Source organism: Actinobacillus arthritidis, assembly GCF_029774155.1.
GTDB lineage: Bacteria > Pseudomonadota > Gammaproteobacteria > Enterobacterales > Pasteurellaceae > Actinobacillus > Actinobacillus arthritidis.
The window spans coordinates 1,153,430-1,614,802 of sequence record NZ_CP103833.1; the positions used below are offsets into that span (position 1 = coordinate 1,153,430).

Below are 461,373 nucleotides of genomic sequence, written 5' to 3' on the forward strand. Positions count from 1 at the left end.
CTCTTCTCTCCATTTTCACCTTAACCGGCAAAATGAATATGCAAGAACGTTATCAATTACAAAAACGCAATACTAGAGGTGTTTAACAAGCGGTTAAAAAACAAAGCTTTTTGAACGTTGGCTTTACCAGCGACAGTAACCAATACCTCTCAAATTTTGCAAATAAGGAATTTACTATGAACAATATCATTCGTTTATCCAGCAACCAAAATGATCTGATTATTAACGCTTCAGATAACCCTCAAATTCTCTATTGGGGAGAAAAACTCGCACAATTTGAACCAACGAATGCTTGGCTCAGCTACTCAGGTGTAACAAACGGCGGTTTAGATATTGATGTGCCAGTTTCACTTGCGGCGGAAAACGGACGTGGCTATTTTGAGTCGTCTTCGGTTGAAGGCCATCGTAACGGTTTAGACTCAATGCCGGTGTTCAAATTAAGTAAAATTGAACAACAAAATGACCGCTTGATCATCCGCCAAATTGATGAAATTGCCGGCTTAGAATTTATTAGCGAATTTGTATTAGACAAAGCGACTTCCGTATTAAAAACATGTAACAAATTACGTAATTTAAAAGCCGTACCTTATAGCGTAAACCGTCTTGCGGTAACACTTCCGTTGCCTGAATTTGCTGATGAAGTTTGTACGTTCTACGGTCGCTGGGTACGAGAATTTCAACCAAATCGCCAAAGCCTCAAACACGGCGGTTTTATTCAAGAAAACCGTGTCGGCAGAACCTCTCACGAATACCCGCCGATTTTGATTGTCGGTGAAGAAGGCTATAAAGAACAAAAAGGTGATGTATGGGGCTTCCACTTAGCTTGGAGCGGAAACCACCGCATTCGTGCTGATATTGATATTCGAGGCAGACGTAGCGTGCAGTTGGAAGCGCTATACTTTCCAGGTGAAATCACACTAGCACAAAATGAAGAGATTGCGACGCCTTGGGTTTATGCAACCGCTTCTAACCAAGGCTTAAACGGTATGAGCCAACAGTTCCACCAATATGTGCGAGAAAATATCCTCCGTTTTCCGCAAGGTAAAACACGTCCGGTACACCTCAATATTTGGGAAGGCGTTTACTTCGATCACAAACCGGAACATATTATCGCCATGGCAAAAGCTGCGCAGAAATGGGCGTGGAACGTTTTATTATTGATGACGGTTGGTTTATTGGGCGTGATGATGATTTCGGCGGCTTGGGCGATTGGTACTTAGACGAACGCAAATATCCAAACGGTTTAACACCGGTGGTCAAAGCGGTAAAAGATCTCGGTATGCAATTCGGGATTTGGGTTGAGTTAGAAATGATCAACAAACCGACTAAACTTTACCAACAACACCCAGATTGGTTACTCGCAGTTGAAGGTTACGATCAACCTGCCGAACGCAACCAATTTGTGCTCGACCTTTGCAATCCGGAAGTTTTCGACTATTTAGTGGAACGAATGGATTGGTTACTCGGCAATCACGATATTGACTATGTAAAATGGGATATGAACCGCCGTATCGTGCAAGGTGCTCACCAAGGCAAAGCCGCGGTAACCAAACAAACCGAAGCCTTCTATCGCTTGTGCGATGTGCTTTGTGAAAAATATCCGAATGTTGAATTTGAAGCCTGCTCTTCCGGTGGCGGTCGTATTGATTACGAGGTATTAAAACGTTCACAACGCTTCTGGACTTCCGATGATAATGATGCGCTTGAACGCCAAACGATTCAACGCGGCTTTAGTTACTTCTATCCGCCTGAAATTATGGGGGCGCATATCGGCGGCTTCCATTGCCATACCACATACCGCAAATTAGATGCGAATTTCCGTGGTTTAACTGCGCTATTCGGTCATATGGGCGTGGAATTAGATCCGGTAAAAGAAGGTGAGGAAGAACGTAAAAATTTCGCTAAATATATTGCGTTACATAAATCCTTGCGAGAACTATTACATAGCGGCACGGCATTCCGTTTAGACCGTAAAGATCCGGCGTGTTTAGTTAACGGTGTTGTAGCGCAAGACAGCTCACAAGCGGTGGTTTTAATCAGCCAACTTGCAATGCTCGATTACTTACGTCAGGAATCACTCCGTGTGCCGTATCTCAAAGAAGGTAATTATCAAGTAGAAATTCTGGATTTACCACGTAACTTTGCCGACGGAAAATTCGGTCACTTGATGAAACAGTTACCGGAATGGATGGTAAAAGCATTAAACGGTGAAAAAGTTGTCATTAATAGCGAGTGGTTAGCAAAAGTTGGCTTAGGCTTACCGATTATTGACCCAGCATCCGCTATGTTATTGAAATTTACTCGCTTATAATTTCTTAAATAGTAAACTTTTTAGGGCAGTTATATACTGCCCTAAAAATTTTGTGATCACTCTCACACTTCTCACTTTTTTCACTTCAATTTTCAAAATGATAACGTTAACATTTAATCATACGGTGTAAAATTTAATGTGATCTCATACTTCTGTGATCCTTATCACACACAAAAAATATAATGTTAGTTATACTCCAACTCTAAAACGCCAAATGGAGAAGTTCTACAATGAGCCAACAATTTATCCTAAACGATCACCCTCATCGTCGTTTTAATCCATTAAAAAACCAATGGATTCTAGTTTCACCGCATCGTGCAAAACGTCCGTGGCAAGGTCAACAAGAAGACACGATTGCTGATAATAAACCAAGTTATGATCCGACTTGCTATCTTTGCCCGGGTAATAAACGTATTACCGGCGAGCAAAATCCCGTTTATAGTAAACCTTTCGTATTTAAAAACGATTTCTCCGCTTTACTACCGGATACGCCCGCCCCAGAAGCCGGCACAGATCCATTATTCCAGATTTCACATACCCAAGGCGCAAGCCGTGTAATTTGTTTCTCACCCGATCACAGTAAAACCTTACCGCAACTTTCGGTGGCTGAAATTGAGCAAGTGGTACAAGTTTGGCAAGAGCAAGCCAACGAATTAAAAAGCCGTTATCAATGGGTACAAATTTTTGAAAACAAAGGCGCCATGATGGGTTGCTCTAACCCTCACCCGCATGGTCAGATTTGGGCAAGTAATTTCTTACCGAATGAAATAGCGATTGAAGACGAATGTCAGGCGAATTACTTCGCTCAATACGGTCGTCCATTACTACTCGATTATGCGGAGCGTGAATTAACTAAAAAAGAACGTATCGTAGTCGAAACCGAAGATTGGATTGCCGTAGTGCCTTACTGGGCGGCTTGGCCGTTTGAAACTTTACTGTTGCCGAAACACAAGCACTTTAAGCGAATTACCGATTTAAACGAAGCCGAACGAGCGGATTTAGCGTTAGCACTTAAAAAACTGACAACCCGTTACGATAATTTATTTAATATCAGTTTCCCGTATTCAATGGGCTTCCATTTCGCTCCGTTTAATGAAAGTGATAACGAACATTGGCAACTGCATGCTCATTTCTACCCACCGTTATTACGTTCAGCGACCGTACGTAAATTTATGGTCGGTTATGAAATGATGGCGGAAAGCCAACGAGATTTGACACCTGAACAAGCGGCAGAAAGATTAAATGCAGTGAGCGATGAAGTACATTATAAAGATAAATAAAATCTCCTCTCTTTAGACAAGAGAAATTCGGGGGAGATTCGATTACGATAATAGATTTTAGTATGAGCGTAATAAGCTTCTGCCAAATCTCCCCTTCCCCTCTTTGCTAAAGAGGGGAACAGTTAGAAGGAATATATTATGACCCAAATTCAATTATCCCAACAAAAATTTACCGAACATTATGGCTATACTCCACAACAAACGGTTTTTGCACCAGGACGAGTTAATATTATCGGTGAACACACCGATTACAATGACGGCTTTGTAATGCCTTGTGCAATTAACTACGGTATGGCGGTCAGCTTTAGTAAACGTGACGATTCGGTTTGGCGAGTCTATGCGATTGATATTGATGAACAAGATGAGTTCGACCTTAGCCAACCGATTGAACCGTCTGAACACAAATGGGCAAATTACGTACGTGGCGTGGTGAAATATATTCAAGCCAAATGTCCTGAGTTTAAACAAGGTGCGGATTTAGCAATGACGAGTGACGTACCGATGTCTTCCGGTTTAAGTTCGTCTGCCGCTTTAGAGATTTCAATCGGCAAAACCGCACAAGTGTTAGGTGATTTGCCACTTAGTTTGGCGGAAATCGCTTTAATCGGGCAAGAAGCTGAGAACAAATTTGTCGGCGCAAACTGCGGCAATATGGATCAACTCACCTCGGCGCTCGGACAAAAAGATCAATTAATTATGATTGATTGCCGTTCGCTAGACATTACCCCAACACCGGTTCCACACGGTTATTCAATTGCGATTATCAATTCTAACGTTAAACACGACTTAGTGACCGGCGAATATAACAGCCGCCGTCAAGAATGTGAGTTCGCCGCCAAATTCTTTGGGGCGAAAGCATTGCGTGATGTCACACCTACGCAATTTATCGAGCGAGCGGCGGAGCTACAAGCAGAAAATGAGCTTGCCTACAAACGTGCTAAACATATCATTAGCGAAAATCAGCGTGTATTAGAAGCGGTCGAAGCCTTAAAAGCAAATGATATGGTCAAACTCGGTCAATTAATGGCAGGGTCTCACGATTCTATGCGTGATGATTTTGAAATTACCATTCCGGAAATTGATTACTTAGTCGAATTGGCACAAGTGGCGATCGGTAAAAATGGTGGTGCACGTATGACCGGTGGTGGCTTCGGTGGTTGTATCGTTTGTTTAGTACCAAACGAAAAAGTGGAACATTTACGTCAAATGATTGCAGAAAATTATGAAAAACAAACCGGTATCAAAGAAACCTTTCATCTTTGTACCGCTTGTGACGGTGTTCATCTTATTTAACGATTAATTTTTCAGAAATCACGGAAACTCTCCGTGGTTTCTTGCTTTCGGAGCAAGTTATGAAAACCTTTATCCTCGAAAACTCATTCCTCAAAATCACTCTGTCAGACTTCGGTGCATCTTGGCTTTCTTGTGTCGTAAAACATCCAAAAGGTGAACGTGAAGTGTTAGTCACTACCTCTGTAGAAAATTGGAAAAATCAGACCGCTTACTTTGGAGCAACTTGTGGTCGTTATGCCAATCGTATTGCCAATGCTGAATATCAGCTTAACGGTAAAATCTATACTCTAGCAAAAAATGATGGTGAAAATACCTTGCACGGTGGTGTAAAAGGGGGAGATAAACAAGTTTGGCAAGCAGAGCAAATTAATCCGCAAGCGGTCAAATTTAGCCGGATTTTTGCCGACGGCGAAGAAGGGTTCGGCGGTGAAGTCCATGCCTTTGTCACTTATCGTTTGAATGGAAAAGAAGTCGAAATCGAATTTGAAGCAACCGTCAATCAAGATACCCCGCTCTGCTTTACCAATCACGCTTATTTCAATTTACTCGGCACAGGTGATGTACTTTCGCATCAACTGATGATTAACGCAGATGAATATTTACCGGTCGGTGCAGACGGTATCCCGGTTTTACCGTTTAAAGCGGTGGCTCATACCGGCTTCGATTTTTCAACGCCTAAATCGATCGGGCAAGACTTGCTGAAAGATGCCGATCAACAGTTGGTAAAAGGCTACGATCACGCTTTCAAATTGGTAAAAAATTCTTCAAAACCGACCGCTTGTTTAACGGTGGAAGATCTTGCACTTGAACTCAATACCTCAATGCCGGCGTTGCAATGCTATTCAGGGAATTGGCTTGGCGGGCAACCAAATCTGAGCGGTTCAACTTATCAAGATTACGCAGGCGTTGCTTTAGAACCGGAATTTTTCCCTGATTCGCCAAACCAAGCTGAACTGGCAAAATTCGGTGGCATTACCAAAGCGGGCGAACGCTATAAACACGATATTCGTTATACCTTTCACTTTTAATTTGTAAACATCGAGGAAATTATCATGATACTGCCAAATTACTTCCAAGATCCGAATATACTCCACGTAAATACCGTTGAACATCACGCTTATTTTATTCCGCATAAACAAAATGAAATAGCTTTAAGCGGCAAGCGTGAACAATCCGATTACTTTACTCTACTCAACGGTCAATGGGATTTTAATTACTTTCAAAGCTATCATGACCTACCGGATAATTTCCTTGATGCTTGCGTTCGAACATAAAATTCCGGTACCGGCAAATTGGCAAAATCACGGGTTTGATCATCATCACTATACCAATATTAACTACCCGTTCCCGTTTGATCCGCCATTTGTGCCACATCAAACTCCGTGTGGCGTGTATCATCGTACTCTGCAACTTACTCCGAAAAGCAATAAGCGTTATTTGCTCAATTTTGAAGGCGTAGACTCTTGTTTATTTGTTTACGTGAATAAACAGTTTGTCGGCTATAGTCAAATCAGCCACAGCACCTCCGAATTTGATGTTAGCGATTATTTACAAGTCGGCACCAACCATTTAACCGTAGTGGTACTGAAATGGTGTGACGGCGACTATTTAGAAGATCAAGACAAATTCAGAATGTCGGGCATTTTCCGTGATGTCTATTTACTTGAACGAGAACAAAATTATCTGCAAGATTTCTTTATTCAATATGAATTGGACGATGAATTACGTCACGCCAATCTGAAAGTGGAAACGCTTTTTAGCCGTCAGCCGCAAGCGATTGAATATCAATTACTCGATCCGAAAGGCTTTACCGTTTTCAATCAAACCGATACGCGACTTAATATTGATGTCGAAGATATTCAGTTATGGAATGCCGAAAACCCACAACTTTACACCTTAATTTTACGTACTTCGGAAGAAGTAATTGTGCAAAAAATCGGTTTTAGAAAAGTGGAAATTAAAGACGGCATTTTATTATTTAATCAGCAATCGATTAAATTTAAAGGGGTAAACCGCCACGATAGCGATCCAAAAACCGGTTATGCGATTAGCTACGCACAAGCGCATAAAGATTTACAGCTGATGAAACAGCATAATATCAACTCAATTCGTACCGCCCATTATCCGAATGCACCTTGGTTTAGCGAATTATGCGATCAATACGGTTTTTATCTGATTGGCGAAAGTGATGTCGAATCTCACGGTGCTTCAATGCTAACTGTCAAAACACCGGAACCGAGTATTTTCTTAAACCATGAAAACGATTTGCAAACCGCACGTATCCGCCAAGATACGATCGATAATTTCTGCTACTTTGCCCGTGATCCGCTGTTCAAAAAAGCGATTTTAGACCGCCAACAAGCCAACGTGGAACGAGACAAAAACCGTACTTCAATTATTATTTGGTCGCTAGGTAATGAATCCGGCTACGGTACAAACTTTGAAGCAGCGGCATGGATTAAACAACGTGATAAATCTCGTCTAGTGCATTACGAAAGCTCGATTTACCAACATTCTGCCGATAATAATGATCTATCAAATTTAGATTTTTATAGTGAAATGTACGGTTCAACTGAAGATATCGACCGCTATTGTGCTACCACTCAAACTAAACCTTTCGTATTGTGTGAATACAGTCACGCAATGGGTAATTCAAACGGCGATGCGGAAGATTATTGGCAAGCGTTCCATCGTCATCCGCAATCATGCGGCGGTTTTGTGTGGGAATGGTGCGATCACGCCCCGTACCGTGCTAACGGTCAATTCGGTTATGGCGGTGATTTCGGCGACAGCCCGCACGATGGAAATTTCTGTATGGACGGTTTAGTTTCACCGGATCGTATTCCGCACAGTAATTTATTGGAGCTTAAAAATGTGAATCGCCCTGCACGTGCCGAATTAATCGATAACCAAATTGTGATCCACAACTATTTGGATTTCACCGATCTCGCTGATTATCTGACAATTGATTACGAATTTGTCGAAAACGGCGTGGTTACAAGCGGTGGAAATTTATCTGTTTCTTGCAAACCGCACAGCAACTCAGTATTGCCGATTGAGTTACCAAAAAATAACGGGCATTTATGGCTATTGAATTTAGATTATCGCTTAAATACCGCGGTTGAATTATTAGACGAAGCACATTCACTTGGCTTCGAGCGGCTCAATTTATTTAACGAAAATAAATTAATATTACCGCCATGTAAGATTAAAAATAGCACGATTGAAAACAGTACATTTGAAGTACAGGAAGATCGCTTCCACATTAACGTACACAATGGGCAATTTAGTTACCAATTAGATAAACAGAAAGGGATTTTCAGCCGTATTGAAAAAGCTGGCAAAGCGATTATTCAACAACCGTTAGATTTTAATATCTGGCGTGCGCCGACCGATAATGATCGTCTCATTCGTGAAGCATGGCAAAATGCCGGCTACGATAAAGCCTATACCAGGGCTTATGAAATTCAGTGGCAACAAAGCGAACAAGCGGTCGAATTTTCAGTAAAATCTGCGATTGTGTCAATTTCTCGTGGTCGTCTTTTAACGCTGGATATTGGTTATCGTATCTTAAATGACGGACAGATTTCGGTGGAAATTAATGCAATCCGCCCAACCGAATTACCGTATTTACCTCGTTTCGGTTTACGCTTCTGGCTTGCTAAAGCGGAAAATGCGGTCGAATATTTCGGTTATGGCGAGCAAGAAAGCTATGTGGATAAACACCATTTAGCGAAGTTAGGCATCTACCATACCACGGCAAAACAAAATCATACCGATTATGTTAAACCGCAGGAGAACGGCGACCACTACGGTTGCGAATACCTCAAATCGGAAAATCTGTTTGTGAGTGCAAGCCAACCGTTCAGCTTTAATCTCTCGCCATATACGCAAGAGGAATTAACCGCGAAAAAACATTGCTACGAGCTACAAGAATCCGATTACAGCGTGTTATGTATCGATTACAAAATGAGTGGAATCGGATCTAACTCGTGCGGTCCGAACTTAAAAGATCAATACCGCTTAATGGAAGACAAATTTAGTGTGAGGTTTGATTTGGTGGTAGGTTAGTTTATGTAAATGAATGATGTAGGGGCGAACTCTGTTCGCCCCTACAAATAAACTTTTGTGCAACTGCGGCATAATGCCGCTTTTTACAGCTCCTACCACTTGTTTTCTTTTCTGTATTCCCTGTGTATTCCGTGGTGATTAAAACAGCACGCCACAGAATATCTATATTTTCTCACTTACCTTTTCTTCAGCTTTCGCAAAAATCGTGTTTTTAACCGAAGTTAATAATTGTTGGCGAATGGCAGAAAGTTTTGGCTTTTCGCCCGATTGAAACGCAACAGGACGACAAAATTCCATCGCTTTAATGCCTAATCTTGCCGTAAGTAAGCCAACACCAATGCCCTGTGCGGCTCGTAACGAAAGTTTAGCGGTTAGATTCTGCGAGAAAAACTCCATACCGACATCGCTCACCACTTCGGTTGCTCCGGCAAACACCATATTGGTTAAGACCATTTTGAATAATTTCAAACGACTGAAATAACCTAATTGCATACCGTAGGTTTTGCTAATTTTATTGACTAACGTAATATTTCGCCATGCGACCATCAACACATCCACCATAGCTAACGGGCTAACCGCTACGATAATTGCATTCTCCGTCGCACTTTTTGAAATCATTCTTTTCACTTGCTTATCAAGCGGAGTGAGCACTGTTTCACTAAATAGATAAAGCACTTCTTTTGCATTGTAAGCCTCATTTAATTGGCTTTGCCAACGCTGTTGCGAATGTTGCACGCTTGGCACATTTTTTAAATTTGCCACAACTTCATTGCAGAAATTTATCGCTTTTTCACCGCTTGTCGTTGAAAGTTCTTCTAAAAGTAATTGCTCGCTTACTTGCTGTTGTTGCTGATGATGACGTAAAAAAACTAACTTCCGCCATTCACCGATAATCGCAATCACGCCGGTTAAACTGATTAAGGCGAACACAATCGCAAAAGCAAAATAAATCCATTGACGAGCTTGGAAAGTATCAATCAACCATTGTGCGCTTTGTGCTATCACGGCAATACCGAATAGTCCCAATGCAAACAACAATACTCTTACCCAAAAACGCGACGGTTTTAGGCTTTCTTCCACAATTAATTCCGCCTCAACCTCTTGATATTCCTCTTCAATTTGAACATCTTCCGAAGCCTCAAACTCTTGCTTGGCAACAAATTGTCGCTCTGCTGTGACCTCTTGCTCACTAAATATTTGTTTCTTCATCATTTTCTCTTTATAAATTAACCACGGAATACACTAAATTCACGGAAATAAAGTTTTCACATAATTATCCGTTTAATTTCTACTTTAGGAAATGCACCAAAATTAACAAGTAAACCTAACTTCATACCTGTTATTTTTAAATAGTTCATTAATTGAGCTTTATGCTCTTCTCTCAACAAACTAACTGCTTTTAATTCAATAATGATTGGGGTGTGTTATAAAAGGAATATTTCTAGCTCTAAATTCAAGCTCTAAACATTCTTGATAAACAGATTCTAAAAAACCATTACCCATTTGAAAATACACATCAAATATTGCACTGCGTAAAGCATACGTTTCTTGTTCAAAGAATAAGTTCATATATTCTCCCTTTAAAAAATCAATATTACTTATTATTACTTCTGTGTATTCTGTGTTTTCCGTGGTTAAAACCCTATTGTTAAATTCCTTGCTTTACCGCTCGTTCAATATGTGCTTTTAGACCGTCATAACCATGTTCTGTTTTGAGTATTTGGAACAAATCTTTGGCTTCCGGATATTCTTTATCCAAATAATGTAGCCATTGCTTAATTCTTGCCACATGATAAAAGCCCGAGTCATGCTCATTTTCCATATTTACATATTGAAACAGCAATTGCAGTACTTCATTCCATGCCATTTTAGGCTGATTAAATTTAACCACTCGGCTAAGGTTCGGCGTGTTTAATGCACCTCGCCCGATCATTAAACTCGAACAAGCGGTCGTATTTTGACAATTTTTTGCAGATTCAAAATCCCAGATTTCGCCATTGGCAATCACAGGAATCGAAAGACGTTTTTGAATTTCGCCGATTGCCTGCCAATTAATGCGTTCCGCTCGATAGCCGTCTTGTTTGGTACGACCGTGTACGGTAATTTCATCTGCACCGCCTTGTACCACCGCATCGGCAATTTCAAAACATTGATCTGCCGAATCCCAGCCCAAACGTACTTTCACCGAAACGATCTGATCCTGTGGAACCGCTTCTCGCATTGCTTTGGTTGCACGATAAATCAAATCCGGATCTTTCAGCAATGATGCCCCGCCATTACTGCCGTTTACCGTTTTAGACGGGCGTACGCAATTCAAATCCACCCCGTGCGATCCCAACTCTATCGCCAACTGAGCATTTTCTGCCAACCATTGCGGATGTTGTCCTAATAACTGCACTCGCACCGGCGTACCCGAATCAGTTAAACCACCTTGCAACAATTCAGGTGCAAGGCGATAAAATGCTTTCTTCGGTAATTTTTGATCCACCACTCGCACAAATTCTGAAATGCACAGATCATAATCATTTACTGCTGTCAGTAATTTGCGAACAAAAGGATCCAATACGCCTTGCATCGGCGCTAAAATAACTTTAGGTATCATATTCAATTATTTCACTTATGTGATTTAAAAATAAAGCGGTCGATTTTTGTAAAGTTTTTACCAAAAGTGACCGCTTGAAATGATTAATGCTATTCGTAAAAATGGGATCTAATTCGCAAGTCAGGACGGACAATCAGATAAATGATAAGTGCGGTAATTGCTCCCAAAGTATCCGCTAACATATCTTTTTGTGCATCCCAAATATCGCCTTGCGATCCTAAAAATTCAATGCCTGCATTACCCCCTTCAACTACCGCATATTGCCATTCGATAATTTCATAACTGGCGGCAACCGCCATAATAAAAAATAGCGAAAAGAATATTGCAACACCTAATCCGCACTTACGGCGGCGTAATAGCCATTCCGCCATCGGGAAACTATAAAAACCGATGATATAGTGTGCTACTCTATCGAAATGGTTACGATCTTCGCCCAAAATCGGACTAAGAAACTGATTCGCCCATTCAAAAGGCACATTGGCAAAGGTATATTTTGCACCGATTAAATGCATAATCATCCATAAAGACATTAAGATATAAGCCAAACCGCTAAATTGAAATTTAGGATATGTCAAAATTAGTAAGCCGAATACTACAAAAATCGGCATTACTTCCGCATACCAAACCGCCCGATCTGACGGAATAATCCCCGACCATACTGCAATTGCGATAATCACAATCGCTAAAAACAGCGGAATAATATGTGAACGCTGGTCCATTATTTCCATCCTTTGACTTTACAAATTAAATCATAAGCCGCTTGAATTTGTTGCGCTTTCTCTTTAGCTAACTCCATCATCTCGTCCGGCAGACCTTTTGCCGCTAATTTATCCGGATGATGCTCGTTCATTAATTTACGATACGCACGTTTAACCGTATTTTGCTCATCATTTTCCGTGACACCTAATACCGTATAAGCATCTTTTACATTTGGACCACTTGGACGATAACCACCATAATTTCCTTGAGATTGATGATATGAATCACTTTGTTGTTGAGATTGCTGATAAAAACCACCGGAACGGAACTGTTGTGCGACCATTACCATTGCAATCATCTGCTCAAATTGGAAACGATTCATTCCCATGGTTTCCGCAATAGTAAACAGAATCTGTTGCTCATTAGAATCCAACTGTCCATCCTGCAATGCGACCTGCATTTGTACTTCAACAAAGAAACGCAATAAATCAGCACGTTGCCCACAAGCCTCCCTAAACTCTTGAATCACCGTGCGTAATGGGAAATCAGCTTCTTTACCTAAAGTAAATGCTTGTTGAGCTAATTGTTTCGCCTTTTCATCTAATTTTAGACGCGCCATAAGCTGGCGAGCTAAATGAATATCATCTTCCGTCACTCGACCTTTAGCCTTAGCAATATGCCCTAATGCGACAAACGTTGTTTGAGTAAACAATAACTGACGAGTCAAATTTTTACCAAAAACAGATGATCTTACAGAACCTAATTCATACAATTTTTTATCTGCCAAATGCCCGATAAATACGCCGAGTAAACCTCCAAAAATACCACCGAATAATTTATAGCCGACAAAAAAACCAATAATCTTACCAATAAATTGCATATAATCCCTCTTTTCTATTCATAAGAATATGCACTAAAAATTACGATATTCTAGCTTAAAAAGCTGAAAAAATAATTAAATCTTTCGATTTGTTCGTGTAAACATAAACATCATTAAACCTGAAATAAAAACGATCAAATAACCTAAAATACTCCAACTATCTGGAAATTGCTTAAATACGACAGCACCAAGAAATGCACTAAAAAGTACGGAAGAGTAACTATAAATAGAAATATCTTTCGCAATTGCATATTTATAAGCTAATGTCACAGAAAACTGCCCGACTGTTGCGGTAATTCCTGATAATAATAAGTAAGTTATTTGAACTGCATTTATGGGGACAAAATCTAACAAAACAAAGGGGAATAAGACAATTGTCGAAAATGCTGAAAAGAAAAAAACAATCGTATTTGAGCTTTCAGACTGAGCTTTTTGTCCTAATATACGTAAACAAAGATAGGCTAATGCGGCAAAAACCGCACCAATTATTCCAATAAAATACGGAAAAAAATGAAGATCAAAGGCAGGCTTAATAATAAATAAAGCCCCAAAAAATGCGAGAAGACATAACCCTAATTGCATTAACGAGGCTTTTTCCTTCAAAAAAAGGGCGGAAAAAACAATGAGTATAAACGAAGTGAGCTTACCGATCATATCAACATCACTTAATACTAAATGGTCAATAATATAAACACCGCATAAGATACCAAATAAGCCGGTGATCGAACGTAGTAACAATATACATCTATTTTCTTTTCTACCTAAAAATAACTGCTTATTTCGCCAAATAATATAGCCACTAATTAATGCTGTTATTGCATTACGAAAAATAGCTTTCTCAGCTAATGGTAATTCTCCAGCCAAACGCATAAAAAGAGCCATCAGAGAAAAGCCTAAAGCAGATAATAAAATACAAATAATTCCCTTCATTAACGGGGAAATATGATTCCAAAAAGTCATAATTAGTTTTGCAAAAACATAAAAAAATTTAATCGCTTGCAAATAAATAAAGCCCTGAACAATCAGGGCTTTATTTGTCTATTCAGTAACTAAATACAAATTAGTATTCTAATACTGCACGACGGTTTTTCGCATAGTCAGATTCAGAGTGACCTAACACAGCTGGTTTTTCTTCACCGTAAGAAACAGTTGAAACTTGGTTAGCACCTTTAGTTGCTAAGTAGTTTTTAACTGCGTCTGCACGACGTTGACCTAATGCGATGTTGTACTCTGGAGTACCACGTTCATCAGCGTGACCAGCAACAGTTACTTTACCGTTTGAAGATGTTAAGTATGCGGCGTGTGCATCTAAAAGTTGTTGGTATTCGCCTTCAACTGCATAGCTATCGAAACCGAAGTACACAGTGTTATAACGAGTTTGTAAATCTTGTGCTGACATACCGCCAAATTGACCTGCTTGCGCCATTTGCATTAGCGTTTGCATTTGCGTTGTCTGATGAGTCAGCGCAGTCGCTAATACGAAAGCTGGTGCCGCGATCATTAACACTTTAGCTAGTTTTTTCATTTGTTGCTCCTAAAAAAGAATTTTATTTAGTCAAATACGGTGACCAAGCAGGGAATTTAAATTGTCCACCTGCTCCCGGCAAGTTAGCTTTAAAACGGCCATCTGCGGACACCAATTGTAGCACTTTGCTCGTACCTTTGGTAGAGCTATAAATAACCATAATACCATTTGGTGAAATACTTGGACTTTCATCTAGGAAAGTTGAACTCAATACTTCCGTGCCACCTGAAGCGAGATCACGTTTCACAACTTTATCACCGGCAATCATGATTAAATTCTTACCATCAGATGATACTTTAGCATTATAGCTACCGCTACCCCCCATAGGGCTAGCACCACCACCTGATGAACTCATTCTATATACTTGGGGAGAACCAGCACGGTCTGAAGTAAAGTAAATTGTACTTCCATCTGGAGACCAACTTGGTTCTGTATTATTACCTGCATTTGCAGTCAGTTTTGATGGCGAACCGCCACCAGCATTCACAACATAAATATTTAACTCGCCGTCTTGGTTTGAAGCAAATGCAATACGTGAACCGTCCGGAGAAAATGCTGGTGCACCATTATGACCTTTTAATGCCGCAACCACTCGACGCGAACCAGAACGAAGATCATGTACAACTACTTGAGCCTTTTTATTCTCAAAAGTTACATAGGCTAATTTACCACCTTCAGGTGACCATTCCGGCGACATTAATGGCTCTTTACTTTTTGCCACAGTAAATGCGTTATAGCCATCATAATCTGAAACCCTTAATTCATATGATGATACACCACGTTGTACTACATAAGCAATTTTTGTTCTAAAAGCACCGCGAATTTGAGTGATTTTCTCAAATACTTGGTCACTTACCGTATGTGCACCTTGACGAATTTGAGTCGCCGGTACATTAAATGAGCCTTGAGCTAATACAGCAACTGGATTACTTAATGTATCAACTAACTGATAAGCAACATTATAACCGCCGCCAGTCGGCGTCACTTGACCCACAACAATTGTATCAACACCAATATCGGTCCATTGCTGAGAATTTACCTCTGTCGCAGAACCTGGTTGAGCAGGTAATTTTGCTCTTTCTACTGGTGTAAATTTACCACTATTACGTAAATCGTCAGCAACAATTTGTCCTACATCCGCAGGCACTCCTCCATTAGCTTTAAACGGCACAACAGCAATAGGTTGAGCCATACTAACGCCTTCATCAACTGAAATAACCACATCAGAATCAGCCAATGCAAAATGACTAAAAGCTAATGTAAATACACCAATTATACTCGTTAAACGAGATTTTAATTTCATCTTAAACCTCTAGGTTATTATAGAACTTTCAAACCAAACTTAATAATCGGAGATTTATATTTGTTATAAGTCTCCTCATTTGGTGCTCTTGGAACATTTCTTGCAGAAGTAACCGCCGTTACTGTTGCTCGACAAATATCATCCGGACCTGATAATACTTGATGATTTGTAATGTTACCTGCTGGATCAATAAAGATCTTCACCTGACATTCACGCCCACTAAAGCTTGGATCAACACGATAGGTTCGCGCCAATTTCTTCTTAATTAGCTGTGCATAACCAGTATCAGCTACGCCTTTTCCGTCACCGATACCTTTCGAGTTACCATTACCTTGAGAACCCGCAGTATTTTTATTACCGCCTCTACTCGAACCACCACCAATATCTCCACCACTTAAGAAATCATCAAGAGCTTTATTATTTTTGGCTTGAGTTGCCTTGGTCTGCTGCATCTGCTTTAGCCTTCGCTTCTGCTGTACGCTTTCGCTTTAGCTTCTTTTTCGGCTTTAGCCTTAGCTTCTTTCTCCGCTTTTAGTTTCGCTTCTTTTTCAGCTTTTTCTTTAGCTTCTTTCTCTGCTTTAACTTTGGCTTCTTTTTCCGCCTTTAGTTTCGCTTCTTTTTCAGCTTTTTCTTTCGCCTCTTTTTCTGCTTTTAATTTTGCTTCTTTCTCGGCCTGTTTTTGCTCTTCAAGTTTTTTCTGCTGTTCCGCTTTTTTCTGAGCTTCTTTTGCCTTCTTCTCTTCCTCAGTCGCTTTTGTCGCCGCTTCTAAGTTTCTAGCCTCCGCCTCAGCTCTTAAGCGAGTCGCTTCCGTCGCTTTTTTACGAGTAGCTTCTTCCGCTTGCTCTTTTTTAAGTCGCTCTTGCTTTGCAATCTCTTGCTGACGTTGCTTGCTCAGCTTTTTGGCGCTGTTCCTCTTCACGTTGCTCTTCTTGTTTTTTACGTTCTTCAATCATTGCAACGCGTTGCTGTTCTTTCTCTTGTTGTTCAGCAATCTCTTGAGGTGTCGGTTCTTCCTCTACTACTTCAGGTTTTGGTTTTTCTTGCTCCGCCACCTTCGGTTGTGCACTGCCTTTTTTGTCTGATTTTAAGCGTCCGTACTCGGCGACAACCTGCCCAGTATCAACCATAACAGCTTCAAACTCTTCACCTGTACCACCACTACCGCCAGTTGCTTCTTCTAGCGTAGTCTTGGTAAAAAATGAACCAAGTAGAAGCAATCCAATCAACAATGCATGTAATAGGACTGAAACTATAACCGCCAGTTCTAGTCTGTCGTCTTTAGATTTCACACGTTATCCTTATTACTATTTGCCTTGGGTCATTAACCCAGCATTTTTAATACCCGCATCTTTTAAAAGAACAATTCCTTTGATAACTTCTTCATAAGGAATATCTTTCTCTGCCGCCACAAGGAAAAGCGTATTAGGATCTTTCTGGAATGCTTCACCGGCATACGCAACAACTTCTTGCTCACCTAACGCTTCCTGTCCACTACTCCCTTGTACAAAGTTACCGTCAATTTTTAATTTATATAAACCGACATCCGCAACTTGCAAAATGACGGGAGTTTTATCTTCATTAGATACCGATTGACTATGTTTATCTTCTGGTAAATTGACCTCAACACTTTGGCTGATAACCGGTGCAGTTGCCATGAAGATAAGCAATAGTACAAGCAATACGTCCAAAAATGGCACGATATTGATTTCAGATTTAATGTCATTACGTTTACGACGGTAAGACATATTTTCCTCTTATACATTAGTGAATAAAAGATCTGACCATATTAAGCGGTCAGATCTCATGAGTTTTTTACTACTCGCTTATTTTTTAGAAAATGCTTGGCGATGTAAAATAGTAGTAAATTCATCAATAAAATTAGCATAATCTTGTTCTAGTTTATTTACACGTAAACTTAAACGATTGTATGCCATAACTGCTGGAATTGCGGCGAATAAGCCGATTGCTGTTGCAATCAAAGCTTCCGCAATACCCGGAGCAACTGATTGTAAGGTTGCCTGTTTTACTGCACTTAAGCCCATAAATGAGTGCATAATCCCCCATACGGTACCGAATAAACCGATATAAGGACTGATTGAACCTACTGTTCCTAAAAATGGAATGTAGCTTTCTAAATTTTCAATTTCACGGTTTAACGCTAAATTCATCGCTCGGCTAGAACCTTTCATGGTCGCTTCAGGTGCATCCGAGTTTACTTGCTGTAAACGCATATACTCTTTAAAACCAGCATAGAAAATTTGCTCTGAACCGGTTAAGCCATCACGACGATTTTCTAAACCTTCATGTAAGCGATGTAAATCTTCACCTGACCAAAATTTATTTTCAAACGCTAACGCATCTTTCTTTGCCGCTGTTAAAATACGGCTACGTTGAATAATGACAGCCCAAGATAAAATTGAGAACGTGATTAAGATTAAAATAACAATCTTAACAACAATACTTGCCTGCATAAACAGCGAAACAAGGTTAAAATCAGTTTCCATTTAATAGAACTCCGAATAAGTAATTTGTTTAAAAAATTAGACCGCTTGTAGTGCCTGACGTATATCATCAGGGATCGCCACAGGCTTCATTTTTGTTAAATCAACACTTGCAACGGTGACTTTTGCTTCACTTAAACAAATATCATCACGCCATAATTGTTGTTGAAATACAATCGTTGCTTTTTTTAACTCAGTTACGACTGTTTCGACTCTGAGTAAATCATCTAAACGAGCAGGAATTTTATAATCAATTTCTAATTTTTTTACGACAAAAGCAAATGAGCTGGCCAATAATTTTTGCTGAGAGAAGCCTACTTGGCGTAAATACTCTGTGCGTGCACGCTCAAAAAAACAGATGTAATTTGCATGGTAAACCACGCCTCCGGCATCCGTATCTTCATAATAAACTCTAATCGGGAAATTCATTTGTATTCCAATATTCGTCAAAATGAAAAACGCCCAAAAATTAGGCGTAAATTGTGTGCTATTTTAGAGAGAGAAAAATGGTTGTGCAATAGGGAAATGAAAATATTTTTTTATAAAAAAATTAATAAAAAAAGCGTAAGAAATCTTACGCCTATCTTAATGAAATTAAATAACTCAATGAACTAATGACAATTAAATAGCCTGTTATAGGTAAAAAGACTAGACGCCAAATCGCACTTTGAATTTCAAAGCCAATTCCATGAATCCACAAAATGGCCATGCCATAGAAAGCTAATATCGCTAAATAAGGGATATGCCCACCAAAATGCTGGGCAAATAGATTTGCATTCAGCAATATCATTGCAAATAGCACCCCGGCAAGAATAAAAGAAAGGGCCTTTAGCCAGCCCTTTCTTGTTAAATTATAGAGCGAATGAATCATTCACTATAATCCTATTCGTCAAATTTGCCTGTTTTCTCAATGCTAACAGTAATTACCGTTGCAAAAAGAATCGCAAGTAAAACGCCTAATACCCAAGTTACATAAAACATCTGTTTATCTCCTTAGTATGCACTTGCTTTGTTATCTTCTAAATATTTAGCATCTAAGCGACCATACATTTTGATGTATGACCAAATAGTATAAGCTAATACTAAAGGCACAAAGATACACGCAACAACTAACATTACTGTTAATGTATATTGACTTGCTGTTGAATCCCAAACCGTTAAGCTCATTTCAGGATGAGAAATTGACGGCATAATGAATGGGAACATAGATACAGCCGCAGTAACAATAACCCCAACAAGCATAATTGATGATGAGAAGAATGCTAAGCCGGAACGATTCACTTTAGAAGCAACAATCGTTAATAATGCACCTAATACCGCTAATGCAGGAACAACCCATAATACCGGCATCTCAGCAAAATTTCTGAACCATGCTTGCACTTTCAACCGCAACTGTTTTATTAGTTAAGAATGATTGTGCATTGTGATCTAAATCACTTGTGATCACAAAGCCATCCTTAAACGATAACCAAACACCCGCTAATACAAACGCAACTAATACGACTGCCGCAGTAACTTGAGCGGTTGCTCTCGCACGGTTACGCAAATCACCGGTCGTTTTCATTTGTAACCATGTCGCACCTTGTGTAGTTAACATCATTAAGCTTACTACACCACATAATAATGCGAACGGATTTAATAAACCAAAGAATGAACCTGTATATACTACTTGGTTAAGGTTATTAAATTCGAATGGTACGCCTTGTAATAAATTACCGAATGCAACACCGAAAATTAATGACGGAACAAAACCACCGACAAATAAACCCCAGTCCCAAGCATTACGCCATTTCGGGCTATCTACTTTAGCACGATATTCAAAACCTACCGGACGGAAAAATAACGCCGCTAGCACTAGAATCATCGCTAAATAGAAACCGGAGAATGATGTCGCATAAACCGTAGGCCATGCGACAAAAATCGCACCACCAGCTGTTAATAACCATACTTGGTTACCATCCCAGTGCGGAGCAATGGTATTAATCATTACTCGACGTTCAACATTACTTTTACCAATCACCGGTAGTAATGTTAATACGCCCATATCAAAACCGTCTGTAATCGCAAAGCCGATTAGCAATACGACAATCAGAATCCACCAAATAAAGCGGAGAATTTCATAATCGATCATTGTACACTCCTATTATTTTGTAGATTGTTCAAAATGATAACGACCAGTCTTTAATGCACTTGGACCAAGTCTGCCATATTTAAACATTAAATACATCTCAACCACGAGGAAGATAGTATATAAGCCGCAAAGTAAACCGATAGAAATCCAAAGGTCTGTTGTAGTCAATGCAGAATTAGACACGCCTGTTGGTAACATTTCATAAATTGCCCAAGGTTGACGACCGTATTCTGCTAGGAACCAACCTGACTCAATTGCAATCCATGGAAGCGGAATACCCCATAACATTGCTCTTAAGAATAAACGGTTTTTACCAACGGTACCACGTACGTTTTGGAAGAATGCGAAACCAATTAATAGAAGCATTAAACCACCAGAAGCCATCATTGCACGGAATGCCCAGAATGTTGGACCAACATTAGGAATGGTGCTTGCCGCACTTTTTGGATTTGCTCTTCAGTCGCATCAACTACATTCGGCGTATATTGTTTAAGTAATAAGCCGAAACCTAAATCTTTTTGTACTGCTTTAAATGCTTCTTTTTCTTCTGCAGTATAGTTACCCGCACGTAATTTTTCGAGTAACGCATATGCTTGAATACCGGTACGAACACGTTGTTCGTTGATTGCACGAATATCTTTTAAACCTTTAATTTCAGTATCAAAAGAACGTGTTGCAATAATACCTGCCATATATGGAATATGAATTGAAAATTCATTTTTCATTTCAGCGGTATTAGGAATTACAAATGCATTCCATGCCGCTGGAGCCGGTTGAGTTTCAAACTCACCTTCCATTGCCGCTAATTTAGTAGGTTGTGCTTTACCGATTTCGTAACCAGATTCATCACCCATAATTAACACAGCAAGAATCGCCATTAAACCAAAGCTTGCACCTACCGAGAATGAACGTTTTGCAAAACCGAGATCCTGACCTTTTAAGATATAGTAAGCACTAATACCCAATACAAATACCGCACCGCAAGTATAACCTGCTGTTACCGTATGTAAGAATTTAGATTGTGTTACTGGGTTTAATACGAGATCAGAGAAACTTACAAGTTCCATTCGCATGGTTTCGAAGTTAAATTCAGAACCAACCGGATTCTGCATCCAACCATTCGCAACAAGGATCCATAATGCTGAGAAGTTAGAACCGAATGCAACCGCATAAGTCGCAAGTAAGTGTTTACCTTTTGATAAACGATCCCAACCGAAGAAGAATAAACCAATGAAAGTTGACTCTAAGAAGAACGCCATTAAGCCTTCAATTGCTAATGGAGCACCAAAGATATCGCCCACATAGTGAGAATAATATGACCAGTTCATACCAAACTGGAATTCCATTGTAATACCAGTTGTTACACCAAGGGCAAAGTTAATACCGAATAACTTACCCCAGAATTTAGTCATATCTTTATAAACTTCTTTTCCTGTCGTTACATAAAGTGTTTCCATTACAACGAGAACGAAAGAAAGACCTAATGTTAACGGCACAAATAAGAAGTGATAGAGAGCAGTTAAAGCAAACTGCAAACGCGAGAGTTCAACAACGTCTAACATCTCAGACCTCTTATAAAGTATAATAAAATTTATTTATAGATTATTCTGAATACGAATAATCACCCCAACAAAATTTTGACCTAAAACAACCATATAACCACAAATAGGTATATGCTTTTTTAGAATCTACATTCCATTCTACCTTGAATTTAATAAATTAAAAATAGTCGATTTGTTACATCGATCACATTTCTAGCCAAAACTTTGAAACAATGTTAAAAGTTAGATTATTTTCACTCATATTTTTATAACTTTTCTTTAGCATCCCTACCTTTTATGGAGTATGTCTTTCTACACTTTTATGATTAGTTTTGATATTGGTCAAATAAAATGATCGAAAAGATCCAAAAAATTTGCTATTTAATAATGACTTTTATTTCTTGTTTGTTATAATCGAAGAAATCCAAACTATGCACCAAACGATAGTTTTTAACTATAATTGAAAAAGGTAAAACCATAATGTTAAAAAAAGTTCTTATTTCAACTTTCGCTAGCTTCATACTGGCATTCACAGCACAAACAGCGATGGCAGAGGTGAAAACTTCTTCACTTTCTATGGCAAAACCTTCTGTAAATCAAAGATTGCCAACACAATGCCAAAGAATGTTTAGTGTTGCAGATAAACTTGTTTCCGATGCGGAAAAACAACCCGGTACACATACCCAAGTTGCTAAAATGAAAAGTAAGTTATCTTCTACAAGACAACAAATCCTAAAAATGGAAACTGAAATGCAACAAAAAAGTTGTAATAAAGGTTTAACCGCTTTAAACACACTGAAACAAAAACATTAATCGTTTAGCCCTAAATTATTTAACCGAGCATTAATTACTAAAAAGATGCTCGTTTTTTTTATTGCTTTTAATTTGTAAAAAAATCAGAAAATTTGACCGCTTGTAAGGCGTAAAAAAACTCTGGGAAATTTTCCCAGAGTTTTTTTACGTCAGCTGGAGGGATGAATTACATCATTCCGCCCATACCACCCATGCCGCCCATTGCATGCCGGATCTAACTTTTCATCTTTCGGCAAATCGGTGATCATACATTCTGTAGTAATCATTAAACCTGCGATTGATGCTTGCGAATTGTAATGCAGAACGAGTTACTTTAGTTGGGTCTAAAATACCCATTTCAAGCATATCACCGTATTGTTCCGTACCGGCATTGTAACCGTAGTTACCGTTACCATCTTTCACATTACGAGCAACAACTGAAGCTTCTTCGCCTGCGTTAGTAACGATTTGGCGAAGTGGCGCTTCCATCGCACGAAGCGCAAGTTTAATACCGACATTTTGCTCTTCGTTATCGCCTGTTAAGGTTGCGACCACTTTAGAAGCAAGACGCACTAATGCAACACCACCTCCCGGTACGATACCTTCTTCAACTGCCGCACGAGTTGCGTGTAACGCATCATCAACACGATCTTTTTTCTCTTTCATCGCAACTTCGGTTGCCGCACCTACTTTGATTACCGCAACACCGCCGGCTAATTTTGCAACACGTTCTTGAAGTTTCTCTTTATCGTAATCTGATGTTGAATCTTCAATTTGTTGGCGAATTTGTGCTACACGTGCTTTGATTTGTGCTTCATCACCGATACCATCAATAATAGTTGTATTGTCTTTGGTGATCACAACACGTTTTGCTTGACCTAATTCTTCAAGTGTCGCTTTCTCAAGTTCCATACCGATTTCTTCCGAAATCACAGTACCTGCGGTTAAGATTGCAATATCTTGTAACATTGCTTTACGACGATCGCCAAAGCCCGGTGCTTTTACTGCGACCACTTTCACGATACCACGCATTGTATTCACAACTAATGTTGCTAACGCTTCGCCTTCGATATCTTCCGCCACAATTAATAACGGTTTACCTGCTTTTGCTACCGCTTCTAATACCGGTAAGATTTCACGAATATTGCTGATTTTTTTATCAACTAAAATAATATACGGATTTTCTAATTCGACCGTACCCGCTTCCGGTTTGTTGATGAAGTATGGAGAAAGGTAACCACGGTCAAATTGCATACCCTCTACCACATCTAACGCATCATCTAAACCTGTACCGTCTTCAACAGTGATAACGCCTTCTTTGCCAACTTTTTCCATTGCTTGTGCAATTAATTTACCCACGGTTTCATCAGAGTTAGCCGAAATCGTACCGACTTGCTCAATCTCTTTTGAGGTTTCACACGGTTTAGAAATCGCTTTTAATTCTTCTACTACCGCAACAACCGCTTTATCAATACCACGTTTTAAATCCATCGGGTTCATACCTGCCGCTACAGCTTTTAAGCCTTCGTTTACGATTGCTTGAGCAAGCACTGTTGCGGTTGTCGTACCATCACCGGTCGCATCGTTTGCTTTTGACGCTACTTCTTTTACCATTTGTGCGCCCATATTTTCGAATTTATCTTCTAATTCGATCTCACGTGCAACTGACACACCGTCTTTAGTAATGGTTGGCGCACCGTATGCTTTATCTAATACGACATTACGACCTTTAGGGCCTAAAGTTACTTTTACTGCATCGGCTAACACATTCACGCCTTTTAACATTTTTACACGTGCATCATTACCGAATTTAACGTCTTTTGTCGCCATTTTTTCTTCCTATAAATTATTTATTCAATTTGCAAAAAATTAGTGAAAACTGACCGCTTGTCACTACTCTACGATTGCTAAAATATCGTTTTCAGAAAGAATTAACACTTCTTCACCGTCAATTTTTTCTGATTTCACACCATAACCTTCGTTGAAGATAACGACATCACCAACTTTTACCGCTAATGCTTGCACAGAACCATTATCTAATAAACGACCTGTACCCACTGCAATTACTTTACCGCGTGTAGATTTTGTTGCCGCTGAGCCGGTTAAAACGATACCGCCGGCAGAACGTGTTTCTACTTCTTCACGTTTTAAAATTACTTTATCGTGTAATGGACGAAGAGTCATTGTCTGTTTCCCTCTATTAAGCTTAAAAAATTTCGCACGCAGAATTGCGTGCAACGATTACCAACATTGGGGCAGATTATCAGCTTTCAAGTTACTTTTGCAAAATTTTATGCAAAAGCAACCGCTTTCGTCTGATTTTTAGGCAATAAAAAAGAGCATCTCAAATGAAATGCTCCGTACTGTTAAGCTTCTAATTTTAAACGTTGGATTAAACGGCTATTTGCCGGCGGAAATTCGCTCTCATCCAAATCAGCTTGAGCAACCCAAAAGCCTTCTTGACCTTCACGTCCAAACGGTTCACCAACCCATTCTTCCACTAGATAGAAGAAAAACTCAATCACTTTGGTCGGATAATCAAAACGAAACGACTCATAAGGGAAAGCACTTAACACGTGAATCCCGATTTCCTCTTCCAACTCACGCTTTAATGCCTCTTCCGGTGTTTCTCCCGTATCCACTTTACCACCGGGAAACTCCAATGCTTGTGCAAAATCTTGTCCTTCAAGTCTTTGGGTTAAATAAATCTGTCCAAATTCATTGCGGATAATGCCGGTCGCAACTTGGATTGTGGGCTTATTCATGTATTTTCCTTGAGAATTTGTTGTAATTGTTGTTGGATATTTTTTATCACAGATTGCCAATTAAGACTAGCCTCTTGGCGAAAAAGTTTCACACTGTCATACCACGGACTATCTTGACGAGTTAACAACCAGCGAAAATCCGGGTAATAACTTAACATAATCCAAGTCGGTTTGCCCATTGCGGCGACCAAATGGGCGACAGACGTATCAACGCTGATCACAAGATCCATTTGGGCAATTAATGCGGCGGTATCTGAAAAATCACCAATATCTTGTCGCCAAATATGCAAATTTTCGAATAAATCAGACCGCTTGTAATCCGCTTCGTTTAGCTCTTTTTGCAAACAATGGAAATCAGCATCTAACGCAAACAACTGTGAAAACAGCTCAAAGGGCAAACTGCGGGAAGCATTCCGATTATGTTTTGCCGATCCCGCCCAAACCACACCGATTTTCAAGCGTTTTAGCGAACTACAAGCGGTTATTTTTGTGTGCCATTTTGCAAGAAACTCCGGTTGTGCTTGTAAATAACCGCTTGAATAAGGAATATTTTCAAGTGTACTGCCAAATACTAAAGGCGCACTTAACATCGGCAAATGGTATGCCAGCCCCGAAATTCGCCCACCGTTTTGCATGGTTTCAATGCCGTATTGCGCTAAATTATAATTGAGTAAATTTTCAATGCCGCTATGATTAAGCACCACCACATTTAAGCCTTGACGTTTCATTTCCAAGGCATAACGTACAAACTGAATGTTATCGCCGAATCCTTGTTCTACGTGAAACAAGATTTTAGCATCACCGATATTTTCCCCTCGCCATTGCGGAATATTAATTTCCAGCGGTTCAAAAGCAGGCAAACCGGTTTGCCAACGCCATTCGTAAGCTTGCCAGCCTTGCAGATAATCACCTAACAAGTTATGTAACATCGCTTTATTACACCAAGCAATAGCATAATTTGGCGCAAGTTCGACTGCTTTATTCGTATCTTTTAACGCTAATTGGTAAAGTCCCAAGTTTTGTAATACCGTGCAACGATTGTGATATAGCACCGCCTTGTCCGGTAATAATCGGATTATTTCATCGTATTTTCTTAAAACCGCCAGCCATTCAAATGGTGTCGCAACACTGTCCTGCTCTTCTACCAATAAAGCGAGATATTGTTCAAACGTCATTTCAGCCATAGTCTTTTCCAATTACATCGGAATTCATAACTAGTAGATACATCTTCAATCTCAAAAAGTCGCTTTGAGTTTATTATGTCTTGATAGGCAAAGAAAAAGCGGTCTTTTTTTCAGAAAATTTTACAAAAATTTAGAAAAAAACGACCGCTTATATTAATTACGCATATCTGGCTTTACTGCCGTGGCAATGTTTATATTTTTTGCCGGAGCCGCAAGGACAAGGATCATTACGACCGATATCCAGATTCGCTAACTGTTCTTCCGTTAATTCTGCCGTTTGTTGATCTTCCGCCTGATTATCTTCAGCACGATAACCTTCCGATTCCGCTTGCGCCATCGCGTCTTGCTGACGTTGTGCTTCTTCAATCTCTTCTTGGCTACGCACTTGAATACGGCTTAACACGCTAATCACATTAGATTTCAACAAATCGAGCATATTGGTAAACATTTCAAATGATTCTTTTTTATACTCTTGTTTCGGATCTTTTTGTGCATAACCACGTAAGTGAATCCCTTTACGTAAATAATCCATAGCCGAAAGATGTTCTTTCCAGAGTTCATCTAAGTTCTGGAGCATCACGCCTTTTTCAAAGTTACGCATCACTTCCGAGCCGACTTTTTCTTCTTTCGCTTGGTACTCTTGTTTCGCAATATCAACAATACGCTCACGCAATGTTTCTTCGTGTAAGTCATTCTCTTGTTCTAACCAATGTTGGATAGGCAATTCCATACCGAATTGGCGTTTTAACGCATCTTCTAAGCCTGCAACATCCCACATTTCTTCAATGGATTGCGGTGGAATATATTGGCTAATCACATTATTGAACACGTCTTCACGCACTGTGCTGATCATCGCTGAAATATCATCGGTTTCAAGCAAGTAATTACGTTGTTCGTAAATCGCTTTACGTTGTTCGTTCGCCACATCATCGTACTGTAATAAGTTTTTACGACCATCGAAGTTATGTGCTTCCACTTTTGCTTGTGCCGAAGCAATCACTTTCGTCAGTAATTTAGACTCCATCGCCTCGCCTTCTTCGGAGAAGGCTTTACGCATCATATTTAATTTACCTTCATTTAGGTAAATACGCATTAACGCATCATCTAAAGACAGATAGAAACGTGATGAACCCGGGTCACCTTGACGACCAGAACGACCACGTAACTGATTGTCGATACGGCGAGATTCATGACGTTCAGTACCGATAATATGTAAACCACCGGCTTTCATCACAATGTCATAACGTTCTTTCCAAGTCGCTTTAATCGCTTCGATTTGCTCTTCAGTCGGATTTTCTAACTTCGCAATTTCCGCTTTCCAGTTACCACCTAATACGATATCCGTACCACGCCCCGCCATATTGGTTGCGATAGTCACTGCACCCGGTGCGCCTGCTTCCGCTACGATTTCCGCTTCTTGTGCATGAAATTTCGCATTTAATACGTTATGTGCGATACCGGCTTTGGTTAATTCTGCCGATAAAAGTTCTGATTTTTCAACGGATGCCGTACCGACTAACACCGGTTGTTGGCGAGCCATACAGTCTTTAATATCATTGATAATCGCCGCAAATTTCTCCGGCTCACTCTTAAACATTAAGTCGGTACGGTCATCACGAATAACCGGTTTATTGGTTGGAACAACGATTGTATCCAAACCGTAAATTTGTTGAAATTCAAACGCTTCCGTATCCGCTGTACCAGTCATACCAGCTAATTTTTCGTATAAACGGAAATAGTTTTGGTAAGTGATAGACGCAACAGTTTGGTTTTCACCTTGAATATTGACTTTTTCTTTCGCTTCAATCGCTTGGTGTAACCCGTCAGACCAACGACGACCAGCCATTGTACGACCGGTATGTTCGTCAATAATCACCACCTCACCATCTTTTACGATGTAATCTACATCTAATTCAAATAATTTATGCGCACGTAACGCCGCATAAACGTGATGTAATAACGCGATACGAGCCGGATGATAAAGTGTTTCGCCTTCTTGCATTAAGCCCATTTCAGTCAAAATGCCTTCTACTTTCACCATACCACGCTCAGTTAAATGCGCTTGTTTATTTTTCAGATCTAAGGTGAAATCGCCTTCACCAGTATATTCTTCGGTGTCTTCTTTATCTTGCTGAATCAAATGTGGAATAATCGTATCAATTGCTTGATAGATTTGAGTCGCATCTTCCGCTGGACCTGAAATAATTAACGGCGTACGTGCTTCATCAATTAAGATTGAGTCCACCTCATCCACTAACGCATAATGTAATTCACGTTGAAAACGATCTTCTTTTGCGTGTGCAAGGTTATCGCGTAAATAATCGAAACCTAACTCACTATTAGTTGAGTAGGTAATATCCGCTTTATAGGCTTCACGTTTGACTTCATTAGGCAGTCCCGGAATATTCACCGCAACAGTTAAACCCAAAAATTCAAATAACGGGCGGTTTGTTTCCGCATCACGGCGTGCAAGATAATCGTTCACGGTTACAACGTGTACACCTTTACCGGTTAACGCATTTAAGTAACAAGGTAATGTTGCGGTTAAGGTTTTACCTTCACCAGTACGCATCTCTGCGATATTACGACCAGTTAAGACCATACCGCCGATTAATTGCACATCAAAATGACGCATGCCCATCACACGGCGACTTGCCTCACGCACAGTTGCAAACGCTTCATGCAATAAGCTGTCAAGGCTTGCACCATCTGCTAAACGTTGTTTAAATTCCGCCGTTTTTGCTTGTAATTCTTCATCAGTTAATTTTTCAAATGCTGGTTCAAGTTTATTAATTTGAGCAACACGCTTTCTTAAACGTTTTAACGTACGATCGTTACTTGAGCCGAAAATCGAAGTGATAATTTTTGAAATCATTGTTTTGTCCTAATCTAGTCATTTTATTTTTATGAAACACGCCTAACACACGAAAACATCGTATTCTGTGGTCAAATAATATTTTTGATTAGGCGAAAGGTCCGGCTCGAATCGGATGATTATCATCTCCGTCAAAGCGGTAGGATTTGGTAAGAAATTCGCAAAATGTTACCGCTTGTAACGGTTTGAATAGCGATACTTGGCGGCACTCTGCAATAAATAAAGATTGTTGTTCAATATCATCGGATAATTGAGCAAACTGTGTAATAGATCGATTAATAACAGTAGATTGTTCGTCATCTCGAGCAACTGTTGCCTGAATTTCAGGTAACGCAAAAATCGCAACGAGTCCGAGAACCAGTTGCGACCAAAAAGGTGCTTTATGAAAATGTCGAAATAAACCCATGAAAGTCTTGATAAAATTAATCAAAAAAATTATACGAATTATACGCTAAATTCCAGTAGAATGGTCAGATAATTGGGTCAAATAACGTAAAATCAATAGATAACCATTTGAAAAGATGAAAAATTCAGCAATAAAAAATATCACAGAAATTTTACAGAACTCAAGCCTAAGTCGGATTGTCCAACGAGCTAACCAATTGAATGATTTACATCAAAAAGTACAAAAATTACTGCCGGAACAATATCGTGGGCTTTACCGCATTGTCAATTTAGTTGATAATCAGCTTATATTTGAAGTGCAAAATGCGACTGTTCGGCAAGGTTTACAGTTACAAACATCACTTTTATTACAATTAATTCACTCTGATTTTCCCAATGTAACTGAACTTCAGTTTAACGTGAATCCGAGTTTTAAACATATCTAGCTAGAAAGAAGGAAAACGGCATGAAAAAACTTGCTTTATTAATGGCCATCAGTACCTTAGGTGCATGTTCATTATTACCACAACAATCAGTAACAGGCACATTTAAAGGTGACTTACCTTGTGCCGATTGTGAAAAGATTCAAGCCGAATTAATTCTCGGTGCAAATAATAGTTACCAATATAACACCGTCTTTATTAAAAATGGCAAAGAGCATCCATTTAGCGATAAAGGCACTTATACTTGGGAACAAGGTAAACGCGGTGTAATCCGTTTAGAAAAAGATTCCGGAGCGCTTGCATTTAAAGTGAATGAAACACAAGCTGAAATTTGTGACGCTAACGGTAACCCACCAAAAGTAGCAAATAACCCATATGTGTTACGTAAAGTAAAATAATATGTCATAAAAAAGCCTACGAGATTAAACCTCGTAGGCTTTTTTTCATTTCAATAGCTTATCGATTACTCGGCTTACAGCAAAGAAACCAAAGGTTGCCGTTACCATTGTTACCGCACCAAAGCCATTTGCACAATTCATCGTTGCCGATACCTCACAACCTTCTCCCATTTTCGGAAAAATTAGCGGTTGAGTTGAGAAAACACAATCAATACCAAACTTACGTTTTGGATTTTGACTAAAGTTATATTCCTTACGTAATAACGAACGCACTTTAGAGGCAAGCGGATCCTGAATCGTTTTACTTAAATCAGTAATTTGAATCTGAGTCGGATCAGTCTGACCGCCTGCACCGCCAGTAGTAATCATTCTGATCTTATTACGCTTACAGTAAGCGATAAGTGCCGCTTTGGTTTTCACCGAATCAATCGCATCAATCACATAATCATAGCCACAGTTCAGATATTCAGGGATATTCTCTGGTGTGATGAAATCATCAATAATTTCCACTACACATTCGGGATTAATCCTCTCAATACGCTCTTTCATTGCTTCGGTTTTTAACTGAGCAACCGTACCGGTCATTGCGTGAATTTGGCGATTGATATTGGTTACGCAAATATCATCCATATCAATCATCGTGATTTTACCAATGCCAGAACGGGCAAGCGCTTCCACCGCCCACGAACCAACACCGCCAATCCCAATCACACAAATATGTGACTGACGTAATTTTGCTAAACCTTCCGGCGTATAAAGTCGCCCGATTCCGCCAAAACGTTGTTCATAATTATCCACTCTCGCCATTACAAATTCCCGTTTTTAATATTTTCCAATACTTCCCAACGCTCAAAAGCGGCTTCTAACGCCATTTCCGCATCCGCCAGTTTTTGTAATTGCACTTGCGTATAGCTTGGATCTTTACTGAAAAAGTCCGCACTATTGACTTCTGCCTGCAAACTTTCCATTTCCGCCTCTAAGGCTTCCATTTTTGCCGGTAATTCCTCAAGCTCTCTTTGCTCTTTATAAGAAAGTTTTACCTTTTTAGCCGGTTCCGACTTCGTTACAAGCGGTTGTTTTTCTTCTGCTTTTTGTAAAGTTTCAGCAGAATTTGACCGCTTGTTCGGCTGGTTCTGTGCAAGTGTGGCGTGGTAGTTTTCTTGTTGCTGTTTCGCATCAAAATAACCGCCTACATATTTATTTAATACGCCATTACCTTCAAAGAAATAACATTCCGTCACGGTATTGTCGATAAATTGACGGTCGTGGCTCACAATCAGCAATGTACCTTGATAATCCGCTAATAACTCTTCCAGTAACTCAAGGGTTTCAACGTCCAAGTCATTGGTCGGCTCATCCAGAATCAATAAGTTATTCGGTTTAAGTAATAATTTAGCCAGTAATAAACGGTTACGCTCACCGCCCGACAAGGCTTTTACCGGAGTCATCGCACGTTTTGGCGGGAACAAGAAATCTTGTAGATAACCTAACACGTGGCGTTTTACCCCGTTTACTTCTACGTCTTGTTTGCCATCCGCCACGTTATCCATTACCGTTTTCTCAGGATCGAGATCCGCCCGATATTGGTCAAAATAAGCCACTTCCAGTTTCGTACCACAACGAATTGAGCCTGAAGTCGGTTGCAACTCACCTAATAACAATTTGATAAAGGTGGTTTTACCGCGACCATTCGGACCGACTAACGCAATTTTATCGCCTCGCTGAATGGTAGTTGTGAAATTTTTCAGCAAGGTTTTGCCTTCAATTTCATAACTTGCATTTTCTACTTCAAAGACGATTTTGCCTGAACGTGCGGTTTGATCGATTTGAATTTTAGCCGTACCCTGTACCTCTCGGCGATTACGACGTTCTTCACGCAATGCTTTTAATGCACGCACACGACCTTCATTACGAGTACGGCGTGCTTTAATGCCTTGACGAATCCACACTTCTTCTTGTGCTAATTTTTTATCAAACAGCTCATTTTGTAATGCTTCAACACGCAAATCTTCCGCTTTAGTTTCTAAATACACATCATAATTACTTGGATAAGAAACTAACTTACCTCGGTCAAGATCGACAATGCGAGTTGCCATCTTACGGATAAATGAACGGTCGTGCGAAATAAAGATGATCGAGCCTTTAAAATTGAGCAATAAATCCTCAAGCCACGTAATCGCTTCCACGTCCAAATGGTTGGTCGGTTCATCTAATAACAGAATATCCGGATCCGCAACCAATGCACGAGCTAATGCCGCACGACGAACCCAACCGCCCGATAATTCGCATAAACGTTTATCCGGATCCAATTCCAATAATTTAAGAGTATCTTGAATACGATTCTCAAACTGCCAACCGTTATTATGCTCAAGCTGTGCCTGTACATTCGATAATTTGGCTAATAGCTCATCGCTATAATCCGTCTGCATTTGTTGCGAAATGTGGTGATATTGCTTCAATAAGTCGCTAAGATGCGCAATCCCTTCCGCTACATAATCAAATACCGTATCTTGAATATGACGAGGCGGATCTTGCTCAAGGCGTGTTACCACAATATCTTTTTCAAAAATCAGCTTACCGTCATCCAGCTGAACTTCGCCCGCCAAGACTTTCATCAGCGTGGATTTTCCCGCCCCGTTGCGTCCAACCAAGCAAACTCGCTCGCCCGGTTCAATATGTAATTCCGTATGATCCAATAACGGATGATCGCCAAAACCTAAATAGGCATTGGATAAATTTAGTAGTGCCATATTATTTCTCGATACTTATATTTGTGTTGGTATCTATCAAACTGATAAATACCAAATTATAAAAAAATCTTTAAATTTGATGCTTTCCACTTAGAACAAAATATTTCGTTCTCTTATTTATTTTTTGTTACATCTTCAATTAACTTAGCAAAGTCAATCGCGTTTTGTTTGCTAATAACCGGTTTACCCGTTTGTGCTTCAATCTCTTTTCTTGCATTACCTGCAACCGTTCCGCCACGCTTCGCAACCGCCTTATTTTCTTCCAAACCTTGTGGATTAGTTTGACGAGTCAGCTCCGTTGTTGTCGCTTCCGCTAACATATTTAACACCAACTCAAGTGTTGTCATATTATCTCGTAAATTTTCTTTTTTTAACCCTTTGAATGTTTTGTACTCTTTGGTACTCATTCCACTCCAAGCACGGCTAATCTCATTAGTCAAAATAGCATATTCCGCACCGTGCTGAACGCCATGAGATTGCCATTCATCAGTTAATTCTTTACGTACTTGGATTGCTTGTAAACGCTGATTAATCCACTCTTTACTGTAACCCTTTTGCAAGTAGGTTTGTAGCGCACGGTCGATAGTTAATTCAGGATCAATAATTTCATCAATTCGCTCTTTTCCAACTTGAGCTAACCACAGTTTGAATGGTTCAGCTTTAGGGCTTGGAATAGATTGGATTATACGGAAAATACCTGACATATCAGCAGCTTGAACTTTACGCATTTTCCCATCTAAAGCCAACATTTGAACTGGGGTACAAATTGTACCCCAATTGGCATTTAGTTCCGGATCTCTGCTTTTCATTTTTTTAATATATTGTTTAGGATCGAGGCTATCTGTTAAAGCCGCCACAATATCCACAATACTAAAAAACCATTCTTCTTGCTCTTCGTCCCATACTGAACGAATTTGGCTATTTTCAAAAAGTTTAAGCTCGTTCATTACTGTCTCCTTTTTCCTTTATGTTTTTATAATCAAAAGCGGTCGGATTTTTGCAAAATTTTACCAAAATCCGACCGCTTGTTTAGGGTCTTACGCCCTTTATTTAGGCTTCTGTTGAAGTTTCTGTGTTTTCTACGTTGTCTAACACTTCGCTGTTTTCGTCTTCATCGTCAGGTTCGCAAACTCGCTCTACGCTTACTACGCTTTCGTCATCTGCGGTACGGATAATACGAACGCCTTGAGTGTTACGGCCAACGAGGCTAACTTCTGCGACTCGGGTACGAACTAGCGTTCCGGCATCGGTAATCAACATAATTTGATCCGCTTCTTCAACTTGAACCGCCGCAACTACTTTACCGTTACGTTCGTTCACTTTGATAGAAACTACACCTTTGGTTGCACGAGATTTAACCGGATATTCACCAATCACGGTACGTTTACCGAAACCGTTTTGCGTTACCGTTAGAATATCGCCTTCCGTACGAGGAATCACAAGTGATACCACTCGGTCTGTATCAAGACTTACACTTGATGAATCTTCTGCTTCTTCGTTTTCAATTTCTACGATTTCCGCTTCTTCAATTTCTTCACTTGAAATGTCTGTCGTAGCAAGTTTAATACCTCGAACACCTGTTGCGGTACGTCCCATTGCACGCACCGCTTTTTCTGCAAAACGTACTACTCGACCTTGTGCTGAGAACAACATAATCTCGCTCTCGCCATCGGTAATATCAACGCCGATTAACTCATCGCCTTCGCGAAGTTTTAATGCAATCAGACCGCTTGAACGCACGTTGCTGAACGCATCTAAACTGACTTTCTTCACGACACCGCTTGCGGTTGCCATAAAGATAAATTTATCCGCACTAAATTCACCGTTCGGAATCGGTAGAATCGCAGTGATACGTTCATTTTCTTCTTTCACTAATGGCAGAATGTTCACGATTGGCGTACCACGTGCACCACGACTTGCTTGCGGTAATTGATACACTTTTAATTGATATAAACGACCACGGCTTGAGAAACATAAAATCGTATCGTGGGTATTCGCCACTAATAATTTCTCGATGAAATCGTCTTCTTTCATCTTAGTCGCAGATTTACCTTTACCGCCACGACGTTGTGCTTCGTAATCTGAAAGCGGTTGGTATTTCACATAACCCGCGTGAGAAAGTGTGACTACCACGTCTTCTTGAGCGATTAAATCTTCCATATTGATATCGCCCGAAGCCGCTGTAATTTCGGTACGGCGTTCGTCACCAAATTCCGCTTTCACTTTTTCTAATTCTTCACGAATCACTTCCATTAAGCGTTCTGCGCCGCTTAGAATATGTAATAATTCGCCGATTTCAGTAAGTAGCTCTTTATATTCATCAACAATTTTTTCGTGTTCTAAACCGGTTAAACGGTGTAAACGTAATTCTAAAATCGCACGTGCTTGCGCTTCGGAAAGATAGTATTGACCGTCACGTACACCTAAGTTTTCCGGTAAATCTTCCGGACGTGACGCATCTACACCGGCGACTTCTAACATTGGTGCAACGTTACCCAATGCCCACGCACGAGCTAATAAACCTTCACGTGCTTCATCCGCTGTTTTTGAGTTACGAATTAACTCGATAACCGGATCGATATTGGCTAACGCAATCGCTAAACCTTCTAAAATATGTGCACGCTCACGCGCTTTGCGTAATTCAAAAATGGTACGGCGTGTCACCACTTCACGGCGGTGTTTCACAAATGCTTCGATAATTTGTTTTAAATTCAATACTTTCGGCTGACCGTGATCAAGCGCAACCATATTGATACCAAACGTTACTTGCATTTGCGTTAGCGAGTAAAGGTGATTTAAGACCACTTCACCGACCGCATCACGTTTTACTTCGATAACGATTGAGATACCTTTTTTATCCGAGTGATCTTGAATACCGCTAATGCCTTCGATTTTCTTATCTTTCACTAATTCGGCAATTTTCTCGATCAACTTCGCTTTGTTTACTTGGTACGGAAGCTCAGTAACAATAATTTGCTCACGACCTTTTTCCGTGATTTCTACGCTTGCTTTCGCACGCACGTAAACTTTACCACGACCGGTACGATACGCTTCTTCAATCCCTTTACGACCGTTAATAATCGCCCCTGTCGGGAAATCCGGCCCCGGGATAAAACGCATTAATTCTTCAATGCTGATTTGCTCGTCTTCAATGTAAGCTAAACAACCGTCCAACACTTCATTTAAGTTGTGCGGCGGAATATTGGTTGCCATACCAACCGCAATACCGGATGAACCGTTTACTAATAACGCTGGGATTTTGGTCGGTAATACATCAGGAATCATCTCTTTGCCGTCATAGTTCGGCGAGTAATCCACGGTTTCCTTATCTAAATCCGTTAATAATTCCTGCGTAATTTTTTGCATACGCACTTCGGTATAACGCATCGCGACCGGCGCATCGCCGTCAATCGAACCAAAGTTACCTTGACCGTCAACCAACATATAACGAAGTGAGAACGGCTGTGCCATACGTACAATGGTGTCATACACAGCAGAATCACCGTGTGGGTGGTATTTACCGATTACGTCACCCACCACACGTGCAGATTTTACGTGTGGGCGGTTAAACGTATTGCTGTTTTGATCCATTGAGAATAACACGCGGCGGTGTACCGGTTTTAAACCATCACGCACATCGGGTAGCGCACGTCCGACAATAACAGACATCGCATAGTCGAGATAAGACGTTTTTAACTCGTCTTCGATACTGACGGGAGTAATATCTTTGGCTAATTCGCTCATTGAAATTTCCTAATCACGTTTAAAGAAGTAGCCCTATACCTTAGGGCGAAAAATTCGTTCAATTATAGCATAAAAAACAGTTGAAAGTTGGATTTTGAAAGTTGAAAATGAACACAAGCGGTTAAATTAAGAGAATATTTTGCAATTTGACCTTTTTCACTTACTTAAGACAATTTTCTATGAACAATATTGATCAAACAGAACTCGATAAATTTGAAAAAATGGTCGCAACATGGTGGGATCCGAACGGCGACTTTAAACCGATTCATTTACTTAATCCGCTACGCTTAGACTATATCCAGCAAAAATCAAACGGACTATTCGGCAAAAAAGTGTTAGATGTCGGTTGTGGCGGAGGCATTTTAAGTGAAGCAATGGCAAAAACTGGTGCCAATGTTACGGGTATTGATATGACTACCGAACCGCTTGACGTTGCACGTAAACACGCTGAAGAAAGTGGCTTAAGCATCGATTACCGCCAAACCACGATTGAAGATTTTGTGCAAAATCAGACCGCTTGTCATGCCGAAAAATTTGATGTGATTACCTGTATGGAAATGTTAGAACACGTACCGGATCCGCTTTCGATTATTCAAAGTTGTAAAGCGTTACTCAAACCGGACGGCGTGTTATTTTTTTCTACGATTAACCGTACATTTAAAGCCTATATGCTGGTAATTATCGGAGCAGAATATGTGCTAAAAATGTTGCCGAAAGGCACGCACGAATTTGAAAAATTTATTAAACCGGCAGAATTATTAAATTGGTGTGATATGGCAGATTTACGTTGCCAAGAAATGAAAGGCTATCATTTTAATCCAGTAACCGAAAAGTTTTGGCTAAATAATGATGTTAGTTGCAATTATATTGCAATGCTAAAATAGCATAGGAAATAAGCGGTTATTTTTGCTTAAAATCTTACAAAAACAACCGCTTACATTTAATCTAATTTCGCGATACCTAAATGCGCATAAGTTCGGCTGGTGGCAATACGCCCTCGTGGTGTTCGTTGCAAAAAGCCCTGCTGAATCAAATAAGGTTCAAGTACGTCTTCAATCGTATCTCGTTCTTCACCGATTGTCGCGGCTAAGTTATCTAAGCCGACCGGGCCTCCATCAAAACGCTCGACAATCGCTTGCAACAACTTGATATCCATAAAGTCAAAGCCTTCTGAATCCACATCAAGCATCGCCAACGCCTGTTTGGCAATGTCGGAAGTAATCACACCATTATTACGTACATCGGCATAATCTCGCACACGGCGTAATAAACGGTTGGCAATTCGAGGTGTGCCACGTGAGCGGCGAGCTACTTCATAAGCACCATCCGGCGATAAATTTAAGTTTAAGCAATCAGCACTACGTTTTACGATCGAGGTTAAATCATCCACCGAGTAAAACTCTAAACGCTGTACAATGCCAAAACGGTCACGTAACGGAGAAGTCAGTGAACCGGCACGGGTGGTTGCTCCTACTAAGGTAAACGGCGGTAAATCCAGTTTAATTGAACGTGCCGCCGGCCCTTCGCCGATCATAATATCCAGCTGATAATCTTCCATCGCCGGATAAAGCACTTCTTCAATTGCCGGTGATAAGCGGTGGATCTCATCAATAAATAATACGTCATAAGGCTCTAAATTGGTTAGCATTGCCGCTAGATCGCCTGCTTTCTCCAGTACCGGCCCAGAAGTGGTACGAATATTCACCCCCATTTCGTTAGCAACAATATTGGCTAAGGTGGTTTTACCCAATCCCGGTGGACCAAAAATTAATAAGTGATCTAACGCCTCATCACGCAATTTTGCCGCTTTAATAAAGATCTCCATCTGCTCTCGTACAGACGGCTGACCGACATAATCCGCTAATAATTTAGGACGAATCGCACGATCGATGACTTCTTCCTCACGCTTCGGCGAGGCACTAATTATTCTATCTGCTTCAATCATTTAAGGTATTTTTACTTGTTAAAGAGAGGCTTTCAATGCTTCACGAATTAATTGTTCGCTGGTTGCACCCGCTTTATTCACTTTCTTAATCATTTTCTCAGCATCGGCAAGTTTATAGCCTAATGCTACTAAAGCATCACGGGCTTCATCTGCCGGATCATGCGAATGTGTTGCAACAATCGTTTCAACTGAATGTTCTTCAAAGAAATCGCTTTGTGCTACACCTTTAAATTTGCCTTTGAGTTCGACTAATAAACGCTCGGCTGTCTTACGCCCAATGCCCGGAATTTTAGTTAATTTGGCAAGTTCTTCATTTTCAACCGCATTCGCAAATTGTGAAACCGACATCGCTGATAAAATTGCAAGGGCTAATTTAGGCCCAACACCGTTGGTTTTAATCAATTCACGAAATAATGTTCTGTCTTGCTTTTGTGCAAAACCAAATAATAAATGTGCATCTTCACGTACCACTAAATGCGTAAAAATAGTGGTTTCTTCACCGACTTGCGGCAAGCTGTAAAAGCTCGTCATCGGCAATAGCACTTCATATCCGACACCTTGAATATCAATTACCATTTCAGGCGGTTGTTTTTCAATAATTTTACCGTGTAATCTTCCGATCATTGATTTTATTCCAAACTAAAAAATTTGCCTTAGCATAACAGAAAACTGTATAGAATAACAGGCTGACAAGCGGTCTATTTCGGCTAATTTTTTGCAAAAAAATAGCCCGCTAATCAGCGGGCCATTTTTAATCAAATTAAATTACGCTTTTTTTCTTACCACTAATTGGCTTAAAACTACCAATGTTAATGAGAAAATAATCATAATTGTTGCTAATGCATTGACTTCCGGCGTCACACCCGTTTTCACCAGCGAGAAGATTTTTAACGGTAATACTTCATAACTTGGGCTGGTAACAAATGATGAAACCACTACGTCATCTAACGAAATCGTAAAACTTAATAACCAACCGGAAATAATCGATGATAATGCTAGAGGTAAAATAATTTTACGTAAAATCGTCACTTCGCTTGCACCTAAATCTTTCGCCGCTTCCAACATCTTACCGTCAAAATCACTTAAGCGAGATGAAATAGTAATTACTACATAAGGCAAACAGAAAGTAATATGTGCAATTAATAACGAAATAAAGCCAAGTTGCACACCTAAAATCATAAACAGCACTAATAATGAAACTGCCATGACGATATCCGGTGACATCATGACGATAAACAGTAAACCGCCAACCATTTGCTTACCACGGAATTTATAACGATATAATGCAATCGAAGTTAATGTCCCTAAAATAGTTGAAAACGTTGCGGCAAAAAATGCAATCGTCAATGAATTCATAGTTGCATGAACCAGCGTATCATTTGCAAATAAACGCTCATACCAGTTCCAACTAAACCCTTTCCATTGTAAGCCGTAGCGATCTTCGTTAAATGAGTTTACTACCAAAATAATAATCGGAATATAAAGGTAGGCAAACACCACGAACATAAAAAAGTTTCTTAATGTCTTTTTCATTATTCAAGCTCCACCTTTTTATTTAATAATTTATTTGCACGGTAATAAACATATAACATTAATGCCATTAACACGGTAAGTGCGATACTTACTGCTGAACCTAATGCAAATTGGTTGGTATTTAAGAACAAGCTCTTAATAATGTTACCGATTAATGGTGTTTTACCGCCGCCTAATAAGTCAGCAACATAGAACATTCCCATTGCCGGTAATAATACCAATAAACAACCTGCCACAATCCCCGGCATTGTAAGCGGAATGGTAACTCGCACAAAACGTTGGAATGCATTCGCACCTAAGTCTTTTGCCGCTTCTAATAAACGACCGTCAATTTTCTCAATTGAAGAATAAAGCGGTAGAATCATAAACGGTAACAAGATATACACTAAACCGATGATAATCGCCAATTCAGAGTTTAATAAACGCAGAGGTTCGTCAATTAAACCGATCGCCAATAATGTTTCGTTTAATACGCCCTTCATGCCTAAGAAAATTTTAATGCCATAAATACGAATCAATGAGTTTGTCCAAAATGGCAATACGACTAAAAACAGTAAAATCGGACGAATTTTCGCCGGCATTTTTGCAATAATAAACGCAAACGGATAACCGATAATTAAACAGAAAAATGTCGCAATTGCAGACATTTTAAATGAGTTCCACAATACCGTAGCATAAGTATCATTGAACAACTGTGTATATGCGTCTAAGCTAAAGATAAAATCTACAAAGTAGGCACTTTGACGATTTTCCGTTAAAAAGCTGATTAACAGCACCAATACGTTCGGTACAAGTACAAAAAGTAACAACCAACCGAAGATAACTGAAACTGTTCCGGCTTGGAATTTGTTATTAGCAATCTTCATCGTTGAGTACAACCTCCCAACCTTCATACCACGTTAATGCCACTTTTTGACCAACTTCGTGATCGATATTCGGATCGTCTTCATTAAAGAATTCGCTCACCAATACGCTCATACCATTGTGATCAAGTTTTACACTTGACTCTAATGTCATACCTTTATAGTTACGATCTAAAATATGACCAACAATCGCTTTTGAACTTTCGTTTTCATCCAACTCTTCGATCAAAATATCTTCCGGACGTAAAAGCACTTTCAGTTTTTGATTCGGCTGAACGTCCATATCTTCCACTTTAATGTTACAGATACGACCTTCTACATTCGCTTTTACATTACGTGCATCAACTCGCTCAATCACGGTTGCATCAAATACGTTAATTTCACCGATAAAACGAGCGACAAATAGATTACTCGGTTCTTCATAGATTTCACGAGGCGTACCGTCTTGTGCAATCTTACCACCGTTCATTACGATAATACGATCAGACATCGTTAATGCTTCTTCTTGATCGTGCGTAACGAAAATAAAGGTAATGCCTAATTGGCGTTGTAATGCTTTTAGCTCATTCTGCATTTCTTTACGTAGTTTATAGTCAAGTGCAGAAAGCGATTCATCCAATAATAAAACTTTAGGTTTATTTACTACCGCACGTGCAATCGCAATACGTTGTTGCTGACCGCCTGAAAGCTGAGCCGGTTTTTGCTCCGCACGATCTTCTAAACGTACCATACGCAATGCTTCCATTACACGCGGTTTGATTTGGTCATTCGGTACTTTTTGCATACGTAAACCAAAAGCAACGTTTTCAAAAATCGTCATATGTGGGAATAACGCATAGCTTTGGAAAACCGTATTGACAGGGCGTTGTTCAGCAGGAACGTTAGATACATCTTGACCGTCAAGAATAATCGAACCTTCCGTCAACTCTTCAAATCCGGCAATTAATCGTAATGCTGTCGTTTTACCACAACCTGAAGGACCTAAAATCGTCAAAAATTCACCGTCATTAATGGTTAAATTTAAATCTTTAAGAATCGTTTTGCTACCATAGCTTTTAGTAACATTGCGTAGTTCGATGATTGGTTTTTGTTCTAACTGTTCCATCTACTTTTGTCTTCCCCCTAGGGCATAAAATGAAAATGCAAAATCTGAATTATTTTCAGGGCGAGTGCGTAATACCATACGCTTAAAACTAACTGTTAATGATATAGCTAACGGTCACATTTTAAAAGCAAAAATTTGATTTTTAAGGAATTTAGGCATTTTGATTCCAATTGTAAAATCTCAAAGAAATTCGACCGCTTGTTGTCTTTCAGCTAAAATATTGCAGTTTAAAAAATGGCTGAAAATAAAGTAGATAAAATGAAATTAAATGATCAACAACAACAAGCGGTAGAATATGTAACGGGAGCTTGCCTTGTATTAGCTGGTGCAGGCTCGGGCAAAACACGTGTGATTATTAATAAAATCGCCCATCTGATAGCTCATTGCGGTTACTCGCCAAAACAAATCGCGGCGGTAACCTTTACCAACAAAGCGGCACGTGAAATGCGTGAGCGTGTTGCCCATTCTATCGGTAAAGAAAACAGCAAAGGGCTAACCATTTCAACCTTCCACACCCTCGGTTTTGAAATTTTAAAACGTGAGTATAAATTATTGGGTTTCAAATCCGGTATGACGCTGTTTGATGAACACGATCAACTTGCTTTACTCAAACATTTGTTACCGGAAAATGTTTCAGAAGATAAAGATTTACTTAAAGCGTTGATTTCCACCATTTCCAACTGGAAAAACGATCTGCTTTCACCCGAAATGGTATTAACTCGCGTGCGAGATGAGCGTGAACGTGTGTTTTCGCATTTTTATCAGCTCTACCAAAATCAGCTAAAAGCCTATAATGCGCTTGATTTTGATGATTTGATTATGCTTGCCGGTATTGCTGTTTCGCCAATTTCCGGAAGCAAAAGCCCGTTGGCGAGAGAAAGTCCGTTATTTACTGGTGGACGAATACCAAGATACCAATACCAGCCAATATGAGCTAATTAAATTATTGGTAGGCAATGAGGCAAATTTCACTGTGGTAGGTGATGACGACCAATCAATCTATTCATGGCGTGGCGCAAAACCGGAAAATATGCGGCGTTTGCGTGAAGATTTTGATTTGAAAGTGATTAAACTGGAGCAAAATTACCGTTCCAGCCAACGCATTTTGCACTGCGCCAATATTTTGATTGATAACAACGATCATATTTTCCAAAAACGATTATTTTCGAATTTAGGCGAAGGCGAAAAATTAAATGTTATCGAAGCCAAAAATGAAGAACACGAAGCGGAACGTATTGTTGGGGAATTAATCGCCCATCGTTTTTCCAACAAAACCAAATACAAAGATTATGCGATTTTATATCGTGGTAATCATCAATCTCGCTTGCTGGAAAAATTGCTGATGCAAAACCGTATCCCCTACAAAATTTCCGGGGGAACGTCATTTTTCGCCCGTGCCGAAATTAAAGATATGATGGCTTACTTGCGTTTAGTAGTGAATCAAAACGATGATGCGGCATTTTTGCGTATTGTTAATACGCCAAAGCGGGAAATTGGTGCGGTAACGCTGGAAAAATTAGGCTTACTTGCCAATGAAAAACAGGTCAGCTTGTTTGAAGCGATTTTCGATTTTGAATTGATTCAACGTCTGACACCCAAGCCCTATCAAGCATTGCAAGATTTTGCCCGTTGGATTGTCGAAATCGCCGACCAAGCGGAACGTTCCGATCCGATTGAAGCGGTAAAAGATTTATTGGCAAAAATTCAATACGAAGCCTATTTGTATGAAACGGCTACTTCGCCGAAAGCGGCGGAAATGCAAAGCCGTAACGTGCAAACATTATTTGAATGGGTGCAAGGTATGCTTGAGGGAGATGAAATCGAAGAACCTATGACGCTGGTGCAAGTGGTAAATCGCCTGACACTACGTGATATGCTAGAACGTGGTGAAGACGATGATGAAGCGGATCAAGTGCAACTAATGACGCCGCACGCTTCGAAAGGCTTGGAATTTCCGCACGTTTTCTTAGTCGGGATGGAAGAAGGTATTCTGCCGCACCAAACCAGCCTTGATGAAGATAATGTCGAGGAAGAACGCCGTCTTGCTTACGTAGGCATTACTCGAGCACAACAAACGCTGACGTTTTCACTCTGTAAAGAACGCCGCCAGTACGGTGAAATTATCAAACCGGAACCAAGCCGCTTCTTACTTGAATTACCGCAAGACGATTTAGTCTGGGAAAGTGAAAAACCGAAAATGACCGAAGAACAGAAAGTCGAAAAAACTTCCGCCAATATCGCCAACCTAATGGCAATGCTAAAAGCAAATAAAAAGTAAGATTTATTTAAAGCTAATAAAAACGGAGCATTTTAAATTTATAAAAATGCTCCGTTTTTACTTTATTTATTTTTTACACTTGCACAGCCAAACTTTTGCTCTATTTCTATTAGTACTTCTACCGGCTCTAACTCTAACCCTTTGCAATAAGCTATAAATTCAAAAATATCTAATCTACGATCGCCCGTTTCTACTTTTCCAATAAATGAGTAAAGAACGCCCATTTTTTCGCCTAATGTGCGTTGAGTTAATCCAAGCTCTTGACGGCGTTTTAGGAATAATTCCCTAAGCCATAAATGCTCTTCAGAATGAATTGATAATCTTAAATTTCCCATGTACCCATTTTAGGTACAAATTATCTTGAACCTTTTTAAGGTTCAAGATACAATAAAGATCGAACCTAAAACAGGTTCTTTAAACATAAATTACACCTTAGGAGGGTCACCAATGAAAAACAATCTATTAGTTTTATTTAGCTTATCCTTAATGATACCAACTTCATTCGCAACAAGATGTGCCGATTTTTCAAATCAACAGGAAGCCCAATCTTATATGCAACAAACAGGAGCTAGAAATTTAGATCGTGATAGAGACGGAGAAGCATGTGAATGCTTACCTGGTGGTAGCAAATATGGCACTAGTGTATGTCGTTAGAATAAAAATATTACTTCTTTTCTTATTCTTATTTATCAATCGAGTGGAAGCAGATAATCTACCGGTTGTTTGTCCGGAACACTTAGATATCAAGAAAATTCAAGCTCAAAAGTGCTTAAGTGGGAAAATTAAATATATCAATCGATATCATCTAATAGAGCAAAATTAATACAAGCGGTGTAATTTTTGCTAATTCTGCAAAAATTGCACCGTTTTTCTGTCTTTGCACGAATATTCCATTTTCTTATACTACCCCATATAACCGCTGATAATTCTGCCTAATTTGCGAGCGAATCACTCTCTCTGACTCTGTTCTTAATTTCGCTAATTGTGCTAATATTGCTTGTAATTGCTGTGAAATACTCGCATTTTCTAAACTTTCATGTTGCCATGGGCTATCGGTTTCAATCAGCAAACGATCAAGCGGTAATTTTTGTACGATTTTTTGCGTTTTCGGATTCCATAAAATATCCGGTGTGACACTAGCGAAATAAGGGGTACGAAGAAAACGTTCAAGCGAATCATCATCGGTTTTAAACCAATGGAAATGTGCATGTTGAATTTGGTATTTTTCCAGCAAATCCAGCATTATCGCTACATCATCATGCACGATATGCAAATTTAAAGGCAAATTTAACCGCTTGCTTAATACAACAAATTGTTCCAATAAGGCAAGATAAGGCTGATAATCCAGCTTAGGATTCTCCCGCTTTAGGTAATGCGGTAATCCCACTTCACCGATAGCGGTCAAATTTTCTCGATTTTTTACAATCCAATCAGACAATGCTTGTTGCTGTTTATCATCGATTAACGGCTGTTCGGGGTGAAATCCTGCCGCAATTTGGATTTTCGGAAGCTTTTGTTTTAATGCTAATAATCTTTCCGCGCTGGCTAAATCGGTACTGACCGCCAATACGCCTTGTAGCAAAGGATCGCTAACTATCTGTTCTATTTGGCTTGCTTCAAGTTGGTCTAAATGAATATGGCTATCGAACATCTTGGTCTTATCTCTATTTATAAGCGGTTAAATTTGCAGAAAATCTTGCAAATTCGACCGCTTGCTACTTATTAGCTATGTTGTAGCGTATCAAAAATCACTTCGGCAAGTTGTTTTGAAATGCCGGGAACAGATTGTATGTCCTCTAAAGTTGCGGCTTTTACCCCTTGCATACCACCGAGATATTTTAGTAACGCTTGGCGACGTTTTGCTCCAACACCGGCGATTGATTCCAATCCGCTTTCCGTAAAAGCTTTTTGGCGTTTTTTGCGGTGTCCGGTAATCGCATGATTATGTGATTCATCACGAATATGCTGAATTAAATGCAAGGCAGGACTGTCCGGCGGTAAGTGAATTTCTTTATCCCATTTACTGATCAATAAGGTTTCTAAACCGGCTTTTCTTTCCACGCCTTTCGCCACACCGATTAACAACGGTTTACGCTTATCCCAACTGACATTTAACGAAGCAAAAGTTTCTAACGCTCGATTCAACTGCCCTTTCCCACCATCAATAAAAATAATATCTGGAATTTTTTCTTCTTCTAAATTGCGGTCATAACGTTTTAATAGGGCTTGCTCCATTGCCGCATAGTCATCACCACCGGTAATACCTTCAATATTAAAACGGCGGTAATCTGATTTTAGCGGCCCATTTTCATCAAATACCACACAAGAAGCTACCGTTTGATTGCCCATTGTGTGAGAAATATCGAAACACTCCATCCGTTTGATTTCCGCTAAATTGAGTAATGCCTTGAGTGAGTCATAACGCTGGCGAATATGCGTATCTTGTTTAAGTTGTAAAGTAAGAGCGACTTCTGCATTGGTTTTCGCCAATGCCAAATAACGACTTTTATCGCCACGAATATTTTTATCGGCAATACTAACCTTATGTCCCGCTTGTTCCGACAGCACATTAGATAATGCGGTCGCTTCACTTAACGGCTGATCGATAATAATTTGATTCGGTATCGTGCGATGTTGGTTCATCTGTAGATAAAACTGACCAACAAAGGTATCCGCCAACTCGCTTAAATCGGTATTGTTTGGTACTTTAGGAAAATAGGAACGATTGCCTAACACCTTTCCGTGACGCACAAATAAAATATGCACACAAGCAATGCCGTGCTGATAAGCGATCGAAATAATATCGAGATCATCCAAACGCTCGTTAGAGACAAATTGTTTTTCTTGTACCGCTCGCACCGATTGAATCTGATCGCGAAAACGAGTGCCGCTTCAAAATCCAGCTCTTGTGCGGCGTTTTCCATTTTTTGTACCAAATGCTCAACCACTTGTCCGTCTTTGCCTTGTAAAAATAAGCGGACAAGATTCACTTGATTATCATATTCCGCTTGTGAGTAATAGCCTTCTACACAAGGGGCAAGACAACGTCCGATTTGATATTGCAAACAAGGGCGAGAACGATTTTTATAGTAGCTGTCTTCACATTGGCGAATCGGAAACAGTTTTTGCAGTAAATTTAGCGTCTCACGCACTGCCCCTGCATTCGGATACGGACCGAAATATTCGCCGGCAATTTTTTTACTACCACGAAACGAAGTAATTCGAGGGTGCTGATGCTTTGTGAGTAAAATATACGGATAGGATTTATCATCACGCAAAAGCACATTGTACTTCGGCTGATTTTCTTTAATGTAATTGTGTTCCAGCAGTAACGCTTCCGTTTCCGAATGGGTTATTGTGGTTTCGATATGATGAATGTGAGCAACTAACGCTTCAGTTTTCTTACTGGCGAGTTGGCTACGAAAATAACTGGATAAGCGTTTTTTAAGATCTTTGGCTTTACCGACATAGATAATGGTATTTTTCGCATCATACATACGATAAACACCGGGAAGATGAGGCACATCAGCAAGAAAGGATTTAGCATCAAATAAAGACATATTCTTTTAAAAAAACACGGATAACATCAGAATTACAAGAAAATCAATAAAATTAACCGCATTCCAATGTTATTCCGTGTTTCAGTAGACAAAATTAGGATTTCATTAAACTATTTTTGGAAGCGTGAAGATATTGGAACATTGACCATAAGGTTAAACCTGCGACTACATAAAGTAAAATCCAAGCCAAGACTTCCATTGCAAAGTTAAATCGCCATAACATTCCACCTAATGCTAACATTTGTGCGGTTGTTTTAAATTTTCCCCAAATTGAAACCGCCACACTTGCACGCTCACCTAATTCAGCCATCCATTCTCTTAATGCGGAAATAATAATTTCTCGAGCAATCATAATCGCCGCCGGAATGGTAATCCACCATGTATGGTAATATTCAACAACACAAACTAATGCGACTGCGACTAATACTTTATCTGCGACCGGATCTAAAAATGCACCTAAATGTGTGGTTTGATTCCATTTACGAGCCAAATAGCCATCAAAAGCATCAGTAATGGAAGCAATAAAGAAAATCAGTGTTGAGATTTCAGCTGAATACCAACCGTTAGGCAAGTAAAAAGCAACCACAAATAGAGGAATCAAAATAACCCGAAATAAGGTCAGATAGGTAGGAAAATTCAGTTTCATATAGGGCATTTGCAAAGTAAATATTAGGTCATTTAAGTGTATCACACTCATAAGAAAATTTTTAACTATTGCATAGATAAAGTCAATTGACTTTGGTTAAATTTGTCGCTAATTTACACTTGATTTATGGAAGTTTGTCCATATATAAATCAAACGTTTGTTCAACTTAAAGGAAACAATATGGAAAATCGTGTAATTAGTGGTGCGACAAGCGGTGAATCATTACTCAGCACTCACAAAGTATTACGTAATACTTATTTCTTACTTTCAATGACATTAGCCTTTTCAGCAGTAATTGCTTTTGTGGCAATGTCAATGAATGCACCGGCATTACCTTGGTGGGGATTATTAATCGGCTTCTACGGTTTATTATTCCTAACCAATGCAACAGCAAATAGCGGTGCAGGTATCTTAAGCGTATTTGCATTAACCGGCTTTTTGGGTTACACCTTAGGACCGATTTTAAATCGTTATATCGGTGCAGGTTTAGGTGATGTGATTGCACTTGCGTTAGGCGCAACCGCATTGGTATTCTTTGCTTGTTCGGCTTATGTACTTACAACTAAGAAAGATATGTCATTCTTATCAGGTATGATGATGGCATTATTTGTGGTGTTACTCGTTGGGATTATTGCTAACATCTTCTTAGCAATTCCGGCATTAAGCCTTGCAATGAGTGCATTATTTGTCGTGTTCTCAAGCGGTGCGATTTTATTAGGTACCAGCAATATTATTCACGGTGGTGAAACCAATTATATCCGTGCAACCGTGGATTTATATGTATCTCTATACAATCTATTCTTAAGCCTATTACAAATCTTTGGCGTATTAGGTAGTGACGATTAATCTAAAATAAATTTGAGAGAGTAAGTGCCACACCTGTGGCACTTTTTATTTTTATGAATTACATTGAATTAAACGAACAAAAATATCCGACAGATGCTTCAGGTTACTTAACTAACCTTGATGATTGGTCAGAAGCGCTTGCGATTGAAATTGCCAAGAAAGAACAAATTGTTCTGACAAATGAACACTGGGAAATCATCTTTCTAGTGCGTGATTTCTATCAAGAATACAAAACCTCGCCGGCAATCCGAATGCTAGTTAAAGCGATGGCACAAAAATTCGGCGAAGAGAAAGGAAATAGCCGTTATTTACAACGTTTATTTCCTGACGGTCCCGCAAAACAAGCCACTAAAATTGCTGGTTTACCTAAACCCATAAAATGTTTATAATTATTAATTGAGATTAATTCTCAATTTCACTCAAAATGAAAACTCATGATTTAAAAGGAGAAACTATGAAACTTTCATTTTTAAAACAAGCATTTGTGGTCGTATTAGGTTTAAGTGCCACTCTCACTATGGTCGCACCGTTCAAAGTTGTCACAACCTTTACCGTTATTCAAGATATCGCACAAAATGTTGCCGGCGATAAAGCAGTTGTAGAATCTATCACCAAACCCGGTGCGGAAATTCATGATTACCAACCGACACCAAAAGATATTGTAAAAGCACAAAAAGCAGATCTTATCTTATGGAACGGTATGAATTTAGAACGTTGGTTCGAGCGTTTCTTTGAAAACGTAAAAGGTAAACCGGCTGTAGTGGTTACCGAAGGCATTACGCCAATTGCAATTACTGAAGGTGAATATAAAAACTTACCAAATCCACATGCTTGGATGTCATCGGCTAATGCTCTGCAATATATTGAAAATATTCGTGCCGCATTAGTGAAATACGATCCGAAAAATGCCGAAAGCTATAACCAAAATGCTAAAGTTTATGCAGAAAAAGTCAAAGCCATTGCGGAACCGTTACGCCAACGTCTATCCGTTATTCCGGAAGCACAACGTTGGTTAGTAACTAGTGAAGGGGCATTTAGTTATTTAGCACAAGATTATCAGTTAAAAGAGCTTTATTTATGGGCAATCAATGCTGAAGAACAAGGTTCTCCGCAACAAGTGAAAAAAGTAATCGACGGCGTAAAAGCTAACAATATCCCTGTTGTTTTCAGCGAAAGTACCGTATCGGATAAACCGGCAAAACAAGTGGCAAAAGAAACCGGCGCATTATATGGCGGTGTGTTATATGTTGATTCACTTTCAACTAAAGACGGCGCTGTACCGACTTATTTAGATTTATTAAAAGTGACAATCAGCACAATTGTTGACGGTTTTGAAAAAGCAAAAAATAATATGGCATCCATTCCAACCTCTATTTCTGTTGAAAAGCTAAGTGTCCGTTATAATAACGGGCATTTAGCCTTACATGATGTGTCTTTCCAATTACAGAACGGTACGATTTGTGCTTTAATCGGTGTAAATGGTGGCGGTAAATCCACGCTTTTTAAAAGTTTAATGGGATTAGTCAAACCTCAAACGGGTACAATTCTGTTAAACCAGATGCCGATTCAACAAGCCTTGAAACAAAATTTGGTTTCTTATGTGCCGCAAAGTGAAGAAGTCGATTGGCAATTTCCTGTTTCCGTTTACGATGTCGTTATGATGGGTCGATATGGCTATATGGGATTACTACGCCGTCCTTCATCTCTTGATAAACAAAAGGTGATGCAAGCAATGGAACGAGTGGATATTTGCCATTTGCAACACCGCCAAATCGGTGAGCTTTCCGGTGGACAGAAAAAGCGTGTGTTTCTTGCTCGAGCATTGGCACAAGAAAGTCAGATTATTTTACTGGACGAGCCGTTTACCGGTGTTGATGTTAAAACCGAAAATGCCATCGTTGAATTGTTGCAACAACTGCGTAGCGAAGGACATTTAGTTTTAGTTTCAACGCACAATTTAAACAGCGTACCTAGCTTTTGCGATCAAGTATTGATGATAAACCGCACCTTACTTGTCGCCGGAAAAACCGAAACCACCTTTACTAACGAAAATCTGGAAAAAGTCTTTGGCGGTGTACTACATTATCTTGCTAAAGATATTGGATAGATTGATAAAGACCGCCAAAAGCAAGCGGTCTTTTTTTCATATTTTTTAACATTACATAATGAATATAAAACTGAGTAGCCTCTATATTTCTCTTTTTACAAAACTTACTAATGTCGGTCGCACAATACGTGCATAATCTTGCGTATTTAAAATAATTGAACATTCTAGCGTACCGGCGTTAAAAGCAAGCTCATCGTAGCGTTCAAGTAAACTAGGATCTGCAATAAGTTTAAGATCCGGGTGAAAGCTAAAAGGTGGTATCGCACCAAAGACACAATCTGTAAGTTCATCAACTTCTTTAGGGCTGGCAAGAGATGCTTTTGTACCGCCTAAGTATTGGGCGATTTGATTTAAATTCGCCTGCTCATCGGCTGGTAAAATAGCAAGTACCGCTTGTTTTACACCATTTCCTTTGATTTTACACACCAAGGCTTTTGCCCCTTGCCCGATTTCCGTACCACGAATTTTCGCAACCTCTTCCGATTTACCGGCACTAGTATGACGGACTACTCGATAACGAGCTTGATGTTGGTCTAAAAGTGCGGTCAAATTTTCAAATATTTTTTCCGACATATTATTTCCCTTAATTAATGATCTGATTTCAGCCCGGCACCACACATTGTAATTAAGCAATCTTCGACTGCACCATATAGCTCACAGTAATGAAGATAAGCCGCATAGTTGGTCATGCGGTAGTGTGTTCACAATAAATCCCTTTTTTGGCTAAAGCGTTTCGTGCCGCAAGAATTTTATCTTCCGGTGCATTCACAAAACGAATCGCATATTTTTCCGCATAAGCTAAAATTTCACTTGCTCGCATAGGTCGCCCAATGGCAATACCTTCGGCGATAGTCGGCTTAATCTCAACCTGTTCTGCAAATTTTTGCCCTTTTTTGACCGCTTGCAATAAGGGATCACAATATTCGCTTTGTAATGCAATAATCGTTGGCATTTCATCAATAACACCACTTTCCAACAAATGTTCTAGTCCCTTAATGACACCAATAAACAAAGTACCGTTTCCAACCGGAACGACAATCTGTTTTGGAATCCGCCCGAGCTGTTCAAACGTTTCATAAATATAGGTTTTCGTACCTTCGTAGAAGAAGGGGTTATACACGTGATTAGCATAATAAACGCCCTCATTTTCAACTTTAGCACGACATACATCTGCACAATGATCACGGCTACCTTTAATCACATTAGCTTTAGCGCCATGCGACTCAATCATATTAATTTTTTTCGGCGATGTTCCTTCCGGTACAAAAATTTCACATTGAATACTCGCTTTAGCGCAATAGGTCGCGACACTATTTCCTGCATTACCACTACTATCTTGTACCACCGAATCAACACCAATCGACTTACAATGACTGATAAGTACCGCCGCACCACGGTCTTTAAAGGAAAGCGTTGGCATAAAGTAATCCATTTTTAATAATACATTTTCATCAAAACGGACTATCGGCGTCATCCCCTCTCCCAAGGAAATATCACGCCAACTTTCATCTTGCAAAGCGATAAATTTTCGATAACGAAATAAGCTCCACTCATGCTGATCAACCTGATTGAGATCAAATTTAGGTGGCTGATAATCTAATGACCATAACCCGCCACATTGACATTTTGCTTGGCGAGTAGATACCGGTGCAATTTGTTGGCATTGATTACAGATAAATTTCATATTGATTCTCCTAAGCAAATTCGGCAACCGCATCAATTTCGATAAGTGCGTTGTAATGCAAATTACCGCAAGGTACAACAGTACGAGCAGGTTTGTGTGAACCGAAAAAATCAGCATAAACTTGATTTACCGTATCCCAATAAGCTACATCGGGAATATACACACGGCATTGCACAACATCATTTCTACTAAGACCGGCAGTGGCGAGTACTTGAGCTAAATTAGCGAGAGCTTGTTTAGTTTGAGCTACAATATCACCAACAATTTTCCCATCAGCATTAAATGGAAGTTGTCCCGATATATACAACATTCCGTTGGATTTTATTGCTGGTGAATAATGCCCTTTACTTTGATTCGGTAGAATAATTTCCATTAGCGTTTTCCTCTTACTTCATCTAAATAACTATAAATGGTCACTTTATTTACGCCTAATTTTTCAGCAACTTTCTCAATACTACCTTTCATTAAAAACAAGCCTTTTTGTTCCATAAAACGAATCTTTTCAATTTTTTCATCTCGAGTCATCATCTCAACAGATTGTCCGTTTACAATTTTATCCATTAAATTTTCTGCCATTGCAGAAAGCGGAAGCTCTTCTGTTTCTAGCGTTTGCTCAGTTTGTTTTATTTGATTTAGGTTAGGCAATAAGCTATTTAAGTAAGCGATTTGCTCAGTAATCGGTGTTGTGTCAATGTTGATACATAAAGCACCAACCAGCTGTTGGTTTTGGTCAAAAATCAGTTGAGTGGATGAACGAATAAGTTTACCCTCGACTTCAAAATAGTAATTGGCTACATAGTTATTATTCAGCTTATCCGATAACATCACTTCCTTAACCAAATGGTCAAAATTCTGCCCCGGTTTACGATGTGTAACATCGCCGGCGACATACACAACCGAGTGCTCAGGGCGGTTTAAATCATGTAAAACAACTTCACAACTTTTGCCGAACATTTCAACTAACATCTCTGCCATCGAAACATAAGGGATAAGAATTTGGTTCATAGCATCTCCGTAGAATTTTTTATATAGACTATATAATTTATTCTATATCATCAATGAATTTATATAATTTTTTATATGGGAAATCGGTTAATGACATTGAAAATAGCGACGAATTGCCTACTCCCTTAAATTTCCCTTGTAATTTTGCTCAATTTTGTTAAATTCTTCAGGTTATTTTGCTATTTTTTAAGGTCTAACCATGAACCAATTAGATTTAATCAAATCATCTATCAAATCTATTCCTGATTATCCGAAAGCAGGTATTATTTTCCGTGACATTACCTCATTATTAGAAGTGCCGGAAGCATTCAAGGCAACCGTAGATGCGATCGTTGCTGAATTTAAAAATAAAGGTATTACTAAAGTCGTTGGAACAGAGTCTCGCGGCTTTATCTTTGGTGCACCGGTAGCGCTTGCGTTGGGCGTACCTTTTGTATTAGTTCGTAAACCTAAAAAATTACCACGTGAAGTTATTTCACAATCTTATTCTTTAGAATATGGTGAAGATACGCTGGAAATCCATGTAGATTCAGTAAAAGAAGGTGATAACGTATTAGTTGTAGACGATTTATTAGCAACCGGCGGTACAATTGACGCTACGGCAAAATTAATTCGTCGTTTAGGCGGTAAAGTAGAACACGCGACCTTTGTGATTTGGTTACCGGATTTAGGCGGAAAAGAACGTTTAGAAAAAGAAGGCATCAATTCATTCACATTGGTTGAGTTTGCCGGTCATTAATATTTCTTAGCACGGAGTACGTGTATTCCATGCTAAATAAGAGTCGCAATGAGTTATCAAGTTTTAGCCCGTAAATGGCGTCCACAACGTTTTTCTGAAGTTGTCGGACAGCAACACGTTTTATCTGCATTAGAAAATGGTCTGCGTGAAGGCAGGCTTCATCACGCCTACCTGTTTTCCGGTACACGTGGTGTAGGTAAAACCTCGATTGCACGCCTATTTGCAAAAGGCTTAAACTGCGAAACCGGTATCACTGCTACACCTTGCGGTGAGTGTGCAAATTGTAAAGCGATCGAAGAAGGTCGCTTTATTGATCTGATTGAAATTGATGCGGCTTCACGTACTAAAGTCGAAGACACACGTGAGTTGCTTGATAATGTTCAATACAAGCCAACAGTCGGACGCTTTAAAGTTTACCTGATCGACGAAGTGCATATGCTTTCTCGTCACAGTTTCAATGCGTTGCTTAAAACGCTTGAGGAACCACCGGAATACGTAAAGTTCCTATTGGCAACGACAGATCCACAAAAACTTCCGATCACGATCTTATCCCGTTGTATGCAATTCCATTTGCGTGCATTAGATCAAACTCAGATCGCAAATCATCTCGAATTTATCCTGCAACAGGAGAATATTCCCTATGAGTCAGCCGCTATTGAAAAATTAGCAAAAGCGGCTCAAGGCAGTATTCGTGATTCATTAAGTTTAACCGATCAAGCGATTGCGGTAAGTAATGCGAATATTAGTTTACCTATCGTGCGGCAAATGCTCGGTTTAATTGATGATCACCAACCAATCGAATTAGTCACCGCTCTTGCCCAAGCAGACGGTGAAAAAGCAATGTCAGTTATTCAATCCGTTGCTGAAAAAGGAATTGATTGGTCACAACTACTCTCTGATGTTGCCCAAACGTTACATCAAATTGCAATGCTCCAACTGCTTAAAAATAGCGGGCAGGAACAAACTCAGCTACATTTTTTAGCAAAACAAATTGCACCTGAAGACGTACAACTTTTCTATCAGCTAATGCTCAATGGTAAAAAAGAGTTAACATTTGCACCGGAACAACGTGCCGGTGTAGAAATGACGATTTTACGTGCATTGGCTTTCCATCCTAAACGAGCGGAAGAAATCAATCGCCAACCGGTAAGAGAAGTTGTTCAAACAACAGCGACTGTATCGCATACACCACAGCAAAATATTGAACAGCTCAAAGCTCGTTTAACGCATAATCACGCACCGCAAGCGGTTAATTCTACTCAAAATTTTGCAACACAACCTGTTGCAAAAATGCCGGAAAATTCAACCGCTTATCCGCAACCAGCCGCAAGTGTAGTTGAAAGCGGTTCAGCGCCAGTGTCGCCGGCACTTGCGGCAATGCAGGCCCGTAAACAGTTACAGCAAACTCAGGCACAACTTACTCAAAACGAAAAAAAAGCCTGAGTTAGCTAAACCGGCTATTTCATCGGCGAGCAGACCAAATTCACAAAAAACGCCAAGTTTACAAGAGCGTTTTATGAATTTGGCAACTGAGCAACAAACGCAAGCTCAGCTTCAACCAACAAAGCAACCAGAAAAACCGTTAAGCGATGAAGATTATTGCTGGACGTGGCTCAATCCCGAATTAGAAACCCAAAATGAAAGCACTAAACCATCCGATATCAAACAAGCTATCTTGCAAGAGCGTACGCCAGAATTAGTGGCAAAAACAATCGCATTATCTTGCGAGCAAGACGAATGGTGCAAAATTGTGAATGAGTTAAAACTTGGTGGTTTATCTCGTCAAGTCGCATTAAATAGCTATTTGGCCGAAAAACAAGGCGAACAACTTAAATTAGTCCTTAAGCCAGCAATGGCACATTTAGATAATGCCGAATCTCGCCAAAGCTTAGCGACCGCTTTACAAGAAAAAGGCTTTAGCTATGAATTGGCTATCGGTGAAAGTACAGAACATAAAACACCGCTTGAAATTCGCCGAGCTATTTTTGGAAATTTAACGCTCGAAGCGAAAAAAGCACTTATCCATGATGAAAAATTAATGCTCGCTACGCCAAACATTTGATGCGGAAATCGACGAAAGTACGATTCGAGCTGTTGCAGAGAATAAAGAATAATGAAAGCTTTAGAAATCAATAATCTGATAAAAACCTATCCGACTGGTGTACAAGCGGTAAAAGGAATCGATCTTAGCGTAGAACAAGGCGATTTTTACGCACTGCTTGGGCATAACGGTGCGGGCAAATCAACAACCATTGGAATTATTAGCTCTCTAGTAAATAAAACTAGCGGTAGCGTAAAAGTATTCGGTTACGATCTTGATACTCAGAAAATTCAGCTTAAACAACAAATTGGACTTGTACCGCAGGAATTTAATTTCAATCAGTTTGAGAAAGTGATTGATGTTTTAACCCAACAAGCTGGTTATTACGGAATTTCACATAACGAAGCGGTAAACCGAGCCGAAACTTGGCTGAAAAAACTCGATCTGTGGGAAAAACAAAACCACCTTACCCGAGAACTTTCCGGCGGTATGAAACGTCGTGTCATGATTGCTCGTGCGTTAATGCATAATCCTAAATTGCTGATTTTAGATGAGCCAACTGCCGGAGTGGATATTGAATTACGCCGCAGTTTATGGGACTTTTTACGAGAACTGAATCAACAAGGCACTACCATTATTTTAACCACACATTATTTAGAAGAAGCAGAGAATCTTTGCCGTCATATTGGTATTATCCAAAACGGTTTATTGGTTGAAAATACTTCAATGAAAGCCTTACTCGCCAAATTGGAAACAGAAACTTTCGTGTTGGATTTACAAAGAAAATCGGAAAATCAACCGCTTGAAATACAAGGCTATCCAACGCAATGGTTAGATGAAAATACCTTAGAAGTTGAAGTAAAACGAGAACAAGGTTTAACCAATCTGTTCCAACAAATTGCACAACAAGATGTGGAAGTGCTTAGTATGCGTAACAAATCTAACCGTCTTGAAGAACTCTTTATGAAAATGGCAAATTAATATATGAATTTAACTGGATTTTTTACTCTTTCTGCCAAAGAATCTCGCCGAATTATTCGTATTTGGCGTCAAACATTGGTTCCACCGATTATCACGACCACACTCTATTTTCTTATTTTCGGTAAATTAATTGGCGGTCGTATTGGTGAAATGAATGGCGTAAGCTATATGCAATTTATTGCACCGGGGCTAGTGATGATGAATGCGATTACCGCATCTTACGTAAATACTGCCTCATCATTTTTCCTCAGTAAATTTACTCGTAATTTTGAAGAATTATTAGTTTCTCCGCTCTCAACGCACAATATTATTTGGGGTTATGTGATGGGAAGTATTGTACGAGGCGGTTTAGCTGGTATTTTAGTGATGTTAGTCGCACTCTGCTTCGTTTCGTTTGATATTCATTCGTGGGCAATTATTTTACTGACTTTATTAATGACAACCATTGCCTTTGCGCTCGGTGGATTAATTAATGCGGTATATGCAAAATCATTTGATGATGTCGGTTTAATTCCGACCTTTGTTTTAACACCTCTGACTTATTTAGGCGGTGTGTTCTACTCGATTTCACTTTTACCCGAATTTTGGCAAACTGTATCCAAATTTAATCCGATCGTGTATATGATCAACGGTTTCCGCTATGGATTTTTAGGCATTAGCGATGTATCGGTATCCTATACTTTTGTGGTGTTAATCTCATTTATTGCCGTGCTATACTATATCGCCTTTTCATTGATTGAGAAGGGAGTCGGGCTTCGTAGCTGATTTTCTTTGCCAAGGATAACACGAGAGAGATTTGCTAAAGTCAGCTAAAAGCCAACCGCTTGCTCTCGTGTTAAATGCTTTAAAGGAATTTCAATATGAAACGATTATCTAAAACTTGCTTTATCGGAGCGTTAGTGCTTTCAACGCCTTTCGCATTCTCTCAAGACATTACTGTCTTTGCCGCTTCATCAATGACTAATGTATTACAAGAAATCAATCAAGATTTTGCCAAGCAATATCCTGATGATAAAGTAGTATTTTCCTTTGCATCCAGTTCGGTATTAGCCAAACAAATCGAACAAGATGCACCGGCAGATGTGTTTATCTCAGCCGACCTGAAATGGATGGACTACTTAAAAGAAAAACAGCCTACCAAAACTCAAAATATTCGTCATCTTGTTAAAAATGAGCTGGTTTTGATTGCACCAAAAGACAGTTCATTCGAGGCAAGCGATATACAAGCGGTCGATTTTGCGAAAATTTTAGCAAATAGCTATTTATCCGTAGGAGATCCGGCTCATGTACCGGCAGGCAAATATGCGAAAAAAGCATTGGAACATTACGGCTTATGGCAACAAGTAGAGCCTAGAATCGCTCGAGCGAAAAATGTACGTGACGCACTATCATTCGTAGAACGTGGTGAATCGCCATTGGGTATTGTTTACTCTACCGATGCGAAAGTTTCTGATAAAGTGAAAGTGATCACAGTTTTTCCAACCGAAAGCTATGGTGAAGTGATTTATCCGGTCGCGACAGTGAGCGATAAAGTGCAAGCTAAAACATTTTTAGATTTCCTAAAAACGCCGAAAGCCAAAGCAAAATTTGAAGTCGCCGGTTTTTACCCGATTCATTAATTCGACAAAAGGGATAGCTAACGCTATTCCTTTTCTGCTTATCTATGGTTGAAGCAATGTTCAATTTTACCCCTCAAGAACTTGATGCTATTTTCTTAAGTTTGAAAGTGGCTTTACTGGCAGTTGTTCTATCACTACCGTTTGCGATATTTATCGCTTGGTTATTATCTCGCAAACAATTTTGGGGTAAAAACTTATTAAACGGCATTGTGCATCTGCCGCTTGTATTACCACCAGTGGTTATTGGCTATTTATTATTGGTTTCGATGGCAAAAAAAGGTGTAATCGGTCAATATTTATGGCAATGGTTTGAATTTTCATTCAGTTTTTCTTGGAAAGGTGCAGTTCTCGCCTCAATGGTGATGGCATTTCCGTTAATGGTGAGATCGATTCGTCTGACATTAGATGCGGTCGATCCGAAATTGGAACAAGCCGCCAGAACCTTAGGTGCATCCCCGTTAAAAGTGTTTTTTACGCTCACGCTACCACTTTCCTATTCAGGTATTATCGCCGGAGCCGTACTCGGTTTTGCTCGTTCATTGGGGGAGTTTGGTGCAACAATCACCTTTGTTTCCAATATTCCGAATCAAACTCAAACTATTCCGTCCGCACTCTTTACTTTTATCGAAACACCGGACGGTGAACTGGTCAGCCGCACGTTTATGTGCCGTTTCGATTATGATTTCCTTAATTGCACTATTTGCTTCCGAATGGTTTGCTGAAAAGCAAAAACGCTTACTGAATTAACCTATGCTTCAATTAAATCTACACCAAACGCTTGGACAACTTGAATTAGCGGTAAAACTTGATATTCCAAATAAAGGCGTTACTGCTATTTTTGGACGTTCCGGAGCCGGTAAATCCAGTTTAATCAATCTGATTGCCGGTTTATCTACGCCACAAAAAGGCTATATCCGCCTTAATCAACAAACCTTATTTGATAGCGAGCAAAGGATCAATCTTGCGCCGGAAAAGCGAAAAATTGGTTATGTATTTCAAGAACACCGACTCTTCCCGCATTACACGGTTGAGAAGAACCTCAAATACGGTTACAAGCGGTCGGATTCCGCTCATTTTTTGCAAATTGTACAATTACTGGGTATTGAGCATTTACTCACTCGTTTTCCAGCTAGCCTTTCCGGCGGTGAAAAGCGCGTGTCGCGATCGGTCGAGCGTTATTAAGCGAACCGCAATTATTACTGATGGACGAACCATTATCCGCACTTGATTTACCACGTAAACAAGAATTGATCAATTATTTAAGCAAACTGGTCGCCCAAATTGAAATCCCGATTTTATATGTCAGCCATAGCTTAGACGAAATCATTCGTTTGGCGGATAACCTTATTTTGCTCGAACAAGGTAAAGTCACGCTTTTTGATAGCGTTGCTAATGTATGGCATCATCCGGCGTTTATGGCTTGGCAAGCGGATTCACAAAAGGTTAGCTTATTAGAATTAACGATTCATTCTTACCAACCCACTTACAAAATGGTTGGCTTAAATCTTGGTACGCAACAAATTTGGATCAACGAAACACCGCATTATCAAATCGGTGATAAATTACGCATTACTATTGCCAGCAAAGATGTGTCTATCAGCTTAGAAAAGCCGAACCAAAGTTCTATTCGTAATATATTACAAGGCAAAATTATGCAGATTATTGAACAAACCGACCGAGTAGATATTGCGGTCTCAGTTGATAATCACACAATATGGGCAAGTATCAGTTTCTGGTCATTTGATGAACTGGCCTTGTGGAATGGACAAAATGTCTATTTGCAAGTCAAAAGCGTTTCTTTGTAGAAATGCAAAAATTTAGTAAAATACGACCGCTTATTTGAGAGAGAAACCATGCCAGTAGTAAACCAATCATCCCTTGTCGCTTATAGCGCTGAGCAAATGTATCAGCTCGTTAACGATTACGAAAAATACCCACAATTTTTATCCGGTTGCGTAGGTTCCAAAACCATTAGTCGTGGTGAAACAGAACTAGAAGCAGAGCTACATATTCAAAAATTAGGTATTAGCCAAACCTTTAGCACACATAACACAATGCGCCTGAATGAACGTATTGAAATGAAACTAATCAAAGGCCCATTTCGTTATTTACAAGGTGTTTGGACATTCCAACCCTTTGATGAACAAAGCTGTAAAATCAGCTTACAACTTGAATTCGAATTTTCGAATCCTGTTGTCGGTATGGTATTTGGAAAAGTGTTTAACGAAATGACCATAAAAATGGTCAATGCGTTTAAACAGAGAGCCAAGGAGGTTTACGGTGTCTGAATCAGAAAAGATTATTGTTGAAGTTGCTTACGCCTATCCTGAACGTTATTTTCTAAAAAAACTTACGCTTGATAACGCGACAACAATCCAAAATGTGATTTTGCAATCCGGTATTTTAGAAAAATATACTGAAATCGATTTGAGAACCAATAAAGTCGGTATCTTTAGCCGTCCGGCAAAATTAACCGATATGGTAGAAAATGGTGATCGTATTGAGATTTATCGCCCATTGATTGCGGATCCAAAAGAAATTCGTCGTAAGCGAGCAACAGAACAAAACAAGAAATAAGAAAAAAAGCACGAAAAGTAAAATGCTCTTCGTGCTTTATTTTTCTTAGCGAATATATTTACCCGCCATTGATTGATACACCGTATTCTCACCTGACAAAATCGTATATTTTTGATTCAAAATCGAAAGCTGAGAACTAAGTTCTGTGTTCATTGCACCAATCCACTCACGGAATTCTGATGCACCTTGTTCATAACGATTTTTATAATAAGTACTAATGCGCTTATCATGTTCATACGCTTTTTGTAAGGTTGCATAGCTATTACGAGATTGCTGATAAGCATAATAGTAGTTATCAATTTCATTCAATGCGCTTGTTAACGCTTGCTCATAATTTAATTTCGCCGTCATATAATCAGACTCAGAAATTTTGACATTATTTTGAACACGATTCCAATCTAAGAATGGTAAATCAAATGAAATAACACCATTACCTACCGGATTATCGCCGATATTACGTGCTTTAGAAGCATTGCCTGAAATTGCACCACCTAAAGTCACAGTTGGGAACCAACTTTTTTCCGTTGCAGTTAATGAGTTAAACGCACTTTGTAAACGGTTTAAACGAGCTGTAATATCCGGACGATTTGCAATTGCAGAAACCGGAACATTTAAATCAACGCCTTGTAGTTTCCCCCCAAGATACTTGGATAACGAGAAGGTAAGGATTGATTTGGTTTTAAATTTAATAAATTACGCAACGTTTGTTCTGCTGTTTTTAAATTCGTACGGTAAGCAATTAAGTTATTATGTGCATTTAATGTCGCTTGTTGCGCTTGCTCTACCGCTAAACGGTCAATTGCACCTGCCGCTAATTTATTATTTAAAATACGTGAAATTTGTTCGTAATTCTTAATCGTTCGTTCAATTACATTGATCGCATCTTTGTAGTAAGCAATTTGGTAGTAAGTCGTTACAACCGAATTGATTAAGGAAAGACGCGCGACTTTTAAATCTTCAATCGTTGCTTTATGCTCCCATTCCGCGACACTCGGCGCATCCGCTAAACGACGCCATAAATCTAAGGTATAACTTAAATTAAATGCCGCGGTATTAGAAATAGTAGAAACACCGGTAGAAACTTGATTTGACGTTGAACCAAGCCCCTTAGTTGCTGAAGCTGAACCCGATCCACTAAAGGTCGGTACAAGATTCGCACCAACTAAATTAGCATTATAGAGTGCTTTATTTACAGCAATGGCACTTTTCGCTAAATCCAAATTATTTACAATCGCTTGATCAACAAGTGCATTTAATCTTGAATCTCGATAACCTTGCCACCATTGCTCATTAATTTGGAATTGCTTAGTAATATCTTCATATTGCTGATGTTCTGCTTGAACTTGTTCTAAAGAACCATCCTCACTCATTTTCGTTGTCGTAGTACACGCTGATAAAATCAATGCGGCAGAAAGTGTTAATGCGAATTTTGAAAGTTTCATTCGTTTTCCTTATGAGAAAAAATAAGGCGTATTTTATCCAAATACGCCTTTTATCGCCAGTAAAAAATGAACAGGCGTTCATTTTAAAGTTATCTTATCAATTTTATTTATATGTTACAGAGAAAAAATAAATAATGACAAATCGCTTATTCAGCCAATAAATTTGTAATTAAATCTTTAAATCTAACCGCTTGTGCATCTTGTTTTAAACGCTCAGCAGTTAAAATAGCTTTCAGGTCATTTAATGCCGTTTGGAAATCGTCATTTACAATGACATAATCAAATTCATTATAGTGACTCATTTCTGAGATTGCTTCTGCCATACGATTGGCAATCGTTTCAGCAGAATCTTGACCACGGCCGATTAAACGTTTTTCCAATTCTTCACGCGAAGGCGGTAAGATAAAAATTGTTTTAACATTTGGCACTTTCTCACGAATTTGTCTTGCCCCTTGCCAATCAATATCGAGAAAAACATCGATACCTTTCTCTAAACTTTGTTCAATCATTGGCAAAGACGTACCGTAATAATTACCAAATACTTCTGCCCATTCTAAAAAATGGCCTTTTTCGATCAGAGCTTTAAAATCAGTATGATCAGTAAAATAATAATGCACGCCATACTCTTCTCCCGGACGAGGATTTCGAGTGGTATGCGAAATGGAAAGTTGAACCTCAGAACGAGGTAAGTCTGCTAATAACGCATTAATTAACGAAGATTTCCCTGCACCACTCGGTGCAGAAAGAATATAAAGATTGCCTAACATAATTAATCGGAGATAAAAAATAAATTGAAAATGGAGAATTAATAACTATACATTATCAATTCTCCATTACTGATTTGATGAAATAACTTACTTACGAGCAAGAGGCGGAACAAATGTAATGCCTAAATCCCAAGGTTGCTCAATCCAAGTTTCTTGCGGAATATCAATCACATAATCATCAACAAGTGGCGCACCGGCAGGTTTTGCGAATACTGTTACAAATTTTGCTTTCGGATACATTTTGCGAATTTCTCTTGCGGTATTACCGGTATCCACTAAGTCATCTACCACGATAAAGCCTTCACCGTCGGTTTGTGCTTGCGTGTAATACATTTAATTCGCCTTGTTCATCATGATCGTAGCTTGAGATACATACGGTTTCAACGTGACGAATACTTAATTCACGTGCGAGTACCGCTGCTGGGAATAAACCACCGCGACTTACTGCAATAATACCTTTCCATTGCGATGCAGGTAAAAGGCGTTCTGCTAATTTACGTGCGTGCATATGGAACATATCCCAAGTTACAACATATTTTTCGTTTGTGTATTTTTCACTCATACAAAGTCCTAGATAAAAAAAAGCGGCGTCAAAGCACCGAATAAAAAAATTGCGTTATTCTAACCTAAAAAGCACATTCGTGCTATCATTTCCATTATTCTTCATTAATAGCGGTCTAATTTTTGCAAAATTTTACGAAAAGTTGGCCGCCTATAAGTCATTAGAGGTAAATATGTCTGAAATCACACAACTCTCTCCAAGTTTATTATGGCAATGGTTCGATAAAGTTTGTTCAATTCCTCATCCTTCTTATCACGAAGATCAACTGGCGGAATTTATCGTTAACTGGGCTAAATCTAATCACTTTTTTGCTGAACGAGATGATGCCGGCAACGTGCTGATTCGTAAACCGGCAACCAAAGGTATGGAAGATCGCCAAACAATCGCATTACAAGCCCATTTAGATATGGTTCCACAAGCTAATGCGGCAACACAGCACGACTTCCTTAAAGATCCGATTCAACCTTATATTGACGGAGAATGGGTTAAAGCCAAAGGAACAACTTTAGGTGCAGATAACGGTATTGGGCTTGCATCTTGCTTAGCAATCCTTGAAGCTAATGATATTGCTCATCCGGAACTCGAAGTGTTACTGACGATGAGTGAAGAAGTCGGTATGGAAGGTGTTCTAGGCTTACGTCCAAATTGGCTTACGTCGAATATTATGATTAACACAGATACTGAAGAAAACGGTGAGATTTATATTGGTTGTGCCGGTGGTGAAAATGTCAATTTAGATTTGCCATTACAATATGAAAACAACGTATTCGATTCAGCGTTACAACTAACATTAAAAGGCTTGCAAGGCGGCCATTCAGGTCGCGATATCCATACGACTCGAGTCAATGCAATCAAATTATTGGCAAGAATTTTAGCGGATATCCAAGCCCACCATTCAATTAAAATTGCCACATTAAAAGGTGGCTCGGTACGTAATGCAATTCCTCGCGAAGCACACGTCACCTTCGCTTTTGATGCAAAAAATCAGAAAGATTTAACCGCTTCCCTAACTCAATTATCGAACAAAATTCAGAATGAATTGCGATTAGCGGAACCAAATCTTATTCTTGAAATTGAAGCAATATCTTTACCAGCTCAAACACTGACTACAGAAGCAACGCATAAAGTTATCAATCTACTAAATATCTTACCAAACGGCATTATTCGTAATAGTGATGTCGTAAAAAATGTCGTTGAAACTTCATTAAGCATCGGTTTAGTTAAAATTGAAGAACAAAAACTTGTTGCCACGATTTTAGCTCGTTCATTAATTGAAAGTGGAAAAGAAGATGTGAGAGGAAAAATTAATTCTCTCGCAAGCATTAACTGGTGCAAAAGTTACTTTTTCCGGAGATTATCCGGGCTGGGAACCAGATACCGAATCTCAAATTACCCCATTAACTAAACAAATTTATGACGAAGTATTAGGTTATGAAGCACAAATTAAAGTGATTCACGCAGGGTTGGAATGTGGCCTCATTAAGAAAGTTTATCCAAATATGGATTTAGTTTCGATTGGACCAACTATCCGTAACGCTCACTCACCGGATGAGCAAGTACATATTCCGGCAGTTGAAATTTATTGGAAGCTACTCACTAAACTACTTGCTCAAGCACCACATAAATAACTAATCAATACTACAACGGCTAGAGAAATTCTAGCCGTTTTTTTTATAGTAATCCGTTTCAAAGGAACGTTACTTGATTTAACGATCCGTTCAATAGAATTTAGTTTACTTAATAGATTTTAATTTACTATTGATTTTATATTATCTGTTCCTTGTGATAAATAATGAGCCATATCGCCAGTAGCCTTAGTCAATAATATACGATTATGTAATAGCCCTTGAGAGAATTATATAGACAGGTAACGATGTATTTATTTTGAGTTTAAGGGGCTTAAGCTTGATTTGGGTTTGATTTTTTTGCTTTAGTAGCTAGGATTTCTAAGGCTCAGCTTTTTGATTTGATAGGGACCTTTGGTGTGTTTAGATTTTCCCTGTATTTCCTTAGGTTTTCAGGTCGAGTTGGGCTTTATGTTACTCCATAAAAATGCTTTAATCGTATTATTTCATTTCCTATGTAAATAGGAAATAAAAGCAATATACTGCTTTAAAAATTTTAGTTTTCTGGTTGAAAAAGTTAACTTTGAGGAGAATAATAAGCGGTCAAATTTCCCTTATTTGCCGCAAATCTAATAAAAAATCATACGCATATATATAAAACAGTCAGAGCTAAATCTAGGAATAAATAAATGGGGGCGCCCTAGATAACTAGACCAAACCTCCCCTAACTAATTGTTTTAAAATGGAAATTTGATACTTTATGTCACTGTAATTAAAACGCCATTCACATTCCTTTAAATAGAACTCAAAATGTGCTTTGGGAATGCCATTAAATTTGCATAGATGGCGTTTTGCTTAGCTCCAAAAATTCTCAATTCCGTTAATGTGGTTATGATTAGTGGCAAAATGCGTGCTGTGATTAATACGAAAATGAATAATCGGAAGCAATGTAGCTGATTGCGTATTCGGTACAGCAACGGTATAAACCTTACCATTACGCTTGAGAAGCCCAAATACAGCAACTTTGCCAGCAGGCCTCGCCCACGTTTACCTTTACGTGTCCCGCCGAAGTAGCTTTCATCCGCTTCGATTTCGCCATCAAACATTTCCAAATGTAGGCTGTTTTGATAGATAAGTAATCGTAAGCGATGAAAATAGTATGCGACAGTAGTTTTGTTTACATTCACTAACTCAGCGGCTGTTCGTGTAGTAACACCTACAACAAACAGCTCGATGAGTTTATTTTGTTTATGCTGACTTAGACGACTTTTTCTCATTGGGATATTGTATCCTAAATAGTAAATTTGTCAGTTATCTAGGATAGCCCCAATAAATGAGAGAATAAAGAAAAAAGAAAGAAAGGAAGAAATGAATCAGGAAAAAGAATAAAAAAACAAAGCAATGAAAAATAAAGTCTCGAAAAAGCAAAAACCCCGTAGTTATCTCTAACCACAGGGTTTCTTTTACTTCTTTGTCTTTGCTTTCGCACTAAATTCAATCTGGCGATGCCCTACTCTCACATGGGGAAACCCCACACTACCATCGGCGTTACTGCGTTTTACTTCTGAGTTCGGAATGGAATCAGGTAGAGCCACAGCACTCTGGTCGCCAGAATATTCTGTTGATGCCTTTTGTCTTCTTTCTTTGTCTTTGTTCTTTATCTGCTTTTTATTCGCACTTTAAATTCGAAACAAGTCGCTACTGATTTTCTAGTCTTTAGCCTTCATGCCCAAAAACACTTGAGCGTTGTATAGTTAAGCCTCTCGGGCAATTAGTATGTGTTAGCTCAACGTATCACTACGCTTACACACCACACCTATCTACGTCGTAGTCTCCAACAACCCTTACCGACTTATAGTCGGGGAGAACTCATCTTGAGGCAAGTTTCGTGCTTAGATGCTTTCAGCACTTATCTCTTCCGCATGTAGCTACCCAGCAGTGCCTCTGGCGAGACAACTGGAACACCAGTGATGCGTCCACTCCGGTCCTCTCGTACTAGGAGCGACCCCTCTCAATTCTCCAACGCCCACGGCAGATAGGGACCGAACTGTCTCACGACGTTCTAAACCCAGCTCGCGTACCACTTTAAATGGCGAACAGCCATACCCTTGGGACCTACTTCAGCCCCAGGATGTGATGAGCCGACATCGAGGTGCCAAACACCGCCGTCGATATGAACTCTTGGGCGGTATCAGCCTGTTATCCCCGGAGTACCTTTTATCCGTTGAGCGATGGCCCTTCCATTCAGAACCACCGGATCACTATGACCTGCTTTCGCACCTGCTCGACTTGTCTGTCTCGCAGTTAAGCTTGCTTATACCATTGCACTAACCTCACGATGTCCGACCGTGATTAGCAAACCTTCGTGCTCCTCCGTTACTCTTTGGGAGGAGACCGCCCCAGTCAAACTACCCACCAGACACTGTCCGAGACCGCGTTCCGCAATCTTCGTTAGAACATCAAACGTTAAAGGGTGGTATTTCAAGGACGCCTCCACAATCACTGGCGTGACTGCTTCAAAGGCTCCCACCTATCCTACACATCAAAATTCAATGTTCAGTGTCAAGCTATAGTAAAGGTTCACGGGGTCTTTCCGTCTAGTCGCGGGTACACCGCATCTTCACGGCGATTTCAATTTCACTGAGTCTCGGGTGGAGACAGCCTGGCCATCATTATGCCATTCGTGCAGGTCGGAACTTACCCGACAAGGAATTTCGCTACCTTAGGACCGTTATAGTTACGGCCGCCGTTTACTGGGGCTTCGATCAGGAGCTTCTCTTTCGATAACACCATCAATTAACCTTCCAGCACCGGGCAGGCATCACACCCTATACGTCCACTTTCGTGTTTGCAGAGTGCTGTGTTTTTAATAAACAGTTGCGACCAGCTGGTATCTTCGACCGGTTCAACCTTCAGCGGTAAACGCTTACAATCTACGCCGGCGCACCTTCTCCCGAAGTTACGGTGCTATTTTGCCTAGTTCCTTCACCCGAGTTCTCTCAAGCGCCTGAGTATTCTCTACCTGACCACCTGTGTCGGTTTATAGTACGGTTTAGTATAACCTGAAGCTTAGTGGCTTTTCCTGGAAGCGTGGTATCGGTTACTTCATCTCCGTAGAGACTCGTCATCACTTCTCGGTGTTAACGGAATTCCGGATTTGCCTAAAATTCCCACCTACCGGCTTAAACAGACATCCAACAGTCTGATAACCTAACCTTCTCCGTCCCCACATCGCAGTTATACCAAGTACGGGAATATTAACCCGTTTCCCATCGACTACGCTTTTCAGCCTCGCCTTAGGGGCCGACTCACCCTGCCCCGATTAACGTTGGACAGGAACCCTTGGTCTTCCGGCGAACGAGTTTTTCACTCGTTTTGTCGTTACTTATGTCAGCATTCGCACTTCTGATACGTCCACCAAACTTCTCAATTCAGCTTCATCCGCTTACAGAACGCTCCCCTACCCAACAATGTTTCCATTGATGCCGCAGCTTCGGTGACTAGTTTTAGCCCCGTTACATCTTCCGCGCAGGCCGACTCGACTAGTGAGCTATTACGCTTTCTTTAAATGGTGGTCGCTTCTAAGCCAACATCCTAGCTGTCTAAGCCTTCCCACTTCGTTTCCCACTTAACTAGTACTTTGGGACCTTAGCTGGCGGTCTGGGTTGTTTCCCTCTCCACGATGGACGTTAGCACCCACCGTGTGTCTCCTGAGTATCACTCTTCGGTATTCGCAGTTTGCATCGGGTTGGTAATCCGGGATGGACCCCTAGCCGAAACAGTGCTCTACCCCCGAAGGTGTCCGCTCAAGGCTCTACCTAAATAGATTTCGGGGAGAACCAGCTATCTCCCGGTTTGATTGGCCTTTCACCCCCAGCCACAAGTCATCCGCTAATTTTTCAACATTAGTCGGTTCGGTCCTCCAATTAGTGTTACCCAATCTTCAACCTGCCCATGGCTAGATCACCGGGTTTCGGGTCTATACCTTGCAACTCAATCGCCCAGTTAAGACTCGGTTTCCCTTCGGCTCCCTTATTCAGTTAACCTCGCTACAAAATATAAGTCGCTGACCCATTATACAAAAGGTACGCAGTCACCCCACAAAGAGGCTCCCACTGCTTGTACGTACACGGTTTCAGGTTCTATTTCACTCCCCTCACTGGGGTTCTTTTCGCCTTTCCTTCACAGTACTGGTTCACTATCGGTCAATCAGGAGTATTTAGCCTTGGAGGATGGTCCCCCCATCTTCAAACAGGATTTCTCGTGTCCCGCCCTACTTATCTCAAACTTAGTACCACTATCAATTTTTCGAATACGGGACTATCACCCTGTGTCGTTGAGCTTCCCAGCTCATTCTCCTAAATCGAATGCTATCGTTTGAAGGCTCCTCCGCTTTCGCTCGCCGCTACTCACAGAATCTCGGTTGATTTCTTTTCCTCGGGGTACTTAGATGTTTCAGTTCTCCCGGTTTGCCTTATTAAGCTATGTATTCACTTAATAATAGTAGATTCTTCATCTACTGGGTTTCCCCATTCGGATATCTTGGATTAAACGCTTCTTATCAACTCATCCAAGCTTTTCGCAGATTAGCACGTCCTTCTTCGCCTCTGATTGCCAAGGCATCCACCGTGTACGCTTAGTCACTTAACTATACAACCTCAAATGTTTTCAAAATTTATTTAAATTCATTCAATGCGTATTTTATTTAACTAAACACTTGACTGCTTTTGTTCAGTCAAGATTTTTTAACTACTCAGACTTTCTTTCGAAAATCTCTCAGTTTTCAGCTTGTTTCCAATTTTTTAAAGAACAATTTAGACAACAAAAGTCATCTTTAAATGGCGTCCCCACGGGGATTCGAACCCCGGTTACCGCCGTGAAAGGGCGATGTCCTAGGCCTCTAGACGATGGGGACAACATTTAAAGATGCTCTCCACTTTGCCATTTGAGCACATTATTCTACGTTAAATACCGTTATTTTTCAATAACTTTTTAAATCACTTAACATAAACGCTCATTCATTCATCAAACAATCTGTGTGAACACTTGCAGTCGCTCAATTCTTGGTAAGGAGGTGATCCAACCGCAGGTTCCCCTACGGTTACCTTGTTACGACTTCACCCCAGTCATGAATCATACCGTGGTAAACGCCCCCCTTGCGGTTAAGCTATCTACTTCTGGTACAACCCACTCCCATGGTGTGACGGGCGGTGTGTACAAGGCCCGGGAACGTATTCACCGCAACATTCTGATTTGCGATTACTAGCGATTCCGACTTCATGGAGTCGAGTTGCAGACTCCAATCCGGACTTAGACGTACTTTGTGAGATTCGCTCCATGTCGCCATATTGCTTCCCTCTGTATACGCCATTGTAGCACGTGTGTAGCCCTACTCGTAAGGGCCATGATGACTTGACGTCATCCCCACCTTCCTCCAGTTTATCACTGGCAGTCTCCTTTGAGTTCCCGGCCGAACCGCTGGCAACAAAGGATAAGGGTTGCGCTCGTTGCGGGACTTAACCCAACATTTCACAACACGAGCTGACGACAGCCATGCAAAGACCTGTCTCAAAGTTCCCGAAGGCACAAACTCATCTCTGAGTTCTTCTTTGGATGTCAAGAGTAGGTAAGGTTCTTCGCGTTGCATCGAATTAAACCACATGCTCCACCGCTTGTGCGGGCCCCCGTCAATTCATTTGAGTTTTAACCTTGCGGCCGTACTCCCCAGGCGGTCGATTTATCACGTTAGCTTCGGGCACCAAACTTAAAGTCCAATCCCCAAATCGACAGCGTTTACAGCGTGGACTACCAGGGTATCTAATCCTGTTTGCTCCCCACGCTTTCGCACATGAGCGTCAGTACATTCCCAAGGGGTCGCCTTCGCCTTCGGTATTCCTCCACATCTCTACGCATTTCACCGCTACACGTGGAATTCTACCCCTCCCTAAAGTACTCTAGTTGACCAGTATGAAATGCAATTCCCAGGTTAAGCCCGGGGCTTTCACATCTCACTTAATCAACCGCCTGCGTGCCCTTTACGCCCAGTTATTCCGATTAACGCTCGCACCCTCCGTATTACCGCGGTACGCTGGCACGGAGTTAGCCGGTGCTTCTTCTGTAGTTAACGTCAATTACCAAATCTATTAAATTTGATACCTTCCTCGCTACCGAAAGAACTTTACAACCCGAAGGCCTTCTTCATTCACGCGGCATGGTCGCATCAGGGTTCCCCCCATTGTGCAATATTCCCCACTGTCGCCTCCCGTAGGAGTCTGGACCGTGTCTCAGTTCCAGTGTGGCTGGTCATCCTCTCAGACCAGCTAGAGATCGTCGGCTTGGTAGGCCTTTACCCCACCAACTACCTAATCCCACTTGGGCTCATCTCATGGCATGTGGCCTTGCGGTCCCACACTTTAATCCGAAGATATTACGCGGTATTAGCTACAGTTTCCCGTAGTTATCCCCCTCCATGAGCCAGATTCCCAAGCATTACTCACCCGTCCGCCACTCGTCACCCAGGGAGCAAGCTCCCTTGTGCTACCGTTCGACTTGCATGTGTTAAGCCTGCCGCCAGCGTTCAATCTGAGCCATGATCAAACTCTTCAATTCAAAAAGTTTAATCGCTCAATAAACTACTTAGCTAAAGTTTACATATTACTTTAAAAGTAAAAATGAATTTCTAGTTTAAGCACCTATTAAGACTTCAAGTTTTAAATAATATTTTTAAAATCAAGTAAATCAACAAGTGCCCACACAGATTGTCTGATATATTGTTAAAGAACAAAAAGAAACGACGCACTGGAAATCAATTTTAAATCGTTCACAACAGTGCGTCGTTGTGTGTGGTGCATTATAGAGAAATCTAAAATCCTTGCAAGCACTTTTTGCAAAAAAATCTTAAAAAAGTGATTAAAAGAACAAACTTAACACACTTTGTGTATTGTTTCAACTAAGTAAGTCTATTAATTGTACTTTCAACCCACTCTGACGTTGAATATTATTATTTACTGCCGGTAGCCAAATTTGCTTATTTCCAAATAGCGTAAAATGTGTTTTAGCTCGAGTGATTGCCGTATAAATTAATTCCTTACTCATTACTGGTGCAAAATGTAACGGCATTACCAGTAAAGTATGTTCAAACTCAGAACCCTGTGACTTATGAACCGTCATTACATAAGCGGTTTCAAACTCAGGAATCCTATTTAATGAAAGGTTTAAATATTCCTCATTAATCTTCGTATCAAAATAAACACGAGGATGCTTATGTTCATCCGGCAAAATGATACCGATATCGCCACTATAAATATGATGCTGTGGGGAGTTTTGCGTTATTAATAATGGCTTACCCATATAATAATTTTTACTTTGTTCTAAAGAAATCAGTTTTGCTGAAGCTAATGCGGCTTCTATTTTCTTATTTAATTGTTCAACACCGAATTCACTAATGCGTAAAGCGGATAAAAATCTGACTTTTTGAAATGCTTCAAAAATTTCATTCACTGAAACATTCCTTGGATTAGTGAATCGTTGTTTTACTAATGTTAGATATTCTCTATACAACTCTACTGCTTTATCTACGATTGCTTTTACACAATTTTGAACCCATTGTTGTTTATCCGAAAAAGCTGATGAATTATAGTATTCCATTAATGTTAAATCAGAAGAACCTTTGGTAAGAATTTGCCAAGATTTAACCGCTTGCTTTTCATTAACTAATTTTGCCAACTGCCCAATGCCTGAATGATCATTAAAACGATAACTTTTTTTCAAATGGCATAATGAATCACAGATAGCAAATGCTTTTCCTTGTGGAGCTAATTGATAATTCGCTACTTGATTCAAATAATCGCAATGTGTCTGACTATATCCCTGTTGCAGAAATTCGCCCAGTTCTCCCATTATTGCTCCAGCTTCTACCGAAGCTAGCTGGTCTTTATCGCCTAATAGAATAAGACGTGTACTCGGTTTTAACAGTCGCCATTAATTTTTCCATCAGGAAAAGATCGATCATGGATGCTTCATCCACCACTAATAAATCAATATGTAGCGGATTTTTCTTGTGATAACGAGGTTCATCACTTTGCGGTCGAATACCAAGTAAGCGATGAATTGTTGAAGCAGTTGTCGGAATATCAAATGTCAAATTTAATCCATCTAAACTTGAGGAAATCGATTCTTTCAAACGTGCGTACTTTTCCGGTCGGTGCGACAAGTGCAATATTTAACATTTCTTTACTACTACGTAATTGCTTTTCTTGTAACGCGCCTAATAATTTAGCCACAGTGGTAGTTTTGCCTGTTCCCGGACCGCCGGAAATTACGGTAAATTTTTTCTTAATTGCCGTTGCAACTGCCACTTTTTGCCAATTTATATCATCAGATTCTTCAAAGAATTTTGCAATAATCTGCTTATCTAATGTTGCATTTGCTATTTCCTCCGGAAATTCGACCGCTTTGACAAGATAATTTGCAATATTATGTTCTGCCTGCCAATAACGATAAAAATAAAGAAGTCCTTGCTGAAATAACATTGGTGCAACATTCAAAGGATCTGAACTAAATGCAATATGATTCTGTAAGAGATTCTGCCATTCAAGCGGTTGAATATGATCTATTTTTTGTAAAATCTCATCATGATGACTTGGCGAGTTAAAAAAATGCCATACACTTTGATTATCCAAATGAATAGCGGAATGACCTTGCATAACGTGAAAAGAAAGTAATGCGGCAAGCAATACCGCTAGATTTTTTTGTTGTTCGGTATAAGAATAACCTTGCTGTTTGCGATCAATCATTTTGGCAAATTGATAATCCAATTCCGAAATGATATTTTCTTGTTTTAGGTCGTATAAAAGCGTCAGCATAAGTAAAAATCCTCACCATTTAATTTAATTAGAATTATCCAATGTTCATTCCCCATTGTCCATTTATTCCCATCAGGCGTATAATCGTCTTCATTTTTAACAAAGTAATAGAACAAATAAAATGAAACCAGCAACAGCAACTATTAGCCGAGAGGCTCTCCGTCATAATATAGAACTGATCAAAACTTTTGCTCCCCACCAAAAACTTCTCGCGATGATTAAAGCCAATGCCTATGGACAAGGCTTATTACCCGCGACTGGTACGCTTGCCGATTTAGTCGATGGTTTTGGCGTTGCACGTTTAAGAGAAGCATTGGAAATTCAAGAAACTGGTTATACCGGCAAAATTTTATTAGTTGAAGGCTTCTTTGACCGAGAAGAATTATTAAAAACACTCTCTCGCCGTTTTGATACGGTTGTACATTGCTTAGAACAGTTGGAATTACTTGAACAGGTTGCGCAAGAATGGCAACAAGAACAACAAAAAGGCTTCTGGAAACGTAAAGCAAAAATTTATTTTCCAATCAATGTTTGGTTAAAAATTGATACCGGGATGCATCGCCTAGGTGTCCATCCGGAACAAGTTGAGATGTTCTATCAACGCTTAAAAGCCTGTCCATTAGTAGCAAGTATTAGCTTTGTCAGTCATTTTAGCCGTGCGGATGAACCAGATTGTGGTTACACCGAAAAACAAATTGCAATCTTCGAGTCAGCAACAGAACCTTATCCTACTCACGAACGTAGTATTTCCGCATCAAGCGGCATTTTATATTGGAAACAAGCCCATTATGAATGGGTACGTCCTGGCATTATCATGCATGGTATCTCTCCGCACTATACACCAATCACGGACTTAGGCTTCAAACCGGTTATGACGCTTTCTTCGTCTTTGATTGCGGTAAGAACACATAAAGCAGGCGAACCGGTTGGTTACGGCGGTGCTTGGATAAGTGATAAAGATACCAAATTAGGTGTAGTGGCGATGGGATACGGTGACGGCTATCCTCGTAACGCACCGGAAGGCACACCGGTTTTAATCAACGGGCGAATCGTACCGATTGTCGGACGAGTATCAATGGATATGTTAACTGTGGACTTGGGTGCGGACAGTCAAGATAAAGTCGGTGATGAAGTGATTTTCTGGGGAAAGGATCTCCTTATTGAAGATGTCGCACAACATATCGGCGTAATCAGCTATGAATTGATTACTAAACTTACGCCACGCGTGATTTTTGAGTATAAATAATCCAAATAAGAAGCGGTCGTTTTGACAAAAAATCTTGCAAAAACGACCGCTTGTTAACTTATCTAGTATCGAGTAACTTACTCAATTATTTTGCACAACCACAGTGTGAACCATTTTCTTCAAAACGGCGAGTCGCTTCGTCCCAGTTTACCACATTCCAAAATGCTTTAATGTAGTCTGGACGACGGTTTTGGTAGTTTAAGTAGTAAGCGTGTTCCCACACATCTAAACCTAAAATTGGGAAACCTGAAACGCCAGCAACTTCTTTACCCATAATTGGGTTATCTTGGTTTGCTGTTGAAACAACTGCTAATTTACCGTCTTCAATCACTAACCACGCCCAACCTGAACCAAAACGCGTTGCTGCTTGCTTTTTCAAATTCCGCTTGGAATGCTTCTACTGAACCAAAATCACGCACGATTGCATCTTTTAATGCACCTTGTAAAGTTGTACCAGTTTTTAAACCTTTCCAGAAAAGTGTGTGGTTTACGTGACCGCCAACGTTGTTACGTACTGCAGTACGTTTTTCAGCTGGCACTTGGCTTAAATCTTTAATTAATGCACCCGGACATTTTTCTAAAAGCTCTGGGTGAGCTTCTAATGCTTTGCATTTGCGTTATTTACGTATGCTTGGTGGTGTTTTGAGTGATGGATTTCCATCGTTGCTTTATCGAAATGTGGCTCTAACGCATCATAAGCGTAGCCTAATTCTGGTAATTGGTATGCCATTTTAGCTTCCTTTTAGTTAATAATAAGTAATCACTGCTTGTGCTGAAATCGCACAAAAGCCCTGAAATTTTAGCACTTTTCTGATCTAAATCAATTTATTCTCAAGGATTACCTCTAAAAAGTTTTTTCAAAATTAAGGTAAAAACGATCACGTTTATAAGAATATAAATCCGCCAAATTTGAATTAACCATTTTATAACTATAACTTAGCTTCGATGTAATCCTGAAAAAATGTAGTGTTCGCTTTAATTTGCAGAATTTTCATATATTCCTCATATCATTCTAGGGTAAATTCACAGCAATTTTAGCTCAAAAAAACAATCACTAAGATTTACAAAAAAGAAAATTGAATCTGAAACTTTTTTAAGTAAACAGATTGACAAATGCAACCGTTTCCGCCATTCTCTCAATAACTTTTTTTCTAGTCAGAAATGCAACAAAATGCAAAACGTTATTATGACCATCGGCACTATGATTACCATTACGTTAAAGCGTAGTGCGGGTGCTTGTAACTAGAGAACAGAAAACACAAAAACCCGCTAAAAAGCGGGTTTTTTTATATCTAATTTTGCAAACATTAAATCTAAATATCAGGAGAAACTATGCGAGTTCTTAAATTTGGCGGTACATCGCTTGCTAACCCGGAACGCTTTATCCAAGCGGCTGACATTATTGAAAAAGCACATTTAAAAGACCAAGTTTGCCGGTGTGCTTTCCGCTCCGGCTAAAATCACCAATCATCTTGTCGCCATTGTCGATAAAGCGATTGCAGGCGAATCCTTTGAAACCAACCTTAAAGAAGCCACCGAAATTTTCCATAATATTATCAACGGGTTATATGCGGTAAATAATAATGTGGATCGTGAAGGTCTATTAGCTTTAGTCGAAGCGGAATTAACTCAAATTCAAGGCGTGGCAAGTGAAGCGGCAAAAACCAAAGCATTACCGGATAGTGTTGCGGCAACCATTCATTGTCGTGGTGAAAAATTATCGATTGCCATGATGCAAGCGTGGTTCGAGGCTAAAGGTTATGAAGTGACTCGCATTGATCCTGTTGAAAAATTATTAGCACACGGTAGCTATTTAGAATCCTCCGCTGATATTGCCGAATCTACCAAACGTGTTGATGCTAATTCAATTCCAAAGAAAAATGTGGTGTTAATGGCAGGCTTTACCGCCGGTAATGAAAACGGCGAACTTGTACTACTTGGTCGCAATGGCTCTGACTATTCCGCCGCATGTTTAGTCGCTTGTTTAAAAGCGGATTGTTGCGAAATTTGGACGGACGTGGACGGTGTTTATACCTGTGATCCTCGCTTAGTACCTGAAGCGATTTGTTTAGAATCAATGAGTTACCAAGAAGCGATGGAACTTTCATACTTTGGTGCGAAAGTGATTCACCCTCGTACCATTGGTCCGTTAGTGCCGTTAAATATCCCATGCTTAATCAAAAACACCGCAAATCCTGATGCCAAAGGTACATTAATTGACGGTAATGTTGCAACAGACGGCCTAAAAGTGAAAGGTATTACCAATCTTGATAACGTAGCAATGTTTAACGTTTCGGGTTCAGGTATGCAAGGTATGGTCGGTATGGCGGCTCGTGTTTTCTCTACTATGTCAAAAGCCGGTATTTCGGTCATCTTAATTACCCAATCTTCTTCTGAATACAGTATCAGTTTCTGTGTTCCTGCAAAATTTGAGGAAAAAGCGACCGCTTGTTTAAATGCAGAATTTGCTCAAGAGCTTGCTAACGGTGATTTAGATCCGATTGATATGATTCGTGAGCTTTCGATTATTTCAGTAGTTGGTGACGGTATGCGTACAGCGAAAGGTGTTGCGACTCGTTTCTTCTCATCACTTGCACAAGCGAATATCAGCATTGTAGCGATTGCACAAGGTTCATCAGAGCGTTCAATTTCTGCAGTTGTACCGATGAATAAAGCGATTGAAGCGGTAAAAGCAACTCACCAAGGTTTATTTAGTAATAAAAAATCAATTGAAGTCTTTCTCGTTGGAGTCGGCGGTGTTGGTGGCGAATTAATCGAGCAAATCAAACAACAAAAAGATTTCTTAGCAAAGAAGGACATTGAGATTCGAGTGTGTGCATTAGCAAATGCCGATAAAATGTTACTCAATGAAAACGGTTTAAATTTAGATAACTGGAGAAGTGATTTAGAAACAGCAACTCAACCTTCAGATTTTGATGTTTTATTATCATTCATCAAATTACATCACGTTGTAAACCCAGTATTTGTTGACTGCACCGCGGCACAATCTGTAGCAAACCTTTATACTCGAGCATTAAAAGAAGGTTTCCACGTAGTGACTCCAAATAAAAAAGCAAATACAGGTAGCTATCAATATTACCAAGAGCTTCGTGATGCGACTCGCCAAGGTCAGCACAAATTCTTATACGAAACAAATGTAGGTGCAGGCTTACCGGTGATTGAAAACTTACAGAATTTACTGGTCGCCGGCGATGAAGTAGAAAAATTCGAAGGGATTTTATCCGGCTCACTTTCATTTATCTTCGGAAAACTAGACGAAGGCTTAAGCCTTTCAGAAGCAACTTTAATTGCGAAAGAAAAAGGTTTCACTGAACCGGATCCTCGTGATGATCTCTCGGGTGCAGACGTAGCACGTAAGCTGTTAATTCTTGCTCGAGAAACCGGTTTAGCATTGGAATTTGACGATATTGAAGTGGAAGGCGTATTACCGAAAGGCTTCTCTGAAGGCATGAGTAAAGAGGAATTCTTAAAAGTATTACCGCAAGTTGATGCGGAATTTGCGCAACGTGTTCAAGCGACAAAAGCGGAAGGTAAGGTATTACGTTATGTAGGTTCAATTACCGGTGATAAATGCCGTGTAGCAATTGAAGCGGTTGATGAAAACCATCCGCTTTATAAAGTTAAAGACGGTGAAAATGCACTAGCGTTCTTAACCCGTTACTACAGCCCGATTCCTCTCTTATTAAGAGGTTATGGTGCAGGAACTGATGTCACAGCCGCAGGCATTTTTGCCGATATTCTTCGCACACTTCAAGGAGGTGCAAACTAATGACAATGTTACGAATTTATGCTCCCGCTTCTAGTGCGAACCTTAGCGTAGGTTTTGATTCTTTAGGGGCGACAATCTCACCGATTGACGGTTCGTTACTCGGTGATGTGGTACAAATTGAAGAGTGCGAAACCGCTTTTGAACTGGAAAGTGCCGGTTATTTCGTACGTAAATTACCGAAAGAACCACAAAAAAATATCGTTTATCAAGCCTATGTATTATTTAGCGAACGTTTAAAATTACGTGGCGGTGCGGTTAAAAACTTACGCCTCACACTTGAAAAAAATATGCCGATTGGTTCAGGCTTAGGTTCGAGTGCTTGTTCAATCGTGGCGACATTAGTTGCTCTCAATAAATTCCATAATGAACCATTCTCAAAAATGGAATTGTTAGAAATGATGGGCGAATTGGAAGGTCGTATTTCCGGATCAATCCACTATGATAATGTTGCACCTTGTTATTTAGGTGGCTTACAGTTGATGACTCAATCACTCGGCAATATTTGCCAAACCATTCCGTTCTTTGATGAATGGTATTGGGTATTAGCTTATCCGGGCATTGAAGTGTCAACTGCAGAAGCTCGTGCAATTTTACCGAAGAATTATACTCGTCAAGATATGATTCAACAGGCTCGTTATCTCGGTTCATTTGTACACGCTTGTCATACGCATCAAGACGTATTGGCGGCAACGATGATGAAAGATTTAATTGCAGAGCCGTATCGTGAAAATCTGTTGCCAAACTTCCCAGTTGTACGCCAAGGTTGCAAAGACTTAGGTGCATTAGCAGTGGGTATTTCAGGTTCTGGCCCAACAATGTATGCTATCGCGCCGGATCTGGAACATGCACAAAAACTGGTTGCTTACCTTGAAAAAGAATATCTACAAAACAACGAAGGATTTATCCATATTTGTAAAGTCGATAATCAAGGTGCACGCGAATTGAAATAACAATCTATTTATCCAATTGAAAACAAGCGGTTTAATTTTGCAAAAAATTTGTAAGATTAAACCGCTTTTTATGTCCTAAATCCCACTCATAATAAGTAAATTCAACTTATATATCTTTCTGTTATATAAAATGAATTTTCTCCACTAACATCTTGATACAAAATGGCGTATTCTCTCTCCAACTTCTTAATACTAACTAAAGGGATAACACTATGACAATTTATGCTGACAACTCATATACTATTGGTAATACACCACTTGTTCGTTTAAAAAACTTTGGTCAAAACGGAAATTTATTAGTAAAAGTTGAATCTCGTAACCCAAGTTTTAGTGTGAAATGCCGTATTGGTGCCAATATGGTATGGCAAGCAGAAAAAGACGGTATCTTAACTAAAGACAAAGAAATCGTAGATGCAACCAGCGGTAACACCGGTATTGCATTGGCTTATGTGGCGGACTCGCGGTTATAAAATTACCCTAACTATGCCGGAAACAATGAGTACCGAACGTAAACGCTTATTACGAGGTTTAGGCGTTAACCTCGTATTAACCGAAGGTGCGAAAGGTATGAAAGGTGCGATTGCTAAAGCGGAAGAAATTGTGGCAAGCGATCCGAATCGTTATGTTATTTTGAAACAGTTTGAAAACCCGGCTAACCCAGCTATTCACCAACAAACAACCGGTCCTGAGATTTGGAATGCAACGGAAGGTAAAGTGGATGTAATTGTTGCCGGTGTAGGTACAGGCGGTACAATTACTGGTATTTCTCGTTACATTAAACAAGATCAAGGTAAACAAATTCTTTCAGTCGCGGTTGAACCAAAAGAATCACCAGTTATCACGCAAACCTTAAATGGCGAAGAAATCAAACCGGGTCCACACAAAATTCAAGGTATTGGTGCAGGCTTTATTCCAAAAAATTTAGATTTAAGCTTGATTGACCGAGTTGAACAAGTTTCAAGTGAAGAAGCGATTGCAACTGCACGTAGAATTATGGCAGAAGAAGGTATTTTAGTCGGAATTTCATCAGGTGCGGCGGTTGCCGTGGCAGATCGTTTAGCAAAATTACCAGAATTTGCCGATAAACAAATCGTTGCAATTCTTCCATCAGCTTCAGAACGTTATTTAAGTACCTTATTATTTGAAGGTATTGAAATCTAACTTATTACAAAATGCCGGCTTAGTGCCGGCATTTTTCACTTCAATCACTATAAACAAGCCGTCTATTTTGGTAAATCATTTGCAATTAAGCCTTATTTGCTGTATTATTCGCCACATCTTTTTACGGTAATCTCCGTATCTAATTATTGTTATCCAATCTTTTATATCAAAATTTCCTATGCATCTTACTCAATTAAAAAATACTTCCGTGTCGGATCTTGTTGCGATCGGTGAAGGTCAAATGGGCTTAGAAAACTTAGCTCGTTTACGTAAACAAGACATCATTTTTGCAATTCTTAAACAACACGCCAAAAGCGGTGAAGATATTTTCGGTCAAGGTATCTTAGAAATCCTACCGGACGGCTTCGGTTTCTTACGTTCAGCTGACAGTTCATATCTTGCCGGTCCTGACGATATTTATGTTTCGCCAAGCCAAATTCGCCGTTTCAATCTTCAAACCGGTGATAAAATCGAAGGTAAAATTCGTCCACCAAAAGAAGGTGAACGTTACTTTGCATTATTAAAAGTTGATTTAGTTAATGACGATAAACCTGAAGTATCTCGTAGCAAAATCTTATTCGAAAACTTAACGCCATTACATGCTAATTCACGTCTACGTATGGAACGTGGTAACGGTTCAACCGAAGATTTAACCGCTCGTATTCTTGATTTAGCCTCTCCAATCGGTAAAGGCCAACGTGGTTTGATCGTAGCCCCACCCAAAGCTGGTAAAACCGTACTTCTACAAAATATTGCTCAAAGTATTACTCATAATTATCCTGAATGTGAATTAATTGTTCTGTTAATTGATGAACGCCCGGAAGAGGTTACCGAAATGCAACGTACCGTGCGTGGCGAAGTGATTGCATCAACCTTTGATGAGCCGGCAACGCGCCATGTACAAGTGGCAGAAATGGTAATTGAAAAAGCAAAACGCTCGGTAGAACACAAGAAAGATGTTGTTATTCTATTAGACTCTATTACTCGTCTTGCTCGTGCTTACAATACTGTGACACCGGTGTCAGGTAAAATCCTTTCTGGTGGTGTGGATGCAAATGCCTTACATCGTCCGAAACGTTTCTTCGGTGCGGCACGTAACGTAGAAGAAGGTGGTAGCTTAACCATTATCGCAACGGCATTGGTTGATACCGGTTCAAAAATGGACGAAGTTATCTTTGAAGAGTTCAAAGGTACCGGTAATATGGAATTACATCTGTCTCGTAAAATTGCGGAACGCCGTGTATTCCCTGCGATTGAGTTTAACCGTTCTGGTACACGTAAAGATGACTTATTAATGTCTCCAGAAGAACATCGCAATGCTTGGATGTTACGTAAAGTATTAAATCCAATGGATGAAGTGGTCGCTATGGAATGGTTAATTGATAAACTTGGTGTAGCAAAAACTAACGAAGAATTTTTCGAGCTAATGAAACGTAGCTAATACGAAAAAAGGATTGTATCGTAAGATACAATCCTTTTACTTTATAAATACTTACAAAGTCTCTAACACTTCTCTTAACACAGTAACACCTTGCTCAATCTGTTGTTCAGAGATAATTAACGGCGGTAATAAGCGTAATTTAGTTTTCGCCGTGAGTGTTAATACGCCTTTTTCTATTGCTTTCGCCACCACATCAGCCACTTTTACCTCATCTTCAAACTCAATACCAAGCATTAAACCTAAACCGGAAACCGATTTTACTTTTGGCAACGTGAGCAATGCCGCACGTAATTTTTCACCTTTAGTCACAACATCAGCAAGAAATTCCGTATCCATTTTGGCTAACACCGCATTCGGCTGCCGCACAACAAACCGGATTCGCACCAAAGGTTGAACCGTGATCACTTTTACCGAGTGTATTTTGGCATTTCTCACCGAGAACAAAAGCACCGATAGGTAAACCACCGCCTAAACTTTTGGCAAGCGTGATAATATCTGGTTGTAAGCCGAAATGTTGATAAGCAAATAATTTTCCGGTGCGGCCGATACCAGTTTGTACTTCATCAATAATAAAAATAATATCTTTTGCTTGGCAAATCGCTTGTACGCCTTGTAAATATTCAGCATCTAATGCACAAACACCGCCTTCGCCTTGCACCACTTCTAAAATCACCGCACACACATCATTTTGTTCAAGGCGTGCGTGTAAAGCGGCTAAATCGTTAGCCGGCGTATGTTCAAAACCTTGTGTAAATGGGAAAAAGTGTTGATGAAACACATCTTGTCCTGTTGCCGCAAGGGTTGAGATCGTTCGTCCGTGAAATGAATTAACTAAACTGAGTACGGTCGCTCTGCCCTTGCCGTATTTGTCGTGGCTATATTTACGCGCAGTCTTAATTGCCCCTTCATTTGCTTCCGCCCCCGAATTACAAAAAAATACGCGTTTTAGACCGCTTGCTTTAACCAAACTTCTTGCCAGCAAACCCGACGGCTCGGTAAAGAATAAATTTGAAGTATGCTGTAATTTACCCGCCTGAGTAGTTACCGCCGCCAACCAACTATCATCCGCCCAACCGAGACTGTTCGTACCGATACCGCTGGTAAAATCTAAATATTGATTGCCTTCAAAATCCCATACGTCACAACCTTTCCCGTGTGAAAGGGCAAGGTTAAATCTGCCGTAAGTTTGAGCGATATAATCTGTATCTAATTGTTTGATGTCGTTGCTGTTCATTTTCTCTTCCTAATTATTTTTTATAAAAAAGCGTGCCGTTTTTACCGCCGAATAATGAGACTAAAATAGCGTGTGGCACTCGTCCGTCAATGATATTTGCCTCAATGCCACCAGCATTAATAAAATCAGTACAACAAGCGATTTTCGGAATCATACCACCGGCAATAATACCTTGATCAATTAAGCCTTGTACTTCGCTGACTTCAACTTCCGGAATCAACGTACTTTCATCAAAGCGATCACGTAATAAGCCGGCAATGTCCGTCATACTAACGAGTTTCGTCGCACCTAATGCCATCGCAATTTCACTCGCCGCCGTGTCCGCATTGATGTTGTAAGCGACACCTTGATCATCCACACCAACCGTAGAAATCACCGGAATTAAATTCGCATTTAACGCAAGATCCAATAATTGGCTATTTACTTTAACAATCTCTCCGACAAAGCCATAATCTACTTCAGCTTGTAACTTTTCACATTGTAACATATTACCGTCAATACCGCATAAACCTACGCCTTTACCTTTTAGTAATGCCACCAAACTTTTATTCACTTTACCAGCGAGCATTTGTAATACCACATTAATCGTATCTTGGTCGGTAACTCGTAAACCATTGATAAATTGCGGTTCTTTGCCCAATAATTTAACCCCTTGTGAAATTTCCGGCCCACCACCATGCACTAATACCACTTTCACACCTAATTGGTTCAGCAATAAAATGTCCTGCATCACCAATTTTTTAAGATCTTCATTGATCATTGCATTACCGCCGTATTTCACCACAATAATTTTTTCTTGAAACGGAGCAAGATAAGCGGTCGCTTTTTCTAAAAGATTTGCAAAATTTGCAACTTCGTTTTGTAACATTTTAAACCCCAAATAATATCTCACTCTGACTACACGTCTAGTCCGACTGTTTCTTCACGGCCTAACATAATGTTCATACATTGTACCGCCGCACCGGATGCACCTTTACCTAAATTATCAAAACGTGCACACAATAATAGTCGCGTTTCGTTGCCGTAAACAAAGATTTCAAGGCTGTCTTTGCCGCTAAATGTATTCGCCGCCAACATTCCGTCTTCAGGTAGTGAACAAGCGGGATGAACCGTAATCAATTTTGAATTTTGGTAATACTCGCTGAATAAATTTGCAATTTTTTCGGCAGAATTGACCGCTTGTGAAAGGGCTGAAATAGGGAGCGGCACAGTCACCAACATTCCGCTGTAATAGTCGGCAACCACCGGTGTGAAAATAGGAGGATGGTTTGAACCGGTAAGCGCTTGCATTTCCGGTAAATGTTTATGTTTAAGAGCTAGTCCATAAACACGAGGGGCATTAAATTTTTGTTCACGATCTGGATTTTGATATTCGGCAATCATCGATTTACCGCCGCCGGAATAGCCGGTGAGAGAATGACAAGAAAGTGGATAATCGGCACTTAAAACACCTTTTTCAATAAGAGGGCGAACTAACGCAATATAACCCGTAGCATGACAACCCGGTACCGCAACTCGATTCGCATTTTGAATTTTTTCAAATTGACCAGAAAGCTCAGCAAAACCATAGGTCCAGTCAGGATTAACACGATGAGCGGTTGAAGTATCACAAATTCTTGCATTTGCCGGGGCATTCGCCACTAATTCTTTAGAAGCCTCATCTGGTAAACAAAGAAACGTCAAATCCGCTTCTGCGACTTTTGCGACTCTCGCATTGAGATCTTTACGTAATTCTTCCGGCAGACTTAATAACTCAATATCTTCCGCGCCAGCAAGACGATCAAAAATACGTAACCCAGTTGTACCGACCGCCCCGTCCACAAAAATTTTATATTTACTCATCATAAATCCTTATTACTGTTAAAACGTTAAGCATCTTACTCTTATTCAAGTAGAATTTCAAATACACGCAAGACATAAAAATTCATTATTAATGAATAAATAGTCATTTTTTATTTTTCCATATTATCCTTATATAAAAAATCCCCCAAGATTTTCATCTCAGAGGATTTACAAAATAATCTGCAAAATTAACCGCTTATTCTGCTTGATCACCGATTAATACAGATTCTAACGCAATGGTAATCATATCATTAAAAGTTAATTGGCGTTCTTCTGATGAAGTTTGTTCGCCGGTACGGATATGATCTGAAACGGTACAAATTGCTAACGCTTTCGCACCATATTCTGCTTGCAACCGCATAAATACCAGCGGCTTCCATTTCCACACCTAAAATGCCGTATTTTTCCATTACATCGAACATTTCTACATCCGGTGTATAAAATAAATCTGCTGAGAATAAATTACCAACGCGTGCTACAACGCCTTTTTGTTTTGCCGCTTGAACTGCCGCTAAGGTCATATCAAAGTCAGAAATTGCCGCAAAGTCGTTATCACGGAAACGGATGCGGTTTACTTTTGAATCCGTACAAGCACCCGAACCGATAATAACATCACGTACTTTTACATCTTGACGCACAGCACCGCAAGAACCGACACGGATGATTTTTTTCACACCGTATTCAGTAATTAATTCTTTGGCATAAATTGAGCAAGATGGGATCCCCATACCATGTCCCATTACCGAAATACGGCGGCCTTTATAAGTACCAGTATAACCGAACATATTACGTACATCCGTGACTTGTACGGCATCTTCTAAAAATGTTTCCGCGATATATTTTGCACGAAGCGGATCGCCCGGCATTAATACAACGTCAGCAAATGCACCTTCAGGTGCGTTAATGTGTGGAGTAGCCATTTTGTTTTCCTCTTAATTAATTGATATATAGTCTTAAAAATTTATCAAACGAATAAATCTTTTACTTAAAATAATATGATATAACTTACATGAAAATTTACTTAATAAATATCATCCCTCATAATGAATATCAGATATATTGTCCTCTGCAATATAACCGAGTAAAGGATCAATAATTCTAATCCTATCTCCATCACAAATCTCTGTAAATTCATCAGCTAAAAAATTAGGCTTTCTATCTTTAAAACGGCTTATAATCTTTCTCATTCTTGATTTACGTATTAAATATAACGCTGATCCATCATTATTATACTCGTGGTACATTGTCAAAATATGTAAACTCAATAATGAGGTATCATCATTAGCCACTCTATTTTTATAAAAAGTTTGTCTATTACCTAATTTTTGCAGAATAACCAAATCAACTTCATTACCTAAGCTAATCTCATTTACTCTAGTTTTAAAATTTTCACAAAGTAATACATCGTCCTCTGCAATGATCACAAAATCATTATCTCCAATAGTGATATCATTAATTGCCGTTTCCCAACATTTTATATGAGAAAGAGTGCAACAGATCTCACCAATTTTTACAGGAGCCCTATAATATTTTTGGTGTATTTTACTTGAGTCAAATAACAATTTCTCGATACCATCAATCTTAGATAAAACTTGTCCGTCAACAGCATCAACACGCTCAAATAAAGCTGAATCCGGATGTTTATTAAAGGTTTCTAATCTAGCCTTACTTCGTTCTAAGTTAATAACATATCCTTTTGAAATCATCATTACACCTTAATATCCAGTCACATCTTGAATCACTTGATCATTTAAAGTTGCAAGCAGATTGGTTAATAAACTTGAAGCCCCGAAACGGAAGTGATCTGCATTCACCCAATCTTTTCCAAGAATGTCTTGAGCTAACGCTAAATATTGTGCCGCTTCTTCCGTTGTTTTCACACCACCAGCCGCTTTAAAGCCAACTTTATTCGCTACATTCAAATCACGAATAGTTTCTAACATAATGCGAGCGGATTCTAAAGTTGCATTTACCGGCACTTTACCTGTTGAGGTTTTTATAAAATCCGCACCAGCTTTAATGGAAATCTCACTCGCTTTACGAATCAATTCAGCCGTTTTTAATTCACCAGTTTCAATGATGACTTTTAGTAATACATTTGATGCTTGGCAAACTGCCTTACATTGTTGTACCAATTCAAAACCGATTTGTTCGTTGCCTGCCATTAATGCTTTGTAAGGGAATACCACATCCACTTCATCCGCACCATAAGCCACAGCAACTTTGGTTTCTGCGACTGCAATTTCAATATCATCATTACCATGCGGGAAATTCGTTACCGTAGCAATTTTAACTTGCTCCGTACCTTGTGCTTTTAGAGCTTTACGAGCAACCGGCACAAAACGCGGATAAACACATACTGTCGCCGGTGTACCAAATTCCGTTTTACCTTGCTGACAAAGTGTAATCACTTTTTCGTCCGTATCATTATCATTTAATGTCGTGAGATCCATTAAAGATAAAGCGATTTTTGCCGAATCTTTTAAACTCATACGATCCTCCATCTTACATTTGTAAAATATGAAAAAAATTATAACGCTTGTATCTACATACGCAAACGTTTACCTAACCTTAAAACAACAACACCACTGTTTCCAGTGGTGTCATTTACTTAAGTGATAACGCTTACATTACCGCTCCGCCGATACCGATAAATAATCCGGCAATCGCCGCACTCATTAAATTAGAGAGCGTACCCGCAACAACAGCTTTAACCCCCATACGAGCGACATCACTACGACGACTTGGTGCCATCCCACCTAAACCGCCGATTAAAATTGCGATTGAGCTTAAGTTAGCAAAACCACATAGTGAGAATGTGATGATTGCGATAGTTTTCGGACTTAATGCCACCGTTGCTTCTGGTTTTAAGTAGTTTACGAAATCCGCATAAGCGACAAACTCATTTAGAATTAATTTCTGACCGATTAATGAACCGGCAACTTGTGATTCAGCCCCCCAAGGTACACCGATTAACCATGCTAAAGGTTGGAACACATAACCAAACAGTGATTGTAATGTTACATTTTCATAGCCGATAAGCGAAGAAACGCCACCGATAAAACCGTTAAGCATTGCAATTAATGCGATAAATGCTAATAACATTGCACCAACGTTCATTGCTAATTGCATACCTGAGAATGCACCAACTGCGGCTTCAATTACGTTAGACGGTTTTTCGTCAATATCATCTGCACTTAATTCATCTTTAAATTGTTCTGATTGCGGATGAAGAATTTTAGCGAATAATAACCCGCCCGGTGCCGCCATAAATGACGCCGCAATTAAATATGGAAGTGGTACGCCCATACCTGCATATCCAATCATTACCGCACCGGCAACTGACGCTAAACCACCGCACATTACCGCAAATAACTCGGAATTTGTCATTGATTTAATGTAAGGTTTAACTAAAAGAGGCGCTTCTGTTTGACCAACGAAGATATTTGCCGCCGCAGACATTGATTCTGATTTTGACGTACCTAATACTTTTTGTAATGCACCGCCAAGGATACGAATGACAATCTGCATAATACCTAAATAGTAAAGTACAGAAATAAGAGATGAGAAGAAAATAATCGGAGGAAGCACTTTTAATGCGAAAACGAAACCGCCACCGCCAAATACTTCAAACATTTTATCGCTGACTAAGCCACCGAATAAGAAGCTGATACCATCATTACCATAGTTGATAACTTTACTTACACCTTCCGCGTACCGCTAATAAGCCTTTACGACCCGTTTCCCAATAAAGAATTATCGCACCAATCCCAACTTGCAGAACTAATGCCCCTAATACTGTACGAAAACTGATTGCTTTACGATTATTAGATAACGCAAAGGCAATTAGTAAAAGCACAACAATACCTAAAATACTGTTTAACGCACTCATTTGAAAAACCCCAAAAAGTAAAAGGAATAATACGTTGCTTTCCGAAGAAAGCACCATCTAAAAAAGTTTCATAACTATACCTTTTTTTACATAAAAAATCTCTAACATTTTACATAAGAATCTTTCAAAATTGGGAAGTTCATCACATTATTACTATTTAAAATCGAATAAATAGATATAATTACTTATATTTATTTATTCAAGCATTTACTTATGTCAAAAAAATCACCGATTCCATTTATGCGTTGGTCTGCCCAACATCAATGGGAACTTCGATTTGATACATTATTAATTATCTCACTGACTCTGATTTGTATCGGGATAGGCGAAGGCTTATTGATTTTAGCGAATTTAGGTGCAACACCTTGGACAGTATTATCGCAAGGATTAGCCTTACAACTAGATATCTCAATAGGGACATCTATTGCACTCATTAGCTTTTTCGTACTGTTACTTTGGATTCCCTTCAAATTACGCTTTGGATTAGGCACGTTACTCAATATCTTTTTTATTGCTCTATTTGCCGATCTTACTGTCAACTTTCTCGAAAAACCCGAGATACTAATCGTTAGAATCATCTATATGTTAATGGCAATCCTGATATTCGGTATCGGAACGGCTATGTATTTATCATGTCGACTGGGAGCTGGCCCTCGAGATGGCTTAATGGTGGGAATCTGTTTACGTTACGGTTGGAAAATTAGTATTGTCAGGACTTCGATTGAAGTGTTTGCTTGTATTATCGGCATATTACTTGGCGGCACATTTGGCATCAGTACGATTCTTTTTGCGCTCAGCATAGGCTGGCTAATTCAAATCACTTTTTTATTCTTAGCTCGTTATTTTCAAGCGGTCTGATTCCCTCAATTTTTTACAAAGAATAAAGAAAATCAGACCGCTTGTAGGTGTCACCATTAATTAAGTGATTAAGCGTGCGTTAATGCCACTGCTTCTCTCACCAATCTACCGATTTCATCCCAATTCTTCGTTTGAATTAAGGATTTCTCCACAAACCAAGAACCACCGCACGCCACAATATTCGGAATCGCTAAGTATTCTTTAATATTGCTTGGGCTAATGCCACCGGTTGGCATAATTTGCAGATTACCGTAAGGACCTAGTAAGGCTTTAATCATTTTCACCCCACCGCTGGCTTCTGCCGGGAAGAATTTAACCGCATCAATGCCTAACGCTAATGCCGCTTCAATTGACATCGGGTTATTCACACCCGGGGTAATTGGGAAGTCTAAATCTTGGCAAAGTTTCACGATAGTCGGATTTAATCCCGGTGTCACGACAAAATCTGCACCGGCATTTTTCGCTTTTACCACTTGCTCAGCAGTTAATACCGTACCGGCGACAATTAATACTTCCGGATAGTGCTGACGGACTAAACGAATCGCTTCTTCTGCAGCTGCCGAACGGAAAGTAATCTCTGCAACCGGTAAGCCGTTTTCCGATAAGGTTTTCACTAACGGTAAAATATCTTCTGCTTGTTCTACCGCAATTACCGGTACCACTTTTAACTGACGAAGTTTTTCAATAATTTGGGTTGTTGTGTATTTCATGCTCTTTTCCTTCTACATCGCATTAAACTCAGCAAAGAGATGTGCAGTTGCCGATTTCTCAATAATTGCACCTTTATGTTGAATCACAATGCCTGCTAATTGATTACCTTGACGACAGCACACCGCTAACGGTTTACCTTGTAAATAACCAGCTAAGAATCCGGCATTAAAAGAATCCCCTGCCGATGTTGTATCGACCACTTGTTCCACCGGTGTCGTCGGTACAAATGTTTGCTGTTGATGTTCGCACACCACCGCACCACGACTGCCTTGTTTGACAATGATTTTAGGAATCCCATATGCCGATAAACGCATGATTGTCTGTTGCTCATCGGTATCCTGCCATAACATCGCCTCATCATCGAAGGTGACTAACGCCACATCGACTAAAGGTAATAATGCACGATAGCAAGTTTGTGCTTGCTCAAGGCTTTCCCATAATTTCGGACGGAAATTACTGTCAAAGGCAATTTCTACCCCCGCTTGTTTTAATTCCGCTAAATAGGTTATCAACAACGCTCGGTCAGGTTCCGGTAGAATAGCTAAAGAAATACCGCTTAGATAAATCATATCGACCGAATCCAACTCACCTAATACTTGAGAAAAATTCGGATGTTGCAATAAATAACGGGTCGCCGACTGATTACGCCAATATAGGAACGTACGTTCGCCTTGCTTATCTAATTGAATTAAATACAACCCCGGTGAACGCTGTTCGTCTTTTAACACCCATTGCGTATTAATGCCGTCTGCTTGCCAATAAGCCAACATCCCTTGGCTCAATTTATCTGTCCCTAAGGCAGATACATAACACACTTGAATCTGTTCGGGAGTAGATACACGCGCTAAATAGGTCGCCGTATTGAGCGTATCACCGCCATAAGTCTGACGCATCAGCCCAAACGGCTCCCCATTCAGCTCTATCATGCACTCCCCTAAAAGGGCTAGTTTTTTCATCTGTTTTACCGATTATTTGAAATAAGTTTTTGCATTATGGTAACAAATGTTTTTGACCATATTACCTAATAACTCAATATCATTAGGAGCCTCACCTTTTACTACCCAAGTCCCGATCATTTCACATAAAATACGGCGGAAATACTCATGACGAGTATAAGAAAGGAAACTTCTGGAATCAGTAAGCATACCTACAAATTGACTTAGTAAGCCTAATTGTGACAGTTGCTGTAATTGTCTCTCCATCCCATCTTTTTGATCGTTAAACCACCAGCCTGAACCAAACTGAATTTTTCCTGCAATACCGCCTGTTTGGAAATTACCAATCATCGAAGCTATCATTTCGTTATCACGAGGATTTAAACAATATAAAATGGTCTTCGGTAATTGATTAGTCTGATCCATTGCATCTAATAGATGAGAAAGCTGTGATGCATAAGTAAGATCAGCGATTGAATCAAAACCGGAGTCTGCACCAAGTAATTTAAACATTCTTGTGTTATTGTTACGTAAAGCCCCAATATGCATTTGCATTACCCAATTACGTTTATAATATTCTGAAGCTAGCCATACTAAAACGGCAGTTGTAAATTGAGCCGTTTCTTGCTCTGAAAGCGGTTTATTTCCTAGTCTTTTTTGCAAAATTTTATCTAAATCTGCTTCATCAGGAATAGGTGAAAATCGTAAGACTTCAATCCCATGATCTGCAGATTTACAGCCGTGTAAATCAAAATGTTCAATTCGTTTTAGTAATGCTTTTTTCAAATCTGAGAATGAATGGATTTCAATGTTACTTACACTACCAAGCTGATTCATATAATCATTGAAAGTTGGCAACTCTATTTTAAAGGCTTTATCCGGTCTAAAACTTGGAACAACTTCAATATCAAAATTCGGATCATCTTTAATTATTTTATGATATTCCAAACTATCAATAGGATCATCTGTTGTTCCAGATAATTTAACCTTCATTTGTTGCATAATGCCACGAGCAGAAAATTCGGGCTGTTGGAGCATTTCGTTACATTCATCCCAAATTTGCTTTTCTGTTTTCGGACTAAATAAGATATTGGTTAACCCAAATGGACGACGTAGCTCTAAATGCGTCCAATGATAAATCGGATTACCAATACACTGTGGAACAGTTTTTGCCCATGCTTGATATTTTTCATAATTGCTGGCATTACCGGTAATTAAGTTTTCACTAACGCCAGCAGAACGCATAGCTCTCCATTTATAATGATCACCTTCTAGCCAAATTTCGGAGAGATCTTTAAATTGTCGATTTTCTGCAATTTCTTTTGGGGAAAGATGGCAGTGATAATCAAATATAGGCTGGTCTTTCGCATAATTATAATATAGCTCACGAGCAATATCATTGGATAACAGAAAATCTTCACACATAAATTGTTTCATGATTTATCTCCTATACTCCACTATATGCGGAGAAACCACCATCAATCGGTAGCACAACACCATTAATAAAACTTGCGTATTCTTCATCCATTAAGAATAAAATGCCACCCATTAATTCATTAGCTTCGCCAAAACGTCCCATTGGGGTATTAGTGAGAATTTTATTTGCTCTTGGGGTTGGGTTTCCTTGCTCATCAAATAATAAACCACGATTTTGATTACTAACTAAAAAGCCTGGAGCGATAGCATTACAACGAATACCTACGTGAGAGAAATATACCGCTAACCATTGTGTAAAATTGCTAATTGCCGCTTTTGCACCTGAATATGCTGGAATTTTTGTTAATGGAGTGTAAGCATTCATACTTGAGATATTGATGATATTAGCTCCTTTCTTACCAATCATATCTTTAGCAAAGACTTGGGTTGGTAATAATGTTCCTAAGTAATTCAAGTTAAAAACAAATTCAATGCCTGATTTATCTAATGAGAAGAAAGATTTTGTAGTATCCGGTAAATTCAGTTCATGAAACTCATTATCTGTTGTTGCTTTAGGGTTATTACCTCCCGCACCATTAATCAAAATATCGCAGGTTCCAAAATCTTGGGCGATTAAATCACGCGTAGATTTGATACTATCTAAATCTAAAACATTAGTTTGGTAGGCTTTCGCAATATAGCCTTCTTGGTTGATTTCATTTGCATAATTTTGTGCTGCTTCCAGATTAATATCTAATAATGCAACTTTCGCTCCTGTTTTTGCAATTTCCTTAGCAAAATAAGCACATAACACACCGCCAGCACCGGTAACAACAACAACTTTATCTTTAAAATTATGATTTCTTGCTAATGTCATTTTTCAATTCTCCCGAATATAATTTGTAAAAAATAGAGGGCGTGATCACTCACGCCCAAAAGTAATAATTATCTTGCGGCATCAATTTTTTGAACAAATGGTCCAATTACAGTATCTGCAAGAGCTTTATCATGCATTGGTTTTACAGCATCAACAAACGGCTGTTTATCAACTTTTACAAATTCAACACCAAGAGTTTCTTTTGCTTTTTTCACCTCTTCAGCGGTCATTTTGGTCCAAAGCTCTTTATGGCTCATCATTGAATTATCTGCGGCTTGTTTTACTGCTGTTTGTTGCTCAGGAGTTAATTTTGCCCATGATTTTTCACTGATTAATAAAACATCTGGAATAATTGTATGTTCATCTTCGCTGAAGAATTTAGATACTTCACCATGTCGCATTAATGTCAATGCTGTTGGATTATTTTCTGCTCGCATCAACAACCCCTTGCTGTAATGCAGTATAAAGCTCACCAAATGCTAACGGAGTAGGAGATGCTCCCATTAATTTCACCATTTCTAATGCACTCGGACTAGGTTGAACACGTACTTTTAAACCTTTCAAGTCAGCAGGTGTTTTAATTGGTTTTGATGCATAAAAACTACGAGAACCAGCATCATAATAAGTTAAACCAATAAAGCCTTTTCCTTTTGTTGACTCTAAAATTTTTCCACCGATTTCAGGATCTTTTAATACTTTGTAATAGTGTTCGCTATCTTTAAATAAGTAAGGAACATTAAATGCACCATATACAGGTTCAAAAGCTTCTAATTCACTCGCATTTGATTTTGCCATATCTAACGAACCTGATTGGATCAATTCCATTGATTCACGTTGATTACCTAATTGGCTATTTGGATAAATACGAATAACAACTTCACCGTTAGTTAATTTTTTAACTTCATCTGCCATATTTTGCATAGAGATATGAACCGGATGGGTTTTATCATTATTATGACTTAGTTTTAGTGTCGTTTTTGCTGAGGCTGATAATGAAACAGTAGCGACTAATAAACCGCTAATCGCAATTGCTAAGGCACTTCTTTTTGTGAACATATTTGGGTTCTCCATCGTGAGTGATATGAAAATAGAAATAACACTATATAAAATTATTTCTCGCAAATAATGTTAGACCAATTAATGGAAGTGTTCTATACAATTTAATTAAATTTGTGACAAAACTCACAAAATTAATAAAAAAACCTGTTTAAATACTAAAAATAGAGTATATTTGGTTTACCAATTTTGATAAACCATCAAAATAAGTCGTATTTTATTACCTTATGAGGAGAAAATTATGGCACGGCTCATATCTTTACTTGATCGAATCTTAGCCACATTTTGTGTTGTTTTATGTATAGGGCTTGTTATTTCTGTGGTATGGCAAGTATTCTCTCGTTATGTTTTAAATGATCCTAGTACAGTTACAGATGAATTAGCTCGCTTCTTATTTATTTGGGTCGGACTTGTCGGTGTTGCTTACGGATTAGGCAAGAAAAAACATTTAGCAATAGATTTATTATTAATGAAATTAGAAGCCAGTCCTAAAAAATACCTTCTACTTCAATTTGTTATCAATGCTATTAGTATTTTCTTTGTCAGTATCATTATGTGTTATGGTGGTGGACGTTTAGTCTTAGATACGATTGTCGCCGGACAAATCTCTCCCGTTCTAGGGGTTCAAATGGGGCTTATTTATCTTGCCTTACCTGTAAGTGGATTCTTTATGCTCGTATTTTTAATGAGAGATGTATTCACTGATATTCATAAACTTTCAGCTCAACATTAAGGAGTCTATTTATGGAATGGACAACGATTATCACATTAGCCGGTAGCTTCTTCTTTTTTCTTGCTATTGGTGTACCAATTTCATTTGCTATTGGTGTATCTTCATTTTTAACTATTTTACTGGCTATCCCTTTTGATTCTGCTATTGCCGTTATTTCTCAAAAAATGGCATCAGGCCTAGATAGTTTTTCATTACTCGCTATCCCATTCTTCATTCTTGCCGGTAATATTATGAACCGCGGTGGAATTGCTATTCGACTTATCGAATTTGCTAAAGTATTAGGTGGTCGTTTACCGGGTTCTCTTGCTCACGTAAATGTATTAGCTAATATGATGTTTGGTTCTATTTCAGGATCTGCTGTTGCAATGCGGCATAGCTGGTGGGCGGAACAATGGCTCCGTTACAAAAGAAAGAAGGATATGATCCAGCGTTTTCAGCGGCGGTGAATATCACTTCTTCTCCGACAGGTTTATTAATTCCACCAAGTAATACATTCATTGTTTACTCATTAATCTCAGGCGGTACGTCTATCGGTGCTTTATTCTTAGCTGGATATGTTCCCGGTATTTTAATGGGCTTAGGTATTATGGTTGTGGCATATTTCTTTGCTAAAAAACATAAATATCCTGTATCTCCAAAACCAACACTTAAAGAAGTAACACACCGCACATTAGATGCACTACCGAGTTTAGGGCTAGTTATCGTAATTATAGGTGGTATTATCGGAGGGATTTTTACCGCAACCGAAGCCTCTGCAATAGCGGTCGTTTATACATTAATTCTTTCAATGATTATCTATAAAGAAATTACTTTAAAAGAATTACCTTCTATCATTCTCGATGCAATGGTTACCACATCGATCGTGTTATTACTAATTGGAGCTTCAATGGGTATGTCTTGGGCAATGGCGAATGCAGATATTCCTTACACAATTAGTGATGCCTTACTTGGTATTTCTGATAATCCGATTGTGATTCTATTAATTATCAATGTTATCTTACTTATTGTTGGTACATTCATGGATATGACCCCGGCATTATTGATTTTTACACCAATCTTTTTACCTATCGTAACTGAATTAGGAATGGATCCCGTTCACTTTGGTATCTTAATGGCATTTAACTTATCTATCGGTATTTGTACACCTCCGGTTGGTTCAACACTATTTGTCGGTTGCTCTGTTGCAGGTGTAAAAATTGATAAAGTCATCAAACCGCTATTACCATTTTATGCGGTCTTAATCGTAACCTTATTTATGGTAACTTTCGTTCCGCAATTAAGTTTATGGTTACCGCAAATGTTATTAGGTTATTAATATAAGGAATTGATAAATGAAAACATTAAACGTAATAAAGTTTTTAAAAGAAGAAAATAATCGAATCGATATCGAATGTGAACGTGATTATGTACTACATATTTTTGTTTTAGAAAAGGATATTTTCCGTGTTGCATTCAGCAAAAATTATCAATTCAAATTAGATAGAACGTGGGCGATTACTCCACATCAGGAAGATATTAATTGGTCCGGTAGAAACCGTTTTTTAGTGGATGGTTTCTCATTACCTAATTATCAATTAGACATAAATGGGGATGTTATTGAAGTTACTACGGATTTATTAAAACTTCGCATACATAAACCATTATATTTAGAATGGCAATATAAAGTTAATAATAGTTGGCAACCTTTAAGTCAAGATAGAAAAACCGGTGCATACTTATTTGGTACTGATGATAGCAAAATTAGCCACTATGTCGAACGTGACGCTTCAGAAAATTATTATGGATTAGGCGAAAAATCAGGAAATCTAAATAGAAAAGGTCGCCGTTTTGAAATGCGAAATCTTGATGCTATGGGATATAATGCAGAAACTACAGATCCGCTTTATAAACATATTCCATTCTATATTACTCGTAAAAATGATGTCAGTTTTGGTATCTATTATGATAATTTGGCCTCATGTTGGTTCGATTTAGGTAATGAATTAGATAACTATCACATTGCGTATAAAAGTTATCGTGCAGAAGATGGTGATCTAGATTACTACGTTATTCTTGGTCCTACTGTGCTTGATGTTACTAAAAAATATACGGCATTAACTGGTGGTACAATCTTCGGTCCTAAATGGAGTTTAGGTTATAGTGGTTCCACTATGAGTTACACCGATGCCCCTGATGCTCAAGAACAATTAAAAAAATTCGTAGATCTATGTGCTGAATATGATATTCCGTGTGATTCATTCCAATTATCATCGGGTTATACTTCTATCGGTAATAAACGATATGTGTTTAATTGGAACTACGATAAAGTTCCGAATCCTAATGCAATGTCAGCTCATTTTCATCAAGCAGGTATGCATTTAGTCGCTAATATTAAACCTTGTTTACTCCAAGATCATCCTCGTTATGAAGAAGTAAAAAACTTAGGTCTATTTATCCAAGATTCTGAATTTAATCAGCCTGAACGCTCAGTATTCTGGGATGATGAAGGTTCACATTTAGACTTCACTAATCCTAAAACTATAGAATGGTGGAAACAAAATGTAACGAAACAACTTCTAGAATATGGTATTGATTCAACTTGGAACGATAATAATGAATATGAAGTTTGGGACGGTAATGCAAAATGTGTCGGTTTCGGTAAAGAAATTCCGATAAAACTTATTCGTCCGTTACAACCATTATTAATGATGAAATCTTCCTATGAAGCACAACGTGAATTTGCTCCTAATTTACGTCCGTATCTCATTTCTCGTTCGGGAAGCCCAGGTATGAATCGTTATGTTCAAACTTGGTCAGGAGATAATAGAACGAGCTGGAATACCTTACGTTATAACATTCGTATGGGGCTTGGTATGAGCTTATCCGGTTTATATAACTTAGGCCATGACGTAGGTGGCTTTTCTGGAAATAAACCTGAACCAGAATTATTTGTTCGCTGGGTTCAAAATGGTGTAATGCATCCCCGTTTTACCATTCATTCTTGGAATGATGATAAAACAGTTAATGAGCCTTGGATGTATCCAGAAGTCACTCATATTATTAGAGATACCATTAAACTTCGTTATCGATTAATGCCTTATCTCTACAATATTTTTTGGAAAGCCCATAATGAGCTAGAGCCGATGTTACGTCCAACATTCCTAGATCATGAACACGATGTAAATACATTCGAAGAAAATGATGATTATCTTTTAGGTAAAGATCTACTTGTTGCATCTGTAGTAGAACAAGGACAACGTGAACGAGATGTCTATTTACCTCAAAATAATGTAGGTTGGTATGATTTTTATAATCACACTTATCATAAGGGCGGACAAACAATTACGACTGAAGCTCCTCTCGAGAAAATTCCATTATTTGTAAAAGCAGGTTCAGTTATTCCTATGTCTGCTAGAGAAGCCTATATAGATTCTCAAAATGATACCTACAGAGAACTAATGGTATTTCCATTTATAAAAGATGGAGAAACGTCAAATACTATTTTTGACGATGACGGAGAAAGTTTTGAATATCGTAATAATGAGTATTTACAATTAATGGTAAAATTACGCTGTACCGATACAAATATTTATATTGATATTCATAAACAAGGTAATTGGATTCCATCTTACCAAGAACTAAAAATAACCCTTCCAAATAATGAAAAAAGACAACTAATTGTGAACGGTAGTATATTCATAAAAGGTAAGTCATTTTCGTTAAATAATATTTCTAAAGAGAGTTAAAAAATGACACAAAATGCAGATTTACGTTCGTATAAAAAAATTGGTTCTATTTTAAAACAAGAATTGATGGACGGTGTTTATCAAGTTGGTGAACGACTGCCTCCTGAACGAGATCTTGCAGAAAAATTAAATGTAAGCCGAACTGTCATTCGTGAAGCAATCATTATGTTGGAATTAGAAAATCTAGTTTCAGTTCGGAAAGGGTCTGGTGTTTATGTTATCCGTCAACCACTTTCTGAGGCACAGAATGATGCCATTTATGAATATGAAGATGTTGGTCCATTCGAATTACTACAGGCTAGACAGCTATTAGAAAGTAGTATTGCCGAATTTGCCGCTATTCAAGCAAATAGAAATGACGTATTGAGATTAAAAGAAATTTTGAATCAAGAACGCATTACTTTAGAACAAAATGACGAAGACTATTCCGCAGATGAAGAATTTCATAGTGCTATTGCTGAAATTACACAGAATGAAGTGTTAATAAAAATGCAAAAAGAATTATGGAAATATAGAACAAATTCAATGTGGAAAGGCTTACATACACATATTAGTGATCAAAAATATCGAGATACTTGGTTAAAAGATCACGAAAATATTTTAAATAGTATTCAACGTAAAGATCCGGCATTAGCTAAAAAAGCAATGTGGCAACACTTAGAAAACGTTAAACAAAAGTTATTCGAATTATCGGATATAGAAGATCCTAATTTTGATGGTTTTTTATTTAACGTGAATCCAGTTGCTGTCGGTCTTTAAATCATAATTAAGATTAAGGAGTTTTTTATGGAACAAGCATGGCGTTGGTATGGTCCTAATGACCCAGTTTCTCTTTCAGATGTTCGTCAAGCTGGTGCAACCGGCATTGTAACAGCTTTACACCATATTCCTAATGGGCAAATTTGGACAGTAGAAGAAATACAAAAACGCAAAGAAATGATTGAGGTCGCTGGGTTAGTATGGTCTGTCGTGGAAAGTGTACCGGTACACGAAGAAATAAAAACGCAAACGGGAAATTATCAAGAGTGGGTTGATAACTATAAACAAACTTTGCGTAATCTAGCCGCTTGTGGCATTGATACGGTATGTTATAACTTTATGCCTGTTTTAGATTGGACTCGTACGGATTTAGCTTACGAAGTTGCAGATGGCTCAAAAGCACTTCGTTTTGATCATATTGCGTTTGTCGCCTTTGAATTACATATTTTAAAACGCCCAGGTGCAGAAAATACTTATACAGAATCAGAACGTCAACAAGCAAAAGCTTATTTTGATAATATGACTGATGAAGATATTTCAACACTAACAAAAAATATCATTGCAGGTTTACCTGGTGCTGAGGAAGGCTATACATTAGAAGAATTTCAAGCACAGCTAGATCGTTACAATGGCATTACACCGGAAATTTTTCGAACTCACTTAGCTTATTTCCTCAATGAAATTATTCCGGTCGCTCAAGAAGTTGGAATTAAGATGGCGGTTCATCCTGATGATCCTCCTCGCCCAATTTTAGGATTGCCACGTATTGTTTCTACAATCGAGGATATGCAATGGTATGTTGATACTCAACCATTACCGGCAAACGGTTTTACAATGTGTACAGGCTCTTATGGTGTTCGTCCTGATAATGATCTTGTTGAGATGACAAAACGCTTTGCCGATCGAATCTATTTTGCTCACTTACGTGCAACCCAACGAGAAGAAAATCCGTTAAGTTTCCACGAGGCAGATCATTTAGCTGGTGATGTTGATATGTTTGGTGTTGTTAAAGCATTACTGGATGAAGAATATCGCCGTAAAGCTAACGGAGATTCACGTTTAATTCCAATGCGTCCGGATCACGGTCACCAAATGTTAGATGATCTCCATAAAAAAACCAATCCGGGATATTCTGCTATAGGACGTTTACGTGGTTTAGCCGAGTTTCGAGGGCTAGAACTTGCATTGAAAAAAGTTTATTTTGAAAAATAATTCTAATTAATTTAAGCCTAACGAGATGTAAAATATTTCGTTAGGTTTTTTTATTGGGAACATACTATGCTTAGAACATATCGAGGAGAAATTATTTTATTTTTCGTGACATTGATTGTCGCCTCAGGATGGTTTTTCTCTAAATTCTCATTAGTTGAATTTCCTCCAATCGGATTTATTGGAGCAAGATTTTTCTTAGCATTTTTAATTTTTCTACCTTTTGCTTATAAAGAATTAAGAACGCTTTCTAGACAACAGGTTCGTAATGCTTGTTCTGTTGGATTATGCTATACCATCTATCTTGTACTTTGGCTATTAGGCTTAATACACAGTGAACACTTTGGTGAAGGAGCATTTATTGTTAGTTTATCTATGCTTATCGCACCATTATTCGCCTGGTTATTCTTTAAAGAGCCGCCAAGAACTATTTTTTGGTTATCTCTACCAATAGCAACAACAGGTCTTTACTTACTTTCATCCAGTAAAAACGGAATCCATCTTTCTTTAGGAAATCTCATTTTTCTTTCAGCATCATTATTAGTCGCAATTTATTTCGTTTTAAACAATCAATTTACTCGTAGTGTTCCAGTCTTATCATTAACAACATTGCAAGTGGGTATCGTCGGATTATGCTGTGGAGTTTACTCCCTACTGTTTGAAACTTTTCCAGAAACAATTTCTACAGAAGTATGGTTATGGTTTACAGCTAGTTTGTTAATTGCGACTAATCTCAGAATGTTAATCCAAACCATCGGACAAAAATACTGCCATGTAAGTAATGCGGCTATTATTATGATTCTGGAACCAGTTTGGACCTTATTACTTAGTATTCTTATCTTGGAAGAACAACTTAGTTGGCAAAAAGCAATAGGCTGTTTTTGTATTATCTGTGCCTTAATCATTTATCGCTTCCCCTTTTCTCGGTTTAGATCCGCTAAAAACATCTATAACATTAAGAGAAACTAACACCTTGTACTCCCTAATAAATCCCTATATGCTATAAACACTTAATGCAAGCGGTCTAATTCCGTAAAATTTTTACCAAAATTGGGAGAAACATATGGCGAATATTCGAGAAATTTATTTAGCAGGTGGGTGCTTTTGGGGGACGGAAGCCTTTATGCAACGTATTAATGGTGTGATTGATGCACAATCAGGTTATGCCAACGGTAATACCGAGAACCCGAGCTATCAAGAAGTTTGTGCCGGTAGCGGTCACGCGGAAGTGGTTAAAGTAACTTATGATGCAGACAAAATCAGCCTAGCAAAATTATTAGATTACTATTTTAAAGTGATTGATCCGGTCAGTGTGAATCAACAAGGTGAAGATAAAGGGATTCAATATCGTACCGGGATTTATTATGTTGATCCGCAAGATATTCCTGTTATCAATCAGGCACTTGCCGATTTGCAAGCACAATATGAGCAACCACTTGCGGTTGAGAATATGATGTTGGAACATTACTTCCCAGCGGAAGAATATCATCAAGACTATTTAGATAAGAATCCGAACGGCTATTGCCATATTGACTTACAATTAATGAACGAGATTCTACGTAATCAATAAGAAAGTTAAGGCGTATCATTGGATACGCCTTTTTACTATTTACGCATTAAACCGTAAATCGCTTTAAGTGTCGCAAGCGGTAAAATTCTTGGTAAACCTCGCATTAAGAAAATGACTAAACCAGTTAAAGGATCGTGAATTTTACATTCATTTTTCAGCTTCATTAAACGCCATTCACTTTTGAAGTAATTCCAACCGTGTCGGCGCTCACCATACCGTTTCCAACTCGAGCATACACTAATAAATCGGCTAAATTCGCCACATTATTGCCGTTTGCCACCATTTTTACCCAAAGGTTATAGTCTTCTTGTAGATCTTGATAACCTCCACACGCTTGAACTGCGGATTTTTTATAAGCAACCGTCATATGATTAAACGGGCAACGCAAGCGGGTAAATTTGACGATTTCATCCGCTTTAGTCGGTACATTTCGGTAAGCGACAATATCTTGAATATTTTGTCCAAACTCGGCAATTTGTCCACCAAAGATTATCGTATCTGGATTTTGTTCGATAAATGCCACTTGTTTTTCAAAACGTTCTGGTAAACAAATATCATCGGTATCCATACGGAACACCCATTCGTGTGAGCAATAATTTAAACCGTCATTTAAGGTTTTACCTAAACCACGATTTTGCTCAAAACGAACCGCTTTAATCGGAAGTTGCTCGCTCATATTCCACTACAATCGCATCTAATTCTGGCGTGACTTTTCCGTCAAATAACACCACGATTTCATCTGCCGGTCGAGTTTGTGCTTTTAAGCTGTCAAAACATTCTCTTAAAAACTGAGGATTTTCTTTGATATACAAAGACATTAAAACAGAGAATTTCATTAAGTAAACCTTTTCATATTAATTGCCAATTTTGGCGAAATAAATGTAACCATAGCGATAATTAAATGTTTTAAACTATGGCTACGTTTGAACATTTGCAAATAATAACTTGTCGCTTGGCGAGAAAGATTCATTGCATAAGGGTAAGCTAAAATATACAGCGAGTTCATTGCAAAATTTGCCGCTTGAGTATCCGTTTTCACATATTTTTGGCGAATCACTTCCAATGCCAATTCAGTATTGGTGGTATTGGTTGACACGCTGGCACGTTTAGTATGAAAACCACAAATACTAAGCGGTTGATCGACAAATAACGGCGAAAAATTCGGGTTAGATAGTGCTTTCAATACAAATTCATAATCTTCCAATGATTTTAAATCGGTCGCTAAACTGCCCAATTCAAAAAAGAATGATTTTTTAATACCCAACATCGGCATGCCGCCAATTTTATTGGCTAGCAATATCGCATCTAAATTCAATTTTTCTGGCGGAAGCGGTTTGGTAATATAACTAAATCCTTCATTAACCATTACACATTCCGCTGGATGATAAATAAAATTCGCTTGCGGGTGTTGTGTAATATTTTGAGCAAGCACCTCGCATTTTTGATCAGCAAAACGATCATCATCATCAAGGAATAATAACCATTCATAACTTGCATGTTCCGCCCCGACATTACGGCTACCAGTCGCCCCTTTGTTCGGATTATTGCGGATTACTTTTACCGTAAAAGGATATTCTTGCGTTACCGTAACTGGCTGTTGAGAAAAATCATCAACAATAATCACTTCAAAATTTTGTTGCGTTTGTTTGGTTAAGCTCTCCAACAATGCCGGAATTTCTTGAGGACGATTGTAAGAAGGCACAATAATACTAAACATTTTTTGCCTCATTCTTGTTGTTAAAAAATACTTTAATTCGACCGCTGGTTCCGAACAGAGATAAGAACATTAACAAGACGAACATAATGCCCGGATAAGCATAAGTATCCGCCTTAATATTTAACACACTCAATAATGCCAATGTAGATAACGTAAATTTCCAACTGCCATTTAACCAGTTATCTGCAACACGTTTAACAAAATATGCGGTAAACATAAAGCATACGAAAATATAGCCGACACCGCCGTATAAGGCTTGGCGAATAAAGCCCGAATCCGAGCCGCCGTAATAACTACCGCCGTTTACATAATATTGACCATCTCCCATAATTAATTGCTTCACTTCCGGCATAAATAGATGCTTATTCATTAACGTATCGGTTGAAGAACTCAAACGATCGCCACCATTAATTAAGTTGATTACCGGTTCGAGGGCGTGTTCTACATAAGGGCGAGTCGGATAGTTATAGGCTAAAAACAGCACTACCGCAAAGAAAAGCAATCATTGCCGTTAAATAATGGCGGCGGAAATAAAGCACCAAACTGACGATAGAAAATGTGAGGAAGGTACGTCCGGCAATCAGTCCGATAAACAGCAATAAGAAGACATAAACCGCATTTAGTTTTTCCGTTTTATGATGATATGCCAATAAAAAATGCAGTAACAGCATATAGAAAATACTTAATGGGAAAAATGCCGAAGAGGTTAAGTTATATAAACGATATTCTTGCTCCGAACCGATAAAGCGACTTAAATGTCCACGCATTTCAGCGTTAGTGTTTAATGCCAACTCAATAAATAAAGTAATGCCTAATAATGCTAAGAAACCAATCGTTGCCTGTACGCCAATCCCAATTTTCAGATCACGAATTAAGTGAGATTTGCCCTGTTCGGTTTGATAAAACAAGTTGTAAATCACAATGCCGAAAACAAACGCAATCAGTAATTTTGCATACATACTGATTACGCCAAACTCTCGTGTGCCGTTAATCAGAATCGGAATCACCGACAAGCCGATTAATGCAACACAAGCAATTAAACTATCCACCGGCACGACAAAACTTTTTTGGGTTTTGGTATACCATTTATAACCTAGCCATAATAACGATAAAAAGCCGGTTAATAAGCTCATTCGTATGATATGGAAAAACCACGGATCATAAATATAAAAAAGGTTAATCAATGATGTCATTTATAAATTTCTCTTAATTGCCAATAACTTTTTAAGCGGAAATTTTAATAATTTTTTTAGCATATTATTTTCAATTGAACCTCGTAAGGTTTCCAAATTACTGACTAAGTTCGGATTTTCAATCGCCATCAGCGGACGCACTACCAAAGTATCAATCGCAAATTTTTGTCCGAATAAAATGTAATCGTCTGCTAACCAAAACGGTAAATGATCCGTTTTTTGAGCTAGGAATTTACGGGCGGTCGATTTTTTAATTAAATAAGCAACCGTACCGGCAAAATAGTTTTTATACGGATAGGCATAACGATATTCAGTTTCACCGACTTTTTTCTGCATAAAACGGAAGGTGGTCGGATAATTGATTGCTAATTCCTTATCATCAAAACTGAGAATTTTTGATTGACCAACCAACACCATATCCGCACTAAGTTTCTCATTGAGTAAAGCGGTCAAATTTTGCTGAAAATTTGCGGCAAATAGGCAATCGTCTTCACATACCAATGCATAATCGTCCTCATTAATTGTTTCATCATTGACAATTAATTCATACACACCTAAATGGCTCATCGTACAACCGATTTCACCTTTAGTGACTTTACGTCCGTAACGTTGTTCAAATTTAGCAAAGTCAAAACGCTGTTCAAGTTCGCTTTGCTCAACATTCATCGTATTAATTGCACTAAAGATCACAAAATCTGCCGTATCCGGTTGAGAAAAGAAAAGTTCTCTACGTTGAATATCTTTATCGAGAGAGATAAGAAATTTTTTCATTTTGGTTCTGCCGTAGTTTGTATTACAGGGTATTTAAAATAGTAAATAATTGAAATAATCAGACGGGTTAAACTACCGCCGATAAAGGCATAAGCTACACCATATAACTGCTGATCACGCAATAAATAGAATAATCCGACAAAGACTGCTATTGATAAAATTTGACGAGTAAACAATAAAACTTGTTTACCTAACAGCAACATATTCTGTGAGAGAATCCAAGAAAGTCCGGCTAAAATCGAATTGATAATAAACCAAATCAATACATCCGCTACTTCGACATATTTACTACTAAAGAAAAAGCTAATAATCGGCTCGGCAAGTAAAGGCACTAACACGATTGCACCGATACTCATTAACACGACAACCGCTAACACCGCTTTAATTCGGTTTAAATTATTTAATAACCCCGAATAGTAGTAATCCGCCAACATATTAATAAACTTAGTCATTAACGAATCAAAAGCAATACATACCGTATAAAGCCCAAGTACATAATTACCCATAAACGCCATAATTAAAAATTTATCCAAACTGGAGGTTGTTGCACCAAAAATTTGTAATAAATTTTGCTTCCCCCAAGTTTTTAAGAAAAACGCACGATCAATTTCAGCCACTTCATTTTCTTTTTTAAAGGACTTATCAATTTTAGCCAAATAAAATAAACAAGCGATAGCCTGAATCAGGCTGAATAACGTTAAGAGGTAAAGGACAACTTCCAGTTCTTGATCGCCAAATAGCCAATAGGCGGAGCCATAAATTGCCACTAATAAAATCGGCTGTTGCAAGGTCAGAAGCCGATAGACTTTCATCTTTGGATCGATTTTGCTTTTCTCAAGCGTGATGGTCAAAATTGCAGTCAAAACAACATTGATAATGAACAACACATCAAAAGAAGTGAAATCAAACAGCAACATAGCAATATTGGCAACCACAACAGCTAATGCAAGAAACGCTACAAAATAACGCTTCCAATGCAAATATTGCTTATTACGCATTGAAAGTGCCATTGCAAAGCCCACACCGCCAGTTGCAATGGTAACGACATAAGAAACAGCGGTAATGAATAACTGATGAGAACCACGATCTTGTACGGAAAGCATATGTGCCAAAATAAAGGAACTTACCATCGTAAGTCCCATACTTAACACCGTTACCGTAATCAGTTTTACCAAGTTTTTACTAATTTTGATAGGTTTTGGCATAATCAATATCTTTTGTCCATTGCTTGTAATAACCTGTATTTTTTCCGTATGAGTTATCACAGACTTCGTTTGGCGACCCTAATAAACACGAAAAAATATGCCCGTGTAAACGGCTGGTTACTACTGTATCATAGCTGAGGAATACATCTTGGCGACGACTAATCACATCTAAAGCATGCTGATACCACAAATCATTGATTTTATTTTTTACAAAGCCTAAATTGAATCGATTTGCCAATTTTGAAATACGGCTACACCATAACTCAAATTTCATATCGCTCGGTAATAAAATATCGTCCCAATCTTTCACATCATCTAAATTAGGTAATGTTGCCTGAATTTCTGCTTCAATATGACTTTTTTCTACATCTTTACGTAAGAAATACAACGTTTTACCCGAATGAGAAATGGCTTTCTTAGGCAAATGCCCATAAAGCTGATGAGCCATATCCGGAGAAAGCTGTACTTTATCGGAAAAATTCGCTTTCATCATTTCAAACGTCTTAATATCACGTGCAAATAAATGGCAATCTTGATGAGCAGACAAAAATAGTCGCTGATTTTTTCATTGCATCTTCACTGGAAAAATGAGCAGTTTGCGGTAATAAAATGATGCGATTATTCGGGAAGGCTTTAACTAGATCTTCCCGCATTTTTTGAATAGAAGGATAAATATCGCCAAAATTACCACCGCCATGACAAAGAATAGTGGAATTTGGCGTAACAAATTTCTTCGCTTCATTTACATCGAATCCTTGCAGACTGCGACGAAGGCGAATATTGAGATTATAATCTTTAAAAAATTGTTCCGTACCGGCATAGATCAATAAATCCCCTACATTTAAATGCAGAGGATAATCGAAATAAAGGACATCATTTTTATCTAAAATGAGTGTTTCAATCTTTTGTAATTGTTGTTTTAATGCTAAAAGTGTTTGGTTCATAAATAAAGCCTATTGAGTAAGACTGAGTTGCTTTGAAATGTGGCATTTTGACAGAGTAAACTACGGCAAGTTCCACTCAAAAACTTAATAAAAATAAAGTGTGCATTCTACCAATAAATCAAGCAAAATACGCAAAAATTTTTAGAGGCTTTCTTATGTTTTATCTAGGCAAAATTTTGACCGCTATCGTGCTTCCTCCCTTTAATATTGCCGTTATTTGGCTTTTTTCATTAGTTTGCTATTGGCTGAATTTCAAAAAAATTAGTTACGGATTAGCTTTTTTAGGTATCGGTTCACTTTATCTATTCAGCACGCCTTATGTTGCAACTAAATTAACCGATTCGCTAGTTACCAAAGATAATCTTACTTTAGATGATTATAAAAAAGCCCAAGCGATTGTGGTACTTGGCGGTGGTGTACGAGATAGTAAAGAAATCTACAATCAAATTACCGTAGGTAATCAGGCATTGGAACGTATGCGTTATGCCGCTTATTTACAAAAAGAAACTCAGTTACCCATGCTGATTACCGGCAGTAGTCCGAATGGCACATCTGAAGCGAAAACGATGGCAAATGAATTTCAGTATTTCTTTGGTATTCCGACTAAATGGCTAGAAGAAAAAGCCAAAACTACCAAAGAAAATGCTCAATTTTCACGTGAAATATTAGCAAAAGACGGCATTAATAAGATTATCCTAGTCACAAATCAATGGCATATGAAGCGAGCTAAAATGTTATTTGAAAAACAAGGTTTTGAAGTGCTTCCGGCAAGTATCGGACACGGTGTAACCCCAAAAGAATACATCAATTTCGCCTATTTCATACCACAATCCGGTGCAATGGATAGCATTATGCTCGCTTTAAAAGAATGGTTGGGGTATTGGAAGGAAAAATAGCATAAATTAAGCGGTCTAACTTTTGGGGGTCAGATCAAATCAGACCGCTTTTTTTAACCAATTTCTTGCGGATCAATATCTAAGGTTAAACGAATATTGTTTTGTAAACCTAAATTGGCTTTATCTAGATCAAATTGATCGATCAACTGTTGTAGTACGCCCCTTGAGCGATGTTGGATTAATAAAAGCCAGCGGTAATGCCCCGCTTTTTTTGCCATTGGTGCAGAAAAAGGCGGTAGAATTTGAATATTCTGCAGTCCCAATTCATGACTTTTTTGCTGGAAGTAAGCGGTCAAATTTTGCAAAAGATTTACTACTTGCTGATTGTCTTTACCGGTTGCTCGTAACAACACTTGCGCGACAAACGGCGGCAAGCCCATCACTTTACGCATTTTTAACGCTTCTTGTGCAAATGCCAAATACCCTTGTTCTAACAAAGTCTTGAGCAACGGATGTTCCGGATAATGAGTTTGTAATACCACTTCGCCCTGCTTTTCCGCTCGTCCGGCACGTCCCGCCACTTGCACATAAAGCTGTGCCAAACGTTCTTCCGCACGGAAGTCGGTCGAAAACAGTGCCGAATCTACATTCACAATCGCCACTAACGTTACATTCGGAAAATGATGCCCTTTCGCTAACATTTGCGTGCCGATAAGAATTTGACTTTTACCTTCTCGGATATCGTTTAAGTGATTTTCCAATGCCCCTTTACGAGCGGTGGAATCTCGGTCGATACGGCTAATTTGGTAAGTTGGGAATTGCTCACTTAACACTTGCTCCAACTGTTCCGTCCCCACACCGGTGGTAATCAGATTGGTTGAGCCGCAATGTCCACACTGGCGAGGAATCACTCGCTGTGAAGAACAGTGATGACAACGCAAGATTTTCTGTTTCTGATGATAAGTGTAAGGTTTTTCACAAGCGTCACATTCACACATCCAGCCACACTCGTGACAAAGTAAAACCGGTGCAAAGTCGCGGCGATTTAAAAACAACATTACCTGATTTCCTTGTTCCAAATGCTGTTTCAGCATCGCTAATAAGCGGTCGGAAAGTCCGGCGGTAATACGCTGTGTTTTTAAATCAATCAGTTGTTGTTTCGCCTGTTGGGCATTACCGGCACGGGCAGTTAAAGATAGCTCGATAAACTTGCCGTTTTGGGCATTTTGCACGCTTTCCAAACTTGGGGTTGCAGATCCTAAAATGATCGGGATATGTAAATTTTTTGCCCGTAAAATCGCCAGATCTCTCGCGTGATAACGCCAGCCGTCTTGTTGTTTGAAGGAACTATCATGCTCTTCATCAATAATGATTAAGCCCAATTTCTCAAACTGGCTAAACAATGCCGAACGAGTACCAATCACAATCGCACTTTCACCGTTTTTTGCTCGCAACCAAGCATTCAAGCGTTCGGTTTCATTCATATTCGAATGTAGTACATCAATTTCAACATTAAAACGCGCTTTAAATCGTTGTACCGTTTGCGGGGTCAGTCCGATTTCCGGCACTAACACCAACACTTGTTCGCCTCGCTTTAACACCTCTTCAATCACTTGCAGATACACTTCAGTTTTACCCGAACCAGTCACACCGTTTAATAAAAAGGTTTCAAAGCCGTTTTGTACCGTTAAACGGCTAACGACCAAGGTTTGCTGTTTATTTAATACCAGTCTATTCTGCAAGTTTACAAGCGGTCGATTTTGCAATTTTTTTTGCCAATGTTGCGGCTCAAACGGCACATTAACCGGTTCGATATAGTTTTTTTCCAATAGCCCTTTCCAAGCCGATTGACTACAAGCGGTCGGTTTTTCAAAAAACTTGCAATTTCCGCTAGTTCTGCCAATAAATCTTGCTGTTTTTTCGCTCGTCTGTTCTCACCCGAGAGCAATGCCACTCGCCCTGACTCAGTCACCGCAAAATAATCCGGTTGCGATCTTTCGGTGCTATCGCCGTTACGTAATTTCACCGGCAAAGCATTGATCGCCACTTCACCGATAGGTGCGTGATAATAACGTGTCGCCCAACAAATTAGCATCCAAATTTCATCGTCAAAAATCGGTTCTAAATCTAATACCGCTTTAATCGGTTTGATCTTATCTTCAGAAACATCGCTTGTTTTAGGGAAATCCACCACCACGCCGATTTTCGTTTGATTACCGAAAGGCACTTCAACACGCACGCCTTTAACTGCCGACAAAAACGGCGGCAGTAAATAATCAAAATAACGATGTAACGGCACAGGCAATGCCACTCTAACTAGCTTCGACATAATCTATAAAAATGAAAGGACAATAGCTTATTATCTATTGTCCTATGAGGTTTTGCAAAAAATCATACAAATTTGACCGATTGTCATAAAAGCACATTCAATCACTTGCGTGCCAATCTAAAATTATCAATGGTTAATAAAGTAATCGCTAACGCTAAGCAAATCATTAACAGATAGGATTTGGAATCCAATACTTCACCGATCATAAACGAAATGCAAAGCATCACCAGCGGTTCCACATAACCGAGTAAACCAAGCACATTGACTGGTAATAAATTACTGGAGGCAATATATAAAATAAACGCCACACCGTTGACTACGCCGAACAGTGCCAAGAAATAATAGATATGCTGATTGTCAGCAAGAATCGGTCGCATATCGGTTTGAGCAATAAAATAACCGGCAAACGGCATCACTAACAGCAATTCAACGAAAAAGGTGGCAAGCGTATTAATACCGAAATAGCGGCGTAGCGTAATGTACAGCGGATAACCAACACCGGCAACAATGGTCGCCCACGAAAACGAACCGGTCAGCCAAATATTGGAAACCACACCGATCACCGCAAAGCCAAGTGACAGCCATTTTAACAGGGTAAAATGTTCTTTAAACACAATTTTACCCAATGCTACCGCTACAATCGGCAGTAATAAATAACCGATCGAAACTTCAATCGCTTGTCCGTTATTCGGCGCCCATAAAAATAACCAAAGCTGAATGCCGGTATTCAAAGCAAGCAATAACAGCACCAAGATAAGCGGTGGATTTTGCTTGATTTTTTGCCAAAGTCGCTGAAATTTCGCCGTTTGTTTAAACAGTAAAATCGCCAATAAAATAAAGGGCGCTAGCACCACAATACGGAAGCCAAACATACTTTCGCCATTGAGCGGACGTAATAAGATCGCAAAGTAATAGCCCAAGCCAAATAAGAAGTTGGCGTTCATACAGCATAAGATGCCCTTTAACATTTAATTCTCCGCGATCACTTTTTTACGCTGTTTTCGGATACTGAAAAGACCGTCTAAAATTAAGAAAAATACTGCGATCACCAAACAAGTCATCAAAAAATAGGAATTAGGGTCCAATCGCTCACCGATTAAAAATGAAATAATCATCATAAATGTCGGCTCTAAGTAACCTAATAAGCCAAGCACATTAAACGGCAATATGGTGCTGGCTAACGTATAAGAAAATAGTGCCGAACCACTTACTACGCCTAAAATCGCAATAAAGTAGTAAATATTCGGGTTTTGTGCATAAATAAAATCCATATCGGTATTCCAAATAAAATACAGCGAAATTGGAATCAGGAACATAATTTCAAAGATAAAACTATAGATATTACTTAGCTGGAATTTTCGACGAATATGGAAATAAACCGGATAACCAACAAAAACAAAAACGCCTTCCCAAGAAATACCGCCGGCAAAAATGACGCTATTTAACACACCTAATGTTGCAAAAATAATCGCCAGCCATTTAACACGGGATAAACTTTCTTTATAAACCAAACGTCCGAAAGCCACCATGACGATCGGCATCAGCAAATAACCCATTGAAACTTCTAAGGCTTTACCGCTGTTTGGTGCCCACAAGAAAAGCCACATTTGTGAGCCGACAATCGCTGAAGTGATTAAGATAACGAAAATTAAATGCGGTTGTTGTTTCAAACGCTTTGCAAACGCAAAAAATTCATGTTGTTTCTTTAATACAAAAATTGCTAAAAACAAAAACGGCAAGGTAACAACCATACGAATGCCGAATAAGCTCTCGCCGGAAAGCGGGCGTAATAAAGTGGCAAGATAATACATTCCGCCGAATAATGCGGAAGCAGAAAGTGAATAAATAATACCGAGTTGCATATAGACAGATAAAAGTAATCTGCCCCGTGGATGGGGCAGAGAAAAGATTAAGATTGTTTATAAGTTTTTAAGAAGTTTGCAAGACGTCCCAGCGCTTCTTCAATTTGGTGCGTATAAGGCAAGGTTACGACACGGAAATGATCTGGTTTATGCCAGTTAAAGCCAGAGCCTTGTACGAGTAACACTCTTTCCGCTTGTAATAAATCATAAATAAATTTCGCATCATCTTTAATGCCGTACATTTCCGTATCAATTTTCGGAAACATATAAAGTGCACCTTTTGCTTTTACGCACGAAATCCCTGGAATCTGTACTAATAACTCATACATTTTATTACGCTGTTCAAGTAAGCGTCCGCCCGGTAACACAAATTCATCGATACTTTGATAACCGCCTAATGCCGTTTGAATAGCGTGTTGCATCGGTGTTGTTGCACATAAACGCATAGAAACCAACATATCCAAGCCTTCAATAAACCCTTTCGCTTGATTTTTCGGCCCGCTTAACACCATCCAACCTTGACGGAAACCGGCAACACGATAGGCTTTCGATAAACCGTTATAAGTTACACATAATAAATCCGGTGCAAGTGCGGCAATATGATGGTGTACTGCACCGTCATAAATAATTTTCTCGTAGATTTCGTCTGCAAAAATCATCAAATTATGTTGACGAGCAATTTCTGCGATCTCAAGTAACATCGAACGGCTATAAACTGCACCAGTTGGGTTATTCGGATTAATAATTAGAATACCTTTGGTACGCGGCGTGATTTTCGCTTTAATATCTTCAATATCAGGCATCCACTCATTATCTTCATCGCAAAGATAATGCACCGCTTTACCGCCGGCAAGTGTGGTTGCGGCTGTCCAAAGCGGATAATCCGGCATTGGAATTAACATTTCATCACCATCATTCAGTAATGCTTGCATTGACATGGTAATTAATTCCGATACACCGTTACCGATATAGACATCATTCACATCAACACTACGAATCCCCTTTGACTGGTAATATTGTACGATCGCTTTACGTGCCGAATACAACCCTTTTGAATCGCAATAGCCTTGTGATTTCGGCAGATTACGAATCACATCGACAACAATTTCATCAGGTGCTTCAAAACCAAACGGGGCGGGATTACCAATATTCAATTTTAAAATTTTATTACCCTCTTCTTCTAAACGAAGAGCTTCTTTATGAATTGCGCCACGAATATCGTAACGAACGTTTGCAAGTTTGTCGGATTTAGGGAAACGTTCCATGCTGTTTGTCCTGTTTGTTGTTTTAAATAAAATTGTTATTGATATAGAAAATTGTTCAACTTTACTCTGATTCGGTAGGAATTTAAAGAGGAAATGAGCTAAAATAATGACCTTTTTTCATAAGCGCTAAAATTTAGCGGTCAAATTCTTCAGAAACTTTGCAAATGTCTATTTTTAATCAATTAAAACAACAACTTAGCAAAAAGCTTACAGAAAATAAAACTCACTTTGGTTTGATTGAATATCAAGCCAAGGTTGTTTTGTCCGAAAATAATGTTGCGTTATTAAGCTGGTTAAAAGCACAAAATCATTATCCTCACTTTTTTTGGCAAGCGAGAGATACTGATCAGACCATTGCAAGTATAGGAGCAATTCGTTCATTCTCAAGCATAAACGATGCACAACAGTTTGTGGAACAAACACGATTTAGATTAGTCGGCGGTATTCAATTTGAAGGCAATAGTCAATTTATTTTGCCTCGTTTGCAATTAGTCAAAAATCAGCAAAATCTGACCGCTTATTTCTACCTAAATGAATCTGAATTAGCTCAACAAGCGGTCATTTTTGAACAATTTTTTGCAAATTTCAGCCAAACCTTACCGCTTGAATTAACGGAAAATCATCTCCTTTCACTCACTTCCGTTTACGATTTTGATAGCTGGCAACAAAATATTGAGCGAGCAATTAATCATATTCAACAAAACAAATTTAACAAAGTGGTACTGGCCAATGCGAAAACATTGCAATTTGAACATGAACTGTCCGCTTATGATTTACTTGCGACGAGTCAAACCACTAATTTAGGTTGCTACCATTTCATTTGGGCGGAAAATGCAAAATCCGCCTTTGTCGGCTCAAGTCCGGAACGTTTATACCATCGAAAAGGTCATCAATTTAATACGGAAGCACTAGCAGGTACCGCCCCGGTAACGGAAAGTGCAATACAAACCGAATTAAATGCGGAATGGTTACTCACTGACCCTAAAAATATTTATGAAAATCAATTGGTTGTGGATGACATTCAGATGAATCTGGAAGATTGCATAACGGAAATCGTCGTCAGCCAAGCAGAAATTAAGCGTCTGCATAACGTACAGCATTTACGCCGTAAAATTTCTGCTGTATTAAAACCCAATATTACTGATGCCGATTGTCTTGCTCGGATTCATCCGACCGCGACAGTTGCCGGTTTACCTCGCCAAGCGGCGAAACAATTTATTGCTGAACATGAACAATTCTCACGCTGTTGGTATGCAGGCACATTAGGCTATTTGCGACCGGACGAGGCGGAGTTTTGTGTTGCCTTACGTTCTGCACAAATAGAACAAAACTGCATTACGCTTTATGCCGGTGCAGGTATTGTAGAAGAATCGGAACCTCAATCAGAATGGCAAGAAATTGAACGGAAGTCATTAGCGTTAGCTAAATTACTAAAAGTGGATTAAGAAACAAAAAATGGCCGGTATAAACCTGCCATTTTGTTTTATCCAGCTAAGCCAATAAATAATGCTAATAATAACGGTGCAACCAAATTCACAATAAAACCGAAGCTGATGGCAAGAGGTACAACTTGCGTACCACCCGATTTTTGAATGACCGGCAACATACAGTCCAATGATGTTGCTCCACCTAATCCAACTGCGGTAGAAGGAAATGCCCGCATAAAAAACGGAATGGTAAATAAGCAGAAGATTTCACGAGAAAGGTCATTAAAGAAGGCAATACTGCCGTACATCGGTCCCCAAGCATCATTGACTAATACGCTAGATAATGAATACCAACCGAATGCCGAAGCAAAAGTGAGCCCTTGCACAATGCTTAAATCCAGAGATAAAGCGGCAATAACCCCACCAACAAGGCTACTAACAATCATCACTAAAGATGTATAAATGCCTCGTTTGTTAAAAAACACTTCTCGCAGAGGAATCCCGCTATTACGTAACTGAATCCCAACGCCGAAGATCATTACTTCTAGCACATAAGTACTGGCATGTAATGGGAAATCTAATGTGCCTTTGCTCACAAAACCAATGACTCCGCCGGCAATGGTAGTGCCGATTAATTTAAACGAATCCATTAGCATTACCCAACGAGAAGGGATTTCTTGCGGATTCACTTCCTCACGAACCATCGGTTGCCATTTATCGTAAATCGCTAAACCGATAATATTCGAAAATTGAATAATTAAGCTCAAACCGAGTGCAATCCCACCGATTTGTGGTAATTTGTCGCCAATATCATCTAATTGCCCTAGCGAGATACCCATCACAAATAAAATCAAATATAAACAAATATTTACGACCTGATTAACAACCTGTAATTTGCCTTTACCGACTTTAAATAAATAGCCTAAAAACAAGGGAATCAGCACTATCGCCAAACCATATAACATTTCATCTTCCTTATCATTATGTATTTTTTGAGTTGAAATTTTAACGGTAACCACATAAAATAAAACTGTTTTTATATACAGTTAAGTTATAAGTATTCGAAATCATATGGCAAGGCAACGCAAAATCATTCACATCGATATGGACTGTTTTTATGTCGCGATTGAAATGCGAGAAAATCCGGCATTAATCGGTAAACCTGTTGCCGTTGGAGGTTCCGTTGAAGGTCGAGGCGTATTGACTACTTGTAATTATGAAGCAAGAAAATTCGGTTTACATAGTGCAATGCCAACCGTTCAGGCGTTAAAACGTTGTCCGAATCTGATTCTAGTACCGGTAAATATGTCGTTATACAAAGCAGTTTCTGAGCAGATTCATCAAATATTTCGCCGTTATACCGATATCATCGAGCCGCTTTCATTAGATGAGGCTTATTTAGATGTGACGGATTGCCAACAATGTTCCGGATCAGCCACTTGGATTGCCCAAGAAATTCGAGCGACAATTTGGAATGAGTTACATTTAACTGCCTCCGCCGGCATTGCCCCGCTCAAATTTTTGGCAAAAATCGCTTCGGATCAAAACAAGCCTAACGGGCAATTTGTCATTTCTCCGGAAAATATGACCGCTTTTATTTATGATTTGCCACTAAAAAAGATCCCGGGTGTCGGTAAGGTAACCAATGAAAAATTAGCACAACTGGGATTACACACTTGCGGCGATATTCAACAAAGCGATAAAGCCTTTATTTACAAAACCTTTGGTAAATTCGGGCGACGGTTATGGGACTTCAGCCACGCAACTGATAATCGACAAATTGAAGTGAATCGCCCTCGAAAATCTTTAGCGGTCGAAAATACGCTACCGACTGATATTTGGCATTTAGCACAAGCGGAACAAATTGTTGATGAACTGTTTGATAAACTGGTGTTTCGCCTACAAAGAAATTGGGGTCAGCATTCACCGCAAGAGTTTAAAAAATTAGGCATTAAACTCAAATTCGGCGACTTTACGCAAACTACGTTGGAACGTACGACAGACGGGCTTTCGTTAGAACGCTTTATTGAGTTACTGCAACAAGTTTGGCAACGCACGAATCATCGTTCGGTACGCTTAATCGGGCTTTCGGTGCATTACCCGATAGAAAAAGTTAAAAAACAGTTAAATTTATGGGAATAATTGTTGTCAAACACTTGAATTCTTATAGAATTAACTCTATTTAGTGATTTGTTTTCCCACTCTTTTTTGGAGATTTATTTACTTATGGCAAAAAGAATTGTCTTATTTTTATTAACTAACTTAGCGATTACTTTCGTACTTGGTATTGTGTTAAATATCATTTTCCAAGTGACGGGGATTCAAGGTGGTAGCACCGGTGGCATTTTAGTGATGTCGCTTATATTCGGTTTCGCTGGTTCTTTAATCTCATTATTTATGTCAAAAAGTATGGCATTACGTTCTGTCGGTGCAGAAGTGATTCAACAGCCTCGCAATCATGCAGAACAATGGTTATTCGATACTGTGCAACGTCAATCGCAACAAGCGAACATTCCAATGCCAGATATTGCCATTTACCACTCTGCCGATGTTAATGCCTTTGCAACCGGTGCAACAAAAAGCAACTCATTAGTCGCGGTAAGTACCGGATTATTGGATAATATGACCGAAAATGAAGCCGAAGCGGTGGTTGCACATGAAATCGCACACATTGCAAACGGCGATATGGTGACAATGACTTTATTACAAGGTGTATTGAATACCTTTGTGATTTTCTTATCACGCATTATTTCAACAGTCGCTTCAAGCGGTAAAGACGAAAACGGTAATGCGACTCAAAACACCTTAGTTTTCTGGATTGTAGATATTGTGTTGCAAATGGTCTTTGGTGTCATCGCAACCATGATTGCAATGTGGTTCTCTCGTTACCGTGAATACCGTGCGGATGCAGGTTCTGCACAATTAGTCGGCAAAGAGAAAATGATTGCGGCATTACAGCGTTTACAACACGTACACGAACCGCAAGAAATGCAAGGTTCTCTTGCGGCATTTATGATTAATGGTGCACGTTCTAAAGAATTATTTATGAGCCACCCACCACTTGAAAAACGTATCGAAGCGTTAAGAAACTTATAATCGACAAGCGGTCTGATTTTGCAAAAAACTTGCAAGAACAGACCGCTTTCTTATAGGTGTTTATTAATAGCTAAAACCAAGGTGATATCGCAAACAATAAGATTAAGTAACGTATAAACTTACCTAAGCAAATAAAGATAAGCGATTGCCATAAGTTAAAGCGAAGCCAACCGGCAATACCGCATAGCAGATCACCGATAATCGGCAAACTGCTTAATAATAAGGCAAATACCCCATATTTTTCACATAAACGTAATGCCCATTGAGCCGTTTTATGTTTTAAATCTAATGGCTTGGGAATCAATAATCCCATTGCATAAGTAATGGAACTGCCAAGGCTATTACCAATGGTTGCAACACCGAGTAGCCAAAGTATTTGGCTTGAAAATAAACTCGAATCAGTCAAGCGAGTTTGAGTTGCTAGCGTAGTAAATATAATTTCGGAATTACCCGGCAACACAGTTGCACTCAAAAATGCACTGAGAAACATAGTCACTAGCTGATTTTCTGCTGAAAGAAATAAACTAAAAAAGGAAGAGAAATAATCTGTCATACTTGTTTTGTAAAATATTTGTTAAACATCTGATCTAGTTATTTTAACAAAAGTTTGAGGTTTGGTTTCAATTTGATCTGTATCAAAATGTGCTTTTGATTTACCTCAATATAATGACAATTATGTTTTGAGGGATTGAGGTAACAGGTCTATAATTCTCAACAATTTCTGTAATTTTTCAAATTTATATTTAAGGATTATAAATGTTCTCTCCTGCTGAAATGGCAAAAATCGCTGAAGACGGCGCAGTTTATAAAGCGACTAAACATCAATTATATTCTTTCATCTCCGCAATTTTAGCAGGTGGCTTTATTGGACTTGCATTCGTATTTTATACCACAACCCAAACCGGTGCGGTGGATGTGCCTTGGGGTATGGCGAAATTAGTCGGTGGTACGGTTTTCTCACTTGGTGTAATTTTATGTGTAGTTTTTGGTGCTGAACTTTTTACTTCATCCACTTTAACCGCTGTGGCTAAAGCGACACATCGAATCACTTGGTTCCAAATGTTTAAAAACTGGTGCATTGTGTACGGTGGTAATTTTATCGGCGGTCTAAGTGTAGTGGTATTAATTTGGCTCTCAGGTCAAATTATGGCGGCAAACGGTCAATGGGGTTTAACCATTCTTAAAACAGCACAACATAAAATTCACCATACTTGGATAGAAGCCTTTACCCTCGGTATTTTATGTAACATGATGGTTTGTCTTGCAGTATGGATGGCAAATGCCGGTAAAAGCCTAACGGATAAAGCGTTTATTATGATTATGCCGATTGCATTATTCGTGTCATCAGGTTTCGAGCACTGTGTTGCCAATATGTTTATGATTCCGATGGGAATGATGATTTCACATTTTGCATCACCTGAATTTTGGACAGCGATTAATGTTGATCCGGCACAATTTGCAGATTTAGATTTATATCATTTCGTTGTGAAAAATTTAATTCCGGTTACTTTAGGTAATATTGTCGGCGGTGTATTTTTCATTGGGTTAGTGCAATGGTTCTTATATATCCGTAAGCACTAAGATAATTTCAATTTAGGCGGTTTAATTTAGGCAAATTTCTGCAAAAAATAACCGCTTGTAAAACTTAATTTACTAACAAATAGAGGACTTAAAATGACTCAACTAACTGAAGCTCAACAAAAAGCATGGGCAGGGTTTACTGGTGGCGACTGGCAAACTGAAGTAAACGTACGTGATTTTATCCAAAAAAACTATACTCCATATGAAGGCGATGAGTCTTTCTTAGCTGGCGCAACAGTGCGACAACTAAGTTATGGGAAGAAGTAATGGAAAAAATCAAAGTTGAGAACAAAACTCACGAACCGTACGATATTGATTGCGACATTCCATCAACGATTACTTCTCATAAAGCAGGTTATATCGATCAAGCTTTAGAGAAAATCGTAGGTCTTCAAACTGATGCACCATTAAAACGTGCGATCATCCCATTTGGCGGTATCAAAATGGTTAAAGGTTCTTGTGATGTTTATCGCCGTACCTTAAACCCTGAAGTAGAAAAAATCTTTACTGAATATCGTAAAACACATAACCAAGGTGTATTCGATGTTTATACTCCGGACATTTTACGTTGCCGTAAATCAGGTGTAATTACCGGTCTTCCAGATGCTTACGGTCGTGGTCGTATTATCGGTGACTACCGTCGTTTAGCAGTATACGGTGCGGATTTCTTAATGAAAGACAAGCAAAAACAATTTGCTTCATTACAACCTCGTTTAGAAGCGGGTGAAGATATCCAAGCAACAATCCAATTACGTGAAGAAATCGCAGAACAATACCGTGCATTAGGTCAAATCAAACAAATGGTCGCATCATACGGTTTTGACGTTTCTCGTCCGGCTGAAACTGCACAAGAAGCGGTTCAATGGACTTACTTCGCATACCTTGCCGCAGTTAAATCACAAAACGGTGCGGCAATGTCATTCGGTCGTGTATCTTCATTCTTAGATATCTATATCGAACGTGACTTAAAAGCAGGTAAAATCACAGAAGAAGAAGCACAAGAGTTAATCGACCATTTAGTAATGAAATTACGTATGGTTCGTTTCTTACGTACACCTGAATACGATCAATTATTCTCAGGCGACCCAATGTGGGCAACTGAAACTTTAGCAGGTATGGGCTTAGACGGTCGTACACTAGTAACCAAAAACAGCTTCCGTATCTTAAATACCCTTTACACAATGGGTCCATCACCAGAGCCAAACTTAACTATCCTTTGGTCTGAACAATTACCGGACGGCTTCAAACGTTATTGTGCAAAAGTATCTATTGATACTTCATCAGTACAATACGAAAATGATGACTTAATGCGTCCTGACTTTGATAACGATGACTATGCAATCGCATGTTGTGTATCTCCGATGGTTGTTGGTAAACAAATGCAATTCTTCGGTGCGCGTGCAAACTTAGCGAAAACAATGTTATACGCAATCAACGGCGGTATCGATGAGAAATCTGGTGCACAAGTTGGTCCAAAAACAGCACCGATTACAGACGAATATTTAAACTTCGACGATGTAATGGCTCGTATGGATCACTTCATGGATTGGTTAGCAACACAATATGTCACTGCATTAAATATCATCCACTTCATGCACGATAAATACAGCTACGAAGCGGCATTAATGGCATTCCACGATCGTGATGTATTCCGTACAATGGCATGTGGTATCGCAGGTCTTTCTGTTGCGGCGGACTCATTATCTGCAATTAAATACGCAAAAGTTAAACCAATTCGCGGCGACATCAAAGATAAAGATGGTAACGTAGTGGCTTCAAATGTAGCGTTAGACTTCGAAATTGAAGGTGAATATCCGCAATTCGGTAACAATGACAACCGTGTAGACGAAATCGCTTGTGACTTAGTTGAACGTTTCATGAAGAAAATTCAAACGCACAAAACTTACCGCAATGCGACTCCAACACAGTCAGTTCTTACTATCACTTCTAACGTGGTTTACGGTAAGAAAACTGGTAATACGCCTGACGGTCGTCGTGCTGGTGCTCCGTTCGGTCCAGGTGCAAACCCAATGCACGGTCGTGACCAAAAAGGTGCGGTTGCATCATTAACTTCTGTTGCAAAACTTCCGTTTGCTTACGCGAAAGACGGTATTTCATATACCTTCTCAATCGTACCAAATGCATTAGGTAAAGATTACGAAGCACAAAAACGTAACCTTGCAGGCTTAATGGACGGTTACTTCCACCACGAAGCAACGGTTGAAGGCGGTCAGCACTTAAACGTAAACGTATTAAACCGTGAAACATTATTAGATGCGGTTGAGCATCCAGAGAAATATCCACAATTAACCATTCGTGTATCTGGTTATGCGGTACGTTTCAACTCTTTAACTAAAGAGCAACAAATGGATGTAATTACACGTACATTTACTGAAAGTATGTAATAGTAATTTGCAAAACTTTTAGAAAAATCAACCGCTTGTCGCAGTTTATGGGGCAAGCGGTTTTTCTTTTGTGATCTCGCTCGAAAAAATGGCTATTCATTTACACAGCTTTAGAAATATTGTTTATAATTACAGTGTTCTATGTGTGAGAAAGAGATATCTAAGCAAGATTTAATTCGTTCCTCTGTGGCGGAATACCTAACTTTTATCACGGCAACAGGGGAAAGCCAAGTTGAAGCGATTTATGCCGATGAAAATGTTTGGCTAAGCCAAAAAATGATGAGGATACTTTATGAGGTAGAGTCTCATACTGTTACTTACCATTTACAAAAAATATTTTTTGATAAGGAATTAGATGAAAATTCAGTTACTCGAAAATTTCGAGTAACTGCCCAAGACGGCAAAAGTTACCAGACGAAACACTATAATTTATCTGCAATTATTTCGGTAGGTTACAAAGTGAATTCTGAACGTGCCGTGCAGTCTCGCAAATGGGCGACTGAAATTGTACAGAGCTTTGCGATTAAAGGCTTTGCGATGGACGATGAACGGCTGAAAAATGACGGTACGATTTTAGGCAAAAAGTATTTTGAAGAACAACTTGTCCGTATTCGAGAAATTCGTTTATCTGAGCGGAAATTCTATCAAAAAATCACGGATATTTATACGACCGCTTTGGACTATGACCCTACCTCGACGAAACGTTTTTTTGCCACTGTGCAGAATAAACTTCATTGGGCAATTCATGGGCATACGGTAGCAGAGTTGATAGTAGCCAGATCCGATGCTACAAAAACCAATATGGGGCTGACAAATTGGAAAGATGCCCCACAGGGAAAAATTTACCCCTTTGATGTGGTGGTTGCGAAGAATTATCTGTCAGACAGTGAGCTGGCACAATTACAAAGGCTTTTTTCGGCTTATTTAGATATGGCAGAAGATATGGCAGAACGCCAAATTCCTATGACAATAGCAGATTGGGAAACCCGATTAAACCGCTTTCTTGCTACCGACCGAGAAATTTTACAAGATGCCGGTAAAGTCACCGCTGAAATTGCTCGTTCTTTCGCATTAAGTGAGTTTGAAAAATATCGGGTGAAACAAGATTTGAGTTATGAAAGTGATTTTGACCGTGTATTAAAATAGGTAGCGACTAAATATTCAGCAACATAATGGGAGTTTTATCTATAGTAATTTACCCCAAATCGGTTAAGAATAGCATATAATTACCGACTTTATTGATAGGTTTATAAGAATTGGCAATGTACCAAAATTTTAACGCTGAATTAGATTGGGCAACACTACATATGACTCGTACTCGAGCCGCAATCGGGGCTTTACCTGATTTATCCCACGTACGTTTAGCGTGCAATATGCACTTAGATTTGAAAATGGCTCCGTTAGTGAAAGGCTTGCTGGATAAAGGGGCAAAAGTGTTTTTAACCACTTGTAACCCAACCACCGTACAAGATGATGTGGTGGCGTATTTGGTGGAAAATGGGGCAGATGCTCACGCTTGGCGTGATATGTCCAATGCCGACTGGCACGAAAGTTTTCAAAAAGCAGTAGATTGGCGACCAACCCATTTATGCGAAATGGGGTCGGATTTAACCTCACTCATTCACTCGAAAGGCTTACAAACAGGTGTGAAAGCAGGCTTAGAAGCCACCGGTTCAGGCGTGAACCGTTTAAATGGTCTGAAACCTTATTACCCGATTTTCAACTGGGATGATTTGCCGGTGAAAGAAGGTTTACACAACCGCCATATGGTGGGCTTAACCGCTTGGCATACTTTTTTACAAACCACCCACTTAAGCCTACACGAAAAAACAGTAGTTGTTATTGGTTATGGTTTGGTAGGGCAAGGTGTGGCGACTTCAGCAAAAGCCTACGGTGGTAAAGTGATTGTGGCTGAATTAGATCGTGCAAGAGCGTTACAAGCCGAATATGACGGTTGGATGGTAATGCCACTTGCTGAGGCAATCAAAATTGCTGATGTGGTTGCCACAGCAACAGGGGCGAAAAACGTGCTTTCAGGCAAGATGATTGAACAAGCGAAATCAGGCTTATTTATTTTAAATGTCGGACACGTTGCCGAAGAAATTGATGTGCCGTTTTTAAAACAACACCCGATGAGCGTGCCGATGCCGTATGTCAATGCTTACCAAGTAGGTGAGAAAACCGTTTATCTGTTGGCAGACGGCTCAATGTTTAACCTCACAGCAGGTTATGGCGACAGTATTAATGCCTTTGATGTAACTTTAGCGGTTATGGCAAGCGGCATTGGGCATATTGTCGGCGAAGGTGAAAAGGCAGAAAAAGAAGTTTACTTACTGCCGAAAGTTGTTTGGCAAAAAGTGTTATAAAATCGACCGCTTGTAAGCGGTTGGGATAGCCTTAAAACAATATACTTTAAAATAAAACAGCCCTGAATTGGGCTGTTTGTCAATAAATTGAGTACGCTAAATACAATAAATTTGTTTTGAACCTTTCGATTTAGGTTGGTAACACTGACCTCTAAAGTGAGCGGGAATACTTTTTAATCGTTTCACTTCTTTCGCCTCTTTCCCATTGATATAAGCATCAGTTTGATAGCCGTTTCCGCCCGTTGTCATTGCTAGATTGATATTGATGAAACTCACCACCGTGCCATTTGCAAAAGTATGGCTCTGTTCTTGCATTCCGTTTGAGCAGTTTTCGACTTTGCTTTTAGTTAGCTTACCATTTTTAAGATAGTAACCGTTGGAATAGCGTTTCCCTTGTCCGTAATCTTCATCGCAGGCGAGGGTTGGTAAGGAAATGGCAAGTACGAATAAAGTAAGTAGAAATTTCTTCATTTTTACTCCCTATGTATGGTAAACAGCAAATTCTCGGTAACTAAAGGTTGTATAGAGAAATACAGCCTGTAATAAGCGGTATAAAATTCACTTAGGTTTTCTCAGAAAAAAGATTTTTCCAAAACTTTCTGTATCATAGTAATTGTAACTTATATCCTCACTATGAACTATCTCATATCCAGCATTTAAATAACCCATTAAGTCGGTTTGAAATTTATCATAATCATTACAAGTATCATTATGATAAAACGGCTGAGCTATTTTTAATAGCTTATAATCATACATATATTATTCCCTCCAACTATTCATTTCAGGATTATATTCAATAAAGGGAGGGCAAATGCTACTACTTACTCTAATGAATATAACTTCACCGCTACCTCCCGGAGAGGTGCTATATTTACAAGTACGAAAGGATGAAGAAACATATCTAGTATTATATGAATGATCACCATACATTGTAATCCAGTCAGCAAAAGCACTTACAGATACAGATACACCTAAACCAACAGCTAAAACAGCTACTTTTCTTAAACTTTGCATACGTTTCTCCTATTAAAGTTAATTAAGAATTTGTTTTCTTCCAAAACGGAACTTGTGGTTTGCCAAAATCATTTTCTCCCTCATTACCTTTTTTAAAAGCAAGAGTAATCAGGCAACTAATAGAAAGTACGCTCATTGCCAAATTAACTAGAAGCTTAATATCAGAAGTAATCAGCAAGGTAAAAGGTGAGAGAATATCTATCCACAAAACAGTATTGAATAAATTAGTATCCGTTGCTTTCTTATTGAGATCGTGTATACGTCTAACGATGTGGGAGTATTTGAATACAAAAACTAATGTAACAACTGCAAAAATGATGGCTAAGCCTAAAAAGTCCTCTGCTGAGCCGAATGTATCGTTCGTTATGCGATAGTTGATCTTTGGAGCTATCAAAGCCAGAAAACCTGCAATAAATAGATAAATTACTGCAAAAATAGGTAGGAAGACCGCATAATGAAGCCGCCCTATCCGCCCCTTAAACCCAAAGAAAAATCCGAAAATACTTTTGATACTATTCATTTTAACGTTCCTATGATAATAATTTATGCCTTCTAGGCATTTAATATCGTAATTCTATGCCTTATAGCATATTCAGTCAATGCAATAAATCACAAAAAATATGCCTAAAATGAATAATCTTAGTAGGCAGTAAAATGGCACAACCAGTTGCATCAGACATCGACCGTCTTGTCGGTCAACGTATCCAACAAAAACGCAGAGAAATGGGCTATTCGGCGGAGAGGCTATCGGAGTATGTGGATATTTCCCAACCACAGCTTTCACGCTATGAACGAGGGGCGAATAAGATCAACGTGGCACATTTGGTGGCGATTGCGACTTTCTTGAAAACGCCGATCAGCTACTTTTTTGCGGACTGTATGGAAGGATTCGATTGGAATAGCGATGAAGCCGACCGATATTGGCAGGAATTAACCCAAACGCAAAAATCGCTATTAGTAGATTTTCTGAAAGAGATCAAAAAATAGTTGGGATTTCTCGCTGAGTAAAGTTTGACGGCTTGATTTATTTCTGCAAACAATCTAAAAATTTGCTACAATTTGGCAAAATTTTTTGAGGTCTGAGGTAAGCAAATGTCTATTGCACGTTATCACTCTTACGAATCTTGCGGCACGGTAGATGGTCCGGGGATTCGTTTTATTCTTTTCTTGCAAGGCTGTCTAATGCGTTGTAAATATTGTCATAACCGTGATACGTGGGATCTTGACGGTGGTAAACAAATCAGTGTCGAAGATTTGATGAAAGAAGTGGTAACCTACAAGCACTTTATGAAAGCGACCGGCGGTGGTGTAACAGCATCTGGCGGAGAAGCTGTATTACAAATGGAATTTGTGCGAGATTGGTTTAGAGCCTGTAAAGCGGAAGGTATTGATACTTGTTTGGATACCAATGGTTTTGTTCGCCATTATAGCCCCGTAGTCGATGAAATGCTTGAAGTGACCGATTTAGTTATGCTCGACTTAAAGCAACTAAATGATGAAATCCACCAAGATTTAATCGGTGTATCAAATAAGCGTACACTTGATTTTGCTCGCTATCTGCAAAAATTAAATAAACGTACTTGGATTCGTTATGTTGTCGTACCGGGTTATACCGATGATGATGATTCCGCACACCGCTTAGGGCAATTTATCCAAGGTATGCAAAATATTGAAAAAGTTGAATTACTCCCTTATCACCGTTTAGGAGCACATAAATGGGAAACACTTGGTTATAAATATGAATTAGACGGTGTATTGCCACCGCCAAAAGAAGATCTTGAGCGTATTCAAAAAATTATTGAAAGCTACGGACACACCGTAAAATTCTAAACCCATTACATAAGAATAAAAAATCCCCAAGGTTCGATTAAACATCTTGGGGATTTTTATTTCTCCTAAAAATTTTATTAGAAAGTCACATTCATACCAAGCATTGCGTTTCTACCCATTTGTGGAATATGAGGTAAATAAGACACGTGCTGATGAATTTTTTGATTTAATAAGTTATCTACTTTTAAGAACACTTGATATTCTGTCTGATTGAACATCTTATTGTAAGTTAACCCAACATTCACTTGATGAGAACCCGGTGTTGCTTTTTCATATTTCGACACTTTATTCTGAGTAAACACTCGATAATACTCTAACATTCCCGACCAATTCTGATTGAAATCCGCATTAAATCTTGCCCCTAAACGTAATGGTGGTACACGTGGTGCTGAAATATCAGGTTGGGCTTCCCATCCTGAAACCTGACCTCTTTTTGCACCAAAAATGTAATAGCCCTTTGGAATATCAGGCAGATCGGTTAATTTACCACGAACATAATCACCAAATACGGCAAGACGATAATTCGGCGTAAAGAGATAGCCAATTTCACCTTCTACCCCACTAAAACGTGCTTTCCCTTGGTAATAACGGTTTACTTTTAAAGTATATTCATCACTCAAAGATTTAGGACCACGATTATCATTCAAAGTAAGTGGATAAATATAATTATCGTAATGAGTATGATACACATTAAATTTGTAATCCCACTTCTCTCCCATATAAGCTAAAGCTAACTCAATATGATTTGAACGCTCTTTATTTAGGTTTTTATTACCGGCTTCAAAAGCATTGAGTGCAATATGTTTACCGTGTGCATAGAGTTCTTGAGCATTTGGTAAACGTTCCTGATGAGAAGTGTTTAAAGTCAGTTTATGATCCGGAGCAAAAAACCAATTGGTCGCAAAACTATAAGAGTAACCGGTTTCCTTATGCGGTTCCAAATTTGGCATTGGCGTATTAAAGCCTAACCATTGATCGATTAACTTAACATCATAATCCATTGAAATTTTCTGACGCTCAACACGGCTACTGACTTCAAATGAAAAATCACCGAGATTTAAACGTTCAATACCAAATACACTAAATTGCTTAGTTTTTGGATTATTTAATAACTGTTGCTTATTCACGATACGTGCGGCTTCTAATGATAAAGCACTAGTCTGTAAATGAGAATATTGTGCTCCAATCGCTCCCTTTAACCCATTCCATTCTGAATGAACTAATTCAAGACGTAGATTTTTTCCTTTATTTTTAAAGTAATTTTCTATTCTATTGCCATCTTTTTCATCATGAAAATAATCAACATAGTTTGCGGTAACTTTGAGCGATTCAATCCCCTTTATCGGATTTTTTAATTCCCCATCAAGATCGTATCGTTTGGAATGCATATCAATCCAAGGCTTACCATGTGGGTGATCTTGCATGCCATACTGAGAACCGCCGGGAATATGTGAGTGATCTAAGCGAAGTCCCGGATTGTTATAATCAATGTCGCTTTCTTCCGCTAAATGCGGATAAAAACGTAAATAGCCTTTCCCAAACATCACGCCTTGGCGGATAATGCTAATCGTATAATGATCGTATTGATGCGTATGTCCAACTAAACCGTATTTATTACGTTGATCCGTATAAGCCACACCTAAATGTCCTTTCTCTCCAATCCAAGAAAGTCCGACCGTGCCTGATTGAGATTGAAGGTCACTATCTGGCACCCGATGATAAGACTTGCCTTCAATCGTAAATTTCGGCGCATAGTATTCGGAGGCTTTGTTATATAGCCCTTGTAAACGTAAAGCAAAATTATTGCCTAATGCAAAAGTAGATCCTGCATAAGTTAAACGTTCTTTATTCGCAGAACTAAAACGTACACCGGCTTGCCCTTCATATCCTTTTTCCGGTAATACACTCGGAATTTTCTCATCAACCACATTAATTACCCCAGCATTATTACCTGCACTATAAAGTAGAGTTGTTGGACCACGTAAAATTTCAATACGTTTTGCAAGCAAAGAATCTACAGTAACCGCATGATCGGGAGATAGTTCCGACATATCAAAGGTTTCACCGTTATTTTGCAGAATTTTCGCACGCTTGCCTTCTTGACCTCTAATAATTGGCGCACTTGCTCCCCCGCCAAATTGACTGGAATGAATGCCCAACTCTCCGGAAAGTGCATTACCTAATGTTGTGCCTCGTTGCTTTAAGGTTTGGCTATCTACCACTTTTTCATTGATATTTAAACCATCTCCTAACAAATTACCTTTTGTATCCGGCGTACTGCCTTCAACGGTAATCATATCTAATGTCTCCTCTGACGCATATATCGCATTTGAAATTAAAAGTAATAAACTCAACGCCAAACTATTTTTTTTCATTTTATTCAACCTAAAACCATAAAAAAATTAAGGGCGTTAATTTACTTTAAAAAACACTAACTTTCAATAATAACCTTAAAAAAATTATATATACTTATTGAGTATGTTTTATCTTCATCCAACAAGTTACATATAAAAATAACTAAAAAACCCCCTCGTGATTTCTGTTTCTATGAAACTTTGGTGTATGATGCTAAGACTAATAATTCATTTCGACTAAGAAAAAGGAAATAAACAATGTCTAATCCTCTTTTAAATTACACCGGTTTACCTGCATTTTCACAAATCAAACCGGAACATATCCAACCTGCAATAGAAGCAGTGATTAAAGAATGTCGCGATACAATTGAACAAGTTGCTCAAATTGAAAACCCAACGTGGGAAAATTTCTATATGCCACAAGCGATTGCCGGCGATAAATTTGCGCGTGCGTGGTCACCCGTCGGTCATCTAAACGGCGTGAAAAACTCGCCGGAATTACGAGAAGCTTATCAGGCATGCTTACCGATACTTTCTGAATACAGTACTTGGGCGGGGCAACACCAAGGTTTATATCAAGGCTATGTAAAACTGAAAAACTCATCGGAGTTTGAGAGCTATTCTCTTGCACAGAAAAAAGCAATTGAAAACAGCCTACGTGATTTCGAGCTTTCGGGGATTTCATTACCGGCGGATAAACAAAAACGTTACGGTGAAGTATCTGCTCGCCTGTCTGAACTAAGCTCACAATTCAGTAATAATGTATTGGATGCCACAATGGGCTGGGATATCGTGATCACAGACGAAGCACAGCTTCAAGGCTTGCCAGAATCCGCCTTAGAAGCGACAAAACTTTCTGCAGAAAGCAAAGGTAAAAAAGGCTACCGCTTTACTTTAGAATTCCCAAGTTACTATCCGGTACTAACTTACTGCGAAAACCGTGAACTACGTGCGGCAATTTATAAAGAGTATGCAACCCGTGCTTCTGATCAAGGCTCAAATGCAGGCAAATGGGATAACTCGGCAAATATCGATGAGAAACTTAAATTACGCTTAGAAATGGCGCAATTATTAGGTTTTGAAACTTATGCTGATCTTTCTCTTGCTACCAAAATGGCGGAGAACCCGCAACAAGTTGTCGATTTCTTAGAAGATTTAGCCAAACGTTCAAAAGCACAAGGTGAAAAAGAATTAGCGGAACTACACGCCTTTGTTGAACAAGAATACGGCGTAACCGAACTTCAGCCGTGGGATATTGCATTTTATAGCGAAAAGCAAAAACAAGCATTATATGCAATCAATGATGAAGAACTTCGCCCTTATTTCCCAGAAGATCGCGTACTTTCAGGCTTATTTGAACTAATGAAGCGTATTTTCGGCTTACGTATCGAAGAAAAATTCGGCATTGATACTTGGCACGAAGACGTGCGTTTCTTCCAAATTTACGATGAGCAAAACGAAGAACGCGGTGCATTCTATTTAGATTTATACGCACGTGAAAATAAACGTGGCGGTGCGTGGATGGATGATTGTATCAACCAAAAACGTTTGGCAGATGGTTCGTTACAAAAACCGGTAGCATACTTAACTTGTAACTTTAATAAACCGATTGGCGACAAGCCGGCTCTGTTTACGCATGACGAAGTTACCACCTTATTCCATGAGTTTGGTCACGGTATCCACCATATGCTCACCCAAATTGATGTCGGCGATGTTGCCGGGATCAACGGTGTACCGTGGGATGCGGTGGAATTACCGAGCCAATTCTTAGAAAACTGGTGTTGGGAAGCGGAAGCACTTGAATTTATTTCGGGGCATTATCAAACCGGCGAACCGTTACCGAAAGATAAATTAACCCAGTTACTCAAGGCGAAAAACTTCCAAGCGGCAATGTTTGTATTAAGACAATTAGAGTTCGGTCTATTCGATTTCCGTTTGCATTTGGCACAACCTCGTGAAGGCTTGGTGTTAGATACCTTAAAAGCAGTAAAAGCGGATGTTGCTGTAGTACGCACACCTGAATGGGTACGTACGCCACATAGTTTTAGCCATATTTTTGCAGGTGGCTATGCAGCAGGCTATTACAGCTACTTATGGGCAGAAGTATTATCGGCGGATGCCTTTGCTAAATTTGAAGAAGACGGTATTTTCAACCGAACTACCGGTCAGTCTTATTTAGATAATATTCTGACGCGTGGTGGTTCGGAAGAACCAATGGTATTGTTTGAACGTTTCCGTGGCCGTAAACCAACCTTAGATGCACTATTACGCCATAAAGGTATTGCGAGTTAATATCGTTCTATTCAAGTATAAGGAAGAAATTATGTGGATGACAATCGGGATTGGCATAGTCACTCTTCTCGCTATCTCAGTAGCTATTTCACTGAAATTAAGCACGAAAGAATAATATCAATTTTCTAGTACAGTAAGTGTATTAAAGCGGTCGAATTTGCAAAAAATCTTGCAAATTTGACCGCTTGTCTTTTTTTTATCAACTAAATCGCTATAATCTTGATAAATCAAATAATTAAGAGAAAACACGATGTCATTAGATTTATCCAATATCCGCCAACAAATCACCCAACTTGATCGCAATTTACTGAAATTACTTGCCGAACGTCATCGTCTTGCTTTTGATGTGGTTCGTAGTAAAGAAATCACACAAAAACCGTTACGTGATATCGAACGAGAAAAAGCGCTATTACAAGCATTAGTGAGTCATGCTGAAGCGGAAAATTATCAATTAGATCCGCAATATGTTACACAGATTTTCCAACGCATTATCGAAGATTCGGTACTAACTCAGCAAAATTATCTGCAAAATAAATTAAATGAGCAAAAAGAACAAAATGTATCGATTGCCTTTTTAGGTATGCGTGGTTCTTATTCCAATATGGCATCTCGTCAATTTGCGAAAAAATATCAAGGTTCTTTAATTGAATTGAGTTGTGATTCGTTCCAACAAGTGTTTGATAAGGTGAGTGAAGGTGAAGCTGAATTTGGTGTGCTTCCGCTTGAAAACACCACTTCAGGTTCAATCAATGACGTATATGACTTACTGCAACATACTGATTTAGCGGTAGTTGGTGAATTAGCTTACCCGATCAAGCACTGCGTACTGGCAAACGGTAATATAGATCTTGCTGAAATTGATACCTTGTACAGTCACCCTCAAGTGATTCAACAATGCAGTCAATTTATTCAAAGCCTAAATAAAGTTCATATTAAATATTGTGAAAGTAGCTCGCACGCAATGCAGATGGTTGCCCGCTTGAATAAGCCGAATATTGTCGCATTAGGTAATGAGGACGGTGGTAAACTTTACGGTTTAACCAATATCAAAACCGATATTGCCAACCAACAAAACAATATCACACGCTTTATCGTGGTAGCGAAACAAGCGATTAATGTTTCGCCACAGCTACAAACTAAAACATTGTTGCTGATGACCACTTCACAACAAGCCGGTGCGTTAGTAGATGCCTTAATGGTATTCAAACAGCATCAAATCCGTATGACTAAATTGGAATCTCGCCCGATTTACGGTAAGCCTTGGGAAGAAATGTTCTATGTAGAATTACAAGCGAATATTCATTCCGAAAATACTCAACAAGCGTTAACAGCGTTAGAAAGCGTAACTAGCTATGTCAAAGTATTAGGTTGCTACCCTAGCGAAATCATCGAGCCGGTAAAACTATAACAAGCGGTTAAAATTTTGGGGATAGTGGACAAAATTAATGGTGTTCAATGCTATAAGTGTTTTGATTGCCATTGAATATCAATGTTCTGAAAGAATCATCCGAAGGAATCTTCAAAAATCCATAAAAACTGAACAAAAACTTTACCTGAAACACTCACTTAAACTTCATCGCTTAATCAAGCATTACTTCAATGGCTAAATGAGTATAAAACCTACTTTAACAAAAGTTCGGAGCATAATGTTAAATGAAGCGATTACGCAGTACTTATTGGAGTTTAAAACGTGATATAAATTATTTGGCAATCAAGATTATCGCAGACATATTGCACATATAACGAATCAAAGATTGACTGATGAATTTTATTTACCTGCATAAGTTAAAAAAATAAAGCCATAACCGACTAAAAATACCTATTATAGCTATATCATCAGGAAATTGGACTCAATTTTGTCCACTATCCCAAATATTTGAAGATCTTCACATTTTTGTAACATTTTTATTTTTTTCTACCTAATTTAGTATATAGTGCAACCTATTTTATAACTCAATAAAGGTGGGTATTCTATGGGAAGCAATTCCGCCCCTGTGGCAAAAACCAATATGCGTAATAGTGTGATATTTATTGTCGATGTCATACTTTTCTTCATTTTATTAAATGTATTGCCTTTTGCACCTGAAGCAAATAAAGGATTGGCTTTATTAGTTTTCGTTGCGGTACTTTGGTTAACGGAAGCGTTACATGTCACGGTTACTGCATTATTAGTGCCAATACTGTCGATTGCATTAGGCTTAGTTAAATCAAAAGAAGCTTTGGTTGCCTTTGCTGATCCGACTATTTTCCTTTTCTTCGGTGGTTTTGCTTTAGCAACGGCATTGCATATTCAACAATTAGACCGCTTAATTGCGAATAAGATTATGACAATGGCGAGGGGTAAACTTTCTGTTGCGGTTATTTATTTGTTTTCGGTTACAGCGTTTCTTTCTATGTGGATGAGTAATACGGCAACCGCCGCAATGATGTTACCGCTGGCGATGGGGATTTTAAGCAAATTGGATCGCTCTCAACATCATAATACTTATGTATTTGTATTGTTGGGAATCGCTTATAGTGCGAGTATCGGAGGGATGGGGACTCTCGTCGGTAGTCCACCGAATGCGATTGTTGCTTCACAATTACATCTTTCATTCGCAGATTGGATGAAATATGGTTTACCGATTATGTTTATTTTAATGCCATTGATGATTGGTGTATTGTATGTCGTATTCAAGCCTAAATTTGATGTACAGTTTGAACAGACATTTGAAAAAATTGAGCTTAATCGTGATCGTATTTTAACCTTAGTAATTTTTGCATTTATTGCGTTAAGTTGGGTATTTAGTTCACAGCTTAATCCATTACTTTCAGGTTTATTAGGACTAAAAGGCAATATCGGTAGCTTTGACAGTATTATGGCTATGGTTGCCGCAGCATTAATTTGTATTACGCGTGTTGCAACTTGGCAACAAGTCCAAGAAAACACGGAATGGGGAGTATTATTCCTATTCGGTGGCGGTTTAACGTTAAGTGCGGTATTAGGACAAACCGGTGCAAGCAAAATTATGGCGGACGGTATTGTGGCGTTAATTGACGGTAGCCATTTCTATGTGATTGGCTTAATTGTGGTCGCATTTATTATTTTCTTAACTGAATTTACTTCAAATACAGCAAGTGCTTGCATTATTAGTACCGATTTTTATCTCGATTGCAGAAGCATTGAATATGCCATCACTCGGTTTAGCATTAATTATTGGTTTAGGTGCAAGTTGTGCCTTTATGTTACCGGTGGCAACACCGCCAAATGCGATTGTATTCGGTACGGGGCAAATTAAACAAAATGAAATGGTTAAAGCCGGTTTTTGGTTAAATATTATTTGTGTCTTAGTGATTGCAACGGTCGGTTACGTATTCTGGTTATAAGAATCTTGTAACAATATAGTTAAAATCAACCGCTTACGCCCTATTCTCAGATGTTAGAATAGGGCGTTTTTTATTATAAATGGTTGTACCTGTTTAAATTGTTGATTAAAAATTATGATGTAACTCATATTTTTTTACTTTAGTTATTTTTTTGCAATGATTTTTTGATATAGTCCTTTCGTTTTAAATAAATTGTAACATTTTAATCAAATCTGAAACGTGGGGGACACTGAATGCCAGAAACCAAGCAATTTAAAGAAGATGTTGCTAAAAATCGCAGGAATACCATCATTTATATTTTGGATGTGATTCTATTTTTAGCATTACTAAATTTCCTACCTTTTGAACCTGCTCCGACTAAAGCTCTCGCTTTACTTGCGTTTGTAGCGGTTTTATGGCTTACCGAAGCAATGCACGTCACCGTTACCGCACTATTTATTCCGGTACTTTCCGTCTTTTTAGGTTTGGTCGAATCCAAGCAGGCATTAGTGGCATTTGCTGATCCGACTATTTTCCTCTTTTTCGGAGGATTTGCATTAGCAACCGCATTGCATATTCAAAAAATTGATAAATTAATTGCCAATAAAATTATGGCACTGGCTAAAGGTAATTTATTTGTTGCGGTACTTTATTTATTCCTTGTAACCGCCGTGCTTTCAATGTGGATGAGTAATACCGCCACCGCAGCAATGATGTTACCGCTTGCTTTAGGCTTATTAAGTAATATGGATAAAGAACGTGATCACAACACTTTCGCCTTTGTGATTTTAGGTATTGCTTATAGTGCCGGTCTTGGCGGTATGGGAACTTTAGTAGGAAGTCCGCCGAATGCGATTGTCGCTTCACAACTAGGCATCGGTTTTGCTGAATGGTTAATTTACGGTTTACCGATGGTTGCTATTTTATTACCAATGGCATTAGTCGTGTTGTATTTTAACTTCCGTCCTAAATTCTCAGGACGTTTTGAATATCACGCAGAAGAGATTCCAATGAATCGTAAACGTATTATTACTTTAAGTATTTTTGTGGTAATCGCTCTCTGCTGGGTTTTCGGTCAACAAGTGAATAGCTTTATTTCGCCATTATTAGGTTTATCGAAGAATATCGGTAGCTTTGATAGTATAGTGGCAATGATTGCCGCACTAGCTTTATGTACGTCACGAGTAACGACTTGGAGCCAATTACAAGAAGGAACAGAATGGGGGGTATTATTCCTATTTGGCGGTGGTTTAACCTTAAGTTATGTGTTAAGCCATACTGGTGCGAGCAAAATTATGGCAGAAGGAATTGTTTCACTAATTGAAGGTAAACACTATTATATTATTTGCTTAATTATTGCAACATTTATTGTATGTTTAACCGAATTTACCTCAAATACAGCAAGTGCGGCGTTATTAGTACCGATTTTTATCTCGATTGCAGAGTCATTAAATCTTGATCCTCGTGCATTTGCTTTAATTATCGGTTTTGGTGCTTCCTGTGCCTTTATGATGCCGGTCGGTACACCGCCGAATGCGATTGCGTTTAGTACAGGTATTGTCAAACAGAGCGATATGTTGCGTTCGTATAAACTCAGTATTGTTTGTATTTTAACTGTTTCTCTAATCGGATATTTTTTCTGGTTAGAATAGGTGAACTAGAATAAAAGCGTAGCATATTGGCTACGCTTTTTTTATGAGTTTATTTGAATTTTTATTCATGATATTTGAGTATTTTTACGTGTTTTATGCAATATGTTTGTTATATTATGCGTAATCAGGAGATAAGCTCACTGAATAAAATAATTCATTAATTTTATGTTTTCCTCTTTACTTTTGTTAAAAATCGTTTATTGTCGAATTTAGAGTCTAAAACAGACCAATATGCAAACAAATTAGAGGTACCATTATGTCGAAAACTACGAAGAATCCTATACGAGGCGTTACTATCTTAACGCTTGATTTGATCTTGTTTTTTACGTTATTAAAGTTATTGCCGTTTGCTCCGCAAGAAAATAAAGGATTGGCTTTATTGATCTTTGTGGGTATTTTGTGGCTAACGGAAGCCTTTAATATCACCGTCACGTCTTTAATGGTACCTATCTTCGCCATTTTCTTGAATGTCTTATCTACTAAAGTCGCCTTTGCTCCCTTCTCCGAACCGATTATCTTTATGTTCTTTGGCGGTTTTGTTATCGCGACGGTATTAAATATTCACCAAATTGATCTTTGGATTGCTAATCATGTCATCCGTTTAGCAAAGGGGAATTTGAAACGTACGATCATTTACTTATTTGCTGTTACGGCAGGGCTTTCGCTCTTTATCAATAATACGGCGGTGGTCGCCCTTATGTTGCCACTTTCTTTAGGTATTTTGCACCAATTAGATTTTAAACAACATCGTAAAATTTATGTATTCGTGTTACTTGGTATTGCATTTAGTTCGAGTATCGGTGGAATGGGAACGGTTGTTGGATCTGCACCTAATGCGATTTTAGCTTCTTATATTAAAGTTTCATTTTCAGAGTGGCTTGCTTACGGTATGCCAGTCGCGATTTTGTTACTGATTTCCATGGTTATCGCACTACTTGTTGTTCTTCGCCCTAATTTTAATGTTCATTTTGAAGCAAAAGTAGAAAATATTCCGTTAACGCCCAAACGTTTAACAACCTTAATTGTATTCTGTGTCACAGCCATTTTATTAACATTCAGCAGCGTAATTGAACCGATGGTACGTCAATTTTTAGCGTTAAAAGAATCGATTAAAAGTTTCGATGCGGTCATAGCAATGATTGCGGTTATCGTGCTTTGTATTACCAATACAGCAACATGGTCGCAAATTCAGGAACGTGCAGAGTGGGGTGTTCTAATGTTATTCGGTGGCGGTTTAACCCTTGGCATTGTGTTGAAAGATACCGGAGCAAGTAAAATTTTGGCTGACGGTATTGTGAATTATATTGGTAACAAACACTGGTTAATTATGACATTATCAATGGCGGCATTTATTGTATTTCTAACCGAATTTACCTCTAATACTGCGAGTGCCGCACTAATGATGCCGATTTTTATCTCAGTAGCAAATTCTCTCGGTCTACCGCCGATTTCATTAGTCGCCATTATTGCTTGTGGTGCGTCTGTCGCCTTTATGTTGCCGATAGCAACACCACCAAATGCGATTGTATTTGCTACTGGTTATATTAAACAAAGTGAAATGGTAAAAGTTGGACTAATCCTTAACTTACTCTGTGTAGTAATTTTAGGTTGTATGTCATATTTCTTCTGGACTACATGGTGGTAGATACTCCATTTGGAGTAATTGGAGGGTGTAAGCGGTTAAAAACTGTTTGTTTTTTACAAAATCATTCAAGAATTTGATCTACATTCGCCCAAAATAGGTAGAAAATGATATAATTATACTGTTTTATTTTTGAAACTTAAAAAAGAGGAACTTACTATGTCAGTTATTAAAATGGCAGACCTTGATCTTGCGGGCAAACGTTTATTTATCCGTGCTGATTTAAACGTACCAGTAAAAGATGGCAAAGTGACATCTGACGCACGTATCCGTGCAACCATTCCTACCTTAAAATTAGCCTTACAAAAAGGCGCAAAAGTAATGGTAACTTCTCACTTAGGTCGTCCAACTGAGGGTGTTTTCGAAGAAGCAAATTCTTTACAGCCTGTAGTTGATTACTTAAACGCATCAGATTTAGGTGTTCCGGTACGTTTAGTTCGCGACTATTTAGACGGTGTTGAAGTCGCTGAAAATGAAATCGTGGTACTTGAAAACGTACGTATTAATAAAGGTGAGAAGAAAAATGATCCTGAATTAGCGAAAAAATATGCAAGACTTTGTGATGTATTCGTTATGGATGCGTTTGGTACGGCTCACCGTGCTGAAGGTTCTACTTACGGTGTTGCACAATTTGCACCGATTGCATGTGCTGGTCCGTTATTAGCGGCAGAATTAGATGCTTTAGGTAAAGCGTTAAAAGAACCACAACGCCCGATGTTAGCAATCGTTGGCGGTTCAAAAGTTTCTACTAAATTAACTGTTTTAGACAGCCTTTCAAAAATCGCAGACCAATTAATCGTTGGTGGCGGTATCGCAAATACTTTCATCGCAAGAGAAGGTCACCCTGTAGGTAAATCTTTATATGAAGAAGATTTAATCCCTGAAGCAAAACGTTTAGTCATGCAGCAACTAATATCCCAGTTCCTGTTGATGTACGTGTAGGTACAGAATTCTCTGAAACCGCTCCGGCAACAGAAAAAGCCGTATCTGAAGTTCAAGCGGACGAATCAATTTTTGATATCGGTGATAAATCAGCAGAAGAATTAGCAAATATCATCAAATCTGCAAAAACGATTCTTTGGAATGGTCCGGTTGGCGTATTTGAATTTCCTAACTTCCGTAAAGGTACTAAAGTGATTTCAAACGCAATCGCTGAAGCAACGGCAAACGGTGCATTCTCTATCGCAGGTGGCGGTGATACGTTAGCGGCGATCGATTTATTCGGTATTGCAGATAAAATCTCTTATATTTCAACAGGTGGCGGTGCGTTCTTAGAATTCGTAGAAGGCAAAGTATTACCGGCAGTTGAAATCTTAGAGAAACGTGCAAACGGCTAATTCTTTAACTCCCCCTCTTTGAAAAAGAGGGGGCTGGGGGGAGATTTTACAAACGGCGATTTTTCTCCGATTTTTTACAAATCTCCCCCTACCCCCTCTTTACTAAAGAGGGGAATAATTTTGAATTTATTAACACTATAGGAAACTCAAAAATGGCATTATTAGACATCGTAAAACCGGGTGTGGTAACAGGCGACGACGTTCAAAAAGTATTCGCTTATGCTAAAGCAAACAACTTTGCAATTCCGGCGGTAAACTGTGTAGGTTCTGACTCTGTAAATGCAGTATTAGAAACAGCAACGCGTGTAAAAGCACCTGTTATCGTTCAGTTCTCTAACGGTGGTGCACAATTCTATGCAGGTAAAGGTATTAAACCAGCATCAGGTGCTCGTGCAGATGTTTTAGGTGCAATCGCAGGTGCGAAACACGTTCACGCATTAGCAGAAGAATACGGTGTTCCGGTAATTCTTCACACTGACCACGTCGCGAAAAAATTACTTCCATGGATTGACGGTTTATTAGATGCAGGTGAAAAACACTTTGCAGAAACAGGTAAACCTTTATTCTCTTCTCACATGATCGATCTTTCAGAAGAGCCTATGGCTGAGAATATGGCAATTTGCCGTGAGTATTTAGCTCGTATGGATAAAATGGGTATGACACTTGAAATCGAAATCGGTATTACCGGTGGTGAAGAAGATGGTGTTGATAACTCAGATGTTGAAGAGTCTAAATTATATACTCAACCGTCAGATGTTTTATATGTTTACGACCAATTACACCCAGTAAGTCATCGTTTCACGGTTGTTTGCGGCATTCGGTAACGTACACGGTGTTTACAAACCGGGTAATGTAAAATTAAAACCTTCAATCTTAGGTGCATCACAAGAGTTCGTTTCTAAAGAACGTAATCTTCCTGCTAAATCAATCGATTTCGTTTTCCACGGTGGTTCAGGTTCATCACGTGAAGAAATCCGTGAAGCAATCAGCTACGGTGCGATCAAAATGAACATCGATACAGATACACAATGGGCATCTTGGGACGGTATTCTTCAATTCTACAAAGCGAACGAAGCATACTTACAAGGTCAATTAGGTAACCCTGAAGGTCCTGATTCTCCAAATAAAAAATATTACGATCCACGTGTTTGGTTACGTAAAATGGAAGAATCTATGTCTAAACGCTTAGAGCAATCTTTCGAAGACTTAAACTGTGTAAACGTTTTATAATTTCAGATTGTAAAAAGTTGACCAAAAAAGACCGCTTATTGGCGGTCTTTTTCATTGCTAATTAAGAGTGGATAACTGATAATAATTTTTCAGTTATCCATTTTAAGATCCATTCCTAATCAAATGCCTTTACTTGAAATTAAACACCTGAATAAGCATTTTACTGACCGAATCGGTTTATTTCGCAAACACGATTTTTATGCAGTTAAAGATGTTTCCTTTACTTTGGAAAGAGGTGAAACGATAGCGATTATTGGAGAAAATGGGGCAGGTAAGTCCACATTAGCGAAGATGATCGCCGGGATCACAAAACCCACTTCCGGCGAAATGATTTTTAGAGGTCAGGCACTCCACTTTGGCGATTATCGCTTTCGAGCTAAACATATTCGAATGATGTTTCAAGATCCGAATGATGCTTTTGATCCTAATTATAATATCGGACAAATTTTAGATTCGCCATTACGTTTAGCGACTAATTTAAATGAAAATGAGCGTAATGAACGCATTTTCAGCACGTTACGTTTAGTGGGTATGTACCCAGAACATGCTCTTATTCATATTAATGATACCTCGAGTAGCCAAAAACAACGACTTGCACTTGCCAGAGCGTTAATCCTTTCTCCGGAAATTATTATTGCAGACGATACTTTAAGTACATTAGATTTCTCGGTAAGAACTCAGTTAACGAATCTAATGCTAAATTTGCAGGAACGCCTCGGTATTTCTTTTATTTATGTCGGACAACATCTTGGAATTATTAAGCATATTGCGGATAAATTGATGGTTATGCAAGAAGGAGAGGTTGTTGAATATGGCTTAACCAAAGAGCTACTATTAAATCCGCAAAGTCCGATTACAGCACGCTTAATTGAGAGTCATTTCGGTAAAAAATTAACGCCTGAAGCGTGGGATCAATGACGATTCACAATATCTAAAATTTATATTCAAAAAAATAATATTAAATATGCAACACAATGAATTTATAAGAGGTGTGAAAGAAGCCTCTCCGATGATGTTAGGCTTTATTCCTTTGGGATTGGTATTAGGTGCTCAAGCCTCTCAAAAGGGTATGCCGTTTTATGAAATCGGTTTACTAACCGGACTGAATTTTGCCGGCGGTTCGGAATTTGCCGCTGTAAATCTTTGGACGCATCCACTTGCAATCAGTGTGATTGTTGCCGTATCAATGCTGATTAATAGTCGTCATATTATTATGGGAGCCGCCCTTTCTTTATATATGAAAAATATCGGTCGATTAAAATCACTCGGCTTATTATTTTTTATGGCAGATGAAGTATGGGCGATGAATTTGGCTGATGCACAAAAACGTCCTGAAAAGGCAATCAGTATTCCTTATTATATGGGAACGGCGATTAGCCTTTATGTGATGTGGATTAGCTCCAGTATGATTGGTGCTTATATCGGGCCTTTTGTCGGTGATTTAGAGAAATATGGCTTCGATATGTCTTTTACTGCAATATTTTTAGTGATGCTAAAGGGAATGTGGAAGTCATTTAAGCTAGCTCGTCCTTGGTTTGTGAGTTTATTGGTTGCCGGCTTGATTTATCATACGGTTGATGGTGCTTGGTATGTACTTGCAGGAGCATTATCCGGTATTTTTTCCGCTTATTTTTGGCATAAGGGAGAGAGTAAAGGAGAAACGTTATAATGGAATGGAGTGTTTTTCTCACGATTATTTTAATGGCGTTTTCCACTTATCTTACTCGTATTCTTGGCTTTCTCGTATTACGCAACCGAAAATTAAGCCGTACAACTGAAAAAGTTATGGAAGCTGTACCGGGTTGTGTTTTAATTTCGGTAATTGCACCGGTAATTATGTCCGGTGATCTTGCCAATACAATAGCGGTAATCATAACTTGTTTAGTTATGATGAAATTTTCGTTATTTCCGACTGTGGTTATTTCAATTGTGGCAACGGGATTATTGAGAGCAGTTTTATAAGGGATAAGCGGTTAAGTTTGAAAATTCTAAACACTTGCTAATTTTTTGCTAATTTTTCTTATTTAGAATGCTCTGTATCGGAACTGCTAAGCCGATATGTTTTTTTCACAATGATTCTTAAAAGCTCAAGTCAATTTTGGTTTGAGCTTTTTTTTCATTATATAATCACTTTCAATACTAAATAGGGGAATATTATGCGAGTTTTATTAGTTGAAGATGATTCAATGATTGCAAATGTGGTCGAAGATAGCTTGAAAGATAGCGGCTATGCTGTAGATTGGGTCAATAATGGTAATATAGCTGAAATGGCTTTGAGAGATCAGACATATGATATGGTATTGCTAGATTTAGGATTACCCGGACAAGATGGGCTACTCGTGTTACAACATGTCCGTAATCTAAAAAATAGCACACCTATTTTAATTATGACTGCTCGTGATGATATTAGTAGCCGTCTAGCTGGGCTAGATGGTGGTGCGGACGATTATTTGGTCAAGCCTTTTGATTTATCGGAGTTGCATGCCCGAATAAGAGCGATTATCCGCCGCCATAGTGGACAGGTAACACCAAAACTAAGTAATGGGGTGCTAACGCTAGATCCACAAACTTATCAAGTTGATATTACAGGTCAAAATGAATCTGTCTCACTGACCAATAAGGAGTTTGCAATTTTGCAAGCCTTGGTATTACGCCAAGGCATTATTCTTTCTCGATCAGATTTGGAAGACAAGCTTTATGGATGGGGGGAAGAAGTAGAAAGTAATGCAGTAGATTTTCTTATTCATACTATTCGTAAAAAAATTGGTAAAAGCCATATTAAAAATGTGCGTGGTGTGGGCTGGTTAGTACCAAAAGAAAGCTAGGGGAAGTAATGAGAAATTCCATTAAAGCTCAATTGATGTGGGGCATTTCGGCATTGTTGTTTATCACGGCATTATTGAATGCAGGCTATAACTTTTCTGATATTTGGAGAGAAACCAATGAATTACAGGATAGGGTTTTAAGACAGGTAGCGGATTATATAGACCCAAATAAAGCTTATCCTAAACAAAATTCTGACCATAATGATACTCAACTACTGGTACAAACTTCGAAAAGCCCTGATGCAATCTTTGATGTAACAGGTAAACATGAAGATTTTTATGATGCTGAATATCGTGGCGATATGTACCGTTTTTATTTGAAACGAAAGCCGGATGGTTATGTGTTAGTCGCCCAAAATAGCAATTATCGTACCGATTTAGCGATGGATGTAGCGTTAGATAATCTTGTACCATTTGCGATTTTATTACCTCTTACCGTGCTGGCAATTGGATTTTTAGTACATTTTAAAATGCGAACGGTGCAACATATCGCCCAAGAAATTGAGCAACGTCAAGATCTTGATTTAACACCGATTGATACCTTACAAGTTCCAACTGAAATTCAAGGCTTTACCAATGCGATTAATCAACTGTTAGTCAGAACTTTCCATTCGATTGAACAGCAACAGCGATTTATAGCAGATGCGACCCACGAAATGCGTAGTCCGATGACGGCTCTTTCATTGCAGGCTGAACGCCTTTCAGGACAAGGACTGCCAATACAACAAGCGGTGCAAATTGAACAAATTCAACAAAGTATTAAGCGTAACCGTCACTTAATTGAGCAACTACTTTTACTGGCCAAAGCACAGGCAAGCTATGTAAGTTTACAAAAAACGGAAATCAATTCTCAATATTTATTTCGTCAAATTATTGAAAGTTTGCTACCTATTAGCCAGCAAAAAGATCAGGATATTGGTGTGGTAGGTTCGCAAGCGGTGGTTTTTTATGCTCCGGAAATTGATATGTTTACTCTTGTTAAAACTTTGGTTGATAACGCATTACGATATACGCCAGCAGAAAGCCAAATTGATTTAAGCTGTGAAGAACATGATGAATTTGTGATTTTTAGTGTAGAGGATAATGGTAATGGTATTCCATCGGAAATGCAGGAGCGAGTACTTGAGCCATTCTTCCGTATTCTCGGTACAGAACAACAAGGTACAGGGCTTGGTCTAGCAATCGCTGTAAACATAGCTAAACGTTATGGTGGATATCTCGAATTACATGACAGCCAGAAATTCTCAACCGGACTTTTGGTCAAAGTATTCCTGCGTAAATCTTATCTGCAAGCCTAGTCCATTTATAATAACTGTGTTTGCCCAAAATAATTATCTGTGAATGTAATAATTGAATATGGTTGAACACACTCCATATCTACTAATATCATTGATACAATGAGCACATAATTACAAAACGTTAGTAAAATTCGTCCGCTTGCTAATTTTCTGCTAATTTTTCTTGTTTAAGATGTTTTACATCGGAACTGCTAAGCCGATATGTTTTTTTCATAATGATCTTAAAAGCTCAAACTGTTTTAGTTTGGGCTTTTTCATTTTTCAATAGTTTGAATATGTCACTATATTCTTTATCTTTTTAACGATTCTTCCTAATTTTCGCCTAATTTTCCCCCTGTATTATATTAATAATTGGACAAAATAGTTATCAGTGTGCTTATAGCTATTTATCTTTAATACTATGAAATTAAATATCTAACCGTCAATTTTCTCTTTTTTATATAAAGGATAACTCAATGAAATTTAAACGTCCTCAATGGCATTTATCGCAAGTTAGTCTTATCGCTCTTGTTTCACTTTATGTTACTGTTGCCTTGAATATCGGTTTTTTCCGAAAAGTTGTCAGTCTCTACCAATTTACAGGAACAAGTGATGATTACTTCATTTACACCATGCCGTTAGTGCTTTTTGTCGCCTTAAATATTGTACTAAACCTACTTTCTCTTCCATTTATACATAAAGTGATTGTACCGTTACTTATTCTATTAAGTGCGGCGGTAAGCTATAACTCATTGTTTTTCAATGTCTATTTTGACCGTGATATGCTCACTAATGTATTACAAACCAACCCTGCTGAAAGCCTGCGAATGATGACACCAAGCTATCTTGTGTGGATTTTCTTCCTTGGTATTGTGCCTGCACTCGCTTATCTTAACGTGAGAATCGCTTACCAAGCTTGGTGGAAAGAAATTTCCCTCAGAATTGGAGTGATTTTTACTGCATCGCTAATGATTTTTGCAGTTGCCAGCCAGTTTTACCAAGATTACGCTTCGTTTTTCCGTAATAACAAATATTTGCCTCATTTGATTGTGCCGTCTAATTTTGTTGTCGCCAGTGTGAGTAAAATCAAACATAGTCGAATAGAAAATCGTCCATTCGAGAAATTAGCAGAAAACGTTAAAATGGAAAAACCTGATCGCTATCGCCATGTGACTGTCATTGTGCTAGGTGAAACAACCCGTGCGATGAATTGGGGACTAAATGGTTACGCACGTCAGACTACACCGAAAATGGCGACCCGTCTTGCAAGCGGTGAGAATTTGATTAATTTTAGTAATGTCAGCAGTTGTGGAACTGCTACAGCTATTTCCGTACCGTGCTTGTTTTCATCAATGACACGAGAGCAGTACGATGAAGTTACTGCTAAAAATCAAGATAATTTACTTGATATTTTGAGTCGTGCAGGTGTTAATGTGGTGTGGATTGAAAATAATAGCGATAGCAAAGGTGTGGCTAATCGAGTTAAAGAAATTAATACTTTTAATGGTAACGCTTCCTCACTTTGTACCAATAGTGAGTGTTTAGATGAAGTGATGTTACCTGAATTGGATAAAGCCTTAGCTGAAAATTCAGACAAAGATACGGTGATAGTATTGCATACGATCGGTAGCCATGGCCCAACTTATTATGAACGCTACACCGAAAACGAACGCCTTTTTACGCCGACTTGTGATACTAATGAAATCAGTAAATGTAGTAATGAAGAATTGGTAAACACTTATGACAACGGTATTGTTTATTTAGATAAGTTTCTTGATCAAGTCATTCAACGCTTAGACAGACGAGATGATTGGGAAAGTACAGTATATTATTTTTCCGATCATGGCGAATCATTAGGTGAAAACGATATTTATTTACATAGCACGCCATACTCTCTTGCACCAAAAGAACAAACCAAAATTCCGATGATGATTTGGTTCTCAAAATCTTGGAAAAAAAATGAGCCATTTGATTTAGACTGCATTAAACGTAATGCAGATAAGCCTTATTCACACGATAACGTATTCCATACGGTATTTAGTTTGTTAGATATTGATATGAGTAAACACAGTTTGCCAATATATGATATTTCTCTTGATATTGTCGGTCGTTGTCACCGTTAAACAAGATTGAGTGGATTTTGTGGTTTTTTTATCAAATTTAACCGCTTATTGGCTTTTTTGATCTAGTTCATAAAAAGTTTTAAATACCTCATTTAGACTATTTCGCTTTATCTGTGCTAAACGTACACTGAAACAAATAATTTATAAAAGGAATGAAGAATGGAACTTAAAAACGTTATTGAGCAACGTAAAACGATTAAAGTGTTTAATCCTAATGTGAAAATTGACCGCCAAGAATTACAAGAAATGCTGAGTTTGGCACAACTTGCTCCTTCTAAAGCAAATTTACAACCATGGCGTTTTGTGGTGGTAGATGATATGGAGCAAAAAAGTAAATTACTTGGCTCGGTGGCATTTAATGCACCGCCGTGTGAAACCGCTTCTGCAGTCATTCTAGTTTTGGCGGATTTACAATATCAATTATTACTTGATGATATTTTAGATCGTTCTATTGAAACCGGTTGTTTACATCAACAATTTAAACAACGTTCACTCGATTTTCTTCTTAGTGTACATAATGCTTCAACTGAGCAGGACATTCGTGACCAAGTGATTACGGATACCAGTTTGGCGGCAATGCAATTAATGCTGATTGCAAAAGATAAAGGCTATGATACTCACGCAATAGGGGTATTTGATCGCCTAGCCGTATTGTCGGCTTTAGACGTAGATGCGGCCCGTTATTTACCGGTTATGTTATTAGCGATTGGTAAAGCGGCAACCGCTTCGTTACCAAGTAGCCGCTTACCGCTGGAATATACGGTTTCTTGGAATAATGGACAAGGATTTAAGAAGTAATTGTAAGATTTGTTAAACAAGCGGTCTGATTTCTTAAAACTTTTGCAAAAAGTTGTTAAAATTAGACCGCTTTTTTATTGTTATTTTATATTTGAGGATGTATGCAACCTGTTAATAATTCGATTTTAAGTAAGATTATTTTTGCCAGCCGTTGGCTACAAGTGCCGATTTATTTAGGTTTAATCATTGTGCAAGGTATCTACGCTTATAAGTTTATGAAATCACTCTACAACTTAATTGTGAACCTTGGTGTGATGGACGAAAATACCATTATGTTGACGGTATTAAATCTCATTGATGTCGTGATGATTGCTAACTTATTAATTATGGTTATCGTCGGTGGCTATGAAACATTCGTTTCGAGATTAAGAGTAGATGATCATCCGGATCAACCGGAATGGCTTAATCACGTAAATGCTTCAGTATTAAAAGTGAAACTAGGTATGTCAATTATCAGTATTTCATCGATCCATTTATTACAGACCTTTATTAATGCCGGTAATTTGGATGAAAAAACTATGCAATGGCAGGTAATTATTCATGTGACTTTCTTGATTTCAGCGGTTGCAATGGCTTATACCGACAAAATCTCACACTCGGTTACAGCAAAACATCATTAAAGTACCACAATAATTTAATGCATTTTTACAAAAAGCGGTTAGAATTGAACCGCTTTTATTCTTTATTTATGTAGGAAAAGATTATGACTAAACACTATGATTATCTAGCGATTGGTGGCGGTAGTGGTGGTATTGCCTCTATTAATCGTGCGGCAAGTTACGGCAAAAAATGTGCGATTGTAGAAGCAAAACATTTAGGCGGAACTTGCGTTAATGTCGGCTGTGTGCCGAAAAAAGTAATGTTCTACGGTGCGCATATTGCCGAAGCAATTAATAGCTATGCACCGGATTACGGTTTTGATGTCACGCTCAATAACTTTGATTTTGCCAAATTAATCGAAAGCCGTGAGGCGTATATTTCACGTATTCATACTTCATACAATAACGTATTAGCTAAAAATAACGTTGATGTATTGAACGGTTTTGCAAAATTCGTGGACGCAAAAACGGTTGAAGTCTCTTATGCGGACGGCAGTTCTGAGCAAGTTACTGCAGATCATATTTTGATTGCGACCGGCGGTCGCCCATCTATTCCGGCTGTAAAGGGTGCGGAATACGGTATTGATTCGGACGGTTTCTTTGCATTACGTGAAGTACCTAAACGTGTTGCAGTAGTCGGTGCAGGTTATATTGCAGTTGAAATTGCCGGTGTGTTAAACAGTTTAGGTGCTGAAACGCATTTGTTTGTACGCCAGCATGCACCGTTACGTAATCAAGATCCATTAATTGTTGAAACCTTAGTGGAAGTATTAGCACAGGACGGCATTACTTTACATACCCAAGCGATTCCACAAGAAGTCAGTAAAAATGCAGATGGTTCATTCGTGTTAAAATTAGCAGACGGACGTGAAGCAACGGTTGATTGCTTAATTTGGGCAATCGGTCGTGAACCGACGTGTGATAAAATTAATCTGGAAGCAGTTGGTGTAAAAACCAATGCAAAAGGTCAAATTATCGTGGATAAATTCCAAAATACTAATGTACCGAATATTTATGCGGTCGGCGATATTATCGAAGGTGGTATTGAATTAACGCCGGTAGCGGTTGTCGCGGGTCGTCGTTTATCCGAACGTTTATTTAATAATAAACCGAATGAGCATTTGGATTACAATTTAGTACCGACTGTTATTTTTAGCCATCCGCCGATTGGTACGGTTGGTTTAACTGAACCGCAAGCGATTGAACAATATGGTGCGGAAAATGTGAAAGTATATAAATCTTCATTTACCGCCATGTATACCGCAGTCACTCAACATCGCCAACCTTGCCGAATGAAATTAGTCTGTGTCGGTAAAGAACAGAAAGTAGTCGGCTTACACGGCATTGGTTTCGGCGTGGATGAAATGATTCAAGGCTTTGCGGTAGCAATTAAAATGGGAGCGACTAAAGCTGATTTTGATAATACTGTAGCAATTCACCCAACAGGTTCGGAAGAATTTGTAACAATGCGATAGTTTGAATCAAAATAAGAAATAAAAAAACGGATACTTGGGTATCCGTTTTTTTATTTCTAGGATTATTTTTGCCAAAATAGCTTCTCACTCGTATTCCAAATTGTTTCAGCAATTTCTTGCGGAGATTCATTACGTAGCTCACATAACGCTTGGAAACTTACAGCGAGTCGTTCCGGACGATTGGGTTCGCCCTGAAAACCAAAGACCGGCATATCAGGCGAGTCAGTTTCTAATAATAAACTTTCCAAAGGTAATTTACGGATTGCTTCTCTGGTTTTATTCGCTCGTGCATAAGTAATCGTGCCGCCTACACCGATTTTATAGCCTAAATCAACAAAGCGTTTCGCTTGGTCATAACTACCGGCAAAGCCGTGGATCACACCGGTATTGGTCAATTTCGCTTTTTTTAGAAAGACGGAAAGCTGATCATGACTACGGCGAGAATGTAGATTTAGCGGTAATTTAAACCGCTTAGCAAACGCAAGTTGAGCCTCTAAAAACTCACATTGTTTTTGCCAAAGCTCATCAGTACAAAGCTGTTCGACAGCTCTTTCCAAACCGATTTCTGCAATAGCGGTACATTGAGGATCTCGTTGGGCTAATAAGGATTCTAAGTTGTCTAAATCTGCGATTCTATGTTGTTGGATATAAAGCGGATGAAGCCCTAACCCATAAACTAAATTATCCGGCATTTGCTTGGCACAAGCGATCACTTTTGCAAAATTTTCTGCAAAGACGGATACAATCAAAATGCGTGTTACCTTTGAATATTCAGCGTTTTTAACGAGTTGAGAAACGGGAAAATTAAGGCTTTCAGAAACATAATCTAAATGAGTGTGAGTATCAAAGAATTGCATATAAGAGAATCGTTAAAAAATAAAAAAGCGAGGAAATTTTCCTCGCTTTTAATATGTTAATCAAGATTAGTTTGTTACATAAGCATCTTCATCTCGTTCGCCTAATGGTTTAAGCATGGTGAAGAATAATACGATACAAATCACTGTCGTCGCTAAACCTAAGTAAACTGAAAGTTGATAATCTAAACCGAAACCAATTTTGTTGTAGAATAAATAGGTTGCACATACTGTTGTAATAAACCATGCAGGGATTGAACATACCCAATGGAATTTTTTATAACGATATAAGTATGCCGCCGCAGTCCAAAGCATTACCATTGCTGTCATTTGGTTTGCCCAAGTGAAGTAACGCCATAAGATGCTAAAGTCGATTTTTGATACAACAAAACCTAATGCGAATAATGGTATTGCAATCATTAAACGTTTAGTTAATGAACGTTGGTCAATTTTGAAGATTTCCGCAAGTTGTAAACGTGCCGCACGGAATGCTGTGTCACCTGAAGTAATCGGTAATACTACTACACCTAACACTGCAAAGATACCACCGACAAAGCCTAAGAAGTGTAATGAACTGTCATAAACCACTTTAGATGGTGAACCTGCTGAAATTGCATCTTGTAATGCTTGTGGGTTTTCATAGAATGCAAGACCCACCATACACCATACTAATGCGATAACACCTTCGGTAATCATTGCACCGTAGAAAATGAAACGACCTTCGCTTTCATTTTCTGCACAACGTGCCATTAACGGAGTTTGTGTTGCGTGGAAGCCAGATAATGCACCACAAGAAATGGTTAAGAATAATAAAGGCCAAATCGGAACATCACCTTTGACTTGGAAGTTTTGAGTAAATTTGTCCCAAGTTAAACCTTGACCATCCGCATTAATCGTACGGAAAAATTCGATTGGATCAGTTGCACTAAAGTGAGCAGTGATTAAACCGTATACCATACCTACCGACATAAATAGTAATAATGCACCGAAGAATGGGTAGATTCGACCAATGATTTTATCAATAGGAAGTAATGTTGCTAAAATATAGTATGCGAAAATGATGAGTGTCCATACGGAAATCACAGTCGCTTTATCCATACCCCAAACGGTAATGCCGCCAGCTTCAACTGCTTGGTGAATCGCTTCTGCATCATTTAATTGTAATGTACCGCCACTAGCGCCGAATACATCCATCGTAATGGTTGCCATTAACTGAGCTGGACTTGCAACGAATACCACGCCGACTAATAATAGAAGAATTAATGCCATTACGTTGATAAATACTTTAACTGGGCGACCTAAGAATTTACCTGCTAAAGCTGGCATTGTCGCACCGCCGTTACGGATACTTAACATACCGCAGAAGTAATCATGTACCGCACCGGCAAAGATGCAACCGATTACGATCCAAAGCATTGCTACCGGCCCGTATAACGCACCGAGAATAGGACCAAAAATCGGACCTGTACCGGCAATATTTAATAACTGGATCAGCCAAATTTTTGTTTTTGACATCGGCATATAGTCAACACCGTCATTCATAGAATAAGCAGGCGTCGTTTTTTTCGGGTTAATCACGAAAATTTTTTCGATGATTTTACCATAGACAAAGTAGCCAAGTACGAGGACTGCCACACAAAAGAAAAACCACAACATAGAAGGTAACCTTATAAATTTAAGTTTGGAATCATAAATAGCCAAAAGGCGTTATATTTTAGTAAGATACGTGAATAAAGTAAATTAAGTTCGTTAGTATAAATGGGTATTTATGTAAGAAATGTGAATAACTTCAAATTTTTTGTACAATGTTGCTACTTTTATTGCATAAAAACAGCCACAATTTCTTGTGGCTGTTTTTCTATGTTGATACGTTTACTTGTTACGCTTATGTTCAAATGTATCAAGTAATGTCTGAATTTTCTCATTAGAGAAGATTTCTGTAAGAGAATGACTTAATTTTCTACGCCAGTTTGGATATTCTCCACTTGTTCCGGGAATATTGACCGGTTCTAACATATTTAGCCAATCTTCCGGTTGCGTACCAAATAATGCACTATTCGTATCAGCGACATAGCTTTGTAATTGATGTGGAAAATCAATTGTCACACCGGCACTATCCGGTTCTAAATATTGAACGGCTTCTACTGCTTTGCGAATATTTTCTTTATTAAAATGGCGAGACTGTTTTAATATATTTAATATTTTTTCACTTGGATAGACACCGAATTTTTCTCCTAACTCAAAATCATATCCTTTCCAATAACCTTGTATCGTTGGTAAATCATGTGTACTTAATGTGGTCATTGCTTGATATGGGTAATTCGCTAATGGTTTACTACCATGTTGATCCCATTCAAAATAGAAAATGTTGTAAGCGAGAATACCTTTATCTTCTAATTTTTGTAGCATACCTTTCGGTACGGTTCCGAGAGCTTCAGCAATAATTAAGCATTGGTTACGTTGGCTTTCTAAGGCAAGAATCGCTAATAAATCATCTAATGGATAACGTACATAAGCCCCGTTTTTGGCTGAATCGCCTTTTGCTACCCACCACATACGTGCAAAACCAAGAATATGATCGATCCGTAATGCACCACAATCTTGCATATTGGCACGTAATAAATCAATAAATGGTTGATATCCTCTCGCTTGTAATACTTCCGGATGCATTGGCGAAAGTCCCCAATTTTGTCCGTTAGGTCCCATAATATCCGGTGGTGCTCCAACAGAAGCGTCTAGCACGAATAATTCTTTATCCGCCCACGTTTCAGCTCCGTTGTCTGCGACACCAACTGCAAGATCTCGATAAAAACCGATTGGCATATTTAATGATTTAGCTAGCTGGTTACATTCTTTAAGTTGTTGTTGTGCAACAAATTGTAACCACATATAAAAATGAACTAATTCCTTATGTTCCGCTTGGAAAGCACATACCGCATCGGAGTGGTAATCTTGATATTCGCTTGCCCAGTAATTCCAACCCCATTGTTCACTATATTGATCAGATAACCATTGATGAAGTGCATCGAACGTACCTTGAATTTTGAGTGATTCGCCGTTTTGCAGGATAAATTGTTCAAAATCGGTTTGATCTTGAGTGAGGAAATATTTAAACGCCAAGCGTAAGCCATGTAATTTTAAACGTATAACTTGTGCGTAATCGACATAATCTTTTCCTCTGGCTTCACCTAATAACCATTTGGTTTCATCAGAATGGAACCACGCTTGTGCTTCTGCAGATTGTTGGAATGATTCGACCGCATTTACGTCAATATAGATAATATTCTGCCATAAACGAGAAGAGGGGCTATAAGGGCTTGCTCCTTCAGGATTAGATGGGAAAAGTGCGTGAATTGGATTTAAACCAATAAAATCACCACCTTTTGCGGCAATATTCGTTAAAAATGTTTTTAAATCGCTAAAATCGCCTACACCCCAGTTATGCTCGGAACGCAAAGTATAGAGTTGTAAAATCGCACCCCATAATTTTTGTTTCAGTTCTAATTCTTTTGGTTGATAAGCAGTTTGAGGCGTAATAATAATACGACAGCTTAACGAGAGTTTTCCTTCAAGTTGTAACTGATGATAGCCCAACGGCAGATCGGCAGGAAGATTAATCGTATTACGTTTAACTTTACCACAAATTTGTTCGCCGTTTTCTAATTGAAGTTGCCAGCGAGCTTGTAAATATTTGTTACTGTTTGCAATATTTAGTCGAATATAGACCGCTTGTCCGGCAGTTGTCACTTTTACAGGTGGTAAAATTTGGTGACTTTTAGGCGAACCTAAGCGCTTCGCAATTTTGCGATAAACCTCTTTTGTTGCATAACAACGGCGACCGTATTCATCAAAAAAATAAGGATTAAGGTATGGGTGGAGCGATTTCATTGTGATCTTCCTTTTATAACTTTAGAGGGGTAGCTCATAAGCGATTATTTTTTACTTATTTTTGTAAAGCAGAGGGTAAACCCTCCAGCTTTTATCCTTTTACGCCACCGGCAGTTAATCCACCGACTAGCCAACGTTGTGCTAATAAGAAGACAAGCGTGATTGGAATAGCAGATAAGATAGCGGCGATAGCAAAGTCACCCCAAAGGTAGTTTTGTGGGTGTAAATACTGTTGCATACCTACAGCAAGTGTGTAGTTATCAACATCTCGTAGTAAGAGTGAAGCAACAGGTACTTCAATAATGCTTGAGATAAATGAGAGAATAAATACAACTGCTAGAATCGGTACGGAAAGTGGAAGCAAAATTAAACGGAATGTTTGCCATGGACTTGCACCATCAAGTGCTTTGCTTCTTCGAGAGATTTATCAATGGTTTCAAAATAACCTTTAATGGTCCAAACGTGCATAGCGATACCGCCTAAGTAAGCAAATATGACACCACCGTGTGTATTTAATCCAAGGAACGGCACATAATCACTTAAACGATCAAATAAAGCATATAACGCTACTAATGAAAGAACAGCCGGAAACATTTGGAAAATTAACATTGATTTCAGGAGTAAACTTTTACCGGCAAAGCGTAAGCGTGCAAAAGCATATCTTGCAGTTGTAGAAAGTGCTAATGTAATTACCGCCGTAATACTTGCGACCTTAACTGAATTCCATAACCAAAGTAAAACAGGGAATGGTGGTGGAGTAGTAGTACCGTCTGTATGAGTAACGCTAATACCGAGAGCAAGTTTCCAGTGTTCAAGTGAGATTTCACTTGGAATCAATTCACCAATCGCCAAGTTACCTGGACGCAATGAAATACCAATAATCATCAGCATTGGAAATAAAATTAACGCACAAAAAATAATGAGAAAAAGATGCGTTGAAAATAAACGCAATTTCATTGATTTAGGTTGAACAATAGCCATAATTTATATCCTCGTTTTCCCCCCTCAACATACGGAGGGGGTGTCTTTGGTTAATCTTGTGATAATTTTGTCATTCTGATTTGGAATAATGCTAATCCACTCACCAACAAGAAGATGATAACTGCGATTGCAGCACTAAACCAAAGTCTTGTGTACCGCTACCTTCAAATGCAATACGATAGGTATAACTAACCAGTAAATCGGTATGACCTGCCGGTGTTGTTGTGCCGACCATATTTGGACCGCCGTTAGTTAATAACTGAATTAATACAAAGTTATTAAAATTAAAAGCAAAACTTGCAATCATTAACGGCATAAGTGGTTTTACTAATAATGGCATAGTAATTTTTGTAAAATTCTGCCATACGGTTGAACCGTCAATTGCTGAAGCCTCATATAAATCGTGTGGAATGGCTTTAAGTAAACCCATACATACAATCATCATATACGGATAACCTAACCAAGTATTCACAATAAGTAACATTGCTTTAGCTAAGAAAGGATCGTTAAACCATTCAGGGCGGATACCAAATAATTGATTGAGTATTAAGTTGATTTCACCAAAACTTTGATTGAATAATCCTTTAAATACCAAGATTGAAATAAAGCCCGGTACAGCATAAGGTAATATTAATAATAATCGATAGACAGCTTTACCTTTTAATGCGTCCCATTGTACGAGAGCCGCAAAGATCATTCCGAGTAAAGTAGTAAAAATAACCGTTAATAGTGCAAATACAACTGTCCAAATAAAGATTTTAATGAATGGCTCTTGTACACCGTCATCAGTTAATATTTTGACAAAATTATGCCAACCTGTCGTGACGGTATAACCCGGTTCTAATCTACTCTCTATAAAATTATTTTGTTCATCTATTTTTTGGAAGAAACCGATCTCATCATTTGCTTTATAGCGTTCCTTCGTTTCATTATTTGTTAAAATTTCATTGTTTTCATCATAAGTATAACGAGATTTTTGCTCTGCAAATTGGCGTAGAGAACTCATTGTGAGTCTTTGCTCAGTAGGAAGAACAAGATTCACGGATTGCAATTTTTGGCGATTTTGTGTAATCGCTTTTAATGGAGCAATATTATCTGATGGAAATTGTTCCACCTCATTTAATTTGATCTCGGTTTCTAAATCATTTAATGCAAGCGGTTCGGAAAGATAATTTTTTTGCGATTCTTTACTTGTTAATGCGATTCGGTATTGGTTATTATCAGATTCAAGCAGTTTGAAATCTAAACGTTCACCGGTCGCATAGGTTTGACTTTGTAATTGTCGGAGAACTTGTTCAAAATTCAATTGATTTGAACCGCTATAATTTGTGAAAGCAATAACAACGGTGCAAATGAGCGGAAATAGAACGAATATTCCCATTGCCGCTACACCGGGATAAACATATCGCCAGTGATAAGTTGATTGGTTAGAGAAAATATAGATACCAGCAGTAACAACTACTAACACAAGTAATGCAAATAAAATTTCGCCTTGGAGATAGATAGTGAAAACAAGATAAAAAGAAAGTAGGTAAAGTAACCCAATAAATAGGCGTTTTGCCCAAGATTGAGAAGGGGTAACGGTGTTGAATGATTGCATAGAATTTCCCCTAAGAATGGAGCAAAAATAGGATGAGATTAAGCTCATCATCTTTGTGAAAAATGATAAAGATAACGGTGGGTCCTAAGACCCACCTGTGAGATGAGAATATTTATTCTTTCTCAATTTTTGCTTGAGCTTCATCAAGTGCGGCTTTTACTGATTGACGACCAGTAGTTGCATTGCCGATAGTCGCTTTTTCTGAATACCAAAAACGACTCATTTGAGGAATATTAGGCATAATTTCACCATTTTCCGCATTTGCCATTGTTGCGGCAATACGTGGATCTTTCGCTAATTTTTCTTGGAAAGATTTAAGTGCAACAGCCCCTAAAGGAACATCTTTGTTTACCGTATCTAAGCCGGCATCAGTTAATAAATGGTTTTCAAGGAATTCTTTCGCTAAGTCTTTATTTGGACTGGAAGCATTAATACCTGCACTTAATACACCCACGAATGGTTTAGATGCTTTGCCATTTAAAGTCGGAAGCACGGCTACACCGTAATTGATTTTGCTTTTCTCAATATTTGACCAAGACCAAGGACCGTTAATTGTTAATGCCGTATTACCTTTATTAAATGCGGCTTCTGCAACAGCATAGTCCATATCTGCACTAATAACTTTATTTTTTACAAGATCAACCACATATTGTAAGCCTTTTTGTGCACCTTCATTATTGACCCCAATATCTTTTACATCATAACCATTTGATGTAACTTTGAAGGCATAAGCGCCTTGGGATGAAATAACCGGCCATGTGAAATACGGTTCTTGTAAATTCCACATAATTGCACTTTTACCTTTTGCTTTTAATTCTTTATCTAATTTTTCAACTTCTTCCCATGTTTTTGGCGGAGTAGGTACTAAATCTTTGTTGTAGATAAGAGAGATAGCTTCCAAGGCAATAGGATAAGCAATTTGTTTGCCGTTATATTTCGTTGCTTCCCAACCGATATCCGAGAGTTTTGCTTTAAATTCTGCACTTGGTTGAATTTCAGCGAGTAAGCCGGTTTGTGCATAACCACCAAAGCGGTCATGAGCATAAATGATAATATCAGGACCATCACCGGTTGATGCAACTTGTGGGAATAATTCTTCAAGTTTACTTGGGTGTTCTACAATCACTTTTACGCCCGTTTCAGCTTCAAATTTTTTACCCACTTCAGCTAAACCGTTATAACCTTTATCGGCGTTAATCCAAACATTTAATTGTCCTTCAACAATTTTAGCATTTACGCCTTGAGCAATACATAATCCTGCTAATACAGCTAATGCGGTTTTAGTTAATTTTTTCATAGGATGTCCCTCAGTTGGTTTTGATATTCAAAAGCTAATAAATTTAGCTATTTTCACGGTAAATAATGAAAAAATTTACTTTGTATTTCATCCTCCCCCTATCTCATCCCCAAGTATTAATTTATTGATTTAGTTCACAGAATTTTTGTAATTACGATATTTTGTGAAATTGATCACGTTTTTCACTAATATTTTTGTGATCAAATTCACAAAAAATAAGAAAAAAACATATCAAAAACATTGTTATAAAAATGAAAAATTTTTTTGAAAGTATGATGTATAAAAAGTGTAAATAGGTAAACTAATGCCAAGTTTCATCAAGTTGTGGATTTCAGAGTCCGAAACTCAAAAATATGAGGGGAAATAAAATGACTGATGTTCGATTGGTTAATGTATGTAAATCCTATGGTAATGTCCATATTTCTAAAGATATTAATTTAGACATTAAAGATGGTGAGTTTGTTGTTTTTGTCGGACCGTCAGGCTGTGGTAAATCTACGGTGCTGAGAATGATAGCCGGATTAGAAGATATTACTTCAGGTGATCTTTTTATTGGTGAAAAAAGGATGAACGATGTACCGCCAGCTGATCGTAATATTGGTATGGTATTCCAATCTTATGCATTATATCCCCATCTTAATGTGGCAGAAAATATGTCATTCGGCTTAAAACTTGCCGGTGCTAAAAAAGAAGAAATCGAACAACGAGTGAATCAAGTTGCGGAAATTTTACAACTTGCCCATTTACTGACACGCAAGCCGAAAGAATTATCGGGTGGTCAACGCCAACGTGTTGCTATCGGTCGTACGTTAGTTTCTCAGCCTGAAGTATTTCTATTAGATGAACCTCTCTCAAACCTTGATGCGGCTTTACGCGTTCAAATGCGTGTCGAGATCTCAAAGTTACATAAAAAACTTGGTAGAACAATGATTTATGTTACTCACGATCAAATCGAAGCAATGACCCTCGCCGATAAAATTGTTGTTTTACAAGCATTGTCTGCCGGCAGTAATCTTTCAACAAATGTTGCTCAAGTCGGTAAACCTTTAGAACTTTATCATTATCCTGCAAATCGCTTTGTCGCAGGTTTTATTGGATCACCTAAGATGAATTTCTTGCCGGTACGCGTGATCGATGTACGTGAGGGAGGGGTAAAAATTGAATTACCGGATTCAACACACTTAAATTTTTGGGTTCCGGTTGAAAGCGACGGTGTGAAAGTCGGAGATAATCTTTCGTTAGGTATTCGTCCGGAACATTTATTACCGAGTGAACAAAGTGAAGTTTCTATTTCCGGTACAGTAAAAGTCGTAGAGCAACTAGGTAATGAAACCCAAGTACATATTGAAATGCCTCCGATTAAACAGAGCCTTGTTTATCGTCAAAATGACATTGTATTAGTAAAAGAAGGTGATGCAATGTCGATTGGTATTAATCCGAATCGTTGTCATCTTTTCCGTGAAGATGGCACTGCGTGTAAACGTTTATTTGTCGAACAAGGCGTATAAATGTTATTAAGGGCTTCCCTTAAATTTTAATAATGAAAAAACTATCTGAAAAGAGAAGGAGCTTCCTATGAACCTCAATAAAACGATGTTAGCGACTTTAGTTTCAAGTGCTTTACTTTCAACCAGTGCCTTAGCGGTTGATTTCCACGGTTATGCACGTTCCGGTATCGGTTGGACTTCTGGTGGCGGTGAACAATCTGCATTTACTGTGAATGGTGGCGGTTCAAAATACCGTTTAGGTAATGAAGCAGAAACCTATACTGAATTGAAATTAGGTCAAGAGCTTTATAAAAATGGCGAAAAATCTATTTATTTAGATACTAATGTTGCTTATTCTGTTAATCAACAAGTTGACTGGGAAGCAACAGATCCAGCACTTCGTGAAGTGAATGTTCAATTCAAAAACTTTGCAGACAGCTTGCCGGGGGCTACATTGTGGGCCGGTAAACGTTTCTACCAACGTCACGATGTACATATGAATGACTTCTACTACTGGGATATTTCAGGTCCGGGTGCAGGGGTTGAAAATATTGACCTTGGTTTCGGTAAACTCTCTTTAGCGGTAACTCGTAATACTGAAAAAGATGGTGCGTATAGTTGGAAATATGATCCAATGACTAAAAAATGGCAAAGTAGCCAAGATAAAAATAAAGATGTTTACAACGATGTATTCGATATCCGTTTAGCCGGTCTTGAAACGAATAAAGACGGTTCATTAGAAATTGGTTTTGACTTTGGTAATGCACATACTAAAGACGGTGCAATCTATGAAAAAGATGCGACCAAACATGGTTATATGGCAACTATTGAACATACTCAAGGCAACTTCTTCGGTGGTTTCAATAAATTTACCGCACAATATGCCAAAGATGCGATGACATCATGGAGTACCGGTCACTCACAAGGCGGTTCTGCAAATAATAAAGGTGATATGCTTCGTTTAATCAATCAAGGTGTTGTGCAAGCAAGCGATAAAGTAGAAGTAATGTATGCGTTAATCTACGAAAAAACAGACTTAGATAATAAACGAGGTAAAACTTGGTACTCTGCAGGTGTTCGTCCAATGTATAAATGGAACGATACAATGAGTACCTTATTAGAAGTGGGTTATGACCGTATTAAAGATCAAGCAACCGGCAAGAAAAATGATCTAATGAAATATACCATTGCACAACAATGGCAAGCGGGTAACAGTATTTGGGCTCGTCCGGCAATCCGTGTATTTGGTACTTATGCACATTGGAACGACAAATTTAACACAGCAAATCGTACAGACGCTGGCTATAAAGCAAAAGACGGCGAATTTATCGGTGGTGTTCAATTTGAAGCATGGTGGTAATTGAGCCATTTGGGGCGTATATATTACGCCCCTTTATATGATGTAACAGGTAATTTTTAGAGAGGCATTTATGAAAACCAAAATCGCAGTATTTTTATCAAGTGTATTATTTGCATCAGTTGCTATTGCTGGTACACCCTCAAAAACGGAACTTAGTCGTTTTGGTTGGCAAGATGTTACTTTCTCACAAAAAATGGTTAGCGAGTTATCAAAAGAGCAAATTCGTTCATTTAGTCAAACGTTAGCTGGAACAAATAGTGCGGTAGTCGGTTATAAAATCCCGGCAAATCAAGGTACGTTGAAAATCAAAGTGAGCAGTTTGGTTGTAGATAATGATCATATTTTTATACCGAATATTTTGGTATTAGATGCTAATTTTAATGAATCATTAACTTATCCGTCATCACAATTTAAAGTTGTGGAAGAAAGGGGATTTGAAGGCGGACAAATCCAAGCCGAATTAAGTTTAACACCGACAACCGGACAAGATTTTATTTATTTATTACTCTACACAACAGAGAAAGACCTTAGCGGACAAACTAAATTTACTCATCCGGCAAAACTATATGAAAAAGCAAAAGGTAATCAACCGCCGGCAATTGCCGATTTAATGGTAAAACATTCTAATTCCGGTCAAATTCAAATTAATGTCGATGGCGTTCAAAGTACGCAATTTGTTGGGTTAGGCAACGTAGTGAACGGCGGAGCATTATTTGAAGCAAAACCGACAGCTTCTCAACCGGTTGGAATGGAAGCGAAAGCGGTTAAAAATACACAAAAAAATGCAAAATTGAAATCTGTAGAGAAAACTACGGAACAATATTTTAATGAAGCAGTTATGACGGCGCTTAAAAATAACGATATCAATAAAGCGATGAATTTAGTGAATGAAGCAGAACAATTGGGACTTACTGCACCTCGTCAGATTTTCTTAAAACAAGTTTCCTCCAAAAAATAGATGTTTTTTTCATTTTATCTTTTGCCATTGAGGGTGTCCTTGCTCTCAGTGGCTTTTTTATATCCGCTACCCACAGAACCGGAAAATTGTTAGAATCTATTTATATTATGTAGTGGAGGCAAGATGCAACAAACGTTTTCAAGATTAATTCCGACAAAATTGATTTCCAGTAAAGCTAATCGTTCTACTAAAGATAATGAAACGATTGAGCGAACATCTTTATTAAATGAATTAAATAAAGCGGAATTTTATCCGATGACACTTGTGATTGCACCGGCAGGATATGGTAAAACGACATTGGTTTGTCAATGGAAAGAAAAACAACTGACAAAGAATCAGCGTATCGGCTGGTATTCACTTGATGAAAGTGATAATAAAGCAGAGCAATTCTCCGCTTATTTTACTGCCGCACTTTCTCATGCGACTGATTTGTCTTTTGCCGGTATCACTTATCAAAATAATCTGGTTGATTATTTTTCCCAATTACTTATTCAACTTTCTCAGGTACGTAGCCATTTCTACCTAGTGATAGATGATTATCATCATATTGAAAATAGCGAAATTCACGATGCACTTCGTTTTTGGTTAAAGCATCAGCCGCAGACAATGAGCTTGATTGTCTTATCACGTTTAACTCCTCCGTTAAGTATTACCAATTTACGAATCCATGAGCAACTATTAGAAATTGATGTTCACCAACTTGCATTTACACCGACCGAAACTCGCCAATTTTTAGCATTAAAATTTAATGAACAGCTGACAGATGATGAGATCTTTTCACTTTGTGATCGTGTGGAAGGTTGGGCGACTGCATTACAGTTGGTCAGCTTTGCAGTCAAGAAAAATCCCGAATTGTTACGAGCCTCCGAAAAGTTATTTGCAAAACTGAATCAGCAACATATCGCCGATTATTTAAATGAAGAAGTGTTTCATTATGTTGAACCGGAAATTAAGTTATTTATGCAACGTTGTGCGATTTTGCGTTCGATGAACGAGAAATTAGTTGTAGCATTAACGGCAGATGAAAGCGGTGTAAAAAAGCTCGATGAATTAGAAAGAATGGGGTTATTTGTTCAACGTATATTGCATGATGATGGTGAAATTTGGTGGAAGTTTCATCCGATTTTAGCCTCTTATCTCGCTCAAAGTTGTCGTTTGGAATTACCTTATGAATGGCAAGAATTACATAAAATTGCGACAATGATGTGGTTGAAATTGGGTTATGGCTCCGAAGCACTCTATCATGCACAGATGTTGGACGATTCTCAAACACTTTATACCATTTTACAAGAACATGGTTGGTCGTTGTTCCATCAAGGACAACTTAAATTATTGGAAGATTGTTTAACGTTACTCCCCTCAGAACGATTGTGGCAAGATTCCAATTTAGTGCTGTTAAAAGCATGGCTTGCACAGAGTCAGCATCGTCATCAAGAAGTATCGGGCATTTTACAAAAATTTCAGCCAAATCAACCGCTTGTTGCAGATTTACAAGCACGTTTTGATGCCTTAAAAGCACAGGTCGCGATTAATGAGGGGAATGATGAGCAAGCCTATAATTTAGCAAAACAGGCACTTGTTCATTTGTCATCTGATTTTGGTTATGCACAAATTGTGGCAAACTCTATTATCGGAGAAGCACAACATTGCCGTGGTTATTTGAAAGAAGGTTTAGTCCAAATGCAGAAAGTCGAAAAAATGGCATTGGAGCAAAGAGCCTATCATCAATGGTTATGGTCGAAGCTACAACAAGCAGAAATTTTATCGGCACAAGGTTTTTGGCAGTCTGCCTATGATTTGTTAAAAGACACTACTTTGCAAGCACAACATTTACACCAAATCCCAATGCACGAGTTTTTATTGCGTTTAAAAGGTCAGATTCTATGGGAATGGCATCATTTAGACCAAGCAGAAGCGATGGCAAATGCCGGTATCGAAGTTTTAGAAAAAGAGGGGGAACAAGCCCATTGTTTAGCGTTATTGGCAAAGGTTTCGCTGACTAAAGGCGATTTAAATAACGCCGAACGCTTGATAGAACAATGTCGCAATTTAATTATTGCTCAAGCGGTACATTGGGATTGGCGTTCAACCTTTGACGAAGTACAGATGTTGTATTGGCAAATTAGTGATGATAAGTCGCATTTAGAGAGTTGGCTCACGCAAGTCAATTTTCCGGAACAAGATAATAATCACTTTTTACAACGTCAATGGCGTAATATTGCTCGTTGCTATTTGTTACAGGATAATTTTGAACACGCATTGCATATTCTTAATCGATTGTTACAAACTTCTGCAACGTTTAATTTACTCAGCGATACGCAACGAGCATTAATTTTGCGTAACCGAGTGTTCTATCGTCAAGGGAGAATGGATCTAGCGCAAAAAGATTTGATCCGAGCGTTAAATCTGACGCGACAAACTAATTTTATTAGTGCTTTTGTGATTGAAGGTGATTTAATGGCACAACAAATTCGCCAGTTATTACAAATTAATGTGCTGGATGAACTTTCAACCCATAAAGCTCAATTTATTTTGCGGAGTATTAATCAGCACAATCGCCATAAATTTGCACATTTTGATGAAGAATTTGTCGCCAACTTATTGAAGAATCCACAAGTACCGGAATTACTTAAAATTAGCCCGCTTACTGCGAGAGAATGGCAGGTACTCGGTTTAATTTATTCAGGTTACAGCAATGAACAAATTTCACAAGAATTGGTGGTGGCGATAACCACGATTAAAACGCATATTCGTAATCTGTATCAAAAAATCGGTGTGGCAAATCGTAGCGAAGCGATTGAATATACTCGTAGTTTATTAAGAATGATGGGGTATAGTTAATTTTCTTCTAAACGAAGAAAAATCGACCCTCGCCCACAAGGGGCGAGGGTTACTTTTTTCGTTATCTTTTCCAAATTCTTGTTTGGTAATCACGAATTGAACGGTCTGAGCTAAAAGTGCCAAGACGAGCGGTATTCAGAATCGTTGATTTTAACCAAGCGGTCTGATTTTGATAACGTTTTGCCACTTCTTGTTGTGCTTCACGGTAGCTAGCAAAATCGGCTAATACGCAGAAATAGTCTTTGTTTAGCAAATCATAAACAAGAGGTTCAAAGATTTCTTTATCGCCACCGGAAAATGAGCCGTCTGCTAATGCATCAATCGCTTTGCGTAATACTTCATCTTGTTCGTAATATTCACGAGAAACATAGCCTTTTTCACGTAATTCACGTACAGATTCCACCGTATGACCAAAAATCACGACATTTTCCTCACCGGCAAATTCGGCAATTTCCACATTCGCACCGTCAAGCGTGCCTAAGGTAATTGCGCCGTTTAGGGCTAATTTCATATTACCGGTACCGGAAGCCTCTTTACCGGCAAGTGAAATTTGTTCGGAAACATCTGCCGCCGGAATGATTTTTTCCGCCAGACTTACGCTGTAGTTCGGTAAAAATGCCACTTGTAATTTGCCTTGCATATCTGGATCGTGATTGATGACGTGTGCCACGTTATTAATCGCTTGAATAATTTGTTTCGCCATAAAATAACCCGGTGCGGCTTTACCGGCAAAAATAAAGACACGCGGTACAAAGTCCATATTCGGATTAGCTTTCAATTCTTGGTAAGTCGCAATAATATTCAATAGATTGAGGTGCTGACGTTTATATTCGTGGAAACGTTTGATTTGTACGTCAAAAATCGCATTTTGATTGACTTGAATACCCAACGTTTCTTCAATCACTTTTGCCAATGCTTGTTTATTTTGTTGCTTAATCTCAGCGTAAGCGGTCTGAAATGTCGCATTTTCTGCAAGTGGTTCGATTTGGCGTAACAATTCTAAATTCTGTGTCCAGTCGCCTTCAATATGTTGATCGAGTAATGTACTTAATAACGGGTTAGCTTGGCGAATCCAACGGCGAGGCGTAATACCGTTCGTCACATTATGGAATCTGCCGTTAAAGAGTTTTGCATACGCTGGGAATAAATCACTTACTACTAAATCAGAGTGAATTTGTGCCACGCCGTTCACTGCAAATGACCCCACCACGCAAAGGTTCGCCATACGTACACGGTTATTGGCGATAATTGCTGTTTCGTCCCATACGTTGGCTAATTCATCTTCACTAAAACAGGCTTTGACTTGTTGGTAAAGCTCAAGATTAATGCGTTCAATGATGATCAAATGACGAGGTAATAGTTTAGCAACAAGGTTTTGATCCCATTGCTCTAACGCTTCCGGTAACAAGGTGTGGTTGGTATAAGCGAATACGTTTGAACAGATCGCCCACGCTTTTTCCCAGCTATAATCGTATTGGTCGAGTAATACACGCATTAACTCAGGAATTGCAATCGCAGGGTGAGTGTCATTGAGTTGAATCACTTCAAATTCAGCTAATTGCTCAAGTGTTCTGCCTTTTGCTAGATGGTTTTTGAGAATATCTGCAACTGAACAAGCACAATGGAAATATTGTCGCATTAGGCGTAATTCTTTACCGTTTTGATGGTTATCGTTCGGGTAAAGCACTTTGGTAATTTTTGAAGCATCAATGACGCTAGATTCCGAATCTAAATAATCGCCGTCATTGAATTTCGCTAAATCAAAAGCGGTTTCGCTATAACCTTGCCATAAGAGTAACGGTTGTTGTACGCCTTTATAACCGACCACCGGTAAGTCAAACGCTTCGCCGTAAACTGTCCATGCCGGTTGCCATTCATATTTGTCGCCGGCAATATGATGAACTTCGCCGGCAAAACCGACCGCTTGGCGGAAATCCGCACGGTGTGACTGTAATGGGAAGAAATCACGTCCCCACGCATCGCCTTCTTCATATTGTCTGCCAGCCCAGTCAAAACTTTGTTTGAATAAGCCGTATTGATAATGTAAGCCATAGCCAACAGCCGGTTGAGCAATGCTTGCCATAGAATCTAAATAGCAAGGCAAGACGACCTAAGCCACCGTTACCGAATGCTGGATCAGTTTCTTGTTCTAAAATATCGACTAACGTTTTACCGTATTTCGCCACTTCATCTACTACATATTGATATACACCGAGGTTCTGTAAGTTATTACCGAGTAAGCGTCCGACTAAAAATTCCATTGAAAGGTAATTGACTTTACGAGTATCGGCAAGCGGTGCATTTTTTGGGAAAAATTGTAAAGTCGCTTGGTGTGCCACTTGTGCCACCAGTTGATACCATTGCTGTTCGGATAATTGCGTTGGACTTACAGAACGTTCTTCACAATAATTTTGTAAAGCAGATTCAAATAGAGTTGAGAATTGTGTTTTTATAGACATTGGGTTCTCCAAAATAAAGCTGAAAATTTTTTGCTATTATTCAAAAGAGTGAATATGAAAAAATCCTCCCCGACTAGAATTAGTCAAGGAGGATTAAGCAGTAGGATTAAGCTGATTTTTTCTCAGTTGTTTTTTTCTTATCCGATTCTTTTTCCGGATCGAATTTCACAACCGGCACGCAACCTCGGCAAGCACCTTGATTTACGCCAAGTTCTTCACAAAATTTGTCATATTTAGCAAGTGCCTTTTTAAACCATCCTTTTGGCTCACCTGACATATTACACCTCTTATCATTTACAAAAAATGAATTAAATTTGACCGCTTATTGATGAGTAAAACTTAGTCACGGAAGTTATTAAATTGGAACGGTTGACCAAGTTCTGCACCTTTTACCAACTGAATAGCCGCTTGTAAATCGTCACGAGATTTACCGGTGACACGTACTTGTTCACCTTGAATTTGGGTCTGAACTTTAATTTTTGAATCTTTGATCAATTTGGTGATCTTTTTCGCCATTTCGGTTTCAATACCCTGTTTAAGTTTAATCTCTTTCGAGTAAAGTTTGCCGTGGTGTTCCGCTTCATTTGGAATATCAAGTGAGTTGTGTTCAATACCACGTTTTACACAAGAACCGATTAAAATCTCAATTAATTGTTCTAATTGGAAATCGGATTCTGTCGTTAATTTTACGCTTTCGTTTTTTTCGTTAAGCTCAATAACGGCTTCCACGCCACGGAAATCATAACGTGTACTTAATACACGATTGGCATTTTCTACCGCATTACGCACTTCGTGCATGGTAATTTCAGAAACAATATCAAAAGATGGCATTTTTTATTCCTCATTTTTAAAACTACGCAAATATACTTACTATTAACGCAGTCGGATTATTCATAAAGATTTTTCGCATTAAGTAACACACACAATGCACTCAAGTCACCGAAGTTTATCACAAATTTCGCCTGTTCTTGAACTTTTGGTTTGGCGTGTAGTGCAACCCCGAGGGTCGCAGTTTTGATCATTGGTAAATCATTCGCCCCATCACCAATTGCAACCCATTGCGTTTGCGGAATGTTAAATTGTTCGCCTAATTTGGTTAAAGTTTCCGCTTTATATTGTGCATCCACCACTTTTCCTAACACGACACCGGTTAATTCGCCGTCAATAATTTCTAACTGATTGGATACCGCATAATCCAGTTGGTATTTCTCTTTTAAATAATCAGCAAAATAGTCAAAACCGCCCGAAGCAATTGCTAATTTCCAGCCGTGTGCTTTTAATTCGCTGACCATTTGTTCAAAACCATCCATAAGCGGTAGCTTTTCTCTTACGGTTTGTAAAATACTTTCCGGTGCATTTTCCAACGTACCAACTCGTTTACGTAAACTTTGCTCAAAATCCAGTTCACCTCGCATTGCACTAGCCGTAATTGCTGAAACGATTTCACCGGAACCGGCTAACTTGGCAATTTCATCAATACATTCGATTTTAATCGCAGTAGAATCCATATCCATCACCAATAGACCAGCTTCTTTAAGATTCGCCACAATGGATAAATCCGCTACATCTGCGGTAATTTGGCTGGCTACTTCACGTAACTCGCAAGCGGTCAAATTTGTTTCAAAAAATACAAGGTTATAATCTAAATAAACGGCTTGTTTTAACAATTTAGCATCAGTTTGTTCTATAAATTGCTGAATTTGCTGATCACTTAGTTGCTTAGCGAAGATAAAAATGGTGTTTGGCATACTGTTCTCTTTTTAATAGACATTTTGGAATTGTGCATAGATAATGCAGAGCTGAATTATCTATTATCAATTATGCCTAATCAATTATTTCTATGTATTTAAGTCGTGAAAAGTTAATAAAAATCAGTTTACTTTCCGCTATTAGTCTTGTGTGTGTACTTGTCATCGGCGTGATCCTAAGCGGTATTAATCAGTTTAAGTTAGGATCACAGTTGGCGAGTGTTAATCAAGTATCCAATTTATCACATTTATTAGTGCGTCAGCAGGCAAGCCTCTTTTCTTTAATGTTGCTGAAAAATGCGAAAAATGATGAGTTGGTTGATGCGTTAGATAGCTTTGCCAAAGAAGAATTTGTAATTGATGCGAATTTATATTCTCCAAACGGCACTTTAATTGCACAAAGCCATAACGCACAAGATTTAAAAACTTTATTAAGCACTCGAACTCGCACCGATACACCGCAATCTACTCAACAAATTGTTGAACCGATTTTTGCTCAACAGGATTTAGTCGGTTTTTTACGAGTGACGTTTGATGCAAAATACGGACAGACAACCAAAAATAAAGTGGAACAACTTTTTCATCAGTTATATGGCGAGCTGATTATTTTAGTTTTAGTGGGTGCGTTATTGGCGAGTAGCATACATTATTTTTTACGTCGCAAAGCAGTTATCGTTCATTCACCAATTAAATTTCCGAGTTTGTCGAGTAAGACGCAAATCCAGCGTTTTCATTCGCGTCGTCGTACGTTTAGACGTAAGTAATCGCTTGGAAATGATTGTAATTTAGACGGATGAGAGTATAATAAGCCCCGTTTTTTTATTTATATCCAAACCCTAATTTAAAGAGGAATCAATGGCTAAAGAAGATTGCATTGAGATGCAAGGTACGATTTTAGAAACCTTACCAAATACAATGTTTCGTGTGGAATTAGAAAACGGCCACGTTGTTACCGCACATATTTCAGGTAAAATGCGTAAAAACTATATCCGTATTTTAACCGGTGATAAAGTAACGGTAGAAATGACGCCATACGATTTAAGCAAAGCACGTATTATTTTCCGTGCACGTTAATTGAAAGCTTAAAACAAAAAACGGAAGTTGAGAAATCAGCTTCCGTTTTTTGTTTTATCCCGTTTGGCTTGAGGTCATTTTATTTTTACTTTGTGTAATATTTATTTCCACATCACACACCGGTGTTCTCCGTGTATTCTGTGGTGAATTAATAAAGACTATTTTTCAATAATCGCTTCCGCACACGCAAAAGCGGACGACCACGCCCATTGGAAATTATAGCCACCGAGCCAGCCGGTCACATCCAACACTTCACCAATAAAATAAAGCCCTTCGGTATGTTTTGCTTGCATTGTTTTTGACGAAATAAAATCGGTATCTACGCCACCCATTGTGACTTCGGCGGTACGATAACCTTCGGTTCCGTTGGGTAAAAATTGCCAATGATGAATCAGTTGATCTAACTGAGCTAATTCCGTTTTGCTTAACTGGGCAATCACATTATCTTTGAAATCACCTTGTTCCAACCAAAGTTCGACTAATTTTTTTGGTAAGTAACGATTTAATACTGTTTTTAGCTGTAATTTCGGCGAAGATTGACGCAATTCAGCTAAAATTGTTGAAATATCATCAGCAGGTAACAAATCAATTTCTACCGTTTCACCCAAGTCCCAATAATTAGAAATTTGCAAAATTGCCGGGCCGGATAAACCTCGATGAGTAAACAGCATTTGATTACTAAAACTTTGTCGCCTGTTCGTTACACGAACCGGTAACGCAATACCGGAAAGTTTCGCAAAATGTTTGTCCGAATCTTTCCAAGTAAAAGGCACAAGGCTTGCTCGTGGCGGAATCACCGGAATATTGAATTGCTCGGCAATTTTATAACCGAATGGGCTAGCACCTAACGCTGGCATAGATAAGCCGCCGGTAGCAATGACTAAATGCTCGGTTTCAAAGGTTTCACTAGCGGTCTGAATTTGGAAATTTTTTGCAAATTTTTCAATAGAAATGACCGCTTGTCGTAAAAAGATTTCCACTTTGCCTTTGTCACATTCCGCTTGCAGTAAATCGACAATTTGTCGCGAGCTTTCGTCACAGAATAGTCGCCCTAATTCTTTTTCGTGGTAGCTAATCCCGTATTGTGCGACTAAAGCGATAAAATCCCAGTTGGTATAACGAGCCAGTGCCGATTTTACAAAATGTTTATTTTGGCTGAGGTAATGATTCGCCGTAACCTCTAAATTAGTAAAGTTACAAAAACCACCGCCGGACATTAAAATTTTACGTCCGATCTTTTTACCCGAGTCTAAAACGGCGACTCGTTTGCCGGCTTGTCCAAGTTGTGCGGCACAAAATAAGCCTGATGCACCGGCTCCTATGATAACGACATCAAAATGTTGCATTAGAAATTTAAGACCTTATCTGCTTCCATAGTCCAGTCTGCCAGCTCAATTAACGTACCGATTTCTACTCCGTCGGCAAGCGGTAACTCTGTCATACCTCGTGCATTAATGCAGGTTTTACAAAGTTTAATTATTGCGCCTTGTGCGGTGAGAATTTCTAACATTTGTTGGAGGTTATAGCCTTCCGATGGATTTTGTTTTCTTAAACCTGCGGTAACTGAGTCAGACATTAAGAACAATTTAAGTTGTGCTTTATGCTGTTCTTGAATTTGCAATGCTAAACGTAAACCACTAAAGAAAGATTCGTTGCCGTATGGGGCAGAATTAAAGATAAAGAGGAGTTTTTGCATAGTATTTTCCTTAAAAAGACGGAATACACAAAACAAGCGGTTTAATTTTGCATATTTTTATACCACATTGCCGTTTGTGTATTCCGTGGTTAAGCGTTATTAACCCACCCAAATGAATTTTGCGATAAATAGTAATGATACTACCGCAACAGATGGATTGATTTCTTTCCAACGACCGGTACAAGCCTTCATCACACAATATGAAATAAAGCCGAATGCAATACCTTCGGTAATAGAATAAGTAAATGGCATCATTGCGGTAGTGATAAATGCCGGAGTTGCTTCAGTTAAATCATCCCATTTCACTTCAATTAAACTTGAAGCCATTAAAATCCCTACGAAGACTAATGCCCCAGCGGTTGCATAAGCCGGAACGACACCAGCAAGCGGTGAGAAGAAAATGGTTAATAAGAATAAGATACCTACAGTAACAGCGGTTAAACCGGTACGACCGCCAACCGACACGCCTGAACCGCTCTCGATATAAGTACTAATTGCTGACGTTCCCATAAATGAACCGACCATAGCGGCGGTACTGTCCACAAATAACGCTTGTTTCATACGAGGAAAACGACCTTGTTGATCGGCGAAACCGGCTTTGGTTGTTACCGCAATTAATGTGCCTGATGAGTCGAATAAGTTGACTAACATAAAGGAGAAAATAATACCGAGTAAACCGACATCTAACGCACCGGCAATATCCACTTGACCGACTACCGCATCTAAACTCGGCGGCATAGACATTACACCGTTAAAACTGACCGCCGGATCAAAGATTAATGCTAGTGCTGTGATTACCGCAATAGAAATTAATACACCGGAATGGAAGCCTTTAGTCGCTAAAACAACAATGATAAAGAAACCTAATACACCCATTAACACTTTCGGATCGTGCAGATCGCCCAATGCCACTAATGTTGCCGGATTTGCGACCACTAAGCCCATATTTTTAAAGCCGATCAAGGCGATAAATAAGCCGATACCGGCACCGATACCAACACGTAAACCGAGTGGAATCGCCGACATAAACCAATAACGAATTTGTAAAATCGTTAATAAGAATAAACCGACCGAGCCTAAGAAAATAGCGCCCATACCCACTTGCCATGAGTAACCTAATTTTTGTACCACCACAAAAGCGAAAAACGCATTTAAGCCCATTGCCGGTGCAAGTGCGATAGGAAGATTACTGAATAAGCCCATCGCAATCGTACCGAATGCCGCGATTAAACAGGTGGTGACGAAAACCACTTGGGTATCCATACCGGCAACGCCGAGAATAGATGGGTTAACGAAAACGATATAAACCATGGTGAAGAAGGTGGTAATCCCCGCCACGATTTCTGTTTTGGCATTAGAGCCTTTTGCAGATAATTGGAACAAACGTTCTAACATAAAAACCTCAAATAAAAGGGAAGAAACCACGGAATGATCTACTGATTCCGTGGCGGATAAATTAATATTCCAGTACTAAGTTGAGCGACTGAATCGCTAAAAACGCTAAGCTGAATTTCTGTTCGTCAGCGACAGACCAGAATTGCACTTCGTTTTCCGATTTTGCTAATAATTGGCTGATTTGAAGTAAGTTTTCTTCTTCGTTTTCACCGTTTTTGACTGGTGTCATCACGCTTTCTTCATGGAAGCGTAGCCAATTTTGTTGTCGCCATTCTGCGCTAACACTTTCAACGTCTAATTGATATTCCGAATGTAAGGTGACCATTTGTGAAATACCGTAAAAGACCGGTGTTTGCACCGAATGGAAGGTGGTGGAAGCGGTTAAATTCGGTAAAACTTTTGCAAGTTGTAATTCAAAAACACGAGAGAACGGTAATTTTTTCTCTTCGCCTTGCACGTTTGCCGGAACGGTATCAAATGCGATACGTTCTGCATTTTCATCAAACGGAATACCGTTTAACAACCGAGCGGTTTGACCGGCAAGTTCTTTAACTTTTTCATCACCGAAATATGCCGCCGGTAATAAAGACGTGACAAAAATATGGCTTAACGGCTGAGCTAAGAATGGTTTGAGAGTTAAGGCTAATTGTGAAATTTGCGGGTTAGCCAGTGCGACGATATTACGTTCACGTAAGTTTGCGATCGCTTCGTCATTTACGCTTGGCACGACCACCGGCACGTTTGCAATTAATGCGGTAATGCCGTAAAGGTCGAGAACAATACAACCTGCTTGCACCGCTTGTGCCAAAATTTCGGCTTGCACCATTTTGCCGGCAAACAAAACGTGGCTGAAATCCGCCCAATTTACTTCATCAAGTGCAATTTGCTCGATCGCTTTACTGCCCATATAAAGTGATTGTTCTTCACCAAAAGGTTCGATTTCGATAGCGGAAATATTGTCTAAACGCAAATCACTCTCTGCTAATGCTTCAAGTAATTTTGATGACAAGGTAAAATCAGCGGCAATAGCTAAACGGATATCTGATGTAATTGAATTAGACATAGGTGAGTTGCTCCTTTTTTATACGCTTAATTTAGCGTAACGCACACACAAAGGGAGTAATTGTACAATATTTTTAAGAGGAAAAACTAATGACCCCGGCAATAAATTTATTAAAAAAACAAAAAATTGCACATACGCTTCATCCTTATGAACATGATCCGAATAATACCAATTTCGGGCAAGAAGCGGTGGAAAAATTAGGTATTGATGCAAACCAAACATTTAAGACGTTATTGGTGGCAGAAAACGGCGATCAGAAAAAATTAGCGGTGATGGTTGTGCCGGTTTCGCATACGCTGAATTTAAAGCGAGCGGCAAGTGCGCTAGGCGTGAAAAAAGTGGAAATGGCGGATAAAGATATCGCCCAAAAAACGACCGGTTATTTGCTGGGCGGAATTAGCCCACTAGGTCAGAAAAAACGCTTAGCTACCGTGATTGACAGCTCCGCACAACAATTTGCAACAATGTTTGTATCAGGTGGTAAACGAGGTTTAGATGTGGAACTTGCACCACAAGATTTGGCAAGTTTGCTCAATGCAACTTTTGCCGATATTAAAGAGTAACAAGCGGTTAATTTTGGGCGGAATCTTGCAAAGCAAACAAAAATCTACGCTTTCTGAAAAGTTCCGCAAATCCAATGTAAATTTAGGGTGTGCAATTTCCAAGACTAAATTAGTATGGTATAGTTCACACCTCATTAGTTAGTAGCTTCTCATTCTCAATTAGAAAATGCTATTGGAATGATAGCTAAGTATCTCGTGTGGAACAAATGGCAAAACAGGACGCAGATTGTATAACGTTAGATCTGTTCGCAACCGTGCCAAAAGTTGGGCGACCACGTACTAATCCGTTAAGTCGGGAACAACAAGTCAGAATCAATAAACGCAATCAGCTCAAACGAGATCGCTCGTCCGGGCTTAAACGTGTGGAATTAAAACTACATTCGGACTTAGTGCAGACTTTGGAAGAGGAAGCATTCCAACGTGGAGTGACACGCGGACAGTTAATCGAAATGATTTTAAATGATTATATCGGCAACAACTTTGCCGACTTAGAAAAAATAGGTAAATTCAAATGGCAGTGGTAGGTTTATTCTACGGTAGCGATACTGGTAACACAGAAAATATTTCAAAAATGATCCAAAAGGAAATTGGTGCGAATTTAGTGGACATTCGTGACATTGCGAAAAGCACTAAAGAAGATATTGAAGCATACGATTTCTTATTATTAGGTATTCCGACTTGGTATTACGGCGAATCTCAAGCAGACTGGGACGATTTTATGCCAACATTAAAAGAAATCGATTTTAGCGGTAAAGTTGTGGCTATTTTCGGTTGCGGAGACCAAGAAGATTATGCGGAATATTTCTGCGATGCAATGGGAACAATCCGTGACATCGTAGAACCGAACGGTGGTGTGATTGTCGGTCACTGGTCAACTGAAGGTTATAATTTTGAAGTTTCTCAAGCACTAGTCGATGAAAATACGTTTGTCGGTTTATGTATTGATGAAGATCGCCAACCGGAATTAACCGCTGAGCGTGTAAGTCGTTGGTGTAAACAACTTACTGAAGAAATGTGCTTAGATCAATTAGCATAGAATGAATACAAGAGATAAAGGATAGCAAGTTATGTCTGAAGAAAATGTAAAACTTCTAAAAAGTGTCGGTTTAAAAGTGACCGAGCCTCGTTTAACGATCCTTGCTTTAATGCAACAACATCGTGAACAAATGCAAGACTTTTCTGCTGAGGATATTTACAAAATCTTATTAGAACAAGGTTCTGATATCGGTTTAGCGACAGTCTATCGTGTATTAAATCAATTTGAAGAAGCCGGTATTTTGCTTCGCCATAACTTTGATGCAAATAAAGCAACGTTTGAATTAAATGTAGATAGCGAACACGACCATATTATTTGTATGGATTGTGGTAAAGTGTTTGAGTTTAAAGATCCAGATATTGAACGCCGTCAGCGTGAAATTAGCGAACAGCACGGAATGAAATTATCTACACACAGCTTATACCTTTATGCAAAATGTAGTGATATTTCACATTGCGATTCTTCAAAAGATAAAAAATAGTTGATTCTTTTGATAAACAATATTAGTGCATATACCGAAGATTTTTTTAAATCTTCGGTTTTGTGTTATCTAAAGGATATGAAATTAAGTGGCTTTTTTGCAAAATTTCAAGGGAAAATTACCGCTATCTGAAAGAGATCCTAGTTTAATGACAGATAAAATTTCACAACCTGTAGAGGCAAAAGTCCGACAGCCTAGAAAAATTTCGCCTTTTTGGCTATTGCCAATCGTTGCTTTTATTATTGGCGTATTGTTGTTTTTCCAGATTCTTAAAGAACAGGGAGAACATATTACTATTCGTTTTAATGAGGGTGATGGAATTACCGCCGGTAAAACGGTAATCCGCTATCAAGGGCCGCAAATTGGGCAAGTTAAGAAAGTTTATTTCGTAGAAGATTTAAAAAAGGTTGAAGTCCAAGCGGAGATTAATCCCGAAGCTAAGTCCGTATTACGAGAACAGACAAAATTTTGGTTAGTTAAACCAAGTGCTTCTATTGCCGGCGTTTCAGGGCTAGATGCACTAGTTTCCGGTAACTATATTACGCTATTACCGGGAGAAGGTAATAGTAGTAAGGAATTTATTGCAGAGGAAGAACCACCGGCAGTCACGGTGGCGGATGGTGATTTATTGGTGCGTTTAGTTTCAGATGATTTAGGATCTATTACAGTGGGGGCAAGTGTCTATTTCCGTAAAGTACCGGTAGGTAGTATTGCGGATTACCGTTTTACTGCCGATCAAAAGAAAGTGGAAATTGATGTTGTTATTGATAAAAAATATGCCAATTTAGTCAAGCAAGATAGTCATTTTTGGAATATTAGTGGTATTAATGCCAATATTGGTTTATCCGGCGTATCTGTTAATGTGGATAGCATTGCTTCGGTCGTGCAAGGTGCGGTTGCGTTCGATTCTCCGGACAATTCTCAGCTTGCGGATCAAGGGCAAAAATTCACACTATATGAAAGTTTAAAATCGGCACAACGAGGCAAAGAAATTAATGTCGTTGTTCCGATTATGCCGAACTTAAAAGTAAATGAAACCCCGGTTTTTTATCAAAATATACAAATTGGAGTGCTTTCCAGCTTAGCCTTATCTATGCCTTCTGATGAAAAAGAGGCTAAACTAGAGGGAAAACCATTAGATAAAGGAATGGTCCACGGTACATTGCTGATTGATCCGAATCATGTTCATTTATTTAAAAGCGAAACGAAGATTTTACTGAAAGAACCTAAATTTGCATTAAATAAGGAACAGATCAGCAAAGTTGGTGAGTTATTACGTGGTATTTATTTTGATATTGATGCCGGTAAAGGCGAGCTGAAACTGGATTTTGAAGTGCAAAAAGAAGCGGATTATTTGCTTTCTCGTCCGAATTTATTAGCATTAACTTTTACTGCTCCGCAATCATATAGTGTTGATCAAGGACAGGGAATTTACTATAACGACGTACAAATCGGTGAATTGCTGAAACGTACTTTAACTTTGGAAGGCGTGACTTTCCAAGGGATTATTTATTCGCCATATCGCCATTTGGTTGCCGGTAATAGTAAATTTGTGGCGATTTCAAATTTAGACGTATCGGTAGGTTTAGATGGAATGCGAGTACAAGCCGGATCTCCTAGCGATTGGTTAAAAGGTGGTATTCGTTTGCTAGAAACTAAGCCACAAGGCGATGTGAAAAAACAATATCCGCTTTATAAGGATATTGAAAGTGCTGAGACCGGTATTATTGATGATCATAAAAAGACCACTTTAACCTTATCAGCGAATGATTTGTCCGGTATTGATAAAGGTTCTGTGGTGCTTTATCGAAATTTCCAAATCGGTGAAGTGCTGAAAGTGCATCCGCAAAAAAGTAAGTTTGATGTCGATTTATTTATTGAACCGGCATATCGTCATTTACTGAGTGATAAAAGCCGTTTTTGGATTGAGCCGGCTGTTTCTGCCGAGCTTTCTATGCAAGGCTTGAATGTACAAGCCGCACCACTTATGCGTACTTTAAAAGGGGCAATCAGTTTTGATAATGGCGGTACTAAAGGTGACAAAACCTTATATGCCAGCCAAGCCAAAGCGACTTCAGGTAATACTCGTATTACCTTAATTGCGAAAGATGCTTCCAAACTGTCGAAAGGGATGGACATCAAATATATGGGCTTAACCATTGGTCAGATTGAATCGCTTGAACTGCAAAATGCAAAGAAACAGATAAAAGCGACCGCTTACATTGATAGCCAGTATTATGCTTTAGTGGCGAAGGAAGGCAGTCGATTTAGTGCGATCTCACCGGAAATTACTACCAGTGGTGTGAAAAATATTGATGCAACGTTACAAAATTATATTAATGTGGATGTAGGTAATGGCAATCGCAAAACGCAATTTAGTTTAAGCGATACTGATACCACTAAAACTATTTATGCAAATGGTTTCCCAGTAATTGTTGAAACCAGTGATGCTCGTGGCATTGAGGTAGATGCACCCGTGCTTTACCGAGGGATGCAAGTGGGGATCGTGAAACGCCTAAACTTAAGTGAATTAGGTGACAGAGTGATGATTCACTTGAGTATTGAAAGTAAGTATCAACATTTAGTGCGTAACAATACTGAATTTTGGGTGCTTCCGGCTATACCATGGATATTAGCCTACAAGGGGTAAGCATGAACTCCGGAACGATGTCGCAGTTATTAAAAGGCGGTATTGAGTTCTCTACTCCATCAGGTAGGGTAGTACAGCCGCAAGCGAAGCCGAATCGCCATTTCTTATTACAACGTAAGATTCCGCAAGAAGCCCCTGAATGGGATCAGGGAATTGCAGAATAATTTCAGAATATGGGGTAATGACCGTTACCCCCATTAATTTAAATTGGAGTAAAAAATGCCTTTATTAGATAGTTTTAAAGTTGATCACACTCGTATGAACGCACCGGCGGTGCGTGTAGCGAAAACGATGACAACCCCGAAGGGCGATACAATTACCGTATTTGATTTACGTTTTTGCCGTCCGAATATTGATATTTTACCGGTACGTGGCATTCACACGATGGAACACTTATTTGCCGGCTTTATGCGTGATCATTTAAATAGCGAAAATGTGGAAATTATTGATATTTCGCCGATGGGTTGCCGTACCGGTTTCTATATGTCGTTAATTGGTACGCCAAGTGAAGCGGAAGTTGTTTCGGCATGGACTAAATCAATGGAAGATGCGTTACATAAAGTGCCGGATGTGTCAAAAATTCCGGAATTAAACGAATATCAATGCGGCTCTTACAAAGAGCATTCGCTTGAAGAAGCGCATCAAATTGCTCGTGATGTGTTAGCCAAAGGTATTGGCGTAAATCGTAACGAGGATTTAGCGCTTGATGAGAAATTATTAAATCCATAGTCATTCAAAAAGGCGTAATTTTTATTACGTCTTTTTCTTCTGCAAAATATATTCTAATTTTGACAGACGCACATTGCGTCTTTTAGTTTTTTCAGGAAAGTAAGATGTTAAACAAAATTTTCAGCTGGTTTGAGGCGAGAATCGAAACCTATCCGGAAGAAGCGCCTAAAACACCGAAAGCCGGGATTATTCCGTTTATTTTTGAAGCGACCAAAGGTATGCGAGGCTATTTAGTTATGCTGACCGTGTTAGTCGGCGCTGTCGGGATTATCGAAGCGGTATTGTTTCAGTTTATGGGCGAATTGGTTGACTGGGTAGCACAATATTCTCCGGCGCAACTTTGGGCGGAGAAAAGCGGTAGTATTATTGCGATGTTTTGCATCGCTTTGTTAGGGATTTTATTTGTTTTTTTAGCGAGTAGCATCCGCTTTCAATCGTTACAAGGCGTATTCCCAATGCGTTTGCGTTGGAATTTTCACCGCTTAATGCTCGGTCAGAGTATGGGCTTTTATCAAGACGAATTTGCCGGACGAGTTTCAGCAAAAGTGATGCAAACCGCTTTAGCTGTTCGTGATGTGATTATGACCTGTGCCGATATGTTGGTTTACGTTGTGGTTTACCTAACCACTTCTAGTGTGATCTTATTGCAGTTTGACGGTTGGTTATTTGTGCCGTTTATTCTATGGGTGATTGCCTTAGCGGTGACGATCCGCATTTTCGTTCCAAAACTAGCGGAAGCGGCACAAGAACAGTCAGATGCACGTAGTTTAATGACTGGCCGTATTACCGATGCTTATTCAAATATCGCCACAGTAAAATTATTTTCTCACGGCAACCGTGAATCGGCTTATGCGAAAGAATCAATGCAAGAATTTATGGTTACTGTGCATAAACAAATGCGTTTAGTCACTATCATCGAAACCCTTACCAATGCGATGAGTATTGGCTTAATTGTCGCAACTGCCGGTATCGGTTTATGGCTATGGGGTACTGAATTGGTTACTGCCGGTGCGATTGCCACTTCAACTGCATTAGCGTTACGTATCAAAGGCTTATCGCAATGGATTATGTGGGAATTTGCTCGTTTATTTGAAAACTTAGGTACGGTACAAGATGGTATGCAAACCTTATCAAAACCGCATACGGTAGTAGATAAAGCGGATGCAAAACCGCTAGAAGTCAGCAAAGGCGAAATTAAATTTGAACACGTTAATTTTGCCTATGACCCGAAAAAACCGTTGCTTAAAGATTTTGAATTAACCATTAAAGCTGGTGAAAAAGTCGGTTTAGTCGGACGTAGTGGTGCAGGTAAGTCTACGCTCACTAATTTATTGCTACGTTTTTACGATATTCAAGACGGCTCGATTACGATTGACGGACAAAATGTACGTGATATTACCCAAGAGAGCCTCCGCTCACAAATCGGTTTAGTCACGCAAGATACTTCGTTATTACATCGTTCAGTACGTGAAAACTTACTTTACGGTCGCCCGAATGCCACTGAAGCAGAAATGTTACAAGCGGTTGAGAAAGCGTGCAGCAGGAATTTATTCCGAATCTACAAGATGCGAAAGGCAGAACTGGTTTTGATGCACACGTAGGTGAGCGAGGCGTAAAACTCTCCGGCGGTCAGCGTCAGCGTATTGCGATTGCGAGGGTAATGTTAAAAGATGCACCGATTCTATTATTGGACGAAGCAACCAGTGCATTGGATTCAGAAGTGGAAGCAGCAATTCAAGAAAACTTAACCGAGTTAATGGACGGAAAAACGGTAGTGGCGATTGCTCACCGTCTTTCAACCATTATGGCAATGGATAGACTGATTGTGTTAGATAAAGGTGAAATTGTTGAGCAAGGCGACCACGAGGAATTACTGGCACAAAACGGTGTTTATGCCAAACTTTGGACGCATCAAAGCGGTGGTTTCTTAGCTGAAGATATTCATTAATAGCAAGCGGTTGGATTTGTAGAAAATTTTATAAATCTGACCGCTTCAACACTATTCAATAGGAGAAAAAATGGCGATTGTTTCTGTTCCGGTTGAAAAATCATATCGTTTACTCAATATCGGCCCGACAACTTTGGTTTCGGCAAAAGCGGACAATATTGAAAATGTCATGGCGGTGGCTTGGTCTTGTGCCTTGGATTACGGTCCACTTTCTAAAGTGACGACAGTGTTAGATAAGCAGGCGTTTACGCGTGGATTAGTGGAGAAAAGCGGTTTATTTGCGATTCAAATTCCGGTGGCAAATCAGGCGGAATTAGTGCTGAAACTGGGTTCAACTTCACGCCATACAGATCCACATAAGTTAGATAATGTTGGGATTTTTTATCAGGACGGTTTTGATATTCCGTTGGTAAAAGGTTGTGCTGGTTGGATTTTATGTGAATTGATCCGCAATCAAGAGAATCAGCAAAATCACGATCTTTTTATTGGAAAAGTATTAGCCGCTTATGCCGATGATCGTGTGTTTAAAGATAACCATTGGATTTTTGACCAAGCGGAAAATGACTTACGCACGTTACATTATGTTGCCGGTGGACAGTTCTACCTGATCGGTGAAAGTTTAGAAGTGAAGTAAGGCTTGAATTTGACGAGTAATTTAAATTTTATCAGTAGGAGAGATAATGAGCGATAAATTAGTCGCACCTTTAACCAGTGAAGAATTTGAGCAACTTGATGATTTGCTATTTTTGTATGCTAATAAAGGCGATGAAGATGCGATTTTATTAAATGTGTCGGAATTAGATGGTTTTTTAACTGCAATTTTATCCTCAATAAATGTGCCGGCAATGAGCGATTGGCTCCCGATTTTGTTTAATAATGATGTGCCGGATTTGGAAGATAAGCGTTCTAAACAATTTATTGAGTTAGTTTCTCGTCACTATAATTCATTAGCACAAACATTGCTGAATGATCGAAAGGAATATCATCCGATCTTTTGGGAAGAGCGGATTGGTCGCCGTAAATTGGTGGTGGTATCGCCGTGGTGTGGTGGTTATGTTGTCGGTACAATGGTGGCAAATTGGCAGAATCTTCCAGTAGATATTCAATCGCATTTTGATTTGATTGAACAGCACGCCAAATCAAGCTATGTGGAACAAATGCCTCCATTGGAAGAACAACGTAAAATTGAAAAAGCGATTCGTCATGCGGCATTAGCGATTTTTGAACAGGTTAATCAATCTGCTCCGCTATTAGAGAAGCCTCAACCTTATGTGAATCAGCATAAAGTTGGTGTAAATGAGACTTGCCCGTGTGGAAGCGGTAAAAAATACAAAAAATGTTGTATGAATAAATAATTACGCGACCGTATCTTGTTATGTAAGATACGGCTATTTTTATAAAAATCTAACCGCTTTTTGATCATAGCTAAGAGATGCAGAATAATTGCTATAACCTGATAGTTTAGATCCCATACAATATTGATTCGCTATCGTTACAGTAAGGAGAAGAGATGAAAAAGGCATTTATTTTCGATATGGACGGTGTATTGATTGATTCTGAACCGTTATGGCAACAAACGGAGTTAGAACTTCTACATGGTTACGGTATTCCTATTACCGAGCAAGAATTAGCTCGTACTCGTGGTATGCCATCCATACCCGTATTACGTTATGCAAGTGAATTGTACCAAAAGCCGTTAGAGATAGAAAAAGTGGCCCAAGAACTGTTAGATGCGACAATTAGCAATATTTTAAAGGCGAAACCACTCATCAGCGGTGTCACGGAAACCTTAGAATTACTTGCACAGAATGATCTTAAAATTGCCATTGCTTCTGCCTCACCTCGTTATATGTTGGAAAATATTGTGCAAAGTTGTGGTATTGCAGATTATTTTAGCTATATCGCCTCCGGTGCAGAACTGCCATATAGTAAACCGCATCCGGCAGTTTATCTACAAGCAACAGAAGGTTTAGGCATTAAGCCTTTTGAATGTGTTGGTATTGAAGATTCTAAACCCGGTATGATCTCGGTGAAGCGGCTTCAATGAGCTGTATTGTGATTCCTAATACATTAGATTTCTCTGAAAATTACTGGGCATTGGCTGATTTTAAATTGGCAAAAATGAATGAAATCAATCAGCAATTTTTAGCAAAGCTTTAATTTATTTTATGGTCGTAAGCGGTCGTAAATCTTGCAAAATTTACGACCGCTTGTGTATTTATCAGATTAAAAAATAGAGAAATTAAACAGGAATTATAATGACTAAAACGGTTTTTCCTATTCCGGTAAATTATCTGGGAATGGTTCTTGGTCTTGCTGGGATAGGTTTAGCATGGCGTTATGCGACAACTATTTTAGCGATTTCTCACCTTATCGGAGAGTCGATTTTAGCAATCGCAACCTTGATTTGGGCAAGTTTGATTAGCGTTTATTGCTATAAATGGCTGAAGTATCCCGAGTTAGCCAAGGCTGAATTAGCTCACCCGATTATGGGTTGTTTTGTCAGTTTAACAATGATTACGTCATTACTTATCGCAATTGCAATTCAGCCATATAGTCCATTAAGTAGCTATATTTTATTAGTCGCCGGAATTATTGGTCAGATAGGTTTTGCGATGTTACGTATCGGTAAGCTATGGAAAGGTAATCATCCGACTGAAGCCACAACGCCAGTGCTTTATTTACCGCTGGTGGCGCTGAATTTTGTCAGTGCAAATGCGTTAGAAATGGCAGGACAAAGTGAGTTGGGTATGATTTTTCTCGGTGCAGGCGTATTTTCTTGGCTTTGCTTAGAACCAGCGGTACAGCAACGTTTACGTAATTTAGAATCGGTTCCACCGGCAGTTCGACCGGTGTTGGGTATTCAATTTGCACCGGCTTTTGTCTGTCGCTCAGCATACTTTAGTTTAAACGGTGGCAAAATAGACAGCTTTGTTTATTTGCTTATTGGATATGGGCTTTTGCAGTTCTTACTATTAGCCAAATTACTACCGTGGATTATGCAAAACGGTTTATCTATGGGGCTTTGGTCTTTCTCGTTCGGTTCCGCCTCAATGGCAGGTGTTGGACTCCATTTCTACCACGAACTGTCTGATAAACTGATAGCAATGCTTGGCATTGCAATGTTTATTATTGGTTCAGTAATTATTTTGGCGTTAGCTTTAATGACCCTATACCTCATTGCGACAAACCGGTTTTTACTCAAATAGAATCAGATATAGGCATGTTACAAGTAGTTAGATTTGTATAAAAATTTGTAATACGACAATAAATAAAATGGCTAGGATAGTTATCGCTAGCCATTTTTTTATGTCATCATTTATGTTAGATTAGCCTTTTTATAGTTTGTTTATCTGTCTGTAAGCGGTTGAATTAGCAAAGAAATTGGCAAATTTGACCGCTATTCTTTTCATTAAAATAATGCTCCTTGCTCCCCTACTACTTTATCGATTTCAGTCTTTACCTCAAAATTTAGCTCGCTTAAATAGCTTTTTAAGGTGGCAATATTATAGAACGAATAGCTATTCGTTGTATTCTGAAAGTAAAGATAGAGCTGTTCAAATGAATCTCTGTGCTGAGAAAGTAGATTTGCCAATTGTTGTAATTCCTGATCGGAATAGCGGTAATCATGTCGTTGTTGAGCGGTTTCCGCTTTCCACCAATCCGGGTTGCGTCCATGTAAACGCAAATAGGCAATTTTTTGATTACTATAAAAATGGAACGGTGGTAGACCGATATTTGTCGGGTAATCAACATTACACCAAATTAAATTTGGTTGTTTGGCAAAGGCTTGTTTTACTGTCGTGATATGCCAACTACTGTGTCGAAATTCAACCGCAAGCGGAAAACCGTTAAACCATTTGGTCAGTTGTGCCAAATATAAACGATTGGCGGTGGTACGTTCAAAGGTATGCGGAAATTGCACGAATAGATTTGCCAAGCAATTTTGTTCGATTAACGGCTGTAATACATTAAGAAATAAATTTGCTTGTGATTCGGTGGCAATACGTTGATGGCTAAAATCTTGATGCAATTTTACTGAGAATTTTAACCGCTTTTCCGCTTTCTCAACCATACCTTGCAATGCTTTTTCGCCGATAGGCGCATGAAAAGTACTATTAATCTCAACTGTGTCATAATGGCGACTATAGATATTTAGAAAGTCAGTTTTTGGTGTGCCGTGTGGATAAAGTGTGCCGAGAAGATCGGTATCACTATATCCGCCCGTACCGAGATAAATTTTCGGCATTAACATTTCCCTAAAGCTAAAATTTGTTGTCTGTTTTCATCGAAATTATTCGGTTCTAACCATTTTTCCAATCTTTGTTTATTTGCTTGCCATTCACAATCAAGTAACGAAAACCAAGCGGTATCACGACTGCGTTGTTTATAGACGACTAATTGGCGGAATGTACCTTCGTGACGAAAGCCCAAACGTTCGGCACAGCGATAAGACGGTTGATTGAGCGAATCGCATTTCCATTCATAACGGCGATATTGAAGCGTTTCAAACACATATTGCATGACTAAAAATTGTGCTTCCGTTGCGATTCGGCTACGTTGTAGCTGTTCGGAATAGATCACCCAACCCATTTCAATTACTCGATTTTGTCTATCAACACGCATTAAAGCGAAGGTGCCGAGTAATTTGTCTGTTTGTTTATCGAAAATGGCTAAATAATAAGGATCCTGCGATTGAACTATATCAGAGAGGTATGAGTATAACGTTTGTTTATTTGAGAAGGGTTCAATCGGAAGATAAGTCCAGTATTGTAGAGGGCTTTCGCTACCATAAAGTTGCCAGAGGTCTTCAAGATATTGAGGATTTTTCAGTATTTCCGTATCCAATTTTTTGACAACAGCATATTGTCCGCTTAATTGTTTAATTTGTGGAGATTGCCCCTCAGTAAAGTGATCCATCGCTTCGCCAATCGGTTGTTTAAATGTGTTATATCTCATTGGTTACCTCTCTTAAAAGTTAAGTAGGATGATTCTAAAACTAAATCATTCGCTTTACAAAAAGTTTTAGGAATTTAACCTCTATTTAAAGGGATCAAAAGTCAATAAATTTAATCTAAAATGCTAAAAATTTGCATAAAACTAATATTTTATGCTAAGGTTTATTGGTTTTAATCAATGTGAACAATCCTTGTTCGTCAATTAAAGGTATCTGTGCCTTTTCTTTCGGTTTCGTTCGGACCTTCTTTTAATCTATTATTGGACATTATTTTATTTTTATATCTACAAAGGAGTATTTATGAACTTCACGGCATTTTTACGTGATAAATCATCATTTAATCCGTTTGTAACGAGTATCACTTTATGTATTGTTATTTTACTTGTTGCGTGTACTTTACTTTTGCCTAGTCAGACACAATCTGCACTAGATTTCTTGAAAGCATCTATTTTTCAACATTTCAGCTGGTTTTATATTTTAGTCGGTTCGCTCTTTCTGTTTTTTTTGATTTTTGTATCCATCAGTAGCTACGGCAATATCAAATTAGGGGCAAATGAAGAAGAACCGGAATTTCACTTTATGTCTTGGATGGCAATGCTTTTTGTCGCCGGTATGGGGGTCGGATTAATGTTCTTCGGTGTTGCCGAACCGCTTTCTCATTATGTTTCGGAAATTAGCTCTGGTACGACTGAACAGCAAACACAACAAGCCTTATTACATACGGTGTTTCACTGGGGAATGCACGCTTGGGCAATTTACGGTGTCATTGCTTTGGCTCTCGCTTATTTTAGCTTTCGTTATAAATTACCGTTAGCGTTACGTTCTTGTTTTTATCCGCTATTAAAAGATCGTATTAACGGACGATTAGGTGATGTGATTGACATTATGGCATTGGTTGCTACGCTGTTTGGTATCATTACTACACTTGGCTTCGGTGCTTGCCCAGCTCGGTTCAGGATTAGTCGCATTAGGCTGGTTAAGTGAAAGCAGTTTTGGTTTACAAATTGGCGTAATTATCACCGTTATGGCTCTTGCGATTCTGTCAGCAATTTCAGGTGTAGGAAAAGGCGTAAAAATTTTAAGTGAAACCAATTTGGGGTTAGCCGGATTCTTATTATTATTTGTATTAATTAGCGGTCCGACATTGTATTTATTATCGGCTTTTAGTGAGAATATCGGTACTTATTTTAGCCAGTTAGTTAAACTGAGTTTTAAGACTTATGCTTATGAGAGTAAGCAAACGGGATGGTTTAATGCTTGGACGATCCTTTATTGGGCTTGGTGGTGTTCATGGGCACCATTTGTCGGATTGTTTATTGCTCGAATCTCTCGTGGTAGAACAATTCGTGAATTTGTATTCGGAGTATTAGCACTTCCGAGTTTATTCGGGATTTTATGGTTTACCGTGTTTGGTAATAGTGCGATTTGGTTGGATAACAATGCGGCACAAGGGATCTTGTCTCGGTTAATTTCTACACCGGAAACCTTGCTGTTTAAATTCCTTGAGTATTTACCGTTCTCAAGTTTAACCAGTTTTATTGCATTAGTTAGTATTGCTCTGTTTTTTATTACCTCCGCAGACTCGGGAATTTATGTGCTGAACAATATTGCTTCTCGTGATAAGAGTTTAGCTTCGCCTCGTTGGCAAGCCATTATGTGGGGCATATTAATGGCGGTGGTTGCTATTACTTTACTAGGCTCCGGCGGCTTAGCAACCTTACAAACAATGACATTAATTACCGCATTACCTTTTGCTATTTTAATGGTAATCGTATGTGTAAGTTTAATGAAAGCCTTAGCGGTAGATAAAAAATATTTCGAGGCGAAATTTAATCCGACCACGGTATTATGGTCAGGCGAGAATTGGAAAACTCGTCTAAATCAGATGTTAAATCAAACTGAAGATAAAGACATTTTAAAATTCTTAAAACATACTGCATTACCGGCAATGCGAGAATTACGTCGAGAACTAATTGCGGAATATGAGCTGAATGTGGACGTGATTACTAAATTCGATGACGCTGAGCCAGCTGTTGAGTTTGTGATTCATACCGAGTCGTTACAAGATTTTATGTATGGTATTCGTTCGGTCAACCATCAAGTTTCCGAGCAGTTAATCAATGATGAACATTTACCGCATATCCAAAATGAAACGACTTACGAACCGTTAAGTTATTTCTTTGATGGTCGTAACGGCTATGATGTGCAATATATGACGCATAATGAAATCATTGCTGATATTCTAAAACACTACGAACGTTATCTCAGTTTGTTACGAGATGTCGGACAAGAATTGATGTCGCATGAACCGACAGAATTAGCTGAGTAGAGCAAGTCCGTAAGCGGTTAAATTTTCTATTTTTTAGCAAATTTAGACATCACTTATCGTTATAATGCTTATAAGAAAAGATGATTATATTTTATATCTTAAAATAGGCTAAAATAGAAAAATAGGCTTTTTAAGATAATAGGAAAGTAATAATGGAATTTATCAAAACTCGTGCGGCGGTCGCTTGGGCGCCGAATGAACCGTTAAAAATTGAAGAATTGGATTTAATGCCACCACAAAAAGGCGAAGTGTTAGTTCGTTTAGTGGCAACCGGTGTGTGTCATACCGATGCTTATACCCTTTCCGGTCAAGATAGCGAAGGCGTGTTCCCGTGCGTACTTGGTCACGAAGGTGCGGGTATTGTGGAAGCAGTCGGTGAAGGTGTCACCGATTTTAAAGTGGGTGATCATGTTATCCCGCTTTACACTGCAGAATGTCGTAAATGTAAATTCTGTTTATCAGGCAAAACCAACCTTTGTTCGGCAGTGCGTGAAACCCAAGGTAAAGGTTTAATGCCGGACGGTACAGTACGTTTCTTTAAAGACGGTCAGCCGATTTTCCATTATATGGGGACTTCAACCTTCTCCGAATATACAGTAGTTTCCGAATACTCATTAGCAAAAATTCAAGAAAACGCACCGCTTGATGAAGTGTGCTTACTTGGTCATGCTGTCACCACCGGTATCGGTGCGGTAACCCGTACGGCAAAAGTGAAAAAAGGCGATACGGTTGCAATTTTCGGCTTAGGTGGTATCGGCTTAGCGGCAATTATCGGTGCAAGAATGGCGGGTGCAGGTCGTATCATTGCGATCGACATTAATCCGGCTAAATTTGAGAAAGCGAAAGAACTTGGTGCAACAGATTGTATCAACCCGAAAGATTACGATAAACCAATCCAAAATGTGATTATCGAGATGACTGATGGTGGTGTAGATTTCTCATTTGAATGTGTAGGTAACGTTGATTTAATGCGTTCAGCATTAGAATGTTGCCACAAAGGTTGGGGTGAAAGTATCATCATCGGTGTCGCACCGGCAGGTGCGGAAATCCGTACTCGTCCGTTCCAATTAGTGACAGGTCGTGTATGGCGTGGTTCGGCATTCGGCGGCGTGAAAGGACGTACCGAATTACCGGGCATTATCGACCAATTTATGAAAGGCGAATTTAAATTGCGTGATTTCATCACTCACACTATGCCATTGGAAGACATCAACAAAGCCTTTGATTTAATGCACGAAGGTAAATCAATCCGCACGGTGATTCATTTTTAATTTCATTAAATAAGGGGCGTAAGCCCCTTTTGTTTTTCCTATCGAATTTCTTCTCTTAAAATCTTCCTACCATTTTTTAACAGGCTTGCGAATGTATATAAAATAGACTATCATTTTTGTAGCAACTTAGCTACAAAAGGAGAAATAATATGAAAATTATAACCAGTCGTGAATTTAATCAAAACCTTGGCAAAGCTCAAAAGGCGGCTCTTACCGCCCCTGTAATTATCACCAACCGAGGCGAACCGGCGTTTGTGTTGATGAACTATACTGAATATGAACGCCAAACGGCTCCTGTATTCAGAAGTGCATTAGAAGCCTTAACACCAAGCGATCCAAATGTGGCGGATATAGAACTTGAATTGCAACCTCGTAGTCGTGGACAACGCCGTCCAGTAGAGTTCTAGGAGGAACTAATGTATTTACTGGATACAAATTTAATTAGCGAAACCCGTAAGATTGAAAAAGGAAAGGCTAATCAAGGTGTGGTTGCGTGGCTTGCGACTATTCCAGCATTTCAAATTTATACTAATGCAGTTGTCTTAATGGAACTTGAGCGAGGCATCTTAGCGATGGAACGTAAAGATCCCATACAAGGAACAACACTAAGAAATTGGTTTGAAAATGATATTAAAACCACTTTTAGAGGCAAAATCCTTACCATTGATGAAGAAACCGCTCGCATTTGTGCCAAATTGCATATTCCCGATCATGCTCCTGAAAATGATGCGTGGATTGCGGCGACTGCAATTCAACACAATCTGATTTTAGTCACTCGCAATGTGGCGGATTTTGCAAAAACCGGTGTGCGAGTGTTTAATCCGTTCCAAGAGTAATCACATTCTCATCAGCAAAATAGGCAGAAACTCTGCCTATTTTTATCTTCGATCTATACAACCAGACATCAATCCGTTTTATATTAAACATCAGAAAAAGTGATTAGCCTTTATAACTTAACAAGCGGTAAAATTTATACAATTTTTTGCAAATTCAATGGAGAAAAGCAATGACAACCGAATATCAACCGCCAAAAGTATGGCAATGGGAAGCGCCAAACGGCGGACAGTTTGCCAATATCAATCGCCCGACTTCTGGTGCGTTATTTGAACAGCATTTACCGAAAGGTGAACACGATTTACAGCTTTATTCTCTCGGTACACCAAACGGTGTAAAAGTTACCGTTATGCTTGAGGAATTATTGGAACTTGGTATCTCAAAAGCCGCTTATGATCTGTTTCTGATCGATATTAGGCAGGGCGATCAATTCGGTTCGGATTTTGTAAAGATTAATCCGAATTCAAAAATTCCGGCGTTACTCGATTACAGCCGTGAAAAACCGCGACCGGTATTTGAAAGCGGTGCGATTTTGCTTTATTTAGCTGAAAAATTTAATGCGTTCTTACCGAGTGATTTCAGCGAACGAACCGAATGTTTGTCTTGGCTATTTTGGCAAATGGCAAGTGCGCCTTACGTAGGCGGTGGTTTCGGACATTTCTACAAATATGCACCGACCAAACAAGAATATCCGATTAACCGTTTTACTCTTGAAACGAAACGCCAGTTAGACTTGTTAAATAAACAGCTTGCCGACAAAAACTATATTTGTGGTGAACATTACAGCATTGCCGATATTGCAATTTGGGGCTGGTATGGACAAATCGTGTTAAATCGTGTGTATGACAGTCGCTGAATTTTTAGCGGTACACGAATATCCGCATCTGATGCGTTGGGCGGAACAGATTACTAACCGTCCGGCTGTGATTCGTGCTTTAGTAAAAGAATATCGTCCGATTAAATCGTAAAAAAAGGGAGAAAAATGACCGCACTTACTCAAATTGCTCGCTATAAAATGTTTAGTGGCTATCATGAACGTTATACGCATTATTCGAACAGCACCCACTGTGAAATGGCTTTTGCCATCTACTTGCCGCAAGTGGAACAAGGGCAAAAAGTGCCGGTGCTTTATTGGCTTTCGGGGCTGACTTGTACCGATGAGAACTTTGCGACCAAAGCCGGTGCCCAACAATTTGCCGCACAGCACGGTATTGCGATTGTGATGCCGGATACCTCACCACGTGGTGAAAATGTAGCAAATGATGAAGGTTATGATTTAGGTCAAGGTGCCGGTTTCTACCTCAATGCCACCCAACAGCCATGGGTCGCACATTTCAGAATGTACGATTACATTGTGCAAGAGCCGCCGGCACTTATTGAAGCAAACTTCCCGGTCAGCGATAAACGTTCGATTTCCGGGCACAGTATGGGCGGACACGGTGCGATCCAAATCGGCTTAAAGAATCCGGATCGTTACTGTGCGATCTCGGCTTTCTCGCCGATCGTTACCCCAAGCCAAGTGCCGTGGGGACAAAAAGCCTTCACCGCTTATTTAGGCGAAGATCAGACCGCTTGGGCGGAATATGACAGCTTTGCGTTATTAGATAAGGTATCACCGGCTCGCCCTATTTTGATTGAGCAAGGGCTTGCCGATAGTTTCTATCCAACCCAATTACAGCCGGAAATGTTTACCGAAAAAGCACAAAAATTGGGCTTTGATGTTACGCTCAATTTGCACGAAGGCTATGATCACAGCTATTTCTTTATCGCCAGTTTTATCGAAAAACATATCGCATTTCATGCAAGAGCGTTAGCAGAATAATATAAAAAGATAAGCGGTTATAAAATTCAATTTTTTGCAAATTATAACCGCTTTTTAGTTGATGATTTTAATCTAACTAGCTAAACCAAAGAATTGCTGAATCCCTACCAGTAAATTATTTACCGCCACAGCAGCAAGAATTAATCCCATCACACGACTGATAACCGAAGCCCCTACACTGCCGATAATATTTTGAATTCTACTTGTCGCGAGAAGTAAAAAGTAGGTGATGACTAGTACCGCTAACATAATAAGCGTGGTAATAAATTGATCCATTAGACTAAAACGATGATTATCGGTTAATAAAACGATTGCCATCATTGCACCGGGAGAGGCGATGGAAGGAACAGCAAGCGGATAAACCGCCAATTCACTTAAGTTGGTTTGCATTTTGATTTCGTTTTCCGGTTTACCTTCCCCGAAAATCATGGTTAAAGCAAAGATAAGTAGCACCAAACCACCAGCAATTTGGAAGGCGGAAAGTGGAATTTGCATCATCTCAAATAAGGATTGCACAGCAACCAAAAAGAATAGCAAGATAATTGTTGCAATCCCGACTGCTTTTAAAGCGACTTTATTTCGTTCTGCTGAGGAAAGATGATTTGTTTTAGCTAAATAGACGGGAATCGAACCAATCGGATCAATTACCGCCCATAATACGACAAACTGTACAATTAATGAATCAAACACAGTAAAATTCCAAATAAATCACCTAGTTATTGGGTAAATTAACAGAATTTTTGATTTCGTCAAGGCGGAAAAAACACTATTTGGAAGGAAGAAATAAAAATACCCAGCTATTAGCTGGGTATTTAAGAATTACTTTTATAAATTATTCAGCAACTACGTTTACTGTAACTACTGCATTTACTTCAGGGTGTAAGTGAACTTTAACTTCGTGTTCGCCAGTTGTACGAAGTGGACCTTCGCCTAAACGAACTTCAGATTTAGCTACTTCAACACCTGCTTGCTGTTAATGCATCAGCGATATCTTTTGCAGAGATAGAACCGAATAAACGGCCATCGTCACCTGCTGTTGCAGATACAGATACTGTCGCGATTTCAGCAATCTTAGTCGCACGAGCTTGTGTTGCTGATAATGCTTCTGCTGCTTTAGCTTCTAATTCAGCACGACGTGCTTCGAAGTGAGCAATATTTGCCGCTGTTGCCATAACTGCTTTACCTTGTGGGATTAAGAAGTTACGTGCAAAACCTGATTTAACAGTTACTTGATCGCCCACAGAACCTAAGTGAGCAACTTTATCTAATAAAATAACTTGCATTGTACTCGACCTCTCTATTACTGATGATTGTCAGTGTATGGAAGTAACGCTAAGTAACGAGCGCGTTTGATTGCGCGAGCTAATTGACGTTGATACTTCGCACGAGTACCAGTGATACGGCTAGGAACAATCTTGCCGTTTTCAGAAATGTAGTTCTTTAATGTAGCGATATCTTTGTAATCGATCTCAACAACATTTTCCGCTGTGAAACGGCAGAACTTACGACGACGGAAATAACGTGCCATTTGGCTTCTCCTGATCTATAAATTCAATATGTTCGGCGTGAAAGACTAATTGATTTAAACCATTATAGTCTTTATGTGTATGGATAAAACCATATACTCTAATTTTATCGCCGAGCTTTATTTGTTGGGTTATTAAACTAAATTGATTGCCGTTTAAAATCACTTGGATTTTACACCACGCTTGACGCTCTAAATTTACTTCGATTTGGGTTGAACGATGTTCAAGCCAAAAACGATAATTTGGAACACCTAATGGATTTCGGCTTTGTTTAATTATTGAAGTAACAGAACCACTTAAAATTAAACAATTATCAATCGGCGAATTACTCGCCAGCTTCCTCTGATTCAACTTCAGCTACCGCTTCAGCAACTTTGCTTTCTTTAGCTTCACCATTGGTGAAGCTTCAGTTACTGCCGCTTTAGTGTGAACGATTAAGTTACGAAGAACTGCATCGTTATAACGGAAGTTAGTTTCTAACTCGTCGATTACACTTTGAGGTGCTTCTACATTCATTAACACGTAGTGTGCTTTGTGAAGTTTGTTGATTGGGTATGCTAATTGACGACGACCCCAATCTTCTAAGCGATGAACTTGACCGCCAGCTTCTTTTACAGATGCTGTATAACGTTCAATCATTGCTGGTACTTGTTCGCTTTGGTCCGGGTGAACCATAAAAACGATTTCGTAGTGACGCATTGACTATCCTTACGGGTTAGCGACCTCCAACTTTAGCCAGTCACCAGCTTGTGGAAGCAAGGATTAAAAACAAATGTGACTGATTTTTGGGATTATACTGAAAAAAGTGCATTTTGCAAGCGACAAGTGCCGTTTTTAGTAAAAAACTAACAACATTGCCAGCTTGTTTTAAAGTTTATTTATACAGAAGAATAAAGTATAATACGCAAACGTTTGCTTTTGTTAATTTATAAGGAATCCAAATGAATGTATTAATTATTGGTAACGGTGGTCGTGAACACGCTTTAGCTTGGAAAGTTCGTCAATCGCCTTTAGTCAAAAAAGTTTTTGTCGCACCGGGGAATGCCGGTACCGCACTGGAAGAAGGTATCGAAAATGTGGCAATCGCCGCAACCGATGTTCCTGCATTAGTGGCTTTTGCGAAAGAAAACCAAATTGGCTTAACGATTGTTGGACCGGAAGCACCGCTCGTTATCGGTGTAGTAGATGCATTCCGTGCTAACGGCTTAAAAATCTTTGGCCCAACTCAAGCGGCACAGTTAGAAGGTTCAAAAGCGTTTACAAAGGATTTCTTAGCTCGTCATCAAATTCCGACTGCTGAATATCAGAACTTCACAGAAATTGAGCCGGCACTTGCTTATTTAAAACAAAAAGGTGCGCCGATTGTAATTAAAGCGGACGGTTTAGGCGCCGGTAAGGGCGTAATTGTTGCGATGACGCTTGAAGAAGCGGAAGAAGCAGTCAAAGATATGCTATCGGGCAACGCATTCGGCGAAGCCGGTAGCCGTGTGGTTATCGAAGAATTTTTAGATGGTGAAGAGGCCAGTTTTATCGTAATGGTAGACGGTAAAAACGTTGAGCCGATGGCAACTAGTCAAGATCACAAGCGTGTTGGCGAAGGTGATAAAGGTTTAAATACCGGTGGTATGGGTGCTTATTCACCAGCACCGGTTGTTACACAAGAAATTCATAATCGTGTTATGCAAGAAGTCATTTACCCAACAGTAAGAGGTATGGCGGCGGAAGGCAATCCGTATACTGGTTTCCTCTATGCCGGTTTAATGATTATGCCGAACGGACAACCAAAAGTTATCGAGTTTAACTGCCGTTTCGGCGATCCGGAAACACAGCCGATTATGATGCGTTTAGAATCGGATCTTGTACAACTTTGTTTAGCGACTTGTGACGAAAAACTTGATACGGTTAAATCGAAATGGTGTGAACAAGCCGCATTAGGCATCGTGTTAGGCGCGGAAGGCTATCCGGGCGATTATCGTAAAGGCGATGAAATCAGTGGTATTCCAACTCAAGCACAAAAATCACAGAAAGTCTTCCTTGCCGGTGTTGAGCAAAAAGACGGAAAATTAGTGACAAACGGTGGCCGTGTTTTATGTGCAACCGCATTAGGTAATTCTGTATTTGATGCACAGCGACAAGCGTTACAACTTGCCGAACAAATTCAATGGCAAGGTCGCTTCTACCGTCGTGATATCGGCTATCGAGCGGTAGCAAGAGAAAAAGCATAATTTGCTTTTATGCTCATAGTAAAAAATTAAGCGGTCTAATTTGCAAAACTTTTTGTAAATTAGGCCGCTTGTTATTAGCTAGCTAAGAATATTAACGCTGAGCATTTTTCTCTAACTGTGTCCAGTTATAGAAACCGTAAAGCGAGTTAAGTAGATATGCACCATACATTAAATACATCGCCGGTGTTTCCGCCCATAAAGCGATGGATAACACATTGAGTACAATCCACAATAACCATTGTTCACGATAACGTAAAATCATCAATAATTGTGCCGCTACCGTAGTGATAGTCGTCACACCGTCTAAACCGGTTGAACTGCCACCCGCCGCTTTGAGTGCTTGAATAAATAGTAAAGTACCGATACTAATCGCCGCTAATAAAACAATCCACCCTTTGACAGTTAACGATTTAGCAATAACTGCACCACCACCTTGGCTATCTTTTTGCATATTCGCTTGCCATACGAAGTAGCCGATAAACTGTGCTGGTAAATACACATAAAGTACGCTATTCATTTCACCAATAAAATTATTGCCCCACGCGACATAAAAGTAGGTGTAAGCAAAAATTAAACCAAATAAATAGTTACTCACTTTTCCCTTACTGACCAATACAACACAGATAATGCCGGCAATCCCTGAAATCATTGCTAAAATAGAATCCGGTGCTTGTACATAAGCCCAGACTTGGGCGGCAATAAAGGCAACAAGCCAAATCACTTCAAAAGGCTTCCAGCCGGAAAGCTCTTGTTTAACAAAATTTGAAACTGTTTGTGTATTCATCATACATCCTCCAAATATAATAAAAACTGCTTTATTCTAAGTTAAAATAAGCATTTATGTAAAATATAAATTACAATATAAGTGTTTATATAAAAAAATAGGGCTGTTTTACAGCCCTATTCGTTATAGATTATTTAAACGCACATCAATCAGTAACTTATCTTGACTTGATGCAATACTTTTCGCTTTTTCATAAACACCTTTTGCGGATGCCTTATCACCTTTTGCTACTAAAATATCGCCGGTTAATACTAGCTTACGTTGTTCCCATACTTGATCAGTTATTTGACCTAATGTTGCAAGTGCATCATCATAACCCTTTAGCTGATAATCAATCATAGCTAAACGGAAACGAATCAATGTCTGTAAAGTAACATCAGAGGTCGCAGTCAGTGCATTTTGTAAAGTCGTTTTTGCTGTTGCAAAATCGGCTTTTTCCACCGCTTGTTTAGCAGATTCTAATTGACTGAATACCGCATAGCTTGAGTCTTTATTTTCACTAATAAACTTTTCTACAAGCGGTGTATTCTTAGCCGGATCTTGCAAATAACTTTCCATAACATTTTGGTAAGCGGCTGAAGTTTGTTGTGCTGTTTCTAACTGATGATTTTTCCAGAAATTCCAACCGAAAGTTGTCGCACAAGCAATAAAAACCGCCACTACAATTGGTGTACCATTTTCTTTAAACCAGCTTTTTGCTTCTTCAAACTGCTGTTCTTCCGTTTTATTTAAATATTCGTTACTCATTCATTTTTCCTAATTTAAAAACGTTTTGTCAGTTCTGAAATTAAATCCGCTTGTGCAATAGTAACCTGTTCTGCACCGCTTTGTAGATCTTTTACCACCACTTTTTGCTCAGTAACTTCGCTTTCACCAATAACTAACGCAATTTGTGCTTCTACTTTATCTGCACGCTTGAATTGCTTTTTGAAATTACCGCCGGAGCAATGTGTCATCACGCGTAATTGCGGTAATTCACTACGAATTTGTTCCGCAATTTGGAACGCATTTAAAGTTGCCCCTTCGCCTGAATAAACAACATACACATCAACTGCTTTCGGTAGGTTGATCTCTTTATTCACTTCTTGAACAAGTAGCACTAAACGCTCTAAGCCCATTGCAAAACCAACACCTTGCGTTGCGTGGCCGCCAAGCTGTTCAACTAAGCCGTCATAGCGACCACCACCACAGACCGTACCTTGAGAACCTAATGCGGAAGTCACCCATTCAAACACAGTTTTATTGTAGTAATCTAAACCACGTACCAATTTTGGGTTCACTTCATAAGCAATACCCATTGCATCTAATAAACTACAAAGTTGCGTGAAATGTTCACGACTATCATCATCTAAGTAATCTAATAATCTCGGCGCATCATTGAGGACTTCTTGTAACGCTTGATTTTTAGTATCAAGAATACGTAACGGGTTTTTTACTAAACGCTCTTTTTCTTCATCGTTCATTAAAGCGGTATGATTTTCTAAGAATTTTACCAATGCCGAACGATAATTCGCACGAGCTTCAAGTGAACCGATTGAGTTTAACTGTAAAGAAACGTGTTGATCGATGCCCAATTCTTTCCATAAACGTGCCGTAAGAATAATTAATTCCGCATCAATTTCCGGATTTGGAATACCGAAAATTTCTACACCGGCTTGGTGGAATTGACGATAACGCCCTTTTTGCGGACGCTCATGACGGAACATTGGTCCCATATACCATAAACGTTGTTCATTATTATAGATCCAACCACGTTCAATCGCCGCACGCACACAACCTGCCGTTCCTTCCGGACGAAGCGTTAATTGTTCGTCATTATCCCAGAATGTGTACATTTCTTTTGAAACTACATCCGTTACTTCGCCAATCGCACGTGCGAAAAGTGGTGTACTTTCTACAATCGGCATACGCACTTCAGAATAACCATAACCGGCTAATACATTACGTACTTTATTTTCAATCCATTGCCACAATGGCGATTCTGTTGGAGAGCAATCGTTCATCCCACGGATTGCTTGAATATTTTTAGCCACTTTATTTTCCCTTTATTATGCTAAAACCACGGATAACAGAATGTAATACGGCTGTAACCTTTTGCAGAAAATTAACCGCTTATTGCCACAATTTCCGTAAAACTCATATAACCCGTGGTGACTAAACTTAAATTTGTTCGATTTGAATTCGATTATGTTGCTCGGCAACTCTTGCTCGAATTTTTGCTTCTAATTGGTCAATGAGTTTTTCATTATCAAAACGCTCTTTTTGGCGAACGCCATCAAGATAGAAGCCACTCATTTTATTAGAACCGGTCACACCGAGATCTGATACAAGTGCTTCACCCGGGCCGTTTACCACACAACCAATAATTGATACGTCCATTGGGGTTAAGATATCTTCCAAACGTTGTTCTAAGGCGTTTACCGTTGCAATCACATCAATTTCCTGACGAGAGCAAGTCGGACAAGCGATAAAGTTAATTCCACGAGAACGGATACGTAACGATTTTAAAATATCGAAACCGACTTTAACTTCTTCCACTGGATCGGCCGCAAGTGAAATACGTAATGTATCGCCGATACCTTCTGACAGCAGTAATCCTAAACCAATTGCAGATTTAACCGAACCCGCTCTCGCACCACCAGCTTCAGTAATACCTAAATGCAATGGCTGGACAATTTGTTTTGCTAAAAGACGGTAAGATTCAACCGCGAGAAACACATCTGAGGCTTTTACACTCACTTTGAAATTCTCAAAGTTAAAGCGGTCTAAAATATCTACGTGACGTAACGCTGATTCCAACAATGCCTGTGGTGTCGGCTCACCGTATTTCTCTTGTAAATCACGCTCAAGTGAGCCAGCATTTACACCAATTCTAATTGGAATATTTTTATCTTTCGCACAATCAACCACAGCACGAATACGCTCTTCATTACCGATATTACCCGGATTTATACGTAAACAATCGACACCATATTCCGCCACTTTTAATGCAATACGATAATCAAAATGAATATCCGCCACAAGCGGCACATTCACTTGCTGTTTAATGACTTTAAAAGCTTCCGCGCATCCATTGTTGGTACAGAAACTCGGACAATATCCGCACCGACACGCTCAAGTGCTTGAATTTGAGCAACCGTTGCTTCTACGTCCGTGGTACGAGTATTTGTCATCGATTGCACGGAAATCGGTGCATCACCGCCGACTGCAACATTACCGACCCAAATCTTTTTCGATTCACGACGTTTAATTGGAGATTGATGAGCTGACATTTCCAATCCTTATTGTGCTAAAGGTAATTTAATACGGGCAACACGACCATCAATTTTTAATGGTACTTCTTGACCTTTATAGTAAAGTTTCACATTTGCCGGTGCACCAATGGTTAAACGGTATTGTTCATTACCATTAAAAGTAAGCACTTCACCATTAGCATATAATTTCTCCGCTAGGCTTTTCTTGTTTTTTGCACCTTTTACCGTAATCCAGCTTTCTTTACCGGTAATTTCAATTCTTAACTCGTCATTGCTTACTGCCGCCTGTTGAGCTTCTGTCGCATTTTCTGCTGAAGGCTGTTGTAATACATTGACATTCTCAGCTTGCGTTTCTGTAGCTGTGGCTACTGGCAGTTCTGTTGTTACCGTTGCTGTATTTTCAGTTGTCGGAACCACTGGAGTAGTCTCAGTTTTTGGTGCTTCTACAGGCTGTACAGCTGTTGTAACCGGTTGAACACTATTATTTACGACAGGTTCGGTAGCTGGAGGAGTTTGTACTGTTGTCGTATTGTTTTCTAACGGCATTGCAGTAGTGCTAACGATATGCTCTCTAGTTTCTTGCTCTTTTTGATAATCCTGCCACCACCATAGTAATGTCATACCTATCGCACCGAGTAATACAAGAATCGTTAAATATTTAACCCATTGTGTTTGTGATTTTTGTACGACTTTTGCTGAAGATGTTTTTACTGCCTCTTTAGGAATGATCACTTCACCATAATTGACACTTGATACCAATTCTTCTGGTAAATGCAAGAAACGTAAGTAATTACGCACATAACCACGCACAAAAGTTGGGGCAACATTCTGCAGAATAAAAATATCGTTCTCTAAAGATTCAATATGAGACTTTTTCAGATTGGTTTTTTTCGCCACATCCTCAATGCTTAAATGTAAAGACTCACGTGTAGCTCTTAGCTTTTGTCCTAACGAGTGAATGTCTTGATTTTCTTGCGTAGGCGTTTTTGATTCGGTCATAACGATGCTCTTGATTAAAAAATTACAAAAAATTACTCGGAAGTTTAAAGATGTAATGCCTGTTTTGCAATCTTAACTCGCCATTTTGACAAAAATTTTTATACAAGCGGTCTTTTTTTCAAGAATTTAGGATAAAGCGTAAAATAATTCTTCAAATCTCTGATATAAACCAAAGATTATCAGAATAAAAAGCGTAGAATATTTACTTATTGGCACAATATTTAGCCGATAACATGACATACTAAAAATTGGTACTCAAGATGACTTCCGAAAAAAATAAAATACATTTACTTAAACAAAATTTTGCCTCAGGTCTTGTTGTTTTTCTCGTTGCGTTACCGCTATGTCTAGGTATTGCTCTTGCTTCCGGTGCACCTCCGCTTTCCGGTATTGTATCAGGCATCATTGGCGGCATTGTTATCGGTGCATTAAGCACATCTCATATTAGTGTTGCCGGACCAGTTGCAGGTTTAGTTGCTATCGTACTTGCTGCGGTAACGCAATTAGGTTCGTTTGAACTATTTTTATGTGCCGGTATGATTGCTGGTGTTTTTCAGCTTATCCTCGGTTTTGTCAGAGCCGGAAGTATTACTAACTATATTCCGGTGGCAGTTATTGAAGGAATGCTAGCCGGTATCGGTATTTTAATTATTTTCTCGCAACTGCCATATGCCTTGGGAAATAAGCAATTTTTCCAAGAAATCGGTCAGTCATTTGTTAATGTGCATTTAGGCTCATTTAGCATTGCCTTACTTTCACTATTACTAATGTTAGGCTGGGATTCTTCTCCCATGCTAAAAAAAATTAAACTGCTTCCTTCAGCATTGATCGCCGTTATTATCAGTATCTGCCTTAATCAAATATTTATTAGTATGGATAGCTCGCTAGCAATTCCTCGCTCACAGTTAGTGCAATTACCTATTCCGCAATCTTGGACTGAAATGCGTGATCTGATCCGTTTTCCGAATTTTGCCGGTTTTAGCTCATCTATCGTATGGGTAACTGGTGCAACCATGGCAATCGTTGCCTCAATTGAAACGCTATTATCAATTGAAGTCGCCGACCGTTTAGACAGTAAACGCCGTATCACTGATACCAATCAGGAATTACGTGCCCAAGGAGTCGGCAATATTGTTTCTTCCGTATTAGGCGGCTTACCAATTACTGCGGTAATTGTACGTTCATCCGCCAATGCTAATGCCGGTGCAACTCATAAACTCTCCAGTATTATTCACGGTATTTTACTATTGGTGTGTGTGTTGGCAATTCCAACAATTTTAAATCAAATTCCATTAGCCACTTTATCTGCTGTCTTAATTTTGGTCGGTTATAAATTGGCTCGCCCAACGATTTTCAAACACTTTTGGCATAAAGGGATTTATCAATTTATCCCATTTGTTGCAACGGTCATGACTGTAGTAGCATTTGATTTACTCAAAGGTGTCGGATTGGGGTTAGTAATTAGTATTATCTTTTTATTACAAGGTAATATGAAACGAGCTTATTACTTAAGCCGTGAAGAATTGGAAGATGCAAGCTACATCAAAATGCAACTTTCCGAAGAGGTTTCTTTCTTAAATAAAGCGGCAATTAAAAAGACCTTAAAAAATATTCGCCCGAACTCCAAAGTGATTATTGATGCCTCTCGCACTTCTTATATCGCTTCGGACGTATTGGAATTGATTGAAGATTTCGCCAATATTACCGCACGAGAAAATCATATTCGTGTTTATTTAAAAGGCTTTAAATCCGATTACAATAACCAAGAAATCGACCACGCCAGCCACGTTAAAGTGGAACACGGTAGCCGAATTTAAATAAGTATTGAAATTATTGGGTATAGTGGACAAAATTGAGTCTAATTTCCCGATGATATAGCCATATATGGACATTTTTAATGTCTGTTATGGCTTTATTTTTAACTTCGGCTGGCAAATCAAATCCTTTATACACATCATCTTATGCTCATCAATCAATCCTTAGTGAGGGCGAATTTGCTTTTATCAGCTTAAAAAATGACGCTACTAAATTCATTGTATGTGTAATATGTAGTCTATGATAATATTGATAGGAAAATAAATAATTTATGCTACGTTTTAAGCATTGCACAATCGCTTGTGTTTAAATCGTTTAACATTTTCCTATAAATAATAAGCGGTCAAACTTAACCTATTTTTACAACCTTACATTGTAAGAAAAATGACAAATTTGACCGCTTATTTTTACACTATTTTATTTCACAAAGCTATCAAAGGTTAGCTCATAGTTATCACCATCACGATTGTATGAAATATAGCGAGGGAATTTCTCACCTACATATTTTTTCACGGTAATCGCTTTTTGATCGCTGGTTTTAAAACTATAAGTAATTTCTTGATAAGTCTGTCCTTTTACCGTTACCGCTTTTTGTGCTTTATTGAGTTTTACATTTGGCGTCGGATATAATTTTTTACCATTTGTCGTTTGAAAACTTGTTGGTAATTGATCGTAGTAGCTCAACTGGAATGCTGTTGTAAATAAATCAAAAGTTGGCATCGTTAACGCCTCTTGCTTTAATGGATCTTTCGCTTTTCCATATTTAATCGTACTTGAATCAATCTCCGCTAAGGCATAGGTTTTACCATTACGTGTATCACGGTAGCTCAACATATTAAATTGCCCGTTACGCTCTGTCCCTTTCGCAGAGAAAACAATGTTATACAGTGGCACGTTAATTTTCGATTGAATCGAATACTGACCCGCTCCATTTTTAAAATGTACATAAGCCGGCATTAAATAATTCGAACTATATTTAATATTGAAATCGTCAGCCCAAGCGGTTGAAATTAACGATAAAATTGCAAAGAACGAGAGTGCGACTTTTTTAAAAAAATTCATTTATTTTTCCTCAAGTTTGGTATTTTCGAACAAACGGAGAATTGCATTGGTTTCTCGTAATTGTTCTGCCTTTTCCACTTGCATTTTGGTTAAATGCGGCGAGAAATAGTTAATAAAATCATACATATAATTACGTAAGAATGTACCTCGTTTAAATGCGATCTGAGTCATACTAGATTGGAACAGGTGGCTCGCATCAATCGAAACCAAATCACTGTCTGCTGGTGTATGTGCCATAGATGCCATAATCCCAACCCCCAAACCTAAACGTACATAGGTTTTAATCACATCTGCATCTGTCGCCGTAAACACAATATGAGGCAAGATTCCTTCTTTATTAAATGCATGATCTAAATCCGATTGTCCGGTAAAACCGAAGGTATAAGTAATCAGATCATATTTACCAAGCTCTTCGACTGTCAAACTCTCACTTTGGTTCGCAAATTTTACTAACGGGTGATCCGGTTTCACAATGACTGAACGATTCCATAAATAGCAAGGCAACAAAATCGCATCTTCAAATAAATGTTGTGCTTCGGTTGTAATCGCAAGATCCACTTCCCCAGCCATTAATGCATCGTAAATTTGGCTCGGTGAACCTTGATGTAATTGCAAGCTGACTTCTGGGTATTTAGCTTTAAATTTCTCAATAATCGGCGGTAATACATAACGAGCTTGCGTATTCGGTGTCGCAATTCTTAATACGCCACGATTTGGACGCGTTTGTTCTTCTGCTACCGATTTAATGCTTTGAGCTTTAACTAATAATTCTCGGGCAATTGCCACGATTTTTTCTCCGGCAGGTGTTAACCCTTTAATATGTTTACCGTTTCGTTCAAAAATATTGATGCCTAACTCGCTTTCTAATAAGCGAACTTGCTTACTGATACCCGGCTGAGAAGTATAAAGTGTTTCTGCCGCCTCAGTGATATTCAGATTTTGGTTTACAATTTCAACAATATAACGTAACTGCTGTAATTTCATTATTCAATTCCTTTAATAATCTCAACAAGTTGACTCATTGAGCTAATTTCATAAGTCGAACGGATTTGTGTTTCATTTTTACTTTTGGTCGGATTAAACCAACAAGTATCAATTCCAGCATTATTACCGCCTAAAATATCAGATGCTAAAGTATCGCCGACCATTAAGACTTTGGTTCTATCCGATTGATCCATTAATGCAAAGGCATAATCAAACACTTGACGATCCGGCTTTGCCGCACCAATTTGCTCGGATACTACCACAATTTCAAAAAATTTTTCGGTTTCTGTATTAATTAATCGTTTTTGTTGTAATTCAGTAAAACCATTGGTAATAATGCCTAATTTCACTTTACCGTAAAGTTGTTTTAGCATATCCATCACGCCATCTAATGGCTTACTAACTAGAGCCATTTCCGCCATTAATTCTTGATTGAGCTGTAACGCATCAATCCCGGTTTGGTGCGATAACTTCGCAAAACGTCGAGTTTGAATATCTTTTGCGGTAATTTCATTATTTTGGTAAGCAACCCATAACGGTTTATTAACCGCTTGAAACTCATCATAATCTTGTTGAGTAAAATCAATCGCATAGCGTTTTAACATTGATTTTAGACCTAAATATGAATTGAATGAAAATAGTGTTTCATCCGCATCAAACAATACCCATTCATACCTCATTATTTGTAACTTCCTTCTATTTCGTGCGTAATCCATTCAACAAAATGCTGAACCTTTGCAACCTCTTTCATTTGCGGAGGATATACAACATAAAATGCTTTTTCATCATAGACATCCGTAGCAAACGGCTCAATCATCGAACCTTCTTCAATTTCATCTTGAGCAAGAATTCGATTAGCAACCACTACACCTTGACGATGCTTCGCCGCTTGAATCCCCATTGAAGTATTCGGGTACATCGGACCGGATTCAACTTCTAAATGGTTTAATCTCAGGTGTTCCGCCATTTGCTTCCATTTAGTATGTGAACAAACGTGAATCAAATTTTTACCTTCTAAATCTTGCGGTTTACTAATAGGATTATCTCGCAAATATTCCGGTGCGACCAAAATCATAATTCTAGCCTGAACAAGTTCAATCGCTTCAAGATTCTGCCAATTACCTGTTCCGTAGTAAATTGCGACATCAATATCTTTACCTAATAACCCTTCATCTTGTGAAGCCGTAGTCAGTCGCACTTCAATATCCGGATATTTATTGTGAAACTCGTTTAAGCGAGGTACAAGCCAGTGCATACCGAATGATGGTGTCGTACTAATTGAAAGAATTTGTCGGCTACTTTTTAACTTAACTTTTTCAGTAGCCATCGCAATTTGTTCCAAAAGCGGTTGAATATCTTCAAAATATTGCTCACCAGCTTCTGTTAATTCTAATAAGCGATTTCTGCGATGAAATAATGACACACCGAGAAAATCTTCTAATAATTTTATCTGATGACTTACTGCCGCTTGCGTTACAAATAAATCATCCGCCGCTTTAGTAAAATTTAAATGGCGAGTCGCCGATTCAAATGCTTTTAATGCATTTAATGGAGGGAGTCTTTTGTTCATAGTAATTAATTATTCTTGGTTAATTTGGTTAAATAATGGGCTTTGACCTTAAAGGCAGAATGGTTATTCCATTATTTTTTTTGATAGTTAGAATTAAAATTTTTAGTTTGCGTTACTGGTCCAACATCAATATAATTCGCGCCGTACTTAGACGGATAGTGATAGCTGAGATAGACTCTCCGCTATTTCAGATTTTTAAGTATGATGTTGTGTTTGCATATTGGTCTAGGAAACTAGGCTAGAGTAACCTTAAGTTACTCGTTTCACTTCCTGTATATTTTGAACCCTTTTGGTTTATCAACCGCCCTATTTGGGCGGTTTTTTTCGTTTATATCTTATCTATTGTATCAGAATCGATAAATCCTGCCAGTATTTGGCAACTATTTTCATTAAAATTTCTTATCCCAGACCATAAATTATAAATTTTTTATTCATAAACCAAAACAGCATCATTACGCCGGTACTACATAAATCCTGTAATTTATAGTATCCTTCCGTCTTATTTTGATTATCTAATAGAGAGATCCCTTGAGTAAACGCAGACTGACCCAAAACCAACAACGTCGCATCAAATCGAATCATCATAAAAAAATCGCAAAGCCTGAATTAGAATGGCAAGACGAAATGCTTGGCGAAATTCAGCAAGGTATTGTGGTGACTCGCCATGCAAAACACGCTGATGTTGAAACTGAACAAGGTGAAATTTATCGTTGTAATCTCCGCCGTACCCTCAAAAATGTCGTAGTTGGTGACTGCGTATCGTGGCGTAAAGGTAACGAGCAATTACAAGGTATCAGCGGTGTAATTGAAGCGATTTATCCGCGTAAAAACGAACTGAGCCGTCCTGATTACTATGACGGAATCAAAGTCATGGCGGCAAATATCGATCAAATCATTATTGTTTCTGCCGTATTACCTACTCTTTCACTCAATATTATTGACCGCTATTTAGTCATTTGTGAAACGGCTAAAATTCCTGCGCTTATCGTGTTAAATAAAATTGATTTGCTTTCGGAATCAGAACGACAAGCAGTGCAAAAGCAATTAGCTATTTATGAAAATATCGGTTACGAAACCCTTTGTCTGTCTGCCGATACTGGTGAAAACATGGATAAATTAGATCGCTATTTGTCACGTGGTACTTCAATTTTTGTTGGTCAATCCGGAGTAGGAAAATCGAGTCTTATCAACCAATTATTACCGGAAGTCAACGCATTGACAGGCTCTGTGAGTGATATTTCAGGCTTAGGGCAACATACCACCACCTCTTCTCGCTTATATCATTTACCGCAAGGAGGTAATTTGATTGATTCACCGGGAATCCGTGAATTTGGTTTATGGCATTTAGAGCCGGAGCAAATCACCCTTGGTTATCGTGAATTTCAATCGGTATTAGGCACGTGCAAATTCCGAGATTGTAAACATAAATCGGATCCGGGCTGTGCAGTAAGAGAAGCGGTCGAAAAAGGCAACATTAATGCAATTCGCTTTGAAAACTATCATAGACTGATTGAAAGCCGTGATGAAACCAAAAGTCAGCGTCATTTTAGAACAGAAGAATAAATTCAAATAAGAATCAATAGCAATGAGTACAAATTTCATTTATCCTAATGCCCACTTGATCGCAGGTGTGGACGAAGTCGGTAGAGGTCCGTTAGTCGGTGCAGTAGTAACCGCCGCCGTGATTTTAGATCCAAATAATCCGATTGAAGGATTAGCCGATTCTAAAAAACTGTCGGAGAAGAAGCGTTTGCTTTTAGCGGAGGAAATTAAAGCAAAAGCGCTTTGTTGGTCTTTAGGGCGAGCCGAACCGGAAGAAATCGATCAGTTGAATATTTTACACGCAACGATGCTTGCCATGCGGCGAGCAGTTGCCGAACTAAATATTCAGCCTGATTTCGTGCTGGTTGACGGTAACCGTATTCCAACTTTACCGATGCCGGCACAAGCGGTCATAAAAGGAGATAGTTTAGTTGCTGAGATCAGTGCCGCTTCCATTTTAGCCAAAGTTGCACGTGATCAGGAAATGGATGAATTAGATGTGCAATATCCGGAATATGGGTTTGCAAAGCATAAAGGCTATCCGACTAAACTACATTTTGAAAAACTGGAACAATTTGGGGCAACCCCTTTTCACCGAAAGAGCTTCGCCCCAGTGAAGAAAATCTTAGGTTTATAAATGTTAGAACTACTACTCGAACCATTCCAATATAACTACATGCAAAAAGCGATTTTTGTCAGTATGGGCGTTGGCGTGGTTTGTGCTTTTCTCTCTGCCTTTTTAATGCTAAAAGGCTGGTCTTTAATTGGTGACGCCCTTTCACATGCCGTGGTACCAGGCGTTGCTATCGCTTATGCGTTAAAACTTCCTTATGCTTTCGGTGCATTTTTTTCCGGTATTCTTGTTGCTCTTTCGATTTTATGGGTGAAAAGTATTACTCGAATAAAAGAAGATGCGGTTATCGGCTTCATCTTTACCACATTCTTTGCACTAGGTATGTTTATTGTATCACTCAACCCGACTTCGGTTGACGTTAATGCCATCGTGATGGGCAACATTCTCGGTATTGCGGATGAAGATTTGTGGCAAGTTGCGATTATCATCGGATTATCATTACTCGGACTTATCTTGTTCTGGAAAGATTTATTGCTCACTTTTTTTGATGAACATCACGCATTATCCGTAGGACTTTCTCCTTTACGTTACAAAATCTTATTCTTTACCTTATTAAGTGCTTGTGTTGTGGTGGCATTACAAACCGTTGGTGCAATCTTAGTGATTGCAATGGTTGTTACGCCGGGGGCGACCGCCTATTTACTCACGGATAGATTCCCTCGCTTAGTCATCATTGCCATTCTTATTGGTAGTTTAAGTAGTGGAGTCGGAGCTTATCTCAGTTACTTTTTAAATGGTGCGACCGGCGGTGTGATTGTGTGCTTACAAACCTTTATCTTTTTACTGGCTTTTTGCTTTGCACCCAAATACGGTTTAATCAGCCAAAAACGTAAGCGTTTGGAGGGAATCAATGAATGAATTGATACAATGGTTTGTTACACCTTTTGAATTTGAATTTATGCAAACCGCTCTTTTTACAGCTGTCTTAGTCGCTTCTATTTGTGCAGTACTTTCCTGCTATTTGATTTTAAAAGGCTGGTCATTGATGGGCGATGCGATTTCTCATGCGGTATTACCGGGGGTGGTCGTATCAAACTTATTAGGCTTTCCTTTGGCGATTGGTGCATTTGTCTCTGGGCTATTTTGTGCGATTTCCGTCGGTTATCTCAAAGAAAACTCTCGTTTAAAAGAAGATACCATTATGGGCATTATGTTTGCCGGATTATTTGCGCTCGGTATTGTACTTTTTACCGCGCTACCGACCGAACAACACCTTACCCACTTATTATTCGGTAATTTGCTTGGTGTCACTCAAGCCGAATTAATTCAAACCATGATTATTTGTGCGATAACCTTTAGCATCATTATCTTCAAACGCAAAGATTTTCTGCTTTATTGCTTCGATAGTAGCCACGCTAAAGTTATCGGTTTACCGGTCAAATGGCTACACTACGGATTGCTTGCGCTCTTAGCGTTAACCATCATCAGTGCAATGCAAGTTGTTGGTGTGATTCTGGTTGTTGCAATGTTAATTGCTCCGGGAATTACCGCCTACCAACTGTCAAACCGCTTTGATTATATGTTAGTCATCGCAATGACGATTGCCATCAGTTCATCTGTTTTCGGTACAATCTTGAGCTATCATATTGATGCGGCAACGGGTCCAACAATTATTCTCATTCAATCCAGTCTTTTTGTTTTTGCACTGTGTTTTAGCCGTTTGAAGGCTTACAAGCGGTAAGATTTTGGTGTAAATTTGCAAAATAGCGAAAAACAATAGAGAATTATTGTTTATAACTTATATAAAGAGGAATCTTATTATGACAAAAAACTATGAAGAAACTATTTTCAGCAAAATCATTCGTAAAGAAATCCCTGCATCGATCGTATATCAAGACGAATTAGTCACTGCATTCCGTGATATTTCACCGCAAGCACCGACTCACATTCTAATCGTACCGAATAAATTAATTCCAACCGTAAACCATGTAGAAGCGGAAGATGAATTAGCATTAGGTCGCTTATTTACCGCTGCGGCAAAAATTGCAAAAGAAGAAGGCATTGCAGAAGACGGTTATCGTTTAATTATGAATTGTAACGTACATGGCGGTCAGGAAGTGTTCCATATCCATATGCATTTAGTCGGTGGTGAACCTTTAGGCAAAATGTTAAGCAATAAATAGTATGAAACATTTAAAATCTTATGGGCTATTGGCAATTTTTTCGCTTTTTTTGACCGCTTGTGGCAGTAATCCACAAAGTTATATCAAAGGGAAATCAGAACCGATTGTAAATATTGAAGCTCAAATTGCTACTCTTGTTAAAGTCAATGCAGAAAGCGAAAGGCTCTCTGTTACGAATTTAACTGAACATCCGCTTAATTTATCCTACAAATTATTTTGGTATGATAATCAAGGAGTTACCCAAACCGCTAATGATATATCAACGCAACCTTGGTTGAATTTATGGCTAAATAGCAAGCAATCACAAACACTGTTGCTTGAAAAACCGACCAATGAAAGTAGCAATTATCGTGTCTATTTACGTGGTAGCCGATGAATGCCCTCGCTTGGCTTGAGAGTCAACAACAAGCGGTCATTTTTCGAAAAAATTTAGCAGGTTTGACCGCTTGTAGCCAACAGATTCAGCTCGCCTCCGGCGAGCGTTTTGTTTTACGCCAACAAAATGAGCGAGCAACCGCTTTCGGGATTAATTATGCTCAAGAAGCACAAATTTTACGCTATTTAACTCACTTATCTTTTACGCCAAAGGTTTATTACCATAATGAAAATGCTAGTTTACTGACTTGGATTGAAGGTAATACCCCTAGCCACTTCAGCTACTCATTACTAAGTAAACTTGCGTTACAGCTTGCTGAATTACATCTTTTTCCTATTACTCAATCCCTTCCAAAACTGGAGCTTGCTGAGCGTTGTCAATTTTTATGGCAAAAACTCTCTGTTACAAAACAGGTGACATTAGGATTTCGCCCCCCATTTCAAACGATTCAGCCTTTTACACAGACAATCTGTCACCACGATCTGCATTTAGGTAATTTTATTGAAAAAAATGACCGCTTGTATCTGATTGATTGGGAATATAGTGCCGTGTCGGATCCAGCATTAGAGATTGCGATGCTTTTTAGTGCGAATGCTAAAATACTCAACGAACAACAACAAGCTGATTTTCTTAGTACATATTTGCAAGCAACAAAATTTGATAAGAAAGGTTTTAAACAAAAAATGGCAGAATATCATTCTGCCATTAATCAGTTAAATCAATTATGGTTTGCGATTCTTGAACCATAAAAACTATTCTAAGAATGGATTATGCAGTTTCTCACGTCCAATTGTGGTGTGGGGGCCATGACCAGCAACGACAATAAAATCATCATCCAAATCAAACATTTTGGTACGAATCGTATTGAGCAACACGTCTAAACTGCCCATATAAAGATCGGTACGTCCAATACTGTCTTTAAATAACACATCGCCACTAAAAGCGATTTTATTTTCAAAATCAAAGAAACCAATATGTCCCGGTGCATGCCCCGGTAAATGGCGAACATGAAAACGTAGCGAACCGACCTCAACCACATCACCTTCGTTTAGCCAATGATCCGGTAAGAATGCTTTCACTGGAGGAAGACCAAACATTTCGCACATTTGCGGTAGTTGTTCAAATAACGGTTTATCATCAATATGAGAACCATACACTTCTACACCAAAGTGATCCCGAACTTTTTCAACCGCCATAATATGATCTAAATGACCATGTGTAAGTAACAATTTTTGTACATTCAAGTTTTGTGATTCAACAAACTGAATGATTTTATCTGCATTATCACCTGCATCAATAATTGCCGCATTTTTATTATCATCCCAAATAATACTGCAATTTTGCTGAAAAGCACTTACTGGGATAATTTGTAAATTAAACATAAAATTTGACCGCTTACTTAACCACGCCAAGTACGAACAGGACCGGTATCTACATGAACAAAATTACTGCGAGGATAATAACCCACACCACCATTATGCAAACTTTCCGCGTACCGCTTTTACTTTTGCCAATGGCACACCTGATACTTGGAAATCAATCGCCTGACCACGAATATGGAAGCTATTACTTGCCACACCACGATATATACGACGCATTCTCGCATTAGTTTGTGCCGAACGATAACCACTTAGTACCAAAATTTCTGCATTACGTAAACCCAAACGTTGCTGGATTTGATTCAACTTAACAAATAACATCGGATCAATACGCTTTACTTGGTTAGTGTGACGGTCTCTCATTAAATAATTAAGCTGACCTAAATCAGCAACCGATAATCGTCCACCACTAAATTTTGCCGCATAAGTATCACCTGTATTTACATTACGAAAGCGTAATGCTAATGGCGTAGGCGTTGAAAGAGCAACTATAACCTTACCCGGCAATAAACTTGCGCCTAAAACAAGACCGCCGAGTGATAACCACTTACGGCGTTGAACATTTATTTGATTCATTAGTATTCCTCATTCTTCACGAGTAATGATTGATAGTAGATAACTCAAACTAAATTATTTACTATCAACCATAAATAAAGGCTTATTATTAATAAGCCCTTTAGTCTAACTCTAAAAAAGAAAGTTCCGAGAAGCAAGCAAAAACTTCTCGGAAGTTATCAATTTGTGAATTAGATCACACTTCTAACCTTGCTCCAATTCACCGCATTTTTCGGAATTGCAACATCTAGTTTGTAAATGTCCGGTAAGGTATAAACTTTTCCATTCTCAACCCAAGAGGTCACATAATATAAATAAACTGGATTATCTGAACGAATATTCGCTGAAGTTGTTTTTTCACTCGCTAATACTTGTTGTTTTTTATCCATACTCCAACCGGCTTCTTTTAATAAAATACTCGCCAATTCATCCGAACGTTCAACACGTACACAACCAGAACTTAATGCACGATCCGTCTTGCTGAATAAACCACGGTTCGGTGTATCATGTAAATAAATCGCATCTGAACTTGGCATATTAAATTTAAAACGTCCTAACGCACTATCATCCCCTGCTTTTTGACGAATACGATATGGTAAACTTTTACTGTTCATATATTGCGACCAATTTACGCTACGAGGATTAATTTTATTACCTTTTCCGTCAAAAATTTCATAACCGGCGGCTTCCGCAAAGCCCGGATTTCTCGCTAATTTCGGCACAATATCTTTAGTTAAAATCGTTGGCGGAATATTCCAAGGCGGATTAACCACAACGTTACTAAGTTTACTGTACATTACTGGTGTGCGACGATCATCACGTCCGACAATCACCTTTGATTGTAAGGCTAGCTGACCATCTCTGAAATAATAAAGTTGATAGCTTGGAATATTTACAAAGATACCATTATTAAAACTTGGAATAATACGTAAACGTTGTGTATTTAACGCCAATTTATAAAATGCCTCACTACCTGAAGCAACCGGAGCATTATTATTGGGTACTGCGTTTTTAGCTTTCTTAGTCACCTTAGCTTTCTTAGTCGCGCCCAGCGACATTGAAAGCACTCGTTGAGCTGTTTCTTGATAAATATGATTACGTGGCACTAAATTCGCTACAAACTGCCCAGAGCTACCGTTTTGGGTCGATTTTACCCATTGATTAATCTGCTCCGAACTCGGCGATTTAGGACTATAGCTACCTAAATTGTATAACCATTGATTTGCATTTTTATATACATTTTTGTTGTAGTATAAATAATCTAAAAAACCATCAGTTAACAGTATATCTCGAGCGAGTCCTTCCGGCTGATTTAAAATTTGCTCTAATGCTTTTGCTGATTTACTCGAAACACCACTTGCCGCAAATAAAGCATATTCTTTTAAGAACAGCTTCTCTGCATTTTTATCTACCCACATTGGAGCAAAATTATTATCTAAATAAATTTTAGTAACTGTTTTATCCAATAATAACGGATTATTTCCTACAGTCTGCTTTACTTTTGCTTCCGCTTCTGCAAATTTACGCGCTTCTTCTTGACGAATCTGTTCTTGCTCAAGCACATAATCTGCTCGCTTCGCTAACTCGGCGCTCTTGCCTGCTGTGCACTAAAACTTAATTGCGGCAAAATTGCGTCGGGTACGATATCAGAAACAATTTGACCTTCTGTCACCAGTCGCTGACTATTAGTCGCCATTTCAGCAAATGCCATACTTGAAAACATTACTAATGGTAGTAATTGAAAGGCTTTCACCTTATTCATATAAAATCCTTAGAACCGAGATTGTAAAATATTCATAAAAACAAGCCGCTTAACTCGCGTTAAGCGGCAGTTGATTTAATACATTATAAGCTATTTTATTACTTCTTATCAATTTCTAACCAATCAACCATCATTTTTTCAGCTTCTTTCAAGAAAAAGTCCGGAGCCTCATAGTCTTTTGGTAGAGCATCAATATTCTTAATCGCTTTCTTGCCTTCCCTTGCAAAACGTGCATTTAGGTCTTTTAAGCGTTTAGCTTCATCTGTACGATCTTCTTTTAAACGTTCTGCTAAATTCAGAGATGTATATTTACGTGCATCTCTTTCCTTTCTAATCGCAATATCCTCATTTAAGGTCATAAATTCCGGCTCTTTTGCAATACGTTCTTCATGTTTAGCACTCAACGTAGCCACAGCATCTCTTGCATGACCTGCTTCTTGATAAGTGGCCGCCGGAATTTTATCCCAAGGTAACGCATTATCTTCAAAACTTTCGCCAGTTTTCTCTGCGTTAATAATTTCAGGGAATTTAATATCTGCATCAACACCTTTTAGCTGAGTACTTCCGCCATCAATACGATAGAATTTCTGAATTGTATATTGGATAAAACCTAACGGTTCCTGATCCAAATCATATACGAAATTCAATGAACGACTTTGCTGAACAGTCCCTTTACCGAAAGTTTGCTGACCGACAATAATCGCACGGTTATAATCTTGCATTGCGTACCAAAAATTTCAGATGCAGAGGCACTATGACGGTTAATCATCACCATAATTTTACCATCATATAGTGATTTATCCGCTTCTGGATCCTCATGAACTTTAATACGATTAAACGCATCACGTACTTGAACAACAGGACCTTCTTTAATGAATAAGCCTGTTAACTCAACAACTTCTGTTAATGAACCGCCACCGTTTTCACGTAAATCAATAATTAAACCGTCCGCTTTTTTAGTTTTCATTTGTTCTAAAAGTTTACGAACGTCATTGGTTAAACCGATATAGAAAGTCGAGATTTTAATAACAGCAACATTTTTACCGTTCACTTTTTCAACGGTAAGTTTCGCGACACTATCTTCCAAACGCACTTTATCACGAGTAAGCGTAATTACTTTGGTTTTACCACCTTTTTCCGGCTCAATTTCTAAACGAACTTTCGTACCTTTTTTACCTTTGATCTTGTCAACAACATCATCTAAACGCCAACCAATCACATCTTCGATCTCGCCTTGCTCTTGACCAACACCGACAATTTTATCGCCTACGCCAATTTTTTTACTACGTGCGACTGGAGCCCCAGGAACAAGGGATTTGATTGTAGTTACATCATCTTCCATTGCAAGTGTTGCACCAATCCCCTCCAAAGAAAGATTCATACTCTCTTGGAATGCCTTCGCCGCTCTAGGCGATAAATAACTGGTATGCGGATCAATTTCACGGGCAAAAGCATTGAGATAAGTTTGTAAAATATCGTCCGCTTTCACTTGCGTTAAACGTTTAATTGCTAAGTTATAGCGTTTCGTTAACGTTTTCTTAATTTCCGGCCATTTTTTATCTTTAAGATATAAACTGATCACATCATTTTTAACACGCTTGCTCCCATAACTGATTAGCCTCTTCAAGAGAAGCTGGAAACGGTGCTTTTTCACGATCATTTTCAATTTGATCAGAACCTTTTAAATTCGGCTCCTTATCTAATAAAGAGAGTGCATACTTATAACGTTCATAACGACGTTTAGTCATTAAATCATAGATTTCAAACGCTGAATCTAACTTACCTTCATAAAGCTCATCATCTAATTTAGTCGCATATTTTGCTCGCTGACTCATCAATATCCGATTGTAAGAAGGTATTATGCGCACCATCTAACCAATCCATATAACGATTAAAAATCTTACCGGCAAATTCATCATCTAAGTTGAATTTATGATAGTGAAATTGTGTTAAACGAGCCGTAACACGTTTAGTAGATAAGCTATGCTGTTCTGTCGGTTTTGGCGTCATTAAAGCACTTTCTTTAATTTGCGGCTCTACTGCAAATGCAGTGCTTACCAATGTACCTAAACAAAGTGCAATGAGTCGGCTAAGTTTGTTTATTTTCATAAAAATCCTGATTCACAATAGGTATACACAAGCGACCAAAATCAAATCCCAATTTAGAGGGGTTTAAGATGGCGACAAAATGAAAATTATTTATTACCTTTACCAAATTTGCTGGTAAGAGCGACCAAACTTTCAGCGGTTGCTTTTGCCGAATTATCTTTTGCTACTCGTGGGGCTTTTTTCACTCGTGCATCTGTATTTTTCTTCACATTTTCTTCACGTGCTTTTTTCTTAAAGAACTCTTTACGTTGCTCTTTCTTTTGTTCTGCTTTACGTGCCGCATACGCTTCTTTTGCTACGGCTAATGATTGTGCTTGCATGTTCCGCTTGAGCTTCATCTACGATACCAGCTTCTTCACCTTGTAAACCAACACGTTGAGCATTTACTTTACAGCAAGCAAGATAACGCCAGCTCATCGTATAAGTACGCAATGCTTGACGTAATAAAGTTTTACTGATTTTTTCATCATTCGCCAATGCTTCGGCTAACTCTTGGAAAAGCCCAACTTTTAACGGTTTAGCTTCACCTTCGACACTGAAGCAAAGTGGAAATTTATCGGCTAAATAAGCGATCACTTCTTTTATGCTCGGATTTGTTCTATTGCCATTTTGCACATTGACTTGTTGTTCTGACATATTATTTTCTCTTTTAAAATTTGGGTCAAAATAGATATTTACTCAATACAGAGCCATAACTTGTTACTATATTTTATTTACCGATTTTCGTCTATATAAAATCAAGCCTTTCTATGATTTTGTTGTTGAGCGATATATATGTGTTTCAATTTGTGTAAATAAGTTCAAAAAACATTTGCTTTAATGATTTTTTAGTGTTCTAATCACCCCCGCTTCTCGTAGCGTTCTTGAGTACGATTGCTTTATCGATGTTTTCCTTTCTATAAAATCTTATGATTTTCCGAGAGTTTTCACGAATAAATCTCTAATCTCCAACCAAACGTGTAGCAACTCTGTTTTAATTTATTTTTTATAAGGAAAATCCTATGTCTAAAGCAACAGGTATCGTTAAATGGTTCAATTCAACTAAAGGTTTTGGTTTCATTACTCCAGATCAAGGCGGTAAAGATATTTTTGTTCACTTTTCAGGTATCGTAGGTTCAAACTTCCGTACTTTAGAAGAAGGTGCAAAAGTTGAATTTGAAGTACAAGATTCTGAACGTGGCCCATCAGCGGTAAACGTAAAAGCACTTTAATTTAAATTGCTTGTATAAAATTTTAAAGCCAGCTCTCGCTGGCTTTTTTCTTATGCTTCACTTGGTTCATACGCGAGTGGATACAAATCTAATTTTTCCATTAACAAGCGGTCAGAATCTTCTTCCGGATTGCAAGTCGTCAATAATTTCTCACCATAGAAAATCGAATTAGCTCCAGCCATAAAACATAAAGTTTGCATCGCTTCCGGCATTGCAGTTCTACCGGCTGATAACCTTACATAACTTTTCGGCATTGTAATACGGGCAACCGCTATCGTTCTTACAAATTCCGTCCAATCCAAATCTTCCGCATTTTCCAATGGTGTACCTTCAACTTTAATTAATTGGTTAATCGGCACACTTTCAGGTTGCGGATCAAGATTAGCTAAACTGGCAATAAGTCCGGCACGTTCCGGACGAGTTTCATTCATACCGACAATACCACCACAACACACTTTTAAACCGGCATGACGTACTTTACCAAGTGTATCCATCCGATCATCATGATTACGTGTATGCACAATTTTGCTATAACGTTCCGGATCAGTATCTAAATTATGATTGTAATAATCTAATCCTGCTTGTTTTAAATCTTCTGCCATTCCTTCTTCAAGTAAACCGAAAGTACCGCATGTTTCTAAACCTAGTGTTTTGACTGCTCCTATAATTTCAGATACCACTTTAATATCTTTCGGCTTAGGCCCACGCCAAGCGCCCCCATACAAAAACGGCTAGCTCCTCTTTCTTTTGCTATTTTTGCCTTCTCTACAATTTCTTCAACATTCATCATCACTTGTTTTTCAAGCCCGGTATCGTAGCGAGCAGATTGTGGACAATATTCACATTCTTCCGGGCGTACCACCAGTTTTAATTGATAGTAATGTAGAGAGTTGAATCGCTTGCGGATCAAAATTTTCTCGATGAACTTGTGCCGCTTTAAAAACTAATTCCATAAAGGGCATCGCAAACAATTCTTCCACTTGGCATTTACGCCAATATTGTGCTGTAGGATGAGGTGTTAATTCGTTTTTTGCTTTCAAGCGTAAATTATAGGTAGTCATAAATTCCATTCTCCTTAATCATAAAAAAAGCGGTCAATTTCCTTGTATTTTTTACAAAAAATGAGGAAAAATTGACCGCTTACATAAGTGATAATCTCAGTTACTTAGCTAATTTTTTTGTTTTTACAGCTTTTTTCACTTTAGCTTTAGTTTTCACCTCAGCTTTATTTTCATCTTCTACCATCGTTTTCACGCAAAGATGAAGAATCTGTTCTACGCCATTTTTAATATATTCATCGCTACGCACCGTATTCTTTTGAATATCCAGCATAGCATCATGGATGCCTTGGCTCATACTTGGCGTTTGCACAAAGCCCCAACAATTCGGATCAAGATGATTAAAATTACCTTGTAAATCTGTCGCATAAAGCACACCACTATAATAAGCGTAGATATTGTGATCCATCATACGATTCAAAATCATAGCTCTGATTTGCTCTACAGGCATATTCACTTTTTTGTTATACCATGCATCTACACCATTCATAAATGCATTAATATCGTAGCTTTCATTTACTCGATCAGCATAAGTCTGTGCCGTTGCACCATAAGCAATCGCATAAGATTTTTGGTCCACTTCCGAGTCATTTAAACGAGTCCAACTACTTTTACTTGAACAAGCGGTTAATACCGCTAAGGTTAAACAAACTAAAATGGGTTTAATTAGTGTTTTCATATCGCACTCCTGATCGCTTTATAAAAATTTATTATCCATTTTACCGAATAAATGGCAAAATTACCTCTATTTTTTAAGAGGTAAGTATGAAACAGTATTTAGATTTATGTCATCGTATCGTAAACGAAGGGAAATGGGTAGAGAATGAACGTACCGGCAAGCGTTGCTTGACTGTTATTAATGCAGATTTAACTTATGATGTGGCTAAAGGTGAATTTCCCTTAGTAACCACTCGCCGTAGTTTTTGGAAAGCCGCAATTGCGGAATTGCTCGGTTATATTCGTGGCTACGATAATGCGGCAGATTTCCGTAATCTAGGTACTAAATCATGGGATGCTAATGCTAATCAAAATGCGGCTTGGTTAGCAAATCCATATCGGAAGGGCGAAGATGATATGGGGTTAGTTTATGGTGCGGTCGGTCGTCATTTTCCTAAACCTGACGGCGGTTCGGTTGATTTATTACGTCAAATTGTTGATGATCTAAAAAAAGGTATCGATAATCGAGGTGAAATTTATACTTTCTATCATCCGGGAGTATTCCATATGGGCTGTTTGCGTCCTTGCCTATACAGCCATCACTTTTCATTACTAGACGGCACACTTTATTTAAACAGTACGCAACGTTCCGCCGATGTACCGTTAGGTTTAAACTGGAATATGATTCAATGTTATACTTTCTTAGCTCTAATGGCACAAATTACCGGACACAAAGCAGGTCAAGCATTTCATAAAATCGTTAATGCACATATTTATGAAGACCAATTGGAATTAATGCGTGATGTACAACTGAAAAGAGAGCCGTTAGACGCACCTAAACTTTGGATTAATCCGGAAATTAAATCACTTGAAGATTTAGAAACCTGGGTAACGTTAGAAGATTTCAAAGTGGAAGGCTACGAATATCATCCAAGTATTCAATATCCGTTTACAGTATAAAATGTCGATAAAAAAGCCTAGATTAATCTAGGCTTTTTATTGTATTCAGAGAATTATTTTACTAAATCTTTTAATGCTTTACCCGCAACAAACGCTGGTACTTTAGTCGCTGCGATTTTGATTTCTTCACCAGTACGTGGGTTACGACCAGTACGTGCATTACGCTCATTTACTTTAAACGTACCGAAGCCGATTAATTGAACTGCATCACCTTTTTTGAGGCTTTCAGAGATCGCTTCTAAAGTAGCTTCTAATGTCGCTTTAGCATCTTTTTTGCTTAACTCTGCACCTGTCGCGATTGCATCGATTAACTCAGTTTTGTTCATAATTGTATCCTCTAAGATTTTATTTAGATAAATGGCGTTAACCCGCCTGAAACTTGTTGCATAACGCCCCGCTAGCTTAATTCAAACTGAGATATTCTCAAAGTGAATAATGCGACATTATATGGGGAAGTTGATTCATTGATTAAATTTTAACCCAATATTACTAATTCCGCTACTGCGAATCTCATTTTTTAATTCAAGAATGAGTTCAATATCACGTTCTTCACACTCATTAAGCAAACGATAAACTTGCCACTGTACATCAAGTTCATCTTGAATTTCTTCCGCATTTTTAAGCTCTTGTTCATTTAATTCACGGTCTTGTTGCATTTCTAAATAGCTTGCCACCGTACCTAATGAAATTTGGCTAATGCGAATCGCTTGTTCTAAGGTCGAACCGGCAATTAGACTATGTAATAATTCAGAAAGCACTTCACACGCCTCTTGTGCGGGTAAGACACCAAAAAAGTCATAATCGTTCACATCCGGAATAATTTCTTCTAATTTTTCCAGCTGATTATCAAAGTTAATCTTTGCACCTTTAACCGTTAAAAACTCCCAAACTAAGTTGAGAACATTTTGGAATACCTTGGCTTTTTCCGGCTGTTCAGTCACCTCACAAAACAGCTGATAATTCGGATACATTCTTTCGCAAAGGCACGCCATAAACGTTAGATGTTGCCAAGACTCAAAACGTTCCATACGTTTATGAATAGGATTTCTCATTTTTCCCTCTTTCGTTAAACTAAGCTAATTTCCCAAAATACAAGCGGTCGGATTTTCATAATTTTTTGCAAAATTTTCCCAAAATTTAACTGCTTGTTTAAAGTAAACCGGCTATGAGATTACTTATGGTATTGCTTTGAGTACTTGTGAATCGCATCCACAAATACTTTCGGACTATGTTCCGGCACATCTTGATGAATCCCATGTCCAAGATTAAACACATGACCAGAGCCTTGACCAAAACCGGCTAAAATTTGTTGTACTTCTTGCTCGATACGTTCCGGTTGAGCATATAATACGCTCGGATCCATATTGCCTTGTAATGCTACTTTATGTCCCACACGACGACGAGCATCAGCGATATCAATCGTCCAGTCTAAACCTACCGCATCACAGCCGGTTTCCGCAATCGCTTCCAACCATAAACCGCCGCCTTTGGTAAATAAGGTGACCGGCACTTTTCTGCCTTCGTTTTCACGAATTAAACCGTCCACAATTTTGTGCATATAACGTAGCGAGAACGCTTTATATTCATTATGTGCTAATACACCGCCCCAAGTATCGAACACCATCACTGCTTGTGCGCCCGCTTTAATTTGTGCATTCAGATATAAGATCACACTATCGGCTAATTTATCTAATAATGCGTGTAGAATTTGCGGATCGGCATACATCATTTTTTTGATTTTAGTGAACGCCTTGCTTGAGCCGCCTTCCACCATATAGGTTGCTAATGTCCACGGACTGCCTGAGAAACCGATTAACGGCACTTCGCCTTTTAATTCACGGCGAATGGTACGTACCGCATTCATCACATATTGTAATTCGCCTTCTGGATCCGGAATCGGTAAGTTTTCTACCTGTGCTTTATTTTCAATCGGACGAGCAAATTTAGGGCCTTCGCCAGCACCAAAACTTAAACCTAAGCCCATTGCATCCGGAATAGTTAAAATATCAGAAAATAAAATCGGTCGCATCCAACGCATAACGACGTAATGGTTGTAACGTCACTTCACAGGCTAAATCCGCATTGCGACATAAAGACATAAAATCGCCGGCTTCTGCGCGTGTTGCTTTATATTCCGGTAAATAACGCCCTGCTTGACGCATCATCCACACCGGTGTCATATCTACAGGTTCACGTAAGAGTGCTTTTAAATAGCGATCATTTTTTAATTGATTCATTGTATTCCTCGTATATCAGTTCAAAATAGAAAAGCGGTTAAATTTTATTTAAAATTTGTAAAATATTGCCATAAAGTAACCGCTTGTATATAACTCATCAGGATTAATGAATTTGAGGTTTTTCGCTTTTATTGACATTTAGCGCAAAATGGCTGTGTAGGAATAAAGTTAATACTCGAAGATATTCAACCACTTCCTCTCCTGCTTCCAACAATTCATTATTCTCATCTTCTTCATTGTACCCTAATTTAGAGATTTCTTCTAAATCATCTAGAGCCTCGCCGATTTCATCCGTTTCACGGCTTAATTTAGGTTGTGCTAATCCTAATCCTAGCAAAAATTGACTGGTCCATTCCGCTATCGCATCCGCTAAAGCAAAGCCGTCTTCATTATTCGGCATCCAAAGTGAAAATAAGGTATTTGCTTCATCAAAACTTTCCGTTAGTTGTTGATAAAAATCACTCAATGTTGCTAAAGGCACTTGAGAAAAAGCATGACCGCCATTTAAAAATTGATAGGTAAGCGTTTTCCAAGATTCGTCTTGTACACCGCCAGCAATTAATCCGCTTAAAAAGCCGTGTACTTCCGCCGCCGTATCTGTAATTTGTAACTGTGAAATTAATTGATTAAATTCATTTGATTGTGTAATAGCCATAGTGTCTTATTTGTGATTCTGTCAAAGAATGGCATAATAGCAAAAAATTTATATTACTTGTGAGGATTTCGCGACTATGTCGGCAAATTATATTGAAGTTCAAATTTTTGGACAGGTACTTCGTTTACACTGTCCACCGGAACAACAGGAACATCTACTTGCATCCGCAGAACGTTTAGAAGAACGTGTGGCGCTTTTGAAAGATCAATCCGGTATTATCCAACTTGAAAAAGTGTTAGCGATTGTTGCATTAAATCTTAATTACGAGCTTGAGCAAGAAAAACAAAAAAATGCGAATAATAAAGCTGTATTAGAATCCTGTATTCAGCAACTTGATAGTTCTCTCAATAAATTACTGACAAATACATCGGTTGAGATTAATCAAGAAAACGTTTAAAAGCTGATCATTTGTGAATTTTTCTAAATTCAAGACTAGGAAAAATCATTAATTTCCGTTAGTATAACTCTTGCCTGAGGTGTACGTTGTTAGTTACGTCCCTGAGCCGATAATTTAAAACTTTGAGTTGGACATCTAATCGCTGGTGAGCAGGCTTACCTTGAGTAAGAAGCCTAAAGGCAATTAAGTTCGATTCCCTTGAACCTTCTGGTTCAAGGACCATCACTGATAACGGCACTTCGGGTTCTTTTTTGCATTAAGGTGGTTTTACTATGCAAACTCATCAAATGCCACTTCGTAAGCAATTTCGCCAAATAATTCAAGCTGAACGAGCGAAATTATCTCCCGATCAACAAATTACCGCTTCTTTAAATCTTATTCCGAAAGCATTAGCTTTAATTAATCATTATCGTGCCGAACATATTGCTCTTTACTTACCTTTTAATCACGAAATCTCTCCGTTACCACTTATTGATAACTTGCTTGCCTTAGGAAAATCCGTTTATCTTCCCGTGTTACACCCTTTTGCTAAAGGTCATCTACTCTTTTTAAAATATGATTCCTCCTGTGTCTTAGAAACACATCGCTTCGGAATGTTGCAACCCAAACTTGATGTTCGCAACGTAAAACCATTAACTGAATTGGATATGATCTTTACACCGTTATTGGCTTGTGATTTGGCAAAAAATCGCTTAGGGTATGGTGGCGGATTTTATGACAGAACCCTTGCAATGGCATCAGCAAAAACAATAAGCGTAGGCTTGGCACACCAATGCCAATTGATTGAGCAAGTGCCGACAGAACCTTGGGATATACCACTTAATCATTTGGTTATTGGAGAAATAATATGACAGAAAAAGAATCGGCAGGAAGCCAAACATTAATTCGAGGACTTAAATTACTTGAATTACTTTCTCAATACCCAAACGGTTGCCCTCTCGCCCAATTGTCTGAACTCGCTCATTTAAATAAGAGTACCGTTCATCGTCTGTTACAAAGTTTGCAACAAGAGGGATTTGTTCGCCCTGCACCCACCGCAGGCAGTTATCGCTTATCTACCAAATGTTTAGCTATCGGGCAAAGAGCATTAAGTTCCTTAAATATTTTGCATATTGCCGCCCCTCATTTAGAAGCTCTCAATTTAAAATTAGGTGAAACGGTAAACTTTGCGATGCGAGAAGAACATCACGCAATTCTTATCTATAAATTAGAGCCGACTATCGGAATGATGAAAACGCGAGCTTATATTGGGCAAAGATTACAACTGTATTGTTCTGGTATGGGGAAATTATTTCTAGCTTACGATCGGCCTGACTATATCCCACATTATTGGCAAATTAAACAAGATGTTATTCAACAGTTAACACCAAATACGATTACGACCATTCCGGCAATGAATATCGAATTAGAAAAAATTCGCTCGCAACAATTTGCGATGGATGATGAAGAAAACGAAATGGGTGTTTCGTGCATTGCTTGTCCAATTTTTGATCATCAAGGAAAAGTCATCTATGCCGTTTCGGTTTCACTTTCTACCGCAAGACTAGCTCAATCCGGATTTAATACTTTATATTCGGAAATCCAATCAACCGCACAAAAATTTCGGAAGAATTGGGTTGGCATCAATTATAAGCGGTTAGATCTGCACCATTTTTTGCAAAATCTCAGCAAAGATCTGATCATATTGTCAGGCATTTTTTCTATCCACAAACGCTGTGGATAACTTTGTGGATTTCTTTATAAAAAGTTATCTAACCCTAGGTGGGATCTCGATCTTTTTCTCGCAATACTGAATTGAACACAAAATAACTTATTTAATAAAATCAATTAGTTACATTTTATCTAGCTATTTTAGCAAAAAATTTTATATTTTCTAAGTGTAAAAATACTTGACAAATCTCGCCTGTGTAAAAGTTATTTTACTTCCTTCTATTATGGATAAAAACCCAAACCACAATTTAATATAAAATTAACATTTAAAACAGATTTGTCTTATTTAACTTTTTCACAATATTCTGAAGTAAACAAATCTTCCGCAACTTGCTAAAAAATTGATTTAACTCGTAAGTGCCGCATAAAAACAGCTGAATTTTTGTGAAAAATTCATTTCTCCCCTATCTTTTGCTATAATTCTCGACTTTTGCACCAAGTTAATAAAATTAGCAACATAGAAAGAATAAGAGGAATAACTATGTTCAACTTCGATCCGACAACTATCACATTCCTGATTTATATTATTGGAATGATTGCGATTGGTTTTATTGCCTATCGTATGACCAATAATTTATCAGATTATATTTTAGGCGGTCGCCGTTTAGGCAGTTTCGTGACGGCTTTATCTGCCGGTGCATCCGATATGTCCGGTTGGTTACTGATGGGATTACCCGGTGCAGTCTATGCCGGCGGTTTAATTGAAGGCTGGTTAGCTATCGGTCTTACTATCGGTGCATATCTAAACTGGAAACTGGTTGCAGGCCGTTTACGTTCACATACGGAACATAGCGGTGATGCACTCACACTTCCCGAATATTTTCATAATCGTTTTAATGATGAAACCCGTATTATCAAAATTTTATCAGCACTTATTTTTTTGCTGTTCTTTGCCGTGTATTGTGCATCAGGTGTCGTAGCCGGTGCGAGAGTTTTTGAGAATCTTTTCGGTGTTCCTTATGAAAATGCGATTTGGTATGGTGCAATTGCAACTATTCTTTATACTTTCATCGGCGGATTTTTAGCTGTAAGTTGGACTGATACCATTCAAGCATCATTGATGTTATTTGCATTAATTTTAACGCCTGTATTCGTGGTAATGAATGTAGGCGGCTTTGATGTTATGCAAGAAACGATTGCAAGAGTCGGTGAGTTAGCACAGAAAGATTATAATGATATTTTTAGCGGGACAACGGTACTTGGTGTATTAAGCCTATTAGCTTGGGGCTTAGGCTACTTCGGACAACCTCATATCGTAGTACGTTTTATGGCGACTGAAAGTGTTAAATCATTGGAAAATGCTCGTCGTATCAGTATGACTTGGATGGTGATCTGTCTAGTTGGTGCAATCGGTATCGGTTATTTCGGTATGGCGTATTTCTTTACCCATCCGGAACAAGCTAATGTAGTAAATCAAAATAAAGAACAGATCTTTATTGAATTAGCAAAATTACTGTTTAATCCGTGGATTGCTGGTGTGCTACTTTCTGCTATTTTAGTCGCAGTAATGAGCACCCTTTCAGCACAGCTATTAATTTGTTCAAGTGCGATTACCGAAGATCTCTATAAAGGGATTCTACGTCCGTCCGCTACTGATAAAGAATTAGTGTGGCTCGGTCGAGTTATGGTGTTAGCGGTTGCGGCATTAGCCATCTATATCGCACAAGATCCAAACAGCCAAGTATTCGGTTTAGTGAAAGACGCTTGGGCAGGCTTTGGTAGTGCTTTCGGTCCAGTCGTATTACTGTCATTATTTTGGAACCGTATGAACGGTTTCGGAGCAATTAGCGGTATGTTAGTCGGTGCATTAATCGTTTATTTCTGGAAAGATATTACTGTTTGGGCAGGTTTACCTGAGGTGTATTCAATGATTCCCGGCTTTATTCTTGCAACATTAGCGATTATCCTTGTTTCGCTCATGACCCCACCGCCAAGTAAAAAGGTAACCGATACGTTTGAGCGTGCAGATAAAGCCTATTTAGCAGAGCTTAAATAAAAACGATTTACGATTAAAATTAGCACACTATTTATCCCCTTAGCGACAAGCTAAGGGGATTTTAATTTTCTGTTTAGCAAGTCATTTACTTTTCAGCTATAATGTGCCAACTATCCCGTGAGGTAGTATTTACGTATGTTAATTCAAACCGAGAGTTGAAACAAAAATGACAAATCAAACTATCAGCACACCTAAACAGGTGTTTGTTGGCTTACAAATGCTATTTGTGGCATTTGGTGCTTTAGTGTTAATGCCGTTAATTACCGGCTTAGATCCTAATACAGCCCTCCTGACTGCCGGTATCGGTACCCTACTTTTCCAACTTTGTACCAAAGGTCAAGTGCCTATCTTCCTCGCATCTTCCTTCGCCTTTATCGCACCGATTCAATACGGCGTACAACAATGGGGGATCCCAACCACCATGGGTGGTTTGGTATTTACCGGTTTTGTTTACTTCGCATTAAGTGCGTTAGTGAAATGGAAAGGGGCAAATATCCTCGAAAAACTTTTCCCACCGGTGGTAGTTGGTCCGGTAATCATTATTATCGGCTTAGGTTTAGCACCGACTGCGGTTGATATGGCTCTCGGTAAAGGTACAACTATTGAACCGAATACCGCCTTACTGATTTCAATGGCAACGCTAATTACTACGCTTGTGGTAGCGGTCTTTGCCAAAGGTTTAATGAAATTAGTCCCGATTATGTTCGGAATTGTGGTTGGTTATATCCTTTCACTCGTGTTCGGCATCATTGATTTTAGCCCGGTAACTAATGCCGCTTGGTTTAGCTTACCGAAGCTCACCACGCCGGAATTTAAGTTAGAAGCGATTCTTTACTTATTACCTATCGCCCTTGCACCGGCAGTCGAACACGTCGGTGGTATTATGGCGATCAGCTCAGTAACTGGTAAAGATTTTATGAATAAACCGGGTTTACACCGCACCTTATTAGGTGACGGCGTTGCAACCTCTGCCGCAAAGATTTTTAGGCGGCCCACCAAATACTACTTATGCGGAAGTTACCGGTGCGGTTATGCTCACCAAAAACTTTAACCCACGTGTAATGACCTTTGCCGCTATTTGGGCAATTGCCATTTCATTCTGCGGCAAAGTGGGCGCCTTCTTACAAACCATCCCGGGCGTAGTGATGGGCGGCATTATGATGTTAGTTTTCGGTTCTATCGCGACAGTTGGTATGAGTACATTAATTCGTGCCAAAGTGGATATGGGCGAAGCTCGCAACCTCTGTATCGTTTCAGTAGTCATGACCTTCGGCATCGGCGGCATGCTGATCAACGTTGGCGAATTTTCATTGAAAGGTATCAGTCTCTGTGCTATTGCGGCAATTATTATGAACTTATTACTTCCGAAAGAAGTCGCTAAAAAAGCAGAATAATTTACAATTTCTGATAATAAACAAGCGGTCAAATTCTGTTAAAAATTTGCAAATTGCAAAAGATTTTTGGAATTTGACCGCTTATTTTTGGTTTTTAGGATAACAACATTAGTACAACAATGAATAAAGCTGTCGTCTAAATTTCGGCACAATAGGATCATTACCTAAAGCAGAAAGAATCGCTAAAAATTGGCTTTTGACTTCCCCATTAGCTGTATTTAAATCCGCTTTAAGCCACTCGAAAAGTAATGCTAACGCTTCTTCGTTCTTATGAACCTGATGTAGCTGGTTTGCTAAACGAATCGCAATTTCCGGTGTTTTATTATTCGCATAATCTGCTTGTAATTGCTGTAATTCAGGCGATTCGTTCGCTTGCTCTAACAATTCAATCTGTGCCTGTAAACCATTCCAACGGCTATCACGATCTTGAATCGGAATCTGCTTTAAGATCTCTCGAGCGTCTTCTACTTTTTTCATCACAATAAAAGTTTCCGCATAAAGCAAAGCAAAATCGCTGTTTTTCTTATCGGTCATTTCCCAAGCTGATTTAAGTAACGGTAATGCCTCTTCATAACGCTGATCTTGCAATAATTCCAAAGCCTGATTGAATTTAAGCTCTTCTTCTTTCGGCAGAATATTTGCCAAACGTACACGCATTTCTTGCTCAGAAATCGCCCCTTGAATCATATCAACCGGTTGTCCGCCTGCGAAAAGATACATCGTTGGAATCGTTTGAATCCTAAATTGAGCCGCCAATGCTTGTTGTTCATCGCAATTTACCGTAGCCAATAAAAATTGTTCAGGATTTTCATCCGCCAAACGGCGTAATAATGAATCCATTTCCAATGAAGCAACTTCTCTCGGCGAGATAAAACTAAACACCACCGGCACTTGTGCCGCCGCATTCCACACTTCACTAAAATTACTTTCAGTCACATTGACAAAATCATTCATACTCTTTTCCTAATCTAAAAAATCAGCACATTATACCTTATTTTTAGTAAGCCGTTTCAATCGGTAAACCGTTTCGCTCCCAACCATCAAAACCGCCTTTCACACTATATACGCGATCAAAACCCTGTTCGACTAAAAACTGAGCAGTATTACGACTACTTACACCATGGTAACAGATCACTATTACCGGCTCCTCATAATCCACTTCATCTAAAAAACGTCCATAACTTTCATTGGTTAAATGAAACGCATCTTGTGGATGACTATAAACATAACGGCGTGCATCACGAATGTCTGCTAAAGTCGCTCCTTCATTTTCCATTAATTCCCACGCCTGTTGCGGACTGATTTCAGTAAATGTTTCACTCATAAATAATTTCTCGAATAGTCAATAATAAAAAATCGAGCGAATATAGCATAATCTATAAAATAAAAATAAACGAGAATACCTATTATTACAAGTTGAATTTTCTGGCTCGCTTAGTATAATTACGAACCATTTTCATTTCACAGAATTATCTGTTTTCTTCATATTTAGATCGTTTCCGAGGATTTTATGGAACAAATGCTTGAACTGTTACAAGGCCATGTCGATTATATTATTTTGGGCTTACTATTATTAATGAGTATCATATTAGTATGGAAAATCATTGAACGAATCCTGTTTTATAAACAACTTGATGTTGCACAATATGAAACTATTCACGATTTAGAAATTGATGTGACCCGTAACCTCACTACCATTTCGACTATCGGAGCCAATGCACCTTATGTCGGCTTATTAGGTACGGTATTAGGTATTTTATTAACCTTTTATCATTTAGGCCATTCCGGTGGAGAGATTGATGCGCTTCAATTATGGTGCATTTATCACTTGCACTAAAAGCCACTGCGGCAGGTATCTTAGTTGCAATTCCGGCAATGATGTTCTACAGCGGTTTTAATCGTAAAGTAGAAGAAAGCAAACTTAAATGGCAAGCCATTCAGGCTCGTAAAGCCAATTAATAAGGTGTTCTATGAAAAAGTTTGATGAGATTAATATCATTCCGTTCATTGATATTATGTTGGTGTTGTTGGCAATAGTATTAGTAACTGCTTCATTTATTTCACAGGGAAAAATTCCAGTAAACGTGCCTAAAGCGACAACAACTCAAGCGATGAAAGCGGATGAATTAGCAAAATTACTGACCATCACGGAAAATAATGAGTTCTATTTCAATGACAAACCGATTACAAAAGAAGCATTAACTACGGAAGTCGCAGACTTGGGATAAGACTCAAAAAGTTACCTTAAAAGTTGATGGTGCAGTTGCATTTGAGAAATTTGTTGAACTGACTGATATTCTCTCTGCTAACGAAATTAAAAATGTTGCTATCGTAACGAAAAAAGATACAGCGAAGAAATAGGATACGAGTATGAAGAAAAAACATTCTCGTATCGGTTTAGTTAGTTCCATTGCTTTCCATTCTCTTATTTTTGCCGGTATTACTTCTGTTGTTGTCAATTCTCACTCCGATATAAAACCTCAAGAAGAAGCCTTATCTATTGAGATGGTTGTCGCATTATTAGAACAGCCTCAAGTTGCTGTAGCACAAGAAACACCAACGCCAGTAGAATCCGAACAGCAAATAGAACAAGAGCCTGAACCGGAAGTTATACCGGAAGCAATTCCTGAACCGAAACCAGTTCCTAAGCCTAAACCGAAAGAAAAACCAAAAGAGAAGCCAAAGGAAAAACCTAAAGAGAAACCGAAACCAAAAGAAGTTGAAAAGCCGAAAGAAAAGCCTAAAAAAGAAAAACCGAAAGAAATCGTAAAACCGATTAAAGCCTTAGAGAAAGGCCCTGAAGCTAAACAAGGTATTGTTGCTAAAGCAGTACCAAATGCTTTCCAAGGTACTCAAGTTCGTGCTGGTATTCCAAATGGTAAACCTGAAGGAAATCCAAACGGAATTGCTACAAACGGTTCTAAAAACGGAACGATAGCTGGTAATAATAACGGCGGAAGTTCTGCGAGTGAAATCTCAGCTTATAAAGCGGCACTACAACGTGCTTTACAACGCCGAGCAAGTAGTTCCTATCCAACTCGGGAAAAAATGATGCGTAAAACAGGGATTGTAACTATCGGTTTTACTGTTTCGTCATCAGGACAGTTAGCCAATGTACAAGTGCTAAATAGTTCAGGGAATAGTAACTTGGATAATGCGGCAGTAAAAGCAAGACAAAGCACAACAGTTAATCCACCGCCAGCCGGATTCCCAAGTAATATTACTGTACCGGTCAGATTCTCGATTGAATAACTCACATTCATAAGCTCCTTTACGGGGGCTTATTTTTTGGCTTAAAGTAAGCGGTCATTTTTACTAACATTTTGCAAAAAATCGACAAATGATAACCGCTTGCCTAAAGTGAGGTGCTTAAGTAAAATAAACCGTTTCTATTTTTATTATACAAATTGAGGAAAATGTAATGTTTGGAAAAGGCGGCTTAGGCGGTTTAATGAAACAAGCCCAGCAAATGCAAGAGCGTATGCAAAAAATGCAAGAAGAAATCGCACAACTTGAAGTAACCGGCGAATCTGGTGCAGGTTTAGTAAAAGTAACAATCAATGGTGCACATAACTGCCGTCGTATCGAAATCGATCCATCATTAATGGAAGACGATAAAGAAATGGTGGAAGACTTAGTTGCTGCATGACCTTCAATGATGCCGTTCGCCGTGCGGAAGAAATGCAAAAAGAAAAAATGGCGAGTGTGACTGCCGGTATGCAATTACCACCAGGTATGAAATTCCCATTCTAATTTAGCGATAATGGATAGGCGCTTTTGCAACTATCCATTATTAACTTTCAACTACCCATTCCTATTTATGCAAATTAGCCCTTTACTCGAAAACCTTATGGAAGCCCTGCGTGCATTACCCGGTGTCGGTCCGAAATCCGCACAGCGTATGGCATATCATTTATTACAACGCAATCGTTCCGGCGGTATAAGCTTATCTAAAGCCTTGAATGAAGCAATGACACATATCGGTCATTGCAACTCTTGCCGTACATTTACCGAAGAGGACGAATGTAATATCTGTAAAAATCCTCGCCGTCAAATGAGCGGTCAACTTTGTGTGGTTGAAATGCCGGAAGATATTCAAGCAATTGAGCAAACCGGACAGTTTTCAGGACGTTACTTTGTATTAATGGGACATCTTTCGCCGTTGGACGGCATCGGGCCTAGAGAAATTGGCTTAGATCTGTTGCAAAGCCGTTTAGAAAACGAATCTTTTCACGAAGTCATTCTTGCTACTAATCCGACGATAGAAGGCGATGCAACGGCTAATTATATTGCGGAAATGTGCCGTATCCACAATGTAAAAGTGACTCGCATTGCGCATGGGATTCCGGTTGGCGGCTCATTAGAAATGGTAGACGGTACAACCCTTTCCCACTCTTTTGCCGGTAGACGAGATATTTCGTTATAAGATGAAAAGGTTATTTGGCTAGCTATAAAAGTCTGATACAATTACTCAAGTATTAATCACTAGAGGTTATCATGGAAACTATCGATACTATTGAAAAAATCAAAAAACAAATCAGCGAAAACCCAATTCTTCTTTATATGAAAGGTTCGCCGAAATTCCCTTCATGCGGTTTCTCTGCACGTGCGGTGGAAGCGGTAATCAACTGCCAAGTGCCATTCGGTTATGTTGATATTTTAACGAATCCGGATATTCGTGCTGAATTACCGAAATTCGCAAACTGGCCGACTTTCCCACAATTATGGGTAGAAGGCGAATTAGTTGGCGGTTGTGATATCGTATTAGAAATGTTCCAAAAAGGTGAACTACAAACCTTATTAAAAGAAGTCGCGGCTAAACACGCTTAATTCTTTAACAAACATTCGGCCCAAGCCATTCGCTTGGGTTTTTTTCTGCAAAAAATGCCATTTTGCTCTTACATTCTTATTCGTTTTTGGCTTACAATGTAAAAATTCATTTGTAAGAAATAACAATAAGGACACAACAACATGGCTTTAAAAGATTTAGATTGGGCTAATTTAGGCTTTTCCTACATTAAAACAGATTATCGCTTCATCGCACACTGGAAAGACGGCAAATGGGATGAAGGTCAATTAACTACAGATAACACTCTCCATATTCACGAAGGTTCAACTGCACTTCACTACGGCCAACAATGTTTCGAGGGCTTAAAAGCCTATCGTTGCAAAGACGGTTCTATCAATTTATTCCGCCCTGAAGAAAATGCAAAACGTATGCAAGGTACTGCTCGCCGTTTATTAATGGCGGAAGTGCCAACCGAGTTATTTGTGCGTGCTTGTAAAGAAGTGGTCAAAGCAAACCAAGATTGGTTAGGCCCATACGGTTCAGGTGCAACCCTTTACTTACGTCCGTTCTTAATCGGCGTGGGTGAAAATATCGGTGTAAAAGCGACACCAGAATACATTTTCTCCGTATTCTGCTGTCCGGTGGGTGCGTATTTCAAAGGTGGTTTAGCACCATCTAACTTTATTACAACCGACTACGACCGTGCCGCACCAATGGGAACCGGCGGTGTTAAAGTAGGTGGTAACTATGCGACAAGTTTATTACCGCACGAATTAGCGACAGAACAAGGCACAGCAAGACGCAAATTTGCCGATGCGATCTACCTTGATCCGAAAACTCATACCAAAATTGAAGAAGTGGGTGCGGCAAACTTCTTCGGTATTACTAAAGATAATAAATTTATTACCCCAGCGTCAGAATCAATCTTACCAAGTATTACCAAATACTCGTTATTACATATTGCTAAAGAGCGTTTAGGTATGGAAACGATTGAAGGCGACGTATATATCGATCAGTTAGATCAATTCGCTGAAGCCGGTGCTTGTGGTACTGCGGCGGTAATTACGCCGGTTGGTGGTATTCAGCATAAAGGCGATTTCCACGTATTCTATTCGGAAACGGAAGTTGGCCCGGTAACAAAACGCTTATATGCAGAACTTACCGGTATCCAATTCGGTGATGTGGAAGCACCGGAAGGCTGGATTGTTAAAGTAGAATAGGTTAATTTTGTGACAAGCGGTAAAATCTTGCAATTTTTTGCAAATTTCTACCGCTTGTTCTTTTTTAAAGATAGGGAATATTATGATTCAACGTATTGATGTTAGCAAACGTTTCTCTGAAGTTGCCATTTATAACGGCGTAGCTTATCTAGCCGGTCAAGTACCGACGGACGATAGCCAAGACACTTATCAGCAAACCAAACAAGTGCTTGCAGAAATTGATAAATTCTTAGCCAAAGCTAACACCGATAAAAGCAAAATCTTAATGGCAACCGTCTATCTTGCGAATATGGCTTATTATGATGAAATGAACCGAGCTTGGGACGAATGGGTAGCAGAAAATAATGCACCGCCACGGGTCGCGGTGGAAGCAAGACTCGCAAATCCAAACTGGAAGGTTGAAATCGTTGTCACTGCCGCCATTTAATCAGTAGGCGTAAGTATTTGCTTACGCCTAGCGTGCTTAATCGAATAGGAGGAAACATGAGAGCATTTAATCGACACGCTCATATTTTCTTTATTGGTGGTGCAACTGATCTTGAACCCTACTATTTTGTAGGACCTCTAAATAATATCACCATTGCACAAAAAAGATTTGCTAGAAAAATCCACAGATATTTAGCGAACTATACAAATATTCACTTCCATTCTCTTGGCTATAACCGTATTTATCATTTAAGTGATATTGAGTTAAATGTCTTACTCAAAATTCAACCGCAGGATCTTATTTATATTATCGGACATAGTTTAGGCGGTTGGAATGCACCGCATCTAGCCAGAATACTAAAAGACAAAGGCTATCGAGTTCGTATTCTTGCAACGCTTGATCCGGTGGGAGAAGGCACATTAGTTTGGCTCGGCTCAAATATCTATAAAACACCGCAACCCCAACCAGATGCTGATTTTTGGATTAATATTCGAGCAGAAAACGAGAACTTAGATCTTTCCGATATTGTGGCTCAGATAGGTCAACAATGGTTACTGACTGATGAACCAAATATCAATGAAACACTCCATATTCATCATTTCGATGCTCAACAAATGTTAAGACATAAATTACATACGGGAAAATCAATTATGGATTACATTATCGACAATATTCAGCAACTCTTATAATGCTTCTGATTGTGACTTTACGAAAATCGATCTATTATTTTAGAATATAAATTAAATTCTATAATAAAGGATAAAAAATGAATCTCACAGAAGCATTACCTGAAACCATTACCAAACTATTACGCAATATTTTAAGTTCATTACTCATTATTCTTGCTATTGTATTAATCATCGCTTTGGTTAAAGTGACTTACGGACTATGCATAATGATTTTAACTAGTGGAACTACTGTCCCTTATGCCTTAGCCGAACAAATCGTAATGTTCTTTCTCTACTTCGGTTTTTTAGGACTCATTTCGCAATATTTTAAGAGCGGTTATCATTTCCCATTACGCTATTTTATTTATGCTGGGATCACTGCGATGTTACGCCTAATCATTGTTGACCACGAAAGTGCTACAAACACAATTCTATTCGCAGGTGCCATCTTACTCATGGTGATCGCACTTTGCTTAGTACTTTATTCGGATAAACTCAGAAATATCTAAATTATCCGTGTATTACGTAGTTAAATTTTCTAAATATGCTACCGCTTATAAATAAAAAACCACGAAATACAATGATCACATAAGATAATTTCCGAGTAATCCGTGTGTTCCGTGGTTAATATTTATCTTTCTGGCTAAACTAGTCCACCATAAAACAAGCGATTTTTGTGCCGTTTTCGTAGCTTTTTAGTTGCGGCTGTCCCGCTTTGCATTTTTCGGTTGCCAAACGACAACGAGCGTGGAACGCACAACCTTTCGGCGGATTTAACGGGCTGGGTAATTCGCCGGTTAATTTAATCCGCTCACGACGTTGTTCCGGATTTAAACGGGGTGTCGCCGAAAGTAATGCTTGGGTGTACGGGTGACGAGGATTGCCGAAAATCGCTTTAGTTTCGCCTTGCTCTACCACTCGTCCTAAGTACATTACCATCACTTCATCGGCAATATGCTCAACCACCGACAGATCATGCGAAATGAAAACATAAGAAAGCCCCATATCGTCTTGCAGATCCATCATCAAATTAAGCACCTGCGCACGCACCGATACGTCCAATGCCGAAACCGGCTCATCCGCCACTACCACATCAGGATTGAGCATTAAGCCGCGAGCAATTGCAATACGCTGGCGTTGTCCGCCGGAAAACATATGCGGATAACGGTCGTAAAACTCAGGTTTTAAACCGACTTTGCCCATCATTTCCAACACTTTCGCTTTACGCTCTGCTGCCGATAAATCGGTATTGATTAATAACGGCTCTTCTAAAATGCTTCCCACTTTTTTACGCGGATTCAGCGAGCTATAAGGGTTTTGGAATACAATCTGAATTTTCTTACGACGCAATGCGGTGGTTTCTTTATCATTGACTAAGAAATTCTGCCCTTTATAAAACAGCTCGCCTTCGGTCGGGCTTTCAATCATCGTGAGCATTCGCCCCAAGGTTGACTTACCGCGACCGGACTCGCCAACCACCGCCAATGTTTTGCCTCGTTCCAATTGGAATGACACGCCATCTACCGCTTTAACCGTTTTCGGTTTAGCGAACATTCCTTGCTTAACCGGATAATATTTTTTCAGATTTTTCGCATCAAGAAGCGGTGCGTTTTGTTCATTTTTTTGCAAATCAGTCATTTCGCTTCTCCGTTATTACTGCATTGTAGGAATACCATTTTCATCTAACGGGAAATGGCATTTCACTTGGCGACCGCTTAAAACACGTAATTCAGGTTCGCTGGTTCGGCATTTATCCGTAGCATACGGGCAACGAGGATTCAGCAAACAGCCTTGCGGTCGGTCATATTTGCCTGGAACCACACCGGGTAGCGATTGCAAACGAGATTTACCTTCGGCAAATTCAGGCAAGGCTTTAAGCAATGCTTGTGTATAAGGGTGAAGCGGTGCTTTAAAGATTAATTCCGCCTTGCCCTCTTCCACTACTTGCCCTGCATACATCACGATAATGCGATGTGCCGATTCGGCAACCAACGCTAAATCGTGAGTAATCAGAATCAACGCCATATTTTCTTTGCGTTGCAATTCCAGCAATAAGTCAATAATTTGTGCTTGAATCGTTACATCTAATGCGGTGGTCGGCTCATCCGCAATCAATAGTTTCGGATTACACGCAATCGCCATAGCGATCATCACACGCTGGCTCATACCGCCCGAAAGCTGATGCGGGTAAACTTCTAAACGAGATTGCGGATCAGGAATCCCGACCATGGTTAATAATTCAATCGCACGTTCACGGCGAGCCGCTTTTGAGTCAGCCTTGATGCACCTTTAACGCTTCCATAATTTGGAAACCGACCGTATAACTCGGGTTAAGACTGGTCATCGCATCTTGGAAAATCATCGACACATCCGCACCGACAATTTTCTGTTTTTCTTTCGGTTTTAACGCTAATAAATTATTGCCGTTAAACTCAAGCGAATTTGCCGTCACACGACCGGGGAAGTCAATTAAGCCCATAATCGCTAACGAGCTAACCGATTTACCCGATCCGGACTCACCGACAATACCTAACACTTCGCCTTCGTTAATCGTATAACTGATACGATCTACCGCTTTGAAGGGTGCTTTCTCATCACCGAAATGGACAGAAAGCTGATCTACCGTTAATAAAGCCATCTTGCTCTCCTTATTGTTTCAATTTTGGATCGAGTGCATCACGTAAGCCGTCACCCATTAAGTTAAATGCTAAGACGAGTAATAAAATCGCTAACCCCGGAATAGTTACTAACCAGTTTGCCGATTGCATAAAGCCACGAGATTCCGCCAACATTGTACCTAATTCTGGTGTCGGAGGTCGCGCACCAATGCCTAAGAAGCCAAGTGCGGCAAGTTCTAAAATCGCATTGGAGATACCCATCGTCATTTGTACGATTAACGGAGCAAGGCAGTTCGGTAAAATCACGATAAACATTAAACGTAGTACACCAGCACCGGCAACTCGACTCGCTACCACATAATCACGATTTTTTTCACTCATTACCGAAGCACGAGTTAAGCGCACATAGCTTGGAATCGAAACAATCGCAATCGCTATCGCCGCATTAATCAAGGAAGGTCCTAAAATGGTCACCACGCCAATGGTGAGAAGTAAGCTCGGAATAGCTAACATAATATCGACAAAACGCATAATCACGATATCAATCACACCGCCGTAATAGCCGGCAAGTAAGCCTAAAATCACGCCGAATACACAAGATAAAATCACGATAACTAAGCCGATAAACACCGATAAACGCGCACCGTAGATAATACGGGAAAGAATATCACGCCCAATATCATCGGTTCCTAACAGATAAGCGGAATTACCGCCGTCCATCCACGCCGGAGGTAGTAATAAGGCACTACGATTTTGCTCAATCGGGTCAAAAGGAGCGACCCAACCTGCAAATACCGCAAAGAAAAAGACAATAGTAATAAAGGCAAGCCCGATCACCGCACCACGGTTTTGGCAAAAGTAATACCAAAACTCTTGTAAAGGTGTCTTCGGAGCCGGTGCCGAAAGGGTTGTTGAAGACATTATGTATCTCACTCCATTCAAATCATTTTGCAAAATTTTGCGTAAATTTAACCGCTTGTAAAAGCTGAAAAATAGGCTTAGTTATGGCGGATTCTCGGATTAACTACACCGTAAATTAAATCAACGGTTAAATTCACTAAAATAATAATCGTCGCAATAATTAATACCGAACCTTGTAATACCGGATAGTCACGTGCGTTAATCGCATCGATAATCCATTTACCGATACCCGGCCACGAGAAAATATTTTCGGTAAGTACCGCACCGGAAAGTAGTCGCCCCACAATCAGTCCCACTACAGTAACTACCGGAATCAACGCATTGCGTAACGCATGAACAATCACAATACGAGTAGTATTCAAGCCTTTCGCTTTTGCGGTACGAATATAATCTTCACCTAACACTTCCAGCATTGAAGAACGGGTCATACGCGTCACTACCGCCAATGGAATAGTGCCTAACACGATCGAAGGCAAAATCAGCGATTTAATCGCGCGATAAATGCACCCGGCTCATCTGAAACCCAAGTGTCATACAGCATAAAGCCGCTTTCCGCTTCAATCCAATATTCGGAAGGTAAACGTCCTGAAGCAGGTAAACCTAACGGCGTAGAGAAATAGAGAATTAAGATTAAGCCCCACCAGAAAATCGGCATCGAATAACCGGTTAAAGATAAAGTGGTCACCGTATGCGAAATCCATGAATCCTTCTTCACGGCGACAATCACGCCAAGAAAGATACCGAATAGCAACGACCATAATAGTGCAAAGAAAGCTAATTCAACCGTTGCAGGGAAAAGTGTGAAAAATTCTTTTAACACCGGTTCGTTATTACGGAATGAATTGCCGAGATCGCCCTGAAATACCCCTTTAATATAATTAAAATATTGTTCATGTAGTGGCAAATCTAAACCGAGCTGAGCCATCATCTGAGCGTGAACCGCCGGATCTAAGCCTCGTTCTCCCATCCGAATTTCAATCGGATCCCCCGGAATCAAATGCACTAAGGCAAAAGTAATTAACGTTATCGCCAGAAAGGTTGGGATAACCATCAAAAGACGTTTAAGAATAAATGAAAACATTAGGTATACTCATTATTTGTACCACGGAAAATAGGAAAAACACGGCATAAGCGGTAAAATTCAGCGAATTTTTTACAAATTGCCTATCCCCTTTGCCGTGCTTTCAATAGTTAATAAGAGAACTTATTTTGTCTCTAAATCAACCCCGTAGAAATTATGTAAGCTAAATGGGCTGATCACATAACCCTTTACTTCCTTACGGACAGGGAAATAAGTAGTTGAGTGAGCAATTGTTACCCATGGTGCTTGCTCTTTGAAAAGTACTTGAGCTTGTTTATAAAGCTCGGTACGTTTTGCTTTATCAGTTGTTTGAACTGCATCGGTCATTAACTTATCAAAATCTTTATGACAGAATTTGGCATAGTTAGAACCTTGTTTTACCGCCGCACAACTTAATAAGGTATTTAGGAAGTTATCCGGATCTCCGTTATCACCGTTCCAGCCCATCATACCGGTTGTATGTTCGCCGTCACGCATACGATTGAGATATTCACCCCATTCGTAACTCACGATTTTGGCATTCACACCCACTTTTTTCCAATCTTCTTGGATAAGCTCCGCCATACGGCGTGCATTCGGGTTATACGGACGAGAAACCGGCATTGCCCACACTTCGGTATCAAAACCTTTTTCCAATCCGACTTCTTTTAACAAGGCTTTGGCTTTTTCCGGATCATAGTCATAATCCTTCACTTCATCGTTATAGCTCCACATTGTCGGTGGAATCGGATTTTTCGCTTTTTCGCCGGAACCTTGATAAACCGACTGAATAATTGCATCTTTGTTAATTGCATAGTTTAACGCTTGACGCACTTTCACATCATCAAATGGTTTTTTCTGCGTATTGAAATGTAAATAACCGATATTTAAACCCGGTTTGGTCATTAAATTGATATTCGGATCTTTTTTCAATGCTTCCAAATCAGCCGGATTCGGGTAAGGAGTCGCGTGACATTCACCTTTTTGTAATTTTGCCATACGTACCGAAGCATCCGGTGTAATCGCAAAAACTAAACGGTCAATCGCCGCTTTACCTTCCCAATATTGTTCAAAACCTTTATAACGAATCTGAGCATCTTTTTGGTAATCAACAAATTGGAATGGTCCCGTACCAACCGGATGTTGATCTAATTTTTCCGGCGTACCGGCTTTCAATAATTGATCCGCATATTCCGCAGAGAAAATCGAAGCAAAGTCCATCGCAATATTTGCTAAGAATGGGGCATTCGGCACTTTTAGATTAATTTTAACCGTATAATCATCTACTTTCTCAACATTTTGAATAATGTTTCCCATATCCATACCGATAAAATATTCATAGTTACCACCGGATACCTTATGGAAAGGGTGATTCGGATCTAATTGACGATTGAATGAGAACACTACATCGTCCGCATTAAAATCACGACTCGGTTTAAAATCTTTAGTCGAATGGAATTTCACCCCTTTACGTAAATAAAAGGTATAGCTTTTGCCGTCTTCCGACACATCCCATTTTTCAGCTAAAGATGGTACAACTGTTGTTTCGCCTTTAGCAAAGTCAACTAAACGATTAAAAATCGCTTGGCTGGTTGCATCAAGCGTACCACCATCTGTTGCAAATTGCGGATTTAAATAGGTAGGAGAGGCTTCTAAACAATAAACAAATGTTTTAGGTGCGGCAAAAGCCGAACTTGAAGCGGCAATTGCCAATGAGAGCAGAGAAAGTTTTGTTAGTTTCTTCATTGAATACTCCAGTATTGTGTTTGCTTTTTATTTTTATGAATTATTTGAATATACAAGTTTTTCAATGAAGTTCAATACTTTTTCAGTAAAAATCGGTCTAAATTCAACGAAAATTTGCAAATTTCCGCAAAATTTAGACCGCTTGTCATATTTACTGCAATCTATTAATTATTTCCTAACTCCACTCGATAGAAATTGTGCGATAAGAAGGGGCTAACCGTATAGCCTGTTACTTCTTTACGCATAGGAAAATAAGTGGTCGAATGTGCAATCGGAAGCCAAGGTGCTTGCTGTTTAAAAATCACTTGAGCTTGTTTATAAAGAGCTTCTCGTTTTGCCTTATCTGACTCTTGTGCCGCTTGCGTAACTAAATCATTGTAAGATTTGTCACAGAAATGTGCATAATTAGAACCTTGTTTTACGGAATTACAACTTAATAACGTATTCAAGAAGTTATCCGGATCACCATTATCACCAGTCCAGCCCATCATACCGGTTGAATGTTCGCCTTGTTCCATACGTTTGAGGTATTCTCCCCATTCAAAACTGACAATTTTTGCAGTAACACCAATTTTCTTCCAATCTTCCTGAACCATTTCAGCCATACGGCGAGCATTTGGGTTATACGGGCGGGAAACCGGCATTGCCCATAATTCCGTTTCAAAACCGTTTTCCAAGCCGGCTTCTTTTAATAACGCCTTCGCTTTTTCCGGATTATATTCATAATCCTGAACTTGATCGTTATAGCCCCAAATTGTCGGTGGCATTGGATTTTTGGCAACAGAACCTGTTCCTTGATACACCGATTCCAAAATTGCCTGCTTGTTTACCGCATAATTGAGTGCTTGACGCACTTTCTGATTATCTAACGGTTTCTTATCTAAATTAAAGGTAATATAGCCAATATTTAACCCTGATTTTTCCAATACTTGTAAGTTAGTATCTGCTTTCATTTGAGCAATATCAGCTGGGTTCGGATATGGCATTGCCTGACATTCATTTTTCTGCAATTTGGCATAACGCACCGTCGCATCGGGTGTCACACTAAACACTAAGCGGTCTAATTTCGCTCTACCCTGCCAATAATCATCAAATGCTTTAAAACGCACATAAGCATCTTTCTGTAAACCGGCAAACTCAAACGGCCCGGTACCAATCGGTGCGGTATCAACTTTTTCCGGCGTACCCGCTTTTAACATTTGATCTGCATACTCTGAGGATGAAATCGAAGCGAAATCCATCGCAAGATTAGCTAAAAACGGGGCATTCGGTACTTTTAAATGGAATTTAACCACATAAGTATCCACTTTTTCGACTTTTTCAATGATATTAGGCATATCCATACCTAAGAAAAACTCGTAGTTTCCGCCCGATACATTATAGAAATAGTTATATTTATTTAACTGGCGGTTAAAAACGAATAGCACATCATCGGCATTAAAATTACGAGATGGGGTAAACTCTTTATTCTTATGGAACTTAACCCCTTTACGTAAATAAAAGGTATAGGTTTTACCATCTGCAGAAATATCCCATTTTTCAGCTAAGGAAGGAATAAGATTTGTTGTCCCTAGTTCAAAATCAATTAAACGATTATATAACGCCTGTGCTACGTCTAATGTCGCACCGTCTGTACCGATTTGCGGATTCAAAAAGGTGGGAGAAGATTCAATACAATAAGTAAATGTCTGTGGAGTCACCAGAACAGATCCTGAAAAAGTTGCAATAGCAAACGCGGATAAGACTGAGAGTTTTTTCATTAAGATTCCTGATATTGTGTCATATTATTAGTATGTTCTGATATTATCAGGATATATCTTTGCTCTCAAATGAATAGATATAATTTTTTAAATAGATACAAAAAAGTCCTAATATTAATTAGGACTTTTTATCTTTAATTTAGGTTTAACTTGCTATGGTAAGCTGTCCGCCATACAGAATGAAATAGCGTAAACACAATACCCCGATTAAATCGAAGATTGAAACTAAGATGATAAATTTAACATTATGTTTCAAACTATGACTACCAAAGATATTCGCTACTAACGGAATCAAAATACCGATAAACAGTACGCCAATCCAGAAAATTGCACCCCAGAAGCCGGATAAAGCATTATGTAATGCTAATTGCTTATCTGCGCCACCGAAATGTAAGCCGACAAAGAACGCCACTAATAAACCTAATTCGGTAACCATAATCGGTACTTCGAATTTATGGATAAAGTGAACTTCTTTGCTTTCTCCGGATAATTTACCCGCAAGCAAGATCATAAGGAACGTTGCCGCAATACCGGAAGATGTACCTGATGCTAAAAATAACGCTGGTAATACAGGGTTATTTAACATTGGATAACTGATTAAGGCTGAAAGTAAGAAGCCGGTATAAGCACCTAGCACAGCAACGAAGACGAAAAGGATAAACTCAACGGCTTTTAAGCCTTTACTTTCAACAACATCAATCCAATTTAAAATAAATTTAAATGCCGGTAAGTAACGGTTTACTAACATTGCCACCCAATCTTTGAACATAATGGCGATCCATATAACCAATACGGCCATATAAAGTTGGAACAACATTACCCCCATCGACATTACAGAGCTGAAGTTATAGTTAAACATTAACTTCCAGAATGTCCATGGTTTAGTTAGGTGGAAAATAAGTAAAGTTAAACCGATTAGAGTTGGAATAGTCCCTAAAATAGCGGCACTGCGGATTACCCAGTTTTCGCTATTTTTCTCGATTTTATTACCGCTATTACGGTAAGCAATCGCTAACTGCACCGCACCTGATGAAATACCTAATAAGAAAAGGTAAATCGCAATGGTGCTGTCCCACACTAAATTCGGGGTTTGGAATGGAATATAGTCGTTCATTATCTATGTTCCCCCTTGCCAAATGGAATGTGGTATAAGTTCGGCTCTGTACCTAAAGCCACTTTAGTACGATACACAGGGTTCTCGTGTACTTTTTTGTACACTTCGCTATTGCGATCGTTCATATCACCAAAGGTTAATGCTTTAGTCGGACAAGCTTCTACACAAGCAGGTTGTTTGCCTTCCGCAAGATTAGTATCACGGCAGAAGTTACATTTATCTGCTGATTTTTTCTCCGGATGAATAAAACGTACACGGTACGGACAAACTGCGATACAGTATTGGCAACCGACACATAAGTCTGAATGTACGTCAACAATACCGGTTTCCGGATCAACAAATGATGCGCCGGTCGGACAAACAGCAACACAAGGTGCGTTTGTACAATGTTGGCAAGATTGACGGAAAAATTCATACTCTACGTTAGGGAATCACCATACGGCTCGCTACGGATAATTTCTAAACGAGAAACACCTTCCGGTACTTTATTCGTTGTACGGCACGCGTCCATACAAGCGGTACAACCGATACAAGAGGTTTCATCGTGCACCATCGCATAGCGAATTTTTTTCTCTTCTTTCTCAGTAGCAAGAGTTACTGAGGTAGCAAGCCCGGTGCTTGCTACGACAGCGATAGCACCTGCCCCTGAGACGAAGTCTCTACGGGTGCAAGTCATTATTTATTTTCCTTTGCTTTGAGTGAGTCCATTTCAGGGATTTTAAATTCGCCTGAGTGGATTTTTGTATGACAATCCGTACAAAGTTTAATACGTTGTTTTTCAGGAATGTCTTTCATCGGTTCTTTTTCCGGGTGAAGTTCATGACAGTTAGTACATGAGATTTTCGTTGCATGAGTATCATGCGCCCAGAATTTTTCACGTAATTTATCCGCCGTATGACAAGCTACGCACACTTGGTTTTGTTCATTCACCGAACGTTCAAGTGAAGGATTGCTTGCTTTACCGTGCGGATTAAAACGCATTACGTCTTTTACACCTTTACGGTGGTTTTCAGAAATATTACCGTGGCGACTTACGCAAGTAATTTGCTCGCCGTTATTCGGGCTTTTCACATCTTTTTGGAAGTGTTTACCCGCATGGTGGAACGGTTTGCCGGTTGCATTTGCCGATTCATGACATTGCACACAATATTTGTTCGGGTCACGACGTGCATCTTCCGCAATTTGAGCATCACTTGCTTGCTCAGCCCAAAGTGGTTTCGGCTGTTGCGGCATTTCCGCTTGGGAAGCGGTTGAAATTGCAAAAAAACTTGCAAATACGACCGCTTGGAGGGCGATTGCTCGCCCTGCTTTTGAGATAATGTTTTTCATAATTTCACCTCAAGCTTCTATTATTTCGCTTCTGCTTTTGGTGCTACAACCGCTTTTGGTTCTTCTACTGCAGGTAATAAGCCTTTTTTACGAGCTTCCGCATCCCATTGTGGAACCACTGTACGTAAGAATTCATCTTTCGCCGCTTGGTCTTTAGGAATATCCAAACCAATCGCTTTTTGTGCTTTTTCTTTAGTAGAGATATCAGGAATTGCTACTGGAGTAGTTACGCCGTGTTTCGCCAATACTACACCTAATTTCGCACGTGCATCTGCCGCACGGTCGATACCTGTTGCAATTACATGAAGCATTACATCCGGAGCGTGCATATGGCTACCGTGACCTGCCGCTGAGTAGTCCCAACGCCATTGAGCGTGACGAATCGCCGTTAAGATGTCTTTCATTTCTTCTTGAGTTGCACCCGCTTCCCAAGTCGCTTTCGCTTCAAAATGTGCTTTCACTAATTGATCTTCTAAACGAATCATTGCTTCTTTCACTTGGTGTTTATGTTCTTTCACACGTTTCTCAAGTGTTTCTTTGCTTTGTTCGTGACAAGTTTTACAGGTTGCATCAAATTGATCGAACGGGTTACCAATTTTGTGATCCGTATAAACTTTACCGTCTTTGTCTTTCACTTTCGGCATATGACAGTCGATACAAGTTACACCGTTTTTACCGTGAACACCTTGTGCCCAAATTTCAAAATCCGGGTGCTGTGTTTTTAACATTGGCGCTTTAGATAATGCGTGAGTCCAGTCAGCAAATTGGATTTCATCGTAGTATTTCTCAATGCTATCTACATCTACACCTTTATCCCATGGGAAGGTCACGTCTTTTTTATCTTTGAAATAATATTCAACGTGACAGTTTGCACACACTGCGGTACGTTTGCCGTGTTTATCTAAGTCCTCAAATTTCCAACCCACCGTTTCTAACGCACGTAATACATGTGGACGAGCAATACGTAATGCCGGTTTACCTTCTTCAAACTCTTTAGAACTCGTATCGTGACAGTCTGCACAACCGATTGAGTTCACGATTTCAGCACCGTATTTTGCCCATTTAGGATCAAAATAACCGCGTTCACCTTTTTCTTCAATTAAGCGAGGAACATCAGGGCCTTTACATGTCCAGCAAGCCATTGGCTGTGGGCCGTCATTTTCATCTTTTGGCGCACCAGTACGTAAAATTTCACGTACGTCCGTGATAGCATAGTAATGACCACGAGGTTTGTTATAGTCTTTCGCAAACGCATAACCCGCCCATAGCACAACGTAACGAGGATCCGCCGCTAAAGCACTACCACGGTCGGTTGACTCTGAAGTCGCTTTCCATGAGTTATATTGAAGCGGGTATTTTTCAGCAAATTTGTGGTTTGCTGATTCTACTACCACACCTAATTTTTCATGTTTTAAAGCTTTATCGGTTAAAGACGGTGATTTTGCGTCCTCCGCCCATGCTGACGATGATAAACACCCCAACATTGCAATGGTTGCCATTGCTAATTTTTTAGTTAAACGTTTCACGTTGTGTCCCCCACAAAATGCTGATAGAAATGAGAATTTTTCTTATTAAAAACAATAAGATAAACATTGCGTTTCACGCGTGAGCATAGAATAAAATAGGTAATATTTACTAGGTGAATCTTAACTTTTATTGAAATAAATCAACAAAAAAACCAAAAATACCTCTTTAGTGTTACAGCATTTTTACTCAGAATAACAATGATTTTTATTAACTAAACTACAATATATGTCCTATGGGGATAACGTTTTCTAGACTAGGTTAGCTCCTTAAAGAAAACACTACTTTATACAATCAAAATTTGAGCTAAATACAATTATTTTAATTTATAAGGTTTAAAAAAATCAGAATCTGTGTTATCAATAACAATCTTTTATTTTATAAATTTAACTAAATAATATAAGGACACAACATACAATGAACGGTGCAAATTTAGTCATTGAAAGTCTAAAAGCACACGGAGTTACCACGCTGTTTGGTTACCCCGGTGGTGCTATTATGCCTACCTATGACGCACTTTATGATTCAGGTTTAGATCATTTATTAGTTCGCAACGAGCAAGGTGCGGCAATGGTCGCGATTGGCTATGCACGTGCAACGGGTAAAGTTGGGGTATGTATTGCAACTTCCGGTCCTGGTGCAACGAATTTGATTACCGGATTGGGGGATGCGGCGTTAGATTCTATTCCTGTGGTTGCTATTACCGGGCAGGTAGCAAGCCATTTAATCGGCACAGACGCTTTCCAAGAATCAGATGTATTAGGCTTATCACTCGCTTGTACTAAGCACAGTTTCATTGTCCAAAACATTGAAGAATTACCGGAAATTATCGCTCGAGCGTTCCAAATTGCACAAAGTGGTCGTCCCGGTCCGGTATTAGTCGATATTCCTCGTGATATTCAACTCACCCCAACTTCAGCTAAACCGATTGTTTATGAAAAACAGCCTGTTGACCCACAAGATCAACACTTACTCAGTGAAGCGAAAACCCTATTGGCTAATGCTAAACGTCCGGTACTTTACGTCGGCGGCGGTGTCGGTATGGCAGGCGGTGTACAAGCGGTTAGAAATTTCCTAAAAGTCACAAACATTCCATCTGTATCAACCTTAAAAGGGCTAGGCACAATTACCATTGATGATCCGCTTTATATGGGAATGATTGGTATGCACGGTACTAAAGCGGCAAACTACGCAGTACAGGAATGTGATCTTTTAATCGCGTGCGGAGCACGTTTTGACGACCGAGTAACCGGCAAATTAGATACTTTTGCCCCTCACGCTAAAGTAATTCATATTGATATTGATATTGCTGAAATTAATAAATTACGCAAAGCACAAGTAGCGTTACGAGGTGATTTAATCGAAGCGGTTAATGCCTTAGCACAACCGCTAGATATTGAGCCTTGGCGTGAAGATGTCAGACGCTTAAAAGCCGATTTAGATTTCCAATATATTGATAATGCAGGCGAAGGTGATATTGATGCTAAAGCATTATTAAACACGCTTTCACAACGTAAACCTCAAAATGCAATTATCACGACTGATGTTGGTCAACATCAAATGTGGTCTGCCCAACATTTACAACATTTTGCCCCAGAAAACTTTATTACTTCGGCCGGCTTTGGTTCAATGGGTTTCGGTTTACCGGTCGCGGTGGGTGCAGTAAAAGCTCGTCCGCAAGATCCTGTGATATTAGTCACCGGTGATGGCTCAATTATGATGAATATCCAAGAATTTGGTTCAATTAAACGTGGCAAGTTGCCTATCAAAATTTTATTACTAGATAACCAACGTTTAGGAATGGTACGCCAATGGCAATCGCTTTTCTTCCACGGTCGCCACAGTAATACGATTTTAGATGATAATCCTGATTTTGTGGTATTGGCTTCAGCGTTTGGAATTGAAGGTGAGCGTATCGAAAAAGCAAGCGAAGTATCTGACGCATTAGATCGTTTGCTCAATGCCAAAGAGGCTTATCTACTACATGTTTGTATTCCGGAAGAAGATAACGTATGGTCGCTTGTGCCACCGGGTGCGTGTAACGCCGATATGCTTGATGATGAAGTGTAAGAATAGGGAGAAATAAATATGCAACGTTACGATCTAACTATTACGGCAGAGAAACGCCCTGAAACACTTGAGCGAATTTTACGAGTTGTACGTCATCGTGGATTTGAGATTTTAACGATGAATGTCAGTAGTGATACACAACATTTTGAAATGACACTTCATATACAAAGTACACGAGCGATTGAATTGCTGACGCATCAATTAAGCAAACTGATCGATGTAAAATCAATTTGCTAATCAATTAAAAAGCAAATTTCACAAGCGGTTGTTTTTTATTTGTTTCTTGTAAAATATCAAATAAATTCAACCGCTTATATATTTATCAAAATAACACAACATAGTCTAATTTGGAGAAAGATATGCCTATTTTACGTTCTGCAACCTCAACGCAAGGTCGCAATATGGCAGGCGCACGTGCATTATGGCGTGCAACAGGAATGAAAGAAAACGACTTCGGCAAACCGATTATTGCCGTAGTAAACTCCTTTACCCAATTTGTACCGGGTCACGTCCACTTACGTGATATGGGGAAACTGGTTGCCGAGCAAATCGAAACAGCCGGCGGTGTTGCAAAAGAATTTAATACCATTGCGGTGGATGACGGTATCGCAATGGGTCACGGCGGTATGCTTTACTCATTACCAAGCCGTGATTTAATCGCTGACTCAGTTGAATATATGGTCAATGCACACTGTGCTGATGCAATGGTGTGTATTTCAAACTGTGACAAAATCACTCCGGGAATGTTAATGGCGGCAATGCGTTTAAATATTCCGGCAATTTTTGTTTCCGGCGGCCCAATGGAAGCTGGCAAAACCAAACTCTCGGATCAGCTGATTAAATTAGATTTGGTCGATGCCATGGTACAAGCGGCAGATAAAAATGTATCGGATGCAGATGTTGTCGCTATCGAACGTTCAGCTTGCCCTACTTGCGGTTCTTGTTCGGGAATGTTTACCGCTAACTCAATGAACTGCTTAACCGAAGCATTAGGTTTATCTTTGCCGGGTAACGGTTCAATGTTAGCTACCCACGCTGATCGTAAAGAATTATTCTTAAAAGCTGGTCGTCAAATTGTTGAGCTTTGCAAACGTTACTACGAGCAAGACGATGCGAGCGTATTACCACGTTCAATCGCCACCAAAGCGGCATTTGAAAATGCAATGAGCTTAGATATCGCGATGGGCGGTTCAACCAATACGGTTTTACATTTATTAGCGGCACAAGAAGCGGAAGTGGATTTCACTATGGCGGATATCGATCGTTTATCACGTGTAGTTCCTTGCTTATCAAAAGTTGCCCCAAATACCAATAAATATCATATGGAAGACGTACACCGTGCCGGCGGTATTATGGCGATATTAGGCGAGTTAGATCGTGCAAAATTATTACATAACGACACAAATACTGTACTGGGTATGACGATTGGTAAACAAATTTCACAATACGATATTATGTTAACCAAAGACGAAGCAGTACATAAATTCTTCCGTGCCGGCCCGGCGGGTATTCGTACAACACAAGCATTCTCACAAGATTGTCGTTGGGATACGGTAGATAACGACCGCCAAAACGGTTGTATTCGCGACAAAGAACACGCATATAGCCAAGACGGTGGTTTAGCAATGCTTTCTGGTAATATCGCACTGGACGGTTGTATCGTAAAAACTGCCGGTGTAGATGAAAGTATCTTGAAATTTACCGGCGAAGCAATTGTATTTGAAAGCCAAGAAGATGCGGTTGCAGGTATTTTGGGCGGTAAAGTACGTGCCGGTCATGTTGTTGTGATTCGTTACGAAGGTCCGAAAGGTGGTCCGGGTATGCAAGAAATGCTTTATCCGACCAGTTACTTAAAATCAATGGGGTTAGGTAAAGCCTGTGCATTATTAACAGACGGTCGTTTCTCTGGTGGTACATCAGGTTTATCAATCGGCCACTGCTCGCCAGAAGCGGCAGCAGGCGGTTTAATCGGTGTGGTAAAAGACGGTGATACGATTGAAATCGATATTCCAAACCGCCGTATTGAGTTGAAAGTAGCAGAGGAAGAACTAGTACAACGTCGTATAGAACAAGATGCGAAAGGTTGGAAACCAGCAAATCGCCAGCGTGAAGTATCATTTGCCTTAAAAGTATACGGACATTTTGCAACTTCTGCGGATAAAGGTGCGGTACGCGATAAAACCAAAATCTGATAAAGGATAATTAGCATAAATGGACACCCTTAGGTGTCCATTTTTATTAGGATCTAATATTCTTAATGGCAAGCGGTCAATAATGGGGTTATTTTTTGCAAAAGTTGATTGAATAGTAAAAAATTAAGCTACATTTAAAACAACATTAACTAACAAAAATTTGTTAAAATTTGACCGCTATTATTTTTTATTCGTGAAAGCTATGTACGATTATTTTTTATCTTTACACCCAGTAGCACAAGCGTTTATCGCGGGGTTATTTACTTGGGGTTGCACTGTCTTTGGTGCGGCGTTTGTCTATTTCTTTAAAACGGTCAACCGTAAATTACTTGATGTAATGATGGGCTTTGTCGCCGGTGTGATGATTGTCGCCTCTTTTTGGTCGCTCCTCGCGCCTGCACTTGAATATGCCGAGCCAAGCTATGGTTCTCTTGCATGGCTACCGGTCGCGGTCGGTTTTCTTGCCGGCGGTATTTTCTTACGACTCATTGATAAAATTGTGCCTCACCTACATTTAAGTAAACCGCTTTCAGATGCGGAAGGTATGCCTCAATTTAAAAAAGGCTTATCCAAAAGTATGTCGCTTTTTTTAGCGATTACTATTCATAATATTCCAGAAGGTCTTGCTCTCGGTGTGACATTTGGTGCTTTAGCTTCAAATGTCGCTGATCATCAAGCAATGTTAACTGGTGCGATAGGTTTAGCAATCGGTATCGGTTTACAAAATATTCCAGAAGGATCATCTTTATCGTTACCGATTCGAGGTGAAGGAAAAAGCCGTAAACAAGCCTTTTTATGGGGAGCAATGTCTGCGATCGTTGAGCCAATTGCGGCGATATTCGGTGTCGCTTTTGTGCTGTCCATGACCGCTATTTTACCTTATGCACTTGCTTTTGCCGCCGGTGCGATGATTTTCGTGGTAGTGGAAGAACTGATTCCCGAGTCACAAAGCGGCGGTAACACCGATATTGCCACCTTAGGTTTAATGGCGGGATTTGTAATTATGATGGTATTAGATGTCGCTTTAGGCTAAGCTACGTTTCTATTTTGATCGTTACCCGAAGGAATGTGTATGATTTGGTACAAAGCACTGTTTTCACTTCAAGGAAGACTCAATCGCCAAGGCTTTTGGATCGGCTTTGCGATTAACTTTATTTTCTTATTTATTGTTGCAAACTTTTGGTTAAATTCGACCGCTTTTAATCTGATCAGTTTGCTTCCGCTTGCATTATCGCTATATAGCTTATCTGCGGTCATTATTAAACGCCTACACGACCGAAACCGCTCCGGCAAAGCGGTTATCATGGCATTTGTACCGGTTGTGTGCTATGGTGTATCCCTTTCAGCCCAAGGCACAATGCAATGGTTGCTCGGGATGATGATGCCAATGTTTATCGGTACGATGTTGCCGCTGGAATGGGGTGTATTTAAAGGTAATCCGCAGGCAAACCAGTATGGGGAAAAGGGCTTAAGTGTAAAATTCCTAGCTCAATAAATTCATATTAAGTTTACTTTATATGTTACTTTTCTTTGCATTGCCAAAGAAAAGTAACCAAAAGAAAGGCAACCCTACTTCACCGCTTATCTTCGCTTAGTTGAAATTTGCTTAATGGAACATTTTAGATTCGCTTCGCTCAAGAAAAATGTTCCTACAAATTGCAACACGCTCAGGCGGTTCAGAAGGGAACCCAACCCAAACTGCCTAATATATACTTTCTTTGGCAACGCAAAGAAAGTAGGAAAAACGTTTAAAGATACCTAAACTTAAATATTAATTAATATTTCTTCTTAAATTAAAAGAAACACTAATAATGCTCAAACTAAACTATCACAAAACTCATTTTTTAACTTCTGCACCGGATATCCGTCATTTACCGGAAGACAATGGTGTGGAAATTGCCTTTGCCGGTCGTTCAAATGCCGGTAAATCTACTGCACTCAATGCATTAACCAATCAAAAAAACTTAGCTAGAACCTCAAAAACACCGGGGCGTACTCAGTTAATTAACTTATTTGAAGTCGAGCCGAATTGTAAACTCGTCGATTTACCAGGATACGGTTATGCGGCGGTGCCGGAGCAAATGAAGCTCCAATGGCAAAAAGCGTTAGGCGAATACCTACAAAAACGTGAATGTTTACGCGGTGTGGTGATTTTGATGGATATTCGCCACCCGTTAAAAGATCTCGACCAACAGATGATCGAATGGGCGGTATCCGCACAATTACCAGTATTATTACTATTAACTAAAGCGGATAAACTCAGCCAAAGTGCAAGAAGTAAAACAGTAAAAATGGTGCGAGAAGCGATTTTACCGTTCCAAGGCAATATTCAAGTCGAAGCCTACTCTGCACTCAATAAAATTGGTATTGATAAACTTTCCGAAAAATTAGATAGCTGGTTTGCCGAACAATTCATCAATCAAGGAGCATAAAATGTACGATTTTAATGAATTACGCCAAGAAACGGATGAGATCATCGAAAACCTATTAAAAGACGGTTCGGATCCTGACGCGCTTTATATTATTGAACACCACGTGGCACACCGTGATTTTGATAAACTGGAAAAATTAGTGGTTGATGCTTATAAACTCGGCTATGAAATTTCAGAAGCGGAAGAAGTTGAAGAAGAAAATGGCAAAGTGATCTTCGTGTGCGATATCGTGAGCGAAGTTAACTTAAATGCCGACATCATTACCGCACAGCAAAAAGAATTACTGCCGCTGATTGAAAAAGTCGGTGCGGAATATGAAGGCTGGGGCACTTATTTTGAAGATCCGAATGCGGAAGATGATGAATACGGTGAAGACGGCGAATTTTTCGATGACCAAGATGAAGATTTTGAGTTTGACGAAGAAGAAATTACCCGTCACTAATAGTTAAAAAATCCCCCATACGCTCGTGTGGGGGATTTCTTTATCGTGCTTAAAGCCCTTTTTTGACCCAGTAACGATACGGGGTATTTTCCGTTTCGCTATTTAGTAATTGGTGATCCATAAATTCACAGAAACTTGGAATATCTCGCGTGGTAGCCGGATCATCCGCTACAATTAATAACACCTCGCCTTCCGCCATATTTCGAATGGTTTTGCGAGTGAGCATTACAGGCTCCGGACAGCGTAGCCCAAGCGTATCTAATGTTTGATCAATTTTTATATCCGTCATATTTTTCTCTTATGTTTTTATCTTATGAAACTATTATTTACACAACACATCAAACGACTACAACAAGTCGTTCAAATGATTTTAGAAACTAACTTTCTCAGCGGTTTATGGATTCACTCCGGCACGGCTCGCTATCATTTTTTAGATGATCAAACCGCCCCCTTTAAAATAAACCCACATTTTAACTACTTCTTCCCTTTTCCGACAGCAGAAAATTGCTGGTTATTTTTAGACGGCAAAAATAAACCGACCGTCTATTTCTATGCGCCGAACGATTATTGGCATACGCCACCGACTGCCCCGACAGATGCTTTTTTTGCAGATGAATTTCAGTGGGTGATTTTGCAAGATGCCCAAGAAATTGCAAAATTTATCCAAAATCCGACCGCTTGTGCCTTTATCGGTGAAGATGAAAACTTGGCGAAATCACTTGGTTTCAAGCAAATCAATCCGCAAAAAGTGCTGAATCAGCTCCACTTCGAACGTTCGATTAAAAGTGAATTTGAAATCGAAGCAATCTACCAAGCACAATTTGCGGCATTAAAAGGTCATCAGGCGGCAAAACAAGCCTTTTTTGAAGGGAAAAGCGAGTTTGAAATTAACCTCGCTTATCTAAAAGCCAGTCAACAATCCGACTTAAACGTGCCTTATGGCAATATTATTGCCATCAATCAACATTCGGCTATTTTACACTATACTCGGCTTGATTACGCCCCTAATCCGCAACCGCAGAGTTTTCTGATTGACGCAGGGGCAACCGTACACGGTTATGCCTCCGATATTACTCGCACTTATGCGGTTGATCCTAAGAGCGAATTTGCGGCAATGATTAAGCAAATGGAACAATACAAATATCGCATTATTGAGCGACTTGCTGTGGGTGTAAACTATCTGAGTTATCATACGCAAATGCGGCAATGGATTGCCGAAATGCTCGCACCAATATGATTTTGTTCGCCTTACACCGGAACAAATTTTTGACGAAGGAATTTCGAGCGCCTTTTTGCCACATGGCTTAGGGCATTTGCTTGGACTACAAGTACACGATGTCGCCGGTTTCCAACAAAATCATCGTGGTACTCGCAAATCACCGCCGGAGGTTTATCCAAGTCTGCGTTGTACGCGTGATTTGGCGGAAAACATGGTGCTGACGATCGAACCGGGCTTCTATTTCATTGATATGTTACTGAATCCGTTGCAAAATAGCCCGCTTGCACGTCATATTAATTGGCAGAAGATCGCTGAATTTAAACGATTCGGTGGCATCCGCACCGAAGACAATATTGTGATGCGTTCGCAAGGGGCGGAAAATTTAACCCAAAAAGCGGAAACTGAACTTCAACTTTCTGATCATTAAAGCATTCAAATAAGGAACTGTTATGACATTTCTTTTTATCTTATTCGGTATTTTTCTGTATATCTATTGCGAGATCTCATTACTGGTCACGATGGGAGCCCAAATCGGGGTGCTACCGCTGATTTTGTTACTGATCGGTATTTCGGTATTAGGCTTATGGTTTGTGAAATTACGTGGGTTATATACCATTTATTCGATTCGTAGTGAATTAAGCCAAGGCAAAATCCCGACACAAGCGGTGATCGGCTCACTCCTGTTTATTTTAGCCGGCGTCTTTTTAATTATTCCCGGTTTTTTAAGCGATATTATTGCGATTTTATTAATGTTGCCGGTGACGCGTCATATTGCCGAACGTTATTTAATGAAATTCTTTAAAGCGAAAGTGCGTTTCAACCATTTTTCAAGCGGTCAATTTTCACAGCAAGATAACAATACATTCGATGCCGAATTTGAACGCAAACAAGATCAAGATAAATGGATTAAATAGTGGATAAACATACGCTCGCATTACTGAAAGTACATTTCACCGCGATCCTTTTTGGCGCTTCCGGTATTTTCGGTGCATTAATTGAAAGCGACCCGGATACACTTGTACTTGGGCGAGTAATAATCGCGATTGCCTGTATCTCATTGTATTTTATTTGGAAAAAACAACCGCTTGTAAAACTCACTCGCCAAGCATTCTTTAACCAAGTGCTTTCCGGCGTCTTACTTACCGCCCATTGGGTGACATTTTTCACTGCTGTGCAAGTAGGCGGTGTCGCCTTGGCAACTTTAGGCTTCGCCAGCTTTCCTGCTTTTGTCGCATTATTTGAAATGCTCTTTTTTAGAGAAAAACTCAGTTATCGTGAAGGCTTTTTACTTGTGGCGATCACCATCGGCTTAATTCTGGTCACACCGGAATTTACTTTTGGCAATCAAGCAACATTAGGACTTTTATGGGGTGTTTTATCCGCTTTGGTCTATGGTGTGTTGGCAATTGTAAATCGGAAAACTATGAGCAAATTATCCGGCATACAAACGAGCTGGTGGCAATATTTAGTGGCAATGCTGATCCTATTACCTTTTTCCACAAAAGGCTTACTCAACGCACCTACCCTTGATTGGTTTTGGATTTTCTGTATCGGTTTTTTCTGTACCACATTGGCATATACGCTATTTGTCTCCAGCCTTGATACGATTAACGCCCGTACCGCTTCGATGATTATCTCGCTTGAGCCGGTATATGCCATTGCGATTGCCTGGTTATGTTTTAACGAAGTACCGACATTAAAAATGTTGATTGGCGGTGCGATTATTTTACTCTCGGTCGCTTGGGCTAACTTAAAGAAATAAATGATGTTTAAAGCTAAATTTAATCAAAAAAATAAAACCCGTTCTGCAACAACCAAACCGAACTTGCAAAATAGAACCAAAAAACGACCGCTTAAACCACAGCTTTCGTTTGAAGATACTGTGGTTGTGTTGTTTAACAAGCCGTTTGACGTGTTAACCCAATTCACTGATGAACAAGGGCGACAAACGCTGAAAGATTTTATTCCGATTCCACAGGTTTATCCGGTCGGTCGCTTAGACCGTGATAGTGAAGGTTTATTGTTACTCACTAATAACGGAGAAATTCAGCACCGCTTAGCGAATCCTAAATTTGAAAAGCAGAAAACTTACCTCGCACAGGTGGAAGGTATTCCGCAAGCTACAGATTTAGCTAAGTTAGAAAAAGGTGTTGAATTGAAAGACGGCTTAACCAAACCAGCAAAAGCGAAAGCGATTCCCGCCCCGAATTACGAATGGCAAACCGCCCCAAAAATTCGAGAACGAAAAACCATTCCAACCAGTTGGATCGAGCTAAAAATTCACGAGGGAAAAAACCGCCAAGTACGCCGAATGACAGCACATATCGGCTTTCCGACCCTGCGCTTAATCCGTGTCGGTTTAGGGCAATTTCAGCTTGGTGATTTAGATAGCGGTGAATACCGAGTTTTAGATGAAAAAGAAAAACGCCAATTATTTCAACAAATTGACTTAAAAATTTAATGATTTCGGGAGCAAATATGAAAAGTTATTGGGTATTAGTACATCATTTTGATCTTGCTTTAAAAGATGATGAAATTCCTTTCGGTACAGCCGAACAATTAGGTTTAGCAAGCTTTGCTAAATTACAGGTTGGAGAATACCAAAACTCACCGATTTTTCTGGTGCAATTGGATGAACAAGCGGTCGAAAATCTACAAAATTTTACCATGGTAAATCTACGCTCACAGATTGCTCGCCCGGCGGAATTTGCTCACCTATTACACCGAGCCGTTTCACTTAATCATTTCCTCAATACGCATAAATTCTGTGGTAAATGTGGTGCTCACACCGAACTTGCTAACAACGAAATTGCAGTACATTGCCCAGATTGCGAACATCGTAGCTACCCGACCATCAGTCCGTCTATTATTGTAGCGGTACGCCGTGGACGACAAATTTTACTTGCTAACCATCTACGTCATAAAGGCACGATTTACACCACATTAGCCGGTTTTGTCGAAGCCGGTGAAGCAATCGAAACCACCGTTCAACGTGAAGTATGGGAAGAAAGCGGCTTAAAAATCAAAAATATCCGCTATTTCGGCGACCAACCCTGGGCATTTCCAAACTCACTGATGCTAGGCTTTCTAGCCGATTATGATAGCGGAGAAATCACGCCGCAAGAGGAAGAAATCTTCGATGCAAAATGGTTCGATTGCGATCAACCGCTCCCAGAACTGCCACCGGAAGGCACGATTGCATTGGAGCTAATCAAAGAAACGTTGAAGATTTGCCGAGAGGAAAGATAACAATAATTTTATAAAGGGCTAATTAAGCCAAAACAAAAACAGGGAGAATTAAATTCTCCCTGTTGTTTTAAGATTAGCTAAATAATTTACCTAACACACCTTTTGTCGCTTGTGCTAATAGGTCGTTAGTATTTAAGTTTTGTAGATCCGGTAATTGACCGTTCGGTGTTAATGTATCAACGATTTTCGGTAAAAATTCCGCTAATAAATCACCCGCATCTTTTTCTTCTACACCCGCTTCTTGTGCCGCTTGCAGATTTTCTTGACCGAATACATTTGCGATTTGCTCGCCGGATACCGGTGCGTTTTCTTCATCCGCACTGATCCAAGTTTTTAATAAATCGTCTAAACCACCTTGTTGTAATTTAGCGATTACGCCTTCAACACCACCTTGAGATTGTAGTAATGCTTGAATTAATTGAAGTGCTGTTGATTGATTGCCGTTACCGCCACTTAAAACAGATGATGCGATTGAGCCTAAAATGTTTCCTAACATAGGTTTACTCCGAGAAATGTGCCTAAGCACGTTTTTATTTACTGAGTTGTTACTCAGCCTAGATAATTAAGCGGTCCGATTTGCAAAATTTTTTGCAATTTTGACCGCTTGTTTCTGCCGATTCTAAGCCAGAATTCGGCGAACACGTTCCAAATCTTCTTGCGTATCCACCCCTACCTGAGGTGCTTGTTTGGCAAGTTCGATATGAATTTTTTCTCCGTACCATAACGCACGTAGTTGCTCTAACGATTCCAATTGTTCTAATTGCGTCGGTTGCCAAGCCACATATTGTTTCACAAAGCCGGCACGGTATGCGTAGATTCCGATATGGCGTAAGTAATTTTGGTTTGCAACAAAAGTGTCATCACAGTCTGCGAAATGATCACGAGCAAACGGAATCGGCGCACGAGAGAAATAGAGTGCCATACCGTTTTTATCTGCCAGCGCTTTGACGGCATTCGGATTGAAAAGTTCTTCTTTGGTGGTTAATTTTACCGCTAATGTCGCCATATTCACTTGGCAACGATCTAAATTTTCCGCCACCTGTGAAACGATCACCGGCGGGATCAACGGCTCATCACCTTGTACATTCACGATAATTTCATCATCGGCAATCTGCATCTTTTCAATCACTTCTGCTAAACGTTCCGTGCCTGAATTATGTTGATCCGAAGTCATGCACACTTCCGCACCAAATGCTTTGGCGGTTGCTTCAATCTCCGGATGGTCGGTCGCAATAATCACCCGGGTTGCACCGGCTTGTTGCACTTTTTCCCATACGTGCTGAATCATCGGTTTGCCGGCAATATCTAACAGCGGTTTACGAGGTAAGCGGCTTGAGGCGTAACGAGCCGGGATAATCACAGTAAAATTCATAACATTTCCTTTATAAAAAACACGAAACATCCGCTCGAATCCACATGGCAAAATTCTTGTGAAATTTAACCGCTTGTTTGAATGGAACCGATGTTCCGCAAAATATTTAGGCTTCTAACGCATCTAAGAAACGTTCTGCATCTAACGCCGCCATACAGCCTGTACCTGCTGAAGTGATTGCTTGGCGATAGTTATGATCCATAACATCACCTGCGACAAATACGCCTTCTACGCTAGTTGCGGTCGCATTGCCTTCTAAGCCCGATTTCACTTTAATGTAACCGTTATCCAATTCAAGCTGACCGTCAAAAATTGCGGTATTCGGTGCGTGACCGATCGCGACAAAGAAGCCGTCCACTTTAATTTCTTCTTTGCTCTCGTCTTTGGTTGAAGCTAAACGTACACCGGTTACGCCCATATTATCGCCTAACACTTCTTCGACCGTTCTGTCGGTGTGAAGAATGATTTTGCCTTCTTCCACACGTTTCTGTAAGCGGCCTAATAAAATTTTCTCGGCACGGAAGCTATCACGGCGGTGTACTAAATGTACTTCGCTAGCGATATTGGCTAAATATAACGCTTCTTCAACGGCAGTATTGCCGCCACCAACAACCGCAACCGGTTTGTTACGGTAGAAGAACCCGTCACAAGTTGCACAAGCTGACACGCCTTTGCCTTTAAAAGCTTCTTCAGAAGGTAAGCCTAAATATTTTGCCGATGCACCGGTTGCGATAATTAACGCATCACAGGTAAAGGTATTAATATCACCTTTTAAAGTAAACGGACGTTTAGATAAATCTACGCTGTTGATATGGTCGAAAACAATTTCCGTGTTAAATTTTTCAGCGTGTTTCAGCATTTTATCCATTAAGCCGGTACCGGTGGTATGCTCATATTCTCCCGGCCAGTTTTCAATTTCATCGGTGGTGGTTAATTGACCGCCTTGTTGCATACCGGTTACCAATACCGGATTTAAATTCGCACGAGCGGCATAAACAGCGGCGGTATAGCCCGCCGGGCCTGAGCCTAAAATTAAAAGTTTTGCGTGTTTAACTGTCATGATGTAATCCTTATCAATAAATATCGTTGCTATTTTAGCGTAAATTTACCGCTAACTCTATTTTCGTTTTCACTCATCTTTTTTTCGATTTTGTGAAGCGACTAACAGAAATTCGCTTCGAATTTTGGTTAAATTGGGACAAATTCTTCTTTTAAAAGGATATCCGTCTATGAAAAAACTTATCAATTCAATCGAAGCTGTCTTACAAGAACAATTAGCCGGTTTTGCCAAAGCTCATTCGACTCTAGTTCTAAACACTGAGCCGACTTATGTACGCCGAGCTGACGCACCGGTTGCCGGTAAAGTGGCATTGATTTCCGGTGGCGGAAGCGGACACGAACCAATGCACGCCGGATTTGTTGGTAAGGGAATGTTAGACGGTGCTTGCCCGGGGGCGATTTTTACCTCTCCGACCCCTGATCAAATGTTTGAATGTGGTTTAAATGTTGATAGTGGCGAAGGTGTGTTATTACTTATTAAAAATTATACCGGTGACGTTTTAAATTTTGAAACTGCCACCGAACTTCTTGCCGATAGTGGCGTAAAAGTCGCAACCGTACTTGTTGATGATGACGTAGCGGTCAAAGACAGCTTATATACCGCCGGTCGCCGAGGGGTTGCCAATACCGTGTTATTAGAAAAACTATTAGGCGCGGCTTAAGATAAAGGCTACAACTTATCACAATTAGCCGAGTTAGGTTATAAGTTAAATAATGCCGGACATTCGATTGGCATTGCACTTGGTGCTTGTACCGTACCGGCGACAGGTAAGCCGTCTTTCACTTTAGCCGAAAACGAAATGGAATTTGGCGTAGGGATTCACGGTGAACCGGGTATTGAACGCCGTCCGTTTGAAAATCTGGATAAAACCGTACGCCAAATGTTTGAAACCTTAATTGCACACGGTGATTATGAGCGGACTGTACGCCGTTGGGATAACGATACTCAACAATGGAACGAAGTGTTAGATAAAAAACAAGCATTACAAAAAGGCGATCGTGTGATTGCGTTAGTGAATAACTTAGGTGCAGTACCGCTTTCAGAATTATATGGTGTTTACAATGTGCTTGCAGATTGTTGCGAACAATTCGGTTTAACGATTGAGCGTAATTTGGTCGGTTCATTCTGCACCTCACTCGATATGCAAGGTGTTTCCATTACCTTACTAAAAGTCGATGATGAAACCTTAGCACTTTGGGATGCACCGGTTAATACACCTGCATTACGTTGGGGAGAATAAAATGGCGATTTCAAAACAACAAATTCTGCAATGGCTTGAAAATTGTAATCAAGTGATGAGCGAACAACGAGATTTCCTCACACAACTGGATACCGAAATCGGTGACGGTGATCACGGCTTAAATATGCAACGTGGTTTTAGCAAGGCGTTAGAAAAAGTTGCTACGGTAAGTGATAAAGATATCGGCACGATCTTAAAAACGGTCGGAATGACATTACTCTCTCAAGTCGGCGGTGCGAGCGGGCCTTTATACGGCACTTTATTCATTAAAGGTTCACAAGTTGCCAATGGTAAAGAGCGACTTACCTTTGAAGAACTTGTTAGCGTCTTCAAAGCCGGTGTAGAAGGTATTATCGCTCGTGGACGTGCAGAACTGGACGATAAAACCATGTGTGATGTTTGGCTTCCGTTACTTGATGAATTAGCACAAGCGGATCACTCCCAAACTGAATCTGTTCTACTTAACCAAGCGGTTGAAAAAGCTGAAATTTTTGCAAATGCAACCGTACCGATGATGGCCAAAAAAGGACGTGCCAGCTATTTAGGCGAACGCAGTATCGGTCACGCCGATCCCGGTGCAACTTCGAGTTATTATCTTATTAAAGCCTTAGCGGAAGCAGTTAAATAGGAGTTGTTATGGTTAATTTAGTGATTGTTTCACATAGTAAACAGCTTGGAGAAGGCGTAGCAGAAATTACCCGCCAAATGGCACAAGGCGCATGTCAAATCGCAGTAGTCGCCGGTATTGATGATCCGGATAATCCGATTGGTACGGATGCAGTAAAAATTATGAATGCGATTGAAGAAGTATTCAGCGAAGACGGTGTGGTGATCTTTGTTGATCTCGGTAGTGCGATTTTAAGTGCGGAAACCGCAATTGATTTACTTGAGCCAGAGAAAGCGGAAAAAGTGGTAATTAGTTATGCACCGCTAGTTGAGGGCGCATTCGTCGCTACGGTAGCGGTCGCCGGAGGCGATAATTTGGCTTCAGTATTACAAGAAGCGAATGAAGCGACCTCTTTAAAATTAGCTCAGAATCAAAAATAATATTTATCATCTTAAATTAATAAAACAGCTAGAAATTTCTAGTTATTTTTAAACCATACTAGGCAAAATTATGATTATTTTGTCTAGTATGCCTAAAACTACTACAGGCTTAAAAACCTTCATTATAAAGAAACTAAAAAATTGATTTATTATCATCTAGATTAATAAGTTCGACAATTGGTCATTGAGCCATACTGATTATAATAGGTTATTTTTGGGGTTGAAAATGGAGTACCAAAACCCAAAGATTGCTGAGAACTAGAAGCGTGTCGAATGGCACTAGCTTGAGCTTGCATAGCGACAGTTATGTTTTCTCTGAACATCAAATTGGATATCAGTAGTAGTAGCCTTTTTATTTGATACACTATTTGTATAACTTCCATAGTTTGATTGTACCGCATAACGGTTTTGGTACTCAGCTTCAGCACCACTCACCCAAATAGCTTTACAAAGAGGCGTTTGAACAAAGCCTATTTGTACCCCTTGTTCCGGAATGTCATAGCGTAAAGTAGTTGGTGTATATCCAAAATCTTGAAAGCCACCCTGACCGTTTTCACAAACCAATTTAGCTGATTCTGGAAATGAATTATATTGAATATGCAATCCAGTCGGCGGAGAATAAGGAAGAGAAACACAGCCTTGAAGTAAAAAAACTGAAAACACTATAGATATGCTATACATAAAATCTCGTAAACATTTAATCATAAATCCCCCCCAAAGTTACTCCACATTAATATGCTTATTAAATGATAAATCCTCATTATTATTCATCCACTAATCATCAATATCCGCAATACTTTTGCGAGAAACGGTTAACTGTAGTGAATTCGTATCAAAAGCATATTCCACGACAAAAAAAGGGCACTTTTTAATTTCTCTCCTTACTATTTTTTCACACTCATCTTTAGGATAGCCAACTTCAAGTAAAAAAGTTTTTGTTTGATACATTACCCCCAAATGTTCTTCATCAAGAATAGTTTTAGTCGCACTTGTCATCAGTCTATCGACATGATATTTAAAATCTTCCAAATCCATACTATCTCCATAAAAATTGTTTAACTAGTATTGTTTTACTTCCTATGTCAATAGGAAGTAAAAGCAGTATACTGCTTTGAAAATTTTGGATTTTTTAGCTGGGAAAATTAATTTAGGGGAGTGGCAAGCAGTCTGATTTTTACGATTTTTTGCAACGCTGGGGACTTGGTTAGCTCTGTTAAGATTACTTTCTTATTAACCCAAAAGTAAAAAATAAAAAATCAAATCCATAAAATGCTTTAACCGTATTATTTTATTTCCTATGTCAATAGGAAATAAAAGCAATATACTGCTTTTAAAATTTTAGTTTTCTGGTTAGAAAAGTTAAATTTGAGGGGAATAACAAGCAGTGAGATTTTGAATAAATTTTGCAAAACATTAGATTCACTACATTAATAATTTATTTTTCTTTTGATTTTATTTTGAAAAGCAAAAACCCCAAAGCTATCACTAACTCTGGGGTTCTCTTACTTCTTTGTCTTTGCTTTCGCACTAAATTCAATCTGGCGATGCCCTACTCTCACATGGGGAAACCCCACACTACCATCGGCGTTACTGCGTTTTACTTCTGAGTTCGGAATGGAATCAGGTAGAGCCACAGCACTCTGGTCGCCAGAATATTCTGTTGATGCCTTTTGTCTTCTTTCTTTGTCTTTGTTCTTTATCTGCTTTTTATTCGCACTTTAAATTCGAAACAAGTCGCTACTGATTTTCTAGTCTTTAGCCTTCATGCCCAAAAACACTTGAGCGTTGTATAGTTAAGCCTCTCGGGCAATTAGTATGTGTTAGCTCAACGTATCACTACGCTTACACACCACACCTATCTACGTCGTAGTCTCCAACAACCCTTACCGACTTATAGTCGGGGAGAACTCATCTTGAGGCAAGTTTCGTGCTTAGATGCTTTCAGCACTTATCTCTTCCGCATGTAGCTACCCAGCAGTGCCTCTGGCGAGACAACTGGAACACCAGTGATGCGTCCACTCCGGTCCTCTCGTACTAGGAGCAGCCCCTCTCAATTCTCCAACGCCCACGGCAGATAGGGACCGAACTGTCTCACGACGTTCTAAACCCAGCTCGCGTACCACTTTAAATGGCGAACAGCCATACCCTTGGGACCTACTTCAGCCCCAGGATGTGATGAGCCGACATCGAGGTGCCAAACACCGCCGTCGATATGAACTCTTGGGCGGTATCAGCCTGTTATCCCCGGAGTACCTTTTATCCGTTGAGCGATGGCCCTTCCATTCAGAACCACCGGATCACTATGACCTGCTTTCGCACCTGCTCGACTTGTCTGTCTCGCAGTTAAGCTTGCTTATACCATTGCACTAACCTCACGATGTCCGACCGTGATTAGCAAACCTTCGTGCTCCTCCGTTACTCTTTGGGAGGAGACCGCCCCAGTCAAACTACCCACCAGACACTGTCCGAGACCGCGTTCCGCAATCTTCGTTAGAACATCAAACGTTAAAGGGTGGTATTTCAAGGATGCCTCCACAATCACTGGCGTGACTGCTTCAAAGGCTCCCACCTATCCTACACATCAAAATTCAATGTTCAGTGTCAAGCTATAGTAAAGGTTCACGGGGTCTTTCCGTCTAGTCGCGGGTACACCGCATCTTCACGGCGATTTCAATTTCACTGAGTCTCGGGTGGAGACAGCCTGGCCATCATTATGCCATTCGTGCAGGTCGGAACTTACCCGACAAGGAATTTCGCTACCTTAGGACCGTTATAGTTACGGCCGCCGTTTACTGGGGCTTCGATCAGGAGCTTCTCTTTCGATAACACCATCAATTAACCTTCCAGCACCGGGCAGGCATCACACCCTATACGTCCACTTTCGTGTTTGCAGAGTGCTGTGTTTTTAATAAACAGTTGCGACCAGCTGGTATCTTCGACCGGTTCAACCTTCAGCGGTAAACGCTTACAATCTACGCCGGCGCACCTTCTCCCGAAGTTACGGTGCTATTTTGCCTAGTTCCTTCACCCGAGTTCTCTCAAGCGCCTGAGTATTCTCTACCTGACCACCTGTGTCGGTTTATAGTACGGTTTAGTATAACCTGAAGCTTAGTGGCTTTTCCTGGAAGCGTGGTATCGGTTACTTCATCTCCGTAGAGACTCGTCATCACTTCTCGGTGTTAACGGAATTCCGGATTTGCCTAAAATTCCCACCTACCGGCTTAAACAGACATCCAACAGTCTGATAACCTAACCTTCTCCGTCCCCACATCGCAGTTATACCAAGTACGGGAATATTAACCCGTTTCCCATCGACTACGCTTTTCAGCCTCGCCTTAGGGGCCGACTCACCCTGCCCCGATTAACGTTGGACAGGAACCCTTGGTCTTCCGGCGAACGAGTTTTTCACTCGTTTTGTCGTTACTTATGTCAGCATTCGCACTTCTGATACGTCCACCAAACTTCTCAATTCAGCTTCATCCGCTTACAGAACGCTCCCCTACCCAACAATGTTTCCATTGATGCCGCAGCTTCGGTGACTAGTTTTAGCCCCGTTACATCTTCCGCGCAGGCCGACTCGACTAGTGAGCTATTACGCTTTCTTTAAATGGTGGTCGCTTCTAAGCCAACATCCTAGCTGTCTAAGCCTTCCCACTTCGTTTCCCACTTAACTAGTACTTTGGGACCTTAGCTGGCGGTCTGGGTTGTTTCCCTCTCCACGATGGACGTTAGCACCCACCGTGTGTCTCCTGAGTATCACTCTTCGGTATTCGCAGTTTGCATCGGGTTGGTAATCCGGGATGGACCCCTAGCCGAAACAGTGCTCTACCCCCGAAGGTGTCCGCTCAAGGCTCTACCTAAATAGATTTCGGGGAGAACCAGCTATCTCCCGGTTTGATTGGCCTTTCACCCCCAGCCACAAGTCATCCGCTAATTTTTCAACATTAGTCGGTTCGGTCCTCCAATTAGTGTTACCCAATCTTCAACCTGCCCATGGCTAGATCACCGGGTTTCGGGTCTATACCTTGCAACTCAATCGCCCAGTTAAGACTCGGTTTCCCTTCGGCTCCCTTATTCAGTTAACCTCGCTACAAAATATAAGTCGCTGACCCATTATACAAAAGGTACGCAGTCACCCCACAAAGAGGCTCCCACTGCTTGTACGTACACGGTTTCAGGTTCTATTTCACTCCCCTCACTGGGGTTCTTTTCGCCTTTCCTTCACAGTACTGGTTCACTATCGGTCAATCAGGAGTATTTAGCCTTGGAGGATGGTCCCCCCATCTTCAAACAGGATTTCTCGTGTCCCGCCCTACTTATCTCAAACTTAGTACCACTATCAATTTTTCGAATACGGGACTATCACCCTGTGTCGTTGAGCTTCCCAGCTCATTCTCCTAAATCGAATGCTATCGTTTGAAGGCTCCTCCGCTTTCGCTCGCCGCTACTCACAGAATCTCGGTTGATTTCTTTTCCTCGGGGTACTTAGATGTTTCAGTTCTCCCGGTTTGCCTTATTAAGCTATGTATTCACTTAATAATAGTAGATTCTTCATCTACTGGGTTTCCCCATTCGGATATCTTGGATTAAACGCTTCTTATCAACTCATCCAAGCTTTTCGCAGATTAGCACGTCCTTCTTCGCCTCTGATTGCCAAGGCATCCACCGTGTACGCTTAGTCACTTAACTATACAACCTCAAATGTTCTTATTCTTTCAAACTTCACATTTAACGTCAGTTTTTAAACTAAACACTTGACTGCTTTTGTTCAGTCAAGATTTTTTAACTACTCAGACTTTCAATGTATTCGTTATCGCTTTCGCTTTAACGAACTTGAAAAATCTCTCAGTTTTTCAGCTTGTTTCCAATTTTTTAAAGAACAATTTAAGACAATAATTTGACTTATCATCATGACTAAATAAACAAATCTTTTACTTATTCACTTAGTCATGATGATTGGTGGAGATAAGCGGGATCGAACCGCTGACCTCCTGCGTGCAAGGCAGGCGCTCTCCCAGCTGAGCTATATCCCCATATATCATGACTGATATCCCCCCTCTCCTTTCAGCTTTCACTCATTTAGAGTGGTGGGTCTGAGTGGACTTGAACCACCGACCTCACCCTTATCAGGGGTGCGCTCTAACCACCTGAGCTACAGACCCAAAAGGATGCCGGATAATATCCGTTTTCGTCTTCTTCTATCAAACAATCTGTGTGAACACTTGCAGTCGCTCAATTCTTGGTAAGGAGGTGATCCAACCGCAGGTTCCCCTACGGTTACCTTGTTACGACTTCACCCCAGTCATGAATCATACCGTGGTAAACGCCCCCCTTGCGGTTAAGCTATCTACTTCTGGTACAACCCACTCCCATGGTGTGACGGGCGGTGTGTACAAGGCCCGGGAACGTATTCACCGCAACATTCTGATTTGCGATTACTAGCGATTCCGACTTCATGGAGTCGAGTTGCAGACTCCAATCCGGACTTAGACGTACTTTGTGAGATTCGCTCCATGTCGCCATATTGCTTCCCTCTGTATACGCCATTGTAGCACGTGTGTAGCCCTACTCGTAAGGGCCATGATGACTTGACGTCATCCCCACCTTCCTCCAGTTTATCACTGGCAGTCTCCTTTGAGTTCCCGGCCGAACCGCTGGCAACAAAGGATAAGGGTTGCGCTCGTTGCGGGACTTAACCCAACATTTCACAACACGAGCTGACGACAGCCATGCAAAGACCTGTCTCAAAGTTCCCGAAGGCACAAACTCATCTCTGAGTTCTTCTTTGGATGTCAAGAGTAGGTAAGGTTCTTCGCGTTGCATCGAATTAAACCACATGCTCCACCGCTTGTGCGGGCCCCCGTCAATTCATTTGAGTTTTAACCTTGCGGCCGTACTCCCCAGGCGGTCGATTTATCACGTTAGCTTCGGGCACCAAACTTAAAGTCCAATCCCCAAATCGACAGCGTTTACAGCGTGGACTACCAGGGTATCTAATCCTGTTTGCTCCCCACGCTTTCGCACATGAGCGTCAGTACATTCCCAAGGGGTCGCCTTCGCCTTCGGTATTCCTCCACATCTCTACGCATTTCACCGCTACACGTGGAATTCTACCCCTCCCTAAAGTACTCTAGTTGACCAGTATGAAATGCAATTCCCAGGTTAAGCCCGGGGCTTTCACATCTCACTTAATCAACCGCCTGCGTGCCCTTTACGCCCAGTTATTCCGATTAACGCTCGCACCCTCCGTATTACCGCGGTACGCTGGCACGGAGTTAGCCGGTGCTTCTTCTGTAGTTAACGTCAATTACCAAATCTATTAAATTTGATACCTTCCTCGCTACCGAAAGAACTTTACAACCCGAAGGCCTTCTTCATTCACGCGGCATGGTCGCATCAGGGTTCCCCCCATTGTGCAATATTCCCCACTGTCGCCTCCCGTAGGAGTCTGGACCGTGTCTCAGTTCCAGTGTGGCTGGTCATCCTCTCAGACCAGCTAGAGATCGTCGGCTTGGTAGGCCTTTACCCCACCAACTACCTAATCCCACTTGGGCTCATCTCATGGCATGTGGCCTTGCGGTCCCACACTTTAATCCGAAGATATTACGCGGTATTAGCTACAGTTTCCCGTAGTTATCCCCCTCCATGAGCCAGATTCCCAAGCATTACTCACCCGTCCGCCACTCGTCAGCAAATTAGCAAGCTAATCCCTGTTACCGTTCGACTTGCATGTGTTAAGCCTGCCGCCAGCGTTCAATCTGAGCCATGATCAAACTCTTCAATTCAAAAAGTTTAATCGCTCAATAAACTGCTTAGCTAAGTTTACATATTACTTTAAAAGTAAAAATGAATTTCTAGTTTAAGCACCTATTAAGACTTCAAGTTTTAAATAATATTTTTAAAATCAAGTCAATCAACAAGTGCCCACACAGATTGTCTGATATATTGTTAAAGAACAAAAAGAAACGACGCACTGGCAATCAATTTTAAATCGTTCACAACAGTGCGTCGTTGTGTGTGGTGCATTATAGAGAAATCTAAAATCCTTGCAAGTACTTTTTTCAAAAAAATTTAAAATAATTGACACTTCGCACAACATTTATTCAAACTGAGCAAAACAAGAACATTTTTGAGTGATTTCATGATAACTTTTGACTATATGTCTAATTTTGTGATCTCTCTCACAAAATTATTCGTACTTTTTAGAGAAGTTACTGTTATTATATACGTCATTATCCTTATTCATCTATTTATATACAGAGGAACCTTTTATGAGTCAATTAGATGCTTTACGTGAAATGACTGTTGTTGTTGCAGACACTGGTGACATTGAAGCGATCAAACAATATCAACCGCAAGATGCAACCACTAACCCGTCTTTAATTTTAAGTGCGTCTGCATTACCGCAATATGCTTCATTAATTGATGATGCAGTGGCTTACGCTAAAGCAAAAAGTAATGATAAAGCCCAACAACTTATTGATGCGGAAGATAAGTTAGCAGTTAATATTGGTTTAGAAATTCTTAAAATCGTACCGGGACGTATTTCAACTGAAGTTGATGCTCGTCTTTCTTACGATACGGAAGCAACTATTGAGAAAGCTCGCCAAATTATGAAGCTTTATAATGAAGCTGGCGTTAGCAATGATCGTATTCTGATTAAAATCGCTTCAACTTGGCAAGGTATTCGTGCGGCGGAAGTGTTAGAGAAAGAAGGTATCAACTGTAACTTAACCTTATTATTCTCTCAAGCACAAGCTCGTGCGTGTGCAGAAGCTGGTGTTTACTTAATCTCTCCGTTTGTTGGTCGTATCTTAGACTGGTATAAAGCGACAGAGAAAAAAGAATATGCACCGGCAGAAGATCCGGGTGTAATTTCTGTTACGAATATCTATAACTACTACAAACAATATGGCTATCAAACTGTGGTTATGGGTGCAAGTTTCCGTAACGTAGGTGAAATTACCGAAATCGCAGGTTGTGACCGTTTAACTATTGCTCCACCGTTATTAAAAGAACTTGCAGAAAGCAATGCCCCACTTGTTCGTAAATTAGAATATAAAGGTGAAGTGAAAACTCGTCCGGCACCATTAACAGAAGCGGAATTCTATTGGCAACATAACCAAGACCCAATGGCTGTTGAAAAATTAGCGGAAGGTATCCGTAAATTTGCAATAGATATTGAGAAATTAGAAGCAATGCTTGTCGCTAAACTTTAATTACTGAATTATTAAAACAAAAATCCCAAGTTGAGGCTTGGGATTTTTTTATGCTACTAGGTAAGCAAGCGGTCAATATCTTAGAATAATTTGCAAATTCTTAAGGAAAATTAACCGCTTGTCATTTGATAGCACTAAGCTAAATTGGCTGTCTCGGCACAGAACCTTGGTAACCGAATTGACGCCATGCTTCATATACAACAACAGCTACCGTATTGGATAAATTCATACTGCGGCTGTCTTTGCACATTGGTACTCGGATTTTTTGCGACATCGGTAAGCTATCCAAAATCGCCATCGGGATACCACGGCTTTCCGGCCCAAACATAAGGAAGTCGCCTAATTCATAACTCACTTCACTATGATTCGGTTCACCTTTAGTTGTCAGCGCAAATAGACGTTTTGGCTTGGCACGTTCTAGAAAATCTTCAAAATTCTTATATTTTTGAATATCGACAAACTCATGATAATCCAATCCGGAACGGCGGAGCTTTTTATCATCCCACGCAAAACCTAGCGGTTCAATCATATGTAATCTAAAGCCACAGTTTGCACACAAACGGATAATATTACCGCTGTTTTGTGGGATTTCCGGTTCATATAAAACAATATCTAACATTTTTATTTACCATCAAAATATGGAATACACAAATCTCACTTGTGTATTCCATCATTGTTAATTTTCAATATGACGAATAATCCAACAGTTATGGATTTGTGGATTACGCTCAAAATCAAGCGGTAATGTTTTATGTGAAATATTTTCCGCTTGTAAACCTAATTCGGTTAGGCCTTCGAAATCCATTTTAAAACCACGTTTATTATTCGAGAATACGATTGTTCCGTCCGCTGTCAAAATGCGTTTAAGCTGTGTCATTAGCTTAATATGATCGCGCTGAACATCCCAACTGTCTTCCATGCGTTTTGAATTTGAGAACGTTGGCGGATCAACGAAAATCAACTCAAAGCGTTCTCGACATTCCGCCAACCATTGTAAGCAATCGGCTTGGAATAAGCGGTTATTACGTAGCGGTAAATTATTTAGCTCTAAATTTTGTTCCGCCCAATTCAGATAAGTATTTGACATATCCACCGTGGTGGTTGATTTCGCACCACTTAATGCGGCGTGAATGGTCGCTGAACCGGTGTAAGCAAAAAGATTAAGGAACGTTTTGCCTTTTGCCATCTGCCCTACCATCTTACGTGTTAGACGGTGATCTAAGAATAAGCCAGTATCAAGATAATCGGTCAAATTTACCCATAATTTTGCACCGTATTCGGTTACATAGAAATAATCACCTTTATTAGCTAATTTCTCATATTGGTTCGTACCTTTTTGCTTTTGGCGAACTTTTAAAACCAATTTATTGGTTTCCACACCTGTTACATACAGGGTTGCAGACACGGCATCTAATAAACGTTGGCGAGCTTTTTGTTCGTCGATATTTTTCGGTGCGGCATACTCTTGTACCACAATATGATCATCATAACGATCAACCGCTAAATTATATTCCGGTAAATCCGCATCATATAAACGGTACGCATTAATACCTTGTCGCTTCGCCCATTTTTCAATTTTCTTAATATTCTTCGCTAAACGATTCGCGAAATCAGGTGCAACTTGTGCATTCTGTTCAAATTTAAGTTCATCAGCTTGTCGCTCTGCTACTGTGCGTTCGCTAATTTGATAATTCTTTTGTAAACAGTCTAACGGACCGTTTTTCGCTTTGAATTGACGGTGCGAACGTAAACGTAAGCAGTTCAATAATTCCGGCTCACCACTAAAAATAGAAGCGTTCCAACCACTGAATTGTTGTTTTAAACGTTGTCCGAATACCGAATAAAGTGCAATCAACGCCGGAGTCGTACCTAAACGCTCACCGTACGGTGGGTTACAAATCAGGGTACCAACTTGTTCAGGGCAAGGATTTTTTAATGCCGCAACATCACCTTGTTGCCATTGAATTAAATGTGCTACACCGGCATTTTTCGCATTCTGTTTTGCTTTAGCCAATACACGATGATCAAGATCGAAACCAAAGAAAAGCGGTTGAATTTCTTCATTTTGTTGCAAATAGGCCTGTTCCAGCACCTCTTTCCATACCGCTTGTTGGTGTCCTTTCCACGCATTAAAGCCCCAATGTTTACGGTGTAATTGTGGTGCAATCCCTGCTTGCATCTGTGCCGCTTCAATCAATAACGTACCGGAACCGCACATCGGATCAACCAACGGAGTGCCTTTTTGCCAGCCGGAACGAAGAATAATCGTCGCCGCCAATGTTTCACGTAATGGTGCTTTACCAGTGTCTTCACGATAACCACGCATATGTAACGCATCGCCGCTTAAATCAAGCGATACCACCATATTTTCTCGGTCGAGATAAACGTGAATTCGAATATCCGCATGATCTTTATCTACTGTCGGGCGAGCAAAGCCTTTACGTTCGAAATAATCTACTACACCGTCTTTTACTCGCATCGCACCGAATTGCGTGTTGCGGATCTCTCGGTTCGTCCCGTTGAAATCGACAAAGAAAGTATCACGAGGATCAAAAATTTCCGCCCAGTTGATACCGACGATCGTGGCGTATAAATCCAGATCACTAAAAATTTTGGTTGTTACTAGAGGTAACAAGATACGAGAAGCCAAACGGCTGTATAGTAATGCCTGATATGCCCCGCGTTGGGTCGTGGTAAAATGCACCCCGCCTTGTGCAACTTTGCACTCGGCTTGGCAAATCTGCTCTAATTCTGTTTTTAACATTTCTTCAAAGCCACGAGCGACGGTAGCAAAATAAGTTATTTGAGTTGTCATTGTTATCATTCTTTTAGCTAAAATTAGCCTTATTATAGCGGAACAAGCGGTCTAATAGTTGAAAAGTTTTACAAATTCAACTGGACAATAACTTGGTACAGATCAAAAATTAGCTGAATTACCCAAAATGGGTAACTTGCATTAGTTAAATATAACAAGCAAAATTCCTACCATTTCATTGGAGGTAAAAATGAACGAACCTTATAAAATTCTATTAATTGATGATCACCCTTTAATGCGTCAAGGTATGCGACAAATTCTTGAATTAGAAGATAATTTTGTTGTCATTGGTGAAGCTAGTAATGGTACTGATGGAATGAATATCGCATTGGATACTAATCCCGATTTAATTATTTTAGATTTGAATATGAAGGGAATTTCCGGCCTTGATACCTTACGCGCCTTAAGAAAACACGGTATTGACAGCAGAATTATCGTTTTAACGGTTTCGGATGAACAATCTGATATTTTTGCTTTAATGGATGCCGGTGTAGACGGTTATTTATTAAAAGATAGCGATACCGCTGAACTTGTTGAGAATATCCGTAAAGCGGCACGAGGTGAAACAGTATTAAGCGAAAGCGTTAAGCAACATTTATTAGAACGCCGTCCGGAAAATGATCCGTTAAGCGTTTTGACTGATCGTGAACGTGATGTTTTACAATGGATTGCAACTGGTATGTCGAATAAACAGATCGCCAGCCAATTATTTATTTCGGAAGAAACGGTCAAAGTACATATTCGCAATTTATTACGTAAATTAAACGTTCATTCTCGTGTTGCGGCAACCGTACTTTATCTTGAACAACAAAAAGGTTAGCCTCTAAAAGCGGTTAAATTTATACAAAAAGTGACAAATTTAATCGCTTATTTTTGCAAGTCTATGTAAAACCCATTCCTATTTTCTACTATAAAGGTATAATCGCTCACTTTTTAGAATACGTTGAATTTATGGCTTTACTGATTACCCACAAATGTACCAACTGTGATATGTGCTTACCCGAATGTCCGAATGAAGCAATTTCAATCGGCGATGATGTGTACGTGATTGATCCGGTGTTATGTACCGAATGTGTCGGACATTATGAAAAGCCGACCTGCCAAAAAGTTTGCCCGATTACTAACTGTATTATTCCGGATCCGGAACATCAAGAAACGCAAGAAGAGTTATGGGAAAGATTTGTGATGATTCACCACCCGGACAAGATATAAAAATAAAATGTAAAAAAACGGAGAATGAACCTTCATTCTCCGTTTTTTATTATGCGTCTTTAAAGCTGTAAGGCAACTCACAAATCGCTAATGAAATGCCGTTGATTCTAAATGCACTATCCACTTCAACATCATTATTCATCACCACTTGCGACCAAAGTTTATTTTGGTATGCCACGCTATTTAGGATTGTGCCGGTTGCACGCCAATTTTCACCGAGTCGCATTTCAACCGAACCACCAATCTCCGGTAAGCTCACCTCACCTTCAAATTTGCCGACTAAAGTAAACATTGCTCGCTTATTCGCACCACGATATTTTGCACGCGCTACGGTTTCTTGTCCGATATAGCAACCTTTGGTAAAAGAAATCGCATTTTCGACCGCTTGTAAATTGGTAGCCTGCGGAATCAACTCAAATTGATTCGCTTTTAGCAACATCGGAATCCCGTCTTGAATGTCGATTAAATCCCATAATTGGCTATCAGCGTTAGTTTCTAGCATTCCTCCCCAAACAATCGCACGTTTTTGCCCTTGCGGAATGACTAAAGCGGTCGTATTTTCGCGAAGTTTTGCCAAAATCTCACCGCTTGTTACCCCATAAATAGGCGTATCTAATTCGGTGAAAGTGACTTTAGAAAACACCGCATATTTTTTTAGTTGGTTAAGTGCTTCCGGCAATAAATCCACATGAATCATGGCGATAAATTTATCTGCCGCTTGACGATATAAACGGATTAACGCACTCATTTTGCCCTTCGGATCACAATGGCAAGTTAAGGTATGTTCTCCCTCTGCCAATTTCGCTACATCACAGGTTAATTGTCCTTGAAGATATTTCTCAGCATCCACACCTGCAATTTCAATTAAATGATACTGAGAAAGTTGCACGCAGAGATCTGGGTGGCTATTACTGATTTTGTTGCATTCACACGTCATAAAAAACACCTACTCTAAATTCTGAATTTGCTCACGCATTTGTTCGATTAACACTTTTAATTCAACCGCCGAATTGGTTACGTCCGCATTAATGGATTTTGATGCCAACGTATTAGATTCACGATTTAGCTCTTGCATCATAAAGTCTAATTTACGACCTACCGCCCCGCCTTTTTTCAAGACATTAGTCGTTTCTTTAACGTGTAATTGTAAGCGATCTAATTCTTCCGCCACATCCACACGCTGTGCGGTTAACACCATTTCTTGCTCTAAACGTTGCGGATCTAATTGCAAATTCAGCTCATCAAAACGTTGTTGTAATTTATCTTTCTGCCATTGCAGAATTTCCGGCATTTGTGCTTGCACTTTGGTTGCGATCTCGGCAATCGTATCTAATCGCTGTTGGATCAATGCTTGTAAATTGGCACCTTCACGACCACGCATCGCAATAAAGTCCGCTAAAATTTGTTCGAAACCGGCTAACATGTCTTGCCCGATTTGATCCAAATCTTGTGTTTGCGTATCGACCACGCCCGGATAACGTAAAATATCCACTAAGTTGATCTCACCCTCACCAGCAATACCACGCAAAGTTTGCAGTGAGCTGATTACCTTTTCCGCATACTCTTTATTTAATGCCAATTCACTATTTTGGTTATTACTTAATTCGATACGTAAACTACATTCCACTTTTCCGCGTGTTAGTGATGCACGTAAACGCTCGCGCAAGGTCATTTCTAAATTACGGAATTGCTCCGGCAAACGAAAATAAGTTTCTAAAAAACGTTGATTCACCGAGCGAATTTCCCACACGGCATTGCCCCATTCTTTTTTAATTTCTAAATGGGCGAAAGCGGTCATACTATAAATCATTTTGTGTTCCTTCTTGTTAATTAACCTCGGAATATCACTGAAAAACACGGAAAGATTTTTGCAAAATTTTCGGAAAATTTAACCGCTTGCAGTCCTTCAAAAAACCTTTCCGTGTATTTCCGTATTTTCCGAGGTAATAAAAATCACATTGTACTGTTTTATTTGTTAAAATGGCGAAAATTTTTTAGTAAAAGGAAGAAATCATGCGCCCAAATAATCGTGAACTGAATCAAGTTCGTCCAGTAAAAATTACTCGTCACTATACTCGTTATGCAGAAGGTTCCGTTTTAGTTGAATTCGGCGAAACTAAAGTTTTATGTAATGCAACCGTAGAAGAAACCGTTCCTCGCTTTTTAAAAGGTCAACAACAAGGTTGGGTAACCGCTGAATACGGTATGTTGCCACGCTCTACTCACAGCCGTATGCGGCGTGAAGCGGCAAAAGGCAAACAAGGCGGCAGAACCATGGAAATTCAGCGCCTGATCGCACGCTCATTACGTGCAGTGGTCGATTTAAAAGCACTTGGCGAACGTACCATTACAGTTGATTGCGATGTGATTCAAGCTGACGGTGGCACTCGTACTGCGGCAATTACCGGTGCGTGTGTAGCGTTACATGATGCGATGAGCAAATTAGTCGCTGACGGCGTACTGAAAGAAAATCCGATGAAAGGTTTAGTGGCGGCAATTTCTGTCGGTATCGTGGACGGTAATGCGGTATGTGATTTGGAATATATTGAAGACTCAAATGCCGAAACAGATATGAATGTGGTGATGGTCGAAGACGGTAGATTGGTTGAAGTACAGGGTACTGCGGAAGGCGAACCGTTCTCACATATGGAATTGTTACAATTACTGGATCTCGCTCACGAAGGAATTAATCAATTACTTGATGCTCAACGTAAAGCATTAAATATTTAATGCTAAAAAATATGGCAACAAGCTCAAACTTGTTGCCATATTGCTATCTCGTGCGAGTTATCTATTCACTATACATTTTTCATCAGGCGAGAAATGCGACCTTCAGCAATTTCTTCATCACGAATTGTCATTATTTCACACCCCTCTTTAGTCACTACGATTTGGTGTTCAAATTGTGCTGAATGGTCGCGATCTTTGGTTTTCACCGTCCAACCGTCCGGCATATTACGGATTTCTTTTTTACCCGCATTCACCATCGGCTCAATGGTAAACACCATACCTTCTTGTAATACCACACCGCCGTCATCCGAGTTATAGTGAAGCACTTGCGGATCACAATGGAATTCGGTACCGATACCGTGACCGCAGTATTCACGCACCACCGAGAAACCTTGTTTTTCTACATATTGCTGAATGGTTTTACCGATTTCTTTTAAACGAATGCCCGGTTTTACCGTACGTAAACCGATATACAGCGATTCTAACGTCACTTCAATTAAACGCTTATCACGAATGCTCGGCTCGCCGACCACATACATTTTTGAATTGTCGCCGTAGTAACCATCTTTAATTACCGTTACGTCAATATTTAAAATATCGCCTTTTTTCAATTTACGATCCGCACTCGGAATACCGTGGCACACCACTTCGTTTAATGAAATACAAGTCGCATTCGGGAAGCCGTGATAATTTAAACACGCTGGAATCGCCTGCTGTTCGTTTACAATATATTCATGACAAATGCGGTCTAATTCTGCCGTGCTTACGCCTTCTTTCACATACGGCTCAATCATTACCAATACGTCAGAGGCTAATTTACAAGCGACACGTAATTTCTCAATCTCTTCTTCGGTTCTTAATGGAATCTTGCTCATACTGTTCTCTCTTCTTAATTCAAGCGGTTAAATTTCTCAATTTTCTTGCAAATACGCAGAAAAAAGTAAGGGGATTATACCTTTTTTCAGCATAATCCCCAAACGACTATTTCAGTTTAAATTTTTTGACTAAATAATTGAGTAACACGCCATAGAGCGGTAAAAACAGTAATAAGCTAACAAACAGTTTAAACGCATAGTCCACCGTACCGATGGTGAACCAATGTTCCGCCATATAAGCATCATCGCTTTTATAAAACGCCACCGCAAAGAAAGCGAAGGTATCAATCAAGGTGCCGAAAATAGTCGAACACATCGGCGCAAGCCACCACGTTTTGCCCTGACGTAAGCGATTAAACACCACAATATCCAATAACTGCCCAACTACATAAGCACAGAAACTTGCCAGCGCAATGCGAAACACAAACAGATTAAATTCGTTTAACGCATTAAAGCCTTGGAATTGTGTCTCAAAAAACAACACCGAAATCACATAACTAATCAGTAACGCGGGCAACATACCGACAAAAATAATTTTACGGGCAAGACTTGCACCAAATACTCGTACGGTTAAATCCGTCGCCAAAAACACAAACGGGAAAGTAAACGTACCCCACGTGGTTGGAATCACAATATCGGTAAACGGAATCTTGACCTCAAAAGTAATCTGCACCAAATAGTTACTGATCGCGATAATAAAGATATGGAAAAGGGAAAGTAAAACCAGAGAACGACGCTTTTGTGCGTCTGAAAAATCAATTTGAAAGTTCATATTGTTCCTTTTTAAAAATAAAAAAGCCGAGGTAAGGGAACTCGGCAACCAATTTTGAGGGGCACATTATACGCAAGCGGTCAAATTTTGCAAATTTTTTACAAAATCTAACCGCTTATGTTATTTATTTGAACCTTCCGGATGAAGCCCGATGCCCTGATGACGTTCTTTGAGCTTGGCGATGACATCGCTCCATTCAAGATTTTGGTCGTGAAGTAGCACCGTTAAGTGGTAGGCAAGATCCGCCACTTCGCCAATCAATTCTGCTTTATCATTCGCCACCGCGCTAATGCTGTTTCAACCCCTTCTTCCCCTACTTTTTGGGCGATTTTTTTCGTGCCTTTGGCGTAGAGTTTGGCGGTATAGGAGGTTTCTGGATCAGCATTTTTACGCTCGGCAAGCTCTCGTTCGAGCTTGGCAAACCACGTCCACTCGCCCTCCGATTGGCTTTCAAACTGGTGGAAACAACTTTCCGCCCCAGTATGACAGGTTTCGCCAATTGGATTCACCAAAATCAATAAGGTGTCGTTATCACAATCCAAGCTCATATCCACCACATTGAGAAAATGCCCTGAGGTTTCCCCTTTCGTCCACAGGCGTTGCTTGGTGCGAGAATAAAAGGTTACCACTTTTTCTGCTAAGGTTTTGTCTAACGCCTCTTGGTTCATATAACCCAACATCAACACTTCACAGGTTTGGAAGTGTTGGATAATGACGGGAAGTAATTGATCGACTTTTTGCCAGTTTATATTTTGAATTTGCATATTTTCTCTATTATTTATATTTAGCTAAAATTTCTTTAGCTTGAGACTCTAATTCTGGAAATAGTGTTTTCTCGCTAATACCAAAAACCTTAAGTTCATTTAAAATATTTTGCTTTTTATCTTTAGGGATAATAATTTCATTCCCTTGATTATCTTTTCTTAACCATTTATCATCTAAAATAGCTTTATTCTTTTTAAAATTATTCATTCCAAAAAGTAGAAAACATCCTTGCTGTCTAATGATTCGATTATTATCTAATTTAGATTTAACACAAATCACTCTCTCAAGATCCTTGCTTTCAATTACAGGCAAAAAACTTGGTTTGTCTTTTCTAATATCATGTAGTAATCTAGCTATATTTGGTTGCTTATTAAAAAGTTCTATTGCGTTTTTTTTAGTAGATTCACTTAATGATGTAAGTTCTAAATTATTAATAGGATATTTTTCAATTAAATCATTTACAAACTTCTCTAATTCATTAATTTTATTATCATCAAATCTAACCATTTCTTGATTAATCATTAAATCATCTTTAAAATGAAAATAAAATTCTTTTATTTTAGTAGAATCCCTGTCTGATAGTATTAAATTGTTTGATTTAAATAATTCACAAACACTATATAATTTACCTAATTGTGAATTCATTTTAGACATACTTTTATAGCCATCAATACGAAAATTTTCTCTTCTTAATGATAAAGCTGACAGAATAGAAACCGTATCACTATCAAAATATTTAATCTCACTATTTGGAATATCAAAAATATACAACTTTCCATCCTTATCATCCTTATCATCCTTATCATCCTTATCATCCAAGGATTGGGTCGCAAAATAAAGTGCAACTAATGCATTAGTTGTTAAATCAAGTAGTCTAGTTGGATAACCATAATGCTGTAATTTAACTAAGGTACTAAAAATACTATCTCGATCTGAAAAATCATTAGGGCTATTAACAATAGCATCCCTAATAATATTATCCTCATTTTCTATAAATGCTCTTTCTTGAGGCTTACCTTCAACTTTTTTCGGAATCCTATATATGCTAGGTTCCAATTCCCATTCTTTATCAGAATGCCCTCTAAAAAATCGGCTATAACCTAACTGTGGTTCATCAATATCTTTTAAAAGATCTATTAAATCTTTAATACTAGTAATTTCCATATTTTATTTCCTAATTTCTATACACATTTTTGACATAAGTACTATTAATTATACTATTAATATTCTAAAAATTTAACTATTTGTGGACGCCAAGCGTGGCGTCCATACCGCTCACTTCCGAACTTCCACACCAGCTTTCCCAAGATATTCTTTCAACTCCCCAATCTCAATAATCCGCTTGTGGAACACACTTGTCGCCAATGCTCCGTCCACGTTGGCTTGGGTAAAAGCATCTCGGAAATGCACCATTTCGCCTGCACCACCAGAGGCGATTAACGGCACCTTGCACACTTCACGCACTAATTTGAGTTGGGTTAAATCGTAGCCATTACGCACACCGTCTTGGTTCATCATATTTAGCACGATTTCGCCTGCGCCACGTTTTTGCACTTCTTGCACCCAGTCGAGCAGTTGCCAGTTGGTTTGGCGAGTACGTTTTTCATCTCCGGTGTACTGATTGACCCAGTACTTACCAGTTTCTTTTTCAAACCAGCTATCAATACCGACTACCACCGCTTGCACGCCAAAGCGATCTGCCAATGCGGTAATCAAATTCGGATCGGCAAGGGCGGGGGAATTGATCGAGATTTTATCAGCCCCGAATGCGAACAATTTTTCCGCATCTTCAAGGGTTTTGATCCCGCCTGCCACACAAAACGGAATATCGATCACTTGTGCCACTCGCTCCACCCAGCTTTTATCCACCGTGCGACCGTCTGATGAAGCGGTGATGTCGTAAAACACCAACTCGTCCGCCCCTTCTTCCGCATAGCGTTTCGCAAGCGGTACGATATCGCCAATAATTTCGTGGTTGCGGAACTGCACGCCTTTTACCACCTGACCGTCACGCACGTCCAAACAAGGGATTATCCGTTTTGCCAACATTCAATTGCCTCCACTACATTAAATTTTCCTTCTAACAACGCTCGCCCAACGATTACACCCGCTACGCCTGTACCTTTTAACGCCTTGATGTCGTCAAGTGAGCCGATTCCGCCTGATGATTGGAATTGGATTTCAGGATATTTGGCACAGATTTCACGGTAAAGATTCACATTTGAGCCAGCTAACGTGCCATCTCGGGAAATATCAGTACATAAAACGTGCTGTAAGCCGACCGCTTGATAATCTTCGATCAGCTCTTCGAGTGATACACCACTCGCCTCTTGCCAACCGCTAATCGCAATGATTTTTTGACCGCTTGCGTCAATGTTCACGTCTAACGCCAGTACAAATTTCTCCGCTCCGTATTTTTCAAACCAGCCTTTGACCATTGCTCGATCTTTCACGGCGGTTGAGCCAATCACGACACGATTTGCCCCCACTGCTAATAGATCCGCCACGTCTTGCTCGGTGCGAATCCCACCGCCCACTTGGATTTGGCAATTTGTCGCCGCAATAATTTTACCGATAAGTGCGGTCTGTCTTTTCGCAGGATCTTTCGCTCCCGTCAGATCTACCAAATGCAACTGCTCCGCCCCTTGCTCAAGATAACTAGCGAACTGCTCAATCGGGTTATCGGAATAGGTGGTTTGTTTAGCGTAATCGCCCTGATGTAACCGCACCACATTGCCGTCAATCAGGTCAAGGGCGGGGATAATTATGGATTTTTTCATTGTGTTTGTTTCCTGTATGCCTAGCACTAACCGTGCTAGGTTAATAATTGTATTGTCGCTCTGCGACAAACAAAATTGGTTGCGGAGCAACCGCACTATGCGTAACCTCATACGGCAGTATGAGGCACTAAATAAGCTCCACAAAATTCTTCAACAACATCGCACCATTTTTGCCCGAACGCTCGGGGTGGAACTGCACGCCGTAGAAGTTTTTGCTCGCAATCGCGACCGAGAAAGGCACGCCGTAATCGGCAGTGGCAATGGTATTTTCATTTGGCAACACCGCATAGCTATGCACAAAATAGAAATGACTGTTTTGCTCAATACCGTGGAATAACGGGTGGTCGGTTTGATACTGAACCTTGTTCCAGCCCATATGTGGCAACGGCAAACCAGTGTTTGGAATTAACTCGGTTTTGCCACTCATAAGCCCAAGCGTTCCCACATTGCCTTCAGCTGAAAATTCAGTCATTAGTCGCATTCCCAAACAAATACCAAGCATTGGCTGAGTGGCATTGCGGATCGTGTCAACCAAATCACGATCTTGCAAAATCTTCATCGCGTACTGCAACCATCCCCACTCCGGGCAACAGCAACTTATCCGCTGATTTGATTTTATCTAAATCTCGACTAATCTCCGCCTGAATACCCAAGCGGTCGAATGCAAATTTTACCGATGACAGGTTTGCACAGCCTGTGTTGATGATTATTAGGTTGGTCATTTGGCTTCCTGCAAAATTAAATCATAATATACATCATAAGCAGATTCTGCTACTTTGTTTCCTAAAAAACAATTTTTATCAAAATTTCTTATAATATGTATGAATAAGTGATCTTTAATGCAATTAAAATGGGGTTCTTTCATTAGAGAATTGCAAGTAAACTTACCTTTTTTACGAGAAACTATATTTATTAAAAACTCATACGCATCATCATTATAATTTTTAGACTGTTTAATATATAAAATTAAATCATCTAAACTTTTCGAATCAACATTAGAAAATATATATTCTATATCATTATAAACATCTTTTGATTCTATATAATTAAATACACAATTACTAATAAAATCTTTTTCCAATCCAATAAAATCAATATGCTCTAAAAAAGAAAATTCATTTATATATAACTTGAATTGCTTATAATCATTATTTCTTTCACAAAGATGGTAAGCTAGGATAAGTAACATTTTTCTAGACAGAAAACTACGAAGCAAAGAAGAATATTCATTATCTATATTTATTTCTTTATACTTGTATATAAACTTTAATATTCTATATAGATTTATAAAATAAGCATTTATATCAGCATAGTAAACATCATTTTTAAGACATAAACGAACTGTTCTAAATTTATTTATATTTCTAATCAGATAGTAGTAAACATTATCAACAATACTTCTTTTATTGAGTATATTACTTATACCTATTTTCTGCGGTTTCCCATAGTCTTTATTTTCTAAAAATCTTAATGTTTCATTATGCTGTTCCAGCATCATAAAAAAAGTACGTTCAAAATCCTCTTTTCTTCTTCGTTCTTCTTGTTCTTTCTTTTCATTTTCAAATTCTATTTTTTGATCATTAAAACGTTTACGTTCTAATTGCATTCCATGTAAAACACTTAATAGCGTAACAGCTGAAAAGATACCGCCAATATAACTACCAAAATGATCCCATTTTTCGCTTTCAGATGATAACCCACCGTGAAATTGATAAAAATATAAACCTAATAATCCAACAACTAATAAAACATACCATTTATTGTTTTGTATAAAGTCGTATATTTCTTTTATAAAGTTGCATATTTTTAAATAGCATTTACTATTTTTTGTACAATCTTTTTTTTCTGACACAATTTACTCCTTAGATACAAGCGGTCAAATTCCACAAAAACTTTGAAAAATTTCACTACACTTTTTACCTAGCATTGATATGCTAGGTTACGCATTATATTGTCGCTCTGCGACAAACTAGATTGGTTGCGGAGCAACCGCACTATGCGTAACCCTACACGCTAGTGTAGGGCATTTTGCAGTCAAATCACAACATTCCCTTACTACTCGGCAATTCATTCCCGTCCACTTTAATGCACTGTCTTAGGGTTCTGCCGAATACTTTGAATAGGCTTTCGATTTTGTGGTGGTCGTTGTCGCCTTTGGTTTTCAGGTGGAGCGTTGCCATTAGGGTGTAGGCGATCGATTGGAAGAAATGTTCGGTCATTTCAGTGCTGAAATCGCCCACTTTTTCTCGTTTGAATTTCGCTTTAAATTTGAAGTATGGGCGACCCGATAAATCCATTGTGCATTCCGCTTTGCATTCGTCCATTGGTAGCACAAAGCCGAAGCGTTGAATGCCACGTTTGTCGCCTAATGCCTGTTTTAATGCTGTGCCGAGGGCAAGTGCGGTGTCTTCAACGGTGTGGTGTTCGTCAATCCACAAGTCGCCTTTGCATTGCACGTTCATTCTAAAACCGCCGTGCGTGGCGATTTGGTCGAGCATATGATCGAAAAAGCCCACGCCTGTGCTGATTTGGTTTATGCCAGTTTCGTCCAACCACACTTGCACTTTGATATCAGTTTCTTTGGTGGTGCGAACCACTTCCGCATAGCGGGACGGGCGTTCACAAGCGGTCGTTTTTGGCAATAATTTTTCCACAATCAGATCCCAATCCAATTTTTCAGGGTGATATTGCAACGCCTGAATGCCGAGATTTTCCGCCAGTTGCACATCGGTGGCACGGTCGCCGATCACAAAACTGCGGTCGGGATCGAACAAATTTTTGTCGATATATTTTTTCAGCAATTTGATCTTTGGTTTACGGCAATCGCAATTATCTTCCGGCTTGTGTGGACAAATCAAAATCGCATCAAATTCAATGCCTTGCGAGCGGAAAATCTCTAACATCGCATTGTGCGGTTTGTCGAAATCTTCTTGTGGAAACGAATCCGTACCTAAACCGTCCTGATTGCTGACCATCACAAAACGGTAGTGATCTTTTAATTTCAGTAACGCAGGAATCACATTGCGTTCCAGTTTGAGTTTCTCCAAGCTATCAATTTGGAAATCAGTTTTCGGCTCGTCAATCAGCGTGCCGTCACGGTCGATGAAAAGGGTTGGTTGCATATTGGTTCTCCTGTTTCCTAGCACTCTCGTGCTAGGCTAAGCATAGTGGCGATACTCTGTATCGCTATAGATCTTTTTCAAAAAATTTTTCGTTGATTTCAATGCCTGCTTCAGTCAGTAAGAATTTGGTCTCATCAACAAAATTTTGCGTTTTATGGTGTTCTTTCTGATTTTTAATGTAATTGATGATTTTTGCTTTATCTCGTTCGCAATAGGTCAAAGAACAATATCCTCTCGACCACGCATAAAATTCAGGAAATAAATGCTTATTTTCATCAATCCATTTATGGGTTGTGGTTTTCAATTTCTGCACAAATTCCGCTACGGAAAGCATTGGGTGCAGTTCCACCAAAAGATGAATATGATCTGGCATCCCATTCACTCTATAAAGCACCGAATGATGTTCTCGCACAAAGCCCCAAATGTAACGATAAAGATATTCTTCATTTTCTTCCACAATACTTGGCAATCCATATTTTGTACGAAAAATGATGTGATATAGATTTCTGGTGTAGCTCATATTTTCTCCTTTTTACAATGTCGCAGAGCGACATCACTATGCATAACCACGTACGTTAGTGCGTGGTTTTTGCTCATATCCTAGCACTACGTACTAGGTTACGCATAGTGCTGATGCTCCGCATCAGACTGCTTTGATTGCCTCTACTACTCTCTCCAATTCTTCCTTTGTACCAATCGAGATACGAATACAATTCTGCAATCCCAATGCTTTGTGCTGATCACGCAAAATAATGCCTTTTTCCCACAGTGCTTTAAACACTTTTTGTCCGTCTTGGAATTTGACGAGAACATAGTTAGCTTCGGTATCGAAAATTTCCACCACGTTTGGAATCGTTTTAAGCTGTTCGATTAACCACGCACGGTTTTCTAGCACATTTGCCACACGTTGTTTCATCTCGACTAAACCCTGTTCGGTTAAGGCTTGGGCGGCGATATCGGAAACCGGTATGGGTAATGGATAAGGGGCAATCACTTTTTGTAGCACGCCGATTAATTCTTCGTTAGCAAGGGTAAAACCACAACGTAAGCCCGCTAAGGCAAAGGCTTTCGAGAGCGTGCGGACAATCGCCAAGTGTGGGAAATTGGCAAGCTCGCTCACCATTGTCGCCTCGGGGCAAAATTCAATGTAGGCTTCGTCCACCACCACAATCGCTCGCCCTGCGGTAATTTGCAAAAGTTTGAGTAAATCCGACCTCTTGATTGGCGTGCCAGTTGGGTTGTTTGGGCTACAAACGAACACTACTTTCACGCCGTCCAGATTATGTTCGATTTCAGGCAAATTAAGCTGAAAATCTGTGGTTAAAGGCACAGTTTTGAGTGCAATACCGCAAGTTTCCGCCGACACGCTGTACATTCCGTAAGTCGGTGGGCAGTAAAGCACGCTGTCAGTCGGCTCGCAGAATGCTCGGATAATCAGCTCAATGCTTTCATCGCCACCACGGGTCACGATAACGTTTTCAGGTTTTACACCTGCATATTGGGCGTAGCCATTCACCACAGCGGCTGGTTGGGCTTCTGGATAGCGGTTAAAAGTGCGATTGAGTAAATCAAAGTTTGGTGAAGTCGGATATTCATTCGCATTCAGCCACACATCGCCATTGCCCCCCAAACGGCGTGCCGATTGGTATGGGGTTAGGGCTTGAACGTTTTTTCGAGAGAGTTGTGAGATTTGCATATTTTGTTCCTGTTTTTTACCCCATACTGGACGTATGGGGTTAAGCATTGTATGGTTGCTCTGCAACCGATTTACTTGTCGCAGAGCGACAACATTATACGTAACCACGCACGTTAGTACGTGGGGGCTAGGCAATCTTCGCCAATCGAATTGAAACCGCTTGTTTATGCGCTTCCAACTGTTCGGTCACCGCCATCACTTCCACCGTTTTTGCCAAATCTTTAAAGCCTTGTGGGGTGAGTTCTTGCACGGTCATACGTTTGCTGAAATCTGCCAAGCCTAAGCTTGACGTGGTGCGGGTGTAACCGTAGGTCGGCAGAACGTGGTTGGTGCCGCTGGCGTAATCACCCATACTTTCAGGCGAATATGCCCCGAGGAAAATCGAGCCTGCGTTGTCGAGTTGGTCAAGCAAAGATCGGGCATTTTCTACTTGAACTACCAAGTGTTCCGGTGCATATTCATTGCTAATTTCGACCGCTTGTTCGAGACTTTCGGCGATGAAAATTCGGCTGTGTTCTAGTGCTTTGCAAGCGGTCTCTTTTCTCGGTAATTTTGCAAGTTGGTTTTCAATAGCAAGTGCGGTCTGTTTTGCTAACGTTTCGCTTGGCGTTACCAAAATCACTTGGCTGTCCGCTCCGTGTTCCGCTTGGGAAAGCAAATCGCTTGCCACAAAATCAGGATCGGCATTCTTATCCGCCAACACTAACACTTCCGAAGGCCCTGCTTGCATATCAATCGCCGCACCGTTTACCGTTTGTGAAACTTGGCGTTTGGCTTCGGTCACGAAACTGTTGCCCGGCCCGAAAATTTTGTCCACTTTCGCCACCGTTTCCGTACCGAACGCCATTGCTACAATCGCTTGCGCACCACCCACTTGGTAAATGGTTTCCACGCCACAGAGTTCGGCGCGTAAAGAATAGCGTCCGCAATCGGTGGCGGCGAGCAAAGCACCACTTTTTTACAACCTGCAATTTTTGCCGGAATCGCCAACATTAAGACAGTCGAAAATAATGGCGCAGAGCCACCCGGAATATACAAGCCAACACGGTTAATCGGGCGAGTTACCACTTGGCAACGCACGCCTGCTTGAGTTTCGATGTCCACTGGCTGTGGAATTTGTGCGGTATGAAATTTTTCAATATTCGCTTTGGCATTTTGGATCGCTTGTTTTAGCTCGTCTGATAAACGATCACTTGCCGCTTGAATCTGCGCTTTTGAAACGACAAGGCTATCTAATTTCACTTTGTCGAATTTTTCCGAAAGCTCAAATAATGCCTTGTCGCCATTTGCCAGTACGTTTTCACGAATCGCATCAACCGCTTGTTGAATATTCAGCGAGGAACTGATTGCAGGACGAGTCAGCGCCGCTTTGCGTTGTTGTTCGGTTAAGTTTTTCCAAATTAGGGTTTGCATATTGTTCTCCGTTTTCATTTCTTTTAAATCTCCCCCAGCCCCTCTTTACAAAAGAGGGGGGCTTTTCTTTTCTCCGTTTATTCCCCCTCTTTGATAAAGAGGGGGCTAGGGGGAGATTTCTAAGCCAACATCTTCTCAATCGGCAGTACTAATACCGAGCTTGCGCCCATTTCTTTGAGTTGTTCCATGGTTTCCCAAAACAGATTTTCTTGGCTGACTACGTGCATCGCGACACGGGCGGAATCATTAGCGAGTGGGAGAATGGTTGGGTTTTCCACGCCCGGTAAAAGTGCGGTGATTTCTTTGAGTTTATCTTTTGGGGCGTGCGGCATAATGTATTTACTTTCCGCCGCTTGTTGCACGCCTTGAATACGGGTGAGTAGGCGATCGACTAACGCTTGTTTTTCGGTTGAAAGCGGTTCAGCTCGTTGAATCAGGCAGGCTTTGGATTGATAAATCACTTCCACTTCTTTTAGACCGTTCGCTTCCAAGGTTGCACCGGATGACACCAAGTCACAAATCGCATCGGCTAAGCCGGCGGAAGGTGCGACTTCGACAGAGCCGTTCAGTAAGGTGCTTTTAAACGTTATGCCCTTTTCGTTCATATAGCGTTTGAGTAAGTTCGGATAGCTGGTGGCAATACGTGAATTAACAAAGTCTTGCACACCGTTATAACTGCGGTCACGATCGATTGCTAACGACAAACGGCGACCTCCAAAATCCAAGGTGCGTAATTTTTTATATTCGATTTGTTCGCCTCGAGCAAGGCGACCGAGTTCCTCCTCTTCCAGTACATTTTCCCCAATAATGCCGAGATCCACTACACCTTCAAAAACCAAGCCCGGAATATCGTCATCACGCACCCGTAAAATTTCAATCGGCATATTTTCCGCATAAGCGATTAAACGCTGTTCGTTCCAATTGATTTTCACGCCGCATTGCTTGAGTAGTTCATTACAATCTTTGCTTAAACGCCCTTTCTTTTGTAGGGCAATACGTAAACGGTTTGTCGTTGTCATTTGTTAGTTCCTATGTTGTGTTTAAATTTCAGATATAAAAAAACCTCTCGAAAGTTGCCTTCCGAGAGGTTATGTATTTTGTCGCGATATGCGATTGTGCTTTATACGTACTCGGAAGATTTTTATCTTCCGACCACACTCAAATGCCCGAAAGATATCAGGTTGAATGATGGTGATGATGAGTACGGATAAAGTTCATAATAAGATTCTCAATATAAAATTGCTTAAATTATTTTTTAAAATACGCTCAAAATTTATAGATTGCAAGTTGTTTTTACGAAAAAGTGAAAATATTATGCAATCGTTTTCGTATCAGTTTTATTAAGCGTTTTTGGTTAAAATAGCCAACAATTCCGCTTCAACTTGTTTACCGAATTTACCCATACGGAAATCGGCTTTCAGTTCATCAAATTTTTCCGGTTCCGCCGCCATTTTCTGTTTTAGAAATTGTGGAAACTCACATAAAACCAATTCGGTTTTATTATTGCGAATATCAAAGATACTTGGAATTTTTTGTGCAGAAATAACCGCTTGTTGTTGCTCATCACTGTCAAAATACTTACGCTCTTTGTTATCTTTACGTGAAACGTATTTCACGTTGATATTCGGATTGAGCTTTGTCATACGTTGGAAGTAAGCCACGATTTCGACACAATCCGGACAATAAGGCTCAGCCATCACTAGCCAATCACCTTGTACGCCGAGTGCTTTAAGTTTTTCCTCGGTTTCTGCTTCAAGTTTGACATCAACGTAAACCTCAAGCTGATTTTCACGGTCTTCATCACTACTAAATTCTAAATATTCATAAAAATGTGCCATAGGATATCCTTTTAAAAGTAACTAGATTTGTTTTAGTGCCGCCAAATAATTTCACAATCCACTTTGGCATTGCTGATAACTTTACGCTGTAGCTTCTCACATACAAGTTGGAATGTTCTTAACGCAATTTGTTCGTGATCTTGTGCAATCGAATGAATATGAAACGGTAATGCGTCCAGTAAATGATGATCATCAAAAGTCGCTAAATGTAACTCACGATTAAGTAATTTTTCCATTTGTTTGTGTTCGGTCAAATAACGTAACACGCCTTCTAAAATCGTATAAGAAGCGGTAAAAATGGCTTCCGGCAAACGCCCTAAACGCTCAACCACTTCAGCTAGCATTTGGTAACCGGATTCCGGTTGGTAATCTTTATGCAAAATCCAATCGCTTTGTACCGCTAAACGTGATTGCTCTAAACCTTCGTAAAAACCTTCTAAACGAGAAGCACTCGGAGAAAGTGAAAGTTGTCCGCCTAAATAGAAAAATTCCTTCGGTTGATAAGCTCGTACAATATTTTCCACCAATTTCGCCACACTTGGCGTGTCATCGCTGATAATGTAATTCAACGCTAAATTCGGAATATGGCGGTCGATATGCAGTACCGGCGTATGGCGAATGATTTTTTGATAATAGTTCGGATCTTGGTGAGTCGGAGCGGTAATCAGCAGATCGACCTGACGATCCAATAAGCGTTCTATCACCAGTTTTTCTTGTTGCGGATTATCATCGGAACAGGCAATTACAAGCTGTAAACCGCTTTCACGGCATAGCTTTTCAAGATTGCGAGCGGTGGATGCAAAGCCATAATTGGTCAGATCCGGAATCACCAAGCCAATAACGTTAGAACGCTGTGCTTGTAATGCTTTGGCATAAACATTGGCACGATAACCGTATTGTTCAGCGATCGCTTGTACTTTTTGGCGAGTTTCAGGCTTGATACGAAAGTCATCGCTTTTACCGTTAAGAATCATACTCGCAGTCGTTTTTGATACTCCGCTGAGGGCGGCAATATCATTGAGCGTTAGACGTTTTTTAGGTTTTGATTCCACGGTTTTTTCCTTAAAAATAATTTTCGTATGGAAGTAAAACGGCACAAGCTTTTCTTGTGCCTTATTATTTTAATTTTGGATTTGAATTGCCTGCACTTGGGCAAGTTGTACGGTTAACGGACGAGAAGTTTCTAACAGATTGATTCGATTTGCAATAAAGAATCGTGATGTCATCACTTTTTCTCCGCCATTGATGAAAATTTCTACCACCGAACGGTCAAAGAAAATCTCTAGGCTGTCGAGTTTCTCTACTTCACAATGACGCTGACTACCAAATTTTTCCATTAGCTCGGTTTGCTCTGTCGCACTGCGATCTAACGTTAATAAACCGTTTTCATAGCGTAGGCTCAATGTTTGCCCTTTATCATTAGTAAAGAAGTTTAATGTAAGCGGTTGATTTTCGACAGAAATTTGCAAATAAGCTGTATCCAGATTGTCGATTGCAATTTTTTGCTCAATTTCGACCGCTTGTTTTGCGGCGAGTTGAACGATTGGTGTTTGCTGAATTTTACCGTTTGCGACTTTCATTTGACGTGGCAGGCTTAGGGTTGAATGCCATTTATATTTATCAGTCGGATAGGTTAAATCCGGTAAGCCGACCCAACCGAATACGATACGATCAGAATTTTGTACCGATTGCGGAGCATAGAAATCAAAACCGTAGTCTAGTTCTTCAATATGCTCGGCTGTTAGGTTGCTCCCCTCTAATTTGCCCAGCGCATAGGTCGCGTGATAATTGTTTTGGAAGCGGTGTGCTTCACGTAATTTGCCTTGTGGTGACCAAACAAACACATCTTTACCGCCAAGTTGGAACAGATCCGGACATTCCCACATAAACACATTGCTGTTATCAAAGTCCTTTACTGCTAATTCGGAAATTAAACGAGGCGTGCTATCCAGATCATCCATTTCATACACTAAGCAAGTTCCGGTAAGGTTCTCACGTTGTGCACCAAGCACAAAGCGAATTTTGCCTTCTGCAGTCACAAACGGTTTAGGATCACGAACATGTTCGGTATAACCAGCCGGTGCTTGATCGATAATGCAACGTTTTTCCAATAATTTGCCCGATTTATCAAAAATCGCAATATTTTGGTGCGGAACACGTTGGTTATCGCTGGCACGGCGAGTATTACCGGTATAAAACGCCACAATTTTGTCTTGCCACATAATCGCACCGCCTGAATAACAACCATGTGATTCAAACATTTCATCTGGGATCAAGCGGTCGGATTTTTCAAAAGTTTGAAAATCACGGGTAATAAAATGCTCCCAATGTTTCATTCCATGCAAGGCATCATAAGGGAACCATTGTGCGAAGATATGGTATTTCTCACCGTCAAAAATTAAACCGTTCGGATCGTTAAATAAACCGGTTTGTGGTGCTAAATGGTAGGTCGGATAGAAATCCTTATCCGAAAGTACGGTTTGGCGGATTGTCGCTAATTCGCCTTGTTCTGTTGCGTGAAGACTTTTGTATTTGCCGTTATTGAAAATCTGCATAGTAAAATCCTAAATTGCAAAAAAGCGGTGAAATTTCACCGCTTGTTGTGATTATTGTGCTAAAAATGCTTCTAGTTCTACTTTATTTGGTAATGCTGACATTGCACCTTTTGCGGTTGTCGCTAAAGCACCTGAAGCGTTTGCTTTACGAATAACATCCACTAATACGCTTTCATCTTTCCAATCCGCAACTTGTGATAAACCGGCAAGTAAGCCGCTTACGAATGCGTCACCGGCACCGGTGGTATCAACCGGTTTTAACGCTTTGCCGGCAACTACTTGACTGTTACCGTTTAAGTGATAAATCGCCCCGTCTTTACCTAAAGTGATAATGATTAATTTCTCCGGATATTGTGCGGTAATCACCTGAGTCGCTTGTTCAAGTGTAGTGGTATTGGTTAATAGCGTTAATTCTTCTTCAGAGAATTTAAGTACGTCCGCCATCGCTACCACGCTATTTACCACTTGTTTCATTTCTTCAAGGCTAGCCCAGAGTGATTCACGTAAATTCGGGTCAAATGAGAAGAAACCGCCCGCTTCTTTTACACGGCGAATCGCTTCAATTGTGGTAGAACGTGAAGGGTCATTGATAAGTGCGATAGAGCAACAGTGTAGGAAATCGCCTTTTTGGAAGGTCGGTAAATCACTGACTTCAAGAAATTGATCCGCACTCGGGTTCACCATAAAGGTAAAGTCGCGTTCACCGTCATCTAAACCAACAATTACCGTAGAAGTACGTTGTTTTGGATCGAGGATCATATGTTCTGTCGAAACTTTTTCCGCATTAAGCGTTTGTCGCATAAATTTGCCAAGCGGATCTAAACCTACTCGACCAATAAAACCAGCTTCTACACCTAAACGTGAAACACCCACCGCAACGTTTGCCGGCGCACCACCTGCACATTTTAAATAGTGATTTTCACCGTCAGGAATTAAATCCACCACCGCATCGCCGGTAACCCAAATCTTACCCATAATTATGTTCTCTTTAATAGTCAAAAATAGTTAATTTATCTTAGCTAAAACGGTTTAGTTTTGCAAAAACTATTTCAAATTCTACCGCTTGTTGATTTTAGTCATTATAATTTAAACGAAGGTTTCATACATAAAGGAATTAGCAATGAAAAAGTCACTTATTACCCTCTGCTTGGCAACATTTTTAGCGAGTACTCCCCTAATGGCAGAACAAACGATAGCTGAAAATCCAAATTTAATTCCGGTTAAAAATCTACCGACTATTGAGGCAGAATTAACCGTTGCACCGAATGTTCCCAAGCCGTTAACACGCAATACACCGGCAAAAGTGCTAGTAAAACTAGAAACACTAGAAAAAGTGATGGAAATTGAAAAAGGAGTCAAATTTAAATATTGGACATTCAACGGTTCAACACCGGCACCTTTTATTCGTGTTCGTGAGGGCGATATGGTAGAAGTACAAGTGTCCAATCCGGCAAACGGCAAAATGGCACATGCGGTTGATTTTCACTCTGCCGCACCGGACGGTGGGGCAAAAGCAAGTTTAACCGAAATCGGTAAGCAAACAACGTTTGCCTTTCGTGCAATGTCACCGGGATTATATTTATACCATTGCGGTGCCGATCCGGTTTCGGTACATTTAGGCAAAGGTATGTTTGGTTTAATGCTTGTTGAACCTAAAGAGGGCTTACCGAAAGTCGATAGAGAATTTTATTTAATGCAAAACGAATTTTATGTAAAAGAGGGGACTAATCCCGATCTAAAAATTTTCGATATGACAAAAGCGAGTTATGAATTACCTGATTATGTTGTATTTAATGGTAAAGTCGGCTCAACTATGGGGGAAAATGCCTTAAAAGCCAAAGTTGGCGAAAAAGTGCGTATGTTTATTGGCAATGCCGGACCAAATAAAATTTCTTCGTTCCATTTAATCGGTAAGCCTTTTGATACGGTCTATGTTGAAGGCGGTTCACTTAAAAATCATCACGTGCAAACCACGCTGATTCCGGCTGGTGGCGTCAGCGTAGTTGAAATGGAAATGAAAGTACCGGGCGAATATACCTTTATTGATCATAGTATTTTTAGAACCGATAAAGGGGCAAAAGGTAAGCTAATTGTCGAGGGAGCGGAAAATCCGGAAATTTATACCGGTAAAACCAAAGAACAGAAATACGACAAGATTAATCCGGATGCAGATATTGATGCCGGATATGTCCATTAATTGTATCCAAATAACAATAAACCCACTCAGTTTTTTATTTTATAACCATCTACGGACTTTATCTTGATAACTAACAAAATCTTGCCCGAATTTTTCAGTTAACGCTCGTTCTTCCGGCATAATTTGGAAGCGGTTTAAATAAAGTATAAACCCGATAATAACCAGAAAACCCCAATAACTGGGTAGCCAAATTGTCAAAGCGGATAACAGTAACACTAGGGAAAGATACATCGGATTGCGACTTACACGATAAATGCCTTTAACCACTAATTGAGAGGTTTGCTTCGGATCTAACGGCGTTAATGTGGTTTTGACTTGCCAAAAAGTATAAACACTCATTCCACCAATAAGAAAAGCAAGTAATAGCAAAATATAACTCAAAAATTTAGGGATAAAATAAATACTGCTATGCGGAAGGAAATAAATCGCTAATGAGGCGATAGCAAATAACAAAGGAGGGGGAATTTTAAGTTCCATCGTCAATTTCCATTAAAAAATAACCGCTTGCGATATGTCACAAGCGGTCAAATTTACATAATTTTTGGCAAATTACACGTTAAAGCGGAAGTGCATTACATCGCCATCTTGTACGATATAATCTTTACCTTCTAAACGCCATTTACCGGCATCTTTCGCACCGTTTTCGCCTTTAAACTGAATAAAATCATCGTAAGCGATCACTTCCGCACGGATAAAACCTTTCTCAAAGTCGGTATGAATAACTGCCGCTTTTGGCGCGGTTGCACCGACAGAAACGGTCCAAGCTCGTACTTCTTTTACACCTGCGGTAAAGTAAGTTTGTAAGTTTAATAAACGGTAACCGGCACGAATTACACGGTTTAGACCTGGTTCTTCAATACCTAAGTCTTGTAAAAACTCGACTTTTTCTTCGTCATCTAATTCGGCAATTTCCGATTCAATCGCGACACATACCGGCACCACTACCGCACCTTCTTTTTCAGCGATTTCACGTACACGATCTAAATATGGGTTATTTTCAAAACCATCTTCATTCACGTTCGCAATGTACATGGTCGGTTTTAAGGTTAAGAAGTTATAACCTTTGATTGCGTGTAATTCGTCTTTATCTAAATCAACCGAACGAATCATACCGGCATTTTCAAGCACCGGTAAGATTTTTTCCATAATTGATAATTCAAATTTTGCGTCTTTATCGCCGCCCTTCGCACGTTTTTGTAAACGTTGAATCGCACGTTCGCGACTGTCTAAATCCGCTAATGCAAGTTCGGTATTGATGATTTCAATATCATCCGCCGGATCAATTTTACCGGCAACGTGTACGATATCGTCATTTTCAAAACAACGTACCACATGACCAATCGCATCCGTTTCACGAATATTGGCTAAGAATTTATTACCTAAACCTTCACCTTTACTTGCACCGGCAACTAAACCGGCAATATCCACAAATTCCATTGTGGTTGGGAGTACACGCTCAGGTTTAACGATTTCTGCTAATGCGTCTAAGCGTGGATCCGGCATCGGTACGACACCGGTATTCGGTTCGATCGTACAGAACGGATAGTTAGCCGCTTCAATACCGGCTTTGGTTAACGCATTGAAAAGGGTTGATTTACCTACATTCGGTAAACCCACGATACCACATTTAAATCCCATAATTTCCTCTTAATTTTCACGGAATACACAGAAGAATCTTGAAAATAACAAGCGATCTGATTTTGCTAAAAATTTGCAAATTTCTAAAAGAAAATAACCGCTTGTTTATGCCACCAAGTATTCTTCCGTGACAAATAATATTATGCTTTAAAACCGTTGAGACGATTGGTTGCTTTCGTCACACCGTCTTTAAATAGAACATCGACACAGCGACCGGCTTCATCCACCGCCGCATTAATTTTTTCTTGATCTTGCGGACTTGGTTTCCCCAATACATAACCGGCAACCAATTCTTTACTGCCCGGATGCCCAATACCAATACGTACACGGTAAAAATTATTACTATTACCAAGGCTGGCAATAATATCTTTTAAACCGTTATGACCGCCATGCCCACCGCCCTGCTTAATTTTCGCCACACCCGGCGGTAAATCTAATTCATCATGAGCAACTAAAATTTCTTCCGGTTTAATTCGATAGAAATTTGCTAAAGCCCCGACTGCTTTACCGCTTAAATTCATAAAGGTCGTTGGTACAAGTAAACGAACTTCACCGCTTGCGCATTAATTTTCGCCACTTTGCCAAAGAATTTCGCTTCTTCTTTTAAACTGACATTAAATTGACGGGCAATTTCATTAATTAGCCATTCACCGGCATTGTGACGAGTATCTTCGTATTTCGTCCCCGGATTGGCTAATCCTACGATAAGTTTAATGTGTGACATTCTCTGTCCTATTTGATTAACAGGGAAAAGCCCTAAAATGAAAAGCCGTTATTGTAGGCAAAAAGGGCATTTTCTACAAGGAAAATGCCCTTTTTTAACCGATTTTATACGGTTAAGGAATTTGTGGCTTCATTACTCTTTTTAACCGCTTTCGGATCTTCGCCATATTTATTAGTAAAACGTTGTCCGTCTTTAAATAACAGCAATAAACTAAACACCACTATGACAATCAACATTATAAATGTAGCAATATAAACAGCCCATTCCCCCACTGTTATCGCACCACTCATTTCCTGATCCAAGGCAAAAATACTCACTAAAACGAGTAAGATTGTGAGGAGGTAAAGTCCTAATTGCCACCAACCGGACCAACCTAAATCGTGTAAACGGCGAGTGGTTAAACTGGTCGCAGTCAGAAAAATAAGCATTTGATAAATTGTAAACAAAATATCAAATCCGTATGCAATATTTTCCAAGCCTAAAGAAATAGCCACACCGGCTAAAATACCGATAATGAAACTAATAATAACATTTACTAAATAAAACCAAGCGTATTCCCTACGTCTTGCTCGCCCCTTAAAATTTAAACTGTTTTTTAAGCTATATACAAACCAAGGCATAAATTCTCCTTTTATTTATTGTGATTTATTTCTGTGTGAGGTTTTCCATATCGATTTATAAACGGTTGTCCCTTTTTAATCATTAAAAAGCCTATCTGCAAAATATAAATCCCTAAGCAAAACAATAGACTTATTCTACCTAAATGATGATTAAATATCATAGACGAAAACTCATCAGGTAAATAAATAAGCATCATCCCCAGTATATTTATCATGATTAAAGGTAACTGCCACCAACCAGAATAACCTAAATCATGTAAGCGTCTAACGCTAACCGCAGACATCGGTAATAAAAGCATAAGCTCTAACAAATCATTGAAAATATTGATCCCAGAAGTCATTTGTGGCAAACGTAAAGCAAATGTGATTTTCGCAATGAGAATAATAATCCAGTTACTCAACTCATAGATTAATATAAACCAAATAAATTCAGCACGTTTTGCCCTCCCTTGATAATTAAATGTATTACGTAATACGTATATAAACCAATCCATTGGCTTCTCCTTTATAAAAATTAAATAAGAATTATTTGTTTTTGGTAAATTTTGCAGTAAATCGAACCGCTTGTCATTCAATTTAAAGAAATTTGCCCGGTTAGGTTGTCCTCAACGCATAAATCAGCGAAAATAACACATATTTTTAAGGTGGCTTGTCCACCCTTTTTCATTTTAATCTTAGAGAAAAATATGTCATACCCACAAGAAGTTAATAAGCGTCGCACCTTTGCGATTATTTCTCACCCCGATGCGGGTAAAACTACGATTACCGAAAAAGTTTTACTTTACGGAAACGCTATCCAAACCGCCGGTTCAGTAAAGGGCAAAGGCTCAAGCGCACACGCTAAATCCGACTGGATGGAAATGGAAAAACAACGTGGTATCTCTATTACAACGTCTGTTATGCAATTTCCTTACAATGATTGTTTAGTTAATTTATTAGATACACCCGGACACGAAGACTTCTCTGAAGATACATATCGTACACTCACCGCAGTAGATAGTCGCTTAATGGTTATCGATAGTGCCAAAGGTGTTGAGGAACGTACGATTAAATTAATGGAAGTGACACGTCTGCGTGATACACCGATTTTGACTTTTATGAACAAACTCGACCGTGATATTCGTGATCCGATGGAGTTATTAGATGAAGTGGAAAGCGTCCTAAAAATTCGTTGTGCGCCGATTACATGGCCTATCGGTCGCGGAAAATTATTTAAAGGCGTATATCATATTGCTAAAGATGAAACCTATCTTTACCAATCTGGTCAAGGCTCAACTATTCAAGAAGTACGTATTGTTAAAGGCTTAAATAGCCCTGAGCTTGATGCTTGCAGTCGGTGATGATTTAGCGAACCAATTACGTGAAGAATTAGAATTAGTGCAAGGTGCGTCAAACGAGTTTGATCACGAAGCCTTTATCAACGGCGAATTAACACCGGTATTTTTTGGTACTGCATTAGGTAATTTCGGTGTGGATCATTTCCTAGACGGGTTAACCGAATGGGCGCCAAAACCGCAAGCACGTCAAACCGATGTGCGTACGGTAGAATCAAGCGAAGAAAAATTCTCAGGTTTCGTATTTAAGATCCAAGCGAATATGGATCCGAAACACCGCGACCGAGTGGCATTTATGCGTGTTGTTTCAGGCAAATACGAAAAAGGAATGAAGCTCAAACACGTACGTATCGGTAAAGATGTGGTGATTTCCGATGCGTTAACCTTTATGGCAGGCGATCGTTCACACGCTGAGGAAGCCTATGCCGGTGATATTATCGGTTTACATAACCACGGTACAATCCAAATCGGCGACACCTTCACTCAAGGTGAAGTGATGAAATTTACCGGTATTCCTAACTTTGCACCGGAACTGTTCCGTCGTATTCGTTTGAAAGACCCACTCAAACAAAAACAATTGCTGAAAGGTTTAGTTCAACTTTCGGAAGAAGGTGCGGTACAAGTATTCCGTCCGTTAATGAACAATGACTTGATTGTAGGCGCGGTCGGTGTACTTCAGTTTGACGTGGTAGTTTCTCGTCTGAAAACCGAATATAACGTGGAAGCGATTTACGAAACGGTAAACGTGGCAACTGCCCGTTGGGTTGAATGTAAGGATGCGAAGAAATTCGAAGAGTTTAAACGCAAAAACGAACAAAACCTTGCATTAGACGGTGGCGATAACTTGACTTATATTGCACCGACTATGGTGAACTTAAACCTAGCACAAGAACGTTATCCGGATGTTGAGTTCTTCAAAACTCGTGAACATTAATCTATATTAAAAAAGCGGTTATTTTGTAGAGAAATTTTGCAAAATAACCGCTTTTTTTATCTATTCCATTATTTTAAATCCTTTCCTTTTTTATCCCCTAATTTTTTTATTGATTTAATAGATTAATATATATTATTTTTTTATGGTTTTGTGCTAAAATTGCTGGCATTACAAAATACTTGACTAAAAATAAAGGAAATTCCGATGAAAAAATGGTTACTTCCATTACTTGCAACCACATTATTTACTATAGCTTGTGATGATAAATCCGTTACACAAAACAGCCAAACCAATAATCAGCCAACAGCGACTCAAAATCCACAAAAGGATGAATTAACGCAAGTAACTGTGGTAGCGCCTTGGGAATTAAACAGTTTACACCCTACCCAATCCGGTATTATTTTCCAACGTATGAACTTAGCGGAGACCTTGGTTGAAGCAAATGAAAAAGGTGAATTAGCTCCAGGGTTAGCAACAGAATGGCAAAGTAATAGTGACGCAACCGAATGGACTTTTACATTACGTGATGCTGTTTTTCATAATGGAGAGAAAGTGACTGCACAAACTGTGGTAAAAAATCTAACGCTCTTAATGGCACATCCAAGTATTTTACAAAAAGCGTTTATTCAAGAAATTAGTGCAGTAAATGCGAATCAAGTGAAATTCAAACTCACAAAACCATTTGTGCCGTTTCCATCATTTTTAACACATTATTCAACCATTATTTTGGCGAACGAAGCCTTTAATGAAAAAAATGAAGTGGTAAAACTGATCGGTACCGGTGCTTTTAAAGCGACAAAAGTGGAGGCTCCACAAAAAATTGAAGCCATACGTTTCGAGCAATATTGGGGAGAGAAGCCACAAGTTCTTCAGGCAAATTACTTAGCTAGCGACCGTAGCGAAACTCGTGTGTTAATGGCACAAAGTGATGCAACTTCTCTAGTCTTTAATTTAGATACGGCAAGTGTCGCTCGCTTAAAAACCGATCCTAATTTAACTTTAACCAGTAGTTCAATTGCTCGTACGATTCAAATGAAAATGGATGTCGCAAAACCGTTCTTTAATGATTTAGTCGTTCGCCAAGCGCTTTCACAAGTTATCGATCGTAAAGCGATTGCTGAACAGGTATTAAAAATCAAAGATGGTGCGGCCGATCAAATCTTACCGAAAGCTTTTGCGGATTGGCGAGTAGAAACGCAAGATGAAAACGTAGCTATTACAAAAATTAAACAAAATCTAACCGCCGCTGGTTATCAATTTAATCAGGACGGTAAATTAACTGATAAAGCAGGCAAGCCATTTAGCTTTACCCTAAGAACCTTCTCCGATCGTCCGGAATTGCCACTTATCGCCACTATTCTTCAAGCACAATGGCGACAAATTGGTATTGATGTCAATGTTTCTGTTGGTAATGCAAGTGAAATCCCGGCTGGTCATAAAGATGGTAGCTTAGAAATGGCACTCTATGCCTTGAACTATGGTAAAACAATCGATCCGTTCGGTGTCATTGTACAAGATTATGCGAAAGGCGGTAGTGATTGGGGTGTAATGAACTGGAGTAACGAGTTACTCGCACAAACTTTAGAAAAAATCGAAACGGAGAGTGATCTTCAACAAGCTAAACAGCTTAAACAAACGGTTAGCCAAATTATTCACGATGAACTACCGATTATTCCTGTCGTGTATTATCAGCAAAATGTGGCGACACATAACGAGCTAAAAGGCGTTACGCTTGATCCGTTTGAAAGAAGATTCTTTTTAGAAAAACTCACAAAATAACATTCTCAAATTTAATTGTTAAAACACGGAAAACCGTACCAGTAGGGGCAAATTTCCGTGTTTTTTCTATCAATTTACGGTTAGAAATATGCTTAAGATTATTTTTAGACGCTTACTGCAAATTATTTTAGTCATTTGGTCAGTCGGCACGCTTACTTTTATTTTGACGCGACAACTTTCGGGCGATATGGCTTACCGCATAGCATCAAGCCGTTACGGTTATGATCAAGTTGATAGTACTGTCGCCGAATTAGTACGCACCGAATTAGGACTAGACCAACCGTGGTGGCAAAGCTACGGAAACTGGTTACTTGACCTTTTACAGCTTAATTTAGGTAAATCCTTAGTTACCGGCGATTTAGTCTGGAACGAAATTGCTCATCAGTTCGGACATACCTTAAGTCTTGCTCTAATTGCTCTAATGATAGCAATGATTATCGGTCCGGTTTTAGGCATTCTTGTCGCTCGTAAAGAAAATGGTGTTTTTGACCGCTTTACCTTGGTATTCAGCACTCTGTTTCGCTCCGTACCAGCGTTCATTATTGCTATTGGACTCATTACACTCTTTTCCGCAACCTTACGTTGGCTACCAGCCGGTGGCTACGGTAGCTGGCAACATTTTATTTTACCTGCTTTTACTTTAGCATTAGGTTTAAGTGCAGTTTCTGTTCGTGTAACTCGTGCGGCAATGTTACAAGTAAAACAATCGGAATATTACCAATTTGCTCGTTTAAAAGGTCTGTCTAAATGGCAAACCTTTACTCGTCACGGTATCCGTAATATCGCTATTCCGGTGATTGCGTATCATGCGGTACAGTTGGTTTACCTAATTGAAGGCGTGGTCATCGTTGAAAGTCTATTTGCTTGGCCGGGTAGCGGACATGCTTTAGTACATTCTATTATCGCTCGAGATGTACCAATGATCCAAGGGACTTCTCTAGTGATGGGTGGTTTATTTGTTCTGTTAAATATGTGTGCGGATATGCTAAGTGCATGGATTGATCCACGAATTACTCACACACGTCATGGAGAATAATAATGAAAAAGATGACATTTAGCCAAAAAGTAGGGGCGACTATCCTGGGCTTATTACTCGCCTTTGCCTTTTTACAACCTTACTTTTACCCGATGGATATCGGTTTCCAAGACCTGAGTAATATTCTCATTAAACCGGGTGAACTTGCTTGGTTCGGTACAGATCACCTTGGACGAGATATGCTTGCTCGCCTTGCCTCAGCAATCCGTTTGTCATTCGGTCTCTCTCTTTTTAGCGTATTTTGTGCATTAGTTGCTGGGCTGTTATTTGGGATTTCAGCCGGCTTTTTCGGTGGCTGGCTTGACCGACTATTCAGCTTTATTTGCGATTTAGTTATGGCTCTCCCCGGCTTATTACTGATTCTCTTATTTGCGGCATTATCGCCGGGCTCATTTTGGACGCTTTATTTAGGTATTGCGTTAGTGATGTGGGTCGAATTTTTCCGTGTAATTCGAGCAGTCAGCCAAACGCTTGCATCTAGTGCTGAAATCGAATCTTCTCGTTTAATGGGAATGGGGTTATTTTACAGCTTTAAACGCCATCTTTTACCTCGTTTACTACCGCTGATTGTGACCTTAAGCGCTTTCTCACTCGGTAATGCCATTCTAGCATTGGCTACGCTTGGGTTTGTAAATGTCGGATTACGTCCGCCTACAGCTGAATTAGGTTTAATGATGACCGAATTATTCCCTTACTACTATGAAGCTCCTTGGATCTTTATGCGACCGGTAATCGCGGTCTTTTTAATGGTACTTAGCCTTCAACTGTTATCCGGGAGAGTAAAATAATGGCACTACTACGAATTGAAAATGTTGGAGTACAAACTACTTCGGGTTTAACTTTAGTTGAGCCAATCAGTTTAAACTTGGAACAAGGTAAAAATATCACCATTCTTGGTGAAACCGGTTCAGGAAAAAGTCTATTGATTCAGGCGATTATGGGTGCTTTGCCAGAAGGATTAGAGGCAAGCGGTCAAATTTTTGTAGAAAATCACAAAACCGAAAATACTCAGCTTGAATTGCTCTGGGGTAAAACCTTGGTTATGTTGCCGCAAGAACCCCGCCGTTCTCTTGACCCAATTATGACGATCGGTAAACAGCTTTGGGAAAGTTTCTTCTTTATTGCTAAAAAAGATAAACAAACGGCAAAAAATGAAGGTAAAAATGCACTCGAACATTTAGGCTTAAAAGCCTGGGAAACTGCTTATCCTCACCAATTATCCGGTGGTATGGCTCAACGAGCTTCTTTTGCTATCGCAACTGCCGCCGGTGGCAAAATTTTATTAGCGGATGAGCCAACTAAAGGGCTTGATCCGAAAAGTAAAGCCAATGTCATTCAGCTACTTAAACAAGCTTACCAAAATCAGGGCGGTTTACTCACCATCACTCACGATATTGAAGTCGCTGAACAATTGGGTGGTGAAATTTTGGTAATGAAAAAAGGGCAATTATTAGAAAAAGGTGCAAAGAGAAACATTGCTGACAAACCCTCAGCATCCGTACACCAAAGCCTTGATTTCCGCCGATCCGAAACATTGGCAAGCGGTCGAAAATTCGCAAAATTTTGCAAAAAATCAACCGCTTGTATCAGTAAAAAATCTGAGTGTTGCACGAGGTAAACGCACACTTTTCAGCGGACTTTCATTCGATTTACATCAAGGAGAGATTTTAGGTATTGTTGGACATAGTGGTATCGGTAAAAGTACGCTCGCCGATGTATTATGCGGCTTACTCAAACCTAAAGCCGGTGAAGTGATTTGGCACAACCAACAGCACAAAAAACATCAGGTGCTAAAACTATACCAAGATCCACCGGAAGCCTTTGCTCCGACTGTCAGTTTACAAACGCTGTTAGATGATGTGATCAATAAACACAAATTAGATCGTTCACAGATTCTAACCTTACTGCCACAACTGGCACTTGCCCCGGAAATACTTACTCGTAATGCGGAAAATGTTTCAGGTGGTGAATTACAACGGGTTGCTATCTTGCGTGCCTTATTACTTGAACCGGTATTACTTTTTGCCGATGAAGTAACTTCTCGCTTAGATCCGATTACACAAAAAGAAACGATTGAGTTATTAATCAATCAATGTCGTCAACGTCAATGTGCATTAGTGATTGTCAGTCACGATCCTTATTTGATCGAGAAAAGTCGCGATAAAGTGATTGATTTAACTCAGTTTATCTAAAATATCACACATTATAGAACAAGCGGTTCTTTTACGGACAAATCTTACCAAGATTTCCAGAAAAATAACCGCTTGTTTTTATTTGGCTCTTTTATTCAACTAGATCCAACATTTCCTGTGCATTGGCAAGTACCGTATCAGTAATCTTACTTCCCCCCAATAATCTTGCTAGAGCTTGCACTCGCTCAGATTGAGTTAACAACGACATTTGAGTTTCCGTCTGATTATTTTCCACATACTTTTGTACATTGAAATGGTGATGACCGTAACTTGCCACCTGCGGCAAATGGGTCACACAAAGTACCTGGCATTTCTTACCTAATTGACGTAACAGCTTACCGACAGTCGTTGCTGTCGGGCCGCTAATCCCTACATCCACCTCATCGAAAATAATTGTCGGTGTGGATAATTTATTTGCCGTCAACACCTGTACCGCTAATGAAATACGTGATAGCTCACCACCGGAAGCAATTTTAACTAACGGTCGCGCTTGTTGCCCTAAATTACTCCGTAGATTAAATTCAACAAAGTCCGCCCCATTAATCGATAACTTTTTAACGTCGTGTTGTACATCAATAAAAAACTCACCGTTTTCCATTGAAAGATGTTTAATTTGTGTCGTCACTTGTTCGGCTAATTTTTTACTTGCCTCAAGCCGTTTTAAATAAATTTGTTCCGCTAACTGAATAGATTGTTGATAAGCGGCTTGTTCCTCTGCCATTAACTGTTCTTCATTACCGGCAAAATCCACCAACTTTTGTAATTCATCTTGGAGTAGCGAATGATGTTGCCATAAATTTTCCGGCAATACATGATGTTTACGAGCTAATTGAATCGTTTTACTGATCCGTACATCCAATTCATTTAATAAATCAGGATCTTGCTCAATTTTTCCGGCTAAACCGCTCACTTCAGAACTGGCCTCCTGCACTTGGATAAGAGCCTCATTCAGCATATTTAATGCTGATTGATAACTCGCATCCATCTCGACAAGATCTTCCAAATGACGAATCGTTTTATATAACATTGAATCGATATTTAAGTCATTTTCGCTAAGTAAATCAGTAACTTCTTGGGATAATACAGTCAGAGCTTCCGAATTGGATAAACGACTATGCGTTTCTTCCATTTCCTCAAATTCACCTTGCTTGATGGCAAATTCATCCAGCTCATCTACTTGGTATTGCAATAGCTGTTTACGAGCCTCATTCTCTTGGCAGTGTTGGCGAAAATTTTTAACTTGCTGATGTAATTTCTTCCAACGATGGTATTGGCTACTCATTTCATTCAACAAGCTATGGATACCTGCATAGTTATCCAATACCTCCAACTGATACTCGCTTTTTAATAACAGCTGTGGTGCGTGCTGACCATTCAAATGAATCAGATATTGACCTAACTCTCGCAGTTGAGAAATGGGGATCGGACGATTATTCACAAATGCTTTAGAACGTCCCTCTTGGTTAATCATACGACGTAAAATACATTCATAAGGATTATCTTCATCTAATAATTCGTGTTGCTGTAACCATAAATAAGCCGGACTACTCGGTTGCATAGTAAAGGTTGCAGTAATATCCGCTTTATCCGCCCCATTGCGAATCATACTACTTTCAGAGCGATAACCTAAACAAAGGCTTAATGCATCAATTGCGATTGATTTACCAGCACCGGTTTCCCCAGTAATCACGGACATTCCTTCATTTAGATCTAATGTTAAGTGACGCACAATCGCAAAATTATTGACTGTTAATTGAGTGAGCATAAAACACCTGTAAAAATATATCCTGTATAGATATATACTATAACTGTTTTTTTAAACAGTAAAGGGTTTTTACAAGATTTTTGCTAAATCCAACCGCTTACCCATAAAAAAATCCTCGCTGATTTTCATCAACGAGGATTTTAAAACTAATCAATCTTACTATTAGATAAAGACTTGTTCGCCAATACGATAGCCTTGCGGAGCTTGTTCTTTATCTTCAAAGGTTACAAATTCCCAAGCATTTTCGTTGGCAAGAATCGCACGTAATAATTTATTATTTAAACCGTGTCCTGATTTATATGCGCTGAAATCACCAAGGATATTATAACCACACATAAATAAGTCACCGATTGAATCTAACATTTTGTGCTTCACTAATTCATCTTTATAGCGTAAGCCTTCTTCATTCAGAATACGATATTCATCTAATACAATCGCATTATCAAGGCTACCGCCTAATGCTAAACCGATTGATTGAAGATATTCGACATCTCTCATAAAAGTAAATGTTCTTGCACGGCTAATTTTGTGAATAAAGTTTTCAGCAGATAATTCCATTTTGAAATTACGCACATCTTTACTGATCATTGGATGGCTAAAATCAATCGTGAAATCTAATTTTAGACCTTTGCTATAAGGTTTCATTTCCGCCCATTTATCACCTTCTTCTACACGTACCGTTTCTTTGATACGAATGAATTTTTTTGGTGCGTCTTGCTCTTCGATACCAGCATCTAATAATAAATAGATGAATGGGCTTGCACTACCGTCCATAATCGGAATCTCAGGTGCATCCACTTCAACGATTAAGTTATCTAAACCTAATGAAGCCATTGCCGCATTTAAATGCTCAACTGTTGAAATACGTACACCGTCATCATTAATCATACACGTACAAAGTTGCGTATCACGAATAGATTCCGCACTTGCTGGAAAATAGACTGCCGGTTCTAAATCTGTTCGAGCATAAATAATGCCGGTATTTGCCGGTGCGGGACGTAACGTTAACGTTACTTTTTTACCGCTGTGCAGACCAATACCCGTAACTTTAGTCGCCTGTTTTAGCGTTCTTTGTTTAATCATTATTCTGTCCTTATCCCATTATAGGGCAGTCATTATTGACCGTTTCTCATAAAGCCTGGAATTGAGTTCGGTGACCATACTTGAGCTGAATCCACTTGCTGAGGTTTTGGTTCAACATGTTGAGGTTGCGCAAATTGCTGTGTCGGCTGAGCGTAACCGCCTTGCTGTTGTACAAATCCAGGCTGTTGAGCTTGCTGTACTTGCGGTTGATAGCCTTGTTGAACCGGTTGTTGTACTTGTGGAGGAACAACCGCCGCTCTTGGTAAAGTTAATTCTTCCGCTTGACCAATACCAGTTGCCACTAAAGTGACACGTAATTTACCTTCCATTTCCGGATAAACGGAAGTACCAAATACGATCGTTGCATCCGGAGTCGCAAAACTATGGATATAATCCATAATCACATCCACTTCATTTAATTCGATATCTAAACCTGAAGAAATGCTTACCAAAATACCTTTCGCACCAGATAAATCAACATCTTCCAATAATGGACTTGCTACCGCGTCGTGTGCTTGCGTGTTCAGCACGATCTTCGCCTTCCGCAATACCGGTACCCATCATTGCACGTCCCATTTCCGACATAACAGTTTTCACATCGGCAAAGTCTACGTTAATTAGACCCGGAGAAGTAATCATATCGGTAATACCTAAAACCGCATTACGTAAAATATCGTTTGCCGCTTTAAAAGCATCCATCATTTTCGTATTTTTAGGCAATACTTTTAATAATTTATCATTAGGGATTATAATCAATGAATCTACGTGTTTAGATAACTCTTGGATACCTTGCTCAGCGTAGTTCATACGTTTGTTACCTTCAAAACGGAACGGTTTGGTAACAATCGCAACTGTTAATGAACCTTGAGATTTTGCAATATCGGCAATCACCGGTGCGGCACCTGTACCTGTACCGCCACCCATACCAGCAGAGATAAACACCATGTCCGCTCCTGCAAGCATATTAGATAATGCTTCACGGTCTTCTTCCGCCGCTTGACGACCTACATTCGGGTTAGCACCTGCACCTAAACCTTTAGTGATATTGGCACCGATTTGAATCGTTTGGCGTACCGCACTTGTACGTAATACTTGTGCATCCGTATTTACTGAGAAAAACTCAACACCGCCAACACCTTCATTTAAGCTACCATCAACCATATGGTTAAGTGCATTACCGCCACCGCCACCAACGCCGACTACTTTAATTACCGCATCTTGCGTTGTTTCATAAATAGGTTCAAACATTTTTTATCTCCCTTGTGCCAACTTTCTTGTTAACACCATTAAAAACTCGATTTTGCCCAATTAACAGCTTTCTTCACACCTCTACCTAAAACGTCGAGAAGCGTATCCACTTTATCGACAATTTCGCCATTACTTTTCTCATCCAAATTGTAATGACTGTATTGTAAAAGACCTAACACTGTTGCATATTGTGGTTTATTTACGTAATCCGTTAATCCTGTAATGTTTAACGGATATCCGACTCTCACTTGAGAACCGAAAATATTTCTCGCACATTCTACAATATCTTCGATTTGTGAACCACCACCCGTAAGCACAAAACCTGCAATTAATTCCTGTTTTATGCCTTTTTGCAGTAATTCGTGACGTAATTGCACTAATTCATTTTCAACCACTCTTAATAAATCATTATAACATTGCGAAGTAACAGTCGAAACTTGCGATTTAGTAAAAGTACGAGGCATTCGCCCACCTAATCCTGCCACTTCAATTTTTTTATCGGCATTATGTGTTGGAGGATTAATCGCACTACCATAATTAATTTTAATGCTTTCAGCTTCATTACGAGAAGTCGTGAAGACTTGTGCGATATAATCTGTGACGTTATTGCCGGCAAATGGAATCACTTTACTAAAACGTAATGCACCATCGGTATAAACCAGTACATCCATCGTACCGCCACCAATATCAATCAAACAAACACCCAGCTCTTTCTCATCTTCAGTTAATACCGAATAACTAGAGGCAAGTCCTGAAAATACAACTTTATCTACTTTTAATTTCGCACGCTCTACCGCATTCTTAAGGTTACGTAACCAATCTTGATGACACGCAATCAGATGAGCTTGTGCCTGCAAACGCATACCGGATAATCCCACCGGATTTTTTGTCGCCGGCAATCTGTCAACCTTATATTCTTGCGGAATAATATGTAACGTTTCTAGACCGTCTGGTAATTTAATTGAGCGGGCAATATGAATAGCAGAATCAATATCTTCATTAGTTACCGTACCGGATAAAGGTACTGTACCGCTTTCATTTAACGCAGTAATATGTTGACCGGAAATCGCTAACGTTACACCGATAATTTGACAATCGGATACTGATTCGGCTTGCTCAATCGCTCGTTGAATGGAATTTACCGCGCGTCTAAATCAATGACGCCACCGCGATCAACGCCTTTAGCCGGAGAACTGCCCGACCCTATAACGTTAATTACCCCATCAGGTAATACTTCGCCAACTACAGCGACAACTTTAGATGTGCCGATATCTAAACCGACAATAATTTTGGATTCTGCTATTTTTGTCATATCGTTATATTATGTTTGCAAAAATTTATTTAGGTAGAGGGTTAAAGCCAACGGCGGCACCATGTTCATAACGCAGATCAACATAAGCCAATCGTTGCCCATCCGGAACGTTAATTTCAGGGAAAATCGTCACAAAGCGGTCAATTTTAGGCGTCCATTCACCACGCCCTAATCTGAGTTCAACCTGATTGGATAAGGTAATTGTCCATGATCCCCGATTATCGACCGAAACGGATGCCAAGTCTAAATTACGTGCTTTTAAGTCTGTTCTAATCTTACTCCACGCGTCTAATACTGCTTTTCCTTCTGTATCCGGTCCATACAATACCGGCAAACCTGATTTATCCATCCGTTCAGGCGGTAAACTAAAAACCACGCCACGATCAGATAGGAAGTTTACATCATTCCAAACCGCTACCGGATTATGTTCTATCAACGTGATACTTAAACGATCCGGATAAAGTTTACGCACGACCACATCTTTCACCCAAGAAATTGCCAATAATCTTGCTTTAATTTCCTGAATATCTTGCCCAAAATATCCTTTTAGAGCAGGCTTTTGCGATAAAGTTTCCCGAATATCCGAATTTGTTGTAAAACGCGTTTTATGTGTCAGTGCATAAGCACGAATCGGTGTTCGATCCAATCCATCTAACCAGTTATACCAATTGCTGTACACAATAAACGCAAAGATTACGCATAATAGCACAATCAAGGGTTTAATTAATACTAGCCGATTAAACGGATTTAACGATGATTTTGCTTTTAAGGGTTTAAAACGGACGGACGAAGCCGTTTTTTTCCGTAGAATTGCAACCATTAAGCACTTAACTCCAATACGCGTTCAACTAATTTTTCAAATGGGATTCCAACCGTTGCCGCCGATTTCGGAAAAATACTGTGGCTCGTCATACCCGGACAAGTATTCACTTCAACTAAGTTAAATTGACCATTTGCATCTTCCATCACATCAATTCGGCTCCAGCCACGACATCCAACTACGTCATATGCCGCTTTAACTAATTTGGCTACCTCTGCTTGGCGTTCGTCATTTAATGCTGGCACGAGATATTGAGTATTATCTGAAATATATTTGGCATGATAGTCATAAAATTCACCATCCGGAATCACTTGTACAGCCGGTAATACTTGACCGTCTAACACAGGAACGGAATATTCCTTACCTGCCAAGAAAGCTTCTACTAAGACGATTGAATCGAACTTTAATGCTTCTTCCACTGCCGGTAATAATTGCTCAACCGTTTTTACTTTAGTTACGCCGACACTTGAACCTTCGCTTGAAGGTTTAACGAATACCGGTAAGCCTAATTTTGCAATAATTTGTTCGGAATCGACCGCTTCTCCACGGCGAACAACCACCATTTCAGCCGTTGGTAAGCCAACAGCTTGCCACATTAATTTAGTACGGAATTTATCTAAAGTTACTGCTGATGCCATTACACCACAACCGGTATAGGGAATCCCCATTTGCTCTAATGCACCTTGTAACACGCCATTTTCGCCGATACCACCGTGTAAAATATTGAATACACGTTGGATTCCCTTTTCTTTTAATTTTTCAATCGGAAAATCTTTGGTATCAATACCTTCCACATTATAACCAAGCGATTTTAACGCCTCAGTTACTGCCGCACCTGAATTTAGCGAAACTTCACGTTCTTGAGAAACACCACCAAATAACACCGCAATTTTTTCGTCTTTAATACTCATCTTTTATCCTTTCTAATTTTGGACACGAGGTATCGAGTCCATACTGACCGCTTGTAAATGTACAAGCGGTCATTTTTGCAAAATTTCCTACAAATCTTACCGCTTATTAAGCTTTCCAACTTTCCGCTAAACCACGTGAAATACGGCTTACACTACCAGCACCTTGGGCAAGAATTAAATCACCGTCTTGGATAATTTGATCTAATACTTCGCCAAGCTGATCGGTATCTGAAACTAAAATCGGATCGACTTTACCCAAGTTGCGAATTGAACGGCATAACGCTTTACTATCCGCCCCAACAATTGGTGCTTCGCCTGTCGCATACACCTCAAGCATAATTAACGCATCAACTTGTGATAACACTTGTACAAAATCATCGAATAAATCACGCGTACGTGAATAACGGTGCGGTTGGAAAATCATTACCACACGTTTATTTTCCCAACCGGAACGTCTTGCTTTAATCGTTACATCTACTTCGGTCGGGTGGTGACCGTAATCATCGACTAACATCACTTTACCGTTCGGACGAATAAATGACCCCAATTGGTCAAAACGGCGACCTGCACCTTGGAAATCAGCAAGTGCGGCTAGAATTGCTTCGTTGGCAATGCCTTCCTCTTTCGCTACCGCAAGTGCGGCGGTTGCATTCAGAGCATTATGTTTACCCGGTACATTCAGCAATACGTCAATATGTTCGCCGTTCGGACAAACTACCGTATAATGACCTTGGAAACCGGTTTGTTGGTAATCTTCAATACGGTAATCCGCTTTTTCGCTAAAGCCGTAAGTCATGACTTGACGACCAACTTGCGGTGCGATTTCCATTACCGTTTCATCATCAGCACACATAACGGCTAAACCGTAGAATGGTAAGTTACGTAAGAATTTGACGTAAGTTGCTTTCATCTGTTCAAAATCACCGCCGTAAGTATCCATATGATCCGGCTCGATATTGGTTACTACTGAAACCATCGGTTGTAAGTGTAAGAATGACGCATCACTTTCATCCGCTTCCGCAATTAAGTAACGGCTTGCCCCTAAATGTGCATTTTTACCTGCTGATTTTACTAAACCACCATTTACAAAAGTCGGGTCTAATTGTGCTTCGGTATAGATCATCGAAATCATTGCAGTAGTGGTAGTTTTACCGTGTGTACCAGCAACCGCAATACCGTGACGAAAACGCATAATTTCCGCTAACATTTGCGCCCGTTGAATCACCGGAATGCGTGCTTCTTTTGCCGCTTGGACTTCTGGATTACTGTCATCAATCGCACTGGAAGCAACCACTACGCTTGCTCCACTTACATTTTCCGATTGATGACCGATAAATACTTTAGCACCGGCTTCAGCTAAACGCTTAGTTACTGGACCTTCCGCAATATCCGAACCAGAGATTTGATAACCTTCATTTAATAATACTTCTGCAATACCACTCATTCCTGCACCGCCAATCCCGATAAAATGGATTTGGTTTACACGACGCATTTCCGGTACTAATTTTTTAATTTTATCTTGGAAATTTTTCATTGTTGTTTTCCTAATCTGTACAACTCAATATTTTTGTTGGTTGCGTTTAAAACTATTTCGCTTGTTCGATAATTACTTCTGCAACTCGTTGTGTCGCGGTAGGTGTTGCTTTTGCTCTCGCTTTGATTGCCATTTCAGTAAGTTTTTGGCGATCCATAATTAACGGCTGTAATGCACTCAATAAATTTTCTACCGTAAAATCTTGTTGTTCGATAATGATTGTCGCACCATCATCTGCCAAATAAGTCGCGTTCAAATATTGTTGGCGATCTTTATGCTGATAAGGCACAAAAATGGCTGGTAAGCCTGCTGCGGCAATTTCACAGACAGTTAAAGCCCCCGAACGGCAGATCACTAAATCCGCCCAATTATAGGCTTGTGCCATATCGTCAATAAATTCGGCGGCAATCCCGTTACCAGTCGCTTGATAAATTTCTTCCACCCCACTAAGGTTGCCTTTCCCTACTTGGTGACTAATAAATACATTTTGACCGAGTTGTTTTGCTACTTCAGGGACAGTTTGGTTAATCACTCTTGCGCCTTGGTCACGCCCATTACTAAAATATTGATCGGATAACCACGTTCGGCAAAACGCACTTCTGGTGCTTCCAGCTGAGCAAGATCTTCACGTACAGGATTTCCTACCACTTCCGCATTCGGGAATGCGGTCGGAAAGGCTTGTAATACACGGCGAGCAATTTTTGATAACCACACGTTAGTCAAACCAGCGACTGCATTTTGCTCGTGCAAAATAACCGGTACGCCACATAATTTGGTCGCAATACCGCCCGGTCCAGATACATATCCGCCCATTCCGAGTACCGCATCAGGTTGATAATGCTTAATAATTTTACGAGCCTGCATTACTGCTTTAAAAATCGCAAAGGGTGCTTTCAGCAATGCACCGATACCTTTCCCTTTTAGTCCGGAAATCTGAATAAATTCAATCGGAATACCGTGCTTAGGTACAAGATCGGCTTCCATTCGATCCTGAGTCCCTAACCAACGAATCTCCCAACCTTGTTTTTGAAGCTCTCGGGCAACTGCAATCGCAGGGAATACGTGTCCCCCAGTACCACCTGCCATAACAAGAAGTTTTTTAGCCATGTTGATCTCTTTTACAAAAATTTGAGCGGAATCGACCGCTTGTTAGATTTTTTAGACAAATTGTTGTTATTGTACAGGAAATTGACAATTTACGGAAAAAGAAAGCGGTCAGTTTTTGCAAATTTTTTGCAAATCCTGACCGCTGATTTATTTTAGCTCTCTTTAATATGTGCATGTCCAATTAGTTCAAGCCGGTTTTCATAATCTATACGAACCAATACAGCTATCGCTACCGACATAATCACTAAACTTGAACCACCATAACTTACTAGAGGAAATGTCAAACCTTTTGTCGGAAGTAAACCTGATGCGACACCTAAGTTCACAAAGCCTTGGATAAAAATCCAAATTGCGATACCGAAAGCAAAGAAACCTCTAAATCTCGCTTCCAGTTTTAATGCTTCTTGGCTTATCTTTATGGCTCTAAATGATAATAACACTAAGAGGAATACCACAAATACAATTCCGATAAAACCAAATTCTTCACCAACTACTGCCATAACAAAGTCAGTGTGTGCTTCCGGTAAATATTCTAGTTTTTGTACTGAGTTTCCTAAACCTTGTCCCCAAAATTCGCCCTGACCAAATGCCATTTGCGAATTGGAAAGCTGGAAACCGTCACCATAAGCATCAGCAAAGGGGTCCATAAAAGAAGTAACACGTTTTAAACGATATTCCGAAGTAACCACTAAGAATACAAATAGTAAAACCCCTGTCACACCTAAGAATAAGAACTGCATTACTTTTGCACCCATAATAAATAACATTGCAAAAGTCAGCATAAATAATACGAACGTACTACCTAAATCCGGCTGTAGCAGTAATAGAAAACCGAAAATACTGAGAATGACCATTGGACGAATAAAACTTAATTGTCTAGTCCGCATTTCATCGTATTTACGTACGTAAAAACTAGAGAAATAACAAATAATCGCCAATTTAGCTAATTCTGCCGGCTGGAAGTTAATCGGTCCCAACGGAATCCAACGTACTGCACCATTAATACTACGACCAAAAATCAGTACAAGTACCAAAAATACTAATGATACCAAGAAAAACAGCACATTTCGCTTTTCCCAGTTTTCAGTCGGAATCTGGACTACTACTGCAAAAGCAAATAATGACGTCGCTAAATACAATCCATCACGGATCGCAAAATAAAACGGATCATCATTTAAACGGGTACTTACCGGAATTGATGCCGAAGTTACCATCACAAAACCAATCACCAATAAACCGAAAAATAACCAGATCAATGAACGATCATAGAGCGAGTTAGTCGGTGTGATACGTGTCCATTTATCCCATTCGGTTTTTAATTTTTCTAACATATTAAGCGGTTACTTCCTGAGCTAATTTGACAAAAATGTGTCCACGTTCTTCAAAGTTCTTAAATTGATCAAGACTTGCACAAGCCGGTGACAATAGCACCATATCGCCTTGTTTCAGTTGTGGGCGAATTTGCTCAATCGCTTGTTGCATCGTTTCCACCAACACGCTTTGATTTGATAATACCGCTAATTGCGAGCCATCCTGACCGAAGCAATAACAAACGATATTCGGTTTATTAATCAATGGTTTTAACTCAGAGAAATCTGCCGCTTTACCATCACCACCTAATAACAAATACAGCGTTCCCGATACTTGTAAACCGTTGAGTGCCGCTACCGTACTGCCGACATTAGTGGCTTTTGAGTCATTTACCCAACGTACGCCGTCATTGGTTTTGACCGCTTGGAAACGGTGATCCAAACCGCCGTACACTTGCAATGCTTTTACAATCCCTTCACGCGGAATGCCCATCGCTTCGGCTAATGCCATTGCCGCTAATGCATTCATTTCATTATGACGGCCTGAAATCAGCATTTCTTTGGTAGGGATAATGGCATCATTACCTGAATATAAAATACCGTTACGCATCGTGTATTCAGCGTTATGTTCTGCAAAACGAATCAATTTTTTAACCGCTTGCGTTTCAAGCGGATAAGTCAGTCTATCTTCGCCGTTTACAATCACATTCTCAGCATTGTCATAAATACGTAATTTGGCTAAACGATATTCTTCAACCGAATTATTGTAACGATCCATATGATCTTCGCTGATGTTTAAAATGGTTGCCGCTACCGCTTTTAACGATGAGGTCGTTTCTAATTGGAAGCTAGATAACTCCAATACAAACAATTCATATTCACCATTTAACAGGCTTAACGCCGGTACTCCGATATTACCGCCCATACCGACTTTAATCCCTGCTTGTTTCGCCATTTCGGTCACTAATGTCGTGACCGTGCTTTTGCCGTTTGCACCGGTAATCGCAATAATCGGTGCTTTCGCCTCACGCACAAATAATTCGATATCGCCAACCACTTCCACACCGGCATTGATAGCTTGTTGAATTTCCGGTGTAGCCAATGCAAGCCCCGGGCTAATCACAATTAAATCAGAAGCTAATAGCCATTCGCTATTTAAACCGCCGGTATGCAATGGCACATCTGCTGGCAATGCTCAGCACCAGCCGGTTTTTCGCGAGTATCAATCACTTGTACTTTTGCTTGTTTATCCGCAAAAAATTCGACACAAGATAAACCGGTTTTGCCTAAGCCGATAATGGTAACGACTTTATTTTTATATTGGTTTTGCATAATTGAATCTCTTTATAATAGGTAAAAATTTGGATAAATCAGACCGCTTGCAAGCGAAAAAGGTGGGACAATCCCACCTATCATTAACGCAGTTTTAATGTGACTAAGCCGATTAATACGAGCATCAAGGTAATGATCCAGAATCGCACAATAACACGAGGCTCCGGCCAACCTTTTAATTCGAAATGATGATGAATCGGTGCCATACGGAAAATACGTTTTTGACGAAGTTTGTATGAACCGACTTGTAAAATTACCGAAAGTGCTTCTACTACAAATACACCGCCCATAATCACAAGTAATAACTCTTGGCGAACCAATACCGCAATCGTACCTAACGCCCCACCTAAGGAAAGCGAACCAACATCGCCCATAAACACTTGTGCAGGGTAAGTGTTAAACCATAAGAAGCCTAAACCGGCACCGACAATAGCGGTACAGAGAATTACTAATTCACCGGCATTCGGTACAAACGGGATATGTAAATATTGTGCGAAATTAACGTTACCGGTTGCCCATGCAATTAATGCAAACGCTGCAGACTACCATAATAGTCGGCACAATCGCTAAACCGTCTAAACCGTCTGTAAGGTTTACCGCATTTGAGGTACCAACAATCACAAAGTAAGACAGAATAATAAAGAAAATACCAAGCTGTGGCATAAAGTCTTTAAAGAACGGTACAACTAATTGAGTTGCCGCCGTATCTTTACCAACTGCATAAATACCGAATACCGCAATTAATGCAATCACAGATAGCCAAAAATATTTCCAACGAGCAATTAAACCATCGGTATTTTTGCGTTTGATTTTCCAGTAATCATCAACAAAACCGACCGCACCGTAGCCGAATAACACGAATAGCACAAACCAAACATAGCTGTTACGTAAATCTGCCCAAAGTAAGGTACTCACCCCAATAGCGATTAAAATCATAATACCGCCCATGGTCGGCGTACCACGTTTTTTGAAATGGCTTTCCGGACCGTCATTACGCACTTCTTGACCAAATTTTAAGAGTTGTAAGCGACGAATCACTTCAGGGCCAATCCATAAACCGATACCCATTGCGGTAAGCAATGCCATAATTGCACGGAAAGTAATATAAGATACAACGTTAAATGCTGTATTGTATTGAACTAAATACTCAGCAAGCCAAACTAACATAGCAAAACCCTTGTTAAATCATTATAAGTAAGCAATTGCCTACCATTTTATCTACACTAAATAACATCACGAACGATTGTTCAATATTGCTATTTACCTAAAAATTAAAAAGAAACACCTAAAGAAACGCATAAAGCAGAAATCAATGTTTCCATTTTTTGGCTACGAGAACCTTTTGCTAACAACACTAGCGGTTGTTTTTCTGCAATCTTTTGCGAAATAATTGGTAATAAGAAATCGTGCATTACTTGTTTATCGGTAAAGTGATGTGCAGTTTCTCCACTAATTACTGCACTTTGCTTACCAAAACTCACCACTAAATCTAAATTTGCTTCACGGACGAAATCCGCTACTTGTTGGTGACAAGTCGCACTTTCCTCACCGAGTTCTGCCATATCACCAACTGCAAAAATACGGAATGCCGGATAATTTTTTAATACCGCCACCGCTGATTTCATCGAATCGACATTGGCGTTATAGGTATCATCAATCAATAAACAATGCTGATTAACTTCAACCGGATACAAGCGACCTTTAACTTGCGAGCGTTGCTCCAAGCCGGCTTTGACCGCATTTAAATCTGCACCGACTGCCATCGCGAGCGAAGTTGCGGCTAAAGCATTGCTGACATTATGTGCGCCTAAATAAGGTAAATTAATTTCGATTTCGCCTTGCGGAGAATGTAGCGTGAAATGAGAACCGGATAAGCCTAATTCTACATTTTCCGCCCAAAAATCTGCATACGAATCTTGATCCGAACCGGTATAACTGAATGATTGCGGCTCATGCTCACCAATTTCTTTTTGCCATTGCGGATAATAGAACGCTTGATTCACAATCGCTTTACCACCGGCTTTTAAGCCTCGATAAATTTCGCCTTTCGCTTGTGCCACACCTGCAAGTGAGCCGAAACCTTCTAAATGCGCCGCAACATTATTCACCAAGCAAGCGTCCGGCTGAGTGATTGCCGTAGTATAAGCAATTTCACCAATATGGTTTGCACCGAGTTCCACCACCGCAAATTTATGTTGCGGCGTTAAACGTAATAAGGTCATCGGCACACCGAGGTCATTATTTAAATTGCCAAAGGTATAAAGCACTTCATCTTCACAAGCGGTCATTTTTTGCAAAATTTTTGCTGTCATTTCTTTTACGGTGGTTTTGCCTGAAGAACCGGTCATCGCCACTGTTTTCGGATTAAGTTTCACTTTTAACCATTTGGCTAACTCGCCTAATGCAAGGCGTGTATCTTTCACGACAATTTGCGGTACGGAAATTTCACATTCACGCTCAACCACCACAGCCACACAGCCTTGTTCCACCGCATTAGCTAAATAATGGTGCGCATCAAAATGCTCGCCTTTTAATGCAAAAAACAGCCCGTTTTCGACCGCTTGTCGGGTGTCGGTGCTAGTGGTTTCCACCACCACATTGCCATCACCAACCAACTGCGCATTAAGAATGCCGGCAATTTCATTTGTTGTTAGTTTTATCATTTTCTTCTTTCAAAAATATTTGCGATAAACCTCGCACTAAATGTACGAGGTTACGGATTGTGCGGTTGCTCTGCAACCTTATATATTTACGCTAGATATTTAGCCGCGGTTTCCTGATCCGAAAAATGATGCTTAGTCGTCCCGATAATCTGATAATCTTCATGTCCTTTACCAGCAATCAAAATGACATCTGTTGCGTGCGCTTGTTCAATCGCGCTTTTAATTGCTTGTTCACGATCGTGGATCACTTGTACTTTCTCCACTTGAACGAAACCTTTGAGAATATCCACCATAATCTTGGTATTATCTTCGGTTCTCGGGTTGTCATCAGTCGCAATCACTTTATCCGCTAATTTTTCTGCAATCGCCGCCATCATCGGGCGTTTACCCGCATCACGATCGCCGCCGCAACCGAAAATACAATAAAGCTCGCCTTCAGTATGGAGTCTTGCCGCTTGCAATGCTTTTTCTAACGCATCCGGCGTATGAGCATAATCGACTAACACAAGCGGTTTATTTTGCGGATTTTTTTGCGAAACGACACACTCCATTCGACCGGCAACGCCCTGAAGAAGCGGTGCGGTTTCAATTAATTTTTGCAAATCGTGACCAAGCACTAATAAACTTGCCAGTGCTGTGAGTAAATTATTCACGTTAAACGCACCGATTAAACGGCTATTCAACTCACCATTACCCCAGCTTGATTCAAACGCAATTTTTACACCTTGTAAGCTAAAGCTCACATTGGTCGCTTTAACGAATTTATGGTTGCTACTAAAGTGAGCATCGGTACTGACGGCAACTGCATTCGGTAATTTTGCTAACCATTCACGGCCAATCTCATCATCTGCATTTAATACTTGTGCTTTAGTATTTAATTCGCTAAACAAACGGAATTTTGCTTGCGCATATTCTTCCATTGTCTTGTGGTAGTCGAGGTGATCACGGCTTAAATTGGTAAAGACTGCTAAATCATAGCTTAACGCTTCGGCACGATATTGAGCCAAACCGTGTGAAGACACTTCCATCGCACAAAAATCAGCTCCCATTTCTACAAAGCTGGCTAAATTGCGTTGTACTTCAATTGCCGAACCGGTGGTATTTGCCGCTTCTTGTACTTTGCCGTATAAACCGTTGCCAATCGTCCCCATCACTGCGGATTTTCCGCCTAATAAATTGTGCCATTGGGCAAGTAATTGGGCACTTGTGGTCTTGCCATTCGTTCCAGTCACTCCGACTAGAGTCAATTTTTCGGACGGATTGGCATAAAACGCACCGGCAATTTCCGATAAAATACGAGCCAAATTCGGCACTGAAACCACCTTACAAGCGGTACGATCTAAGTTATATTTTGCAAATTTCGCATCTAACTCAATTTCAGTTTGCCCTTCATCCGCTTCCGCCAAAACTAAAGCCGCACCTTGCTCAATTGCTTTTTGAATAAATTGGCGACCATCAACTTGATGTCCTTTTAACGCCACAAACAAATCGCCCTCACCCACTTGGCGAGAATCTAACGTCATTTGCTTAAGTGGTTTTAACTCTGCCACCCAAGCATCTAGTTCGGTAAGAAAGGGAAGTAAACGTTTCATATTGTTACCTAATTTATGCTGTGCTAATTGACTTTTTGTTCCGACTTAATTTCACGTACGGCACTTTCCGTATCAGTGAGATTATCCGGTTTGATATTTCTTACTTTCAAGGTGTAACCCATAATGCTTGAGAACAGTGGAGCTGAAACCGAACCGCCATAATAAGCACCGGCTTTCGGCTCATTAATTAACACCACTAACGCAAAGCGAGGATCGCTTGCTGGTGCCACACCTGCGGTATAAGCAATATATTTTTCGACGTACTGACCTTTTTCAAGTTTACGTGCTGTACCAGTTTTGACCGCCACACGATAACCATCAACCGTCGCCTTCTGACCACCCTCACCTTTTTGGGCGACACTTTCCATCATATGCACCACATCTCGGGTAATTTTTTCAGGCAATACACGCTCACCGATCACCGGTGGGTCAACTTTAGTAATTGAAAGCGGTCGATAAATACCAAAACTTCCCAAAGTGGCATAAGCACGTGCAAGCTGTAATGGGGTAACGTTTAAACCGTAGCCGTATGCCATGGTTGCACGCTCAATATCAGACCAACGCTTACGATCACCGTTCGTCCCTTTTTGTTCACCTAAACCTAAGCCGGTATCTTTACCAAAGCCGACTTTGCTATACGTATCGACCAATGCGGTAGACGGCATACGTAAAGCTAAACGGCTTACCCCGATATTACTTGATTTTTGTAAAATACCGGTCAGCGATAAGCTCTCACGCGGTGCAACATCCTTAATCGTATGCCCGTTTACGATAAACGGACGCGTATTAATAATCTCATCACGGTAAGTCGCACCATTTTGTAACGCAGTTAATACAACCAACGGCTTCACCGTCGATCCCGGTTCAAAAGTATCGGTAATCGCTCGGTTACGCATTAATTCAGGCCTAAAACTATTACGTTTATTCGGGTTAAACGACGGTGCATTTGCCATCGCTAAAATTTCACCGGTTTGCACGTCAACTAATACTGCCGTACCTGATTCAGCATTATTGGCAATCACTGCTTCTTTAATCTTTTTATACACTTCGGATTGCAATTCTTCATCAATACTCAACTTAACATCTTGCGGATCGTATTGTTTTTCATCACGAATATTTTCAATCACATTACCACGTGCATCTTTACGAATCACTTGGCGACCGTTTTTACCAATCAATAAAGCATCGAAGCTACGTTCTAAACCTTCTGTACCGTGTACATCATCCACATCAGTAAAACCGATTAATTGTGACGCTTCTTCCGCTAGCGGATAAAAACGGCGAGATTCCGCTCTTAAGACCATTCCGTCAATTTTAAGATCATAAGCATAATTGGCGATTTGTTCCGATTCGTGACGGGCAAGATAAATAAAACGTTGGCGAGCCGCTTTATATAAACGAGCCATCAAATCGTTATATTTTTCACTGGTAATTTTAGATAACGCTTCTAATTTAGAACGCTCAAATTGTGCGACACTAATCTCTTGGGTTAGGAAAGCAGAACTTGGATTATTACGGATTGACTGAATTAACGTATTATAATCCAGTCCGGTAGATTGAGCTAAAAGCGTCCAGTAATCTTCACTTTTGATATTGAGAATAGAACGAGGATCAAAAGCCACTTTTTCTTTTGATTTATTCTTCTTTTCAATGAAATCATTAATGTTCTTTTCAATTTTACTCTTAGAAGCTCCCATTTCCATTGCTAACAGTTTCCAACGTTCGGGAGAACGTCTTAAAAGACTATCAAAATATTCTCTTGGGTCTAAGGTAAGCGAATACATCGGAACACTAATAGATAAGAAGCGCCCATCACGATCTAAAATACGACCACGAGTAAAAGGTAATTCTTTAGTACGTAGCGAACGATTATTCGCTTCATTAATCAAGCGTTCTGAATCGTATAATTGAATCTGTGCGACTTTACCAAGTAATGCGACAGCCATCAACACCATTAATACCACAACAACACCAAAACGAACCGGTAAATAACTCGGCTCATTTTTGACATTCATTGCTTTCTTGATTTCCGGAGTAGGCTCTTCTGCTACAACTTTCCGTTTTAATTTTACTGATCTTGCCATATTCTATTTAACTAAAATAACTTCTTGTTCTTTTTTAATCGGGTGTAGCCCAAAGCTGGAAGTCATGCTTCTACACGAGATTTTTGGCTCTTTGCATTTTCTTCTAATTGTAAATTGATATAGTTACTTTCTAATTTTCTTTGTGCTTGAATCAATTTACCTTGTTCAGCGGTCAACAAACGGGTTTGATGAGTAATCCAAATCGTACCGATAGCGGTTGCTACTACGGCGATTATGAGGAATAAAGCGACTTTATTATGTCCAGTTAAATCATCTAAAATAATTTGGTGGAGCGGATAACGTTCATTACTTGCCATTCATTAATTCCCTAGCGCTTTTCTGCAACACGTAACACGGCACTACGTGAACGAGGATTAGCTTCAATTTCCGCCTCACTCGGTATAATTGCCTTACCGATAGTTTTTAGCGGAATATTTTTATTTAACTCCGATTCCAAAATAGGTAAGCCTTTCGGCACATCCATACCTTTACTGTTTTTCTTCATAAATTGTTTCACCATTCGATCTTCTAACGAATGGAAACTAATAATTGATAAACGACCTTCTGGTGCTAATACACTTAAAGCTGATTGTAACGCTTTCTCTAACTCGTCTAACTCGCTGTTAATAAAGATACGGATCGCTTGGAACGAACGAGTTGCCGGATGTTTGTGCTTATCTTTGAAAGGTACTGCATCAGCAATAATCTGAGCCAATTGAAGCGTTCGAGAGATTTTTTCCGTTGCAGATTTATTATAAGAAACGACCGCTTGTGCAATACGTTTCGCAAAGCGTTCTTCGCCGAAGGTTTTTAACACCCATGCCAAATCGTCCACCGACACTTGCGCCAGCCATTCTGCGGCAGATAGACCTTTAGTCGTATCCATACGCATATCAAGCGACCCGTCACGCATAAAGCTAAAACCGCGTTCCGCATCATCAAGTCGCGGAGAAGATACGCCAAGATCAAGCAAGATACCGTCGATTTTGCCGGTTAAGCCTAGTTGTTCGCACACTTCAGGAATCGCAGAAAAAGCAGTATGCACAATTTGAAAGCGAGGATCGTTAATCGTATGCGCATCAGCAATTGCACGGGGGTCACGGTCTGTCGCAATTAAGCGACCTTGTTCGGAAAGTTTTGAGAGAATGAGTCGAGAATGACCGCCTCGTCCAAAAGTACCGTCAATATAAATACCGTTCGGCTTAATCGCCAAACCATCAACGGCTTCATGTAGCAATACGGTAATATGCTTATGGACTGTGTCGTTCATTATTTTTCCAACTCACTTATTTATCTTATAAAGAAAGGTTTTTTAAGGCTTCGCAATTCAACATTTCCGCCGAACTGCCCAAGGCAAGATCTTCGGCAATTTGTGATTGCCATTGTTTTTCTTGCCAAATTTCAAATTTATTTAATTGCCCGACCAACATAATTTGTTGCTCAAGCTGTGCATGCTGTCTTAGTGCCGGGCTAAGTAAAATTCTACCCGAGGCATCCATTTCACATTCAGTTGCAAAGCCCTGCATCACTCGCTGAATACGGCGTTGCATCGGATCAAAATTGGAAAGTGCAAGTAATTTTTGCTCCACCGTTTCCCATTCGTGTAATGGGTAAAGTAATAGACAAGGTTGTCGAATATCTACGGTACAAACCAAAATACCTTCGTGCTTTTCTTTTAATTCCGCACGATAGCGAGTAGGAATAGCTATTCGCCCTTTACTATCAATGCTTATTGAACTTGCACCACGAAACATTATTGACAACCTAGCTAAAATGGAATTTATCTGTTTAAAAGATTACTCAATTTTGGGAAAGTTCATTGTATTTCCACAAAACACCACTTTTTCCCACTTAAGAGATGAAATTTTATAGATTAGTTGCTCATGGAGCAAGCTGTTTTACGATTTTGTTAGGTAAAGAAAGGAACAAAAAAATAAGCGGTCAATTTTTGCAAAAAATTTACAAGAATCAACCGCTTATAGGGGAACTAAACAATCAAATTTAGATAATGATATTTGCTAATGCAATACCTACACAACATGCACTGATAACACCGACTAAACCCGGAGCCATAAAGCTGTGGTTGAAGTAGTATTTACCAATTTTTGTTGTACCTGTTACGTCAAAGTTCACAGTTGCGATATCTGACGGATAGTTAGGAATAAAGAAGTACGCATAAGTTGCCGGCATTAAACCAACTAATAACGGTGCAGGTAAACCGATTGCAATACCCACAGGTAATAACATTTTCGCAGTTACCGCTTGGCTATTTACTACCACAGATACCGCAAATAATGCAAATGCAAATGTCCAAGGTTGCGCTTTAATCATTTCGGTTACACCTGCTTTAAATGAAGGCATCGCATAACTGAAATAGGTATCACTCATCCACGCAATACCGAAGATTGCAATGGTTGCCACCATACCGGATTTAAATACCACACCGTTCGGCACTTTTTTCACATCGGTTTTGGTTAATACTAAAATTAAACCACCGAAAGTTAACATCACGATCTGGATAATTTTATCCATACCGGCTGTTTTGCCTGTATCAGCCATAACCGGTTTAACAGCTGGAATCATCGCAATAATCACAATCGTTGCAATTGCCGCTAAGAATAAATATACAGAATTTTTCGCACTCGCCGGTAATTGTTCATCTAATGAAGTTGAACTGGTTTCTTCAATTTGTTTACGTAATACAGGATCTTGCATACGACGTTGATATTCCGGATCATCTTCAAGCTCTTTACCACGGCGTAAGCTATATAATGACATCGCAATCACACCAACAAATGTTGCTGACATCGTTACTGCTACGATATTTAAAAGTGTCACGCCTTCAAAACCCGGTAATTTAGTAATTTCGGTTAAGTAATACGCTACTGCGGCAGAAAGAGGACTACCTGTAATTCCTAATTGCGATGCAACTGAGGTCGCCGCCATTGGACGCTCAGGACGAATTTTATTTTTTAATGCAATATCGCCGATAATTGGCATAATGGAATAAACTGAGTGTCCTGTACCTAACATTAAAGTCATCACATAAGTTACGATAGGACCAAGAATCGTAATACGTCTTGGATTACTACGTAAAATACGTTCTGCAATTTGAAGCATAAATTTCAAACCGCCCGCCGCTTCAAGTACAGACGCACAAGTTACCACGGCTAAAATCACCAACATTACATCAATCGGTGCTTTTGAAAGCGGCATACCTAGGAAAAATACTTCGACAAATAAGCCGATACCTGAAACAACCCCCAAGCCGATACCACCGTAACGGCTACCTGCGTAGAGGAATGCTAATAAAAGCAAAAATTCTGCATAAAGCATATAAACTCCAAAAATTAACTATAAATAATCACTGTTGATAAGTGTACTTGAGCCGGTATTATGATTCTTTGCACTTGATCAAAAATAGATTAACACTTTAGTGTTATTTTTTAAAAGATAAAATAATTTAATTATGACCATGACAAGTATTGAAAAATCATTAATGATTTACGCTTCACCCGTTACTATATCCGTGACCTAGAAAGAAAATTCCTTCGGAGGGATTTATGATTGAAATTTATTTACTCCTTATTCCACTATGTTTTTTGATTATCTTTAGCATTTCATTTGCTCGTAAAGGTTTTCTCAAAGCAGTTTTATCTGGTTTAGCACTTTCACTGATTTGGCCAATTTCACTTCCATTACTCATTGTAAAACGGTTATTCAGACGTTCCCATTAAAGGACAAGCGGTTCAAGTTCCTCTCTTTTTTACAAAAGAATCTTGAAAACAGACCGCTTGTTCTCTCCTTAATCTTCATCAATTTTTATTTTCTTTATAAAAACGTCTTGCATTAAAATGAATAAAAATGCAAAATAAAAGCATAATTAATCAAATCAACCTTTTATCATTTAATTAACAACTTGATAGCAAACGTTTGCTTTGCTAGAATTGCGTGCCTACTTCTACAAGAAAGGTTAATGGCGACTCTCAAGTACCAACCCCATAAATTTTTAGGAGTAAAAATGTTAAATCCTACCTTTTTTATACCTTCATTAGGTATAACACATAAGATAGCAATCGCCTTTGCTATCGCAACGCAATTCTTTTCAAAGCATTCTCGCCTTGCAATTCCACATTTCCTTTATCCACGATCCCGAATAAGTTCTTTCACTTATACAAGCGGTCAAAATTTTAAAACTTTTTACTTATAGCAGACACAGGAGCAATATCATGGCATTTAATCTTAAAAATAGACACTTACTCAGCCTTGTAAATCATACCGAACGTGAAATCAAATTTTTATTAGACTTAGCTCGAGATCTCAAACGTGCGAAATATGCAGGAACAGAACAACAACTATTAAAAGGCAAAAATATTGCATTAATCTTTGAAAAAACCTCAACCCGTACCCGTTGTGCATTTGAAGTAGCGGCTTATGACCAAGGCGCACACGTGACTTATATCGACCCGACTTCATCTCAAATCGGTCATAAAGAGTCAATGAAAGACACCGCTCGCGTATTGGGCAGAATGTACGATGCGATTCAATACCGTGGTTTTAAACAATCTGTGGTACAAGAATTAGCCGACTACGCTGGCGTGCCGGTATTCAACGGTTTAACCGATGAATTTCACCCAACCCAAATGTTAGCCGATGTACTCACCATGATTGAAAACTGTGAAAAACCGTTAAGCCAAATCAGCTACGTGTATATCGGTGATGCACGTAATAATATGGGGAACTCCTTATTATTAATCGGTGCAAAATTAGGGATGGATGTGCGTATCTGTGCACCGAAAGCATTATTACCGGAAGACAGCTTAGTTGAAATGTGCCAAAAATTCGCGGCGGAAAGCGGTGCAAGAATTACCGTAACCGAAGATATTGATACTGCAGTAAAAGGCGTAGATTTCGTACATACTGACGTTTGGGTATCTATGGGTGAGCCACTTGAAACTTGGGGTGAACGTATCGAAATGTTAATGCCGTACCAAGTGACACCGGAATTAATGCAACGCACCGGCAATCCGAAAGTAAAATTTATGCACTGCTTACCGGCATTCCATAACAGTGAAACCAAAGTGGGCAAACAAATCGCCGAAAAATATCCGGCTCTAGCAAACGGTATCGAAGTGACCGAAGACGTATTCGAATCCCCGGCAAACGTGGCTTTCGAACAAGCGGAAAACCGTATGCACACCATTAAAGCGGTAATGGTCGCGAGCTTAGCGTAATAAAAGGAACGAATATGAAAATCGTAGTAGCTTTAGGCGGTAACGCTTTATTAAAACGCGGCGAGCCAATGACCGCCCAAAACCAGTCGGCAAATATCAAAATCGCCGCAGAACAACTAGCAAAAATTAAACCGAATAATGAATTAGTCATTTCACACGGTAATGGCCCTCAAGTCGGATTAAGTGCCTTACAACACGCCGCTTACCACGCGATTGATAATAAAATTGAGCCTTACCCACTTGATGTATTAGTTTCCCAAACCGTGGGAATGATTGGTTATATGTTGCAACAAGAATTGACCAATCTCGTGCCGGAACACCCGACGCAAACCTTAGTCACTCAAGTGATTGTTGATGCTAACGATCCGGCTTTTGCCAAACCGAGCAAACCAATCGGACAGGTTTACTCAAAAGAAGAAGCGGAAAAATTAGCCGCTGAAAAAGGTTGGACTGTAATGGCAGATGGTCAATATTACCGCCGTGCCGTGCCAAGCCCGAAACCGCAATCCGTCACCGGTATTGATGCGGTAAAAGCGTTATTAGCACAAGATCAAATCGTAATTTGCGGTGGCGGTGGCGGTGTGCCGAGTATTCGTAACGAGCAAGGTAAATTACAAGGTGTGGAAGCGGTTGTGGATAAAGATCTTGCTACAGCGGTGATTTCTCAACAACTTGATGCGGATTTATTTATTATCGCAACCGATGTCAAAGCCGCATGCGTAAACTTCAATAAACTAGATCAACTACAAATTGCCAAAGCAAACCCAGCGGAATTGGAGAAACTGGCAGACGAATTTGCACCGGGGTCAATGGGACCAAAAGTACAAGCTGTGATTAACTTTGTTAAAGCAACCGGTAAAGATGCTTGCAATCGGCTCACTTTCCGATATCCAAGATATTGTGGCTGGTAAAGCAGGAACCCGTGTCACCAATAGTATTTCCGGCATTGAGTTTTATAAATAAGCAAAAACAAGCGGTTAGATTTTACTAAAAATCTGCAATATAAAAAAAGTAGGGGCGTACCAAGTACGCCCTTTTTTCATACAATTGATTATATCGCACCATCACTTTCTGTGACATTCCGAGTCTTCCGTGGTTAAACTCCCATTTGTAAAAAATCGAACAAATTTAACCGCTTGTTACATAAACGAAAGCCCCTAAACCGTAAGATTTAGGGGCTTTCGCTATTATTTTAGTGCCGGCAATTATTTTTTAGCTTGTGCTTTTTTTACCCATACCGCTGAGATTGAGAACGCAACGATAAATGAAATTGCCATACCTACAGAGTACATTGCAAGGCTGTCCGGTTTGATTGACGGCACGCCTAAGAAACCTGCCGCACCTAATGCAATCGCTTTCACATTAAAGAATGCGATGAATGCAGAAGCGACACCTGAACCGATCATCGCGGCAATGAATGCTTGACGGTAACGTAAGTTCACACCGAACATTGCCGGCTCAGTGATACCTAATAATGCAGAGATACCAGACGGCACGGCTAAACCGCGTACTTTCGCATCTTTCATTGCGAACGCTACACCTAAACACGCCGCACCTTGTGCGATGTTAGACATTGCGCCGATTGGGAAGATAAATGTACCGCCAGTGTTCGCCATTTCCGCTAATAATTGCGTTTCTACCGCAATGAAAGTTTGGTGCATACCAGTAATGACGATTGGTGCATAGAATGTACCGAAGATTGCACCGCCGATAAAACCTAAGCTGTCGTATAACCACGTTAAGCCTGCTGAAATCGCCGACCCCGCTTCACGACCGAATGGACCGATTACAGTGAAAGCTAACACACCAGCGATGAATAAAGACATCATCGGTGTTACAAGGTTATCTAAATAAGAAGGCACAAATTTGCGGAAACCTTTTTCAAGCGTTGCTAACACCCAAGCAGAAACGATAGTTGGGATAACTGTACCTTGATAACCCACTTTTTCAATTTCAAAACCAAGTACGTTCCAGTATTTGATGTTACCTTCCATTAAGGTTTTCGCATAGTTCCAACCGTCTGCTAATGCAGGGTGAACTAATAACATACCGAGTGCCGCACCTAAGAACGGGTTACCACCGAATTTACGCGTTGCTGAGAAACCAAGTAATACCGGTAAGAATACAAACGGTGCATTTGCAATGGTGTTGATAAAATCAATTAAATCCGCAAATTCAGGGTATTTGGTCGCAACAGACTCACCTTCCCAGAAGAAACCGATCGAAGTCAGCATTGAGTGGATACCCATCAACAAACCGCCGGCTACGATTGCAGGAATGATCGGCACAAAAATATCCGCTAAACCTTTTACTAAACGTTGTAATAACGGTTGGTTTGCCGCACCAGCCGCAACTTCAGAAGTACTCATATCGCCGATGCCCATTTGTTTTTGCATTTCAGCGTGTACTTTGTTTACTGTGCCTGAACCAAAAATAATTTGGTATTGACCGCTGGTTGAGAATTGACCTTTAACGCCTTCGATATTCTCAATCGCTTCTTTATCTACTTTTGATTCATCCGCAAGGGTTAAACGTAAGCGTGTTGCACAGTGTGCAAGCGTTGTGATGTTGCTTTTACCACCGAGTTTCTCGATCGTTTGTTCCGCAATTTTCGGGAAGTTCATAGTTTGCCACCTATTTTTATATAAAAATTAAACGATTGCATTTTAACTAAAACGGTTTAGCTAACAAAGCAAATTTTGCTAAAACGTTTTAGTTTTGTCGATTAGATCACATATTTAGCAAGTTTAGCTAATAAACATACTATCTTACATTAATCACATATTAATTTATCTGAAATTATCGTGCCGTTCTCAATCGTTAACACACGATCAAAAAGCGATTTACTTTCTGCAAATTGGTGAGTCACCATTAATAGTGTCAGATTCTGTTGCCGACAAATATCCGCAACTAATACTTGTAATTCATTTCTACGCTTAGGATCAAGTGCCGAAAACGGTTCATCTAATAATAAAATCGGTTGTTTACGTAATAATGTTCGAGCAAGTGCTACTCGTTGTTTCTGACCGCCAGAAAGCTGATCCGCTCGTCTATTCAATAAATCGACAATACCCATTTGTTCGGCAATTTCTCGAACTTGTGATTGTTGGTTTCGATTAAGTCTTAAACTCGGAATCAATGCTAATCCGATATTTTGCTCAACGGTTAAATGTGGAAACACATTATTATCTTGAAACAACATTGATACTGGACGCTCTGCGACTTCCGTTGTCGTGTGATTGCAAGCATTTAACCAAATCTGACCGCTTGTCGGCATTTCAAATCCGGCAATAAGATTCAATAAGGTGCTTTTCCCTGCACCGCTCTCGCCAACAATCGCTACTTTCTGTCCTTTAGGAATTTCAAGCGTAAAAGACATTGGCATTTGCTGGTAATTAAAACGGACATCTAGACGAATCATCTTATTTTCTCGTGCTGATCAATAAATAAAAACGGCAACAATGTAAATAACATCAAAACCAAAGCCGTAACCGCCGCATCTTCGGTTCGATAGCTACCTAATTGTTGATATAACAAATAAGGCAGAGAACTAAAATCAGGGCTACCAAAGAAAGCGATGACAGTAAAACTGCCTAAACTCGATGACATTGCAAGTGCAAACGCATTCGCAAGCGGCCTAATTAAGTAAGTTTTTTCCACAATCCACCAATGGCGTAAGCCGGTTAATCCTAAACTTCGGGCTAATTTATCTTGTGCGGTAAGTGAATGCCACATAGCGGCAAAAATAAGTTGATAAATATAGGGTAATAGCGTTAAACCATTACAAATGCCAACAATCCATAATAAGTCCGACGTTGTTAATTCAATCTCCATAAAGATTAAAAACAGCCCGACCGCCAACAAAAATACCGGTAAAATTAATGGATAGTTAATCACGCCAGCTAATAAGGCATACAAGCCATTTTTCTGACGAAAAGCAAGCTGTCGTGTTTCTAATGCAAGTAAATATGCTAAACACAGCACAGTAAATGCAGCAATTAAGCTCAATAAAAAAGAGAACCAAACTGCGTCCCATAAGGCTGAATTGAGCAAGCGTTCACTTAAATTCGATACGGAGATACCGGACCAAACTACACTCGCAAGCGGTAAAATAATAAATAAACTTTGCAACACTAGAATAATCTGAAGCCCTAACTTTCTCCAACCTAAAGGCTTCGGTTTCCAAATCATATCAACTACAGGTGCGTATTGTTTAGTATGATTAAAAGCAAATTTGGTCGTTAAGCTCATTAAAAATTGTAATACACTTCCCAACGCAAATTGAATAAGGATCAACATTACCGCTTTTGCGAAATCAAACTCAAAAGTGACCGCTTGATAGATTGCCACCTCTAACGTGCTATATTTAGGGCTACCTCCCAACATTAAAACAATCGGGAAGCTGGTAAAACAAATCAAAAATACATTTGTGAACGCATAGGGTAAAATGCCTTTTAAGATCGGTAATTCAACAATCCGAAAATATTGCCAACTTTTTAGACCCAGTTGTGCGCCTAAGCGGTGCTGACTACTCGGGATCAAATTAAGCCCTTCTAAGCTATATTTCATCACTAATGGTAGGTTAAATAGTATATGAGCAATTAATATTCCATTTAAACCATAAAGTTGCACTTCCCACTTTACCATAAAGAAATGCATTATTTGAGCAATCCAACCCGAACTCCCCCAAAATCCAATAACGGCAAAAATAACAACTAGAGAAGGTAATGCCCAAACTAACGTAATACTCTTATAAAGTAAGGATTTCCCCACAAAATCTAAGTAGAAAAAAGCCCTCGCCAATAATGCCCCCAGCACTACGGCAAAAAAAGCAGAAAGGCTTGCTTGTAAAAAGCTATATTTCAAAATCGGTAGCACTTCAGAAAATTGCCAAAGAGTTTCGGCTTGGCGATACTGCATTAATGCGTTTAAGCTAAAAACATAAAGCCCAACAACTAAAATAAAGATAGACCATGCAGTAATTTTTGAGATGGAACGAAACATTATTTCCCCAATAACAGAATGAGATGCTTTTTGAACATTTTACGCAATCGTTTAACTTTTAGTAGCATTTTAAAAAATTGATATGAGGCAAAATTAACTCATTTTGGTTAATTAACCGGCTAATATTTAATATTTATCAAAATATTTTCAGGTTTTAAGCGTGTTTTTAGCGTCTTTTTGTAGTAAAGTTAGCATAAATAGTAATGGGTTTTAATAACTTAAACCGATTTTTTTCACTTTTTAAATTATTTAAGAGGAATCTTATATGTACTCAAAAGACGTTGTTATTACTGCACCTAACGGTTTACACACTCGCCCAGCAACTGAGTTCGTAAAAGCAACTAAAGGTTTTGCTTCAGATATTACCGTAACTTCCGGTGGAAAAAGCTCAAGTGCGAAAAGTTTATTCAAACTTCAAACATTAGGTTTAACGCAAGGTACAACAATCACTATTTCTGCGGAAGGTGAAGACGAGCAAAAAGCCGTTGATTTCCTAGTAGATTTAATCCCTACTTTAGAATAATTCCATTGAATTTTTACTTCTAAAAACAGCCCTATTTCTTTTCTGTTTCACTAGAAACCGAGATGGAATAGGGTTGTATTGTGCTATATAGCATTGTATCACTTTTAGACAAGGACACATTATGATTACAGGTATCGCAACTTCTCCTGGTGTTGTATTCGGTAAAGCACTCGTATTGAAAGAAGAGCCGATTGTGCTTAATACTCAAAAAATTACAGCAGATCAAATTGAAGCTGAAAAAGCAAAATTTTTTGAAGGTCGTGATAAAGCGGAAGACAACTGACTGCAATTAAAGAGAAAGCTAGACGCACACTTGGTGAAGAAAAAGAAGCTATCTTTGAAGGTCACTTAATGATCTTAGAAGATGAAGAGCTTGAAGAAGAAATTCTAAGCTATATTGCTGATAACCTTGTAACTGCTGACGTTGCGGCAAGTAAAGTTATTGATATGCAAGCCTCTATGCTGGCAGAAATTGATGATGAATATTTAAAAGAACGTGCCGGCGATATCCGTGATATTGGTAATCGTTTATTACGTAATATCTTAAATATGCATATCATTGATTTAGGTGACATTCAAGAAGAAGCCATTTTAGTTGCTTACGACTTAACACCTTCTGAAACCGCACAGTTAAATTTAGATAAAGTATTAGGCTTTATTACTGATATTGGTGGCCGTACTTCTCATACTTCAATTATGGCTCGTTCATTAGAGCTTCCAGCGATTGTGGGTACGAATGACATTACATCACGTGTAAAAACCGGCGACACATTAATTTTAGATGCGGTAAATAACCAAATTCATATTAATCCGTCTGATGCTGAGCTTGCAGAATTTAAAGCACTTCAAGAACGTGTAGCAACAGAGAAAGCTGAACTTGCTAAGTTAAAAGAATTACCGGCGGAAACCTTAGACGGTCATCGTATCGAAGTAGCCGGTAATATCGGTACAATCCGTGATGTTGACGGTGTATTACGTAACGGTGGTGAATCAATTGGTTTATACCGTACCGAATTCTTATTTATGGATCGTAGCGAATTACCGGGCGAAGAAGAGCAATTCCAAGCATATAAAGAAATTGTTGAAGCTATGGATGGTAAACAAGTGGTATTACGTACCATGGATATCGGCGGTGACAAAGAATTACCGTACTTAAACTTACCAAAAGAAATGAACCCATTCTTAGGTTGGCGTGCAGTACGTATCGGTTTAACACGTCGTGAAATCTTAGATACGCAATTACGTGCAGTATTACGTGCCTCGGCATTCGGTAAATTAGCGGTAATGTTCCCAATGATTATTTCTGTTGAAGAAATTCGTGAATTAAAAGCGATCGTGGCGGAATTAAAAGAGCAACTTCGTGCTGAAGGTAAAGCATTCGATGAAAACCTTCAATTAGGTATTATGGTTGAAACGCCATCAGCGGCAGTCAATGCTCGTCACCTTGCGAAAGAAGCCGACTTCTTCAGTATCGGTACCAATGACTTAACTCAATATACTTTAGCAGTTGACCGTGGTAATGAAATCATTGCTCACCTTTATAATCCATTAAGTCCATCGGTATTGAACTTAATCAAACAAGTAATTGATGCGTCACACGCAGAAGGTAAATGGACCGGTATGTGTGGTGAATTAGCAGGTGATGTACGTGCAACCGCATTATTATTAGGTATGGGCTTAGACGAGTTTAGTATGAGTGCGATTTCTGTGCCTCACGTGAAAAAACTTGCTCGCTCAATCAACTATGCTGATGCAAAAGCACTTGCAGATGAAGCATTAGCACAGCCAACAGCGACTGATATTGAAAAATTAGTTAACGATTTTTACGCTAAACTGAACTAATTTTCAATTAAATGGCATACAAAGGCAAAATTCTCGTATAAAATGTACGGGAATTTTGTTTACTATTTTAATAACGGAGATTTCTATGGGCTTTTTCGACAAATTATTTGGCTCAAAACAAGCGACAACAAAAGAGGTTAAAGTTTATGCACCTCTTTCAGGTGAAATCGTAAACATCGAAGATGTACCAGATGTTGTTTTCTCTGAAAAAATCGTTGGCGACGGTGTTGCCATTCGTCCAAACGGCGATACTATCGTTGCACCAGTAAGCGGTACTATCGGTAAAATTTTTGAAACAAACCACGCATTCTCAATTGAATCAGATGAAGGTGTTGAGTTATTCGTTCACTTTGGTATTGATACAGTTGAATTAAAAGGTGAAGGTTTTACCCGTGTTGCTCAAGAAGGTCAAGCAGTAAAAGCCGGCGATCCAATTATCAAATTCAATTTAGAATTACTTGAAAGCAAAGCAAAATCGGTATTAACACCGGTTGTCATTTCTAATATGGATGAAATTAGCAACTTAGACAAAAAAGTGGGACAAGTTGTTGCTGGCGAAAGCGTTGTATTAACCTTAACTAAATAATTGATTTAGTAATATAAGTAAGTGCCACGATAGTGAAATATCGTGGCATTTTTGTTTGCTAATTTTATTTAGTTATAGCGAAAAAATAGTCAAACAGGTAAAATAAACATAAGTTTTTGCGTAAAGGGATTTCTCTTTACGCTTTTATTTTCTACTTATTATTTTTGAGAAATTATGGCGAAATTACATATTACAACTTGGGGCTGTCAAATGAATGAGTATGACTCATCAAAAATGGCAGATCTTTTAAACTCTACGCACGGATTAGAACTGACCGATAAACCGGAAGAAGCAGACGTTTTATTACTTAATACCTGTTCAATTCGTGAAAAAGCACAAGAAAAAGTATTCTCGCAACTTGGTCGTTGGAAAAACTGGAAAAAAGATAAACCGGAATTAATTATTGGTGTAGGCGGTTGTGTTGCATCGCAAGAAGGCGAACACATTCGTGACCGTGCACCATTTGTTGATATTGTATTTGGTCCGCAAACATTGCACCGTTTACCGGAAATGATCAATAAAATCCGTGGTGGTGACCGTGCGATTGTTGATATTTCTTTCCCAGAAATTGAAAAATTTGACCGCTTACCGGAACCTCGTGCTGAAGGCCCAACCGCTTTCGTTTCAATTATGGAAGGTTGTAATAAATACTGCTCATTCTGCGTAGTACCTTATACACGTGGTGAAGAAGTTTCTCGTCCGGTGGATGACGTATTATTTGAAATCGCACAATTAGCGGAACAAGGTGTACGTGAAGTGAACTTACTTGGTCAAAATGTAAATGCTTATCGTGGTGAAACTTTTGACGGTGGCATCTGCACCTTTGCCGAATTGCTTCGTCTAGTTGTCGCGATTGACGGTATCGACCGTGTGCGTTATACCACTAGCCACCCAATTGAATTTACCGATGACATCATCGAAGTTTATCGTGACACGCCTGAATTAGTGAGCTTCTTACACTTACCGATTCAAAGTGGTGCGGATCGTGTATTAACCATGATGAAACGTAATCACACGGCATTAGAATATAAAGCGATTATTCGTAAATTACGTGAAGTTCGTCCGAATATTCAAATCAGTTCAGACTTTATCGTTGGCTTCCCGGGTGAAACGGCGGAAGACTTCGAACAAACAATGAAAGTGATCGAACAAGTCAACTTTGATATGAGCTTCAGCTTTATCTACTCTGCTCGCCCGGGTACACCTGCGGCGGATTTACCGGATGATATTTCGGAAGAAGAGAAAAAAGAGCGTTTAGCACGTTTACAACAACGTATCAATCATCAAGCTATGCAATTTAGCCGTGCAATGTTAGGTACGGAACAACGTGTATTGGTGGAAGGTCCCTCTAAGAAAGACATTATGGAATTAACCGGTCGTACCGAAAACAACCGTATCGTTAACTTCCAAGGTACACCTGATATGATTGGTAAATTTGTCGATATTAAAATTACTGATGTTTATACTAACTCATTACGTGGCGATGTGGTTCGTACCGAAGACGAAATGGGCTTACGTGTTGTAGAATCTGCAGCAAGCGTTATCGCTCGTACTCGTAAAGAAGATGAATTGGGTGTCGGCAAATACGTTGTAAATCTATAAGATCTTTATAAACATATATTCCGTGGTAACACGACTTACCACGGAATATAAAAATACTCAAAATCATTGAGGGAAGCAAGCGGTTAGATTTTCACAAATATCTGCTGGTTTTCCTGAAATGCTTTCCTGATATTCAAATATTACTCTGCCATTAATTTTTGGCGAACAATTTCAAATAAGCATACACCGGTCGCAACAGATACGTTTAGGGAAGAAACAGATCCTGCCATTGGAATACTGATCAGCTGATCACAATGTTCACGAGTTAAACGCCGCATACCGTCACCTTCTGCCCCCATCACAAGAGCGATAGCTCCTGTTAATTTTGCCTGATAAATTCCTGATGTCGCTTCTCCAGCTGTACCAACAATCCAAATATTATGTTGTTCTTGTAGTTCTCGCATTGTACGAGCAAGATTCGTGACACGAATCAACGGTACAGTTTCTGCCGCACCACAAGCCACTTTACGAGCAGTTGAGGTAAGTTGTGCCGATTTATCTTTTGGTACGATAACCGCATCTACACCAGCCGCATCAGCAGTACGTAAACAAGCACCAAGGTTATGCGGATCTGTCACTCCGTCTAAAATTAATAAAAATGGATTTTGCTTTTGACTCAAGATAACATCAAGATCGTGTTCATTCAGTTCTTTTTGTGGAACCACTTTGGCAATAATGCCTTGGTGAACTTCGCCTTGTGCTTTGTTATCCAATGTTTGACGATTGACTTGCTGAATAGCGATACCCAAGCGTTGTAGCTCATTTAATAATGGAATTAAACGCTTATCTTCACGCCCTTTTAACACTAACACTTCGATAAGGCGTTCCGGTGCATTCTCCAAGAATGCTTTTACTGCGTGAATACCATAAATTTGTTCACTCATTTTTATTCCTTTGTAAATAAAAGACGGATAACGAAGAAAAACACATTTCAAAAAAATCTGTGTAAATCCGTGTTATCCGTGACTAATTAAACTCTTGTTACAACAACATTTTAACGACTTTATCTAATTTCACACGACCAAAACGTTTTAACAGTTTTCGTACTGCTTCTGGATAATCGTTAATTTGCTCTAAGTCACTATAGTGTTTTAAAACAGTCGTATGAGTACGAATTTGTGTTAATTCGGCTTCCGATTTTACACTTAATTCTGCGTTCGGATCATGGATTAATACTGCATTTTCAGCATCTAAAGCCCAAGCACGAGGATTGAGATTATTACCGGTTAATAAGATATAACGATTATCAATCCATACCCCTTTTAAATGGTAACTATTATCGCCGTGTTTCCATAAACGTACCGTTAATTGTCCATTTTGGATATAGCGATCAAAACGTTTCGCAAAGGCACGTAAATTTTTCTCATAGAGATACGGTAATGCCGATGCCATCGTAAATTTTTCTTCCGGTGGGGTATAAAAATCATTAGCGGTTTTATCACCAACAATAATTTCCGCCTTTTTACCGTGTTCTAAAAGCCAATTTAAACGCTTATAGAGTGAAAGAGGGAAATTAAAATACGGCGTACAGATCGTTAATTTATCTTCCACTTGATAAAACAACGCTTCAATGGTTTTGTTTAAGCTATTTTTACGTCCTAAACCCACTAGAGGCGATAAACTTAGTCGCTCGCTTTGTGACTGTCCGCTAAAAGCGTAGCTCTGTGATGATAAATATTTACGAAATGCTTTAATAAGCGGTCGAATTTCATTGGTTTTTGGACGATTTTCATCATCTAAACGATTTACCGCATCATTTTGTAAAATATGTGTCTTGGTGAAATCAATGATTGCATCGGTTAAAGCTTTATTTTCAATCAGATGATAGCGGTCATAACGATAACGTTCAAATTGTTGTAGATAGACATTATTAATACTTGCTCCGCTATAGAGTAACGTATCATCAAATACAAAACCTTTTAGATGTAATACGCCGAATAATTCTTTACGATTAATCGGCACACCCCAAAACTGAATTTCCTGATCTGATGGCAGGTTATATTGTTGTCTTGTTTTCACATACCAATCTGCATTAGAACTTACCGTTTCTTCTCCGATTCGTCCTCTTTGTGCTCTATGCCAATCGACTAAAACCTTAATTTCCAAAGCAGGATTAAGCTGTTTAGCCTGATATAAAGCAGTTAAAACTTCCTGTCCGGCTTCATCTTGTTCAAAATATAAAGCGGTCAAATAAATGCGTTTTTTAGCATTTTTGATAAGCGTTAAAATGCGATCTTTGAACTCACGCCCACTGGCTAGAAATTCTACTTTATCTGCTGTTTGCGGAATAAAACGTAATGCTTCTAACTGTTTTTTAGCGTGGTTTGGTTTATTTAAAATAAGCATTTTATTGCTCCATTTATCGCTTAATATATAAGGACATTAATTGACATCCTTTTGATATATGAGAAAACGGGATACGACACATCGTATCCCTATTATTTTTAGCTATATAAGCGGTAAAATTTTACGATTTTTTCGCAAAATCATACCGCTTGCTTTTATGCAAATGAACGTTTCTCGCCCGTACCAGCCACGTTTTCTATGCAACGTCCACATACTGAGCTATGTTCCGCATGAGTGCCGATGTCGGTTGCAAAGTGCCAGCAACGTGGACATTTTTCGCCTTCGGCACGTTCGACTTTCACTGCTAAACCAGCTACTTCACCTTCTGCAACATCCGCTTCACTTAACGGCTTGATAATTGCTTGTGAAGTGATCAGCACAAAACGAAGCTCATTACCAAGTTGCTCTAACATTGCACGGATTTCATCATTTGCATAAAGCGTTACTTTCGCTTCTAAGCCTGAACCGATAACTTTATCTTTACGTGCTTGTTCTAACACACGGTTTGATTCGGCACGTACTTTTAAGATTTGTTGCCAGTAAGCGTCATCTAATTTATCTGCTTCAGTTAAACCGAATAAGCCTTCATAGAATTCTTCGGTAAATACAAACTCCGAACGACCTTCTACCTGTGGTAAGTAACCCCAAATTTCATCGGCTGTGAATGATAGAATCGGTGCCATCCAACGAACCAATGCTTCTGCGATATGCCATAACGCGGTTTGGCAACTACGGCGAGCAAGACTGTCCGCTTTAGTTGTATATTGACGGTCTTTAATAATATCTAAATAGAATGACCCCATTTCGATAGAGCAGAAACGCATTAAACGTTGCACCACAGTGTGGAATTGATAGTTATCGTACGCTTCTTTAATATCGTTTTGTGCGTCTAATGCACAGCTTACCGCCCAACGGTCTAATGCGATCATTTCTTCCGGCTTCACTAAGTCACGTTTCGGATCAAAACCGTTTAGGTTTGCTAATAAGAAACGTGCAGTATTACGGATACGGCGATAAGATTCGCCGGCACTATTTAAGATATTGTGCGAAACGGCGATTTCACCGGTATAGTCAGTTGATGCAACCCATAAACGTAAAATATCCGCACCGTTTTTATTCCACACTTCTGAAGGCATAATCACATTGCCGATTGATTTCGACATTTTGCGACCTTTTTCATCAACCACGAAACCGTGAGTTAACACTTGTTTATACGGTGCTTTGCCGTTTGTTGCCGTTGAAAGCATTAATGAAGACATAAACCAACCGCGGTGCTGGTCTGAGCCTTCAAGGTACATATCGGTACTGTTGCCATTGAACTCCGGACGAGCTTCTACAACTGATGCGTAAGTTGACCCCGAATCGAACCATACGTCTAACGTATCTGGTACTTTACGGTAGTTTTTCGCATCTTCTTCGCCTAACACTTCAACCGGTTCAAGATCCCACCATGCTTGGATACCTTTTTCTTCTACACGTTTCGCTACAGCTTCTAAGATTTCAAGTGTACGAGGATGTAGTTCTTCGGTTTCATTGTGAACAAACATTGTCATCGGTACGCCCCACGTACGCTGACGAGAGATACACCAATCAGGACGGTTTGCTACCATGGTATCAATACGAGCTTCGCCCCAGCTTGGGATCCAACGTACTGATTTGATTTCACCTAATGCTTGTTTACGTAAGCCTTGTGTTTCCATACCGATAAACCATTGCGGCGTCGCACGGAAAATAATTGGCGTTTTGTGACGCCAGCAGTGTGGATAGCTATGTTTGATACGTTCTAATTTTAATAACGCACCGGTTTCTTTTAATTTTTCTAAAACTTTTTCGTTTGATTCGAACACACCTAAGCCGGCAAAGAATGGCGTAGTTGAGATAAACTTACCGTCATTTGCCACTAAGCCCGCCATTTCGATATTGTATTTTTTCGATACGATAAAGTCGTCTTGACCATGATCCGGCGCAGTGTGTACCAAACCGGTACCGCCGTCAGTGGTTACGTGATCACCTAAGATTAACGGTACGCTGTAATCGTAGAACGGGTGCTGGAATTGCATTAATTCTAATGCGTCACCTTTTACTTCACCTAATATTTCAACTGATTCTACGTTTGTTGCTTTTTGCACGCTTTCAACTAAATCTTTTACTAAAATGACACGTTCATCACCAAATTGGACTAATTGATAGTCAAATTCAGGATTAATTGAAATTGCTTTGTTTGAAGGTAATGTCCAAGGTGTTGTGGTCCAAATAATTGCAGAAATTTGACCGCTTCCTTTACCTACCGCATTAAATTTTGCTTCAACCGCTGCAAGCATCAACCGCTTTAAAACGCACATAAATAGACGGAGACACTTTATCTTCGTATTCTACTTCCGCTTCCGCTAATGATGAGCCACAGTCTAAACACCAGTGAACCGGTTTAGAACCTTTGTATAAGTGACCGTTCGCAATCACTTTGCCTAAAGTACGGATAATTTGTGCTTCCGTATCAAAGTTCATCGTAAGGTATGGTTTTTCCCAGTCACCTAAAATCCCCATACGCATAAAGTCAGCTTTTTGTCCTTCGACTTGCTCTTTCGCATAATCACGGCAAGCCTGACGGAATTCCGCCGCCGAAATTTTTTCGTTCGGTTTACCGACAATGCCTTCTACTTTTAATTCGATCGGTAAACCATGACAGTCCCAACCCGGAACGTAAGGCGTATCGAAACCTAAAGCGGTTTTCGATTTCATAATAATATCTTTTAAAATTTTATTAACTGCGTGACCAATATGAATATTACCGTTTGCATACGGAGGACCGTCGTGCAGAATGAAAGATTTTTTCCCTTTCGAACTTTCACGTACTTTTTGATATAAATTTTTGTCATACCAATTTTTTAACATATCGGGTTCACGTTTAGCGAGATCCCCACGCATAGGAAAGCCTGTTTCAGGCAAATTTAAGGTGTTTTTGTAATCAATCATTTTTGTTTTCCAGTTAATAAAATTTTAGTTTGAATTTTGTGTAATTATTAGGTTACGTACTATTTTGCAAATTCTTTGAAAAATTCGACCGCTTGTAACCTATCTTTCTCAATTTGTTCCTTAAGTGCTTTAAAACTCGGGAATTTCACTTCATCACGTATTTTATGAATAAAGAATACTTCTATTGCCTCACCGTAAATTGAACGATTGAACTCGAATATATGCACCTCTAGCAAAGGCTTTGTACCGTTAATCGTTGGACGATTCCCAACATTGGCAATACCATTATACTTACCATTTTTAGTTTGAATCTGCACCGCAAATACGCCTTGCAACGGAATGACTAAGCGATTAAGCATAATATTTGCCGTCGGAAAACCAATGGTTCGCCCGAGCTTATTACCGTGTGCTACACGTCCTGCTATCGAATAAGGTCTACCCAATAATTGTTCTGCCAAAACAAGATGATTGTCTTGTAAAGCTTGGCGAATAAAAGAACTACTGATTCTCTCATTTTTAAAACTGTGTGTATGGCTTTCCTCAACCGCAAAGCGATATTTTAAACCTGCATTATGCAACATTTCAAAATTGCCTGCTCGCTTTGCCCCAAAACGGAAATCATCACCAACGCTGAGATAACGGACTTTTAACTGTTTTACTAATAACTCACGAATAAAATCTGTTGCAGATAATTGAGAAAAAGCCTCACTAAAACGAATACATAGAACGAAATCAACACCGGCTTCCGCCAAATATTTAAGTTTATCACGTAACCGCATCAAACGAGCCGGTGCTGAAGCGGTCAAATTCTCTGCTTTTTTTACAAAAAATTCTCGTGGTTGTGGCTCAAACAACATAACAACCGAAGGTAATCCAACTTCAAGCGACTGATCGCATAAACGAGCAAGAATATTTTGATGACCTAAATGCACACCATCAAAATTACCGATACTCAGTACACAGCCTTTTGATAAAGCTGGATGATTTTCTAAATTGTATAAGCCTCGAATTAGTCGCATTTTATCCGCTTTTTTTAAAGAAATTGTTATGATTATACGGCTATCGGCAAAAAATATAAAGCTGATGAACCTGAAAATAATTGATTTTAGCTGATGAATGGAGAGATGTGAAACAATTCAAGTTCTTTCGTGAAGATATATGTTCAGCTAACCTACATTTTTCTATCTCACCCCTTAAAAACACTTTAAAAAATAGTGCATCTATACACTATTTTTCAGATAAATACATATCCAAATGCTACATTTTGTTTTATCATATAAACAATTATTTTGAGGAAAAAATTATGACAGATTTTGCTTATCTTCAACAAAAACGCAAACAATTAAAGATGAAAGTAAATGATGTTTGTACGCAAGCTGGTGTGACACGCGCCTATTTTAATCAATTAGTCAGCGGCAAAATTAAAAATCCGAGTGCGAACAAATTAAAATCATTACATCAAGTGCTAAACATTATTGAAGATATGAATCAACGAATCGGGATAATTTTCGGGAAATTTTATCCTGTACATACTGGTCATATTAATATGATCTATGAAGCCTTTAGTAAAGTCGATATTTTACATGTCGTCGTTTGTACGGATTCAGATCGAGATCTGCAATTATTTAAAGATAGCAAAATGAAACGTATGCCGACCAATGAAGATCGACTTCGTTGGATGCAACAAATCTTTAAATATCAACAAAAGCAAATTTTTATTCATCATCTAAAAGAAGACGGTATTCCTAGCTATCCGAACGGTTGGCAAGCATGGGCAGACAGAGTAAAAGAATTGTTTAATGAAAAAAATATTCGTCCGACCGCGGTTTTTAGTAGCGAGATTCAAGATAAAGAGCCTTACGAAAAATACTTGAATTTAGAGGTACATTTAGTTGATCCAAAACGTGAATTATTCGATGTGTCCGCAACGCGTATTCGTAATAATCCATTCCAATATTGGCGATTTATCCCAAAAGAAGTTCGTCCGTTCTTTGTAAAAACGATTGCCATTTTAGGTGGAGAAAGCAGTGGTAAGTCCGTATTAGTCAGCAAATTAGCAAATGTATTTAATACTACCTCTGCTTGGGAATATGGACGAGAATTTGTATTTGAACAGCTTGGTGGTAATGAGCAAGCAATGCAGTATTCAGATTACCCTAGAATGGCACTTGGTCACCAACGCTATGTGGATTATGCGATGAAACATGCACATAAAGTCGCATTAATCGATACCGATTATATTACGACTCAAGCATTTTGTATTCAATACGAAGGTAAATCACACCCGTTTTTGGATTCAATGATCAAGGAATACCCATTTGATGTGACAATTTTATTATCAAATAACACAAAGTGGGTGGATGACGGATTACGTAGTTTAGGTTCGCTAAAACAACGCCAGCGTTTCCAACAACTTTTAAAAAAATTGCTTGAGAAGTACCATGTGCCTTATATTGAAATCGAATCGCCAAGTTACTTAGATCGTTATAACCAAACGAAAGAAGTCGTCGAAGCGATTTTAAAAGAAGAAGAAATCCCATTACAATTTAAGCAATATAATCATATAGTGGAAGAAAAAGAATGATCCTTTTTGCGGGTGATCCCCACGGGAGTTACGAGCATCTTTATCCAGTATTAAGGGAATATCAAGGCGAACAGATCGCTTTAGTTATTTTAGGCGATCTTCAATTAACGACTCCCGATACCTTGGATAAACTTTCCCAATATTGTGATATTTGGTTTATTCACGGTAACCATGACAGTAAAACGGTTGTCGCTTTTGATGCTATTTGGAATAGCGAATGGAAAACACGCAGTTTGCACGGTAAAGCAGTTGATATTCAGGGAGTAAAAATTGCCGGATTAGGTGGCGTATTCAGAGGACATATCTGGATGCCACCAAACCGTCCGATGTTTTTTGATCCGATTCATTACTGCCAATACTGTCCACAGGAACGGATTTGGCGAGGTGGGTTACCTCTCCGTCATCGAACCTCAATTTTTCCGTCCGATGTAGAATCATTAGAAAATTTACAAGCTGATATTTTAATTACGCACGAAGCACCTAGACCTCATCCGCAAGGATTCGCCGTAATTAATCAACTTGCTAGAAAAATGGGCGTTAAAAAGATTTTTCATGGTCATCATCATGATAACTTTGATTATCGTCCGATTAATCGTAATAAACATTGTGAAATTTTTAATATCGGCTTCCGAAGTCTGGCTGATATTCACGGTAATTATTTAATCGTCGGTGTAGATGACCGATAAAGATTGAACTTTCAAGAGTAAAGAAAGTCAACTGAGCTTAATTGTTCAGGTTATTTGACTTAATATAACAAAACTTGAATTAACACTTTCTCGCGATAAAGAAGATAGGTAAAATTACCACAACTTTGCAACAATAATTCAACAGAATGCAATAACAGATTTTTAAAATTAATTAGAAGGCTTTAATATAATGCAAAACCCACAAATCTTGATTGTTGAAGATGAACTTGTTACCCGCAATACACTCAAAAGTATTTTTGAGGCAGAGGGCTATGAGGTTTTCGAAGCAACCGACGGCGTAGAAATGAATGAGGTTCTTGCCAAGCAAGAAATTCATTTAGTAATTATGGATATTAATCTACCCGGTAAAAATGGCTTAATGTTAGCACGTGAACTACGTGAAAATACGAAAGTGGCATTAATGTTCTTAACTGGTCGTGATAATGAAGTCGATAAAATTTTAGGCTTGGAGATCGGTGCAGACGACTATATTACCAAGCCGTTTAATCCTAGAGAACTCACTATTCGTGCGCGTAATCTCTTACACCGCACAATGAATGAAAAAGAAAAAGTAACAAAAGACAGTACGTTAGTTGAAAGTTATCGTTTTAACGGTTGGGAACTAGACGTAAATAGTCGTAGCTTAATTACACCGGAAGGTGTGATAAATAAATTACCTCGTAGTGAATTTAGAGCGTTGTTACATTTTTGTGAGAATCCGGGTAAAATCCAAACACGAGAAGATTTATTACTCAAAATGACTGGTCGTGAATTAAAACCTCATGATCGTACTGTGGATGTGACTATTCGTCGTATTCGTAAACACTTTGAAGATCACCCAAATACCCCAGAAATTATCGTGACAATTCATGGGGAAGGTTATCGTTTTTGTGGCGAATTAGAGTAAACATTTTACTTAATCTACCCCAAATGTCTTTGGACAATCTTTCTAAACAAGGTACATATTTATGAAAAATTTAACAGTTTTAGCACTAGCAGGATTATTTTCTGCTTCAGCATTTGCCGCACCGGTAGGTAATACATTTACCGGCATTGGTGTTGGTGTAGATTTAACTACTGCAAAATATAAAGTTAACGGTGTTAAAGGTAAACAATCAACTGGCCCTGCATTAGTGGTTGATTATGGTATGGACTACGGCAACAATTTAGTCGGCGTGGTACAAGGCAAAGTCAAAACCGGTAGCACTAAAGTATTTAGCGATGTAAAACAAAAAACGAAATATACCGTAGCTTATCAACAAGGTTACCGTGTAGGTTCAGACTTACTACCGTATGTTAAAGTTGATGTTGCACAAAGCAAAGTAGGTGACGCTAATTTCCGTGGTTACGGCTACGGTGCTGGTGCTAAATATGCTGTATCAAGCAATGTGGAAATCGGTGCTGAATATACACGTAGCAACTTGAAGAAAAGCGGTGATAAGTTAAAAGGTAACGAATTTACGGCAAACGTAGGTTACCGTTTCTAATTATTTCATCCCTTATAATAAGCGGTCGTTTCTTGCAAAAAATTTGCGAAAAACGACCGCTTATTTTTTTATTCATGCTTTATTTACTGAGCCATTTTTTCGGCGACAGTAAGAAAACCATCTGCGGTCGCATAGATTTCTTCAAAGCCCTGTGCTTGTAAAATGCGATCAGACACTTCACGAAAAGCTCCTTCACCGCCGGCTTTTTCTAATACCCAATTCGCTTTTGCTTTTACATAGTCGTGTGCATTACGAGTCGCAATCGCTAAACCACAAACCTCAAATGCCGGTAAATCTAACGTATCATCGCCGATAAAGGCGGTTTGCTCCGCAGTGACACCGGCTTCTTGCATCAATTCAAAACACGCGGAACGTTTTTCCATTTTGCCTAATTTAAATAGCGGTACTTTCAGTACTTCAATACGTTTACGCAACAATGCCGAATCGCCACCGGATAAAATCGCCACTTGAATCCCACAGGTTTGCGGCATTTTCATCCCTAAGCCGTCATGGACGTGAAAACGTTTCATCACTTCGCCTTCAGCGGTGTAATACATTCCACCGTCGGTAAGTACGCCATCCACATCGGTAATCACTAATTTAATCTGAGTTAAATCCATTATTCTGTTCCTCAATATGCTATGATTTATTCATTATAGTTTTTGGAGTTACAAATGTCGATTTCTCAAAATTTATCTCAGATCAATCAGCAAATTCAGCAAATCTCACAGCAATTTAATCGTACTAACGTACACCTATTAGCAGTTTCTAAAACCAAACCGGTTGAAGCAATTGAAGAAGCGATTACTGCCGGACAAACCGCTTTTGGCGAAAACTATGTGCAAGAAGGTGTAGAGAAAATTACTTATTTTGCTCAACAACCAAATTTAGAGTGGCATTTTATTGGACCGTTACAGTCGAATAAAACCCGTTTAGTAGCGGAAAATTTTGATTGGATTCAAACCGTTGACCGTCTAAAAATTGCGGAACGATTGAATGCACAGCGTCCGGCAAATAAAGCACCGCTCAATGTGCTGATTCAGATTAATATTAGTGATGAGGAATCTAAATCGGGCATCCAACCCAAAGAGTTAGATGCGTTGGCAAAAGCGATTAGCCAATTACCGAATTTACGTTTACGTGGTTTAATGGCGATTCCAAAGCCAGAAAGTGAGCCAGAACAGCAAAAAATCGCATTGCGTAAAATGCGACAACTTTTTGACCGCTTGCAAGCAGAGTTTGAAGGCATTGATACGCTTTCAATGGGAATGAGTGATGATATGCAAAGTGCAATTGAATGCGGCTCAACGATGGTGCGTATCGGCACAGCGATTTTTGGGGCGAGGGATTATTCGATTAAAAGCGCTTAATTTGCAAAAAATTTAGTAAATCAGACCGCTTAAATCATAGCCAATAAATAAAAAATTCTGTATAATCTCGCCCTTTCGTGAATTGTGATCTTGATCACACTAGATCACAATAAGCGGGGGCGATTCCCCCCTATAAAGATTTCCACGGTGCGTGTAAACGTACCCTATATTCAACTCAATAAAGACATTTCAATGCAAAATTTAGATATCAATAAATTGCGTAATATCGCAATTATCGCGCACGTTGACCACGGTAAAACAACACTTGTAGATAAACTTTTACAACAATCAGGCACATTAGGTGAAACACGTGGTGACGCAGACGAGCGTGTAATGGACTCAAATGTTCTTGAAAAAGAACGTGGTATTACCATCCTTGCAAAAAATACAGCAATTAACTGGAACGATTACCGTATCAATATCGTAGATACGCCGGGACACGCGGACTTCGGTGGTGAAGTAGAACGTGTTCTTTCAATGGTTGACTCTGTGTTATTAGTGGTAGATGCGTTTGACGGCCCAATGCCGCAAACACGTTTCGTAACACAAAAAGCGTTTGCGCACGGTTTAAAACCGATCGTAGTTATCAATAAAGTTGACCGTCCAGGCGCACGACCTGACTGGGTTGTGGATCAAGTATTCGATTTATTCGTAAACTTAGGTGCAACTGACGAGCAATTAGATTTCCCAATTATTTATGCATCGGCATTAATGGGTGTTGCAGGTTTAGAGCACGAAGATTTAGCGGAAGATATGACTCCGTTATTCCAAGCGATCGTTGATCACGTTGAACCGCCAAAAGTGGAATTAAACGCACCGTTCCAAATGCAAATCTCACAATTAGACTACAACAACTATGTGGGTGTAATCGGTATCGGCCGTATTAAACGCGGTTCAATCAAACCAAACCAAACGGTTACTGTGATCGATTCTGAAGGCAAAACCCGTAACGGTAAAGTGGGTCAAGTATTAGGTCACTTAGGTTTACAACGTTATGAAGCGACAGAAGCATTTGCCGGCGACATCATCGCAATTACCGGTTTAGGCGAATTAAATATTTCAGATACGATTTGTGATATTAACAACGTAGAAGCATTACCGGCGTTAACTGTTGATGAACCGACCGTAACGATGTTCTTCTGTGTAAATACTTCTCCATTCTGTGGTCAAGAAGGTAAGTTTGTTACATCACGTCAAATCCTTGAGCGTTTAAACAAAGAATTAGTACACAACGTAGCATTACGTGTAGAAGAAACACCAAACCCGGATGAGTTCCGTGTATCTGGCCGTGGTGAGTTACACTTATCGGTATTAATCGAAAATATGCGTCGTGAAGGTTACGAATTAGCAGTATCTCGCCCGAAAGTAATCTATAAAGAAGAAAACGGCAAAAAACAAGAGCCGTTTGAACAAGTAACGATTGATATCGAAGAACAACACCAAGGTGCGGTAATGGAAGCATTAGGTATCCGTAAAGGTGAAGTGAAGGATATGATTCCGGACGGTAAAGGTCGTACTCGTTTAGAATACGTGATTCCAAGCCGTGGTTTAATCGGTTTCCGTAACGAATTTATGACAATGACTTCTGGTACTGGTTTACTTTACTCAAGCTTCAGCCACTATGATGACGTAAAACCGGGTGAAATCGGTCAGCGTAAAAACGGTGTGTTAATTTCTAACGCAACCGGTAAAGCGCTGGCTTACGCCTTATTCGGTTTACAAGAACGTGGTAAATTAATGATTGATCACGGTGTGGACGTTTATGAAGGTCAAATTATCGGTATTCACAGCCGTGGTAACGACTTAACCGTAAACTGTTTACAAGGTAAGAAATTAACTAATATGCGTGCGTCAGGTAAAGATGATGCTATCGTGTTAACGACACCGGTGAAAATGACGTTAGAGCAGGCATTAGAATTTATCGATGATGATGAGTTAGTCGAAGTAACACCACAATCCATTCGTGTGCGTAAACGTTTATTAACCGAAAATGATCGTAAACGTGCAAGCCGTACGACAACAAGTACCAGCACAAAATAGTTTATTAATTTAACCTAATCAATGCCCGTTGTGCTTAGCTAGCAAGCGGGCGTTTTTTTAGGACTTTTTGCAAACAACTGATAGAATTTGACCGCTTACCCGTCTATTCAAGCTGGTATTTGCCAATGAATAATCCGTTTAGTTTTTATAAGGAATGAATTATGTTCGTAGAAATTTATGGTCGTATGACTTGCCCATACTGCACACGTGCGAAAGCATTAGCCGAAAAAATGAAAGGCGAATTAGCTGATTTCGATTTTAAATTTATTGATATGATCGCTGAAGGCATTTCAAAAGAAGATTTAGAACCACGTGTCGGTAAACCAGTTGCGACTGTGCCACAAATTTTCTTAGATAATGTTCACGTTGGTGGTTGTACTGATTTCCAAGCGTTAGTAAAAGAAAAATTCGGTATCGAGGTTTAATTTCTCAATCTCATAAACAAGGCGACAGATGTCGCCTTTCTTTTAGGCGATACGTAAACGGTTTGTGGTTGTCATTTTATCTGCCCTATGTTGTGTTTAACGTTGTGTTTAAATTTTAGATATAAAAAAACCTCCCGAAAGTCATCTTCCGAGAGGTCATGTATTTTGTTGCGATATATGCTTGCGATTTATACGTACTCAGAAGATTTGTATCTTCCGACCACGCATTCAAATGCCCGAAAGATATCGGTTGAATGATAGTAATGATATTTAGAATAAATTCGCAATCGTTTGCGTAAAAGAGTATAATTCACCTTAGTTTTTCTTCTACAGGAATTTTTCACTATGCAAATTAGCCTCAAAAAAATCTACTCTGGTAAAGTACGTGATCTTTATGAAATTGATGATAAACGTATGTTAATGGTAGCCACCGACCGTTTATCCGCATTTGATGTGATCTTAGATGATCCGATTCCTCGTAAAGGCGAGATCCTGACTCAAATTTCTAATTTCTGGTTCCAAAAATTAGCCCATATTATGCCGAATCATTTTACTGGCGATTCTGTTTTTGATGTATTACCGAAAGAAGAAGCGGAAGCAATTCAGCACCGTGCCGTAGTTTGTAAACGCTTAACACCGGTAAAAATCGAATCGATTGTGCGTGGTTATTTAACTGGTTCAGGTTTAAAAGACTATAAGCAAACCGGCACGATTTGTGGCTTAAAATTACCGGAAGGTTTAGTGGAAGCCAGCAAGTTGCCACAACCGATTTTCACTCCGTCAAGCAAAGCGGAAGTGGGCGATCACGATATCAATATTTCATACGAAGAATGCGAACGCCAAATCGGTGCGGAATTAGCCGCAAAAGTACGTGATGCGCCGATTGCACTTTATACTGAAGCGACGGAATATGCACTTACTAAAGGTATTATTATTTGTGATACCAAATTTGAATTCGGTTTAGATGAGAACGGCACACTGACTTTAATGGATGAAGTGCTAACCCCTGATTCAAGCCGTTTTTGGTCGGCAGAGGCTTATCAAGAAGGTACAAACCCACCGTCATTCGACAAGCAATTTGTGCGTGACTGGTTGGAAAACAGCGGCTGGAACAAACAAGCTCCGGCACCGAAAGTACCGGCGGACGTAATTGAAAAAACCGTGGCGAAATACCAAGAAGCGTTAGATTTATTAACCAAATAATTCTCGCTTTTCTCTAAAAGCAAGCGGTCGGATTCTGCAAATTTTTTGCAAATTCCGACCGCTTGTTGTTTTGCGAGTGACTTCACGCTAATTACTTAGCGACAGGCTCGAGCGTTAATGCTAAATCTTCGTTAATGACTTTGAATAATAAGTCGATATTCGGGTGTTTACCGGCATTTTGTTTTGCGTCTTCCACGTGTTCAGCAAACCATTCAATACCTTGTTGTGCCGCTGAAGCGGTTAATTTCCCGTCAAACTTTTCCGCTAAGGCATTGTACAGTTTAAGTGAACCCAATTTGCCTTCCACAGCCGGAATATGATGAATCACCTCCCCTTGTGCGTTACACACATTTAAACCGGTAAGATGATCAACCGCTGAGAAGGTTGCTAAATAGTCTTTAAATTGCATATTGTTTCCTTATGATTATGATAAAAAAGAGCTGAGATTATCAGCTCTTTTGATAGGTTTTGCAAATTAGAATTTGTAGGTTAAGTTCGCTGTAACTTTGCGTCCTTCTCCGTAATAACAATAGAAACTACAACTTGCTAAGTATTTCTTATTAAACAGATTATCCACATTAACTTGTGCCACCCAGTTTTTCGCAAATTCATATTTAGCCGATAAATCTGCAAGTGTGTAGTGACCTATTTTATAACCTTTATAGTATTGTTCATCAGTAGTTGAGCCTACATAGCGTATACCTGCACCAACAGTTAAACCATTTAGCACATTATCAGCAAAACGGTAATTTAATTTTGCCGCATAAGCATGTCGAGGAATCAGTGCCGAACGGATACTTTGCGAAACGGAGAGATCGGTTTTTGCTTTTGTATAGGTATAAGCGAATTGACCGGATAAGTTATCCGTAAATCCTAAATTTGCTTGAAGTTCTACGCCATGGCTTTTTTGTTTACCCGCTTGAACCGAAATATTGCTTGGATCTGCAATCAATGTATTCTTCTCCTCAAGATCAAACCATGCTAAAGAGAATGTGCCATTGATAAAACTTGGTAAATATTTAAAACCGACTTCGTACTGTTTGCCTTCAAATGGTTTATAAGCACGTCCATAGTCATCATTACCCGACACTGCTCGGAATGATTCCGAATAATTTGCGTAAGGTGCTAAACCATTATCAAATTGATACATTAAACCGGTTGAATAACTATTATGACTTACGTTGTAACCGGTGATTGCGCCATTTGATTCTGAATTTGCACGTACATCGTCATGGCGAGCAGACACATTCCATAACCAATTTTTATAACGTAATTGATTCTGTGCGTATAAACCTAGCTGAATAGTTTTGAGATTATAAGATTTCCCTATTGGGTTATAAGGTGTTTGTCCATAAATAGGGTTGAACATATTGATGGAATTAACCGTCTGACCGAACCCCTCATTGATCCCTTTGGTTTCTGAGTGTTGATAATCTACGCCAACTGTTGTTGTGTTATCAAATTCGCCTATGTTCCAATTCTTACTGATCCGATTATCAAATGTATGATTATTAGTATGACCGACTGTATAAGCATAGCCACGAGAAGCATTTGCGACTTGATCGGAACTCCATGCAAAAGTATTGTACTGATCAATATTCAGACGGCTAAAACGATAATTCTGAGTAAATTGCCAACCTTCTGGAAATTTATTCGTATACTCATACCCTAAAGAATATTGGCTACGATCCGTATAATCTTGGCTAGGCTCTCCCAAATTCACACCATGCGAAATTGTGCCGTTTGGAGTTGGAATTAATGACCCGTAAGCCGGTAAAAACGGATTAACCGGCACTCCGACATCTTTTTGTACACTCGCTAATAACGTTAATGTTGCCGTATTGGAAATATCCCAAGTTAGGCTAGGTGCAAAATAATAACTTTCTAACCATGTTCCATTTAACTGTCCATGGCGTTTATTATAATCTCCGACTACTCGATAACGTAGATTGTCCGCGAACTGGTTGCTCACATCAAAACTTACTCCACGCTCATCTTTATTACCGCCCGTCAGTTTTATTTCGCCTTTAGGTTCCTTGCTTGGTCGTTTACTGACTAAATTCACTAAACCGCCTGTTTCCACAGCACCATAAGTAAAAGAATCTGCACCTTTTACTACTTCAATACTTTCTAAACCGTAAGTATTTGGTAACCATACAAAGAAACCATTTTTCCCTAATGCGGTACCGTCTAACGTCATAGAAGCATCAAAACCACGAATCTTAAACCAATCCGTATCATTATCTCCACCATAAGGCTCTGTCACAATACCTGCTTCATAGCGTAAAGCCTGATCCACTTTTTGTGCATTTTCATCTGCAATTTGTGCATCATTAATCACATTAACCGATTTAGGTGTCATATATTCCACCTTACCTGCTTTAGAAACAGAGCCGACCACCGACACCTCATCCAATACTGCGGTTTCTTGTGCGATTGCCGGTGAGATGGCTAAGGTAACTGCCGAAGCGACTGTCGAATAGAAAAACGTTTTTTTCATTTTATTCACCCTAAAGTGTTGTTAAGAATTTTTTAAATTGTGAAGGCTAAACTCTTCTTAGCATTAATAAGAAATAGGTTCCGCCGACTAATGTGGCGACTAAGCCTGCCGGAATTTCATACGGAAACAATAACTGTCTGCCGAGCCAATCGGCAAGTGACATAATTAATCCGCCCAAACAGGCTGAAATCAAAATCTGTTGTGGGACTTTTTTTACCCCTAAAAAGCGCACCATTTGCGGCACCAGTAAACCGATAAAACTTAACGGCCCGATAACTAAGGTCGCTAGCGCAGTTAATAACGCACTAAATAAAATTAAACACCAGCGAACTTGTTTGAGATTTAAACCGAGTGATTGCGCCATCGGAGCTTGTAACGCCAATAAGGCGAGCCAGCGGCTAAAAATCAAACTGGCCAAAAGTAACGCAAAACTGACCGCTAGCAAGCCGATCGCCAATTCATTACTCACATTTTGAGTTGAACCGGATGTCCACGTAATCAGCTGATTAGCTCGAGGATCGCCGCTGGCAATCGCTAAACGTTGCAGAGTATCGAATAATGCCGATAGGCTGATACCGGTCAGCAACACTTTTTCCGGCAACATACCGTCGCGCTGATTGATTGCAGTTAATACCAATAATGCAACACAAGCACCAAGAATCCCCGCCAACCAAAACCATTCGGTTTGCTGTACACCAAACAGAAATAAAGCGACTAAAATGCCCATCGAAGTGCCGGAAGACACCCCCAATAGTTCAGGACTCGCCATCGGGTTTAACGTTAAACGCTGTAAAATCACACCGGCGACCGACAGTAAAATCCCGACCGCTATCGCCACCATTAAGCGAGGCAAACGTAATGCAATCAACTCACTTTGTTGCGTCCATTGCCAGCCGTTTATCCCTTTGCCGACAAATAACGCTAAGCAAATTGCCAAGGCTAAACCGCCCAGTATCAAAACAAGAACAAGCGGTCTAAATTGACGAATTTTTTGCGAATCCGCTTCTTGCAAACGTCCGGTATGCGGTAATGCACTAAACATCAGCCAAAGCAACAATGGCGTACCGAATAAAGCCACTACCGCACCAGTCGGTAAATGAATACCGCTAAAAAAGGCGAAGAGCTGTAACAGCAAATCCGTATTCGCCAATAATAACGCACCTAACCCAAAAGCGGAAAACAGCTGATAACTAAAACGGCGAATATGCAGTTGGCGAACAATAGTCGCTGAAGCTAAACCAATAAAACCCAACATACCCACTTTCGCCACTACAATCGCAATTAAAAATGCCGCAATCAATACGCCAATAACCCGCAATTTTGCGACCGGTACGCCTAAACTCTGTGCATTCGCATCATTTAACGTCAAAATGGTGAACGGACGAATCAATAAACTGATAAGCAAGACTGCAGGTATAGCTTGGGCGATGAGCAATAACGAATCCCGCCAACTTTCTTGTACTAAAGAACCTGCGCCCCATTGTGCCAAACCTCGAGATTCCTCCGGATAAAACAGCATCATTAACGCAGAAAACGAACCGAAATAGAGATTTACCACTAAGCCAGCAAGGATCAGCAATAAAGGCGACATTGTTTTTCGCATCGCCAAACTCAACACTAAAATCAAGCTGAGTGCCGCACCGATTAATGCCACCGCACTTGAACCGTATTCCAACCAATCCGGTAAAAAAATCGCCGTTAAAAATAAGGCGAATTGCGCACCGCTACTAATGCCTAGCGTATTATCCGATGCCAACGGATTCGCCATCACTTGCTGTAATAATAAGCTCGCTAAACCTAGCAAACCGCCGGCAAGCAATGCTATCACAATACGCGGTAAGCTATAACTTTGAATCAGCAATAATTCCAAGTTTTCACTTGGCAAAAAGAGCGAAACCAACCCGCTTCCATTTGGCAGTTGTAACATTAATACGGTCAGCAACAGTCCGAAAAATAGCACTGCTAATCCGCCGAATAAGAATTTGCTCGCTTTTACCATTGCTCGCCTCCGTGCGGCAATCCGTTAGCAAAAATTTCGGCAAAGCGTTGAGCAGAAGGAATACCGCCGAATGTCCACACCGCTGGTAAAATTAACGGATCTTTTGCCATCGTTAAATGTTGCCATAAAGTGTTGTAACGCAAGGCGGAACCGATGTTCGCCGGATACGGTTTTACCACCACTAAACGGCTATTCGGCGCAAGTTTGGCTAACTGAGTGACATCAATCGTCTCAAAGCCCCACGCATTTTGCGAACCGTTCCACGCATTGTGAAAGCCGAGTTGTGATAACACCGCACCAAACGGGCTGTTTGCGGCATAAATGCGTAAATGGCGTGTATCAATAAACTGTACCAAGGCAATCGGGCGCTCCAAATAAGGCTGAACAAGCGGTCGAATTTCACCCATTTTTTGCCAATAGTTGGTCATGAGTCGCTCAAATTCCGCCTGTTTATCGGCAATAAATGCTACTTTACGGCTGGCGCTCACAATATTTTGCCAAGCATCGCCTTCCGTATAAAAATCTACCAATGTCACAGTGGAAAACGGCTCGAGTGTTGCGGTGGCTTGGGCGTAAAAACTGCTATTAATAAAATGCAAATCGTGGTCACCCTGTTTTAAGGCAAGAATCTGTTCCGGATTCGGTTGCATTCGCACGCCGAGATCTAAGGTGTTATTCGGTAACGCCGGTTCACTGACCCACTGCTGATAGCTTTTTACATCACCGACCGCCACTGGCTTCTCGCCTAACGCGATTAATGTTTCGGCAACCGTCCAATCCAAGGTCGCAAAAGATTTTGCCTTCACCCCACAAGACATTGCAAAAAAAAGTGTAAAAACGACCGCTTGTAGCGTTTTAACCACGGAAAAACACGGAAGCTCACGGAAAATACGATAAATATTTCCTGTGTTTTTCTGTGTGTTCCGTGGTAAAAAGATAAAAAGCCTAAAAACGACCGCTTGTAGCGTTTTAACCACAGAATTACACGAAACCCCACGGAAAATACGATATATACTTTCCGTGTTTTTCTGTGTGTTCCGTGGTAAAAAGATAAAAAGCCTAAAAACGACCGCTTGTAGCATTTTACCCACAGAATTACACGGAAGCTCACGAAAAATACGATATATACTTTCCGTGTTTTTCTGTGTGTTCCGTGGTAAAAAGATAAAAAGCCTAAAAACGACCGCTTGTAGCGTTTTAACCACAGAATTACACGAACCCCCACGGAAAAGACGATATATACTTTCCGTGTTTTTCTGTGTGTTCCGTGGTAAAAAAATAAGTCGTTTCATCAATAAAAACTCACCGGTCGTTTGGTTTCAGGGTGTTCAATCACGTTCAAATCAATGCCGTAAATTTGTTTTAATTTCGGGCTGTTTACAATCTCAAACGCATCCCCCTGCGCTAATAATTTGCCACTATGCAACGCCACCAATTGATCGCAATAACGTGCTTGCCAAATTAATATCGTGAATCACAATAATCACACCTAAATTCAGCTCGTGTGCCAATTTTTTGACTAATTCCATTACTTCTACTTGATGAGCAATATCTAAGGCGGCAAGCGGTTCGTCCAACAGCAAAAATTTGCTTTGTTGCGCCAATAACATCGCCAGCCAAATGCGAGAACGCTCACCGCCGGAAAGCGTATCTACCAGTCGCTCGGCAAACTGTTCCGTGTGGGTTAACGCTAAGGCTCGTTCGATGGCTTCATGATCTTTTTGTTTATTAGAACCGAATAAACCGTTCCACGCATAACGCCCCATGGCGATAAGCTCTCTGGCGGTCAGATTGGTCGCTTGCGGGAGATATTGAGGAAGATAAGCGACTTGTTTGGCAAAATCTCGTGATGACCATTGGTTAAGTTCTTTCTGATTAAATAGAATTTTACCTGCCGATACTTGTTCTTGTTTTGCCAATAATTTAATTAAGGTGGATTTGCCTGAGCCATTATGTCCGATTAAACCGTACACTTTACCCTGCTCAAATCGTAAAGAAATCGGGTGGAGTAAGGTACGAGAAGGAATTGCAAAAGTCGCATTTTCAATTAAAAACACAATAGCTCCGAATAAAGAAAAATGATGCTATTCTAATTAAAAACTATTAGCATTTGAATTAGTTTCTCACATTAGCGTTGACTTTTTTCAAGATCTCATCAATTTCCAGCTATAAGCGGGTAAATTTATAAAATTTTTTACAATTTTAACGTCGACTTATAGCAAGTAATTCAAGTTATCTATATAATCCATCGCTTTTGAAATATACATATTTTTAATCACGACTCGAGGTCTTAAATGTCAAATCATAACTCTTTAACTGCGAATCCGGGCCCACTAGGTTTATGTGGTTTTGCATTAACAACTTGGTTACTTAGCTTAATCAACAACGGAACATTCGGTGGCGAAAACATAGGCTTAGTGCTTGCAATGGGCTTTGCTTTCGGTGGTACTGCACAAATGATCGCAGGTATGTTTGAATTTTCAAAAGGTAACACCTTTGGTTTCACTGCATTCACCAGCTACGGCGCTTTCTGGTGGTCATTCGCATTATTCAAAGTATTCTTCGCTGAAGGTGTAACTGCACCGTTCATCGGCTGGTACTTAGTGGCTTGGGGTACATTCACATTAATGATGTTTATCGGAACATTAGCAAAAGCGCGTGCATTACAAGCAATCTTCTTAGCATTAACCATTACCTTCTACTTATTAGCGGCAGGCGATTTCACCGGTGATCACTCTCTTACTCACATCGGTGGTAACTTCGGTTTATTAACAGCCTTATTAGCGTTCTACTTAGCGGCAGAAATCATCAATGAAAGTTTCGGTCGTACGGTATTACCAATCGGTGCGCCGAAATAAGCTAATTTCTGATTTCGTAAGGACGCTTTAGCGTCCTTATTTTTTTGCGTTCAATTATATACTCTCCTTTATTTTTGCGATCTTCTTCACATTTTTAACATTTAATTAACAATTTATTCATAAAAACATTGCCGGATTAAATTTAAGAGGCGTATTATGGTTGGCAACAGCTATTTATTTCCCCATAAATCTAGGAGTAATGAGATGAAAGATCTTAATGTTTTTGATAAAAATTACGGCTTATTAATCAATGGCGAATGGACTCAAGGTAGCAGTAACGATTTACTTCCTTCTTATAATCCAGCAAACGGCGAAGTGTTAGCGCATTTTGTCGATGCAACCGATGCGGATGTGGATGCGGCGGTAAAAGCGGCACAAGAAGCATTTAAATCTTGGCGTAAAACAACGGTAGCGGAACGTGCGGCGATTTTAAATAAAATTGCCGATGTGATTGACGAAAACAGCGAATTATTCGCTTTACAAGAAACCTTAGACAACGGTAAACCGATTCGTGAAACCAGAGCGGCGGATATTCCGTTAGTCGCCGACCATTTCCGCTATTTCGCCAGTGCGATTCGTGCCGGCGAAGGTAGCTTAAATCAAATCAATCAAGAAGAACTTTCACTTGTTCTGCGTGAGCCTATCGGCGTAGTCGGACAAATTATTCCGTGGAACTTCCCGTTCTTAATGGCGGCATGGAAAATCGCACCGGCATTGGCGGCAGGTTGTACCGTAGTAATCCACCCCTCCAGCACCACTTCGTTAAGCCTGTTATCTTTTGCACAAAAAATTAATCATTTACTGCCGAAAGGTGTATTAAATGTAATTACTGGTAAAGGCTCGAAATCGGGCGAATATATGCTTAAACACAAAGGCTTTAACAAATTGGCATTTACCGGTTCGACTGAAGTGGGACGTCATATTGCGATTTCTGCCGCAGAATTACTCATTCCGGCAACCTTAGAATTAGGCGGTAAATCGGCTAATATTTTCTTTGACGATATGCCGTTCGACAAAGCATTAGAGGGCGCACAAAAAGGTATTTTATTCAATCAAGGACAAGTCTGTTGTGCCGGTTCACGCATCTTTGTACAAGAAGGAATTTATGACAAATTTGTGGCAGCATTAGCCGAAGAATTTAAGAAAGTCAAAGTCGGTTTACCGTGGGAAGATGACACTCAAATGGGTGCACAAGTCAATGCAGGGCGACTCAACACTATCTTAAAATATGTCAAAATCGGTGAAGAAGAAGGATGTCGCATTATTACCGGCGGTAAAAAAGTCTTAGCTGATAACCTTGTCAATGGCGAATTTGTCGAACCGACTTTAATTGAATCGAAAGATAATAACAGCCGAATTGCTCAAGAAGAAATCTTCGGACCGGTGGCAACCGTGATTAAATTTAAAACCGAAGAAGACGTTATCCGTATGGCGAACGATTCGGAATACGGCTTAGGCGGCGGTGTTTGGACTAAAGACATTAATCGTGCATTACGTGTTGCACAAGCGATCGAAACCGGTCGTGTTTGGGTCAATTGCTACAATATTCTGCCGGCGGGCGCACCATTCGGCGGTTATAAATCTTCTGGTATCGGGCGTGAAACCCACCAAATGATGTTAGATGCTTATACCCAAGTGAAAAATATCTACATCAGTACCCGTGAAGAACGTGAAGGTATGTACTAATTTTTCATTATAATCTCCAAAATCAGCGGTCTAATTTCCCAGCTTTTTTGCAAAATTTAGCGGAAATTAGACCGCTTTTATATCATTTTAGTATAAAAAAATGCCTTTTGTTCTTTACTCCATAGCTCAGAAAAGGTAATCTCTCGCCACTTTTTATTTTACGATTTATTTAAAATCCTACTTGGAGAAGCACTTATGAAATTAGCGACTTTAACTAAAGTAAGTGCAGGTGTATTAGTAGCACTTGCCTTAACCGCTTGTGACGATAAAAATACCGATGCTAAAACTGTAGCGAAACCGGTTGCTGAAAAAACTTTTGTGAACTGTGTTAGCCGTTCACCACAACATTTAAGTCCGGCATTAGCAATGGACGGGATTTCTTACAATGCGAGTTCTCAGCAAGTTTATAACCGTTTAGTTGAATTTAAACGTGGTTCGACAGAGATTGAACCAGCATTAGCCGAATCTTGGGATATTTCAGAAGACGGTTTAACTTACACTTTCCATTTACGTAAAGGGGTAAAATTCCACTCAAACAAAGAATTTACTCCAAGCCGTGATTTTAATGCGGATGACGTAGTCTTTTCATTTAACCGTCAGTTAGACCCGAATCATCCTTACCATACGGTATCAAAAGCGACTTATCCGTACTTTAAAGCGATGAAATTCCCAACTTTATTAAAATCGGTAGAGAAAGTGGATGATCATACGGTGAAATTTACCTTAACCAAACGTGATGCGACCTTCGTTTCAAGTTTAGGGATGGACTTCACTTCGATCTATTCTGCCGAATATGCAGATGCGATGTTAAAAGCCGGTAAACCGGAAACTATCGATACGACACCGATTGGTACTGGTCCATTTGCCTTTACCGGTTACGTATTAGATCAGGCAAGCCGTTATGTGGCACATAAAGATTATTGGAAAGGTAAAGCTGATTTTGACCGCTTAATTTTTGAAATTGTGCCGGATGCAACCGCTCGTTATGCAAAATTACAAGCAGGTCAGTGCGACTTAATTGACTTCCCGAATGCGACTGATATTGAAAAGATGAAAACCGATCCGAAAGTACAATTACTTTCACAACCGGGTTTAAATATCGCTTATGTGGCATTTAATACCGAAAAAGCACCGTTTGATAATGTCAAAGTACGCCAAGCGTTAAATCTTGCGGTAGATAAAAAAGCGATTATTGATGTGGTTTACCAAGGTGCCGGTATTGCGGCGAAAAATCCATTGCCGCCAACTATTTGGGGCTACAACGACAGCTTACCAGAATCAGAATTTAATATTGAAAAAGCGAAACAACTTTTAGCAGAAGCTGGCTATCCGAATGGTTTTGAAACTGAACTTTGGGTACAACCAGTAGTGCGTGCTTCAAATCCGAACCCACGCCGTATGTCTGAAATCATTCAGGCAGACTGGGCGAAAATCGGGGTAAAAGCAAAATTAGTCACTTACGAATGGGGCGATTATATTAAACGTACTAAAGCAGGTGAATTAACTGCCGGTACCTATGGCTGGTCGGGTGATAACGGTGATCCAGATAACTTCTTATCACCATTATTCGGTTCAGCAAACGTTGGCAACAGTAACTATGCTCGTTTTAATAGCCCTGAGTTGGATGCGTTATTAGATAAAGCCCTCGGCTTATCGGATAAAGCGGAACGTACAAGACTCTACGAACAGGCACAAGTATTGTTAAGAGAACAAGCACCGTGGATTAACGTGGCACACTCGATTAACTTTGCACCGACTAGTAAACGTGTACAAGACTACAAACAAAGTCCGTTCGGTTACACTTATCTGTACGGTACAAAACTTGCTGACTAAAAGTCTTTAGACTAATTCAGGCAAATCAACAAAAATGGTGGGAAATCCCACCATTTTTTATTTCCGTTATCTTATGGTGATAGCCTTTCTTTATGCCACTTTCCTTCAACAAGGCGATAATAAATCCTGTCATGCAAACGGCTTGGCCTGCCCTGCCAAAATTCAATACGTTCTGGTAACACAATATAACCGCCCCAATGAGGTGGGCGAGGTACGTGTAACGGGTGTTTCGCCGCAATCAATGCCGCCTTTGCCACCAACTCGCTTTTACTGGCTAACACTTGACTCTGATTACTTGCCCAAGCTCCGACTTGGCTGGTATAAGGACGGCTGGCAAAATAGCGATCCGATTCCTCAGCTGAAATTTTCTCAATCTGTCCTTCAATCCGTACCGAACGTTCTAACTCCGCCCAAAAAAAGGTTAATGCCGCATAAGGATTTTGCTCAATCGCTTGCCCCTTACGGCTTTGATAATTGGTAAAAAACACAAAGCCGTTTGGATTCACCTCTTTTAATAACACAATACGGCTGGTCGGTTTGCCGTCAAGAACGGTGGCAACGTTCATCGCTGTCGGCTCATTCGCTTTAGCGGTAATCGCTTCCTGTAACCATTGTTCGAATTGTTGAATCGGATCCGCATGGCAATGCGCTTGGGACAATTCTTGTTTACTATAATCTTCTCGAATGTTGTGTAGATCCATGTTTTTCCTCTACAAACTAGAAAACAAAAGCGGTCAAATTTCCGCAAAATTTTGCAAAAATTCAACCGCTTGTATTACGCAGATTTTGCCGCTTCTGAAGCCGGTTTACGACGTTTACCAATATTTTTGGTGTCTTTATGACGCACTTTTACTTTGGCTTTTGCCGCTTCTTTCTTCGCTTCTTTACGTTTTTTAATACGTGCTTTTTCTTTTTTGGTCGTAGTATTCAACTCACCGTCTTTCGGCGCTTTGGTACGAGGTTCTAAACCTTCAATCACCCTCGCTTTTAACAACTCTTCGGTATAGCGTTTGATTTTGCCTAACAGTTTGTAATCATGCGCTTCAACCAACGAAATCGCCGATCCTTTTTTACCGGCACGAGCGGTACGACCGATACGGTGCAAATAGGTATCTGCACTATACGGTAAGTCGAAGTTAATCACATAATCGACATCATCAATATCAATACCACGAGCGGCAACATCCGTCGCTACCAATACATTCACTACACCGTCTTTCAAACGGGCGATCGCTTGGTTACGCTGAGTTTGTGCCATATCGCCTTCTAAATAAGTCGAACGTAAGCCACGTTTACGTAACGTATCGCTTAACTCACGCACATCTTCACGACGGCGAACGAATACAATCGCTTTTTCCATTTCCATCGTAGAAATTAAACGAGCAAGCAATTTGGTTTTGTGTTCTAAGTTATCCGCATGGTAATACCATTGTTGGATTTTTTTACGCTCACGGCGACTTGGTTCCGCATCAATTTTTAACGGGTTATCCAAAATACGGTCAGTAAAATCCACCAACAATTCGCCTTCTAGCGTTGCCGAGAATAACCACGTGTGTTTACGCCAACGGGTTTCCGCCGCAATTTTTTCCGCATCTTGACCAAAGCCCATTTGTAACATACGGTCTGCTTCATCAAAGATCAAAATCTCTACCGCACGGCAGTCAAAATTTTCTTCTTTGATATATTGCATTAAACGTCCCGGTGTCGCGACCACAATATCTTGGTTGCTGTTAAACACTTCGCCGTGGTTTTGATACGCCACACCGCCGGTAATCGTCGCAATACTAAGCTTGGTAAATTCGGCAAAAGCTTGCGCTTCTTCCGCTACTTGCATCGCAAGTTCACGAGTCGGCGTTAAAATTAAAATACGAGGTGCGCCCGGTTTACGGCGTGGGTAATCCAATAAATGTTGAATTGCCGGCAATAAAAATGCGGCAGTTTTGCCGGTGCCGGTTGGTGCCGAACCAAGCAAATCACGTCCGTCAAGCGCGTGTGGAATGGTTTCCGCTTGTACGGCGGTCGGGCGTTTGTAACCTTTTTTATTGAGTGCTTTTAACAGTTGAGGAGCTAAATCTAATTCCTCAAAGGTCATGAATGGGGTTTCAGTGGTCATTATGTTTAATGTTCCTAATCATTTATAAATACAGTGCCATCACAACGGCATTTTCTCTTGCGCCACTCGGTGTCGGATAATAATTTTTACGAATAGTGACTTCATTAAAACCGAGTGCGTCATATAATTTTTGTGCGGCGAGATTGGATTCTCGCACTTCTAGCCAAAGCGTTAAGATACCTTGTTCACGCAGTCTTTCAATTAAGGCAGATAATAAACGTTTGCCGTAACCTTTTGCTTGAAAACTCGGATCAACAGCGATATTAAATAAAGTGGCTTCGTCCAATACGGTTTGGCAAATGGCAAAAGCCACAATTTGATCTTGTTCGGTCAGCTTAAGATTTAAGTATTTGTCACCTTGATTATTTAGCAAAGTACCTTTGCTCCAAGGTACAAGATGAGCGGCTTGTTCAATTTCAAACAAGCGGTCAAAATCCGATTCATTCACTACTTCAATCATGATTATCCTCAAAATGCTGACAAAATGCCGCCATTTGTCGCCAAAGTTGGCGTTTAGTTGCGACATTAGTTAAATCTTGCCACGAGCTATGTTGCCAAGCGGTCTGATTTGCAAATTTTTTTGCAATTTCAACCGCTTGTGATTCTGCTTGGATTAACCAAAAAATAGGCTGATGTTCAAAAGCTAAACGCTGGGCTTGTTCCGCATCCAACCATTGATATTGGTTTGGTCGCAACTGCAAGGTGCGTAAAATATCCGAAAACAGACCGCTAGTTTGATGATTCTCTTCACATACCACAACCAGTTTCACCGCTTTATCCAAGCGAATTTGCGCATCGCCCTTTAATACTTGCGGTTTTGTTAGCACCCATTGAGGAATATTCATCTCATTTAATAGCAAATCTCGCCGATTCATCTCATACCTCGCAAAAACAAGTAGGGAATAGTACCAAAAGTCGGTAAAATGCGGAAATGTTTTTATGATTAAGCCCTGTAATATAGGGAAACAAAAGGATAGTTATGCTCTCTCTTGAAAGTGAAGTGTTAAACCGTCATTTGCCTTTATTTGCCAATAAATCCATTTTATTTTTTGGTGATATTCGAGATCGCTTTGTCGATCAAATAAAAGCGAATGCGAAAAGTGTAGACATTTTTAGCAGTTATTTCGATTATGCACGCCAATATGCCGATGTGAACTTCGGCTTAGATTGTGAAATTAAAGCAGAATTAGCCGTCTTTTACTGGACTAAAAACAAACAGGAATGCCAATATCAATTACTGCAATGGCTTTCACAAGCCGCTGTGGGGCAGGAAATGTTGATTATCGGTGAAAACCGTGCCGGTGTGCGTTCGGTAGAAAAGCTACTTGAATCTTACGGCAGTATCGCCAAAATTGATTCCGCTCGTCGGCGCGGTTTATATCATTTTGAGCTCAAAAATGTACCACAATTTAACCGCAAAGCCTTTTGGAAATCTTACCAGTTATCGGATCTCACTATTTTTGCTTTACCTGCCGTATTTAGTTCGGCAGAATTAGACGGTGGCACGCAATTATTGCTTTCGAGTTTTAATAAAGCAGACCGCTTAAAAGGTAAAGTGTTGGATCTTGGCTGTGGTGCCGGTGTGATTGGGGCAAGTCTTAAACAACAATTCGAAAAAATCAAATTAACCATGTCCGATATTCATGCGATGGCGCTCGAATCATCTCGTCGTACACTTGCGGAAAATGCACTGGAAGGAGCAATTGTGGCAAGCGATGTTTTTTCAAATATCGAAGAACGTTTTGATTTGATTGTATCTAATCCGCCGTTTCACGATGGCATTGATACCGCTTATCGAGCAGTGGAAGATTTAATCGCCCAAGCGAAACAACATTTAAATCGCGGTGGTGAACTGCGTATTGTCGCGAATGCTTTCTTACCTTATCCAAATTTACTGGATCAGGCTTTCGGCTCGCATAAAATGATTGCAAAATCAAATAAATTTAAGGTGTATTCGGCAATCGCAAGATAGCTCCCCTTTAAAAAGACGGCAAAATCCTGACCTGCCGTCTTGTTCTTTTAAGTTTTGGCTAGTGTCCAAACCTGAATTTCTTGAACTCCCTTTTTCAATAATTCCGCACAAATCGTATTAAGCGTTGAACCGGTGGTGACAACATCATCAATAATCGCAACTCGCCGATAATGTTTAATCGGCTGATAAGAAAATGCTCCCTTTAAATTATGACGGCGTTCTAGTGCAGACAATTCTCGTTGTGCTTGAGTTGATTTGGTACGAATTAAGCTCCGGGTATCCAATGGTAATCTCAACCAATTAGCCAAATAATTTGCAATCAACTCACTTTGATTAAAGCCTCTTTGCCAATAACGTTGCCAATGTAGCGGAACAGGCATAAGTACCTCAGGTAACATTAATTGATGTTCGCGGCGAGCATTTTTAACCGCCAGTAAAAGTAAACGGGCAAGTGGACGATCCAGCCAATATTTTCCTTGAAACTTAAAGTGATGGATCCATTCTGCCAACGGTGCTTTATAACGTGAAACCAATACCATTCGTTGCCATTTAGGTTCATTACGCAAACATTCGCCACAATATAAATGCGACTCAGCCAATAATGCTCCGCAACAACCGCAATATGGGGCTTGTTCCAACCGACGATAACAACGGCTACAAATGCCTTGTGTTGCGATCCGTAACACCCGTTCACATTCAATACAACGAAAACAGCAAATATTCATTCTTTCCTCCAGATATATAACCCTTTGTATCAAATTTCTGTTGGAAAAATGCGAGAATTTTTGCGATACGGATCGGAAAAACGTACAATTCCATGTTAAAAATAGGGAGAGAAACTATGAATAAACCACAGCAACCAATTAAGATCGTCTTTTTTGATATTGATGAAACCCTTTATATCAAACAAAAAGCATTAATTCCTGAATCGATTAAAAAAGAAGTGTTACCTCGTTTAAAAGAAAAAGGCATTATGACGGCGATTGCAACCGGGAGAAATTTCGGTAGTTTACCAAAAGCCTTAAAACCTCTCATTGATAATCACTACTTTGAATTATTCGTCACCATTAACGGACAATATAATTTCTATCAAGATCAACTTATTAGTGAATATGCACTAACTGCTTCGCAAATTGCAAGATGTATCGAAAAACTAACCGCTCTCGGCATTGTTTATGCTTTTGTGACTAAAGATGAGATCGCCGTTTCACAAGATAATGATATTGTACGTGAAGCACTTAATCCGATTAAGCCCGATTATATTGTTGATCCCAAATATTACTTACATCACACCGCCGTACAATTATTAGCTTTCTATCCCGAATCGCAAGATCAAGAAGTCATTGATAGCGGTATTTTCAGTGATGAATTAAAAGTCTGTCGTTGGCATCCAATGGGTGTTGATATTCTTAGAAAAGAAAATTCAAAAGCACGTGGTATAGAAGATGTAATTAAACACTTCGGTTTAAATATTGAAAATACAATGGCGTTCGGTGACGGCTTTAATGATATGGAAATGTTTGATACGGTTGGTTTTAGTGTCGCAATGGGTAATGCGGAAAACGAACTGAAAGAGCGAGCAGATTATGTTACCAAGCCTATTGAAGAAGACGGTATTCTTCACGCTTTAGAACAACTTGATATTATTTAATTTTGCTTAAGCTATCGTGTTCGATAGCTTTTTTATATTTTGTTAATAATCATTCTCATATATAATAGTACATAGCCTTTACATTATTTACCATTAGAGAGTATATGAAATTTAAATTAGTCTTTACACTTTTATCTATTAGTTGCGCCTTCCATCACTTGCTGAAATTGAAAATGTTTCACAAAAAATTTCCGAACGCTTAGATGATCTACGTGCACAAACTGAAGTCACTACTCCACGCCATATCAATAAGACGATTGAACAACCGAAAATTGCGGCACCTCAAAGAGAAAGTAAACAAATATCAATGACAAAAGAGGCATTAATCCAACGGCCAGACTTACTTTCTAATGCACTAAATTTAGCATTATTACAAGGCAATACGGATACAGTCGAATTTCTCTTCCCGCTATATCAAAAAATGCCGAAACGTTATCAAGATAGTGGTTTTATTAAATGGTCAGAGGCCATTTTAGCTCGTCATTACGGCGATTATACAAAAACTATTCAACATTATCGTGAAATCCTAGCAACCTATCCGGAGGCAACCGCCGCTCGCTTACAGCTGGCTATTGCCCTATTTGAAAATAATCAATACGAGGCTTCCGAAGACCAATTCCAAAAAGTTCGTTCCGATAATATTCCAAATGAAATAAAAGCATTAACCGATAAATATCTTTCTGCGATGAGTTATAGAGATCGTTGGAATTTTTCCGGCGGTATCACTTATCTCAACGACCCGAATATCAATAATGCACCAAAAGGTGGTACACGTTACGGCAACTGGACAGCACCAAAATCGGAATCAGCTCAAGGATTCGGATTTAATTTTAATATTGGTAAAAAATGGTCGTGGGGAAACGGCTTCTATAATGAATTACGCCTAGATACAAATGGAAAATATTACTGGAACAACAAAAAATATAATGAAGTGAGTACCCGAGGTAATTTTGGTTTAGGTTATCAAACCGCTCGTTTAAATATCGCATTATTACCTTTTATGGAACAGACGTGGTATGCAGGCGGTTCAAAAAGTAGTGAATCGATCAAACGTTTCTCTAAATCAGGCGGTACAATGCTTGAAACTACCTATTGGATTTCGCCTCAATGGCAATGGAATAATGCCTATGAATATGCCGAAATGCGTTATATGGATCGCTTACATTTAAACGGCAATTATCACTTTATCTCGAGCGGATTAACTTACCTTACCAATGCTAATCAATATTGGTTTACAAACCTAAACTATAACCGTACTTCAACACGAGATAAAGACGATAGTTATATACGCCGGGGGCTAAATTTAGGATGGGGGCAAGAATGGAATTTAGGAGTTTCAACTCGCTTATCACTCAGCTATGCACAAAAAAATTATAAAGCACCTATGCCTATTTTCAGCATTACCCAACGCAATAAAGAATATGGTGTTACCGCAAGTATTTGGCATCGTGCTATCCATTATTGGGGAATTACACCACGTTTAACTTATAGCTTTACTAAAGTAAAAAGTAACCATACTTTTTACAGCTATGACAAACATCGAGTCTTTATTGAGTTTAGTAAACGTTTCTAATTTAATAACACATTATGTGCTAAAAAAGACCGCTTGTAGGCTATACAAGCGGTCTTTTTTATTTGAAAAGATACGTTGAAATTATAAACTTAAGTAAATAACCAACATCAAACGCAAAGAAAAAATAGCGATAAAGTATAATGTATAAATTTTTAATCTAAGAAATATCTAGGGAAAAATTTATATGACATTTACGAAAAATCGTATTGCACTAGCAATTTTATTTGGCATACCTACGGTTTCAGTCGTGATGCCTACTGTAGCAGTAGCACAATCTCGCTTTGATGTTACGGATCAGTTGCAATTCCAACAGGCATTAAATGCCGCAAAAATTAATCAAACACTTACAGTTATTTCGCTGTTAAATGATATTGTAATTTCCACTTATAACACAGCGGCAAATGATAAAAGAGCTTTACCATTAGAAATGGGCAATGTCACCATTGAAGGTAACAATCGTTCATTAACCGTGCGTGCGGCTCCGATTTCTTTAACCGGTAATGTTGTAATGAGTAATCTCAAATTAATTTTACCACCTGCTACCGGGGAAATTAATCTTGACGTCACCGCCAAAAGTCAGGAAGAAGTCACACAATTTATTTATCAAAACGGCAAAGATCTCACGCTCAATAATGTTGATACTCAAATCAACCAAAATGCAAAGAGTCTTGCAACGATTGTGATGGGTAACGGCACAGATACATCTGGTGAAGGTAATGGTACATTAACCTTAAGCGGTGTTGTTGGAAAACCACATTTTACCAAAGTAAAAGAAGTGATTGCAGGTAATACGAATAATAAGGAAAAAACTACCGCATCAACAATCAATATTGAAGAAAATGCCGATGTTAGCACTATTACTTTTGGTAAAGAAGCGAATCCGGTGAGTGGCTCAGTTGTTGTTAATAGTGATAATAATAGTGTTGATGTATTCCAAGGTGGAAGTGCAACAAATACCACAGTTAATCTCAAAAAGGCTAATGAGGCAACAATTAAAGACATCAAAAATGTTACGGTTGAAACGAAAAAAGCTATCTCTGCTAATCAAATTAGCAATGTAGACACACTCACATTAAAAAGTGGTGCTGTCGTAACAGCAACGGCCGCAACAACACCTCTTACGATCAATAAAATTGTTTCGGAGGGCAACAATGAAGTGAGAATTTCACCAAACAATGAAATTCAGCTCACCGAGGGCGTGACTGATAATAATCTGAAAGTGTCCCTTACTGGAGCCGGTATTATTAACAAGCCGTATGTAACTATTTCGGACGATAAGCCGGACAATGTTACGGTTGCCGATACTAACAACGGTACATTTGAATTTAAAGATAAAGCCTTTAAGTTAATTGATACTCAACAAACGACAGATATTACCGTACCAGTTATTCGATTCGAGAAAGATACAAATAATGATGGAGTCTTAACCACTAACGAAGAAGCATCCAATACGACAAATATCACGATTTCTTTTAATGAGCCTGATCAGCTTTACGGTGATGAAACAATTGAAGTTGTGATCATTCGAAACGGTAAACAAGAAACAATCCCAGTAACATTAGAGGATCATGATTACCATAACCCAATCACCATACCGATTTCAAGAAATGAAAAAGAAGCGGTAGAGATTTTTGCCGTTACTAAGGATCCGAAAAACGTAAGATCGCCGAAATCATCAACACTTACTATAAATGCGAAGAATATTACTCCACCTACTCCGGTAGAACAGAGAAACGGAAGTTCTGTAACCGCCGAAACTAAACCGGCTATTACAATTGAACAGCAAAATGGAAGTAGTTTAACCGCCGAGGCAAAACCGGAAATCGCTATTGTTCAGAAAAATGGAAGTGGCGTAACCACTGAGACTAAACCGGAAATTGCTATTGAACAGCAAAACGGAAGTGGCGTAACTGCTGAAGCTAAACCGGAAATCACTGTTGAACAGCAAAACGGAAGTGGCGTAACTGCTGAAGCTAAACCGGCTATTACTATTATTGAACAGCAAAATGGAAGTTCTGTTACTACCGAAGCTAAACCGGCGATTACTATTGAACAGCAAAACGGAAGCTCTATTACCACCGAAGTTAAACCGGCTATTACTATTGAACAGCAAAACGGAAGTGGCGTAACTGCTGAAGCTAAACCGGCTATTACTATTATTGAACAGCAAAATGGAAGTTCTGTTACCACCGAAGCTAAACCGGCGATTACTATTGAACAGCAAAATGGAAGTTCTGTTACCACCGAAGCTAAACCGGCGATTACTATTGAACAGCAAAATGGAAGTTCTGTTACCACCGAAGCTAAACCGGCGATTACTATTGAACAGCAAAATGGAAGTAGTTTAACCGCCGAGGCAAAACCGGCTATTACTATTGAACAGCAAAACGGAAGTGGCGTAACTGCTGAAGCTAAACCGGAGATTACGATTGAACAGAAAAACGGAAGTTCTGTAACCACCGAAGTTAAACCGGCTATTACTATTGAACAGCAAAACGGAAGTTCTGTTACCACCGAAGCTAAACCGGCTATTACTATTGAACAGCAAAATGGAAGTAGTTTAACCGCCGAGGCAAAACCGGAAATCACTATTGAACAGAAAAATGGAAGTAGTTTAACCACCGAGGCAAAACCGGCTATTACTATTGAACAGCAAAACGGAAGTTCTGTTACCACCAATACGAAACCTGAAATTACTGTTGAAAAACAAAACGGAAGTTCTGTAACCGCTGAAGAGAAGCCAACTACAGAAACACCTGTTGTTCAAACAAAAGGAACCAGCGTAACTACAGAAGAAAAACCGACTATAGCGATTCAAATTGAGCCGGATAATAGTAAAACATTAGTCCTATTAGAAAGCCAGCGTATTGCAAATATACCGTTATCAAATCTTGCAACTCAAACACATGATATAGCAACTATCAGTGCCGATTTGGCTCAAGCTGTGATTGAGAAATTCCCTGAAAACGGTAATAACTATCGTGTTTGGTCGAAAAATACCTTAGCAAATAGTAAACACTATGCGAATTTCCATAAAGGTTACGAAAGTGATAGTTTCCGCACTCAATTAGGAATTAGCGGCTTAATCAATGAACGTACTCAGGTGGGTTGGATCCTAAACGATATGCGTAGCGATAACGATTTTGCCGATAATGCGAAAAGCGAAAATAAATTCTTAATGAGTTCTATTTTTATGAAATATCAAACACCGACCGGAAACTTTGTCGCGATTGACGTTGGATTAGGCCGTATTAAAAATGAGCTTAAAACAAATGGCGAAGAAATTGACTTACGCCGTAAGGTATGGCAAGCCGGCTTAACATTCGGTAAAGAGCTTAAATGGAAGCAAATTGAAATCACACCTAAAGCAGGTATCCGTTATAGCCATTTAGAATCCGCAAATTACCAGCTTAATGGTAATCAAATACAAGAGGAAGCGGTCGGATTTGTTAGTTATCTTGTAGGATTGGATGCAGGTTATCGTTTTAACCTAGCAGAACATTACAGCCTAAAACCTTTTGTATCCTTAGAGCATTGGTGGAATAAAGGTAATAGCGATGTAAAAGTGAACGGTTATAACTTCAATTTTAACGCAAGTAACCAATACCACTACCTCGGTGGTCTTGAGTTTGCCTATAAAAACTTTAAACTCAAAGCATCTGCTGGAATCACTAATGGCTCACAAATGGCGAAGCAAAATCTAGCAAGATTACATTTAAGCTACGATTTTTAATCTAACTTCTTCTCCTAAAACGAAACGGATATTCATCCTACTGAATATCCGTTTTTTATCTCTACAAGCGGTTTATTTCTCTACTTTTTTACCCATAATTTATCCCCTACCGCGACCAGCATCGCACCGATAACAACAATAAATGCACCAATATAACTCATTAAATTCATATCAGGATTAGCAAATGTATTTGGGAAAAAATAATGTCCGATAAAAGCAAAAATCATCGTAAAAACCGGAATCATTGTCGTTACAACGCTGACTTTTGACGTATCCCAATGATTTAGTGCTTCTCCATAAGCACCATAACCAATTAACGTATTACAACAGCAATAAATAAAACAAATTAACGGAAAACCGCTTAGTTGTGTTAATTGACTCGGTGTTGAAAGCGGTGCAAGTAACAAACCACAACCGATATAAATAATCATTAAGACTTGTTGTGAGCTTAACTTTCTGAGTAATAATTTCTGTGCAATACCATATATAACCCAAATTGTACTGGCTCCTGACCCAAGTAAAATGCCTAAAGCATAACTATCAAATTGTAAGATTTCATCAAAATGATCATTAAAGAATGCAATCAAGCCAATAACTAACAGTATAAAGCCGACTTTTTGGAACAATTTTAACTGTTCTTTAAAGAATAAAATTCCACATAGAATCATTGTAAAAGGAGCTAATTGCCATAAAACCTGGTCGGTAGTCGGTGAAATATAATTAAGTGCATCAGCAAATAATACAAAATTAGTGGATAAACCGATAACGCCTAAACATACCCATCCCCAATCTTTTAAACTCAATTTCGCTAATTTTGGCAAACGACGAGTGAGAAATAAAACCAACATTAATACAATAGCGGCAACTACAAAACGGCTCCATACCAATGTTTGTGCATCGACATATTTTAATACTTGCTGTGCCATCATCGGTAATGATCCCCATGTCGCCGTTGCAAGTAATGCTAAAGAAAATCCAAGTAGAGGTCTTCGTGTCATCATTTATCCTTTATCTTTTATCTTTTACGTAATTGATTACGATAAAACAATTTATGACCGACAGCGGAAATCATCGCTCCGGAAACGACAGTAATCGCACCAATATAACTTAAACCGTTCAGATCCGGTGCTTCAAATAATTCTGGCGAAAGAGAGTGACTTAATGCAGTAAGCATAATGGTTAGAATCGGGATTTGAGTCATCATTAAACTTACTTTAGACACTTCCCAACGATTTAATGCCTCGGCATAACAGCCGTAGGCAATCACCGTATTAATACCACAAAAGCCTAACCAGCCCCAAGCGGCTAAATCTAATTTAGCTAATTCTCCCATATGTGCAAAAGGCGTAAATACCAAAGTACAACCAAAATAAATCAGTAACAAAATTTGTTGTGAACTAAAATTCGCCAACATTATTTTCTGTGACAAACTATAACCAATCCAAATTAGGCTGGCACAAATGCCCAATAATACACCATACGCATAGCTATTCATTGCCGCCAAATCAGCAAAACGGTTATTAAAAAACATCACCAAGCCAATAACAACCAGAACGAAACCGATTTTTTGATGAATACCGATCGTTTCTTTAAACAACACAACACCGAGTGCAATCATTACAAATGAAGAAAGTGGACTAATAACCTGGCTGGTTGCCGCCGGAATATAATTTAAGGCAAGATTAAATAGAAAGAAGTTACAAGATAATCCAATGACCCCCACCAACCATAACCAACGATATTGGCGAAAGAAAGCGGTCAAATTCGGTAGTTTTTTTGCAAAAGCGAGTATGGCGAAAACGCCGAGAGTTGCGACTAAGAATCTAAACCAAACAATCGTTTGAGAATCTAGTGATTTTAAGACTTGTTTAATCGCAAGCGGTAGCATTCCCCACATCAAAATGGCTATTAAAGAAAATAAAAAGCCAAGTAAGGGTTGTTGTTTCATAGATTTTTATGAGCTTGAAAAAAGGTAACAAAAAACCCCACATTCGTGGGGTTTTATTTCAAATCTTTATTGAAATGAATTACTCAGCAACGATGCTTACGTATTTGCGATTTTTCTCGCCTTTCACTTCAAATTTAACTTTACCGTCAGCAGTTGCGAATAAAGTGTGGTCTTTACCCATACCAACATTGCTACCAGCGTGGAATTTAGTACCACGTTGACGAACGATGATGCTACCTGCTAATACAGATTCGCCACCAAAACGTTTAACACCAAGGCGTTTAGCTTCAGAATCACGACCGTTACGAGTTGAACCACCAGCTTTTTTAGTTGCCATCTACTTGATCTCCTCTGAAATTATGCTTGAATCCCAGTGATTTTCACTTCTGTGAACCACTGACGATGACCTTGTTGTTTACGGCTGTGTTTACGACGACGGAACTTAACGATTTTAACTTTATCGCCACGACCTTGTGCTACAACTTCAGCCACTACTTTTGCACCAGCAACTACTGGTGCACCAATTTTAACATCTTCACCGTTAACGACCATTAACACTGAGTCAAATTCAACTTTCTCACCAGTTGCAATTTCAAGTTTCTCTAAACGAACTACTTGACCTTCGCTTACTCGGTGTTGTTTGCCGCCACTTTGGAAAACTGCGTACATATTTACTCCGCTAATTTGTGCCAATCGCTTCTGCTTAGGCACTCTTAAATTCATATAAAATAGGTGGTCAATTCTACGCAAAAACAAGCTAAAGAGCAAGAATGTTTTGCAGAAAAATTAAAAAATTTCCGGGTTATTTTCTCTTTAAATCACTTTTTCGGAAAAAAGCACAAAATAAGCGACAATCTATTTTTGAATTGCAACTAAATCGGCAATCATTTCAAGATGCTTTCTGTTTTTACGAGCTACCACCCTCGTGATTTTTGGATGTTTGGTATTATAACAAAAAAGCGGTCAAATTCTGCAAATTTTTGCAAAAAATGACCGCTTCCCGTTTTTAATTGCTAAAAGGCTTATTTGTTAGCATTTACACGTTTATTATCTAATGCAAATGCACCCGGACCAACAAATACTAATAAGAAGAATACAACAGAATATAATAATGCTAATTCGCCTTTGTTTACTAACGGTAGAGCAATATCTGCTTGCTGTTGCATGCATAAAGAAATAAGCGTATGCCATCATACCTGAGAGTAAAAATGCCACAGGACGAGTGAATAGGCCTAAAATTAATAGAATACCGCCACCGATTTCTAAGATACCGCCGATACCATACATTGACATTAACGGCACTGAACCGTTACCGCCGGTCATTGACACCGGAAATTCAAAGAATTTTGCCGTACCGTGTAATAAGAACATATATCTTGCTACAATGCGTAACAATGCTAATGCGTATGGAGTAAATTTCGCTAAGTTAGAGTTCATTTTGCTTTCCTTAAAAAATTAAATTGAATCATCAAGATTTGATAGGTTTATTCTATACTAATCATTTTTTGAAATAAATAGCATATTTATAAATAAACTATTTCATTTAAGTAAATAATATCTTACTCAATCTAAAAAGCGGTTATTTTTGCAACAAATTTTACAAAATAACCGCTTGTATTAAAGTAATGAGAAGAGAATATTGCGACTAGAATTTAGCAATAAAATCCGCATAGCTGTCGATAAAACCTTTTAACGTACCTAATACTGCTTCAGATACAATTTCACCTTGTTCATTTAGCACGCCGTTAAATACACCACCTACGTTTGCCGCAAATGGAGCAACCGGCATATTAATAAAACTGCCTGAAGCCACTACACGTAATTGATCTGCCGCACGCACGCCACCAGACATACCTGTCGCAACTGATACGATACCTGCCGGCTTACCAATCCATAAACTTTGTCCCATCGGGCGTGAACCTACGTCAATCGCATTTTTCATCATTGCTGACATTCCACCATTGTGTTCAGGCGTTACAAATAAGAAGCCGTCAGCTTGTGCGATTTCTGCACGGAAACGGTTATATTCTGCCGGACTATTTTCATCTAAGTCACGATCATATAACGGAAGATCGGCAATATTAACGAAATTTAACTGGATATTTGCTGGTGCGATAGTTTTTAAATGATTCGCAACCACTTGGCTGATTGATGTTTTACTGCCGCTACCTACTAATACTGCAATTTGTTTTGTCATAAAAGTCATATCCTTACATATAAAAAAAGAATGAATAAAAGTTTCGAATGTTATTCTACTCTTATTCATTCCGCTGACTAGATAGTAAATAATGAATAAACTATTTACTTTTAAGAAATAATGACTAGATTAATTCAAAGATTAACCCTGTTTTAGTGATTGCATATCGATCACAAAGCGATACTTCACATCCGATTTCAGCATACGCTCATAAGCCTGATTAATATTTTGAATATCAATCATTTCCACATCAGAGGTAATACCGTGTTGGCCACAGAAATCCAACATTTCTTGCGTTTCTTTAATGCCGCCGATTAATGAACCTGCCACAGAACGTCGTCCCATAATAAGTGGAACGGTGCTAATGCTTGGCTCTAAATCGCCGACTAAGCCGACAAGTACAATCGTACCATTTAATGTTAGTGTATTAATATACGGTTTCAAATCGTGTTGATAAGGTACGGTATCAATGATGACATCAAAAGTATTTGCTACCTGAGCCATTTGTGCTTCATCGGTTGAGATAACCACTTTGTGTGCGCCTAAACGGAATGCATCTGCTTCTTTACCGGCACTACGACTAAATAAAGTGACATCTGCCCCTAACGCATTAGCTAATTTCAATGCCATATGACCTAAACCGCCTAAACCGACAACTGCAACTTTTGTGCCTTTACCAACATTCCAGTGACGCAACGGCGACCAAGTCGTAATACCGGCACACAATAACGGTGCGACCGCTTTCGTATCAAGTGTTTCCGGTACGCTTAAGACGAATTTTTCAGTGACCACGATTTTCTCGCTATATCCACCGAATGTTGTCATACCGTCTTTCGGATCAACTGCGCCATAAGTATCAATACGACCGTTCTCGCAATATTGCTCTAAGCCGTGACGGCAAGGTTCACAATGTTGGCAAGAATCCACCATACAGCCGACACCGACAAGATCGCCCACTTTAAATTTTGTCACATCTTTACCGACTTTGCTTACTCGACCAACAATTTCATGCCCCGGTACGATCGGATAAGTCGAGAATCCCCAGTCATTTTTTGCCATATGTAAGTCCGAGTGGCAAACTCCACAATATAGGATGTCAATCTCCACATCATCTTGGCGAATATCACGGCGTTCAATAATGTGTTTAACTAATGGTGTTTTCGGATCTAATGCCGCAAAACTTTTTACTTGAAATGTCATTTTTGCTTTCCTTTGTGATGAGTTAGAACTTGTAAATTATAGAAAAAATCTGACCGCTCAATTATTAATGAAATCAGAATTAACAATTATTAAAATGAGAATAAAGCGATACTATGTTTCCCCCAAAAAGGCTTTTAATGCTGGTATAAGTGCTTGAGCGTCCTGAATCCCCAAGTTATACATCGCTTTTAATTTATTCGGATCTTTTTCTAAACGGCTAATTGCCAAAGATTGTGATGGACGGATCACAAAAATTTGCTGTTGCTCATTCAGTTTAATTACTTGTTCCACAGATTGATTATATTCAGCATAACGGTTCTGCCAACGCTCGATTAATTTAGGGTATTGACGATAAAACCACTTAAATATTGCGCTAGAACTCGGTTTTTTACGGTAATCTAACGGGCGAGTTAAAACTACAATAATCTTGTTATAGCCTAACTCAATACATTTTTGCAGCGGAATACTGTCAGCAATTCCTCCATCCAGATATTTTTTACCGTCAATTTCCACCATTTTCGAGACCATCGGCATTGCTGAGGTTGCTCGAAACGCTTCCATTTGAGCGAAAGCATCGGTAATTTTTACATATTCCGCTTCCCCGGTTTCTACATTGGTTAGCGTTACCCAAAAATCACATTGTGACTGTGTAAAAGTAGTCTGATCAAAAGGATCAAGCGTAAACGGTAATTCATAAAAGGCAAAATCACGATTCACAATATTACCGGTGGTCAATAAGCTATGCGGCCCCATATAACGTTTATCGCTCAAATACTTGAGGTTATAACGCAATACCCGTCCTTTTTGTTTGGAAGGATAATTAATGCCGAACAATGCCCCTGCCGATACGGTTACTGCTCCGTCAATCTGAATTTGCTCGTCTAAAAAGACATCTAATACTCCGGCGGTAAACATTCCTCGCATTGCTCCACCCTCTAATACTAATCCTACTTTCATCTCAATCTGCTCTTTTATTTAGTTAAATCTATATCATCATATCATTCATAAGGAGAAAGATGAGCTGATCCCATCGTTAAATGTACTGTTCGTACCTCTTCTCCAACCCCATTATTTAAGCGGTTATATTCAAATAAAAACGTGCAAATAATCCTATAAAATTAACCGCTTCTGCCAATTCCTTTTTGAAGCTCATCAGATTTAAGGTAGAATTATAGCCAAATCTTCACATTTGATATGAGAACGCAATGACAACCTTATTAACACTCGAACAAATTCAAGCACTAGCTAAACAAGATATGCAAGCGGTAGATGCGGAAATTCTTGCCCAACTGAACTCAGAAGTTATTCTAATCAATCAGTTAGGTCACTATATTATTGCCGGTGGCGGAAAGCGTATTCGCCCGTTAATTGCCGTGCTTGCCGCTAACGCATTAGGTTATACCGGTAACAAACACGTTACCTGTGCCGCTTTTATCGAATTTGTGCATACCGCAACCTTATTACACGATGATGTGGTTGATGAGTCGGATATGCGTCGAGGTCGTGCAACGGCGAATGCAACGTTTGGCAATGCGGCAAGCGTATTAGTCGGCGATTTTATTTATACGCGTTCATTCCAAATGATGACCAGTGTTGATTCGCTTGAAGTATTAAAAGTGATGTCTCTCGCCACTAATGCACTTGCTGAAGGCGAAGTGCAACAATTAATGAATGTGAATGACCCGAATACTACCGAAGCAAATTATATGCGTGTTATCTACAATAAAACCGCACGCTTATTTGAAGCGGCGACACAATGTGTTGCGATTGTGGCAGGGGTAGAAAAATCGGTTGAAACAGCGTTGAAAGATTACGGGTGCTACCTCGGTACCGCATTCCAATTAATTGATGATATTTTAGATTACTCAGCAAAAGCGGAAAGTTTCGGCAAAAATGTCGGTGATGATTTCGTTGAAGGTAAACCGACTTTACCATTGTTACATGCTATGCACGTTGCTCAAGCGAAGGGTAATCAAGTGCAGGTGGATATGATTCGTTCTGCGATTGAAAACGGCGGAGAACGTGAACAAATTCCAGCCGTATTAGAAATTATGGCGGAACACCAATCACTTGAGTATGCAATGACTCGTGCTAAACAAGAAGCACAGAAAGCGGTTGATGCACTTACAGTTTTACCGGAAAGCGAATACAAACAAGCATTGATTTCTCTTGCTTATTTATCGGTCGACCGTTCGTATTAATAAGCGGTCAAATTTTTAGAATTTTTTACAATTTTTATGACAGAACAAAACCAACAACCTTTAGAACATAAACAGGCGTTACAACAGAAAAAAAAGCTAACACGTAAAGGCAAAGATCCGAACGCACCTTTTGTGCGTGAAAAATTAACGCTTCCGGGCGGACATAACAAATTATTACTGCACTCTTGCTGTGCGCCTTGTTCCGGTGAAGTGATGGAAGCAATCCACGCATCAGGTATCGAATTTACTATCTATTTCTACAATCCGAACATTCATCCGATGAAAGAATATCTGATTCGTAAAGAGGAAAATATTCGCTTTGCCGAGAAATGGGGCATTCCGTTTATTGATTTCGATGATGATTACGAGAATGATCGCCGTGAATGGTTTAAAAAAGCGGAAGGAATGGAATGGGAACCGGAGCGTGGTATTCGTTGTACGATGTGCTTTGATATGCGTTTCGAAAAAGCGGCGGAATACGCACACAATAACGGCTTCCCGGTTTATACCAGCTGTTTAGGTATTTCTCGTTGGAAAGATATGAACCAAATCAACGATTGCGGACATCGTGCGGCAAAATTTGATGATGTGGTTTATTGGGATTACAACTGGCGTAAAAATGGCGGCTCGCAACGTATGATCGAAATCAGTAAACGTGAACGTTTCTACCAGCAAGAATACTGCGGTTGTGTATATTCTTTACGCGATTCGAATAAATGGCGTTTAGAAACCGGTCGTCAGCGTATTGAAATCGGTAAGCTCTATTATTCACCGGATTAACACTATTATAACGGATGCACAAAGTGCGTCTTAAATACCAAATTTACAAATAAGAGGAAAAAATATGTCAAATTTTGCAATGGTATTTCCAGGTCAAGGCTCACAAGCGGTCGGAATGTTAGCGGATCTTGCAACTGCATACCCAATTGTTGAAGAAACCTTTAAACAAGCTTCTGATGTTTTAGGTTACGATCTTTGGGATTTAGTCCAAAACGGTACCGCAGAAGATTTAGGTCAAACACAACGTACACAACCGGCGCTTTTAGCATCATCGGTTGCGATCTATCGTGTGTGGCAACAAAAATACCCTGAATTAAAACCATCTGTAATGGCAGGTCATAGCTTAGGCGAATACTCAGCATTAGTTTGTGCAGGCGTATTAAATTTCCAAGACGCAATCAAATTAGTAGAATTACGCGGTAATGCAATGCAACAAGCTGTACCGGCGGGTACAGGAGCAATGTATGCGATTATCGGCTTAGATAACGAAGCGATTATTAATGCTTGTGAACAAGCTCAAGCGGAAGTCGGCGAAATCGTTTCAGCAGTAAACTTCAACAGCCCGGGACAAGTGGTTATTGCCGGTACAAAAGCGTACGCAGAAAAAGCGGGTGAATTATGTAAAGCGGCAGGTGCAAAACGTGCATTACCATTAGCGGTAAGCGTACCTTCTCACTGTGCATTAATGAAACCGGTCGCGGATAAATTAGCCGAAGCATTACAAAATATCACGTTAAACGCACCGGTTGTACCAGTTATTAATAATGTTGATGTTAGTGTAGAGACAGATGCTGAAGCAATCCACAACGCATTAGTTCGCCAACTTTACAACCCGGTTCGTTGGACTGAGACGGTAGAAAAAATGGCAAACGAAGGTGTTGCAACTCTTTATGAAATCGGCCCGGGTAAAGTATTAACCGGTTTAGCAGGTCGTATCGTGAAAGAGTTAAATGCCAAAGCAGTCAATGACGTGGCTTCATTAGAAGGCTACGCACAGTAATATATAACGGACGCCAAGCATGGCGTCCCTACAATAAATAGGAGCAAGTCAAAAATGCAAGGTAAAATCGCATTAGTAACGGGTGCAACTCGTGGTATTGGTAAAGCTATCGCAGAAGAATTAGGCGCAAAAGGCGCAACCGTAATTGGTACGGCAACATCGGAAAAAGGTGCGGAAAGCATTTCTGCATACTTAGGCGAACACGGCAAAGGTTTAGTTTTAAACGTAACGGATGCAGCTTCTATCGAAGCCGTTTTAGCTCAAATTAAAGCGGATTTCGGTGATGTTGATATTTTAGTAAACAATGCGGGTATCACTCGTGACGGTTTATTGATGCGTATGAAAGAAGACGATTGGTTCGACATTATTCAAACCAACTTAACTTCTGTTTACCGCTTATCTAAAGCAGTTTTACGTCCAATGATGAAAAAAGGCGGACGTATCATTACTATTGGTTCAGTTGTCGGCTCAATGGGTAACCCGGGTCAAACCAACTACTGCGCGGCAAAAGCTGGTTTAGTCGGTTTTTCTAAATCATTAGCAAAAGAAGTGGCTTCTCGTGGCATTACGGTAAACGTGGTTGCTCCAGGCTTTATCGCAACCGATATGACAGACGAATTAAACGAAGATCAAAAACAAGCGATCTTAAGTCAAATCCCAGCAGGTCAATTAGGCTCAGCACAAGATATTGCGAAAGCAGTCGCATTCTTAGCAAGTGATGATGCAAAATACATTACTGGCGAAACTATCCACGTAAACGGTGGTTTATATATGAACTAACCGAAATAAGCGGTCTGTTTTTAACCGAACTTTGCAAGCAACAAAGTTCGGTTTTTTTATTTTCTGAGCAGAAATCATGATAGAACCAACTCTCATTAGTAAACTTCATTGAATTATTAACTAAATAATGATATGTATAGCAACAAGCAGTTAAGGTTTATAAATTTCTTGTAAATTTGGCTGTTTCTTTACCGAGCTGTTTAGGTAATCTATGTTCCTCGCTGTTGCGAGGTTTATTTTTTATATTTAACTATTATTGTGTGTTTCATTATGTCTAAAAATACTTTCGTGGTCGGCTTTATGCTGTTTGCCATTTTCTTTGGTGCGGGTAATTTAATTTTTCCGCCAAAATTAGGATTTGAAAGCGGTGCGGATTTCTGGACTGCGACAATCGGATTTGTGGTTACCGGTGTAGGTCTACCGTTACTCGGTATTATTGTAAGTGCCTCTTATAAAGGCGGTTATAAAGCGACTTTACATCGTATCCACCCATGGTTTTCACTGCTCTTTTTAGTCGCGATTTACTTAACTATCGGGCCTTTCTTTGCTATTCCTCGTACTGCGGCTACTGCTTATGAAATGGCTGTTTTACCGTTTTTAGGCGAACAGACACCGATTTCATTGCTGATTTTCACATCGGTTTATTTTTCATTAGCCATTTGGCTTGGTTTAAATCCATCAAAAATGGTAGAAAGAATCGGCTCAATTCTAACGCCTTTACTGTTAATTTCGATTCTTGCACTTGTCATCAGCGGTATCGTGTTACTTGCTGATAATCCGTCAAGCACTAATGTGATGGAAGCGCCGATTGTAGATGGAATCCTTGCCGGTTATAACACAATGGACGCTTTGGCTTCTGTTGCATTCTCAGTAATCGTAATCAACGCAATTAAAAATAAAGGCTTTACTGACGAAAAAGCCTTGAGCAAACAAACTGCGATGGCAGGCGTCATTGCGGCGGTTTTATTAGCATTAATCTATTTATCTATCGGTTGGATTGGCAATAAATTACCGATTTCTGCGGAACTATTAGCAGATTTAACCGCTAAAAAACAAGATTTAGGTACTTATATTCTAAATGTGGCGGCTCAAGCATTTGGCGATTTCGGTCGTACTGTATTAGGTGTGATCGTTTCGTTAGCTTGCTTAACCACAGCGATCGGTCTGATTGTGTCAGTAAGTGAATATTTTAATGAGATTTTCCCGAAAATTTCTTATAAAACCTATGCCATTATTTGTACCTTAATCGGCTTCGGTTTAGCAAACCAAGGATTAAGTGCGGTAATCAGTAAATCTATCCCCGTATTATTGGTGCTTTATCCGATTGCAATGTCGATAATCTTTTTATTGTTATTAAATTTATTTATTCAATTACCGTTATTAGCATTACGTATTTCACTAATTCTAGTCACGATCGTTTCTATTTTATCAGTCGCAGGTGTCAGCTTAGTTGATAATTTACCGTTAAAAGCCTATTCAATGGAATGGCTACCATTTGCACTCGGCGGTTTAATGATTGGGCTAGTCTGTAACCGCTTTGTTAGCGTAAAATAAAACGATTTGGGCAAGGTTATCCTTGCCCTTTGTTTATCTCAAATCTTTGGAGTCAATATATGCCCGAATTACCAGAAGTGGAAACCAGCTTACGAGGTGTAGAACCTTATCTACACGGCAAAACTATTAAACAGATTATCGTACGAACTAATAAATTACGTTGGGCAATTTCAGATGAATTACAACAAATGCAAGGCGAAAAAATCATTTCTCTCTCTCGCCGTGCCAAATATTTAATCTTACATACGACAAACGGCGATATTCTGATTCACCTAGGAATGTCCGGTTCACTCGGTATTTTACAAGAAAGTCAACAAGTCGCCGGCAAACACGATCACGTTGATCTTATTACTCAAGACGGTACGATACTTCGTTATAACGACCCACGTAAATTCGGTTGTTGGCTATGGATGAAAAATGCAGAACAACACGAGCTGATTACTCGCTTAGGACCGGAACCACTTTCCGAAGCATTTACAACTGAGTATTTATTTACTCGAAGCCGTAACAAAACCGTCGCAGTCAAAAACTTTATTATGAATAACGATATTGTAGTGGGTGTGGGTAATATCTATGCTTGTGAATCGCTATTTATGGCTGGGATTCATCCGGAACTTGCTACGCAAAACCTGACTAAGAAACAATGCGAACGCTTGGCCACAGTAATTAAAGAAGTATTAACTAAAGCGATTATTCAGGGTGGAACAACGCTTAAAGATTTTATTCAACCTGATGGAAAACCGGGTTATTTTGCTCAAGTATTACAAGTTTACGGTCGCAAAGGCGAAGCCTGTAATGACTGTGGAACAATGATTGAAGCAAAAGTGATCGGGCAACGTAATAGTTATTTCTGTCCTCGTTGCCAAAAACTGCCTCGCTAGCTCATTACAAGTGTGAAAAAGCGGTCAAATTTGACCGCCTTTTTGCAACTTACTACATAAACCAGCCGGTTGGTGTCACCGATTTGTTATCCAATAATTTTATCGCACCGTAAATCACTCGGAACACATACCAAATACTTACCGCCCAAATCACCAAAATACCAATGCCGATAAACGAAAGTATCATTCCCAAAACAAAGCCAGCTAATGTTCCCCAAAACGTACGAATGAGAAAACGCATATGATCATAATATGCTGTGCCTTGCATATCTTCACGTTTAATATAAGCCATTATCACACCGGCAATCGCCGGTAAACCGCCGAAAATAATACCTAAGCCGAATAAGCCGTATGTGATATACATCACGGTACGTAATGAATCATTCGACGGTTGAAGAGAAAATTGTTCGTTCATTTATATCTCCTAAAAAAGTAACGGTTAGACTGAAGCATTTACAAAAAATTCCTCAAATCTAACCGCTTGTGATTATTGGTGATTATCTTCGTATAACCATTTCGCCACCGTTTTAGCGAAATAAGTTAAGATACCGTCCGCTCCCGCGCGTTTAAAGCAAAGCAAACCTTCCATTACGCATTCACGTTCTTTTAACCAACCGTTTTGAATTGCCGCCATATGCATTGCATATTCACCCGATACTTGGTAGGCAAAAGTCGGTACGCCAAAGGTTTCTTTTACACGCCATACCATATCCAAATAAGGCATCCCCGGTTTTACCATCACCATATCCGCCCCTTCTTGAATATCCATTGCCACTTCGTGTAAACCTTCGTTTGCATTCGCCGGATCAACTTGATAAGTAAATTTATTACCGCCTTTTAAATTACCTGCCGAACCGACCGCATCACGGAACGGGCCGTAATAATTTGACGCATATTTAGCCGAATACGCCATAATTTGCGTATTGATTAAGCCTTTTGCTTCAAGTGCTTCACGAATTTTACCGATACGACCGTCCATCATATCGCTTGGAGCAACAATATCCGCACCGGCTTCTGCATGAGAAAGTGCCTGTTTTACCAATACTTCGGTCGTAATGTCATTTAACACATAACCTTCTGCATCAATAATACCGTCCTGCCCATGAGTTGTGAAAGGATCTAACGCCACATCGGTCATCACACCTAATTCCGGATATGCCGCTTTTAATGCACGTACTGCACGTTGTGCTAAACCTTCCGGATTATAGGCTTCTTCCGCCATGAGCGATTTTTTAGATTCACCGGCAACTGGGAAAAGTGCAATGAGCGGCACACCATATTTAACCAATTCCCCCGCTTCAATTAAAAGCTGATCAATCGTTAAACGTTCCACGCCCGGCATTGATGGCACTTTTACACGCTGATTCTCACCTTCGATCACAAATACCGGATAAATTAAATCTCCGGCAGTCAATTGATTTTCCGCCACTAAACGACGACTAAAATCATGTTTACGTAAACGACGCATACGGCGAGTGGGAAATGAAGTGTTAAGATATTGAGCCATAATTTCTTCCTAATTTTGCAAATTTTAATAAAAAATAACCCGCTTGTGAGCGGGTTTAGATTAGTTAGCGATAGTTTCCTCTTGCTCATCTGTCGGCTTATAGAACTTCGAGAAAAACAACCCGACTTCAAATAGCAAACACATCGGAATAGCTAAAAGTGTCTGAGAAAAAATATCCGGCGGTGTTAATAACATACCGATCACAAATGCCGCCACAATAATATAAGGACGTTTTTCACGCAAATCATTAGCAGATGTTACACCAGACCAACATAATAAAATTATCGCAACCGGTACTTCAAAACAAATACCAAATGCTAAGAAAATAGTCAGTACGAAATCCAAATAGCTACTAATATCGGTTGCCATTGTTACCCCTTCCGGAGCGGTACTGGTTAAGAAACCGAATACCAATGGGAACACGACATAGTAAGCAAATGCGACACCTAAATAGAATAATAATGTACTTGAAACCAATAGAGGGTAAATTAATCGTTTCTCATGCTTATATAATGCAGGAGCAACAAATGCCCAAATTTGGTAAAGAATAAAGGGAACCGATAAAAATACCGCTACAACACCGGTCAACTTAATCGGAGTAAAAAATGGTGTAGCAACGTTAGTTGCAATCATAGTCGCACCGGCCGGTAAATTTTCAGTTAACGGCGTGGCGAGCAAGGTATAAATATCATTTGCCCAATAAACTAAGGCACAAAAAACCACAAGCACACAAATAAAGCTACGCGGCAAGCGATTTCTTAATTCAACAAGGTGACTAATCAGAGGTTGGGATTGTTCAACTGACATTCTGTTTATCCTGTTGTGTTGTTCCTGATGAGGTTGGGGTTGCTAAATCATCGTCAGGCGGATAATAAGTCGCAAACTGCGATTCGTCCAATTCAGCCTGTTCTGCAATTTCAGCCGGAGATAATTCCACTTTATCCTGAGCAGATTCATTATCAGCAAGCGGTTGATTTTCCAGATTTTTTTGTGATTCCGACACAGCAATTTGCTGTTCTTCTTGCTCTATTTTCGCTTGAATTTCAGCAACTTGCTCATCTGTCAGTTTGGTAATCTCACCTTTTGCCGATGCCAAATCAGCCTGCATTTGTTGTGCAGATTGTTTTAAATCTTCCACTGTCTTACTTAATTCAGGTGAAAGTGAACTTAAATTTAATGCTTCCGCTTTCTTAATGCTTTCTTGAAGCTCTTGTAATTTGAGTTCTTGTGCTAATTCATTCTGCACATTTGCGGCTAATCCACGAATTGTACGAACCCAGCCCATTACGGTACGAATAGCAACGGGTAAACGTTGCGGACCTAGCACAACCAGCCCCACAACGAAAATCAGTACTAATTCAGAAAAACCTATATCAAACACAATCTATGCCTGCTCTTTTTCTTTTGCTTTTTGTTCGGTAGTCGCAGCTTCTTTTGCTTCTACTTTCTCAAAACTTGCATCTTGTGGTTTTTCATCTGCCATTGCTTTTTTAAAGCCTTTGACTGATTCTCCTAAATCCGTACCTAACGTACGTAATTTTTTTGTACCGAATAATAAAACGATAATTGCTACAATAATAAGTAATTGCCAAATACTGATACCACCCATAAAGGTTCCTCTTTTTGTTTTTAAGTTTAAGAAAAAATTACTTGTATTATATGTTACTTTGCTTTGTGTTTCCAAACAAAAGTAACGAAAGCCAATATGCCTTATTTTCTTTGCCAGAATAAAGCTAACAAAGCGACGGATAATAAACCAATACTTATCCATAACGGCAAACTGTCAAATCGCCATAACACACCGAGAATAATCACACCGCTCACAATGCTCTGCATATTGCGAGTTTTCTGCTGTCTTTGTGTTTGTAGCGTTTTATTTAACTCATCTAAACGGAAATTAATCTGTTTCTGTTGCTGTAAAGCGTTAAATACCGCTTCCGGAAATTCAGCAAAATGTTCTCTAAATTGCGGTACACGTTGTTTTAAATCACGCAAAATTGCTTTTACACCGACTTGTTCATTCAGCCAATTTTGTAAAAACGGTTTTGCGGTTTGCCATAAATCCAGTTTGCGGATAAACCTGTCGACCTAATCCTTCAATATAGAGTAAAGTTTTTTGCAATAACACTAATTGCGGTTGCACTTCCATATTAAATTCGCGTGCCACATTAAACAGATTCAGTAACACATGACCAAAAGAAATTTCCAATAGCGGTTTAGCAAAAATTGGCTCACACACCTCACGAAAAGCCTGTTCAAACGCATCAATATCGGTATCCGGCGGTGTCCAGCCCGATTCCACGTGCATTAATGCCACACGGCGATAATCTCGATTAAAAAAGGCAACAAAACTTTCTGCCAAATAACGTTTATCATTTTGGTTTAGCGTACCGACAATACCGCAGTCAATCCCGATATATTGCGGATTTTCCGGGTGTTCAGGATTAACGAAAATATTACCAGCGTGCATATCTGCGTGGAAAAAGCTGTCACGAAACACTTGAGTAAAGAACACTTGTACACCACGTTCCGCCAATAATTTCATATCCGTGCCGTTGGCTTTAAGCGTTTCGACATCCGACACTGGAATACCATAAATACGTTCCATTACAATCACGTTTTTATGACAAAAATCCGGATACATTTCCGGCACATACAACATTTCGCTATTTTCAAAGTTATTACGTAAGCGAATTGCATTTGCCATTTCCCGGGTCAAATCCAGCTCATCGAGTAATGTTTTTTCGTATTCACGCACCACTTCACTCGCACGTAAACGCTTCGCATCATTCGACAGACGAGGAATCCAGCTTGCCAGACGATACATCAACGCAATATCCGCTTTGATAATCGGTGCAATATCCGGACGAATCACTTTAATCACCACATCTTTACCGGCAAGCGGTTGATTTTGATTAAATTTTGCCGTATGAACCTGTGCAATCGAAGCGGAAGCAAGCGCTTGTTCATCAAATGCTTCAAACCAAGTTTCAAGACTGCCACCTAAGGCTTGTTCAATAATTTGGCGGGCTAATTTGCCGTCAAAAGGTTCAACCGAGTCCTGCAATAACGCAAGCTGATCCGCCAATTCTGGCTCAAATAAATCACGACGGGTAGAAAGCATTTGCCCGAGCTTAATCCACACCGGCCCCAACTCTTGCAAAGCTAAACGTAAACGCACACCGAACGGCTGATCTTTGTGCTGATTTCGTACCCAAAACAGAGCCTTACGTCCTAAACGAGCGTGGCGGGTAAGCGGAATATCGGGAATGATTTCATCAATACCGTAACGCAGAAAGGTAGTGATAATTTGATAAAGGCGGCGAGTATTGTTAAACGTCATGATTTATTCTCAAATTTTGCAAATTTTCGTTCAAATTCGACCGCTTGTTGCTCAAGCTCTGCCACTTGATCATAAAAATTAACCGCTTGTAAGCGATGTACCAATACCGGACGTTCGTTCATTAAATTCTCTGCGAGATGCTGATGATTCTGCTCAATTTGCCCTTTGAGTTTGTTAAATAATTTTTTGGCAAAATCAGTTGAAGTTTGAGACAGTACGTCGCCAACAAAAGGCGACAACAATTCGGCAGGATCTTTTTCCAATTCATCTAACAATACGGTGAAATGTTGTAACACCTGAATATCGCCGTTCAGCACCAATGATTTATTATTAATCAGCTCGGTTAATTTCGCTTTATCAGCAAGTTTCGGTAAGGTTTCAAACGAAAGTTGTACGTGGCAATCCGCTTCACCCTCGTAAACCGACAGCCATTCCGCACGAGTTTCACTAAAGATTAGATAAAAATTAACTGCCGGCGAGGTTAATTCAATATGTAAGCATTTACCCACTAACTTACGTAATGCCGGCAATACGTGTGGCGAACGCTGAAGCAAGGCATTAAAAGCGGTTTCTATCGCACCGAATGCAAACTGTGACAACATAAGTCGCTGTTTAAGTTGAGATAACATAGCGTATTCCTTGGATTCCAATTCAAAAAGATAAATTAAAACTTATATCCTCGATGTAACGCTACAATACCAGCACTTAAGTTGTAATAATTTACGCTTTCAAAACCGGCATTTTCCATCATCGCTTTTAATTCATCTTGTTTCGGGTGCATACGAATTGATTCGGCAAGATAGCGATAGCTATCTGCATCGTTTACCACCACCTCACCCACTTTCGGCAGAATATTAAAAGAATAGAAATTATATAATTGGCTAATCGGATCAATAATCGGTTTCGAAAATTCCAACACAAGCAAACGGCCACCCGGCTTCAACACACGAAACATCGAACGTAACGCTTTATCTTTATCGGTCACATTACGCAAACCGAAACTGATCACCACGCAATCGAAGGTATTATCCGCAAACGGCAAACATTCCGCATTTGCCTGCACATAATTCACATTTCCCACTACGCCTAAATTACGCAATTTTTCACGACCAACTTCCAACATCGAGCTATTAATATCGGCTAACACCACTTCGCCGCTTTCGCCGACAATGCGTGAAAATTTTGCGGTAAAGTCACCAGTTCCGCCGGCAAGATCCAACACTTTTTGCCCTTTACGCACACCACTGCAATCAATGGTAAAACGCTTCCAAACACGGTGAATACCAAACGAAAGCAAATCATTCATTAAGTCATATTTGCCAGCAACGCTGTGGAATACATTAGCAACTAGTTGCTGTTTTTCTTCTTTAGCAACGGTTTTAAAACCAAAATGCGTGGTTTCGTTTTCAGTCGTGTGTTGTAAATCAGTCATTGTCAAATTCTCATCGATTATTTCAGAGTGCTAACGATAGCAAAAAAGCGGTCATTTTTCCTTAAAATTTTGCAAAATCAAGCAAGTAAATGACCGCTTGCTTGACTAGAAAGCGGTTAATCTGTACCATTCGCACACTATTTTTATTTGAGGATTACAATTTTGGACAGTCACAGTCGATACTTATCAGATTTCTAACCCACTTGTCCAAACCCTCTGGTTGCCGACAAGTCGGTAACTCTCGCCTAGTATCTTTTTTGTTCCTTTTTGTTCATTACCTCCTAACCATTGGAGAATAAAATGATCCGTGCATTTGCTTTAGATAACGCACGTCTTATTAGCGTTGACGAAACCGCTACCGATCAGCTAAATGATGCGATTTGGATTGATTTGATCGATCCAAGTGATGACGAACGTAGCGTATTACAGCGTGGTTTAGACCAAACCCTTGCAGAAGAACACGAATTGGAAGACTTAGAAGCTTCTGCTCGCTTCTTTGAAGACGAAGACGGCTTACACCTTCACTCTTTTTTCTATTGTTTAGATGACGACGATTACGCCGATATTGCCACCGTTGCATTTACCATTCGTGACGGGCGTTTATTTACCCTGCGTGAACGTGATTTACCGGCGTTCCGTTTATATCGAATGCGTTCTCGCCGTGAAAAGTTAATTGATAGCAATGCATACGAATTACTGCTCGACTTATTTGAAACCAAAATCGAGCGACTTGCAGACGTGATCGAAACAATTTATGCAGATTTAGAAACCTTAAGCCGTGTAATACTAAACGGTAAGCAAGAAAGTGAAAATTTTGACGATGCACTTTCGGATTTAACCGAATTGGAAGACGCCAGCTCAAAAGTGCGTTTATGCCTGATGGATACGCAACGTGCGTTAAGTTTCTTATTGCGTAAAACCCGTTTACCAAACAATCAGCTTGAACAAGCTCGTGACATTATGCGAGATATTGAATCACTCCAACCGCATAATGAATCGTTGTTCCAAAAAGTGAACTTCTTGATGCAAGCGGCAATGGGTTATATCAATATTGAGCAGAATAAAATTATGAAGTTTTTCTCGGTCGTATCAGTAATGTTCCTGCCGGCAACATTGGTCGCTTCCACCTATGGGATGAACTTTGAATTTATGCCGGAATTACATTTTAAATACGGCTATCCGATGGCAATCGGCTTAATGATTTGTGCCGCTGCTACACCGTATATCTACTTTAAACGTAAAGGTTGGTTATAAAATGCAGAAGCACAGAATGTAAGTTCTGTGCTTTTTTGTTAGCTGTAAGCGGTTAAATTTATCAGGAAATTTGCAAAATTTTGCCAAGAAAAAACCGCTTGTAATTTGCATTACAAGCGGTTCTAAATAGATGGCGGAGGAAGTGAGATTCGAACTCACGGAGGGCGTAAACCCTCGCCGGTTTTCAAGACCGGTGCCTTCAACCACTCGACCATTCCTCCGGATTGAAAACATATTCTAAATTGTATTCTCTTTGAGAGAAAAAAACTTGCTGATTTATCGAATCAACAAGTTGTAAATTTGATGGCGGAGGAAGTGAGATTCGAACTCACGGAGGGCGTAAACCCTCGCCGGTTTTCAAGACCGGTGCCTTCAACCACTCGACCATTCCTCCGTTGAAAACGAGCGGAATAATATAAGTTTTATCAAAATCGGTCAAGCGAAAAATCGTTAAAAATCATCAAGTGATTTATTTTTCAGCATAACCGACTATTTATGCTTATTTCCTAATCAGCCACACGCCACTTTCTACGTGATGAGTATAAGGGAACTGATCAAACAGTGCCGCACGCTCAATACGATGCGTTTGGGTTAATTGCTGTAAATTATCTGCTAACGTATGTGGATTGCACGAAATATATAAAATTCGCTCGTAAGCCTGCACCATATTTAGAGTATCTTGATCTAAACCAGCTCGTGGTGGATCAACAAAAATCGTATTGCAATTATACGCTTTTAAATCAATTCCTTTTAAACGATTAAATTCACGCACACCATTCATCGCTTGAGTAAATTCTTCCGCCGACATTCGAATAATTTGCAAATTATCAATCGCATTCTGCTCAATATTGTATTGTGCTGATTGAACTGAAGATTTTGAGATCTCTGTGGCTAACACTTGGCGGAAGTTCTCTGCTAATGCAATCGAGAAATTTCCGTTACCGCAATAAAGCTCTAATAAATCACCGCTACTATTTTTGGTACAGCTTCTCGCCCACTCCAACATCTTAATATTCATTTTGGCATTCGGCTGAGTAAAGCTATTTTCAACTTGGCGATAAATTAAATTACGTCCGTCCACCGGCAATACTTCTTCAACATAATCACGATCTAAAGCGATCTTCTGTTTTGTTGCACGTCCGATAAGTTGTACGTTAAAACCGTGATTTTCTAAGCGTGTTTTTAATGCTACAGCTTCCTCTTGCCATTCTTCCGTCAACTTTTTGTGGTAAAGCATTGAAACCGCAATTTCACCGCTTAACGTGCTGAGATAATCCACTTGGAATAATTTACGAGTGAGTAATTCATTGCCCGTAATTTCAGCGAGCAAGTAGCTCATCATTTTATTGATCAGTTGATTAGCAATCGGAAATTGATCAACTCGATAACGTTGCTTAGTTTCCTGATCGAACATAATGTGATACAGCTCATTTTCTCCAGTCGCATTAGTGTCATGCCATACACGAAACTCTGCACGCATACGGAAATGGCTAGTTTCAGAAGCAAACACTTCAAGTGTGGGCGGATTAAAAGGTGCAAGTAAAGCGGTCAAATTTTCTGCTTTTTTTGCAAGAAGATCAGCATATTGCTCAATAGGAAGATTCATCATTTTTTACTGTCTATATTACTGCCTCAAAGTACGGCAATTTTAAAAATCAAAATAGTACAAAAAAATAAACCACAAAATACCCCGACCAACACTTACGTGTTTTCAGCGTATTCCGTGGTATATTTAAAACGGTAAATACTTAGAAATACCGATTATTCAGTCGCACTGAAATCATCACCGGCATCATTACCCGCATTACCTGAAAGCGTATAAATACGTTTGGTTTTGCTGGTTAATGAACGATATTTTAACCATGATTTTTCAATGATACTTTCAGCAATTTCATCACCTTTCATTACAGCAACAAAACGTTCTTCTTCTGCCGTTACCGGACTACGTTCGCCTGATTCTAACGCTAAACACGCTTGACCGAATTGCTCTAAAGTTTGTGCTTCACGAATAGTGTAATCGCCATGACGTGCAAAACCACGCGGATAATTTTTATCATCAAAGAAACGACGCGTAACGCTAAAACTCTCTGCCATAATATGCCTCTTATTTAAAATTTATTGCTGAATTTGGAAAGAAAAAATCGACCTACCATTAAATCAATTATTCAAAATAAGTCAAGAAAAAATAGGCATTTTCATTTTGTTATTTCAAGCTATTGACGAAAATGTTTTAATTGTTAAAATTTAGTTAATCTTTTAAAGATTCATTCGATATATCGCAAGTTTTGTGTATAGGAAATGAACAAATCTAATTGTATTCAATTCTATTTTTCATCGTTATACCTTTGCTTGTCATTTTTAACTTCTCTTAAGGATTTAAGGACTTATGTTAGAAATTTGGCAACAATTCAAACAAACTTATCTGATTAAATTTTGGAATCCAATTCCAGCTGTGATCGCGACCGGTATTCTCTCTGCCTATTATTTCGGCTTAACAGGCACTTATTGGGCGGTCACTGGTGAATTTACCCGTTGGGGCGGAGAAATCTTACAGATACTCGGTGTTGATGTTTCAGGTTGGGGATACTTTAACCTAATCGGACTGGACGGAACAATTTTAACCCGGATTGACGGCTTAATGATTCTTGGTATGTTTGCCGGTTGCATTGCCGCCGCATTGTGGGCGAATAATATGAAAATTCGGATGCCGCAAAATAAAATCCGTATTCTTCAGGCATTAATCGGCGGAGCTTTGGCCGGCTTTGGAGCTCGTCTAGCGATGGGCTGTAATCTTGCCTCTCTCTTTACCGGTATTCCGCAATTCTCTATGCACGCTTGGTATTTTACTATCGCTACTGCTATCGGGACTTACGCAGGGGTAAAATTTACGTTGTTACCAATGTTCCGACCGCCACTTAAACTGAAAAAAGGCTCAGGTAAAGTCGAAGCTAGTAATCCTAAGCACGCAAACATCCGCTTTTGGATTGGGATGATAGTCTTTATTGCTTGGGCAATGGCTTCCATCTATGTATTGCAATATTCAATAAAATTAGGTTTTGCAATGTTATTCGGACTAGGCTTTGGTTTATTGATCGAGCGAGCACAAATTTGCTTTACCTCTGCATTCCGAGATTTATGGGTTTCAGGTCGTTCACATATGGGCAAAGCGATCATTTACGGAATGTTAATCGGCACAATTTGCGTATTTAGTTACATTCAATTAGGCATGAATCCGAAGATTATGTGGGCTGGTCCAAACGCTATTCTCGGCGGTTTATTATTCGGCTTTGGTATCGTATTAGCCGGCGGTTGTGAAACTGGTTGGATGTACCGTGCAATGGAAGGTCAAGTGCATTTTATGTGGGTCGGCGTTGGGAATATTGCCGGTTCAACGCTACTTGCTTATCTTTGGGATGATTTAGCTCCGGTGCTTGCCCTAGATTATGAAAAAATTAACCTCTTAAAATCATTCGGTCCGATTAGTGGCTTATTGATTAATTATGCCTTAATGATTGCTTGTCTTATCTTTATCGTATGGTGGGAAAAACGCTTTATCAGCAAAGCGAAAGCAAGAATAGCGACAACCAATACCTATACTATTAACTAACCAAAAGGAAACACACTATGGCTTTTATCGTTATTGAACAAAAAGACAAACACCCAAGTGAAATTACTCCGGATTACACACTAGATATGCTAGGCGAACCTTGTCCGTATCCGGCAATTGCTACTTTAGAAACGTTACCAACTCTACAAGACGGAGAAATTTTAGAGGTATTAAGCGATTGTGCACAATCAATCAATAATATTCCGGTTGATATGAAAAATCACGGCTATACCTTACTAAGCGTTGAGCAAGACGGTCCAACCTTACGCTATTTAATTCAAAAATAGCGAATAAAAATCATAAAAAAAGACCGCTTGTAATGAAGCGGTCTTTTTTCACTAAAGTTTTACCAATTAATCAATCGGTGGCACGTAAGTACCGTTTACAATCGAATCTTTGATACGATCCGCTTCCGCTAATACTTGTGCTAATAACGCTTTCACGTTTTCCAAGGTTGCGATCGGGCTTAACGTGGTCATCTTAAGTGATTGTTTATCGCTCACTTTGGTTACACCGATATTTGCTTCGCCACGAGCGAAAAGCTCGTCCGCTACGTTTTGGTTTAAGGTATCGATAAATTCTGCCGGATAACCTTGCGGTACCACACGGAACAATACCGAGGCGAATTGGCTTGGCACTAACATTTCTAAGCCGTCAGTCGCGTTAATATAGCCTTCCACTTCTTTAGTTAATTTCACACCGTGGTCAATCATTGAAGCATATAAGTCTTCACCTAACGCTTCTACCGTAAACCATAATTTTAATGCGTCAAAACGACGAGTGGTTTGTAATGATTTCGCCACTAAGTTCGGTACACCGTGTGCCTCGTCATATTCTGAATTAAGATAATCCGCTTTATAATCGATAAAACGATAGTTTGCCTGATCTTTTAATAAGAACGCACCACACGAAATACTTTGGAAGAAGTGTTTGTGGAAATCTAATGTGATTGAGTCAGTTTCCTCAATACCGTCTAAGAAATGACGGAAATCTTTAGAAAGTAACAACGCACCGCCCCAAGTCGCATCTACGTGTAACCATGCACCGAATTTATTGGTGATGGCACGAATTTCTTTTAACGGATCGATTGCACCGGCGTCAGTCGTACCGGCTGTTGCCACCACACAAGCAACGATTTTGCCCTGTGCGGTTAAATCTGCCAATGTTTTCTCTAATGCTACAACGTCCATTTGAGCGTTTTCATTGCAAGGGACAGTTACCACAGATTGGAATCCCATTCCCATCATCGCCATATTTTTTTGCACTGAGAAGTGAGCATTTTCCGAGCAAACCACTTTTACATTTTTCATTGCATCTGCCGGAATACCGTCACGTTGCACAGACCATTCCGAGCCGTCTTCGTTTTTCCAGTTTTTCGCAATCGCCCAGTCACGTGCAAGTAATACGCCCATTAAGTTTGATTGCGTACCGCCTGAAGTAAACACGCCTGAAGTACCAGCACCATAGCCAACTTTTTGACGTAACCAATCAATTAAGTGTTCTTCCATAATTGAACCTGCTGGGCTTTGATCCCAAGAGTCCATTGATTGGTTGGTCGCATTAATTAACACTTCCGCAATTTGGCTGGTTACCATTGTAGGGCAATGTAAGTGTGCAAGCGAGTGTGGGTGATGTACTTTAAGACTTGGTTTTAAGAAAATTTCCACCAAGTGATCAAGCGATTGTTGTACGCCTACGCCTTCTTTTGACGGATTAAAGCCGTCAATTAATGCACGCATTTGCTTGATTGAACCGCCGGTATACATTTTGTCATTTTTTAACCAGGCACTAACCGCCTGCACCGCATTATTCATCGCATTTTCATAATCCGCGATCGATTGCGGATCATTACAGAAAAGTGATTGTCTGTGTTTTGAAATATCTATCATTTTTTCTCTCGCACCTAGCACGAGCCGTGCTAGCTTAATTAAGCTCAGCCCCATTGGGGCTAGGATATAAAAAGAGCCACAGCGTGGCTCAGATAAAGCACCCCTACACGGCTCGTGTAGGGTTTAGAATTAGCCACGCACCGCTTTAATTGCATCCGCCACAGATTGTTTGAAGCGTTTGATAAACTCTTCACATTCCGCTTGGTTGATGTTTACTGCACAAAGCACACGTACTACGTTACCGCCACGTCCACCACGTTCTAACAATAATTTATTGTTGAAACACGCTTTTTGAATTGCAACCGCTAATTCACCGTCTTGTGGGTAAGCACCGGTTGTATCTTGCGGTTTACGCTCATCAACGATATCGATACCCATCATTAAGCCACGACCACGTACATTACCGATACATGGAAATTCTTTGCTTAATTCACGTAATGCATTAGTTAAGTATTCGCCACGTTCTTGAGCATTTTTCGCTAAGTTTTCTTCACGCATAATTTTTAATGAAGCATAACCGGTTGCCATTGCTAATTGGTTACCACGGAAAGTACCGGTATGACCTGCCGGTCGCCATGCGTCAAATTCTTTACGAATTGCTAATACTGCTAATGGCAATGAACCGCCCACTGCTTTTGACATTACCACAACATCAGGTTCAACGCCTGCATGTTCGAAAGCGAACATTTTACCGCTACGGCAGAAACCTGCTTGAACCTCGTCCACAATCATTAGAATGCCGTGTTTTTTGGTTACTTCACGTACTTTTTGTAAGAAACTGATAGGAGCAGGTACAACACCGCCCTCACCTTGAATTGCTTCTAAAATAACTGTCGCCGGTTTTACTACACCGCTTTCCACATCTTCAATAAAGTTTTCAAAATAGTGTTCAACCGCTTTTGCACCGGCTTCACCGCCGATACCGAACGGACAACGATATTCATGCGGATACGGCATAAATTGCACGCCTGCCATTAAGTTTTGTACGGCATTTTTCGCACTTAAGTTACCGGTTAATGATAATGCACCGTGTGTCATACCGTGGAAGCCACCTGAGAAGGCGATCACATTGCCACGACCGGTATAAGTTTTGGCTAATTTGATTGCCGCTTCGTTAGCATCCGCACCTGATGGGCCGGTAAATTGAAGGATGTATTGATCTTTCGGGAAGAATGAAAGTAATTCTTCTGTGAATGCATCTTTTAATGGTGTGGTTAAATCAAGTGTATGTAACGGTAAACCGCTATCTAATACGTCTTTGATTGATTGCATTAATACTGGGTGGTTGTGGCCTAATGCAAGTGTTCCTGCGCCCGCTAAGAAGTCGAGGTATTCATTACCTTCAACGTCTGTTACCCAACAACCTTGTGCTTTTGCGTAAGCAAAAGGTAATTTACGAGGATAACTACGAACATTTGATTCCATTTTATCTTGGCGATCTAAGAAATGTTTGTTTGATGCGAGAACTGCTTTTACAGGAGTGGTAATTGTCATTTGAAATAAAACCTTCTAAAAAGAGGTGAAAAAAATAAGTCGGGTGCCTTGCGGGAAGCCTAAGCTTTCTGATTCTAAAAAACAGATGCCATGGGGCATTTGACTCGCTACTTATTAAAAAAAGCGTTTCAGCTTTTTTGTTTTTACCCTATATCTCCCAAAGAAAAGAATTGTGGGATAGGTTGGAAACAAGCTCAAATGTAGGGCTACATTTAAGGACGGCTAATAGTACATTTTTTTTGCAAAAAAGGAAGTAATTTTTACCGCTTACGGCAAGTTCTAAGCCTAACAGTTCAAAATCGAAACGATTACTTAATATTACATATAAAAAAACCCGACTTAAAGTCGGGTTCTTAAAACTGAATCAAATTATTTGATTTTAGCTTCTTTATAAACAACGTGTTTACGCACAACTGGATCAAATTTTTTGATTTCCATTTTTTCAGGCATATTACGTTTGTTTTTAGTTGTTGTGTAGAAGTGACCAGTTTCAGCAGTTGAAACTAATTTGATTTTCTCACGATTACCTTTAGTCGCCATTGGTTAGCTCCTTAGATTTTTTCGCCACGAGCACGGATTTCAGCTAATACTGCATCGATGCCTTTTTTATCGATAATACGCATACCTTTCGCTGTTAAGCGTAAAGTTACGAAACGGTTTTCACTTTCAACCCAGAAACGGTGAGTGTGTAAGTTAGGTAAAAAACGACGACGAGTCGCGTTTAATGCGTGTGAGCGGTTGTTACCAACTGCTGGACGCTTGCCGGTTACTTGGCAAACTCTTGACATTTTAATTCTCCAATTACTTAAGTAACGTTTAAATGGTTCGGGCGATTAGGACTCATATCAGTTTATCTAATTGCCTCGTCAGGCTCAGCCCGACCAAAGTCATATTTAAAGACCACGGATTATACTCGCTTTAATGGCGTTATTCAAGCCTCAATTTATGAATTATTTCGGCGATACTTTTCTTCCTCAAAAGAAAAATAATTGCCTTTTCCAACCACAATATGATCAACAAAACGAATTTCAACCAAATCACACGCCACTTCAATCTTTCTGGTTAACGCTCTGTCCGATTCCGAAGGCGTACAATTCCCCGAAGGATGATTATGAGCGACAATAATTGCGCCGCATTATATTTTAATGCCGCTTTAATAATTTCTCTAGGATGTATCGTTGCTTGGTTAATCGTACCGTAAAACATTTTTTCTTTTTTAATTAAATGGTTTTGATTATCCAAGAACATTACCATAAATACTTCCCGTTCTTCCGATTCTAGCTCACTCTGAAAACACATCACTGCCAAATGAGGCTCATTAATATTTTCCCTGACTTGCATTTGTTGTGCCAAATAACGCTTGGTCATTTCTTTAGCCGCCTGTAATTGAATAAATTGCGTTTTGCCTAATCCTTTAATTTGACAGAATGCTTTTAAATCCGCACTCAACAATCCCCTTAACGAACCAAAGTGTTTTAGCACCGCTTCAGACAACTGCATCACTGGTATCCCTTTAATGCCGGTACGCAAAAAAATGGCTAATAATTCATAATCGGTTAAAGATTCCACACCATAAGCCAATAGCTTTTCCCTTGGCATTAATTCGTTATCATTCATTATTTTTACTCAATTCACTGAAATAACCCCGAAGCATAAATAAGCAAACTTATTGAAGCAAAAAGGTAATGCTATTTTTTCGATATGGATCGCAAAAATCACTTTATTGTGAGTGAGTGCTTATTCAGGTAGAATGATACTAGTGATTTTCTTTGCAAAGCAGAGAAATGAATTAGAGATTAAAAGGAATAGCTATGCTTGCATAATAAGAAAATTTTAGTCGGTATTACCGGCGGTATTGCCGCTTATAAAACGATTGAATTAATTCGTCTTTTCAAAAAAGCCAATGCCGATGTGCGAGTGGTTTTAACGCCGGTCGCCGAAGCATTTGTGACTCCACTTACCTTACAAGCAATTTCAGGCAATGCCGTTTCTAATTCCTTATTAGATCCGCAAGCGGAACTCGCAATGGGTCATATTGAATTAGCAAAATGGGCGGATATCGTGGTTATTGCGCCGGCGTCTGCCGATTTTATCGCTCGTTTACGTGCCGGTATGGCAAATGATTTACTCTCTACCCTCTGTTTAGCAACCGCCAGCCCTATTTTACTCGCACCGGCAATGAATCAACAAATGTTTAAACAAACGGTTACGCAAGAAAATTTAGCCGTTTTAGCCAATCGTGGCGTGCAGATGATCGGCCCGAACAGCGGCTTCCAAGCTTGTGGTGATGTCGGTGCTGGCAGAATGTCCGAGCCGAATGAGATCTTCCAAACGGTATACGATCACTTTAATCACACACAAGATCTGAAAGATCTTAGCGTGACCATTACCGCCGGTCCAACCCGTGAATCAATCGATCCGGTTCGTTATATCAGCAATCATAGCTCCGGCAAAATGGGCTTTGCGATTGCTGAAGCATTTGCCAAACGTGGTGCACAAGTAAATCTGATTGCCGGCCCAGTCAATCTTGCCACACCGGCAAATGTCGCCCGAATTAATGTAGAATCAGCACTAGAAATGGAGCAACAAGCGGTCAAATTTGCCCAAAAATCTGCAATTTTTATCGGTTGTCTTGCGGTTGCCGATTATCGAATGGCAGAAGTCGCGCCACAGAAAATCAAAAAAACCACTGATAATGACGAGCTGATGCTTAAATTAGTGAAAAATCCGGACATTATCGCCAATGTGGCAAATTTAACCGAAAATCGCCCGTTTACTGTCGGTTTTGCCGCAGAAACGCAAGATGTAGCGAACTACGCTAAAGATAAACTTAAACGCAAGAACTTAGATTTAATCTGTGCGAATGATGTTTCGGGTGGACAAGTGTTCGGACAGGATCACAACTCGCTCCACTTGTTCTGGAAAAACGGCGAGAAAAAATTACCGCTTGCGGATAAGGGAAAATTGGCTGAAAGTTTGGTGCAGGAAATTGTTGAGCGATTTCAAGCAAAATAGGACACAAAAATGCAATTAAATTACGAATTAACCCCCGACAGTTATATTAAAGGACTACAGCAAGCTAATCTCATTTTTAGCAAACGAACTTGGCAGTCTCACCTTATTCGTGCTCTGCTCAGTTTTCCATTCATCTGTTTTATTCTTTGGTGGTGGTTCACGTTTTTTGAGCAACAAAATGCGATATTGGAAATGCTTGGTAGTTGTTATGAATTGCTCGATGAGTTTCTCAATGACGTTCAACAAACCAATCGTTGGTTAGCGATCTCTACGATCATGTTGGTGATTGTTGCCAGAGCGAAGCCATATATTGAAATGGTATTACGTTGGAACAAAGCGTTCAGCCATTATTCGCCAATGCTGATGAATAACCGCATTGAACTGCGTGAAAACGAGCTGTTTCGCCAAAGTGATATGGGCTCAACGCTCAGTTTTTACGAGAAACTCTATGCCGTTGAACAGAGCAAAGATTTTGTGCTGATCTTTTTTGATAGAGGTGCGGTCAGCCACGTTATTCCGAAAAGCGCTTTTACAGATCAGGCTCAGGTTGATGAATTTGTGGCAATAATTCGCCATAAAATGTCGCAAAAAACTGTGGAAAAATAACCGCTTACAAGCGGTCAAAAACCACTAAAAATTTGCAAATTGAATAAAAAACGGAGCGCCAAATGGCGAAAAAAATTTTGATAACGTTAGGGGCGATTTTGGGCTTAGCGACACTTGTCGCAACAGTATTTTTCCATCTGCTTGGACAAAGTTTGGGGAAAGCTGATCCAACACCGAAATTTATCACGACTGAGCCGATGACAGCGAAACATCTGGCATTACCTATGGAAACAACGATTTTCTACGACGGTAGTAAAACAAGGGCGAAATATCAGCAAGAAAAGCCGTTAAAAGAGGAGCTTGTTTCGAGTATCCATCTTCCGATAACTAAGCCATTAATGTGGGGCTAAATGCCCGTGACAGACTTTTCGGATTACAATACGCATCTTCTTATTAACCCGATTTGGGAGGCAGAGATTAAATCAACCCACCGCTTTTTTAAGCTGTGGCGTGAATGCAATAATCATCTTGCTTTTCGGGTGAAAGACAAAACAAGTTGGCAGTTTAACCCTCACAACTTTGAGGTTTCCCCTGAATTTGGTCGCGGCTTTAATGAAAATTTCAAGGCTGGCTCGCCGAAAATGCAGGAAATGATTGAGGTGTGGCAACATTTGCAAAAAAACACCAAAAAATAACCGCTTGTATCAGGAATATCATCAATGAAAAAAATTCTCAGCATTGCACTACTTATGCTTTCATCAACTGGGCTTGCGAATAGCCCGATTAAAGCTCAAACAATGAAATTGGTGCATAATGAGGCTAAAAGTCTGGAGCTTTGTCGCCAGTTACCGAAATGTAGCAGTTTAGTGAGGTTATACCAAGCGACAAATGGCGACCTCTATTTGAGCGATGGCACGCCTCAGTTAGCCCTTTTCCCGAAAAGTAATGGCTATAAACTGAAAAATCATTGGGATTTTTCCAATTATCAACATCGGGCTGGTAATTTTGCTGAGCTAGAAGCAGAACCCTATTATAGCATTGCTCCTGCTCTCTACCCTTTAGCAGAGGGCAAATGGGCAATAGCGTTAGAGAAAGTCTGGTCTGAAATGTATTCGGGCGGTTCTCGTAGTGCCAGTTTTGCCGATTTCTTACAAATCAATGAGGACAACAGTTACCAACTGGCACTACAAGCCATTTACTTTTATGAAGGCGAGATGATTAGAGCCTGCTTTAGTGAAGAAGATGTGCAAAAATTACACCAATGCCACGATACAGCAGATACCATTTTAAAAATTCGCTATCAAGATGTCGGCAAACCTTACTATCAATGGCATTTAACCTATACACAAACAGAGCAACATTCTACGGACAAAAAACCTCGCAAGCTCAAAGAGTGGACAAACACTGTAATGCCGTTTGATAAATGTAACGTGCAAGCATTATGCGATGATGAGAAAGATTAGAAAATTTGCTTTTATCGCAAGCGGTCAAAAAAGATAAAAATTTTACAAAAGGACAAACAATGAAACAGATCGATTTAAAAATTTTAGACAGCCGTATCGGCACCGAATTTCCGCTCCCGACCTATGCAACCGAAGGCTCGGCAGGCTTGGATTTGCGAGCGTTAATCAACGAGCCGATGACGGTAAAAGCGGGGCAAACCGTGCTGATTCCAACGGGGATTTCAATCTACATCGCCGATCCAAACTTGGCGGCGGTGATCTTACCCCGCTCAGGTTTGGGGCATAAAAATGGGATCGTGCTCGGCAACTTAGTTGGCTTAATTGACAGCGACTACCAAGGGCCTTTAATGGTATCATTATGGAATCGTAGCCAAGAAGACTTTACCGTGAATGTCGGCGACCGTATCGCTCAACTGGCTTTCATCCCAGTAGTTCAGGCAAGTTTCAATATCGTGCAAGATTTTGAACAAACCGAGCGTGGCGAAGGTGGTTTCGGGCATTCGGGTAAGCAATAATAGGATTCACTATGACAGAGCCTAAAATTAAAATGCCGAAAAAATCCGTGGTGGAACGTCGCCAGCAAGTGCTGGAAGTGTTAATCGGGTTACTAAATTCTGAAGACGGTATGCGACGAGTAACCACCGAGCGTTTAGCCGCGGTGGGTGTATCAGAAGGGGCGTTATATCGCTATTTCTCAAGTAAAACCAAAATGTTTGAAGCATTAATTGAACGTATCGAGCAAACGCTAACCAGTTATATTAATGCCAGCAAACGCAAAGAAAATTCGACTGCATTAGCAGTGAAAGCCATTCTCTATACCGTAATCGAATTTGCTCGCAAAAATCCGGGGGTAACTCGTATTCTAACCGGCCATGCACTTATGTTTGAAGACGATCAATTAAAAGTTCGTGTTGCAAAATTTTTTGACGGCTTGGAGTTTCAATTTGCTAATATTTTACAAATGAGTAAATTACGTGAAGGTAAATCCTTTGAAGATGAACGTGCGTTAGCTGGTTATTTGGTTAATTTTTGTGAAGGTCAATTTTTACGTTTAGTACGTTCTAACTTCAGTTATAACCAACACCAACATTTCGAAAAACAATGGGCATTAATTAAACCGTTATTTGAGTAAATTTTATGATTATTCCATGGCAAGAACTTGAGCCTGAAACATTAAATAATGTCTTAGACTCATTTATTTTACGAGAAGGCACCGATTACGGTGAGAGAGAGCTATCTTTAGAGGAAAAACGTGAACGTTTATTCGCTCAGTTAAAGGCGGATAAAGTCGTGATTGTGTGGTCTGAACTTCATCAAAGCCTTGATATTAAAGATAAAAAATCTTTCTTAGGCTAATTCATACTCCCGTGATACAATCGCAAAGTTTAAACATTAAAAGCTATAAAAGAATTTATCGAGGTTTTTTATGCAGATGCAAGATATTTCAATTTCAACACCTCAATTAGACAGTGAAATGACTGTCACGCCATCTATCCACGATCCTGCGGTAGAATGGTTTCTTACCCACTGTCATATTCATCGTTATCCATCAAAATATACACTGATTCACGCCGGCGAAGATGCAGAATCTTTATTCTACATTGTGAGTGGCTCAGTTGCGGTATTTATTAAAGATGATGAAGGTAAAGAAATGATTCTTTCACATCTTGGACAAGGCGAGTTTGTTGGAGAAATCAGTTTATTTGAAGAGTCTGTTCAACCACGTACAGCTTGGGTAAAAACCAAAGGTGCTTGCGAAATTGCAGAAATCTCGTATAAAAAATTTAAACAGCTTGTACATTTAAATCCGGATATTTTAATGTATCTTTCGGCACAAATGGCTCGCCGTTTACGCCAAACATCACGTCAAGTGAGTAATCTTGCGTTCTTAGATGTCACCGGTCGTATTGCTCAAACACTAATGAATCTCGCAAAAATGCCGGATGCGATGACCCATCCAGAAGGGATGCAAATTAAAATTACCCGTCAAGAAATTGGTCAAATGGTCGGTTGTTCTCGTGAAACAGTCGGCAGAATCTTAAAAATGTTAGAAGATGAGGGCTTAATTTCAGCCCACGGTAAAACGATTGTGGTTTACGGCACTCGCTAAATTTTAATGAAATCAGACCGCTTGTTAATCCTAACAGGCGGTCTTTTTTTATTCGTCTTTTACATAACGTTTGATAAATTTTGCTTGGTGCTTTTCAATCACTTCTTCAATCGAAATATCGTATTTATCCGCCAAAATAAACAAATTATCCAGCACATCGCCCAGTTCCTCGATCAAACACGCCTTTTTCTCTTGATAAGACGCCTCGGTTTCATCCGGACGATCTCTACCGATTTCAATCGCCCGCACCGCTCGCGCCACTTCACCGATTTCTTCACTTAAAAAGTTCACTCGAATAAACGGATTGTAACGATACCAGCCCTGTGTCTGATAAAATTCTCTGACCCAATTTTGATAATCTTGAATCTGCATTGTATTTCCTTGTTCGGCTTGTCATAATAACTTCAGTTTAATCGGAAAAAATAGGAAAGCCAATGAATATTACCGTTTATTGCGGCGCAAGCGTAGGAAACAAACCGCAATATCAACAAGCCGCACAAGCACTCGGCGAATGGATTGCCAAACATCAACATCAATTGATTTATGGCGGCGGAAGAGCCGGTCTGATGGGGATTGTTGCCGACAGCGTATTAGCACAACACGGCAAAGTAACCGGCGTGATCCCAACCTTTTTGCAAGAAAGGGAATTAGCTCATCCTTCGCTTACCAAGCTGATTGTCGTTAAAAATATGCCGGAACGAAAATTAAAAATGATTGAATTGGGTAATGCTTATATAGCCCTACCAGGGGGACCCGGTACGTTGGAAGAAATTAGCGAAGTGGTATCGTGGGCGAGAATCGGACAAAATAACAACCCTTGTATTTTCTTTGATGTCGAGGGTTACTATCAACCGCTTAAAGCCTTTTATCAACAAATGGTCGGCAACGGTTTTCTTACTCAAACCGATTTGGATTGCGTGTTATTCTCTGATGATCTTGCTGAAATCGAGCAATTTATTCAAAATTATAGACCACCGGTAATCCGACAATATTAAATGCAAAAAGCGGTAGCAATGCTACCGCTTGTATTCTAGCTTTCTTCCCAACTTGCAAACTCAATATATTCCGCCAATTCCGGGAATTGTTTGAGCCACTTATTCCATTGCACTAAATCCACTTCTACTTCAATCAATCGGTCACCAAACTGATTAAAGACTTCATTTTTAATACAATGTTGTAAACGGAATTGCGTATAAATTTGCCCAGCGATTGCCGGTAATAATATCTTCTCACGCACTAACTCATTGCGTAAACATTCCCGAATCGCTTCATACAACAAATCAACGCCTTGATTGGTTTGTGCGGAGAGATAAACCGCTATCGGTTTGCCGTCATCATTCCGCTCAATATGTGGCATCACACCCTCGAGTTTATCGACTTTGTTATAAACCAATAAGGTTGGAATGTCTAACGCACCGATTTCATCTAAGACTTGATTAACCGCATCAATATTTTCATTTTTGCGATCATCCGCCGCATCAATCACGTGCAACAATAAACTTGCTTCGGTGGTTTCCTGTAACGTCGATTTAAAGGCGGAAACCAAATCGTGCGGTAAGAAACGAATAAAACCGACCGTATCTGCTAAGATTGTCGTACCGACATCTTGAATCTGCATTCGGCGTAAAGTCGGATCAAGTGTTGCAAATAACTGATCTGTCGCATAAACGCCGGCGTTAGTAATTGCATTAAACAAGGTAGATTTCCCCGCATTGGTATAGCCCACCAATGAAACGGTTGGAATGTCCGCTTTTTGACGAGTTTTCCGATTTTGGCTACGCCGCTTATTCACTTTCTCTAAGCGGTTTTGTAACTGTTGAATCCGCACTTTAATCAAACGGCGGTCGGTTTCCAGCTGGGTTTCGCCCGGTCCGCGTAAACCGACTGCACCGCCTTTTTGCTGATCTTGATTACCCAAACGGCGAACCAAACGGGTTGCCAAATGTTTAAGCTGTGCCAGCTCGACCTGTAATTTGCCCTCGTGCGATCTGGCTCGTTGGGCAAAAATATCTAAAATCAGACCGGTTCTATCCACTACCCGACATTCACATAATGCTTGTAAATTACGTGTTTGTGACGGACTAAGCTCGTGATTGACTAGCACCACAGTAGCTCCCAACTCTTTTACTGCTTGAGCAATTTCATCGGCTTTACCTTGCCCGACAAAATATTTGATATGTGGTGCAGAACGCGAGGTGGTTAAAGTAGCAAGAATCTCAACACCAGCCGATTCGGCAAGCGTTTGAAATTCCATCAGATTCTCAATATCTTTGGTTTGGGAAAGAAAGAGATGGACTAAGACCGCTTTATCTTGCGTATGAGAAAAGTCTTTTATCTGTTTCTCAGATAAAGCAAAGCCAAATACAGCATTTTCATCTGTATTTGGCATTTCATTATGAATTAAGGCTTCAGTAGTAATAACTTAATTATTCCGTTTTGTCCGCGTACTTCAACTGCCGGAGCGGGTTGAGCTTGTGCCGCACCGCCATTGTTATGAGAAACTGAGCGAGCCGGTACTACGGTTGAAATTGCGTGTTTGTAAACCATTTGGCTTACCGTGTTCTTTAATAAAATTACGAATTGGTCGAAAGATTCGATTTGTCCTTGTAATTTAATGCCGTTAACTAAATAAATTGAAACAGGAATACGCTCACGACGAAGTGCATTCAAATATGGATCTTGTAAAGATTGACCTTTTGCCATTTTCTTTTCCTTTTTATTGTTGTGGTGAATATTGTTTTAGTGCCAAAGGCGAAGACGATATTATCATAATTTAATTAAGTTTTGTTCGATCTTTTTCATCATTTTTAACTTAGAACTGGTCGGATCTAAACTGTCCAACCATTCAATTTCGCCATTCCAGCCTCTTAACCAAGTTAATTGGCGTTTTGCAAGCTGACGAGTAGCACAAATGCCTTTGTAAATCGCTTCATCAAGCGAAATATCGCCGTCCAAATGTTCCCACATTTGACGATAACCGACACAACGGATAGACGGCAGATCTTTATGTAAATCGCCTCTAGCACGTAATTTTTCTACTTCTTGCTGAAATCCGAGATCGATCATTTTCTGAAAACGTTGCTCAATACGCTGATGTAATACCGCTCTGTCTTGTGGTGCAATCGCAAATTGCAACACCTGATAAGGCAAACTCTCACCCCTGTTGAACCGTTAACTCTGTCATTGTTTTGCCTGTGATATAAAAGACTTCTAAAGCACGATTAATCCGTTGACTATCATTAGGATTAATTCGATTGCCGGCAACCGGATCTATCTCCAATAATTCACGATGCAATCCGTTCCAACCGATTTGCTCCGCTTTTGCTTCAATCTCCGCACGAATACCCTCATCAGCGGAAGGTAACGGCGAAAGCCCTTCCAACAATGCTTTATAATAGAGCATCGTGCCGCCGACTAATAACGGAATACGTCCGCTTTCGCAAATTGCCGCCATTTCTCGTAACGCATCAGCACGAAAGTTCATCGCTGAATAACTTTCGCTCGGATCTAAAATATCAATTAAACGGTGTGGAGCAAGTTCTAATTCCGCTTTGCTCGGCTTCGCCGTACCAATATCCATACCTTTATAAATTAACGCCGAATCGACACTAATTACTTCCACCGGAAGCGTTTGACGTAATGCGATTGCCAAATCCGTTTTGCCCGAAGCGGTCGGACCCATTAAAAAAATTGCTAAAGGTTTCTGATTCATATTGTTCCGTCTAAAGTTACAAGCGGTCGCATTTTAGCGGAAATTTGCCAAAAGCCCAAATGGAATCCTTTTTGTATTTTGTCAAAATATTGAGAGATGTTTTCAATAATCTATTACAGTTCCAAAGGGACTGACTTATATGTAATCACGTATGGTTTACCGTACGTAGGCAAGTAGAATTAAAAAAACGGCGATAAGTTTGCACCTATCGCCGTTTTTATCTTACTCAGTTAATTGAGTAAAGCGTTAAATTACCATTGGTAACCTACACCCACAGAGCCACCAACGTCACCACGAGTATTCGCATTACCTTGAAGTTTTAAGATAACTTTACCATTATCAGACGCTTGAGAGTAACCTACCGCTACCGCACTTTCGCCTTTAAATGTACCCGCAGAAGTCGCAACCATTGATTTACCCGGAATGTAAACTTGTGGTAAACCTGCCGCATTTGCACCCGCGATACCCGCACGTAAGTCTTTATTAACTTTGTTGATACGGCGGTTTACACCACCGATTTCCTCTTTTAATTGACCTACGTTCACCGCATCAGTACGAGCTTTACCAGCTTTCACATTAGTAATACGTGTTGGAGAACCGTCTTTGTTACCTACTTTAACCGCGGTATTGCCATCAACGTCTTTACCTTCACTGATTACTGTATTGTTACCAACTTGTACTGAAGTAAACTCAGGTGTTTTTGAAGTTGCGATATTGATATTTCTACCCGAACCGCTAACAACGATATTGTTACCTGCATTAATGCTGACTTTATCGCCCGCTTTCACTTTATCGCTGTCTTTGTACTCAGATTTACCTGTCGTACCTTCAACCGCTTTAGCTTCCACGTTCCAAGCCACATTGTTAAGTGTATTTGCAAGATCACCTGCATTTACAAACTTATTCGCTTCTTCGCCGGTTGGAACAGTTACATTACCTGAATCAGCAACATTTAACGTTGTATTGTTAACATTGTATGCAATGTCACCCGTATTCGGGTCAACAGAAACATTGGTATTAGAACCGTTTACAAAGTTAACTTTACCGTCTTTGTTCGTTGCCGGTTTACCGTTTACATTCACGTAATTGTATAACTGACTACCGTTAACCGCTTGCTTGCTGTTCGGAGAAATATCGCCGTCTGCAACGTTGCTAATCTTATCGCCACCCACATCTAAGCCGTTGTCGCCTGATGTTAATGTTGTAGATTTAGCTGGATCTTTCGGATCGCCTACCACAACGGTTGTAGCATTCATTTGGTTAAATGTCACATTGTCTTTGGTTGCATACGTAAACTTGCCGTTTTCTTGAACAAGTTTCATATTTTTACCTGCATCGAAAGTTACCGTTTCACCCGAATTAATAAGCTCATTCGATTGACCTGACACTTCTCCGCCATCAACACCTTGATCTGCTGTTGCGATCCAACTACCGGTTCCACCAATATCTCCAGTTACACCTTTATCTCCGATTGGACCTTTATCTCCGATTGGACCTTTATCGCCAGTTTCGCCTTTGTCTCCGGTTGCACCTTTATCACCAGTTAAGCCTTTATCACCGGTCTCACCTTTGTCTCCGGTTGCACCTTTATCGCCAGTTTCACCTTTGTCTCCGGTTGCACCTTTATCGCCAGTTTCACCTTTGTCTCCGGTTGCACCTTTATCGCCAGTTTCACCTTTGTCTCCGGTTGCACCTTTATCGCCAGTTTCACCTTTGTCTCCAGTTACACCTTTATCACCGGTTGCACCTTTATCGCCAGTTTCACCTTTGTCTCCGGTTGCACCTTTATCGCCAGTTTCACCTTTGTCTCCAGTTTCACCTTTGTCTCCGGTTGCACCTTTATCGCCAGTTTCGCCTTTGTCTCCGGTTGCACCTTTATCGCCAGTTTCACCTTTGTCTCCAGTTAAACCTTTATCGCCTGTTTCACCTTTGTCTCCGGTTGCACCTTTATCGCCTGTTTCACCTTTGTCTCCAGTTAAACCTTTATCGCCAGTTTCGCCTTTGTCTCCGGTTGCACCTTTATCACCAGTTAAGCCTTTATCACCGGTCTCACCTTTGTCTCCGGTTGCACCTTTATCGCCAGTTTCACCTTTGTCTCCAGTTAAACCTTTATCGCCTGTTTCACCTTTGTCTCCGGTTGCACCTTTATCGCCTGTTTCACCTTTGTCTCCGGTTGCACCTTTATCGCCAGTTTCACCTTTGTCTCCGGTTGCACCTTTATCGCCAGTTTCACCTTTATCGCCAGTTTCACCTTTGTCTCCAGTTACACCTTTATCGCCAGTTTCACCTTTGTCTCCGGTTGCACCTTTATCGCCAGTTTCACCTTTGTCTCCGGTTGCACCTTTATCGCCAGTTTCACCTTTGTCTCCGGTTGCACCTTTATCGCCAGTTTCACCTTTGTCTCCAGTTTCACCTTTGTCTCCAGTTACACCTTTATCGCCAGTTTCACCTTTGTCTCCAGTTTCGCCTTTGTCTCCGGTTGGACCTTTATCGCCAGTTTCGCCTTTGGCACCTTTATCGCCTGTTGGGCCTTTATCACCAGTTGGACCTTTTGCACCGCTAGGAATCGTGATCTTCGTACCATCTGAGAAAATAACTTCAGTACCACCATCATCAAGTATCGTGCTACTTGTAATCGTAATAGATTTTCCGTCAACACCATCTTTACCATTTTGCCCAACTGCAGAAATAGTAATTTCATTATCTTTTTGATCAATCTGAATATTATTTCCAGCAGTAAATTTAATTTGATCATCAGCTTTAACTTGATAATCACTTGAGCCAGTATTTATACCCGTTGAGCCTGCAAGTACACCAGTTGTTAATCTCCATCTAGGGTTACTTAACGTGTTTGCAACTGCATAAAGCTGTGAACCATTGATCGCATCGGTTGATGTTGCAGAAATTTGACCGGTCGCAACATTCTGAATTTGACGCTCAGCCCCAACATCACCTACTGACACCACAGATAATGGTGTACTTCCAGCAAAACCTGAATAAGCTACACCGTTTACTGTTGCTGAATTTACAGGGGTGGCTGTTGTAGTTGCTGAATATGAACCTAAAGCAACAGAATCTTTTACATCTGTACTTGATAAATAACCAATAGCTACAGCACTATCGCCATTAGCACCTACTGAACTGCCTGCTCCGATACCAACACTGTGGTTAGCATCAGTATAAACTTCAGAACCTAATCCAATACTAAACATCCCCTTTATCCTTGAAAGGGTACCAATGGCAATAGATTCGACACTGAAAGATTGAGCATCTGTACCCATTGCAATAGAGCTACTTCCTTGAGCCAAAGCATTAACACCTGCGCCTAATGAACCACTAGCTTTAGCACCATCATTTTGATAGTTGCCTTTAATTATGAAATCATTATCATTTACACTATAATAATGATGTTGTGCTTTATCTAATGCGAAGTAAAGCTGTGAACCGTTGATTGCATCGGTTGATTCTTCTGAGATTAAACCTGCCGCTACGTTTTGGATACGACGCTCATCGCCAACTTTACCAACAGAAATTACCCCTGCACTTGGTTTAGCAACGACAAAATTACCATATGTAACACCATTGACCGTACCCGACTTAACTGCCGTTGTACCCGCTGTTATTGTTGATAATGCACTCGTCGTTTCAGCAAAATTACCTAATGCAACAGAACGTGCAACATTTGCTACCGCCCCCATACCGAATGCAATGCCATGGTTTTCCGTAGCCTTCGCACTTTCCCCCATTACAATCGTATTTACTCCTGATGCATTCGCAGTTTTACCTATCGCAATTGCATTCACTCCTGAAGCATTCGCTTCTCGACCAACTGCAACTGTATTCCAATTAGATGATTTTGTTAATGGGCCAAGTGCCAATGAAGATGCAAACGAGGCATTCGCACCAAAACCAAAAGCGACGGACTCACTACCTAAAGCTTTCGATGATGCTCCAACCGTAGTTGATTGATGACCACTACCAATTTCAGCACTATTACCAATAGCAATACCGTTTTGAGTCGCTACCTTTGATTTCAAGCCAATAGCAATAGCACCGACACCAGTGTCTGCTGGAGTCGCTTTTGCACCATCACCAATCGCAATACCAGAACCTTTATCCGCAGTTGCATCTCTACCTATGGCTATCGTATTTGGTGCTAGTGCTTTTGCACCATCACCACCGGCAAAAGATTTTTCAGCAATTGCTTGGCTATTACGACCAATCGCAACCGCGACCACACCACTATTATTTGCATTATCCACCGTACCAGCTACTGCATTTAAGCCCACTGCAACCGTATCACTGTCATATGCTTTTGCATATGAACCTAAAGCAGATGATGAAGAGCCTTGTGCCATTGCTCCAGTACCAATTGCTGAAGAATTTACATGTGTCGCTTTAACATTTGTACCTACCGCAGTTGCACCTTCATTCAACGCTTCCGCAGAACTACCAATTGCGGTACTTGGAAGTCGCCCTTTAGCCAATGAATACGCATTATAACCCACTGCTACACTACGATACATCTGTGCAATCGCATTAGTACCCATAGCTACGGGACTTTCAGTAGCCCAACCGCCTCTACCGTTTGAAGTTAAATATCCTGCATTCAGTATAGCCTGAGGAATGTCATCACCGCTAGCATAGGTTACACCCTTGATCGTGGTCGCTTGAGTAAAAGTAAAACCTTTACTTAACTCAATATTTTTAAAAGCGGTAACTTGATCTTCATTAGTCGTTGCGTACGCTAAAGTCGCTTTTAATGCTTTTGTACCACGCGTAATAGGTACATTTTGTCCATCTACCACTAAAAATTGTGCATCTGATGAACGTGAATTTATACCGATTGCTACTGAGCCTTTACTCCCCCAAGCGGTAGAGTCCACACCCATAGCTAATGAGAGAGAACCCGATGCAATAGTCTTAGCACCGATAGAAGTTGTATCAAAATCACCATCAGCAATTGCCTGAAGACCGATTGCCGTATTCCTATAATCTTCCGCTTTTGAATCTTTACCCATTGCAAGGGCATATCGAGCGACAGAGTTATGATAACCAATAGCCGTAGATGTAGGACCAGTAGCATTATTAAATGAACCTAAAAGTACTTGTTCGTCACCATCTTCTGTGCCTGACGTCGATTTACCTACGTTCCAAAGACCAAAGTTTACTGAATTATTACCCTCTAAAATAAGATTTCGCCCCACTGCAACTGTATCTAGTTGAGGTGTCGCCTTATTTACATTTGCAGTAATATTACTACCGAAGTATACTCCAGTTGTTGTAAAACCGTATAGGTGTGACCATTTGGTTGAAACATTAATATCTTGACCAACAACAACAGCTCCTAAACCACCTGTTAAGTTATTACCTACCATTACGCTTGCGCCCGATGAAGTAATATCATTACCTACATGGGTCACATACCGATAAGGAGGATAACTACCATCAGAATCTGTAGTTAATATATCTTGAATATTATGACCTAAAAAGACTGCATTACTTAAATTAAAGAAATTATTGAGATCCTGACCAATCATAAGTTGTTGGTTAATATTGTTTGCAATAATACCGTTAACCGTAGAATCATTTGCACTAGTCTCAAATGTACCGCTTGCGACAAGTAGGTTATTACTTAATAAAACAAAACCTGCTACGGCAACCGCTTGTGTCGTACTCTTTTTGTTCTTTGTTTTAGATAACTCAGACACCGCTATCCATGTTTGCGATGAGTGATCCCAAATTACCTTAAAAATTTTATTCATAAATATTCTCTCTTAATTTTGGTTAAAGCTTACTTATTAAAATGACTATAAATAGTCGACAATAGATTATGATCTATGATTTCATAGCCTAAATCAATTAAACATCAAATTCCCTACATTTCTTTACTCATCAGACAAAAAAATCCTGTTTTGTTTTGTTTTGTTTTGTTTTGTTTTGTTTTGTTTTGTTTTGTTTTGTTTTGTTTTGTTTTGTTTTGTCAAGATTATGTTAAAATAATTGATTTTAAATGGAGATATTTTTGTTGACTGTGCCATACATATCGAATATCTATGCCACGTACGATAAACTGTACGTGGGTTAAACATAGGGCTAGCCCTCCAGGACTGTGATGATACAAATCTTTTACAAATATTGATTCAGTCCAATCGTAGGGGGAGCAATGCTTGTATCCGTAATGGGAAATATAAAAATAAGGGCGGATATATTATCCGCCCGATAAATCTATAAATATTCGTCTATTTTCTATGACACGCTTCATACAGCGGTAATAATTGGCGAATGGTTTGGTAAATAAATTCCGCCATATCAATCTGATCGAGCTCGGCTTTTTCGATATTACGTCCGATACACCAAAAATCTTCTTCATTTTCAAGCGATAATAAATCGGTTTCTTTCAGCGTTTTAAAATCGGCATATTCACTTTCCGCACCGTGCCATACTTCAAAATCTTGGTATTGAGAACGATCTAATTTTTCCAACCATTGATTATATTGCGCTAATGAAATCTGCGAACGATCCGCTCGGTAACAATGCCAATCCAAACACACCTGTAAACGGCGGCGATTTAAAATCACCGATAAGATTGCCGCAGAATTACGGTTAAATTCATATTTGTAATAAGCAAAAAAGTGCGACCGTACCTGCCAACCGTTACACCATTTTTCAATATGCGGTTCGGCAAACGGCATACCAAGCTGACGAGCCACGTCTAAATGCAACGCTTTCCACTTTTGCCACTCCGCTTTGTAATGTGCTTTAATGAGCGGAATATCTTCCGGACAATATTTTTTCATTTGTGCAAATTGAAAAAACGGGATTTCAAATAATTCACAACTTTTGGCATTCAGCATTTTGATTCCTCAAATAAAAAGCGGTCGAATTTGCAAATTTTTTCGCAAATTCAACCGCTTGTCATTAGCTGGGATTAGCTACGGGTGTACACAAATTCCACACCTTCTTCATCTTCTTCCGACCAATCATCATCAAAGTCATCCCAATCTTCTTCGATAGGGTTTTGCATTGCTTCTTGATGGTAATCATCCCATTTGAATTTCACTTCATCCGCTTCTTTATTTTCTTCTGCGACTTCACGAGGGTTCGCTTCGATAAAGTCCATAATATCACGGGTCAGGTTTTGCACGTTTTGACCGGTTGCGGCAGAAATTAGGTAATAATCACCTTCCCAACCGATTTGTTCAGCGATTTCTTGCGCACGAACTTGTGCTTCTTCTTCGCCAATCGTATCAATCTTATTGAATACTAACCAAGTCGGTTTTTCCGATAATTTTTCACTATATTGGTAAAGCTCGCTTTCAATCACCGAAATATTTTGTGCCGGATCGCTTTCATCAATCGGCATAATATCGACTAAGTGAATTAACACACGGCAACGCTCAAGGTGTTTTAAGAAACGAATACCTAAACCGGCACCATCCGCCGCACCTTCAATTAAGCCCGGAATATCCGCTACCACGAAACTGCGATCCGCACCGACACGTGCCACGCCTAAACTTGGCACAAGTGTAGTAAACGGATAATCCGCTACTTTCGGTTTTGCGACCGATACGGCACGGATAAAGGTTGATTTACCGGCATTCGGTAAGCCAAGCATACCAACATCGGCAAGTAACATTAACTCAAGTAATAAATCACGTTTTTCGCCCGGTGTACCGTTAGTTTTTTGGCGAGGCGCACGGTTTACCGACGATTTAAAACGGGTATTCCCTAAACCGTGATAACCACCTTTTGCCACCAACATTTTCATACCGTGTTTGGTTAAGTCACCAATCACTTCTTGAGTGTCATTGTCGATCGCTCGCGTACCGACCGGCACACGTAAAGTAATATCGTTACCACGGTGTCCGGTACAGCCGGCGCTACGACCATTTTCACCACGACCTGTTGCGTAACGTTTTTCAAAACGGTAGTCGATAAGCGTATTTAGGTTTTCGTCAGCGATTAAATAAACATCACCGCCGTCACCGCCATCACCGCCGTCCGGCCCACCTTTCGGGATATATTTTTCACGGCGGAAACTTACACAACCGTTACCGCCATCACCTGCTTCAACACGAATCAGGGCTTCATCAATAAATTTCATTGTTATTCCTTTTTTACTCCCCTCTTTAGCAAAGAGGGGCAGAGGGAGATTTGTTAGATCTAAAATTTGCAAAATATTGGAGAAATTTCACCGCTTGTAAAATCTCCCCTACCCCCTCTTTACAAAAGAGGGGGACGTTTCATTACATTTTTTCAATCGTCTTAATACCTAAGAGATCTAAACCTTGTTTTAACGTTTTCGCTGTTAATGCGGCTAAACGTAAACGGCTGTTTTTCACGTTTTCTTCTGCATTGAGCATTGGGCAAGCTTCGTAGAAACTTGAGAATGCACCGGCTAACTCATAGAGATATTGGCAAAGAATATGCGGCATACCGTCTTTTGCCACGCCGTTTAACGCTTCTTCAAACTGTAAAAGTTTAACCGCTAACGCACGTTCTTTATCTTCAGTTAAGTTAATTTCGCCGTTTAAGCCGTTTACATCAATGCCGGCACGGTTGAAGATTGAACGGATACGAGTATAAGCATATTGCATATATGGTGCAGTGTTACCTTCAAAGGTCAACATATTATCCCAATCAAATACGTAGTCTGTAGTACGGTTCTTCGAGAGATCCGAATATTTGACCGAGCCGATTGCCACCGCTTCCACTACCGTCGCTTTTTCTGTCGCGGTTAAATCCGTTGAACGCTCTGAAATTAATTTATCCGCACGCTCAACCGCTTCATCCAATAAATCTTTTAATTTAACCGTACCACCCGAACGGGTTTTAAACGGCTTGCCGTCTTTACCTAACATCATTCCGAAGAACGGATGTTCAAGGCTGAAACTTTCCGGCACATAACCCGCTTTACGAGTAATTAACCACGCTTGTTGCATATGTTGTGCTTGGCGAGAATCCGAGAACACTAACACACGATCCGCATTTAACGTTTCATAACGATATTTCGTCGCAGACAATATCAGTCGTGGTATATAAGAAACCGCCGTCTTTTTTCTGTACGATAACGCCCATCGGGTCACCGTCTTTGTTCTTAAATTCTTCTAGGAACACCACTAACGCACCGTCGTCTTCCACCGCTAAACCTTTTGCTTTTAAATCCGCTACGATTTCCGGCAACATCGGGTTGTAAAGGCTTTCGCCCATCACATCTTTTTCTGAAAGCGTGACGTTTAAACGATCGTAGTTTTCTTGATTGTGGTGCATAGTAATATCGACTAATTTTTTCCACATCGTACGGCAATATTCATCACCGCTTTGTAGTTTCACCACATAGTTACGTGCTTTTTCGGCAAACACTTCATCACTGTCGTAATGTTCTTTTGCCGCACGATAGAAGGCTTCCAAATCACTTAATTCCATTTGGCTGGCGTGTTCGTTTTCCATTTTTTCCAAGTATGCGATTAACATACCGAACTGCGTACCCCAGTCGCCGACGTGGTTGGCACGAATCACTTTGTTACCTAAAAATTCTAAGGTACGTACCACCGCATCACCGATAATGGTTGAACGTAGGTGACCTACGTGCATCTCTTTTGCCACATTTGGCGAAGAATAGTCGATTACGATAGTTTGCGGATTTGCAGTTTTAATCCCAAAATTGACCGCTTGTAATGCTTCACTTGCTTGGCTTGCTAACCACGCTTGGTTTAAGAAAATATTGATAAAGCCCGGGCCGGCAATTTCTAATTTATCGGCAATGCCATTCAAATCTGCGTTATCTAAAATTTTCTGCGCAAACTCACGTGGGTTCATACCTAATTTTTTTTGCGCCCATTGCACCGTTTGCTTGATAATCGCCAAATTCCGGCTTACCTGATTGACGAACAAGTGGCTCAACATTGCTTTCTGCACCAGCCGCTATCATTGCTTGTTTAATTTTGTCTGATAAAATCTGTTGAATATTCACGAATATATAACCTTTTTCTACGTGCAATCTCCTGCACGATACTAATTTAAAAATCCGAATAGTGCAGAAAATTGCACCCTAAAGGAAAAACGCTCTATGATACAAGAAAATGCAAAATTTTACGAGAAAATGACCGCTTATTTTGGCGATTTTTCTGAATTTCAACAAAAAATTCAGCAAATTGCCCATTTGGCGATGCTGGATTTAAATCAGTTTAAAATTGACCATTTAGCAGTCAGAATGAATGACTGGCAGACTGCTGAACAATGGCGCTCATTCTTACTTGAACAAGGTGAATTGTTAAAAGAAAGCGAAGTAAACGGACGACCAATAGCCCTTATCAAACTCAGTCAGCCGTTATCTTTTTTAGGGCAAGCGGTTTCAATTATCGAATTACCGTTCCCGAAAGATAAAGTTTATCCGCAACAAGGTTGGGAACATATTGAAATAGTTTACCCAATGAAGAAAAACGAAACGGTTGAGCAATGGGTTGAACGTACCTTAAAACAATTTCATTTAAAAATTAATGCCAATCTTGAACTTAAAATCAGCCAACCACAGGTAGAAGGCGAGCGTTTACCCAATCCAAGTATTGCAATTTCATTAAAAAATAAAACTTATTCCAATCCTTATTGTCTAAAGCTCCACCCTTATGATATAAATGCGGTGGTCCGTTCAGAGGATCATTTCTGAACAACTTTTGTTGGAGAACAATATGAAAAAATTTAGTTTAGCGTACGCTTTATTTGCCGGTTTAACCCTTGTAGGTTGTGCAAATACCGATATTTATAGCGTGCGTATATGGCTCAAACCAAGCGAAAGAAGCTCGTTCAATCAGCTATGGTACGATTGTTTCTGTACGTGATGTCAAAATTCAAGCTGATAACCAAGGCGTTATCGGTACTGTCGGCGGCGGTGTGTTAGGCGGTCTAGCCGGTTCAACCGTTGGCGGTGGTTCAGGTCAAGCAGTTGCAAGTGCAGTCGGTGCGATTGCCGGTGCAATGATTGGTAGCACAGTTGAAGAGAAAGTGAGCCAAGTATCTTCATTAGAAATGGTTATTCGCAAAGACGACGGTAAAGAAATCGTTGTTGTTCAGAAAAAAGAAGACGGTTTTACTCCGGGCAAACGTGTTAGAATTGTCGGTTCAAATTCAGATTTGAACGTATCACTTCTTTAATTTATTTATCTTTCAAGGTATTCATAATGAAAAAATTTTCTTTTACTCTATTAGCAACTGTAGCTTTAGCGACTTGTACGCAAGATTTCTATGCGGATAAAGGTAATGCCACAATTTTAGACAGTAAAACCTTATCTCAAGATACTGTTCAGTTAACTGTTAAAAAAGATAACGGTGAACTTGTAACCCTTACTCGTAAATATGATTCACACGCGACTGTAGGTGCACGAGTAAATCTTGCAGAGAAAATAGAACAGCAAGATTCGGATTTAACCACTATTCGTCGTTACGAATTTAAATAATCGGATCTCTCGTTATAAAATGGTCGCTCATACTTTTCAGTTTGGCGACCATAATTTTTTCTAAAGTACATAAAGTTATGACTCAAAATCTTATCCATATCCTTCCTCCTCAACTCGCTAACCAAATCGCGCCGGCGAAGTGGTGGAACGCCCTGCCTCCGTAGTAAAAGAATTGGTGGAAAACAGTTTGGATGCCGGTGCAAATCAGATTCAAATTGATATTGAAAAAGGTGGTTCACAACTTATTCGCATTCGAGATAACGGCTGTGGCATCAGTAAACAAGATTTAGCCTTGGCTTTAGCTCGTCACGCGACCAGTAAAATTTCCAGTTTGGAAGATTTGGAGATGATTTTAAGTTTAGGCTTTCGTGGTGAAGCACTAGCAAGTATCAGTTCCGTTTCTCGCTTAACACTCACTTCTCGCCCGGAAGGGCAAGCGGAAGCATGGCAGGCGTATGCACAAGGGCGTGAAATGGAAGTGGAAATCCAGCCGGCTTCGCATCCGGTAGGCACGACAATTGAAGCGGCGAATTTATTCTTTAATACGCCGGCACGCCGTAAATTTTTGCGTACCGATAAAACCGAATTTGCACATATTGATGAGGTGGTTCGCCGTATTGCCCTAGCGAAACCGAATATTGGCTTTACCCTGACCCACAACGGTAAAACAGTTCGCCAATATCGTAAAGTACAAGATAATTCAGTCGAACAGCAACAGCGTCGAGTAGCGGCAATTTGTGGCGATGAATTTATTCAAAATGCGATCCATATCGACTGGCAACACGGCGATTTACATTTGTATGGTTGGATTGGATCACCGGCGATTTCTACCGAGCAAAATAATTTGTGTTATAGCTACGTAAACGGGCGAATGATGCGTGATAAAACGATTAATCACGCTATTCGCCAAGCCTATGAAGCAACCAATATGCCAGCCGGCAATTACCCAGCATTTGTGGTCTTTTTAGATATTGACCCGAGTCAAGTCGATGTGAATGTACATCCGGCAAAACACGAAGTACGTTTTCATCAGGGGCGATTAGTACACGATTTTATTTTGCAAGGTGTACAAACCGCCTTACAGGGACAAGCAGAAATCGGTTTAGTCGATCAAGTGAATGAGCCGTTACCGAGTTATCAGCGAGATAGCAATCGTATTGCGGCAGGTGGTAATAGCTTTTTAACGCCGCAACCAGCGGTCGAATTTACAGAAAATTTGGCAAAACCGACCGCTTCTCGTATGCCAAGTTATTCATCTCGTGCAACAAATGTCTCCAAATCGGCACAAAAATGGTATGGGGAACTGGTCAGTCAGCCACAAATTCCATCAGATCGCAGACAGGATGTTTTTGAATCGAAAATCAATGTTACGCCGGTCATTTTTGCCCAAGAAAGAGGGGATGCTGAACATAAGTCGATACAATCCGCACCGACAGCAACAGGACATTGGCGACCGTTAGCCATTGTGCAAAATCAGGCACTACTGCTAAAAGCGGAACAACAATTTTATTTGCTTTCGCTAGAAAAATTAGCTCGCTTACGTTTTCAAACACAACTTGCCAAAGGCGACAGCCAAGCGTTATTGATTCCGTTGACTTTAAGTTTAGACGAGCCACAAACACAGCGTTGGCAAACCCTTAAAACAGAATTGACAAACTTGGGATTTGCGATCAGCGAGAAAACCTGGCAAGGACAAATGCGTCTTTCGGTTGCCCAAGTGCCGAGATTATTAAGAGAACAGAATTTACAACAAATCTTATTAGCCTTATTGGATGCACAAGCGGTCGATTTAGCCCAATTTTTTGCAAAATTTGCACCGATTCCGACCGCTTATAGCTTGTCAGAGGCAGTAAATTGGCTAGCTGATAGCGAACAATTCGCCAAAGCAGAATTGGAACAGCTAAAAGTTGAGGTTGATTTTTCAGGCTTTTTAAACCAATTAAATTAACAAAAAACGCTAAGCATATTACTTAGCGTTTCTTATCTTGGTACTATTTCACAACAATCTTCGCACCATTCGCAAAGACTAATTCTTTTGCCACATTTAACGAACGTACACTTGCTTTAGGATCAGATAAAATTTGGCGTACATTTTCCGGCAATGTTTCAAGCGGAATAGTAATCGTTACGTCTGTTTTTGCTTTCGATCCTAACGCTTTCTCAAATACGACCGGAATATCTTGAGCAAAAAAGGCTTGATCGCCTACGGCATAGACTGAATGCCATGTAATAGATTTGATATGCGTTTTGCCTTTATTTCGTACAAGGTATTTAAATACTGCAACCGCTTTATTATCTTGCTGACCGATACCACGCTCCGTAAAAGTTAATTCTACTTGGCGATTAAATTTCTCAAGGTTTTTATCTTTTACCACCGCTTGTTTTGTTGGTTTTTCTGCTGATGTTTTCACTTCCGCCGCTTGCGTATTTAGTGTAACCAATGATGCAAATGCTAAAACAGTTAATGATTTGATTAATTTCATTTAATTCTCCTTCGGATCTTAGGTTTTTTATGACAATAGATTTTACCCTATGTTCATAACAACTCAATATAATACCAACGACTTGCGAATTAATTTAACAATAAACTCGCTCCGATAATCACAAGACTAAATACCGCTAACCAAAAGAGCTGTATCTTGATATTTTGGCGATTAAGTTCCTGATTATGTAAACGGCGCTGTTCCAGTTTCTCACGATAAACGGCTAAGTCCGCTTCTTGAAATGAAAAACCGCAATGTGGGCAAACGATAACACTCTCGCTAATTTTATGTCGACACTCTGGGCAACGTTGTAATGCCATAAAATTTCCTTAAATTAAGCGGTCGGATTTCAGCGATTTTTTGCAAAATTGTACAAAAACCCAACCGCTTGCGATTACCAAATACGAATACGTTCCGCTTCATTACGATACATTTTATCGCCGGCTTTAGTGCTAAACGCACGATGGAAGCCGCTAATATTCAACACCGGTGCATAAGCACGGAATTGCCCCGGTGCGTGCGGATCGCTTTTCACTTGGTGAGTAAGCGCTTGCACGGTCGCTTTATGCCGCCACGAGCGAGTCCAACTCATAAAGAAACGTTGATCACTGGTAAAGTTTTCAATCGTCGGGCTAGTACCGTGATCTTGCTCATACAATTTCAACGCATCGTAAGCGATACTTAAACCGCCTAAATCGGCAATGTTTTCACCTAAGGTGAAACGACCGTTGACAAAAACTTTCGGTGCGACTTCAAATTGATCAAATTGTGCGACTAATTTATCTGCCAAGGCTTCAAATTTTTTGCGGTCGTCTGCCGTCCACCAATCTTTTAGATTGCCTTCGCCGTCAAATTTTGAACCGCTATCATCAAAGCCGTGGGTGATTTCATGGCCGATAATCGCCCCGATTGCCCCAAAATTAACCGCCGGATCTGCCTGTTGGCTATAAAGCGGCGCTTGTAAAATACCAGCCGGGAACACAATACGGTTCATTAATGGGCTATACGAAGCGTTTACCACTTGCGGTAACATTCCCCATTCATTTAAATCAACCGGTTTGCCGACTTTGGCAAGATTATAGTCGTAACTCCATTTGGCAATTTGTTGCATATTGGCGTAGAGCGTACCGCCTTGCGCCACGGTTTTAAGGGTTAAGTTACTGTAGTCGCGCCATTTGTTAGGATAACCGACCTCGACAATAAACTTATCTAATTTAGCTTTCGCTTTTTGTTTGGTTTCCGCCGACATCCAAGCTAAGTTATCAATACGATGATGATAGGCTTTAACTAAATACTTCGCCATTTCCAACACATCATTTTTTGCTGATTGTGGGAAAAATTCCGCCACATAAAACTGTGCAAATTCTTGTCCGAGCCAGCTATTTATCGTGGCTAACGCACGTTTTTCTAACGGACGTTGCTGTTTTTGACCCACTAATTTTTTGCCATAAAACTCAAAACGAACATCATCCATTGCTTTGTTCAAGTAAGGGGCGTTGTCTGATAAAGTGCGGAATAATAAGTAGTCTTTAATTACCGCTAAATTTTGCGGATTGATAAGCTGATCCAACGCTTGGAAATAACGAGGTTCATATAAAATTACCTCATCGGTTTCCACGCCAACCGCTTGCAAATACTGAGCTAAATCAATATTTTTACTCAGCCTATTAAGCTGTGTCATATTGGTTGGGTTGTAACGTTTTTGGATGTCACGATCTTCTTCATTAGTAAACAACGTTTTCGCAATCGCTTTTTCGTAAGCGACAATCGCTTTGGCTTTTGTCGCCGGATTTTCGACTTTAGCATAGCTTAAAATCTGGGCAATATATTCTTGATAAAGTTTCAAGGTAGCACGGTTTTCCGGCGTATCTTTTTGGAAATAATCGTTACTTAAACCTAAATCTACATTGCTTAAATAAACCCCGTTTTGGCGAGAATTTTTTAAGTGAGCAAATACCGACCAACCGAATAGCACTTCATTACCGGCTTTGGTTTCTTCAATCAAATAGCGTTTTAAATCGGCAAAGGTATTGATCTGTTTAATTTGCTCAATATCTTTGGCAATCGGGCTAATCCCTGCTTGTTCACGTGCATTTAAATCGGTATAAGTTTCATATAACGCTTTTAAACGTTGGGCTTTCGCATCGTTGGCAAATTTCGGCTCAGAAATAACCGCGTGTAAGAATTTAATCGAACGTTGTTCATTCAATTCATTTAATTCCGCTAACGTACCCCATGAGGTTCTATCTGCCGGAATTTGTGCTTTTGCCAGCCATTTGCCGTTTACAAATCGATAAAAATCTTGTTGTGGGGCAACCGTATTATCCACACCTTCTGTTAAGGTAGATTGATAACTGCTACTACAGCCCGAAACCGCTAGCACAAGGCTACAAGTTAGAAATGTTTTTTTCATAAATGATTTACTATTATTAATTATCTGTTTCAATAATGTAGAGGCGAATTGCATTCGCCCAAACAATTTATAATGAATATCATAAGGACGAACACAGTTCGCCCCTACAAATATACTTTTGTGCAACTGCTACATAATACCTATAAATATGATCAACCGAACCACTTTATTCCACAATTATTTATTCAACTGCACCGGAAGAATAAGACTTAACGGGCGTTTACGGATAATTTCCCATAAACATTTGAAAATTTCTTTCCAGCTATCAATTTCAGTATTACGTGAACGTAAGGCAATCCATAATGTTAATGAGAAGCTCACAATTAAGTTAACCGCCCCAATCATCATAACAAAACAGATACTTTGTAACAGCACTTGCCAGCCTAATGATTCGCTTACCACCGCATAGCCGACATTCGCCGAAGAAAAGGCAACGTGACGAATATCAAGTGGTAATCCTAACCAATAACCAATCACACCGGTAATACCAAGCAACATACCGAATCCTAAGTTACCGATAATCGAACCTGCATTATTATGCACATAGTCAGCAAATTTCTCTCGGATGGATAACGGTAAAATTGCCTTTAACCACGGGTGCTGTCTTAAGCGCATACGGGTATTTAAATAGTTGCTACGGTTGTCAAAGTAGCCGGAAATAATCCCCGAACAGAACAACCACAAACCGGCAATTGCCGCAAACCATAACGTCCCTTTGGTCGGATCAATCGAACTTAGCTGATATTGTACCATTTCACTGTCTAATAACGCTTTGCCGGTATGTTTTGTATAGCCATAGGCGATCAATGCCGCCACACTCATCGACACAATCACATTCCCCAATACTGCAATGCTTTGTGAACGCAATACGTCCACCAATAATTGCGCCAGTTTCATATTCACCGCTCTGCCCTGCGGGTTTCGTTCGACTGCCTCGGCAAAACGGGCGGCAGTCATCGCCGGTCGCTTGGTCGCCACGGTAAAATGCAACATAAAGATAATGGTAAAACCGATACCGTAGTTCAAACCTTCCGCAATACCTTTCCAGACCTTATCGTCAATCATTCCGCCTAGATAGACTTTAAATAGCGCCATCAGCGCAATCAGTACTCCACCGCCGGCAGCAGAATAAAACATACTGAAATATTCTTTTTTATCTCGAGTAATATAGTGTTCGCCATGATCACTGGTGTGTTGAGTAATGCTACGAGAAAGCATTTTGACGCTCTGTTTCCATAAATCAGAAATACTGTGCTGATTTGCCGAAGCTTCCGCCAACATTTTGGTAATTTGCAACACACGTAAACGAGCAACTCGGTTGGTAGAAAATAATTCCATCAACATAGATAAACGATCTAACGTTTGGCTTAAACGCTCAAGCAAGTGCGCCACACCGAGTGACGAACCGGCTGTCGATCCTTTTTTCTGTAAGCGATCAACCAATTCACGTGATTGGCTAAACATCACCTGTAAATGACTATCGTCATAATATTGATTTTGACGGCGAGCCTCTAGCCATTGGAAAACTTCTTTTTGCAATGCGACAAAAGGCGAATCCGCATCCAGCAATGTTGGATCTAAGCGAATTAACTCCGGTTCCAAATCCTCTGCCGCAATCCAAATCGAAAGCATTTTGATCGCAAATAACCCTTCGTGACGAATATGCTCATACAGCCAGGTTCTATCCTGTTCACTTACACAGCGATCTAACGTGTTAAGAAAATTTAACCAACTCTTAGTCGGAATGGCATTAATCCATTCCACATCATGCCGATCGCAAAACAAGAGAATAAACACATCACGTAAATCATTCACATCTTTAAAAGACGGGTTGAGCTTCTCATATAAACGATTACGCATTTCTCGCCCAAAACCTTGGCGACCTAAAATGCCGCTACTGACAAGAATCGGATATAAACGTAACTGGCAAAGCCAACGGCAAATCAATGTCGCCACTGCTTGAGCGAGTTCCGGCTGTTGCTTGAGTAGATTGGTAAAAAATTCTAATTTTTCGACCGCTTGTTCCGGCTTGCCGGCTCGGAGCCACTGGCACAGCCCGTTCAACAAGGTAAAAGCGTCATTTTGTTCAATTTGTTGGGTAACAAAGGAAGAAAGTGTCGTTTCATTTAGTTTTATTTTTGGCATATTTGATTATATTTGTTCCTATCTTTCATTAATTTCGATAATTTTGAACTTATTTTACGGGAAAAAGTTCAAAATAAAACGGTAAGGTTCCCCCTACCGCTTTCTCACTATTACACTAACTTAAAGATAACTTCAAAACTTTCGCCCTGTTGTAATTTTCGATTTATACGGGCAGTTTCTACACATAACATCGTTTGATAACCGGCTTCACTCATCGAGCTTGTTGCTTTATGCCACGGGTTCCATAACACAATATCGCTCGCATCAATATGCTCAATTTGAATCGTGCGTTGATTTGCCGCATCTTCAATGCAATTAATAGACTGCTCCGCGCTATAAATGCAATCTACATTTTCATGGATTTTACGTGGTGAAGGCACTTGTACGAATTGTTTAGTCAGCGAATCAAAACATTTATGCGGTAAACCTTTCACTTCGGTTTGCTGAATATCCGCCACATTAAAATAGCTATGCAATGCCGCCTGTGCTTCTTGCTCTGCATAATGAGTGAAAATCAAATGACATTCTTGGTTAAACGCCATTTCAATTTTCGCTTCGATAATATTTTGTTCGTCATAGAGCGAAAATTCTAAATAGGCATATTCTTCATCCATTTCATAATGACTGAGCGACCATTCACGAATGCGTGCCGTACCGTGTGACGGACTTTTTGCCGAACCAAACCACGGATAACAAATCGGCACTCCGCCACGAATCGCATTGCCTTTTTGGAACGGCTCAATCTCCGAAAGCCATAACACATCTTGTTGTGCCGCTGGTCGCCAACTTAATAATTGTGCACCTTGCAAAGCAACCAGCGCAGAGCCTAAAGCATGTTGTACTCGAATCACATATAACTCATGACATTTCTCAAGGCTGATACCTTGGCTAATTTGGCGAATAAATTCGGTTTTCATTTTTCACTCCTTTAACATTCCCAAAAGCAAGCGGTCAAATTTACAACTTTTTTTGCAAATTTGACCGCTTGATCCTAATCGATATTTTGTAATTCTTGTTCGGAAAGCTGTTCTTTACCGCTTTCTTCCGCAACTTTACCGTCACTCACTTTAAATTCGAGGTTTTGGAAATATGCCTCACGGAAAGTGATGTATGGATCTGAAGATTGCTGTAATAATGCATCTTGATCTAATAATTTTGAGCGGCTATCTACACCTTGTACGGCAAATTTCGCTACTGTCCAAGGCATCGTAAGCATAGATAATACCGGATAAGCTGAATCCGCCGCTTTACCGACCGCTTGACGAGGTGTGGTTGCGCCATAACCCGGCACCATAATATAAGTACCTGCCGGCACATTATAACTGCCTAGCGTATGACCAAACTCACGATTACCGTTATCCAGTTTGAGATCCGGCGTTTGGCTCGCCCAGTCAATTAACCCGCCTAAACCGAAAATCGAGTTAATCCAAAAACGGTTGAAGTGGATCATTGCCTTTTTACCTTCTCCTTCTAACAGACGGTTAACAAAACTTGCCGGCTCATCGAGGTTATTCGCCACATTGGTTAAACCGGTTCTAATCGGACTTGGCACATAATCACGCCAACCTTTTGCAACCGGTTTGAGTGCATAGGTATCAATATAATCGTAGTTGATTGTCCACATCGCACGGTTAAAGCCTTCCAACGGATCTTTACGCTCACCGGTGGCTTGGTCAATTGCTGAGGAGCAAGCAGTTAACATGATCACGCCTGCAACTAAACCTAATTGTTTTAATTTCATAGCTAAATTGCCTTAATTAGAAAAATAATTGTTATATTCTAACCAACTCATTACAAAACACCAAGTAAACCAGCGTAAAATTAGAGATAGAAATCTAGACGTCTAGATTGCGAGAAAATCAAGTTTTGATTACAATAATCACAATTTTAGCTAAAACAGGATTTTTAACATGGCAGATTGGAATGGCGAATATATTAGCCCTTATGCCGAACACGGTAAAAAAAGTGAGCAAGTAAAAAAGATCACGGTTTCGATCCCAATTAAAGTATTAGAAATTTTAACTAACGAACGTACGCGTCGTCAGATCAAAAACTTACGTCACGCAACTAACAGCGAATTATTATGCGAAGCCTTTTTACACGCATTTACCGGACAGCCATTGCCAACGGATGACGATTTAATGAAAGATCGCAGTGATGAAATCCCTGAAGAAGCCAAAGTTAAAATGCGTGAATTAGGCATCGATCCGGATCAGTGGCAATATTAAGCGATCCTCATTAGGGATTTTGTAGGATTTATCTGAATAAATAATATAAATTTACAAACAATCTATCGCTATTTTGCTTTCATTCTTGATTTCTGTTTAATTTATCGGTAAAATCGCAACTCTTTTTTATGGTCCTCGTTTGGCAAAGATTTAATTCCAGCCAACATATTTAAATATTTAGGTAGATAGCAATGAAACGTACATTTCAACCTTCTGTATTAAAACGTGCTCGTACTCACGGTTTCCGTGCTCGTATGGCTACTAAAAACGGTCGTCAAGTTTTAGCACGTCGTCGTGCTAAAGGTCGTAAATCTTTATCTGCATAATTTGCAGTTAAAGCAAAGCCTTATCACATCAGTGAAAAAGCTAACCTTTTCTCGGGAGCTACGCTTGTTAGCTCCCACTCAATTTAAAGCTGTGTTCGAACAACCGCTTCGAGCTAGCACTCCCGAACTTACTATTCTCGCTCGCCATAATCATCTTGATATTCCTCGTCTTGGTTTAACTGTCGCTAAAAAACATTTAAAGCGTGCTCACGATCGTAATCGTATTAAACGTATTGTGCGTGAAAGTTTTCGTTTAAAGCAAGATGAATTACCAAGTGCAGATTTTGTGTTTGTGGCAAAAGGTGGCATTGGTAAGCTCGATAATGCCACACTTTTTGCGATGTTGGAGAAGCTATGGGCTCGTCACATCCGTCTAGCGAAAAAACCACAAGCGTAGTAACACCCTCTGTTGCCGCCAAATTGCTTTTGTTACCAATCTATTTTTATCGTTATTGTATTAGTCCATTAATTGGTCCTCGTTGTCGTTTTTATCCGACTTGTTCAACTTATGCGGTCGAGGCAATAAAGCGGCATGGTGCAGTAAAAGGCGGCTGGCTAGCGACTAAACGTATCGCACGCGCCACCCTTGGAATGAAGGTGGTGAAGATCCGGTTCCGCCTTGTTGCAGTCATCATACAAATAGGCACAGGAAGTAAAAGATAAACAAAAGGCGACCAAGCGGTCGCCTTTTTCAAGTTTTTTACCATTATGCGTAGTACATTTCAAATTCTACCGGGTGCGGTGTCATATTTAAACGTTCTACTTCTTTACGGCGGATGTTGATGTAGGCTTCAACAAATTCTTTAGTGAACACGCCGCCTTGAGTTAAGAATTCGTAGTCAGCCGCAAGTGAATCTAATGCTTCTTCTAATGAACTTGCTACTGCCGGGATTTCTTTAAGCTCTTCCGGTGGTAAGTCATAAAGGTTTTTATCCATTGCATCGCCCGGGTGAATTTTATTAATAACACCGTCTAAGCCTGCCATTAATAATGCCGCGAAACAGAGGTATGGGTTTGCTAATGGATCCGGGAAGCGGGCTTCAACACGCGTTGCTTTCGGGCTGGTTACCGCTGGAATACGGATTGATGCCGAGCGGTTGCTTGCCGAATAAGCTAACAATACCGGAGCTTCAAAGCCCGGTACTAAACGTTTGTATGAGTTTGTACTTGGGTTGGTAAACGCATTTAATGCTTTAGCGTGTTTAATGATACCGCCGATGTAATAAAGTGCCGTTTCAGATAAACCGGCATATTTATCACCCATAAAGACGTTTTTACCATCTTTGCTTAATGACATATTACAGTGCATACCTGAGCCGTTATCACCTGCAAACGGTTTTGGCATAAAGCAAGCGGTTTTGCCGTGTTCTAATGCAACATTTTGCACGACATATTTATAGATTTGTGTTTCGTCCGCTTTTAAAGTTAGGCTGTTAAATTTCGTCGCAATTTCATTTTGACCTGCTGTCGCCACTTCGTGGTGGTGTGCTTCAACCACTAAGCCCATTTCTTCTAAAATTAAACACATTTCCGAGCGAATATCATGTGCTGAATCAATTGGTGCAACGGCACAGTAACCGCCTTTTTTAAGTGGACGATAGCCTGTGTTACCGTCTTCATATTTACGATTTGTGTTCCAAGCCGCTTCAATATCATCAATTTTGTACGATACATTGTTCATACCAACGTTATAACGTACATCATCAAATAAGAAGAATTCCGGTTCCGGACCAAACATTACGCTATCAGCAATACCGGTTGATTTTAGGTAATTTTCTGCACGAATAGCAATTGAACGTGGATCACGGTCATAAGATTGCATTGTGTTTGGGTCGTAGATGCTACAGCGGATGGTCAGAGTAGGGATTCGAGCGAAAGGGTCAACAACAGCGGTTTCAGCGATTGGCATTAAAAGCATATCGGCTTTATTGATGGCTTTCCAACCTTCAACAGACGAACCGTCGAACATTTTACCTTCTTCAAATAAGTCTTCTAAATCGTCACCGATTAAACTTACTGGGAGTGAAACACCGTGTTCTTTACCTTTGATATCGGTAAATTTTAACATTACGAATTTGATATCGTTATCTTTAATTAAATCAAATACTCTTTTTACAGACATTGTGGGACTTCCTTCAAGCGGGTTAATTTTCACAGGAATTTGCGAAAGAAGAAAGATACAAGAATTTGAGAAAATTTTAAATAGACAAATGCAATATTTTACAAAAAAATTTTGATTCGAAAGATATTTGTTTTGAAAAAGGCAAACATCGAAAGTTAAACGTTTGCGTCGAAATAAATAACTCAATAATTCAGAAATAAACGATTTCCATTAATACGAAAGCTATAAAATAAAATGAGCTAGGTTTTACCTAGCCATTTTAACAAAAATCAATTAATAACCTTTCGATTTAAAGTCCGGTAAAAATGCGTTGGAATTTAACCGCTTTACTTCTGTTTCGATATGCCCATCATCAAATAAATTTAATTCTCGCCAGCCTTGCGGAAGCATATCTAAGGTAAATTCATCACAATCGGGTTTAAATTGAATACAAGTGGAAGGTGTGGCAAATACACGGTAATTTTTCCAGAGTGCGTCCACTTCTTGATGGATATGTCCGTGCAGAATCGCTTTTACATTAGGGTAATGTTGTAGCACTTCCGCCAGCTGTTCACTGTTATTCAAACAATGTTGATCAAGCCATGCAGAATGAGTAGATAAAATATTATGATGAAGAACAACCAGCGTATAACGATCCGGATATTCGGCAAGTTTTTTATCTAACCAAGATAATTGACCAAATGAAAGGTGTCCGCTCGCGACACTCGCCACTTGACTATTCAGCATAATAATTTGCCATTTCTCACCGGCTAAAATATGTTTTGCCGGAGAAATATGCGGATACTTTGCTAAATATAATCCCATATGCGGTTGTAAATCATGATTTCCTTCTAGCCAAAAAATCGGCTTTGCCAACGGTTTAACCATTTCAGCGAAACGGTGATAAGCCTCAGGGTTATGATCTTGGATCAGATCACCAGTTGCCAATACCAGATCGTAATCAAATTCACTTTGTTGGATTTGATCAAGCACCGCTTGAAAACTATCCGTGGTATTTACGCCGAGTAATTCATCCTTTTCAGAAGAGAAAAGATGTGGATCTGTAATTTGTAAAACTCGCACTACCGGTTCTTTTTTACCTAATGAATAAAAGCTACCCATACTATGCCCCTTCGCTTTATATTATTGTTGTTATTCCCTCGTAATTGGGCAACTTTATACTACTTTCTTTAAGTTTATCAGCTAGTTAAGTTTAAAAATGAGCGTTATACCTCATTTTTCACAAAAATTTACATTTTTTGCGTATTTATCAACAAATTCGCCCTCTCTTGAGGGCGACAACTTTAGTCTGTTAAATAGACTAATACTTACTTTTGGTATTTTTGATAATTCAACTGTAACCACTGTAAACCGACTACCGCAATTACATTGTCAATTTTGCCTTCACATACCCATTGATACGCCTGTTCACGGCTTACTACGTGCACCAAAATATCCTCACCCTCTTCTTCTAAACCGTGTACTGCACCTGATTGAACGGTAGAGCTATCAACTAACCCTAAAAATAGATGCAAACGCTCTAATTGTCCACCTGGGCTGTCCCAAATGCTGAGTGCGTGTTCCACCTTTTCAACATATAAACCGGCTTCTTCTTTTGCTTCTCGGATAGCCACTTCCGCTGGATCTTCATTACCTTTATCAATCATACCGGCAACGAGTTCCAGTAACCAAGGTGATTTATCCGAATGAGGATCATAAGCACCGATACGTACTTGCTCAACTAATACAACGCTATCACGCACCGGATCATAGGCAATCAGTGCAGACGCTGCTCCTTTAATTAATAACTCACGTACGATTTCACCGCTCATTTCGCCACAGAATAACTTATGACGAAAATACATTTTTTTCAGTTCAAAATGCCCTTTATAGACAGTTTCTTCTTTTACTATGTGTAAATCGTTTTGTGAGAATTGAAGAATCTCAGCCATATAAATTCCTTAGCTTTTACGTAAGCGGTCTGTATGAACAATAAATAATGCAATAATCATCACTAAAATAGAGAGTGCAAACAAGAGTGTGTGCATTGCATTAGAATGATCGACAATGATTAAACGTACCATCGCAGTAATCCCGATATACAGAAAATAACGCAACGGAAAGTGATAATTATATTTAAAATACTGTACGATCAGGGCTAAAAAATTCAAAATAGAGAAAGAAAATCACGATTTTTTCAACGATTTGGAATTTTTCGCTGTGGTTTGCCAATAATTCGTATAAAGAATAGGCTTCCGAAAAGAGTGAGTAAGATAATAATAAGCCGGCAACTAATAATGAAATATTGAGTATCCATTGGAAACATTCGGAAATAACTTTTCCAAATCGCGAGTGTTGTTCTTCTAAGGTAAGTCTAGGCATTTTTATTCCTTGGGTTAACTTGATAAATAAGCGGTTCAAAATCAGCAATTTTTTGTAATTTCCCGTCTTTCCATTGATGAAGAGTGGCAAGAGAGTCACATAAATCCTGATAAAAATAACATAAATAAAATGGTAACTGATGAAAAAAATGTAATGTCCCTATCGGACAATATGCCGAATAAACTACACGCTGTTTAGGGAAATGCTGTACTTCGGATAATTTCACAATCCCCACCCCTTGCGATTTTAATACGGCTTCATGTAAGCACCAGCTCAAATAAAATCGGTCGGCTAATTCAGTAAAAGGCGTATCGTTCTGTTCGAGTAGTCCTACGATTTCTTCCCGGTTTGCATAATGACGTAATAAATCGGCATAACGTCTGACTTTTTGTGGATGTTCAATATCAATCCCCACTTGTAATTTATGTTTATGATAGCAAAAGATGATCGCAATCCAATCCCCCGAATGACTGATATTAAAATCAATTTGTTCATTTGATACAAAAGGTCTGCCACTGTGGGTACGCTGAATATTCGCTAATAGTACTGGCGGCAATTGGTATTTTTCAAACAGTTTTGCCAATAAAAATTGAGCCGTTCTACGACTTTTCCAACGTTTTAATTGGCGTTCGGAAAGCCCTGCCGGCGGTAAAAAAGGATGCGGTAGCGGCTCATCACAATGTGCAAATACTACTTCAATAATAGGGAATGAATCTGGCATAAATGGGGTCTTACAAGCGGTTAAATTTAATCGAAATTTTGTAAAAAATTAGCGATATTCTACCGCTTTATCGCAAGGGTTAAAACGCCTGCCGCAACGAGTGCAATGCCAATCCAATCTTGACCGCTTGGTCTTTCGCCTAAAAAAATTACGGCAAATAGAGTAACCAAAACAATACTGAATTTATCAATCGGGGCAACTTGTGAGGCATTTCCGATTTGTAACGCTTTGAAATAAGCCAGCCATGAACCGCCGGTTGCGAGTCCGGATAAGATTAAAAATGTCCAGTTTTTACCTGTCAGAGAACCAAACGGTTGCCATTTACCGCTATAAGTTAAAAATGCGGCAAGGGCGATCAGAATCACCACGGTTCGGATAAAGGTAGCAAAATCCGAATCAATGCCCTGTAAGCCGACTTTGGCAAAAATTGCGGTCAACGAAGCAAATAAGGCTGAAGCTAATGCCCAATATAGCCACTCATTTGACATAAACTACTCCCAAATGATTATAAAAAAAGCAAACAAACCTAATAAATAGCCAAATTTCACAAAATATATACTGATTTGGCTTTTGTATTTGGTTAAAAAAATGTTAATGTCGGTATTAAGTATAGTCATTATACGATAAAGATAAGTATCTTACAGAGGGGATTTTTATGATCAAACAGATTCAGAAATTTCTGAAGCTAGAAGCGACAAGTGGGATTTTACTACTTATATCCGCCCTGCTTGCAATGATATTTGCTAATACTGACCTCAACCAACTGTATTTTAGTTTTTTACAGATGGACGTGGTAGTCAAAGTCGGTACATTCAGCATCGATAAACCGTTATTAATGTGGGTTAATGACGGCTTTATGGCGGTATTTTTTATTTTGGTTGGTTTGGAAGTCAAGCGTGAATTATTTGAAGGCTCTTTGTCCAGCCCTCAGAAAGCAATTTTTCCAGCCGTTGCCGCACTTGGCGGTATGGTTGTGCCCGCACTCGTTTATTGGTTTATTAACCAAAATAATCCGGAATACCAACAAGGTTGGGCAATTCCGATGGCAACTGATATTGCATTTGCCTTAGGGATTGTGGCTTTACTCAGTAAACAAGTGCCATCGGCGTTAAAAGTGTTTCTACTTGCGTTAGCAATTATTGATGACTTGGGTGCAATTGTCGTGATTGCCTTATTCTTCTCGCACGAAATGAGTATGCAAGCACTAACCATTGCTAGTATTGCAATTGTTATTTTAGTGGCAATGAACCGCTATAAAGTTATTGGGTTAATCAACTATGCGATTATCGGTACGATTTTATGGGCATCGGTACTGAAATCAGGAGTACACGCTACACTTGCTGGTGTAATTATCGGTTTCTGTATTCCGTTACGCGGTAAAAATGGCGAAACACCGCTTTATCATCTTGAACATATCTTAGCACCTTGGTGTTCGTTTGCGATTCTACCGCTCTTTGCCTTCTCAAATGCCGGCGTATCGCTTGATGGAATGAGTTTAGATAAATTGGCTTCGCCATTACCACTCGGTGTGGCATTAGGTTTAATTATCGGTAAACCGGTTGGCGTGTTCTTATTTAGCTACTTATCCGTATTATTTGGGTTGGCAAAATTACCGGAAGGGATTAACTTCAAACAGATTTTTGCGATTGCGGTACTCTGTGGCATCGGTTTTACCATGTCGATGTTTATCGCCGGACTTGCTTTTGGCGAACATAATCCTAATGAGAGCTTATTACCACTTTCACGCTTAGGTATTTTAATGGGAACTTTCGTGTCAGCTGTTGTTGGTTATATTTTACTTAAAATAACCACTAAAAAAGTCTAATTAGACTTTACTCTCCTGCAATAAAAAACGGTCGGTTTTAGAGGGAAACCGACCGTTTTTATTTAAATTATCAGATGATTATTTCTGTTCAATCGCAATACTTTTGTTATCTGCAAGATGTAAATTCATTTGATTATATGGAATCTCAATACCTGCTTTATCAAACTCAAGTTTTACCGTTTCGGTAATGCCCCAGTATGCCGCCCAGTAATCTGCTGTTTTTACCCAAGGACGCACCACAAGTTGTACGCTATTTGCCGATAAAGCACCGACTGCCACCACAAATTCCGGATCTTTTAAAACTAACGCATCATTCTCTAAAATACGCGTCACAATATCCTTCGCCTCTTTTAAGTTTGATTCATAGGCAATATCAAACGTAAAATCAATACGGCGAGTTTCATTATCCGAATAATTCACTATGCTATCCGAGAATACTTTACCATTTGGAATTAATACGGTTTTATTATCGCCGGTACGCAGTTCTAATACTAATAAGCCCATTTGCTCAACTGTACCAGTCATTCCGCCGGTTTCGATTAAATCGCCTTTACGGAACGGTTTGAAGATTAATAACATCACGCCTGCCGCAAAGTTTTGTAATGAGTTTTGCAGTGATAGACCAATTGCTAAACCTGCCGCACCGATTAATGCCACTAATGAACTGGTGTTAATGCCTAATTGTGAAAGTGATGCAATCACTACAATTAATAACAATAAGAAATAGCTGATTGAGCTAACAAAGCTTTGTAACATTTCGTCTTTAGTTGAAGCTAAAGCCGCTTTGCCTAATAACTTACTGATTAAACGAGCGAAGAATTTACCGACAATAAAAATAACAACGGCTAATAATACCTTTGTTCCGTATGGGATAACCCAATCGTTTAATAAAGTTTGCATATCCATAGTGCTTACTTTATCAATCACTTTCGTTGTTTCAGTAACAACATCAATATGTTGTGCTGTTTCAGCGGTTTTTTCTGCTGACATTTGATTTTCCTTTATGTTAGCGTCCTTCAATAAGTTGAAGGACAGAGAAATTGAAGGTGCGCATTTTGCATAAAATGCGTACTAATGACAATCGAAATTATGATTAGTGCAGGCTATTTGTAAAATTTTCGATAAATCTGACCGCTTGCCTGCCTTGCTAGGGGCGATTATGTTAAAATTAGCGCAAATTTTTTATGAAGAAGTAGAACAATGACCACAGAAAAAGTAATCAGTGCCAGCGTACAATTTTTCACAATTAGTGACGATGAAGCCGGACAACGTTTAGATAATTTCTTGCTCGCCAAATTGAAAGGCGTGCCGAAAAGTTTAATTTATCGCATTGTGCGTAAAGGCGAAGTGCGTGTGAATAAAGGCAGAATCAAACCGGAATACAAACTACAAGAGAACGATGTTGTACGTGTGCCGCCGGTGCGTGTCGCTGAGAAAAACGAAGCACCAATTTCCACTAAATTGAATAAAGTTGCCGAGTTAGAACAGCAAATTTTGTATGAAGACGAGGTGATGTTAGTGATTAACAAGCCGTCCGGAATTGCGGTTCACGGTGGGAGCGGATTGAGCTTCGGCGTGATTGAAGCATTGCGTGCATTACGCCCACAAGCAAGATTTTTAGAACTGGTTCATCGTATCGACCGTGATACGTCCGGCATTCTGCTCGTGGCGAAAAAGCGTTCCGCATTACGTAATTTACATGAGCAACTGCGTGAAAAAGTGGTACAAAAGGATTATCTCGCTTTAGTGCGTGGACAATGGCAATCGCACGTTAAAGTGATTAGAGCGCCATTGTTGAAAAATGAATTAGCAAGCGGTGAGCGTATTGTTAAAGTAAGCGAAGAAGGCAAACCGTCCGAAACCCGCTTTGCGATTGAAGAACGCTATGCCAATGCAACTTTAGTTAAGGCCTCACCGGTAACCGGTCGTACTCACCAAATTCGTGTACATACTCAATATGCCGGACATCCGATTGCTTTAGACGATAAATACGGCGAAGCGGAATTCGACAGTAAAATGAAAGCGGTCGGTTTACACCGTTTATTTTTACACGCCTATTCAATCCGTTTCGAACACCCGAAAACCGGCGAAGAAATGCTGATTACCGCCCCATTGGATAAAACCCTAAAAGGTGTATTGGCGAAGTTGAGAACAGAAAAATAGCTAAGAACAGGAGGCTTTGATGAGTTTAAGTGTCGAGCATCTGCAACATACTGCAGACACTTTGGAACAAGCTATTTTACGTTTAACGGAAACGGATCCTAAAGAGACCGTGTTATATGATTTATTTCGTAATGCGACTATTAAGAGCTTTGAACTTTCTTTAGAAACGACAGGGAAATTACTTAGAAAAGTACTGAAATTGTATAGTGGTAGTCCACGAGAAATAGATCGTCTGGTATTCAATGACTTATTTCGCTATGCCAATAAACACGGTTTACTTGACGAAGTCGCGACTGAACGTTGGTTAACTTACCGAGCAAATCGTAATATTACCGCCCACGATTATGGGGTGGTTTTTGCCGAAGAAACATTAACAATGTTGCCCCACTATTTAGTTGATTTACGTACATTAGCCGGTGTAATGAAAGAGGTTTTTGATGCGTCAGCCGATTGAAAAATTAGCAGTTAAGCCAAAACATCTATCCGTTATTTTGCAAATTTTGGCGGAAAATGCACCGCTTGCAGAGGTGTGGGCTTATGGCAGTCGTGTAAATGGTAATGGACACGAGGGAAGTGATTTGGATCTTGTGGTAAAAGGCGAGGCTGATCTTGTTCAGTTACAAGTCGCATTCCAAAATAGCCTGTTACCAATGTTAGTAGATATTCATCAATGGGAACGATTACCTATTCGTTTTCATACCAACATACAAGCCAATTATGTTGTGTTACAAGAGAAGAAATAATGCAAATTCATTTCAAAAATTATCAAAAAAAAGACCGATTGTTAGATTTAACTCAGCCGAAAATCATGGGGATTTTAAACTTCACGCCCGATTCTTTTTCCGATTCAGGTAAATTTTTCACCTTAGATAAAGCGTTATTTCAAGTGGAAAGAATGTTGAGCGAAGGGGCGGATATTATTGATATCGGCGGTGAATCAACCCGACCTAATGCGGAACTTGTGACATTGGAACAAGAGTTAGAACGTGTTGTACCCTTGGTTGAAGCTGTACGTAAACGTTTCGATTGTTTGATTTCCATTGACAGCTCAAAAGCGGAAGTGTTTAAACAGTCCGCAGAAGCGGGAGCCGATATTCTGAATGATATTCGAGCTTTAACCGAACCGAATGCGTTAGATACTGCGGTTGACTTAGGTTTGCCGGTTTGTTTAATGCATATGCAAGGTAATCCGCAAAATATGCAACAAAATCCTGAATATGATGATGTATTGGAAGAAGTGGCGGATTTTCTCAATCAACGCATTTTTGAATGTATCACGGCAGGGATTCCAAAAGAACATATTATCCTCGATCCCGGTTTTGGCTTCGGAAAAAGTGTACAGCATAACTTTACACTACTTAAACATTTAAAAGCCTTTTCGGATGCTGGTTTTCCAGTGCTTGCCGGTTTATCTCGTAAATCAATGCTCGGTGCAGTCACCGGTAAACCGGTTGAGCAACGCGTGACAGCTTCAGTCGTCGGTGCATTGATTGCTGTACAAAATGGAGCGAAAATTATTCGGGTACACGATGTTGCAGAAACCGCTGATATGTTAAAAGTTTGGCGGGCAACTGTTGAAGCATAAAAATAAGGAAATAAGATGATTAAAGTTTATGGTATTAAAAACTGCGATACGGTTAAAAAAGCCTTGAAATGGTTAACTGAAAACGGAATCGCTCACCAGCTCCACGATTACCGAACAGACGGCTTACCTGCAGATTTTCTGCCTCAAGCGGCAGAAGTTTTTGGCTGGGAAGCCTTGGTTAACAAACGTTCTACAACCTGGCGAAATCTCGATCAAGCGGTAAAAAATAATCTTGATTTTGTCACTGCTTTGCAAGTGCTTACCGCACAGCCAACACTGATTAAACGTCCGATTATTTTACAAGACGGGATTGCATTGATTGGATTTAATGAAGAAGAATATGCGAAATCGCTACTACCGTAGAATCATTCGTTCATTATTTTGGTTGTGTAGTATAAATGCTTTAATTGCACTTCCTATCGCTTATTTTTCAACCGGATTTGTATCGGATGTTAATGAATATTTTGAATACGGCTGGTGTGATTTTAATATGACGGCTGAAGAATGTGATGAAAGTGTCACAGCTTGGACAATTTTTTCACATAACTATGTTGTTGTTACGCTCTGTTTTATTACCTTCAGTTTAATCCCCTGGATAGTTTGCAATGTAATTTTACTTATTGCAGATTACTCTTTATCTCGGAAAAAGAAATGAAAAACACAATTATTGAACTTGCTCAAAACTTAATCCGCCGCCCGTCAATTAGCCCGAATGATTGTGGCTGTCAGGCAGAAATCGCTCAACGCTTAGAAGCGGTGGGATTTACTCTCGAATGGCTACCATTCGGCGATACGCTAAATTTATGGGCAACCCACGGTTCAGAAGATCCTTGTGTGGTATTTGCCGGACATACCGATGTTGTACCGGTAGGCGATGAATCACAATGGCAATATCCACCGTTTTCCGCCGAAATTGTGAACGGTACACTTTATGGTCGAGGTGCGACTGATATGAAAGGTTCTCTTGCCGCACTCGTGATTGCCGAAACTTTTGTGAAAAATAATCCACATCATAAAGGTAAAATTGCGTTACTGATTACTTCCGATGAAGAAGCGGCGACCAAAGATGGCACGGTAAAAGTTGTTGAAACGCTTATGGCTCGTCAAGAAGCAGTCCATTATGCTGTCGTGGGCGAACCTTCCAGCGGTAAAGTGTTGGGCGATGTAATTAAAAACGGTAGACGTGGCTCTATAACTGCCAATCTCTATATTGAAGGGATTCAAGGACACGTTGCTTATCCGCATTTAGCTGAAAATCCGGTGCATACCGCATTGAGTTTCTTAACCGAATTAACCACATATCAATGGGATAACGGTAACGAGTTTTTCCCACCGACAAGTTTGCAAATTGCCAATATTAAGGCTGGAACCGGCAGTAATAATGTCATTCCGGGCGAATTATATGTGCAATTTAATTTACGTTATTGCACAGAAGTCACTGACGAAATCATTAAAAATAAAGTGGCGGAAATGCTGAATAAACACGCTTTAAAACACCGTATTGAATGGAATTTATCTGGTAAACCGTTTTTAGCCGGCAATGGTAAATTAGTCAAAGCGGCGGTACATGCAGTTGAAAATGTCATAAAAATTACCCCTCGATTAGATACGAGCGGAGGAACGTCAGACGGACGTTTTATTGCCTTAATGGGAGCTGAAGTGGTTGAGTTCGGACCGTTAAATGCGACTATTCATAAAGTGAATGAATGTGTTAGCGTGGACGATCTTGGTAAATGTGGCGAAGTGTATTACCAAATTCTGGAAAATTTACTGAATGGCGAATAGCTTTTCATATAATAAAAAGGAGATTTTTCAAGCATGCAAAATCTAACCGATATTCTCACCGGTAAAACACGTGAACACCTTGTGCCGTTGCCAAATCCATTATCGGATAAACATTTTTTGCAAGCTGAGGTGGTTGATGCCTTTCTTGCATTGCAACAGGCGGCAAAAGATGCCGGTTTTAATTTACAGCCTGCTAGCACTTATCGTGATTTTGAACGCCAAATGCTGATTTGGAACGCTAAATTTAATGGCGAACGCAAAGTTCATGATGATAACGGTTGTGCGATTGATATGAGTAAATTGGACGATTTGCAGAAAATTCAAGCAATGATGCGTTGGTCAGCAGTACCGGGATCTAGCCGTCATCATTGGGGAACGGAAATTGATATTTTTGATCCTAATTTACTGCCGGAAGGACAACATTTACAGCTTGAACCTTGGGAATATCAAACCGGTGGTTATTTCGCATCATTAACCGAATGGCTACATCACAATGCCGAGTGTTTCGGTTTTTATTTTCCGTTTGATGGTATTCATAATGCGAAAGTTGGTTATGAGCCTTGGCATATCAGTTATCGTCCGGTATCTGCTGAATATGAAAAGCAATTCAATCACCAGATTTTGCAAAAATCGTGGCAAAATGAACCGCTTGCCGGCAAAGCCTGTTTACTTGAGTATTTTAACCAACTATTTGGTTGATATTTCTTACTTCGAAACATGCTGACTACACGGCAATAGAACATCATTTTTCTTATTCTGTGTACCTCCGTGTTTTCCGTGGTGAATTACCGAACCGAATAATCTTTTGCGATTAATATAATGACCATTCAACTTATCAATGAATCTTCAAATGCTGAGAAATTTCAGCAAATTTGTGACAAATGGCAACTCACTCATGATCAATCCTCTAGCTTGGCTTTAGTGTTGACTGACGAACGTTTAGAACTGCGTAAACTGGACGAACCGAAACTCGGTGCGATAGCAGTCAATTTTGTCGATGGTACGATGGCTTACCGCCGTAAATTCGGTGGCGGTCGAGGTGAAGCTGTGGCAAAAGCGGTAGGAATTAAAGGCGATTACTTACCCACAGTGATTGACGCAACCGCAGGACTGGGTAGAGATGCTTTTGTGCTAGCCGCTATCGGTTGCAAGGTACTATTAGTCGAACGAAATCCGGTTGTTGCGGCCCTCTTAGAAGACGGATTAACAAGAGCCTATGCCGATCCCGAAATCGGTAACTTTATGCAGGAGCGAATGATTTTGTCCGATGTCCGTAATATTGCTCAACTGGATACGCAACAACAAACTGCCGATGTGGTTTATTTAGATCCAATGTATCCACATAAACAAAAAAGTGCCTTAGTGAAAAAAGAAATGCGAGTATTCCAACATTTAGTCGGTGCTGATTTGGATTCAGATGATTTCTTTGTGCCGGCAAAATCACTGGCTCGTAAAAGAGTGGTGGTAAAACGTCCGGACTATGCGCCCTTTTTAGCGGAGCAAAAACCGGACTTTTCGCAAACTACGAAAAATCATCGTTTTGACGTTTATCTTTCTCATTTAAAATCTGAGTAAAGTTTTGTGAAAATCCGACCGCTTATCGGCTTAGCTTCTAGGCAAATTGCAGTTTTTCTAGTAGGATTATTACTTTTAATTTTTAAATTAAACATATAAGGTGTTATCGTGCCGCAACGTGATTATGCGACCCGTTCAAATAAAAACAAGGGCATAAATAAATCTCTTATTTTAGGAATAATTATTTTCCTATTATTAGCAGGTGGAATCAGTTTATGGGTATTAAAAGAAAATGCTCCTACACCAATCATTCCTGCTACTCAACAACATCAACCGGTTCAACCTCAAGGCCCTGCTTTGCCAAGCCGCCCAGAAGAAGTGTATAGCTATATCCGTGATTTAGAGACTCGTGAAGTGTTAATCGATAATAGTCAAAAATCACAAGAAAAATTGGCTCAACTTTCTGCAGAACAAAAACAGCAACTCGAAGCAAAATTAAAGCAAGAAGAGGAAGCTCGATTAGTCGCAGAAAAACAGGCAACACAGCCATCAGAAACAGTAGTAGCTCAAGCACCGGTTGCTGAAACAGTAACAACGGCACCATCGACACAACCTGCTGTTGTTGCATTAACGCCTGAAGAATTAGTCGCTAAAAAAGCGGAAGAACAACAAAAAGCGACAAAATTCGCTGAAGAAAAACGTAAACAGGCAGAATTGAAGAAACAGCAAGAACTTGCTAAGCAGGATAAAATACCTGCTGAAACAGCTAAACCTATAGAAGTAACTAGTACGGAGCAACAAGCAAAACTGGCGGCAGAAAAAGCTAAAACTAAAAAAGCCGAACAAACAAAAATTATCGCAACAGCCGCAAAACCATCAGATAAACCCGCAGTACAAGCAGGCAAATTCGGTTTACAATGTGGTGCATTTAAAAATAAAGCACAAGCTGAAAATATGCAGGCACGTTTAGCGATGGCTGGATTTAATGCACGAATCAGCTCAAACTCCGATTGGAATCGTGTATTCGTCGGCCCAGTCGGCGATAGAGCGGCTTCAACGGCACAATCTAATGCACGTAGCGTTGCTGAATGTGTGATTATTTCAATGTAACTAGATTCGTTTAATTGCTTTCAAGGACTGATTCGATAATCTCGAATCAGTCCTTTTTATTTGATAATTAATATATTTCGCTTAATAAAATAGTATCAAAAAGCCAAAAAGTCGCTTAGAATCTGATCAACTTGATAAAAGTTATAAGTATTATTTTTACACCAATACACTTTCTTATATATGGAATGAATTTATGTCAAAACAACTCAACTTTGTGATGATTTCGCCGCATTTTCCGACTAATTTCGAGACGTTTGCCGTCCGAATGAAGGAAAAAGGCATTAATACGTTAGGTATCGCCGACACGCCTTATGAGCAACTCAGCGATACATTAAAAGCACATTTAACCGAATATTATCGTGTGGATAATATGGAAGATTACGATCAGGTTTATCGTGCGGTGGGTTATTTCGCCCATAAATATGGGCGTATTGATCGTATCGAATCACACAATGAATACTGGCTTGAACTGGATGCTAAATTGCGTACTGATTTCAATGTGTTCGGTTATAAAAACGAGGATATGCTCATAATTAAAACCAAAGCACAAATGAAAGAAGTGTTTCGCAAAGCCGGTTTAAAAGTGGCGAAAGGTCGTGTTTTTAAAGACGAGCAGGACGCACGTAAATTAGCAAAAGAGTTAAAATTCCCTGTCATTATTAAGCCGAACTCCGGTGTTGGTGCATCAGATACTTATAAAGTACGTAACGAAAGCCAATTAAACGACTTTTTCGCCGTGCAGAATCCGCAAGTCGAATATATTATGGAAGAATTTATTGATGGCGATATCGTGACCTTTGACGGTTTAACCGATCACGAAGGTAATATCGTGTTCTATTCCAGCCTTGAATATTCCGAAGCAGTTTTAGATACGGTAGAAAAAGACGGTGATATGTTTTATTACGTACCACGTGAAATTTCACCGAAATTAGTCGAATTAGGCAAAATTTGTGTTGAAGCCTTTAAAGTGCGTGAACGTTTCTTCCACTTTGAATTTTTCCGTGTGAAAAAAACCGGCGAATTATTACCGCTTGAAATCAACTGCCGTCCACCGGGTGGTTTAACCATCGATATGTGGAACTATGCGAACGATTTTGATGTGTTCCGAGAATATGCCAATATCGTGACGGAAAACCAATTCTATGCAGATATTACCCATCCGTGGAATGTCGTATATATCTCACGTAAAGCGAACCAAAATTATCTGAACAGCATTGAAGACGTTTGCCATAAATATGCCGACAATATTATCAGCGTACAAACCGTACCGGGCGTGTTTGCCAAAATTATGGGCGAACACGGCATTTTAGTCCGTACCGAAACCATGGAACAATTACGTGAAATTGTCCGTTTTGCACAACAAAAACAGTAAAGGAGCTAACCATGCATTTTGAAAGAAGAAATCATTGGAGTGGTAAATTAGGTCGTGAAATGCACTTTAATGTGTACGGTCATGCCGGTAAACCGGTAATAGTGTTTCCTTCCTCGGGAGGTAATCAAAACGAATACGGTAACTTCGGTATGATTGAGGCTTGCCGTGAATTTATTGATCGTGGTTTAATCAAATTTTACACACCAGATTCTTATGATAGCGAATCGTGGTTGGCATTACATAAATCTGGCCACGATATGGCGTTGGCACATAACGCTTACGACCGTTATATTGTCCACGAATTAGTGCCGTTAATTCGCCACGAAGCAAATTGGAACGGTACGATGATCGCCACCGGTCGCAGTATGGGCGCATTCCATTCGGTCAATTTTGCACTTCGTCACCCAGATCTGTTTGATACTACGATTGCACTGAGTGGCGTTTATGATGCTCGTTTCTTTACCGGTGAATTTTATGGCGATCCAACGGTATATTTTAATTCGTCTATTGATTCGCTTTGGGGACAAAATGATGATTGGTTCTTAAATCGTTACCGTCAAAATCATTTTATTATTGCGGTCGGACAAGGTGCTTGGGAAGAACAACACGTGGAAGACACTCGCCGTTTACAAGAAGCGTTTAATGCGAAAAACATTCCGGCTTGGTTCGATTATTGGGGACATGACGTTGAACACGACTGGCCGTCATGGCGTAAAATGATGTCATATTTCTTAGCTAAATTAGCGGAACAACATATTATCTAGCAATTAAAAACCGGCTTAAATTTATCATACAAAAAAGCAGAACTTATAAAAAGTTCTGCTTTTTTAACAGTAAGTTAAAGTGTTTTTTCAGAAAAATTTCTACTTTAATCGGAATAAATAGCTATGATAGACTGCACTTAATTTTTATGATTCAGAGATATATCACTATGCAAATGCTTACCCTCGCTCAACAAGCTAAAACCGCCAGTGTCGAACTTGCTCAATTCGGAAGCGTTCAAAAAAACCAAGCACTTCTTACCATTGCCGAACAATTGGAACAACGCTCGGCGGAAATCCTTGCCGCTAATGCCAAAGATATTGAATTTGCAAAAAATCAGGGAATTTCGACCGCTATCATCGACCGTTTGTTATTAAACGAAAGCCGTCTACAAGGTATTGCTAATGATGTGCGTAACGTGGCAAAGCTTGCTGATCCGGTTGGGCAAGTGATTGACGGTGGTGTGTTAAATTCAGGGCTGAAAATTGAACGTCAGCGTGTACCGCTCGGGGTTATTCTTACGATTTATGAAGCACGTCCGAACGTAACGATTGATGTCGCTTCTCTCTGTTTAAAAACCGGCAATGCGGTCATTTTACGTGGTGGCAAAGAAACCAAATTCACCAATGCGGTGTTAGTGGAAGTGGTGCAACAAGCGTTGAAAACTGCCGGTTTACCGAAACTGGCGGTTCAGGCGGTTACTGATCCGGATCGTGCTTTATTACTCGAATTATTAAAACTCGATCGTTACATTGATATGGTGATCCCTCGTGGCGGTGCCGGTTTGCATCAGTTCTGTAAAGAGAACTCGACCATTCCGGTCATTGTCGGTGGGATCGGTGTTTGTCATATGTTTGTCGAAAAAAGTGCCGACCAACAAAAAGCGTTAGAATTGATTGCCAATGCCAAAACGCAACGCCCAAGCACTTGTAACACGCTCGAAACCTTATTAGTTGAAAAAGCAATAGCGGTCGAATTTTTACCGAAACTTGCAAATCGTATGAAAGCATTAGGCGTGACATTACATACCGATGATTTGCAAAAAACTGAGGGAATTGAACCGCTTGA

At 39.6% G+C, this 461,373-nt stretch carries 357 protein-coding genes, 5 tRNA genes, 6 rRNA genes, 1 other RNA gene, 85 pseudogenes and 1 other annotated feature (2 of these 455 only partly in view); of the genes and pseudogenes, 202 read left to right on the forward strand and 252 right to left on the reverse strand.

Translation table 11 applies throughout. The annotated features are described in order from the left end of the window. The 6 genes and pseudogenes from NYR89_RS05290 to NYR89_RS05315 all read left to right on the forward strand — a co-directional run. Positions 1-86, forward strand: partial view of an oligosaccharide MFS transporter gene (locus NYR89_RS05290; RefSeq protein WP_481124185.1) — the end only. The gene continues 1,213 nt to the left of window position 1, outside the view; 86 of the gene's 1,299 nt are visible here — the last part of the coding sequence; its start codon lies off the left edge, out of view; the stop codon is at positions 84-86. Positions 87-176: 90 nt separating this feature from the next. Further along, positions 177-2,311, forward strand: a pseudogene (locus NYR89_RS05295) (alpha-galactosidase). A 230-nt stretch (positions 2,312-2,541) separates the two neighbouring features. Continuing rightward, positions 2,542-3,591, forward strand: coding sequence for a galactose-1-phosphate uridylyltransferase (gene galT / locus NYR89_RS05300; RefSeq protein WP_279445029.1), 1,050 nt, complete (start codon positions 2,542-2,544; stop codon positions 3,589-3,591). Between the two features lie 138 nt (positions 3,592-3,729). After that, on the forward strand, positions 3,730-4,884 hold the full coding sequence (gene galK / locus NYR89_RS05305) for a galactokinase (RefSeq protein ID WP_279445030.1): 1,155 nt from the start codon (positions 3,730-3,732) through the stop codon (positions 4,882-4,884). Positions 4,885-4,943: 59 nt separating this feature from the next. Next, entirely contained in the window at positions 4,944-5,912 is a 969-nt protein-coding gene (locus tag NYR89_RS05310; protein WP_279445031.1) for a galactose-1-epimerase, read from the forward strand. A gap of 24 nt (positions 5,913-5,936) precedes the next feature. Then, positions 5,937-8,955, forward strand: a pseudogene (locus NYR89_RS05315) (glycoside hydrolase family 2 TIM barrel-domain containing protein). A 162-nt stretch (positions 8,956-9,117) separates the two neighbouring features. Here NYR89_RS05315 and NYR89_RS05320 read toward each other — a convergent pair. The 17 genes and pseudogenes from NYR89_RS05320 to NYR89_RS05395 all read right to left on the reverse strand — a co-directional run bounded on the left by NYR89_RS05320 (position 9,118) and on the right by NYR89_RS05395 (position 22,158). Beyond that, positions 9,118-10,164, reverse strand: a complete 1,047-nt coding sequence (locus tag NYR89_RS05320) for a YcjF family protein (protein ID WP_279446650.1) — start codon at positions 10,162-10,164, stop codon at positions 9,118-9,120. A gap of 56 nt (positions 10,165-10,220) precedes the next feature. Continuing rightward, complete coding sequence (locus NYR89_RS10965) at positions 10,221-10,313, reverse strand: GxxExxY protein (protein WP_423848458.1); 93 nt, start codon at positions 10,311-10,313, stop codon at positions 10,221-10,223. A gap of 46 nt (positions 10,314-10,359) precedes the next feature. Then, positions 10,360-10,524, reverse strand: coding sequence for a GxxExxY protein (locus NYR89_RS05325; protein ID WP_279445032.1), 165 nt, complete (start codon positions 10,522-10,524; stop codon positions 10,360-10,362). Between the two features lie 79 nt (positions 10,525-10,603). Next, entirely contained in the window at positions 10,604-11,557 is a 954-nt protein-coding gene (gene dusC, locus NYR89_RS05330; protein WP_279445033.1) for a tRNA dihydrouridine(16) synthase DusC, read from the reverse strand. An 89-nt stretch (positions 11,558-11,646) separates the two neighbouring features. Further along, a complete protein-coding gene (locus NYR89_RS05335; RefSeq protein ID WP_279445034.1) occupies positions 11,647-12,276 on the reverse strand; it encodes a DUF2238 domain-containing protein in 630 nt (209 codons plus the stop codon). Next, a complete protein-coding gene (gene djlA, locus NYR89_RS05340) occupies positions 12,276-13,136 on the reverse strand; it encodes a co-chaperone DjlA (protein WP_279445035.1) in 861 nt (286 codons plus the stop codon). The genes NYR89_RS05335 and djlA overlap by 1 nt, the downstream gene beginning before the upstream one ends. A gap of 75 nt (positions 13,137-13,211) precedes the next feature. Beyond that, the gene (locus NYR89_RS05345; RefSeq protein ID WP_341536369.1) at positions 13,212-14,066 is read right to left on the reverse strand and encodes a DMT family transporter; all 855 of its coding nucleotides are present in this window, start codon (positions 14,064-14,066) and stop codon (positions 13,212-13,214) included. Between the two features lie 130 nt (positions 14,067-14,196). Further along, a pseudogene (gene pal, locus NYR89_RS05350) lies at positions 14,197-14,661 on the reverse strand (peptidoglycan-associated lipoprotein Pal). Positions 14,662-14,683: 22 nt separating this feature from the next. Next, on the reverse strand, positions 14,684-15,964 hold the full coding sequence (tolB, locus tag NYR89_RS05355) for a Tol-Pal system beta propeller repeat protein TolB (RefSeq protein ID WP_279445037.1): 1,281 nt from the start codon (positions 15,962-15,964) through the stop codon (positions 14,684-14,686). A gap of 17 nt (positions 15,965-15,981) precedes the next feature. Beyond that, positions 15,982-17,253 (reverse strand): annotated as a pseudogene (gene tolA, locus NYR89_RS05360) (cell envelope integrity protein TolA). Positions 17,254-17,268: 15 nt separating this feature from the next. Then, complete coding sequence (gene tolR / locus NYR89_RS05365; RefSeq protein WP_018652049.1) at positions 17,269-17,709, reverse strand: colicin uptake protein TolR; 441 nt, start codon at positions 17,707-17,709, stop codon at positions 17,269-17,271. A 78-nt stretch (positions 17,710-17,787) separates the two neighbouring features. Further along, on the reverse strand, positions 17,788-18,468 hold the full coding sequence (tolQ, locus tag NYR89_RS05370; RefSeq protein ID WP_039197288.1) for a protein TolQ: 681 nt from the start codon (positions 18,466-18,468) through the stop codon (positions 17,788-17,790). 36 nt (positions 18,469-18,504) lie between these two features. Continuing rightward, positions 18,505-18,894 (reverse strand): tol-pal system-associated acyl-CoA thioesterase, encoded by a 390-nt coding sequence (ybgC, locus tag NYR89_RS05375; RefSeq protein WP_279445038.1) that lies wholly within the window; start codon positions 18,892-18,894, stop codon positions 18,505-18,507. A 151-nt stretch (positions 18,895-19,045) separates the two neighbouring features. Further along, positions 19,046-19,336 (reverse strand): cyd operon protein YbgE, encoded by a 291-nt coding sequence (ybgE, locus tag NYR89_RS05380; RefSeq protein WP_018652052.1) that lies wholly within the window; start codon positions 19,334-19,336, stop codon positions 19,046-19,048. Between the two features lie 11 nt (positions 19,337-19,347). After that, on the reverse strand, positions 19,348-19,446 hold the full coding sequence (locus NYR89_RS05385; RefSeq protein WP_005619000.1) for a CydX/CbdX family cytochrome bd oxidase small subunit: 99 nt from the start codon (positions 19,444-19,446) through the stop codon (positions 19,348-19,350). Between the two features lie 12 nt (positions 19,447-19,458). Continuing rightward, a pseudogene (gene cydB / locus NYR89_RS05390) lies at positions 19,459-20,596 on the reverse strand (cytochrome d ubiquinol oxidase subunit II). A 12-nt stretch (positions 20,597-20,608) separates the two neighbouring features. Beyond that, positions 20,609-22,158: pseudogene (locus tag NYR89_RS05395) on the reverse strand (cytochrome ubiquinol oxidase subunit I). 459 nt (positions 22,159-22,617) lie between these two features. Between NYR89_RS05395 and NYR89_RS05400 the strand changes: the two are divergent. Next, complete coding sequence (locus tag NYR89_RS05400; protein WP_039197296.1) at positions 22,618-22,950, forward strand: DUF5339 domain-containing protein; 333 nt, start codon at positions 22,618-22,620, stop codon at positions 22,948-22,950. Positions 22,951-23,116: 166 nt separating this feature from the next. Here the strand turns inward: NYR89_RS05400 and groL are convergent. From groL to secM, 6 genes and pseudogenes are all read right to left on the reverse strand, one after another. Then, a pseudogene (groL, locus tag NYR89_RS05405) lies at positions 23,117-24,759 on the reverse strand (chaperonin GroEL). A 63-nt stretch (positions 24,760-24,822) separates the two neighbouring features. Next, positions 24,823-25,113 (reverse strand): co-chaperone GroES, encoded by a 291-nt coding sequence (locus tag NYR89_RS05410; RefSeq protein ID WP_039197299.1) that lies wholly within the window; start codon positions 25,111-25,113, stop codon positions 24,823-24,825. A gap of 182 nt (positions 25,114-25,295) precedes the next feature. Next, positions 25,296-25,694: an 8-oxo-dGTP diphosphatase MutT gene (gene mutT / locus NYR89_RS05415; protein WP_279445039.1), complete on the reverse strand. Its 399-nt coding sequence runs from the start codon at positions 25,692-25,694 to the stop codon at positions 25,296-25,298. Further along, positions 25,691-26,878 carry a glycosyltransferase family 9 protein gene (locus NYR89_RS05420; protein ID WP_279445040.1) on the reverse strand — a complete coding sequence of 396 codons (1,188 nt, stop codon included), beginning with the start codon at positions 26,876-26,878 and terminating at the stop codon, positions 25,691-25,693. Before NYR89_RS05420 ends, mutT begins: the two co-directional genes overlap by 4 nt. A 157-nt stretch (positions 26,879-27,035) precedes the next feature. Next, positions 27,036-29,753 carry a preprotein translocase subunit SecA gene (secA, locus tag NYR89_RS05425; protein ID WP_279445041.1) on the reverse strand — a complete coding sequence of 906 codons (2,718 nt, stop codon included), beginning with the start codon at positions 29,751-29,753 and terminating at the stop codon, positions 27,036-27,038. Positions 29,754-29,841: 88 nt separating this feature from the next. Then, positions 29,842-30,159: a secA translation cis-regulator SecM gene (gene secM / locus NYR89_RS05430; protein WP_279445042.1), complete on the reverse strand. Its 318-nt coding sequence runs from the start codon at positions 30,157-30,159 to the stop codon at positions 29,842-29,844. Between the two features lie 115 nt (positions 30,160-30,274). On the opposite strand from secM, the gene NYR89_RS05435 reads away from it, so the two are divergent. Both NYR89_RS05435 and NYR89_RS05440 read left to right on the forward strand, forming a co-directional pair. Further along, a complete protein-coding gene (locus tag NYR89_RS05435; RefSeq protein WP_279445043.1) occupies positions 30,275-30,583 on the forward strand; it encodes a DciA family protein in 309 nt (102 codons plus the stop codon). 20 nt (positions 30,584-30,603) lie between these two features. After that, positions 30,604-30,978: a copper resistance protein NlpE N-terminal domain-containing protein gene (locus tag NYR89_RS05440; protein ID WP_279445044.1), complete on the forward strand. Its 375-nt coding sequence runs from the start codon at positions 30,604-30,606 to the stop codon at positions 30,976-30,978. Positions 30,979-31,023: 45 nt separating this feature from the next. Here the strand turns inward: NYR89_RS05440 and tcdA are convergent, their stop codons facing one another. The 4 genes from tcdA to gyrA all read right to left on the reverse strand — a co-directional run bounded on the left by tcdA (position 31,024) and on the right by gyrA (position 37,472). Next, a complete protein-coding gene (tcdA, locus tag NYR89_RS05445) occupies positions 31,024-31,785 on the reverse strand; it encodes a tRNA cyclic N6-threonylcarbamoyladenosine(37) synthase TcdA (RefSeq protein WP_279445045.1) in 762 nt (253 codons plus the stop codon). After that, positions 31,785-33,728, reverse strand: a complete 1,944-nt coding sequence (locus NYR89_RS05450; RefSeq protein ID WP_279445046.1) for an ABC transporter ATP-binding protein — start codon at positions 33,726-33,728, stop codon at positions 31,785-31,787. Before NYR89_RS05450 ends, tcdA begins: the two co-directional genes overlap by 1 nt. A 113-nt stretch (positions 33,729-33,841) precedes the next feature. Beyond that, entirely contained in the window at positions 33,842-34,675 is an 834-nt protein-coding gene (locus NYR89_RS05455) for a BRO family protein (RefSeq protein ID WP_279437429.1), read from the reverse strand. A gap of 103 nt (positions 34,676-34,778) precedes the next feature. Then, positions 34,779-37,472: a DNA topoisomerase (ATP-hydrolyzing) subunit A gene (gene gyrA / locus NYR89_RS05460; protein ID WP_279445047.1), complete on the reverse strand. Its 2,694-nt coding sequence runs from the start codon at positions 37,470-37,472 to the stop codon at positions 34,779-34,781. A gap of 179 nt (positions 37,473-37,651) precedes the next feature. On the opposite strand from gyrA, the gene ubiG reads away from it, so the two are divergent. Then, positions 37,652-38,356 (forward strand): bifunctional 2-polyprenyl-6-hydroxyphenol methylase/3-demethylubiquinol 3-O-methyltransferase UbiG, encoded by a 705-nt coding sequence (gene ubiG, locus NYR89_RS05465; protein ID WP_279445048.1) that lies wholly within the window; start codon positions 37,652-37,654, stop codon positions 38,354-38,356. A gap of 56 nt (positions 38,357-38,412) precedes the next feature. On the opposite strand, the gene ruvB is transcribed toward ubiG, so the two are convergent. The 5 genes from ruvB to potA all read right to left on the reverse strand — a co-directional run bounded on the left by ruvB (position 38,413) and on the right by potA (position 42,918). After that, positions 38,413-39,417, reverse strand: coding sequence for a Holliday junction branch migration DNA helicase RuvB (gene ruvB / locus NYR89_RS05470; protein WP_279445049.1), 1,005 nt, complete (start codon positions 39,415-39,417; stop codon positions 38,413-38,415). A gap of 18 nt (positions 39,418-39,435) precedes the next feature. Beyond that, entirely contained in the window at positions 39,436-40,041 is a 606-nt protein-coding gene (ruvA, locus tag NYR89_RS05475; RefSeq protein WP_279445050.1) for a Holliday junction branch migration protein RuvA, read from the reverse strand. 141 nt (positions 40,042-40,182) lie between these two features. Next, a complete protein-coding gene (gene potC, locus NYR89_RS05480; RefSeq protein ID WP_279445051.1) occupies positions 40,183-40,950 on the reverse strand; it encodes a spermidine/putrescine ABC transporter permease PotC in 768 nt (255 codons plus the stop codon). Then, on the reverse strand, positions 40,950-41,816 hold the full coding sequence (gene potB / locus NYR89_RS05485) for a spermidine/putrescine ABC transporter permease PotB (RefSeq protein WP_279445052.1): 867 nt from the start codon (positions 41,814-41,816) through the stop codon (positions 40,950-40,952). Before potB ends, potC begins: the two co-directional genes overlap by 1 nt. Then, on the reverse strand, positions 41,803-42,918 hold the full coding sequence (gene potA / locus NYR89_RS05490; protein ID WP_279445053.1) for a spermidine/putrescine ABC transporter ATP-binding protein PotA: 1,116 nt from the start codon (positions 42,916-42,918) through the stop codon (positions 41,803-41,805). The genes potB and potA overlap by 14 nt, the downstream gene beginning before the upstream one ends. Before the next feature lie 258 nt (positions 42,919-43,176). On the opposite strand from potA, the pseudogene rep reads away from it, so the two are divergent. After that, positions 43,177-45,196, forward strand: a pseudogene (gene rep / locus NYR89_RS05495) (DNA helicase Rep). A 62-nt stretch (positions 45,197-45,258) separates the two neighbouring features. Here rep and NYR89_RS05500 read toward each other — a convergent pair. After that, positions 45,259-45,531 carry a helix-turn-helix domain-containing protein gene (locus NYR89_RS05500; protein WP_279445054.1) on the reverse strand — a complete coding sequence of 91 codons (273 nt, stop codon included), beginning with the start codon at positions 45,529-45,531 and terminating at the stop codon, positions 45,259-45,261. 112 nt (positions 45,532-45,643) lie between these two features. Here NYR89_RS05500 and NYR89_RS05505 point away from each other — a divergent pair, with 112 nt between their 5' ends. After that, positions 45,644-45,850, forward strand: coding sequence for an excalibur calcium-binding domain-containing protein (locus NYR89_RS05505; RefSeq protein WP_279445055.1), 207 nt, complete (start codon positions 45,644-45,646; stop codon positions 45,848-45,850). A 244-nt stretch (positions 45,851-46,094) separates the two neighbouring features. Here the strand turns inward: NYR89_RS05505 and NYR89_RS05510 are convergent, their stop codons facing one another. From NYR89_RS05510 to pgsA, 4 genes and pseudogenes are all read right to left on the reverse strand, one after another. Then, entirely contained in the window at positions 46,095-46,847 is a 753-nt protein-coding gene (locus tag NYR89_RS05510; RefSeq protein ID WP_279445056.1) for a TatD family hydrolase, read from the reverse strand. A 71-nt stretch (positions 46,848-46,918) separates the two neighbouring features. Continuing rightward, positions 46,919-47,020: a hypothetical protein gene (locus NYR89_RS10970; RefSeq protein WP_423848460.1), complete on the reverse strand. Its 102-nt coding sequence runs from the start codon at positions 47,018-47,020 to the stop codon at positions 46,919-46,921. Between the two features lie 30 nt (positions 47,021-47,050). Then, positions 47,051-48,756: pseudogene (gene uvrC, locus NYR89_RS05515) on the reverse strand (excinuclease ABC subunit UvrC); the annotation flags it as partial. A gap of 94 nt (positions 48,757-48,850) precedes the next feature. Continuing rightward, on the reverse strand, positions 48,851-49,402 hold the full coding sequence (gene pgsA, locus NYR89_RS05520; protein ID WP_279445057.1) for a CDP-diacylglycerol--glycerol-3-phosphate 3-phosphatidyltransferase: 552 nt from the start codon (positions 49,400-49,402) through the stop codon (positions 48,851-48,853). A 180-nt stretch (positions 49,403-49,582) separates the two neighbouring features. On the opposite strand from pgsA, the gene NYR89_RS05525 reads away from it, so the two are divergent. The 4 genes and pseudogenes from NYR89_RS05525 (at position 49,583) to NYR89_RS05540 (ending at position 52,355) form a co-directional block, all read left to right on the forward strand. Continuing rightward, positions 49,583-50,248, forward strand: coding sequence for a Bax inhibitor-1 family protein (locus NYR89_RS05525; protein WP_279445058.1), 666 nt, complete (start codon positions 49,583-49,585; stop codon positions 50,246-50,248). Between the two features lie 53 nt (positions 50,249-50,301). Then, on the forward strand, positions 50,302-50,637 hold the full coding sequence (locus tag NYR89_RS05530) for a TusE/DsrC/DsvC family sulfur relay protein (protein WP_039194877.1): 336 nt from the start codon (positions 50,302-50,304) through the stop codon (positions 50,635-50,637). A gap of 65 nt (positions 50,638-50,702) precedes the next feature. Beyond that, a pseudogene (locus NYR89_RS05535) lies at positions 50,703-51,593 on the forward strand (metal ABC transporter substrate-binding protein); the annotation flags it as partial. A gap of 6 nt (positions 51,594-51,599) precedes the next feature. Continuing rightward, a complete protein-coding gene (locus NYR89_RS05540) occupies positions 51,600-52,355 on the forward strand; it encodes a metal ABC transporter ATP-binding protein (RefSeq protein WP_279446651.1) in 756 nt (251 codons plus the stop codon). Positions 52,356-52,436: 81 nt separating this feature from the next. On the opposite strand, the gene NYR89_RS05545 is transcribed toward NYR89_RS05540, so the two are convergent. The 4 genes and pseudogenes from NYR89_RS05545 to NYR89_RS05560 all read right to left on the reverse strand — a co-directional run bounded on the left by NYR89_RS05545 (position 52,437) and on the right by NYR89_RS05560 (position 55,044). Then, the gene (locus NYR89_RS05545; RefSeq protein ID WP_279445059.1) at positions 52,437-52,928 is read right to left on the reverse strand and encodes a YbaK/prolyl-tRNA synthetase associated domain-containing protein; all 492 of its coding nucleotides are present in this window, start codon (positions 52,926-52,928) and stop codon (positions 52,437-52,439) included. A 14-nt stretch (positions 52,929-52,942) separates the two neighbouring features. Next, positions 52,943-54,039 (reverse strand): annotated as a pseudogene (locus NYR89_RS05550) (threonine synthase). A 10-nt stretch (positions 54,040-54,049) separates the two neighbouring features. After that, positions 54,050-54,412 (reverse strand): RidA family protein, encoded by a 363-nt coding sequence (locus NYR89_RS05555; protein ID WP_279445060.1) that lies wholly within the window; start codon positions 54,410-54,412, stop codon positions 54,050-54,052. Further along, positions 54,412-55,044 carry a helix-turn-helix transcriptional regulator gene (locus NYR89_RS05560; RefSeq protein WP_279445061.1) on the reverse strand — a complete coding sequence of 211 codons (633 nt, stop codon included), beginning with the start codon at positions 55,042-55,044 and terminating at the stop codon, positions 54,412-54,414. The genes NYR89_RS05555 and NYR89_RS05560 overlap by 1 nt, the downstream gene beginning before the upstream one ends. Before the next feature lie 199 nt (positions 55,045-55,243). On the opposite strand from NYR89_RS05560, the gene apt reads away from it, so the two are divergent. The 9 genes and pseudogenes from apt (at position 55,244) to NYR89_RS05605 (ending at position 63,001) form a co-directional block, all read left to right on the forward strand. Continuing rightward, the gene (gene apt, locus NYR89_RS05565; RefSeq protein ID WP_279445062.1) at positions 55,244-55,783 is read left to right on the forward strand and encodes an adenine phosphoribosyltransferase; all 540 of its coding nucleotides are present in this window, start codon (positions 55,244-55,246) and stop codon (positions 55,781-55,783) included. 48 nt (positions 55,784-55,831) lie between these two features. Continuing rightward, positions 55,832-57,897: pseudogene (gene dnaX, locus NYR89_RS05570) on the forward strand (DNA polymerase III subunit gamma/tau). Next, complete coding sequence (locus tag NYR89_RS05575; protein WP_279445063.1) at positions 57,897-58,805, forward strand: ABC transporter ATP-binding protein; 909 nt, start codon at positions 57,897-57,899, stop codon at positions 58,803-58,805. The pseudogene dnaX and the gene NYR89_RS05575 overlap by 1 nt, the downstream one beginning before the upstream one ends. A 3-nt stretch (positions 58,806-58,808) precedes the next feature. After that, a complete protein-coding gene (locus NYR89_RS05580) occupies positions 58,809-59,570 on the forward strand; it encodes an ABC transporter permease (RefSeq protein ID WP_279445064.1) in 762 nt (253 codons plus the stop codon). 95 nt (positions 59,571-59,665) lie between these two features. Further along, a complete protein-coding gene (modA, locus tag NYR89_RS05585) occupies positions 59,666-60,424 on the forward strand; it encodes a molybdate ABC transporter substrate-binding protein (RefSeq protein WP_279445065.1) in 759 nt (252 codons plus the stop codon). A gap of 56 nt (positions 60,425-60,480) precedes the next feature. Beyond that, positions 60,481-61,171, forward strand: a pseudogene (modB, locus tag NYR89_RS05590) (molybdate ABC transporter permease subunit). Between the two features lie 3 nt (positions 61,172-61,174). Further along, positions 61,175-62,229 (forward strand): annotated as a pseudogene (modC, locus tag NYR89_RS05595) (molybdenum ABC transporter ATP-binding protein ModC). A 48-nt stretch (positions 62,230-62,277) separates the two neighbouring features. After that, positions 62,278-62,712, forward strand: a complete 435-nt coding sequence (locus NYR89_RS05600) for a type II toxin-antitoxin system RatA family toxin (protein WP_278225348.1) — start codon at positions 62,278-62,280, stop codon at positions 62,710-62,712. Next, a complete protein-coding gene (locus tag NYR89_RS05605; protein ID WP_279445066.1) occupies positions 62,672-63,001 on the forward strand; it encodes an RnfH family protein in 330 nt (109 codons plus the stop codon). Before NYR89_RS05600 ends, NYR89_RS05605 begins: the two co-directional genes overlap by 41 nt. Before the next feature lie 45 nt (positions 63,002-63,046). Here NYR89_RS05605 and tdeA read toward each other — a convergent pair. The 3 genes and pseudogenes from tdeA to gpt form a co-directional block, all read right to left on the reverse strand. Then, positions 63,047-64,443: pseudogene (tdeA, locus tag NYR89_RS05610) on the reverse strand (toxin/drug exporter TdeA). A 146-nt stretch (positions 64,444-64,589) separates the two neighbouring features. Beyond that, positions 64,590-65,210 carry a guanylate kinase gene (gene gmk / locus NYR89_RS05615; protein WP_279445067.1) on the reverse strand — a complete coding sequence of 207 codons (621 nt, stop codon included), beginning with the start codon at positions 65,208-65,210 and terminating at the stop codon, positions 64,590-64,592. An 87-nt stretch (positions 65,211-65,297) separates the two neighbouring features. Continuing rightward, positions 65,298-65,772, reverse strand: a pseudogene (gpt, locus tag NYR89_RS05620) (xanthine phosphoribosyltransferase). 172 nt (positions 65,773-65,944) lie between these two features. On the opposite strand from gpt, the pseudogene NYR89_RS05625 reads away from it, so the two are divergent. Continuing rightward, positions 65,945-67,400, forward strand: a pseudogene (locus NYR89_RS05625) (aminoacyl-histidine dipeptidase). A 645-nt stretch (positions 67,401-68,045) separates the two neighbouring features. Here the strand turns inward: NYR89_RS05625 and NYR89_RS05630 are convergent. From NYR89_RS05630 to recD, 6 genes and pseudogenes are all read right to left on the reverse strand, one after another. Further along, positions 68,046-68,614, reverse strand: a pseudogene (locus NYR89_RS05630) (transposase). 220 nt (positions 68,615-68,834) lie between these two features. Further along, positions 68,835-68,950, reverse strand: a 5S ribosomal RNA gene (gene rrf / locus NYR89_RS05635). A gap of 137 nt (positions 68,951-69,087) precedes the next feature. Further along, positions 69,088-71,987: ribosomal RNA gene (locus NYR89_RS05640) — 23S ribosomal RNA — on the reverse strand. 189 nt (positions 71,988-72,176) lie between these two features. After that, a tRNA-Glu gene (locus NYR89_RS05645) sits at positions 72,177-72,252 on the reverse strand. A gap of 152 nt (positions 72,253-72,404) precedes the next feature. Beyond that, positions 72,405-73,946, reverse strand: a 16S ribosomal RNA gene (locus tag NYR89_RS05650). The 16S, 23S and 5S rRNA genes sit together here with 1 tRNA gene alongside, the layout of an rRNA operon. 336 nt (positions 73,947-74,282) lie before the next feature. Further along, positions 74,283-76,201: pseudogene (gene recD, locus NYR89_RS05655) on the reverse strand (exodeoxyribonuclease V subunit alpha). Between the two features lie 121 nt (positions 76,202-76,322). On the opposite strand from recD, the gene alr reads away from it, so the two are divergent. Next, positions 76,323-77,447 (forward strand): alanine racemase, encoded by a 1,125-nt coding sequence (gene alr, locus NYR89_RS05660; protein ID WP_279445068.1) that lies wholly within the window; start codon positions 76,323-76,325, stop codon positions 77,445-77,447. Positions 77,448-77,532: 85 nt separating this feature from the next. On the opposite strand, the pseudogene sodA reads toward alr, so the two are convergent. Together sodA and NYR89_RS05670 are read right to left on the reverse strand one after the other, a co-directional pair. After that, a pseudogene (gene sodA / locus NYR89_RS05665) lies at positions 77,533-78,177 on the reverse strand (superoxide dismutase [Mn]). A gap of 114 nt (positions 78,178-78,291) precedes the next feature. Next, positions 78,292-78,369, reverse strand: coding sequence for a hypothetical protein (locus NYR89_RS05670; protein WP_279446652.1), 78 nt, complete (start codon positions 78,367-78,369; stop codon positions 78,292-78,294). Positions 78,370-78,779: 410 nt separating this feature from the next. Here NYR89_RS05670 and thrA point away from each other — a divergent pair. The 4 genes and pseudogenes from thrA to rho all read left to right on the forward strand — a co-directional run bounded on the left by thrA (position 78,780) and on the right by rho (position 84,789). After that, positions 78,780-81,237, forward strand: a pseudogene (gene thrA / locus NYR89_RS05675) (bifunctional aspartate kinase/homoserine dehydrogenase I). Next, positions 81,237-82,187 carry a homoserine kinase gene (gene thrB, locus NYR89_RS05680; protein ID WP_279445069.1) on the forward strand — a complete coding sequence of 317 codons (951 nt, stop codon included), beginning with the start codon at positions 81,237-81,239 and terminating at the stop codon, positions 82,185-82,187. Before thrA ends, thrB begins: the two are co-directional and overlap by 1 nt. A gap of 212 nt (positions 82,188-82,399) precedes the next feature. Continuing rightward, positions 82,400-83,348, forward strand: a pseudogene (cysK, locus tag NYR89_RS05685) (cysteine synthase A). A gap of 178 nt (positions 83,349-83,526) precedes the next feature. Beyond that, the gene (gene rho, locus NYR89_RS05690) at positions 83,527-84,789 is read left to right on the forward strand and encodes a transcription termination factor Rho (protein WP_279445070.1); all 1,263 of its coding nucleotides are present in this window, start codon (positions 83,527-83,529) and stop codon (positions 84,787-84,789) included. Positions 84,790-84,840: 51 nt separating this feature from the next. On the opposite strand, the pseudogene NYR89_RS05695 reads toward rho, so the two are convergent. The 7 genes and pseudogenes from NYR89_RS05695 to NYR89_RS05725 form a co-directional block, all read right to left on the reverse strand. After that, positions 84,841-86,023 (reverse strand): annotated as a pseudogene (locus tag NYR89_RS05695) (acetylornithine/succinylornithine family transaminase). Positions 86,024-86,036: 13 nt separating this feature from the next. Further along, complete coding sequence (gene argB, locus NYR89_RS05700; protein ID WP_279445071.1) at positions 86,037-86,891, reverse strand: acetylglutamate kinase; 855 nt, start codon at positions 86,889-86,891, stop codon at positions 86,037-86,039. Positions 86,892-86,920: 29 nt separating this feature from the next. Continuing rightward, positions 86,921-87,865: an N-acetyl-gamma-glutamyl-phosphate reductase gene (gene argC, locus NYR89_RS05705; RefSeq protein ID WP_279445072.1), complete on the reverse strand. Its 945-nt coding sequence runs from the start codon at positions 87,863-87,865 to the stop codon at positions 86,921-86,923. A 196-nt stretch (positions 87,866-88,061) separates the two neighbouring features. Further along, positions 88,062-88,785 (reverse strand): annotated as a pseudogene (deoD, locus tag NYR89_RS05710) (purine-nucleoside phosphorylase). Between the two features lie 111 nt (positions 88,786-88,896). Continuing rightward, complete coding sequence (locus NYR89_RS05715; RefSeq protein ID WP_279445073.1) at positions 88,897-89,574, reverse strand: glycosyltransferase family 25 protein; 678 nt, start codon at positions 89,572-89,574, stop codon at positions 88,897-88,899. A gap of 6 nt (positions 89,575-89,580) precedes the next feature. Beyond that, positions 89,581-90,357 carry a deoxyribose-phosphate aldolase gene (gene deoC / locus NYR89_RS05720; protein ID WP_279445074.1) on the reverse strand — a complete coding sequence of 259 codons (777 nt, stop codon included), beginning with the start codon at positions 90,355-90,357 and terminating at the stop codon, positions 89,581-89,583. Positions 90,358-90,490: 133 nt separating this feature from the next. Next, positions 90,491-91,757, reverse strand: a pseudogene (locus NYR89_RS05725) (NupC/NupG family nucleoside CNT transporter). A gap of 213 nt (positions 91,758-91,970) precedes the next feature. On the opposite strand from NYR89_RS05725, the gene yczE reads away from it, so the two are divergent. Continuing rightward, positions 91,971-92,615 (forward strand): membrane protein YczE, encoded by a 645-nt coding sequence (gene yczE / locus NYR89_RS05730; RefSeq protein WP_279445075.1) that lies wholly within the window; start codon positions 91,971-91,973, stop codon positions 92,613-92,615. 68 nt (positions 92,616-92,683) lie between these two features. Here the strand turns inward: yczE and NYR89_RS05735 are convergent, their stop codons facing one another. The 5 genes and pseudogenes from NYR89_RS05735 to NYR89_RS05755 all read right to left on the reverse strand — a co-directional run bounded on the left by NYR89_RS05735 (position 92,684) and on the right by NYR89_RS05755 (position 97,610). Next, the gene (locus NYR89_RS05735) at positions 92,684-93,325 is read right to left on the reverse strand and encodes a bifunctional 4-hydroxy-2-oxoglutarate aldolase/2-dehydro-3-deoxy-phosphogluconate aldolase (protein ID WP_279445076.1); all 642 of its coding nucleotides are present in this window, start codon (positions 93,323-93,325) and stop codon (positions 92,684-92,686) included. A 12-nt stretch (positions 93,326-93,337) separates the two neighbouring features. Beyond that, on the reverse strand, positions 93,338-94,282 hold the full coding sequence (locus NYR89_RS05740; RefSeq protein ID WP_279445077.1) for a sugar kinase: 945 nt from the start codon (positions 94,280-94,282) through the stop codon (positions 93,338-93,340). A gap of 12 nt (positions 94,283-94,294) precedes the next feature. After that, entirely contained in the window at positions 94,295-95,698 is a 1,404-nt protein-coding gene (gene uxaC, locus NYR89_RS05745; protein WP_279445078.1) for a glucuronate isomerase, read from the reverse strand. A 10-nt stretch (positions 95,699-95,708) separates the two neighbouring features. Further along, on the reverse strand, positions 95,709-96,554 hold the full coding sequence (locus tag NYR89_RS05750; protein WP_279445079.1) for an SDR family oxidoreductase: 846 nt from the start codon (positions 96,552-96,554) through the stop codon (positions 95,709-95,711). A gap of 68 nt (positions 96,555-96,622) precedes the next feature. Further along, positions 96,623-97,610: pseudogene (locus tag NYR89_RS05755) on the reverse strand (TRAP transporter substrate-binding protein). Between the two features lie 241 nt (positions 97,611-97,851). On the opposite strand from NYR89_RS05755, the gene NYR89_RS05760 reads away from it, so the two are divergent. The 7 genes and pseudogenes from NYR89_RS05760 to msrA all read left to right on the forward strand — a co-directional run bounded on the left by NYR89_RS05760 (position 97,852) and on the right by msrA (position 105,606). Further along, positions 97,852-98,343 (forward strand): TRAP transporter small permease, encoded by a 492-nt coding sequence (locus tag NYR89_RS05760; protein ID WP_279445080.1) that lies wholly within the window; start codon positions 97,852-97,854, stop codon positions 98,341-98,343. Between the two features lie 11 nt (positions 98,344-98,354). Then, a pseudogene (locus NYR89_RS05765) lies at positions 98,355-99,658 on the forward strand (TRAP transporter large permease). A 16-nt stretch (positions 99,659-99,674) separates the two neighbouring features. Beyond that, on the forward strand, positions 99,675-102,068 hold the full coding sequence (locus NYR89_RS05770; protein WP_279445081.1) for a glycoside hydrolase family 31 protein: 2,394 nt from the start codon (positions 99,675-99,677) through the stop codon (positions 102,066-102,068). 3 nt (positions 102,069-102,071) lie between these two features. Beyond that, positions 102,072-102,827 (forward strand): FCD domain-containing protein, encoded by a 756-nt coding sequence (locus NYR89_RS05775; RefSeq protein WP_279445082.1) that lies wholly within the window; start codon positions 102,072-102,074, stop codon positions 102,825-102,827. A 27-nt stretch (positions 102,828-102,854) separates the two neighbouring features. Continuing rightward, positions 102,855-104,039, forward strand: a complete 1,185-nt coding sequence (gene uxuA, locus NYR89_RS05780) for a mannonate dehydratase (RefSeq protein ID WP_279445083.1) — start codon at positions 102,855-102,857, stop codon at positions 104,037-104,039. Between the two features lie 66 nt (positions 104,040-104,105). Continuing rightward, positions 104,106-105,005, forward strand: a complete 900-nt coding sequence (locus NYR89_RS05785) for a DMT family transporter (protein WP_279445084.1) — start codon at positions 104,106-104,108, stop codon at positions 105,003-105,005. A gap of 94 nt (positions 105,006-105,099) precedes the next feature. Next, positions 105,100-105,606 carry a peptide-methionine (S)-S-oxide reductase MsrA gene (gene msrA / locus NYR89_RS05790; protein WP_279445085.1) on the forward strand — a complete coding sequence of 169 codons (507 nt, stop codon included), beginning with the start codon at positions 105,100-105,102 and terminating at the stop codon, positions 105,604-105,606. A 35-nt stretch (positions 105,607-105,641) separates the two neighbouring features. Here msrA and NYR89_RS05795 read toward each other — a convergent pair. From NYR89_RS05795 to NYR89_RS05820, 6 genes and pseudogenes are all read right to left on the reverse strand, one after another. Then, positions 105,642-106,442: pseudogene (locus NYR89_RS05795) on the reverse strand (glycosyltransferase family 2 protein). Beyond that, positions 106,442-107,323 carry a glycosyltransferase family 2 protein gene (locus NYR89_RS05800; RefSeq protein WP_279445086.1) on the reverse strand — a complete coding sequence of 294 codons (882 nt, stop codon included), beginning with the start codon at positions 107,321-107,323 and terminating at the stop codon, positions 106,442-106,444. Before NYR89_RS05800 ends, NYR89_RS05795 begins: the two are co-directional and overlap by 1 nt. Then, a pseudogene (locus NYR89_RS05805) lies at positions 107,316-108,516 on the reverse strand (hypothetical protein). The gene NYR89_RS05800 and the pseudogene NYR89_RS05805 overlap by 8 nt, the downstream one beginning before the upstream one ends. Next, complete coding sequence (locus tag NYR89_RS05810; protein ID WP_279445087.1) at positions 108,517-109,287, reverse strand: glycosyltransferase family 25 protein; 771 nt, start codon at positions 109,285-109,287, stop codon at positions 108,517-108,519. Then, positions 109,284-110,492: a lipopolysaccharide biosynthesis protein gene (locus tag NYR89_RS05815; RefSeq protein ID WP_279445088.1), complete on the reverse strand. Its 1,209-nt coding sequence runs from the start codon at positions 110,490-110,492 to the stop codon at positions 109,284-109,286. The genes NYR89_RS05810 and NYR89_RS05815 overlap by 4 nt, the downstream gene beginning before the upstream one ends. Then, positions 110,470-111,436, reverse strand: a pseudogene (locus NYR89_RS05820) (polysaccharide pyruvyl transferase family protein). The gene NYR89_RS05815 and the pseudogene NYR89_RS05820 overlap by 23 nt, the downstream one beginning before the upstream one ends. 155 nt (positions 111,437-111,591) lie before the next feature. On the opposite strand from NYR89_RS05820, the gene NYR89_RS05825 reads away from it, so the two are divergent. Continuing rightward, positions 111,592-112,332 (forward strand): YdcF family protein, encoded by a 741-nt coding sequence (locus NYR89_RS05825; RefSeq protein WP_279445089.1) that lies wholly within the window; start codon positions 111,592-111,594, stop codon positions 112,330-112,332. A gap of 53 nt (positions 112,333-112,385) precedes the next feature. Here the strand turns inward: NYR89_RS05825 and priA are convergent. The 4 genes and pseudogenes from priA to NYR89_RS05845 form a co-directional block, all read right to left on the reverse strand. Next, a pseudogene (gene priA, locus NYR89_RS05830) lies at positions 112,386-114,601 on the reverse strand (primosomal protein N'). A 101-nt stretch (positions 114,602-114,702) separates the two neighbouring features. Then, positions 114,703-115,545 carry an EamA family transporter RarD gene (gene rarD / locus NYR89_RS05835; protein WP_279446654.1) on the reverse strand — a complete coding sequence of 281 codons (843 nt, stop codon included), beginning with the start codon at positions 115,543-115,545 and terminating at the stop codon, positions 114,703-114,705. A gap of 24 nt (positions 115,546-115,569) precedes the next feature. Continuing rightward, the gene (gene rarD, locus NYR89_RS05840; protein WP_279445090.1) at positions 115,570-116,463 is read right to left on the reverse strand and encodes an EamA family transporter RarD; all 894 of its coding nucleotides are present in this window, start codon (positions 116,461-116,463) and stop codon (positions 115,570-115,572) included. Positions 116,464-116,510: 47 nt separating this feature from the next. Beyond that, the gene (locus NYR89_RS05845; protein ID WP_279445091.1) at positions 116,511-117,728 is read right to left on the reverse strand and encodes a pyridoxal phosphate-dependent aminotransferase; all 1,218 of its coding nucleotides are present in this window, start codon (positions 117,726-117,728) and stop codon (positions 116,511-116,513) included. Between the two features lie 164 nt (positions 117,729-117,892). On the opposite strand from NYR89_RS05845, the gene NYR89_RS05850 reads away from it, so the two are divergent. Then, positions 117,893-119,173, forward strand: coding sequence for an isochorismate synthase (locus NYR89_RS05850; protein ID WP_279445092.1), 1,281 nt, complete (start codon positions 117,893-117,895; stop codon positions 119,171-119,173). A 38-nt stretch (positions 119,174-119,211) separates the two neighbouring features. On the opposite strand, the gene NYR89_RS05855 is transcribed toward NYR89_RS05850, so the two are convergent. Continuing rightward, positions 119,212-120,120, reverse strand: coding sequence for a LysO family transporter (locus NYR89_RS05855; RefSeq protein ID WP_279445093.1), 909 nt, complete (start codon positions 120,118-120,120; stop codon positions 119,212-119,214). Between the two features lie 106 nt (positions 120,121-120,226). Between NYR89_RS05855 and dinB the strand changes: the two genes are divergently transcribed. Then, positions 120,227-121,297 carry a DNA polymerase IV gene (gene dinB / locus NYR89_RS05860; RefSeq protein WP_279445094.1) on the forward strand — a complete coding sequence of 357 codons (1,071 nt, stop codon included), beginning with the start codon at positions 120,227-120,229 and terminating at the stop codon, positions 121,295-121,297. Positions 121,298-121,381: 84 nt separating this feature from the next. After that, entirely contained in the window at positions 121,382-122,251 is an 870-nt protein-coding gene (htpX, locus tag NYR89_RS05865; RefSeq protein ID WP_279445095.1) for a protease HtpX, read from the forward strand. Positions 122,252-122,321: 70 nt separating this feature from the next. Here the strand turns inward: htpX and NYR89_RS05870 are convergent, their stop codons facing one another. Continuing rightward, positions 122,322-122,804: a YqaA family protein gene (locus NYR89_RS05870; protein WP_279445096.1), complete on the reverse strand. Its 483-nt coding sequence runs from the start codon at positions 122,802-122,804 to the stop codon at positions 122,322-122,324. Between the two features lie 203 nt (positions 122,805-123,007). Between NYR89_RS05870 and focA the strand changes: the two genes are divergently transcribed. The 4 genes and pseudogenes from focA (at position 123,008) to NYR89_RS05890 (ending at position 128,603) form a co-directional block, all read left to right on the forward strand. Next, positions 123,008-123,832 (forward strand): formate transporter FocA, encoded by an 825-nt coding sequence (gene focA / locus NYR89_RS05875; RefSeq protein WP_279445097.1) that lies wholly within the window; start codon positions 123,008-123,010, stop codon positions 123,830-123,832. A gap of 93 nt (positions 123,833-123,925) precedes the next feature. Continuing rightward, positions 123,926-126,237, forward strand: a pseudogene (gene pflB / locus NYR89_RS05880) (formate C-acetyltransferase). A 141-nt stretch (positions 126,238-126,378) separates the two neighbouring features. Beyond that, positions 126,379-127,383: a virulence RhuM family protein gene (locus NYR89_RS05885; protein WP_423847866.1), complete on the forward strand. Its 1,005-nt coding sequence runs from the start codon at positions 126,379-126,381 to the stop codon at positions 127,381-127,383. A gap of 116 nt (positions 127,384-127,499) precedes the next feature. Continuing rightward, entirely contained in the window at positions 127,500-128,603 is a 1,104-nt protein-coding gene (locus NYR89_RS05890; RefSeq protein ID WP_279445098.1) for an adenosylhomocysteinase, read from the forward strand. Between the two features lie 96 nt (positions 128,604-128,699). Here the strand turns inward: NYR89_RS05890 and NYR89_RS05895 are convergent, their stop codons facing one another. From NYR89_RS05895 to NYR89_RS05905, 3 genes are all read right to left on the reverse strand, one after another. Then, entirely contained in the window at positions 128,700-129,074 is a 375-nt protein-coding gene (locus tag NYR89_RS05895; RefSeq protein WP_279445099.1) for a hypothetical protein, read from the reverse strand. 288 nt (positions 129,075-129,362) lie between these two features. After that, positions 129,363-129,617, reverse strand: coding sequence for a hypothetical protein (locus NYR89_RS05900; protein WP_279445100.1), 255 nt, complete (start codon positions 129,615-129,617; stop codon positions 129,363-129,365). Positions 129,618-129,639: 22 nt separating this feature from the next. After that, entirely contained in the window at positions 129,640-130,137 is a 498-nt protein-coding gene (locus NYR89_RS05905) for a DUF805 domain-containing protein (protein ID WP_279445101.1), read from the reverse strand. 134 nt (positions 130,138-130,271) lie between these two features. On the opposite strand from NYR89_RS05905, the gene NYR89_RS05910 reads away from it, so the two are divergent. Together NYR89_RS05910 and pflA are read left to right on the forward strand one after the other, a co-directional pair. After that, complete coding sequence (locus tag NYR89_RS05910) at positions 130,272-130,604, forward strand: helix-turn-helix domain-containing protein (protein WP_188157559.1); 333 nt, start codon at positions 130,272-130,274, stop codon at positions 130,602-130,604. Between the two features lie 105 nt (positions 130,605-130,709). Continuing rightward, the gene (gene pflA, locus NYR89_RS05915) at positions 130,710-131,447 is read left to right on the forward strand and encodes a pyruvate formate lyase 1-activating protein (protein WP_279445102.1); all 738 of its coding nucleotides are present in this window, start codon (positions 130,710-130,712) and stop codon (positions 131,445-131,447) included. Between the two features lie 77 nt (positions 131,448-131,524). Here the strand turns inward: pflA and NYR89_RS05920 are convergent, their stop codons facing one another. Then, the gene (locus NYR89_RS05920; protein WP_279445103.1) at positions 131,525-133,822 is read right to left on the reverse strand and encodes a TonB-dependent receptor; all 2,298 of its coding nucleotides are present in this window, start codon (positions 133,820-133,822) and stop codon (positions 131,525-131,527) included. Between the two features lie 237 nt (positions 133,823-134,059). Between NYR89_RS05920 and prlC the strand changes: the two genes are divergently transcribed. The 16 genes and pseudogenes from prlC to gorA all read left to right on the forward strand — a co-directional run bounded on the left by prlC (position 134,060) and on the right by gorA (position 154,396). Further along, on the forward strand, positions 134,060-136,093 hold the full coding sequence (gene prlC, locus NYR89_RS05925; RefSeq protein WP_279445104.1) for an oligopeptidase A: 2,034 nt from the start codon (positions 134,060-134,062) through the stop codon (positions 136,091-136,093). A 250-nt stretch (positions 136,094-136,343) separates the two neighbouring features. Further along, complete coding sequence (locus NYR89_RS05930; protein ID WP_279445105.1) at positions 136,344-137,501, forward strand: chorismate mutase; 1,158 nt, start codon at positions 136,344-136,346, stop codon at positions 137,499-137,501. Between the two features lie 565 nt (positions 137,502-138,066). Next, a pseudogene (locus NYR89_RS05935) lies at positions 138,067-139,459 on the forward strand (DASS family sodium-coupled anion symporter). A gap of 233 nt (positions 139,460-139,692) precedes the next feature. Further along, positions 139,693-141,090 (forward strand): SLC13 family permease, encoded by a 1,398-nt coding sequence (locus NYR89_RS05940; protein WP_279445106.1) that lies wholly within the window; start codon positions 139,693-139,695, stop codon positions 141,088-141,090. A gap of 256 nt (positions 141,091-141,346) precedes the next feature. Further along, positions 141,347-142,735, forward strand: coding sequence for an SLC13 family permease (locus NYR89_RS05945; RefSeq protein WP_279445107.1), 1,389 nt, complete (start codon positions 141,347-141,349; stop codon positions 142,733-142,735). A 156-nt stretch (positions 142,736-142,891) separates the two neighbouring features. Beyond that, positions 142,892-144,069 (forward strand): annotated as a pseudogene (locus NYR89_RS05950) (phosphoglycerate kinase). 152 nt (positions 144,070-144,221) lie between these two features. Further along, positions 144,222-145,299 (forward strand): annotated as a pseudogene (gene fbaA, locus NYR89_RS05955) (class II fructose-bisphosphate aldolase). 123 nt (positions 145,300-145,422) lie between these two features. After that, positions 145,423-146,217: a peptide ABC transporter ATP-binding protein gene (locus NYR89_RS05960; RefSeq protein ID WP_279445108.1), complete on the forward strand. Its 795-nt coding sequence runs from the start codon at positions 145,423-145,425 to the stop codon at positions 146,215-146,217. 46 nt (positions 146,218-146,263) lie between these two features. Continuing rightward, entirely contained in the window at positions 146,264-146,968 is a 705-nt protein-coding gene (locus tag NYR89_RS05965) for an AzlC family ABC transporter permease (protein WP_279445109.1), read from the forward strand. Beyond that, a complete protein-coding gene (locus NYR89_RS05970; RefSeq protein ID WP_279445110.1) occupies positions 146,968-147,261 on the forward strand; it encodes an AzlD family protein in 294 nt (97 codons plus the stop codon). Before NYR89_RS05965 ends, NYR89_RS05970 begins: the two co-directional genes overlap by 1 nt. 194 nt (positions 147,262-147,455) lie before the next feature. After that, positions 147,456-148,124 carry a response regulator gene (locus tag NYR89_RS05975; RefSeq protein ID WP_279445111.1) on the forward strand — a complete coding sequence of 223 codons (669 nt, stop codon included), beginning with the start codon at positions 147,456-147,458 and terminating at the stop codon, positions 148,122-148,124. An 8-nt stretch (positions 148,125-148,132) separates the two neighbouring features. Next, positions 148,133-149,422 carry an ATP-binding protein gene (locus NYR89_RS05980; RefSeq protein ID WP_279445112.1) on the forward strand — a complete coding sequence of 430 codons (1,290 nt, stop codon included), beginning with the start codon at positions 148,133-148,135 and terminating at the stop codon, positions 149,420-149,422. 455 nt (positions 149,423-149,877) lie between these two features. Next, entirely contained in the window at positions 149,878-151,524 is a 1,647-nt protein-coding gene (locus NYR89_RS05985; protein ID WP_279445113.1) for a phosphoethanolamine transferase, read from the forward strand. 159 nt (positions 151,525-151,683) lie between these two features. Next, a complete protein-coding gene (locus NYR89_RS05990; RefSeq protein ID WP_279445114.1) occupies positions 151,684-152,322 on the forward strand; it encodes a nitroreductase family protein in 639 nt (212 codons plus the stop codon). Between the two features lie 101 nt (positions 152,323-152,423). Beyond that, positions 152,424-152,942: a TIGR00645 family protein gene (locus tag NYR89_RS05995; protein ID WP_279445115.1), complete on the forward strand. Its 519-nt coding sequence runs from the start codon at positions 152,424-152,426 to the stop codon at positions 152,940-152,942. 83 nt (positions 152,943-153,025) lie between these two features. After that, complete coding sequence (gene gorA / locus NYR89_RS06000; RefSeq protein ID WP_279445116.1) at positions 153,026-154,396, forward strand: glutathione-disulfide reductase; 1,371 nt, start codon at positions 153,026-153,028, stop codon at positions 154,394-154,396. 62 nt (positions 154,397-154,458) lie between these two features. Here the strand turns inward: gorA and NYR89_RS06005 are convergent, their stop codons facing one another. The 6 genes and pseudogenes from NYR89_RS06005 to malE form a co-directional block, all read right to left on the reverse strand. Next, complete coding sequence (locus NYR89_RS06005; RefSeq protein WP_279445117.1) at positions 154,459-155,253, reverse strand: TatD family hydrolase; 795 nt, start codon at positions 155,251-155,253, stop codon at positions 154,459-154,461. 66 nt (positions 155,254-155,319) lie between these two features. Then, complete coding sequence (locus NYR89_RS06010) at positions 155,320-156,906, reverse strand: carbon starvation CstA family protein (RefSeq protein WP_279445118.1); 1,587 nt, start codon at positions 156,904-156,906, stop codon at positions 155,320-155,322. A gap of 216 nt (positions 156,907-157,122) precedes the next feature. Further along, positions 157,123-159,138, reverse strand: coding sequence for a 4-alpha-glucanotransferase (gene malQ / locus NYR89_RS06015; protein ID WP_279445119.1), 2,016 nt, complete (start codon positions 159,136-159,138; stop codon positions 157,123-157,125). Positions 159,139-159,229: 91 nt separating this feature from the next. Then, positions 159,230-160,119: pseudogene (malG, locus tag NYR89_RS06020) on the reverse strand (maltose ABC transporter permease MalG). 50 nt (positions 160,120-160,169) lie between these two features. Further along, positions 160,170-161,719, reverse strand: a pseudogene (gene malF / locus NYR89_RS06025) (maltose ABC transporter permease MalF). 112 nt (positions 161,720-161,831) lie between these two features. Beyond that, positions 161,832-163,016 carry a maltose/maltodextrin ABC transporter substrate-binding protein MalE gene (gene malE, locus NYR89_RS06030; protein ID WP_279445120.1) on the reverse strand — a complete coding sequence of 395 codons (1,185 nt, stop codon included), beginning with the start codon at positions 163,014-163,016 and terminating at the stop codon, positions 161,832-161,834. A gap of 368 nt (positions 163,017-163,384) precedes the next feature. Here malE and malK point away from each other — a divergent pair, with 368 nt between their 5' ends. The 4 genes from malK to malT all read left to right on the forward strand — a co-directional run bounded on the left by malK (position 163,385) and on the right by malT (position 169,662). After that, entirely contained in the window at positions 163,385-164,524 is a 1,140-nt protein-coding gene (malK, locus tag NYR89_RS06035; RefSeq protein ID WP_279445121.1) for a maltose/maltodextrin ABC transporter ATP-binding protein MalK, read from the forward strand. 67 nt (positions 164,525-164,591) lie between these two features. Continuing rightward, positions 164,592-165,863, forward strand: coding sequence for a maltoporin (locus NYR89_RS06040; protein ID WP_279445122.1), 1,272 nt, complete (start codon positions 164,592-164,594; stop codon positions 165,861-165,863). A gap of 70 nt (positions 165,864-165,933) precedes the next feature. Continuing rightward, positions 165,934-166,821 (forward strand): maltose operon protein MalM, encoded by an 888-nt coding sequence (malM, locus tag NYR89_RS06045; RefSeq protein ID WP_279445123.1) that lies wholly within the window; start codon positions 165,934-165,936, stop codon positions 166,819-166,821. Between the two features lie 123 nt (positions 166,822-166,944). Continuing rightward, positions 166,945-169,662, forward strand: coding sequence for an HTH-type transcriptional regulator MalT (gene malT, locus NYR89_RS06050; protein ID WP_279445124.1), 2,718 nt, complete (start codon positions 166,945-166,947; stop codon positions 169,660-169,662). A gap of 61 nt (positions 169,663-169,723) precedes the next feature. Here malT and glgP read toward each other — a convergent pair. The 4 genes and pseudogenes from glgP to serB form a co-directional block, all read right to left on the reverse strand. Next, positions 169,724-172,121, reverse strand: a pseudogene (gene glgP / locus NYR89_RS06055) (glycogen/starch/alpha-glucan family phosphorylase). Positions 172,122-172,227: 106 nt separating this feature from the next. Then, positions 172,228-172,398 (reverse strand): DUF5363 domain-containing protein, encoded by a 171-nt coding sequence (locus NYR89_RS06060; protein WP_279445125.1) that lies wholly within the window; start codon positions 172,396-172,398, stop codon positions 172,228-172,230. A gap of 62 nt (positions 172,399-172,460) precedes the next feature. Beyond that, positions 172,461-172,952, reverse strand: coding sequence for a YajQ family cyclic di-GMP-binding protein (locus NYR89_RS06065; RefSeq protein WP_279445126.1), 492 nt, complete (start codon positions 172,950-172,952; stop codon positions 172,461-172,463). Between the two features lie 56 nt (positions 172,953-173,008). Next, a complete protein-coding gene (serB, locus tag NYR89_RS06070; RefSeq protein ID WP_279445127.1) occupies positions 173,009-173,869 on the reverse strand; it encodes a phosphoserine phosphatase SerB in 861 nt (286 codons plus the stop codon). Between the two features lie 92 nt (positions 173,870-173,961). Between serB and NYR89_RS06075 the strand changes: the two genes are divergently transcribed. Both NYR89_RS06075 and infA read left to right on the forward strand, forming a co-directional pair. Further along, on the forward strand, positions 173,962-174,633 hold the full coding sequence (locus tag NYR89_RS06075; RefSeq protein WP_279445128.1) for a YtjB family periplasmic protein: 672 nt from the start codon (positions 173,962-173,964) through the stop codon (positions 174,631-174,633). A gap of 91 nt (positions 174,634-174,724) precedes the next feature. Further along, a complete protein-coding gene (gene infA / locus NYR89_RS06080; protein WP_005598198.1) occupies positions 174,725-174,943 on the forward strand; it encodes a translation initiation factor IF-1 in 219 nt (72 codons plus the stop codon). A gap of 158 nt (positions 174,944-175,101) precedes the next feature. On the opposite strand, the gene NYR89_RS06085 is transcribed toward infA, so the two are convergent. From NYR89_RS06085 to NYR89_RS06100, 4 genes are all read right to left on the reverse strand, one after another. Next, positions 175,102-176,289, reverse strand: coding sequence for a BaiN/RdsA family NAD(P)/FAD-dependent oxidoreductase (locus NYR89_RS06085; protein WP_279445129.1), 1,188 nt, complete (start codon positions 176,287-176,289; stop codon positions 175,102-175,104). Then, positions 176,289-176,639, reverse strand: a complete 351-nt coding sequence (locus NYR89_RS06090) for a DsrE/DsrF/TusD sulfur relay family protein (protein WP_279445130.1) — start codon at positions 176,637-176,639, stop codon at positions 176,289-176,291. The genes NYR89_RS06085 and NYR89_RS06090 overlap by 1 nt, the downstream gene beginning before the upstream one ends. Before the next feature lie 99 nt (positions 176,640-176,738). Then, positions 176,739-178,034 (reverse strand): NCS2 family permease, encoded by a 1,296-nt coding sequence (locus NYR89_RS06095; protein WP_279445131.1) that lies wholly within the window; start codon positions 178,032-178,034, stop codon positions 176,739-176,741. A 61-nt stretch (positions 178,035-178,095) separates the two neighbouring features. Beyond that, positions 178,096-179,097 carry an oxidoreductase gene (locus tag NYR89_RS06100; RefSeq protein WP_279445132.1) on the reverse strand — a complete coding sequence of 334 codons (1,002 nt, stop codon included), beginning with the start codon at positions 179,095-179,097 and terminating at the stop codon, positions 178,096-178,098. An 89-nt stretch (positions 179,098-179,186) separates the two neighbouring features. On the opposite strand from NYR89_RS06100, the gene ybaK reads away from it, so the two are divergent. From ybaK to tehA, 11 genes and pseudogenes are all read left to right on the forward strand, one after another. Continuing rightward, entirely contained in the window at positions 179,187-179,660 is a 474-nt protein-coding gene (gene ybaK / locus NYR89_RS06105) for a Cys-tRNA(Pro)/Cys-tRNA(Cys) deacylase YbaK (RefSeq protein WP_279445133.1), read from the forward strand. Positions 179,661-179,866: 206 nt separating this feature from the next. After that, positions 179,867-180,184 (forward strand): LexA regulated protein, encoded by a 318-nt coding sequence (gene ybfE / locus NYR89_RS06110; protein WP_279445134.1) that lies wholly within the window; start codon positions 179,867-179,869, stop codon positions 180,182-180,184. Next, positions 180,172-180,696 carry a flavodoxin FldA gene (gene fldA, locus NYR89_RS06115; RefSeq protein WP_279445135.1) on the forward strand — a complete coding sequence of 175 codons (525 nt, stop codon included), beginning with the start codon at positions 180,172-180,174 and terminating at the stop codon, positions 180,694-180,696. Before ybfE ends, fldA begins: the two co-directional genes overlap by 13 nt. A 31-nt stretch (positions 180,697-180,727) precedes the next feature. After that, complete coding sequence (gene fur / locus NYR89_RS06120) at positions 180,728-181,177, forward strand: ferric iron uptake transcriptional regulator (protein ID WP_279445136.1); 450 nt, start codon at positions 180,728-180,730, stop codon at positions 181,175-181,177. A gap of 148 nt (positions 181,178-181,325) precedes the next feature. Then, a pseudogene (locus tag NYR89_RS06125) lies at positions 181,326-183,991 on the forward strand (PqiB family protein). 55 nt (positions 183,992-184,046) lie between these two features. Continuing rightward, positions 184,047-184,556 (forward strand): S-ribosylhomocysteine lyase, encoded by a 510-nt coding sequence (luxS, locus tag NYR89_RS06130; RefSeq protein WP_039196056.1) that lies wholly within the window; start codon positions 184,047-184,049, stop codon positions 184,554-184,556. Positions 184,557-184,660: 104 nt separating this feature from the next. Next, positions 184,661-186,504 (forward strand): annotated as a pseudogene (locus NYR89_RS06135) (ABC transporter ATP-binding protein). A 70-nt stretch (positions 186,505-186,574) separates the two neighbouring features. Next, entirely contained in the window at positions 186,575-187,138 is a 564-nt protein-coding gene (locus NYR89_RS06140; RefSeq protein WP_279445137.1) for a flavin reductase family protein, read from the forward strand. Between the two features lie 46 nt (positions 187,139-187,184). Beyond that, positions 187,185-187,859 carry a UPF0149 family protein gene (locus tag NYR89_RS06145; protein ID WP_279445138.1) on the forward strand — a complete coding sequence of 225 codons (675 nt, stop codon included), beginning with the start codon at positions 187,185-187,187 and terminating at the stop codon, positions 187,857-187,859. Positions 187,860-188,014: 155 nt separating this feature from the next. After that, positions 188,015-188,664, forward strand: a pseudogene (gene hxpB / locus NYR89_RS06150) (hexitol phosphatase HxpB). 98 nt (positions 188,665-188,762) lie between these two features. Next, complete coding sequence (gene tehA, locus NYR89_RS06155; protein ID WP_279445140.1) at positions 188,763-189,713, forward strand: dicarboxylate transporter/tellurite-resistance protein TehA; 951 nt, start codon at positions 188,763-188,765, stop codon at positions 189,711-189,713. Positions 189,714-189,916: 203 nt separating this feature from the next. Here tehA and NYR89_RS06160 read toward each other — a convergent pair whose 3' ends face one another. Next, entirely contained in the window at positions 189,917-190,759 is an 843-nt protein-coding gene (locus tag NYR89_RS06160; protein ID WP_279445141.1) for a DUF72 domain-containing protein, read from the reverse strand. Continuing rightward, positions 190,753-191,463, reverse strand: a complete 711-nt coding sequence (locus NYR89_RS06165; RefSeq protein ID WP_279445142.1) for a GNAT family N-acetyltransferase — start codon at positions 191,461-191,463, stop codon at positions 190,753-190,755. The genes NYR89_RS06160 and NYR89_RS06165 overlap by 7 nt, the downstream gene beginning before the upstream one ends. A 298-nt stretch (positions 191,464-191,761) precedes the next feature. Here NYR89_RS06165 and NYR89_RS06170 point away from each other — a divergent pair. The 7 genes and pseudogenes from NYR89_RS06170 to fghA all read left to right on the forward strand — a co-directional run bounded on the left by NYR89_RS06170 (position 191,762) and on the right by fghA (position 197,717). Then, positions 191,762-193,790, forward strand: a pseudogene (locus tag NYR89_RS06170) (BCCT family transporter). 152 nt (positions 193,791-193,942) lie between these two features. Continuing rightward, complete coding sequence (locus NYR89_RS06175) at positions 193,943-195,061, forward strand: S-(hydroxymethyl)glutathione dehydrogenase/class III alcohol dehydrogenase (RefSeq protein WP_279445143.1); 1,119 nt, start codon at positions 193,943-193,945, stop codon at positions 195,059-195,061. Positions 195,062-195,210: 149 nt separating this feature from the next. After that, entirely contained in the window at positions 195,211-195,468 is a 258-nt protein-coding gene (locus NYR89_RS06180; protein WP_005598164.1) for a type II toxin-antitoxin system Phd/YefM family antitoxin, read from the forward strand. A gap of 9 nt (positions 195,469-195,477) precedes the next feature. After that, positions 195,478-195,897, forward strand: coding sequence for a type II toxin-antitoxin system VapC family toxin (locus tag NYR89_RS06185; RefSeq protein WP_279445144.1), 420 nt, complete (start codon positions 195,478-195,480; stop codon positions 195,895-195,897). Between the two features lie 170 nt (positions 195,898-196,067). Further along, entirely contained in the window at positions 196,068-196,751 is a 684-nt protein-coding gene (yghU, locus tag NYR89_RS06190; RefSeq protein WP_279445145.1) for a glutathione-dependent disulfide-bond oxidoreductase, read from the forward strand. Next, a complete protein-coding gene (locus tag NYR89_RS10990) occupies positions 196,738-196,863 on the forward strand; it encodes a hypothetical protein (RefSeq protein WP_279445146.1) in 126 nt (41 codons plus the stop codon). The genes yghU and NYR89_RS10990 overlap by 14 nt, the downstream gene beginning before the upstream one ends. 14 nt (positions 196,864-196,877) lie before the next feature. After that, complete coding sequence (gene fghA, locus NYR89_RS06200) at positions 196,878-197,717, forward strand: S-formylglutathione hydrolase (protein ID WP_279445147.1); 840 nt, start codon at positions 196,878-196,880, stop codon at positions 197,715-197,717. 72 nt (positions 197,718-197,789) lie between these two features. Here fghA and NYR89_RS06205 read toward each other — a convergent pair whose 3' ends face one another. From NYR89_RS06205 to rpsF, 5 genes and pseudogenes are all read right to left on the reverse strand, one after another. Further along, on the reverse strand, positions 197,790-198,407 hold the full coding sequence (locus NYR89_RS06205; protein ID WP_279445148.1) for a MarC family protein: 618 nt from the start codon (positions 198,405-198,407) through the stop codon (positions 197,790-197,792). A 142-nt stretch (positions 198,408-198,549) separates the two neighbouring features. Continuing rightward, a pseudogene (gene rplI, locus NYR89_RS06210) lies at positions 198,550-199,000 on the reverse strand (50S ribosomal protein L9). Between the two features lie 17 nt (positions 199,001-199,017). Further along, positions 199,018-199,245: a 30S ribosomal protein S18 gene (gene rpsR, locus NYR89_RS06215; protein WP_005705387.1), complete on the reverse strand. Its 228-nt coding sequence runs from the start codon at positions 199,243-199,245 to the stop codon at positions 199,018-199,020. Continuing rightward, entirely contained in the window at positions 199,220-199,594 is a 375-nt protein-coding gene (gene priB / locus NYR89_RS06220) for a primosomal replication protein N (RefSeq protein WP_279445149.1), read from the reverse strand. Before priB ends, rpsR begins: the two co-directional genes overlap by 26 nt. 6 nt (positions 199,595-199,600) lie before the next feature. Then, positions 199,601-199,942, reverse strand: a complete 342-nt coding sequence (rpsF, locus tag NYR89_RS06225) for a 30S ribosomal protein S6 (RefSeq protein ID WP_423847888.1) — start codon at positions 199,940-199,942, stop codon at positions 199,601-199,603. 242 nt (positions 199,943-200,184) lie between these two features. Between rpsF and purD the strand changes: the two genes are divergently transcribed. Then, complete coding sequence (gene purD / locus NYR89_RS06230; RefSeq protein ID WP_279445150.1) at positions 200,185-201,468, forward strand: phosphoribosylamine--glycine ligase; 1,284 nt, start codon at positions 200,185-200,187, stop codon at positions 201,466-201,468. Positions 201,469-201,559: 91 nt separating this feature from the next. Here the strand turns inward: purD and pnuC are convergent, their stop codons facing one another. The 5 genes and pseudogenes from pnuC to NYR89_RS06255 form a co-directional block, all read right to left on the reverse strand. Beyond that, positions 201,560-202,252 carry a nicotinamide riboside transporter PnuC gene (gene pnuC / locus NYR89_RS06235; RefSeq protein ID WP_279446656.1) on the reverse strand — a complete coding sequence of 231 codons (693 nt, stop codon included), beginning with the start codon at positions 202,250-202,252 and terminating at the stop codon, positions 201,560-201,562. Positions 202,253-202,375: 123 nt separating this feature from the next. Beyond that, positions 202,376-202,999, reverse strand: a complete 624-nt coding sequence (locus NYR89_RS06240; protein ID WP_279445151.1) for a YfgM family protein — start codon at positions 202,997-202,999, stop codon at positions 202,376-202,378. A gap of 14 nt (positions 203,000-203,013) precedes the next feature. Then, positions 203,014-204,285 (reverse strand): histidine--tRNA ligase, encoded by a 1,272-nt coding sequence (gene hisS / locus NYR89_RS06245; RefSeq protein WP_279445152.1) that lies wholly within the window; start codon positions 204,283-204,285, stop codon positions 203,014-203,016. 127 nt (positions 204,286-204,412) lie between these two features. After that, positions 204,413-205,524, reverse strand: a pseudogene (gene ispG / locus NYR89_RS06250) (flavodoxin-dependent (E)-4-hydroxy-3-methylbut-2-enyl-diphosphate synthase). A gap of 9 nt (positions 205,525-205,533) precedes the next feature. After that, positions 205,534-206,505 (reverse strand): RodZ domain-containing protein, encoded by a 972-nt coding sequence (locus NYR89_RS06255; RefSeq protein ID WP_279445153.1) that lies wholly within the window; start codon positions 206,503-206,505, stop codon positions 205,534-205,536. A 260-nt stretch (positions 206,506-206,765) separates the two neighbouring features. Here NYR89_RS06255 and NYR89_RS06260 point away from each other — a divergent pair, with 260 nt between their 5' ends. Then, the gene (locus NYR89_RS06260; protein WP_279445154.1) at positions 206,766-208,322 is read left to right on the forward strand and encodes a SulP family inorganic anion transporter; all 1,557 of its coding nucleotides are present in this window, start codon (positions 206,766-206,768) and stop codon (positions 208,320-208,322) included. Positions 208,323-208,737: 415 nt separating this feature from the next. On the opposite strand, the gene NYR89_RS06265 is transcribed toward NYR89_RS06260, so the two are convergent. The 4 genes from NYR89_RS06265 to NYR89_RS06280 are packed head-to-tail and all read right to left on the reverse strand — an operon-like array spanning position 208,738 to position 211,936. Further along, a complete protein-coding gene (locus NYR89_RS06265; protein WP_279445155.1) occupies positions 208,738-209,382 on the reverse strand; it encodes a hypothetical protein in 645 nt (214 codons plus the stop codon). After that, entirely contained in the window at positions 209,383-210,366 is a 984-nt protein-coding gene (cysB, locus tag NYR89_RS06270; RefSeq protein WP_279445156.1) for an HTH-type transcriptional regulator CysB, read from the reverse strand. Continuing rightward, on the reverse strand, positions 210,366-211,046 hold the full coding sequence (yjjG, locus tag NYR89_RS06275; protein ID WP_279445157.1) for a pyrimidine 5'-nucleotidase: 681 nt from the start codon (positions 211,044-211,046) through the stop codon (positions 210,366-210,368). Before yjjG ends, cysB begins: the two co-directional genes overlap by 1 nt. After that, positions 211,046-211,936 carry a transcriptional regulator GcvA gene (locus NYR89_RS06280; protein ID WP_279445158.1) on the reverse strand — a complete coding sequence of 297 codons (891 nt, stop codon included), beginning with the start codon at positions 211,934-211,936 and terminating at the stop codon, positions 211,046-211,048. Before NYR89_RS06280 ends, yjjG begins: the two co-directional genes overlap by 1 nt. A gap of 528 nt (positions 211,937-212,464) precedes the next feature. On the opposite strand from NYR89_RS06280, the gene rsgA reads away from it, so the two are divergent. The 7 genes from rsgA to NYR89_RS06315 all read left to right on the forward strand — a co-directional run bounded on the left by rsgA (position 212,465) and on the right by NYR89_RS06315 (position 217,360). Next, positions 212,465-213,499 carry a small ribosomal subunit biogenesis GTPase RsgA gene (gene rsgA, locus NYR89_RS06285; RefSeq protein ID WP_279445159.1) on the forward strand — a complete coding sequence of 345 codons (1,035 nt, stop codon included), beginning with the start codon at positions 212,465-212,467 and terminating at the stop codon, positions 213,497-213,499. 22 nt (positions 213,500-213,521) lie between these two features. Beyond that, a complete protein-coding gene (gene rnhB, locus NYR89_RS06290; protein WP_279445160.1) occupies positions 213,522-214,115 on the forward strand; it encodes a ribonuclease HII in 594 nt (197 codons plus the stop codon). Then, complete coding sequence (locus tag NYR89_RS06295) at positions 214,116-214,970, forward strand: metal ABC transporter permease (protein WP_279445161.1); 855 nt, start codon at positions 214,116-214,118, stop codon at positions 214,968-214,970. After that, entirely contained in the window at positions 214,963-215,793 is an 831-nt protein-coding gene (locus tag NYR89_RS06300) for a metal ABC transporter permease (protein WP_279445162.1), read from the forward strand. The genes NYR89_RS06295 and NYR89_RS06300 overlap by 8 nt, the downstream gene beginning before the upstream one ends. A 79-nt stretch (positions 215,794-215,872) precedes the next feature. Continuing rightward, entirely contained in the window at positions 215,873-216,235 is a 363-nt protein-coding gene (hinT, locus tag NYR89_RS06305) for a purine nucleoside phosphoramidase (RefSeq protein WP_014992006.1), read from the forward strand. Position 216,236: 1 nt separating this feature from the next. Next, positions 216,237-216,611, forward strand: a complete 375-nt coding sequence (locus tag NYR89_RS06310) for a YcfL family putative periplasmic lipoprotein (RefSeq protein WP_279445163.1) — start codon at positions 216,237-216,239, stop codon at positions 216,609-216,611. Beyond that, a complete protein-coding gene (locus NYR89_RS06315) occupies positions 216,608-217,360 on the forward strand; it encodes a choline kinase family protein (RefSeq protein ID WP_279445164.1) in 753 nt (250 codons plus the stop codon). Before NYR89_RS06310 ends, NYR89_RS06315 begins: the two co-directional genes overlap by 4 nt. 3 nt (positions 217,361-217,363) lie before the next feature. On the opposite strand, the gene NYR89_RS06320 is transcribed toward NYR89_RS06315, so the two are convergent. The 5 genes and pseudogenes from NYR89_RS06320 to proQ all read right to left on the reverse strand — a co-directional run bounded on the left by NYR89_RS06320 (position 217,364) and on the right by proQ (position 223,052). Beyond that, entirely contained in the window at positions 217,364-217,993 is a 630-nt protein-coding gene (locus NYR89_RS06320) for an MBL fold metallo-hydrolase (RefSeq protein ID WP_279445165.1), read from the reverse strand. Between the two features lie 17 nt (positions 217,994-218,010). Continuing rightward, positions 218,011-218,566: pseudogene (gene mepK, locus NYR89_RS06325) on the reverse strand (peptidoglycan L,D-endopeptidase MepK). A 170-nt stretch (positions 218,567-218,736) separates the two neighbouring features. Next, positions 218,737-220,307 (reverse strand): annotated as a pseudogene (locus tag NYR89_RS06330) (L,D-transpeptidase family protein). Positions 220,308-220,405: 98 nt separating this feature from the next. Further along, positions 220,406-222,416: pseudogene (gene prc, locus NYR89_RS06335) on the reverse strand (carboxy terminal-processing peptidase). Between the two features lie 86 nt (positions 222,417-222,502). Then, a pseudogene (gene proQ, locus NYR89_RS06340) lies at positions 222,503-223,052 on the reverse strand (RNA chaperone ProQ). 365 nt (positions 223,053-223,417) lie between these two features. Here proQ and cspE point away from each other — a divergent pair. Next, entirely contained in the window at positions 223,418-223,627 is a 210-nt protein-coding gene (cspE, locus tag NYR89_RS06345) for a transcription antiterminator/RNA stability regulator CspE (RefSeq protein WP_279445166.1), read from the forward strand. A gap of 50 nt (positions 223,628-223,677) precedes the next feature. Here cspE and bioB read toward each other — a convergent pair. After that, positions 223,678-224,688 (reverse strand): annotated as a pseudogene (gene bioB / locus NYR89_RS06350) (biotin synthase BioB). A gap of 100 nt (positions 224,689-224,788) precedes the next feature. Continuing rightward, complete coding sequence (locus NYR89_RS06355) at positions 224,789-225,364, reverse strand: hypothetical protein (protein WP_279445167.1); 576 nt, start codon at positions 225,362-225,364, stop codon at positions 224,789-224,791. 86 nt (positions 225,365-225,450) lie between these two features. On the opposite strand from NYR89_RS06355, the gene NYR89_RS06360 reads away from it, so the two are divergent. Continuing rightward, positions 225,451-226,302, forward strand: coding sequence for a thymidylate synthase (locus tag NYR89_RS06360; RefSeq protein ID WP_279445168.1), 852 nt, complete (start codon positions 225,451-225,453; stop codon positions 226,300-226,302). Between the two features lie 53 nt (positions 226,303-226,355). On the opposite strand, the gene NYR89_RS06365 is transcribed toward NYR89_RS06360, so the two are convergent. From NYR89_RS06365 to NYR89_RS06380, 4 genes and pseudogenes are all read right to left on the reverse strand, one after another. Next, a complete protein-coding gene (locus NYR89_RS06365) occupies positions 226,356-226,628 on the reverse strand; it encodes an HU family DNA-binding protein (protein WP_279445169.1) in 273 nt (90 codons plus the stop codon). A 135-nt stretch (positions 226,629-226,763) separates the two neighbouring features. Then, complete coding sequence (locus tag NYR89_RS06370) at positions 226,764-227,354, reverse strand: YjaG family protein (protein ID WP_279445170.1); 591 nt, start codon at positions 227,352-227,354, stop codon at positions 226,764-226,766. A 119-nt stretch (positions 227,355-227,473) separates the two neighbouring features. After that, positions 227,474-228,539, reverse strand: a pseudogene (gene hemE, locus NYR89_RS06375) (uroporphyrinogen decarboxylase). Positions 228,540-228,642: 103 nt separating this feature from the next. Beyond that, the gene (locus NYR89_RS06380; protein WP_279445171.1) at positions 228,643-229,194 is read right to left on the reverse strand and encodes a UPF0149 family protein; all 552 of its coding nucleotides are present in this window, start codon (positions 229,192-229,194) and stop codon (positions 228,643-228,645) included. A 76-nt stretch (positions 229,195-229,270) separates the two neighbouring features. Here NYR89_RS06380 and NYR89_RS06385 point away from each other — a divergent pair, with 76 nt between their 5' ends. The 6 genes and pseudogenes from NYR89_RS06385 (at position 229,271) to NYR89_RS06410 (ending at position 234,691) form a co-directional block, all read left to right on the forward strand. After that, complete coding sequence (locus NYR89_RS06385; protein WP_279445172.1) at positions 229,271-229,591, forward strand: cell division protein ZapA; 321 nt, start codon at positions 229,271-229,273, stop codon at positions 229,589-229,591. Between the two features lie 68 nt (positions 229,592-229,659). Next, positions 229,660-229,841, forward strand: a non-coding RNA gene (gene ssrS / locus NYR89_RS06390) — 6S RNA. Positions 229,842-229,863: 22 nt separating this feature from the next. Next, entirely contained in the window at positions 229,864-230,442 is a 579-nt protein-coding gene (locus NYR89_RS06395) for a 5-formyltetrahydrofolate cyclo-ligase (RefSeq protein WP_279445173.1), read from the forward strand. Then, positions 230,439-231,223 (forward strand): annotated as a pseudogene (locus tag NYR89_RS06400) (IclR family transcriptional regulator). Before NYR89_RS06395 ends, NYR89_RS06400 begins: the two are co-directional and overlap by 4 nt. 559 nt (positions 231,224-231,782) lie before the next feature. Further along, positions 231,783-233,297, forward strand: a complete 1,515-nt coding sequence (gene putP / locus NYR89_RS06405) for a sodium/proline symporter PutP (protein ID WP_279445175.1) — start codon at positions 231,783-231,785, stop codon at positions 233,295-233,297. Positions 233,298-233,463: 166 nt separating this feature from the next. Next, positions 233,464-234,691: pseudogene (locus tag NYR89_RS06410) on the forward strand (uracil-xanthine permease family protein). 108 nt (positions 234,692-234,799) lie between these two features. Here the strand turns inward: NYR89_RS06410 and NYR89_RS06415 are convergent. Together NYR89_RS06415 and glpE are read right to left on the reverse strand one after the other, a co-directional pair. Continuing rightward, positions 234,800-235,645 (reverse strand): co-chaperone YbbN, encoded by an 846-nt coding sequence (locus tag NYR89_RS06415; RefSeq protein ID WP_279445176.1) that lies wholly within the window; start codon positions 235,643-235,645, stop codon positions 234,800-234,802. A 43-nt stretch (positions 235,646-235,688) separates the two neighbouring features. Beyond that, a complete protein-coding gene (gene glpE, locus NYR89_RS06420) occupies positions 235,689-236,015 on the reverse strand; it encodes a thiosulfate sulfurtransferase GlpE (protein ID WP_279445177.1) in 327 nt (108 codons plus the stop codon). A 186-nt stretch (positions 236,016-236,201) separates the two neighbouring features. On the opposite strand from glpE, the pseudogene exbB reads away from it, so the two are divergent. From exbB to psiE (NYR89_RS06470), 10 genes and pseudogenes are all read left to right on the forward strand, one after another. Continuing rightward, a pseudogene (exbB, locus tag NYR89_RS06425) lies at positions 236,202-236,650 on the forward strand (TonB-system energizer ExbB). A gap of 11 nt (positions 236,651-236,661) precedes the next feature. Next, positions 236,662-237,052 (forward strand): annotated as a pseudogene (gene exbD, locus NYR89_RS06430) (TonB system transport protein ExbD). Positions 237,053-237,061: 9 nt separating this feature from the next. Beyond that, the gene (locus NYR89_RS06435; protein ID WP_279445178.1) at positions 237,062-237,943 is read left to right on the forward strand and encodes a TonB family protein; all 882 of its coding nucleotides are present in this window, start codon (positions 237,062-237,064) and stop codon (positions 237,941-237,943) included. A 169-nt stretch (positions 237,944-238,112) separates the two neighbouring features. After that, a pseudogene (locus NYR89_RS06440) lies at positions 238,113-238,444 on the forward strand (YbaB/EbfC family nucleoid-associated protein). A 67-nt stretch (positions 238,445-238,511) separates the two neighbouring features. Continuing rightward, positions 238,512-239,117, forward strand: a complete 606-nt coding sequence (recR, locus tag NYR89_RS06445; protein WP_279445179.1) for a recombination mediator RecR — start codon at positions 238,512-238,514, stop codon at positions 239,115-239,117. Positions 239,118-239,197: 80 nt separating this feature from the next. Next, positions 239,198-239,521, forward strand: coding sequence for a Grx4 family monothiol glutaredoxin (gene grxD / locus NYR89_RS06450; RefSeq protein WP_279446658.1), 324 nt, complete (start codon positions 239,198-239,200; stop codon positions 239,519-239,521). 141 nt (positions 239,522-239,662) lie between these two features. After that, the gene (locus NYR89_RS06455; protein ID WP_279445180.1) at positions 239,663-240,700 is read left to right on the forward strand and encodes a branched-chain amino acid aminotransferase; all 1,038 of its coding nucleotides are present in this window, start codon (positions 239,663-239,665) and stop codon (positions 240,698-240,700) included. Positions 240,701-240,782: 82 nt separating this feature from the next. Further along, entirely contained in the window at positions 240,783-241,127 is a 345-nt protein-coding gene (locus NYR89_RS06460) for a RidA family protein (protein WP_279445181.1), read from the forward strand. A gap of 56 nt (positions 241,128-241,183) precedes the next feature. Next, complete coding sequence (locus tag NYR89_RS06465) at positions 241,184-241,816, forward strand: hydrolase (RefSeq protein ID WP_279445182.1); 633 nt, start codon at positions 241,184-241,186, stop codon at positions 241,814-241,816. Between the two features lie 77 nt (positions 241,817-241,893). Next, positions 241,894-242,304 carry a phosphate-starvation-inducible protein PsiE gene (psiE, locus tag NYR89_RS06470; RefSeq protein ID WP_279445183.1) on the forward strand — a complete coding sequence of 137 codons (411 nt, stop codon included), beginning with the start codon at positions 241,894-241,896 and terminating at the stop codon, positions 242,302-242,304. Positions 242,305-242,443: 139 nt separating this feature from the next. Here the strand turns inward: psiE (NYR89_RS06470) and NYR89_RS06475 are convergent, their stop codons facing one another. The 10 genes and pseudogenes from NYR89_RS06475 to nrfA all read right to left on the reverse strand — a co-directional run bounded on the left by NYR89_RS06475 (position 242,444) and on the right by nrfA (position 253,869). Next, complete coding sequence (locus NYR89_RS06475) at positions 242,444-243,433, reverse strand: peptide ABC transporter ATP-binding protein (protein WP_279445184.1); 990 nt, start codon at positions 243,431-243,433, stop codon at positions 242,444-242,446. 15 nt (positions 243,434-243,448) lie between these two features. Then, positions 243,449-244,433 (reverse strand): annotated as a pseudogene (gene dppD / locus NYR89_RS06480) (dipeptide ABC transporter ATP-binding protein). Between the two features lie 10 nt (positions 244,434-244,443). Beyond that, a complete protein-coding gene (locus NYR89_RS06485) occupies positions 244,444-245,334 on the reverse strand; it encodes an ABC transporter permease subunit (protein ID WP_279445185.1) in 891 nt (296 codons plus the stop codon). 77 nt (positions 245,335-245,411) lie between these two features. Continuing rightward, positions 245,412-246,415 (reverse strand): annotated as a pseudogene (locus tag NYR89_RS06490) (ABC transporter permease subunit). Between the two features lie 123 nt (positions 246,416-246,538). Further along, a complete protein-coding gene (locus NYR89_RS06495; protein ID WP_279445186.1) occupies positions 246,539-248,140 on the reverse strand; it encodes an ABC transporter substrate-binding protein in 1,602 nt (533 codons plus the stop codon). A gap of 164 nt (positions 248,141-248,304) precedes the next feature. Beyond that, positions 248,305-249,900 (reverse strand): ABC transporter substrate-binding protein, encoded by a 1,596-nt coding sequence (locus tag NYR89_RS06500; RefSeq protein WP_279445187.1) that lies wholly within the window; start codon positions 249,898-249,900, stop codon positions 248,305-248,307. Between the two features lie 145 nt (positions 249,901-250,045). After that, positions 250,046-251,014 carry a cytochrome c nitrite reductase subunit NrfD gene (gene nrfD, locus NYR89_RS06505; protein ID WP_279445188.1) on the reverse strand — a complete coding sequence of 323 codons (969 nt, stop codon included), beginning with the start codon at positions 251,012-251,014 and terminating at the stop codon, positions 250,046-250,048. After that, positions 251,014-251,690: pseudogene (gene nrfC, locus NYR89_RS06510) on the reverse strand (cytochrome c nitrite reductase Fe-S protein). Before nrfC ends, nrfD begins: the two are co-directional and overlap by 1 nt. Then, positions 251,690-252,343, reverse strand: coding sequence for a cytochrome c nitrite reductase pentaheme subunit (gene nrfB, locus NYR89_RS06515; protein WP_279445189.1), 654 nt, complete (start codon positions 252,341-252,343; stop codon positions 251,690-251,692). The pseudogene nrfC and the gene nrfB overlap by 1 nt, the downstream one beginning before the upstream one ends. Positions 252,344-252,363: 20 nt before the next feature. After that, positions 252,364-253,869 carry an ammonia-forming nitrite reductase cytochrome c552 subunit gene (gene nrfA / locus NYR89_RS06520; RefSeq protein ID WP_279445190.1) on the reverse strand — a complete coding sequence of 502 codons (1,506 nt, stop codon included), beginning with the start codon at positions 253,867-253,869 and terminating at the stop codon, positions 252,364-252,366. A gap of 415 nt (positions 253,870-254,284) precedes the next feature. Between nrfA and ilvG the strand changes: the two genes are divergently transcribed. The 7 genes from ilvG (at position 254,285) to rraB (ending at position 261,003) form a co-directional block, all read left to right on the forward strand. Continuing rightward, entirely contained in the window at positions 254,285-255,937 is a 1,653-nt protein-coding gene (gene ilvG, locus NYR89_RS06525; RefSeq protein WP_279445191.1) for an acetolactate synthase 2 catalytic subunit, read from the forward strand. 18 nt (positions 255,938-255,955) lie between these two features. Further along, positions 255,956-256,174 carry an acetolactate synthase 2 small subunit gene (ilvM, locus tag NYR89_RS06530; RefSeq protein WP_279445192.1) on the forward strand — a complete coding sequence of 73 codons (219 nt, stop codon included), beginning with the start codon at positions 255,956-255,958 and terminating at the stop codon, positions 256,172-256,174. 122 nt (positions 256,175-256,296) lie between these two features. Next, a complete protein-coding gene (gene ilvD, locus NYR89_RS06535) occupies positions 256,297-258,129 on the forward strand; it encodes a dihydroxy-acid dehydratase (RefSeq protein ID WP_279445193.1) in 1,833 nt (610 codons plus the stop codon). A gap of 202 nt (positions 258,130-258,331) precedes the next feature. Continuing rightward, positions 258,332-259,162: a ZIP family metal transporter gene (locus NYR89_RS06540; RefSeq protein ID WP_279445194.1), complete on the forward strand. Its 831-nt coding sequence runs from the start codon at positions 258,332-258,334 to the stop codon at positions 259,160-259,162. A gap of 39 nt (positions 259,163-259,201) precedes the next feature. Next, positions 259,202-259,624 carry a DUF805 domain-containing protein gene (locus NYR89_RS06545; protein WP_279445195.1) on the forward strand — a complete coding sequence of 141 codons (423 nt, stop codon included), beginning with the start codon at positions 259,202-259,204 and terminating at the stop codon, positions 259,622-259,624. A gap of 316 nt (positions 259,625-259,940) precedes the next feature. After that, on the forward strand, positions 259,941-260,561 hold the full coding sequence (yihA, locus tag NYR89_RS06550; protein ID WP_279445196.1) for a ribosome biogenesis GTP-binding protein YihA/YsxC: 621 nt from the start codon (positions 259,941-259,943) through the stop codon (positions 260,559-260,561). Between the two features lies 1 nt (position 260,562). Beyond that, on the forward strand, positions 260,563-261,003 hold the full coding sequence (gene rraB / locus NYR89_RS06555; RefSeq protein WP_039197645.1) for a ribonuclease E inhibitor RraB: 441 nt from the start codon (positions 260,563-260,565) through the stop codon (positions 261,001-261,003). Positions 261,004-261,052: 49 nt separating this feature from the next. On the opposite strand, the gene tusA is transcribed toward rraB, so the two are convergent. Continuing rightward, the gene (tusA, locus tag NYR89_RS06560; protein ID WP_005603270.1) at positions 261,053-261,292 is read right to left on the reverse strand and encodes a sulfurtransferase TusA; all 240 of its coding nucleotides are present in this window, start codon (positions 261,290-261,292) and stop codon (positions 261,053-261,055) included. A 24-nt stretch (positions 261,293-261,316) separates the two neighbouring features. Between tusA and pepQ the strand changes: the two are divergent. The 5 genes and pseudogenes from pepQ to nudC all read left to right on the forward strand — a co-directional run bounded on the left by pepQ (position 261,317) and on the right by nudC (position 265,471). Next, positions 261,317-262,649: pseudogene (gene pepQ, locus NYR89_RS06565) on the forward strand (Xaa-Pro dipeptidase). A gap of 22 nt (positions 262,650-262,671) precedes the next feature. Beyond that, complete coding sequence (locus NYR89_RS06570) at positions 262,672-263,136, forward strand: FxsA family protein (protein WP_279439314.1); 465 nt, start codon at positions 262,672-262,674, stop codon at positions 263,134-263,136. Beyond that, positions 263,136-263,984 carry a DMT family transporter gene (locus NYR89_RS06575; protein ID WP_279445197.1) on the forward strand — a complete coding sequence of 283 codons (849 nt, stop codon included), beginning with the start codon at positions 263,136-263,138 and terminating at the stop codon, positions 263,982-263,984. Before NYR89_RS06570 ends, NYR89_RS06575 begins: the two co-directional genes overlap by 1 nt. Then, entirely contained in the window at positions 263,985-264,683 is a 699-nt protein-coding gene (locus NYR89_RS06580) for a pseudouridine synthase (RefSeq protein WP_279445198.1), read from the forward strand. Beyond that, positions 264,683-265,471, forward strand: a complete 789-nt coding sequence (gene nudC / locus NYR89_RS06585) for an NAD(+) diphosphatase (protein ID WP_279445199.1) — start codon at positions 264,683-264,685, stop codon at positions 265,469-265,471. The genes NYR89_RS06580 and nudC overlap by 1 nt, the downstream gene beginning before the upstream one ends. Before the next feature lie 73 nt (positions 265,472-265,544). Here the strand turns inward: nudC and NYR89_RS06590 are convergent, their stop codons facing one another. From NYR89_RS06590 to trxB, 3 genes are all read right to left on the reverse strand, one after another. After that, positions 265,545-265,967, reverse strand: a complete 423-nt coding sequence (locus tag NYR89_RS06590; RefSeq protein ID WP_279445200.1) for a YidB family protein — start codon at positions 265,965-265,967, stop codon at positions 265,545-265,547. Between the two features lie 123 nt (positions 265,968-266,090). Beyond that, the gene (gene kdsB, locus NYR89_RS06595; protein WP_279445201.1) at positions 266,091-266,843 is read right to left on the reverse strand and encodes a 3-deoxy-manno-octulosonate cytidylyltransferase; all 753 of its coding nucleotides are present in this window, start codon (positions 266,841-266,843) and stop codon (positions 266,091-266,093) included. A 106-nt stretch (positions 266,844-266,949) separates the two neighbouring features. Next, positions 266,950-267,903 carry a thioredoxin-disulfide reductase gene (gene trxB, locus NYR89_RS06600; RefSeq protein WP_279445202.1) on the reverse strand — a complete coding sequence of 318 codons (954 nt, stop codon included), beginning with the start codon at positions 267,901-267,903 and terminating at the stop codon, positions 266,950-266,952. Between the two features lie 169 nt (positions 267,904-268,072). Between trxB and dhaK the strand changes: the two are divergent. The 3 genes and pseudogenes from dhaK to dhaM all read left to right on the forward strand — a co-directional run bounded on the left by dhaK (position 268,073) and on the right by dhaM (position 270,190). Next, positions 268,073-269,143 (forward strand): annotated as a pseudogene (gene dhaK / locus NYR89_RS06605) (dihydroxyacetone kinase subunit DhaK). Position 269,144: 1 nt separating this feature from the next. Next, a complete protein-coding gene (gene dhaL / locus NYR89_RS06610; RefSeq protein ID WP_279445203.1) occupies positions 269,145-269,771 on the forward strand; it encodes a dihydroxyacetone kinase subunit DhaL in 627 nt (208 codons plus the stop codon). Positions 269,772-269,779: 8 nt separating this feature from the next. After that, positions 269,780-270,190 (forward strand): dihydroxyacetone kinase phosphoryl donor subunit DhaM, encoded by a 411-nt coding sequence (gene dhaM, locus NYR89_RS06615; RefSeq protein ID WP_279445204.1) that lies wholly within the window; start codon positions 269,780-269,782, stop codon positions 270,188-270,190. A 279-nt stretch (positions 270,191-270,469) separates the two neighbouring features. Here dhaM and NYR89_RS06620 read toward each other — a convergent pair whose 3' ends face one another. The 7 genes from NYR89_RS06620 to NYR89_RS06650 all read right to left on the reverse strand — a co-directional run bounded on the left by NYR89_RS06620 (position 270,470) and on the right by NYR89_RS06650 (position 276,975). Next, positions 270,470-270,895 (reverse strand): hypothetical protein, encoded by a 426-nt coding sequence (locus NYR89_RS06620; RefSeq protein ID WP_279445205.1) that lies wholly within the window; start codon positions 270,893-270,895, stop codon positions 270,470-270,472. Between the two features lie 69 nt (positions 270,896-270,964). Continuing rightward, positions 270,965-271,225 (reverse strand): hypothetical protein, encoded by a 261-nt coding sequence (locus NYR89_RS06625; protein ID WP_279445206.1) that lies wholly within the window; start codon positions 271,223-271,225, stop codon positions 270,965-270,967. Positions 271,226-271,726: 501 nt separating this feature from the next. Continuing rightward, a 5S ribosomal RNA gene (gene rrf, locus NYR89_RS06630) occupies positions 271,727-271,842 on the reverse strand. A 137-nt stretch (positions 271,843-271,979) separates the two neighbouring features. Next, a 23S ribosomal RNA gene (locus tag NYR89_RS06635) occupies positions 271,980-274,879 on the reverse strand. Positions 274,880-275,147: 268 nt separating this feature from the next. Then, positions 275,148-275,223 (reverse strand) — tRNA-Ala (locus tag NYR89_RS06640). A 52-nt stretch (positions 275,224-275,275) separates the two neighbouring features. After that, a tRNA-Ile gene (locus NYR89_RS06645) sits at positions 275,276-275,352 on the reverse strand. A gap of 81 nt (positions 275,353-275,433) precedes the next feature. Continuing rightward, positions 275,434-276,975 (reverse strand): 16S ribosomal RNA (locus tag NYR89_RS06650). A 486-nt stretch (positions 276,976-277,461) separates the two neighbouring features. Between NYR89_RS06650 and tal the strand changes: the two genes are divergently transcribed. Beyond that, positions 277,462-278,409 (forward strand): transaldolase, encoded by a 948-nt coding sequence (tal, locus tag NYR89_RS06655; protein WP_279445207.1) that lies wholly within the window; start codon positions 277,462-277,464, stop codon positions 278,407-278,409. 139 nt (positions 278,410-278,548) lie between these two features. Here the strand turns inward: tal and trmL are convergent, their stop codons facing one another. Continuing rightward, on the reverse strand, positions 278,549-279,028 hold the full coding sequence (trmL, locus tag NYR89_RS06660; RefSeq protein ID WP_005600016.1) for a tRNA (uridine(34)/cytosine(34)/5-carboxymethylaminomethyluridine(34)-2'-O)-methyltransferase TrmL: 480 nt from the start codon (positions 279,026-279,028) through the stop codon (positions 278,549-278,551). A 57-nt stretch (positions 279,029-279,085) separates the two neighbouring features. Further along, positions 279,086-281,224 carry a bifunctional 23S rRNA (guanine(2069)-N(7))-methyltransferase RlmK/23S rRNA (guanine(2445)-N(2))-methyltransferase RlmL gene (gene rlmKL / locus NYR89_RS06665; protein WP_279445208.1) on the reverse strand — a complete coding sequence of 713 codons (2,139 nt, stop codon included), beginning with the start codon at positions 281,222-281,224 and terminating at the stop codon, positions 279,086-279,088. A 190-nt stretch (positions 281,225-281,414) separates the two neighbouring features. Here rlmKL and NYR89_RS06670 point away from each other — a divergent pair, with 190 nt between their 5' ends. After that, complete coding sequence (locus NYR89_RS06670) at positions 281,415-282,044, forward strand: response regulator (protein ID WP_279445209.1); 630 nt, start codon at positions 281,415-281,417, stop codon at positions 282,042-282,044. Between the two features lie 131 nt (positions 282,045-282,175). Further along, entirely contained in the window at positions 282,176-282,436 is a 261-nt protein-coding gene (locus NYR89_RS06675) for a YfhL family 4Fe-4S dicluster ferredoxin (RefSeq protein ID WP_005614274.1), read from the forward strand. A gap of 49 nt (positions 282,437-282,485) precedes the next feature. Here NYR89_RS06675 and ygfZ read toward each other — a convergent pair whose 3' ends face one another. Both ygfZ and NYR89_RS06685 read right to left on the reverse strand, forming a co-directional pair. After that, on the reverse strand, positions 282,486-283,373 hold the full coding sequence (ygfZ, locus tag NYR89_RS06680) for a CAF17-like 4Fe-4S cluster assembly/insertion protein YgfZ (RefSeq protein ID WP_279445210.1): 888 nt from the start codon (positions 283,371-283,373) through the stop codon (positions 282,486-282,488). Between the two features lie 9 nt (positions 283,374-283,382). Next, positions 283,383-284,246, reverse strand: coding sequence for a YicC/YloC family endoribonuclease (locus tag NYR89_RS06685; protein ID WP_279445211.1), 864 nt, complete (start codon positions 284,244-284,246; stop codon positions 283,383-283,385). A gap of 203 nt (positions 284,247-284,449) precedes the next feature. Between NYR89_RS06685 and rph the strand changes: the two genes are divergently transcribed. Then, the gene (gene rph, locus NYR89_RS06690; RefSeq protein WP_279445212.1) at positions 284,450-285,166 is read left to right on the forward strand and encodes a ribonuclease PH; all 717 of its coding nucleotides are present in this window, start codon (positions 284,450-284,452) and stop codon (positions 285,164-285,166) included. A gap of 68 nt (positions 285,167-285,234) precedes the next feature. Here the strand turns inward: rph and map are convergent, their stop codons facing one another. The 17 genes and pseudogenes from map to NYR89_RS06775 all read right to left on the reverse strand — a co-directional run bounded on the left by map (position 285,235) and on the right by NYR89_RS06775 (position 301,957). Next, positions 285,235-286,041: a type I methionyl aminopeptidase gene (map, locus tag NYR89_RS06695; protein WP_279445213.1), complete on the reverse strand. Its 807-nt coding sequence runs from the start codon at positions 286,039-286,041 to the stop codon at positions 285,235-285,237. Between the two features lie 106 nt (positions 286,042-286,147). After that, positions 286,148-286,813 carry a 7-cyano-7-deazaguanine/7-aminomethyl-7-deazaguanine transporter gene (locus NYR89_RS06700; protein WP_015674525.1) on the reverse strand — a complete coding sequence of 222 codons (666 nt, stop codon included), beginning with the start codon at positions 286,811-286,813 and terminating at the stop codon, positions 286,148-286,150. Positions 286,814-286,933: 120 nt separating this feature from the next. Next, a pseudogene (gene hisIE / locus NYR89_RS06705) lies at positions 286,934-287,577 on the reverse strand (bifunctional phosphoribosyl-AMP cyclohydrolase/phosphoribosyl-ATP diphosphatase HisIE). 10 nt (positions 287,578-287,587) lie between these two features. Continuing rightward, positions 287,588-288,742 (reverse strand): FRG domain-containing protein, encoded by a 1,155-nt coding sequence (locus tag NYR89_RS06710; RefSeq protein WP_279445214.1) that lies wholly within the window; start codon positions 288,740-288,742, stop codon positions 287,588-287,590. A 111-nt stretch (positions 288,743-288,853) separates the two neighbouring features. Continuing rightward, complete coding sequence (gene hisF / locus NYR89_RS06715; protein WP_279445215.1) at positions 288,854-289,627, reverse strand: imidazole glycerol phosphate synthase subunit HisF; 774 nt, start codon at positions 289,625-289,627, stop codon at positions 288,854-288,856. Continuing rightward, a complete protein-coding gene (gene hisA, locus NYR89_RS06720; protein WP_279445216.1) occupies positions 289,609-290,358 on the reverse strand; it encodes a 1-(5-phosphoribosyl)-5-[(5-phosphoribosylamino)methylideneamino]imidazole-4-carboxamide isomerase in 750 nt (249 codons plus the stop codon). Before hisA ends, hisF begins: the two co-directional genes overlap by 19 nt. Positions 290,359-290,485: 127 nt before the next feature. Then, a pseudogene (gene hisH, locus NYR89_RS06725) lies at positions 290,486-291,080 on the reverse strand (imidazole glycerol phosphate synthase subunit HisH). Further along, positions 291,077-292,210 (reverse strand): putative phage abortive infection protein, encoded by a 1,134-nt coding sequence (locus NYR89_RS06730; RefSeq protein ID WP_279445217.1) that lies wholly within the window; start codon positions 292,208-292,210, stop codon positions 291,077-291,079. The pseudogene hisH and the gene NYR89_RS06730 overlap by 4 nt, the downstream one beginning before the upstream one ends. A 187-nt stretch (positions 292,211-292,397) precedes the next feature. Then, the gene (gene hisB, locus NYR89_RS06735) at positions 292,398-293,480 is read right to left on the reverse strand and encodes a bifunctional histidinol-phosphatase/imidazoleglycerol-phosphate dehydratase HisB (protein ID WP_279445218.1); all 1,083 of its coding nucleotides are present in this window, start codon (positions 293,478-293,480) and stop codon (positions 292,398-292,400) included. 64 nt (positions 293,481-293,544) lie between these two features. After that, positions 293,545-294,000, reverse strand: a complete 456-nt coding sequence (tnpA, locus tag NYR89_RS06740; protein WP_279445219.1) for an IS200/IS605 family transposase — start codon at positions 293,998-294,000, stop codon at positions 293,545-293,547. Between the two features lie 123 nt (positions 294,001-294,123). Further along, on the reverse strand, positions 294,124-295,176 hold the full coding sequence (gene hisC, locus NYR89_RS06745) for a histidinol-phosphate transaminase (RefSeq protein ID WP_279446659.1): 1,053 nt from the start codon (positions 295,174-295,176) through the stop codon (positions 294,124-294,126). A 127-nt stretch (positions 295,177-295,303) separates the two neighbouring features. Next, positions 295,304-296,589: pseudogene (gene hisD, locus NYR89_RS06750) on the reverse strand (histidinol dehydrogenase). 119 nt (positions 296,590-296,708) lie between these two features. After that, entirely contained in the window at positions 296,709-297,608 is a 900-nt protein-coding gene (gene hisG / locus NYR89_RS06755) for an ATP phosphoribosyltransferase (protein ID WP_279445220.1), read from the reverse strand. Between the two features lie 35 nt (positions 297,609-297,643). Beyond that, positions 297,644-297,787: a sequence feature (His leader region), on the reverse strand. A gap of 142 nt (positions 297,788-297,929) precedes the next feature. Beyond that, the gene (locus tag NYR89_RS06760; RefSeq protein ID WP_279445221.1) at positions 297,930-298,427 is read right to left on the reverse strand and encodes a thioredoxin family protein; all 498 of its coding nucleotides are present in this window, start codon (positions 298,425-298,427) and stop codon (positions 297,930-297,932) included. Positions 298,428-298,459: 32 nt separating this feature from the next. After that, positions 298,460-299,479: a LacI family DNA-binding transcriptional regulator gene (locus NYR89_RS06765; RefSeq protein WP_279445222.1), complete on the reverse strand. Its 1,020-nt coding sequence runs from the start codon at positions 299,477-299,479 to the stop codon at positions 298,460-298,462. A 69-nt stretch (positions 299,480-299,548) separates the two neighbouring features. Next, a complete protein-coding gene (locus NYR89_RS06770) occupies positions 299,549-300,982 on the reverse strand; it encodes a glycoside hydrolase family 32 protein (RefSeq protein ID WP_279445223.1) in 1,434 nt (477 codons plus the stop codon). A gap of 51 nt (positions 300,983-301,033) precedes the next feature. Beyond that, a complete protein-coding gene (locus NYR89_RS06775; protein ID WP_279445224.1) occupies positions 301,034-301,957 on the reverse strand; it encodes an aminoimidazole riboside kinase in 924 nt (307 codons plus the stop codon). Positions 301,958-302,102: 145 nt separating this feature from the next. On the opposite strand from NYR89_RS06775, the gene nirK reads away from it, so the two are divergent. Continuing rightward, complete coding sequence (nirK, locus tag NYR89_RS06780; protein WP_279445225.1) at positions 302,103-303,179, forward strand: copper-containing nitrite reductase; 1,077 nt, start codon at positions 302,103-302,105, stop codon at positions 303,177-303,179. A gap of 39 nt (positions 303,180-303,218) precedes the next feature. Here nirK and NYR89_RS06785 read toward each other — a convergent pair whose 3' ends face one another. The 5 genes and pseudogenes from NYR89_RS06785 to NYR89_RS06805 form a co-directional block, all read right to left on the reverse strand. Continuing rightward, positions 303,219-303,656 carry a methyltransferase family protein gene (locus tag NYR89_RS06785; RefSeq protein ID WP_279445226.1) on the reverse strand — a complete coding sequence of 146 codons (438 nt, stop codon included), beginning with the start codon at positions 303,654-303,656 and terminating at the stop codon, positions 303,219-303,221. Between the two features lie 72 nt (positions 303,657-303,728). Beyond that, complete coding sequence (gene ychF / locus NYR89_RS06790; protein ID WP_279445227.1) at positions 303,729-304,817, reverse strand: redox-regulated ATPase YchF; 1,089 nt, start codon at positions 304,815-304,817, stop codon at positions 303,729-303,731. A 140-nt stretch (positions 304,818-304,957) separates the two neighbouring features. After that, a pseudogene (gene pth / locus NYR89_RS06795) lies at positions 304,958-305,541 on the reverse strand (aminoacyl-tRNA hydrolase). A 104-nt stretch (positions 305,542-305,645) separates the two neighbouring features. After that, entirely contained in the window at positions 305,646-306,161 is a 516-nt protein-coding gene (locus NYR89_RS06800; protein WP_279445228.1) for a DUF805 domain-containing protein, read from the reverse strand. 11 nt (positions 306,162-306,172) lie between these two features. After that, positions 306,173-306,655, reverse strand: coding sequence for a DUF805 domain-containing protein (locus NYR89_RS06805; protein ID WP_279445229.1), 483 nt, complete (start codon positions 306,653-306,655; stop codon positions 306,173-306,175). A 192-nt stretch (positions 306,656-306,847) separates the two neighbouring features. Between NYR89_RS06805 and prfC the strand changes: the two are divergent. The 5 genes and pseudogenes from prfC (at position 306,848) to NYR89_RS06830 (ending at position 313,436) form a co-directional block, all read left to right on the forward strand. Continuing rightward, positions 306,848-308,429 (forward strand): annotated as a pseudogene (gene prfC / locus NYR89_RS06810) (peptide chain release factor 3). 204 nt (positions 308,430-308,633) lie between these two features. After that, positions 308,634-310,208, forward strand: a complete 1,575-nt coding sequence (locus NYR89_RS06815) for an ABC transporter substrate-binding protein (protein ID WP_279445230.1) — start codon at positions 308,634-308,636, stop codon at positions 310,206-310,208. 88 nt (positions 310,209-310,296) lie between these two features. Beyond that, the gene (locus NYR89_RS06820; protein WP_279445231.1) at positions 310,297-311,244 is read left to right on the forward strand and encodes an ABC transporter permease; all 948 of its coding nucleotides are present in this window, start codon (positions 310,297-310,299) and stop codon (positions 311,242-311,244) included. 2 nt (positions 311,245-311,246) lie between these two features. Then, positions 311,247-312,032 (forward strand): ABC transporter permease, encoded by a 786-nt coding sequence (locus tag NYR89_RS06825; RefSeq protein WP_279445232.1) that lies wholly within the window; start codon positions 311,247-311,249, stop codon positions 312,030-312,032. Beyond that, positions 312,032-313,436, forward strand: a pseudogene (locus NYR89_RS06830) (ABC transporter ATP-binding protein). The gene NYR89_RS06825 and the pseudogene NYR89_RS06830 overlap by 1 nt, the downstream one beginning before the upstream one ends. A gap of 91 nt (positions 313,437-313,527) precedes the next feature. Here NYR89_RS06830 and recN read toward each other — a convergent pair. From recN to NYR89_RS06920, 18 genes and pseudogenes are all read right to left on the reverse strand, one after another. Then, complete coding sequence (gene recN / locus NYR89_RS06835) at positions 313,528-315,201, reverse strand: DNA repair protein RecN (RefSeq protein ID WP_279445233.1); 1,674 nt, start codon at positions 315,199-315,201, stop codon at positions 313,528-313,530. A gap of 162 nt (positions 315,202-315,363) precedes the next feature. After that, on the reverse strand, positions 315,364-316,284 hold the full coding sequence (gene lpxC / locus NYR89_RS06840) for a UDP-3-O-acyl-N-acetylglucosamine deacetylase (protein ID WP_279445234.1): 921 nt from the start codon (positions 316,282-316,284) through the stop codon (positions 315,364-315,366). A gap of 32 nt (positions 316,285-316,316) precedes the next feature. Then, positions 316,317-317,532 (reverse strand): annotated as a pseudogene (ftsZ, locus tag NYR89_RS06845) (cell division protein FtsZ). A gap of 38 nt (positions 317,533-317,570) precedes the next feature. Continuing rightward, a pseudogene (gene ftsA, locus NYR89_RS06850) lies at positions 317,571-318,844 on the reverse strand (cell division protein FtsA). Between the two features lie 25 nt (positions 318,845-318,869). Beyond that, positions 318,870-319,523, reverse strand: a complete 654-nt coding sequence (locus tag NYR89_RS06855; RefSeq protein WP_341536370.1) for a cell division protein FtsQ/DivIB — start codon at positions 319,521-319,523, stop codon at positions 318,870-318,872. A 140-nt stretch (positions 319,524-319,663) separates the two neighbouring features. Next, a complete protein-coding gene (locus tag NYR89_RS06860) occupies positions 319,664-320,575 on the reverse strand; it encodes a D-alanine--D-alanine ligase (protein WP_279445236.1) in 912 nt (303 codons plus the stop codon). Positions 320,576-320,681: 106 nt separating this feature from the next. Next, complete coding sequence (murC, locus tag NYR89_RS06865) at positions 320,682-322,109, reverse strand: UDP-N-acetylmuramate--L-alanine ligase (RefSeq protein ID WP_279445237.1); 1,428 nt, start codon at positions 322,107-322,109, stop codon at positions 320,682-320,684. Positions 322,110-322,161: 52 nt separating this feature from the next. Further along, positions 322,162-323,216, reverse strand: a pseudogene (gene murG / locus NYR89_RS06870) (undecaprenyldiphospho-muramoylpentapeptide beta-N-acetylglucosaminyltransferase). Positions 323,217-323,368: 152 nt separating this feature from the next. Beyond that, positions 323,369-324,547 (reverse strand): putative lipid II flippase FtsW, encoded by a 1,179-nt coding sequence (gene ftsW, locus NYR89_RS06875; RefSeq protein WP_279445238.1) that lies wholly within the window; start codon positions 324,545-324,547, stop codon positions 323,369-323,371. A gap of 1 nt (position 324,548) precedes the next feature. Next, positions 324,549-325,858 (reverse strand): annotated as a pseudogene (gene murD, locus NYR89_RS06880) (UDP-N-acetylmuramoyl-L-alanine--D-glutamate ligase). Between the two features lie 83 nt (positions 325,859-325,941). Further along, positions 325,942-327,025 (reverse strand): annotated as a pseudogene (gene mraY, locus NYR89_RS06885) (phospho-N-acetylmuramoyl-pentapeptide-transferase). Between the two features lie 104 nt (positions 327,026-327,129). After that, a complete protein-coding gene (gene murF, locus NYR89_RS06890; RefSeq protein WP_279445239.1) occupies positions 327,130-328,521 on the reverse strand; it encodes a UDP-N-acetylmuramoyl-tripeptide--D-alanyl-D-alanine ligase in 1,392 nt (463 codons plus the stop codon). Between the two features lie 86 nt (positions 328,522-328,607). Beyond that, positions 328,608-330,113 (reverse strand): UDP-N-acetylmuramoyl-L-alanyl-D-glutamate--2,6-diaminopimelate ligase, encoded by a 1,506-nt coding sequence (gene murE / locus NYR89_RS06895; RefSeq protein WP_279445240.1) that lies wholly within the window; start codon positions 330,111-330,113, stop codon positions 328,608-328,610. A gap of 23 nt (positions 330,114-330,136) precedes the next feature. After that, positions 330,137-332,197, reverse strand: a complete 2,061-nt coding sequence (locus NYR89_RS06900; protein WP_279445241.1) for a penicillin-binding transpeptidase domain-containing protein — start codon at positions 332,195-332,197, stop codon at positions 330,137-330,139. Between the two features lie 3 nt (positions 332,198-332,200). After that, positions 332,201-332,514 (reverse strand): annotated as a pseudogene (gene ftsL / locus NYR89_RS06905) (cell division protein FtsL). An 11-nt stretch (positions 332,515-332,525) separates the two neighbouring features. After that, positions 332,526-333,467, reverse strand: coding sequence for a 16S rRNA (cytosine(1402)-N(4))-methyltransferase RsmH (gene rsmH / locus NYR89_RS06910; RefSeq protein WP_279445242.1), 942 nt, complete (start codon positions 333,465-333,467; stop codon positions 332,526-332,528). 25 nt (positions 333,468-333,492) lie between these two features. Then, positions 333,493-333,951: a division/cell wall cluster transcriptional repressor MraZ gene (gene mraZ, locus NYR89_RS06915; protein ID WP_279445243.1), complete on the reverse strand. Its 459-nt coding sequence runs from the start codon at positions 333,949-333,951 to the stop codon at positions 333,493-333,495. Between the two features lie 247 nt (positions 333,952-334,198). Beyond that, complete coding sequence (locus tag NYR89_RS06920) at positions 334,199-335,533, reverse strand: anaerobic C4-dicarboxylate transporter (RefSeq protein WP_279445244.1); 1,335 nt, start codon at positions 335,531-335,533, stop codon at positions 334,199-334,201. Between the two features lie 893 nt (positions 335,534-336,426). Here NYR89_RS06920 and NYR89_RS06925 point away from each other — a divergent pair. Both NYR89_RS06925 and arcC read left to right on the forward strand, forming a co-directional pair. Then, the gene (locus NYR89_RS06925; RefSeq protein WP_279441603.1) at positions 336,427-337,431 is read left to right on the forward strand and encodes an ornithine carbamoyltransferase; all 1,005 of its coding nucleotides are present in this window, start codon (positions 336,427-336,429) and stop codon (positions 337,429-337,431) included. Between the two features lie 14 nt (positions 337,432-337,445). Then, positions 337,446-338,394: pseudogene (gene arcC, locus NYR89_RS06930) on the forward strand (carbamate kinase). A gap of 242 nt (positions 338,395-338,636) precedes the next feature. Here arcC and NYR89_RS06935 read toward each other — a convergent pair. From NYR89_RS06935 to thiP, 3 genes are all read right to left on the reverse strand, one after another. Beyond that, a complete protein-coding gene (locus tag NYR89_RS06935; RefSeq protein ID WP_279445245.1) occupies positions 338,637-340,055 on the reverse strand; it encodes a sucrose-specific PTS transporter subunit IIBC in 1,419 nt (472 codons plus the stop codon). A gap of 149 nt (positions 340,056-340,204) precedes the next feature. After that, complete coding sequence (thiQ, locus tag NYR89_RS06940) at positions 340,205-340,852, reverse strand: thiamine ABC transporter ATP-binding protein (RefSeq protein ID WP_279445246.1); 648 nt, start codon at positions 340,850-340,852, stop codon at positions 340,205-340,207. Beyond that, the gene (gene thiP / locus NYR89_RS06945) at positions 340,849-342,435 is read right to left on the reverse strand and encodes a thiamine/thiamine pyrophosphate ABC transporter permease ThiP (RefSeq protein WP_279445247.1); all 1,587 of its coding nucleotides are present in this window, start codon (positions 342,433-342,435) and stop codon (positions 340,849-340,851) included. Before thiP ends, thiQ begins: the two co-directional genes overlap by 4 nt. A 265-nt stretch (positions 342,436-342,700) precedes the next feature. On the opposite strand from thiP, the gene NYR89_RS06950 reads away from it, so the two are divergent. The 4 genes and pseudogenes from NYR89_RS06950 (at position 342,701) to miaB (ending at position 346,988) form a co-directional block, all read left to right on the forward strand. Next, positions 342,701-342,958 carry an HPr family phosphocarrier protein gene (locus NYR89_RS06950; protein WP_279445248.1) on the forward strand — a complete coding sequence of 86 codons (258 nt, stop codon included), beginning with the start codon at positions 342,701-342,703 and terminating at the stop codon, positions 342,956-342,958. Positions 342,959-343,079: 121 nt separating this feature from the next. After that, a pseudogene (gene ptsI / locus NYR89_RS06955) lies at positions 343,080-344,800 on the forward strand (phosphoenolpyruvate-protein phosphotransferase PtsI). An 85-nt stretch (positions 344,801-344,885) separates the two neighbouring features. Then, positions 344,886-345,386 (forward strand): PTS glucose transporter subunit IIA, encoded by a 501-nt coding sequence (gene crr, locus NYR89_RS06960; protein WP_279445249.1) that lies wholly within the window; start codon positions 344,886-344,888, stop codon positions 345,384-345,386. Between the two features lie 174 nt (positions 345,387-345,560). Continuing rightward, positions 345,561-346,988 carry a tRNA (N6-isopentenyl adenosine(37)-C2)-methylthiotransferase MiaB gene (miaB, locus tag NYR89_RS06965; RefSeq protein ID WP_279445250.1) on the forward strand — a complete coding sequence of 476 codons (1,428 nt, stop codon included), beginning with the start codon at positions 345,561-345,563 and terminating at the stop codon, positions 346,986-346,988. Between the two features lie 140 nt (positions 346,989-347,128). Here the strand turns inward: miaB and rlmB are convergent, their stop codons facing one another. From rlmB to ribF, 4 genes and pseudogenes are all read right to left on the reverse strand, one after another. After that, on the reverse strand, positions 347,129-347,872 hold the full coding sequence (gene rlmB / locus NYR89_RS06970) for a 23S rRNA (guanosine(2251)-2'-O)-methyltransferase RlmB (protein WP_279445251.1): 744 nt from the start codon (positions 347,870-347,872) through the stop codon (positions 347,129-347,131). Positions 347,873-347,969: 97 nt separating this feature from the next. Then, entirely contained in the window at positions 347,970-349,334 is a 1,365-nt protein-coding gene (gene pssA / locus NYR89_RS06975; protein ID WP_279445252.1) for a CDP-diacylglycerol--serine O-phosphatidyltransferase, read from the reverse strand. A gap of 155 nt (positions 349,335-349,489) precedes the next feature. Beyond that, positions 349,490-352,307: pseudogene (gene ileS, locus NYR89_RS06980) on the reverse strand (isoleucine--tRNA ligase). A 59-nt stretch (positions 352,308-352,366) separates the two neighbouring features. Next, complete coding sequence (gene ribF / locus NYR89_RS06985) at positions 352,367-353,326, reverse strand: bifunctional riboflavin kinase/FAD synthetase (RefSeq protein WP_279445253.1); 960 nt, start codon at positions 353,324-353,326, stop codon at positions 352,367-352,369. Positions 353,327-353,610: 284 nt separating this feature from the next. Here ribF and nadR point away from each other — a divergent pair, with 284 nt between their 5' ends. From nadR to NYR89_RS07005, 4 genes are all read left to right on the forward strand, one after another. Next, a complete protein-coding gene (nadR, locus tag NYR89_RS06990; protein WP_279445254.1) occupies positions 353,611-354,891 on the forward strand; it encodes a multifunctional transcriptional regulator/nicotinamide-nucleotide adenylyltransferase/ribosylnicotinamide kinase NadR in 1,281 nt (426 codons plus the stop codon). Next, a complete protein-coding gene (locus NYR89_RS06995) occupies positions 354,888-355,577 on the forward strand; it encodes a metallophosphoesterase family protein (protein ID WP_279445255.1) in 690 nt (229 codons plus the stop codon). Before nadR ends, NYR89_RS06995 begins: the two co-directional genes overlap by 4 nt. Before the next feature lie 190 nt (positions 355,578-355,767). Then, on the forward strand, positions 355,768-356,484 hold the full coding sequence (arcA, locus tag NYR89_RS07000) for a two-component system response regulator ArcA (RefSeq protein WP_279445256.1): 717 nt from the start codon (positions 355,768-355,770) through the stop codon (positions 356,482-356,484). 61 nt (positions 356,485-356,545) lie between these two features. Next, positions 356,546-357,064, forward strand: coding sequence for a porin family protein (locus tag NYR89_RS07005; RefSeq protein WP_279445257.1), 519 nt, complete (start codon positions 356,546-356,548; stop codon positions 357,062-357,064). Between the two features lie 83 nt (positions 357,065-357,147). Here the strand turns inward: NYR89_RS07005 and NYR89_RS07010 are convergent, their stop codons facing one another. Further along, positions 357,148-357,684, reverse strand: a complete 537-nt coding sequence (locus NYR89_RS07010; RefSeq protein WP_279445258.1) for a KdsC family phosphatase — start codon at positions 357,682-357,684, stop codon at positions 357,148-357,150. A gap of 54 nt (positions 357,685-357,738) precedes the next feature. Between NYR89_RS07010 and NYR89_RS07015 the strand changes: the two genes are divergently transcribed. From NYR89_RS07015 to NYR89_RS07030, 4 genes are all read left to right on the forward strand, one after another. Further along, positions 357,739-358,434 (forward strand): YggS family pyridoxal phosphate-dependent enzyme, encoded by a 696-nt coding sequence (locus NYR89_RS07015; protein ID WP_279445259.1) that lies wholly within the window; start codon positions 357,739-357,741, stop codon positions 358,432-358,434. Positions 358,435-358,626: 192 nt separating this feature from the next. After that, entirely contained in the window at positions 358,627-360,474 is a 1,848-nt protein-coding gene (gene typA, locus NYR89_RS07020) for a translational GTPase TypA (RefSeq protein ID WP_279445260.1), read from the forward strand. Positions 360,475-360,635: 161 nt separating this feature from the next. After that, positions 360,636-360,899: a GrxA family glutaredoxin gene (locus NYR89_RS07025; RefSeq protein ID WP_005595677.1), complete on the forward strand. Its 264-nt coding sequence runs from the start codon at positions 360,636-360,638 to the stop codon at positions 360,897-360,899. Positions 360,900-361,244: 345 nt separating this feature from the next. Further along, positions 361,245-362,102 (forward strand): phosphoribosylaminoimidazolesuccinocarboxamide synthase, encoded by an 858-nt coding sequence (locus tag NYR89_RS07030; RefSeq protein WP_279445261.1) that lies wholly within the window; start codon positions 361,245-361,247, stop codon positions 362,100-362,102. A gap of 91 nt (positions 362,103-362,193) precedes the next feature. Here the strand turns inward: NYR89_RS07030 and NYR89_RS07035 are convergent, their stop codons facing one another. The 5 genes and pseudogenes from NYR89_RS07035 to NYR89_RS07055 form a co-directional block, all read right to left on the reverse strand. Continuing rightward, entirely contained in the window at positions 362,194-362,511 is a 318-nt protein-coding gene (locus NYR89_RS07035) for a DUF2322 family protein (RefSeq protein ID WP_279445262.1), read from the reverse strand. A gap of 66 nt (positions 362,512-362,577) precedes the next feature. After that, complete coding sequence (locus tag NYR89_RS07040) at positions 362,578-364,602, reverse strand: TonB-dependent siderophore receptor (RefSeq protein ID WP_279445263.1); 2,025 nt, start codon at positions 364,600-364,602, stop codon at positions 362,578-362,580. Between the two features lie 46 nt (positions 364,603-364,648). Then, positions 364,649-366,601 carry a Fe(3+)-hydroxamate ABC transporter permease FhuB gene (gene fhuB / locus NYR89_RS07045; RefSeq protein ID WP_279445264.1) on the reverse strand — a complete coding sequence of 651 codons (1,953 nt, stop codon included), beginning with the start codon at positions 366,599-366,601 and terminating at the stop codon, positions 364,649-364,651. Then, positions 366,595-367,419, reverse strand: a complete 825-nt coding sequence (locus NYR89_RS07050) for an iron-siderophore ABC transporter substrate-binding protein (RefSeq protein ID WP_279445265.1) — start codon at positions 367,417-367,419, stop codon at positions 366,595-366,597. Before NYR89_RS07050 ends, fhuB begins: the two co-directional genes overlap by 7 nt. A gap of 473 nt (positions 367,420-367,892) precedes the next feature. Next, a pseudogene (locus tag NYR89_RS07055) lies at positions 367,893-368,658 on the reverse strand (ATP-binding cassette domain-containing protein). A gap of 237 nt (positions 368,659-368,895) precedes the next feature. Between NYR89_RS07055 and NYR89_RS07060 the strand changes: the two are divergent. The 3 genes from NYR89_RS07060 (at position 368,896) to NYR89_RS07070 (ending at position 372,978) form a co-directional block, all read left to right on the forward strand. After that, entirely contained in the window at positions 368,896-369,459 is a 564-nt protein-coding gene (locus NYR89_RS07060; protein ID WP_279445266.1) for an acetate uptake transporter, read from the forward strand. Positions 369,460-369,663: 204 nt separating this feature from the next. Continuing rightward, the gene (locus NYR89_RS07065; RefSeq protein WP_279445267.1) at positions 369,664-371,145 is read left to right on the forward strand and encodes an aldehyde dehydrogenase family protein; all 1,482 of its coding nucleotides are present in this window, start codon (positions 369,664-369,666) and stop codon (positions 371,143-371,145) included. A gap of 195 nt (positions 371,146-371,340) precedes the next feature. Then, positions 371,341-372,978: an ABC transporter substrate-binding protein gene (locus NYR89_RS07070; RefSeq protein WP_279445268.1), complete on the forward strand. Its 1,638-nt coding sequence runs from the start codon at positions 371,341-371,343 to the stop codon at positions 372,976-372,978. A 71-nt stretch (positions 372,979-373,049) separates the two neighbouring features. Here the strand turns inward: NYR89_RS07070 and pdxH are convergent, their stop codons facing one another. From pdxH to NYR89_RS07090, 4 genes are all read right to left on the reverse strand, one after another. Continuing rightward, positions 373,050-373,679 carry a pyridoxamine 5'-phosphate oxidase gene (gene pdxH / locus NYR89_RS07075; protein ID WP_279445269.1) on the reverse strand — a complete coding sequence of 210 codons (630 nt, stop codon included), beginning with the start codon at positions 373,677-373,679 and terminating at the stop codon, positions 373,050-373,052. 74 nt (positions 373,680-373,753) lie between these two features. Beyond that, positions 373,754-375,091: an ATP-dependent RNA helicase SrmB gene (gene srmB / locus NYR89_RS07080; protein WP_279445270.1), complete on the reverse strand. Its 1,338-nt coding sequence runs from the start codon at positions 375,089-375,091 to the stop codon at positions 373,754-373,756. Positions 375,092-375,113: 22 nt separating this feature from the next. Further along, complete coding sequence (gene rimI / locus NYR89_RS07085; RefSeq protein ID WP_279445271.1) at positions 375,114-375,551, reverse strand: ribosomal protein S18-alanine N-acetyltransferase; 438 nt, start codon at positions 375,549-375,551, stop codon at positions 375,114-375,116. Next, a complete protein-coding gene (locus NYR89_RS07090) occupies positions 375,544-375,966 on the reverse strand; it encodes a DNA polymerase III subunit psi (RefSeq protein WP_279445272.1) in 423 nt (140 codons plus the stop codon). Before NYR89_RS07090 ends, rimI begins: the two co-directional genes overlap by 8 nt. A 104-nt stretch (positions 375,967-376,070) precedes the next feature. On the opposite strand from NYR89_RS07090, the gene rsmC reads away from it, so the two are divergent. Then, entirely contained in the window at positions 376,071-377,063 is a 993-nt protein-coding gene (gene rsmC, locus NYR89_RS07095; RefSeq protein WP_279445273.1) for a 16S rRNA (guanine(1207)-N(2))-methyltransferase RsmC, read from the forward strand. A gap of 47 nt (positions 377,064-377,110) precedes the next feature. On the opposite strand, the gene NYR89_RS07100 is transcribed toward rsmC, so the two are convergent. Continuing rightward, complete coding sequence (locus NYR89_RS07100; RefSeq protein ID WP_279445274.1) at positions 377,111-377,788, reverse strand: phosphoribosyltransferase family protein; 678 nt, start codon at positions 377,786-377,788, stop codon at positions 377,111-377,113. A gap of 116 nt (positions 377,789-377,904) precedes the next feature. Here NYR89_RS07100 and NYR89_RS07105 point away from each other — a divergent pair, with 116 nt between their 5' ends. The 3 genes from NYR89_RS07105 (at position 377,905) to NYR89_RS07115 (ending at position 384,020) form a co-directional block, all read left to right on the forward strand. Next, positions 377,905-378,714, forward strand: coding sequence for a Cof-type HAD-IIB family hydrolase (locus tag NYR89_RS07105; RefSeq protein ID WP_279445275.1), 810 nt, complete (start codon positions 377,905-377,907; stop codon positions 378,712-378,714). Positions 378,715-378,856: 142 nt separating this feature from the next. After that, the gene (locus NYR89_RS07110) at positions 378,857-380,287 is read left to right on the forward strand and encodes a porin family protein (RefSeq protein ID WP_279445276.1); all 1,431 of its coding nucleotides are present in this window, start codon (positions 378,857-378,859) and stop codon (positions 380,285-380,287) included. A gap of 184 nt (positions 380,288-380,471) precedes the next feature. Next, positions 380,472-384,020 (forward strand): autotransporter domain-containing protein, encoded by a 3,549-nt coding sequence (locus NYR89_RS07115; protein WP_279445277.1) that lies wholly within the window; start codon positions 380,472-380,474, stop codon positions 384,018-384,020. A gap of 80 nt (positions 384,021-384,100) precedes the next feature. Here the strand turns inward: NYR89_RS07115 and NYR89_RS07120 are convergent, their stop codons facing one another. From NYR89_RS07120 to NYR89_RS07155, 8 genes and pseudogenes are all read right to left on the reverse strand, one after another. Further along, a complete protein-coding gene (locus NYR89_RS07120) occupies positions 384,101-385,018 on the reverse strand; it encodes a DMT family transporter (protein WP_279445278.1) in 918 nt (305 codons plus the stop codon). 17 nt (positions 385,019-385,035) lie between these two features. Beyond that, positions 385,036-385,968, reverse strand: coding sequence for a DMT family transporter (locus tag NYR89_RS07125; RefSeq protein ID WP_279445279.1), 933 nt, complete (start codon positions 385,966-385,968; stop codon positions 385,036-385,038). Positions 385,969-386,047: 79 nt separating this feature from the next. Next, the gene (rpmA, locus tag NYR89_RS07130) at positions 386,048-386,305 is read right to left on the reverse strand and encodes a 50S ribosomal protein L27 (protein WP_005621788.1); all 258 of its coding nucleotides are present in this window, start codon (positions 386,303-386,305) and stop codon (positions 386,048-386,050) included. A 20-nt stretch (positions 386,306-386,325) separates the two neighbouring features. Continuing rightward, positions 386,326-386,637 carry a 50S ribosomal protein L21 gene (gene rplU, locus NYR89_RS07135; RefSeq protein ID WP_005618624.1) on the reverse strand — a complete coding sequence of 104 codons (312 nt, stop codon included), beginning with the start codon at positions 386,635-386,637 and terminating at the stop codon, positions 386,326-386,328. A gap of 353 nt (positions 386,638-386,990) precedes the next feature. Continuing rightward, positions 386,991-387,405: pseudogene (locus NYR89_RS07140) on the reverse strand (DoxX family protein). Positions 387,406-387,613: 208 nt separating this feature from the next. After that, positions 387,614-388,165, reverse strand: coding sequence for an NADPH-dependent FMN reductase (locus NYR89_RS07145; protein ID WP_279445280.1), 552 nt, complete (start codon positions 388,163-388,165; stop codon positions 387,614-387,616). Between the two features lie 141 nt (positions 388,166-388,306). After that, positions 388,307-389,365 (reverse strand): NAD(P)-dependent alcohol dehydrogenase, encoded by a 1,059-nt coding sequence (locus tag NYR89_RS07150; RefSeq protein WP_279445281.1) that lies wholly within the window; start codon positions 389,363-389,365, stop codon positions 388,307-388,309. A 111-nt stretch (positions 389,366-389,476) separates the two neighbouring features. Beyond that, entirely contained in the window at positions 389,477-390,322 is an 846-nt protein-coding gene (locus NYR89_RS07155; protein WP_279445282.1) for a patatin-like phospholipase family protein, read from the reverse strand. 248 nt (positions 390,323-390,570) lie between these two features. Between NYR89_RS07155 and ispB the strand changes: the two genes are divergently transcribed. From ispB to mutM, 6 genes are all read left to right on the forward strand, one after another. Further along, positions 390,571-391,566: an octaprenyl diphosphate synthase gene (gene ispB, locus NYR89_RS07160; protein ID WP_279445283.1), complete on the forward strand. Its 996-nt coding sequence runs from the start codon at positions 390,571-390,573 to the stop codon at positions 391,564-391,566. A 36-nt stretch (positions 391,567-391,602) separates the two neighbouring features. Then, the gene (locus NYR89_RS07165; protein ID WP_279445284.1) at positions 391,603-392,346 is read left to right on the forward strand and encodes an epoxyqueuosine reductase QueH; all 744 of its coding nucleotides are present in this window, start codon (positions 391,603-391,605) and stop codon (positions 392,344-392,346) included. Positions 392,347-392,410: 64 nt separating this feature from the next. Then, positions 392,411-393,346 carry an ACP S-malonyltransferase gene (gene fabD, locus NYR89_RS07170; RefSeq protein WP_279445285.1) on the forward strand — a complete coding sequence of 312 codons (936 nt, stop codon included), beginning with the start codon at positions 392,411-392,413 and terminating at the stop codon, positions 393,344-393,346. Between the two features lie 54 nt (positions 393,347-393,400). Beyond that, positions 393,401-394,126 carry a 3-oxoacyl-ACP reductase FabG gene (fabG, locus tag NYR89_RS07175; protein WP_279445286.1) on the forward strand — a complete coding sequence of 242 codons (726 nt, stop codon included), beginning with the start codon at positions 393,401-393,403 and terminating at the stop codon, positions 394,124-394,126. 270 nt (positions 394,127-394,396) lie between these two features. Next, positions 394,397-395,680, forward strand: a complete 1,284-nt coding sequence (brnQ, locus tag NYR89_RS07180) for a branched-chain amino acid transport system II carrier protein (protein WP_279445287.1) — start codon at positions 394,397-394,399, stop codon at positions 395,678-395,680. Between the two features lie 59 nt (positions 395,681-395,739). Then, a complete protein-coding gene (gene mutM / locus NYR89_RS07185; protein WP_279445288.1) occupies positions 395,740-396,561 on the forward strand; it encodes a bifunctional DNA-formamidopyrimidine glycosylase/DNA-(apurinic or apyrimidinic site) lyase in 822 nt (273 codons plus the stop codon). A 52-nt stretch (positions 396,562-396,613) separates the two neighbouring features. Here mutM and NYR89_RS07190 read toward each other — a convergent pair whose 3' ends face one another. From NYR89_RS07190 to ubiE, 8 genes and pseudogenes are all read right to left on the reverse strand, one after another. Further along, complete coding sequence (locus NYR89_RS07190; RefSeq protein WP_279445289.1) at positions 396,614-396,976, reverse strand: DUF4870 family protein; 363 nt, start codon at positions 396,974-396,976, stop codon at positions 396,614-396,616. A 72-nt stretch (positions 396,977-397,048) separates the two neighbouring features. After that, positions 397,049-398,068 carry a porphobilinogen synthase gene (gene hemB / locus NYR89_RS07195; RefSeq protein ID WP_279445290.1) on the reverse strand — a complete coding sequence of 340 codons (1,020 nt, stop codon included), beginning with the start codon at positions 398,066-398,068 and terminating at the stop codon, positions 397,049-397,051. Positions 398,069-398,128: 60 nt separating this feature from the next. After that, the gene (tatC, locus tag NYR89_RS07200; protein WP_279445291.1) at positions 398,129-398,875 is read right to left on the reverse strand and encodes a twin-arginine translocase subunit TatC; all 747 of its coding nucleotides are present in this window, start codon (positions 398,873-398,875) and stop codon (positions 398,129-398,131) included. Continuing rightward, the gene (gene tatB / locus NYR89_RS07205) at positions 398,865-399,449 is read right to left on the reverse strand and encodes a Sec-independent protein translocase protein TatB (protein WP_279445292.1); all 585 of its coding nucleotides are present in this window, start codon (positions 399,447-399,449) and stop codon (positions 398,865-398,867) included. Before tatB ends, tatC begins: the two co-directional genes overlap by 11 nt. A gap of 3 nt (positions 399,450-399,452) precedes the next feature. Then, positions 399,453-399,677 carry a Sec-independent protein translocase subunit TatA gene (gene tatA / locus NYR89_RS07210; RefSeq protein ID WP_279445293.1) on the reverse strand — a complete coding sequence of 75 codons (225 nt, stop codon included), beginning with the start codon at positions 399,675-399,677 and terminating at the stop codon, positions 399,453-399,455. A 101-nt stretch (positions 399,678-399,778) separates the two neighbouring features. Then, positions 399,779-401,411: pseudogene (gene ubiB / locus NYR89_RS07215) on the reverse strand (ubiquinone biosynthesis regulatory protein kinase UbiB). Then, positions 401,408-402,040 (reverse strand): ubiquinone biosynthesis accessory factor UbiJ, encoded by a 633-nt coding sequence (locus tag NYR89_RS07220; RefSeq protein WP_279445294.1) that lies wholly within the window; start codon positions 402,038-402,040, stop codon positions 401,408-401,410. The pseudogene ubiB and the gene NYR89_RS07220 overlap by 4 nt, the downstream one beginning before the upstream one ends. A gap of 35 nt (positions 402,041-402,075) precedes the next feature. Further along, complete coding sequence (gene ubiE, locus NYR89_RS07225) at positions 402,076-402,843, reverse strand: bifunctional demethylmenaquinone methyltransferase/2-methoxy-6-polyprenyl-1,4-benzoquinol methylase UbiE (protein ID WP_279445295.1); 768 nt, start codon at positions 402,841-402,843, stop codon at positions 402,076-402,078. A 300-nt stretch (positions 402,844-403,143) separates the two neighbouring features. On the opposite strand from ubiE, the gene corA reads away from it, so the two are divergent. Then, positions 403,144-404,097 (forward strand): magnesium/cobalt transporter CorA, encoded by a 954-nt coding sequence (gene corA, locus NYR89_RS07230; protein ID WP_279445296.1) that lies wholly within the window; start codon positions 403,144-403,146, stop codon positions 404,095-404,097. Positions 404,098-404,228: 131 nt separating this feature from the next. Here the strand turns inward: corA and NYR89_RS07235 are convergent. The 4 genes from NYR89_RS07235 to NYR89_RS07250 all read right to left on the reverse strand — a co-directional run bounded on the left by NYR89_RS07235 (position 404,229) and on the right by NYR89_RS07250 (position 406,191). Further along, positions 404,229-404,318: transfer RNA gene (locus tag NYR89_RS07235), tRNA-Ser, on the reverse strand. Between the two features lie 83 nt (positions 404,319-404,401). After that, positions 404,402-404,491 (reverse strand) — tRNA-Ser (locus NYR89_RS07240). A 105-nt stretch (positions 404,492-404,596) separates the two neighbouring features. Then, positions 404,597-405,703 carry a tRNA (uridine(54)-C5)-methyltransferase TrmA gene (trmA, locus tag NYR89_RS07245; RefSeq protein ID WP_279446660.1) on the reverse strand — a complete coding sequence of 369 codons (1,107 nt, stop codon included), beginning with the start codon at positions 405,701-405,703 and terminating at the stop codon, positions 404,597-404,599. Between the two features lie 155 nt (positions 405,704-405,858). Next, positions 405,859-406,191 (reverse strand): MaoP family protein, encoded by a 333-nt coding sequence (locus NYR89_RS07250; protein ID WP_279445297.1) that lies wholly within the window; start codon positions 406,189-406,191, stop codon positions 405,859-405,861. Positions 406,192-406,483: 292 nt separating this feature from the next. Here NYR89_RS07250 and yedE point away from each other — a divergent pair, with 292 nt between their 5' ends. Both yedE and yedF read left to right on the forward strand, forming a co-directional pair. Beyond that, positions 406,484-407,704: a selenium metabolism membrane protein YedE/FdhT gene (gene yedE / locus NYR89_RS07255; RefSeq protein WP_279445298.1), complete on the forward strand. Its 1,221-nt coding sequence runs from the start codon at positions 406,484-406,486 to the stop codon at positions 407,702-407,704. A gap of 17 nt (positions 407,705-407,721) precedes the next feature. Next, positions 407,722-407,991, forward strand: coding sequence for a sulfurtransferase-like selenium metabolism protein YedF (gene yedF, locus NYR89_RS07260; protein ID WP_279445299.1), 270 nt, complete (start codon positions 407,722-407,724; stop codon positions 407,989-407,991). A gap of 66 nt (positions 407,992-408,057) precedes the next feature. Here the strand turns inward: yedF and ddc are convergent, their stop codons facing one another. The 5 genes and pseudogenes from ddc to radC form a co-directional block, all read right to left on the reverse strand. Further along, positions 408,058-409,593, reverse strand: a complete 1,536-nt coding sequence (gene ddc, locus NYR89_RS07265; RefSeq protein WP_279445300.1) for an L-2,4-diaminobutyrate decarboxylase — start codon at positions 409,591-409,593, stop codon at positions 408,058-408,060. 129 nt (positions 409,594-409,722) lie between these two features. Then, positions 409,723-411,087, reverse strand: a complete 1,365-nt coding sequence (locus tag NYR89_RS07270; RefSeq protein WP_279445301.1) for a diaminobutyrate--2-oxoglutarate transaminase — start codon at positions 411,085-411,087, stop codon at positions 409,723-409,725. A gap of 369 nt (positions 411,088-411,456) precedes the next feature. After that, a complete protein-coding gene (rpmG, locus tag NYR89_RS07275) occupies positions 411,457-411,627 on the reverse strand; it encodes a 50S ribosomal protein L33 (RefSeq protein ID WP_279445302.1) in 171 nt (56 codons plus the stop codon). An 11-nt stretch (positions 411,628-411,638) separates the two neighbouring features. Continuing rightward, entirely contained in the window at positions 411,639-411,875 is a 237-nt protein-coding gene (gene rpmB, locus NYR89_RS07280) for a 50S ribosomal protein L28 (protein ID WP_005599762.1), read from the reverse strand. Between the two features lie 155 nt (positions 411,876-412,030). Then, positions 412,031-412,704: pseudogene (radC, locus tag NYR89_RS07285) on the reverse strand (RadC family protein). 198 nt (positions 412,705-412,902) lie between these two features. Between radC and coaBC the strand changes: the two are divergent. The 9 genes from coaBC to crp all read left to right on the forward strand — a co-directional run bounded on the left by coaBC (position 412,903) and on the right by crp (position 418,221). Then, positions 412,903-414,102, forward strand: a complete 1,200-nt coding sequence (gene coaBC / locus NYR89_RS07290) for a bifunctional phosphopantothenoylcysteine decarboxylase/phosphopantothenate--cysteine ligase CoaBC (RefSeq protein ID WP_279445303.1) — start codon at positions 412,903-412,905, stop codon at positions 414,100-414,102. Positions 414,103-414,111: 9 nt separating this feature from the next. Next, a complete protein-coding gene (locus NYR89_RS07295; protein WP_279445304.1) occupies positions 414,112-414,708 on the forward strand; it encodes a YcxB family protein in 597 nt (198 codons plus the stop codon). 62 nt (positions 414,709-414,770) lie between these two features. Continuing rightward, entirely contained in the window at positions 414,771-415,058 is a 288-nt protein-coding gene (locus NYR89_RS07300) for a hypothetical protein (protein WP_279445305.1), read from the forward strand. Next, entirely contained in the window at positions 415,059-415,343 is a 285-nt protein-coding gene (locus NYR89_RS07305; RefSeq protein WP_279445306.1) for a hypothetical protein, read from the forward strand. Positions 415,344-415,367: 24 nt separating this feature from the next. Then, positions 415,368-416,111 (forward strand): hypothetical protein, encoded by a 744-nt coding sequence (locus tag NYR89_RS07310; protein WP_279445307.1) that lies wholly within the window; start codon positions 415,368-415,370, stop codon positions 416,109-416,111. A gap of 59 nt (positions 416,112-416,170) precedes the next feature. Continuing rightward, a complete protein-coding gene (gene dut / locus NYR89_RS07315; RefSeq protein WP_279445308.1) occupies positions 416,171-416,626 on the forward strand; it encodes a dUTP diphosphatase in 456 nt (151 codons plus the stop codon). An 11-nt stretch (positions 416,627-416,637) separates the two neighbouring features. Next, positions 416,638-417,243, forward strand: coding sequence for a nucleoid occlusion factor SlmA (slmA, locus tag NYR89_RS07320; protein WP_279445309.1), 606 nt, complete (start codon positions 416,638-416,640; stop codon positions 417,241-417,243). A 5-nt stretch (positions 417,244-417,248) separates the two neighbouring features. Then, positions 417,249-417,467 (forward strand): YheU family protein, encoded by a 219-nt coding sequence (locus NYR89_RS07325; protein ID WP_279445310.1) that lies wholly within the window; start codon positions 417,249-417,251, stop codon positions 417,465-417,467. A 76-nt stretch (positions 417,468-417,543) separates the two neighbouring features. After that, on the forward strand, positions 417,544-418,221 hold the full coding sequence (crp, locus tag NYR89_RS07330) for a cAMP-activated global transcriptional regulator CRP (protein WP_279446661.1): 678 nt from the start codon (positions 417,544-417,546) through the stop codon (positions 418,219-418,221). Between the two features lie 48 nt (positions 418,222-418,269). Here the strand turns inward: crp and NYR89_RS07335 are convergent, their stop codons facing one another. After that, complete coding sequence (locus tag NYR89_RS07335; RefSeq protein WP_279445311.1) at positions 418,270-418,593, reverse strand: MazG nucleotide pyrophosphohydrolase domain-containing protein; 324 nt, start codon at positions 418,591-418,593, stop codon at positions 418,270-418,272. 62 nt (positions 418,594-418,655) lie between these two features. Here NYR89_RS07335 and NYR89_RS07340 point away from each other — a divergent pair, with 62 nt between their 5' ends. After that, on the forward strand, positions 418,656-419,216 hold the full coding sequence (locus NYR89_RS07340; RefSeq protein WP_279440458.1) for an LOG family protein: 561 nt from the start codon (positions 418,656-418,658) through the stop codon (positions 419,214-419,216). Between the two features lie 35 nt (positions 419,217-419,251). On the opposite strand, the gene hflX is transcribed toward NYR89_RS07340, so the two are convergent. From hflX to argS, 7 genes and pseudogenes are all read right to left on the reverse strand, one after another. Next, positions 419,252-420,610 carry a ribosome rescue GTPase HflX gene (gene hflX / locus NYR89_RS07345; RefSeq protein WP_279445312.1) on the reverse strand — a complete coding sequence of 453 codons (1,359 nt, stop codon included), beginning with the start codon at positions 420,608-420,610 and terminating at the stop codon, positions 419,252-419,254. Positions 420,611-420,621: 11 nt separating this feature from the next. Continuing rightward, positions 420,622-420,924 (reverse strand): RNA chaperone Hfq, encoded by a 303-nt coding sequence (gene hfq / locus NYR89_RS07350; protein ID WP_279445313.1) that lies wholly within the window; start codon positions 420,922-420,924, stop codon positions 420,622-420,624. Between the two features lie 63 nt (positions 420,925-420,987). Then, positions 420,988-421,933, reverse strand: a pseudogene (gene miaA, locus NYR89_RS07355) (tRNA (adenosine(37)-N6)-dimethylallyltransferase MiaA). Between the two features lie 251 nt (positions 421,934-422,184). Beyond that, on the reverse strand, positions 422,185-427,698 hold the full coding sequence (locus NYR89_RS07360) for a YadA-like family protein (RefSeq protein WP_279445314.1): 5,514 nt from the start codon (positions 427,696-427,698) through the stop codon (positions 422,185-422,187). Positions 427,699-428,175: 477 nt separating this feature from the next. Beyond that, on the reverse strand, positions 428,176-428,790 hold the full coding sequence (locus tag NYR89_RS07365; RefSeq protein ID WP_279445315.1) for an HI_0552 family protein: 615 nt from the start codon (positions 428,788-428,790) through the stop codon (positions 428,176-428,178). Between the two features lie 74 nt (positions 428,791-428,864). Further along, positions 428,865-430,040 (reverse strand): Obg family GTPase CgtA, encoded by a 1,176-nt coding sequence (cgtA, locus tag NYR89_RS07370; RefSeq protein WP_279445316.1) that lies wholly within the window; start codon positions 430,038-430,040, stop codon positions 428,865-428,867. A 142-nt stretch (positions 430,041-430,182) separates the two neighbouring features. Next, positions 430,183-431,909: pseudogene (gene argS / locus NYR89_RS07375) on the reverse strand (arginine--tRNA ligase). A gap of 96 nt (positions 431,910-432,005) precedes the next feature. Here argS and NYR89_RS07380 point away from each other — a divergent pair. The 4 genes and pseudogenes from NYR89_RS07380 (at position 432,006) to mutL (ending at position 435,337) form a co-directional block, all read left to right on the forward strand. Then, entirely contained in the window at positions 432,006-432,602 is a 597-nt protein-coding gene (locus tag NYR89_RS07380) for a VOC family protein (protein WP_279445317.1), read from the forward strand. A gap of 22 nt (positions 432,603-432,624) precedes the next feature. Next, a pseudogene (locus tag NYR89_RS07385) lies at positions 432,625-433,087 on the forward strand (outer membrane lipoprotein). A gap of 26 nt (positions 433,088-433,113) precedes the next feature. Continuing rightward, complete coding sequence (locus tag NYR89_RS07390) at positions 433,114-433,389, forward strand: deoxyribose-phosphate aldolase (protein WP_279445318.1); 276 nt, start codon at positions 433,114-433,116, stop codon at positions 433,387-433,389. Positions 433,390-433,466: 77 nt separating this feature from the next. Next, positions 433,467-435,337, forward strand: a pseudogene (mutL, locus tag NYR89_RS07395) (DNA mismatch repair endonuclease MutL). Positions 435,338-435,380: 43 nt separating this feature from the next. On the opposite strand, the gene NYR89_RS07400 reads toward mutL, so the two are convergent. The 6 genes from NYR89_RS07400 to NYR89_RS07425 all read right to left on the reverse strand — a co-directional run bounded on the left by NYR89_RS07400 (position 435,381) and on the right by NYR89_RS07425 (position 442,171). Further along, entirely contained in the window at positions 435,381-435,872 is a 492-nt protein-coding gene (locus NYR89_RS07400) for a hypothetical protein (RefSeq protein WP_279445319.1), read from the reverse strand. Positions 435,873-435,961: 89 nt separating this feature from the next. After that, entirely contained in the window at positions 435,962-436,192 is a 231-nt protein-coding gene (locus tag NYR89_RS07405; protein WP_279445320.1) for a zinc ribbon domain-containing protein, read from the reverse strand. Between the two features lie 74 nt (positions 436,193-436,266). Then, positions 436,267-438,285 (reverse strand): M13 family metallopeptidase, encoded by a 2,019-nt coding sequence (locus NYR89_RS07410; RefSeq protein ID WP_279445321.1) that lies wholly within the window; start codon positions 438,283-438,285, stop codon positions 436,267-436,269. A 177-nt stretch (positions 438,286-438,462) separates the two neighbouring features. Then, the gene (locus tag NYR89_RS07415) at positions 438,463-440,430 is read right to left on the reverse strand and encodes a site-specific recombinase (protein ID WP_279445322.1); all 1,968 of its coding nucleotides are present in this window, start codon (positions 440,428-440,430) and stop codon (positions 438,463-438,465) included. Positions 440,431-440,540: 110 nt separating this feature from the next. Beyond that, positions 440,541-441,347: a D-hexose-6-phosphate mutarotase gene (locus NYR89_RS07420; protein WP_279445323.1), complete on the reverse strand. Its 807-nt coding sequence runs from the start codon at positions 441,345-441,347 to the stop codon at positions 440,541-440,543. Between the two features lie 74 nt (positions 441,348-441,421). Then, complete coding sequence (locus tag NYR89_RS07425; RefSeq protein WP_279445324.1) at positions 441,422-442,171, reverse strand: MlaA family lipoprotein; 750 nt, start codon at positions 442,169-442,171, stop codon at positions 441,422-441,424. Positions 442,172-442,340: 169 nt separating this feature from the next. Between NYR89_RS07425 and metJ the strand changes: the two genes are divergently transcribed. The 4 genes and pseudogenes from metJ (at position 442,341) to yidD (ending at position 443,640) form a co-directional block, all read left to right on the forward strand. Next, the gene (metJ, locus tag NYR89_RS07430; RefSeq protein ID WP_279445325.1) at positions 442,341-442,658 is read left to right on the forward strand and encodes a met regulon transcriptional regulator MetJ; all 318 of its coding nucleotides are present in this window, start codon (positions 442,341-442,343) and stop codon (positions 442,656-442,658) included. 191 nt (positions 442,659-442,849) lie between these two features. Next, positions 442,850-442,984, forward strand: coding sequence for a 50S ribosomal protein L34 (rpmH, locus tag NYR89_RS07435; RefSeq protein WP_005599701.1), 135 nt, complete (start codon positions 442,850-442,852; stop codon positions 442,982-442,984). Between the two features lie 91 nt (positions 442,985-443,075). Further along, the gene (gene rnpA / locus NYR89_RS07440; protein WP_279446662.1) at positions 443,076-443,381 is read left to right on the forward strand and encodes a ribonuclease P protein component; all 306 of its coding nucleotides are present in this window, start codon (positions 443,076-443,078) and stop codon (positions 443,379-443,381) included. Next, positions 443,339-443,640 (forward strand): annotated as a pseudogene (gene yidD, locus NYR89_RS07445) (membrane protein insertion efficiency factor YidD). The gene rnpA and the pseudogene yidD overlap by 43 nt, the downstream one beginning before the upstream one ends. A 50-nt stretch (positions 443,641-443,690) precedes the next feature. On the opposite strand, the gene glnA reads toward yidD, so the two are convergent. The 6 genes and pseudogenes from glnA to NYR89_RS07475 form a co-directional block, all read right to left on the reverse strand. After that, the gene (gene glnA / locus NYR89_RS07450) at positions 443,691-445,106 is read right to left on the reverse strand and encodes a type I glutamate--ammonia ligase (RefSeq protein WP_279445326.1); all 1,416 of its coding nucleotides are present in this window, start codon (positions 445,104-445,106) and stop codon (positions 443,691-443,693) included. A 273-nt stretch (positions 445,107-445,379) separates the two neighbouring features. Further along, on the reverse strand, positions 445,380-446,207 hold the full coding sequence (gene cpdA / locus NYR89_RS07455; protein ID WP_279445327.1) for a 3',5'-cyclic-AMP phosphodiesterase: 828 nt from the start codon (positions 446,205-446,207) through the stop codon (positions 445,380-445,382). A 206-nt stretch (positions 446,208-446,413) separates the two neighbouring features. Further along, positions 446,414-447,037 carry an ADP-ribose diphosphatase gene (nudF, locus tag NYR89_RS07460; protein ID WP_279445328.1) on the reverse strand — a complete coding sequence of 208 codons (624 nt, stop codon included), beginning with the start codon at positions 447,035-447,037 and terminating at the stop codon, positions 446,414-446,416. Between the two features lie 9 nt (positions 447,038-447,046). Beyond that, positions 447,047-447,467 (reverse strand): annotated as a pseudogene (gene psiE / locus NYR89_RS07465) (phosphate-starvation-inducible protein PsiE). Then, positions 447,460-448,188: a 4'-phosphopantetheinyl transferase family protein gene (locus tag NYR89_RS07470; RefSeq protein WP_279445329.1), complete on the reverse strand. Its 729-nt coding sequence runs from the start codon at positions 448,186-448,188 to the stop codon at positions 447,460-447,462. The pseudogene psiE (NYR89_RS07465) and the gene NYR89_RS07470 overlap by 8 nt, the downstream one beginning before the upstream one ends. 59 nt (positions 448,189-448,247) lie before the next feature. Beyond that, complete coding sequence (locus NYR89_RS07475) at positions 448,248-448,676, reverse strand: EamA family transporter (protein ID WP_279445330.1); 429 nt, start codon at positions 448,674-448,676, stop codon at positions 448,248-448,250. Positions 448,677-448,843: 167 nt separating this feature from the next. On the opposite strand from NYR89_RS07475, the gene nhaA reads away from it, so the two are divergent. After that, complete coding sequence (nhaA, locus tag NYR89_RS07480) at positions 448,844-450,013, forward strand: Na+/H+ antiporter NhaA (RefSeq protein ID WP_279445331.1); 1,170 nt, start codon at positions 448,844-448,846, stop codon at positions 450,011-450,013. A gap of 78 nt (positions 450,014-450,091) precedes the next feature. On the opposite strand, the gene NYR89_RS07485 is transcribed toward nhaA, so the two are convergent. Beyond that, positions 450,092-451,003 carry a mechanosensitive ion channel family protein gene (locus NYR89_RS07485; RefSeq protein ID WP_279445332.1) on the reverse strand — a complete coding sequence of 304 codons (912 nt, stop codon included), beginning with the start codon at positions 451,001-451,003 and terminating at the stop codon, positions 450,092-450,094. Between the two features lie 210 nt (positions 451,004-451,213). On the opposite strand from NYR89_RS07485, the gene rluC reads away from it, so the two are divergent. From rluC to proA, 12 genes are all read left to right on the forward strand, one after another. Beyond that, positions 451,214-452,176 carry a 23S rRNA pseudouridine(955/2504/2580) synthase RluC gene (gene rluC, locus NYR89_RS07490; RefSeq protein ID WP_039198047.1) on the forward strand — a complete coding sequence of 321 codons (963 nt, stop codon included), beginning with the start codon at positions 451,214-451,216 and terminating at the stop codon, positions 452,174-452,176. A 19-nt stretch (positions 452,177-452,195) separates the two neighbouring features. Then, positions 452,196-452,630 (forward strand): nucleotidyltransferase substrate binding protein, encoded by a 435-nt coding sequence (locus NYR89_RS07495; RefSeq protein ID WP_279445333.1) that lies wholly within the window; start codon positions 452,196-452,198, stop codon positions 452,628-452,630. Beyond that, complete coding sequence (locus NYR89_RS07500) at positions 452,614-452,919, forward strand: nucleotidyltransferase family protein (RefSeq protein ID WP_279445334.1); 306 nt, start codon at positions 452,614-452,616, stop codon at positions 452,917-452,919. The genes NYR89_RS07495 and NYR89_RS07500 overlap by 17 nt, the downstream gene beginning before the upstream one ends. Next, positions 452,919-453,761 carry a dihydropteroate synthase gene (gene folP, locus NYR89_RS07505; protein WP_279445335.1) on the forward strand — a complete coding sequence of 281 codons (843 nt, stop codon included), beginning with the start codon at positions 452,919-452,921 and terminating at the stop codon, positions 453,759-453,761. The genes NYR89_RS07500 and folP overlap by 1 nt, the downstream gene beginning before the upstream one ends. A 15-nt stretch (positions 453,762-453,776) precedes the next feature. Beyond that, positions 453,777-454,124 carry an ArsC family reductase gene (locus tag NYR89_RS07510; RefSeq protein WP_279445336.1) on the forward strand — a complete coding sequence of 116 codons (348 nt, stop codon included), beginning with the start codon at positions 453,777-453,779 and terminating at the stop codon, positions 454,122-454,124. A 288-nt stretch (positions 454,125-454,412) separates the two neighbouring features. After that, entirely contained in the window at positions 454,413-455,546 is a 1,134-nt protein-coding gene (gene dapE, locus NYR89_RS07515) for a succinyl-diaminopimelate desuccinylase (RefSeq protein ID WP_279445337.1), read from the forward strand. Between the two features lie 33 nt (positions 455,547-455,579). Continuing rightward, complete coding sequence (locus NYR89_RS07520) at positions 455,580-456,245, forward strand: M15 family metallopeptidase (RefSeq protein ID WP_279445338.1); 666 nt, start codon at positions 455,580-455,582, stop codon at positions 456,243-456,245. 120 nt (positions 456,246-456,365) lie between these two features. After that, positions 456,366-457,121 (forward strand): class I SAM-dependent methyltransferase, encoded by a 756-nt coding sequence (locus tag NYR89_RS07525; RefSeq protein ID WP_279445339.1) that lies wholly within the window; start codon positions 456,366-456,368, stop codon positions 457,119-457,121. Between the two features lie 108 nt (positions 457,122-457,229). Beyond that, on the forward strand, positions 457,230-458,171 hold the full coding sequence (locus NYR89_RS07530; RefSeq protein ID WP_279445340.1) for an SPOR domain-containing protein: 942 nt from the start codon (positions 457,230-457,232) through the stop codon (positions 458,169-458,171). A 193-nt stretch (positions 458,172-458,364) separates the two neighbouring features. After that, positions 458,365-459,543 (forward strand): ATP-grasp domain-containing protein, encoded by a 1,179-nt coding sequence (locus tag NYR89_RS07535; protein WP_279445341.1) that lies wholly within the window; start codon positions 458,365-458,367, stop codon positions 459,541-459,543. An 11-nt stretch (positions 459,544-459,554) separates the two neighbouring features. After that, a complete protein-coding gene (locus NYR89_RS07540; RefSeq protein WP_279445342.1) occupies positions 459,555-460,307 on the forward strand; it encodes an esterase family protein in 753 nt (250 codons plus the stop codon). Positions 460,308-460,474: 167 nt separating this feature from the next. Next, positions 460,475-461,373, forward strand: the 5' portion of a protein-coding gene (gene proA, locus NYR89_RS07545; RefSeq protein ID WP_279445343.1) for a glutamate-5-semialdehyde dehydrogenase. It continues 337 nt past the right edge of the window; only the first 899 of its 1,236 coding nucleotides appear in the window; its start codon is at positions 460,475-460,477; its stop codon lies beyond the right edge, outside the window.

Coding starts and splice junctions, on each gene's coding strand:
- galT (WP_279445029.1), top strand. CDS start 2,542: ATGAGCCAACAATTTATCCTAAACGATCACCCTCATCGTCGTTTTAAT.
- galK (WP_279445030.1), top strand. CDS start 3,730: ATGACCCAAATTCAATTATCCCAACAAAAATTTACCGAACATTATGGC.
- NYR89_RS05310 (WP_279445031.1), top strand. CDS start 4,944: ATGAAAACCTTTATCCTCGAAAACTCATTCCTCAAAATCACTCTGTCA.
- NYR89_RS05320 (WP_279446650.1), bottom strand. CDS start 10,164: ATGAAGAAACAAATATTTAGTGAGCAAGAGGTCACAGCAGAGCGACAA.
- NYR89_RS10965 (WP_423848458.1), bottom strand. CDS start 10,313: ATGAACTATTTAAAAATAACAGGTATGAAGTTAGGTTTACTTGTTAAT.
- NYR89_RS05325 (WP_279445032.1), bottom strand. CDS start 10,524: ATGAACTTATTCTTTGAACAAGAAACGTATGCTTTACGCAGTGCAATA.
- dusC (WP_279445033.1), bottom strand. CDS start 11,557: ATGATACCTAAAGTTATTTTAGCGCCGATGCAAGGCGTATTGGATCCT.
- NYR89_RS05335 (WP_279445034.1), bottom strand. CDS start 12,276: ATGGACCAGCGTTCACATATTATTCCGCTGTTTTTAGCGATTGTGATT.
- djlA (WP_279445035.1), bottom strand. CDS start 13,136: ATGCAATTTATTGGTAAGATTATTGGTTTTTTTGTCGGCTATAAATTA.
- NYR89_RS05345 (WP_341536369.1), bottom strand. CDS start 14,066: ATGAAGGGAATTATTTGTATTTTATTATCTGCTTTAGGCTTTTCTCTG.
- tolB (WP_279445037.1), bottom strand. CDS start 15,964: ATGAAATTAAAATCTCGTTTAACGAGTATAATTGGTGTATTTACATTA.
- tolR (WP_018652049.1), bottom strand. CDS start 17,709: ATGTCTTACCGTCGTAAACGTAATGACATTAAATCTGAAATCAATATC.
- tolQ (WP_039197288.1), bottom strand. CDS start 18,468: ATGGAAACTGATTTTAACCTTGTTTCGCTGTTTATGCAGGCAAGTATT.
- ybgC (WP_279445038.1), bottom strand. CDS start 18,894: ATGAATTTCCCGATTAGAGTTTATTATGAAGATACGGATGCCGGAGGC.
- ybgE (WP_018652052.1), bottom strand. CDS start 19,336: ATGATTCATTCGCTCTATAATTTAACAAGAAAGGGCTGGCTAAAGGCC.
- NYR89_RS05385 (WP_005619000.1), bottom strand. CDS start 19,446: ATGTTTTATGTAACTTGGGTATTAGGCGTTTTACTTGCGATTCTTTTT.
- NYR89_RS05400 (WP_039197296.1), top strand. CDS start 22,618: ATGTTAAAAAAAGTTCTTATTTCAACTTTCGCTAGCTTCATACTGGCA.
- NYR89_RS05410 (WP_039197299.1), bottom strand. CDS start 25,113: ATGACTCTTCGTCCATTACACGATAAAGTAATTTTAAAACGTGAAGAA.
- mutT (WP_279445039.1), bottom strand. CDS start 25,694: ATGAATAAGCCCACAATCCAAGTTGCGACCGGCATTATCCGCAATGAA.
- NYR89_RS05420 (WP_279445040.1), bottom strand. CDS start 26,878: ATGGCTGAAATGACGTTTGAACAATATCTCGCTTTATTGGTAGAAGAG.
- secA (WP_279445041.1), bottom strand. CDS start 29,753: ATGATTTCAAAAATTATCACTTCGATTTTCGGCTCAAGTAACGATCGT.
- secM (WP_279445042.1), bottom strand. CDS start 30,159: ATGGGTTTATTTCGACATTTTCATAAAGCACCTTTTTGGTCGCAACTG.
- NYR89_RS05435 (WP_279445043.1), top strand. CDS start 30,275: ATGAAAAATTCAGCAATAAAAAATATCACAGAAATTTTACAGAACTCA.
- NYR89_RS05440 (WP_279445044.1), top strand. CDS start 30,604: ATGAAAAAACTTGCTTTATTAATGGCCATCAGTACCTTAGGTGCATGT.
- tcdA (WP_279445045.1), bottom strand. CDS start 31,785: ATGGCGAGAGTGGATAATTATGAACAACGTTTTGGCGGAATCGGGCGA.
- NYR89_RS05450 (WP_279445046.1), bottom strand. CDS start 33,728: ATGGCACTACTAAATTTATCCAATGCCTATTTAGGTTTTGGCGATCAT.
- NYR89_RS05455 (WP_279437429.1), bottom strand. CDS start 34,675: ATGAACGAGCTTAAACTTTTTGAAAATAGCCAAATTCGTTCAGTATGG.
- gyrA (WP_279445047.1), bottom strand. CDS start 37,472: ATGAGCGAATTAGCCAAAGATATTACTCCCGTCAGTATCGAAGACGAG.
- ubiG (WP_279445048.1), top strand. CDS start 37,652: ATGAACAATATTGATCAAACAGAACTCGATAAATTTGAAAAAATGGTC.
- ruvB (WP_279445049.1), bottom strand. CDS start 39,417: ATGATTGAAGCAGATAGAATAATTAGTGCCTCGCCGAAGCGTGAGGAA.
- ruvA (WP_279445050.1), bottom strand. CDS start 40,041: ATGATCGGAAGATTACACGGTAAAATTATTGAAAAACAACCGCCTGAA.
- potC (WP_279445051.1), bottom strand. CDS start 40,950: ATGAAAAAGACATTAAGAAACTTTTTTATGTTCGTGGTGTTTGCCTAC.
- potB (WP_279445052.1), bottom strand. CDS start 41,816: ATGAAGATTGCTAATAACAAATTCCAAGCCGGAACAGTTTCAGTTATC.
- potA (WP_279445053.1), bottom strand. CDS start 42,918: ATGGAACAGTTAGAACAAAAACCAATCATCGAACTACGCAATGTTACT.
- NYR89_RS05500 (WP_279445054.1), bottom strand. CDS start 45,531: ATGGGAAATTTAAGATTATCAATTCATTCTGAAGAGCATTTATGGCTT.
- NYR89_RS05505 (WP_279445055.1), top strand. CDS start 45,644: ATGAAAAACAATCTATTAGTTTTATTTAGCTTATCCTTAATGATACCA.
- NYR89_RS05510 (WP_279445056.1), bottom strand. CDS start 46,847: ATGTTCGATAGCCATATTCATTTAGACCAACTTGAAGCAAGCCAAATA.
- NYR89_RS10970 (WP_423848460.1), bottom strand. CDS start 47,020: ATGCAAGGGGTAAAAGCCGCAACTTTAGAGGACATACAATCTGTTCCC.
- pgsA (WP_279445057.1), bottom strand. CDS start 49,402: ATGAAACTGAATTTTCCTACCTATCTGACCTTATTTCGGGTTATTTTG.
- NYR89_RS05525 (WP_279445058.1), top strand. CDS start 49,583: ATGGAAAATCGTGTAATTAGTGGTGCGACAAGCGGTGAATCATTACTC.
- NYR89_RS05530 (WP_039194877.1), top strand. CDS start 50,302: ATGAATTACATTGAATTAAACGAACAAAAATATCCGACAGATGCTTCA.
- NYR89_RS05540 (WP_279446651.1), top strand. CDS start 51,600: ATGGCATCCATTCCAACCTCTATTTCTGTTGAAAAGCTAAGTGTCCGT.
- NYR89_RS05545 (WP_279445059.1), bottom strand. CDS start 52,928: ATGTCGGAAAAAATATTTGAAAATTTGACCGCACTTTTAGACCAACAT.
- NYR89_RS05555 (WP_279445060.1), bottom strand. CDS start 54,412: ATGGAAATTATTCTACCGAATCAAAGTAAAGGGCATTATTCACCAGCA.
- NYR89_RS05560 (WP_279445061.1), bottom strand. CDS start 55,044: ATGAACCAAATTCTTATCCCTTATGTTTCGATGGCAGAGATGTTAGTT.
- apt (WP_279445062.1), top strand. CDS start 55,244: ATGAACCAATTAGATTTAATCAAATCATCTATCAAATCTATTCCTGAT.
- NYR89_RS05575 (WP_279445063.1), top strand. CDS start 57,897: ATGAAAGCTTTAGAAATCAATAATCTGATAAAAACCTATCCGACTGGT.
- NYR89_RS05580 (WP_279445064.1), top strand. CDS start 58,809: ATGAATTTAACTGGATTTTTTACTCTTTCTGCCAAAGAATCTCGCCGA.
- modA (WP_279445065.1), top strand. CDS start 59,666: ATGAAACGATTATCTAAAACTTGCTTTATCGGAGCGTTAGTGCTTTCA.
- NYR89_RS05600 (WP_278225348.1), top strand. CDS start 62,278: ATGCCAGTAGTAAACCAATCATCCCTTGTCGCTTATAGCGCTGAGCAA.
- NYR89_RS05605 (WP_279445066.1), top strand. CDS start 62,672: ATGCGTTTAAACAGAGAGCCAAGGAGGTTTACGGTGTCTGAATCAGAA.
- gmk (WP_279445067.1), bottom strand. CDS start 65,210: ATGTTAGGCAATCTTTATATTCTTTCTGCACCGAGTGGTGCAGGGAAA.
- alr (WP_279445068.1), top strand. CDS start 76,323: ATGAAACCAGCAACAGCAACTATTAGCCGAGAGGCTCTCCGTCATAAT.
- NYR89_RS05670 (WP_279446652.1), bottom strand. CDS start 78,369: ATGGTTAATTCAAATTTGGCGGATTTATATTCTTATAAACGTGATCGT.
- thrB (WP_279445069.1), top strand. CDS start 81,237: ATGACAATGTTACGAATTTATGCTCCCGCTTCTAGTGCGAACCTTAGC.
- rho (WP_279445070.1), top strand. CDS start 83,527: ATGCATCTTACTCAATTAAAAAATACTTCCGTGTCGGATCTTGTTGCG.
- argB (WP_279445071.1), bottom strand. CDS start 86,891: ATGTTACAAAACGAAGTTGCAAATTTTGCAAATCTTTTAGAAAAAGCG.
- argC (WP_279445072.1), bottom strand. CDS start 87,865: ATGAGTAAATATAAAATTTTTGTGGACGGGGCGGTCGGTACAACTGGG.
- NYR89_RS05715 (WP_279445073.1), bottom strand. CDS start 89,574: ATGATGATTTCAAAAGGATATGTTATTAACTTAGAACGAAGTAAGGCT.
- deoC (WP_279445074.1), bottom strand. CDS start 90,357: ATGAGTTTAAAAGATTCGGCAAAAATCGCTTTATCTTTAATGGATCTC.
- yczE (WP_279445075.1), top strand. CDS start 91,971: ATGTCAAAAAAATCACCGATTCCATTTATGCGTTGGTCTGCCCAACAT.
- NYR89_RS05735 (WP_279445076.1), bottom strand. CDS start 93,325: ATGAAATACACAACAACCCAAATTATTGAAAAACTTCGTCAGTTAAAA.
- NYR89_RS05740 (WP_279445077.1), bottom strand. CDS start 94,282: ATGAAAAAACTAGCCCTTTTAGGGGAGTGCATGATAGAGCTGAATGGG.
- uxaC (WP_279445078.1), bottom strand. CDS start 95,698: ATGAAACAATTTATGTGTGAAGATTTTCTGTTATCCAATGATATTGCT.
- NYR89_RS05750 (WP_279445079.1), bottom strand. CDS start 96,554: ATGACATTAGCAAGAAATCATAATTTTAAAGATAAAGTTGTTGTTGTT.
- NYR89_RS05760 (WP_279445080.1), top strand. CDS start 97,852: ATGGCACGGCTCATATCTTTACTTGATCGAATCTTAGCCACATTTTGT.
- NYR89_RS05770 (WP_279445081.1), top strand. CDS start 99,675: ATGAAAACATTAAACGTAATAAAGTTTTTAAAAGAAGAAAATAATCGA.
- NYR89_RS05775 (WP_279445082.1), top strand. CDS start 102,072: ATGACACAAAATGCAGATTTACGTTCGTATAAAAAAATTGGTTCTATT.
- uxuA (WP_279445083.1), top strand. CDS start 102,855: ATGGAACAAGCATGGCGTTGGTATGGTCCTAATGACCCAGTTTCTCTT.
- NYR89_RS05785 (WP_279445084.1), top strand. CDS start 104,106: ATGCTTAGAACATATCGAGGAGAAATTATTTTATTTTTCGTGACATTG.
- msrA (WP_279445085.1), top strand. CDS start 105,100: ATGGCGAATATTCGAGAAATTTATTTAGCAGGTGGGTGCTTTTGGGGG.
- NYR89_RS05800 (WP_279445086.1), bottom strand. CDS start 107,323: ATGTTTAGTATTATTGTGCCTTCTTACAATCGTCCTCAAGAAATTCCG.
- NYR89_RS05810 (WP_279445087.1), bottom strand. CDS start 109,287: ATGAAAAAATTTCTTATCTCTCTCGATAAAGATATTCAACGTAGAGAA.
- NYR89_RS05815 (WP_279445088.1), bottom strand. CDS start 110,492: ATGCCAAAACCTATCAAAATTAGTAAAAACTTGGTAAAACTGATTACG.
- NYR89_RS05825 (WP_279445089.1), top strand. CDS start 111,592: ATGTTTTATCTAGGCAAAATTTTGACCGCTATCGTGCTTCCTCCCTTT.
- rarD (WP_279446654.1), bottom strand. CDS start 115,545: ATGAACGCCAACTTCTTATTTGGCTTGGGCTATTACTTTGCGATCTTA.
- rarD (WP_279445090.1), bottom strand. CDS start 116,463: ATGCAACTCGGTATTATTTATTCACTTTCTGCTTCCGCATTATTCGGC.
- NYR89_RS05845 (WP_279445091.1), bottom strand. CDS start 117,728: ATGGAACGTTTCCCTAAATCCGACAAACTTGCAAACGTTCGTTACGAT.
- NYR89_RS05850 (WP_279445092.1), top strand. CDS start 117,893: ATGTCTATTTTTAATCAATTAAAACAACAACTTAGCAAAAAGCTTACA.
- NYR89_RS05855 (WP_279445093.1), bottom strand. CDS start 120,120: ATGTTATATGGTTTGGCGATAGTGCTGATTCCCTTGTTTTTAGGCTAT.
- dinB (WP_279445094.1), top strand. CDS start 120,227: ATGGCAAGGCAACGCAAAATCATTCACATCGATATGGACTGTTTTTAT.
- htpX (WP_279445095.1), top strand. CDS start 121,382: ATGGCAAAAAGAATTGTCTTATTTTTATTAACTAACTTAGCGATTACT.
- NYR89_RS05870 (WP_279445096.1), bottom strand. CDS start 122,804: ATGACAGATTATTTCTCTTCCTTTTTTAGTTTATTTCTTTCAGCAGAA.
- focA (WP_279445097.1), top strand. CDS start 123,008: ATGTTCTCTCCTGCTGAAATGGCAAAAATCGCTGAAGACGGCGCAGTT.
- NYR89_RS05885 (WP_423847866.1), top strand. CDS start 126,379: ATGTGTGAGAAAGAGATATCTAAGCAAGATTTAATTCGTTCCTCTGTG.
- NYR89_RS05890 (WP_279445098.1), top strand. CDS start 127,500: ATGTACCAAAATTTTAACGCTGAATTAGATTGGGCAACACTACATATG.
- NYR89_RS05895 (WP_279445099.1), bottom strand. CDS start 129,074: ATGAAGAAATTTCTACTTACTTTATTCGTACTTGCCATTTCCTTACCA.
- NYR89_RS05900 (WP_279445100.1), bottom strand. CDS start 129,617: ATGCAAAGTTTAAGAAAAGTAGCTGTTTTAGCTGTTGGTTTAGGTGTA.
- NYR89_RS05905 (WP_279445101.1), bottom strand. CDS start 130,137: ATGAATAGTATCAAAAGTATTTTCGGATTTTTCTTTGGGTTTAAGGGG.
- NYR89_RS05910 (WP_188157559.1), top strand. CDS start 130,272: ATGGCACAACCAGTTGCATCAGACATCGACCGTCTTGTCGGTCAACGT.
- pflA (WP_279445102.1), top strand. CDS start 130,710: ATGTCTATTGCACGTTATCACTCTTACGAATCTTGCGGCACGGTAGAT.
- NYR89_RS05920 (WP_279445103.1), bottom strand. CDS start 133,822: ATGAAAAAAAATAGTTTGGCGTTGAGTTTATTACTTTTAATTTCAAAT.
- prlC (WP_279445104.1), top strand. CDS start 134,060: ATGTCTAATCCTCTTTTAAATTACACCGGTTTACCTGCATTTTCACAA.
- NYR89_RS05930 (WP_279445105.1), top strand. CDS start 136,344: ATGTCATTAGATTTATCCAATATCCGCCAACAAATCACCCAACTTGAT.
- NYR89_RS05940 (WP_279445106.1), top strand. CDS start 139,693: ATGCCAGAAACCAAGCAATTTAAAGAAGATGTTGCTAAAAATCGCAGG.
- NYR89_RS05945 (WP_279445107.1), top strand. CDS start 141,347: ATGTCGAAAACTACGAAGAATCCTATACGAGGCGTTACTATCTTAACG.
- NYR89_RS05960 (WP_279445108.1), top strand. CDS start 145,423: ATGCCTTTACTTGAAATTAAACACCTGAATAAGCATTTTACTGACCGA.
- NYR89_RS05965 (WP_279445109.1), top strand. CDS start 146,264: ATGCAACACAATGAATTTATAAGAGGTGTGAAAGAAGCCTCTCCGATG.
- NYR89_RS05970 (WP_279445110.1), top strand. CDS start 146,968: ATGGAATGGAGTGTTTTTCTCACGATTATTTTAATGGCGTTTTCCACT.
- NYR89_RS05975 (WP_279445111.1), top strand. CDS start 147,456: ATGCGAGTTTTATTAGTTGAAGATGATTCAATGATTGCAAATGTGGTC.
- NYR89_RS05980 (WP_279445112.1), top strand. CDS start 148,133: ATGAGAAATTCCATTAAAGCTCAATTGATGTGGGGCATTTCGGCATTG.
- NYR89_RS05985 (WP_279445113.1), top strand. CDS start 149,878: ATGAAATTTAAACGTCCTCAATGGCATTTATCGCAAGTTAGTCTTATC.
- NYR89_RS05990 (WP_279445114.1), top strand. CDS start 151,684: ATGGAACTTAAAAACGTTATTGAGCAACGTAAAACGATTAAAGTGTTT.
- NYR89_RS05995 (WP_279445115.1), top strand. CDS start 152,424: ATGCAACCTGTTAATAATTCGATTTTAAGTAAGATTATTTTTGCCAGC.
- gorA (WP_279445116.1), top strand. CDS start 153,026: ATGACTAAACACTATGATTATCTAGCGATTGGTGGCGGTAGTGGTGGT.
- NYR89_RS06005 (WP_279445117.1), bottom strand. CDS start 155,253: ATGCAATTCTTTGATACTCACACTCATTTAGATTATGTTTCTGAAAGC.
- NYR89_RS06010 (WP_279445118.1), bottom strand. CDS start 156,906: ATGTTGTGGTTTTTCTTTTGTGTGGCAGTCCTCGTACTTGGCTACTTT.
- malQ (WP_279445119.1), bottom strand. CDS start 159,138: ATGAAATCGCTCCACCCATACCTTAATCCTTATTTTTTTGATGAATAC.
- malE (WP_279445120.1), bottom strand. CDS start 163,016: ATGAAAAAATTAACTAAAACCGCATTAGCTGTATTAGCAGGATTATGT.
- malK (WP_279445121.1), top strand. CDS start 163,385: ATGACTGATGTTCGATTGGTTAATGTATGTAAATCCTATGGTAATGTC.
- NYR89_RS06040 (WP_279445122.1), top strand. CDS start 164,592: ATGAACCTCAATAAAACGATGTTAGCGACTTTAGTTTCAAGTGCTTTA.
- malM (WP_279445123.1), top strand. CDS start 165,934: ATGAAAACCAAAATCGCAGTATTTTTATCAAGTGTATTATTTGCATCA.
- malT (WP_279445124.1), top strand. CDS start 166,945: ATGCAACAAACGTTTTCAAGATTAATTCCGACAAAATTGATTTCCAGT.
- NYR89_RS06060 (WP_279445125.1), bottom strand. CDS start 172,398: ATGTCAGGTGAGCCAAAAGGATGGTTTAAAAAGGCACTTGCTAAATAT.
- NYR89_RS06065 (WP_279445126.1), bottom strand. CDS start 172,952: ATGCCATCTTTTGATATTGTTTCTGAAATTACCATGCACGAAGTGCGT.
- serB (WP_279445127.1), bottom strand. CDS start 173,869: ATGCCAAACACCATTTTTATCTTCGCTAAGCAACTAAGTGATCAGCAA.
- NYR89_RS06075 (WP_279445128.1), top strand. CDS start 173,962: ATGTATTTAAGTCGTGAAAAGTTAATAAAAATCAGTTTACTTTCCGCT.
- infA (WP_005598198.1), top strand. CDS start 174,725: ATGGCTAAAGAAGATTGCATTGAGATGCAAGGTACGATTTTAGAAACC.
- NYR89_RS06085 (WP_279445129.1), bottom strand. CDS start 176,289: ATGCAACATTTTGATGTCGTTATCATAGGAGCCGGTGCATCAGGCTTA.
- NYR89_RS06090 (WP_279445130.1), bottom strand. CDS start 176,639: ATGCAAAAACTCCTCTTTATCTTTAATTCTGCCCCATACGGCAACGAA.
- NYR89_RS06095 (WP_279445131.1), bottom strand. CDS start 178,034: ATGTTAGAACGTTTGTTCCAATTATCTGCAAAAGGCTCTAATGCCAAA.
- NYR89_RS06100 (WP_279445132.1), bottom strand. CDS start 179,097: ATGTCTAATTCAATTACATCAGATATCCGTTTAGCTATTGCCGCTGAT.
- ybaK (WP_279445133.1), top strand. CDS start 179,187: ATGACCCCGGCAATAAATTTATTAAAAAAACAAAAAATTGCACATACG.
- ybfE (WP_279445134.1), top strand. CDS start 179,867: ATGGCAAAACAGGACGCAGATTGTATAACGTTAGATCTGTTCGCAACC.
- fldA (WP_279445135.1), top strand. CDS start 180,172: ATGGCAGTGGTAGGTTTATTCTACGGTAGCGATACTGGTAACACAGAA.
- fur (WP_279445136.1), top strand. CDS start 180,728: ATGTCTGAAGAAAATGTAAAACTTCTAAAAAGTGTCGGTTTAAAAGTG.
- luxS (WP_039196056.1), top strand. CDS start 184,047: ATGCCTTTATTAGATAGTTTTAAAGTTGATCACACTCGTATGAACGCA.
- NYR89_RS06140 (WP_279445137.1), top strand. CDS start 186,575: ATGGCGATTGTTTCTGTTCCGGTTGAAAAATCATATCGTTTACTCAAT.
- NYR89_RS06145 (WP_279445138.1), top strand. CDS start 187,185: ATGAGCGATAAATTAGTCGCACCTTTAACCAGTGAAGAATTTGAGCAA.
- tehA (WP_279445140.1), top strand. CDS start 188,763: ATGACTAAAACGGTTTTTCCTATTCCGGTAAATTATCTGGGAATGGTT.
- NYR89_RS06160 (WP_279445141.1), bottom strand. CDS start 190,759: ATGTTAATGCCGAAAATTTATCTCGGTACGGGCGGATATAGTGATACC.
- NYR89_RS06165 (WP_279445142.1), bottom strand. CDS start 191,463: ATGAGATATAACACATTTAAACAACCGATTGGCGAAGCGATGGATCAC.
- NYR89_RS06175 (WP_279445143.1), top strand. CDS start 193,943: ATGGAATTTATCAAAACTCGTGCGGCGGTCGCTTGGGCGCCGAATGAA.
- NYR89_RS06180 (WP_005598164.1), top strand. CDS start 195,211: ATGAAAATTATAACCAGTCGTGAATTTAATCAAAACCTTGGCAAAGCT.
- NYR89_RS06185 (WP_279445144.1), top strand. CDS start 195,478: ATGTATTTACTGGATACAAATTTAATTAGCGAAACCCGTAAGATTGAA.
- yghU (WP_279445145.1), top strand. CDS start 196,068: ATGACAACCGAATATCAACCGCCAAAAGTATGGCAATGGGAAGCGCCA.
- NYR89_RS10990 (WP_279445146.1), top strand. CDS start 196,738: ATGACAGTCGCTGAATTTTTAGCGGTACACGAATATCCGCATCTGATG.
- fghA (WP_279445147.1), top strand. CDS start 196,878: ATGACCGCACTTACTCAAATTGCTCGCTATAAAATGTTTAGTGGCTAT.
- rpsR (WP_005705387.1), bottom strand. CDS start 199,245: ATGGCACGTTATTTCCGTCGTCGTAAGTTCTGCCGTTTCACAGCGGAA.
- rpsF (WP_423847888.1), bottom strand. CDS start 199,942: ATGCGTCACTACGAAATCGTTTTTATGGTTCACCCGGACCAAAGCGAA.
- purD (WP_279445150.1), top strand. CDS start 200,185: ATGAATGTATTAATTATTGGTAACGGTGGTCGTGAACACGCTTTAGCT.
- pnuC (WP_279446656.1), bottom strand. CDS start 202,252: ATGAATACACAAACAGTTTCAAATTTTGTTAAACAAGAGCTTTCCGGC.
- NYR89_RS06240 (WP_279445151.1), bottom strand. CDS start 202,999: ATGAGTAACGAATATTTAAATAAAACGGAAGAACAGCAGTTTGAAGAA.
- NYR89_RS06255 (WP_279445153.1), bottom strand. CDS start 206,505: ATGACCGAATCAAAAACGCCTACGCAAGAAAATCAAGACATTCACTCG.
- NYR89_RS06260 (WP_279445154.1), top strand. CDS start 206,766: ATGACTTCCGAAAAAAATAAAATACATTTACTTAAACAAAATTTTGCC.
- NYR89_RS06265 (WP_279445155.1), bottom strand. CDS start 209,382: ATGAATTTTTTTAAAAAAGTCGCACTCTCGTTCTTTGCAATTTTATCG.
- cysB (WP_279445156.1), bottom strand. CDS start 210,366: ATGAAATTACAGCAGTTACGTTATATTGTTGAAATTGTAAACCAAAAT.
- yjjG (WP_279445157.1), bottom strand. CDS start 211,046: ATGAGGTATGAATGGGTATTGTTTGATGCGGATGAAACACTATTTTCA.
- NYR89_RS06280 (WP_279445158.1), bottom strand. CDS start 211,936: ATGAACAAAAGACTCCCTCCATTAAATGCATTAAAAGCATTTGAATCG.
- rnhB (WP_279445160.1), top strand. CDS start 213,522: ATGAGTACAAATTTCATTTATCCTAATGCCCACTTGATCGCAGGTGTG.
- NYR89_RS06295 (WP_279445161.1), top strand. CDS start 214,116: ATGTTAGAACTACTACTCGAACCATTCCAATATAACTACATGCAAAAA.
- NYR89_RS06300 (WP_279445162.1), top strand. CDS start 214,963: ATGAATGAATTGATACAATGGTTTGTTACACCTTTTGAATTTGAATTT.
- hinT (WP_014992006.1), top strand. CDS start 215,873: ATGACAAAAAACTATGAAGAAACTATTTTCAGCAAAATCATTCGTAAA.
- NYR89_RS06310 (WP_279445163.1), top strand. CDS start 216,237: ATGAAACATTTAAAATCTTATGGGCTATTGGCAATTTTTTCGCTTTTT.
- NYR89_RS06315 (WP_279445164.1), top strand. CDS start 216,608: ATGAATGCCCTCGCTTGGCTTGAGAGTCAACAACAAGCGGTCATTTTT.
- NYR89_RS06320 (WP_279445165.1), bottom strand. CDS start 217,993: ATGTTTAATTTACAAATTATCCCAGTAAGTGCTTTTCAGCAAAATTGC.
- cspE (WP_279445166.1), top strand. CDS start 223,418: ATGTCTAAAGCAACAGGTATCGTTAAATGGTTCAATTCAACTAAAGGT.
- NYR89_RS06355 (WP_279445167.1), bottom strand. CDS start 225,364: ATGAAAACACTAATTAAACCCATTTTAGTTTGTTTAACCTTAGCGGTA.
- NYR89_RS06360 (WP_279445168.1), top strand. CDS start 225,451: ATGAAACAGTATTTAGATTTATGTCATCGTATCGTAAACGAAGGGAAA.
- NYR89_RS06365 (WP_279445169.1), bottom strand. CDS start 226,628: ATGAACAAAACTGAGTTAATCGATGCAATCGCGACAGGTGCAGAGTTA.
- NYR89_RS06370 (WP_279445170.1), bottom strand. CDS start 227,354: ATGAGAAATCCTATTCATAAACGTATGGAACGTTTTGAGTCTTGGCAA.
- NYR89_RS06380 (WP_279445171.1), bottom strand. CDS start 229,194: ATGGCTATTACACAATCAAATGAATTTAATCAATTAATTTCACAGTTA.
- NYR89_RS06385 (WP_279445172.1), top strand. CDS start 229,271: ATGTCGGCAAATTATATTGAAGTTCAAATTTTTGGACAGGTACTTCGT.
- NYR89_RS06395 (WP_279445173.1), top strand. CDS start 229,864: ATGCAAACTCATCAAATGCCACTTCGTAAGCAATTTCGCCAAATAATT.
- putP (WP_279445175.1), top strand. CDS start 231,783: ATGTTCAACTTCGATCCGACAACTATCACATTCCTGATTTATATTATT.
- NYR89_RS06415 (WP_279445176.1), bottom strand. CDS start 235,645: ATGAATGATTTTGTCAATGTGACTGAAAGTAATTTTAGTGAAGTGTGG.
- glpE (WP_279445177.1), bottom strand. CDS start 236,015: ATGAGTGAAACATTTACTGAAATCAGTCCGCAACAGGCGTGGGAATTA.
- NYR89_RS06435 (WP_279445178.1), top strand. CDS start 237,062: ATGAAGAAAAAACATTCTCGTATCGGTTTAGTTAGTTCCATTGCTTTC.
- recR (WP_279445179.1), top strand. CDS start 238,512: ATGCAAATTAGCCCTTTACTCGAAAACCTTATGGAAGCCCTGCGTGCA.
- NYR89_RS06455 (WP_279445180.1), top strand. CDS start 239,663: ATGGCTTTAAAAGATTTAGATTGGGCTAATTTAGGCTTTTCCTACATT.
- NYR89_RS06460 (WP_279445181.1), top strand. CDS start 240,783: ATGATTCAACGTATTGATGTTAGCAAACGTTTCTCTGAAGTTGCCATT.
- NYR89_RS06465 (WP_279445182.1), top strand. CDS start 241,184: ATGAGAGCATTTAATCGACACGCTCATATTTTCTTTATTGGTGGTGCA.
- psiE (WP_279445183.1), top strand. CDS start 241,894: ATGAATCTCACAGAAGCATTACCTGAAACCATTACCAAACTATTACGC.
- NYR89_RS06475 (WP_279445184.1), bottom strand. CDS start 243,433: ATGACTGATTTGCAAAAAAATGAACAAAACGCACCGCTTCTTGATGCG.
- NYR89_RS06485 (WP_279445185.1), bottom strand. CDS start 245,334: ATGTCTTCAACAACCCTTTCGGCACCGGCTCCGAAGACACCTTTACAA.
- NYR89_RS06495 (WP_279445186.1), bottom strand. CDS start 248,140: ATGAAGAAACTAACAAAACTTTCTCTGCTCTCATTGGCAATTGCCGCT.
- NYR89_RS06500 (WP_279445187.1), bottom strand. CDS start 249,900: ATGAAAAAACTCTCAGTCTTATCCGCGTTTGCTATTGCAACTTTTTCA.
- nrfD (WP_279445188.1), bottom strand. CDS start 251,014: ATGAACGACTATATTCCATTCCAAACCCCGAATTTAGTGTGGGACAGC.
- nrfB (WP_279445189.1), bottom strand. CDS start 252,343: ATGAAAAACATTATCTCAAAAGCAGGGCGAGCAATCGCCCTCCAAGCG.
- ilvG (WP_279445191.1), top strand. CDS start 254,285: ATGAACGGTGCAAATTTAGTCATTGAAAGTCTAAAAGCACACGGAGTT.
- ilvM (WP_279445192.1), top strand. CDS start 255,956: ATGCAACGTTACGATCTAACTATTACGGCAGAGAAACGCCCTGAAACA.
- ilvD (WP_279445193.1), top strand. CDS start 256,297: ATGCCTATTTTACGTTCTGCAACCTCAACGCAAGGTCGCAATATGGCA.
- NYR89_RS06540 (WP_279445194.1), top strand. CDS start 258,332: ATGTACGATTATTTTTTATCTTTACACCCAGTAGCACAAGCGTTTATC.
- NYR89_RS06545 (WP_279445195.1), top strand. CDS start 259,202: ATGATTTGGTACAAAGCACTGTTTTCACTTCAAGGAAGACTCAATCGC.
- yihA (WP_279445196.1), top strand. CDS start 259,941: ATGCTCAAACTAAACTATCACAAAACTCATTTTTTAACTTCTGCACCG.
- rraB (WP_039197645.1), top strand. CDS start 260,563: ATGTACGATTTTAATGAATTACGCCAAGAAACGGATGAGATCATCGAA.
- tusA (WP_005603270.1), bottom strand. CDS start 261,292: ATGACGGATATAAAAATTGATCAAACATTAGATACGCTTGGGCTACGC.
- NYR89_RS06570 (WP_279439314.1), top strand. CDS start 262,672: ATGACATTTCTTTTTATCTTATTCGGTATTTTTCTGTATATCTATTGC.
- NYR89_RS06580 (WP_279445198.1), top strand. CDS start 263,985: ATGATGTTTAAAGCTAAATTTAATCAAAAAAATAAAACCCGTTCTGCA.
- nudC (WP_279445199.1), top strand. CDS start 264,683: ATGATTTCGGGAGCAAATATGAAAAGTTATTGGGTATTAGTACATCAT.
- NYR89_RS06590 (WP_279445200.1), bottom strand. CDS start 265,967: ATGTTAGGAAACATTTTAGGCTCAATCGCATCATCTGTTTTAAGTGGC.
- kdsB (WP_279445201.1), bottom strand. CDS start 266,843: ATGAATTTTACTGTGATTATCCCGGCTCGTTACGCCTCAAGCCGCTTA.
- trxB (WP_279445202.1), bottom strand. CDS start 267,903: ATGACAGTTAAACACGCAAAACTTTTAATTTTAGGCTCAGGCCCGGCG.
- dhaL (WP_279445203.1), top strand. CDS start 269,145: ATGGCGATTTCAAAACAACAAATTCTGCAATGGCTTGAAAATTGTAAT.
- dhaM (WP_279445204.1), top strand. CDS start 269,780: ATGGTTAATTTAGTGATTGTTTCACATAGTAAACAGCTTGGAGAAGGC.
- NYR89_RS06620 (WP_279445205.1), bottom strand. CDS start 270,895: ATGATTAAATGTTTACGAGATTTTATGTATAGCATATCTATAGTGTTT.
- NYR89_RS06625 (WP_279445206.1), bottom strand. CDS start 271,225: ATGGATTTGGAAGATTTTAAATATCATGTCGATAGACTGATGACAAGT.
- tal (WP_279445207.1), top strand. CDS start 277,462: ATGAGTCAATTAGATGCTTTACGTGAAATGACTGTTGTTGTTGCAGAC.
- trmL (WP_005600016.1), bottom strand. CDS start 279,028: ATGTTAGATATTGTTTTATATGAACCGGAAATCCCACAAAACAGCGGT.
- rlmKL (WP_279445208.1), bottom strand. CDS start 281,224: ATGACAACTCAAATAACTTATTTTGCTACCGTCGCTCGTGGCTTTGAA.
- NYR89_RS06670 (WP_279445209.1), top strand. CDS start 281,415: ATGAACGAACCTTATAAAATTCTATTAATTGATGATCACCCTTTAATG.
- NYR89_RS06675 (WP_005614274.1), top strand. CDS start 282,176: ATGGCTTTACTGATTACCCACAAATGTACCAACTGTGATATGTGCTTA.
- ygfZ (WP_279445210.1), bottom strand. CDS start 283,373: ATGACGTGTGAATGCAACAAAATCAGTAATAGCCACCCAGATCTCTGC.
- NYR89_RS06685 (WP_279445211.1), bottom strand. CDS start 284,246: ATGATTTATAGTATGACCGCTTTCGCCCATTTAGAAATTAAAAAAGAA.
- rph (WP_279445212.1), top strand. CDS start 284,450: ATGCGCCCAAATAATCGTGAACTGAATCAAGTTCGTCCAGTAAAAATT.
- map (WP_279445213.1), bottom strand. CDS start 286,041: ATGAGCAAGATTCCATTAAGAACCGAAGAAGAGATTGAGAAATTACGT.
- NYR89_RS06700 (WP_015674525.1), bottom strand. CDS start 286,813: ATGAACTTTCAAATTGATTTTTCAGACGCACAAAAGCGTCGTTCTCTG.
- NYR89_RS06710 (WP_279445214.1), bottom strand. CDS start 288,742: ATGGAAATTACTAGTATTAAAGATTTAATAGATCTTTTAAAAGATATT.
- hisF (WP_279445215.1), bottom strand. CDS start 289,627: ATGTTGGCAAAACGGATAATCCCTTGTTTGGACGTGCGTGACGGTCAG.
- hisA (WP_279445216.1), bottom strand. CDS start 290,358: ATGAAAAAATCCATAATTATCCCCGCCCTTGACCTGATTGACGGCAAT.
- hisB (WP_279445218.1), bottom strand. CDS start 293,480: ATGCAACCAACCCTTTTCATCGACCGTGACGGCACGCTGATTGACGAG.
- tnpA (WP_279445219.1), bottom strand. CDS start 294,000: ATGAGCTACACCAGAAATCTATATCACATCATTTTTCGTACAAAATAT.
- hisC (WP_279446659.1), bottom strand. CDS start 295,176: ATGCAAATCTCACAACTCTCTCGAAAAAACGTTCAAGCCCTAACCCCA.
- hisG (WP_279445220.1), bottom strand. CDS start 297,608: ATGACAACGACAAACCGTTTACGTATTGCCCTACAAAAGAAAGGGCGT.
- NYR89_RS06760 (WP_279445221.1), bottom strand. CDS start 298,427: ATGGCACATTTTTATGAATATTTAGAATTTAGTAGTGATGAAGACCGT.
- NYR89_RS06770 (WP_279445223.1), bottom strand. CDS start 300,982: ATGCAGATTTTCAATAACGGCAAATACAAAAGTCTTCACGCAACAGAA.
- NYR89_RS06775 (WP_279445224.1), bottom strand. CDS start 301,957: ATGGGTAAGATTTGGGTTACCGGCGATGCGGTGGTGGATTTAATTCCT.
- nirK (WP_279445225.1), top strand. CDS start 302,103: ATGAAAAAGTCACTTATTACCCTCTGCTTGGCAACATTTTTAGCGAGT.
- NYR89_RS06785 (WP_279445226.1), bottom strand. CDS start 303,656: ATGGAACTTAAAATTCCCCCTCCTTTGTTATTTGCTATCGCCTCATTA.
- ychF (WP_279445227.1), bottom strand. CDS start 304,817: ATGGGATTTAAATGTGGTATCGTGGGTTTACCGAATGTAGGTAAATCA.
- NYR89_RS06800 (WP_279445228.1), bottom strand. CDS start 306,161: ATGCCTTGGTTTGTATATAGCTTAAAAAACAGTTTAAATTTTAAGGGG.
- NYR89_RS06805 (WP_279445229.1), bottom strand. CDS start 306,655: ATGGATTGGTTTATATACGTATTACGTAATACATTTAATTATCAAGGG.
- NYR89_RS06815 (WP_279445230.1), top strand. CDS start 308,634: ATGAAAAAATGGTTACTTCCATTACTTGCAACCACATTATTTACTATA.
- NYR89_RS06820 (WP_279445231.1), top strand. CDS start 310,297: ATGCTTAAGATTATTTTTAGACGCTTACTGCAAATTATTTTAGTCATT.
- NYR89_RS06825 (WP_279445232.1), top strand. CDS start 311,247: ATGAAAAAGATGACATTTAGCCAAAAAGTAGGGGCGACTATCCTGGGC.
- recN (WP_279445233.1), bottom strand. CDS start 315,201: ATGCTCACTCAATTAACAGTCAATAATTTTGCGATTGTGCGTCACTTA.
- lpxC (WP_279445234.1), bottom strand. CDS start 316,284: ATGATTAAACAAAGAACGCTAAAACAGGCGACTAAAGTTACGGGTATT.
- NYR89_RS06860 (WP_279445236.1), bottom strand. CDS start 320,575: ATGAGTATTAAAGACGAAAAAATTGCGGTGTTATTTGGTGGTGTTTCT.
- murC (WP_279445237.1), bottom strand. CDS start 322,109: ATGAAAAATTTCCAAGATAAAATTAAAAAATTAGTACCGGAAATGCGT.
- ftsW (WP_279445238.1), bottom strand. CDS start 324,547: ATGTTAGAAAAATTAAAAACCGAATGGGATAAATGGACACGTATCACA.
- murF (WP_279445239.1), bottom strand. CDS start 328,521: ATGATAAAACTAACAACAAATGAAATTGCCGGCATTCTTAATGCGCAG.
- murE (WP_279445240.1), bottom strand. CDS start 330,113: ATGAAACGTTTACTTCCCTTTCTTACCGAACTAGATGCTTGGGTGGCA.
- NYR89_RS06900 (WP_279445241.1), bottom strand. CDS start 332,197: ATGGCAAGATCAGTAAAATTAAAACGGAAAGTTGTAGCAGAAGAGCCT.
- rsmH (WP_279445242.1), bottom strand. CDS start 333,467: ATGAACGACACAGTCCATAAGCATATTACCGTATTGCTACATGAAGCC.
- mraZ (WP_279445243.1), bottom strand. CDS start 333,951: ATGTTTCGTGGTGCAAGTTCAATAAGCATTGATAGTAAAGGGCGAATA.
- NYR89_RS06920 (WP_279445244.1), bottom strand. CDS start 335,533: ATGCTTTATGCAGAATTTTTGCTTTTATTAGCATTCCTCTACGCAGGT.
- NYR89_RS06925 (WP_279441603.1), top strand. CDS start 336,427: ATGGCATTTAATCTTAAAAATAGACACTTACTCAGCCTTGTAAATCAT.
- NYR89_RS06935 (WP_279445245.1), bottom strand. CDS start 340,055: ATGAACTTCCCGAAAATTGCGGAACAAACGATCGAGAAACTCGGTGGT.
- thiQ (WP_279445246.1), bottom strand. CDS start 340,852: ATGATTCGTCTAGATGTCCGTTTTAATTACCAGCAAATGCCAATGTCT.
- thiP (WP_279445247.1), bottom strand. CDS start 342,435: ATGTTTCGTTCCATCTCAAAAATTACTGCATGGTCTATCTTTATTTTA.
- NYR89_RS06950 (WP_279445248.1), top strand. CDS start 342,701: ATGTACTCAAAAGACGTTGTTATTACTGCACCTAACGGTTTACACACT.
- crr (WP_279445249.1), top strand. CDS start 344,886: ATGGGCTTTTTCGACAAATTATTTGGCTCAAAACAAGCGACAACAAAA.
- miaB (WP_279445250.1), top strand. CDS start 345,561: ATGGCGAAATTACATATTACAACTTGGGGCTGTCAAATGAATGAGTAT.
- rlmB (WP_279445251.1), bottom strand. CDS start 347,872: ATGAGTGAACAAATTTATGGTATTCACGCAGTAAAAGCATTCTTGGAG.
- pssA (WP_279445252.1), bottom strand. CDS start 349,334: ATGCTTATTTTAAATAAACCAAACCACGCTAAAAAACAGTTAGAAGCA.
- ribF (WP_279445253.1), bottom strand. CDS start 353,326: ATGCGACTAATTCGAGGCTTATACAATTTAGAAAATCATCCAGCTTTA.
- nadR (WP_279445254.1), top strand. CDS start 353,611: ATGACAGATTTTGCTTATCTTCAACAAAAACGCAAACAATTAAAGATG.
- NYR89_RS06995 (WP_279445255.1), top strand. CDS start 354,888: ATGATCCTTTTTGCGGGTGATCCCCACGGGAGTTACGAGCATCTTTAT.
- arcA (WP_279445256.1), top strand. CDS start 355,768: ATGCAAAACCCACAAATCTTGATTGTTGAAGATGAACTTGTTACCCGC.
- NYR89_RS07005 (WP_279445257.1), top strand. CDS start 356,546: ATGAAAAATTTAACAGTTTTAGCACTAGCAGGATTATTTTCTGCTTCA.
- NYR89_RS07010 (WP_279445258.1), bottom strand. CDS start 357,684: ATGGATTTAACTCAGATTAAATTAGTGATTACCGATGTGGATGGCGTA.
- NYR89_RS07015 (WP_279445259.1), top strand. CDS start 357,739: ATGTCGATTTCTCAAAATTTATCTCAGATCAATCAGCAAATTCAGCAA.
- typA (WP_279445260.1), top strand. CDS start 358,627: ATGCAAAATTTAGATATCAATAAATTGCGTAATATCGCAATTATCGCG.
- NYR89_RS07025 (WP_005595677.1), top strand. CDS start 360,636: ATGTTCGTAGAAATTTATGGTCGTATGACTTGCCCATACTGCACACGT.
- NYR89_RS07030 (WP_279445261.1), top strand. CDS start 361,245: ATGCAAATTAGCCTCAAAAAAATCTACTCTGGTAAAGTACGTGATCTT.
- NYR89_RS07035 (WP_279445262.1), bottom strand. CDS start 362,511: ATGCAATTTAAAGACTATTTAGCAACCTTCTCAGCGGTTGATCATCTT.
- NYR89_RS07040 (WP_279445263.1), bottom strand. CDS start 364,602: ATGAAAAAAACGTTTTTCTATTCGACAGTCGCTTCGGCAGTTACCTTA.
- fhuB (WP_279445264.1), bottom strand. CDS start 366,601: ATGGTAAAAGCGAGCAAATTCTTATTCGGCGGATTAGCAGTGCTATTT.
- NYR89_RS07050 (WP_279445265.1), bottom strand. CDS start 367,419: ATGTCTTGTGGGGTGAAGGCAAAATCTTTTGCGACCTTGGATTGGACG.
- NYR89_RS07060 (WP_279445266.1), top strand. CDS start 368,896: ATGTCAAATCATAACTCTTTAACTGCGAATCCGGGCCCACTAGGTTTA.
- NYR89_RS07065 (WP_279445267.1), top strand. CDS start 369,664: ATGAAAGATCTTAATGTTTTTGATAAAAATTACGGCTTATTAATCAAT.
- NYR89_RS07070 (WP_279445268.1), top strand. CDS start 371,341: ATGAAATTAGCGACTTTAACTAAAGTAAGTGCAGGTGTATTAGTAGCA.
- pdxH (WP_279445269.1), bottom strand. CDS start 373,679: ATGGATCTACACAACATTCGAGAAGATTATAGTAAACAAGAATTGTCC.
- srmB (WP_279445270.1), bottom strand. CDS start 375,091: ATGACCACTGAAACCCCATTCATGACCTTTGAGGAATTAGATTTAGCT.
- rimI (WP_279445271.1), bottom strand. CDS start 375,551: ATGATTGAAGTAGTGAATGAATCGGATTTTGACCGCTTGTTTGAAATT.
- NYR89_RS07090 (WP_279445272.1), bottom strand. CDS start 375,966: ATGAATCGGCGAGATTTGCTATTAAATGAGATGAATATTCCTCAATGG.
- rsmC (WP_279445273.1), top strand. CDS start 376,071: ATGCTCTCTCTTGAAAGTGAAGTGTTAAACCGTCATTTGCCTTTATTT.
- NYR89_RS07100 (WP_279445274.1), bottom strand. CDS start 377,788: ATGAATATTTGCTGTTTTCGTTGTATTGAATGTGAACGGGTGTTACGG.
- NYR89_RS07105 (WP_279445275.1), top strand. CDS start 377,905: ATGAATAAACCACAGCAACCAATTAAGATCGTCTTTTTTGATATTGAT.
- NYR89_RS07115 (WP_279445277.1), top strand. CDS start 380,472: ATGACATTTACGAAAAATCGTATTGCACTAGCAATTTTATTTGGCATA.
- NYR89_RS07120 (WP_279445278.1), bottom strand. CDS start 385,018: ATGACACGAAGACCTCTACTTGGATTTTCTTTAGCATTACTTGCAACG.
- NYR89_RS07125 (WP_279445279.1), bottom strand. CDS start 385,968: ATGAAACAACAACCCTTACTTGGCTTTTTATTTTCTTTAATAGCCATT.
- rpmA (WP_005621788.1), bottom strand. CDS start 386,305: ATGGCAACTAAAAAAGCTGGTGGTTCAACTCGTAACGGTCGTGATTCT.
- rplU (WP_005618624.1), bottom strand. CDS start 386,637: ATGTACGCAGTTTTCCAAAGTGGCGGCAAACAACACCGAGTAAGCGAA.
- NYR89_RS07145 (WP_279445280.1), bottom strand. CDS start 388,165: ATGACAAAACAAATTGCAGTATTAGTAGGTAGCGGCAGTAAAACATCA.
- NYR89_RS07150 (WP_279445281.1), bottom strand. CDS start 389,365: ATGACATTTCAAGTAAAAAGTTTTGCGGCATTAGATCCGAAAACACCA.
- NYR89_RS07155 (WP_279445282.1), bottom strand. CDS start 390,322: ATGAAAGTAGGATTAGTATTAGAGGGTGGAGCAATGCGAGGAATGTTT.
- ispB (WP_279445283.1), top strand. CDS start 390,571: ATGACAACCTTATTAACACTCGAACAAATTCAAGCACTAGCTAAACAA.
- NYR89_RS07165 (WP_279445284.1), top strand. CDS start 391,603: ATGACAGAACAAAACCAACAACCTTTAGAACATAAACAGGCGTTACAA.
- fabD (WP_279445285.1), top strand. CDS start 392,411: ATGTCAAATTTTGCAATGGTATTTCCAGGTCAAGGCTCACAAGCGGTC.
- fabG (WP_279445286.1), top strand. CDS start 393,401: ATGCAAGGTAAAATCGCATTAGTAACGGGTGCAACTCGTGGTATTGGT.
- brnQ (WP_279445287.1), top strand. CDS start 394,397: ATGTCTAAAAATACTTTCGTGGTCGGCTTTATGCTGTTTGCCATTTTC.
- mutM (WP_279445288.1), top strand. CDS start 395,740: ATGCCCGAATTACCAGAAGTGGAAACCAGCTTACGAGGTGTAGAACCT.
- NYR89_RS07190 (WP_279445289.1), bottom strand. CDS start 396,976: ATGAACGAACAATTTTCTCTTCAACCGTCGAATGATTCATTACGTACC.
- hemB (WP_279445290.1), bottom strand. CDS start 398,068: ATGGCTCAATATCTTAACACTTCATTTCCCACTCGCCGTATGCGTCGT.
- tatC (WP_279445291.1), bottom strand. CDS start 398,875: ATGTCAGTTGAACAATCCCAACCTCTGATTAGTCACCTTGTTGAATTA.
- tatA (WP_279445293.1), bottom strand. CDS start 399,677: ATGGGTGGTATCAGTATTTGGCAATTACTTATTATTGTAGCAATTATC.
- NYR89_RS07220 (WP_279445294.1), bottom strand. CDS start 402,040: ATGTTATCTCAACTTAAACAGCGACTTATGTTGTCACAGTTTGCATTC.
- ubiE (WP_279445295.1), bottom strand. CDS start 402,843: ATGACTGATTTACAACACACGACTGAAAACGAAACCACGCATTTTGGT.
- corA (WP_279445296.1), top strand. CDS start 403,144: ATGATCCGTGCATTTGCTTTAGATAACGCACGTCTTATTAGCGTTGAC.
- trmA (WP_279446660.1), bottom strand. CDS start 405,703: ATGAATCTTCCTATTGAGCAATATGCTGATCTTCTTGCAAAAAAAGCA.
- NYR89_RS07250 (WP_279445297.1), bottom strand. CDS start 406,191: ATGGCAGAGAGTTTTAGCGTTACGCGTCGTTTCTTTGATGATAAAAAT.
- yedE (WP_279445298.1), top strand. CDS start 406,484: ATGTTAGAAATTTGGCAACAATTCAAACAAACTTATCTGATTAAATTT.
- yedF (WP_279445299.1), top strand. CDS start 407,722: ATGGCTTTTATCGTTATTGAACAAAAAGACAAACACCCAAGTGAAATT.
- ddc (WP_279445300.1), bottom strand. CDS start 409,593: ATGATAGATATTTCAAAACACAGACAATCACTTTTCTGTAATGATCCG.
- NYR89_RS07270 (WP_279445301.1), bottom strand. CDS start 411,087: ATGACAATTACCACTCCTGTAAAAGCAGTTCTCGCATCAAACAAACAT.
- rpmG (WP_279445302.1), bottom strand. CDS start 411,627: ATGGCGACTAAAGGTAATCGTGAGAAAATCAAATTAGTTTCAACTGCT.
- rpmB (WP_005599762.1), bottom strand. CDS start 411,875: ATGTCAAGAGTTTGCCAAGTAACCGGCAAGCGTCCAGCAGTTGGTAAC.
- NYR89_RS07295 (WP_279445304.1), top strand. CDS start 414,112: ATGCAATTAAATTACGAATTAACCCCCGACAGTTATATTAAAGGACTA.
- NYR89_RS07300 (WP_279445305.1), top strand. CDS start 414,771: ATGGCGAAAAAAATTTTGATAACGTTAGGGGCGATTTTGGGCTTAGCG.
- NYR89_RS07305 (WP_279445306.1), top strand. CDS start 415,059: ATGCCCGTGACAGACTTTTCGGATTACAATACGCATCTTCTTATTAAC.
- NYR89_RS07310 (WP_279445307.1), top strand. CDS start 415,368: ATGAAAAAAATTCTCAGCATTGCACTACTTATGCTTTCATCAACTGGG.
- dut (WP_279445308.1), top strand. CDS start 416,171: ATGAAACAGATCGATTTAAAAATTTTAGACAGCCGTATCGGCACCGAA.
- slmA (WP_279445309.1), top strand. CDS start 416,638: ATGACAGAGCCTAAAATTAAAATGCCGAAAAAATCCGTGGTGGAACGT.
- NYR89_RS07325 (WP_279445310.1), top strand. CDS start 417,249: ATGATTATTCCATGGCAAGAACTTGAGCCTGAAACATTAAATAATGTC.
- crp (WP_279446661.1), top strand. CDS start 417,544: ATGCAAGATATTTCAATTTCAACACCTCAATTAGACAGTGAAATGACT.
- NYR89_RS07335 (WP_279445311.1), bottom strand. CDS start 418,593: ATGCAGATTCAAGATTATCAAAATTGGGTCAGAGAATTTTATCAGACA.
- NYR89_RS07340 (WP_279440458.1), top strand. CDS start 418,656: ATGAATATTACCGTTTATTGCGGCGCAAGCGTAGGAAACAAACCGCAA.
- hflX (WP_279445312.1), bottom strand. CDS start 420,610: ATGCCAAATACAGATGAAAATGCTGTATTTGGCTTTGCTTTATCTGAG.
- hfq (WP_279445313.1), bottom strand. CDS start 420,924: ATGGCAAAAGGTCAATCTTTACAAGATCCATATTTGAATGCACTTCGT.
- NYR89_RS07360 (WP_279445314.1), bottom strand. CDS start 427,698: ATGAATAAAATTTTTAAGGTAATTTGGGATCACTCATCGCAAACATGG.
- NYR89_RS07365 (WP_279445315.1), bottom strand. CDS start 428,790: ATGCTGAATGCCAAAAGTTGTGAATTATTTGAAATCCCGTTTTTTCAA.
- cgtA (WP_279445316.1), bottom strand. CDS start 430,040: ATGAAATTTATTGATGAAGCCCTGATTCGTGTTGAAGCAGGTGATGGC.
- NYR89_RS07380 (WP_279445317.1), top strand. CDS start 432,006: ATGATACAAGAAAATGCAAAATTTTACGAGAAAATGACCGCTTATTTT.
- NYR89_RS07390 (WP_279445318.1), top strand. CDS start 433,114: ATGAAAAAATTTTCTTTTACTCTATTAGCAACTGTAGCTTTAGCGACT.
- NYR89_RS07400 (WP_279445319.1), bottom strand. CDS start 435,872: ATGAAATTAATCAAATCATTAACTGTTTTAGCATTTGCATCATTGGTT.
- NYR89_RS07405 (WP_279445320.1), bottom strand. CDS start 436,192: ATGGCATTACAACGTTGCCCAGAGTGTCGACATAAAATTAGCGAGAGT.
- NYR89_RS07410 (WP_279445321.1), bottom strand. CDS start 438,285: ATGAAAAAAACATTTCTAACTTGTAGCCTTGTGCTAGCGGTTTCGGGC.
- NYR89_RS07415 (WP_279445322.1), bottom strand. CDS start 440,430: ATGCCAAAAATAAAACTAAATGAAACGACACTTTCTTCCTTTGTTACC.
- NYR89_RS07420 (WP_279445323.1), bottom strand. CDS start 441,347: ATGAAAACCGAATTTATTCGCCAAATTAGCCAAGGTATCAGCCTTGAG.
- NYR89_RS07425 (WP_279445324.1), bottom strand. CDS start 442,171: ATGAAATTAAAACAATTAGGTTTAGTTGCAGGCGTGATCATGTTAACT.
- metJ (WP_279445325.1), top strand. CDS start 442,341: ATGGCAGATTGGAATGGCGAATATATTAGCCCTTATGCCGAACACGGT.
- rpmH (WP_005599701.1), top strand. CDS start 442,850: ATGAAACGTACATTTCAACCTTCTGTATTAAAACGTGCTCGTACTCAC.
- glnA (WP_279445326.1), bottom strand. CDS start 445,106: ATGTCTGTAAAAAGAGTATTTGATTTAATTAAAGATAACGATATCAAA.
- cpdA (WP_279445327.1), bottom strand. CDS start 446,207: ATGGGTAGCTTTTATTCATTAGGTAAAAAAGAACCGGTAGTGCGAGTT.
- nudF (WP_279445328.1), bottom strand. CDS start 447,037: ATGGCTGAGATTCTTCAATTCTCACAAAACGATTTACACATAGTAAAA.
- NYR89_RS07470 (WP_279445329.1), bottom strand. CDS start 448,188: ATGCCAGATTCATTCCCTATTATTGAAGTAGTATTTGCACATTGTGAT.
- NYR89_RS07475 (WP_279445330.1), bottom strand. CDS start 448,676: ATGTCAAATGAGTGGCTATATTGGGCATTAGCTTCAGCCTTATTTGCT.
- nhaA (WP_279445331.1), top strand. CDS start 448,844: ATGATCAAACAGATTCAGAAATTTCTGAAGCTAGAAGCGACAAGTGGG.
- NYR89_RS07485 (WP_279445332.1), bottom strand. CDS start 451,003: ATGTCAGCAGAAAAAACCGCTGAAACAGCACAACATATTGATGTTGTT.
- rluC (WP_039198047.1), top strand. CDS start 451,214: ATGACCACAGAAAAAGTAATCAGTGCCAGCGTACAATTTTTCACAATT.
- NYR89_RS07495 (WP_279445333.1), top strand. CDS start 452,196: ATGAGTTTAAGTGTCGAGCATCTGCAACATACTGCAGACACTTTGGAA.
- NYR89_RS07500 (WP_279445334.1), top strand. CDS start 452,614: ATGCGTCAGCCGATTGAAAAATTAGCAGTTAAGCCAAAACATCTATCC.
- folP (WP_279445335.1), top strand. CDS start 452,919: ATGCAAATTCATTTCAAAAATTATCAAAAAAAAGACCGATTGTTAGAT.
- NYR89_RS07510 (WP_279445336.1), top strand. CDS start 453,777: ATGATTAAAGTTTATGGTATTAAAAACTGCGATACGGTTAAAAAAGCC.
- dapE (WP_279445337.1), top strand. CDS start 454,413: ATGAAAAACACAATTATTGAACTTGCTCAAAACTTAATCCGCCGCCCG.
- NYR89_RS07520 (WP_279445338.1), top strand. CDS start 455,580: ATGCAAAATCTAACCGATATTCTCACCGGTAAAACACGTGAACACCTT.
- NYR89_RS07525 (WP_279445339.1), top strand. CDS start 456,366: ATGACCATTCAACTTATCAATGAATCTTCAAATGCTGAGAAATTTCAG.
- NYR89_RS07535 (WP_279445341.1), top strand. CDS start 458,365: ATGTCAAAACAACTCAACTTTGTGATGATTTCGCCGCATTTTCCGACT.
- NYR89_RS07540 (WP_279445342.1), top strand. CDS start 459,555: ATGCATTTTGAAAGAAGAAATCATTGGAGTGGTAAATTAGGTCGTGAA.